Annotated in this window: 416 protein-coding genes, 5 tRNA genes, 9 pseudogenes and 1 riboswitch (2 of these 431 cut by a window edge); of the genes and pseudogenes, 198 read left to right on the top strand and 232 right to left on the bottom strand. The window is 63.6% G+C overall.

All coding sequences use genetic code 11. The features are described from left to right. The 3 genes in view from gpM to ADJ79_RS10765 are tightly spaced (at most 27 nt apart) and all read right to left on the bottom strand, a layout consistent with a single transcriptional unit that may run on beyond the window. Positions 1–445, bottom strand: partial view of a phage terminase small subunit gene (gene gpM, locus ADJ79_RS10775; protein WP_050715962.1) — the 5' portion only. Its footprint begins 383 nt before the window's first position; only the first 445 of its 828 coding nucleotides appear in the window; it begins with the start codon at positions 443–445; its stop codon lies off the left edge, out of view. A gap of 4 nt (positions 446–449) precedes the next feature. Then, on the bottom strand, positions 450–1,475 hold the full coding sequence (locus tag ADJ79_RS10770; protein WP_050715961.1) for a phage major capsid protein, P2 family: 1,026 nt from the start codon (positions 1,473–1,475) through the stop codon (positions 450–452). A 27-nt stretch (positions 1,476–1,502) separates the two neighbouring features. Next, entirely contained in the window at positions 1,503–2,342 is an 840-nt protein-coding gene (locus ADJ79_RS10765) for a GPO family capsid scaffolding protein (protein WP_050715960.1), read from the bottom strand. Between the two features lie 263 nt (positions 2,343–2,605). Here ADJ79_RS10765 and ADJ79_RS10760 point away from each other — a divergent pair, with 263 nt between their 5' ends. The 7 genes from ADJ79_RS10760 (at position 2,606) to ADJ79_RS10730 (ending at position 12,509) form a co-directional block, all read left to right on the top strand. Further along, positions 2,606–4,429 (top strand): terminase large subunit domain-containing protein, encoded by a 1,824-nt coding sequence (locus tag ADJ79_RS10760; RefSeq protein WP_050715959.1) that lies wholly within the window; start codon positions 2,606–2,608, stop codon positions 4,427–4,429. After that, positions 4,426–5,421: a phage portal protein gene (locus ADJ79_RS10755; protein WP_050715958.1), complete on the top strand. Its 996-nt coding sequence runs from the start codon at positions 4,426–4,428 to the stop codon at positions 5,419–5,421. The genes ADJ79_RS10760 and ADJ79_RS10755 overlap by 4 nt, the downstream gene beginning before the upstream one ends. Before the next feature lie 525 nt (positions 5,422–5,946). Then, positions 5,947–6,276: a hypothetical protein gene (locus ADJ79_RS15250; protein ID WP_050715957.1), complete on the top strand. Its 330-nt coding sequence runs from the start codon at positions 5,947–5,949 to the stop codon at positions 6,274–6,276. Positions 6,277–6,487: 211 nt separating this feature from the next. Next, complete coding sequence (locus tag ADJ79_RS10745) at positions 6,488–8,635, top strand: TonB-dependent siderophore receptor (protein WP_050715956.1); 2,148 nt, start codon at positions 6,488–6,490, stop codon at positions 8,633–8,635. 157 nt (positions 8,636–8,792) lie between these two features. Then, positions 8,793–10,067 (top strand): AbiH family protein, encoded by a 1,275-nt coding sequence (locus ADJ79_RS10740; RefSeq protein WP_050715955.1) that lies wholly within the window; start codon positions 8,793–8,795, stop codon positions 10,065–10,067. Positions 10,068–10,289: 222 nt separating this feature from the next. Further along, positions 10,290–11,342 carry a PstS family phosphate ABC transporter substrate-binding protein gene (locus ADJ79_RS10735; RefSeq protein ID WP_146006795.1) on the top strand — a complete coding sequence of 351 codons (1,053 nt, stop codon included), beginning with the start codon at positions 10,290–10,292 and terminating at the stop codon, positions 11,340–11,342. A 78-nt stretch (positions 11,343–11,420) separates the two neighbouring features. Next, entirely contained in the window at positions 11,421–12,509 is a 1,089-nt protein-coding gene (locus ADJ79_RS10730) for a PstS family phosphate ABC transporter substrate-binding protein (protein ID WP_050715953.1), read from the top strand. 248 nt (positions 12,510–12,757) lie between these two features. Here ADJ79_RS10730 and ADJ79_RS10725 read toward each other — a convergent pair whose 3' ends face one another. The 3 genes from ADJ79_RS10725 to ADJ79_RS14470 form a co-directional block, all read right to left on the bottom strand. Then, positions 12,758–13,000: a hypothetical protein gene (locus tag ADJ79_RS10725; RefSeq protein ID WP_050715952.1), complete on the bottom strand. Its 243-nt coding sequence runs from the start codon at positions 12,998–13,000 to the stop codon at positions 12,758–12,760. A 339-nt stretch (positions 13,001–13,339) separates the two neighbouring features. Continuing rightward, a complete protein-coding gene (locus tag ADJ79_RS15245; protein WP_050715951.1) occupies positions 13,340–14,107 on the bottom strand; it encodes a hypothetical protein in 768 nt (255 codons plus the stop codon). A 561-nt stretch (positions 14,108–14,668) separates the two neighbouring features. After that, positions 14,669–16,978, bottom strand: coding sequence for a lipopolysaccharide assembly protein LapB (locus ADJ79_RS14470; RefSeq protein WP_156304152.1), 2,310 nt, complete (start codon positions 16,976–16,978; stop codon positions 14,669–14,671). A gap of 616 nt (positions 16,979–17,594) precedes the next feature. Here ADJ79_RS14470 and ADJ79_RS10710 point away from each other — a divergent pair. Both ADJ79_RS10710 and thiD read left to right on the top strand, forming a co-directional pair. Beyond that, positions 17,595–19,145, top strand: coding sequence for an acetyl-CoA hydrolase/transferase family protein (locus tag ADJ79_RS10710; RefSeq protein WP_050715949.1), 1,551 nt, complete (start codon positions 17,595–17,597; stop codon positions 19,143–19,145). Positions 19,146–19,329: 184 nt separating this feature from the next. Beyond that, on the top strand, positions 19,330–20,187 hold the full coding sequence (gene thiD / locus ADJ79_RS10705) for a bifunctional hydroxymethylpyrimidine kinase/phosphomethylpyrimidine kinase (protein WP_050715948.1): 858 nt from the start codon (positions 19,330–19,332) through the stop codon (positions 20,185–20,187). A 322-nt stretch (positions 20,188–20,509) separates the two neighbouring features. Here thiD and ADJ79_RS10700 read toward each other — a convergent pair whose 3' ends face one another. The 8 genes and pseudogenes from ADJ79_RS10700 to ADJ79_RS14460 all read right to left on the bottom strand — a co-directional run bounded on the left by ADJ79_RS10700 (position 20,510) and on the right by ADJ79_RS14460 (position 29,377). Continuing rightward, entirely contained in the window at positions 20,510–21,319 is an 810-nt protein-coding gene (locus ADJ79_RS10700; protein ID WP_050715947.1) for a family 1 encapsulin nanocompartment shell protein, read from the bottom strand. A 47-nt stretch (positions 21,320–21,366) separates the two neighbouring features. After that, a pseudogene (locus ADJ79_RS10695) lies at positions 21,367–22,387 on the bottom strand (Dyp-type peroxidase). A gap of 163 nt (positions 22,388–22,550) precedes the next feature. After that, positions 22,551–24,389: a GspE/PulE family protein gene (locus tag ADJ79_RS10690; RefSeq protein ID WP_082203403.1), complete on the bottom strand. Its 1,839-nt coding sequence runs from the start codon at positions 24,387–24,389 to the stop codon at positions 22,551–22,553. A gap of 342 nt (positions 24,390–24,731) precedes the next feature. Further along, a complete protein-coding gene (locus ADJ79_RS10685) occupies positions 24,732–25,499 on the bottom strand; it encodes a spermidine synthase (protein WP_050715946.1) in 768 nt (255 codons plus the stop codon). Further along, entirely contained in the window at positions 25,486–26,082 is a 597-nt protein-coding gene (locus ADJ79_RS10680) for a flavin reductase family protein (RefSeq protein WP_050716579.1), read from the bottom strand. Before ADJ79_RS10680 ends, ADJ79_RS10685 begins: the two co-directional genes overlap by 14 nt. A 260-nt stretch (positions 26,083–26,342) precedes the next feature. Further along, on the bottom strand, positions 26,343–27,572 hold the full coding sequence (gene serA / locus ADJ79_RS10675; RefSeq protein WP_050715945.1) for a phosphoglycerate dehydrogenase: 1,230 nt from the start codon (positions 27,570–27,572) through the stop codon (positions 26,343–26,345). Between the two features lie 282 nt (positions 27,573–27,854). Continuing rightward, complete coding sequence (locus ADJ79_RS14465; protein WP_156304151.1) at positions 27,855–28,313, bottom strand: hypothetical protein; 459 nt, start codon at positions 28,311–28,313, stop codon at positions 27,855–27,857. Between the two features lie 605 nt (positions 28,314–28,918). Then, a complete protein-coding gene (locus ADJ79_RS14460) occupies positions 28,919–29,377 on the bottom strand; it encodes a hypothetical protein (RefSeq protein ID WP_156304150.1) in 459 nt (152 codons plus the stop codon). Positions 29,378–29,497: 120 nt separating this feature from the next. On the opposite strand from ADJ79_RS14460, the gene ADJ79_RS14455 reads away from it, so the two are divergent. Beyond that, positions 29,498–29,647, top strand: coding sequence for a hypothetical protein (locus ADJ79_RS14455; RefSeq protein WP_156304149.1), 150 nt, complete (start codon positions 29,498–29,500; stop codon positions 29,645–29,647). Positions 29,648–29,725: 78 nt separating this feature from the next. Here ADJ79_RS14455 and rpiA read toward each other — a convergent pair whose 3' ends face one another. Next, entirely contained in the window at positions 29,726–30,397 is a 672-nt protein-coding gene (gene rpiA, locus ADJ79_RS10660) for a ribose-5-phosphate isomerase RpiA (protein WP_050715942.1), read from the bottom strand. A 213-nt stretch (positions 30,398–30,610) separates the two neighbouring features. On the opposite strand from rpiA, the gene ADJ79_RS10655 reads away from it, so the two are divergent. Beyond that, positions 30,611–31,744 carry a quinone-dependent dihydroorotate dehydrogenase gene (locus ADJ79_RS10655; protein ID WP_082203265.1) on the top strand — a complete coding sequence of 378 codons (1,134 nt, stop codon included), beginning with the start codon at positions 30,611–30,613 and terminating at the stop codon, positions 31,742–31,744. Here ADJ79_RS10655 and ADJ79_RS14450 read toward each other — a convergent pair. Further along, a complete protein-coding gene (locus ADJ79_RS14450; RefSeq protein WP_156304148.1) occupies positions 31,738–31,974 on the bottom strand; it encodes a hypothetical protein in 237 nt (78 codons plus the stop codon). The genes ADJ79_RS10655 and ADJ79_RS14450 overlap by 7 nt on opposite strands. A 214-nt stretch (positions 31,975–32,188) precedes the next feature. Between ADJ79_RS14450 and ADJ79_RS10650 the strand changes: the two genes are divergently transcribed. Beyond that, entirely contained in the window at positions 32,189–32,806 is a 618-nt protein-coding gene (locus ADJ79_RS10650) for a TRAP transporter small permease subunit (protein WP_050716578.1), read from the top strand. Between the two features lie 16 nt (positions 32,807–32,822). Further along, positions 32,823–34,703, top strand: a complete 1,881-nt coding sequence (locus ADJ79_RS10645) for a TRAP transporter large permease subunit (RefSeq protein ID WP_082203264.1) — start codon at positions 32,823–32,825, stop codon at positions 34,701–34,703. A gap of 114 nt (positions 34,704–34,817) precedes the next feature. On the opposite strand, the gene ADJ79_RS10640 is transcribed toward ADJ79_RS10645, so the two are convergent. Together ADJ79_RS10640 and ADJ79_RS10635 are read right to left on the bottom strand one after the other, a co-directional pair. Continuing rightward, positions 34,818–35,900, bottom strand: a complete 1,083-nt coding sequence (locus tag ADJ79_RS10640) for a TRAP transporter substrate-binding protein (protein WP_050715941.1) — start codon at positions 35,898–35,900, stop codon at positions 34,818–34,820. A gap of 346 nt (positions 35,901–36,246) precedes the next feature. Then, on the bottom strand, positions 36,247–37,236 hold the full coding sequence (locus ADJ79_RS10635; protein ID WP_050715940.1) for a tripartite tricarboxylate transporter substrate binding protein: 990 nt from the start codon (positions 37,234–37,236) through the stop codon (positions 36,247–36,249). A gap of 222 nt (positions 37,237–37,458) precedes the next feature. Between ADJ79_RS10635 and ubiM the strand changes: the two genes are divergently transcribed. Beyond that, positions 37,459–38,673 (top strand): 5-demethoxyubiquinol-8 5-hydroxylase UbiM, encoded by a 1,215-nt coding sequence (ubiM, locus tag ADJ79_RS10630; RefSeq protein ID WP_050715939.1) that lies wholly within the window; start codon positions 37,459–37,461, stop codon positions 38,671–38,673. Between the two features lie 493 nt (positions 38,674–39,166). Continuing rightward, positions 39,167–41,056, top strand: a complete 1,890-nt coding sequence (locus tag ADJ79_RS10625; RefSeq protein WP_082203263.1) for a carbohydrate-binding domain-containing protein — start codon at positions 39,167–39,169, stop codon at positions 41,054–41,056. Positions 41,057–41,272: 216 nt separating this feature from the next. Here the strand turns inward: ADJ79_RS10625 and rlmB are convergent, their stop codons facing one another. From rlmB to ADJ79_RS10610, 3 genes are all read right to left on the bottom strand, one after another. After that, positions 41,273–42,013 carry a 23S rRNA (guanosine(2251)-2'-O)-methyltransferase RlmB gene (gene rlmB / locus ADJ79_RS10620; protein WP_050715937.1) on the bottom strand — a complete coding sequence of 247 codons (741 nt, stop codon included), beginning with the start codon at positions 42,011–42,013 and terminating at the stop codon, positions 41,273–41,275. A gap of 542 nt (positions 42,014–42,555) precedes the next feature. Continuing rightward, a complete protein-coding gene (hrpA, locus tag ADJ79_RS10615) occupies positions 42,556–46,719 on the bottom strand; it encodes an ATP-dependent RNA helicase HrpA (protein ID WP_050715936.1) in 4,164 nt (1,387 codons plus the stop codon). A 487-nt stretch (positions 46,720–47,206) separates the two neighbouring features. Beyond that, positions 47,207–48,703 (bottom strand): sulfite reductase subunit alpha, encoded by a 1,497-nt coding sequence (locus ADJ79_RS10610; RefSeq protein WP_082203402.1) that lies wholly within the window; start codon positions 48,701–48,703, stop codon positions 47,207–47,209. Here ADJ79_RS10610 and ADJ79_RS14445 point away from each other — a divergent pair. Next, positions 48,702–48,872, top strand: coding sequence for a hypothetical protein (locus tag ADJ79_RS14445; protein WP_156304147.1), 171 nt, complete (start codon positions 48,702–48,704; stop codon positions 48,870–48,872). The genes ADJ79_RS10610 and ADJ79_RS14445 overlap by 2 nt on opposite strands. Before the next feature lie 331 nt (positions 48,873–49,203). Next, entirely contained in the window at positions 49,204–50,016 is an 813-nt protein-coding gene (locus ADJ79_RS10605) for a sulfite exporter TauE/SafE family protein (protein ID WP_050715934.1), read from the top strand. A 199-nt stretch (positions 50,017–50,215) separates the two neighbouring features. Here the strand turns inward: ADJ79_RS10605 and ADJ79_RS10600 are convergent, their stop codons facing one another. From ADJ79_RS10600 to rng, 3 genes are all read right to left on the bottom strand, one after another. Further along, complete coding sequence (locus ADJ79_RS10600; protein WP_050715933.1) at positions 50,216–51,505, bottom strand: MFS transporter; 1,290 nt, start codon at positions 51,503–51,505, stop codon at positions 50,216–50,218. Further along, positions 51,502–51,702, bottom strand: coding sequence for a hypothetical protein (locus tag ADJ79_RS10595; protein WP_050715932.1), 201 nt, complete (start codon positions 51,700–51,702; stop codon positions 51,502–51,504). Before ADJ79_RS10595 ends, ADJ79_RS10600 begins: the two co-directional genes overlap by 4 nt. A gap of 225 nt (positions 51,703–51,927) precedes the next feature. Continuing rightward, on the bottom strand, positions 51,928–53,427 hold the full coding sequence (gene rng / locus ADJ79_RS10590) for a ribonuclease G (protein WP_050716577.1): 1,500 nt from the start codon (positions 53,425–53,427) through the stop codon (positions 51,928–51,930). A gap of 341 nt (positions 53,428–53,768) precedes the next feature. Between rng and ADJ79_RS14440 the strand changes: the two genes are divergently transcribed. Continuing rightward, the gene (locus ADJ79_RS14440; protein WP_156304146.1) at positions 53,769–54,359 is read left to right on the top strand and encodes a hypothetical protein; all 591 of its coding nucleotides are present in this window, start codon (positions 53,769–53,771) and stop codon (positions 54,357–54,359) included. Positions 54,360–54,443: 84 nt separating this feature from the next. After that, positions 54,444–54,665, top strand: coding sequence for a hypothetical protein (locus tag ADJ79_RS14435; RefSeq protein WP_172674055.1), 222 nt, complete (start codon positions 54,444–54,446; stop codon positions 54,663–54,665). 55 nt (positions 54,666–54,720) lie between these two features. On the opposite strand, the gene ADJ79_RS10580 is transcribed toward ADJ79_RS14435, so the two are convergent. The 4 genes from ADJ79_RS10580 to ADJ79_RS10565 form a co-directional block, all read right to left on the bottom strand. Continuing rightward, complete coding sequence (locus tag ADJ79_RS10580; RefSeq protein WP_253273816.1) at positions 54,721–56,136, bottom strand: cobyrinate a,c-diamide synthase; 1,416 nt, start codon at positions 56,134–56,136, stop codon at positions 54,721–54,723. Further along, positions 56,133–57,992, bottom strand: coding sequence for a TonB-dependent receptor domain-containing protein (locus tag ADJ79_RS10575; RefSeq protein WP_082203261.1), 1,860 nt, complete (start codon positions 57,990–57,992; stop codon positions 56,133–56,135). The genes ADJ79_RS10580 and ADJ79_RS10575 overlap by 4 nt, the downstream gene beginning before the upstream one ends. Before the next feature lie 93 nt (positions 57,993–58,085). Further along, positions 58,086–58,383: riboswitch (cobalamin riboswitch) on the bottom strand. A gap of 391 nt (positions 58,384–58,774) precedes the next feature. Then, the gene (locus tag ADJ79_RS10570) at positions 58,775–59,776 is read right to left on the bottom strand and encodes a glycosyltransferase family 4 protein (RefSeq protein ID WP_050715930.1); all 1,002 of its coding nucleotides are present in this window, start codon (positions 59,774–59,776) and stop codon (positions 58,775–58,777) included. 53 nt (positions 59,777–59,829) lie between these two features. Next, positions 59,830–60,507 carry a protein-L-isoaspartate O-methyltransferase gene (locus tag ADJ79_RS10565; protein ID WP_050715929.1) on the bottom strand — a complete coding sequence of 226 codons (678 nt, stop codon included), beginning with the start codon at positions 60,505–60,507 and terminating at the stop codon, positions 59,830–59,832. 109 nt (positions 60,508–60,616) lie between these two features. Between ADJ79_RS10565 and bioB the strand changes: the two genes are divergently transcribed. The 5 genes from bioB (at position 60,617) to ADJ79_RS10540 (ending at position 66,517) form a co-directional block, all read left to right on the top strand. After that, the gene (gene bioB, locus ADJ79_RS10560) at positions 60,617–61,642 is read left to right on the top strand and encodes a biotin synthase BioB (protein ID WP_082203260.1); all 1,026 of its coding nucleotides are present in this window, start codon (positions 60,617–60,619) and stop codon (positions 61,640–61,642) included. A gap of 457 nt (positions 61,643–62,099) precedes the next feature. Further along, positions 62,100–62,462 (top strand): hypothetical protein, encoded by a 363-nt coding sequence (locus tag ADJ79_RS10555; protein ID WP_050715928.1) that lies wholly within the window; start codon positions 62,100–62,102, stop codon positions 62,460–62,462. Continuing rightward, the gene (locus tag ADJ79_RS10550; protein ID WP_050715927.1) at positions 62,459–63,454 is read left to right on the top strand and encodes a hypothetical protein; all 996 of its coding nucleotides are present in this window, start codon (positions 62,459–62,461) and stop codon (positions 63,452–63,454) included. The genes ADJ79_RS10555 and ADJ79_RS10550 overlap by 4 nt, the downstream gene beginning before the upstream one ends. Continuing rightward, positions 63,423–64,100: an outer membrane lipoprotein carrier protein LolA gene (locus ADJ79_RS10545; RefSeq protein WP_050715926.1), complete on the top strand. Its 678-nt coding sequence runs from the start codon at positions 63,423–63,425 to the stop codon at positions 64,098–64,100. The genes ADJ79_RS10550 and ADJ79_RS10545 overlap by 32 nt, the downstream gene beginning before the upstream one ends. Continuing rightward, on the top strand, positions 64,097–66,517 hold the full coding sequence (locus ADJ79_RS10540) for an MMPL family transporter (RefSeq protein WP_253273815.1): 2,421 nt from the start codon (positions 64,097–64,099) through the stop codon (positions 66,515–66,517). Before ADJ79_RS10545 ends, ADJ79_RS10540 begins: the two co-directional genes overlap by 4 nt. A 168-nt stretch (positions 66,518–66,685) precedes the next feature. Here ADJ79_RS10540 and ADJ79_RS10535 read toward each other — a convergent pair whose 3' ends face one another. Continuing rightward, a complete protein-coding gene (locus tag ADJ79_RS10535; protein ID WP_050715924.1) occupies positions 66,686–67,300 on the bottom strand; it encodes a recombinase family protein in 615 nt (204 codons plus the stop codon). Positions 67,301–68,150: 850 nt separating this feature from the next. On the opposite strand from ADJ79_RS10535, the gene ADJ79_RS10525 reads away from it, so the two are divergent. Next, positions 68,151–68,459: a hypothetical protein gene (locus ADJ79_RS10525; RefSeq protein WP_156304144.1), complete on the top strand. Its 309-nt coding sequence runs from the start codon at positions 68,151–68,153 to the stop codon at positions 68,457–68,459. A gap of 6 nt (positions 68,460–68,465) precedes the next feature. Here the strand turns inward: ADJ79_RS10525 and ADJ79_RS14430 are convergent, their stop codons facing one another. The 8 genes from ADJ79_RS14430 to ADJ79_RS10485 form a co-directional block, all read right to left on the bottom strand. Continuing rightward, positions 68,466–68,723, bottom strand: coding sequence for a hypothetical protein (locus tag ADJ79_RS14430; RefSeq protein ID WP_156304143.1), 258 nt, complete (start codon positions 68,721–68,723; stop codon positions 68,466–68,468). A gap of 511 nt (positions 68,724–69,234) precedes the next feature. After that, a complete protein-coding gene (locus ADJ79_RS10520) occupies positions 69,235–70,284 on the bottom strand; it encodes a zonular occludens toxin domain-containing protein (protein ID WP_050715921.1) in 1,050 nt (349 codons plus the stop codon). After that, positions 70,281–70,574, bottom strand: coding sequence for a DUF2523 domain-containing protein (locus ADJ79_RS10515; RefSeq protein ID WP_050715920.1), 294 nt, complete (start codon positions 70,572–70,574; stop codon positions 70,281–70,283). Before ADJ79_RS10515 ends, ADJ79_RS10520 begins: the two co-directional genes overlap by 4 nt. Before the next feature lie 6 nt (positions 70,575–70,580). Continuing rightward, positions 70,581–71,897, bottom strand: a complete 1,317-nt coding sequence (locus ADJ79_RS15240; protein WP_156304141.1) for a virulence factor TspB C-terminal domain-related protein — start codon at positions 71,895–71,897, stop codon at positions 70,581–70,583. A gap of 167 nt (positions 71,898–72,064) precedes the next feature. Next, on the bottom strand, positions 72,065–72,397 hold the full coding sequence (locus tag ADJ79_RS14415; protein WP_156304140.1) for a hypothetical protein: 333 nt from the start codon (positions 72,395–72,397) through the stop codon (positions 72,065–72,067). An 11-nt stretch (positions 72,398–72,408) separates the two neighbouring features. Next, positions 72,409–72,633, bottom strand: a complete 225-nt coding sequence (locus ADJ79_RS10500; protein WP_050715918.1) for a major capsid protein — start codon at positions 72,631–72,633, stop codon at positions 72,409–72,411. A gap of 297 nt (positions 72,634–72,930) precedes the next feature. Then, the gene (locus tag ADJ79_RS10490; RefSeq protein ID WP_050715916.1) at positions 72,931–73,251 is read right to left on the bottom strand and encodes a hypothetical protein; all 321 of its coding nucleotides are present in this window, start codon (positions 73,249–73,251) and stop codon (positions 72,931–72,933) included. A 33-nt stretch (positions 73,252–73,284) separates the two neighbouring features. Beyond that, positions 73,285–74,478, bottom strand: a complete 1,194-nt coding sequence (locus tag ADJ79_RS10485) for a replication initiation factor domain-containing protein (RefSeq protein ID WP_156304139.1) — start codon at positions 74,476–74,478, stop codon at positions 73,285–73,287. A 347-nt stretch (positions 74,479–74,825) separates the two neighbouring features. Between ADJ79_RS10485 and ADJ79_RS13315 the strand changes: the two genes are divergently transcribed. The 8 genes from ADJ79_RS13315 (at position 74,826) to ADJ79_RS10450 (ending at position 82,916) form a co-directional block, all read left to right on the top strand. Continuing rightward, positions 74,826–75,086 (top strand): hypothetical protein, encoded by a 261-nt coding sequence (locus ADJ79_RS13315; protein WP_082203258.1) that lies wholly within the window; start codon positions 74,826–74,828, stop codon positions 75,084–75,086. Between the two features lie 199 nt (positions 75,087–75,285). Next, a complete protein-coding gene (locus tag ADJ79_RS10480; RefSeq protein WP_050715914.1) occupies positions 75,286–75,933 on the top strand; it encodes a DUF47 domain-containing protein in 648 nt (215 codons plus the stop codon). Positions 75,934–75,956: 23 nt separating this feature from the next. Then, the gene (locus tag ADJ79_RS10475) at positions 75,957–76,967 is read left to right on the top strand and encodes an inorganic phosphate transporter (RefSeq protein ID WP_050715913.1); all 1,011 of its coding nucleotides are present in this window, start codon (positions 75,957–75,959) and stop codon (positions 76,965–76,967) included. A 649-nt stretch (positions 76,968–77,616) separates the two neighbouring features. Continuing rightward, positions 77,617–78,309 (top strand): DUF2726 domain-containing protein, encoded by a 693-nt coding sequence (locus ADJ79_RS10470; protein WP_050715912.1) that lies wholly within the window; start codon positions 77,617–77,619, stop codon positions 78,307–78,309. Positions 78,310–78,562: 253 nt separating this feature from the next. Beyond that, a complete protein-coding gene (nirK, locus tag ADJ79_RS10465) occupies positions 78,563–79,711 on the top strand; it encodes a copper-containing nitrite reductase (RefSeq protein WP_050715911.1) in 1,149 nt (382 codons plus the stop codon). 187 nt (positions 79,712–79,898) lie between these two features. Continuing rightward, complete coding sequence (locus ADJ79_RS10460; RefSeq protein WP_253273814.1) at positions 79,899–80,981, top strand: SCO family protein; 1,083 nt, start codon at positions 79,899–79,901, stop codon at positions 80,979–80,981. An 87-nt stretch (positions 80,982–81,068) separates the two neighbouring features. After that, positions 81,069–81,572, top strand: coding sequence for a copper chaperone PCu(A)C (locus ADJ79_RS10455; RefSeq protein WP_233199723.1), 504 nt, complete (start codon positions 81,069–81,071; stop codon positions 81,570–81,572). Between the two features lie 141 nt (positions 81,573–81,713). Next, positions 81,714–82,916: a YncE family protein gene (locus ADJ79_RS10450; protein ID WP_050715910.1), complete on the top strand. Its 1,203-nt coding sequence runs from the start codon at positions 81,714–81,716 to the stop codon at positions 82,914–82,916. Positions 82,917–83,098: 182 nt separating this feature from the next. Here the strand turns inward: ADJ79_RS10450 and ADJ79_RS10445 are convergent, their stop codons facing one another. Both ADJ79_RS10445 and plsY read right to left on the bottom strand, forming a co-directional pair. Then, positions 83,099–83,716 carry a DUF1287 domain-containing protein gene (locus ADJ79_RS10445; protein WP_082203257.1) on the bottom strand — a complete coding sequence of 206 codons (618 nt, stop codon included), beginning with the start codon at positions 83,714–83,716 and terminating at the stop codon, positions 83,099–83,101. Continuing rightward, positions 83,713–84,342 (bottom strand): glycerol-3-phosphate 1-O-acyltransferase PlsY, encoded by a 630-nt coding sequence (gene plsY, locus ADJ79_RS10440; protein WP_050715909.1) that lies wholly within the window; start codon positions 84,340–84,342, stop codon positions 83,713–83,715. Before plsY ends, ADJ79_RS10445 begins: the two co-directional genes overlap by 4 nt. Between plsY and ADJ79_RS14410 the strand changes: the two genes are divergently transcribed. Continuing rightward, positions 84,341–84,535: a hypothetical protein gene (locus tag ADJ79_RS14410; RefSeq protein WP_156304138.1), complete on the top strand. Its 195-nt coding sequence runs from the start codon at positions 84,341–84,343 to the stop codon at positions 84,533–84,535. The two genes, plsY and ADJ79_RS14410, sit on opposite strands and share 2 nt — an antisense overlap. Before the next feature lie 280 nt (positions 84,536–84,815). Here ADJ79_RS14410 and ADJ79_RS10435 read toward each other — a convergent pair whose 3' ends face one another. Both ADJ79_RS10435 and ADJ79_RS10430 read right to left on the bottom strand, forming a co-directional pair. Beyond that, positions 84,816–86,042, bottom strand: a complete 1,227-nt coding sequence (locus tag ADJ79_RS10435; RefSeq protein ID WP_050715908.1) for a multidrug effflux MFS transporter — start codon at positions 86,040–86,042, stop codon at positions 84,816–84,818. Positions 86,043–86,296: 254 nt separating this feature from the next. Further along, positions 86,297–86,542 (bottom strand): TIGR04438 family Trp-rich protein, encoded by a 246-nt coding sequence (locus tag ADJ79_RS10430; protein WP_050715907.1) that lies wholly within the window; start codon positions 86,540–86,542, stop codon positions 86,297–86,299. Positions 86,543–86,676: 134 nt separating this feature from the next. Between ADJ79_RS10430 and ADJ79_RS10425 the strand changes: the two genes are divergently transcribed. Next, positions 86,677–86,964 carry a c-type cytochrome gene (locus ADJ79_RS10425; RefSeq protein ID WP_050715906.1) on the top strand — a complete coding sequence of 96 codons (288 nt, stop codon included), beginning with the start codon at positions 86,677–86,679 and terminating at the stop codon, positions 86,962–86,964. Between the two features lie 90 nt (positions 86,965–87,054). Here the strand turns inward: ADJ79_RS10425 and phbB are convergent, their stop codons facing one another. The 3 genes from phbB to ADJ79_RS10405 form a co-directional block, all read right to left on the bottom strand. After that, positions 87,055–87,792 carry an acetoacetyl-CoA reductase gene (gene phbB / locus ADJ79_RS10420; protein WP_050715905.1) on the bottom strand — a complete coding sequence of 246 codons (738 nt, stop codon included), beginning with the start codon at positions 87,790–87,792 and terminating at the stop codon, positions 87,055–87,057. A 144-nt stretch (positions 87,793–87,936) separates the two neighbouring features. Next, on the bottom strand, positions 87,937–89,703 hold the full coding sequence (gene phaC / locus ADJ79_RS10415) for a class I poly(R)-hydroxyalkanoic acid synthase (RefSeq protein WP_371256846.1): 1,767 nt from the start codon (positions 89,701–89,703) through the stop codon (positions 87,937–87,939). 456 nt (positions 89,704–90,159) lie between these two features. Further along, positions 90,160–91,677 carry a bifunctional ADP-dependent NAD(P)H-hydrate dehydratase/NAD(P)H-hydrate epimerase gene (locus tag ADJ79_RS10405; RefSeq protein WP_050715903.1) on the bottom strand — a complete coding sequence of 506 codons (1,518 nt, stop codon included), beginning with the start codon at positions 91,675–91,677 and terminating at the stop codon, positions 90,160–90,162. 399 nt (positions 91,678–92,076) lie between these two features. Between ADJ79_RS10405 and ADJ79_RS10400 the strand changes: the two genes are divergently transcribed. The 10 genes from ADJ79_RS10400 (at position 92,077) to ADJ79_RS10355 (ending at position 103,917) form a co-directional block, all read left to right on the top strand. Beyond that, positions 92,077–94,182 carry a ribonuclease catalytic domain-containing protein gene (locus ADJ79_RS10400; RefSeq protein WP_050715902.1) on the top strand — a complete coding sequence of 702 codons (2,106 nt, stop codon included), beginning with the start codon at positions 92,077–92,079 and terminating at the stop codon, positions 94,180–94,182. A gap of 56 nt (positions 94,183–94,238) precedes the next feature. Beyond that, on the top strand, positions 94,239–95,111 hold the full coding sequence (locus tag ADJ79_RS10395) for an energy transducer TonB (protein ID WP_050715901.1): 873 nt from the start codon (positions 94,239–94,241) through the stop codon (positions 95,109–95,111). Positions 95,112–95,570: 459 nt separating this feature from the next. Further along, complete coding sequence (gene thrS / locus ADJ79_RS10390; protein ID WP_050715900.1) at positions 95,571–97,487, top strand: threonine--tRNA ligase; 1,917 nt, start codon at positions 95,571–95,573, stop codon at positions 97,485–97,487. Positions 97,488–97,531: 44 nt separating this feature from the next. Then, positions 97,532–98,149 (top strand): translation initiation factor IF-3, encoded by a 618-nt coding sequence (gene infC, locus ADJ79_RS10385; protein WP_233199991.1) that lies wholly within the window; start codon positions 97,532–97,534, stop codon positions 98,147–98,149. Positions 98,150–98,328: 179 nt separating this feature from the next. Next, a complete protein-coding gene (gene rpmI, locus ADJ79_RS10380) occupies positions 98,329–98,532 on the top strand; it encodes a 50S ribosomal protein L35 (protein ID WP_050715898.1) in 204 nt (67 codons plus the stop codon). 25 nt (positions 98,533–98,557) lie between these two features. Next, positions 98,558–98,917, top strand: a complete 360-nt coding sequence (rplT, locus tag ADJ79_RS10375) for a 50S ribosomal protein L20 (RefSeq protein ID WP_050715897.1) — start codon at positions 98,558–98,560, stop codon at positions 98,915–98,917. A 113-nt stretch (positions 98,918–99,030) separates the two neighbouring features. Beyond that, positions 99,031–100,101, top strand: coding sequence for a phenylalanine--tRNA ligase subunit alpha (pheS, locus tag ADJ79_RS10370; RefSeq protein WP_050715896.1), 1,071 nt, complete (start codon positions 99,031–99,033; stop codon positions 100,099–100,101). Between the two features lie 31 nt (positions 100,102–100,132). Next, complete coding sequence (locus ADJ79_RS15585; protein WP_216597117.1) at positions 100,133–100,777, top strand: FxLYD domain-containing protein; 645 nt, start codon at positions 100,133–100,135, stop codon at positions 100,775–100,777. 25 nt (positions 100,778–100,802) lie between these two features. Further along, positions 100,803–103,238, top strand: coding sequence for a phenylalanine--tRNA ligase subunit beta (gene pheT, locus ADJ79_RS10360; protein ID WP_050715894.1), 2,436 nt, complete (start codon positions 100,803–100,805; stop codon positions 103,236–103,238). A gap of 355 nt (positions 103,239–103,593) precedes the next feature. After that, positions 103,594–103,917: an integration host factor subunit alpha gene (locus ADJ79_RS10355; protein WP_050715893.1), complete on the top strand. Its 324-nt coding sequence runs from the start codon at positions 103,594–103,596 to the stop codon at positions 103,915–103,917. An 801-nt stretch (positions 103,918–104,718) separates the two neighbouring features. Here the strand turns inward: ADJ79_RS10355 and ADJ79_RS10345 are convergent. Then, positions 104,719–105,408, bottom strand: coding sequence for an ankyrin repeat domain-containing protein (locus ADJ79_RS10345; RefSeq protein ID WP_082203254.1), 690 nt, complete (start codon positions 105,406–105,408; stop codon positions 104,719–104,721). Beyond that, complete coding sequence (locus ADJ79_RS10340) at positions 105,405–106,211, bottom strand: TatD family hydrolase (RefSeq protein ID WP_050715891.1); 807 nt, start codon at positions 106,209–106,211, stop codon at positions 105,405–105,407. The genes ADJ79_RS10345 and ADJ79_RS10340 overlap by 4 nt, the downstream gene beginning before the upstream one ends. Positions 106,212–106,436: 225 nt before the next feature. On the opposite strand from ADJ79_RS10340, the gene ADJ79_RS10335 reads away from it, so the two are divergent. Together ADJ79_RS10335 and ADJ79_RS10330 are read left to right on the top strand one after the other, a co-directional pair. Then, positions 106,437–106,889 carry a hypothetical protein gene (locus ADJ79_RS10335; RefSeq protein ID WP_050715890.1) on the top strand — a complete coding sequence of 151 codons (453 nt, stop codon included), beginning with the start codon at positions 106,437–106,439 and terminating at the stop codon, positions 106,887–106,889. A gap of 354 nt (positions 106,890–107,243) precedes the next feature. Beyond that, positions 107,244–109,034, top strand: a complete 1,791-nt coding sequence (locus ADJ79_RS10330; RefSeq protein ID WP_050715889.1) for an acyl-CoA dehydrogenase C-terminal domain-containing protein — start codon at positions 107,244–107,246, stop codon at positions 109,032–109,034. 289 nt (positions 109,035–109,323) lie between these two features. Here the strand turns inward: ADJ79_RS10330 and prmB are convergent, their stop codons facing one another. From prmB to ADJ79_RS10305, 4 genes and pseudogenes are all read right to left on the bottom strand, one after another. After that, positions 109,324–110,217, bottom strand: coding sequence for a 50S ribosomal protein L3 N(5)-glutamine methyltransferase (gene prmB, locus ADJ79_RS10325; RefSeq protein WP_050715888.1), 894 nt, complete (start codon positions 110,215–110,217; stop codon positions 109,324–109,326). Between the two features lie 285 nt (positions 110,218–110,502). Continuing rightward, positions 110,503–112,191: a PhoH family protein gene (locus tag ADJ79_RS10315; RefSeq protein WP_050715886.1), complete on the bottom strand. Its 1,689-nt coding sequence runs from the start codon at positions 112,189–112,191 to the stop codon at positions 110,503–110,505. Between the two features lie 647 nt (positions 112,192–112,838). Continuing rightward, positions 112,839–113,327: pseudogene (locus ADJ79_RS15505) on the bottom strand (peroxiredoxin); the annotation flags it as partial. 98 nt (positions 113,328–113,425) lie between these two features. Next, the gene (locus ADJ79_RS10305) at positions 113,426–113,803 is read right to left on the bottom strand and encodes an Mth938-like domain-containing protein (RefSeq protein ID WP_050715885.1); all 378 of its coding nucleotides are present in this window, start codon (positions 113,801–113,803) and stop codon (positions 113,426–113,428) included. A 51-nt stretch (positions 113,804–113,854) separates the two neighbouring features. Here ADJ79_RS10305 and ADJ79_RS10300 point away from each other — a divergent pair, with 51 nt between their 5' ends. Continuing rightward, entirely contained in the window at positions 113,855–115,156 is a 1,302-nt protein-coding gene (locus ADJ79_RS10300) for a pyridoxal phosphate-dependent aminotransferase (RefSeq protein WP_050715884.1), read from the top strand. 264 nt (positions 115,157–115,420) lie between these two features. On the opposite strand, the gene ADJ79_RS10295 is transcribed toward ADJ79_RS10300, so the two are convergent. Next, positions 115,421–115,858, bottom strand: coding sequence for a YccF domain-containing protein (locus tag ADJ79_RS10295; protein ID WP_253273813.1), 438 nt, complete (start codon positions 115,856–115,858; stop codon positions 115,421–115,423). A gap of 352 nt (positions 115,859–116,210) precedes the next feature. Here ADJ79_RS10295 and ADJ79_RS10290 point away from each other — a divergent pair, with 352 nt between their 5' ends. From ADJ79_RS10290 to ADJ79_RS10255, 8 genes are all read left to right on the top strand, one after another. Beyond that, positions 116,211–117,518, top strand: a complete 1,308-nt coding sequence (locus ADJ79_RS10290) for a replication-associated recombination protein A (RefSeq protein ID WP_050715883.1) — start codon at positions 116,211–116,213, stop codon at positions 117,516–117,518. Positions 117,519–117,825: 307 nt separating this feature from the next. After that, the gene (locus ADJ79_RS10285; RefSeq protein ID WP_050715882.1) at positions 117,826–118,188 is read left to right on the top strand and encodes a roadblock/LC7 domain-containing protein; all 363 of its coding nucleotides are present in this window, start codon (positions 117,826–117,828) and stop codon (positions 118,186–118,188) included. A gap of 21 nt (positions 118,189–118,209) precedes the next feature. Then, positions 118,210–118,707, top strand: a complete 498-nt coding sequence (locus ADJ79_RS10280) for a PAS domain-containing protein (protein WP_050715881.1) — start codon at positions 118,210–118,212, stop codon at positions 118,705–118,707. Next, complete coding sequence (locus ADJ79_RS10275; RefSeq protein WP_050715880.1) at positions 118,704–119,456, top strand: phosphate/phosphite/phosphonate ABC transporter substrate-binding protein; 753 nt, start codon at positions 118,704–118,706, stop codon at positions 119,454–119,456. Before ADJ79_RS10280 ends, ADJ79_RS10275 begins: the two co-directional genes overlap by 4 nt. A gap of 34 nt (positions 119,457–119,490) precedes the next feature. Beyond that, entirely contained in the window at positions 119,491–120,090 is a 600-nt protein-coding gene (locus tag ADJ79_RS10270; RefSeq protein ID WP_050715879.1) for a hypothetical protein, read from the top strand. Then, positions 120,087–121,310, top strand: coding sequence for a hypothetical protein (locus ADJ79_RS10265; protein ID WP_050715878.1), 1,224 nt, complete (start codon positions 120,087–120,089; stop codon positions 121,308–121,310). The genes ADJ79_RS10270 and ADJ79_RS10265 overlap by 4 nt, the downstream gene beginning before the upstream one ends. A gap of 6 nt (positions 121,311–121,316) precedes the next feature. Then, entirely contained in the window at positions 121,317–121,862 is a 546-nt protein-coding gene (locus ADJ79_RS10260; RefSeq protein ID WP_050715877.1) for an ATP/GTP-binding protein, read from the top strand. A gap of 23 nt (positions 121,863–121,885) precedes the next feature. Then, a complete protein-coding gene (locus ADJ79_RS10255; RefSeq protein ID WP_199170925.1) occupies positions 121,886–122,758 on the top strand; it encodes a hypothetical protein in 873 nt (290 codons plus the stop codon). Positions 122,759–123,136: 378 nt separating this feature from the next. Here the strand turns inward: ADJ79_RS10255 and cobJ are convergent, their stop codons facing one another. Beyond that, positions 123,137–124,156, bottom strand: a complete 1,020-nt coding sequence (gene cobJ / locus ADJ79_RS10250) for a precorrin-3B C(17)-methyltransferase (RefSeq protein ID WP_082203252.1) — start codon at positions 124,154–124,156, stop codon at positions 123,137–123,139. A gap of 4 nt (positions 124,157–124,160) precedes the next feature. Then, positions 124,161–124,601, bottom strand: a complete 441-nt coding sequence (locus tag ADJ79_RS10245) for a cobalamin biosynthesis protein (protein ID WP_050715876.1) — start codon at positions 124,599–124,601, stop codon at positions 124,161–124,163. 155 nt (positions 124,602–124,756) lie between these two features. On the opposite strand from ADJ79_RS10245, the gene ADJ79_RS10240 reads away from it, so the two are divergent. Next, positions 124,757–125,116: a DUF4870 domain-containing protein gene (locus ADJ79_RS10240; RefSeq protein ID WP_156304136.1), complete on the top strand. Its 360-nt coding sequence runs from the start codon at positions 124,757–124,759 to the stop codon at positions 125,114–125,116. Here the strand turns inward: ADJ79_RS10240 and ADJ79_RS10235 are convergent. The 3 genes from ADJ79_RS10235 to ADJ79_RS10225 are packed head-to-tail and all read right to left on the bottom strand — an operon-like array spanning position 125,086 to position 127,577. Further along, positions 125,086–125,877 carry a cobalamin biosynthesis central domain-containing protein gene (locus tag ADJ79_RS10235; RefSeq protein WP_346429786.1) on the bottom strand — a complete coding sequence of 264 codons (792 nt, stop codon included), beginning with the start codon at positions 125,875–125,877 and terminating at the stop codon, positions 125,086–125,088. The two genes, ADJ79_RS10240 and ADJ79_RS10235, sit on opposite strands and share 31 nt — an antisense overlap. A gap of 59 nt (positions 125,878–125,936) precedes the next feature. Then, the gene (locus ADJ79_RS10230; RefSeq protein WP_050715874.1) at positions 125,937–126,716 is read right to left on the bottom strand and encodes an MBL fold metallo-hydrolase; all 780 of its coding nucleotides are present in this window, start codon (positions 126,714–126,716) and stop codon (positions 125,937–125,939) included. A gap of 39 nt (positions 126,717–126,755) precedes the next feature. Next, a complete protein-coding gene (locus ADJ79_RS10225) occupies positions 126,756–127,577 on the bottom strand; it encodes a PP2C family serine/threonine-protein phosphatase (protein ID WP_050715873.1) in 822 nt (273 codons plus the stop codon). Between the two features lie 159 nt (positions 127,578–127,736). Here ADJ79_RS10225 and ADJ79_RS10220 point away from each other — a divergent pair, with 159 nt between their 5' ends. After that, complete coding sequence (locus tag ADJ79_RS10220) at positions 127,737–129,857, top strand: ATP-dependent DNA helicase (protein ID WP_050715872.1); 2,121 nt, start codon at positions 127,737–127,739, stop codon at positions 129,855–129,857. Positions 129,858–130,083: 226 nt separating this feature from the next. On the opposite strand, the gene ADJ79_RS10215 is transcribed toward ADJ79_RS10220, so the two are convergent. From ADJ79_RS10215 to tolB, 9 genes are all read right to left on the bottom strand, one after another. After that, positions 130,084–130,416, bottom strand: a complete 333-nt coding sequence (locus ADJ79_RS10215; RefSeq protein ID WP_050715871.1) for a cupin domain-containing protein — start codon at positions 130,414–130,416, stop codon at positions 130,084–130,086. 54 nt (positions 130,417–130,470) lie between these two features. Next, a complete protein-coding gene (dnaB, locus tag ADJ79_RS10210) occupies positions 130,471–131,988 on the bottom strand; it encodes a replicative DNA helicase (RefSeq protein ID WP_082203251.1) in 1,518 nt (505 codons plus the stop codon). Between the two features lie 631 nt (positions 131,989–132,619). Continuing rightward, the gene (gene rplI, locus ADJ79_RS10205) at positions 132,620–133,075 is read right to left on the bottom strand and encodes a 50S ribosomal protein L9 (RefSeq protein ID WP_050715870.1); all 456 of its coding nucleotides are present in this window, start codon (positions 133,073–133,075) and stop codon (positions 132,620–132,622) included. Positions 133,076–133,101: 26 nt separating this feature from the next. Continuing rightward, complete coding sequence (rpsR, locus tag ADJ79_RS10200) at positions 133,102–133,383, bottom strand: 30S ribosomal protein S18 (protein WP_050715869.1); 282 nt, start codon at positions 133,381–133,383, stop codon at positions 133,102–133,104. 10 nt (positions 133,384–133,393) lie between these two features. Beyond that, positions 133,394–133,687 (bottom strand): primosomal replication protein N, encoded by a 294-nt coding sequence (gene priB / locus ADJ79_RS10195; RefSeq protein ID WP_050715868.1) that lies wholly within the window; start codon positions 133,685–133,687, stop codon positions 133,394–133,396. Between the two features lie 45 nt (positions 133,688–133,732). Continuing rightward, on the bottom strand, positions 133,733–134,104 hold the full coding sequence (gene rpsF, locus ADJ79_RS10190) for a 30S ribosomal protein S6 (RefSeq protein WP_050715867.1): 372 nt from the start codon (positions 134,102–134,104) through the stop codon (positions 133,733–133,735). Positions 134,105–134,216: 112 nt separating this feature from the next. Continuing rightward, complete coding sequence (gene ybgF, locus ADJ79_RS10185) at positions 134,217–135,041, bottom strand: tol-pal system protein YbgF (RefSeq protein WP_050715866.1); 825 nt, start codon at positions 135,039–135,041, stop codon at positions 134,217–134,219. Positions 135,042–135,044: 3 nt separating this feature from the next. Next, positions 135,045–135,557, bottom strand: coding sequence for a peptidoglycan-associated lipoprotein Pal (gene pal / locus ADJ79_RS10180; protein ID WP_050715865.1), 513 nt, complete (start codon positions 135,555–135,557; stop codon positions 135,045–135,047). Positions 135,558–135,600: 43 nt separating this feature from the next. Then, on the bottom strand, positions 135,601–136,896 hold the full coding sequence (gene tolB / locus ADJ79_RS10175) for a Tol-Pal system beta propeller repeat protein TolB (RefSeq protein WP_050715864.1): 1,296 nt from the start codon (positions 136,894–136,896) through the stop codon (positions 135,601–135,603). Positions 136,897–137,255: 359 nt separating this feature from the next. Here tolB and map point away from each other — a divergent pair, with 359 nt between their 5' ends. From map to ADJ79_RS15500, 3 genes are all read left to right on the top strand, one after another. Continuing rightward, positions 137,256–138,056 (top strand): type I methionyl aminopeptidase, encoded by an 801-nt coding sequence (gene map / locus ADJ79_RS10170; protein ID WP_050715863.1) that lies wholly within the window; start codon positions 137,256–137,258, stop codon positions 138,054–138,056. Positions 138,057–138,152: 96 nt separating this feature from the next. After that, positions 138,153–138,956: an SDR family NAD(P)-dependent oxidoreductase gene (locus tag ADJ79_RS10165; RefSeq protein ID WP_050715862.1), complete on the top strand. Its 804-nt coding sequence runs from the start codon at positions 138,153–138,155 to the stop codon at positions 138,954–138,956. Between the two features lie 359 nt (positions 138,957–139,315). Beyond that, entirely contained in the window at positions 139,316–140,512 is a 1,197-nt protein-coding gene (locus tag ADJ79_RS15500; protein WP_082203250.1) for a mechanosensitive ion channel family protein, read from the top strand. A gap of 11 nt (positions 140,513–140,523) precedes the next feature. Here ADJ79_RS15500 and xerD read toward each other — a convergent pair whose 3' ends face one another. Further along, complete coding sequence (gene xerD / locus ADJ79_RS10155) at positions 140,524–141,456, bottom strand: site-specific tyrosine recombinase XerD (RefSeq protein ID WP_050715861.1); 933 nt, start codon at positions 141,454–141,456, stop codon at positions 140,524–140,526. Between the two features lie 148 nt (positions 141,457–141,604). Then, positions 141,605–142,966, bottom strand: coding sequence for a 3-deoxy-D-manno-octulosonic acid transferase (locus ADJ79_RS10150; protein WP_050715860.1), 1,362 nt, complete (start codon positions 142,964–142,966; stop codon positions 141,605–141,607). Between the two features lie 215 nt (positions 142,967–143,181). Between ADJ79_RS10150 and fdxA the strand changes: the two genes are divergently transcribed. From fdxA to ptsP, 4 genes and pseudogenes are all read left to right on the top strand, one after another. After that, positions 143,182–143,511 carry a ferredoxin FdxA gene (gene fdxA, locus ADJ79_RS10145; RefSeq protein ID WP_050715859.1) on the top strand — a complete coding sequence of 110 codons (330 nt, stop codon included), beginning with the start codon at positions 143,182–143,184 and terminating at the stop codon, positions 143,509–143,511. Between the two features lie 27 nt (positions 143,512–143,538). Next, complete coding sequence (locus ADJ79_RS10140) at positions 143,539–144,627, top strand: NAD(P)/FAD-dependent oxidoreductase (RefSeq protein ID WP_050715858.1); 1,089 nt, start codon at positions 143,539–143,541, stop codon at positions 144,625–144,627. Positions 144,628–144,835: 208 nt separating this feature from the next. Next, a pseudogene (locus tag ADJ79_RS15715) lies at positions 144,836–144,931 on the top strand (amino acid transporter); the annotation flags it as partial. 233 nt (positions 144,932–145,164) lie between these two features. Further along, on the top strand, positions 145,165–146,961 hold the full coding sequence (gene ptsP / locus ADJ79_RS10130; protein WP_050715856.1) for a phosphoenolpyruvate--protein phosphotransferase: 1,797 nt from the start codon (positions 145,165–145,167) through the stop codon (positions 146,959–146,961). 25 nt (positions 146,962–146,986) lie between these two features. Here ptsP and ADJ79_RS10125 read toward each other — a convergent pair whose 3' ends face one another. Beyond that, a complete protein-coding gene (locus tag ADJ79_RS10125; protein WP_050715855.1) occupies positions 146,987–147,874 on the bottom strand; it encodes a fumarylacetoacetate hydrolase family protein in 888 nt (295 codons plus the stop codon). Positions 147,875–148,236: 362 nt separating this feature from the next. On the opposite strand from ADJ79_RS10125, the gene serS reads away from it, so the two are divergent. From serS to ADJ79_RS10110, 3 genes are all read left to right on the top strand, one after another. After that, positions 148,237–149,538 (top strand): serine--tRNA ligase, encoded by a 1,302-nt coding sequence (gene serS, locus ADJ79_RS10120; protein ID WP_050715854.1) that lies wholly within the window; start codon positions 148,237–148,239, stop codon positions 149,536–149,538. A gap of 373 nt (positions 149,539–149,911) precedes the next feature. Next, positions 149,912–151,006, top strand: coding sequence for a redox-regulated ATPase YchF (gene ychF / locus ADJ79_RS10115; protein WP_050715853.1), 1,095 nt, complete (start codon positions 149,912–149,914; stop codon positions 151,004–151,006). Positions 151,007–151,027: 21 nt separating this feature from the next. Then, complete coding sequence (locus tag ADJ79_RS10110; RefSeq protein ID WP_050715852.1) at positions 151,028–152,449, top strand: DUF2130 domain-containing protein; 1,422 nt, start codon at positions 151,028–151,030, stop codon at positions 152,447–152,449. Positions 152,450–152,748: 299 nt separating this feature from the next. On the opposite strand, the gene ADJ79_RS10105 is transcribed toward ADJ79_RS10110, so the two are convergent. The 7 genes from ADJ79_RS10105 to cysM form a co-directional block, all read right to left on the bottom strand. Further along, positions 152,749–153,972: a hypothetical protein gene (locus tag ADJ79_RS10105; protein WP_156304134.1), complete on the bottom strand. Its 1,224-nt coding sequence runs from the start codon at positions 153,970–153,972 to the stop codon at positions 152,749–152,751. 115 nt (positions 153,973–154,087) lie between these two features. After that, entirely contained in the window at positions 154,088–155,329 is a 1,242-nt protein-coding gene (locus ADJ79_RS10100) for a hypothetical protein (protein ID WP_050715850.1), read from the bottom strand. Between the two features lie 87 nt (positions 155,330–155,416). Beyond that, positions 155,417–156,202: a hypothetical protein gene (locus ADJ79_RS10095; protein ID WP_050715059.1), complete on the bottom strand. Its 786-nt coding sequence runs from the start codon at positions 156,200–156,202 to the stop codon at positions 155,417–155,419. 432 nt (positions 156,203–156,634) lie between these two features. Next, positions 156,635–157,531: a DMT family transporter gene (locus ADJ79_RS10090; RefSeq protein WP_050715849.1), complete on the bottom strand. Its 897-nt coding sequence runs from the start codon at positions 157,529–157,531 to the stop codon at positions 156,635–156,637. Between the two features lie 107 nt (positions 157,532–157,638). Continuing rightward, positions 157,639–157,944: a hypothetical protein gene (locus ADJ79_RS10085; protein ID WP_050715848.1), complete on the bottom strand. Its 306-nt coding sequence runs from the start codon at positions 157,942–157,944 to the stop codon at positions 157,639–157,641. A gap of 199 nt (positions 157,945–158,143) precedes the next feature. Continuing rightward, positions 158,144–158,389, bottom strand: coding sequence for a sulfurtransferase TusA family protein (locus ADJ79_RS10080; protein ID WP_050715847.1), 246 nt, complete (start codon positions 158,387–158,389; stop codon positions 158,144–158,146). A gap of 127 nt (positions 158,390–158,516) precedes the next feature. Next, entirely contained in the window at positions 158,517–159,413 is an 897-nt protein-coding gene (cysM, locus tag ADJ79_RS10075) for a cysteine synthase CysM (RefSeq protein WP_050716565.1), read from the bottom strand. Between the two features lie 86 nt (positions 159,414–159,499). Here cysM and ADJ79_RS10070 point away from each other — a divergent pair. From ADJ79_RS10070 to lpdA, 5 genes are all read left to right on the top strand, one after another. Beyond that, positions 159,500–159,586 (top strand) — tRNA-Leu (locus tag ADJ79_RS10070). A gap of 230 nt (positions 159,587–159,816) precedes the next feature. After that, entirely contained in the window at positions 159,817–162,687 is a 2,871-nt protein-coding gene (locus ADJ79_RS10065) for a 2-oxoglutarate dehydrogenase E1 component (protein WP_050715846.1), read from the top strand. A gap of 80 nt (positions 162,688–162,767) precedes the next feature. Next, positions 162,768–164,018, top strand: a complete 1,251-nt coding sequence (gene odhB, locus ADJ79_RS10060; protein WP_050715845.1) for a 2-oxoglutarate dehydrogenase complex dihydrolipoyllysine-residue succinyltransferase — start codon at positions 162,768–162,770, stop codon at positions 164,016–164,018. Between the two features lie 86 nt (positions 164,019–164,104). After that, entirely contained in the window at positions 164,105–164,677 is a 573-nt protein-coding gene (locus ADJ79_RS10055; protein WP_050715844.1) for a hypothetical protein, read from the top strand. Between the two features lie 35 nt (positions 164,678–164,712). After that, the gene (gene lpdA / locus ADJ79_RS10050; protein ID WP_050715843.1) at positions 164,713–166,152 is read left to right on the top strand and encodes a dihydrolipoyl dehydrogenase; all 1,440 of its coding nucleotides are present in this window, start codon (positions 164,713–164,715) and stop codon (positions 166,150–166,152) included. A gap of 151 nt (positions 166,153–166,303) precedes the next feature. On the opposite strand, the gene ADJ79_RS10045 is transcribed toward lpdA, so the two are convergent. After that, positions 166,304–166,462 carry a hypothetical protein gene (locus tag ADJ79_RS10045; protein WP_156304133.1) on the bottom strand — a complete coding sequence of 53 codons (159 nt, stop codon included), beginning with the start codon at positions 166,460–166,462 and terminating at the stop codon, positions 166,304–166,306. 295 nt (positions 166,463–166,757) lie between these two features. On the opposite strand from ADJ79_RS10045, the gene ADJ79_RS14395 reads away from it, so the two are divergent. From ADJ79_RS14395 to ADJ79_RS10025, 3 genes are all read left to right on the top strand, one after another. Next, entirely contained in the window at positions 166,758–167,438 is a 681-nt protein-coding gene (locus ADJ79_RS14395) for an alpha/beta hydrolase (protein WP_156304132.1), read from the top strand. 55 nt (positions 167,439–167,493) lie between these two features. After that, on the top strand, positions 167,494–168,600 hold the full coding sequence (gene zapE, locus ADJ79_RS10030) for a cell division protein ZapE (protein ID WP_050715839.1): 1,107 nt from the start codon (positions 167,494–167,496) through the stop codon (positions 168,598–168,600). Between the two features lie 112 nt (positions 168,601–168,712). After that, positions 168,713–169,120, top strand: a complete 408-nt coding sequence (locus tag ADJ79_RS10025; RefSeq protein ID WP_050715838.1) for a hypothetical protein — start codon at positions 168,713–168,715, stop codon at positions 169,118–169,120. A 646-nt stretch (positions 169,121–169,766) separates the two neighbouring features. On the opposite strand, the gene ADJ79_RS10020 is transcribed toward ADJ79_RS10025, so the two are convergent. Further along, positions 169,767–171,260, bottom strand: a complete 1,494-nt coding sequence (locus tag ADJ79_RS10020; RefSeq protein ID WP_050716564.1) for a DegQ family serine endoprotease — start codon at positions 171,258–171,260, stop codon at positions 169,767–169,769. Here ADJ79_RS10020 and ADJ79_RS10015 point away from each other — a divergent pair. Beyond that, positions 171,244–171,897, top strand: coding sequence for an HIT family protein (locus ADJ79_RS10015; RefSeq protein ID WP_216597116.1), 654 nt, complete (start codon positions 171,244–171,246; stop codon positions 171,895–171,897). The two genes, ADJ79_RS10020 and ADJ79_RS10015, sit on opposite strands and share 17 nt — an antisense overlap. Before the next feature lie 86 nt (positions 171,898–171,983). After that, complete coding sequence (locus ADJ79_RS10010; RefSeq protein WP_050716563.1) at positions 171,984–175,364, top strand: exodeoxyribonuclease V subunit beta; 3,381 nt, start codon at positions 171,984–171,986, stop codon at positions 175,362–175,364. Positions 175,365–175,405: 41 nt separating this feature from the next. On the opposite strand, the gene ADJ79_RS10005 is transcribed toward ADJ79_RS10010, so the two are convergent. Further along, on the bottom strand, positions 175,406–176,101 hold the full coding sequence (locus ADJ79_RS10005) for an SCO family protein (RefSeq protein WP_082203249.1): 696 nt from the start codon (positions 176,099–176,101) through the stop codon (positions 175,406–175,408). Between the two features lie 16 nt (positions 176,102–176,117). Next, positions 176,118–177,056: a hypothetical protein gene (locus ADJ79_RS10000; protein WP_050715836.1), complete on the bottom strand. Its 939-nt coding sequence runs from the start codon at positions 177,054–177,056 to the stop codon at positions 176,118–176,120. A gap of 278 nt (positions 177,057–177,334) precedes the next feature. On the opposite strand from ADJ79_RS10000, the gene ADJ79_RS09995 reads away from it, so the two are divergent. The 27 genes from ADJ79_RS09995 to ADJ79_RS14385 all read left to right on the top strand — a co-directional run bounded on the left by ADJ79_RS09995 (position 177,335) and on the right by ADJ79_RS14385 (position 202,817). After that, positions 177,335–178,021: a ComF family protein gene (locus tag ADJ79_RS09995; RefSeq protein ID WP_050715835.1), complete on the top strand. Its 687-nt coding sequence runs from the start codon at positions 177,335–177,337 to the stop codon at positions 178,019–178,021. Between the two features lie 330 nt (positions 178,022–178,351). Continuing rightward, on the top strand, positions 178,352–178,732 hold the full coding sequence (locus tag ADJ79_RS09990; protein WP_050715834.1) for a PTS sugar transporter subunit IIA: 381 nt from the start codon (positions 178,352–178,354) through the stop codon (positions 178,730–178,732). After that, complete coding sequence (locus ADJ79_RS09985; RefSeq protein WP_050715833.1) at positions 178,729–178,998, top strand: HPr family phosphocarrier protein; 270 nt, start codon at positions 178,729–178,731, stop codon at positions 178,996–178,998. Before ADJ79_RS09990 ends, ADJ79_RS09985 begins: the two co-directional genes overlap by 4 nt. Before the next feature lie 34 nt (positions 178,999–179,032). After that, positions 179,033–179,611, top strand: coding sequence for a formylglycine-generating enzyme family protein (locus tag ADJ79_RS09980; RefSeq protein WP_050715832.1), 579 nt, complete (start codon positions 179,033–179,035; stop codon positions 179,609–179,611). 68 nt (positions 179,612–179,679) lie between these two features. Continuing rightward, positions 179,680–180,114 carry an SUMF1/EgtB/PvdO family nonheme iron enzyme gene (locus ADJ79_RS15580; RefSeq protein WP_256381492.1) on the top strand — a complete coding sequence of 145 codons (435 nt, stop codon included), beginning with the start codon at positions 179,680–179,682 and terminating at the stop codon, positions 180,112–180,114. A 199-nt stretch (positions 180,115–180,313) separates the two neighbouring features. After that, on the top strand, positions 180,314–180,817 hold the full coding sequence (locus ADJ79_RS09970; protein WP_050715830.1) for a TlpA disulfide reductase family protein: 504 nt from the start codon (positions 180,314–180,316) through the stop codon (positions 180,815–180,817). Further along, on the top strand, positions 180,814–181,323 hold the full coding sequence (locus tag ADJ79_RS09965; RefSeq protein ID WP_050715829.1) for a TlpA disulfide reductase family protein: 510 nt from the start codon (positions 180,814–180,816) through the stop codon (positions 181,321–181,323). The genes ADJ79_RS09970 and ADJ79_RS09965 overlap by 4 nt, the downstream gene beginning before the upstream one ends. 93 nt (positions 181,324–181,416) lie before the next feature. After that, a complete protein-coding gene (locus tag ADJ79_RS09960) occupies positions 181,417–181,887 on the top strand; it encodes a GNAT family N-acetyltransferase (RefSeq protein ID WP_371256952.1) in 471 nt (156 codons plus the stop codon). A 136-nt stretch (positions 181,888–182,023) separates the two neighbouring features. Next, positions 182,024–184,432: a type II secretion system secretin GspD gene (gene gspD, locus ADJ79_RS09955; RefSeq protein WP_253273811.1), complete on the top strand. Its 2,409-nt coding sequence runs from the start codon at positions 182,024–182,026 to the stop codon at positions 184,430–184,432. Continuing rightward, positions 184,432–185,832 carry a GspE/PulE family protein gene (locus ADJ79_RS09950; protein WP_050715826.1) on the top strand — a complete coding sequence of 467 codons (1,401 nt, stop codon included), beginning with the start codon at positions 184,432–184,434 and terminating at the stop codon, positions 185,830–185,832. Before gspD ends, ADJ79_RS09950 begins: the two co-directional genes overlap by 1 nt. 40 nt (positions 185,833–185,872) lie before the next feature. After that, the gene (locus ADJ79_RS09945) at positions 185,873–187,816 is read left to right on the top strand and encodes a RecQ family ATP-dependent DNA helicase (RefSeq protein WP_050715825.1); all 1,944 of its coding nucleotides are present in this window, start codon (positions 185,873–185,875) and stop codon (positions 187,814–187,816) included. 11 nt (positions 187,817–187,827) lie between these two features. Beyond that, the gene (locus tag ADJ79_RS09940) at positions 187,828–188,958 is read left to right on the top strand and encodes a WG repeat-containing protein (protein WP_050715824.1); all 1,131 of its coding nucleotides are present in this window, start codon (positions 187,828–187,830) and stop codon (positions 188,956–188,958) included. A 53-nt stretch (positions 188,959–189,011) separates the two neighbouring features. After that, positions 189,012–189,992: a polyprenyl synthetase family protein gene (locus ADJ79_RS09935; protein WP_050715823.1), complete on the top strand. Its 981-nt coding sequence runs from the start codon at positions 189,012–189,014 to the stop codon at positions 189,990–189,992. Positions 189,993–190,020: 28 nt separating this feature from the next. After that, a tRNA-Pro gene (locus ADJ79_RS09930) sits at positions 190,021–190,097 on the top strand. A 160-nt stretch (positions 190,098–190,257) separates the two neighbouring features. Continuing rightward, entirely contained in the window at positions 190,258–191,982 is a 1,725-nt protein-coding gene (gene pilB / locus ADJ79_RS09925) for a type IV-A pilus assembly ATPase PilB (RefSeq protein WP_050715822.1), read from the top strand. Between the two features lie 34 nt (positions 191,983–192,016). Continuing rightward, positions 192,017–193,246, top strand: coding sequence for a type II secretion system F family protein (locus ADJ79_RS09920; RefSeq protein ID WP_050715821.1), 1,230 nt, complete (start codon positions 192,017–192,019; stop codon positions 193,244–193,246). Positions 193,247–193,249: 3 nt separating this feature from the next. Continuing rightward, entirely contained in the window at positions 193,250–194,191 is a 942-nt protein-coding gene (locus tag ADJ79_RS09915; protein ID WP_050715820.1) for an A24 family peptidase, read from the top strand. 21 nt (positions 194,192–194,212) lie between these two features. Beyond that, on the top strand, positions 194,213–194,818 hold the full coding sequence (coaE, locus tag ADJ79_RS09910; RefSeq protein ID WP_050715819.1) for a dephospho-CoA kinase: 606 nt from the start codon (positions 194,213–194,215) through the stop codon (positions 194,816–194,818). 33 nt (positions 194,819–194,851) lie between these two features. Continuing rightward, the gene (gene zapD, locus ADJ79_RS09905) at positions 194,852–195,607 is read left to right on the top strand and encodes a cell division protein ZapD (RefSeq protein WP_050715818.1); all 756 of its coding nucleotides are present in this window, start codon (positions 194,852–194,854) and stop codon (positions 195,605–195,607) included. Further along, positions 195,604–195,804: a DNA gyrase inhibitor YacG gene (locus tag ADJ79_RS13305; RefSeq protein ID WP_082203248.1), complete on the top strand. Its 201-nt coding sequence runs from the start codon at positions 195,604–195,606 to the stop codon at positions 195,802–195,804. The genes zapD and ADJ79_RS13305 overlap by 4 nt, the downstream gene beginning before the upstream one ends. 108 nt (positions 195,805–195,912) lie before the next feature. Further along, complete coding sequence (tig, locus tag ADJ79_RS09900; RefSeq protein WP_050715817.1) at positions 195,913–197,229, top strand: trigger factor; 1,317 nt, start codon at positions 195,913–195,915, stop codon at positions 197,227–197,229. Positions 197,230–197,327: 98 nt separating this feature from the next. Beyond that, the gene (gene clpP, locus ADJ79_RS09895; RefSeq protein ID WP_050715816.1) at positions 197,328–197,939 is read left to right on the top strand and encodes an ATP-dependent Clp endopeptidase proteolytic subunit ClpP; all 612 of its coding nucleotides are present in this window, start codon (positions 197,328–197,330) and stop codon (positions 197,937–197,939) included. Between the two features lie 184 nt (positions 197,940–198,123). Then, the gene (locus ADJ79_RS15490) at positions 198,124–198,648 is read left to right on the top strand and encodes a DUF4124 domain-containing protein (protein ID WP_050715815.1); all 525 of its coding nucleotides are present in this window, start codon (positions 198,124–198,126) and stop codon (positions 198,646–198,648) included. Positions 198,649–198,848: 200 nt separating this feature from the next. Continuing rightward, a complete protein-coding gene (gene hemH, locus ADJ79_RS09885; protein WP_050715814.1) occupies positions 198,849–199,877 on the top strand; it encodes a ferrochelatase in 1,029 nt (342 codons plus the stop codon). Positions 199,878–200,350: 473 nt separating this feature from the next. Continuing rightward, complete coding sequence (locus tag ADJ79_RS09880) at positions 200,351–201,505, top strand: uroporphyrinogen-III C-methyltransferase (RefSeq protein WP_050715813.1); 1,155 nt, start codon at positions 200,351–200,353, stop codon at positions 201,503–201,505. 1 nt (position 201,506) lies between these two features. Further along, on the top strand, positions 201,507–202,166 hold the full coding sequence (locus ADJ79_RS09875) for a heme biosynthesis HemY N-terminal domain-containing protein (RefSeq protein ID WP_050715812.1): 660 nt from the start codon (positions 201,507–201,509) through the stop codon (positions 202,164–202,166). 357 nt (positions 202,167–202,523) lie between these two features. Next, positions 202,524–202,817: a hypothetical protein gene (locus ADJ79_RS14385; protein ID WP_156304131.1), complete on the top strand. Its 294-nt coding sequence runs from the start codon at positions 202,524–202,526 to the stop codon at positions 202,815–202,817. A gap of 76 nt (positions 202,818–202,893) precedes the next feature. On the opposite strand, the gene ADJ79_RS09870 is transcribed toward ADJ79_RS14385, so the two are convergent. The 3 genes from ADJ79_RS09870 to gpmA form a co-directional block, all read right to left on the bottom strand. Then, complete coding sequence (locus tag ADJ79_RS09870; protein ID WP_050715811.1) at positions 202,894–204,318, bottom strand: solute carrier family 23 protein; 1,425 nt, start codon at positions 204,316–204,318, stop codon at positions 202,894–202,896. Between the two features lie 542 nt (positions 204,319–204,860). Beyond that, positions 204,861–206,426, bottom strand: a complete 1,566-nt coding sequence (locus ADJ79_RS09865; RefSeq protein WP_050715810.1) for a S41 family peptidase — start codon at positions 206,424–206,426, stop codon at positions 204,861–204,863. 65 nt (positions 206,427–206,491) lie between these two features. Next, positions 206,492–207,235, bottom strand: coding sequence for a 2,3-diphosphoglycerate-dependent phosphoglycerate mutase (gene gpmA, locus ADJ79_RS09860; RefSeq protein WP_050715809.1), 744 nt, complete (start codon positions 207,233–207,235; stop codon positions 206,492–206,494). A 164-nt stretch (positions 207,236–207,399) separates the two neighbouring features. Between gpmA and ADJ79_RS09855 the strand changes: the two genes are divergently transcribed. Both ADJ79_RS09855 and grxC read left to right on the top strand, forming a co-directional pair. Next, the gene (locus ADJ79_RS09855; protein ID WP_050716561.1) at positions 207,400–207,810 is read left to right on the top strand and encodes a rhodanese-like domain-containing protein; all 411 of its coding nucleotides are present in this window, start codon (positions 207,400–207,402) and stop codon (positions 207,808–207,810) included. Between the two features lie 42 nt (positions 207,811–207,852). Then, entirely contained in the window at positions 207,853–208,113 is a 261-nt protein-coding gene (grxC, locus tag ADJ79_RS09850) for a glutaredoxin 3 (RefSeq protein ID WP_050715808.1), read from the top strand. A gap of 434 nt (positions 208,114–208,547) precedes the next feature. Here the strand turns inward: grxC and ADJ79_RS09845 are convergent, their stop codons facing one another. From ADJ79_RS09845 to ettA, 5 genes are all read right to left on the bottom strand, one after another. Continuing rightward, the gene (locus ADJ79_RS09845; protein ID WP_050715807.1) at positions 208,548–209,105 is read right to left on the bottom strand and encodes a hypothetical protein; all 558 of its coding nucleotides are present in this window, start codon (positions 209,103–209,105) and stop codon (positions 208,548–208,550) included. Next, the gene (locus ADJ79_RS09840; protein ID WP_050715806.1) at positions 209,095–209,385 is read right to left on the bottom strand and encodes a hypothetical protein; all 291 of its coding nucleotides are present in this window, start codon (positions 209,383–209,385) and stop codon (positions 209,095–209,097) included. The genes ADJ79_RS09845 and ADJ79_RS09840 overlap by 11 nt, the downstream gene beginning before the upstream one ends. A gap of 42 nt (positions 209,386–209,427) precedes the next feature. Beyond that, positions 209,428–209,718 carry a hypothetical protein gene (locus ADJ79_RS09835; protein ID WP_050715805.1) on the bottom strand — a complete coding sequence of 97 codons (291 nt, stop codon included), beginning with the start codon at positions 209,716–209,718 and terminating at the stop codon, positions 209,428–209,430. A 142-nt stretch (positions 209,719–209,860) separates the two neighbouring features. Continuing rightward, positions 209,861–211,114, bottom strand: a complete 1,254-nt coding sequence (coaBC, locus tag ADJ79_RS09830) for a bifunctional phosphopantothenoylcysteine decarboxylase/phosphopantothenate--cysteine ligase CoaBC (RefSeq protein WP_050715804.1) — start codon at positions 211,112–211,114, stop codon at positions 209,861–209,863. A 195-nt stretch (positions 211,115–211,309) separates the two neighbouring features. After that, positions 211,310–212,971 (bottom strand): energy-dependent translational throttle protein EttA, encoded by a 1,662-nt coding sequence (gene ettA / locus ADJ79_RS09825; protein ID WP_050715803.1) that lies wholly within the window; start codon positions 212,969–212,971, stop codon positions 211,310–211,312. Between the two features lie 328 nt (positions 212,972–213,299). Here ettA and ADJ79_RS09820 point away from each other — a divergent pair, with 328 nt between their 5' ends. The 4 genes from ADJ79_RS09820 to sctT all read left to right on the top strand — a co-directional run bounded on the left by ADJ79_RS09820 (position 213,300) and on the right by sctT (position 215,969). After that, complete coding sequence (locus ADJ79_RS09820) at positions 213,300–214,154, top strand: hypothetical protein (protein WP_050715802.1); 855 nt, start codon at positions 213,300–213,302, stop codon at positions 214,152–214,154. 61 nt (positions 214,155–214,215) lie between these two features. After that, complete coding sequence (gene sctR / locus ADJ79_RS09815) at positions 214,216–214,872, top strand: type III secretion system export apparatus subunit SctR (RefSeq protein ID WP_050715801.1); 657 nt, start codon at positions 214,216–214,218, stop codon at positions 214,870–214,872. 14 nt (positions 214,873–214,886) lie between these two features. Next, complete coding sequence (sctS, locus tag ADJ79_RS09810; protein ID WP_050715800.1) at positions 214,887–215,159, top strand: type III secretion system export apparatus subunit SctS; 273 nt, start codon at positions 214,887–214,889, stop codon at positions 215,157–215,159. Between the two features lie 18 nt (positions 215,160–215,177). Further along, on the top strand, positions 215,178–215,969 hold the full coding sequence (gene sctT / locus ADJ79_RS09805; protein ID WP_050715799.1) for a type III secretion system export apparatus subunit SctT: 792 nt from the start codon (positions 215,178–215,180) through the stop codon (positions 215,967–215,969). A gap of 142 nt (positions 215,970–216,111) precedes the next feature. Here the strand turns inward: sctT and ADJ79_RS09800 are convergent, their stop codons facing one another. Continuing rightward, complete coding sequence (locus ADJ79_RS09800; protein ID WP_050715798.1) at positions 216,112–217,410, bottom strand: hemolysin family protein; 1,299 nt, start codon at positions 217,408–217,410, stop codon at positions 216,112–216,114. 488 nt (positions 217,411–217,898) lie between these two features. On the opposite strand from ADJ79_RS09800, the gene ADJ79_RS15620 reads away from it, so the two are divergent. Further along, complete coding sequence (locus ADJ79_RS15620) at positions 217,899–218,732, top strand: YidB family protein (RefSeq protein WP_050715797.1); 834 nt, start codon at positions 217,899–217,901, stop codon at positions 218,730–218,732. A 207-nt stretch (positions 218,733–218,939) separates the two neighbouring features. Here the strand turns inward: ADJ79_RS15620 and grxD are convergent, their stop codons facing one another. The 3 genes from grxD to ADJ79_RS09780 all read right to left on the bottom strand — a co-directional run bounded on the left by grxD (position 218,940) and on the right by ADJ79_RS09780 (position 221,108). Beyond that, complete coding sequence (grxD, locus tag ADJ79_RS09790; RefSeq protein WP_050715796.1) at positions 218,940–219,266, bottom strand: Grx4 family monothiol glutaredoxin; 327 nt, start codon at positions 219,264–219,266, stop codon at positions 218,940–218,942. A 176-nt stretch (positions 219,267–219,442) separates the two neighbouring features. Beyond that, the gene (locus ADJ79_RS09785; protein WP_050715795.1) at positions 219,443–219,736 is read right to left on the bottom strand and encodes an H-NS family nucleoid-associated regulatory protein; all 294 of its coding nucleotides are present in this window, start codon (positions 219,734–219,736) and stop codon (positions 219,443–219,445) included. 52 nt (positions 219,737–219,788) lie between these two features. Beyond that, positions 219,789–221,108, bottom strand: a complete 1,320-nt coding sequence (locus ADJ79_RS09780; protein WP_050715794.1) for a hemolysin family protein — start codon at positions 221,106–221,108, stop codon at positions 219,789–219,791. A gap of 48 nt (positions 221,109–221,156) precedes the next feature. Between ADJ79_RS09780 and ADJ79_RS09775 the strand changes: the two genes are divergently transcribed. Further along, positions 221,157–221,990, top strand: coding sequence for a symmetrical bis(5'-nucleosyl)-tetraphosphatase (locus tag ADJ79_RS09775; protein ID WP_050715793.1), 834 nt, complete (start codon positions 221,157–221,159; stop codon positions 221,988–221,990). Positions 221,991–222,304: 314 nt separating this feature from the next. Here the strand turns inward: ADJ79_RS09775 and glpK are convergent, their stop codons facing one another. Continuing rightward, a complete protein-coding gene (gene glpK, locus ADJ79_RS09770; protein WP_050716560.1) occupies positions 222,305–223,852 on the bottom strand; it encodes a glycerol kinase GlpK in 1,548 nt (515 codons plus the stop codon). 105 nt (positions 223,853–223,957) lie between these two features. On the opposite strand from glpK, the gene ADJ79_RS09765 reads away from it, so the two are divergent. Then, entirely contained in the window at positions 223,958–225,283 is a 1,326-nt protein-coding gene (locus ADJ79_RS09765; protein ID WP_050715792.1) for a bifunctional cobalt-precorrin-7 (C(5))-methyltransferase/cobalt-precorrin-6B (C(15))-methyltransferase, read from the top strand. 139 nt (positions 225,284–225,422) lie between these two features. Next, a complete protein-coding gene (cobI, locus tag ADJ79_RS09760; RefSeq protein WP_050715791.1) occupies positions 225,423–226,256 on the top strand; it encodes a precorrin-2 C(20)-methyltransferase in 834 nt (277 codons plus the stop codon). Between the two features lie 76 nt (positions 226,257–226,332). Here the strand turns inward: cobI and ADJ79_RS09755 are convergent, their stop codons facing one another. Continuing rightward, positions 226,333–226,827, bottom strand: coding sequence for a DUF456 domain-containing protein (locus ADJ79_RS09755; RefSeq protein ID WP_050715790.1), 495 nt, complete (start codon positions 226,825–226,827; stop codon positions 226,333–226,335). Positions 226,828–227,075: 248 nt separating this feature from the next. After that, positions 227,076–228,512, bottom strand: a complete 1,437-nt coding sequence (gene hpnE / locus ADJ79_RS09750) for a hydroxysqualene dehydroxylase HpnE (RefSeq protein ID WP_050716559.1) — start codon at positions 228,510–228,512, stop codon at positions 227,076–227,078. 173 nt (positions 228,513–228,685) lie between these two features. On the opposite strand from hpnE, the gene ADJ79_RS09745 reads away from it, so the two are divergent. Then, the gene (locus ADJ79_RS09745) at positions 228,686–229,957 is read left to right on the top strand and encodes a lipoprotein-releasing ABC transporter permease subunit (RefSeq protein ID WP_050715789.1); all 1,272 of its coding nucleotides are present in this window, start codon (positions 228,686–228,688) and stop codon (positions 229,955–229,957) included. Next, a complete protein-coding gene (gene lolD, locus ADJ79_RS09740) occupies positions 229,950–230,636 on the top strand; it encodes a lipoprotein-releasing ABC transporter ATP-binding protein LolD (RefSeq protein WP_050715788.1) in 687 nt (228 codons plus the stop codon). The genes ADJ79_RS09745 and lolD overlap by 8 nt, the downstream gene beginning before the upstream one ends. A gap of 386 nt (positions 230,637–231,022) precedes the next feature. Here lolD and ADJ79_RS09735 read toward each other — a convergent pair whose 3' ends face one another. The 10 genes from ADJ79_RS09735 to ADJ79_RS09695 form a co-directional block, all read right to left on the bottom strand. After that, entirely contained in the window at positions 231,023–231,301 is a 279-nt protein-coding gene (locus ADJ79_RS09735; RefSeq protein WP_050715787.1) for a septum formation initiator family protein, read from the bottom strand. A gap of 105 nt (positions 231,302–231,406) precedes the next feature. After that, positions 231,407–232,693 (bottom strand): phosphopyruvate hydratase, encoded by a 1,287-nt coding sequence (gene eno / locus ADJ79_RS09730; protein ID WP_050715786.1) that lies wholly within the window; start codon positions 232,691–232,693, stop codon positions 231,407–231,409. Positions 232,694–232,870: 177 nt separating this feature from the next. Beyond that, positions 232,871–233,158: a DUF1330 domain-containing protein gene (locus ADJ79_RS09725; RefSeq protein ID WP_050715785.1), complete on the bottom strand. Its 288-nt coding sequence runs from the start codon at positions 233,156–233,158 to the stop codon at positions 232,871–232,873. Positions 233,159–233,199: 41 nt separating this feature from the next. After that, positions 233,200–234,057: a 3-deoxy-8-phosphooctulonate synthase gene (kdsA, locus tag ADJ79_RS09720; RefSeq protein ID WP_050716558.1), complete on the bottom strand. Its 858-nt coding sequence runs from the start codon at positions 234,055–234,057 to the stop codon at positions 233,200–233,202. A 109-nt stretch (positions 234,058–234,166) separates the two neighbouring features. Then, entirely contained in the window at positions 234,167–234,952 is a 786-nt protein-coding gene (locus tag ADJ79_RS09715) for an alpha/beta fold hydrolase (protein WP_050716557.1), read from the bottom strand. 418 nt (positions 234,953–235,370) lie between these two features. After that, complete coding sequence (locus tag ADJ79_RS09710; RefSeq protein ID WP_082203245.1) at positions 235,371–236,006, bottom strand: nucleoside triphosphate pyrophosphatase; 636 nt, start codon at positions 236,004–236,006, stop codon at positions 235,371–235,373. 23 nt (positions 236,007–236,029) lie between these two features. After that, positions 236,030–236,509: a 23S rRNA (pseudouridine(1915)-N(3))-methyltransferase RlmH gene (rlmH, locus tag ADJ79_RS09705; RefSeq protein WP_050715783.1), complete on the bottom strand. Its 480-nt coding sequence runs from the start codon at positions 236,507–236,509 to the stop codon at positions 236,030–236,032. After that, positions 236,506–236,706, bottom strand: a complete 201-nt coding sequence (locus ADJ79_RS14380; protein ID WP_146006817.1) for a hypothetical protein — start codon at positions 236,704–236,706, stop codon at positions 236,506–236,508. Before ADJ79_RS14380 ends, rlmH begins: the two co-directional genes overlap by 4 nt. 138 nt (positions 236,707–236,844) lie before the next feature. Further along, entirely contained in the window at positions 236,845–237,546 is a 702-nt protein-coding gene (locus tag ADJ79_RS09700) for a GNAT family N-acetyltransferase (protein WP_256381525.1), read from the bottom strand. 197 nt (positions 237,547–237,743) lie between these two features. After that, on the bottom strand, positions 237,744–237,983 hold the full coding sequence (locus ADJ79_RS09695) for a hypothetical protein (protein ID WP_050715781.1): 240 nt from the start codon (positions 237,981–237,983) through the stop codon (positions 237,744–237,746). 280 nt (positions 237,984–238,263) lie between these two features. Between ADJ79_RS09695 and ADJ79_RS09690 the strand changes: the two genes are divergently transcribed. The 9 genes and pseudogenes from ADJ79_RS09690 (at position 238,264) to ADJ79_RS13300 (ending at position 246,235) form a co-directional block, all read left to right on the top strand. Then, complete coding sequence (locus tag ADJ79_RS09690) at positions 238,264–239,205, top strand: hypothetical protein (RefSeq protein ID WP_050715780.1); 942 nt, start codon at positions 238,264–238,266, stop codon at positions 239,203–239,205. A 275-nt stretch (positions 239,206–239,480) separates the two neighbouring features. After that, the gene (locus tag ADJ79_RS09685; RefSeq protein WP_050715779.1) at positions 239,481–240,185 is read left to right on the top strand and encodes a response regulator transcription factor; all 705 of its coding nucleotides are present in this window, start codon (positions 239,481–239,483) and stop codon (positions 240,183–240,185) included. 300 nt (positions 240,186–240,485) lie between these two features. Beyond that, positions 240,486–241,280, top strand: a complete 795-nt coding sequence (locus ADJ79_RS09680; RefSeq protein WP_156304129.1) for a hypothetical protein — start codon at positions 240,486–240,488, stop codon at positions 241,278–241,280. 60 nt (positions 241,281–241,340) lie between these two features. Further along, positions 241,341–242,069 (top strand): DUF6683 family protein, encoded by a 729-nt coding sequence (locus tag ADJ79_RS09675; RefSeq protein ID WP_050715777.1) that lies wholly within the window; start codon positions 241,341–241,343, stop codon positions 242,067–242,069. A 50-nt stretch (positions 242,070–242,119) separates the two neighbouring features. Beyond that, positions 242,120–242,962 carry a DUF6683 family protein gene (locus ADJ79_RS09670; RefSeq protein ID WP_172674051.1) on the top strand — a complete coding sequence of 281 codons (843 nt, stop codon included), beginning with the start codon at positions 242,120–242,122 and terminating at the stop codon, positions 242,960–242,962. 300 nt (positions 242,963–243,262) lie between these two features. After that, positions 243,263–243,967 carry a DUF6683 family protein gene (locus tag ADJ79_RS09665; RefSeq protein WP_156304127.1) on the top strand — a complete coding sequence of 235 codons (705 nt, stop codon included), beginning with the start codon at positions 243,263–243,265 and terminating at the stop codon, positions 243,965–243,967. Between the two features lie 107 nt (positions 243,968–244,074). Continuing rightward, entirely contained in the window at positions 244,075–244,818 is a 744-nt protein-coding gene (locus ADJ79_RS09660) for a DUF6683 family protein (protein ID WP_156304126.1), read from the top strand. A gap of 27 nt (positions 244,819–244,845) precedes the next feature. Next, positions 244,846–245,367 carry a DUF6683 family protein gene (locus ADJ79_RS09655; RefSeq protein ID WP_156304125.1) on the top strand — a complete coding sequence of 174 codons (522 nt, stop codon included), beginning with the start codon at positions 244,846–244,848 and terminating at the stop codon, positions 245,365–245,367. A 115-nt stretch (positions 245,368–245,482) separates the two neighbouring features. Next, positions 245,483–246,235, top strand: a pseudogene (locus ADJ79_RS13300) (IS5 family transposase). A gap of 163 nt (positions 246,236–246,398) precedes the next feature. Here ADJ79_RS13300 and ADJ79_RS09645 read toward each other — a convergent pair. Both ADJ79_RS09645 and ADJ79_RS09640 read right to left on the bottom strand, forming a co-directional pair. Further along, positions 246,399–247,319 carry a M48 family metallopeptidase gene (locus tag ADJ79_RS09645; protein WP_082203395.1) on the bottom strand — a complete coding sequence of 307 codons (921 nt, stop codon included), beginning with the start codon at positions 247,317–247,319 and terminating at the stop codon, positions 246,399–246,401. Position 247,320: 1 nt separating this feature from the next. Further along, on the bottom strand, positions 247,321–248,238 hold the full coding sequence (locus ADJ79_RS09640; RefSeq protein ID WP_371256831.1) for a lysophospholipid acyltransferase family protein: 918 nt from the start codon (positions 248,236–248,238) through the stop codon (positions 247,321–247,323). Between the two features lie 45 nt (positions 248,239–248,283). On the opposite strand from ADJ79_RS09640, the gene ADJ79_RS14375 reads away from it, so the two are divergent. Then, positions 248,284–248,610 (top strand): hypothetical protein, encoded by a 327-nt coding sequence (locus ADJ79_RS14375; protein WP_156304124.1) that lies wholly within the window; start codon positions 248,284–248,286, stop codon positions 248,608–248,610. Positions 248,611–248,870: 260 nt separating this feature from the next. After that, positions 248,871–250,010 carry a uroporphyrinogen decarboxylase gene (hemE, locus tag ADJ79_RS09635; protein ID WP_050715771.1) on the top strand — a complete coding sequence of 380 codons (1,140 nt, stop codon included), beginning with the start codon at positions 248,871–248,873 and terminating at the stop codon, positions 250,008–250,010. Positions 250,011–250,565: 555 nt separating this feature from the next. On the opposite strand, the gene ADJ79_RS09630 is transcribed toward hemE, so the two are convergent. The 5 genes from ADJ79_RS09630 to ADJ79_RS09610 form a co-directional block, all read right to left on the bottom strand. Beyond that, the gene (locus ADJ79_RS09630; protein ID WP_050715770.1) at positions 250,566–251,918 is read right to left on the bottom strand and encodes an AMP-binding protein; all 1,353 of its coding nucleotides are present in this window, start codon (positions 251,916–251,918) and stop codon (positions 250,566–250,568) included. Continuing rightward, positions 251,878–252,768 carry a hypothetical protein gene (locus ADJ79_RS09625; RefSeq protein WP_050715769.1) on the bottom strand — a complete coding sequence of 297 codons (891 nt, stop codon included), beginning with the start codon at positions 252,766–252,768 and terminating at the stop codon, positions 251,878–251,880. Before ADJ79_RS09625 ends, ADJ79_RS09630 begins: the two co-directional genes overlap by 41 nt. A 20-nt stretch (positions 252,769–252,788) precedes the next feature. Further along, the gene (locus tag ADJ79_RS09620; protein ID WP_050715768.1) at positions 252,789–253,073 is read right to left on the bottom strand and encodes a phosphopantetheine-binding protein; all 285 of its coding nucleotides are present in this window, start codon (positions 253,071–253,073) and stop codon (positions 252,789–252,791) included. Between the two features lie 589 nt (positions 253,074–253,662). Beyond that, a complete protein-coding gene (rpoD, locus tag ADJ79_RS09615; RefSeq protein ID WP_050715767.1) occupies positions 253,663–256,089 on the bottom strand; it encodes an RNA polymerase sigma factor RpoD in 2,427 nt (808 codons plus the stop codon). A gap of 359 nt (positions 256,090–256,448) precedes the next feature. Then, positions 256,449–257,351 (bottom strand): lytic transglycosylase domain-containing protein, encoded by a 903-nt coding sequence (locus tag ADJ79_RS09610; RefSeq protein ID WP_082203394.1) that lies wholly within the window; start codon positions 257,349–257,351, stop codon positions 256,449–256,451. Positions 257,352–257,765: 414 nt separating this feature from the next. Between ADJ79_RS09610 and ykgO the strand changes: the two genes are divergently transcribed. The 4 genes from ykgO (at position 257,766) to ADJ79_RS14370 (ending at position 259,509) form a co-directional block, all read left to right on the top strand. Further along, positions 257,766–257,915, top strand: coding sequence for a type B 50S ribosomal protein L36 (gene ykgO, locus ADJ79_RS09605; RefSeq protein ID WP_050715766.1), 150 nt, complete (start codon positions 257,766–257,768; stop codon positions 257,913–257,915). Between the two features lie 168 nt (positions 257,916–258,083). Next, positions 258,084–258,488: an I78 family peptidase inhibitor gene (locus tag ADJ79_RS09600; protein ID WP_050715765.1), complete on the top strand. Its 405-nt coding sequence runs from the start codon at positions 258,084–258,086 to the stop codon at positions 258,486–258,488. 15 nt (positions 258,489–258,503) lie between these two features. Beyond that, positions 258,504–259,082, top strand: coding sequence for a Holliday junction branch migration protein RuvA (gene ruvA, locus ADJ79_RS09595; RefSeq protein ID WP_050715764.1), 579 nt, complete (start codon positions 258,504–258,506; stop codon positions 259,080–259,082). A 259-nt stretch (positions 259,083–259,341) separates the two neighbouring features. Next, positions 259,342–259,509: a hypothetical protein gene (locus tag ADJ79_RS14370; protein ID WP_156304123.1), complete on the top strand. Its 168-nt coding sequence runs from the start codon at positions 259,342–259,344 to the stop codon at positions 259,507–259,509. 101 nt (positions 259,510–259,610) lie between these two features. Here the strand turns inward: ADJ79_RS14370 and ADJ79_RS09590 are convergent, their stop codons facing one another. The 28 genes from ADJ79_RS09590 to ADJ79_RS09460 all read right to left on the bottom strand — a co-directional run bounded on the left by ADJ79_RS09590 (position 259,611) and on the right by ADJ79_RS09460 (position 285,104). Continuing rightward, positions 259,611–260,075 carry a DUF1178 family protein gene (locus tag ADJ79_RS09590; protein ID WP_050715763.1) on the bottom strand — a complete coding sequence of 155 codons (465 nt, stop codon included), beginning with the start codon at positions 260,073–260,075 and terminating at the stop codon, positions 259,611–259,613. Next, positions 260,062–260,658: an NUDIX domain-containing protein gene (locus ADJ79_RS09585; protein WP_050716555.1), complete on the bottom strand. Its 597-nt coding sequence runs from the start codon at positions 260,656–260,658 to the stop codon at positions 260,062–260,064. The genes ADJ79_RS09590 and ADJ79_RS09585 overlap by 14 nt, the downstream gene beginning before the upstream one ends. Before the next feature lie 55 nt (positions 260,659–260,713). Continuing rightward, positions 260,714–261,019, bottom strand: coding sequence for a DUF2818 family protein (locus ADJ79_RS09580; RefSeq protein ID WP_050715762.1), 306 nt, complete (start codon positions 261,017–261,019; stop codon positions 260,714–260,716). After that, positions 261,016–261,243 carry a hypothetical protein gene (locus tag ADJ79_RS14365; RefSeq protein WP_156304122.1) on the bottom strand — a complete coding sequence of 76 codons (228 nt, stop codon included), beginning with the start codon at positions 261,241–261,243 and terminating at the stop codon, positions 261,016–261,018. Before ADJ79_RS14365 ends, ADJ79_RS09580 begins: the two co-directional genes overlap by 4 nt. A gap of 64 nt (positions 261,244–261,307) precedes the next feature. Further along, positions 261,308–262,804 carry an NADH-quinone oxidoreductase subunit NuoN gene (gene nuoN, locus ADJ79_RS09575; RefSeq protein WP_050715761.1) on the bottom strand — a complete coding sequence of 499 codons (1,497 nt, stop codon included), beginning with the start codon at positions 262,802–262,804 and terminating at the stop codon, positions 261,308–261,310. A 12-nt stretch (positions 262,805–262,816) separates the two neighbouring features. Next, positions 262,817–264,292, bottom strand: a complete 1,476-nt coding sequence (locus ADJ79_RS09570) for an NADH-quinone oxidoreductase subunit M (RefSeq protein WP_050715760.1) — start codon at positions 264,290–264,292, stop codon at positions 262,817–262,819. Positions 264,293–264,307: 15 nt separating this feature from the next. Continuing rightward, positions 264,308–266,332 (bottom strand): NADH-quinone oxidoreductase subunit L, encoded by a 2,025-nt coding sequence (gene nuoL / locus ADJ79_RS09565; protein WP_050715759.1) that lies wholly within the window; start codon positions 266,330–266,332, stop codon positions 264,308–264,310. Between the two features lie 7 nt (positions 266,333–266,339). Beyond that, on the bottom strand, positions 266,340–266,642 hold the full coding sequence (gene nuoK, locus ADJ79_RS09560) for an NADH-quinone oxidoreductase subunit NuoK (RefSeq protein WP_050715758.1): 303 nt from the start codon (positions 266,640–266,642) through the stop codon (positions 266,340–266,342). Then, entirely contained in the window at positions 266,639–267,292 is a 654-nt protein-coding gene (locus ADJ79_RS09555; RefSeq protein ID WP_050715757.1) for an NADH-quinone oxidoreductase subunit J, read from the bottom strand. The genes nuoK and ADJ79_RS09555 overlap by 4 nt, the downstream gene beginning before the upstream one ends. A gap of 16 nt (positions 267,293–267,308) precedes the next feature. After that, positions 267,309–267,815 carry an NADH-quinone oxidoreductase subunit NuoI gene (gene nuoI / locus ADJ79_RS09550; protein ID WP_050715756.1) on the bottom strand — a complete coding sequence of 169 codons (507 nt, stop codon included), beginning with the start codon at positions 267,813–267,815 and terminating at the stop codon, positions 267,309–267,311. Between the two features lie 16 nt (positions 267,816–267,831). Further along, positions 267,832–268,920 carry an NADH-quinone oxidoreductase subunit NuoH gene (gene nuoH, locus ADJ79_RS09545; protein ID WP_050715755.1) on the bottom strand — a complete coding sequence of 363 codons (1,089 nt, stop codon included), beginning with the start codon at positions 268,918–268,920 and terminating at the stop codon, positions 267,832–267,834. Then, positions 268,917–271,061, bottom strand: coding sequence for an NADH-quinone oxidoreductase subunit NuoG (nuoG, locus tag ADJ79_RS09540; protein WP_050715754.1), 2,145 nt, complete (start codon positions 271,059–271,061; stop codon positions 268,917–268,919). Before nuoG ends, nuoH begins: the two co-directional genes overlap by 4 nt. A 14-nt stretch (positions 271,062–271,075) precedes the next feature. Next, a complete protein-coding gene (gene nuoF / locus ADJ79_RS13295) occupies positions 271,076–272,431 on the bottom strand; it encodes an NADH-quinone oxidoreductase subunit NuoF (RefSeq protein WP_082203243.1) in 1,356 nt (451 codons plus the stop codon). Beyond that, entirely contained in the window at positions 272,428–272,958 is a 531-nt protein-coding gene (nuoE, locus tag ADJ79_RS09530) for an NADH-quinone oxidoreductase subunit NuoE (RefSeq protein ID WP_050715752.1), read from the bottom strand. The genes nuoF and nuoE overlap by 4 nt, the downstream gene beginning before the upstream one ends. Beyond that, on the bottom strand, positions 272,955–274,208 hold the full coding sequence (locus ADJ79_RS09525; RefSeq protein WP_050715751.1) for an NADH-quinone oxidoreductase subunit D: 1,254 nt from the start codon (positions 274,206–274,208) through the stop codon (positions 272,955–272,957). Before ADJ79_RS09525 ends, nuoE begins: the two co-directional genes overlap by 4 nt. Next, positions 274,209–274,829 carry an NADH-quinone oxidoreductase subunit C gene (locus ADJ79_RS09520; RefSeq protein ID WP_050715750.1) on the bottom strand — a complete coding sequence of 207 codons (621 nt, stop codon included), beginning with the start codon at positions 274,827–274,829 and terminating at the stop codon, positions 274,209–274,211. It lies immediately after the preceding gene. 4 nt (positions 274,830–274,833) lie between these two features. Next, positions 274,834–275,313, bottom strand: a complete 480-nt coding sequence (locus ADJ79_RS09515) for an NADH-quinone oxidoreductase subunit B family protein (RefSeq protein ID WP_050715749.1) — start codon at positions 275,311–275,313, stop codon at positions 274,834–274,836. A 33-nt stretch (positions 275,314–275,346) separates the two neighbouring features. Further along, positions 275,347–275,706, bottom strand: coding sequence for an NADH-quinone oxidoreductase subunit A (locus ADJ79_RS09510; RefSeq protein WP_050715748.1), 360 nt, complete (start codon positions 275,704–275,706; stop codon positions 275,347–275,349). Positions 275,707–275,765: 59 nt separating this feature from the next. Further along, positions 275,766–275,850, bottom strand: a tRNA-Leu gene (locus tag ADJ79_RS09505). A 110-nt stretch (positions 275,851–275,960) separates the two neighbouring features. Continuing rightward, on the bottom strand, positions 275,961–276,413 hold the full coding sequence (gene secG, locus ADJ79_RS09500; RefSeq protein WP_050715747.1) for a preprotein translocase subunit SecG: 453 nt from the start codon (positions 276,411–276,413) through the stop codon (positions 275,961–275,963). A 42-nt stretch (positions 276,414–276,455) separates the two neighbouring features. Next, a complete protein-coding gene (tpiA, locus tag ADJ79_RS09495; RefSeq protein ID WP_050715746.1) occupies positions 276,456–277,205 on the bottom strand; it encodes a triose-phosphate isomerase in 750 nt (249 codons plus the stop codon). A 4-nt stretch (positions 277,206–277,209) separates the two neighbouring features. Beyond that, positions 277,210–278,223, bottom strand: coding sequence for an NAD(P)H-quinone oxidoreductase (locus ADJ79_RS09490; protein ID WP_050716554.1), 1,014 nt, complete (start codon positions 278,221–278,223; stop codon positions 277,210–277,212). A gap of 61 nt (positions 278,224–278,284) precedes the next feature. Beyond that, positions 278,285–280,423 (bottom strand): polyribonucleotide nucleotidyltransferase, encoded by a 2,139-nt coding sequence (gene pnp / locus ADJ79_RS09485; RefSeq protein ID WP_050715745.1) that lies wholly within the window; start codon positions 280,421–280,423, stop codon positions 278,285–278,287. Positions 280,424–280,660: 237 nt separating this feature from the next. Next, positions 280,661–280,927 carry a 30S ribosomal protein S15 gene (gene rpsO, locus ADJ79_RS09480; protein ID WP_050715744.1) on the bottom strand — a complete coding sequence of 89 codons (267 nt, stop codon included), beginning with the start codon at positions 280,925–280,927 and terminating at the stop codon, positions 280,661–280,663. A gap of 200 nt (positions 280,928–281,127) precedes the next feature. After that, a complete protein-coding gene (locus ADJ79_RS09475) occupies positions 281,128–281,880 on the bottom strand; it encodes an anaerobic ribonucleoside-triphosphate reductase activating protein (RefSeq protein ID WP_082203393.1) in 753 nt (250 codons plus the stop codon). Between the two features lie 128 nt (positions 281,881–282,008). Further along, complete coding sequence (nrdD, locus tag ADJ79_RS09470) at positions 282,009–282,215, bottom strand: anaerobic ribonucleoside-triphosphate reductase (RefSeq protein WP_050715743.1); 207 nt, start codon at positions 282,213–282,215, stop codon at positions 282,009–282,011. A gap of 298 nt (positions 282,216–282,513) precedes the next feature. Further along, positions 282,514–284,532, bottom strand: coding sequence for a ribonucleoside triphosphate reductase (locus ADJ79_RS09465; protein ID WP_050716552.1), 2,019 nt, complete (start codon positions 284,530–284,532; stop codon positions 282,514–282,516). 143 nt (positions 284,533–284,675) lie between these two features. Then, the gene (locus ADJ79_RS09460) at positions 284,676–285,104 is read right to left on the bottom strand and encodes an acyl-CoA thioesterase (RefSeq protein WP_050715742.1); all 429 of its coding nucleotides are present in this window, start codon (positions 285,102–285,104) and stop codon (positions 284,676–284,678) included. 127 nt (positions 285,105–285,231) lie between these two features. Here ADJ79_RS09460 and ADJ79_RS09455 point away from each other — a divergent pair, with 127 nt between their 5' ends. After that, positions 285,232–286,656: a short-chain fatty acyl-CoA regulator family protein gene (locus tag ADJ79_RS09455; protein WP_050715741.1), complete on the top strand. Its 1,425-nt coding sequence runs from the start codon at positions 285,232–285,234 to the stop codon at positions 286,654–286,656. Between the two features lie 694 nt (positions 286,657–287,350). Next, entirely contained in the window at positions 287,351–287,614 is a 264-nt protein-coding gene (locus tag ADJ79_RS14360) for a hypothetical protein (RefSeq protein ID WP_156304121.1), read from the top strand. 363 nt (positions 287,615–287,977) lie between these two features. On the opposite strand, the gene ADJ79_RS14355 is transcribed toward ADJ79_RS14360, so the two are convergent. The 4 genes and pseudogenes from ADJ79_RS14355 to ADJ79_RS15480 all read right to left on the bottom strand — a co-directional run. Next, positions 287,978–288,115 (bottom strand): hypothetical protein, encoded by a 138-nt coding sequence (locus ADJ79_RS14355; protein WP_156304120.1) that lies wholly within the window; start codon positions 288,113–288,115, stop codon positions 287,978–287,980. 151 nt (positions 288,116–288,266) lie between these two features. Beyond that, positions 288,267–288,914, bottom strand: a complete 648-nt coding sequence (gene lexA / locus ADJ79_RS09450; RefSeq protein WP_050715740.1) for a transcriptional repressor LexA — start codon at positions 288,912–288,914, stop codon at positions 288,267–288,269. Positions 288,915–289,085: 171 nt separating this feature from the next. After that, positions 289,086–289,742: an adenylate kinase gene (gene adk, locus ADJ79_RS09445; RefSeq protein WP_050715739.1), complete on the bottom strand. Its 657-nt coding sequence runs from the start codon at positions 289,740–289,742 to the stop codon at positions 289,086–289,088. A 562-nt stretch (positions 289,743–290,304) separates the two neighbouring features. Then, positions 290,305–290,400 (bottom strand): annotated as a pseudogene (locus tag ADJ79_RS15480) (transposase); the annotation flags it as partial. Between the two features lie 299 nt (positions 290,401–290,699). Between ADJ79_RS15480 and ADJ79_RS09440 the strand changes: the two are divergent. Beyond that, positions 290,700–292,904, top strand: coding sequence for a bifunctional (p)ppGpp synthetase/guanosine-3',5'-bis(diphosphate) 3'-pyrophosphohydrolase (locus tag ADJ79_RS09440; RefSeq protein ID WP_050715738.1), 2,205 nt, complete (start codon positions 290,700–290,702; stop codon positions 292,902–292,904). 78 nt (positions 292,905–292,982) lie between these two features. After that, a tRNA-Val gene (locus ADJ79_RS09435) sits at positions 292,983–293,059 on the top strand. A 179-nt stretch (positions 293,060–293,238) separates the two neighbouring features. On the opposite strand, the gene arsC is transcribed toward ADJ79_RS09435, so the two are convergent. Next, on the bottom strand, positions 293,239–293,589 hold the full coding sequence (gene arsC / locus ADJ79_RS09430) for an arsenate reductase (glutaredoxin) (RefSeq protein WP_050716551.1): 351 nt from the start codon (positions 293,587–293,589) through the stop codon (positions 293,239–293,241). Between the two features lie 67 nt (positions 293,590–293,656). Between arsC and ADJ79_RS09425 the strand changes: the two genes are divergently transcribed. Both ADJ79_RS09425 and ADJ79_RS09420 read left to right on the top strand, forming a co-directional pair. Then, on the top strand, positions 293,657–294,913 hold the full coding sequence (locus ADJ79_RS09425) for a PLP-dependent transferase (protein ID WP_050716550.1): 1,257 nt from the start codon (positions 293,657–293,659) through the stop codon (positions 294,911–294,913). Between the two features lie 18 nt (positions 294,914–294,931). Beyond that, positions 294,932–295,366, top strand: a complete 435-nt coding sequence (locus tag ADJ79_RS09420) for a DUF1841 family protein (RefSeq protein WP_050715737.1) — start codon at positions 294,932–294,934, stop codon at positions 295,364–295,366. 110 nt (positions 295,367–295,476) lie between these two features. Here the strand turns inward: ADJ79_RS09420 and ADJ79_RS09415 are convergent, their stop codons facing one another. From ADJ79_RS09415 to ADJ79_RS09405, 3 genes are all read right to left on the bottom strand, one after another. Continuing rightward, a complete protein-coding gene (locus tag ADJ79_RS09415; protein ID WP_050715736.1) occupies positions 295,477–296,184 on the bottom strand; it encodes an amino acid ABC transporter permease in 708 nt (235 codons plus the stop codon). Further along, the gene (locus ADJ79_RS09410) at positions 296,181–296,942 is read right to left on the bottom strand and encodes an amino acid ABC transporter permease (protein WP_371256826.1); all 762 of its coding nucleotides are present in this window, start codon (positions 296,940–296,942) and stop codon (positions 296,181–296,183) included. Before ADJ79_RS09410 ends, ADJ79_RS09415 begins: the two co-directional genes overlap by 4 nt. A gap of 105 nt (positions 296,943–297,047) precedes the next feature. Then, complete coding sequence (locus tag ADJ79_RS09405) at positions 297,048–297,872, bottom strand: ABC transporter substrate-binding protein (protein WP_050715734.1); 825 nt, start codon at positions 297,870–297,872, stop codon at positions 297,048–297,050. A gap of 231 nt (positions 297,873–298,103) precedes the next feature. Between ADJ79_RS09405 and ADJ79_RS09400 the strand changes: the two genes are divergently transcribed. The 3 genes from ADJ79_RS09400 (at position 298,104) to ADJ79_RS09390 (ending at position 300,954) form a co-directional block, all read left to right on the top strand. After that, positions 298,104–299,579 (top strand): amino acid permease, encoded by a 1,476-nt coding sequence (locus tag ADJ79_RS09400; protein WP_216597115.1) that lies wholly within the window; start codon positions 298,104–298,106, stop codon positions 299,577–299,579. Positions 299,580–299,932: 353 nt separating this feature from the next. Next, entirely contained in the window at positions 299,933–300,535 is a 603-nt protein-coding gene (locus tag ADJ79_RS09395) for a TIGR00645 family protein (RefSeq protein ID WP_050715732.1), read from the top strand. Positions 300,536–300,549: 14 nt separating this feature from the next. Further along, positions 300,550–300,954 carry a hypothetical protein gene (locus ADJ79_RS09390; protein ID WP_050715731.1) on the top strand — a complete coding sequence of 135 codons (405 nt, stop codon included), beginning with the start codon at positions 300,550–300,552 and terminating at the stop codon, positions 300,952–300,954. Positions 300,955–301,056: 102 nt separating this feature from the next. On the opposite strand, the gene ADJ79_RS09385 is transcribed toward ADJ79_RS09390, so the two are convergent. Then, a complete protein-coding gene (locus ADJ79_RS09385; protein WP_050716549.1) occupies positions 301,057–301,329 on the bottom strand; it encodes an oxidative damage protection protein in 273 nt (90 codons plus the stop codon). Positions 301,330–301,614: 285 nt separating this feature from the next. On the opposite strand from ADJ79_RS09385, the gene ADJ79_RS09380 reads away from it, so the two are divergent. After that, complete coding sequence (locus ADJ79_RS09380) at positions 301,615–301,965, top strand: YgiW/YdeI family stress tolerance OB fold protein (RefSeq protein WP_050715730.1); 351 nt, start codon at positions 301,615–301,617, stop codon at positions 301,963–301,965. A gap of 98 nt (positions 301,966–302,063) precedes the next feature. On the opposite strand, the gene fabI (ADJ79_RS09375) is transcribed toward ADJ79_RS09380, so the two are convergent. Next, positions 302,064–302,870 (bottom strand): enoyl-ACP reductase FabI, encoded by an 807-nt coding sequence (gene fabI / locus ADJ79_RS09375; RefSeq protein WP_050715729.1) that lies wholly within the window; start codon positions 302,868–302,870, stop codon positions 302,064–302,066. A gap of 42 nt (positions 302,871–302,912) precedes the next feature. On the opposite strand from fabI (ADJ79_RS09375), the pseudogene ADJ79_RS09370 reads away from it, so the two are divergent. Further along, positions 302,913–304,484, top strand: a pseudogene (locus ADJ79_RS09370) (extracellular solute-binding protein); the annotation flags it as partial. Positions 304,485–304,487: 3 nt separating this feature from the next. Here ADJ79_RS09370 and fabI (ADJ79_RS13285) read toward each other — a convergent pair. Continuing rightward, entirely contained in the window at positions 304,488–305,294 is an 807-nt protein-coding gene (fabI, locus tag ADJ79_RS13285) for an enoyl-ACP reductase FabI (RefSeq protein WP_050715729.1), read from the bottom strand. Positions 305,295–305,336: 42 nt separating this feature from the next. On the opposite strand from fabI (ADJ79_RS13285), the pseudogene ADJ79_RS09365 reads away from it, so the two are divergent. Continuing rightward, positions 305,337–306,908: pseudogene (locus ADJ79_RS09365) on the top strand (extracellular solute-binding protein); the annotation flags it as partial. A 3-nt stretch (positions 306,909–306,911) separates the two neighbouring features. On the opposite strand, the gene fabI (ADJ79_RS13280) reads toward ADJ79_RS09365, so the two are convergent. Continuing rightward, on the bottom strand, positions 306,912–307,718 hold the full coding sequence (gene fabI / locus ADJ79_RS13280; RefSeq protein WP_050715729.1) for an enoyl-ACP reductase FabI: 807 nt from the start codon (positions 307,716–307,718) through the stop codon (positions 306,912–306,914). Between the two features lie 42 nt (positions 307,719–307,760). Between fabI (ADJ79_RS13280) and ADJ79_RS09360 the strand changes: the two are divergent. After that, positions 307,761–309,332: pseudogene (locus ADJ79_RS09360) on the top strand (extracellular solute-binding protein); the annotation flags it as partial. Positions 309,333–309,335: 3 nt separating this feature from the next. On the opposite strand, the gene fabI (ADJ79_RS13275) reads toward ADJ79_RS09360, so the two are convergent. Beyond that, complete coding sequence (gene fabI, locus ADJ79_RS13275; protein ID WP_050715729.1) at positions 309,336–310,142, bottom strand: enoyl-ACP reductase FabI; 807 nt, start codon at positions 310,140–310,142, stop codon at positions 309,336–309,338. Positions 310,143–310,184: 42 nt separating this feature from the next. On the opposite strand from fabI (ADJ79_RS13275), the gene ADJ79_RS09355 reads away from it, so the two are divergent. Next, positions 310,185–312,047, top strand: coding sequence for an extracellular solute-binding protein (locus tag ADJ79_RS09355; RefSeq protein WP_050715728.1), 1,863 nt, complete (start codon positions 310,185–310,187; stop codon positions 312,045–312,047). Positions 312,048–312,672: 625 nt separating this feature from the next. Here ADJ79_RS09355 and ppk2 read toward each other — a convergent pair. The 3 genes from ppk2 to ompR all read right to left on the bottom strand — a co-directional run bounded on the left by ppk2 (position 312,673) and on the right by ompR (position 316,529). Then, positions 312,673–313,878 (bottom strand): polyphosphate kinase 2, encoded by a 1,206-nt coding sequence (ppk2, locus tag ADJ79_RS09350; RefSeq protein ID WP_050715727.1) that lies wholly within the window; start codon positions 313,876–313,878, stop codon positions 312,673–312,675. Positions 313,879–314,211: 333 nt separating this feature from the next. Continuing rightward, a complete protein-coding gene (locus ADJ79_RS09345) occupies positions 314,212–315,672 on the bottom strand; it encodes an ATP-binding protein (protein WP_050716548.1) in 1,461 nt (486 codons plus the stop codon). Between the two features lie 125 nt (positions 315,673–315,797). After that, positions 315,798–316,529 (bottom strand): two-component system response regulator OmpR, encoded by a 732-nt coding sequence (ompR, locus tag ADJ79_RS09340; protein ID WP_050715726.1) that lies wholly within the window; start codon positions 316,527–316,529, stop codon positions 315,798–315,800. Between the two features lie 163 nt (positions 316,530–316,692). Between ompR and ADJ79_RS09335 the strand changes: the two genes are divergently transcribed. Both ADJ79_RS09335 and ADJ79_RS09330 read left to right on the top strand, forming a co-directional pair. Then, positions 316,693–317,103: a hypothetical protein gene (locus ADJ79_RS09335; protein WP_146006828.1), complete on the top strand. Its 411-nt coding sequence runs from the start codon at positions 316,693–316,695 to the stop codon at positions 317,101–317,103. A gap of 62 nt (positions 317,104–317,165) precedes the next feature. Beyond that, complete coding sequence (locus ADJ79_RS09330) at positions 317,166–317,903, top strand: SIMPL domain-containing protein (RefSeq protein WP_050715724.1); 738 nt, start codon at positions 317,166–317,168, stop codon at positions 317,901–317,903. Between the two features lie 284 nt (positions 317,904–318,187). Here ADJ79_RS09330 and uvrC read toward each other — a convergent pair whose 3' ends face one another. After that, the gene (uvrC, locus tag ADJ79_RS09325) at positions 318,188–320,167 is read right to left on the bottom strand and encodes an excinuclease ABC subunit UvrC (protein ID WP_050715723.1); all 1,980 of its coding nucleotides are present in this window, start codon (positions 320,165–320,167) and stop codon (positions 318,188–318,190) included. 194 nt (positions 320,168–320,361) lie between these two features. Here uvrC and ADJ79_RS09320 point away from each other — a divergent pair, with 194 nt between their 5' ends. The 4 genes from ADJ79_RS09320 to ADJ79_RS14340 all read left to right on the top strand — a co-directional run bounded on the left by ADJ79_RS09320 (position 320,362) and on the right by ADJ79_RS14340 (position 322,651). Next, positions 320,362–321,345 carry a peptidoglycan recognition family protein gene (locus ADJ79_RS09320; protein WP_050715722.1) on the top strand — a complete coding sequence of 328 codons (984 nt, stop codon included), beginning with the start codon at positions 320,362–320,364 and terminating at the stop codon, positions 321,343–321,345. A 6-nt stretch (positions 321,346–321,351) separates the two neighbouring features. Continuing rightward, the gene (locus tag ADJ79_RS14350) at positions 321,352–321,828 is read left to right on the top strand and encodes a hypothetical protein (protein WP_156304119.1); all 477 of its coding nucleotides are present in this window, start codon (positions 321,352–321,354) and stop codon (positions 321,826–321,828) included. A gap of 203 nt (positions 321,829–322,031) precedes the next feature. Then, positions 322,032–322,508 carry a hypothetical protein gene (locus tag ADJ79_RS14345; RefSeq protein WP_156304118.1) on the top strand — a complete coding sequence of 159 codons (477 nt, stop codon included), beginning with the start codon at positions 322,032–322,034 and terminating at the stop codon, positions 322,506–322,508. Continuing rightward, positions 322,508–322,651 (top strand): hypothetical protein, encoded by a 144-nt coding sequence (locus tag ADJ79_RS14340; protein WP_156304117.1) that lies wholly within the window; start codon positions 322,508–322,510, stop codon positions 322,649–322,651. Before ADJ79_RS14345 ends, ADJ79_RS14340 begins: the two co-directional genes overlap by 1 nt. Here ADJ79_RS14340 and ADJ79_RS14335 read toward each other — a convergent pair. Then, the gene (locus ADJ79_RS14335) at positions 322,627–322,956 is read right to left on the bottom strand and encodes a hypothetical protein (RefSeq protein WP_146006831.1); all 330 of its coding nucleotides are present in this window, start codon (positions 322,954–322,956) and stop codon (positions 322,627–322,629) included. The two genes, ADJ79_RS14340 and ADJ79_RS14335, sit on opposite strands and share 25 nt — an antisense overlap. Between ADJ79_RS14335 and ADJ79_RS09310 the strand changes: the two genes are divergently transcribed. From ADJ79_RS09310 to mrdA, 8 genes are all read left to right on the top strand, one after another. After that, positions 322,937–324,088 (top strand): AHH domain-containing protein, encoded by a 1,152-nt coding sequence (locus ADJ79_RS09310; protein ID WP_156304116.1) that lies wholly within the window; start codon positions 322,937–322,939, stop codon positions 324,086–324,088. The genes ADJ79_RS14335 and ADJ79_RS09310 overlap by 20 nt on opposite strands. A 1-nt stretch (position 324,089) precedes the next feature. Beyond that, positions 324,090–324,650: an imm11 family protein gene (locus tag ADJ79_RS09305; protein ID WP_050715719.1), complete on the top strand. Its 561-nt coding sequence runs from the start codon at positions 324,090–324,092 to the stop codon at positions 324,648–324,650. 102 nt (positions 324,651–324,752) lie between these two features. Further along, complete coding sequence (locus ADJ79_RS09300) at positions 324,753–325,313, top strand: imm11 family protein (RefSeq protein WP_050715718.1); 561 nt, start codon at positions 324,753–324,755, stop codon at positions 325,311–325,313. 317 nt (positions 325,314–325,630) lie between these two features. Continuing rightward, a complete protein-coding gene (earP, locus tag ADJ79_RS09295; RefSeq protein ID WP_050715717.1) occupies positions 325,631–326,755 on the top strand; it encodes an elongation factor P maturation arginine rhamnosyltransferase EarP in 1,125 nt (374 codons plus the stop codon). Next, on the top strand, positions 326,752–327,504 hold the full coding sequence (locus ADJ79_RS09290; protein WP_050715716.1) for an enoyl-CoA hydratase/isomerase family protein: 753 nt from the start codon (positions 326,752–326,754) through the stop codon (positions 327,502–327,504). Before earP ends, ADJ79_RS09290 begins: the two co-directional genes overlap by 4 nt. A 182-nt stretch (positions 327,505–327,686) precedes the next feature. Then, positions 327,687–327,848, top strand: a complete 162-nt coding sequence (locus ADJ79_RS13270) for a transposase (RefSeq protein WP_172674050.1) — start codon at positions 327,687–327,689, stop codon at positions 327,846–327,848. A gap of 3 nt (positions 327,849–327,851) precedes the next feature. Continuing rightward, on the top strand, positions 327,852–328,028 hold the full coding sequence (locus ADJ79_RS13265; protein WP_082203239.1) for a transposase: 177 nt from the start codon (positions 327,852–327,854) through the stop codon (positions 328,026–328,028). Between the two features lie 303 nt (positions 328,029–328,331). Further along, positions 328,332–330,500, top strand: a complete 2,169-nt coding sequence (gene mrdA / locus ADJ79_RS09285) for a penicillin-binding protein 2 (protein ID WP_082203238.1) — start codon at positions 328,332–328,334, stop codon at positions 330,498–330,500. A gap of 374 nt (positions 330,501–330,874) precedes the next feature. Here mrdA and ADJ79_RS09280 read toward each other — a convergent pair whose 3' ends face one another. The 4 genes from ADJ79_RS09280 to ADJ79_RS09265 all read right to left on the bottom strand — a co-directional run bounded on the left by ADJ79_RS09280 (position 330,875) and on the right by ADJ79_RS09265 (position 335,204). Then, on the bottom strand, positions 330,875–331,105 hold the full coding sequence (locus ADJ79_RS09280) for a YdcH family protein (RefSeq protein WP_050715715.1): 231 nt from the start codon (positions 331,103–331,105) through the stop codon (positions 330,875–330,877). Positions 331,106–331,275: 170 nt separating this feature from the next. Beyond that, on the bottom strand, positions 331,276–333,687 hold the full coding sequence (locus ADJ79_RS09275) for an arginine/lysine/ornithine decarboxylase (protein WP_050716547.1): 2,412 nt from the start codon (positions 333,685–333,687) through the stop codon (positions 331,276–331,278). 290 nt (positions 333,688–333,977) lie between these two features. Next, a complete protein-coding gene (locus ADJ79_RS09270; protein ID WP_146006837.1) occupies positions 333,978–334,643 on the bottom strand; it encodes a Crp/Fnr family transcriptional regulator in 666 nt (221 codons plus the stop codon). A gap of 126 nt (positions 334,644–334,769) precedes the next feature. Continuing rightward, positions 334,770–335,204, bottom strand: coding sequence for a DUF2946 family protein (locus ADJ79_RS09265; protein ID WP_050715713.1), 435 nt, complete (start codon positions 335,202–335,204; stop codon positions 334,770–334,772). 253 nt (positions 335,205–335,457) lie between these two features. Here ADJ79_RS09265 and nosZ point away from each other — a divergent pair, with 253 nt between their 5' ends. The 8 genes from nosZ (at position 335,458) to ADJ79_RS09225 (ending at position 345,770) form a co-directional block, all read left to right on the top strand. Beyond that, positions 335,458–337,437, top strand: coding sequence for a TAT-dependent nitrous-oxide reductase (gene nosZ, locus ADJ79_RS09260; RefSeq protein WP_050715712.1), 1,980 nt, complete (start codon positions 335,458–335,460; stop codon positions 337,435–337,437). A gap of 163 nt (positions 337,438–337,600) precedes the next feature. Next, the gene (locus tag ADJ79_RS09255) at positions 337,601–340,252 is read left to right on the top strand and encodes a NosR/NirI family protein (RefSeq protein ID WP_082203390.1); all 2,652 of its coding nucleotides are present in this window, start codon (positions 337,601–337,603) and stop codon (positions 340,250–340,252) included. A 56-nt stretch (positions 340,253–340,308) separates the two neighbouring features. Next, positions 340,309–341,550 carry a nitrous oxide reductase family maturation protein NosD gene (gene nosD / locus ADJ79_RS09250; protein WP_253273809.1) on the top strand — a complete coding sequence of 414 codons (1,242 nt, stop codon included), beginning with the start codon at positions 340,309–340,311 and terminating at the stop codon, positions 341,548–341,550. Then, positions 341,540–342,559, top strand: coding sequence for an ABC transporter ATP-binding protein (locus tag ADJ79_RS09245; protein ID WP_050715710.1), 1,020 nt, complete (start codon positions 341,540–341,542; stop codon positions 342,557–342,559). Before nosD ends, ADJ79_RS09245 begins: the two co-directional genes overlap by 11 nt. Beyond that, positions 342,556–343,374 carry an ABC transporter permease gene (locus ADJ79_RS09240; RefSeq protein WP_199170939.1) on the top strand — a complete coding sequence of 273 codons (819 nt, stop codon included), beginning with the start codon at positions 342,556–342,558 and terminating at the stop codon, positions 343,372–343,374. The genes ADJ79_RS09245 and ADJ79_RS09240 overlap by 4 nt, the downstream gene beginning before the upstream one ends. A gap of 101 nt (positions 343,375–343,475) precedes the next feature. Next, positions 343,476–343,976 (top strand): nitrous oxide reductase accessory protein NosL, encoded by a 501-nt coding sequence (locus ADJ79_RS09235; protein ID WP_050716544.1) that lies wholly within the window; start codon positions 343,476–343,478, stop codon positions 343,974–343,976. Between the two features lie 176 nt (positions 343,977–344,152). Continuing rightward, positions 344,153–344,854, top strand: a complete 702-nt coding sequence (locus ADJ79_RS09230; RefSeq protein ID WP_082203236.1) for a nitrous oxide reductase accessory protein NosL — start codon at positions 344,153–344,155, stop codon at positions 344,852–344,854. Positions 344,855–344,912: 58 nt separating this feature from the next. Continuing rightward, a complete protein-coding gene (locus ADJ79_RS09225) occupies positions 344,913–345,770 on the top strand; it encodes a pirin family protein (protein WP_050715709.1) in 858 nt (285 codons plus the stop codon). Between the two features lie 666 nt (positions 345,771–346,436). On the opposite strand, the gene nqrM is transcribed toward ADJ79_RS09225, so the two are convergent. Together nqrM and ADJ79_RS09215 are read right to left on the bottom strand one after the other, a co-directional pair. Beyond that, positions 346,437–346,649 (bottom strand): (Na+)-NQR maturation NqrM, encoded by a 213-nt coding sequence (gene nqrM / locus ADJ79_RS09220; RefSeq protein ID WP_050715708.1) that lies wholly within the window; start codon positions 346,647–346,649, stop codon positions 346,437–346,439. Continuing rightward, positions 346,646–347,713 carry an FAD:protein FMN transferase gene (locus ADJ79_RS09215; protein WP_050715707.1) on the bottom strand — a complete coding sequence of 356 codons (1,068 nt, stop codon included), beginning with the start codon at positions 347,711–347,713 and terminating at the stop codon, positions 346,646–346,648. Before ADJ79_RS09215 ends, nqrM begins: the two co-directional genes overlap by 4 nt. Here ADJ79_RS09215 and ADJ79_RS14330 point away from each other — a divergent pair. Beyond that, positions 347,712–347,852, top strand: a complete 141-nt coding sequence (locus tag ADJ79_RS14330; RefSeq protein WP_156304115.1) for a hypothetical protein — start codon at positions 347,712–347,714, stop codon at positions 347,850–347,852. The two genes, ADJ79_RS09215 and ADJ79_RS14330, sit on opposite strands and share 2 nt — an antisense overlap. A gap of 279 nt (positions 347,853–348,131) precedes the next feature. Here the strand turns inward: ADJ79_RS14330 and ADJ79_RS09210 are convergent, their stop codons facing one another. From ADJ79_RS09210 to ADJ79_RS09190, 5 genes are all read right to left on the bottom strand, one after another. After that, positions 348,132–348,734 (bottom strand): OmpA family protein, encoded by a 603-nt coding sequence (locus ADJ79_RS09210; RefSeq protein WP_082203235.1) that lies wholly within the window; start codon positions 348,732–348,734, stop codon positions 348,132–348,134. Continuing rightward, positions 348,731–349,291 carry a FecR domain-containing protein gene (locus tag ADJ79_RS09205; RefSeq protein WP_050715705.1) on the bottom strand — a complete coding sequence of 187 codons (561 nt, stop codon included), beginning with the start codon at positions 349,289–349,291 and terminating at the stop codon, positions 348,731–348,733. Before ADJ79_RS09205 ends, ADJ79_RS09210 begins: the two co-directional genes overlap by 4 nt. Positions 349,292–349,405: 114 nt before the next feature. Continuing rightward, positions 349,406–349,720: an energy transducer TonB gene (locus tag ADJ79_RS15000; protein ID WP_050715704.1), complete on the bottom strand. Its 315-nt coding sequence runs from the start codon at positions 349,718–349,720 to the stop codon at positions 349,406–349,408. Positions 349,721–349,842: 122 nt separating this feature from the next. Further along, positions 349,843–350,409 carry a dCTP deaminase gene (gene dcd / locus ADJ79_RS09195; RefSeq protein ID WP_050715703.1) on the bottom strand — a complete coding sequence of 189 codons (567 nt, stop codon included), beginning with the start codon at positions 350,407–350,409 and terminating at the stop codon, positions 349,843–349,845. A gap of 181 nt (positions 350,410–350,590) precedes the next feature. Further along, positions 350,591–350,917, bottom strand: a complete 327-nt coding sequence (locus ADJ79_RS09190; RefSeq protein WP_050715702.1) for a hypothetical protein — start codon at positions 350,915–350,917, stop codon at positions 350,591–350,593. A 568-nt stretch (positions 350,918–351,485) separates the two neighbouring features. On the opposite strand from ADJ79_RS09190, the gene ADJ79_RS09185 reads away from it, so the two are divergent. Continuing rightward, a complete protein-coding gene (locus ADJ79_RS09185) occupies positions 351,486–352,247 on the top strand; it encodes a hypothetical protein (RefSeq protein ID WP_050715701.1) in 762 nt (253 codons plus the stop codon). A 93-nt stretch (positions 352,248–352,340) separates the two neighbouring features. On the opposite strand, the gene coaD is transcribed toward ADJ79_RS09185, so the two are convergent. The 13 genes from coaD to ADJ79_RS13255 form a co-directional block, all read right to left on the bottom strand. Then, the gene (gene coaD / locus ADJ79_RS09180) at positions 352,341–352,841 is read right to left on the bottom strand and encodes a pantetheine-phosphate adenylyltransferase (RefSeq protein WP_050715700.1); all 501 of its coding nucleotides are present in this window, start codon (positions 352,839–352,841) and stop codon (positions 352,341–352,343) included. Next, positions 352,838–353,419 (bottom strand): 16S rRNA (guanine(966)-N(2))-methyltransferase RsmD, encoded by a 582-nt coding sequence (gene rsmD, locus ADJ79_RS09175; protein ID WP_050715699.1) that lies wholly within the window; start codon positions 353,417–353,419, stop codon positions 352,838–352,840. The genes coaD and rsmD overlap by 4 nt, the downstream gene beginning before the upstream one ends. 193 nt (positions 353,420–353,612) lie before the next feature. After that, positions 353,613–354,128 carry a hypothetical protein gene (locus tag ADJ79_RS09170; RefSeq protein WP_050715698.1) on the bottom strand — a complete coding sequence of 172 codons (516 nt, stop codon included), beginning with the start codon at positions 354,126–354,128 and terminating at the stop codon, positions 353,613–353,615. Between the two features lie 4 nt (positions 354,129–354,132). Next, positions 354,133–355,440 carry a FliI/YscN family ATPase gene (locus tag ADJ79_RS09165; RefSeq protein WP_050716542.1) on the bottom strand — a complete coding sequence of 436 codons (1,308 nt, stop codon included), beginning with the start codon at positions 355,438–355,440 and terminating at the stop codon, positions 354,133–354,135. 56 nt (positions 355,441–355,496) lie between these two features. After that, positions 355,497–356,150 (bottom strand): FliH/SctL family protein, encoded by a 654-nt coding sequence (locus tag ADJ79_RS09160; RefSeq protein WP_050715697.1) that lies wholly within the window; start codon positions 356,148–356,150, stop codon positions 355,497–355,499. Positions 356,151–356,231: 81 nt separating this feature from the next. Further along, positions 356,232–356,870, bottom strand: a complete 639-nt coding sequence (locus ADJ79_RS09155; RefSeq protein ID WP_050715696.1) for a hypothetical protein — start codon at positions 356,868–356,870, stop codon at positions 356,232–356,234. A 307-nt stretch (positions 356,871–357,177) separates the two neighbouring features. Next, positions 357,178–357,951, bottom strand: coding sequence for a type III secretion system inner membrane ring lipoprotein SctJ (sctJ, locus tag ADJ79_RS09150; protein WP_050715695.1), 774 nt, complete (start codon positions 357,949–357,951; stop codon positions 357,178–357,180). 65 nt (positions 357,952–358,016) lie between these two features. Beyond that, the gene (locus ADJ79_RS09145) at positions 358,017–358,427 is read right to left on the bottom strand and encodes a hypothetical protein (protein WP_050715694.1); all 411 of its coding nucleotides are present in this window, start codon (positions 358,425–358,427) and stop codon (positions 358,017–358,019) included. A 20-nt stretch (positions 358,428–358,447) separates the two neighbouring features. Then, a complete protein-coding gene (locus ADJ79_RS09140) occupies positions 358,448–358,750 on the bottom strand; it encodes a hypothetical protein (RefSeq protein ID WP_050715693.1) in 303 nt (100 codons plus the stop codon). A gap of 94 nt (positions 358,751–358,844) precedes the next feature. Beyond that, positions 358,845–359,954: an EscD/YscD/HrpQ family type III secretion system periplasmic domain-containing protein gene (locus tag ADJ79_RS09135; protein WP_156304113.1), complete on the bottom strand. Its 1,110-nt coding sequence runs from the start codon at positions 359,952–359,954 to the stop codon at positions 358,845–358,847. Between the two features lie 27 nt (positions 359,955–359,981). Next, the gene (sctC, locus tag ADJ79_RS09130) at positions 359,982–361,901 is read right to left on the bottom strand and encodes a type III secretion system outer membrane ring subunit SctC (RefSeq protein WP_172674049.1); all 1,920 of its coding nucleotides are present in this window, start codon (positions 361,899–361,901) and stop codon (positions 359,982–359,984) included. A gap of 65 nt (positions 361,902–361,966) precedes the next feature. Beyond that, complete coding sequence (locus ADJ79_RS09125) at positions 361,967–363,952, bottom strand: flagellar biosynthesis protein FlhA (protein ID WP_050715690.1); 1,986 nt, start codon at positions 363,950–363,952, stop codon at positions 361,967–361,969. Positions 363,953–363,969: 17 nt separating this feature from the next. Next, positions 363,970–364,557, bottom strand: coding sequence for a lytic transglycosylase domain-containing protein (locus tag ADJ79_RS13255; protein ID WP_172674048.1), 588 nt, complete (start codon positions 364,555–364,557; stop codon positions 363,970–363,972). A gap of 549 nt (positions 364,558–365,106) precedes the next feature. Between ADJ79_RS13255 and sctU the strand changes: the two genes are divergently transcribed. Together sctU and ADJ79_RS13250 are read left to right on the top strand one after the other, a co-directional pair. Beyond that, positions 365,107–366,348: a type III secretion system export apparatus subunit SctU gene (gene sctU, locus ADJ79_RS09115; protein ID WP_082203230.1), complete on the top strand. Its 1,242-nt coding sequence runs from the start codon at positions 365,107–365,109 to the stop codon at positions 366,346–366,348. A 588-nt stretch (positions 366,349–366,936) separates the two neighbouring features. After that, on the top strand, positions 366,937–367,278 hold the full coding sequence (locus ADJ79_RS13250; RefSeq protein ID WP_082203229.1) for a flagellar biosynthetic protein FliO: 342 nt from the start codon (positions 366,937–366,939) through the stop codon (positions 367,276–367,278). Here ADJ79_RS13250 and ADJ79_RS09110 read toward each other — a convergent pair. Both ADJ79_RS09110 and ADJ79_RS14325 read right to left on the bottom strand, forming a co-directional pair. Next, complete coding sequence (locus tag ADJ79_RS09110) at positions 367,253–367,831, bottom strand: hypothetical protein (protein WP_156304112.1); 579 nt, start codon at positions 367,829–367,831, stop codon at positions 367,253–367,255. The two genes, ADJ79_RS13250 and ADJ79_RS09110, sit on opposite strands and share 26 nt — an antisense overlap. A gap of 122 nt (positions 367,832–367,953) precedes the next feature. Then, the gene (locus tag ADJ79_RS14325) at positions 367,954–368,181 is read right to left on the bottom strand and encodes a hypothetical protein (RefSeq protein ID WP_156304111.1); all 228 of its coding nucleotides are present in this window, start codon (positions 368,179–368,181) and stop codon (positions 367,954–367,956) included. A gap of 199 nt (positions 368,182–368,380) precedes the next feature. Here ADJ79_RS14325 and ADJ79_RS09105 point away from each other — a divergent pair, with 199 nt between their 5' ends. Beyond that, positions 368,381–369,958: a cobyric acid synthase gene (locus tag ADJ79_RS09105; protein WP_050715687.1), complete on the top strand. Its 1,578-nt coding sequence runs from the start codon at positions 368,381–368,383 to the stop codon at positions 369,956–369,958. A 190-nt stretch (positions 369,959–370,148) separates the two neighbouring features. On the opposite strand, the gene ligA is transcribed toward ADJ79_RS09105, so the two are convergent. The 5 genes from ligA to ADJ79_RS09080 all read right to left on the bottom strand — a co-directional run bounded on the left by ligA (position 370,149) and on the right by ADJ79_RS09080 (position 375,673). After that, the gene (gene ligA, locus ADJ79_RS09100; protein WP_050715686.1) at positions 370,149–372,230 is read right to left on the bottom strand and encodes an NAD-dependent DNA ligase LigA; all 2,082 of its coding nucleotides are present in this window, start codon (positions 372,228–372,230) and stop codon (positions 370,149–370,151) included. A gap of 207 nt (positions 372,231–372,437) precedes the next feature. Beyond that, the gene (hslU, locus tag ADJ79_RS09095) at positions 372,438–373,787 is read right to left on the bottom strand and encodes an ATP-dependent protease ATPase subunit HslU (protein ID WP_050716541.1); all 1,350 of its coding nucleotides are present in this window, start codon (positions 373,785–373,787) and stop codon (positions 372,438–372,440) included. Positions 373,788–373,915: 128 nt separating this feature from the next. Next, on the bottom strand, positions 373,916–374,461 hold the full coding sequence (gene hslV, locus ADJ79_RS09090; RefSeq protein ID WP_050716540.1) for an ATP-dependent protease subunit HslV: 546 nt from the start codon (positions 374,459–374,461) through the stop codon (positions 373,916–373,918). A 408-nt stretch (positions 374,462–374,869) separates the two neighbouring features. Further along, on the bottom strand, positions 374,870–375,526 hold the full coding sequence (locus tag ADJ79_RS09085) for an HAD family hydrolase (protein WP_050716539.1): 657 nt from the start codon (positions 375,524–375,526) through the stop codon (positions 374,870–374,872). Positions 375,527–375,598: 72 nt separating this feature from the next. Beyond that, positions 375,599–375,673, bottom strand: a tRNA-Val gene (locus tag ADJ79_RS09080). A gap of 368 nt (positions 375,674–376,041) precedes the next feature. Here ADJ79_RS09080 and ADJ79_RS09075 point away from each other — a divergent pair. Beyond that, positions 376,042–376,992, top strand: coding sequence for a S49 family peptidase (locus ADJ79_RS09075; RefSeq protein ID WP_050715685.1), 951 nt, complete (start codon positions 376,042–376,044; stop codon positions 376,990–376,992). A 316-nt stretch (positions 376,993–377,308) separates the two neighbouring features. Here ADJ79_RS09075 and azu read toward each other — a convergent pair whose 3' ends face one another. The 20 genes from azu to ADJ79_RS08980 form a co-directional block, all read right to left on the bottom strand. Next, positions 377,309–377,758, bottom strand: a complete 450-nt coding sequence (gene azu / locus ADJ79_RS09070; protein ID WP_050715684.1) for an azurin — start codon at positions 377,756–377,758, stop codon at positions 377,309–377,311. A 159-nt stretch (positions 377,759–377,917) separates the two neighbouring features. Next, entirely contained in the window at positions 377,918–379,297 is a 1,380-nt protein-coding gene (locus ADJ79_RS09065; protein WP_082203228.1) for an NnrS family protein, read from the bottom strand. Between the two features lie 116 nt (positions 379,298–379,413). Further along, on the bottom strand, positions 379,414–379,713 hold the full coding sequence (locus ADJ79_RS09060) for an AzlD family protein (RefSeq protein WP_050715683.1): 300 nt from the start codon (positions 379,711–379,713) through the stop codon (positions 379,414–379,416). Further along, the gene (locus ADJ79_RS09055; protein WP_050715682.1) at positions 379,710–380,420 is read right to left on the bottom strand and encodes an AzlC family ABC transporter permease; all 711 of its coding nucleotides are present in this window, start codon (positions 380,418–380,420) and stop codon (positions 379,710–379,712) included. The genes ADJ79_RS09060 and ADJ79_RS09055 overlap by 4 nt, the downstream gene beginning before the upstream one ends. A 58-nt stretch (positions 380,421–380,478) precedes the next feature. Continuing rightward, positions 380,479–380,976, bottom strand: coding sequence for an aminoacyl-tRNA deacylase (locus ADJ79_RS09050; RefSeq protein ID WP_050715681.1), 498 nt, complete (start codon positions 380,974–380,976; stop codon positions 380,479–380,481). A 325-nt stretch (positions 380,977–381,301) separates the two neighbouring features. Then, positions 381,302–382,360 (bottom strand): aldo/keto reductase, encoded by a 1,059-nt coding sequence (locus tag ADJ79_RS09045; RefSeq protein WP_050716538.1) that lies wholly within the window; start codon positions 382,358–382,360, stop codon positions 381,302–381,304. Between the two features lie 8 nt (positions 382,361–382,368). After that, positions 382,369–383,439: a 3-isopropylmalate dehydrogenase gene (gene leuB / locus ADJ79_RS09040; protein WP_050715680.1), complete on the bottom strand. Its 1,071-nt coding sequence runs from the start codon at positions 383,437–383,439 to the stop codon at positions 382,369–382,371. Between the two features lie 208 nt (positions 383,440–383,647). Next, a complete protein-coding gene (gene leuD / locus ADJ79_RS09035) occupies positions 383,648–384,292 on the bottom strand; it encodes a 3-isopropylmalate dehydratase small subunit (protein WP_050715679.1) in 645 nt (214 codons plus the stop codon). 55 nt (positions 384,293–384,347) lie between these two features. Further along, positions 384,348–384,752 (bottom strand): hypothetical protein, encoded by a 405-nt coding sequence (locus ADJ79_RS09030; protein WP_050715678.1) that lies wholly within the window; start codon positions 384,750–384,752, stop codon positions 384,348–384,350. 31 nt (positions 384,753–384,783) lie between these two features. Further along, complete coding sequence (locus tag ADJ79_RS15710) at positions 384,784–385,257, bottom strand: GNAT family N-acetyltransferase (protein WP_050715677.1); 474 nt, start codon at positions 385,255–385,257, stop codon at positions 384,784–384,786. Between the two features lie 191 nt (positions 385,258–385,448). After that, the gene (locus tag ADJ79_RS13245) at positions 385,449–385,586 is read right to left on the bottom strand and encodes an entericidin A/B family lipoprotein (RefSeq protein WP_082203227.1); all 138 of its coding nucleotides are present in this window, start codon (positions 385,584–385,586) and stop codon (positions 385,449–385,451) included. A gap of 218 nt (positions 385,587–385,804) precedes the next feature. Then, on the bottom strand, positions 385,805–387,310 hold the full coding sequence (gene leuC / locus ADJ79_RS09020; RefSeq protein ID WP_050715676.1) for a 3-isopropylmalate dehydratase large subunit: 1,506 nt from the start codon (positions 387,308–387,310) through the stop codon (positions 385,805–385,807). A gap of 82 nt (positions 387,311–387,392) precedes the next feature. After that, positions 387,393–388,355, bottom strand: a complete 963-nt coding sequence (locus ADJ79_RS09015) for a LysR substrate-binding domain-containing protein (protein ID WP_050716537.1) — start codon at positions 388,353–388,355, stop codon at positions 387,393–387,395. A 139-nt stretch (positions 388,356–388,494) separates the two neighbouring features. Continuing rightward, the gene (locus tag ADJ79_RS09010) at positions 388,495–389,211 is read right to left on the bottom strand and encodes a Bax inhibitor-1 family protein (RefSeq protein ID WP_050715675.1); all 717 of its coding nucleotides are present in this window, start codon (positions 389,209–389,211) and stop codon (positions 388,495–388,497) included. A gap of 360 nt (positions 389,212–389,571) precedes the next feature. Further along, a complete protein-coding gene (gene gspN, locus ADJ79_RS09005; RefSeq protein WP_082203225.1) occupies positions 389,572–390,483 on the bottom strand; it encodes a type II secretion system protein N in 912 nt (303 codons plus the stop codon). Next, on the bottom strand, positions 390,480–391,010 hold the full coding sequence (gspM, locus tag ADJ79_RS09000) for a type II secretion system protein GspM (protein ID WP_050715674.1): 531 nt from the start codon (positions 391,008–391,010) through the stop codon (positions 390,480–390,482). Before gspM ends, gspN begins: the two co-directional genes overlap by 4 nt. Beyond that, the gene (gspL, locus tag ADJ79_RS08995) at positions 391,007–392,257 is read right to left on the bottom strand and encodes a type II secretion system protein GspL (RefSeq protein ID WP_050715673.1); all 1,251 of its coding nucleotides are present in this window, start codon (positions 392,255–392,257) and stop codon (positions 391,007–391,009) included. Before gspL ends, gspM begins: the two co-directional genes overlap by 4 nt. Positions 392,258–392,564: 307 nt before the next feature. Further along, positions 392,565–393,521, bottom strand: coding sequence for a hypothetical protein (locus ADJ79_RS08990; RefSeq protein WP_156304110.1), 957 nt, complete (start codon positions 393,519–393,521; stop codon positions 392,565–392,567). Positions 393,522–393,732: 211 nt separating this feature from the next. Beyond that, positions 393,733–394,215, bottom strand: a complete 483-nt coding sequence (locus ADJ79_RS08985) for a putative toxin-antitoxin system toxin component, PIN family (RefSeq protein ID WP_082203224.1) — start codon at positions 394,213–394,215, stop codon at positions 393,733–393,735. Beyond that, a complete protein-coding gene (locus tag ADJ79_RS08980; protein WP_050715671.1) occupies positions 394,212–395,522 on the bottom strand; it encodes a class I SAM-dependent RNA methyltransferase in 1,311 nt (436 codons plus the stop codon). The genes ADJ79_RS08985 and ADJ79_RS08980 overlap by 4 nt, the downstream gene beginning before the upstream one ends. Positions 395,523–395,769: 247 nt before the next feature. On the opposite strand from ADJ79_RS08980, the gene ADJ79_RS08975 reads away from it, so the two are divergent. Beyond that, entirely contained in the window at positions 395,770–397,149 is a 1,380-nt protein-coding gene (locus ADJ79_RS08975) for a Na+/H+ antiporter NhaC family protein (RefSeq protein ID WP_050715670.1), read from the top strand. A gap of 164 nt (positions 397,150–397,313) precedes the next feature. Here ADJ79_RS08975 and ADJ79_RS08970 read toward each other — a convergent pair whose 3' ends face one another. From ADJ79_RS08970 to ADJ79_RS08955, 4 genes are all read right to left on the bottom strand, one after another. Then, positions 397,314–398,612, bottom strand: coding sequence for a TRAP transporter large permease (locus tag ADJ79_RS08970; RefSeq protein ID WP_050715669.1), 1,299 nt, complete (start codon positions 398,610–398,612; stop codon positions 397,314–397,316). Positions 398,613–398,777: 165 nt separating this feature from the next. Continuing rightward, complete coding sequence (locus ADJ79_RS15460; RefSeq protein WP_253273901.1) at positions 398,778–399,407, bottom strand: hypothetical protein; 630 nt, start codon at positions 399,405–399,407, stop codon at positions 398,778–398,780. Next, entirely contained in the window at positions 399,331–400,623 is a 1,293-nt protein-coding gene (locus tag ADJ79_RS08960; RefSeq protein WP_050715667.1) for a TRAP transporter substrate-binding protein, read from the bottom strand. The genes ADJ79_RS15460 and ADJ79_RS08960 overlap by 77 nt, the downstream gene beginning before the upstream one ends. Before the next feature lie 129 nt (positions 400,624–400,752). Beyond that, entirely contained in the window at positions 400,753–401,415 is a 663-nt protein-coding gene (locus ADJ79_RS08955) for an NAD(P)H-dependent oxidoreductase (protein WP_050715666.1), read from the bottom strand. A 446-nt stretch (positions 401,416–401,861) separates the two neighbouring features. Here ADJ79_RS08955 and ADJ79_RS08950 point away from each other — a divergent pair, with 446 nt between their 5' ends. Further along, on the top strand, positions 401,862–402,887 hold the full coding sequence (locus ADJ79_RS08950; RefSeq protein WP_050715665.1) for a TIGR00266 family protein: 1,026 nt from the start codon (positions 401,862–401,864) through the stop codon (positions 402,885–402,887). A 241-nt stretch (positions 402,888–403,128) separates the two neighbouring features. Here ADJ79_RS08950 and ADJ79_RS08945 read toward each other — a convergent pair whose 3' ends face one another. Together ADJ79_RS08945 and ADJ79_RS08940 are read right to left on the bottom strand one after the other, a co-directional pair. Further along, entirely contained in the window at positions 403,129–404,886 is a 1,758-nt protein-coding gene (locus ADJ79_RS08945) for a cation acetate symporter (RefSeq protein WP_050715664.1), read from the bottom strand. Further along, positions 404,883–405,203 carry a DUF485 domain-containing protein gene (locus tag ADJ79_RS08940; protein WP_050715663.1) on the bottom strand — a complete coding sequence of 107 codons (321 nt, stop codon included), beginning with the start codon at positions 405,201–405,203 and terminating at the stop codon, positions 404,883–404,885. The genes ADJ79_RS08945 and ADJ79_RS08940 overlap by 4 nt, the downstream gene beginning before the upstream one ends. Positions 405,204–405,533: 330 nt before the next feature. On the opposite strand from ADJ79_RS08940, the gene lysS reads away from it, so the two are divergent. Next, positions 405,534–407,084, top strand: a complete 1,551-nt coding sequence (gene lysS, locus ADJ79_RS08935) for a lysine--tRNA ligase (protein ID WP_050715662.1) — start codon at positions 405,534–405,536, stop codon at positions 407,082–407,084. A 559-nt stretch (positions 407,085–407,643) separates the two neighbouring features. On the opposite strand, the gene rpsT is transcribed toward lysS, so the two are convergent. Genes rpsT through ADJ79_RS08915 form a run of 4 tightly spaced genes read right to left on the bottom strand, consistent with a single transcriptional unit; the run spans position 407,644 to position 410,574 of the window. Continuing rightward, positions 407,644–407,949: a 30S ribosomal protein S20 gene (gene rpsT / locus ADJ79_RS08930; protein WP_050715661.1), complete on the bottom strand. Its 306-nt coding sequence runs from the start codon at positions 407,947–407,949 to the stop codon at positions 407,644–407,646. 47 nt (positions 407,950–407,996) lie between these two features. Beyond that, on the bottom strand, positions 407,997–408,761 hold the full coding sequence (locus tag ADJ79_RS08925) for an SDR family NAD(P)-dependent oxidoreductase (protein ID WP_050715660.1): 765 nt from the start codon (positions 408,759–408,761) through the stop codon (positions 407,997–407,999). Between the two features lie 47 nt (positions 408,762–408,808). After that, on the bottom strand, positions 408,809–410,131 hold the full coding sequence (locus tag ADJ79_RS08920) for an FAD-binding oxidoreductase (RefSeq protein ID WP_050715659.1): 1,323 nt from the start codon (positions 410,129–410,131) through the stop codon (positions 408,809–408,811). Positions 410,132–410,169: 38 nt separating this feature from the next. Further along, positions 410,170–410,574, bottom strand: coding sequence for a GtrA family protein (locus ADJ79_RS08915; protein ID WP_050715658.1), 405 nt, complete (start codon positions 410,572–410,574; stop codon positions 410,170–410,172). Between the two features lie 42 nt (positions 410,575–410,616). Here ADJ79_RS08915 and ADJ79_RS08910 point away from each other — a divergent pair, with 42 nt between their 5' ends. From ADJ79_RS08910 to murJ, 3 genes are all read left to right on the top strand, one after another. Then, positions 410,617–411,495 (top strand): decaprenyl-phosphate phosphoribosyltransferase, encoded by an 879-nt coding sequence (locus ADJ79_RS08910; RefSeq protein ID WP_050715657.1) that lies wholly within the window; start codon positions 410,617–410,619, stop codon positions 411,493–411,495. After that, positions 411,492–411,893, top strand: a complete 402-nt coding sequence (locus ADJ79_RS08905) for a divergent PAP2 family protein (RefSeq protein WP_050715656.1) — start codon at positions 411,492–411,494, stop codon at positions 411,891–411,893. The genes ADJ79_RS08910 and ADJ79_RS08905 overlap by 4 nt, the downstream gene beginning before the upstream one ends. A 301-nt stretch (positions 411,894–412,194) precedes the next feature. Then, entirely contained in the window at positions 412,195–413,754 is a 1,560-nt protein-coding gene (murJ, locus tag ADJ79_RS08900) for a murein biosynthesis integral membrane protein MurJ (RefSeq protein WP_050715655.1), read from the top strand. 335 nt (positions 413,755–414,089) lie between these two features. Here the strand turns inward: murJ and ADJ79_RS08895 are convergent, their stop codons facing one another. Together ADJ79_RS08895 and gloB are read right to left on the bottom strand one after the other, a co-directional pair. Then, complete coding sequence (locus tag ADJ79_RS08895; RefSeq protein WP_082203223.1) at positions 414,090–415,781, bottom strand: transglycosylase SLT domain-containing protein; 1,692 nt, start codon at positions 415,779–415,781, stop codon at positions 414,090–414,092. After that, positions 415,778–416,629 (bottom strand): hydroxyacylglutathione hydrolase, encoded by an 852-nt coding sequence (gloB, locus tag ADJ79_RS08890; protein WP_050716535.1) that lies wholly within the window; start codon positions 416,627–416,629, stop codon positions 415,778–415,780. Before gloB ends, ADJ79_RS08895 begins: the two co-directional genes overlap by 4 nt. A gap of 215 nt (positions 416,630–416,844) precedes the next feature. Here gloB and ADJ79_RS08885 point away from each other — a divergent pair, with 215 nt between their 5' ends. Together ADJ79_RS08885 and rnhA are read left to right on the top strand one after the other, a co-directional pair. Next, positions 416,845–417,642 carry a class I SAM-dependent methyltransferase gene (locus tag ADJ79_RS08885; protein ID WP_371256821.1) on the top strand — a complete coding sequence of 266 codons (798 nt, stop codon included), beginning with the start codon at positions 416,845–416,847 and terminating at the stop codon, positions 417,640–417,642. A 3-nt stretch (positions 417,643–417,645) separates the two neighbouring features. Then, the gene (gene rnhA, locus ADJ79_RS08880; RefSeq protein ID WP_050715653.1) at positions 417,646–418,089 is read left to right on the top strand and encodes a ribonuclease HI; all 444 of its coding nucleotides are present in this window, start codon (positions 417,646–417,648) and stop codon (positions 418,087–418,089) included. A gap of 226 nt (positions 418,090–418,315) precedes the next feature. On the opposite strand, the gene ADJ79_RS08875 is transcribed toward rnhA, so the two are convergent. Continuing rightward, positions 418,316–419,377 (bottom strand): CDP-6-deoxy-delta-3,4-glucoseen reductase, encoded by a 1,062-nt coding sequence (locus tag ADJ79_RS08875; RefSeq protein WP_050716534.1) that lies wholly within the window; start codon positions 419,375–419,377, stop codon positions 418,316–418,318. A gap of 204 nt (positions 419,378–419,581) precedes the next feature. On the opposite strand from ADJ79_RS08875, the gene ADJ79_RS08870 reads away from it, so the two are divergent. From ADJ79_RS08870 to ADJ79_RS08865, 3 genes are all read left to right on the top strand, one after another. Continuing rightward, the gene (locus tag ADJ79_RS08870; protein WP_371256820.1) at positions 419,582–420,517 is read left to right on the top strand and encodes an NAD-dependent epimerase/dehydratase family protein; all 936 of its coding nucleotides are present in this window, start codon (positions 419,582–419,584) and stop codon (positions 420,515–420,517) included. Positions 420,518–420,700: 183 nt separating this feature from the next. Next, positions 420,701–421,597 carry a hypothetical protein gene (locus tag ADJ79_RS15450; protein ID WP_253273806.1) on the top strand — a complete coding sequence of 299 codons (897 nt, stop codon included), beginning with the start codon at positions 420,701–420,703 and terminating at the stop codon, positions 421,595–421,597. A gap of 253 nt (positions 421,598–421,850) precedes the next feature. Further along, entirely contained in the window at positions 421,851–422,156 is a 306-nt protein-coding gene (locus ADJ79_RS08865) for a hypothetical protein (RefSeq protein WP_050715651.1), read from the top strand. 75 nt (positions 422,157–422,231) lie between these two features. Here the strand turns inward: ADJ79_RS08865 and ADJ79_RS08860 are convergent, their stop codons facing one another. Then, complete coding sequence (locus tag ADJ79_RS08860; protein ID WP_172674047.1) at positions 422,232–423,140, bottom strand: YicC/YloC family endoribonuclease; 909 nt, start codon at positions 423,138–423,140, stop codon at positions 422,232–422,234. 122 nt (positions 423,141–423,262) lie between these two features. Here ADJ79_RS08860 and ADJ79_RS08855 point away from each other — a divergent pair, with 122 nt between their 5' ends. After that, positions 423,263–424,240, top strand: a complete 978-nt coding sequence (locus tag ADJ79_RS08855) for a serine/threonine-protein kinase (RefSeq protein ID WP_050715649.1) — start codon at positions 423,263–423,265, stop codon at positions 424,238–424,240. A 14-nt stretch (positions 424,241–424,254) separates the two neighbouring features. Continuing rightward, complete coding sequence (locus tag ADJ79_RS08850; RefSeq protein ID WP_050715648.1) at positions 424,255–425,175, top strand: PP2C family serine/threonine-protein phosphatase; 921 nt, start codon at positions 424,255–424,257, stop codon at positions 425,173–425,175. A gap of 129 nt (positions 425,176–425,304) precedes the next feature. Here the strand turns inward: ADJ79_RS08850 and ADJ79_RS08845 are convergent, their stop codons facing one another. Continuing rightward, the gene (locus ADJ79_RS08845) at positions 425,305–426,795 is read right to left on the bottom strand and encodes an ABC transporter substrate-binding protein (protein WP_050715647.1); all 1,491 of its coding nucleotides are present in this window, start codon (positions 426,793–426,795) and stop codon (positions 425,305–425,307) included. Between the two features lie 404 nt (positions 426,796–427,199). Here ADJ79_RS08845 and xrtH point away from each other — a divergent pair, with 404 nt between their 5' ends. Then, entirely contained in the window at positions 427,200–427,724 is a 525-nt protein-coding gene (xrtH, locus tag ADJ79_RS08840) for an exosortase H (RefSeq protein ID WP_050715646.1), read from the top strand. A gap of 28 nt (positions 427,725–427,752) precedes the next feature. After that, entirely contained in the window at positions 427,753–428,388 is a 636-nt protein-coding gene (locus tag ADJ79_RS08835; protein ID WP_050715645.1) for an exosortase H-associated membrane protein, read from the top strand. Between the two features lie 308 nt (positions 428,389–428,696). Here ADJ79_RS08835 and ADJ79_RS08830 read toward each other — a convergent pair whose 3' ends face one another. Beyond that, a complete protein-coding gene (locus ADJ79_RS08830) occupies positions 428,697–429,863 on the bottom strand; it encodes a BMP family ABC transporter substrate-binding protein (protein ID WP_050715644.1) in 1,167 nt (388 codons plus the stop codon). A gap of 95 nt (positions 429,864–429,958) precedes the next feature. On the opposite strand from ADJ79_RS08830, the gene ilvA reads away from it, so the two are divergent. After that, the gene (gene ilvA, locus ADJ79_RS08825; RefSeq protein WP_082203222.1) at positions 429,959–431,587 is read left to right on the top strand and encodes a threonine ammonia-lyase, biosynthetic; all 1,629 of its coding nucleotides are present in this window, start codon (positions 429,959–429,961) and stop codon (positions 431,585–431,587) included. A 297-nt stretch (positions 431,588–431,884) separates the two neighbouring features. On the opposite strand, the gene dusA is transcribed toward ilvA, so the two are convergent. The 4 genes from dusA to ADJ79_RS08805 form a co-directional block, all read right to left on the bottom strand. Beyond that, a complete protein-coding gene (gene dusA / locus ADJ79_RS08820) occupies positions 431,885–432,955 on the bottom strand; it encodes a tRNA dihydrouridine(20/20a) synthase DusA (protein ID WP_082203221.1) in 1,071 nt (356 codons plus the stop codon). Between the two features lie 15 nt (positions 432,956–432,970). Then, positions 432,971–433,978, bottom strand: a complete 1,008-nt coding sequence (locus ADJ79_RS08815) for a C4-dicarboxylate ABC transporter (protein ID WP_253273805.1) — start codon at positions 433,976–433,978, stop codon at positions 432,971–432,973. Between the two features lie 118 nt (positions 433,979–434,096). Continuing rightward, entirely contained in the window at positions 434,097–434,867 is a 771-nt protein-coding gene (gene cysE, locus ADJ79_RS08810) for a serine O-acetyltransferase (protein WP_050715642.1), read from the bottom strand. A 247-nt stretch (positions 434,868–435,114) separates the two neighbouring features. Then, on the bottom strand, positions 435,115–435,912 hold the full coding sequence (locus ADJ79_RS08805) for an RNA methyltransferase (protein WP_050715641.1): 798 nt from the start codon (positions 435,910–435,912) through the stop codon (positions 435,115–435,117). On the opposite strand from ADJ79_RS08805, the gene ADJ79_RS14320 reads away from it, so the two are divergent. From ADJ79_RS14320 to putP, 3 genes are all read left to right on the top strand, one after another. Continuing rightward, entirely contained in the window at positions 435,911–436,174 is a 264-nt protein-coding gene (locus ADJ79_RS14320) for a hypothetical protein (RefSeq protein ID WP_156304108.1), read from the top strand. The genes ADJ79_RS08805 and ADJ79_RS14320 overlap by 2 nt on opposite strands. Positions 436,175–436,311: 137 nt before the next feature. After that, positions 436,312–438,105 (top strand): hypothetical protein, encoded by a 1,794-nt coding sequence (locus tag ADJ79_RS08800; RefSeq protein WP_050715640.1) that lies wholly within the window; start codon positions 436,312–436,314, stop codon positions 438,103–438,105. 296 nt (positions 438,106–438,401) lie between these two features. Next, positions 438,402–439,901 (top strand): sodium/proline symporter PutP, encoded by a 1,500-nt coding sequence (putP, locus tag ADJ79_RS08795; protein ID WP_050715639.1) that lies wholly within the window; start codon positions 438,402–438,404, stop codon positions 439,899–439,901. Between the two features lie 8 nt (positions 439,902–439,909). Here putP and ADJ79_RS08790 read toward each other — a convergent pair. The 3 genes and pseudogenes from ADJ79_RS08790 to ADJ79_RS08780 form a co-directional block, all read right to left on the bottom strand. Then, positions 439,910–440,525: pseudogene (locus ADJ79_RS08790) on the bottom strand (IS5 family transposase); the annotation flags it as partial. Then, positions 440,479–440,712 (bottom strand): hypothetical protein, encoded by a 234-nt coding sequence (locus ADJ79_RS15225; protein WP_216597114.1) that lies wholly within the window; start codon positions 440,710–440,712, stop codon positions 440,479–440,481. The gene ADJ79_RS15225 and the pseudogene ADJ79_RS08790, both read right to left, overlap by 47 nt. 75 nt (positions 440,713–440,787) lie before the next feature. Beyond that, entirely contained in the window at positions 440,788–441,333 is a 546-nt protein-coding gene (locus ADJ79_RS08780) for a DUF1697 domain-containing protein (protein WP_050715636.1), read from the bottom strand. A gap of 411 nt (positions 441,334–441,744) precedes the next feature. On the opposite strand from ADJ79_RS08780, the gene ADJ79_RS08775 reads away from it, so the two are divergent. The 3 genes from ADJ79_RS08775 to ADJ79_RS08765 all read left to right on the top strand — a co-directional run bounded on the left by ADJ79_RS08775 (position 441,745) and on the right by ADJ79_RS08765 (position 443,837). After that, a complete protein-coding gene (locus ADJ79_RS08775) occupies positions 441,745–442,113 on the top strand; it encodes a hypothetical protein (RefSeq protein ID WP_050715635.1) in 369 nt (122 codons plus the stop codon). A gap of 146 nt (positions 442,114–442,259) precedes the next feature. Beyond that, entirely contained in the window at positions 442,260–442,916 is a 657-nt protein-coding gene (locus ADJ79_RS08770) for a trimeric intracellular cation channel family protein (protein ID WP_082203219.1), read from the top strand. Between the two features lie 99 nt (positions 442,917–443,015). After that, positions 443,016–443,837 (top strand): undecaprenyl-diphosphate phosphatase, encoded by an 822-nt coding sequence (locus ADJ79_RS08765; RefSeq protein WP_050715634.1) that lies wholly within the window; start codon positions 443,016–443,018, stop codon positions 443,835–443,837. A gap of 55 nt (positions 443,838–443,892) precedes the next feature. Here the strand turns inward: ADJ79_RS08765 and ADJ79_RS08760 are convergent, their stop codons facing one another. Beyond that, positions 443,893–444,849, bottom strand: a complete 957-nt coding sequence (locus ADJ79_RS08760) for an L-lactate dehydrogenase (RefSeq protein WP_216597113.1) — start codon at positions 444,847–444,849, stop codon at positions 443,893–443,895. A gap of 156 nt (positions 444,850–445,005) precedes the next feature. Here ADJ79_RS08760 and ADJ79_RS08755 point away from each other — a divergent pair, with 156 nt between their 5' ends. Further along, entirely contained in the window at positions 445,006–445,347 is a 342-nt protein-coding gene (locus tag ADJ79_RS08755) for a hypothetical protein (protein ID WP_050715633.1), read from the top strand. A gap of 72 nt (positions 445,348–445,419) precedes the next feature. Beyond that, positions 445,420–446,018, top strand: partial view of a DUF937 domain-containing protein gene (locus ADJ79_RS08750; RefSeq protein WP_050715632.1) — the 5' portion only. The gene runs 58 nt beyond the window's last position; only the first 599 of its 657 coding nucleotides appear in the window; it begins with the start codon at positions 445,420–445,422; the stop codon falls past the right edge of the window.

The raw sequence follows: 446,018 nt of genomic DNA, 5'->3' as shown, positions 1-446,018 counted from the left end.
CGCTCTGGCCTGCGCTCATGCGGCCCGTCAGTGCGGCGTCGCTCATCAAGTCGGCAAAGGCCGTGGCGGCGCTGCGCTCGAATTCGTCGGGCGCGGGCAGGCTGTGGGCGATGAGGTGGGCATTGAGCCGCAAGGCCAGCGGCCAGTCGGCAGCGTCGATGGCCCAGATGGCGGCATGCGCCACCACGGGGTCGGCGGGCACGGCGGCGCCTTCGCCGGCCAGCTTTTCGGCAGCGGCCAGCACACCATCCAGATACGGGGTGATTTCGGGCAGCGCCTGCGCTTTGTGCGCGTGGCGCGCCTGGTGCGACTGGATGCCGGCAAGCAGGCCCTTTTGCACGTGCAGCCAGTGCAGGGCGCGCTGGCGCTCATCCAGCGCGGCGGCGGCGCTGCCCTGGGCGGCGCGGATACGCATTTGGTGCGCTTGCACAGGGGTGAGCGTCATTGCCTTATGCCTTGATGATGTTTTCGGCAAACATGGCGGCGCCAAAGTCTTCTATGACGTAGGCGTCGTTGCTGCTTTCGTAGTTTTCCAGGCGATCGCGTTTGGGGTTGTTTACCAGCAGGCGGCGGCGGGCGCTGCGCTGGTAGTAAATGCTCAGGTTATCCAGCAGCGTGACCATGACTGCGTTTTTGGGAAAAAACGGCACAACCACGGCTTGCAGGCCGCCCAGGCGGCGCGTGGATAGCAAAATATCACTGGCGACTTTTTCGGTGTTTTTGTTGGCCGAATTGACAATCTCAAAATATTTGTCATCCAGTAAATCGCTGCCGCAAATAGCAACCAGACTGGTGTTTTGCTGATACCACGGGTCAAGCCCGCGTCGCAAATCGAAAACCAGCGCATCCAGATTTTTGTAGCCGTCGGCGGCGGCCACGCTTTCGCCGATTTTGATTTTGCCGCTGCCGCTGGCAACTTCGCTCATGACATTGGCGGCTTTGCCTTCGCGCAGTTTGGTTATCCAGCCTTTATTGACATCTTCCAGATTGGGATGCGTTGCAAGATTGGTGGTGGCGGCCACGGTTTTGCCGTTCCAGCCAATCATGATGCGATCCAGCGCCTGGCGTTTGACAATTTCATTAGCCACGCGCTGCTGGAAATCGGCCATGTGCGCCCAGGCGTCCAGTGTTGCATACCGCAAATGCGTGTCGTAATTGGTTTGCTCGCATTTGTATTTGTCGCTTTGCAAGGTGTGCACATCGCGCGTTTGGCGGTCATTGGCGGTGGTGTCGGTGCGGCTGGCAATGGGGCCGCTGACGCCAATGCCTACCGATTCGCCTTCTTGTGCCGTGACGCCCACAATATTGATGCGTTGCAAAAATTCGCTGGATTCCTGCATGCGGCTTTCCAGTTTTTGCTGCACGGCGGGTGCCACATTGAAATTCTGGCTGGCGCTAGTCACGCCGTTGATTTTGGCAATTTGCGCCATATAGGCATTGACGGCAAGGCCAATGGCTTCATAGTCAAATGTCATTTTCAGTTTTCCTTTGATTCGCTTGCTTCAAATATCGGTCAGGCCGCTGGCGGCTGGTTTGACCGTCCCGGCTGGCGGGCGCGTGTAGGTTTGCGCAGGCTGCTTTTCAAGCTGGGTTTTCAGGCTGGTGAATTGGGCGGCCAGCGTGTCATGCGCCTGTTTTTGCCCATCCAGCGCCGTTTGCATTTCTTGCAATTTCTGCGCCGTGGTGGCGGCAAATGCCGTGAGGGTTTCTTTCAGGCCCTCATTCAGGCCGGTTTGCGTTTTTTGCGGCTGTGCGGCAAATGCGCCCAGCAGGGCATCTTTCAATTCGGCAAAAAAGCCTTTGGCCTCTGTTTCATTTTCGTTTTCGCCGTTTTCCGTGAATTTGAGTTCAACGGGGTGCGCCATACCCACGGCAAAAGCATGGGCCTTTTGCCCCATTGGGGTAAATGGTTGGGCCGTGTAGGTGGCGTCTGCCGGCTGGGCGGTGAAATTGAGCCGTTCGGTGCCCAGGCTGGCGGGGGAATCCGTGAGCGCCAGGCCCACTAAATAGGCTTCGCCCGTGCCGGCGAAGTTTTCGACGATTTCGATTGATGTATAGACTTTTTGCCCGGCCTTGTTGGCGGCAATGGCTTTTTCGTTGGGTTCGATTTCGGCATATAGCGCCACCTTGCCGTCTTTTCCGGTTTCGGCTTGCAGGCCGGTGACATCGCCGAATGCGCCAAATTCGCCGTTGGGTGACATGCTGCGCAAATGTTCGACGTTGATTCGGGCAGCGTAGATATTGGTGTCGTAATTGGCGGCGGCTTGTTTGAGCCATTCGGGTTTGATTTCGCGCCCGTCAATGGTGGGGCCGCTGGTGGCGACGCGGTAACGTTTTTTCATGGGGTCATCGCAAAAAGTTAAACGATGGCCGCATTGTTTGGCGGGCGCGAAAATGATTCAATGCGCCCCGTTTGTATGGGCGCACATTACTTTTTTTGAGGGTGGCCGGGGCATTTTCGGAGCGGCTTAATCAGGGCATGACTGACATTTCCGACACGGCAGCGCCCCATTTGCCGTCTGTTTGCCCGCCTTTTGAGGCTGATAACCCCGGCGCGCCGCCACATTCTGATGCTGATTTGCCTACCGGCGCAAGCCCCGAAAACATGACGGCTGCGGATTGGGCGGCGGGTGTTTCGGCCACGCCGACGCCGGGGCAAATTCAGGTGCGCCAGCAGGCGCGGCAAATGTTTTGGGCCGGTTTCCGACTGGCCGCAATTGCGCGCGCGCTGGACATCAAGCGCACCACGCTGCACGGCTGGGCCAAAGCGGATGGGTGGGGCAAGGCGCGGCCCGTGGATCGCGTGGTGGGCGCGCTGGAGGTGCGGCTGGCGTATCTGATTGGCCTGCCGGTCAAAACCGGCCAGCATTTCAAGGAGATTGATCTGCTAGGCCGGCAAATGGAGCGCCTGGCGGGGCCGCTGGCGGGGCAGGCGACGCCCGCCGGCGATGGCGCGGCGCGCGCGCTGGCCGCGCCTGACACGGCCCCGCGCCGACGCGTGCGGCCCACCCGCAAGGAAGCCAAAAACCATTTTGAACAGGAACATATCGACGCGCTGGCAAACGCTTTGCGCGATGAAATGTTCGATTATCAAAAACGCTGGTTTAACTGCATGAATGAGCGCGTGCGGCTGATTTTGAAAAGCCGCCAGATTGGCGCCACATGGTATTTTGCGCGTGAGGCGTTGATTGATTTGCTGCAATCTGACCGCTCGCAGATTTTTCTTTCCGCCAGCCGCGCGCAGGCGCATCAGTTTAAGAATTATCAGCGCCAATTTGTGCGCGCCGTGCTGGATATGGATTTGGAAGGCGATCCCATCGTTTTTTCCTCTGGCGCGGTGGAGTTCTTTTTGGGGCGCAACATTGCCACGGCTCAAAGTTATTCGGGTAATTTGTATTTCGACGAAATCTATTGGGTGCCAAATTTTGGCGTGATGGAAAGCACGGCGGGCGCAATGGCGACGCATAAGCGCTTTCGCAAAACTTATTTTTCGACTCCCAGCGTGGTGACGCACGATGCTTATGACCTGTGGACTGGCGAGAGATACAACACGGGCAGGCCGAAAAATGAACAGGTGGCGATTGATTTGTCTCATCAAAAGCTGGTCAAGGGCCAGCGGGGCGCGGATGGGATTTGGCGCAACCGCGTCACGATTGAGGATGCCGTGGCGCAGGGGCTGGATTTGGTGGATTTGGAGCAAATCCGGCGCGAAAATGCGCCTGCCGCGTATCGCAATTTGTATATGTGCGAGTTCGTGGATGATGAAACAGCCGTTTTCCCGTATGAATGGCTGAAAAATTGTGGCGTGGATTCGTGGGATGAATGGAAAAATGATTTTGCGCCGTATGCGCCGCGCCCGTTTGGTTATCGGGGGGTTTGGGTGGGTTATGACCCCAGCGGCGGCGGGCCGGATGGTGATGCGTGCGGGCTGGTGGTGGTGGCGCCGCCTGAGAATGCGGGCGGCGATTTTCGCGTGCTGGAATTTCACCGCTTGCACAATAACGATTTTTCAGCGCAGGCCGATTTCATAAAGAAAATCACGGACAAATTCACGGTTTTGCAAATGGCGATTGACGTGACCGGGCTGGGGCGCGGGGTTTGCGATTTGGTGAAGCGTTTTTATCCTGCCGTGACGGAAATCCATTATTCGCCAGAAACGAAGGCGCGGCTGGTGATGGGCGCGCAAAATGTGATGCGCAAATCGCGCCTGAAATGGGATGCGGGGGCGGTGGATTTGGTGCAGTCTTTTATGGCAATCAAGCACGGCGCAACGGCTGGCGGGCGTTTGTCTTACGTGAGCGGGCGCCGCAAGAAAACAGGGCATGCCGATTTGGCATGGGCCTTGATGAATGCGCTTGTATTTGAGCCGCTGGGCGGCTCTGAAAATGCGGGCGCGGTGTATGTTGGTGTTTATGAAAGTGGGAAATGAATCAGTTTTTGATTGAAGGCTGGCAATTGGGCGAAGCGGTGCCGGTGCTGGATGGCAATACGCTTTTGGATGCGTGGGAATGCCCCTCATTCGGGCGCTGGTATGAGCCGCCGATTTCGCGCGAATATCTAGCTAAATGCTTGCGGGTGAATGCGCATCATCAAAGCTGCATCACGAAAAAGCGGCAAATGCTGGAATGCGCTTTTATTGCGCATCCGCTTTTGTCGCGTGAACAGTTTTCGGCTTTCGTGCTGGATTGGCTGATTTTTGCGGATGCCTTTTTGCTGCCCGTGAGAAACAGGCTGGGCGGTGTTTTGCACTATGAGCGCGTGCTGGCAAAATGGACACGGCGCGGGCGCGAAAATCTGAACCAGTATTTTTATCTGGTGCCCGGCGAATTGGAGCATGCTTTTGAGCCGGGCACGGTGTTTCATTTGCGCGGGGCGGATGTCAATCAGGAAATTTATGGCGTGCCCGATTATCTGGCCGCGCTGCAATCGGCTTTGCTGAATGAATCGGCCACGCTTTTCAGGCGGCGCTTTTACAACAACGGCGCACACGCCGGTTTTATTCTGTATAGCACGGACTCTCAATTAAGCGGGGAAGCCGTACAGGCTATCAGCGACCAATTGCGCGCCGTGCAGGGTAAAGGCAATTTTAAAAATCTTTTTATTCACGCGCCCAATGGCAAAGCGGATGGGCTGAAACTCATCCCGTTTAATGAGGTGGCTGCAAAGGATGATTTTTTGAATATCAAGGATGTCAGCCGCGATGACGTGCTGGCCGCCCACCGCATGCCCCCGGTGCTGCTGGGCATCGTGCCCAAAAACGCCGGCAGTCTGGGCGACATTGCCCGCGCCGCTGACGTGTATTACTACACAGAGGTCGCGCCGCTGATGGAGACATTGCGGCAGCTCAATGACTGGGCGGGCGATGAGCTGATCCGCTTTCGCCCCTACCAGCCCCTGGCCACGGCAGCCCAGCCCGCCTAGCCGCTTTTCCCGCTCCCCCTCAAAACCGCCCTAGGGCGGTTTTTTTTGCGCCCATCCATTGCCCACCCCCAGCGCCCCATCGAACGCCCCGCCACGCCCCCGCCCGCCCCTTCACATCCCCATCCCCGACCCTCTCTCCCCCTCACTCCCCCCGCACCCCATCCCGCGCCGCCTCCCCCCCGGCCCGCGGAAAGCAAAAAAATGACAAAACGACGATGACGCGCAAGCGCTCTTTTCCCCTCTGTGCAGCGGCCTTTTTTCGGCCTTTTGTCATGTCATGTAATGACTAAAAGTGACGGCGCACGCTACAGCCCTAAAATTTTTGCGTGAGGTCTGCTTTTGATGCGGCGTTCTTTTGGCCCATTTTTTGGCCCATCTGTCGCCGAATCGGCTTGCGGCATGCGTGAAATCTAGTTTTTTGGCGGTCTCCGTCTCCGCCAGAAACGAACCCGCTTGCAGCTTGAGCTACAAGCGGGTTTTTCTTTGGAATTCCGACGCTTAGAACAGCCGCCTGCAAGCAGGCCAATGCAACCATGCCGGGCTGCGCCAGCCGCGCTGCTGAACAACTTTGGCGCCGACGGGCTGGAATTCACCCTGAGCTACTGGCTGGGCGATCCTGAAAATGGCGGCCTGGGCGGCGTGCGCTCGCAAGTGAACCTGGCCATTCTGGATGCCCTGCGCGGCGCGGGCGTGGACATTCCCTACCCGCAGCGGGTGCTGCACATCAACCCGCCCGAAAGCGCCAGTGCTGCCGTTGCCGACGCTGGCGCCAAACAGGCCCCAGGAGCTGGCCCGCAGGCCATCCATGAAGGCGGGCAGGGCACGGCCGCCAGCGCTGAAGCAGGCATGCGCTAATGCGAAGGCAGCGCTTAATTAGCTCCTCTTTCAATAGCATAAGGTCCTAGAACAAAGGGCGCGAAGGCGGTTTTTCAGCCCTTCAGATTCGCTCCTTTTTTAACGTCGCCTGGCCCGGCGCGCGCGGGATTCAAGTTCACAAGAAACGCAAGGCTCGCAAAAAAACAGTCAATTCGACAAGAATCGTTCTCTTTTGATTCCGCCTTGCGCCATGAACTCCGCTTCTCTTTTTTCCCGCTCCACCTTTCGCTTTTCCTGCCTGGCGCTGGCCGCCGCCAGCCTGTGCGCGCCGCTGCATGCGCAGCAGGCCCATGATGAAGAGGAGGAAAGCGCCGATGAAGCCACGCTGCAAACCGTGGCCGTGACCAGCGCCCGCGCCCAGGGGCTGGCGCCGCAGACGGTGGAGGCGGGCACTTTTCGCGGCGCCAGCATCATGGAAGTGCCTTCCACGGTGAACGTCATCACGCGCGAGGCGCTGGAGCAGCAGGCCGTCGAGGGGCTGTATGAAGCCGTGCGCAACACCGCCGGCGTGACGCGCCAGCAAAACGCGGGCGATACCTGGGATCAGATCGTGATTCGCGGCATGGAGGTGCAAAACCGCACCAATTACCGCCTCAACGGCGCCATGCCCATCATGAATTTCTCGCAAGTGCCGATGGAAGACAAAGAGCGCGTGGAAGTGCTCAAGGGCGCATCGGCGCTGTATTACGGCTTTACTTCGCCTGCCGGCGTGGTCAATTACGTGACCAAGCGCGCGGGCAAAGCGCCTGTGACTTCGCTGGGGCTGCGCGTGAATGAACACGGCAGCGCCGTCGCTTCAGTGGATGTGGGGCGCCGCTTTGGCGCGCAAGAGCAGTTTGGCCTGCGCGTGAATGCCGCTGGCGGCGTGCTCGGCTCGCATCTGGATGGCGTGCGCAAAGGCCGGCGCGCCTTCTTTTCCGCCGTCTTCGACTGGCGCGCCAGCAGCCGCCTGCTGCTCAAGGCCGACTTTGAATACGACAAGCGCCGCGTCACCGAACAAGCCGCCGTGGCGCGGCCCGCCGCCGTCAATGGCCGCATTCCCCTGCCCCGCCCCGTGGATCCCACGCGCCTGGTCGGCCCGGCCTGGTCTGACTTCGAGGCCACCACCATCAACGCGCTGCTGCGCGCCGACTACGCCCTCAATGACAACTGGGCGCTCACCGTGGAGGCAGGCCACTCGGAAATGGAGCGCGACCGGCGGCTGCCCATCTTCCGCTTTGCGCGGGCGGCTGACGTGGCCACGGGGCAAGGCTTCATCCGGGGCAACATGCAAAACCATCAGGTTGAATCCGACATGGGGCGCGCCGAGCTGTTCGGCAGCTTCAAAAGCGGCTTTGTGGAGCACGGCCTCACCCTGGGCCTGAGCCACACCCGCAAAGAGCAAGACCCCATTTACCAGCGCAACTACAACATTTCGTCGCAGAACCTGTATGCCCCCGTGCCCATCACGCGCGTCACTTACGGGCCTGTGCCCACAACGCCCACATCGGCGCTGCTGAAAACGCGCGACCAGGGCCTGTATGTGGTGGACCGCATGCAGTTCGGCCCCCAATGGCAACTGATTGCGGGCCTACGCCACTCGCGCTACCACAGCACGCAAGGCAAGCGCGTTTATGACGCGCGCAAAACCACGCCCATGCTGGCCGTTGTTTACAAGCTGCGCGAGGACCTGTCCTTCTACGCCTCCTACGCGCAAGGGCTGGAAGAAGGCGAAGCCGCCCCGGCGGGCACCGCCAACCAGAACGAGCGCCTGGCCCCCGGCGTGAGCAAGCAAAAGGAAATCGGCGCGCGCTGGCAGGCCCCCTGGGGCACGCTGTTGTCAGCGGCCGTGTTCGACATCGAGCGCCCCGGCTACTACACCAACGCCAGCAACGTTTACACCGCCGATGGCCGGCAGCTCTACACGGGCCTGGAGCTATCGGCCCAAGGGCAAATCACGCGCCAATTGGGCTGGCAGACCGCCTGGCAGTGGCTGAACCCGCGCTTTGCCGACATCAACGCCGCCTACAACGGCAAGCTGCCCGAAAACGCCTCGAAGAAAACCGCCAGCCTGTTTCTCACCTACGCCTTCAGCGGCGCCTTGCAGGGCCTGTCGCTCAACGCGGGCGCGTATTACACGGGCCGCCGCCCCATGGACGACCTGAACCAGGGCTGGCTGGGCGGCAACACGCTCTACACCCTGGGCGCGCGCTACCGCCACCAGATGGGCGGCAACGCCTACACCTGGCAGCTCAACGTGGACAACGCCGCCAACAAACGCTACTGGGCCGCTGGCGGCAACCGCCTGAGCGCAGGCCTGCCGCGCACGGTGAAGCTGGCGCTGAAAGTGGATTTCTGAAAACCTGCCCGGAAACCCTTTCCGGCAAATTCGTCATGATTCATCGCGCGGTTTGAATGGCAATGGCATCAGCCGCGCTGATGATCGCAAATACCTTCGAATCTCGACCGCATTTTCAGTCATTACCCTGCCCGCTGACAGAAACAGGAGCTGATCCATGCCATACGATAACCTGAAAGAGAAATTCAACGACGTCAAGCGGCAGCACAATATCATGGCCCTGGTGGGCAACGGCTTCGACATCCAGGCATTATCCGATTTCGGAGCGCCCTCTGATACGCGGTACGAATCCTTCTTTCATTATCTGAAGTATCGCAGATTCAGCCCGGACAACCATATATTTCAGGAAATGGAGCTTCTCCTCTCGGAAGGGAAAACAAACTGGTGCGATGTCGAATTCGCCATCGAATCCCTGCTGACCTGCGGGGAAACCAGCCCCGAGAAACTGTCTGAAGACCTGGGAAAAATACAACGGGAATTCGCGAATTTTCTCAACCAGGTTGTCACCCCTGATATTCTCACGAACCTGGGCGAATCATCCATGAAGAATAAATGGGCCATCACAAGCCTCATGGAATTTCTGGGAGACATCAGAAACGCAACAGACTTCGGAAGAATACGCTTCCCGAGGCGGCTGGATCATTGCCATGCCATCAACTTTCAATTCATCAATTTCAACTTCACAACCCTTCTGGACGATTTCATCTACCTCGACCAGAAGCAATTTGATCCGCATCCTTATGAGCATTCCGACAGGAATGCGACTTTTTATGCCAATCCCCGTAAGCACGAGACATATTCCTATCGCCCAAAAGGGCACAGGGAAAACACCCATGATGCATGGTTTAAGATTTATCTTGCCTGCAATATCGTGCATCCGCATGGAATTCTGTACACGCCAAGGTCGCTTCTTTTCGGAATAGACGAAACGACAGGGCCTGCGGAACGGTTTTCCAAACCTTATTGGTCCCAGAATGAATTGCGATACAAGGATCTCTTCCCTGAAACCGATTTGTTCATCATTTTCGGGTGTTCGCTCGGGCATACGGACCGGTGGTGGTGGAAGTCCATTGCCGATGCCCTTTTGAAGGAAGCGGAAGATCAAGAAAAGCCCGAATTGCTTCTTTACTGGCGAAAAGGAAGCAAAGAGGCCCAATTGACCGCAGATGAGCTTCGATGGAGATTTGCAAAAGCAGCCGGCCTTGCCTTTGATCAGAAGGTGCAAAAAATGCTCGCAAGCCAAATACACGTTGTTTTGTATGATGATTCAATAAGAGATCGCGTCTGGCTGAATACGCGCGCATTTGAATTCAATCAAACAGCTCATTTTTACGCTACTGCCAAGCCAGATGACGCCGCGCAAAAAGCTGGCGCCGTGCCAAGCCCACGCGTTTTGCCGCCTCCACCTTTCTGGCCACCCAAGGCATCGTGAGTCAGGCTCACCAGAAAGGCGGAGCGCGCTCCAGACGAAAAGAAGCAGCGGCCAGCGGCCTCTCGGCACTGGATTTTCACGCTCTATTTCTGCTCCTTGTTTGATAGCAATAGGTCCTAGTCAAACGGGCGCAGAAGCCGATTTTTTACCCTCATATTCGCTCCTGTTTTAGATGCTCTTGAATCAGGCCGTCCTATCCACCTCTGCCTTCCATTGCTGCCCATGCGCCCTGCCCTTTGCTCTTTTCTGAAAAAGCGCCCTGCCCTGGCGCTGCTTTGCCTGCTGGCCGGCCCGGCCCTGGCGGCTGGCGCGGCAGGCAGCGCACCGCCCGCGCCATCGCAACCCGAAGCCAGCGACCGCCACGCCAGCGGCGCGGCGCTGATTGGCGGCGCTGAGCACGCGCGCGCCCTGATGGAAGCGGCCAACGCCGCCTTCATGCAGCAGCACCCGGGCGTGCGGCTGGCGTTTGACGGCAAGGGCACCAGCAGCGCCGTGCCGCTGCTGATGCATGGCCGCGTTCTGCTGGCCGTGATGGGGCGGGCCATGAACGACATCGAGCGCGTGCCCTGGCGCAAGACCGTGGGGGCAGAGCCGCTGGCCGTGCGCGTGGCGCATGCCGCCTTGCGCCCTGCCGGGGGCCTGGCCACCCATCTGGCCGTTTACGTGCATGCCGGCAATCCGCTGCCCGCATTGAGCGTGGAGCAGCTGGCGCGCATGCTGTCCACGGGCCACCCGCTGGGCGATTTTTCGCACTGGAGCCAGCTGGGGCTGACGGGGCCGCAGGGCCAGCAGCGCATTGCCGTTTGCGCCACGCCCGAATACACGGGCTTTGGCGACTGGCTGCAAAAGCACGTGCTGCAAGGCCGCCCGCTGGCCGCCTACACGCAGCAGCGCAGCAACAGCGCCGCGCTGCTGGAATGCGTGGCGCAAAACGCAGGCGGCGTGGCCGTGGCCGCGCTGGGCATGCAGCGCGAAGGCGTGCGCGCCGTGCCGCTGCTGGGTCTGACCAGCGGCCAGCCGCTGCAAGGCACGGCGCAAGAGGTGACCGCGCAAGACTGGCCGCTGGCGCGCCCCCTGCTGGTTTACGCGCGGCGGCTGCCCGGCCAGGCCGCCGATCCGCTGGCGCGCGACTATCTGCGCTTTCTGCTCTCGCCCCAGGGGCAGGCGCTGGTGGCGGCGCGCTCTGGTGGCTACCTGCCGCTCACGCCCGAGCAGGCGCAGGCCGAATTGCGCAAGCTGGACGAAGCCGCGCCCGCCGCCCCAAAGGGCGATTGATGCCGCGCCCGGCCACGCCCCTTCTGCTTTCGGATTTCGCGGATTCCGCGCTTTTCCCCAATCTCTCCGGTTCAACCCATGCCCGCCTGCCCACACCCTTTACGCCTGGCCTGCCCTCTTCTGGCTTGCTGCCTGCTGGCCGCTTGCGCCACTTCCACGCCCGTCAGCCCGCCACCGGCGGACAACGGCGCGCCCGCCTACGCGCCCCGGCCCGTCAGCGTGCCCGCGCAAGCCGGCTATGTGCTGCCCGACGGGCGCGTTCACATCATCGGCAACGACGGCATGCAGGCGCTGATTGACGCGCTCAACGCCGCCTTCAGCCGCCACCACCCGAACGTGCGCTTTGCCGCCACCTTGCAAGGCTCATCCACCGGCATGCCCGCACTGGCGGCAAACGCCACGCTGCTGGCGCCCATGACGCGCGACATGTGGCCCGGCGACCGCGCCGCCTGGCGGCAGTTGCAAAGATCACAAGGAGCGCAAGGCTCGCAAGAGCCGCTGGCCGTGCGCATCGGCTACAGCGGCTACGGCCCGCGCCCGCCGCACAAAACGCCGCCCGCCGTTTACGTCAACGCCAGCAACCCGCTGGCCGGGCTGGACATGGCGCAAGTGGCCCGCATCTTCACCGACGGCCAGCCCGGCGGCGACCTCAACACCTGGGGCCAGCTGGGCCTGACGCAGCCCGGCTGGGCCAGCCGCCGCATCCACGCCTACGGCCTGCGCGATGACGGCGGCTTTGCCACCGGCGTGCGCACGGCCCGCCTGGGCGGGCTGCCCTTTTCCGTCAAATACGAACCGCTGCCCTCGCGGCAAGACGTGATTCGCGCCGTCTCGCAAGACCCCTACGGCATCGGCCTGATCGGCTGGATGAACGCCAGCGCCGTGGCCGCCAACGTGCGGCCGCTGCCCCTGGCCGCCCAGCCCGGCCAGCCCTTTTACGGCCCCGATCTGCCATCCGTGCGCCAGGGGCGCTACCCGCTCTCGCACCACGTGCAGTTCTACGCGCGCCAGCCGCTGGACGAACTCGCGCGCCAATACCTGCTGTTCGCCCTCTCCAGCGAAGGCCAGGCCATCGTCGCCAGCCAGCAAGGCAGCCCCGAAGGCTACGTGCCCCTGAGCGCAGACGACCTGGCCGCCGAACGGCGCAAATTGCTGGCGGCGCCCTAAGAAGCTGTTTGTCTTCTGACTACAAGAATCTGCCGGCCTGAACAGCGCTTCAAGCCCCGCCACGCAGCCAGATCAACAAGGCCAGATGATCACGCCCCTTCGCTTCCGCATCAATCATTTTTCATAGCAAATAAATAGGGGTGAAAAAACAGCGCTTGCGCTCATTTCACTAGGACATAGCGCTATTAAACAAGGAGCAAATAAAGCCAGCAGGCGGCCTTTCTGCTCCCCGCAAAAGGCCTGCCTCGTCACTGAGCCTCTTCCAGCGCCTGCCGCTGCTTTTGCATCTCTTGCATGGCCTGCTCGTACTGCTGGCGCACCTGCTGCTGAATCTGCTGCGCCTGCTGCCGCGCGTTGCCCGCCGGCTGGCTGGCAGCGGGCGCGCCGGGCACAGCCACGGGCTGCGTCAGCACCTGGGCAGAGCGGCCTGCCAGTTTGGCCACGATGAACAAGGCAATAAGAAGGCCAATCAGGCCAAAGGCAATGCGCATGGAAGAAATCGCCGTGAGAAACCAAGCCTAAAACAACCTGCGCGATGCGCATGTCGTGTTTTTTTGGACAGCCTTGGAGATTCTATTGTTGTCTATCTGTTGCGTAATGTTTTGAATTGCCCGCAACAACCTGCTTTGCACGTCAGGAGTGCCCATGTTCGTCTGTCACGACCCGCTCTCTTGCACCACGCTGGCCTTTCTGGGCGATGACTGGCAGGCCGCCCAACGGCGTACGCCGCCGATCAAGGCCATTCTGCGGCAGTGGTGGCTCGCCGTTTGTCTGCTGGTCAGCGAACAACGCACCCAAGGCGGACTACAACTGTCAGTCGATGGGGCAAATCAGGCCGACTGCGTCATGGTCTGCGCCGCAGGCTCGGGCGCAGCTTCCTCGCTGGCTGGCGTCTGGGGCGGTTCAGAGCCAGGTTCAGGTTCAGGTTCAGGTTCAGGTTCAGGTTCAGGTTCAGGTTCGAGTTCAGGTTCGAGTTCGGGTTCGGGTTCAAGCTCCACCGGGCTGGCAAGCAGGCGCACCTGCCTGAAAAACTCATCCAGTGTCATGCAAAAGCAGGTGCGGTCGTGGCGATGGATGCCGAAAACGATTGCGGAAGCCGCGCCGCACTCCCCCGGCTTTTTCATGGGCATGAGGATTTCAACGTAGTTGATGAAAGCGGGCAGGCCGACGCCGTTTTCCAGAAAAGCCGCCTTGCTGCCCCGCTGCGCCAAGGGCGTGGGCCAGTAGGGAGCGGAACCCAGGCACAAGCGGCCCTGGGCGTTTTGCTTGCCATAGACCACGCGATGAAAGTGGCTCTGAAGCTCACCCGCGCGCTCCATGTCTTCAATGACGTTGAGGGAAACGCCGTAGTCGTAGAAGCGCTCTTTTTCGGCTTCAAGAGCAGCCTTGTCTTTCCTGAATTCGATGAGCAGCCATTTGTACGCACCCGAGTGCAGGGCGGGGCTGGTTTGCCGGGGCGGCTCATCGCCCGCCTGCAAGGTGATGACGCCCAGCGGCGCAAGGAAATTGACGTCCCACTTGCGGCAGGCTTGCTGGAGAAAGGCGTATTCGACGGTTTTTTCCCACCAGGCGAGGGCGGCGGCTGGGATGGCGGGCATGGCTGGCTCCTTGGGGGCAATGGGTTGAACGAAAGCGGGCACTTGTGTTTTCAGAAACCTGTTCAGAGTCTGGCTGCAAGAGGGGCGCAGACCGCCCGAATCCACACTTTTGTCTCCGTGGACGAACACTTTGAACAGGCTCTTACAGACAAGGCGCGAGGGAGCGATTATTCACGCAGCTCATCCGTCAGCCCGCATTCATCGCACCAAATCACAGTTTGCGCTGCGATGTAACCGATCTGGCAGGCCTGAAGGTAGAGGGCCTAGCCTTCGCGCAAGGTGTGCGGGCCGTCACGCCCAGAAGGGGCCGCCAGCGCGCCACGGACATCGCCAGTGAGAGCCTGTTCAAAGAATCTGGCCGCGAAGGCAAAAGAGCAAATCGGCATGGGCTGCAAGGCGCAAAACAAATAAACCTCGTGCGGGCCTTGAAAGCGCCCGGCCTTTCCATCAACACCACTGGCAGCAGCCGTGCGATCAGACGCGCCGCCAGTTTGGCGCAGGCGGAGCTATGGCAGCGACCAAGAATGGCAAGGCGGAAAGGCAGCAGACACATCAAAATCATCATCTATGGCGGAAAGGATTTCTGGATTCCCGGATTTTTATTTCTGTGTCCCTCAAAAGAACTCGAAAATGATCCTTGGCATCTTTTGCCCCCGGTGACAAATAGATTCCATCCAAATGTTCAACGACGGACCCATCGCATTCCACATATATGGTTTTCAACTTGTAGTCGGACCGAATTTTTTCGTCTTTCCAGCCGGTAACATATATCATTCGGCACTCCTGCTCCTCCTGATAGGCGGCATGTTTGACCAAATATTGCAATTTCAATAATCCAATCCGCATGAACTTATTGACAGATTCTTTCGCATTTGCGCCGTCCTCATAGATTTCGTCAATCAGACGCACAAGCTTTTCCATCAAATCACGAATACCATTTTCCTTTCGCTCTATGATTTTGGAATAATTTTCCCATCGAGCTTCGGCCATTTCTCGGATTGAATCCAGATTTTCCGAATTCATACTGTTGGCGCATTCTTGATAAAAAGTCGCCTTATCGCGGCGCGCCAATGACAGATAGCCTGTCTCCGGGTCAATATATATACATCTGTACAGGTTGTATTTTATTGGTTTATCTGCATTTGCTTTGTCGCCTCTTGTGTTCATTGAAAACTCTAGTATTTTCGGAATCTCATTTGCTTCGTCATCTTCATCTTTCAACTTGTGATCTTGATCATCCACACGCACAGGATTATTAATATGCATGGCACGGTTGTCTCGACCAAAGAAATCGCTCAAAAAAACCAAGCTCACGCCTGACGCCTCCTGATTATTTTCCTTTCCATAAAGGCGGAATTGGTTCAAGCTATCGTGATTGAATGTAAAGCAACCAACGAACGTTGCGTAAGGTTCATTGTCAATGAAGATATCTGAAGCCAGCTTGCAACATTTTCCCAAATATTGCCCCAAGACAACACCCTCCTTAGGGTCGTTCACATTGCCAACAGAACCAAGCCGAAATGCAGAAGGTGAACCCGTTTGTGGTTTGCCAATTAATTTAAAAGCAGTCTCGCAACGGCTATAATGAGCAAATTTATATTCATAACCATGGTATTCGGCAAATTCGAAATCTTCCAATTTGATATCCTCAGAGCCAGCCTCCTTGAAATTCTCCAAACTTGCATCGAGCACATCATTATCATAACAATTCATATTTTGCGCGCAAAGTAATTTATCTTCAATTTTATCTATGATTCCTAAAAATTCAATTAAATTCCATTTAATTCCCTCCACTTTTTCCGGCCCAATTTTTCCCAGAAGCCTAGCCAATTCCAAAAAACATGTCGAGTCATGGTAAGAAACGTTCTCTTGATTTTTAAATAAATCCTCGGCCTTAGTGAAATTATTATTTATCAAATGCATTTTGCCTGTTGCCAACTGATTTGCATGATGAAGAAAAGCTTCATCCTTATCAAATTGAGGCATGAAACTTATTATATTTTCAATTAAACCATTTACTTTCTGCCTTAATGACTCATCTTTCCAAACCTCCCTCTTTGCAAGAAACTCTACAAGAATATATTTAACAGCAGCACAAATATCTGAGTCACCTTTCGCTGCATTAAGCACATCTTCGCAACACTGCACTGCTTCTTTGTACAATCCATTGTCTTCAAATATTGCCACAATATATAATTTGTCAAAGATATCGGCATCATTTTCTTTACTGATCTTTTGCAATATCTTGATGGCCTTACTCTTTTGATTGGACCGAAAGTACAAGAAACCTAGATTCATTCTGGCGCTACGATACAGTATATGATCTGTATTCGAAACACTCTTAAAGACTTTGATGGCCTGCATTCCCAATCCCTTTTGCAAGCACAACGAACCGAGCCGATTTCTAGCATCATCAAAGAGCCATTGGCTATCGCCTGAAACTTGCAGCAATAGTCCCACCGCCTCTTGTGTCTGATTTAATTTAATATATGCATTAGCCAATACTATTCGCACCGCATCATAAAATTTACAATCGTGCTCTTTAATAGAACGGAATATATCAACTGCATCTTTCCATCTTTCTATAGAAAAATAAGAGCAGCCCAATTTAAATTGAATCTCTTCCACTTCTTCTTTGGATATACCGGAACAGTGATTTTCAAGAATCCACTCCGAAGCCTTTATTACTTCAATCCACTGCTCGTTTCTAATATATATACCAATCAAATAACGCTGCGCCCGAAGATATTGCGCATTATCGCATTGAGTTATGCGTTCAAACTTATTTTTCGCTTCCTCGAATTTTTTCTCCTTCATCAGCTCAATCCCCCGCTGAAGGATTTCATCTGCACTAATTTTTTTCATCATCATTCTCCAATTCAATGATCAGACATAATTGAGATATTACCTTGCATTTCACGCATCCCATCAGAATTTCTTTGTGATTCCCAACTGCCGAGAAATACTTGGCAGTTGCTTCACTGCGGTAGTGCGCACTTGGCTGCCACAAAGGAAGCCCTGTGTTCGTCTTTGCGGCGAACAGTGCAGTTTTTCAAATCCAAATTGCCCGTGTGTTCTTGCCGGCATGCAGGCGCTGGGCATGGGCAGAAAACGCAGGAGCAGTGGCGGCGGACGGTTCAGCCGCCCATGCAGCGGCAGGCTTGCGGGTGGGCATAAGGGATAGAGTGGGCGGCGCTATGCAAACCATAGCTGTCCGCGCTGATTTCACTAGGACTTGCGGCCGATTTGCTTCCAAGGCAAAAGCCCGTGCAAGGCAGTGGCTGGGCGCGCGCATGCCTTCGCTGAACGGCTGGACAAAGCCTTTGCACAGAAGGGAAAACCCTATTGTTTTCAAGGCCGGAAAACAGGCTGCCTCTCCTACACTCAAAACACCGTTCGGACGCACTCAACGGTTGGCTTGACCAGCCTGCCGGAAGGCGCTCCCGGTTTCCCTTTTATTTGTTTAACTATCACGAGGCACCCGGATATGAATACCCAGGCGTTTACCCCCGAAGCAACCCAGGCCCGCATTCAGCACGAAGGCTTGCGCAGCAAGATCATGACGGCCGAGCAGGCGGCGGAGCTGATCCAGCCAGGCTTCAATGTGGGCATGAGCGGCTTTACCGGCTCAGGCTATCCCAAGGCGGTGCCCCTGGCGCTGGCCGCGCGCATGGAAGCGGCGCACGCGGCGGGCAAGCCGTTTCGCGTGGGCCTGTGGACGGGCGCTTCCACCGCGCCGGAGCTGGACGGCGCGCTGGCCAAGGCCGAAGGCATCAGCATGCGGCTGCCCTATCAGTCTGACCCCACGGTGCGCAACCAGATCAACGCGGGGGGCATGTTCTATTCAGACATGCACCTGTCGCACGTGGCGCCCATGGCCTGGGCCGGCTTTTTTGGCCGCCTGAACGTGGCCGTGATTGAAGTGGCAGGCATCCTGCCCGATGGCCGCCTGATTCCCACCACGTCTGTCGGCAACAACAAAACCTGGCTGGACATTGCCGACCACGTGATTCTGGAAGTGAACCACTGGCAGAGCACGGGCCTGGAAGGCATGCACGACATCTACTACGGCACGCGCCTGCCCCCGCACCGCCAGCCCATCATGCTGACCGCGCCGCATGACCGCATTGGCGAGCCGTACCTGCACTGCGATCCGGAAAAAATCATCGCCATCGTGCAGACCGACGCGCACGACCGCAATTCGCCCTTCTCGCCGCCCGATGAAAACTCGCGCCTCATTGCGCAGCACATGATCGACTTCTTCCAGCACGAAGTGAAGGCGGGCCGCCTGCCCGCCAACTTGCTGCCGCTGCAATCGGGCGTGGGCAACATCGCCAATGCCGTGCTGGCGGGCCTGAACGAAAGCCCCTTCAACAACATGACCGCCTACACCGAGGTGCTGCAAGACGGCATGCTGGAGATGATCAAGTCCGGCAAGCTCACCTTCGCCTCGGCCACGGCGCTGTCGCTCAGCCCCGAGGCCACGCAGTACTTCACCACGCACCTGGACGAATTCCGTGGCCGCGTTTTGCTGCGCCCGCAAGAGATCAGCAACCACCCGGAGCTGATCCGCCGCATGGGCATGCTCGCCATGAACGCCATGATCGAAGCCGACATCTACGGCAACGTGAACAGCACGCACCTCATGGGCAGCACCGTCATGAACGGCATTGGCGGCTCGGGCGACTTTGCCCGCAACGCCTACATCTCCTTCTTCATGTCGCCCTCCACGGCCAAGGGCGGCGCCATCTCGTGCATCGTGCCCATGGTCTCGCACACCGACCACACCGAGCACGACGTGCAAGTCATCGTCACCGAGCAGGGCCTGGCCGATCTGCGCGGCCTGGCGCCCGTGCCGCGCGCGCGCCGCGTGATTGAAAAATGCGCCCACCCCGACTACCGCGACGCGCTCACCGACTACCTGGACCGCGCCCTGGCTGGCGGCGCGCCCGGCAAACACACGCCGCACCTGCTGCAAGAGTCGCTCTCGTGGCACCAGCGCTTTGTGCAAACGGGCGACATGCGCAAAAAAGGCTGAAGCGCCGCGCGAAACACGGCGGCCAGCGCACCATCCGCCCGCTGGCCGCTTTCGCTCCTTTTCCAATAGCATGATCTCCCCGTAAACAAAGCGACAAGACGCTTTTCAAGCGCCCTGAATTTGCTCCTCTTTTTTGACCGAAAACCGCCTTTGGGCGGTTTTTCCGTATCCGCCCTGCCCTGCCATGAACACCCAGCCCGATCGCCAATACATCCGCGTCCTCACCATCGCCGGCTCTGACAGCGGCGGCGGCGCGGGCATCCAGGCCGATCTCAAAACCTTCGCCGCGCTGGGCTGCTACGGCATGAGCGCGCTCACGGCGCTGACGGCGCAAAACACCTGCGGCGTCACGGCCATCCACGCCGCGCCCACGGCCATCCTCACCGCGCAAATTGATGCCGTCGTCAGCGACATCGGCGCGCACGCCACCAAAGTCGGCATGCTGCACTCCGTGGAAACCGTGCAGGCCGTGGCCGCCGCCATCCGCCAGCACGCGCTGGCGCACGTGGTGCTCGATCCCGTCATGGTCTCCAACGCCGGCTCGCCGCTGATTGAGCCGCCCGCCGTGGCGGCCCTGGTGCGCGAGCTGTTCCCGCTGGCCGAAGTCATCACCCCCAACCTGGACGAAGCCGCCATGCTGCTGGGCCGCCCCGTGGCGGACGCGCCCGCCGACGTGCCCGCCATGCACGCGGCAGGCCAGGCCCTGCTGGCCCTGGGCGCTAAGGCCGTGCTGCTCAAAGGCGGGCATCTGGGCGCAAACGAAGCCGTGCACGACCTGCTTTTCACCGCCAGCGGCCAGCCGCCCCTGCTCATCAGCCACCCGCGCGTTGCCACGCGCAACCTGCACGGCGCGGGCTGCACCCTGTCATCGGCCATCGCGGCCTTTCTGGCCCAGGGCCAGCCGCTGGCAGAAGCCGTGCAGGCCGGCTGCGATTTCGTGCACCAGGCCATTGCCGCTGGCGCAGCCGTGCGCACAGGGCACGGCAATGGCCCGCTGAACCACGGCGCCGCGCCGCTGCCCATGCGCACGCTGGCGCTTTAAAAGACCGTCCTAAAAAATCATTCCCAAAGTCTGGTCTTACGCCAAATACAAGTCATTTTGCTCATTTCAGCAAAATGTTTGGCCAGCACATGCCACTGCATACCGCTCATGTCATTTGGGTACATGAGGGAATTTGGCTATTCAGCCCGATTTGGGGATCGTTTTTTGGTGCAATGAGCGCGAGAGCCATTTTTTGCCGCCTGAATTTGCTTCTGTTTTTGAGGCTTCAGACAGGCGGCCCCGGCCGGGGGCCTGATCGGCCAGGTCAAGAACAGGTTCTGAAAGCGCGGCCTTGCTCCTTGGCCGCGCGGGCCGCCCGTCTTTACTTCTTGAGCGCCGCCACGGCGGCTTCGGCGGTGAGCAGCTGGAAGGTGAAGACTTCTTCCAGATACAGGCGCACGGCGCTTTCGGTGTGGCTGAGGTAGCCGATGGAGACATCGCGCGCCAGGTGCAGGGAGAAGTCGCCCCCGCGCGTGGAAACCAGATAGGCGCCTTCGATGGCGGGCGCCCACACGATGTTGTCCATGCCGCCCACCAGGCGCTGGATGTGGTTGAGCACGGGGTAGCCCTGCTCGTTGGCTTCTTGCAAGGCGGTGTAGGTGTCGGCGCCGAGCACGGCGGTGTAGGGGCCATCCACGCCCGCGAGCTTGAGCTGCTTGAGCGCGGCAGCGGTGGTGTCGGGGAACTGGGCGGCTTGCGCGGGCAGCGCGAGCACGGGGTTGGAGCTGCCTTCGCTGATGCCGGTGATGCCCGCTGCCTTGTAGCCCAGGAAGATGGCGCGGTCTTCGGCGTAGGCCAGTTGTTCGGCGGCGTCTTTGGCGGGCTGCCAGTCGGAGTCTTGCGAGCCGCGCTCCACGTCGTCGATGGCTTCGCGCGAGAGTTCAAAGGGCACGCGCAGCTCGATCATGGGCATGACCTGGCGCTGGCGGGCGATGACGCCTTCTTGCGGCGATTTGAGCGCGGCCAGGTGGCCGGTGCCCACGGCCGGGCACTGCGCGCCGGATTCGGGCTGGATGACGTCCACCACGCGGCGGCCCGCCAGGTTGCGGCGGAAGGTGCGGGCGACTTCTTCTTCAATCTGCGCCCAGGCGGCGCTGGAGATGGGGGCGAGTTCGCGGTGAAGGTTGTTCATGGCATGGGTTCCTTTGGGTGGAGTGAATGGGAAAAGGCGGGGCGGCTTCAGCCGCGTTTCCGGGCGGGCGGCGGCTCTTGCGGCTGGCCTTTGAGCGAGCCGATGGCGAGCGCGCCGCTGGCGGCGGTATCGGCGGTATCGGCGGCATCAGCAGGCGCTGCGGCGGCGTCACCGGCGCTGGCTTCATCTGCCAGCGGGTTGCCTTCGGCCAGGGCTTCCAGCAGGGGTTCGGAGGGCACGAAAAAGAGCGTGCCAGTCACGGCGGTGCTGTAGTCGAGCAGGCGGTCGTAGTTGCCTTCGGGGCGGCCAATGAACATGTTGGTCAGCATCAGCTCGGTCACGGCCGGGTTGCGCGCGTAGCCGATGAAGTAGGTGCCGTATTCGCCGCGCGAGGGCGTGGCAAAGGGCAGGTTGCCGCGCAGGATGGCCATTTCGTTGCCGTCATCGCCCTCCACCACGTTCAGCGCCACGTGCGAATTGGCGGGCTTGACTTCGTCGGGCAGCTCGATGTCGTCGGCCTTGGTGCGGCCCATCACGCGCTCCTGCTCTTCGGTCGTCAGGGCATTCCACGCCTTCATGTCGTGCAGGTATTTCTGCACGATGACGTAGCTGCCGCCGGCAAAGTCCGGGTCTTCTTCGCCGATGACGGTGGCCTCGAAGGCTTCCTGCCCTTCGGGGTTTTCGGTGCCGTCCACAAAGCCCACCATCGAGCGCGCGCATGGCCTGCATGACCAGCTCCTGGCACATGTCCACCGTGTCGGCGCGCACGTGCAAAAGCAAGTCGCCGGGCGTGGCGGGGGCGTGCTTGGCGCCGCGCAGTTCCTTGAAGGGGTGCAAATGCGCGGGGCGGGGGCTGCCGAAGATGCGGTCCCAGGCGTCGGAGCCGATGCCCACCACCAGATTGAGCTGACGCGCTTCGTCGCGGTGGCCCACGCTGCGGCGCAGGCCGGCGGCGTTGCCGAAAAAGGCGCGCACGGCGTTTTCGGCTTCTTCGCCGGGGGCGATGTTCAGCACGACATAGTGCGCTGCGCCGCCCGCGCCGGCCGTGACGGCCTGGGGCTGGGGAATGGAAAAGGAAGAAGAGGAAAAGGAAGAAGAGGCGTGGGATGCGTCAGGTGTGTTCATGGCGGGATGATGTGGCCGCCGGGGCCGGTTTTTCAAGGCGGTTGGTTCGTGATGGAAGCGGGACGCGAGCGCGGGGCCTGCCCCGCTGGCTCGCCGCCCGTCTTGGTTATTGGCTCAGGGGCGGCGTGGCGGCCATCACTTCCTCCAGTGTGGTCACGCCTTCGGCCACGCGCAGGGCGCCGGCCAGGCGCAGGGGGCGCATGCCGTCGGCCACGGCCTGCTTGCGCAGCTCGGCAAGGACGCCGCCGTGCTGCACCTTGGCCTGGAATTCCTCGCTGACGGTGAGCAGCTCGTGCAGGCCCAGGCGGCCCTTGAAGCCGGTCATGCGGCACTCCACGCAGCCTACGGGCTTGTACAGGTGCGGCTCGGCGTTGAGTTTCCAGGGGCGGATGGCTTCCTTGAGCAGTTCGACGGCGTGCGGGTCTTCATTGGGCTGGCGGCACAGCGGGCAGAGGGTGCGCACCAGGCGCTGCGCCAGCACGCCCAGGATGGTGGCGCTGAGCAGGTAGGCCGGCACGCCCAGCTCCATCAGGCGGGTGAGGGCGCTGGGGGCGTCGTTGGTGTGCAAGGTGCTGAACACCAGGTGGCCGGTGAGGGCGGCCTGCACGGCCATTTCGGCGGTTTCCAGGTCGCGGATTTCGCCAATCATGATGATGTCCGGGTCTTGCCGCATGAGCGCGCGCAGGCCCTCGGCAAAGCTGAAGTCGATGGCCGGCTGCACTTGCGTCTGGTTGAAGGCCGGTTCGATCATTTCGATGGGGTCTTCAATGGTGCTGACGTTCACTTCTTCAGTGGCCACGCGCTTGAGGGTGGAATACAGCGTGGTGGTTTTGCCGCTGCCGGTGGGGCCGGTAACGAGGATGATGCCGTAGGGGCGGGCGATGAGCGCTTCCCAGCGCGCGGCGTCGTAGCGGGCAAAGCCCAGGGCTTCGAGCGACTTGGAGGCCGATTCGGGGTCGAAGATGCGCATCACCAGCTTTTCGCCAAAGGCGGTGGGCAGGGTTGAGAGGCGCATTTCCACTTCCTGCCCGGCGGGGTTGCGGGTTTTGATGCGGCCGTCCAGCGGGCGGCGCTTTTCCACCACGTCCATGCGGCCCAGCAGCTTGATGCGCGCGGTCATGGCGGCCAGCACGGCCAGCGGGGCCTGATAGACGGGGTGCAGCACGCCGTCGATGCGAAAGCGGATCACGCCCTGGTCGCGCCTTGGCTCCAGGTGAATGTCGCTGGCGCGCTGGTCAAAGGCGTATTGCCACAGCCAGTCCACTACCTGCACCACGCCCTGGTCGTTGGCGTCGAGCTGCTTGTTGCTGCGGCCCAGCTCCACCAGCTGCTCGAAGCTGGCGGTGGCCGAGACGCCGCCGCTGGACTTTTGCACGGCGCGCACGGTTTTGGCCAGCGCGAAGAATTCAGCCGTGTAGCGGCGGATGTCCGCCGGGTTGGCCACCACGCGGCGCACCATGCGCTTGCTCTGGCGCTCCACTTCGGCCACCCAGTCGGTGATGAACGGCTCGCTGGTGGCCACCACCACTTCGCCGCTGGTCACCTGCACGGGCAGCACCTTGTGGCGCTCGGCGTAAGCAGCGCTCATGGTTTCGGCCACTTTGCCGACTTCCACCTTGAGCGGGTCAATGCGCAGGTAGCCCAGGCGCGCGCGCCCGGCCAGGTATTCGGTCAGGCGCTCCACGTCCATCACGTTGCCCTGCGCGTCGGTCACGCCAATGGCGGCCAGGCGTACCAGCGCGTGCTGCGAGCTTTCGGCCTGGCCGATACGGGCCACGGTGCGCTCGGCTTCTTCGTTGGTGATCACGCCGTCCTGGCGCATCCACGCGATGAGGTGGCGCCACTGCAGCGGGCCGCTGTAGTGCTCGGGGTCTGGCGCGGCGGCAAAAGCGTGCGGGGCGTGGTGATGGCGGTGTGCGTGAGGAACGGGTGGCGGGGTGGTCATGGCAATGGGCAAGGCAAAACGCGCGGCGCGGGCATCAGAGTCTGTTCAGCATCTGGCCGCAAAGGGCGGCAGATCGGGCGGATCGGCGGATCGGGATGGGCTGCAAAGCGCCATCCGCAGACGGGCCTTGCCGCCTGCTGGAGGCTTGCAAGGCCCGCGAGCGCCCGGCTCCGCGTTTTTCGCATCCGCAGGCAGGCTTTGGGCAGGTTCGCAGAAAGAGGAGCAAATTCAAGGGGGTCAAAAACGGCTTTCGCGCACTATCCACTAGGACATCATGCTATCAATCAGGGAGCGAAAACAGGCGCGCTCCAGCCATGCGCGCCTGCCAGCAAGGCCGGCAGCTTACTTCTCCACCGGCTTGAGCCACTTGAGCCACTGCGGCGCGGGCAACCCCCAGCGCTGGCGGATTTCTTCGGCGCGCGCGGCCAGCGCCTCGCGCGAGGGGCGGGTGGGCGCGCGCTCGGCCAGCACCACGGTGTTGCCCTCGCGCGTGGGCTTGAAGGCCCAGAGGGCGCGCGCGCCAAAGGCTTCGCCCATGCACGCCAGGCTGCGCGCGTAGCTGGATGAGCGGCCAAACAGGTTCACGCTCATCACGCCGTGGGCGGTGAGCAGGCGGCGGCAGTCGGCATAGAACGCAGCGCTGTCCAGCACGGGGGCGGCGGCTTCGTGGTCATACAAATCGACTTGCAGCGCGTCCACCGTGCCCAGCCACTCTTCGCGGCGGATTTCCTCGGCGGCATCAGCCAGCACCACGCGCAGGGTGGGGCCGTCTTCCGGCAGGCGAAACCAGTGGCGGCACACGGCCAGCACTTGCGGGTTCAGCTCGATGGCCGTGGTGCACATGCCCACCTGCTTGCAGCAGAACTTGGTGAGCGCGCCCGCGCCCAGGCCCAGCTGCATGGCGTGGCCTTGCACGGCGTCGTCCAGATCGGGCGCGAGCAGCATCCAGCCCATCATGCGCTGCACGTATTCCAGCTCCAGCGCGTAGGGCTGGCGCAGGTTCATGCTGCCCTGCACCCAGGGCGTGCCCAGGTGCAGGTGGCGCACCGGGCCATCTTCCGAAATGCTGACTTCGGGCAGGCCGCCGGCCCTGGCATCAGTCGCTGTCATCAACCGGCTCCGTCTGGATGGATGCGCCTGTGGCGTAGAACTGCCCGCCCGCCACGTAGTGCAGGCTGCGCCACTCGGGCGCGCTTTCAAACTGCCAGCGGCCCTGGCGAAAGGCGCGCTCATCCGCCCAGGCCGCCGTGATTTCGCCCATGAACAGGTCATACAGCAGCTCGTTGCGCTTTTCCGGCAGCACGCGGCACGCCAGCCAGGCCGAGCAGCCCGCCACCAGCGGCGCGGGGCAGCCAGGCAAATCAAACAGCCGCGCGCCGGAGTGGGCGAGCTTTTGCGCGTCTGCATGCAGGCTGTGCGTGCCCAGCCAGCGCACCAGCGGCGCCTGCGCCGCCGTGGGCACCTGAATGACGAAGTGGCCGCTTTCCTCAATGAGCGCGCGCGTGGCCGCGCCTTTGTCAATCACCACGGAGAGCTTGTCAAAGTCCAGCACGCAGGCCCAGGCGGCGGCCATCACGTTCTGCCGGCCGCCGCTGCGCGCGGACACCAGCACCGTGGGGCCGTGATTGAGCAGCCGCACGGCCTTGGGCAAAGGCACAGGGGCGATGAAAGGGGGAAGCAGAGCGGATGGCATGGCCGTGATGGAAAGAGCGAAGCGTGAAAGAAAAAGAACGCGTTGGCGGGCCAAAGCGGCCGGCGCTGCGGAAAAGAGAGCGGCTTGCGCCGGACTGGCGGGCGCTGGCGGGCTTTGGGACGTTTTCAGGCGCTTCTGAACGCTGGAACCCGCCTGGCCGCCGCGCCCTGTTGCCGCCCGCCATGCGCCAAAAAACAAACTGCCCGCGCCAGGGCGAAACAGGCGCGGGCAGCTCGCGGGGGCAAGGCGCGCAGGCCGGATCAGAACAGCACGCGCACGCGCATCGTGCCCGGCACGGCGCGCAGCTTGTCAATCACGCTGGCGGAAGCGCCCGCGTCCGTGTCAATCACCACGTAGCCCAGCGCGTCATCCGTTTGCAGGTACTGGGCGGCCACGTTGATCTTCGCGTCGGAGAAAACCTGGTTGATGGCCGACATCACGCCCGGCACGTTCTTGTGCACATGCAAGATGCGGTCGCGCCCCGGGTGCTCGGGCAGCGCCACTTCGGGAAAATTCACCGAGGTGATGGTCGAGCCGTTGTCCGAATACTTCACCAGCTTTTCGGCCACTTCCAGGCCGATATTGGCCTGCGCTTCCATCGTGGAGCCGCCAATGTGCGGCGTGAGCAGCACATTGTCCAGCCCGCGCAGGGGCGACTGGAATTCGTCCTTGTTGGACTTCGGCTCGGACGGAAACACATCCACCGCCGCGCCCAGCAGCTTGCCCGACTTGATGGCTTGCGCCAGCGGCTCGATTTCCACCACCGTGCCGCGCGAGGCGTTGATGAAAATGGCGCCCGGCTTGAGCGCCGCAATCTCCTTGGCGCCAATCATCCAGCGCGTGGAAGGCAGGTCCGGCACATGCAGCGAAACGATGTCGCACTGGCCCAGCAAATCGTGCAGATTGCCCACCGGCTGCGCATTGCCCAGCGGCAGCTTGGCCACCACGTCATAAAACAGCACGTTCATGCCCAGCGACTCGGCCAGCACCGAAAGCTGCGAGCCAATGGAGCCGTAGCCCACGATGCCCAGCGTTTTGCCGCGCGCTTCATACGAATTTGTGGCCGATTTCATCCAGCCGCCGCGATGCGCCGCCGCGTTTTTTTCGGGAATGCCGCGCAGCAGCAAGATGGCCTCGGCCAGCACCAGCTCGGCCACCGAGCGCGTGTTGGAATAAGGCGCGTTGAACACCGCCACGCCCTTGTGGCGCGCCGCCTCCAGATCAATCTGGTTGGTGCCTATGCAAAACGCACCGATGGCCACCAGCTTTTGCGCCGCCGCCAGCGCCTCGGCGTTCAGCTGCGTGCGCGAGCGCAGGCCCACAAAGTGCGCATCGGCAATCTTTTCTTTCAGCTCATCGCCTTGCAGCGCGCCCGGCAGCGTCTCCACATTGGTGTAGCCAGCGTTCTTGAGCACTTCTACCGCCGAAGGGTGTATGCCTTCGAGCAACAGGAATTTGATCTTGCTTTTGTCCAGCGACGTCTTGCTCATGATGTGACCTTGCCTTTGAAGTGGGATGAAACGAAAAAGGGGCGGCAGATTCAACTGAACCGCCGCCCCGGCAGACAAGCGCGGGATGCTAGCACCAACGCCTGAAATAGCCTGACACGCGCCAGCCCGTCCGCGTTCAAACTCTGTTGATGGTCTGGCCGCGAGAGGCAAAAGTGCAGATCAGGGCTATCTGCAAGGTGCAAACCGCTGATGGACTCTACTGTCCGCTTGCTGCCCGACGAGGCGTTTGCAACGCCCACGGGCAGATTACGAAACAGACCCTCAGCGCCCAGCCAGAGGCGATAAGGTGAAATAGCCCAGCAAATAGCGCCCTTCCTCATCAATCGGCTGCTCGCTCATGGCAAGGGCTTCGGCCCGCTGGCCTTTGCCATCCAGCCAAAGCTCCAGCAAGTCTTTGCCTACGCGGCGGCCCTTAATTTCCTGTCGGGTACCGTTCCAGTCCCTGGCCGCAGCGTCTGCCTGCTTGACATAGGCCACCCAAGTGCCGGGGGTCAGGAAAAAACGGCGCGATTTGATGGCATAGGCGTGGCCCAAAAAGGCCATTGCTTCATCTTCCAGACGACTGGCTGCTTCCGAAAAATGGCTCGCGTCAGACTCTTGCAGAAAAGAAAAGGGAGGTGGATTTGACATGGTATCGATATCTGCTGCCCAAGTGGTTACACCAAAAATCAAACAGCTCATCACGCCAGCATTGCTTAGAAATTTCTTCAACCAATTCATTTCGACCCCATATCAATATATTCAAGCCCTGTCCTTCTATCATATTTCTCATTCTCACTTCAACAAAAGAAGCACTACTGTCAACCGGTATATTTTCATTCACAAGACTCGAATTATTGCGTTGCCAAGGATTCCGCAAACGAACTACAGCCTCGTCATTTTGATCAAAACGAACTCCATCCACCACATAGATATTGTTATCCACCAAATCATCCTGTGGAGCGTTCTTGTCACAAAATAAGCGACGAAAAACCAATTGGATATATATTCCGGGTCTGTTGGCAAAGTAACAGGGCGCCCTTCTTGCAAGGCTTGCCTGACTCGCGCTTCAATACTCTTGGTTTCCCTATTGCAAACGCTTGATCTCGAGAAATACCATCACCTCGCGCCCCTGTGATCGTCTGCATGGCTTCTCTTGCCTTGCCACCTTCGTCTATATCCCTCTTCCAAGGTGCCTCCTCTTAATTTAGCGTAGGCAACTTCCATTACGGACAGCCATACGGGCGTGTCAAATTTACCATTGCCAAGTCAAAACTCTAAACTAAAATTGTCAGTTTCATGACTATAGGAAATAGAATTCTGGATTTGATCTGGAGACCGGTCGGCTACAGCTCCAGCATTAGCAATGAAAAGCAATATCCAATACGATCCTGCTGGATATTATCAGCAGAAGGCCTGCCAGACACTCCATACAAATCAGCGGCGCCATAAAAACGTTCATTTTCCAGAGTAGGAGCCACGGGAGGGATAGGGCGACTCCCTTCTCCACGCGCCGCTACATTGGACAAACCAGAACCAAGCTGATTAAACCGTGTGGGTGTCACGTCAGTGGCTGAAGGTGTTGCAGATCTGTTTTCATTGCGGCGGTCTTGGGGAAGCACACCACTGGCAGCAGTAGCTTGCCGCCCTTTGCGTGGCTGCGGGCTGCTGCGGTCTTGGGGAAGCACACCACTGGCAGCAGTAGCTTGTACATGGAAGATGGCATGGATCATGTCTCGAGTGCTGTGCTGACAGGATGCTTTTTTGTTCTTCCCGACAAGCGTTTGCCACTGCTCGTCGTTCATATCGTTTAGGCATATGAAGTGCTATCAATCTAGGCTTTGAGAACAGTCTCTCAAGCCCGCCCAGCCCGCCTGTAACGGGCTGGGTGGAAAGCCATGACAGGCACAGGCAGCAACATCGGCATGACCGCCGTGGCCTGCACGCCCAATGTGCGGGTGATGAATGCCGGGGCCGCCTGGCGGCTGAAGATTGCCAGCGCGGCCGGTCTGATCGCTCATGCCCGCGCCAACCCCGAACAGCTTGGCAGGCGGGCTTCAACATTGACAACCTGACCCGCGCAGCAGCGCTTTGCCGCCCTTTGCCACACCCTCTGGCCGCTGCTCTTCACGGGCAGGCTATGGGCAGAGCGCTCAATCAAACTGCAAGGTACGCACGCCCTGCTGCGTGGCGAGCAGACAGCAGCTGGCCTTTTGGCGGGCGAACACGCCGACAGTGACCACGCCGGGCCACTGGCTGGTTTCGTTTTCAAAGGCCAGCGGGTCGGTGATGTGCAAGCCCCGCACGTCCAGGATGTGCAGGCCGTTGTCGGTCACGTAGGGCTGGCCGCCACTCATGCGCAGCGCGGCCTGGCCGCCCAGGGCGGCGAACTGGCGGGCCAGGCGCGCGGCGGCCATGGGGATGATTTCCACCGGCAGGGGAAAGCGCCCCAGCGTGTCCACCTGCTTGGAAGCATCGGCAATGCAGATGAAGCGCCTGGCTTGCGCGGCCACGATTTTTTCGCGCGTGAGGGCGCCGCCGCCGCCTTTGAGCATGTGGCCGCGCGGATCGATTTCGTCCGCGCCGTCGATGTACACGGCCAGCTCGCCGGCCTGCTCCAGCGGCACGACGGCAATGCCCGCCGCGCGCAGCAAGGCCGTGCTGGCTTCGGAGCTGGAGACGGCGCGAATGGCGGCATGGGCTGCGGAAAGGGCGGCGATGAATTTGTTCACGGTGGAGCCGGTGCCCACGCCGATGAGCGCGCCCGCTGGCACGTATTGCAGGGCGGCTTGGCCGACGAGGGTTTTCAATTCATCCTGTGTCATTTTGGGAAAATGTGCCGTTTATCAGAGCGCGTTCAGAGTCTGGCCGTGAGGGGCGAAAGCGCGAAATCGGGATGGGCTGCAAGGCGCAAACCGCAGACGGACGGGCCTTGTGGTCTAGCGAGGATTCGCAACGCCGCAGACCGCCCGAGTCCGCACTTTCTGCATCCACGGCCAAGCTCTGAACAGTTTCTTAATGTTTTCTGATTATCCAAAATGCCTTTTATGCCTTATGGCCTGATCCGTTCTGCTCTGTTCTGCATGGACGCCGAGGCGGCCCACGAGAAAACGCTGGCGGCGCTGGAGCGCACGCAGAACACCTTCTGGCAGCTTCTGTGGCGGCAGCCGCGCGTGCAAGACCCCGTGACGCTGGCGGGCCTGACGCTGCCCAACCGCGTGGGCCTGGCGGCGGGGCTGGACAAAAACGCCCGCTGCATTGACGCGCTGGCGGCCATGGGCTTTGGCTTTGTGGAAGCGGGCACCGTCACGCCGCTGGCGCAGCCGGGCAATCCCAGGCCGCGCCTGTTCAGGCTGCCGGCGGCGCAGGCGCTCATCAACCGCATGGGCTTCAACAATGAGGGCGTGGCCGCTTTCGTGACGCACGTGTGCACGTCGCGCTTTGCCGAACAGCGGCAAAGCGCCGCCAAGGGCGCGCCGCGCATGGCGCTGGGCCTGAACATCGGCAAGAACGCCGCCACGCCAATGGAGCGGGCGCAAGACGACTATCTGATGTGCCTGGCCGCCGTGTATCCGCATGCCGACTACGTGGCAGTGAACATTTCCAGCCCCAACACCCGGAACCTGCGCGATTTGCAGGCCGATGAAGCGCTGGCCGCGCTGCTGGCGGCGCTCAAGTCGCGCCAGCGCGAGCTGGCCGATGCGCATGGCCGCCACGTGCCGCTTTTTCTGAAGATCGCGCCTGATCTGGACGAGGCGCAAGTGCAGTCCATCGCCGCCGCGCTGCTGGAGCACGGCATGGATGGCGTGATTGCCACCAACACCACGCTCTCGCGCGAGGCCGTGCAGGGCCTGCCCCACGCGCAGGAAGCGGGCGGCCTCTCGGGCGCGCCCGTGCGCGAGGCCAGCTGCCGCGTCATCCGCCAGCTGCGCGCAGCGCTGGGCGCAGGCTTTCCCATCATTGGCGCGGGCGGCATCCTGAGCGGTGAAGATGCCGTGGCCAAGATTGAAGCGGGTGCAGACGCCGTGCAGCTGTACACCGGCCTGATCTACAAAGGCCCCGCGCTGGTGGCCGAGGCGGCGCAGGCCATCAAGGCCCATCTGGCCTCGCAGGGCCAGGTTCCGCCTGCTGGCGATGCCTCAGCCGGCCCGCCTGCGGCTGGCGCTCAATGACGGGCGCGCTCGCTGCCTTCTTTGTCGTCCTCTTTGTTGCCTTCCGCCTGCAATGGCTGGCCGCCTGTCCAGGCAGCTTTTGCCTGCGCCATCCGACCGGTCTGCAGACGGGCGCAGATTGAGCGGCTTCGCACGTCTTCTCGCACGCCATCCGTTTCCGGGCCTGTCCAGGATCTGGCCGTGGGGGCGACAAACTGAGAAAAGCAAGCCGGTTTCGCTTCCGAATCCATAGCATGAGGTCCTAGTGGAATGGGCGCATATGCCGTTTTTCATGCACCTGAATCCGCTCCTGTTTTTGCTGCAATCTAACCTGCTGCCCTTTTTCATTTGCCAGCCGCGCTGGCGGGCATGGGCGCGGGAGCGCGGTTTCTGACATGCGGTAACGGTTTGCTGTTTGCCGATAACATTCCCGCTTTTTTTCGCGCATTTTTTGCGGATTTGCTCATGCAGGCGCTTTTGAAATTCTCGCGGGCGGTGGACTGGCTGAACGGGCTGGTTGGCAAATATGTGATCTGGCTGATTCTGGGCGCCACGCTCATCAGCGCGGGCAATGCGGCGGTGCGCAAGGTGTTTGGCGTGAGTTCCAACGCGCTGCTGGAAGTGCAGTGGTATTTGTTTGCCTGGTCGTTTTTGCTGGCGGCGGGCTATACGCTGCTGCATCGCGAGCATGTGCGCATTGATGTGCTCAGCAGCCGCTTTTCAAGGCGCGCGCAGGCGTGGATTGATGTGGCGGGCTTCGCGCTGTTTCTCACGCCGATTTGTCTGGCGGTCATCTACTTGAGCGTGCCGGTGCTGGCCGACAAGTTTCAGACGGGCGAGATGTCGGCCAACACGGGCGGGCTGGTGCGCTGGCCGGTGTGGGCGGCGCTGCCGGTGTCGTTCGCGCTGCTGCTGCTGCAAGGCTGGTCGGAGCTGATCAAGCGCATTGCCTTTTTGCGCGGGCAGGGGCCTGACCCGATGGGCCGCATGAGCGACGCGCAGGACGCGCAGGCGCTGGCCGAGGCGCTGCGCGCCGAGCGGGAGGCGGCGCAGGCTGCCGCACCAGAGAAAAGCGCGAGCTGAAGCGGGGGCACAGGCAATGGAATTCGTGGTGGCCAATTTCGCCCCGGTCATGTTCGCGGGGCTGATCGTGTTTTTGCTGCTGGGCTTTCCGGTGGCGTTCAGCCTGGGCGCGTGCGGGCTGTTTTTTGCCTTCGTGGGCGTGCAGCTGGATGTGTTTCCGCCCAGCGTGCTGGCCTGGCTGCCGCAGCGGCTGATCGGCATCATGTCCAACGACACGCTGCTGGCCGTGCCCTTTTTCACGCTGATGGGGCTGGTGCTGGAGCGCAGCGGCATGGCTGAAGATTTGCTGGAGACGGTGGGCCAGGTGTTCGGCCCGCTGCGCGGCGGGCTGGCGCTGGCCGTCATCTTTGTGGGGGCGCTGCTGGCGGCCACCACGGGCGTGGTGGCGGCTTCGGTCATTTCAATGGGGCTGATCTCGCTGCCCATCATGCTGCGCTACGGCTATGACCGGCCGCTGGCGGCTGGCGCCATTGCCGCTTCGGGCACGCTGGCGCAGATCATTCCGCCCTCGCTCGTGCTCATCATCATGGCCGACCAGGTGGGCCGCAGCGTGGGCGACATGTACAAGGGCGCGTTCACGCCCGCTTTCATGCTGGTGGGGCTGTATGTGCTGTATGTGGTGCTTTTGGCGATATTCCGCCCGGCCTGCGTGCCCGCGCTGCCGCCGCAGGCGCGCACGTTCCGCGAGGCCAACGGCAGCAGCGGCTATGCCTCGCTGACGGCGGTGATGGCGCTTTCCATTGGCACGGCCACTGTGCTGGCGCAGAACATGGCCGCCGTGCACACCTGGTGGCTGGGCCGCACGGTGCAGAGCGTGCCCACCGACGAAAAAATCGTGGTGGCCGCCTGCGGCGGCGTGGCGCTGGCGCTGCTCATCGCCCTCATCAACCGGGGGCTGAAGCTGGGGCTGCTTTCGCGCCTGGCCGAGCGGGTGACGTTCGTGCTCATTCCGCCGCTGCTGCTCATCTTTTTAGTGCTGGGCACCATCTTCCTGGGCGTGGCCACGCCTACGGAGGGCGGAGCTATGGGCGCGGTGGGCGCGCTGGTCATGGGCTTTGTGCGCAGGCGGCTGGACTGGGCGCTGCTCAGGCAGGCGCTGGCGGCCACGACCAAGCTGGCCTCGTTTGCCATGTTCATTCTCATTGGCGCCACCATCTTCAGCCTGGTGTTCCAGGCGGCGGACGGCCCGCTGTGGGTGGAACGCCTGCTCAGCGACTTGCCGGGCGGCCCGGTGGGCTTTCTGATTCTGGTGAACGTGATGGTGTTCTTCCTCGCGTTCTTTCTGGACTATTTCGAGCTGTCTTTCATCGTCGTGCCGCTGCTGGCGCCAGTGGCCGAGAAGCTGGGCATTGACCTGGTGTGGTTCGGCGTGCTGCTGGCGGTGAACATGCAGACTTCGTTCCTGCATCCGCCTTTCGGCTTCGCGCTGTTTTTCCTGCGCTCCGTGGCGCCTGCCAGTCCCTATGTGGACCGCGTCACGGGCCAGCTCATGCAGCCGGTGACGACGATGCAGATTTACAAGGGCGCCATTCCCTTCCTGCTGATCCAGCTGTTCATGGTGGGCGTGCTCATCGCCTTTCCGCAGCTGGTCACGGGCAGCCTGGAAGCCAAGGCGGAGGTGGATCTGGACGCCATTGGCCAGCAGATGCTGCAAGACCTGGAGCAGCCTTCCGGCGGCTACGGCGATGCGGCTGATGAAAGCCATGGCGGAGAAGGCGCGGGCGGCTACGGCAGCGAGAGCGGCTATGGCGATGCGCCTGCTGGCGAGTCTTCCGGCAGCGATGCGGGGGGCTATGGCTCATCTGGCGGCTATGGCGCTGGCACGGAAGGCGGCGAGGCCGCGCCGCCGCCGGAAGATGAGCCGCAGGGCTACGGCAGCGAAGCGCCAGCGGAATAACCAGCGGAATAGCCGACGGAATAAAACGGCTATTTCCCATCAGCGCAGTGAATGCGCCGATAAAAAAGAAAGCCGCGATTCGCATCGCGGCTTTCTTGTTCATTTATCCATCATTTACAGCTTCGCGCCATTGATGTACTGGTTGTAGGTGAATTCCGAATAACGGTTCCACAAAATCTGCTCTTTCTGGAAGGCGCGCATGTCGTCAAACACCTTCTTGAATTCGGGTGATTTGTCGCAGTGCTCGGCATACACCTCCTGCGCGGCCTTGAAGCCCGCGTCCACCACCGGTTTGGGGAACATCTTGAACTGCGTGTTGCCCGCGCGCAGGCGCTTGAGCGCTTGCGGGTTGCGGGCCTGGTATTTGCTCGTCACCTCAATGGCCGCCACATCGGCGGCGGCGCGCACGGCGGCCTTGTATTCGTCCGGCAGCTTGTCAAAGGCCTTGTTGTTGATGAAAAAGTCAAACTGCGCGCTCGCTTCCCACCAGCCAGGGTAGTAGTAATACGGCGCCACTTTGCTCAGGCCGAGTTTTTCATCGTCATACGGCCCCACGAACTCGGAGGCGTCCAGCGTGCCTTTTTCCAGCGCCTGATACACGTCGCTGCCCGGCATGTTCTGCGCCACCACGCCCAGCTTGGCCATCACTTCGCCAAACAGGCCGCCGCCCAGGCGCATCTTCAGGCCCTTGAGGTCATCGGGCGACTTGATTTCCTTGCGGTACCAGCCGCCCATCTGCGTGGTTGTGTTGCCCGCGCACAGCGCGTGGAAGTTGTATTTCTTGAAAAACTCGTCCAGCAATTTGCCGCCATTGCCCTGGCGGCGCCAGGCTTCCATTTGCAGCGTGGTCAGGCCAAACGGCACGGCGCAGGCAAAGGCGAAAACGGGATCTTTGCCCGTGAAGTAATAGCCGGCGGTCTGCGCAATTTCGATGTTGTCGTCCTGAATCGCGTCCACCACGCCAAAAGCGGGCATCAGCTCGCCTGCGGCGTGCACCGACACCTCGAACTTGCCGCCCGTCAGCGCCTTGACCACGCGCGAAAACGTCTCGGCGCTGCCCATGAGCGTGTCCAGCGACTTCGGAAAGCTCGAAGCCATGCGCCAGCGCACCGCCTGCTGCGCCTGCACGGCAGGGGCCACGCCAGCGGCCAGCACGCCAGCCAGGCCAGCGCCTTTGATGAGAGAACGACGATCCATGATGGGGGTTCCTTTTGAGTCCATGAAAAAGGGAAAAACAAAGTGTAGTCACGGCCAGCCGCGCCCCGCGTGCAGGAAAACGCCTAATGCCCGCCGTCCGGCTGCGAGGGGCGGCAGATTGAAATGGGGTGGCTGGCTTCGCTATTGAATCAATAGCGTGATGTCCTAGTGGAAACTGCGCAGAACGGTATTTTTGGACCTCTGGATCCGCTCCTGTTTTTGATGGTTCCGGCGAATGCGGCTGTCCGGTTCAGTGCTTGCAGCGCGCGGGCGGCCTGCGGCGGCAAGGCTGGTCCGCCGCTTCACGGGGAGAGGAGGGGAAAACAGCGGAAAAACAGGTTTTCCGTCAGCTCCCCGCCGTGATGCCCGCTTTTTTGATGATGCGGGCATTGGCCTGTGATTCGGCTTGTATCTGCCGGGCAAAGGCAGCAGCGCTGCCGCCAGTGGGCAGGTTGCCGGCGGCTTCGATTTTCTGTCGCGTCTGCGGCTCATTCAGTGCGGCATTGACGGCGGCGTTCATGCGCTCGATAACGGCGGCGGGCGTGCCGGCCGGGGCGAACAGACCGAATACGGAAAAGCGGTTGGCTTCAGGCAGGCCCAGTTCTGAAAGCGTGGGCGTATCGGGCAGCGCTGCCAGGCGGGCGGGAGCGCCTGCGGCCAGGGCGCGCAGCCTGCCCGCGCGCACGTGGCCGATGACAGCAGGGCTGGCGTTGGTGGAGAGCACTTCAAAGTGCCCGCCCAGCGCGTCGTTGATTTGCTGGCCGCCGCCCTTGTAGGGAATGTGGGTGATGTCCACCTTCGCGCTGGCCTTGATTTGCTCCAGCATGACGTGGCCCAGCGCGGCCGAGCCTGCAGTGGCCCAGCGCACGGAGCCGGGTGCCTCCCTGGCGCGCTCCAGCAGCGCCCTGAAGTCAGGCGCGTGGTTGGCGGGCGTGGCCAGCAGCAGCACGGGCGAGGCCAGCACGCTGGCGGCGGGAGCCAGGTCTTTTTGCGGGTCAAATGGCATCTTGCCGCCCAGGTGGGGCAGCAGCGCCACGGGGCTGACGGAGGCAAAGCCGAACGTGCGCCCATCAGGCACGGCCTTGGCTATGGCGCCCAGCCCTATGGCGCCGCCCGCGCCAGCCTTGTTTTCCACCACGGCGCTGACGCCCAGGCGCTGGGCAAGCTGGTCGGCCAGCAGCCGCGCCGTGGCATCGGCCACGCCGCCTGGCGGGTAGGCCACGATGATGCGAATCAGGCCCGCATCTGCACGCGCGGCGAAAGGCGCGGCAGCAAAAGGCAGAACAGTTGCGCGGGCCAGCAAGCCCAGACAGCGGCGGCGGTTGAAGGCAGGCATGGGAATACGGGGTTTTATGAATGTGAATGCTGCGCCTATTGTCAGCCCGCAGGCAAGGCGCTGGCGATGCGAATCGCCATTTTTGGGGCGGGCAAACAAGCGAAGCTGGCGCAGGCAAATGCCTGATTTCCCTGTAATAGGCAGGGGCAATGGCTGGTTTACCATGTGAAAACAGCCGCCTGCATGGCGTGTTTTTTCTTTTGCCCTTCATGGATTTGTTCTATGCAATTTGACATTCTCATCAGCGGCGCTGGCCCGGCGGGCCTGTGCCTGGCGCGCGCGCTTTCGGAATCGGGCCTGAATATCGGCCTGGTTGAGCAGCAATCGCTTCCGGCGCTGGAGCAGGCGCCGTTTGACGGACGCGAAATCGCGCTCACGCAGCGCTCGGCCACGCTGATGCGCGAAATGGGGCTGTGGCAGCGCATTGAAGCCATGGAGCCTGCGGCGTTTTCACCATTGCGCGATGCGCGGGTATTCAATGGCGAATCGCCCTTTTCCATGCAAATCAGCCACCGTCTCACCCGGCGCGACGAGCTGGGCTGGCTGGTTTCCAACTACCTCATCCGCCGCGCCGCGCTGGCCGAAGTGCAGGCCGCCGCCAGCGCGCATGGCCGCATCACCTTGCTGACGGGGCAGGCCGCCACGCAGGTGCGCTGCGGGGCCGAAGGCGCGCAGCTCACGCTGGCCGATGGCGCCACGCACACCGCGCGCCTGCTGGTGGCCGCCGACAGCCGTTTTTCCGTCACGCGCCGCGCCGTGGGCATTGCCGCGCGGCAAAACGACTTTGGCCGCAGCATGCTGGTGTGCCAGATCACGCACGAAGTGCCGCACGAGCACACGGCCTGGGAATGGTTCGATTACGGCCAGACGCTGGCGCTGCTGCCCATGAACGATGACCCGGCCACCGGCATGCCGCGCGCCTCTGCCGTGCTCACGCTGCCGCACCAGGGCATTGAGGCCATGATGGCGCTGGACGAAGCCGCCTTCGGCCAGGACATGACCCGGCGCTTTCATGGCCGCCTGGGCGAAGTGCGCCTGAACAGCACGCGCCACGTGTATCCGCTGGTGGGCGTGATGCCGCGCCGCCTGGTGGCCCCGCGCTTTGCCTGCGTGGGCGATGCGGCCGTGGGCATGCACCCCGTCACGGCGCACGGCTTCAACTTCGGCCTGCTCAGCGTGCAAACCCTGGCGCAGGAGTTGCGCGCCGCCCACGCCGCCGGCCGCGACATCGCCGCCGCCGACGTGCTGGCCCGCTACGAGCGCCGCCACATGCTGGCCACGCGGCCGCTGTATGAAATCACCGGCCTCATCGCGCGCCTGTACACCACCGACTCCGCCCCCGCGCGGCTGCTGCGCGACGCCGCCCTGCACACAGCCCAGCGCCTGACGCCCTTCAAGCGCCTGGTAGCCGCCACGCTGGCGGGCCATGCGGCGTAAGAGCCTGTCCAGAGCCTGGCCGTAAAGAAGCAAAAGCCAGGAAACCGGAATGGGCCGCCAGGCGCAGACGGGTCTTACGGCCCGCTTGCAGCCCGGCGAGGGCTTGCAAAACCCCAAACGCCCGGTCCCGTATTTCCGCCCCCACGGACAGAGCCGCTTTCAAGCCCCCCTTTCATGGCCTGCATGCGCGAAATGAAAAGAGCAAAACGGGGCGGCAAGCGCGGGCCAGCAAGGCGAATGAAAGGCTGAATACGCGGCATATTCCGCTCCTTTATCAATAGCAATGGGTCCTAGTGAAAATTGCGCTGATGCCAATTTTTACCCTCTCAAATTCGCTCCTTTTTTTGATTCTGGAATGGACAGCGCGCGTCCGCTCACGGGCTGGGGCCTGCGCGGGGTTTCAGCGCGGGCCGGTTCGCGGGTCCGCATGTCCGTAAAAGCAGGTCCGCGTAAATTCGCATTTCCCTCAACCACCTGAAACAGGAGCATTTGGATGATGCGAACACTTCAGCGAGGCCTTGTGTGCTTTGCCCTGGCGCTGGGGCTGGCAGGCTGCGGCGGCGGTGATGGAGATGCCGCCAGCGCCGGATCGGCGCCGGTCATCACGGCGCAGCCGCAGTCCGTCACCATTTCCAGCAGCGGGGTGACCACGCTGCGCGTGGCGGCCACGGGCAGCGGCGCGCTCAGCTACCAGTGGCGGCGCGGCGGCGCGGCCATCAGCGGGGCCACGTTTTCCAGCTACACCACCAGCGCGGCGGGCAGCTACGCCGTGGTGGTGAGCAACGCCTACGGCAGCGTGACGAGCAACACCGCCACCGTGACGGTTCATGACGACGCGGGCACGCCCGGCAACGCCTGGAACATCCACACCGGCAGCCACGCGCCTGATCTGGCGGACACCAGCGGCTGGCTGCCCCTTTCCATTGCGCTGGACACGCTGGAGGTCAGCAGCGCTTCGCCGCGCCTGTCGGTGAACCGCGCCAGCAGCAGCATGGCCACGGTTTCAGTGGACGGCATGGCGGCCATCACCCTCACGCGCGACAGCTACGGCCTGACCATTCGCAACCAGCTCAGCGGCGACACGCACGTGGCCTTCAACCTCAGCGGCGCGGGCGTCACGCCGCTGACGGTGTACAGCGCCAATGACTACAAGCTGGCGCTCTCGGGCGCGGCCATTGCCAGCGGCGACGGCCCGGCGCTGAACCTGCAATCGAAACAAACGGCCTTCATCGAGCTGACGGGCATCAACACCCTGACCGACTCCGCCACCTGGAGCGCGCGCACCAGGGACGACGGCAGCGCCATGGACCTGAAAGCCACGCTGTTTGCCGAAGGCCCCGTCGTGTTCAGCGGCAGCGGCTCGCTGGCCATCAGCGCCACGCCAAGGCACGCGCTGGCCAGCGACGCGCACGTGCGCCTGCGCAGCGGCACGCTCACCCTCACGGCCGCCGCCAAGGACGGCCTGCGCGCCGCCCAGGCCTTCGTGATGGATGGCGGGCAGCTGGGCATCACCGCGCCAGCGGGCAAGGGCATCAGGGTGAAAGGCAAGGAAAGCAACGCCGTCGGCAACACGCCGGCGCTGGGCTTTGTCGCCATCAATGACGGCGCGCTGTCCGTCACCAGCCGCGACAAGGGCATGACCGCCTCCTGGAAGAGCAGCGACGGCAAAACGGCCGACACGGCGGACGACCCCGATCCGCGCGTGACGATCAACGGCGGCGCGGTCACCATCACCACCACCGGCGCGCCCCGGGAAAGCGCCAATGCGGCGGGCGGCAAAGACGCGCTTTCGCCCAAGGGCATCGAAGCCCGATCCGCGCTCACCGTCAATGGCGGCTCCGTCACCGTCAATGCCACGGACGACGCCTTCAAGGCAGGCTCCGCCGTGACCGTGTCTGGCGGGCGCGTTTACGTTGCCAGCAGCAAAGCCAGCGCGGTGGACTCCAGCGGAGCGCTCACCATCTCCGGCGGCTACATGGTGGCCATTGGCGCCAGCGCCACCGAAAGCGCGCTGAACGCCAGCCGGGGCGCCTTCACCGTCACGGGCGGCGTGTTTGTCGGCATCGGCGGCGGCAACAGCACGCCCGCCGCCGACGCGGCCACGCAAAACATCATCTCTGCGCGCAACGTGAGCGCCGGCCTGTGGACGCTGCGCGATGCCTCCGGCAACGCCGTGTTCTCATACCACGCGCCGAAACCGGCCCAGGCCCTGCTCGCCAGCTCGCCGCTCATCGTCACGGGTGGCTCCTACTCGGCAGTCACGGGCGGCGCGCTGGGCAGCGCGGGCGAAGACTTCCACGGCCTGGCCATCAACCCCACCACCCACACGGGCGGCACGGCCGGCCGCAGCGTCACCATCTCCGGCCGCCTGACAGCCATGTGAGCCGGACGCCAGCAGGCCGCAGGCGCACCGCAAGCCCCGCCCGGCGCATACGCCCGGCGGGGCTTTTTTTCAGAGCCTGTTCGGCGTCTGGCCGTGAGGGATGAACGCGCGGGAGGCTCTTGCGGCCCGGCGAAGATGGGCAACGCCGCAAGTCGCCCGATTCCGCGCCCGGTTCCGCGCTTGCCGCACCCACGGATGGATTTCGAGAACAGGCCCTCATCCGCCGCGCTGGCGCAGCGCTTCGTACAGGCAAATACCGCTGGCGACCGAAACATTCAGGCTCTCCACCGCGCCCCGCATGGGAATGCGCACCAGCTCATCGCAGCTTCTGCGCGTGAGCTGGCGCAGCCCCGCGCCCTCCGCGCCCAGCACCAGCGCAGCGGGGCTGGCGAAATCGGCCTCGTACAGCGTCTTTTGCGCCTCACCCGCCGTGCCCGTGACCCAGATGCCGCGCTCCTTGAGTTCGCCCAGCGTGCGCGCCAGATTTGTGACCATGAAATAAGGCACCGTCTCCGCCGCGCCGCTGGCCACCTTGGCCACCGTGGCGTTGATGCCCGCCGCGTGATCCTTGGGCGCGATCACGGCATGCGCGCCCGCGCCATCAGCCACGCGCAGGCACGCGCCCAGGTTGTGCGGATCGGTCACGCCATCCAGCACCAGCAGCAGCGGCGGCGCTTGCAGCCCATCCAGCAAATCGTCCAGCGAGCGCGAGCGCTCCAGCTCCTGCACGCGCGCGGCCACGCCCTGATGGCCCGCGCTGCCCGCCAGGCGGGTCAGGCGCAGGCCATCGGCCTCAATCACGCGCGCGCCCGCTTCTTGCGCACGCGCCAGAAACTGCTTCATGCGGGCATCGCGCCGCGAAGCATCCACATAAATCTCGATCACGGAAGCAGGCGCGACCTTGAGCCGCACACCCACGGCATGAAAGCCAAACAAAACCTTGGAAGAGCCAGACATGAAGCCACCCGGAAAAAAAGAAAAAAGCCGGCAGGGGCCGAGCCTTGAAAAAAAGCGAATTCTGGCTGTCCGATACCGGCCACGCCTTCGCACAGCGCAGGCAGGAGCCAGCCCGCGCCTTGCGCCCCATGGCGGTTTGCCCCTCGCATTCCACATTCCGCCCCTTTGCCCCTCACGGCCAGACTTTGGGCAGGTTCTTGCAGAACAGGGCGCGGCTGCCATTGACAAGACCAGTGCGGAGCGCGATCGCGGACTGGGCCAGCCATGAATGCACAGCGATGAATATGCGGCTTTATTTTGCTCTTTAATTAATAGCTAGATGTCCTAGTGGAAAGTGCGCAGATAGGCATTTTTACCCCATCAAATTAGCTCCTGTTTTTGATGAATCCGGGCGGGTACGCCTGTCCGGTTCAGCCGCCTGCGGCGCGGGGCCGGGCGGGCAAAGGGGTGGAAAGGTCAAGCAGTGCGGGCAGGTGGCGAAGGCTCATCTGCGGCTTGCGCCTTGCAGCCCATCTTGATTCGCAGTTTCTCCGGGCAGGTTCTCAGCGCCCCACCTGCGCCCAGACTTTTTCCAGGCGCTTGAGGCTCACGGGCTGGGGCGTGCGCAGCTCCTGGGCGAAAAAGCTCACGCGCAGCTCTTCAAGCAGCCAGCGCAGCTCTTGCATGCGTTCGTCTTGCTGGCCTTTGCGCTCGGCCACCAGGCGCCCAAAGCGCTGCTCTTGCGCGCGCACGTCTTGCATGTGCCGGGTGTCGCGGGCAGGGTCGGCGCGGCGTTTGTCAAAGCGCAGTTGCACGGCTTTGAGGTAGCGCGGGTAGTGCTGAAGGGCGCTCCAGGGCGTGGCGGTGATGAAGTCGGGCGGCAGCAGGCGCTGCAATTGCTCGGCGGCGTCTTTGGCCGCTTCGGGGGCGGCTTTGGCGGCGTCTTTCACTTTGCGGGCGGCCTGGGCGTGTTCGGTCAGGATGTGGGCGGCCAGGCGCGCGATTTCGTTGGCGATGAGGGTCAGGCGCGCGCGGCCTTCTTCCACGCGGGCGGCAAAGGCGGCTTCGCTGGCGGGCAGCGGCTCCATCAGAAAGGCGCGGTCCAGCGCCAGGTCGATGATTTGCTGGCGCAGCTGCCCTTCGGTGCCCAGCGGCATGTAGAGCACGGCCATTTTTTGCAGATCGGGAATGTTTTTTTCGAGGTATTTGAGCGCGTCGCGGATTTGCAGGGCGAAAAGCCGCCGCAATCCGGTGCGGTGGCGCGCGGCGGCCACTTGCGGCTCGTCAAAGACTTCGATGGTGACGGCGTCGCCCGCGTCCACCAGCGCGGGAAAGCCGATGAGCGTCTGGCCTTTGCGGGAAATTTCCATCAGCTCGGGCAGCTCGCCAAAGCTCCAGCGGGTGTGGCGCTGGCTGGCGGCGTCGCTGCCAGCTTCGGTTTTGAGCGCAGCCCGCGCTGGCTGGGCGGGCGTTTGCGGCGCTTGGGGTGTTTCTGCCGGGTTGGCGGGGGCCGCGTCGGCGTTGAGTTCCGCCTTGGCGGCTTTCAGGCCGGCCAGCGCCTGAAAAGCGCCGCGCGCCTGGCCGCCCAGTTCGGCCTTGAGGGCGGCGAGGTTGCGGCCCGCGCCCAGCTGGCGGCCGTGTTCGTCTACCACGCGCACATTCATGAACAGGTGCGCGGGCAGCATGTCGAGCTTGAAGTCGGTGCGTTTGACATCCAGCCCGGTTTCGCTGCGCACGATTTGCAGCAGCGCGTCGGTCAGGCTGCCGTGGCCGAAGGCGTCGGGCGCGCCCAGTTTTTCAGCCAGCCGCGCGGCGCTTTCGGGCAGGGGCACGAAGCGGCTGCGGGGCTTTTGCGGCAGGCTTTTGAGCAGGGCCTGGATTTTTTCTTTCAGCATGCCGGGCACGAGCCATTCGCAGCGCGCTTCGCTGATTTGGTTGAGCACGAACAGCGGCGCGGTGACGGTGAGGCCGTCGCGCGCGTCGCCCGGCTGGTGCAGGTAGGCGGCGGCGCAGTCCACGCCGCCCAGCCGCAGCATTTTGGGAAAGGCGGCGGTGGTGATGCCCGCCGCTTCGTGGCGCATGAGTTCTTCGCGGGTGAGCGTCAGCAGCCGGGGGTTGGCCTGGCTGGCTTGGCGCCACCACTTTTCAAAGTCGCGCCCGTTGCTGATGCCTTCGGGCACGTGCGCGTCGTAGAAGGCGTAGATGAGTTCGTCATCGACCAGCACGTCTTGCCGGCGGCTTTTGTGCTCCAGCTCCTGCACTTGGGCGATGGTGCGGGCGTTGGCCTGCAAAAAGGGCAGGCGGCGCGGCCAGTCGTCGGGCACGTTGCGCTCGGCCATGCCGTGCACCAGCGCTTCGCGGATGAAGATTTCGCGCGCCTCGCGCGGGTCGGCCTGGGCGTAGCTTTTGCGGCGGCCGCTGTAGACCGTCAGGCCGTAGAGCGTGGCGCGCTCGAAGGCGATGACGTCTTGCGCTTTTTTCTCCCAGTGCGGCTCCGCCAGCTGCTTTTTGAGCAGGTGGCCGCCCATTTCCTCCAGCCACTGCGGCTCGATGCCGGCGATGCCCCGGCCATACAGGCGCGTGGTTTCCACCAGCTCGGCGCAGACGATCCATTTGCCGGGCTTTTTGCGCAGGCGCGCGCCGGGGTGGCGGTGAAACTTGATGCCGCGCGCGCCCAGGTATTGCTCGCCGCCGTGGCTTCCGGCGTGGCCGTGCTGCCCTTCTTCCAGCTTGCAGCCCACGTTGCCCAGCAGGCCGGCCAGCAGGCTTTTGTGCAGGGCCTCGTAGCTGGCGGGGCGGGTGTTTTCGCGCCATTGGTGCTCGGCGGCCACGGTGCGCAGCTGGGTGTGGATGTCGCGCCACTCGCGCACGCGGCGCACGCTGATGTAGTTTTGCCGCAGCAAGGCTTCCCACTGGCGGTTGCTGAGGCGGTGGGCAGGCGGATGGACCGGCGCTGTTTCAGGCATGAAATCGGCGTTTTGTCCTGGTGCAGACTCGTTTTTCTGCTCTTGTTTCTGGAGCATCCGCCGCGCTTGCGCCAGCGCTTGCGCGGCGCGCTGGGCGGCTGTTGCGCGCCCGCTTTCGCCTTTTTCGTCTTCTTGCGCCGGCATGGAGCGCCGCGAGCTGGCGGCGCGCCCTTCGCGCGCGTCTTGCAGCCACTGCCACAGGCGCAGGTAGCCGCTGAATTCGCTTTTGTCGTCGTCAAACTTGGCGTGCGCCTGGTCGGCCTGGGCTTGCGCCTGCAAAGGGCGGTCGCGCACGTCTTGCACGCTCAAGGCGGCGGCAATCACCAGCACTTCGCGCAGCGCGCCGCGCTCGCGCGCTTCAATCAGCATGCGGCCCACGCGCGGGTCCAGCGGCAGGCGGGCCAGTTCGCGGCCCAGCGGGGTGAGGGCTTGCGCTTCGTCCATCGCGCCCAGCTCGGCCAGCAGGGCAAAGCCGTCGGCAATGGCGCGGCCCGAGGGCGCGTCGAGAAACGGAAAGTCTTCCACCCGCCCGCCTTCGCCGCCCAGGCGCAGCGCCTTCATGCGCAAGATGACGGCGGCCAGCGAGCTGCGCAGGATTTCGGGGTCGGTAAAGCGCGGGCGGCCCGCGAAGTCTTTTTCGTCATACAGGCGTATGCACACGCCGTTGCTCACGCGCCCGCAGCGGCCCGCGCGCTGGTTGGCCGCTGCCTGGCTGACTGGCTCCACCAGCAGCTGCTCCACCTTGCTGCGCAAGCTGTAGCGCTTGACGCGCGCCGTGCCCGCGTCCACCACGTATTTGATGCCGGGCACCGTCAGCGAGGTTTCGGCCACATTGGTCGCCAGCACGATGCGCGGGGCCGTGTGCGGGGCGAACACGCGGTCTTGCTCGGCCTGGCTCAGGCGCGCAAAAAGCGGCAGCACCTCCGCGCCGCGCGTGAGCGGGCTGTGCGACAAGTGCTGGCGCAAGTGGTCGGCCGCTTCGCGGATTTCGCGCTCGCCGGGCAGAAACACCAGCACATCGCCCGAAGGCTGGCCCGTCCAAAGCTCATCGACCGCGCTGGCAATGGCGTCGTTCAGGCCGTAATCGCGGCTTTCTTCAAAGGGCCGCCAGCGCTGCTCCACCGGGTACGTGCGGCCCGAAACCATCAGCACCGGCGCGCTTTGGCCGCTGGCGTCGGCAAAGTGGCGGGCAAAGCGCTCGGCGTCAATCGTGGCGGAGGTGACGATGAGTTTCAGATCAGGCCGCCGGGGCAGGATTTGCTTGAGGTAGCCCAGCAAAAAGTCAATGTTCAGGCTGCGCTCGTGGGCTTCGTCGATGATGAGCGTGTCGTAAGCCTTGAGCAGCGGGTCGGTCTGCGTTTCGGCCAGCAAGATGCCGTCGGTCATCAGCTTCACGCTCGCGCCGGGCGAGAGCCGGTCGCTGAAACGCACCTTGTAGCCCACCACTTCGCCCAGCGGCGTTTGCAGCTCATCGGCAATGCGCCGGGCCACGCTGGTGGCTGCGATGCGGCGCGGCTGCGTGTGGCCAATCAGCCGCCCGCGCCCGCCCGCCTGGGCGTTCAGCCTGCCGCGCCCCAGCGCCAGCGCCATCTTGGGCAGCTGCGTGGTTTTGCCCGAACCGGTTTCGCCGCAAACGATGATGACCTGATGCTTTTGCAGCGCCGCCTCGATTTCCGCGCGGCGGGCCGAAACAGGCAGCTCCGGCGGAAAGGCGATGACGGGGCGCGAAGAAGCTGAAGCGGGCGAGGCAGGGGCATTCATAGGGCGGGCGATTATCTGGCGCGGCGTCTTTGCGCGGGCCTGCCTGCGCAGCCGCTGCCCGCACGCGGCCTGCCAGCGCGGAAAAAGCGGAAAAAGCGGAAAAAGCGGAAAAAGCGGAAAAAGCGGAAAAGCGGAAAAGCGGAAAAGCGGAAAAGCGGAAAAGGGGCGAAGCAGGCGTAAGCGGTGGATAAGCTGCTTTTTTACGCTCTTATAGTCATAGCATGATGTCCTAGTGGATACTGCGCTAACAAGTATTTCAAACCCCTTGAATTCGCTCCTTTTTTAGAACCTATCGGGCTAGAAAAGAACAGGCAGCACACCTCGCCAGCTCCGCTGGCAAGCGCGCCGTGAACCTGCTTCTTTCAGTCATGGTTAGTCATGGCGCAATTTCTTCTGCCGTGCCCGCGCATCGGCAAGATGCGTTGGTCTTTGATTGAATGGCGGCAAACGGCGGACTTTTGAATTCAGCCGGACGGCGGGCCTGGCCTCAATACACGTCGCGGCAGTAGCGCCTTTCGGCCAGCAGGGCATCCACGCGCTCGCTGCCCAGCGTCTGGCGCAGCACGGCATCCACGCCGGCGGCCATGCCAGAGAGGCTGCCGCACACGTAAAGGGCGGCGCCTTCGTCCATCCACTGGCGCAAGGTGGCGGCTTCGCGCGCGAGCACGGTTTGCACGTAGGTTTTGGGCGCGCCGGGGGCGCTGTCGCGGGAGAAGGCGGCATCGACGCGCGGCAGGTGGCCGCTGGCTTGCCAGCGGGCGATTTGTTCGTGGCAGAGCCAGTCGTGCGCGGCGTTGCGTTCGCCGAAGATGAGCCAGTTGCGGTGCTGTCCGGCGGCTTCGCGCGCGTGCAGGTGGGCCAGCAGCCCGGCCAGGCCCACGCCGTTGCCGATGAGGATGAGCGCCCGCGCGGCGTTGCCGCCCAGGTGAAAACCGACGTTGGCGCGCAGGCGCACGGGCAGCGTCTGGCCCGCTTGCAGCTCTTCGGTCAGCCAGGCGGAGCACAGGCCGGGGCTGCCGTCGGCGCGGCTTTGGCGGCGCACGAGCAGTTGCAGGCGGCCGCTTTGCGGGATGGAGGCGATGGAGTAGTCGCGCGGGTTTTTGGCGTCAGCCGGGGGGGCGATTTGCGCCAGGTCGCCCGCTTCCCACGTCAGGCTGGCTCCGGCGGGGGCGGTCAGCTCCAGCAGCCAGACGGGGCTGCCTGCGCTGCCGGGGTTCAGGCGGGTTTTGGCGGCCAGTGTCCAGTCGTGCCAGCCGCTGGCTTCGCTGGGTTGCTCGGGTTGCCAGCGGGCCAGTTGCGCGGCGTCCAGCCCGAAGGCGGCGGCCAGTTGCTTGCGCCAGGCGGCCAGGGCGGCGTTCATTTCAAAGTCATCGGCGCTGTCGGCCTTGATGCAGGCAAACAGGCGCTGGCCGCCGCTGGAGGCCAGCCAGCCGTCGATGGCCTGGCCGAATTGGCAGAAGTTGTCGTAGCTGCTGTCGCCCAGCGCCAGCACGGCGTAGCGCAGGCCGTGCAGGGGCGGGTGCTGGCGCATGTGCTGTTTTTCAAAGGCCACGGCTTCGTCGGGCGGTTCGCCATCGCCATAGGTGCTGGCCACCACCAGCAGGCGGGTTGCGCGCCGCAGCGCATCGGCATCGAGCAGCGCCAGCGGCGCAGCTTGCGCCGGCTGGCCGCACGCTTGCAGCATGGCGGCGGTGTTTTTGGCCAGCGTCTGCGCCATGCCGGTTTGCGTGGCCCAGGCGACGAGCACGGGGGCGTTTTCAGGATGGGCGGGCTGCCCTGCCCCGCTGGAGCCGGTAGAAACCGTGGCGAAAGCGCCGCCGCCCGCTGGCGTCAGGCCAGCGGCCTGCATGGCCTGGGCGGCTTCAGCCACGGCAGCCAGCCGCCTGCGGCGCTGGCGCTGCCAGATGCTCAGGCACAGCAGGGCATAGGCGGCCAGCAGGGCGAGCGTGAGGCCGTAGCGCAAGGCGTCGGAATAGTCAGGCATGACAGTAGAGATGAAGACGGCGGCAAAACAGGAAAGCAAGCGCGAAGAGCGTATGCCGGTGCGGGTCAAGGCTAGCTCGTTTTTCATGGGCACAGGCGGGCGGGGCCTCAAAGAAACCCATTTCAGCAGGGTGAAAAACGGCTTTCCCGCAGGCTTCACCAAAGCATGATTGATGGGTCAAGCGCATTTCCCGCCTGCAAGCGCTGCCTTTTGCGGCTGGTTTTCCGCTCGCAAACGCTCTAGAATTTGCGCGTCTGCGGCTGGGTGCCGGGTCATATATTTCCTTGAACCAATGCTCCTGTGAGCCTGGGTGGGGAATATCGTCTGGCTGGCGTGATCGTCTCGCGTCAGACGAACCCAAGGCCTTTCTGACCCCGCCCCCCTGAACCCCCGGTTCAGGATGCCGGCCCGGCGGCAGCCGCAGACACCTTTTCCGCTCTCTTTCGCCCTCTTTCCCCAAGCCGCTTCGCCGGCTTTTTTATTGCCCGGAGCACGCCGCCATGCCTCTTGAGCCGATGTCCATTGCCCTGCTTGCGCTGCTGGGGTTGCTGGGGGGCTTCATGGCGGGGCTGCTGGGCATTGGCGGGGGGATGATTCTGGTGCCGTTTACTTCGGCCATTCTGGCTGCGCAGGGCGTGGGAGCGGAGCTGGCGCTGAAGATGGCAATCGCCACTTCGATGGCGACCATTGTTTTCACTTCCATCAGCAGCGTGCGCGCGCATCACAGGCGGGGCGCAGTGCGCTGGGATCTGGTCCGGCGTCTGGCGCCGGGCATCGTGGCGGGCGCGGCGCTGGCCAGCCTGGGGGCGTTTGCCCTCATCAAGGGGCCTGCGCTGGGGGTGGTGTTCGCGGTTTTCGTGTTTTTTTCGGGCACGCAGATGCTGCTGAACAAAAAACCCGCCGCCACGCGCCAGCTGCCCGGCGCAGCGGGGCTGGCAGGCATGGGCGGTGTGATTGGCTTTTTGTCGGGGCTGGTGGGCGCGGGCGGCGGGTTTGTGTCGGTGCCGTTCATGACCTGGTGCAACGTGCCCATTCATCAAGCGGTGGCGACCAGCGCGGCGCTGGGCTTTCCGATTGCGCTGGCCAATACGGCGGGCTATGTCGCGGGCGGGCAGTCCGTCGGCGGGCTGCCCGCCTGGTCGCTGGGCTATGTGTGGCTGCCCGCGCTGGCGGCCATTGCCTCGTGCAGCGTGCTCATGGCCCCGCTGGGCGCGCGCGCGGCCCATGCACTGCCGGTGGGCAAGCTCAAGCGCGTGTTTGGCCTGGTGCTTTACGCGCTGGGCGCGTACATGCTGCACAAGACGCTGAGCTGACGGCGCATCGGACTCGAGCGTTCCGGACGCCTGGAAGCATCAAAAGCAGGAGCAGATTTGATAGGGGTGAAATGCCGCTCATCGCCCGTTCCACTAGGACATCATGCTATGAATGGCAGAGCGAAATAACGGCCTGTTTTCTGCCGCTGGCCCTGCCTGCGCCATCCGCCCCCTTGATAGCCAGGCTGCGAGCGCACTTTCAGCTGCCAGCGGAGCCGCCGCTTTCGCCCTGCTCCATGCGCCGCAGTGCGCGCGAGGCAAAGCCCAGCAGCATGACCAGCCCGCCGCACGCGCCCAGCAGCACGAACAGCCAGCGCGATCCCAAGGCCTCGCCCAGCGGCGCAGCCAGCGCCAGGCCCACGGGGCCGGCCAGGCCGATGAGCGCGTTCAGCAGCGACAGCACCCGGCCTTGCAAGTGGTTGGGCACCGCGCTTTGCAGCATGGCCATGAAAGGGGCGTTGCCCATGGCAAACGTCAGGCCGCTTAACAGCCAGAAGGCCGCGCCCAAACCGAACTGGTCTGCCGGGGCCAGCGCCGTGAGCGCCATCGTCAGGCCCGAAAGGGCAAAGCCCCACAAAAACCAGCGCATGCGCCGCTGCGGCGCGAAGGCGGCCACGAAAGCGCCCCCGGCGATCATGCCGATGCCGCTCAGGCTCTCCATCAGCGCCACCTGATTCGCGCCGCCCGCAAAGTGCGTTTTCACCAGCAGCGGCACCAGCGTGAACAGCGGCATCACGCACATCACCGCCGCGCCGATCAGGGCATAGAGCTGGCGCAGCGCCGCGTGCCGCCACACGGCTTGCACGCCCTCGCGCCACTCGCGCCACAGGCTGCGCCACCCGCCGCCGCGCGCGGCCCTGGGCTGCGGAATGGTGAAAAACAGCAGCGGCGCAATGCCCAGGAGCGCCGTCGCCACATCAATGGCCAGCGCCCAGCCCAGCGGCATGGCGCTCATGGCCAGCGCCCCCAGCGGCGGCGCGCCCACGGTCATGATGCCCATGAGCGACTGGTTCAGCCCCGCCGCGCGCGGCAGAAAGTAGCCCGGCACCAGCATGGCCGTGCTGGCCGCCGCCGCTGGCTGCTGAAACGCCTGCATGGCGCTGCGCACAGCCAGCATGGCGTAGATGTGCCACAGCTGCACGCGCTGCGTGAGAAACAGCGCAATCAGCACCGCCATGCACGCCGCGCTCACCAAATCAGAAGCCGCCATCAGCCAGCGGCGGCTGTAGCGGTCGGCCAGCGTGCCGCCCAGCGGCCCCAGCAGCGCCTGCGGCAGCAGGGCCGCCAGCGCCGCTGCGCCTAGCGCCGCCGCGCTGCCCGTGGTATCGGTAATCCACCACAGCAGCACAAATTGCGTGAGCGCCGAACCCGTGAGCGACAGCGCCTGGCCCGTGAAAATGGCCCCGAAGCGCAGCTTCCACGGCTGCCCCTCGGCCACGCCTGCCGCGCTGGCTTCGCCGTCCTGCCGCGCAATCCTTTCAGCGCTCATGCCGTCCACAGCTTGGCGGCGAAGGCCAGAAACAAAGCGCCCACGCCGCCCTTGCCCACGGCCCCGCCCTTGCGGTAGCGCGCGGCCACGAACTGCACCATCATCGACGGGAAAAACAGCAGCCCTTTCAGATTGAGCAGCGCCACCAGCACGGCGGCGGCAATGGTGAAGGTAACGGTGTCTGCAATGCCGAACATGGCATGGCTCCGGTCAGAACGCAAAAAAGGCAAGGCGTGAGCAGGCCAGCCTGCTGCGCGGGCGGATTTTCGCCGGGCGGCATGCGCAAGAACCAGGCCCGCCAGCCGCCATCCATCAAAAACAGGAGCGAATTTGAGCGCCCTGAAATGCCCATTGACGCAATTTCCACTAGGACATCATGCTATGGATTCAGGAGCTGAAAAGCCTGCGCAAGAGCAAGGCAATCAGCTCAGCGCCACGTCAAAGCTCTCCAGCCCCAGGCTGCTTTCGGCTTGCAGCGAGATGGGTTTGCCGATGTGGTCGGACAGGCTGGCCAGGTGCTGGCTTTCTTCGTCTTGCAGCAAGGCGATGACGGCAGGGTGGGCGACGATGCGGAATTCGCGCGGGTTGAACTGGTGGGCTTCACGCAGGATTTCGCGCAGGATGTCGTAGGCCACGGTGCGGGCGGTGCGCACGCGGCCGCTGCCCTGGCACAGGGGGCAGGGCTGGCTGAGCATTTGCGCCAGGCTTTCGCGGGTGCGCTTGCGCGTCAGCTCCAGCAGGCCCAGGGGCGAAAAACCGTCGGCGGCGGTGGTTTTCACGCGGTCGCGCGCGAGCTGGCGGCGCAGCTCGGCCAGCACGGCTTGCTGGTGTTCGGGCGTGGCCATGTCGATGAAGTCCACGATGATGATGCCGCCCAGGTTGCGCAGGCGCAGCTGGCGGGCAATGGCTTGCGCGGCCTCCAGATTGGTTTTGAAGATGGTCTCGCCAAAGTTGCGCGCGCCGGTGAAGGCGCCGGTGTTCACGTCGATGGTGGTGAGCGCCTCGGTCTGGTCAATGACCAGGTAGCCGCCGGATTTGAGTTCCACGCGGCGGCCCAGGGCGCGGGTGATTTCTTCGTCAATGCCGTAGAGGTCAAAAATGGGCCGCTCGCCGCTGTAGTGCGACAGCAGGCGCGCCGCTTGCGGCATGAATTCGTTGCCAAAGCGCAGCAGGCGCTGCAATTGCTCTTGCGAGTCGATGCGGATGCTTTGCGTGTGCTCGCCGGCCATGTCGCGCAGCACGCGCTGCATCAGGCACAAATCCTGGCGCAGCAGCGCGCCGGGCGGCGTGCGCGAGGCCGCTTCGCGGATGCAGGCCCAGGTTTTGCGCAGGTAGGCAATGTCTTCGGCCAGCGCGGCGTCGTCCGCATCTTCGGCATTGGTGCGCACGATGAAGCCGCCGCGCGCGCGGCCGCCCGATTCGAGCGCGGCTTGCTGCGCCAGCGCCTGCACGCGCTGGCGCAGGCTCTCGCGCTGGGCGGGCGCAATTTTTTGCGAGATGCCGACGTGCGCCTCCTGCGGCAAAAACACCAGCATGCGCCCGGCAATGCTGATCTGCGTGGAAAGGCGCGCCCCCTTGGCGCCAATGGCGTCTTTGATCACCTGCACCATCAGCGCCTGCCCCTCGAACACCAGCTTTTCAATGGGCCGCTGCGGCGCGCTGCGCTGGGCCGCTGGCGCTTCGCCTGCCGCCGGGGGCTGCCACACATCGGCCACGTGCAAAAAGGCCGTGCGCTGCGCGCCAATGTCAATAAAGGCCGATTGCATGCCCGGCAGCACGCGCACCACCTTGCCCAGATAAATATCGCCCACCTGCCCGCGCTCCAGCGCGCGCTCCACGTGCAGCTCCTGCACCGCGCCGTTTTCCACCACGGCCACGCGCGTTTCCTGGGGGGTGTAGTTGATGAGAATTTCCTGTTGCATGGTGAGCGCCGTCCGGCAGAGCGAAGCCGGAATTTTGCCGCCGGGCCAGCGCGCCGCCCGCGCTTTGCGGCCCATTTCGATCCGCTACTCCTCACGGCCAGGCTGTGAGCAGGCCCCAAGGGTAAAAACCACCGCTGCCATCGTTGCCGTGCGTGAACTCCTACATAGCGGACAAATCTTGCTGCCTGGCTACAGCAAACGCTGCAAAACTTGCTCGTTGGAGGAGATTTGCAGGCAAAGTTGTTCAGAAAACGGGATGGGTCTGAAGGATGTGTAACGAGGCTGTTTGGAACTCAAACCAAATCTGATTTGGCACACTCCTTATTTGCAGAAGGTTTAATATGAACGATACCAATGAAAGCTGGAGAAAACTTTTAACATCCAGGACACTAAAGTCCAATTTGATTTCGATTTCTCTCTTCTTGACGGCTCTTGAGATGTTTAAAGAAAGAGTTGTCGGGCTTCCAAAAACCTTTTTCATGGATATTAGCAAGCCTGGCGAATATACCATCAATGAACAATACAAAAAGGATGTATTGTCAAAAAATAAAAGCAGGGTATACGCTTCCCTATTATGGCTAAAAGAATTGGGAGCGATAGATCAAGCAGATATCGATAATTTTGATGAAATAAGAGAACACAGGAATGAATTGGCTCACAATCCTCTTTCATTTATTGCCGATGCAGACAAAAACATAGATTTCAACAAATTTTTTTGCCTAACAAATTTACTATGCAAGATAGAAAAATGGTGGCTTGTTCATTGCGAATGCCTCCCTGACATGTATTCCCATGATGCAGAAATCAATCCTGATGATATTGTAACGCCCTCTCAATGGACATTGAAATTATTGTTTGACATAGCATTAGAAAATGAACCAAAGGAAAACTTCTATCTTGATGGATTTTTTAATGATATTCAGCGTTCATAGATGCCAATCGGCAGTATACTGATGTTTGCAATAAAATTGCCTAAAAACAATGCTTGAGGATTCTAAGCTGTTTTTTGGATTATGATGCTCCGCCTGAAACAAGCTATCGATGACTTTCGGATAACTATTTTCTTCATTCAAACGCGAAATATCGCCTGGCCAGCAGATGAAGCTGAATGGATTCTTCACCCATCAAGACGGATTTCCGTATTTTGCATGGCGCAAAACGGCTGCTTTGTTTTCTTCACTTCCGCCAATCAGATGGGCTGGCAAAAGATGGCTCTTGATAATCTGATTCTTGAATGATTTCGAAATAAGCGCGGCCAACCTTGAGCGGCTGCGCGCCAGGCCAATCTCCGCCTCACGCCCCAAACAGCCAGGCCGCCATTGGCGGGCTGCTGGGCAGCCAGGCGTGGAAGTAGCTGGCGCGCACGCTGCCGTGCTGGTAGATGGCTTCGCCGCTGGTGCGGGCGCTGCCGGGGGCGGGGCGGGTGTGGGCGATGGGCGAAAGCGGGGTGCGGGCGGCGGAGTAGTGGAAGGTGTGGCCGCGAAGGGGCGGCAAAGCGGGCTGGGAGTGGCTGACGCTGTCAGCCGGCATGGCCCATTGCTGCATGCCCAGACCGCCGAGGCGTTTTTGCATGGCGGTCTCACCAGGCAGCAGGCCCCAGAGGGGCCAGGTGTGGCCGCTGGCGTCTGTCAGGCGCTCGAACAGGACCATCATGCCGCCGCATTCGGCCCAGATGGGTTTGCCTGCGGCGGCGTGGGCGTGCAGTTGCGCTTTCAGGTCGCTGCGCGCGGCCAGGCAGGCGGCGTGCAGTTCGGGGTAGCCGCCGGGCAGCCAAAGGGCGTCGCACGCGGGCAGGGCGTCGCCTGCCAGGGGCGAGAAGAAGACGGTGCGCGCGCCCAGTGCGTGCAGGGTTTGCACGTTGGCGGGGTAGATGAAGGCAAAGGCGGCGTCGCGGGCGATGGCGATGACGCGGCCGGCCAGCGGCTTTGCGTTGTCTTCAGGCGCGGGCGAATCGGGTGCGTCGGCCGATTCGGGCGCGTCGCCTGAATCTGGCGCATCCGGCGCATCAAAGGCGGCGGGCCAGCGCGCTTGCCATTCGGCCAGGCTCATTTGGCCCAGGGGCGTGGCGGCGAGCAGGTCGGCGGCGGCGTCCAGCCGCGCGAGGGCTTCGGCGCGGGGCATTTCGTGGGCGGCGATCAGGCCCAGGTGGCGCTCGGGCAGGCGCATGGCGGCACTTTGCGGCAGATGGCCCAGCCATTCGCTGTCAGGCAGGGCCTGGCGCAGCAGGCGGGCGTGGCTGTCGCTGGCCGCGCCGTTGGCCAGCACGCCGGCCCAGGGCAAGGGGCCGCGCGTGTCTTCGCCCCAGTGGCGCAGGCCGTGGGCGATGGCGCCCAGCGTTTGCGCCATGCGGCCTGTCTGAATGACGGCGAGCACGGGCAGAGCGAAGCGCCGCGCAAGGTCGGCGGCGCTGGGGTCGCTGTCGTGCAGGCCCATCACGCCTTCTACCAGCACCACGTCGGCTTGCTGCGCGGCCTGGCGCAGGCGCTGGCGGGCGTCGGCTTCGCCGGTCATCCACAAATCGATGTTGTGCGCGGGCTGGCCGCTGGCGAGCTGGTGCCAGAAGGGGTCGAGAAAGTCCGGCCCGCATTTGAAGACGCGCACGCGCCGCCCTTGCCGCGCGTGCAGGCGGGCCAGGGCGGCGGTGACGGTGGTTTTGCCCTGCCCGGATGAGGGAGCGCTCACGAGCAGGGCGGCGGCTTTGGCGCTCACGGCATGGCCCAGCGCAGGCCCACGTAGAAGCTGCGGGCGGGCTGCGGGTAGCCGCGCGCGGTTTCGTAGCGGGTGTTGGTGGCGTTGTCGATGCGCGCCAGCAGCGTCCATTGCCGCGCGAAGGTGGCGCTGGCGTAGAGGTTGAGCAGGCCGTAGCCCGCCATGGCGTTGCGGTTGGCGCGGTCGTCAAAGCGGCGCGAGTGGGCCTGCCATTCGGCGCCCACATCCCACAGGCCAATGCGCGTGTCGGCGGCCAGTTTGGCAATGCGGCGCGAGCGGCGGGGCAGGAGCTTGTCGCTGTCCAGGTCTTTGGGGCGCTGCACGTCGATGGAGGCCGTCAGGCGCACGGATGCAATGCGGTGCGTGCCGCTCAAGGCCACGCCTTCATATTGCGCGCGGCCGATGCTGTGGTAGCAGCCAAAGCTGGCGGCGCAAGGGCCTGCCGCGCCAAAGACGATGAGGTTGCGCACGCGGTTGCGATACACGGTCAGGTCAATCTGGCTGCCCTGGCGCGCCCAGTGCAGGCCCAGCTCCACGTTGCGGCCCGTTTCGGGCTTGAGGCCCGCCTGCCCGTATTGGCTGAAGCGCTGGTAGAGCGTGGGCATGCGCAGGGCGCGCCCGGCGGCGGCGCTCACGCGCCATTCGGGCGCAAAGCGCCAGCCGTAGGCCAGGCTGCCGCCGGTGTGGCCGCCAAAGTCGCTGTCGTCTTCGCGCCGCAAATTGGCTTGCAGGGTGTGCGGGCCGTGGCTGAAGCCGTAAATGAAATTGAGCGAGGTCTGGTGGCGGCTGCGGACGATGGGGTCGTTTTCCAGATGGTCATGGCGGCGCTCCAGCGTGGCGGCGGCCAGGTGCGGGCCTTCGCGCCATTCGCTGTGCAGCTGGGCGGTGCGCTGGCGCGTTGTGTTCAGGTAGGGCGATGGCCGCGTTTCATAGCGCTGGCCCGCGTGGCTGAGGGTGGCGGTGGTGCGCCAGGCGCGGCTCCACTGGGCGGCCCAGGTGCCAGCGAGCGTTTGCACGCGGTTGTCGCCCCAGTCATCGGCCCAGTTGGCGGGGCTGGAAGTGAAGTCGTCGTACTGCGCCTTCATGCGGCCCCACAAGGCGCTGGCTTGCAGGCGGTGCTGGTCACTCAACTGATAGCCCGCGCTGGCGCTGGCGTTGGTGTTGCGCCAGCCGTCGCGGTCGGGGTTGCCGCCGGTGCGCACGCTGTAGCCCTTGGCCTGCTCGTGCGACGCGCCCAGCGCGTAATCGGCCGCGCCGTTTTTGACGGCAAAGCCCGCATCGGCCTTCCACAGCCCCCGGCTGCCCGCGCCCACGCCAGCGTAGGGCGCAAAACCCTCGCGCGCGGCGCGCCGGGTGAAGATTTGCACCGCGCCCGCAATGGCGTCAGAGCCATACACGGCCGCCGCCGGGCCGCGCACGATTTCAATGCGCTCCACCTGCGCCAGCGGCAGCGCCTCCCACGGCGCGCCGCCAATTTGCAAGTCCATGCGCACGCCGTCCACATACACGGCGATAAAGCGGCTCTCGGCGCCGCGCATCATCACGGAAGTGGCCGTGCCCGGGCCGCCGTTGCGCGTCATCTCCAGCCCCGGCTGGCGCGCCAGCATGTCGGCCACGGTAGCCGCGCCGCTTTGGGCAATCTGCCGCTCGTCAATCAGCGTGAAATCGGCCAGCACGTCGGTGAGCGGCTGCGTGCTGCGGGTGGTGGTCACCGCCACGTCAGGCAAGGTGGAAGAAGAGGAAGAAGAGCGTTCATCGTGGCCGCCAGCGGCAGCGGCAACAGCAGGCGCGGCGGCCAGCAGGCAGGCAGCGGCCAGCGCCGAAGCGCGCGCAGGCGGATAAAGGCGAGAAGTCATGAGGAAAAACAGCTTGAGAAACAGCCCCGGCTGGCTTCCCCGCCAGCATGAAGGGCAATCACGGCCCGCGCGCGGCAGCGCTGTTGCGCCGCGCGCGGGCCACCTGTTGTTGGCCGGTATCCGGGCTGGCGGCTTGCCTTCGCGCCCGGCCTTCCGGCTGGCAGGCGCGCCGCCTGCACGCAAAGCAGGCACGCCAAGGCCGTGGCGAGGGTGGGAACGAAGCTGCGGCGCGATCAAAACCCTGAACAGGTTCTGGCCGCGCCGCATGCCGCTTACCGTTGCGGGGGCAGCGCAGGTTGGGCTTTGGAAACGAAGTTCCGGGGCCTTCCTGCTTCCCGTTGAACCGCGCCGCCAGAACGGCAGCGCAGGCACCAACAGCGTCAGATTGTAAGAAGCTGTTCAAGGAAAACGTTGCTGCGGATTACCCTGAAAAGCAGGGCGGCAAGGGCCGGCCCGCGTGGAAAGCGCTCCATCCATTGCTTTGGCAAAGCCGCAGGGTGCATTGAAAACAGGAGCAAATCTGAAGGGTTGAAAAACGGCTCTTGCGCAGGTTCCACTAGGACATCATGCTCCAAATTTGGAAGCAAATTCTGCCCTTTCCTTCTTCCTTTTTTGCGCGCGGTCTCGCCTTTTCATGCAGGTTGCGAACGGACTTGGCGGGAGCTGGCTGCTTCTTGCTGCTTTCCCTTTGCCTGCTGCAGCGCGATGGCATGTTCATGGGCCTGGCGTGAAGGGCGCCGTCTTTCGGAGCCTGTTGGCACGCTGTCCGTGGGCGCAAGCTCTCACGCCCGCAGCCGCCGGGGCACAGGCTCCAGCCCTTGCGCCACGGGCGGCGCCGGATTGAGGGCTTCGCCCGCCAGCACGCGCTCATAGCACTGCTGGTAGGCGCGGGCCATGGCCAGATGGCTGAAGCGGCGCTTGACGCTTTCATGGCAGGCGCGGCGGTCAAAGCGCTCCGCTCCGGCCAGTGCCTGCGCCAGGGCGCTTTCGCTGTCAGACAGAAAGCCGGTTTCTTCGCTCACCAGCTCGGGCAAAGAGCCGTAAGGCGTAGCGATGACGGGGCAGCCCAGATACAGGCTTTCGATGATGGCCAGGCCAAATGGCTCGTGCCAGAGCACGGGAAAGAGCAGCGCGCTGGAGCGGCGGATGAGTTCCAGCTTGTGCTCGCCGCCGGCCATGCCGTGAAAGCGCACATCGCGCCCGGCGTAAAAGTAGAAGTTGGATTTGAGGCTCCAGCGCCGCCCGCCCATCACGTGCAGGGGCAGCGCGGCGCGGCGGGCGATGCGCACGGCGCCTTGCAAGTTTTTGTTGCGGTTGGCGGCCTTGGCCAGGTAGTGCGCGTAGCGCGCGGCGGGCGGCGGCGCATTCAGGTTCGGCTCGCCGTAATCGGGCCAGTGCAGGCCGTTGTACACGTGGCACTGCGCGCCGTGAATGCGCGCGTGCTTTTGCGACAGGAAGATGGTGTTGATGGGGTAGGGCTGGCGGCTTGACCGGTTGGCATGCTCGGTGCAGACGTAAGGCGTGCGCACCAGGCCGCGCGCGTTGTCATACGGCCAGTGAAAGTGCAGCACATCGGCCCAGCCTTCAATCTGCGCTTCCAGTGGGCGGGCGGCGTCAAACACCTGGGCGGCGGGGTGGCCGGCCGGGTTGGCGCGCACCAGAAAGCGCGCTTCGTGCCCCAGCGCCTGCTGGCCCAGCGAAAGCGCCCACATCACGCGCTCGGTGCCGCCGTAGCGCAAGGGCGGCAAGGGGGTTTCGGTGAGCAGGATGTGGAGGATTTTCACGGGCAGGCCGGTGGCTGAAGGGGCGGCACGGGAGCAGCGTTAGGGGAGCAGCGTCAGAAGTGAAAGACGGGCGTGTCCGCAAAGTTCATCAGGCGCGGCGCGTTACAGTCCCACGGCTGGGTCAGGCGCACGCCTTCGCCTTGCAGTTGCACGAGGGTGGCGCGCATCACGGGTTCGTCGCCCGTGATGGCCAGCAGCCGTCCGCCGGGCGCCAGCTGCGCAATCAGGTGCTGCGGCGCGCGCGCCACGGAGCCGGAGAGCACGATGGCGTCAAACGGCCCTTGCGGCAGCGGCGAAGTCTGCGCGGCGTCGCCTGCCAGCACTTGCACGTTGCTTGCGCCCGCGCGTTGCAAATTGGCCTGGGCGAAGGCGGCAATGGCGTTGTCGATTTCAATGGTGAACACGCTGGCGGCCTGCCGCCCCAGCAGCGCGGCCATGTAGCCCGAGCCTGTGCCCACGTGCAGCACGCGCTCGCCGCCTTGCAGGCGCAGCTCTTGCAGCAGGCGGGCCTGCACGCGCGGCGGCAGCATCACCTGCCCGCGCTGGCGCGCCAGGGTTTCGTCATCGAGCAGGGGCAGCTCGATGTCGGCAAAAGCCAAGTCGCGGTATTTGGCGGGGGCGAAAGCCTCGCGCGGCACTTCGGCCAGCAATTGGCGCACGCGCTCGTCTGAAACATTCCAGGGGCGCACTTGCTGCTCGATCATGTTGAAGCGTGCTTTTTCCAGGTTCATCGCGGGTTTTCCAGCAGAGGGGCAAAAAGAGATGAATTCTAGAATTTCCACCTCTTTTCACAGGCATGCCGCACACGCAGCCACCCATGCAAACCAGGAGACAAGCCCCATGCACGCCACGCTTGACAAGCCCCAGCCGCTGCACTTCATGCCCCGCACCGCCCAGCCGGCCGCCCCGGCCAGCACGGGCCGCTGGAAAGTGGAGCAAATCGAAGCCTTGCTGAACCTGCCCTTTGCCGAGCTGATGTGGCAGGCCCAGCAGGTGCACCGCCAGCACTTCAACGCCAATGAAGTGGATTTTTCCTCGCTGCTGTCGGTGAAAACGGGCGGCTGCCCGGAAAACTGCGGCTACTGCTCGCAATCGGCCCACCACGACACGGGCCTGAAGGCCAGCAAACTGATGGAAGCCGACCAGGTGCGCCAGGCTGCGCAGGCCGCCAAGGCTTCAGGCGCGCAGCGCTTTTGCATGGGCGCGGCCTGGCGCGGCATCAAGGAACGCGACATGCCCGCCATTGCCGAACTCATCCACATCGTCAAGCAAGAAGGGCTGCAAGCCTGCGCCACGATGGGCATGCTCGAGCCCGGGCAGGCCGAGCAGCTCAAGGCCGCTGGGCTGGACTACTACAACCACAACCTCGACTGCTCGCCCGGGTTTTACGGCAACGTGGTCAGCACCCGCAGCTACGAAGACCGGCTGCAAACCCTGCGCCGTGTGCGCGAGGCGGGCATCAACGTGTGCTCCGGCGGCATCATCGGCATGGGCGAAACACGCCGCCAGCGCGCCGAGCTGATTGAGCAGCTGGCCAACCTCTGGCCGCAATACCCCGACAGCGTGCCCATCAACAACCTGGTGAAAGTGCCCGGCACGCCGCTGGAGAACGCGCCCGATGTGGACCCCTTCGAGTTCGTGCGCATGATTGCCGTGGCCCGCATCACCATGCCGCGCGCGCGCATCCGCCTGGCCGCAGGCCGCCGCCAGCTGGACGACGGCATGCAGACTTTGTGCTTTCTGGCTGGCGCCAACAGCATCTTCCTGGGCGAAAAGCTGCTGACCACCCCCAACCCCGACGCCGACGACGACCACCGCCTGCTCAAGCGCCTGGGCATGCGCGCCACAGACGCAGGCCGGCCCTGAGTCTGGGGGCCTGTTCAGAGTCTGTTCGCAGGCGCAGAAAGTGCGCACTTGGGGCGCGGCTTCGGGCGCTCTGCGGCGGCACGTCATTTCTGCGTGAAAGGCGAAAAAGCACAAACGGCCGCCGCCTCGCTGACGGATGGCGAGGCCCGCCGCCCGGCCAGACGGCGGGCATGGCGCCCGCGAAGGGGCAGTTTTCCCTTGCGCTCCGGCACAGACGGGCTGCCCTCAAGGCGACGGACTGGCAAATCCGCGTGAACAACACCATGCGCGCCGCACTGCCGGGCGGTTAGAACCTGCTCACAATCCGCCAGTGGGTGCGAAAAGCACAGGCTTGGGGCCGCCTGCGGCTTTTGTGATAATTTGCTCCTTGATTCATAGCATGATGTCCTAGTGGAACGTGCGCTAAAGCCATTTTTGACTCCATGAATCCGCTCTTGTTTTTGAGGTAAAACGCCTGATGACTGGCTCTCTTGCCAACTCTTTAGCTGCGCCGCCCGCTGGCGGCTTGCCTGACTGGCCGCTGCTGGCCCAGTGGCGGGCCAGCGTGCAGGCGGGGCAGTTTGACGGGCACTTTCCGGGGCGGCCCATCCTGCCGGGGGCGTGGCTGCTGGATGCGGTGGCGGCGCAGGTGGAGGCGGCCTGCGGGCGGCGCGTGCTGGCGGTGCGCGAGGCCAAGTTTTTGTCTGCCGTGCCCGCCACGCCGCCCGGCCCGCTGCTGCGTTTGCATGCGCGGCTGGAGCCGGATCTGGCGCGCTTTGCGCTGATGCACGGCGCGGCGCTGGCGTGCGCGGGCGCGCTGGCGCTGCAAGAGGGCGCATGAGCCGCAGCCCCGCCCCGCCCCAGGCTCCGGTAGAGCCGCCGCAGCAGCTGGCAGCAGGCAGCGCCGCCCCGTCCGCCGCCAGCGCCTGGCGGCAGCGGCCCGAGCGCAGTTCCATGTGGGTGCTGCGGCTGATGACCTGGCTTTCCTTGCGGCTGGGGCGGCGCGTCAGCCGGCTCATCCTTTATCCCATTGCGGCGTATTTCGTGCTGTTCGCCCCGGCGGCGCGGCGCGCCAGCCGCGACTTTCTGCGCCGCGCGCTGGGCCGCCCTGCGCGCATGGGCGATGGTTTCAGGCATGTGCTGGCTTTTGCTTCGGTGGTGCATGACCGCGTGTATTGGCTGCGCGGCCAGCATGAGCTGTTTGACGTGCGCCTGAGCGGCATTGAGCACGTGATCGGCCTGCGGCAGGCGGGGCGCAGCATCGTTTTCATGGGGGCGCACTTTGGCAGTTTCGAGGCGCTGCGCGTGCTGGGCGGGCGCTACGGGCTGGATGTGCGCATGCTCATGTACCCGGATAACGCGCGCATGGTCACGCAGACGCTGGCGGCCATCAATCCCGAGCTGACCGAAAGCGTGATCGCCCTGGGCCAGCCCGATGCCCTGCTGCGCGTGCACGAGCACATGGCCGCAGGCGGCTGTGTGGGCTTTTTGGCCGACCGCACGCTGCAAGAGGGCGATGGCAAGGCGCGCCTGCTGCCGTTTCTGGGCGATAAGGCTGCTTTTCCGCAGGGGCCGCTGCGGCTGGCGGCGCTGCTGCGCGCGCCGGTGGTGTTCATGGCGGGCATGTATCTGGGCGGCAACCAATACCATTTGGCGTTCGAGCCGATGGCCGATTTCTCGCATACGCCCGCTGGCGCGCGCGCGCAGGCGCTTGACCAGGCCCTGCAACGCTACGTGGCCTTGCTGGAGGCGCACTGTCTGCAAGCGCCGTGGAACTGGTTCAACTTCTATGACTTCTGGAATGCGTCTTCCCCGCCCCTGCCGCCTGGCTAGCGCCGCCGCGCTGCTGGCCGCCTGCTGCTGGCTGCCCGCCGCGCTGGCTGGCAGCTCCGCTCCGTCTGCGGCCGCCGCAGCGCCCGGCTGGGACGTGCCGCGCCTGATGCAGCTGCTGGCGCGCCATCCCACAGGCCGCGCCACGTTCACCGAGACCAAGACCATCGCGCTGCTGGACGAGCCGGTGGTCAGCTCCGGCGAGCTGCTCTACAGCCCGCCGGACCGGCTGGAAAAGCACACGCTCCAGCCCGAGGCGGAGTCGATGATCATCAACGGCAAGAACCTGACGCTGATGCAAGGCGGCCAGCGCCGCGAGCTGCGCCTGCCGCAGTACCCCGAGGTGGAGGCGCTGGTGGCCGCCCTGCGCGGCGCGCTGGCGGGCAGCCAGGCGCTTTTGCAGTCGCACTACGCGCTGGCGCTGGCGGGCAGTGAGGGCAGCTGGCAGCTGGCCCTCACCCCGCTGGACGAGCAGATGCGCCGCCGCTGGCTGCGCAAGGTCACCATCCGTGGCGCGCGCGGCGTGGTGCAAAGCGTGGAGATGGAGCAGGCCGACGGCGACCGCTCGCTGATGGAAATCCGGCCCGCGCCCACAGCTGCGGCTGAAGCCGCCTCCGCAGCCGCGCCCGCTCCATCCGCCGCCAAGTGAAGCGCGCCGCCATCCTCGCCGCCTGGCTGCTGCTGGCCGCCGCGTGCGTGGCCGTCATGCTCGGCGCGCGCTACAGCACCGACATGTCGGCCTTTTTGCCCAGCCGGCCCAGCGCGCGCCAGCAGCTGCTGGTAGATCAGATACGCGACGGCGCGCTCTCGCGCCTGGTGCTCATTGGCCTGCAAGGCGGCACGCCCGCCGCGCGCGCCCAAGCCTCGCGCGATCTGGCCGCCCGGCTGCGCGCCGACGATGCCTTTGCCGCCGTCATCAACGGCGACGCCGCCAGCCGCGAGCGCGATGAAGCCTGGCTGCTCGCCCAGCGCTACGCCCTCAGCCCGCAAGTGACGCCCGAACGCTTCACGCCCGAAGGGCTGCGCGCGGCCCTGCAAGGCAGCATCGCCGCGCTGGGCGGCTCCGCCGGGCTGGCGCTCAAGGCCCTGCTGCCGCGCGATCCGACTGGCGAGATGAGCGCACTCATCAGTCAAATGGCCGGCGGCCCTCTTCCCAACAGCAGCGAAGGCGTGTGGGCCAGCGGCGACGGCAGCCTGGCCCTGCTGGCGGCCCTGACCGCCGCCCCCGGCGCCGATACCGACGCGCAGGAGCGCGCGCTGGCACGGCTGCAAGCGGCTTTCGAGGCCGCTGCGCCCCCGGCCTCCGGCGTGCGGCTGCTCATGACCGGCGCGCCCGTTTTTTCCGTGGACGCGCGCCGCACCATCCGCAGCGAAGTCGGGCGCCTCTCGCTGGCGGGCACGCTCACCGTCTTTTTCATGATGCTGGCCTTCTACCGCTCGCTGCGCAACGTGCTCATTGGCCTGCTGCCCGTGGCCACGGGCATTGCCGCCGCCATCGCCGCCGTGGCGCTGGGCTTTGAAACCGTGCACGCCATCACCATCGGCTTTGGCACCACGCTCATGGGCGAAACCATCGACTACAGCATCTACTTTCTGGTGCAAAGCGGCGCGGGCGGCCATCCTGAAGCCGCCCGCCAGCGCGCCCGCTGGCTGCGCAGCTACTGGCCCACCATCCGGCTGGGCGTGCTCACCTCGGTGTGCGGCTTTGCCGCGCTGGCGTTTTCCAGCTTTCCGGGGCTGGCGCAGCTGGGCGTGTATTCCGTGGCCGGGCTGCTCACCGCCGCCGCCGTCACGCGCTACGTGCTGCCCGCGCTGCCCGCCGCGCCCGTGCCGCCTGGCAGCATCGCCTGGCTGGGCGCGCGCATGGCCGCACTGCGCCGCGCCACGCAGGCGCTGCGCTGGCCGGCGGCGGCCAGCGCGGCGGCGGCGCTGCTCATCGTCATCAGCCACGGGGCGGCGCTCTGGGCGCGGGGGCTGTCGGGCCTCAACCCCGCGCCGCTGGCGCTGCAAAAGCTCGACGAACGCCTGCGCGGCGAAGCGGGCGCGCCCGATCTGCGCTTTCTCGTCATCGCCCCCGCCGCCACGGCGGACGGCGCGCTGGCCGCCGCCGAACGCGCCGAGCGCCTGCTGGCCCCTTGGGTGCAGCGCGGCGACATCCTCCACATCGACAGCCCCGCGCGCTTTCTGCCCAGCGCCGCCGCCCAGGCCGCCCGCCGCGCCGCCCTGCCCGCGCCGGATGATTTGCGCCAGCGCCTGCAAGCGGCCACCAGCGGCCTGCCCATCCGCCCCGAACGCCTGGAGCCATTCGTGCAAGACGTGGCGCAGGCCCGCCAGCAGCCGCCCCTGACGGCCAGCGCCCTGCAAGGCGCCAGCTTTGACTTCGCCTTGCAAACCCTGCTGCTGCCGCGCGAAGGCGGCTGGGCCGCCCTGCTGCCCCTGCGCCTGCCGGACACGCTCGCGCCCGAAGGCATCGCCCGCCTGCAAGCCGCCGTGGACCAGGCGCTGGCGGGCGCGCCAGAAGAAGCGGCGGCAAAAACAGCGGCGGACGCGCCCTTTTTCCTGGACCTTGACGCCCAGACCGCCGCCCTGTTCGGCCAGTACCTGGACGAGGCCCTGCTCTTTACCAGCCTGGGCGCGGCGGCCATCCTGGCCGTGCTGGCCGCCGCCCTGCGCAGCGCCCGCGCCCTGCTGCGCGTGCTGCCGCCGCTGGCCGCCGCCGTGCTGCTCGTCATGGCCGCCCACGCGCTGGCGGGCACGCCGCTGACGCTGCTGCACCTCATTGGCCTGCTGCTCATTGTGGCCGTCGGCTCCAACTACGCGCTGTTTTTCAACCAGAACATCAGCGGCGCGCAAAGCGAAGGCGGCAGCGCCGCCGCCCTCGCCTCGCTTGCGCTGGCCAACGTTTCCACCCTCATCGGCTTTGGCGTGCTGGGCCTGTCGCAAGTGCCCGTGCTCCACGCCATCGGCGCCACCGTCGGCCCCGGCGCCCTGCTGGCGCTGCTGCTGTCCATGAGCTGGAGCGCGCGCCAGCCGCCCGCGTGCGGCCCGGAAAAAGAGCGCGCGTGAGCCGCCGGCTTGCAGCGCCCGTTCGCAAGCCGCCCCGCGGGGACGCGAAAGAGCGGACAGGCCAGGAGCGTGCTGCGGTTGTTTAGCTCCCATATCCATACTTTTGCGCGCACCCGTTTTTGCTCAAATTTCGAGCAATCCTTGCTCCGTAATTTGTAGCAAAACCCGTCAAAGCGTGTGGGTAATGTTGTCGTAATACAACGTGCGCACCTGGCCCCAATTACGGCGCTTGCGGCCAGTTGCTTCGTGGTAAAGGGCCAATGCGCGGCTGGCACTGATGCCGTAGGCGTCAGCTACAACCCTGTGCGGTACCCCCGCTGCGATCAGTTCGACGATCTCGCTCCGATCTTGCAGGGGTATCCTGCTCGGCCTGCCAATCTGGCGGCCCCGCTTGAGTGCCTCAAGCTGGCCCGCCATACAACGCTCACGGATCAGGCTTCGTTCAAACTCCGCTACGGCTCCAAGTACCTGCAGGAACATGCGCCCTGCAGCTGTGCCACAGTCGATGGGTTCAGTGAGGCTTCTCAATTGCGCGCCCCTGCCGCGTAGGTGCTCAATAATTTGTAGCAGGTGGTTGAGGCTTCGGGCCAGCCGATCCAGCTTGTAGATCACAAGCTGGTCGCCCGGCCCGATTTCGTGGAGAAGGGCGTCAAGCGCCGGTCTTTGTTTCACGGCAGACCGCCGCTCTTGGACGATTCGGTCGCATGCGGCAGCCTTTAAGGCCGATAGTTGCAGGCTGGTGTCTTGGTCAATCGTGCTGACTCTGGCGTATCCGTATTTCATACGTCTTCTGCTATTTGTGTGTTGTTGGCAAAAAGGGCTAGAGGGGCTGGCTAGTCCAGCTGGCCGCCTGCCGTGTCCCGTGTCGTCGTCCCGCGTCCCGTGTCCCGCGTCGTCGTCCCGTGTCCCGCGTCCCGCGTCGTCGTCCCGTGTCTCGCGTCCCGCGTCGTCGTCCCGTGTCCCGCGTCATCGTCCCGTGTCTTTCAGCACTGGCGATGCGCTGGCACTGGCGATGCGCTGGCGCTAGCACTGGCGATGCGCTGGCGCTGGCTCTGGCGATGCGCTGGCTCTGGCGCTGGCGATGCACTGGCACGGCAGGCGGCCAGCTGGACTAGCCAGCCCCGCAATCCCTTTTTGCTTCCCACCCCTCGCGCGGGCTTTCCCCCGCTTCGCGGCCCAAATCAGAGACTGGCGGCCCTTGCGTGGCCAGGCCAAAACATCATTGCAGCTGTTGGCCATTCGCCCCATCGAAAAAGCTGCCGCTGTTCCGTCCAAATGACACGGCTAATTGCCCAATCGCTGAAAACCGGCCGGTTTTTGTGGCCGCCTTTTTCAGCCAGGCAACCAATCTGGAAAGCACCGCTTCTTCAGTCGCCTCTGATGATGGCTCCGTTCAGCGCCGTGTGCCCGTTCCACAAAACGTCCAGCCTGTCAAGGGCAAGGGCTTCGCCGCCGTGCTCACCCGGTCCCTTCGCTTCGCTACGGGCTGCGGCTTGCGCGCGGCCCCTTGACAGGCTGGCCGTTTTGTTGAGTTGTTGCTCCTCATGGGGATGGCCCCAGGGCTGCGCCCCGGCGCCATCCCCAACCGGAGAAGCGGGCAAAATCTCCGTCAAACTGAAAGGAAAAAATGCAAATGGAACTGGCAATCTTCGAAGCTCTGACCGCCGCCAATGTGCCTGCCGACAAGGCCAAGGCCGTTGCGTCGTCCATTGACGCGGCCATTGACCGCCGCTACTCGCTTCACTCGCAGCAGCTGGCAACCCGTGGAGATGTGGAAAACGCCAGAAAGGAAATCGGAGAGCTTCGCGGAGAAGTGAAAGCAGAAGCTGCAAATATCCGTGGAGAAATGGCAAAAATGCAAAGCGAAATCATCAAATGGTGTGTCGGGGCCATTTTCACGTCCACAGGGCTTACCCTTGCGATCGTCAAAATGCTTTCGTGATTTACATCACGCAAGCAACAAAAAAGCCGCCTTCGGGCGGTTTTTTGTTGGCCCCTGTTTTCCCGTCTCCAGCCATTCAAGCGGCCCCGCTTGGCTGCGCAATGGTTTTATCTGGTTCTTCCTTTGTTCATATTCGTTTTTTACATCAGGCGCTTGATGAATATTTTCGGAGAGAATGAATAATGATAGTGCCTGAATCTTTTTTATGGTGTATTGTTTTTCATAATGTGCTGATAGTGATAGCCATGTTTTGGGGTCTTTCAAACCTTTCAAAAGAAGAATAATATGTCTTATTCAGAATATCAATTCATTCAGACATTTATTTTTGCCCTTGTTATGTTTGCATTGGCTTGGGGTTTGTTCAAGTGAAAAACTTGTTTGTATTATTGTTTTTGTTGGTTCATTCGACTTTATTTGCAGCAGAGCCTACGTCTTATTATTATTCTGATGGAATGTACTTTTCATCAGCATTTGAAGCATGTTCATCTTGGGTTGCCAAATATAAAAAATGGACTTTTGTAAGAATTGACAAGGGTCCGGGCAATAATCATTATTGTATCGGAATACGTTTGGATGATAATTTAAAAAAGCCCATGCTTTTTAATATAGTTTCCGAAATGCAACTATGTGACGATAAAGGGTCGAAACCTATTAACGGTCAGTGCCCGGAAAAATGTCCAGACGGATCAATAAAACAGCCGGGCAAAGAGTGCCAAAAAAAGTGTCCGTCGAAAGACACAATCGGCCCTCAATATCCATATGAAACGCCAGTCGGTTACAGATGCGAAGGTGGCTGCATTGTTGAAGTCTCGCGTGCGGTCTTTGATTCAGGTTGCTGAAAATCTATAAAAAGTCCATTTTGAACGAAATTCAGGCAGGTAATCTCAGGAACATGTAGCCGGGTGCCTTGTTGCGAGAAACACTCACAACCACGGCTCTCCGACTTGATACAGGCCGCCGGGACCGGGGCCTGCACTGGGCGGGTGATTTCGTCGTATCGGGGAGCCGTATGGGGGAGGCCGTCCATCCTTGGCACAAAGCTGGCCCGGTACTCTTCAGCCGTGACCGGCTGCGAGCCTGGCCCTGCTACTGTTTGCACAGTAGCAGGCGCAGCCGTCTGGCCCGTCTGCTTCGCAGTCTGCGCTGCAACGGTTTCCGAGCCAGCTTTTTGCCGTACGGACTGATAAAAAGTATGCCAGTAATAAGCAGCCAAAATAGCCGAGATGAAAAGCACATAGACCGCAGAGGGCAGGCTTCTGCTTTGTTTCGTGTGAAGCTTGGATGATTGGTAGAGTTTGAAGACTTTCCGGCTATACCGGTACAGGGTTTTCTTGAAAGCGTTTTTGTAGTTGAGCGCGTTTGATGTTGCGTCCCACTCGTAGACCATAGCCGCATTCATGGCTCCGAGTCGGCGCATGTGCAGATGCCGACCGACCAAGGCCCGGACGGCTGGATCGAGTAACTGGGGGTTCTGGGTGAGCAGCACAACGTCTATGCCGTCGTGCCGGTGTGTTTCGAGATACTCCACCGCAGCCGGTTTCTTGCTGCCATTGGGCCTGTTGGGCCAGACTCGTTGCACTTCGTCGAAGACGACTACGGCCCCGGTCTTCTTGTTTTCGGGCAGGTGTTCCAACCAGTCCCGATCGATCATTTCATGCTCGAGCAACAAGCCGTTAATGTTGGTGTAAATGCCACGACTGTATTGCACCGGCTCGCCGTTTTCGCCTTCGCCCGTCACTGTCGTTCCAACCAAAGGCTGCAACAGCTTGTCGATGCAAAACAGCGTTTTGCCGCTGCCAGGCGCGCCCGTTATCAGCGTGATCATGCCCGCACTCCGGCGATCCTGACCACTTTCGTGACTGACCAGTAGGTGAGTCTGAAAGTGATGGCTGCAAATATGAGGTTAATTGCGACACCCCCACCGGCAATCAGAAACAAATTGAGCATGTCACCCGGCAGGGCGTTGGTCGCCCTGACGACTGCCTGCTTCATCTGGCCGATTACGGTATCGACGCCTTTTATCGTCAAAACGGACATGCCCAACGACACCAAGACCCGCCCGACGATGGAGCCGACAAGGCCAATGAGAAAAGGGGCTAATGCAGGTAATGCCATCGTTTTTTACTCTCTCAATATTCCTGCCGCAATATTGAGCGCGAAAAACGACGCCAGCAGGATGATAATAGGACGAATGTATTTGCGAATGATCTCGCATCCCTTTGTCATGACTTCCAAAGTGATGCTCTTGCCGTTAATGGTAAATGTGGGATCCCTTGGACACGATGCATCGTTTCCAAGGACGTTTTCAGGTACCAGCGAAAATGTTTTGTCCACCCGGTTAATCCCGTCCTCCGCCGGGGCTTCACCGGGTTGCATGCAAGCAAGCGTGTTCGGGTACTTCTTGCAGAAGTCACTCCCCTCTCCGTCTCCATCACCGCCCGGCTGACCACCCGGTTTGCCGTTGCCGTTGCCGCCGCCGTTGCCGCCGCCGTTGCCGCCGCCGTTGCCGTTGCCGCCGCCGTTACCGCCACCGTTGCCGCCGCCGTTGCCGCCGCCGTTGCCGCCGCCGTTGCCGCCGCCGTTGCCGCCGCCGTTACCGCCACCGTCACCGCCGCCGTTGCCGCCACCGTCACCGCCGCCGTTGCCGCCGCCGTTGCCGCCGCCGTTGCCGCCGCCGTTGCCGCCACCGTCACCACCGCCGTTGCCTCCACCGTCACCGCCGCCGTTGCCGCCGCCGTTGCCGCCGCCGTTGCCGCCGCCGTTGCCGCCACCGTCACCACCGCCGTTGCCGCCACCGTTGCCGCCACCGTCACCACCGCCGTTGCCGCCACCGTCACCGCCGCCGTCACCGGGTTTCGGGTCAGGAGTAGGAGATGGATCAGGCTTTTCACAAGTGCCACCTGTGTAATAGCCCTGCCGTGTCCTGCTTGGTGAAACACCAATCTCGGGCAAACCAGGCGTTTCGACCACCGCACGCGAGACTTCAACAATGCAGCCACCTTCGCATCTGTAACCGACTGGCGTTTCATATGGATATTGAGGGCCGATTGTGTCTTTCGACGGACACTTTTTTTGGCACTCTTTGCCCGGCTGTTTTATTGATCCGTCTGGACATTTTTCCGGGCACTGACCGTTAATAGGTTTCGACCCTTTATCGTCACATAGTTGCATTTCGGAAACTATATTAAAAAGCATGGGCTTTTTTAAATTATCATCCAAACGTATTCCGATACAATAATGATTATTGCCCGGACCCTTGTCAATTCTTACAAAAGTCCATTTTTTATATTTGGCAACCCAAGATGAACATGCTTCAAATGCTGATGAAAAGTACATTCCATCAGAATAATAATAAGACGTAGGCTCTGCTGCAAATAAAGTCGAATGAACCAACAAAAACAATAATACAAACAAGTTTTTCACTTGAACAAACCCCAAGCCAATGCAAACATAACAAGGGCAAAAATAAATGTCTGAATGAATTGATATTCTGAATAAGACATATTATTCTTCTTTTGAAAGGTTTGAAAGACCCCAAAACATGGCTATCACTATCAGCACATTATGAAAAACAATACACCATAAAAAAGATTCAGGCACTATCATTATTCATTCTCTCCGAAAATATTCATCAAGCGCCTGATGTAAAAAACGAATATGAACAAAGGAAGAACCAGATAAAACCATTGCGCAGCCATGTCATATCCGCCTGAATGGCTGCATTCGGGAAAAGTGGGATAGGGCTGGGTGAGCATTTGGCAGGCCCCGCCATTGACTCTTTTGCAAAGCGTCATGTCAGAGCCGCCAAATGTCTGGGAGGCGCATTCAACGCTGTAAACCGCGTCTTTGTCCCCCCAGATGGTTGATGCAGCCGAGCATGCCGCCTGTTTCGCGGCATCCGCTTCGGGGTAGCAAATCCCTCTATACAGAGCAGTCATGCCCGCCTGCATTAACCACGCGCCCAGAGACCGAGCTTGGAACCAACAACCTTGATAGCCCAGAAAGCAGCCATCGCCACAATCACGGCTACGCCCGCTGTCTTAAGGTCAACGCCCATATCCGTGATTGCTCCGGTCAATTCCGTCGGTAGCGCGGCATTGGCCGCCGTGCCGATTACCATCAGCCCGGTGCCGATTGCTGCCCCGGTTTTGCGTGCAGTGAGTTTGAGTGTCATAAAAAAGTCCTTGTAAAAATGCCGCGAAATTGCGGCTCATTGCCCCGCACGCGAGGCAATGGGCCTGATCTCGCTATGAAATGTCATAGTCGTTTGCCGTCCCGAGTCGATCCAGATCAATGATCTGGATCGGCTCTCCGATTTCGGCATAGTCAACGGCCAATTGCATTGCCCGTTCCCTATCCCGCACTACCCCGCCACCGGCTTTCATCAGCGAGGTTTCCCAGACCGGTTGCCCGTCTTCCAAAGACGGGCACAGAAACCGGCCGGTTTCCAGTGATTGGACAATCAGCCTTGTCATTTGGCCGGAGCAGCAGCAGCTTTTTCAATGGGGCGTATGGCCAGCAGCTGCAATGATGTTTCGCCCTTGCCATTGGATTGGATCTCGAAAGATCCAATCGCGCGAATCGGAAAATGCTTTTCCAAATGCATCCATTTGGCAAATTCTTCTGATGTCCCGCAATTCATGGGCGTGGTCGATTTGCCGACTGCCCGCCCGGAGGCGTTTGCCTTCAAATCGGCCTCTACGTGAAAAACGGTGCTGTCGTAGGCGCGGCCTTCAATGCTGCCTTTGCTTTCCTTGATGCCGTGGACGATGATTTCTTGGTTGAATTGCATGGTGTGTTTCCTTGAAAATGCCCATGAAGACGGTTATGCAGGGAGTGGGCAGGGTTCCCCAACCGGTAAGCCGTAGATGCGTTTGAATGCGCTCTCTATTTGTCTTTCGGAAAAGCCAAATAGTGAGGCGGGGCGTTTTTTGTCCATGAATAGCTGCAAGAGCTTTTCATTTGGCAAATAACGGAAAATGACCTTGAATGTGGGCGCGGCTACGGTTTCGAACCATTTGAGTTTGCGGCTAACCGCTGCATCAACTGTTTCTTCTCCGAGCCGCTGCTCGCATTTGATAGGTTTGGGGTGTTGCAGGCTTTTTTGCTTGCGCAAGACGCTGGCATGCCAGTCGCTCGCTCCAGCAAAATAGCTGTCGGGGTCAGTGAGAACTTCCGAGGGGATGTAGCGCAGCTTGTTTCCGTAGCGCAGTTCGAATCTCAACCATTCGTCCCCGCTTTCGGGGCCAAATAGTTGATGACCTTTTTCATAAACGTTGGTTTGTTTCCCGGCTTCCTTACTCCCGATGTAGAAGCTTCGAGAGTTGCCGTTGCACCAGTCGCCGGCAAAACTGCACTTGGGTCGCTTGCCGCCTACGTCACAGTGTCCCGCCGTGTAGTCGTCCCGAACTGATTCAATGCCCCCTTCGTAGCCATCGAACCAGTCCAGGGCGAGGTCGATGCGGGTGATGCGGGCATTTATCCGGTCAATCAATGATCTGATTTCTTGCCGCCATCCACTTTTGGCGTATGTGCAGGCTGCGCCATATAAATTGACGTGCAGGGTTTGCGCTTGCCGTTTTTGATTGGGACTGTCTCCGCTTGCGCCGAAGCCGACCCAGCCGACTTCCTTGTCCTCCAACGTGATCTGCCAGCGATGCGCGTAAAAGTCGTATCCCTTGCCGATTTGGGTGTCTACCTCAAACCCTTCGCCGAGCGCGCGGGCCACGCTTTCGGCAAGTTCAAGGGCCTGACAGGCCGGGTCAAAAACTTCGCTTTCGCGCAGTTTTTGCAAAGCGAAGTTACGCTCCTTCTCTTTGACTTCCCAGTAGTTGCCGTCGAAGTACCCGGGCAGGGGGAAAAGTTTGTCTACGCCTCCTTCGTCTGCGTAGCGCATGTCTGCGGTAAAACGCAGCCAGTCAACATGCACGACGCCCACCCCTTCGCTTTTTTCCGCCTGAAGCCTCAACTTGACTTGCTTGCCTTCAATGACAAGGCACGACTTGGACGGTCTCGTCATTTGTAGGTTCTCCCCGTGTTTCCCGTGTTTACCACCGGGGCCGCCGCAAGCGGCGCGGCCGCCGCCGTGTGCAAGCCCCCAGCAGCGGCCGCGCCGCTTGCCGCTTTCCCCCTGCGTTCTCCACGTGAGAAGTCCCGCCCCATGAGAGCGTCTCGCTCCCACGGCGCAAAACCAAACAAGTCAAGCTGACGCTCCAGCACGTAAAGACGCTTCAGGAGCGGGCGGCGGGGGGTGAGGGTGTTTTGTTTACGCACGGCACGAAATCTAACGATTTACGCGCCGCACGTAAACAAAAGTTCGCACTATGCGTAAAATAAAAAAACCATTGACAACCAGAAAGAAATGTGATGCAAAAAACCGTGGATCTGCTGAAACACGCTTTATCGCGCCGTTCCGCCTCCGACTGGAGCCGTCGCCTGAACACCACTCCAAGCGTTTTCACCGACGCAAAAAGGAAAGGGCATCTAAGCCCCGTAATTGCTGGAAACCTTGCTATAGATTTAGGAGAAGATGCAGAAAAATGGATAGCAATTGCGGCCCTTGAGGCTGAGCGGGACAGCCCAATGCTTCAACGCCTTCGCCAAACCCTGCTGCACGCAAAGCCATAGCATGAGGTCTTAGTGGAAACTGCGCGGAACCCGTTTTCTATCCCTTGAAATTCGCTCTTGTTTTTGAGTCTGACGGCGAGCCGTGCACCAGCTCCGCTCCGCCGCGATCAGGGCGGCCCACGGCCGGGCGCAAGTAAACTTGTTTGCCCCGGTTATTCGAGCGCCATCAAGCGCCACCCAACGCAACAAGGTTCACTTCATGCTGTTCAGCAAACTGATGCCCAAGGAGGGCAATTTTTTTGAACTGTTCAACCGGCACGCTGAGCACGTGGTCGAGGCGGCCCAGGCGTTTGGCAGGCTGGTGGAGCACTACGGCGATGCGGCGATGCGCCAGCAGCACACCCGCGAGGTGGACGGGGCCGAGCGCGCCGCCGACCGTGTCACGCACGAAGTCACGCGCCTGGTTCACACCACTTTCATCACGCCCATCGACCGCGAGCAGATCCACGCCCTCATCAATCAGATGGACGACGTGGCCGACTTGCTGCAAGACTGCGCCGAAGCCATGACGCTGTATGACGTGCAGCACATGACGCCCGAAGTGGCCCAGCTCACCGCCTTGTGCATGCAATGCTGCGAGCGCGTGCGCGACGCGGTCGCCCTGCTGCCGCGCGTGGCCGAGCAGGCGGCGGCCGATGCGGCGCTGAAGTTCTGCGAAGAAATTGACCGCCTGGAGTCCGAGGGCGACCGCCTGCTGCGCGAGGCCATGAGCAAGCTTTTTCGGCAAGAGCCTGACGTGCGCGAGCTGATCAAGCTCAAGGCCCTTTACGAGCTGCTGGAAACCGTCACCGACAAGTGCGAAGACGTGGCCAACCAGATCGAAGGCGTCATCCTCGAAAACTCCTGACCCGCGACCAAGGCCCCAAATCCATGGAAACCGCCCAAGTGGCCCTGTGGGCCGTCGTCATGCTGGTGGCGCTGGCCATCGCGTTTGACTTCATGAACGGCTTTCACGACGCGGCCAACTCCATCGCCACCGTCGTCTCCACGGGCGTGCTGCGCCCCACGCAGGCCGTGGTTTTTGCCGCCTGCTTCAACCTGCTGGCCGTGGCCATCTTTCACCTATCCGTGGCCGCCACCGTGGGCAAGGGCATCGTGCAGCCCGGCGTGGTGGACGCGCATGTGGTCGCTGGCGCGCTCACGGGCGCCGTGGCCTGGAACCTCATCACCTGGTACTACGGCATCCCCAGCAGCTCCTCGCACGCGCTCATCGGCGGCATCGTCGGCGCGGCCACGGCCAAGGCGGGCGCGGGCGTGCTGCTGGCCGGCGGCATTCTCAAAACGGTGGCGTTCATCTTCATCTCGCCGCTTCTGGGCTTCGTGCTCGGCTCGCTCACGCTGGTGCTGGTGGCGTGGCTGTTTCGCCGCATGCGCCCCAAAAAAGTGGACCGGTGGTTCCGCCGCCTGCAACTGCTCTCCGCCGGGGCCTACAGCCTGGGCCACGGCGGCAACGACGCGCAAAAAACCATCGGCATCATCTGGATGCTGCTCATGGCCACCGGCTACAGCGCAGCAGGAGCCGATGCGCCGCCCGCCTGGGTGGTGATTTGCTGCTACGCAGCCATTGCGGCAGGCACCATGTTTGGCGGCTGGCGCATCGTCAAGACGATGGGGCAGAAGATCACCAAGCTCAAGCCCGTGGGCGGCTTTTGCGCCGAAACGGGCGGCGCGCTCACGCTGTTTTTCGCCACCGCGCTGGGCGTGCCCGTGTCCACCACGCACACCATCACCGGCGCCATCGTCGGCGTAGGCTCCGCGCAGCGCGCCTCCGCCGTGCGCTGGGGCGTGGCAGGCAACATCATCTGGGCTTGGGTGCTCACCATTCCGGCCAGCGCCTTCGTGGCCGCGCTGGGTTATTGGCTCAGCAAGGCGCTGTTCTGAGAGCCTGTTCAAAGTCTGGCCTTGATGGACAGCGGGCTGGGATGGCCGCAAGGTGCAGATTGCAGACAGCCTTGCAGCCTGCTTGAGACCCAGCGAGGATTCGCGGCGCCCAAGGCCGCCCCCCAGAAGACTGCGAATCCGCACTTTCGCATTCACGCATGAGCTGTGGATAGGCACTCAAAGTCTGCTCGTAGGCTGGACTTTTTAGCTCCTTTATCGATAGCAATACGTCCTAGTGGAAATTGCGCTCAGGGTCATTTTGGGCACCCTGTATTTGCTTCTGTTTTTAAAAGCGCTCCCGGCATTTGGAGCAGCATGAAGCTTCTGTTTATTGACTGTGTCTGCAACGCCTGCGCCGTCGGTCTCTACGCTTTTCTGCAACAAGCTGCTGACATCAAGCGACGTCTCACATCTTGTTGAATTCTGTTGTATCTTGATGACTATTGCATTGGTTTGACGCAATTGTGGATGACCTCGCCTTCAGAAGCGGTCCCAAGCCAGCGCAAATGATGAGACTGCCCGAAAATCAGAAGCTCTGAAGCAAGGCAAACACAGTGAGTTGCCATGACAAATAAAATATGGGAAGTTACGAACAATCGAACAATGATGATGGAGTTTGCGCTTACGTACATTCAAGGCATCGCGCGATATGAATCTGTTTGAACATTGGTTTTTCTGGCTGGTGCTGCTGGCGGTTGTGCTGGCTGCAGTTGCCGCTTTCTGGCTGCTGTGGCGATCGGATGAAGGCAAGGCGCAACATCATGCCCATGCCGCGCGCAAGCTGCGCGTGCCTCCTGAGCAGTGGCCGTTGAGTGCTCGCCCCGTGCTCAACACGCTGGAGCGCAGCGTATGGCTGCAATTGGCGCACATCTTTCCTGAAAGCATGATCATGGTGAAGATGCCTATCACCCGCTTTACAGTGCCACGCCGGGGCGAAGAGGCGCGCGACTGGTTCGAGATGCTCAACAGTCTGTACTGCACTTTCACGATTTGCAGTGACGAAGGCCGCGTGCTGGGCTGTGTGGACGTGGCGGGCCCTAGCGGCGTTTCAGCAGCCCATAGCAATCTCAAGCACCAGTTGCTGTCGCAATGCGGCATTGCCTACTTTCTGCTTTCGCCAGGCGCAGCATTGCCGCCAGCTGAGACTCTGCGTTCGCGCTTTCTTGGCATCCACGACAGCACTGCGTCAGACTTGGCACGCCTGCAACAGGCGCGCCAGCAGCTACACAAGGCGCTGGATCGCAAGCGCAATATCCGCAATGACAGCGGCCCTGCAAGCTGGCAACAGAACGACTCCTTCCTCGCACCTTTCGATAGCCGTCACAACAGTCTTTCACGGTAAGTAAAAGCAGAAGACGGGTGGCCTGTAAACCGTCCGTTGCCAAAAGCCCCGCCAGAAGCTGGCGGGGCTTTTTTCTTTGATGCACCCCGCATCATGCGGTTACACATGAATAAATTAACCTGAATCAATTTCGCAGAAGAACCCATGCCACGGCTTTGATTACCATTCTTCCACCAATGTTTTTGGGTGGCTGGCGGGGGTCTGGCCACTTGCTAAACAGCGGTTTCTGCAACGAAAGAGAGGGTCTTCGACCATGAAAGCAACCACCATCCGCAAATCACTGCTTTGCTCGGCCATTGGCGCATGCCTGATGGGCACATCCGCCTTTGCCGCTGATCCCGTTGTGTCCACCACGGGCGGCCTGCCTGGCTATGAAGTCATCAAGGCTTCTCCCAGCATCGACAAGCTCCAGCGCGTCAAGCAAACGCTGGTCGCTCCACCGAACGTGCCTGAACACTCCCTCAAATCGCCCGCCGCCCCGCGCGTGGTGCAGGTGGAAATGACGATTGAGGAAAAAGAAATTGAAGTTGAGCCTGGCGTGTTCATGTGGGCTTTTGCTTTCAATGGCACCGTGCCCGGCCCGATGATCATCGTGCACGAAGGCGACTATGTTGAGCTGACGCTCAAGAACATGGCCAAGAACCAGCTGGTTCACAACATTGACTTCCACGCTTCCACCGGCGCTCTGGGCGCTGGCGAGCTGACCCACGTGCAGCCCGGCCAGGAAGTGGTGGTGCGCTGGAAGGCCTCCAAGCCCGGCACCTTCGTGTACCACTGCGCTCCTGGCGGCCCCATGATTCCCTGGCACGTGGTGCATGGCATGAACGGCGCCATCACCGTGCTGCCCAAAGGCGGCCTGAAAGACAAGAACGGCAAATCCATCACGTACGACAAGGCCTATTACATTGGCGAGCAGGACTTCTACCTGCCCAGGGATGAAAAAGGCAATTTCAAACGCTTTGCCACCGCTGCCGAATCCATGGCCGAAGACAAGGAAGTCATGGACAAGCTGATTCCCAGCCATATCGTGTTTGGCGACCGCAAATACGCCTACACGGGCGAAAAAGCCATGACCGCCAAAGTGGGCGAAACCGTCATGTTCTACCACTCGCAGGCCAACCGCTTTTCGTATCCTCACCTGATCGGCGGTCACGGCGACTATGTGTGGGAACGCGGCAATCTGGCTGATCCACCCGCTCAAAACCTGGAAACTTGGGCCATTGCAGCCGGCTCCACCGGCGCGGCCATGTACACCTTCCACCAGCCTGGCGTGTATGTGTACCTGAACCACAACCTGATCGAATCCGTGAACCTGGGCGCCCTGGCTCACGTGAAGGTTGATGGCAAGTGGGACAACAACCTGATGGAGCAGCTCGTTGCTCCGCGCGCCTACAAGGAATAAGGCGGCATGACGGATGGCCGCGAGCTATATTGCGGCCATCTGCCAGGGCGGAGTCTGGCGGCTCCGCCAAAAACAGTTCCTTTCCAGCAGCCCGCTTTTTCCGGGGCGGGCTGTTTCTTCAGGCAACCGGAAACCAGAAATTTCACGGCTGCTTGGCCAGCAGTCATTCAGGCAAGGAGACACAGTGATGAACATGCTCAGGAAGTGGATGGCAGTTTGCCTTTGCATATTCGGACTGTGGGCCGGCGCCGCCCAGGCGCGCGACATCACGTTTGATCTCCGGGACGCAAACGGGCCTGTCACGCAAAAGAGCTACCCGGGCAAATACCTGCTTTTGGCCATTGGCTACACCTCCTGTCCGGACATTTGCCCGACCACGCTGTATGAATATGGCCTGGTCATGAAGGCCCTCAAAAACCCGGACGCCATCCAGCCCATCTTCGTCACCATCGATCCGGTGAATGACGACGTAGAGCGCCTCAACACCTACACCCGCTTTTTTGACGAGCGCATCGTCGGCCTGACGGGCGAGATGAAAAACATCCAGGCTTTGGCGGATCAGCTGGGCGCCACCTTCGGTTACCGCATGGACGGCAAGAAAGTGGACAACCCGAAGCCGGGCATGAGCTACACCGTCTATCACAGCGCCCTGATCTACCTCATCGACCCTGATCGCAAGCTGATGGACGTGTTTGACTACCAGATTGGCGCCAAAGGCTTGACCGAAGCGCTGGACAAGGTGCTGGGCGATGGCAAAGGCGGCGCTGCTCCCAAAGCCGCCGCGCCTGAAAGCGACAAACAGGACACGCCGCAAACAGCTGCGCCCGCCGCCGCAAATGGCAAAGCAGCCTGCGCCCTGCCCGCCGGCTTCGAGGCCGCCAAGCAAGCCGTGGCGCTGAAAGACGTGATGGCTGACGCGCCGGCAGACAAAGTCGTTCTCCTCAATCTCTGGGCGCTGTGGTGCGCGCCCTGCCGCACGGAATTGCCCCTGCTCGACAAACTGGCCGCCAGCCAGAAGGCCATGAAGGTTCAAACCCTGAATCTGGGCGACAAAGAGCCTGACATCGCCACCCTGTTTGCCAAGATGGGCCTGAAAAATCTGCCGCAAACCCGCACACAAGGCAGTGACGTGCTTCAGCGCCTGGGCGCGCCCGGCCTGCCCTTCACCGGCCTGTTTGTAAACGGCAAGATGGCCGCAGCCAAGAGCGGCATGATTGACAAGACCGACGCACTGGCCGAATACGCCCAATGCGCTGCTGCAAGCCAATAAACACCGCACCGGCCGGGGGCAATTGGTAAATCCGTTGCCTCTGGCGATCTCCGTTTTTTTTCAACTCACCACTGAAAGGAGCATCCAATGAAAATCAAATACGCCGTCGCTGTGGCCGCCGCCCTGCTGGCCGTGCAAGCGCAAGCCGCAGACGCCTCGCACACCGAGCTGAAAGACTGCGCCATTCAGGAAGTGCTGCCCGGCAAAGACATGACGGGCGCGTTCGCGCGCATCGTCCACACCGGCCCGGCCGTGGACGTGGTCAAGGCCGAAGTGCCCAGCGTTTCCCAGCGCATTGAATTGCACAGCATGGTCATGAAAGATGGCGTCATGACCATGACGCAAATGACCGACGTCAAGATCAACGCTGGCGAGCGCGTGTTCAAAAAAGGCGGCGATCACGTCATGCTGTTTGACGTGGCGAAAAAGCCCGAAATCGGCAGCAAGCACACCATGACGCTTTATTTCAGCGACAACACCAAGGCCTCTTGCGAAGCCGTGGTCAAGTCGGTGCAAGACGTGATGAAAGACGCCGGCATCGACCCCAACAGCGCCAATGACGCCCACGGCGGCGGTCATGGCAAGCACTGATCGTTCTTGAAAACCTGTTCGCATACCGCCCGGGTCCACGTTTTTCACACACACGAACGGACTTGGCACAGGTTCTGAGACGAATCAGCATTTAAGCAATGGCGGCTGCAATGCCGCCATTTTTTTGCAGGAGAAAGCCCCATGAAAAGACGCGATTTCGTTCTCTCGGCAGCCAGCAGCATGGCCCTGGCGCATGCAGGCGCATGGGCCAGCGCCACGCCAGCCGCTCCTGCGGCCCCATCGCTTTATGAACCCACGCGTTATGTTTTCGTTGCCGACAAGATGAGCAACTTCATCAGCGTGATTGACCTCATCTCGGGCAAGCACGTTGAATCGCTGGATTTCGGCATTCGCCCCCACGTTTTTGAAATGGCGCGCGACGACGCCATGATGGCCGTTGCATCGCCCGAAGCCACGCAAATTTGCTTTTTCAACCTGAAAACGCGCGAAACCACGCGCATGAAATTGCCTGCGCCGGTTTATCAAATCTTTTTTGTGCCGCAATCCAAGCTGGTGGCCCTGGGCATGCGCGACTGCGTGGGCATGATTGACTACGACGAATTCACGCTCAAGGTCTTTGACCGCAAGTTTGATTCGCCCAACCGGAAAACCGTCCTGGATTCCTTTTATTTTCTGCTGTTCAGCTCGTTCAGCCAGTCGTTCTGGGTGCTGGATGAAGAAAAGCCGCGCATTTTCCATAAATACGGAAAAGACAGCGCCAAATCCAAATGGGATGAAATTGATTTCTCGGGCCGCATCAAAACCAATCGCGGTTTTGACGTGGGCATTGCCAGCCCCGAAGACTATCTGCTGACCATGACCACGGAAGACGGCAACGAAGGGCTGGTCTACTTTCCCGAAAGCGACAAGCTGCTGAGCACCGGCTCCATGCGCACCACCACGAACACCTACAAGCCCATGCTCATGCCGTATATCGACTTCTATACCAAGAATGTCATTTTCGGCAACAAAGAAGGCCAGATGGCCCACTTTGACCTCGAAAGCGGCAGCGACAAGCCCGAACGCTTCACCGTGGATTTTTCGCCCCGCTTCATTCGCAGCGGCTGGCTGGAAAGCACCTGGGTGCTCGCTGGCGACAAGGGCATCATGTTCCAGTCCCTCAAAGACCCGGCAGACCGCAAAGTCTTCCGCTTCGTGGCCGAAGTCACCAACGTCTGGGTCACGGGCGACAGCAAAACCGCGCTCATCACCATCGACGAGGGCTATCCGCAGATCATTCCCTACGACATCCGCACGCGCGAGCGGCTCAAGCCCATCCTCACGCCCGGCGTGTCCATGGCCAACATCATCCGCATGAGCAGCAACAACAGCATTTGCTACTGAACGCGGCAGGCGAAAACAGACGAGAGAAAACGCCTGTTTTCGCTCTTTTATTCATAGCATGGGGTCTTAGTGAAACGGGCGCAAGGCCCGTTTTTTGCCCCTTTGAATTTGCTCCTTTTTTCAGGGGTGCGCGCTCCGTTTTCCGCCGCTTTTTTTCCTGTTTCCCAGGACGGGCGCCCGGCTCATGGCCGGTAGCGGTAATGCCCCGTCACCGGCCAGCGCAGCAGCGCATCTTCTTCCTGCGTGCCTGCGCCCACGTTATGAATGACCAGCGGCGTGCCGCTGGCGCTTTTGCGGTCGGAAATGATGCCGATATGCGGCAGGTTGCCTGGCAGCATCCAGGTCACCATGTCGCCGGGCCGGTAATCCCCCGGCTGGCGGCTGGCGGGCAGCGACTGGCCCCGCCGCCGGAAAAACACGGCCAGATTGGGCACACGCCGGTGGTCAATGTTCGTATCGGGGCGCTTCAGCCCCCACAGCTTCGGGTAGGCGGGCCAGGCGCGGCGCATGTCTTCGTGCACGAGCTGCTGCAAATCCACGCCCTGCGCGCGCCAGGCGCGCACCACCACGTCCGTGCACACGCCCGCTTGCGCAGGCACATCGCCCATCGGGTAGCGGATGCGGCGGTAAGCGCCGTCATAGTGCGTGGTCACGCCAATTTGCGCGCGGGCGGCCCGCACCAGCTTCAGGGCGTGCGCAGGGGCCGCCGTTTCCGCGCTGCCTGCTGCCAGCGCCGGGCCTGCCAAGCCCACGGCGCAGCTTGCCAGCAGCGCCAGCGCGGCGCGGCGGCGGGCATTCATTTCTTCTTGCTCCCGATCTTCGATTCCGTGCCCGCCAGCAGGCGGCGCATGTTTTCGCGGTGCCGCCACAGCAGCAGCAGCCCCATCAGCGACAGCGCCATCAACACCGCCGCGTTGGCTTGCCACAGCCAGCCATTGCCCGCCAGATACAGGGCGGGCGCCAGCACGGCAGCCGTCAGCGCCGCGAGCGAGGAATAGCGCGAAACCAGCGCCACGCTCACCCAGACCATCACCACCGCCAGGCCCAGCAGCGGCTGCCAGCCCAGAATCACTCCCGCAGCCGTCGCCACCCCCTTGCCGCCTTTGAAGCCGAAAAACACCGGATACAGATGCCCCAGAAACGCCGCCAACCCCGCCACGGCTGCAGCAGCAGGCGGCAAGCCCGCGCCAAACCACCCCAGCAACGCCACAGGCAGCCAGCCCTTGAAAGCATCCAGCAGCAACGTGGCCGCCGCCGCCTTTTTGGAACCGGAGCGCAGCACGTTTGTCGCCCCCGGATTGCCGCTGCCATAGCTGCGCGGGTCCGCCAGTCCCATTGCGCGGCTGACGATGACGGCAAAGCTGAGCGACCCCAGCAAATAAGCCCCCACGGCAATAGCCAGCAAGGGCCAGACGGTTTCATTCATGGCAGATGTCTCCTTCTTCAAAACCTGCGAAAAGCGACCGGGCATTGTAGAGGCCGTTTCAAAGGCAAATGTCATGCGCGCCGATATGCGCTCTGCTTGGAAACAGGTGGATTTTTCAAATGCTTATTTCACCCGGTCTGGCGCCTGGACCATTTTCAGAACCGGCGGAAGAAATCATGCTGTTTCACTCTAGGAGCCGGATATTGATAAGCCACAGGGGACTGATATTCTCTTTTTGGGGCAATCAACCCATCCATTCCCGATTGAAATAGCGATCCATTTCACGATGGCCTGAAACCTTCTTTTTCATCACGCCAAATGAGCGGCACTGTTTTTTTGACGATCCAATTGCCTGGCGGTAATGAGAGGGAGCAAGGCGCAAACCATAAACGGCCCTGCGCCATATTTGCGACCCGGCTTCACACCTATGAAGACACGCCCATGAGCAGGCTGCGGGCGGGTTCGCAGCGCTGCTAGCTGACACGGCCCGTTTCAGGCCAGCGCCAGCGCAAGAGCTGCCACGCGGCCAAGCCAACGAGGAGGAAGGAGAAAGAGGCCAGCGCCAGGGTCATGGCCGAGTGCATGACCAGCGGCGCGACAACGCCTGCCACCAGCCCATTGACGGCGGAGCTGAAGGCCGCCTGCAAGGAAGAGGCCATGCCCCGGCGGGAAGGAACGACATCCAGCGCCAGCAAGGTGACAGCGGGCGTCATGAGCGCCCAGCCAAAGGAAAAAATGGCGATGGGCACAAAAGCCCACCATGCGCTGGGCGGCAGCAGGGCGCTGGCAGCCAGGTTGATGAGCGAGATGGCGGTCATGATGACAAAGCCATCGCGGATTTGGCGGCGGGGCGGCACGCGCCCGGCCTTCTGGCCGGAAAGCCAGGAGCCGCCCATGATGCCGCCAATGCTGAAAAAGAAGAACCAGAAAAACTGCGTGGGCGCCAGCCCCAGAATGCCGCCCAGAAAGGCCGGCGCCGCCAGGATGTAGAGAAACATGCCGTTGAAAGGCACGCCGGAGGCCAGCGTCAGCAGCATGAAACGCCCATTGCCTGCCAGCTGGGCGTAGCCGCGCAAGAGATCGCCTGCGCGAAAAGGCTGGCGCTGCGCCAGCGGCAACGACTCGGGCAGCAGACGGAAGTTGATCAGCCACAGCGCCGCGCCAATAGCGGCAAGAAACCAGAAAACAGCATGCCAGCCCAAGGTGTGCGAGAGCGCGCCGCCGATCATGGGAGCGACAGCGGGCGCGACGCCAAAGAAGATGGTGATCTGGCTCATGACGCGCTGCGCTTCGGCAGGGCGGAAGATGTCGCGCACGACGGCGCGCGAGACCACGATGCCCGCGCCAGTGGAAAAGCCTTGCAGGGCGCGGCAGACGATGAGCTGCTCCACATTGGGCGCCAGGGCGCAGCCGATGGATGCGAGGGTGAAGACGACCAAGCCGCCGAGCACGACGGGACGGCGGCCCAGGCTGTCGGAAAGCGCGCCGTGAAAGAGGTTCATGAACGCGAAGCCGAACAGATAGGCCGAGAGGGTTTGCTGCATTTGCGTGGGGCTGGCAGCGGTGGCCTGGGCGATGGCATCAAAAGCAGGGATGTAGGTGTCGATGGAAAAGGGACCCAGCATGCCCAGAATGGCCAGCAAAATGGCAAGCGCCCAGCGGGGGCCTTGCCAGGCGGATTGGGGTTCAGTGGCGTTCATGAAAAGCGTGACGAAGCGGGAAGCGCCTTGACAGGCAGGCAAGGCGCGGGACGGGCCGGCAGATGCTGCGGCAGACGCTCTGGCAAGCGCGGTGACGTATCGAAAAGAGGAGCTAAATAAAGGTGGCAAAAAGTGGCTCTCGCGCACTCTGCACTAGGACGTATCGCTATTGATAAAGGAGCAAAATAACGCTGCGCGCCTGCCGCCTGAGCCGCATTTTCGCCCCCCCTTGCGGCCAAATTGTGAACAGGCGGCTAGCGTCTGCGGCTGCGGGGCTTTTGCCCAATGGCTTCCATCTGGCGGTCTCTGCGTTCCATGCGTTCGCGCTCTTCACGTTCCATGGCCTTGCGCTTGGTGTAGCCTGTGACATCGGCCCAGTTCCACCAGACAAAGGCACCCGCAAAGGGGGAGAGCACCCACCACCACGACCATTCGGCCACGGGAGACACCTCAAAATATTTCAGCAGCATGAAAATGACGCCCAGACCCACCAGATACATTGCTATTCCTCTGTCGAAATGTTTGTTTTCACAACCCGGCAAACTGGCTGCCAGGCTTGCTGTCAACCGTGCGCAGGCAAGCCGCGTTGTTGAGGCGTAGCTTAACTTCTCCCATGACAAGAGGAACACAGACCATGAAACACCTTCTGCTTGCACTGGCCTGCGTGGCAGCTGCCGGCCCGGCTGTGGCCGACGAGGGCATGGCGAAGGCCAAGAACTGCCTGGCCTGCCATTCGGTAGAAAAGAAAATGGTGGGGCCTAGCTTCAAGGACATCGCCGCCAAGGGCGGAGATGCTGGCAAACTGGCTGACAGCATCAAAAATGGCAGCAAGGGCAAATGGGGCGCCATTCCCATGCCGCCCAACCGGGTGTCGGATGAAGAGGCGCAGCAACTGGCCGCATGGGTGTTGTCGCTGAAATGAGCCAGGCGGCCCGTTTGCCGCGTGAGCCATAAAAAAGCCCGCATCAAGCGGGCTTTTTTCATGGGTGCTCAGGGATGGAAGGCCGCGCCCTTATTCCATGTGCAGGCCGCCGTTGCACGAGAAATTGGCGCCGGTGGTAAAGCCCGAGTCTTCACCGGCCAGCCAGCCGACGATGGAGGCGATTTCGTGCGGCGTGCCCAGGCGTTTGACGGGGATGGCCGCCACGATTTTTTCAAGCACATCAGGCCGGATGGCATTGACCATGTCGGTGCCAACGTAGCCGGGGCTGACGCTGTTGACCGTCACGCCCTTGCCCGCCAGCTCCTGCGCCAGCGCCATGGCAAAGCCGTGCATGCCCGCCTTGGCGGCGGAGTAGTTGGTCTGCCCGGCCTGGCCTTTCCTGCCGTTCACGGAGCTGATCTGGATGATGCGGCCCCAGCCTTTGGCCACCATGTCGGGAACCACCTGCTTGGTCACGTTGAACACGCCCGAGAGGTTGGTGTTGATGACGGCGTCCCATTCTTCGCGCGTCATTTTCACGAACATGCGGTCGCGCGTGATGCCGGCGTTGTTCACCAGCACGTCCACGCCGCCATGCTCTTCTTTGACGCGTGCGAAGGCATCTACGGTGGATTGCCAGTCAGCCACGTCTGCCACGCTGGCGTAAAAGGAGAAGCCCTGCGCGGCTTGCTCGTCCAGCCACTTCTTGTAGTCGCGCGTCAAGCCGCAGCCTGCGACGACTTTGAAGCCTTGGCGGTGCAGTTGCTGGCAGATGGCGGTGCCGATGCCGCCCATGCCGCCTGTCACGTAGGCAACTTTCTGGTTCATGTGGAGGTCCTCCTTTGCTTTGAAAAAATGGCTGGTCAGCGTCCACTCCACTGGCGCTGACAGCCGACGACGGCCTGCCCGCCCGCCAGGCCGCCTTGCATGAAATGAAAAACCCCATGCGAGGCGGCCGGCAGGCGTCCCGATTCAGGCCTTGACTTTCACGTAGCGCCCCGGAGCCGGTTCAATGGGCTTGCGGCCATAGCTGGCAGGCGCGGGCACCTGCTTGCCAGCGTGGGCGGCCAGCCATGCAGACCAGTCGGGCCACCAGCTGCCGGGGTGTTCGGTAGCGCCTTCCAGCCATTGGTCCACGTCGGCAGGCAACTGGCCGTCTTCGCGCAGCCAGTAGTTGCGCTTGTTGGCCTGGGGCGGGTTGATCACGCCGGCGATGTGGCCGGAAGCGCCCATCACGAAACGCCGCTCGCCGGGCAGCGCCTGCGCGCTGGCGTAAGCGCCGCCGATGGGCACGATGTGGTCTTCGCGCGAGCCATACACGTAAAACGGCACATGCAGCTTGCGCAAGTCGACTTTTTCGCCGCACACGGTGAGCTTGCCGGGCTTGACAAGGTTGTTTTCCAGATAGGTATTGCGCAGATACCAGGCGTAGAAGGGGCCGGGCAGGTTCGTGGAGTCGCTGTTCCAGTACAGCAGGTCAAACGGGGGCGGCGTTTCGCCCTTGAGGTAGTTGCCCACCACGTAATTCCAGACCAGATCGTTGGGCCGCAAAAAGCTGAAAGTGCTGGCCAGTTCCTTGCCCTTGAGCAGGCCGCCCTTGCCCATCTGCAATTCGCGGAACTGCACGGAAGGCTCGTCGATGAACACATCCAGCACGCCCGTGTCGCCAAAGTCCACCAGCGTGGTCAGTAGCGTGACGCTGGCCACGGGGAAGGCGCTCTTGCGGCCCTTGGCCTTGGCGTGCCGCGCCGTCAGCACCGCCAGCGCCGTGGTCAGCAGCGTGCCGCCCACGCAAAAGCCCAGCGCGTTGATTTGTTCCGCGCCCGTGATGTCGCGCACCTGCTCGATGGCGGTGATGACGGCCTGCTCGATGTAGTCGTCCCACGTTTTTTGCGCCAGCGATTCGTCGGCGTTGCGCCAGCTCACCACGAAAGTGCGGTTTCCTTGCGCCACGGCGTAGCGCACGAAGGAGTTGTCGGGCTGCAAGTCCAGGATGTAGAACTTGTTGATGCACGGCGGCACGATGAGCAGCGGCTTTTCATGCACTTTTTCCGTCAGCGGTTTGTATTCGAGCAGCTGGAACAGCTCGTTTTCAAACACCACGGCGCCCTCGGTCGTGGCCACGTTGCGGCCCACTTCAAACTGGCTCTCGTCGGTCATCGACATATGGCCTTGCTGAATGTCGCGCACCATGTTCGCCAGGCCCTGCGCCAGACTCTGCCCTTGCGTTTGCAGCGCCTTTTGCTGCGCTTCGGCATTGAAGGCCAGAAAGTTGCTCGGCGCGGCCGCCGCAATCCACTGCTCGGTGGCAAAACGCAGGCGCGCCTTGGATTTGGCGTCGCCCTCGGCGGCGTCGGCCAGCGCCATCAGCGTGCGGGCATTGAGCAGGTACAGCGCCGCCGTCCAGGCCGCCACCGGGTTCTGCTTCCAGGCTTCGCCCTTGAAGCGGCGGTCCTTGATTTCAGGCGGCGCTTGCAAGCTGCGGTTCCAAAGCGCCGTGGCTTCCTTCATGTACTCGTCCTGCAACTCGCGCAGTTTTTCCGGCGCAAAGCGCAGCACCGGCATGGCGGGCGGCAGCGGATTGGGCGCGTCGCCCTGCTGCAATGACTGCACGGCTCTGGCCCAGTCGCCCATCCAGTCGCTTTGCCAGGGCATTTTGAAAATGGGCGCGAACGGCTGCGTCTGTCCCATCCAGGGCCACGCGCCAAAAGACGCAAAAGGGTTCGAAGGCTGAGCCATGCAATTACCTCCTTGTCAAAAGTGCGGTCTACAGCAAGGCCAATGTAAGCGGGAACGCGCGCTTCGGCTATGGGATAAAACCCTTCATGCAAAGACGCGCCAGATTGACGGAAATCAATGCGTGCAAGCAGCGGCCATGCAGGTTCCTCTCCATCGCCGCAAAGGGCGGGCGGCGCTTTGTTGCGACGCTTTCAAGGCCTGCCCGCAGCCAGGTCCCGAAGCGCGCCGCAAGCCCGGAGCGGGCGGCCCGCTGCCTGCCAGACAGCATCAATAACAGGAGCAAAAATAGCGGGGGCCAAATACCGTCTGGCGCAATCTCCACTAGGACGTATTGCTATGGATAGAGGAGCGAAATAGAGACGGAAAACGCCGCACCCCCGCCGCCTGCGGCTTGCCATTCCGAACCGTTTTCTCGCACTTGCGGCCAAGCGGCGGGCCGACTCTCTGAACAGGTTTTCAAGGGCGCAGGCGGCGGGCCAGCTCGCCTGCCGTCAGGGACTGAAGGGCGGGCCAGTCATCAGCCAGCGCGCCATGCTGCCAGGCGGCCTGGCAGGCGGCAGGCCAGGGGTGTGCGCCTGCGGCCAGGCGGGCGCCAATCAGGCCGGCTAGCACATCGCCCGTGCCGGGCGTGGCCAGGCGAGCATTGCCGGTGGGGTTGATGCACGGCGGCTGCCCGGGCGCGGCGATGACGGTGCCGGAGCCTTTGAGAACAACGACGGCATCCAGCCGCGCGGCCAGCGTGCGTGCGGCGGCCAGCCGGTCTTGCTGCACGGCGCTGGCGCTGCTGCCAAGCAGGCGCGCAGCCTCCAGCGGGTGCGGGGTGAGCACGGTCGCATGGCCTTCGGCGCTGCGCTGGCGCACGGCGGCCTGCAAAGCCGTGCTGGCCGCCAGGGCATTGATCGCATCGGCATCCAGCACCAGGCGCGGGCAGGCGCGCAGCACCGCCGGCAGCACGGCTTGCACGGCCTGGCCGCCGCCACAGCCGCACACGGCGGTGATGGCGCGCAGCTCCAGCGCCGAAAAGCGGCGCAGCATCAGCTCCGGCTCCGGCAGCGCCGCCCAGGCGGCAGGCGCCGGCTCGCCTGCGTCAGCCAGCGGGCAGACATACACGCGCCCCGCGCCCGCGTGCAAAGCGGCGCTGGCAGCCAGCCAGGCCGCGCCCGTCATGGCCGTGCCGCGCGCGGCGCTGCACTCGCCGCCAATCACGGCCACATCGCCAAAACAGCCCTTGTGGCTGGCATGAGGGCGGCAGGCGGCGGGCGGCGCCGGCGCGGCAGGCTGGGCGCCCAGCCAGGCGGCAGGCGGCTCGCCAGCGGGCAGGGCGGCGGGCGCGCCCAGGTCGTCAAACCACACCGTGCCGCAGGCATCGCGCCCATGCGCGGTGAAAAGCCCCGGCTTGGCCGTGAGCAGCGTGAGCGTGTGGCGCTCGGCCCGTGGCGCAGGCAAGGGCTGGGCCATGTGGCCGGTGTCGGCGTTGAGACCTGTGGGCACATCCAGCGCCAGCACGCGGGCGGCGCTGGCATGCATGTGCGCCAGCCAGCCGGCCATGCGCCCTTCGGGCGGGCGGGTAGCGCCTATGCCCAGCAGCGCGTCCACGCACAAGTCTTGCGCGCCCAGCCCGGCAGGCGGCTCATCCGTAAAGAGCACGCCAGCGGCGCGCGCGCGCTGCAGCGAGCAGCGCGCATCGGGCGGCAAGCGCTCTTCTTCGCCCAGCCAGCTCACCACCGGGTGCATGCCCCAGGCGTGCAGATGCATGGCGGCTTCCAGCCCGTCGCCGCCGTTGTTGCCAGGGCCGCAAGCCAGCCAGATCACGCGCGCATGAGGCGCCAGCGCCAGCGCCAGCCGCGCGGCAGCCAGCCCCGCGCGCTGCATGAGCGTGTGCGCCGCAAGGACCTGCATGGCCGCATGCTCCATCCGGCGCGTGGCAGCCACGCTGTGAAGCGGCAAAGGAGTCTGGCGGGTGATGCGGAACATGAAATCTCCGGGTCAAAGGCTGCGAAAGCCTGATTCTGGCAACGCCAGGAAGCGAAGGCGCTCATTTCTGCGCTTCAAAGGCGATAGCGGCTAACCCAGTCTGCTCTAAGAGCCTGTTCAAAATCCGTCCGCAGGTGCGAAAAGTGCGAACTCGGACGCCCGTGGGCCTTGCACATCCTCCTCGCCGGGCTGCAATTGGGCAGCAAGACCCGCCAGCGGTTTGCGCCTTGCGGCCCATCACGATTTCGCACTTTTGCCTCTTGCAGCCAGGCCCAGAACAAACTCCGGATGCAGCGAAAAAAGCCCGGGGCGCAGACGCAAAAGCCGGCGGCGCCGGGCGCGGCTTCTTGGGCGCGCGCGCCTGCATCCTGGCAAGGCTCGATGTGACAATCCGCGCCCATGAATCTTTTGTTTGACGAAGCGGGCAAATTTCTTGCGGGCCGCATTCTTTCGGAGGCCGAGGCATCGGCGCAGGTGGAGCTGGACTCGGGCAAGCGGGTGAAAGTCAAGGCGGCCAATCAGCTTTTGCGTTTTGACAAACCCGCGCCCGCCGATTTGCTGGCGCAGGCGGGCGAAATGGCGGCGCAAGTGGAGCTGCCGCTGGCCTGGGAATTCGCGCCGGAAGACGAATTCGGCTTTGCCGCGCTGGCGGCCGATTACTTTGGCGGCGCGCCCGGCGCGGCAGAGCAGGCGGCCATGCTGATGGCGCTGCATGGCGCGCCGCACTACTTTCGCCGCGCGGGCAAGGGGCGTTTTCGCAAGGCCGCCGCCGACATCGTCGCGCAGGCGCTGGCGGCCATCGAAAAGAAAAAGCAGATTGCCGCGCAAGTGAGCGCCTGGGCGGCCGAGCTGGCGGCCGGGCGCTGTCCGGCGGAAATCGAAGCGCAGCTCTACAAAATCTTGTTCAAGCCCGACAAAAACGCGCCCGAATACAAGGCCGTGGTGGAAGCGGCGCGCGCCACGCAACTGGCCCCGCTGGAGCTGCTGAAGAACGCGGGCGCCATCGCCTCGGCCTACCAGTTTCACTGGCAGCGCTTTTTGTTCGAGCACTTTCCCAAAGGCACGCAATTTCCGCCGCAGGCGCTGGCCGCTGCGCTGGCGCCCGCAAATGACTTGCCGCTGGCTGGCGTGCAGGCGTATTCCATTGACGACTCGCAAACCACCGAAATTGACGACGCGCTCTCCGTCGAAGGACTGGGCAGCGGGCAAGTCACGCTGGGCATCCACATTGCCGCGCCGGCGCTGGCCCTTGCGCCCGGCGACGTGCTGGACGGCGTGGCGCGCGCGCGCCTGTCCACCGTTTACATGCCCGGCAACAAAATCACCATGCTGCCCGACAGCGTGGTCGCCGCCTGCACGCTGGACGCGGGCCAGGCCAGCCCGGCAGTCTCGCTCTACGTCACGCTGGACGAAGCCACGCTGGAAATCAAGCGCCACGAAACCCGGCTGGAGCGCGTGGCCGTGGCCGCCAATTTGCGGCATGACCGGCTGGACGGCCTGATCACCGAAGAATGGCTCACTGCTCCCGCCCAAACACAAGACAAACCACAGGACGAACAGCCGCCCGGGCTGCCCATGCCGCGCCAGACGCTGGCCTTCCTCTACCGCCTGGCGCTGCACCTGAAAGCCCAGCGCGAAGCCGTGCGCGGCAAGCCCGAAAACTTCAGCCGCCCCGACTACAACTTTGCGCTGGAAGGCACAGACGGCATGACCGCCCCTGCCCTGCCCACCGGCAGCGAGCGCGTGCGCATCACCCAGCGCCAGCGCGGCGCGCCGCTGGACTTGATCGTGGCCGAAGCCATGATCCTGGCCAACAGCACCTGGGGCCAGTGGCTGGCCAGCCTGGGCGTGCCCGCCATCTACCGCAGCCAGGCCAGCCTGGCGCCCGGCATCAAGGTGCGCATGGGCGTCAAGGCCCTGCCGCACGCGGGCATCGGCGTGCCCAGCTATGCGTGGAGCACCTCGCCGCTGCGCCGCTATGTCGATCTGGTGAACCAGTGGCAGCTCATCGCCTGCGCGCGCCACGGCGCCACCGCCGCGCTGGCCGCGCCTTTCAAACCCAAAGACGCGCAGCTGTTCGCCATCATCAGCGCCTTTGACGCCGCCTACACCGCCTACGCGCAAAACCAGGCCGCGATGGAGCGCTTCTGGACGCTGCAATACCTGCGCCAAAACGCCATCACCCACCTCACCGCCAGCGCCCTGCGCGAGCAGGCCGGCGGCGCGTGGCTGGTGCGCGCCGAAGAACTGCCGCTGACCCTGACCGTGATGGGCACCGGCGGCATGGCGCGCGGCTCGCTCGTGCGCGTGAAGCTCGGCCACATCGACGACATCGCGCTGGACGTCAGCGGCAGCGTGACCGAAGTGCTCAGCGCATCGCCCGCCAGCGCCCCGCCGGAAGCCGAAGACGAGGCCGAAGAAGCCGGCGCCGGCCCCATCGCCATTGCCGTTGATCTGGCCGATGGCGATGGCGAACCAGCCCCGGGCGTGGCTGCGGCAGGCTGAAAAAAGGCCGGAAAGCAGCGCGGCGGCCGCCGGTAACAAATGGATAATCCCGCCCCGTGAATCTCGACCGTCTCAAATCCCTCTCCACGCTGCAATGGGCGCTGATCGTCTCGGTGCTCATCCATGCCAGCCTGCTCACCATCCGCTTCGTCAATCCCGAAGGCTTCCGGCGCGTGTTCGAGGATTTGCCGCTGGAGGTCATCCTCGTCAATGCCCGTGGCGACGAAGCGCCCGCCAAGGCCCAGGCCATTGCCCAGGCCAACCTGGCCGGCGGCGGCGACAGCCCCCTGCCCGACGTGCGCGCCACCACCCCCCTGCCCCCTGCCTTGCAGGCCATACTGGGCGACGCCGCCACCGAAGAAGCCCAGCGCCAGATCGAATCCATGCGCGAGCAGCAAAACCGCCTGCTCGACCAGCTGCGAAAACAAGTGGCCGCGCTGCCCAAGCCTTCGCCCGACAAGCCCAAAAACGACCCCGACGTGATCGAGCAGGAAGAGCGCCGCAAGCACCTGTCGCAAATGCTGGCCGAAATCGAACGCGCGGTGAAAGAAGAAAACTCCCGCCCCAAAAAGCGCTTCATCAGCCCCGCCACACGCGAGGAGATGTACGCCCTTTATTACGACACCGTGCGCCGCAAGATCGAAGCGCGCGGCACCAGCAACTTTCCCGAGATCAATGGCCGCAAACTCTACGGCGAGCTGACCATGATGATCACCGTGAACCACGATGGCCGCGTGTTCGACACCGAAGTCGTCGAGTCTTCCGGCAGCCGCCACCTCGACCGTCTGGCCGAAGCCATCGCCCAGTCTTCCGGCCCCTTCGAGTCCTTCGGCCTGGCCATGCGCAACCGCGCCGACCAGCTCATCATGGTCTCGCGCTTTCGCTTCACGCGCGACGAACGCCTGCAAACACAGCTGCTGGGCAATTGACGGCCTGGCATGGCTGGTTTGCGAGCAGTCTGTCTTCCCAGCCTCATCGATCCGGGCAGCGGCAGAAAAATAGCTCATCTATTAATAGCGAACTCTTCAAGTTTCACTAGGACCTCAACGTTTTTTCATGCTTTCAATCTGCTTTTTTTCTAATAGCAAACAGCCGGCCAACTCCCCGCTCATGCCGCCGCCTGCCGCGAGGCGGCTAGAGCATTTCGCTATGCGGCGGTTTTAGAATCCGCTGCTTTCAAGCCCGCTTGGCTCCCCACATTCAACAAGGAACGGGAAAGGCACATCTGGTTATGACACCGCGAACCCGCCCGCACGCCATCTGCGCGGCCCTTGCATGCACGGGCCGCGAGAAACGCCGGTTCGCGCGCGCCTGAATCACTTGCCGAAACCCAAAAGCGCGGGCCTGCTGCCGCGCTTTTTTATTGCCCGAAAGAAAAGAGAACGCTCATGACCCACCCCGTCCGCATCACCCTTCCCGACGGCTCGCAACGCGAATATCCCGGCCCCGTCTCCGTGGCTGAAGTCGCCCAGTCCATCGGCCCCGGCCTGGCCCGCAACACGCTGGCAGGCCGCGTGGACGGCAAACTGGTGGACGCCTGCGACGTGATTGACCACGACGCCCGCCTGCAAATCATCACGCCCAAAGACAAAGACGGCGTGGACATCATCCGCCACTCCTGCGCGCACCTGGTCGGCCACGCCGTCAAGCAGCTTTATCCCACCGCCAAAATGGTGATTGGCCCGGTTATTGAAGAAGGCTTTTATTACGACATCGCCTACGAACGCCCATTCACGCCGGAAGACGTGGCCGCCATTGAAAAGCGCATGAAAGAGCTGATTGCGCAGGATTACGACGTGATCAAGAAAATGACGCCGCGCGCGGAAGTCATTCGCGTTTTTCAGTCACGCGGCGAAGATTACAAATTGCGCCTGATTGACGACATGCCCAATGAAAAGGCGATGGGCCTGTATTTTCATCAGGAATATGTGGACATGTGCCGTGGCCCGCACGTGCCCAATACCCGCTTTCTCAAGGCATTCAAATTAACCAAACTGGCAGGAGCCTACTGGCGCGGCGATGCCAAAAACGAACAATTGCAGCGCATTTACGGCACGGCCTGGGCCGATAAAAAAGACCTCGACGCTTATATCAAGCGCATGGAAGAGGCCGAAAAGCGCGACCACCGCCGGCTGGGGCGCGAGCTGGATTTGTTCCATATTGACGAGCACTCGCCCGGCACCGTGTTCTGGCACCCCAAAGGCTGGATCATCTGGCAGGAAGTGGAGCAATACATGCGCCGCATTTACCGCGAAAACGGCTATCAGGAAGTCAAAGGCCCGCAAATCCTGGACAAATCGCTCTGGGAAAAAACAGGGCACTGGGACAAATACCGGGAAAACATGTTCACCACCGAAAGCGAAAAGCGCGACTACGCGCTCAAGCCCATGAACTGCCCCGGCCACATCCTGATTTTCAAACAGGGCGTGAAAAGCTACCGCGATTTGCCGCTGCGCTACGGCGAATTCGGCGCTTGCCATCGCAACGAGCCTTCCGGCGGCCTGCACGGCATCATGCGCGTGCGCGCTTTCACGCAGGATGACGGGCACATTTTCTGCTCCGAAGACCAGATTCAGTCCGAAGTAACGGCCTTCACCACGCTGCTGCAAAAGGTTTACAGGGATTTTGGTTTCGACCACATCATCTACAAGCTCTCCACCCGCCCCGAAAAACGCATTGGCAGCGACGAAAGCTGGGACAAGGCTGAAAACGCGCTGGCCGAAGGACTGCGCGCCTCAGGCTGCGAATTCACTTATCTGCCTGGCGAAGGCGCTTTTTACGGCCCGAAAATCGAATACACGCTCAAAGACGCCATTGGCCGCGAATGGCAATGCGGCACGATCCAGGTCGATCCCAACCTGCCGGAGCGGCTGGACGCCGAATATGTGGGCGAAGACGGCGCGCGCCACCGCCCCATCATGCTGCATCGCGCCATTGTGGGCAGTCTGGAGCGTTTCATCGGCATTCTCATTGAACAGCACGCAGGCGCCATGCCCGTCTGGCTGGCGCCAGTGCAAGTGGTCGTCACCGGCATTACCGACGCGCAAGCCGATTACGTGGAATATGTGGCCGCCGCGCTGCGTGAGCGCGGTATTCGAGTGCAAACCGATCTCCGCAACGAAAAAATCACCTATAAAATACGCGAGCATTCGCTGCAAAAACCGCCCTTTATCCTCGTCGTCGGCGACAAGGAAAAAGAGGCCAAAACCGTGGCGGTGCGCGGCAGGGGCAATGCCGATCTGGGCGTCATGCCGCTGCAAGCTTTTGCCAGCCGCGTATTGCAGGACATTGCAGCAAAAAGCTGAATGCCTGCGCGCCGCCGCTTTTCATTCCTTTCATTTTTGAGGTAATCGCCATAGCTACCAACTTTCGTGACCGCCGCCAGCGCGAAGAACGCGCCCACCGGCTCAACCGTGAAATTACCGCGCCCGAAGTGCGCCTGAACGGCCCTGACAACGAGTCCCTGGGCATCTTTCCCCTGCAGGAAGCGCTGCGCATGGCGGGCGAGATGGATGTGGACCTGGTTGAAATCGCCGCAGCGGCCAGCCCGCCGGTCTGCCGCCTGATCGACTACGGCAAGTTCAAGTACCAGGAACAAAAGCGCGCCGCCGAAGCCAAGGCCCGGCAGACGGTCATCGAAATCAAGGAAGTCAAATTCCGCCCCGGCACGGACGATGGCGACTACAACATCAAGCTGCGCAACATCCGCCGCTTCCTGGGCGATGGCGACAAGGTGAAAGTGACCCTGCGTTTTCGCGGCCGCGAAATCACGCACCAGGATCTGGGGCTTGATCTGCTCAACCGCATTCGTGAAGACTTGGCGGATGTCATCCAGGTCGAGCAATTTCCCAAGCTCGAAGGCCGGCAGATGATCATGATGCTCGCCCCCGCGCGCAAGAAAGCCGGCGGCGCAGCCAAGGCCGCCGAAGCGCCTGCGCCCGCCCCTGCTGAAGCGGCGCAGAACTGAAAGCAATCGTAGATAATTGCGGGTTTTCCGGCGTTTGACCGCGCCGGAGAAAAGTGCAGCTTTCGCCTTGGGCCTGACGGCTTTGAGCGGCAGCCGCACACAAAAGTGGCTCGGGGCCATCAAGGGCGCGAAGGTCTTTGCGCACGCCTCACGAGCACAAGCCAGAAGGAGCATTTCAAATGCCCAAAATGAAAACCAAAAGCAGCGCGAAAAAGCGTTTTCGCGTTCGTCCCGGCGGTACCGTCAAACGCGGCCAGGCCTTCAAGCGCCACATCCTGACCAAGAAGACCACCAAGAACAAGCGGCAACTGCGCGGCGCAGTCAATGTGCATGAGGCCGATCTCGGCCAGATCGCACAAATGCTGCCCAAATGCGGCCTGTAATCACTGACGAACAAGGAGAAAACGAATGCCTCGCGTCAAACGTGGTGTGACGGCTCGCGCCCGTCATAAAAAAGTTCTTGCCCTGGCCAAGGGATACCGTGGCCGCCGTGGCAACGTCTATCGCATCGCCAAACAGGCGGTGATGAAGGCTGGCCAGTACGCTTACCGTGACCGCCGCAACAAAAAGCGCGTGTTCCGCCGCTTGTGGATTGCCCGCATCAACGCCGCCACGCGCGCGCTGGGCCTGACCTACAGCCAGTTCATCAACGGGCTGAACAAGGCCGGGCTGGGTCTGGATCGCAAGGTGCTGTCCGACATCGCCATTCACGACGAAGCGGCTTTTGCCCGCATCGTGGAGCAAGTCAAGGCCAAGCTGGCCGCCTGAAGCCTCGCGCACCAGGCCCCAGCGGCCTTTGCGCCACATGGCGTTTCAGGGATTGGGGGCCGCACGGCGCCCAATCCCTTTTTCATTTTTCCCTTCCCCCTCTGCCCTGCCCCATGAGCGCCCTGCCTGCCAGCAGCGAACTTGATGCCCTGGTGTCCGCTGCCACCGCCGCCTTTGCCCAAGCCCCCTCTCCGGCTGACCTGGAAAACGCCAAGGCGCAATTTCTGGGCAAGGCGGGCCGCGTCACCGCGCTGATGAAAGAGCTGGCCCAGCTCCCGCCTGAAGAAAAGAAAACGCGCGGCGCTGCCATCAACCAGGCCAAGCAGGCCATTGAAGCCGCGCTCACCGCGCGCCGCCAGGCATTGCAGGAAGCCGAGCTGCAACAGCACTTGCAGGCCGAGGCGCTGGATGTCACCCTGCCGGGCCGCCAGCGCGGCGCGGGCGGCCTGCACCCCGTCTCCCTCGCGTGGGAACGCATCGAGCAAATCTTCAGCAGCATGGGCTTCGATGTTGCCGACGGCCCCGAAATCGAAAACGACTGGTTCAACTTCACCGCGCTGGGCAATCCGCCCAACCACCCCGCCCGCTCCATGCAGGACACCTTCTATGTGGACATGAACGGCGAAGACGGCCAGCCCTACTGCCTGCGCACGCACACCAGCCCCATGCAGATTCGCTACGCATCGGCCGCCGCGCAGCGCCATGCTGCTGATCTGGCCGCAGGCCGCGTGCGTGAAATCCGCGTTATCGCCCCTGGCCGCACCTACCGCGTGGACAGCGACGCCACCCACTCCCCCATGTTTCACCAGGTTGAAGGCCTGTGGCTGGGCGAAAACGTCAGCTTCAAAGACCTCAAGGCCGTGTATCTGGATTTTTGCCGCGCCTTTTTTGAAACCGACCAGCTCGCCCTGCGCTTTCGCCCCAGCTATTTCCCCTTCACCGAACCCAGCGCCGAGATTGACATTCAATTTGCCGATGGCCCGCTGGCTGGCAAATGGCTGGAAGTTTCCGGCTCCGGCCAGGTGCATCCGCAAGTGGTGAAAAACATGGGGCTGGACCCTGAAACCCACATTGGCTTTGCCTTCGGCTCCGGCATTGACCGCCTGGCCATGCTGCGTTATGGCGTGAGTGATTTGCGCCAGTTTTTTGAAGGCGACGTGCGCTTTTTGAGGCAATTTGCCTGATGAATTGAATCGCCACCGCGAAAATTCTGCGATGTTCAAGCGATTTTTCCTCTCGTGCCTGCTGTTTCTCGCCTGCGCCAGCGTTTCGGCAAGCGAAGCGCCATCGCCTGCCGACCATTCCGATATCCGGTTTTCAGACATCGATTACAGCTACCACCCAGACTCGGAAGAAGAAAGCTGCTGCGGCACGCTCACCGTCCTGGGCAAAGCCACCAATACAGGCCGCCGGAAACTGGACCACGCGGTTTTTGAAGCCCGTTTTTTTGACGCCAGCGGCAAGCTGATTGACGCTTTCAATGATTCGACTTTCAGCCTCGGCCTTTTGCCGGGCCAGGAAATCATGGTGCGCATCAGCGATCAGGCGCGCTATGCCCCTGACCGTTACGCAAGCGCCCAGATTCGTCTGGCCTCAGGCGAATTTGAAAATGTGGAGCCGCCATCTGATTCAACCCGTCATTCAGGCATTCCGGCCATATTGATCCAGCTTTTCATGTCCTGGGGGCCGATACTGATGTTGATTGGCGTATGGCTATGGCTGATCAAACGATCCAATGCCTGCAATTATCAGAATCGGCTGATTGATCTGATGAAAGAGCAAAACCAGACGCTGGAGCGGCAGGCCGCCGCCATTGAAAAAATCGCGCAAATGCAAGAAACACAAAACCTGCGCAATTGAAATATCCGACATTGAGGCCCCGAAAATGCAATTCCCCGAATCCTGGCTGCGCGAGTTCTGCAACCCGCCGCTGAATACCGAGCAACTGGCTGACACCCTGACGATGGGCGGCTTTGAGGTGGAAGAAACCCGCCCGGCCGCACCGCCGTTCAGCCAGATCGTGGTGGCCGAAATCCAATCGGCGCAGCAGCACCCCAATGCCGACCGTCTGCGCGTGTGCCAGGTGAATGCGGGCGGCCAGCCGCTGCAAATCGTGTGCGGCGCGCCCAACGCGCGGGCGGGCATCAAAGTGCCGTGCGCGCTGGTGGGCGCCGAGCTGCCGCCGGGCGAAGATGGCAAGCCCTTTCGCATCAAGCTGGGCAAGCTGCGCGGCGTTGAAAGCCACGGCATGCTGTGCTCCGCCAGCGAGCTGGGCATTTCGCAGGAAGGCGCGGGCCTGCTGGAGCTGCCCGCCGACGCGCCCGTGGGCCAGAGCCTGCGCGAATACCTCCGGCTGGATGACACGCTGCTCACCCTCAAGCTCACGCCCAATCTGGGCCACGCGCTGAGCGTGCATGGCATGGCGCGCGAGCTGGCCGCGCTGGCCGATGCGCCGCTCAAAAGCTGGAGCGAGGGCCTGGCCGCCGTGCCCGCCACGGTGGACGACGCGCTGCCCGTCACCATTGAAGCGCCTGATTTGTGCGGCCGCTTTTCAGGCCGCGTCATTCGTGGGCTGAACACACAGGCCGCCACGCCCGCGTGGATGGTCGAGCGCCTGGCCCGCTGCGGGCAGCGCAGCGTCTCGGCGCTGGTCGATATTTCCAACTACGTGATGTTTGAAACCGGCCAGCCCTCGCACATTTTTGACCTCGCCCAAATTCACGGCGGCCTGCATGTGCGCTGGGGCCGCGCGGGCGAATCGCTCAAGCTGCTCAATGGCGCCACCGTGGCGCTGGACGAAACCGTGGGCGTCGTGGCCGACGGACGCCAGGTCCAGTCGCTGGCCGCCATCATGGGCGGCGAAGCCACGGCCGTTTCTGGCAGCACGCAAGACGTGTATGTGGAAGCCGCCTTCTGGTGGCCCGATGCCATTGCGGGCCGCTCACGCCGCTTCAACTTCGCCACCGACGCAGGCCACCGCTTCGAGCGCGGCGTCGATCCCGCGCAAACCACGCGCGTCATCGAGCGCATCACCCGCCTCATTCTGGACATCTGCGGCACGCCGCAAACGCAAGCAGGCCCCGTCACCGACCAGCAGGCCGGCCTGCCGCAGCCTGCTCCCATCACCTTGCGCGTGGCGCGCGCGGCCAAAGTCATCGGCGTGCCGCTCACGCAAGCGCAGTGCGCCAGCATCTTCCGCCGCCTGGGCATGGCCTTCACGGAAGGCGAAGGCCAAATCACCGTCACCCCGCCCAGCTGGCGCTTTGACTTGCGCATCGAGGCCGACCTCATCGAAGAAATCGCCCGCCTGACTGGCTACAACACCCTGCCTGACACGCCGCCCGTTGCGCCCATCCGCTCCAGCGCGCGCGCCGAAACGCGCCGCAGCCCCTTCGCCCTGCGCCATCAGCTGGCGGGGCTGGGCTATCTGGAAACCATCAACTACAGCTTTGTGCAAGAAAGCTGGGAGCGCGATCTGGCGGGCAACGCCGACCCCATCCGCCTGCTCAACCCCATTGCCAGCCAGATGAGCGTCATGCGCTCCAGCCTCATCGGCTCGCTGCTGCAAGCGCTCAAGTACAACGCCGACCGCCGCGCCGAGCGCGTGCGCGTGTTTGAAATAGGCCGCGTCTTCACGCGCGACGCCAGCGTGCCCGGCAGCGCGGCCAGCGTGCGCGGCGTGCGCCAGCCCGTGCGCGTGGCGGGCCTGGTGTGCGGCCCCGCCGCCATCCAGGGCTGGCAAGGCAAACAGCCCGCCGCTGACTTTTACGACGTTAAGGGCGACGTGCAAGCCCTGCTCGCCCCCCGCCAGCCCGTATTTGAAGCCGCCAGCCACCCTGCCCTGCACCCGGGCCGCTGCGCCCGCGTGCTGCTGCAAGGCCAGCCCATCGGCTTTCTGGGCGAGCTACACCCGCGCTGGCGCCAGCAGTGGGAGCTGCCGCAAGCGCCCATGCTCTTTGAGCTGGACCTGGAAGCCGTTTTGCAGCACCCGCTGCCCCGCGCCAGCGCCCTGCCCCGCCAGCTCTCCAGCGAGCGCGACCTGGCCATCGTCGTGCCCGAAGCCGTCACCCACGCCGCGCTCATGCAGGCCATTCACGCCGCGCCCACGCAAGGGCTGCTCAAGGCCGCCGTGCTGTTTGACATCTACCGCCCCAAGAGCGGCCAAAGCGCCAGCGGCGTCAATGCTGGCGAAAAAAGCCTGGCCGTGCGCCTGACCCTGGGCGACGATCAGGCCCCGCTGACCGACGAAAAACTCGACGCCGCCGTCGCCGCCATCCTCATCCGTCTGGAAAAAGACCTGGGCGCGCGGCTGCGGGCCTGAGAGCCTGCCCAAAGTCTGTTCGTGCGTGCAGAAAGCGCGGCCTCGGGCGCCCTGCGGCCTGGCCCATCCTCGCCGGGCAGCAAACGGACAGCAAGGCCCGTCTGCGCCTTGCCGCCCACTCCCATCCGCAGCCCCTCACGGCCAGACTCTGAACGGTTCTGAAAGCGCGCCCGCCAGGCTCTGGTCAAGCTATTTTGCTCTTGAATCAGTAGCATGATGTCCTAGTGGAAACTGCGCGAAAGCCGTTTTGACACCCCTTTAATCCGCTCCTCTTTCTGATATAGCCTCATCCGCCCGCTTCGCGCAAGCTGGCAACATCCAGCCTTCCTCAAGCCCCGCCCCGCCAAAGCCGCCCATGCCAGAACAAACCGCCCACACCCTCACCAAAGCCGAACTGGCCGATGCGCTATTCGAGCAAATCGGCCTGACCAAGCGCGAGTCCAAACAAGCCGTGGACGTCTTTTTCGCCCTCATCAGCGAACGCCTCGCCGCAGGCGAAGAAGTCAAGCTCACCGGCTTTGGCAACTTCAACACCCGCATGAAGGCCCCCCGCCCGGGGCGCAACCTGCACACGGGCGAAACCGTGCCCATCGCCGCCCGCCGCGTGGTCACCTTCCACGCCAGCCAGCGCCTGAAAGAAGCGGTGCAACAGGCTCAGAGCAGCGACGGCGGGCGCTAAAGCGTCTGTCCGCAGCCCGGCCGTGGGCGCTAAAGCGCAGTCTTGCAAATCCTCGGCCGGCTGCAAACAAGCGCAAAGGCTCCGCCTGCGGCTTGTGCCGCTCATTCCAATCCGCTCTTTCGCCCCTCGCGGCCAGACTCTGGGCAGGTTCCCGGTTTTTCGGCCCGAAGAAGAAATTTGCCGCAGCCCCGCCGTCAATCAAAAAGCCGCTGCCGCTGATGCAGCCGCCGTTCGGCCCCACGGTGAATTCGGCCAGCGGGCTGAAGACGATGCCGGAGCTGAGAACCTGTTCCCGGCCTGTCCGTGAAGGCAGAAAGCGCAAACGAACCTTGAACAGGTTCCAGACCGGCCGGGGCGCAGCACGGTGCAGTCCAGGCCGCAGGCTTCACCACGGCGGCAGAGTCGCGCCAAGAATCAAGATCAAGCACGCTGCGGCAGGGCAGGCCAGGCGCTTCGCCGCAGGCAGATGATGCCCATTGAGCTGATGAAGAAGCGCCGCTTCCGCTCCCCCTGGCTCTGCCGGATCACACGCCCGCGCTGGCAAGGAAAGGGCGAAGACGAAAGGCTACGGAAGAAGAGAATCAGCTCCTCAATTGATAGCATGATGTCCTAGTGGAACGTGCGCAAAAGCCATTTTTATGCCCCTGAATTCGCTCCGCTTTTTGAGAACGAAGCGCCCATGCTGGCAGCCAGGGAAAGCCGGCTGGCCGCTCGTCAAACCCCGGAGCCAAGTTCTGAAAACCCGTTCGCAACCAAGCCGCAAGCTGGTTTCGCGGGCTTGGCTGGCGCAGGCGCAGCCCGTCACCACTGGCCGCGTTGCGCGGGCGGGGTGCTTTGCTTTTTCACTTTTTGCAAGATGGCGCGCGCGTCGGGGCGTTCGTAACGGCGGGCAAAGTCCAGGGCTGTCATGCCTTTCTGGTTGCGCAGCTGCGCATCCGCGCCTGCCTTGAGCAGGCGCTGCACGGCCTCGGGGCTGCCGTAGCCGGCGGCCATCATCAGCGGCGTGGTGCCGTTGGGCGAGGGGGCGTTGAGGTCGGCGTGGTGTTCCAGCAGCAGCTCCAGCATGGGCATGTGGCCGCTGGATGCGGCGTAGTGCAGCGGCGTCCAGCCGGTTTTGTTCACGGCCGCGCCTTGCGCGATCAGGCGGCGGGCCACGTCAAGCTGGCCTTTGAGCGCGGCCATCATCAGCGGGGTTTCGCCGCTGGCGTTTGGTTCGTCGGGCCGCAGGCGGGGCGAGGCCATGAGCGCGTCAGCCGCTTTCATGGACTCTTCCTGCAAGGCCACGAACAGGCCGGGGCGGCCGCGCTCGTCGCGCGTGTTGGGGTCCATGCCCTGCGCCAGCAGCTCGCGCATGGCGCTGGCGTTGTCGGATTTGATGGCGCGGAAGAATTCGCCGGGGCTTTGCGCCAGGGCGCTGGCGGCAAAGGCGGAAAACGCGAAAAAGGCCGCCAGGGCGGCGGCGCGGGCAAGGGCAGGCAGGTGTTTGGTCATGACTGGGCGGCTTTGGTGAAAAGACGGCTGAAATTGTCGCTGGTGATGCGGGCGATGTGTTCCACGCTCTGGCCGCGCAGCTCGGCCAGGCGCGCAGCCACCAGCGGCACCCAAGCGGGCGAGTTGGTTTTGCCGCGATGCGGCGCGGGGGCCAGGTAGGGGCTGTCGGTTTCAATCAGCAGGCGGTCATCGGGCACGTAGCGGGCGCTTTCGTGCACGTCATGCGCGTTTTTGAACGTGACGATGCCGGAAAAAGACACGCAGTAGCCCAGCTCCAGCGCGGCGCGGGCCACTTCGCGGTTTTCGGTGAAGCAGTGAAACACGCCGCCGGCACGCTGCGGGCCGGCTTCGCCTTCTTCGCGCAAGATGGCCAGCGTGTCATCGGCTGCGGCGCGGGTGTGTATGACCAGCGGCAGCCGCGCGGCCTGCGCGGCGCGGATGTGGGTGCGAAAGCGATCGCGCTGCCACTGAAGCTGCGCCACGCTGCGCCCGCCCTTGCGCTCGGCCAGCTGGTAGTAGTCCAGCCCCGTTTCGCCCACGGCCACCACGCGCGGCAAGGCGGCGGCGGCCAGCAGGTCGGCCACGGCAGGCTCTTGCACGCCTTCGCTGTCAGGGTGCACGCCCACGCTGGCCCAGATGTGCGGATGCGCCGCCGCCAGCGCCCGCACGGCGGGAAATTCCTCCATCGTGGTGCTGATGCACAGCGCGCGCGTGACTTGCGCGGCCTGCATGGCCGCCAGCACGTCCGGCAGGCGCTGCGCCAGTTCGGGGAAGTTGAGATGACAGTGTGAGTCGGTAAACATGGTTCAGGTCTCAGCGGAGAACGCCGCGTTCATGCGGCGATTGTGCTGCGCCGCTGGCCGGGCTGGCGCCTTCCGTGGCGCTTTCCGTGCGCCTTCCCGCAAGGTTGCCGCTCAATAACCGTTTCATTGACCAGAATAGGTAAAACTTCTATAGTCAATTCAGGTTCGTGAAATAGCTTGCGGCCTGTGTTTATTTCAGAGTTTTGCAAATATCAGGGTGTTTCAATGAAGCGTCGCTTATTCGTTCTGTGCCTGGGCTGCCTGGGCGCTTGCCACCTTGCCGCGCAGGCGGCAGAGCGCATTTCGGCGGCCGATCCGCGCCACTTCATGCAGCCCGTGGAGCCGGGCCGCTTTACCGAAGAAATCCAGGCGCTGGAGAGCAGCGGCACAGTCGCACTGCTGCAATCGGACTACGCCATCACGCGGCGCAGCTATTACCTCGCGCCTTCTGCCGAATGGAACTCTTTCGTGACCCAGGGCGACAGCGCGGCGGCGGCCTGGAAGGGCGAGCGCCAGAAACTCCCAGGCCGGCGCGTGGGGCAAGACTGGGTGGAGCTGTGGGCCGACGCAAAGCGCCTGCGCGCCGAGGCGCTGGTGATGAGCCAGCAGCCGGTGGACAGCAGCGGCAATTGCCTGATCGGCTACTACACGCTGGCGCGCAACCCCTCATTGAATTGACCTGAATCAACCCAAAGGCAGAGGCCTGGCAGGGCTTGCCGCGCGTGGCGGCAAGCCCTTTTTTCAGAACCCGCCTGCAATCTGGCCGTGAAGGGCCATGAAGCGCAATGATCTGCAAGGCGCAGACGGGCCAGATACCTGCGTGCGGCCCGGCAAGGACTGACAACGCCGCAGAACGCCTGGGGCCGCGCTTTTCCCATTCACTCACGGGCAGCTTTTGAACAGTCTTTCAGCTCGCGCGGGTGGCCGCCCAAACGCTCGCAAATCGTCGAAACGCCCTCTGCCAGACTTACACTCGCAATGTCCCTTGCGCCCGGCGCAAAGGCGTTTTTCCCTAACTTTCAGGAGACAACCATGAGCTTTCAGGCTCCCGTCAAGGATTTGCTGTTCAACATCGAGCATCTGGCCCGCATCGACCAGGTTGCCAAGCTGCCCGGTTTTGAGGAGGCCGGGCTGGAAACCGCCCAGGCCGTGCTGGAAGAGTGCGCCAAGTTCAATGAAGGCGTGGTCGCGCCGCTGAACGTGGCCGGCGACAAGCAGCCCGCCACCTTCGCCGATGGCAAGGTGACCACCACCCCCGGTTTCAAAGAGGCTTACCGCCAGTTCACCGAAGGCGGCTGGCAGGGCGTGCAGCACCCCGAAGCCTATGGCGGCCAGGGCCTGCCCAAAACCATCGCCGCCGCGTGCGCCGAAATCCTGCACTCGGCCAACATGAGCTTTGCCCTGTGCCCGATGCTGACCGACGGCGCCATTGAGGCGCTGCTGATTGCGGGCTGCGAAAAGCTCAAGAGCACCTATCTGGAAAAACTCGTCTCCGGCCAATGGACAGGCACGATGAACCTGACCGAGCCGCAAGCCGGCAGCGATCTGGCGCTGATCCGCAGCCGCGCCGAGCGCCAGGCCGATGGCACCTACAAAGTGTTCGGCACCAAGATCTTCATCACCTACGGCGAGCACGACATGGCGGAAAACCTCGTGCACCTCGTGCTGGCCCGCCTGCCGGATGCGCCCGAAGGCGTCAAAGGCATCAGCCTGTTCATCGTGCCCAAGTTCCTGGTGAACGCCGACGGCAGCCTGGGCCAGCGCAATGACGTGCATTGCGTGAGCATCGAACACAAGCTGGGCATCAAGGGCAGCCCCACGGCCGTGCTGCAATTTGGCGATCACGGCGGCGCGGTGGGCTACCTGGTGGGCGAAGAAAACCGTGGCCTGGAATACATGTTCATCATGATGAACGCCGCCCGCTACGCCGTGGGCCTGGAAGGCGTGGCCATTTCGGGCCGCGCCTACCAAAAAGCCGTGGCCTATGCCCGCGAGCGCGTGCAAAGCCGCCCCGTGGATGGCAGCCTGCCCGGCAGCGCGCCCATCATTCACCACCCCGACATCCGCCGCATGCTCATGACCATGCGCGCCCTCACCGAAGGCACGCGCGCCACCGCCAGCGTGGCCGCCGCCGCGTATGACACCGCGCACCACTCGCCCGACGAGGCCACGCGCAAGCAAAGCCAGGCTTTCTATGAATTCCTGGTGCCGCTGGTCAAGGGCTACAGCACGGAAATCAGCCTGGAAGTCACCAGCCTGGGCGTGCAGGTGCATGGCGGCATGGGCTTCATTGAAGAAACGGGCGCCGCGCAGTACTACCGCGACGCGCGCATCCTGCCCATCTACGAAGGCACCACCGCCATTCAGGCCAATGACTTGGTGGGCCGCAAGACCGCGCGCGATGGCGGCCAGTTCGCCAAGAGCGTGGCCGCACAAATCGAAGCGACCGAAAAAGAGCTGCTGGCCAGCGGCAGCGAAGCCGCCAAGTCCACCGCCAAGAACCTGGCCGCTGCCCGCAAGGCCTTCCTGGACGCCGTGGAATACGTGGCTGCCAACGCCAAGCCCAACCCCAACGGCGCTTACGCCGCCAGCGTGCCTTACCTGATGCTGACGGGCAATCTGGTGGCGGGCTGGCAACTGGCGCGCGCGCTGCTGGTGGCCGAAAAGCAACTGGCCGCCGGCCAGGATGCCGAGTTCATGAAGGCCAAGATCGCCACGGCCCGCTTCTATGCGGAACACATCCTGCCGCGCACTTCGTCGCTGCGCGACGCCATCACCGGCGGCGCCGCCAGCGTGATGGAAATGGCGCTGGATTCGTTCTGAGCCAGAAAACGGACTCGCCTAGAGCCTGAAGGGCCTTGAATGGCCCTTTCCTCCCAGCCGCCAGCGCCGCAAGCCGGACTGGCGGCTTTTTTTTGCGCTCTGCCCTGCCCTTTCATCCGGCGCCATGCCAACCCGCAAGCCGCTCTTTTCATCAGAAAAAGGAGCAAATTCAGGGGTTCCAAAACCCGTTTTGCGCTGGTTTCACTAGGACCTCATGCTATGAATCGAGGAGCTGAACCAGCCTTCGGCCCAAGGCGTTTGGCCTGCTGGCGGGCGAAAAGCCGCGCCGTCACGCGGCCTGCAACGCCTCGCGGGTGAGCAGCAGCACCTGATCGTCGCCCGCGCTGGTGGGCAGCCACACGGGGTTCAGGCTGGGAAAGGCCGCCTCGAAGTGCCCGCGCTCGTGGCCGATTTCCAGCACCAGCGCCGCCTGGGGCTGCATGCGGGCGGCGACTTCTTGCAGCAAAGGGCGGATGAAGTCCATGCCGTCGCGCCCGCCGCGCTGGTTGCCGCTCAAGGCCATGTGCGGCTCGGCGCGGTATTCGGGCGGCAAGGCAGCCATGCTGTCCGCGTTCACATAGGGCGGGTTGCACAAGATGAGGTCGTACGCCGGCCGGCCCTGGCAGGCGGCCAGCCCGTCGCCTTGCAGCAGGCTGATGCGGCCTGCCAGCGCGTGTTTGGCCACGTTGATGCGGGCCACTTCCAGCGCATCGGCGCTGAGGTCGGCGGCGTCCACGGCGCAGCCGGGCCAGGCCAGCGCGGCCAGCACGGCCAGGCTGCCATTGCCCGTGCACAAGTCCAGCGCGCGGCGCGGCTCGTCCGGCAGCCAGGCGTCAATTTGCCCCTCGGCTAGCGCCTCGGCGATCAGGCTGCGGGGCACGATGGCGCGCTCATCCACATAAAAAGGCACGCCTTGCAGCCAGGCTTCGCGGATGAGGTAGGCCAGGGGCTTGCGGCTGGCGATGCGCTCTTGCAGCAGCGCGGCGGCGCGGGCTTGCGCTTGGGGCGGCACGGCAGCCGCGCCCGCATCGCCCGCCAGATCGGTTTCCAGCGGCCATTGCAGCGCGTGCAGCACAAGCCAGGCGGCTTCATCGCGCGCGCAGCAGGTGCCGTGGCCGTAGCTGACGGCGGCCGCTTGCAGTTGGCGTTCTGTGTCTTGCACGAGCTGGGCGAGGGTGATCATGGCGTTTGGTTCATGAAAAAAGCGTTGCGGGCACTGGTTTTGCCGGAAGCCTGCTCGCCGCCTGGGCGCAAGTGCCGGCAGGCCGGGCTGCGGGGCGCGCCCGGCTTGCGGGCGGCTTTTCCCCTGGCCTCTTCCTGCCGCGAGGCCCCCTGCTGGCCAGGGCGCATCAGAAAAAGGAGCGAATTCAAGGGCATCGAAATGCCGTTTTGCGCTGGCTGCACTAGGACATCATGCTATGTAAAAAAGAGCGAAACAAAGCTCTTTTCCTGCGCATGCCAGCCCGCCTCACAGCACCTCGCTGGCGTAGTCGGCCAGGCGCGAGCGCTCGCCACGGGCCAGGGTGATGTGGCCGCCGTGGGGCCAGCCTTTGAAGCGGTCCACGGCGTAGGTCAGGCCGCTGGAGCCTTCGGTGAGGTAGGGGGTGTCGATTTGCGCGAGGTTGCCCATGCAGATGATCTTGCTGCCGGGGCCGGCGCGGGTGATCAGGGTTTTGATTTGCTTGGGGGTGAGGTTCTGCGCTTCGTCGATGATGACCCAGCGGTTGAGGAAGGTGCGGCCGCGCATGAAGTTCATGCTCTTGATCTTGATGCGGCTGCGGATGAGGTCGCCCGTGGCGGCGCGCCCCCAGTCGCCAGCGGCGTTGCCCGCGCCCTGGGTGAGAAATTCAAGGTTGTCATCCAGCGCGCCCATCCACGGGGCCATTTTTTCTTCTTCGGTGCCGGGCAGAAAACCGATGCCTTCGCCCACATTGACGGTGGCGCGGGTCATGATGACTTCGGTGTAGCGGCGCTCGTCAAGCACTTGCGCCAGCCCGGCGGCCAGGGCCAGCAGGGTTTTGCCGGTGCCGGCAATGCCGGTGATGGTGACGAAGTCAATGCCGGGGTCCATGAGCAGGTTGAGCGCGTGGTTTTGCTCGCGGTTGCGGGCCGTGACGCCCCAGACGGCGTTTTTGGGGTGGGTGTAGTCCTTGAGGGTTTGCAAGGTGGCGCTTTGGCCGTCCACTTCGGTCACGCGGGCGTAGAGGCTGCTTTGGCCCGGGGCTTCGTACCAGACGAACTGGTTGGGCAGCAGGCTGGCGGCGAGCTTGCCGCTGATGCGATAGAAGGTGTGCGCGCCGTCGGGCCAGCTTTCAAGGCGGCTGCCCTGATCGGCCCAGAAGTTTTCGGGCAGCGCAAGCGCGCCGCTATAGAGCAAGTCGCCATCTTGCAGGGTTTTGTCGTTTTCATAGTCTTCGGCGGCCAGACCGAGGGCGCGCGCCTTGACGCGCATGTTGATGTCTTTGGTGACGAGAACGACAGGGCGGCCCGCGTGTTGCTGCGCGAGGGCGGCGACGACTTCCAGAATCTGGTTGTCGGCCTTGCCCTGCGGCAGCAGCTGGGCCGTGGCGGCGTGCAGCGGGGCGGTCTGAAACCAGAGCTTGCCGCCCGCCTCAAGGTGCCCGCCTGCGGACAGGGGCAGGCCGGCGGCCATGTCGGCATGGGCCACGAGCAGGTCGAGCTGGCGGCTGACCTGGCGCGCGTTGCGGGCGATTTCGCTGGCGCCTTTTTTGTGCGCATCCAGCTCTTCGAGCACGACCATGGGCAGGAAGATGTCGTGCTCTTCAAAGCGGAACAGGGCCGTGGGGTCGTGCAGGAGCACATTGGTATCCAGCACGAAGAGCTTGACGGCTTCCGGCGCGGCGGCGCGGCGGGTTTTTGCGGGTTTTGCGGCCTTCGCGGGCTTTTTGACGGCGGGCTGGGCGGCAGGCGGCTGGCTTGCAGGCGGCTGGGCGGCGGGCTGCGCTGCGGGCGCGGCGGCGTTCAGCGCAAGGGCTGGCGCTTGCGCGGCCTGTGCGGCGGTTTTTCTGCTTTGGGCGGGCGTGGCCCTGGCGCTGCGGGTTTTGCGGGCGGCGGCGTTATGGGCATCACGATCGGCATAAGCCTGCGCAGGCAAAACGGCGGCGCGCTTGGCTGGGGCGGGTGGCAGGGGCGGCATGTGTGTTTCTCCGGATCATGGCCAGCGCGCTCAAAAAAGCCGCAGCGCGTGAAGGCATGAAAACGTTTGAATGTGCGGCGAAAAGAAAGCCGCTCCGTTTTGGGGCGGAGCGGCTGCATGCATTGGAACGGTTGGGGCGGCTTGAACGGTCAAGCTGGCGCTCAGGCGCTGGCGGATTTGGCCGCCCTGCTTGCCGGAGCGGCTTTTTTCACGGTTTTTGCCGTTTTGGCGCTGGCTGCGGTTTCAGGGGCCTTTTCAGCTTTTGCGGCCTTTTCAGCTTTCACGGTTTTCGTGGTTTTTGCAGCCTTCGCGGTTTTTGTGGTTTTCGCAGTTTCCGTGGTTTTCGGGGTTTTTTCAGACGCTTTTTCAGCTTTGACGGCTTGGGACGTTTTCCCGGTTTGTGTGGCTTTTTCAGCCTTGGCGGTTTTGGGCGCTTTTACGGGTTTGTCTGCTTTTGCGGTTTTGGCGGTTGAGGCCGTTTTTTCGCTCTTTTCCGCTTTTACGGGCTTTTCAGCCTTCGCGGTTTTGGCCGGTTTCTCCGCCTTGGCCGTTTCTTCAGCCCTGGCTGGTTTTTCAGCCTTGGCTGGCTTTTCACTTTTTGCGGGCTTTTTCACGGCTTTTTCGGCCGTTTTCCGAGGAGCGGATTTTTCCTTATGCCCGCTCAAGGCCCTGACGGCCTCAAGCACTTCGTCCACGTGGCTGTGATCATCGTCCTTCACGCTCACACGGCGCCATTCCTGCACGAGCACGCCTTCGGCATTAATGAGGAAAGTGCTGCGCTCAATGCCTTTTACCTTGCGGCCATACATGATTTTGTTTTTGACCACGCCGAACATATGGCACATTTTCTCTTCGGTATCGGCAATCAGCTCGAAGGGCAGTTTCAGCTTGGCCTTGAAGGCGTCGTGCGATTTCATGTTGTCGCGGCAGACGCCGAAAACGGTGGCGCCCGCCTTGACGAATTCTTCGTGCTGATCGCGAAAATGCGAGGCTTCAGCCGTGCAGCCGGGGGTATCGTCCTTCGGGTAGAAGTAGAGTACCAGCACCTGCCCCGCATGAGAGATGTTGGTGACCTGGACTCCTCCGGTGGCCATGGCTTCAAATTCGGGCAGAGGTTTGTTGATGACGATCGCCATTGAAATTCTTGCTTTCTTGGAGGAGGGACCAGACAGCGCCTTGTTTTGGGCCTTTTGAAGCCTCAAGGCATGCGCACTGCACATCAAAGCGGGCGATTTTAACCGATTGGCTCCATCAGTAAGGCCAGCAATACGCGCCTGCCTTCATCGGCCAGGATGTTGAAGGTGCGGCAGGCGGCGGGCGTGTCCATGGTTTCCAGGCCGATACGTTTTTCCACCAATGGCCTGATCCATGCGGGCTTGGGAAAACGCAGCCGCTGCCCGCTGCCGAAAATGACCAGCTCCGGCCCTTTTTCAGCCAGGCCGGCAAAAGCGGCTGCATCCAGCGCCTCGAATGAATTCACGCCCCACGGCGTCCACGGCTGGCCTGCTTGCAGGATCAGGCTCTGGCCGATGCGCTCCGCGCCAAGGGCGATCCAGCCGGGGCCGTAGGCGGTAATGGTGTGGGCGTGAGCGGGTTCGGGCTGGAATTTCATGGAGGCAGGTTCAAAATGGCGGCTTTTTTCCCGCGATTTTGCTCCGCAGCCATGAACCCCATCCGCAAATCAGCCAAGCTGGCCCACGTGCTTTATGACGTGCGCGGCCCCATCGTCGATGCCGCCCGGCAGATGGAAGACGAGGGCCAGAAGATCATCCGCCTGAACATCGGCAACATGGCGCCCTTCGGCTTTGACGCGCCCGAAGAAATCCAGCAGGACATGATCCGCAACCTGCCCAATTCGGCGGGCTACTCCGACAGCAAGGGCCTGTTTGCCGCCCGCAAGGCCGTCATGCACTACTCGCAGCAGCAGGGCGTGGCGGGCGTCACGCTGGAGGACGTGTACCTGGGCAACGGCGCCAGCGAGCTGATCGTGATGGCCACGCAGGCGCTGCTCAACGATGGCGATGAGCTGCTCGTGCCTTCGCCCGACTATCCGCTGTGGACAGCCGCCGTCAGCCTGGCTGGCGGCAAGCCCGTGCACTACGTGTGCGATGAAGAGCAAGGCTGGCTGCCCGATCTGGACGACATGCGCCGCAAAGTCACGCCGCGCACGCGGGGCATCGTCGTCATCAACCCCAACAACCCCACCGGCGCGCTCTACCCTGATGAAACGCTGCGGGGCATCATCCAGATCGCCCGTGAAAAGGGCCTGATGCTGCTGGTCGATGAGGTGTACGACAAGATTCTTTACGACGGCGCGCGCCACACCGCCCTGGCCAGCCTCTGCACGGATGTGCTCGTGCTCACCTTCAACTCCCTGTCCAAGGCCTACCGCTCCTGCGGCTACCGCGCCGGCTGGATGGTGATTTCGGGCGACAAAAGCATGGCGCGCGACTACATCGAGGGCCTGAACATGCTCGCCAACCTCAAGCTGGGCAGCAACGTGCCCGGCCAATACGCCATCCAGACCGCGCTGGGCGGCTACCAGAGCATCCAAGACCTCGTCAAGGAAGGCGGCCGCCTGCGCCGCCAGCGCGATCTGGCCTGGCAGCTCGTCACCGCCATACCGGGCGTCACCTGCGTCAAGCCCCAGGCGGCGCTGTACATGTTCCCCCGGCTGGATGCGCGCATGTACCCCATCGCCGACGACCGCCAGTTCTTCATGCAAGTGCTGCGCGCCACGCGCGTCATGCTCGTGCAAGGCAGCGGCTTCAACTACCCGGACAACCACCACTTCCGCCTCGTCTTCCTCCCTTATGAAGACGACCTGCGCGAGGCCCTGGGGCGCCTGGCGCGCTTTCTGGAGCAATACCGCCAGCGCCACACGGGCGAAACCCTTGCCGCGCCCGCCAGCCCGGGCGCAGCCAAAGCCGCCCCGAAAGAAACAAAACCGGCGCCCGCCGCATAAGCCCGCCCGCGATCCGCCCGCCCGCGATCCGCCCGCGAGGCGCAAGCCAGCAGGCAGCCCGCGCTGCAAACCTGCCCGCCAGAATGAAACAAAAACAGGAGCAAATTCAGGCCGGCCGAAATACCGCTTCGCGCAATATCCACTAGGACCTATTGCTACGGATAGAGGAGCAAACCAGGCGCATCCGCCCAGCCCTTGTCGCGGCCTGCGCCCTGCCTGCACTCCGCTCCACGCGCGGGCCTGCCGCTTGCCCTGAACCGGCTCTCAGCGCCTGACCACGATGGTTTTGCCTATGGGCATGAGCGCGATGGCAGCCAGCTTCAGATGCTGCCAGCCGAAGGGAATGCCGATAAGGGTGACAAAGCACACCAGCGCCGAACCAAGATGGCCCAGGGCCAGCCAAAGGCCCGCAAACACGAACCAGACGAGATTGCCCAGCAAGCCCAGCGCGCCCGTGCCCAGGTCATCGCGGCCCGTGACTTGGCGGCGATCCACCGCCTCGCGCCCGAAAGGCCACAAGGCAAACTGCCCAATCACAAAACACGCCCGCGCCCACGGCAGGCCAATGAGGGTGATGGCCATGATCACCCCCGCCAGCCACCAGCCCAGCGCCATGGGCAAACCGCCCAGAATGAACCAGAGAAGATTGAACAAGAAGCGCAGCATGGCGTTTTCGTCTTTCAGAAAGTGGGAAGGGAGCAAGCGGGCAGGCCAACCCCGCAAGACCGCCAGCCCGGCTGGCGGCGGCCGGTGGAATATAGGCAACGCCAGGCAAGGCGCATGCAAGTCAGCGCGCAAGAAGGCAGACGGGCTGCGGTCAGCAGGCGCCTTCACCCTGTTTTTGCTCTTTTATCCATAGCATGATGTCCTAGTGGATACTGCGCAAAGGCCGTTTTCAATCCCCTGAATCCGCTCCTGTTTTTGATGTGAAACCGCTTGCGGCAGCGGCCCGGGCCGCCTGGAAGAACAGGGCGCTGGCGTGCGTGGAGCCAGGCCGCGCGGCAAGGCCGCAGCGCAGGGCTGGCGCGCTTTCGCGTATGGCATATTTCTCTTCATGCCCCAAGCTCTCCACGTGCCCCTGCCTGAACGCCTGCGTCCGCGCACCCTGGCGCAAGTGGTGGGGCAGCAGCACCTGCTGGGCGAGGGCATGCCGCTGCGGCTGGCGTTTGAATCGGGGCAGCCGCACAGTTGCATTCTCTGGGGGCCGCCGGGCACGGGCAAAACGACCATCGCACGGCTGATGGCGCAGGCGTTTGACGCGCAGTTCATCACCATCAGCGCCGTGCTGGGCGGCGTGAAAGACATCCGCGAAGCCGTGGAGCGCGCCCAGGCCGCGCAAGAGGGTCTCGCGCCGCAGGCCACCATCGTGTTTGTGGATGAAGTGCACCGCTTCAACAAAAGCCAGCAGGACGCCTTTTTGCCGCATGTGGAAAGCGGCTTGTTCACCTTCATCGGCGCCACCACGGAAAACCCCTCGTTTGAAGTCAATTCCGCCCTGCTTTCGCGTGCGGCGGTGTACGTGCTCAAGGCGCTGGAAGAAGCGGATTTGCGCGAAATCCTGGCCCGCGCCCTGGCCGCGCTGGACGGCCTGGCCGCCGAGCCGGCCGCATCTGACCGCCTGGTGGCCTATGCCGATGGCGACGCGCGCCGCCTGCTCAATACGCTGGAGACGCTGGCGGTGGCCGCGCGCGCCGAAAAACGCGCGCGCATCACGGATGAGTGGCTGCTGAAAGTGCTGGGCGAGCGCCTGCGCCGCTACGACAAGGGCGGCGAGCAGTTCTACGACACCATCAGCGCCCTGCACAAAAGCGTGCGCGGCAGCGACCCGGACGCCGCGCTGTACTGGCTGGCGCGCATGCTCGATGGCGGCGTGGACGCGCGCTACATCGCCCGCCGCCTGATCCGCATGGCCAGTGAAGACATCGGCCTGGCCGACCCGCGCGCCTTGCGCCTGGCGCTGGACGCCGCCGAGGTTTATGAGCGCCTGGGCAGCCCCGAAGGCGAGCTGGCGCTGGCCCAGTGCGCGCTGTATCTGGCCGTGGCCCCCAAGAGCAACGCCGCCTACGTGGCCTACAAGCGCGCCCGCGCCTTGGTGCGCGAAGACGGCACCCGCCCCGTGCCCATGCACTTGCGCAACGCGCCCACCCAGTTGATGAAGCAGCTGGGCCACGGCGCGGGCTACCGCTACGCGCATGACGAGCCGGACGCTTTTGCCGCCGGCGAGCGCTATCTGCCCGACGGCATGGCGCCACCCGGCTTTTACGAACCCGCGCCGCGCGGGCTGGAAATCAGGATTGGCGAAAAACTGGCCGAGCTGGCGCGGCGCAATCAGGCCGCAGCAGGCAGCTCGCCAGCGGAATAAAGCCGCAGCCGGAGCGAACGCGCGCGGGCAAGGCCAGACAAGCCCCGGCAAGCCAAGGGCAAACCCGAAATCCGGCGGCAGGGGTGTTGCTTACAAACCATCAAACCCTGTAACTATTTGGCATTTCCCAAATGAATTTGCGCCCGGCCCCGGCAGCGGGGCCATAAACGGCGGTGGCCTAGGTATCATGCGGAAATCCGCCGGTTTTCTTGCGGATACAACTGGCATGAAGTCTGTAACACATTCTGCGCAGCGCATGCCGGTCTCCCCTTTCGTTTCACGCCAACTCCAAAGATAGGAAAAACTCATGCGCACTGACATGTTTCAACAGGTGCTGGAAGAACTCAAAGGCTCTTCCGCAGACGTCGAAGCCTCGGCTTTGATCTCGACCGACGGTCTGATGATTGCCTCCTCCCTGCCCAACGGCATGGACGAAGACCGGGTAGGCGCCATGTCAGCCGCCCTGCTGTCCCTGGGTGACCGCGCAGCGCGCGAACTGGCTCGCGGCACGCTGGAGCGCGTGCTGCTGCAAGGCGAGCGCGGCTACGTGATCATGAGTTCCGCTGGCAGCGAAGCCGTGCTGACGGTGCTGGCGCGCCACAACGCCAAGCTGGGCTTGCTGTTTCTGGACATCAAGCGCGCCGCCGAAGCCCTGGCCAAGATGGTCTGATTGCAGGAGGCTTGAAACATCATGGCCATGCCAACCATGCAGCCGCCCGCCGAGCCGGCGCGGCAATGCGAATACAAGTACTTTGACGGCGCAACCCGCACGCTGTACGTGACGGAAAAGGAATTTCCCTATCCGGAAGGGCGCCTCATCATCTCGCGCACGGACCTGAACGGCATCATCACCCACGCCAACGAGGCGTTCGTGGAGCTGTCCGGCTGGAACCGTGAAGACCTCATCGGCCAGCCCCACGCCATCTTGCGCCACCCTGACATGCCCGCAGCCGCCTTCAAAGACCTGTGGGACACCCTCAAGGCCGGCAAGAAGTGGTTCGGCTACGTGAAGAACCTGCGCAAGGACGGCGGCCACTACTGGGTGTACGCCACGGCCGTGCCCAACGTGCGCAACGGCCAGGTGGTGGGCTACACCTCCGTGCGCCGCGAGCCTTCGCGCAAGAAGATCGAGGAAATGACCGCCCTGTACAAGAAGATGCTGGCGGAAGAAAAAGGAGGCCAGGCATGACGCTGAACTTGTTGATTGCTCCCGACTTCGCGCCTGAACGCTTTGCGGGCTGGCACATGCTCAACACGCTGCTGCAAAAAAAATCGGGCATTCACATCCATCTGATGACGCCCGCTTCGGCCGCCGAGCAGGCCGAGCTGATTGCTTCCGGCAAAGTCGATGGCGTGTACGCCAATCCGTTTGACGCGGCTTCCATGATTCGCGATGCTGGCTACAAGGCCATCGCGCGCCCCATCGCCAAGTCGGACGAAATGGTGATCGCCACTGGCGCCAACACGGCCTACGAAACGGCGCGCGACCTCAAGCCCGGCTGCACCATTGCCCTCACGGACAACCGCGACGTCAAGCTCATCGGCCTGCGCCTGCTGGAAGTGGCTGATTTGAAAGAGCCTGACATCAAGTGGAATCTGGTGGAAAACTACCAGGCCGCTGCGCGCCTGGCCATCAAGGGCGAGGTCGATGCCGCTTTTTTCCTGGCCGAAGCCTACAACTCGCTTTCCGGCCTGACGCGCAAGCAGATGAAGGTGCTGGTGGAAAGCAAGCTGGCCGACATCACCCACGTATTTCTGCTGAATTCGCGCATTTCCGCAGAAGACAGCGCCCGCTTCGCGCAGGCCCTGCTGGAGCTCAAGGGCACGCCAGACGGCCAGCCCGTGCTGGACGAGCTGGGCATGAGCGGCGGCTTCGAGGTCATGGCCGAAGAAGACGCCGAATTCATGATCGACCTGATGGACACCTTGCTGGAGTGAGCCTGGCTTTCGCCCCGCTTGCCTGACGCCGCTCATGCAAACCCCTTTGCCACAAGCGCCGGAAACCGCCAGCTGGCGCGCGCGCGCCAGCTTTCGCGCCGCCGGGCGGCGCGTGCTGCGCGATCCGGCCCGGCGCGAAGCGCATTGGCAGCGGGTGCAGGCCGCGCTGGCGCTGCCCGGCAGCGAACCCGTTCAGGGCGCGCTGGTGGACATGCTCCACGCCTGCCCGCCTGACGCCGCAGACTTTGAGACGAAGTGGCAGCAGTTGGGCGTGGCCAGGCGGCTCGCCCCTTTGACAGCCAAGTCTCTCCATCAGGCGGGCCGCAGCGGACAGGCGCTGCCCCGCATCAGCCGCTATGCCACGCGCTGGTGCGTACTGGCCGCGCCCGCGCTGGACGGCCCGCGCCGCGCGCTGCTGTGCGGCGCGGATGACTCCAGAAACATGGCTGCCACGGCCTTGCGGGCCATCGGCAGCGGAGACACCTCGGAGGAGCAGCATTTTCTGGCGCATTGCGAGGGCGCCCACGATGCACTGGCCTTCATGCTGGCGCGCCGCGCGTTGCTGCGGCAGGGCATAGAGCCAGGCCCCGAATGGATGCGCGTGTTTGCCTTTCTCCAAGGAGAAAAAGAATGAAGAAGATACTGTTGGTCGGCCTGACGGACCAGGAAGCGGCCGCCATCGAAATCATGATTGGCATGAACTGGCGCGATGCCCAATGCACCGTGCTGCGCCGCAGCCTTTCGCTGGCCATGCCCGAGCAAACGCCCGAGGCGCTGGCCTGCACGCATTGCGTGGTGGACTTGTTCGGCTTGGGCATGCGCAAATACAGCGCCGAAAACGCCGAGCGCCTCATGGCCTTTCTGGGCGGCCGCTCCGCCGTGGCGCTGGCCTGGGGCGCCGATGGCGGCGGCTGGACGGGGCAAAAGCTGCCTCTGGCTGCCGGCCAGGTGCTGGAGCTGCTGGTCATGCCCTATTCCAGCCACGACATGAAAACGGCGCTGGGCAAGGTGCGGGAAGGCAAGGCGCCGGCGGAAATGGCCGCTGCGCCAGCGGGCCGCACCTCTGCCGCGTCTTCCGGCGGCCTGGGCCAGATCCTCAGCCAGGCCCGCACGGGCAGCAGCCCCGCGCCCGAGCCTGCGCCCGACAAGGAAGTCGGCCTGCTCAAAGGCGCCATCCCCATTCTTCTGCATGCGTTTCCCGACTTGCAGGGCAATCCGTTTTTCAGGCTGGTGCAGCAAATCATCAGCCATGAAGGTCCGCAGGTTCTGACCTTTGGCGATGAAATGTTCTTCATCCTCGCGCCGCGCGAGGGCTGGATCGCATCGCCCCTGCCGCTGGCCAGCATGGCCAAGATGGCCGCCTCTTCCAGCCTGCTGGGCAGCGCAAAGGCAACGCCGCTGCCCCCGCATCAGGTGGAAGAAGAGCTGCGCCGGCACTTTGGCGAAGGCTTCCGGCAGGCGCAAAAGCCGCTGGATTTTCTGTGCTGGGTGCTGGCCGACAGCACGCTCCGGCAGAACCCGCCGCAGCGCAGGGCCGATCTGCGCTTTCGCCTGCGGCGCTTTCCCAATTTCACGCTGCTGCCCAACACCAGCAACTTTGAAATCCAGCTGGCGGCCATCTGCTCGCGCGCGCCCCAGTCGCTGGAAAAACTCTGCCGCAGCTTTCCACAGCACGACCCAGCCGACATTGCGCGCTTTGCCATTTTGTGCATCGTCTCCGGTTCGGCCGTGGCGTTGCCGGCTTCCGCGCCCATTGCCGCGCCCGCGCCCGTGCCTGCGGCAGCTACCAAGCCTGCCCACGCCCAGGCCGCGCGCAAGGGCTTTTTCAAATCACTGCTCGACAAGCTTTTCTGATCTTTTATGGCGAATGTTTACAAGCTCGTATTTGCCGGCCCGGTAGGCGCTGGCAAAACCACGGCCATCCAGTCCCTGTCGGACATCGAAGTGGTGCGCACGGAGGCCAACGCCACCGACGAAGTGCGCCTGCTCAAGCAAACCACCACCGTGGCCATGGACTACGGGCGCATGAACCTGCCCAACGGCGATCAGGTGCGCCTCTTTGGCACGCCTGGCCAAAAGCGCTTTGATTTCATGTGGGACATCCTCACTGAAAACGCCCTGGGCCTGGTGCTCATGCTCAATGCCGCCTCGCCTGACCCGGTGGATGACTTGCGCTCTTACGTGAACGCCTTCCGCAGCTTCATAGACAGCACGGCGCTCGTGGTGGGCCTCACGCACGTTGAAAACGGCAGCTGGGACACGCGCCAGCGCCTGGCCCGCGAGCTGGACCAGATGGGCCTGTCGGCCTCCGTCATGGACACCGACGCCCGCAGCCGCGCGCACATGTCGGCGCTGGTCAAAGCGCTCATCTACGGCATTGATCCCTTCACTGGCGTCGAGTCCTGAACCGGCAGCCTGCCCCGCTCACCATGCTGAACCCGCAAGCCCCGCAGGGCGCGCAAGCCGCCCCACGCGACCCGTTTTTGATGCTCACGCCCGCTGGCGCGCTGCGCGCCCATGCCAGGGCGCAGCCTGACAAAGACGGCGCCGAGCTGCAAACGCTGATGAACGGCCTGGGCGCGCCCCTGCGCAGCGCCTGGCTGGCCGAATCGCCCGCCCGCCGCGCCCTGCTGACCGAGGCGCTGCAAAAAGGCTGGGTGCAGGAAATGGCCCATCCTCTGGCCGCGCCCAACGTCTCGCTGGACAGCTACCTGCCGCACGCCATCGCCGGCCTGTCGGGCGAGCGCATGGCCGCGCTCTCATCCGACGAAGGCTTTTGCCTGGCCCGCGTGGGCTACAGCGAAGACGAAGCCGAGACCTTGTGCGCCGCCGCCGTGGAGTTCTTTGACTTCGCCGCCCGGCAAAAGCAGCGCGGCTGGCGCGGCGGACAGGCCATTTGCATGCACGAAGACCTTGACATGCTCATGCCCCGCACCACCTTCATGCTCTTCTGGGTGGACGGCATCGGCTACTGGATCATCGTGGGCGGCGAGCCGCTGCTCAACAACAACGCCTTCGTGGAACTGGTGTGGGGCCTGCGCGCGGCAGGCGTGCGCTTCAGAATGAAAACCGAGCGCCGCCCCTCCATCCTCAAAGGCGAAGTTCAAGACACGCACAAGCCTTCCATTCTCAAAGGCGAGGTCACGCTGGAGCAGGCGCCTTCCATCCTCAAGGGCGAAGTACGCATTGAACAAGCGCCCTCCATCCTCAAAGGCGAGGTTCAGGACACGCACAAGCCCTCCATCCTCAAAGGCGAAGTTGTGCTGGAGCAAGCGCCCTCCATTCTCAAGGGCCAAGCCTGAGCTTTTGAGCCTGCGGGCAAGGGGCCGATTCAAGCAGCAGCGTCCCGCCATCCGCCCGCTGCGCGGAAAACGCGGCCCGGAACAGGCGCGGCATTCACAAAGAAGAAACCAAGCTATTTCGCTCCTGAATCCATAGCGTGATGTCCTAGTGGAAAGTGCGCAAAACGGCATTTTAGGCCCTCATATTTGCTCCTGTTTTTAGGGCCTGTTCAGCGTCTGGCCGTGAGGGGCTGCGGATCGGAAGGGCTGCAAGACGCAGACGGGTCTGGTGAGCCGAGGGTTTGCAAGACTCACGAGCGCCTGAGGCCGCGCCTTCCGCGCCCGCAGGCAGATTGCCTACAGGCCCTGAAGCTGCGGCAAGTCCGCTTTCCGCCTTCGTCAGTCTTGGCCCGTTTCGGCTGCCGCAGCGTCTTCCGGAGGGTCGGCCAAGGCGGCTTGCAGGTAATCCGCCGGCAGGCCGTCGCGCGCGGCCAGGGCTTGCAGGCTGTGCCCGGCGGCAAGGTCTTCGCGCAGCGATTGCAGCCAGCCGTCCAGCCCGCTGGAGAGCGAGCGGCCCGCTTTTTCGCCTTCGTGGGTGACGCGGCCTTCGCCGCTGACGCCGTATTTGTTGGCGTAGCCGCGCGGGGTGACCATCAGGCCGTGGCGCGTGAAGGTGTGGCTGTTGCCAATGAGCACGGTGCTGAGCATGCCGATGTCGGCTTCGGCCATGTGCGCCAGCGTGGTGTGCGCAATGTGCTGGCGGCGGCGCCACGCGCTTTTGACGATGGCCACGGGCGTGCCGGGGCTGCGGTGGCGCAAGAAGATGCGCTGCGCCTGCACGATCTGGCGCGTGCGGCGGCCGCTTTTGGGGTTGTAGAGCGCAGTGACGAAATCGGCCGCTGCCGCCGCTTCCAGCCGGCGGGCAATGGCGGGCCAGGGCGTGAGCAGGTCCGAGAGCGAGATGGCGCAAAAGTCGTGCGTGAGCGGCGCGCCCACCAGCGCCGCGCAGCTGTTGAGAGCCGATGCGCCGGGGATGATTTCAACCGTCACGTCGTCATCGGGCGTCCAGCCGGCCTGAAAGAGCACTTCATACGTGGGGCCGGCCATGCCGTAAACGCCCGCGTCGCCCGAGGAGATGAGCGCCACTTTCTTGCCCTGGCGGGCTTTTTCGAGGGCGCTGATGGCGCGGTCAATCTCTTCGGTCATGGCCTTGCGGATGACTTCCTTGCCCTCCAGCAAATCGGCCACAAGCTTGATGTAGGTGACGTAGCCAATGACGACATCGGCCTGGGCAATGGCTTCGCGCGCGCGCGCAGTCATGTGCGCGGCATGGCCGGGGCCGATGCCCACCAGCGCGATGGAGCCGCTGCGGGCGGGCGCGGGTGAAGAAGAAGGGGAAAGCGGGTTGGCGTCGTTCATGGGTTCAGTCATTGGGCAAAGCGGCCGATTTTGGCGGCACGCGCGCGATGGAGACCGTGGCGTTGCGCCCGTCGGGGCCGCGCAGGCGGTGTTTTTCCACCACCAGCGCGCTCATGGGCGCGGGCTGCTGCCCGCCGCCCGCTGCCAGCAGCGCGGCTGCCTCGCTGACCGATGGCGTGCCGGTGTAGCGCAGCACGGTTTCAGACGGATTGGGCACGGGCACGGCGGCCAGTTCGGCGGGCGTGTAAAAGCGCATGGGCCAGCCGCGCTCGACCACCAGCGCCAGCAGGCCCGGCTCTTTTGCCTTGAGCGTGATGCTGGCGGCCGCCACGATGCGCCCGGGCGCAATGCCCGCGCGCGCCAGCGCCTGCTCCAGCGCGGCGCGCAAGGTTTCAAGGGGCGTTCGGCTGTCGCAGCCCAGGCCCACGGCAAAGAAAGAAGTCATGCGGCTGAATCCAAGATCAATGAAAACAAAATCGTGGCATATGCCTTGAATATCCATCCGGGGCCATTCCGGGAGCGGCGTTTCAGGCGCAGCCCGTCAGATTCTGAACAGGTTCTTACAATTTGCGCCGCCTCATTTTTCAGGAGCAACGCGCCGTGCAACCGCCTCTTTCTCCCATGCCGCCCCGCCGCAGCGGCAGCAGCAATCTGTTCGCCGTTTTCGCCCATCTGGGCTGTTTTTTCTTTCCCATTCTCGTGCCGCTGGTCATTTACCTGCTCACCAAGGATGAACCCGGCGAACAATTCGCCGCTGGCAACGCGCGTGAATCGCTCAATTTCCAGATCACGCTCTGCATTGCGGGCATGGTGTGCGGCATTCTGATCTTTGCCGCCATCGGCCTGGTTTTGCTGCCCCTGCTGGGCCTTTACGGCGGCGTTTGCATCATCATCGCCGCCATCAAGGCGGCCAACGGCCAGATCTGGCGCTATCCGCTGACTTTGCGGCTCATCAAATAAAGCGGCTCTTTGTCTTTCCGGAGTGACGATTCGGGCGGGGTCAAATAAAGCACCAGGCGGCCTTTGGCCTTTTCCCACCATTCAGACTGGATCGCCGCAGCGTCCGCCGTGGCCCAGAGCACGGCGGCGAAAGCATCCAGCGGCACGTCGGTCATGCGGCTGAAAACACGGATGTTGGCGGGCAGCGGCGCGGCGTGCGGCCACCAGTGGCGCAGGCAGCCCGCTTCCTGCACGAAGGCCACCGGCTCGCCATTGACCACGCAGGCTGCGGCGCGCGTGAGGTTTTCCTTGGGCGCAATGGCCCGCCAGCCGTGCTCGCGGCCCAGAATGTCCACGGCCAGCGTGCCCATGACGTCTGACGCAGTGGTGATGACCGGCACAGCCCCCAGCAGCGCCGCCACGCGCTGCGCCCATTCATTGGCGCCGCCCACGTGGCCGGAGAGCACGGCAATGGCAAAGCGCCCCGCTTCGTCCACCACCACCACGCCGGGGTCCTCCGCCTTCGACTTGAGGTGCGGCGCCAGCAGCCGCACCATCGCCCCCAGCGAAACAAAGCACACCAGCTGCTCATGCGCGGCCAGCAGCGGGCCGATTTCGCCGCGCAGCGCGCCTTCATAAATGCGCCGGGGGTTGGGCAGCTCCGCCAGCGGCGCGGCCCACCTGGCCGGAGCGCACACCGTGGCCTGCGGCCAGTGCCGCGCCAGCCGCGCGGCCAGCGCCACGCCCTGGCGGGTGATGGCCAGCAGGGCAATGCGGGGCAAGGCGCCAGGTGAAGACGGGGAGTTCATGGCGATTCGCCGCGCCGGGGGCAAAGCCGGTTTCAGAGCAGCTTTTTGGCGGGCAGACGGTAGTTTTCCTGCGTCATCAGATCCAGCCCGCATTCCTGCTGTTCCACCCAGTCAATGAAGCGGCGCGACATGGTGCGGCCGCGAAACCAGGAGCCATGCTGGGGCACGATCATCTTGATGTCCAGCCCGCGCACCATCTGCGCCCAGTACTGGCAGGCCTTGCGCGAACTCATGTAGCGCCTGTGAAAGCCCAGCATGTTGGGAATGTGTGCGTCAAAGTCGGTCACGGGCTGGCCCGCTTGTTCGTTGCTGACCAGCGATGCGCCCAGATCGCCCGAAAACAGGATTTTGGAGATGGGGTCGTAGAACTGGAAATTGCCTTCGGAGTGCAGAAAGTGCGCGGGCAGCACGATGATGTGCGCCTCGCCCAGCGGCAAGATGCCGCCGGCGTCAGGCACGGGCACCAGCCGGTTTTCAATGCTGTGGGTGCAAAAGTGCGGCACGAAGCGCGACCACACGGCGGGAATGACGAGCTTGCACGTGGTTTGCACCAGCCAGCGGTTGAGCGAAGCCACCACGTCAGGGTCGGCGTGCGAGGCCATGATGTAGTCCACCTGCGACTTCGGAAAGCACTGCATGCGCCGCAGGAAGATGGCGTTGTAGGTCATCATGCCGCCGGGGTCGATGACGGCCATGTGGTCGCCGTGGCAGACGATGAACTGGTTGGACTGCACGGCGTCGGCGTCAGCCTGCACCAGGTCGTGAAACATGATGCATTCGTGACCGTCCTTGGCGTAGAGCTGAATGGTCATGGCGGCAAGGCCGGCGCAAGCCCGAAGGCGCGCCCGCGCTCAATGCTGGGTGTTGGCGCCCAGTTGAACGAAGCCGGAGCCGATCATGGGCTTGTCCGCCTGCAGCGGCTCCAGCTTGACGATGATGAGCGAGAGGTTGTCGCCGCCGCCCATCGCGCGCTCGCGCGCCTTTTCCACCAGGAATTCGCTGGCGTCGCGCGGCGGCAAGGCGTTGAGCACGGAGCCGATTTCATCGACCGTGAAGTAGTGCCACAGCCCGTCGCTGCACGCCATGATGGTGTCGCCCAGTTGCAGGCGCGGGATGTAGTGCGCATCCAGCCGGGGCGGCTCGTCCGCGCCCAGGCAGCTGAGCAGCATGTTGGACTGCGGATGGGTGTTGGCTTCTTCGGCGGTGATTTCGCCGCGCTCGACCAGCGCCTGCACGTAGGAGTGGTCCAGCGTGCGGCGCAGCAGCGTGCTGCCGCGAAAGTGATACAGGCGCGAATCGCCCGAATGCACCCAGTGGCAGGCGCCCTTGGCGGTGGTGAGAAAAGCGGCCAGCGTGCTGTGCGGCTCCTGCTCGGCGGCGATGGCGGTGAGGCGGATGACCAGATGCGCCTCTTCGCCAATCTGGCGCAGCAAGGCGGCGGCGTCTTCGTGGGCGGGGTCGTAGCTTTCAAAGAGCTGGCGCGCGGTCATGATGACCTGGTCAGACGCCTTGCGCCCGCCGGTGCGCCCGCCCATGCCGTCGGCCACCACGCCCAGCACGCAGCCGGGCACGCGCGGGTGGGCAAACAGGCCGAGCTGATCTTGCTGATAGTCCCGGTCGCCCTTGTGCAGGCCTGTGGCGGCAGCGAGCCGGAAGCCCTTGTCCTTGTTCATGTTGTGCGCAATGTGTGCTTATGTATATGACCTGATTTTTTGGCGCTGCCAAAAGTGAAGCTGCGTATTATCAGTTGTAAAGCTGAATGAAACAGGCGCGAGGTCTTTCCATTCGGCCTTTCGTCGCCGCCTCGCGTCTTTTTTCCGCACCCTTTCGCCTTGCCTGATCTCGCCAGCCGCGTTGCCGCCGTTTTCGCGCCCGATGGGCCGCTGGCTGCGGCCGATGGCGCTTTTTGCCCCCGTCCCGGCCAGGTGCAAATGGCGCTGGCCGTGGCGCAAACGCTGCGCGAAGGCGGCGCGCTGGTGGCCGAAGCGGCCACGGGCGTGGGCAAAACCTTTGCCTATCTGGCGCCCGTGTTGCTGGGCGGCGAGCGCGCGCTGCTGTCCACGGCCACCAAAACGCTGCAAGACCAGCTGTATGGCCGCGATTTGCCGCGCCTGATTGGCGCGCTGGGCCTGCCCGTGCGCACGGCCTTGCTCAAAGGCCGCAGCAGCTACCTGTGCCCCTACCGGCTGGAGCTGGCCCGGCATGACGCGCCCGCCAGCGCCGCCGCCGCGCGCGAGCTGGCCCGCATCGAGCGCTGGGCGCAGGCCACGGCCACGGGCGATCTGGCCGAGCTGCCAGAGCTGGACGAGCGCTCGCCCGTCATCCCCCTGGTCACTTCCACGCGCGACAACTGCCTGGGCAGCGAATGCCCCCGGTTTCGCGACTGCCACGTGGCCCGCGCGCGGCGCGAGGCGCTGGCCGCCGACGTGGTCGTCATCAACCATCACCTTTTTTTTGCCGATCTGGCCATTCGCGAATCGGGCATGGCCGAGCTGCTGCCCGCCGCCCGCGCCGTGGTGTTTGACGAAGCGCACCAGCTCAACGAAACCGGCATCCAGTTTCTGGGCCGCCAGCTTGGCCACCGCCAGTTGCAGGATTTCGCGCGTGATTTGCTTGCCGCCGGTTTGCAGCACGCGCGCGGCCTGCAAGACTGGAGCGCGCTGGCTGGCGGCCTTGAAAACGCCTTGCGCGATTTGCGGCTGGCCGCTGGCAATCCGCCTTCCAGCCCGCCCGGCGGCAATGCCCGCCTGCGCTGGAACGCTCTCGCGCCCGAAGGCGTGCCTGAAGCAGGCTGGCTGGCCGCCCTGGCCCGCCTGCAAGCCGCGCTGGAGTCCATTGCCGCCGCTTGCAAAGCCGTGCAAGACGCCGCCGCCGACTTTCCCCGCCTGCTCGCCCGCGCCCAGCGCCTGGCCCGGCTGGCCGCGCACTTTGCCCAGCCCGCCACGGCGGATGCGGCCCGCTGGCTGGAAGTGGGCCTTTACACCCTGCAACTGACCGAATCGCCGCTGGACATCGCCCAGACCGTGCGCGAGCGCCTGCTGGGCATCGCGCCGCCAGATTCGTCAGATCCGTCCGATTCGCCAGCCCCGCCTGAAGGCCTGCCGCCCTCACCAGAAGCCGCGCAAGGTGAACCGCTCCTTGCTGCTGCCGATGAAGCAGTCCCGCGCGCCTGGGTTTTCGTCTCCGCCACGCTGGGCGATGACGCCCAGCTCACCTGGTTCACCCGTCCCTGCGGACTGGAAGGCGCGGCGCGCATCCTGCGCGTGGGCAGCCCGTTTGACTACGCCCGCCAGTCCGTGCTCTACATCCCGGCGCCCGCCGCCTTTCCCCGCCCGGCAGACGCCGCGCACCCGGCCGCCGTGGCCCGCCTGGCAGGCGACGCCGCGCTGCGCCTGGGCGGGCGCACCCTCGTGCTCACCACCACCTTGCGCGCGCTGCGCGGCATCAGCCAGGCGCTGGCCGAACGCTTTCGTGGCGAAGGCGCGCCCATCACCGTGCTGGCGCAAGGCGAATACCCCAAGCGCGTGCTCATGGAGCGCTTTCGCGCGGCCGGGCAAAGCAAGGCGCAAGGCTGCGTGCTCGTGGCTTCTGCTTCTTTCTGGGAAGGCGTGGACATTCCCGGCCGCGCGCTGCAATGCGTCGTCATCGACAAACTTCCCTTTCCGCCGCCGGGCGATCCGCTGATTGAAGCGCGCTGCCGCCGCATCGAAGCCGCAGGCGGCAGCGCCTTTGCCGCCATTTCCCTGCCCGAAGCGGCCGTGGCCCTCAAGCAAGGCGCGGGCCGCCTCATCCGCTGCGAAACCGACACCGGCGCGCTGGCGATTTGCGACACCCGCCTCATCAGCATGGGCTACGGCAAGCGCCTGCTCGCCGCCCTGCCGCCCATGCGCCGCCTGGCAGACGAAGCCCAGCTCATGCAGGCGCTGGATGTGCTGGCCGTCAGCGAAGCCTGAAAAAGGCCCGCCTTCCAGGCAAAGCGCCGGAATGAGCAAAGCGCAGACGGCAGACGTTCATGTTTCGCTCTTGAAATTAGAGCATGAGGTCCTAGTGGAACGTGCGCAGAATGGCATTTTCTGCCCTTCGAATTCGCTCCTGTTTTTGATGTATTCAGGCTGCATGGGCCGCTTCGGGGCGGCCTTTTCGCGTCCACGGGCGGGTTGAGCGGGGCCGCCAGTGCGGCTATGGCTGCGGCAGGCTGACGGTGACCAGCAGCGAGGCGTCGGCTTCGGCGCGCAGGGCGTGCGGCTCGCCTGCGGGCAGCCAGAGGAAGTCGCCAGCCTGCATGGCATGCGTTTGGCCGGCGGCTTCAAATTGCACGCGGCCTTCCAGGCATTGCACGGTGATTTCGCCCGGCGCGCTGTGTGCCGGCAGGGCCTTGCCTGCGGGCAGCACCAGGCGCATGACTTCCAGCTGGCGGCCTTTGACCAGCGCGAAGGAGGGCGTGCTGGCGGCGGCGGCGCCCAAAGGGGCCACGCTGCCAAGCTGGCCGGGAGTGAGATGAGGCTGGGCCATGATGAGTGCTCCTTGAAAGTGAAAAACAGCCGGGGCGGCGGGCGCCGCGCCGCTTCAATAGTCGTCCGGCGAGCCTAGCGCCAGATTCTCAAAACGGGTGAGGGGCTTGACGAAGGTGAGCTTGACGGTGCCGGTGGGTCCGTTGCGCTGCTTGCCGATGATGATTTCGGCCACGCCCGGCTCGGGCGATTTTTCCTTGTTGTAGTAATCGTCGCGGTAGATGAACATGATGATGTCGGCGTCTTGCTCGATGGCGCCTGATTCGCGCAAGTCGCTCATCATGGGGCGCTTGTCGGTGCGCTGCTCCACGCTGCGGTTGAGCTGCGAGAGGGCCAGCACGGGGCATTGCAGCTCCTTGGCCAGGGCTTTGAGGCCGCGCGAGATTTCGCCCAGCTCGGTGGCGCGGTTTTCGCCCTCGCTCACGGAGCCGGTCATCAGCTGCAAATAGTCCACCACGATCAGGCCCAGCTTGCCCTGCTGGCGCGCCAGGCGGCGGGCGCTGGCGCGCAGCTCCGACGGGGTCAGGCCCGGCGTTTCGTCGATGTGCAGCGAAACCGTGCGCAGGCGCTCGATGGCCTCGGTCAGGCGCGGCCATTCCTCGTCGGTCAGGCGGCCCGTGCGCAAGTGGCTCTGGTCGATGCGGCCGATGGAGCCGACGATGCGCACGGCCAGCTGCGCCGCGCCCATTTCCATGGAAAACACGGCCACGGGCAGGCCCGCTTCCAGCGCCACGTGCTCGGCAATGTTGATGGCGAAGGCGGTTTTGCCCATGGAAGGGCGCGCGGCCAGCACTACCAGATCGCCCGCCTGCAAGCCGGCGGTCATGCGGTCCAGGTCAATGAAGCCGGTGGGCACGCCAGTGATGTCGTTGGGGTTGTCGGCCATCTCCTGCACGCGGTCAATCAGCTGGGTGACCAGCAGGTCCATGGACTGAAAGCCCTCTTTCATGCGCGAGCCTTCTTCGCCAATCTTGAAAATGCGCTGCTCGGCTTCGTCCAGGATCTTGTCCACGCCCCGGCCCTGGGGATTGAAGGCGCTGGTGGCGATTTCGTCGCTGGCGGCGATCAGCTTGCGGCGAATGGCGCGCTCGCGCACGATTTCGGCGTAGCGGCGGATGTTGGCCGCGCTGGGCACGTATTGCGCCAGCGCGTTGAGGTAGGCAATGCCGCCTGCCGCTTCGGCGCGGCCCTGGCGCTGCAATTCCTCGAAAACGGTGATGACGTCCGCCGGCTTGCTGTCGTTGATCAAACGCCCGCAGGCGGCGTAAATCAGCTTGTGTTCGAGGCGGTAGAAGTCGCTGTCGATGAGCAGATCGCCCACGCGGTCCCAGGTGCCGTTGTCCAGCAGCAGGCCGCCCAGCACGCTGGATTCGGCCTCCAGCGAATGCGGCGGAATGCGCAGCTGGGCCACTTGCGGATCTGCGGGCGGCGGCAGATCAGCAGGCTCTGGCAAATCGGCAGGCTCCAGCGCAGCGGCATAGGGGGCGTCGTCAGGCGGGCCGGAATGGCCGCTTGCTGCGGGCGGCGGCGCGTCAGACGCGTCGAATGGGGGAGGGTTCAGTTCATCAGGCATGGGCGGCGAGCATAGGCAGCGTGGGCGCGCCTGTCATTGCGCAAGGCTGTGGATGCGCGGTGGATAAACCGTGGACAGGCTGGGGAGAAGCTGGGGGGAAGCTGGGGGAGAAGCAGAAGCCGGTCTGGAAACCGGGGCCGGGCGGCGGGGCCTGGAAGGCAGCGGCCCGGAAGCCAAGAATCAGTTCAAAGCCCGCCTGCAGGTGCGAAAAGCGCGAACTTGGGCGGTTTGGGCCTTGCTGCCTCCATCCCGATCCGCAAGGCTCCACGGGCAGACTCTGAACAGGCTCTTGAGGCACAGAGCGAAGCCACATCAAAAAAAGGAGCAAATTCATGGGGCCGAAAATGTGCCCCGCGCTCTTTCCACTAGGACATCACGCTATGAATCAAGGAGCGAAATATGGCCTTTGAATCTGCCCACGATGAGTCTGCGGGCGCGAAAGCACGGATTCGGGCGCTCTGCGGCGTTGCAAATCCGCGCCGGGTCGCAAGACCCGTCTGCGCCTTGCCGCCCATCCCGATTCGCGCTTTTGCCCCTCTCGGCCAGATCATGAACAGGCTGCCCAGGCTCAAAGAAAAAAGCCGCCGGGCATGGCCCAGCGGCTTTGGCACGACGACGGGCCAGGCCCGGATCAGGCTGTTTCGCCGTAAACGGCCACGGTGATTTCAGCCAGCACGTCCGTGTGCAGGGCGATGACGACTGTGGAATCGCCCACCGTCTTGATGGGGCCGGAAGGCAGGCGGATTTGCGACTTGTGCACTTCCACGCCGTGCTGCTTTTTCAGCTCTTCGGCAATGTCGTAGTTGGTGACGGAGCCGAACAGGCGGCCATCGACGCCAGCCTTTTGCGTGAGCTTGATGATGGCGCCAGCCAGCTTTTCACCCTGCTGCTGGGCGGCGGCCAGTTTTTCGGCGGCCTGCTTTTCCAGCTCGGCGCGGCGGGCTTCAAACTCGGCCTTGTTGGCGGCGGTGGCGCGGCGCGCGCGGCCAGAAGGAATCAGGAAGTTGCGGGCGTAGCCGTCTTTGACTTTGACGATGTCACCCAGACCGCCCAGGTTGGTGACTTTTTCCAGAAGAATGATTTCCATGGTGTGTTTCTCCTTTCAGCCCCGTGTCAGACGCGATGCTTGTCGGTATAGGGCAGCAGGGCCAGGAAACGCGCGCGCTTGATGGCGGTGTTGAGCTGGCGCTGATAGAGGGCGCGCGTGCCGGTCAGGCGGGCGGGGATGATCTTGCCGTTTTCGGCGATGAAATCGCGCAGAGTGTCGATGTCCTTGTAGTCAATTTCCTCGACGCCGGCAACGGTGAAGCGGCAAAAGCGCTTGCGTTTGAACAGCAGCGACTGGGTGTTGCGCTTCGGGCGCTTGTCTTTGTTGAATTTCTTGAACGTGGCCATTGGGGCCTCCTTAAAACGAATCTTGCTGAAAATCCTGAATGTGGAACACAACCTGGCGTGACTGGCGGGGGCTGGCGAGAAAGCCCGTGAAACGCGCCTGAGCGCCTGCCGCCTGACGGTCCAGCCGCTGCGCCACCTGGCCGATGGCGACGGCCTTGAGCGTGAGGCTGACTTTGCGCGGCTGCCCGGCTTCGGGCTGCTCGGACTCATGGCAAAGGCGCAAATCCAGCGCGGGCAGGCCCGCCGGGGTGTGGCGCAATGCGCCGCGCTCTTCGATGACGCCGGCAATGTCGATGCGGTTCACGCTCGCCTGTCTTGCAAGTCTGCCCGGGATGCGTGCGTGACGGCCTTATTCGGCGGCTTGTTCGGCGGTTTGCTGGGCCTTGCGGGCTTCTTCGCGCTCAACGGTCTTCATCATGGAAGACGGGCCGGTTTCAGCCTTGGCTTTTTGCACGGTGAGGTGGCGCAGCACGGCATCGTTGAAGCGGAAGGCGTGCTCCAGCTCGTCCATCACGTCCCGCCCGGCCTCGATGTTCAGGCACAAGTAGTGGGCCTTGGAAAGCTTGTTGATCTGATAGGCCAGCTGGCGGCGGCCCCAGTCTTCGACGCGGTGCACCTGGCCGCCGCCGCTGGTGATCATGCCCTTGTAGCGCTCGAGCATGGCGGGCACTTGTTCGCTCTGATCCGGGTGGATGAGCAAAATGATTTCGTAATGACGCATTCAGACTCCTTGTGGATGCAATGAGTCCGGAACCCCGCAAGGCGCAAGGCCCCAGACAGAAAAAGCCGCCCCCGGCGTCGGCAGGGTGCGGCAAGGCGAAAATCGCGGGATTTTAGCGCAGGCGCGTCAGCCGCTCGCGGCCAGCCTGGGCGGCTTCAGAGCGCGGATAGGCCTTGACCAGCTGGTTCAGCGTGGCGCGGGCAGCGCGTGTGTCTTTCAGCTCAATCTGGCAATTGGCAATGGACAGCAAGGCTTCGGGGGCCTTGTCATGCTTGGGCGCACTGCTCAGCAGAGAGCGGAAGTTGGTGATGGCTTCCTTGTAGTCGCGCGTGGCGTATTGCGCATTGCCCAGCCAGAACAGGGCCGATGGCGCGTAGCTGCTTTGCGGATATTTCTTGACGAAGCGGGCCAGCCGGGTTTGCGCGTTGCGGTAGTCGCCAGAACGAAAGGCGGCGAAGGCGGCGTCGTATTCCTTGCGTTCGGCGGCGCTGCGGTCCGGCTCGGCGCTGGCCTGCTGGGGAGCTTGGCTGCGGGCGCTGGCGTCATCAGCGGCTTCAGCGCCGTCCGTGCCGCTGGCAGGCGGCGCATCACCGGATTCCATTTTTCGCAGCCGGTCTTCCATGCCCTGCGCAGCTTCCTGCTGGCGCCGGCGCAAGTCTTCCAGTTCGCGCGAAGCTTGTTCCTGGATGCCGCGCGACTGGGCCAGCTCGTTACGCAGTGTCTCGATTTGCGTTTGCAGATCAAGCATGCTGCGGCGCATTTGCTCGTTGTCTTCCACCAGCTTGTTCTGGGCCGTGATGGCGGTGTCGAGCCGCTGGCGCAAATCCAGAATGGCGCGGCGGGCATCGTCATCGCCAAACAGCGCGTGGGCGCTGAAGCTGGCTGCCGCCAGCGCCAGCGCCAGCGCCGTCAGGCGCAGGGGTTTTGCGTGCTTCACGGCTTAGCGGTACTTGATTTCAACGCGGCGGTTTTGCGACCAGGCGCTTTCGTCGCTGCCCATCACGGCGGGCTTTTCTTCGCCAAAGCTCACGGCTTCGATTTGCGCGTCAGAAGCGCCGACCAGGCCCAGCGCGCGGCGCACCGCTTCAGCACGCTTTTGGCCCAGCGCCAGGTTGTATTCACGGCCTCCGCGCTCGTCGGTGTTACCTTCCAGCACGACATGGCGGCTGCGGTTGGCTTGCAGGTGGCGGGCGTGCCCGTCAATGACGGACTGGTATTCAGGCTTGACCACGAAGCTGTCGAAGTCGAAGTAGATCACCTTCGCCACGCCAGCGGGGCCGTCGGCTTCCTGCATGGCATGGTCTGCCTGCACGGGGGCGACGTGGCTGTCGCCCGGCAGGGTAGTGCGCGATGCGTCGCCTGCATTGCTGGCAGACGTGTCCAGGTTGTCGGTGGTGCTGCAGGCGCTCAGCAGGGCCAGGGCGGCGGCGGCAATGAAATAGCGTTTGAACATGGGTTTGCTCCTTTGCTTGAAATAAAACGCTGTCGTTGGAAAATCAGTTCTGGAACGGTCCCCAGGCCGGTTCGCGGATGTCTCCGCCCTTGCCTGCCAGGCGCGCCTTGATCTTGCCGTCCAGCGTGGTGGTCATCAGCGCGTCGCGGCCGCCCTGGCGGGTGGCATACACGATCAGGCGGCTGTTGGGGGCGAAGCTGGGGCTTTCGTCTTCGGTTGTATCCGTGATGGCCGTGGTGTTGCCAGTGGCCAGCTCCATCACGTGCAGGCGAAAGCCTGCCGAGCGGCTGATGTAGGCCATCCAGCGGCCATCCGGGCTGATGGAAGGCGAGATGTTGTAGTTGCCCGAAAAGGTCACGCGCTGCGCGGCGCCGCCGCCAACGGGCATGCGGTACACCTGCGGCGCGCCGCCACGGTCGCTCACGAAATAGATGGAGCTGCCATCCGGCGAGAACACGGGTTCGGTGTCAATGGCGCTGGTTTTGGCCAGACGGCGCGGTTCGCCACCGCCAGCGCTGATGAGATAAAGCTGCGAGCCGCCATCGCGCGAGAGCGTGACGGCCAGGCTGCGTCCGTCGGGCGACCAGGCGGGCGCGCTGTTGGAGCCACGGAAGTTCGCCAGCAGGCGCCTGCGGCCCGAGGCCACGTCATGCACGTAAATCACGGGCTTGCGCGATTCGAATGACACGTAGGCCAGTTGCCGCCCGTCAGGCGACCAGCTGGGCGAGATGATGGGTTCGGGGCTGGAGAGCGCCGCCTGGGCGTTTTCGCCGTCGGAATCAGCCACCCACAGCGTGTAGCGCGAGCCGGCCTTGGTGACATAGGCCAGGCGCGTGGAAAACACGCCTTTTTCGCCCGTCAGCTTTTCATAGATGTAGTCGGCCACCTTGTGCGAGGCCAGCCGCAAATCGGATTGCGGCACGGTGTAGCCGCGCCCGCCCAAGTCCTGCCCCTGCACCACGTCCCAGAGGCGAAAGCGCACTTGCCAGCGGCCATCGCCCTGGCGCTGCACGCTGCCGGCAGCCAGGGAGTCAGCGCCGCGCTCGCGCCACACAGCCATGTCAGGCGCAGTGGTTTCATCAGGCGCCTGGCCGCTGGCGTTCACCGCACGAAACAGGCCGCTGCGCTCCAAGTCGGCCTGCACGATGGCGGCCGGTTTCTGCGGCGCGCCATCCTCGCCCCGGAAGGGAGGCAGCGCAATGGGCATTTGCCGCAGGCCCACGCCCGAGACTTCCACCCTGAACTGCGCCAGCACGGGCGCGGCGGATGGAAGGGCCAGCGCCACGGCAATCGACTGCGCCAGGCGGCGGCGGGTGATGCGAGCAAGAAAACGTGTCATGCAGTGCAAATCCTGTCGTGCAGATTCATTCATTAAAAGCCGCCTCCGCAGCGCAGTGCGAAGGCGGCATTGCGGGCGGGATGGTACACAGTTGGTTCAAAACACCGTTGCCAAAAGTGTCTACGGTTGTGACTTGCGCATATTGGCGTAAGAGCCTGTTTCATGAATAAGCGAATAAGCTGCCCTGCGGTGCAGCGGATTCCGGACGCCGGAAAGCGATCGCTGCCTGGCCGCAGCGATCGCTTCCGCAGTGAAAGAGCCGCATGGAGTCCGGCTGTTGCTGACGCAGCGCAAAGAGCGCCCACAAAGGCGCGCGCCAGCGGCATTGCGCGCGGAGCGCTCACGATAATCGCCGCCCCATGAGCATCATCATCAAAGACGCGGCAGGCATTGCCGCCATGCGTGAAGCGTGCCGCCTGGCCTCTGAAGTGCTGGACGCCATCACGCCGCACATCCGCCCCGGTATCACCACGCTTGAAATCGACCGGCTGGCCGCGCAGCACATGCAACAGCAGGGCACGCGCTCGGCCACCATCGGCTACCAGCCGCCGGGCTATCCGCCCTATCCGGGGCACGTGTGCACCTCCGTCAATCACGTGGTGTGCCACGGCATCCCCAACGAGCGCCCCCTGAAAAAAGGCGACGTGCTGAATGTGGACGTCACCGTCATCAAGGACGGCTGGTTTGGCGACACCAGCCGCATGTTCGAGCTGGGCGAATGCTCGGTGGCCGCGCGGCGGCTGAACCGCCTGACGTATGAGGCCATGTGGCTGGGCATCATGCAAGTGCGCCCCGGCGCGCGGCTGGGCGACATCGGCCACGTCATCCAGAAATTCGCCGAAGGGCACGGCCTGTCGGTGGTGCGCGAATACTGCGGCCACGGCGTGGGCCAAAGCTTTCACGAAGACCCGCAGGTGCTGCACTACGGCAAGGCGGGCACGGGCGAAGAGCTGGAGCCGGGAATGATCTTCACCATCGAGCCGATGATCAACCTGGGCCGCCGCGACGTGAAATCGCTGGGCGACGGCTGGACCGTCGTCACCAAAGACCATTCACTTTCGGCGCAATGGGAGCACTCCGTTCTCGTTACGCCCACGGGCTACGAAGTGCTCACGCTCTCGGCCGGCAGCCCGCCGCCGCCAGACTTCGTCAAGGCGTGAATTAGCTCCTTTTTCCATAGCATTACGTCCTAGTGGAAAGAGCGCCAGAACCATTTTCCGCCCCCTTTATTTGCTCCTTCTTTTGAGTAGGCCGCCATGACGGAACGACAGGAAAAGCTCTTCATCCTCACCGGCGCGTCGCGCGGCCTGGGGCGGGCGCTGGCTGAGCAGCTGCTGCGCGAGGCGGGCTGCACGCTGCTGACCCTCTCGCGCCAGCCGCTGGCGGCGCTGCAAGAGCAGGCGCGGCAAAGCGGCGCGCAGCTGGTGCAGTGGCAGCAGGATTTGACGGACGCGCCCGCCGCCGCCCGCCGCCTGGCCGAGTGGCTGCAAGCCGTGCCGCCGGGGCGCTTTGGCAGCGCCGCGCTCATCAACAACGCGGGCGTGATTCCGCGCATCAGCAGGCTGGGCGACACACGCTCGGCCGGCAGCGACGCGGCCGATCTGGCCGGGCTGTCGCAATCCATCCGCGCCGGGCTGGAAGCGCCGCTGCTGCTGTGTGCGGCCTTTCTGTCGGCCACGCGCCAGTGGCCCGCCGGGCGCAAGGTGCTCAATATTTCATCGGGCCTGGGCCGCCGCCCGCTGGCCGCGCAAGCGCCCTACTGCGCCGCCAAGGCGGGGCTGGATCACCTCACCCGCTGCCTGGCGCTGGAAGAAGCCGCGCGCCCGGATGGCCAAGGCGCGCGCGTGTGCGCCATCGCCCCCGGCGTGATCGACACCGATATGCAGGCCCAGCTGCGCGGCGCCAGCGCGCAAGACTTTCCGGGCCAGGGGCGCTTTGCCGCCCTCAAAGCCGATGGGCAGCTGGCCAGCGCCGAAGACACCGCCCGGCGCCTGCTGGCTTATCTGGCGCGGCCCGATTTCGGCAGCGAAGCGGTGGACGACATCCGCCGCCACGGCTGAACCAGCGCCGCCAAGGGCCGGTTCACGGCCGGTTCACGTTACGCATTCCCGGGAAACCTGCTTCCAGTCTGTCCATGGATGCGGAAAGCGCGGCACGGCCCGGAACCCGAAGCCCGCTGCGCCCCGCCGTCATGCCTTTGCGGCCAAGCCGTGAAGAAGGCTGAATCACATCAAAAACAGAAGCAAATTCAAGGGACTGAAAACGGCGCTTGCGCCCGCCACACCAGGACCTCATGCTATTGATGCAGGAGCAAGCCATCTTGCTTTCCGGCGCCTGCCAGCGCCCGTTGGCGCACGCAGCCGGGTGACAGAATCGCGCCCCTCACCCGCTCTGCCCTGCCCCGTTTCCGCTGCTCCCTATGGAACTCATCGCCCCTTACTTCAAGCTCTCGCCTGACCCGGCCATCTGGACCGTGCAGCTGCTACTCATTGGCGTGATCACCATCTGCTGCAACTTCGTGCTGCTGCGCCTGCTGGACTTTTTTGGCCGCAAGGAGAAAAAGCGCCATGCCCCGGGCGTGTGGGACGGCGCCTTGCTGAAAGCGGCGCGCCTGCCGCTGCGGCTGCTGATGTGGGTGGGCGGGCTGTCGGCGGCCGTGAGCCTTCTGCACGCCATTGAGCCGCTGTGGCTGCACAACTTTCTGCTGCAAGCGCGGCGCGTCATGCTGATTGGCATTGCCGCGCTGTTCATCACGCGCTTTATTGCCAACATGGAAAAAGGGCTGCTGCGCGCGGGCAGCCATCGCCTGCCGGATGCGACAACGGTTTATGCGGTGGGCAGGCTGCTGCGCCTGTGCGCGCTGGCCATTGCCGCGCTGGCCGTGGCCGAGGCGCTGGGCATGTCCATTTCGGGTTTGCTGGCTTTTGGCGGCATTGGCGGCATGGCCATTGGTTTTGCCGCCAAGGACATGCTTTCCAATTTTTTTGGCGGCCTGATGATTTATCTGGACAAGCCTTTTACCGTGGGCGACTGGATTCGCTCGCCCGACCGCAATATCGAAGGCGTGGTGGAAGAAATCGGCTGGCGCATGACCCGCATTCGCACTTTCGAGATGCGGCCGCTTTATGTGCCCAATTCGATTTTCAGCAACATTGCCGTTGAAAACCCCTCGCGCATGATGAACCGGCGCATTTATGAAACGCTGAGTATTCGCTATTCTGATGCGGACAAAATGGCCGCCATTTGCGACGATGTGCGCGGCATGCTTGAAAAACACCCCGATATTGCAAATGAGCAGACGATTATTGTTCATTTCATGACCTGCAACGCCTCCAGCCTGGATTTCATGGTGTATTGCTACACGCGCACGACTGAATGGGTGCCGTATCACGCCGTCAAGCAGGATGTGATGCTGAAAATCATGGACATCGTCGCCCGCCACGGCGCCGAATTCCCCTTCCCCACCCGCACGCTCTACATGGCTGGCGGCGAAGGCGACGCCGCCGCGCAAGCCGCCATGCAGGCCGAAAGCCCGCGCCAGGCCATGAGCGCTGCCGCAGCGCCCTCCGGCAGCGCCGCGCCATCGCGGCCCGCGCCCGGCGCTGGCGCGCAATAGCACACTGCCCGTCACGCGCGCGGGTGGTGCTGCGCGTGCAGCTCCTTGAGCCGCTGGCGGGCAATGTGGGTGTAGATCGTGGTGGTTGAAATATCGGCATGCCCCAGCAGCAGCTGCACCACGCGCAGATCGGCCCCGTGGTTGAGCAAGTGCGTGGCAAAGGCATGGCGCAGCGTGTGGGGCGACAGCGGCGCGGCAATGCCCGCCTGCACGGCGTAGCGTTTGATCAGGTTCCAGAACATCACGCGCGACATGGCGCGGCCCGGCGCAGGGCCGGCGCTGGTCACGAACAAGTCATCGCTCTGGCGCGGCCCCAGCAGCCCGGCGCGCGCCTCTGTCAGGTAGCGGCGCAGCCAGCGCCCGGCCTCTTCGCCAAAGGGCACCATGCGCTCCTTGCTGCCTTTGCCCGTCACGCGCAGGGCGCTGTCGTTCAGGCTGATGTGAAAGACCTTGAGCGACACCAGCTCGCTCACGCGCAGGCCGCTGGCATACATCAGCTCCAGCATGGCGCGATCGCGCAGGCCCAGCGCAGTCTGCGTATCAGGCGCGGCCAGCAGCGCCTCCACCTGCGCCTCGCCCAGCGTCTTGGGAATGCGCGCAGGCGTGCGCGCAGGCAAAAGCTTGAGCGTCGGGTCATCCGCCCTCAGCCCGCCGCGCAGCGCCCACTGGAAAAAGCGCCGGAATGCCGCCAGGCGGCGGTTGGCCGTGGTCGCGCGGCTGCTGGCGTGGCTGTCAGCGAAGTAGTGCTGCAAGTGGCGCTCTTGCGCCGCCAGCAGCGCCACGCCGTGCTGCTGGCGCAGCCAGCGCGCCAGCCGGCCCAGATCGCGCCGGTAGGCGGCCAGCGTGTTGGCCGCCAGGCCGTCTTCCAGCCAAAGCGCATCGCAAAAGGCATCAATATCTGGCAAATCCGGCTCCGCCGGGCCGGGTGAAGATGTATCAGGCATGCGGCAAAGATACACGGCAGCCGTTTTCTTGCGTGCGCTCTCCAGCAAGGGCTTGATGCGCTTGAATTGCTCACAGCCGATGTCGCTTGAGTCACTTTTCTTTCCCCTTGAACTTCTCATTTCTCGGGGGAAGGCTTTGAGCAGACTTTCACGGCGGCGTCTGGCGCAGGCCTTCGTCCATCAGCGTCAGCACGGCATCGGCTGTGCGATCGGCTGCGCCGCGATGGGCGGCGATGAGGGCGAGTGCGGCCTGGGCGGCCCGTTCGTGCGCAGCTTCGTCGCGGGCCAGCGTGAGGGCGGCGGCCAGGGCGGCGGGCATGTCGGGCGCGCGCAGGGCGGCGCCTGCGGCCTGGGCGCTTTCGGCGGCCTGGGCGAAGTTGAAGGTGTGCGGCCCCATGACCACGGGGCAGGCGCAGGCGGCCGCTTCAATCAGGTTTTGCCCGCCCAGCGGCGCGAAGCTCGCGCCCAGCAGGGCCACGCGGGCGGCGGCGTAGTAGGCGGGCATTTCGCCCAGAGAGTCGCCCAGCCAGAGGTCGGCGGCGGGCGGCGCGGCATTGGCGCTTTCATTCGTGCCTTCGTTTGCGCTTTCGGCATTTGCGTCTTGTGGCCAGGCGCTGCGGCGGCTCACGCGCAGGCCGTGGGACTGGGCCAGCCTGGCCACTTCGTCAAAACGCTGGGGGTGGCGCGGCACGATGAGCCACTGAATGCCTGCCAGGCCCGCCGCATCAGCCGCGCGCGCCTGAGCGATGGCCTGCATGAAGGCGGCTTCCTCGCCGTCGCGCGATGAGGCCAGCATGACGATGGCGCGGCCCGCCTGCCGGGCCTGTTCGCGCCAGCGCTGGCCGAGCGCGAGCAGGGCCGGGTCAGGGCGCGCATCGAATTTCAAATTGCCGAACACGCCTGCCACGGGCGCGCCCATCTGGCGCAGGCGGGCGGCGTCGGCATCCGTCTGCGCCCAGGCGGCGGCCAGCCGTGCGTAGGCGGGGCGCATGAGCCAGGCGGCGCGGCGCGCGGCGCGAAGAGACTTTTCTGACAGCCGCGCGTTGGCCAGCGCCAGCGGCACGCCTTGCGCGGCGCTTTGGGCAATGAGGTTGGGCCAGATTTCGGTTTCCATCAGCACGCCCGCGCGGGGGCGAAAGTGCGCCAGAAAGCGCGCCACGGCAGCGGGCGTGTCCCACGGCTGCCAGGCTTGCGCGTCGCCGGCTTGCAGCAGCTTGGCGCCTTCGGCGCGCCCCGTGGCGGTGCCGTGCGTGAGCAGCAGGCGCAAGCCGGGCCGCCTGGCGCGCAGCGCCTGCGCCAGGATGGCCGCCGCGCGCGTTTCGCCCAAAGAGACGGCGTGTATCCACAAGGGGCGCTCGTCTTCGCGCGAAACGGCGGGGGCGGCATAAGCGCGCCCGAAACGCTCGGCCACCCACTGGCCATACAGCGGCTCGGCGCGCGCGCGGGCAGCCAGTTTGCGGCGCAGAAGCGGCTGGGCCATCCAGGCGGCGAGGTTGTAGAGGGCGTGCATGGCGGGCAGGTTACTTCATTATTGATAGCTGCCTGCGCCCGTTTCGCGGGGGCTGGCGGGCGAATGGGCATGCGCCGCGCTGCCATGCGCATCGCCATATCCATATAACCCCGTCTGACAAGTGAAATTCTTAGAATCCCGCCATCCAGCGCCGGACACGTTTGCAAACATGCGGCATCCGGCCTTGTTCCTTTTCCCGACCCTAAAAAAAGCATATGGCCCACGTCGTTACCGAAGCTTGCATCCGCTGCAAGTACACCGATTGCGTAGATGTCTGCCCCGTGGACTGCTTCCACGAAGGCCCCAACTTTCTTGCCATTGACCCGGACGAGTGCATCGACTGCGGCGTGTGCGTGCCCGAGTGCCCGGTGGACGCCATCTTCGCCGAAGAAGACATTCCCAGCGGGCAGGAGCACATGGCCGAACTCAACGCCGAGCTGTCGCACCTGCCGGACTGGAAGCCCATCACCAAGCGCAAAGGCAGCCTGCCGGATGCCGAAGAGTGGCGCGACCGCACCGACAAACTGGGCGAGCTGCTGCGCTAAGCGCTTCTTTTCCCCTCATCACCCGCCATGCCCATGACCGAACCCGCCGCCGACTGCTTTGAAACCGACGCCATCATCATCGGCGCAGGGCCGGTGGGGCTGTTTCAGGTGTTCGAGCTGGGCCTGCTGGAAGCGCGCGCCCACGTCATCGACGCACTGCCGCAAGTGGGCGGCCAGCCGGTGGAGCTGTATCCCGACAAGCCTATCTACGACATTCCCGCCGTGCCCGTGTGCACGGGCCGCGAGCTGGCCGAGGCGCTGATGAAGCAGATTGCGCCCTTCAAGCCCGTGTTCCACCTGGGCCAGCAAGTCAGCCGGCTTCAGCGGCAGGCCGACGGGCGCTTTCTGGTGGAAACCACGCTGGGCGTGCGCGGCCTGGCGCGCGCCGTCTTCATTGCCGCAGGCGTGGGCGCGTTCCAGCCCCGGCCGCTGAAAGTGCCGGGCGTTGAAGCCTTTGAAGGGCGGCACGTGCTCTACCGCGTGCAAAAGCCCGAAGCCTTCGCGGGCCAGCAAGTGGCCGTGGCCGGCGGCGGCGATTCGGCGCTGGACTGGGCCAACCACCTGGCCGGGCTGCCGCCGCAAACGGCCCCGGCGGGCGTCATCCTCATTCACCGGCGCGATGCCTTCAGCGCCGCCCCGGCCAGCGTCAGCCGCATGCGCGCGCTGTGCGAGCAAGGCCGCATGCAGCTGGCCATCGGCCAGATCACCGGCCTGGAAGGCAGCGCAGGCGACGCCAGCCGCCTGGCCGCCCTCAAGCTCACGGGCGCAGACGGCGTCACGCGCCGCCTGCCGCTGGATGCGCTGCTCGTCTTTCACGGCATGAGTCCGCGCCTGGGGCCTATTGCCGACTGGGGCCTGGCCATCGAGCGCAAGCAGCTGGCGGTAGATACTGAAAAGTTCTCCACCAGCGAGCCGGGCATCTTCGCCGTGGGCGACATCAACACCTACCCGGGCAAGAAAAAACTCATCCTCAGCGGCTTTCACGAAGCCACGCTGGCCGCCTACGGCGCCCTGCCCTTTTTGTTTCCGGGCAAAGACGTGTTCTTCCAATACACCACCACCAGCCCCAACCTGCACCGCGCGCTGGGCGTATCGCCCGATTTGTCGGACTTGTGAGACCCGCGCGGCGGCTCCCGGGGCCTGCTCGCAAGCGGAGCGCGGGAAGATGGGGCGCAGGCTGCCTTTTAGCTCTGTTTTCCATAGCATGATGTCCTAGTGGAACGGGCGCAAGAGCTGTTTTTGGCCCGCTTGAATTTGCTCCTGTTTTGAATGCATGGCCGCCGCTTCTCCCTTTGGCGCAGCGCGGCGGCCCGCTTCTTGTCTGATGCCGCTCGCCTCATTCATTCAGGGCCTGGCCACCACGCGGGGCCTGATCGTCGCCATTGGCGCGCAAAACGCCTTCGTGCTGCGGCAGGCGCTGGATGCGCTCCTCGGCCTGCTCATGTGGGCGCAGGCCGCCGCGCTGGCGCGGCATGTCTGGCTGGCCGCATGGGCGGCCCTGCCGCAATGAAGTAACCTGCCGGGGCTGACGCCTGTTTGGGCCACGCCTTTTTTGACGCTCCTGCGCTTTTCTCTCCCCCTGTTTTCCGCTCCCGTTTTCCGCTCTGCCTGCGCTGCATGGCTGAACGGGCGCAACCCCGTCTTTCCGCCCCCATGAACACGCCCACGGACACCCAAACGAGCTTCACCCTCGCAGGCCAGCCTGCCGCGCGCGGCATCGCCATAGGCCGCGCCGTGCTGGCGCCTTCCAGCCGCATGGACGTGGCGCATGACTTCATCACCCCCGCGCAAGTGCCCGCCGAGCTGGCCCGGCTGGCTGCCGCGCGCGAGGCCGTGGCGGCCCGCTTGCAGCGCCTGCGCACTGACATGCCGCGCGACACGCCCGCCGAGCTGTCGGCCATGCTGGATGTGCACCTGATGATGCTGCTCGACGAGGTGATGGCCGCCGAAACCGCCCGCTGGGTGCGCGAGCGCCACTACAACGCCGAGTGGGCCATTGCCACGCAGCTGGAAGTGCTCTCGCGCCAGTTCGACGAGATGGAAGACGCCTACCTGCGCGAGCGCAAGGCCGACGTGGCGCAGGTGGCGGCGCGCCTGCTGCGCGAGCTGCGCGGCGTGCCGGCTTCGCCCCTGTCCGCGCCCGCGCCGCTGCAGGCCCTGCAAGACGGCGCGGCAGCGGCCCTGCCCGCGCCAGCGGGCGGCAGCGAAGCCAGCCTGGTGCTGATTGCGTCTGACCTTTCGCCCGCCGACATGCTGCAATTCAAAAAGCGCGTGTTCGCCGGCTTTGCCACCGACGAGGGCAGCAGCGCCAGCCACACGGCCATCGTCGCCCGCAGCCTGGACATTCCTTCCGTCGTGGGCGCGGGCCAGGCCAGCCAGCGCATCCGGCAAGACGACGTGGTCATCATCGACGGCGATGCGGGCCTCATCCATGTGAACCCCGGCCCTGCCATGCTGGAGGAATACCGGGGCAGACGCCAGCAGGCCGAGCGGCAAAGGCAGCGCCTGGCGCAAATTGCCAGCACCCCCGCCGTCACGCAAGACGGCCAGCCCATCGAGCTGCTGGCCAACATCGAGCAGCCCGCCGACACCGCCGCCGCCCTGGCCGCCAGCGCCGTGGGCGTGGGCCTGCTGCGCAGTGAATTCCTTTTCATGGGCCGCGAAGGCCGCCTGCCTGACGAAGAAGAGCAATACGCCGCCTACAGCGCCGCCGTGCAGGGCATGCGCGGCCTGCCCGTGACCATCCGCACCGTGGACGTGGGCGCAGACAAGCCGCTGGACGCGCGCCACCCCAGCCCGCACCAGAACCCGGCCATGAGCCTGCGCGCCATACGCTGGAGCCTGTCGGAGCCGGCCATGTTCCTGGTTCAGCTGCGCGCCATCTTGCGCGCCGCCGCGCACGGCCCCGTGCAAATGCTCATTCCCATGCTCGCGCACGGCAGCGAAATCCGCCAGACGCTGGAACTCATCGCCAGGGCGCGCGCGCAGCTTCAGGCGCGCGGGCAGGCGCACGGCCCCTGCGCGGTGGGCGCGATGATCGAAATTCCGGCCGCCGCCCTCACCGCGCCGCTGTTTCTGCGGCATTTCGACTTTCTGTCCATCGGCACCAACGACCTCGTGCAGTACACCCTGGCCATAGACCGCACCGACCCCGCCGTGGCCCACCTGTACGACCCCCTGCACCCCGCCGTGCTGCGCCTGATTGCCGGCACCATCGCCGCAGGGCGCGCCCACGGCAAGCCCGTGTGCGTGTGCGGCGAAATGGCGGGCGACGCCGCCATGACCGCCCTGCTGCTGGGCCTGGGCCTGCGCAGTTTTTCCATGCACCCGGCGCGCATCCTCGCCGTCAAGCAGCAAATCCTGCAATCCGACGCCTCCCGCTTGGCCGCCTGGGCGCAGGCCGTCATCGCCAGCGACGAACCGGCCGAATTGCTGGCGCAGCGGCCTTGAGCGCCTGCTTGCCCTGAACAGGCGCTCAAGACAGACGCAAGTCAATGGCGCCAAACAGGGGCGCGCCGTCTTTGGCCCTGGCTTGCAGGTGCAGGGCGTCGCCAGCTTGCAGCCAGGCAGCTTGCAGGCCGCTGGCGCGGCGCTGCTGAATGCTGGAGTGGCCGGAGGCGGCAGGCGTGGGGCCTGCGCCCAGCAGGCTGCCGGCCGTCAGCGCGCGGGTGCGGGCGCAGGCGGCGGCCAGCTGGCCCAGCGGCCAGGCGCGGCGGGTATCGAGCAAGCCGGTTTTGCGCCCGTTCAGGCTGGCCTGGAGAGTGAGGCTGGCCACGCCCGCCTGCCAGGCGGGGCCGAGTTCATCGGGCGTGAGGGCAACGGGGGCGAAAGCAGTGGCAGGGCAGCTATCGGCCCAGGGCGCTTCGCGCAGGCGCAAGGGGCAGGCCAGCGCAAGCAGGCGAATGGCATCCTGCCCCTGATCGGCGGTGGCGGCGCGGGGCGCATCGGCCACGATGGCGGCCAGCTGCGGCTCAAAGTCCAGCGCGCCGGGCAGGGCGGGCAGAGGGCCGCAAGGGCCGCGCAAGGTATCGCCCGCAGCCAGAAAGAGAGCGGGAGCGGCGCCGTCTGGCGCGTGGCCTGGCGGCGCGCCCTCCTCTGGCGCGCAGCTTGCCAGCGCCCACTGAAAGGCGCGCGGCAGCGGGGCCAGACACAGGGCGGGATCGAAGGCAAAGGCGTGACGGGCGTGGCCGCTGTTGAGCGCGTCAGACAGCGTTTGCAATTGCGGAGCGATGAAGTTCCAGTCTTGCAGCGCCTGCTGCAAAGTGGCGGCAATGCCGCTGGCGTAGCAGGCGCTGCCCAGATCGCGCGAGACGACAGCGAGCTGCCCGTCGCGCGAGCCGTCGTGGAAAGAGGCCAATTTCATGCGGGCAAGTATGGCGGCTTTCCCCTGGCCAAAGAGCAGGCTCTGCGGCGCTCTGGGCAGGCCCTCATGCCTGGCGCAGGGCGCCAAAAGAGCGGTTCAGGCGGCTCAGGCGGCTCAGGGCGCGCCAGCGCATGAGCAGAAGCGGGCTGCTTTTCGCTCCTCTATCCATAGCATGATGTCCTAGTGGAAACTGCGCTGAAAGCATTTTTAACCTGCCCAATTCGCTCCTGTTTTTGATGTCTTTCAGTGGGCAGCCTGGCGGCGGCTGGTGACAGTGGGGCTGAAAACCGGGCTGAAACTGGCGCGGCGGGCCTCTGGCAGCGGGCCTGGGCCGGGCAAGCGCCTTCCTACAATCGCGCTCCATGCTTGATCCCCAACTCCTACGCAAAGACCTGGAGGGCGTGCTCCAGCGCCTGGCCACCCGCAAAAACCCGCAGCCTTTTCTGGACGAAGCGGCCTTCCGCGCGCTGGAAGCCGAGCGCAAAGCCATCCAGACCCGCACCGAAGAGCTGCAAGCGCAGCGCAACGCCGCCAGCAAGCAAATCGGCCAGCGCAAGGCCAAAGGCGAAAGCGCCGACGACCTGATGGCGCAAATGGCCGCCCTCAAAAGCGGGCTGGACCAGTCCGCCGAACGCCTGGCCGCCATTCAGCAGCAAATGGAAGCGCTGCTGCTGGCCGTGCCCAACCTGCCGCATGAAAGCGTGCCCGTCGGCGCCGACGAAACGCAAAACCTCGAAGTGCGCCGCTGGGGCGAGCCGCCGCGCTTTGCCTTTGCCGTGCGCGACCACGTGGACCTGGGCGCGCCGCTGGGGCTGGACTTTGAAACCGGCGCCAAGCTCTCCGGCGCGCGCTTTGCCTTTCTGCGCGGCCCCGCCGCCCGCCTGCACCGGGCGCTGGCGCAATTCATGCTCGACGTGCAAACGCAGCAGCACGGCTACACCGAGTGCTACACGCCCTACATCGTCAATGACCGGGCGCTGCGCGGCACCGGCCAGCTGCCCAAGTTCGAGGCCGACTTGTTCGCCGCCCAAAAAGGCGGGCAAGAAGGCCAGGCCGAGCCGATGTACCTCATTCCCACCGCCGAAGTGCCGCTGACCAACTACGTGCAAGGCGAAATCCTGGCCGAAGCCAGCCTGCCCCTCAAACTCACCGCGCACAGCCCGTGCTTTCGCTCCGAAGCCGGCAGCGCCGGGCGCGACACGCGCGGCATGATCCGCCAGCACCAGTTCGACAAAGTGGAAATGGTGCAAATCACCCACCCCGCAAAAAGCTACGAGGCGCTGGATGAAATGGTCGGCCACGCCGAGCATGTGCTCCAGCTGCTGGAGCTGCCCTACCGCGTGGTGCTGCTGTGCACCGGCGACATGGGCTTTGGCAGCGCCAAAACCTTCGACCTGGAAGTGTGGCTGCCCGCACAAAACACCTACCGCGAAATCTCCTCCGTCAGCAACTGCGAGGCCTTTCAGGCGCGCCGCCTGCAAGCACGCTTCAAAACGGCGCAGGGCAAAAACGAACTCGTGCACACCCTCAACGGCAGCGGCCTGGCCGTGGGCCGCGCGCTGGTGGCCGTGCTGGAAAACCACCAGCAGGCCGACGGCAGCATCCGCATTCCCGCCGCGCTGCAACCCTATCTGGACAGCAGGCAAACGCTTCAGGCCGCCTGAGAGCCTGTTCAGAAAACCCGCTCCGATCGCCCTCTTTCCGCCGCCAGCCGCCTCGCCCGCATGGGAACAGGCGGCTTTTTTGCGCCAGCGGGCAGGGCAGAAAAGAGCAAAGAAACGGGTTCTGGCGCGCTCCGTCTGCCTGGAAGATACCAAAAGAAGGAGCAAATCCAGAGGGGTCGAAATGCCGCTTTGCACACGCTCCACTAGGACCTCATGCTATGGATAAAGTAGCGAAATATCACGGTGCGCCCGCCGCCCGCTCCCAGCCTGCGGACAGGCTGCCGAAAAGCAGGAGCGCCAGGCCTTCCGCCACAGGGCCTGCGGCGGGGCGCGCCCCTAGAATGCCCGCTTTTTCCCTCTACTGGACCCCCTCATGAGCCTCCAATGCGGCATCGTGGGCCTGCCCAACGTGGGCAAGTCCACTCTTTTCAACGCGCTGACCCGGGCGGGCATTGCCGCCGAGAACTACCCGTTTTGCACCATCGAACCCAACACCGGCGTGGTGGAAGTGCCCGACCCGCGCCTGAAACAGCTGGCCGAGGTGGTCAAGCCCGAGCGCGTGGTGCCCGCCATCGTCGAATTCGTGGACATCGCCGGGCTGGTGGCCGGCGCCAGCCAGGGCGAAGGGCTGGGCAACCAGTTTCTGGCGCACATCCGCGAGACAGACGCCATCGTGAACGTGGTGCGCTGCTTTGAAGACGCCAACGTGGTTCACGTGGCCGGCAAGGTCGATCCCATTGCCGACATCGAAGTCATCCAGACCGAGCTGTGCCTGGCCGATCTGGGCACGGTCGAAAAAGCCGTGCAGCGCTACACCAAAGCCAGCAAAAGCGGCAACGACAAGGAAGCCGCCGCCATGCTCGGGCTGCTGGAGCCGGTGCAGGCCGCCCTGAACGAAGGCCGCCCCGTGCGCACCCTGGCGCTCTCGCCCGAAGACCAGGCGCGCCTCAAGCCCCTGTGCCTCATCACCGCCAAGCCCGCCATGTTCGTGGGCAACGTCAGCGAAGACGGCTTTGAAAACAACCCGCTGCTGGCGCGCTTGCAGGAATACGCCGCCAGCCAGAATGCCCCCGTGGTGGCCATCTGCGCCAAGATGGAAGCCGACATGGCCGACATGAGCGACGAAGACAAGGCGCTTTTCCTGGAAGAAATGGGCCAGAGCGAGCCGGGCCTGAACCGGCTGATCCGCGCGGCTTTCCGCCTGCTGGGCCTGCAAACTTACTTCACCGCCGGCGTCAAGGAAGTGCGCGCCTGGACGATTCACATCGGCGACACCGCCCCGCAAGCGGCGGGCGTCATCCACGGCGATTTCGAGCGCGGCTTCATCCGCGCCCAGACCATTTCTTTCGACGACTTCATCCGCTACCAGGGCGAGCAAGGCGCCAAAGAGGCCGGAAAAATGCGCGCCGAAGGCAAGGACTACGTCGTCAAAGACGGCGACGTGATGAACTTCTTGTTCAACGTGTGAGGGGACAAAGGAAGGGCCGCCATGCACGACATCATCTGCCCGCATTGCAGCAAGGCATTCAAGATTGACGAATCGGGCTATGCCGACATCCTGCGGCAGGTGCGCGACCGCGAATTTGACAAGCAGCTGCACGAGCGGCTGGAAATGGCCGAGCGTGAAAAGCAAACCGCCCTCAAGCTGGCCCGCAGCGAAGCGGCCAGCCAGTTGCAGCGGGCCGCCGCTGAAAAAGAAGCGCAGATTCAGGCGCTTGAGGCCCAGTTGCAGGCCAGCGGCAAAGATCAGCAGCTGGCCGTGGAACAAGCGCGCCACGCCGCCGAAAAAGAGCGCGACGAACTGGCCCGCCAGCTGGCGCAGCAGCAACAGGCCCAGAAAGCCGCCGCGCAATTGGCCGAAGCGCGGCTGGCAAGCGCATTGCAGCAGGCCGCCGCCGAAAGCGCGGCGCAAATCCAGGAGCTGAAGGCCCGGCTGCAAACGGCTGACGCGGCGCACGAATTGAATATTGCCAAGGCCGTCAGCGAAATGCAGCAGGAGCGCGATGCGCTGAAAAGCCAGCTTGAGCAGGCGGAGATGGCCAAAAAGCTGTCCGAGCAATCCCTGAAAGAACGCTACGAAATCCAGTTGAAAGATCGCGACGCGGCCATTGAGCGCCTGCGCGACATGAAGGCGCGCCTGTCCACCAAAATGGTGGGCGAAACGCTGGAGCAGCACTGCGAAACCGAATTCAACCGCCTGCGCGCAACGGCTTTTGCTCGCGCCTATTTTGAAAAAGACAATGACGCCAGCAGCGGCAGCAAGGGTGATTTCATTTTCCGCGAACAGGATGAATCAGGCGCGGAAATCGTTTCCATCATGTTCGAGATGAAAAACGAAAATGAAACCACGGCCACGAAGAAGAAAAACGAGGATTTTCTGAAAGAGCTGGACCGCGACCGCAACGAAAAGAAATGCGAATATGCCGTGCTGGTTTCGCTGCTGGAGCCAGATAGCGAGCTTTACAACGGCGGCATTGTTGATGTTTCGCACCGTTATCCAAAAATGTACGTGATCAGGCCGCAGTTTTTCATTCCCATGATCACGCTGCTGCGCAATGCGGCGCTCAATGCCGCCCAATACAAGGCCGAATTGGCGCTGGTGAAGGCGCAGAATGTGGATATTACGAATTTTGAAAACCAGCTCGAAGCTTTCAAGACCGCTTTTGGCAAAAACTACGATCTGGCTTCGCGGCGCTTTCAGACGGCGATTGACGAAATCGACAAATCCATCGACCACCTGCAAAAAACCCGCGATGCCCTGTTGGGCGCCGACCGCAATTTGCGTCTGGCCAATGACAAGGCGCAGGATGTGACCATCAAGAAGCTCACGCGCGGCAACCCCACCATGAAGGCCCGCTTTGACGAGCTGAAAAACCGCGAAAGCCCGCAGGAGCCGCCGCGCGCAGGCTGAACCCGCCAGCCGATCACCCGCCAAGGCGGCAAGAGGAGCGAAAGCGGCTCCGGCGCGCCCCGTGCGTTTGATCTGGCGCTGCACCTGTCCTCCTGACCCGGCCAGAGCGCCCAGGCGCGGGCGTTCATTCCGCTCGCGTCTTGCTCTGCCCTTTGATTTTGCTCTTTTAATCGGAGCATGAGGTCCTAGTGGAAAGGGCGCAAGAGCCGTTTTTGACTCCGCCAAATCCGCTCCTCTTTTCAAGAAGCATGAGCGGGCTGTGCGCCGCAGAAGAAACGGCCCCGGGCCGGGCAGCGGCCTCAGTGCGCCTGCGGCGCTGGCTCCAGCCGCTGCACCACCTGCCACTGCCGCCCGTCGCGGCTATGCAGCAAGGCCGTGGCGGCGGGGGCTTCCTCCTCCCATGTCAGGGTGGCGGCGTAGCCGAAGGCGGGGTGGTAAATGGCGTCAAAGTCACACAGCATGGCTTGCGCGGCCTGCGGCGGCAGACCGGCAATGCTCAAAGGCTGCGGCGCGCCCAGTTGCGCCGCCGCGCCATCCCAGCGGCTCACGTGCAGCTGGCTTGGCCAAGGCAGGTACGCACGCTCCAGCTCGCGCCGCGCCGTAAACACCAGCGCGCCGCACGCGTCGCCCGTGCTACAGCAGCCGATCAGGCTGAAGCCGTCCAGCACGCGCATCAGCGTCAGCGGCGGCGGCTCGCTGGCGGCAGCAGCGGCCAGACCATCAACGCGCGCCAGCAGCAGCGCCATGTAGTCGTCTGGCGCGGGCGGGCCAATCATCCAGAAAAAGTAGTCAATCGGGCCATGCAGGCCGCGCGTGAGCGGCGCGCCCAGCAGCCAGCGCGGGCCGCTTTCAACGCCAGGCAGGGCAGCCAGCCAGGCTTCCGCGCCGAGCACGTCCGACCAGCCTGCGGCAGAGGCGCCCAGTTCGTTGACGCGCCACACATCACGCCCTTGCCAGCGGGCGGCTACAGCCAGCGGGCGCACGCTCCAGCGCAGCAGCAGCGCCTCGCTGAAGTCGTAATCATCGTCTCTGCCAGCTAGCAGGCGCGGTGCCATGCCCGCCGCCCAGAGCTGGCCCGCGCAGGACCAGGCGGCAAAAATTTGCGCGTCGTCCACCGGTTCCAGCTCCACCGCCTGCTTTGCATCGGCGGCAAATACGCGCACCTGCCGCGCGGTGTTGGCGAAAAACACCGTCAACCCGCCCACTTGCGCGCTGACTACGGATGGATAGGGCGGTAAAACGGACAAACCCCAGCCTGTGGCAGGAGCCACGGTGAGCGGCCTGTGCCCATCCAGCAGCGCCCAGATGCGCCGCGGCGAGGCCAGCCACGGCACGCCATCTTGCGGGGCGGCATGGCCCCAGACGTACACGGTGCCGCCCTGATCGTCTCGCGGCCAGAGCCGCGCACCAATGGCCGCGCCGCCTGTGCCTGGCGTCACCGTGACGGCCTGCCCCTCCGGGCCGCGCAGCACGGGCTGGGCCAGCGCCAGAAACAAGGGGTCGATTGGGGTTGATGCATCCATGCAAAGTCCATCCTGAAAATTGCCTTTGGCTCCAGCGAGACACTCTGCGGGCTGACCCAGAGGCGAGGGGGCAAGGCCAGCAACCCTGGCAGCCCCGGCAAGACGGGCAGCGGCTTCAGTGCGCCTGCGGCGCTGGCTCCAGCCGCTGCACCACCTGCCACTGCCGCCCGTCGCGGCTATGCAGCAAGGCCGTGGCGGCGGGGGCTTCTTCCTCCCATGTCAGGGTGGCGGCATAGCCGAAGGCGGGGTGGTAAATGGCGTCAAAGTCACACAGCATGGCTTGCGCGGCCTGCGGCGGCAAACCGGCAATGCTCAGCGGCTGCGGCGCGCCCAGCTGCGCCGCCGCGCCATCCCAGCGGCTGACGTGAAGCTGGCTTGGCTGGCACGAGTTGTACGCATTTTCCAGCTCGCGCCGCGCCGTGAACACCAGTGCGCCGTCCGCGCTGCCGCCCATGCCGCAGCAGCCAACCAGGCTGAACCCGTCCAGCACGCGCATCAGGGTCAGCGGCGGCGGCTCGTTGGCCGCCGCCGCCGCCAGACCATCAACGCGCGCCAGCAGCAGCGCCATGTAATCGTCTGGCGCGGGCGGACCGAGCAGCAACCAGTAGGGATAGTCAAGCGGGTCATGCACGCCGCGCGTGATCGGCGCGCCCAGCAGCCAGCGCGGGCCGCTTTCCGCGCCGGGCAGGGCTGCCAGCCAGGCTTCCACGCCGAGCACGTCCGACCAGCCAGCGGCAGACGTGGCCAGTTCGTTGACGCGCCACAGATCGCGCCCTTGCCAGCGGGCGGCCACGGCCAGCGGGCGCGTGTTCCAGCGCAGCAGCAGCGCCTGGCTAAGGTCGGAATCATCACCGCCGCCAGCCACCAGGCGCGATGTCATGCCTGCCGTCCAGAGCTGGCCAGCGCAGGACCAGGCGGCGAAGATTTGCGCGTCGTCCACCGGCTCCAGCTCCACCGCCTGCTCGGCATCTGCGGCGAACACGCGCACCTGCTGCGCGGTGTTGGCGAAAAACACTGTCAGTCCGCCCACTTGCGCGCTCACCACGGATGGATAGGGCGCTTCGGGCGGCCCGCCGTTCCATCCCCAGCCGGTGGTTGGAGCCACGGTGAGCGGCCTGTGCCCGTCCAGCAGCGCCCAGACGCGCCGCTGCGAGGCCAGCCACGGCACGCTGTCTTGCGGGGCGGCGTGGCCCCAGGCGTACACGGCGCCGCCCTGATCGTCTCGCGGCCAGAGCCGGGCGCCAATGGCCGCGCCGCCTGTGCCTGGCGTCACCGTGACGGCCTGCCCCTCCGGGCCGCGCAGCACGGGCTGGGCCAGCGCCAGAAACAAAGGGTCGATTGGGTTTGATGCGTCCATGCAAAGTCCATCCTGAAAAACGGTTCCCGGCGGCGGGCCGTGCGCTCGCAGCCGATCAAGGAGCGGCAGCGCCAGATCCGCGCCGAATCAGTGAGCGACGGCCTGATACGCGGCTTCACCGCCACGGGAGCCAAGCCAGTAGCCGACAGCTCCTGCCGCCGCGCCCACCAGAAAGCCGGTCACGTTGCCCAGCACCGGCACGATGCTGCCTGAAGCGCTGCCAACCAGCGCGCCCGCCGCCGCCGCGCCCAGCCAGCCGCCCGCCACGCGCGAGACTTCCTTGCCCGTGTTGTCCCAATGGCCGCTCTTCATGCTTTCTTGCACCTGCCGGGTGACGGATACGCCATCCATCACGGCCCCAACGACAGCCAGCGCGCGGCCTCCATGCTTCAGTGCTTTCAGGCTACGGCTGGCACTGTCGGCGTTCTGGGTGGTGGCATTGAAAGTGGGGTCACTTTTGCCCGCCCCCTCAATGATTTTTTGCGAAATGGCGATGTCCTTCTGGGCCGCTGGCATGGCAGCGTATGCAGCACCCTGCGTTTTTCGTATATCAATTTCGTTTTTCTTCCATAGCTTTTTAAATATTGGCGCGTTTTTCTTGGCGCTCTCCGAAGCGACCAGCCCCTTGGCGGAAAGCTGCTCCCGCACGTTCTTCATGATCTGGTTGCGGCTTTCGCTGGCTTCTTTGGCGGCCTGGCGCCAGGCCAGCGGATCGCCCGCCTTGGCCGGGTCGGTGATGAAGAATTTTTCCGGCAGCGTCTTCAGCGGTCGGATGTATTGCTCAACGCGGAGGCGCGCATCGGAAAACAGCTCGCCTGCAATGGCATTCAGGCCGCGCGCAGGCAGTTGGTAGCCGTGTTCGGTTGCAGCCAATACCTGCTTCAGGGGACGGCTGTCCTTCAGGGAGCTGCCAGCGTCCTGCGCGGCCGCCTCAAGCTGCTCGGGCAGCCAGCCCAGATGCGCGTCAACGGGCGCGGCGCGGGCGTAGCCCAGCAGGCCCGTTCCAACGCCTTTGGCGTCATCCGTACGAGGGGGAGAAGGATTGCGCGGCGATGTTCACGATATGGCTCCTGACGAAATAGGGGGACGGGCATGATACATACACGGTACTACTTACATGCGCCTATTCCTGGTTGCCGGCGCGGTTTTCCGTTTGCTGCGCGGCCGGCGGCGTTGCAGCCCATCCCGCCGATTCGCGGCCCCACGCGGCCAGATCGTGAGCAGGTTCTGAAAAACGGTTTCCGGCGACGGGCTGCGTGCGCACAGCCGATCAAGGCGCGCCGAAGCCGCGCCAGATGGGCGCGATCAGGTCGCAGGCCGGGGCGGCGCTGCTGTTTTCAGACGCAGCCGCTTGCGCCAGAGCGAAGCGGCCATGCCGCTGGCGGTGATGAGGATGATGCCCAGCCAGCCGGTCAGCGGCAGGTATTCGCCAAACAGGGCCACGCCATACAGGGCGGCGAACACGATGCCTGAATACTGGAGGTTGGCGACCAGCATGGTGGCGCTGCGGGTGTAGGCGCGCGTGAGGCAAAGCTGGCCGAGAACGGCCAGCAGGCCGACGGGCAATAGCCACCAGGCGGCGGGTGTGTTCAGGCCATGCCAGCCGGTGATGCACGTCGCCGCCGCGCCAGCCAGGGCGGAGCCGAGCGAGAAATAGAACACGGTGCGCGTTTCCGGCTCGCCCAGGCGTCCCAGGGCGGCTACTTGCATGTAGGCCATGGCGGCCAGCATGCCCGAGGCCAGGCCGATCAGGCCGGCCACGTGTTCGTCTTGCGCAATGGCCGGGCGCAGGATGAGCACAACGCCTGCGAACCCCGCCGCGACTGTCAGGGCCAGCGGCCACTGGGCGCGCAAATCGTCCCAGCGGCGCATGAGCAGCGCGCCGCCAAGCACGAAAACGGCGATCCACACGCTGCTCATGTAGTTGAGCGTCATGGCCGTGGCCAGCGGCAGGTGGGCCATGGCGTAGAACCATGCGCTCATGGCGCCCACGCCAACGACGTTGCGCCATGCATGCGCCCAGGGCCAGCGCGTGGCCAGCGGCACGCCGCGCATGCGCACCAGCGCCGCCGTGAAGAGCATGCCGAAAAGGCCCCGGTAAAAAATGATCTCCAGCGGCGTGAAGTGCGCGGCGGCGTATTTCACGCACACGCCCATGCTGGAGAAGAAGAAGGCGGCGGCAAGCATCCATGCGGCCTGCATGACGTGAAGCTCCTGAAAGGCGAAGGCGAAAAAGAAGCTCCGGCAGCCTGTGAAAGGCCGCCGGAGCTTCTGGCAAGAAACAGCCGGATTGTCGCCGCCGCGCGATATCAGCGGCAGCGGGCGGGGTATAGCGAGCAGTTCACGCCTTGGGCGTTGAACATGTAGTTGTTGGTGTTGCGGATGGATGGGTCGGGTATTTCGATATCGGGCCGGATGGGCAGGCCGCTGAGGTCGGCCTCGGGCTGGGGCACGGACACGGGCTGGGCCGGGGCTTGCTGCTTGGCGGGCTGAGCCGCAGGGGCAGGGGCCGCTGCGGGGGCGGCTTGCGCGGCAGGCTGCGCGGCGCTTTCCTGGGCATGTGCGGCAGTCATGGACAGGGCGGCCATCAAGGCCAGTGCAAAAAGGTGTCGCATGTGAGGTGGCTCCTGAAAAGGTTAATGAATGTGCATTGTGCGTTGCCTTGGGCGCTTTCAGGCAGCGCGCGTAGCGCAACAGCGACAAAACGTGACAAGTGTCACGCTTGTGGGGCCTTGGGTGATATCTGGCGATAGCAGCTCATGTGGGCAGGCTCGGGTTCAGCCGCGAAAGAGCCTGCGCAAGCGGTTCTGGCCGCTAGCGCCGCCGCAGCACATGAGTGAATTCGCCTGCAGATTCGCTTTGGGCCACCAGCGTGTTGCCGGTCTGCTGCGCGAAAGCCTGAAAGTCGCGCACGGAGCCGGGGTCGGTCGCCAGCACCCGCAGCAGCTGGCCGCTTTGCAGCGTGGCAAGCGCTTTTTTGGCGCGCAGGATGGGCAGGGGGCAGTGCAGGCCGCGGGCGTCTATTTCGGCGGCGGGCGGCGGGCAGGTGTTTTCTTGCATGGCAGCGCGGGGAAGGTGTGGAGGCGCAGATTTTTGCTACTGCATCAATAGCATGATGTCCTAGTGGAGCGTGCGCGAAACGGCATTTCGCGCTCCTGTATTTGCTCCTGTTTTTGATATGACGGAGTCAGGCCGGAAAGACGCCGGTCGAGAGGTACCGGTCGCCCCGGTCGCAGACGATGAACACGATGGTGGCGCCGCTTTCTCGCTCGGCCACTTGCTGGGCGGCCCAGCACGCGCCGCCAGAGGAGATGCCGGCGAAGATGCCTTCTTGCCGCGCCAGCTGGCGGCTGGTTTCTTCGGCATCGGCCTGGGTGACGGAAATGAGTTCGTCCACGAGCGAGGCGTCGTAGATGCGCGGCTCATACGCTTCAGGCCACTTGCGAATGCCGGGAATGCGAGACCCCGCCGAGGGCTGCGCGCCAATGATGCGCACGGCGGGGTTGCGGCTTTTCAGATAGCGCGCAACGCCGGTGATGGTGCCCGTGGTGCCCATGGCGCTGACGAAGTGGGTGATGCGTCCGCCGGTCTGCTCCCAGATTTCAGGCCCCGTGGTTTCCACGTGCGCGCGGGGGTTATCGGCATTGGCAAACTGGTCGAGCACGCGGCCCTTGCCCTGGCGCTGCATTTTTTCGGCCAAATCGCGCGCGTATTCCATGCCGCCCGAGCGCGGGGTGAGGATGAGTTCCGCGCCATAAGCCTTCATGGTTTGCGCGCGCTCCACGGAAAGGTCTTCCGGCATGACGAGCACCATGCGGTAGCCCATGATGGCCGCCGCCATGGCCAATGCAATGCCGGTGTTGCCGCTGGTGGCCTCAATCAGCGTGTCGCCGGGGCGCACCTCGCCGCGCGCCTGCGCGCCCTGAATCATGGCCAGCGCCGCGCGGTCTTTCACCGAACCGGCAGGGTTGTTGCCTTCCAGCTTGCCGAGAATGACGTTGCCCCGCTGCCCGCAGCCGGGCATGCGCGCCAGGCGCACCAGCGGCGTGCGGCCAATGACGTCTTGTATGGTGGGGTACCGAATTTCCTGGGGAGATTGCTTGCTCATGGGGTGAATATACGGCGTGCGGCCGCCAGTGGATGCTGTGCCATAATCCGCCGCTTTCCGCCGCCCGGGTGGCGAAATTGGTAGACGCAGCAGACTCAAAATCTGCCGGTGGCGACACCATGCCGGTTCGATTCCGGCCCCGGGCACCAATTTGAAAAAGCCGCATGCTCCTTTTTGGGCATGCGGCTTTTTTGTTGATGTTTACCCTTGATTGAAGACAAAAAGCGCAGTGGCACAATTCGTCACCGTCGCAATTCATTTACTTCCCGGCTCCTTCCCTGCCACATCGCTATCCGCCAACCGGTCCAGCCGTGACGCGGAAGGTTATTTCCTCCCACCAACCCATGCCTCTTCAAGAGAGGCGAAAGGTCAGCGAACGATGAGCGAGACGAAATCCGTCTACGACACTTACAAGGGCAATACCTACCTTTTCGGAGGCAACGCCCCGTACGTCGAAGAGATGTACGAGAAATACCTGGAAAACCCCGGCAGCGTGCCCGATTCCTGGCGCGAATATTTCGACGCCTTGCAACACGTGCCCGCCACGGATGGCAGCAGTGCCCGCGATGTGCCGCACCAGCCCGTGATTGACGCCTTTGCCGAGCGCGCCAAGCAAGGCGGCACGCAAGTGGTGCGCGCCTTTGGCGACGACCCCGACCTGGGGCGCAAGCGCACGGCGGTGCAGCAGCTCATTGCTGCCTATCGCAACGTGGGCCAGCGCTGGGCCGATCTGGACCCGCTCAAGCGCACCGAGCGGCCCGTTATTCCGGAGCTGGAGCCGTCTTTCTACGGCTTTTCGGACGCGGACATGGAAACGGTGTTCAACGTGGGCAACACCTTCTTCGGCAAAGACACCATGTCGCTGCGCGAGCTGCTCAACGCCCTGCGCGAAACCTACTGCGGCACCATTGGCGCCGAGTACATGTACATCACGGACCAGGCGCAAAAGCGCTGGTGGCAGCAAAAGCTGGAGTCCATTCGCTCCAAGCCGTCTTTTGACGCCGCGAAGAAAAAACGCATTCTGGAACGCCTGACCGCCGCCGAAGGGCTGGAGCGCTATCTGCACACCAAATATGTGGGACAAAAGCGCTTTTCGCTGGAAGGCGGCGAGTCGTTCATTGCCGCGATGGACGAGCTGGTGACGGATGCCGCAAAGCACGGCGTGCAGGAGCTGGTGATTGGCATGGCCCACCGGGGCCGTCTGAACGTGCTGGTCAATACGCTGGGCAAGCTGCCCAAGGACTTGTTTGCCGAATTTGATCACACCGCCCCTGAAGACTTGCCCGCTGGCGACGTGAAGTATCACCAGGGCTTCAGCTCTGACGTGGCCACGCCGACCGGCCCCATCCATCTGGCGCTGGCGTTCAACCCCTCGCATCTGGAAATCGTCAATCCCGTGGTGGAAGGCTCGGTGCGCGCCCGCATGGACCGCCGGGGCGACCCGCGCGGCAAACAGGTGCTGCCCGTGCTGGTGCATGGCGATGCCGCCTTTGCGGGGCAGGGCGTGAACCAGGAAACGCTGGCGCTGTCGCAAACGCGCGGCTACACCACAGGCGGCACGGTGCACATCGTGATCAACAACCAGATTGGCTTCACGACGTCTGACCCGCGCGATGCGCGCTCCACAACCTATTGCACGGACATCGTGAAAATGATTGGCGCGCCCGTGCTGCACGTCAATGGCGATGACCCCGAAGCCGTCTGCCTGGCCGCGCAACTGGCGCTGGACTACCGCATGGAGTTCGGCCACGACGTGGTGGTGGACATCGTGTGCTACCGCAAGCTGGGCCACAACGAGCAGGACACTCCCATGCTCACCCAGCCGCTCATGTACAAGAAGATTGCCCAGCACCCCGGCACCCGCAAGCTCTATGCCGACAAGCTGGCCGCGCAAGGGCTGGGCGACACGCTGGGCGATGACCTGGCCAAAGCCTATCGCGCCGCGATGGACGCGGGCCACCACACGGTCGATCCGCTGGCAACCAACTTCAAGGCGCAGTTCGAGGGCAACTGGAGCAAGTTCAGCGGCCAGAAGTGGACGGACGCCGCAGAAACTGCCATTCCCCTGACCGAGTGGAAGCGCATTGCCGAAAAGCTCACCACGTTGCCTGCCACCGTCAGCCCGCACGCGCTGGTGAAAAAGGTCTATGACGACCGCGCCGCCATGGGCCGTGGCGAAATCAATGTGGACTGGGGCATGGGCGAGCACATGGCTTTTGCCACGCTGGTGGCCAACGGCTATCCGGTGCGCATTTCCGGCGAAGACTGCGGGCGCGGCACGTTCACGCACCGCCACGCCGTCATTCACGACCAGAACCGCGAGAAGTGGGACGAAGGCACCTACATCCCGCTGCAAAACGTGGACAAGAAGCAAGGCTCCTTCACCGTCATCGACTCCATCCTCTCGGAAGAAGCCGTGCTGGCCTTTGAATACGGCTACGCCTCGAACGACCCCAGCACGCTGGTCATCTGGGAAGCGCAGTTCGGCGACTTTGCCAATGGCGCGCAAGTGGTGATTGACCAGTTCATCGCTTCGGGCGAAGTGAAGTGGGGGCGCCTCAATGGCCTGACCATGATGCTGCCGCACGGCTATGAAGGCCAGGGTCCGGAGCACTCTTCCGCCCGCGTGGAACGCTTCATGCAGCTGGCCGCCGACGCCAACATGCAGATCGTGCAGCCCACCACGGCCAGCCAGATCTTTCACGTGCTGCGCCGCCAGATGGTTCGCCCGCTGCGCAAGCCGCTGGTCATCTTCACGCCCAAGAGCCTGCTGCGCAACAAGGACGCCACCTCGCCAGTGTCCGAGTTCACCAAGGGAGGCTTCCAGACCGTCATTGGCGACAAGGGCGAACTCAAGGCCGACAAGGTCAAGCGCGTGATTGCCTGCTCCGGCAAGGTGTATTACGACCTGGTCAAAAAGCGCGCCGAAAAAGGCAGCGATGACGTGGCCATCATCCGTGTCGAGCAGCTCTACCCCTTCCCGCACAAGGCGTTCGGGGCGGAACTCAAGAAATACCCCCATGCCACCGAAATCGTCTGGTGCCAGGACGAGCCGCAAAACCAGGGCGCATGGTTCTTCGTGCAGCACTACATTCACGAAAACATGCTGCCCGGCCAGAAGCTCGGCTACGCCGGCCGTCCGGCTTCCGCCTCGCCCGCCGTGGGCTACGCCCACTTGCACCAGGAGCAGCAAAAGGCGCTGCTTGAGGCGGCGTTCTCGCGCATCAAGGGCTTTGTGCTCAGCAAGTAAGCGAACCAGGCGGCGCAGGCTCCGTGCGAGGACCGCGCCGCCTTCCCCTCCCACTCTCAACCATCAACGGAATACCCAAAATGGCAATCGTCGAAGTCAAGGTGCCCCAGCTTTCTGAATCCATCACCGAAGCCACGCTGCTGCAATGGAAGAAAAAGCCGGGCGAAGCCGTTCAGGCCGATGAAATCCTGATCGAAGTCGAAACCGACAAAGTCGTGCTGGAAGTGCCCTCTCCAGCCGCAGGCGTGCTCACCGAAATCATCCAGCCCGATGGCGCCACCGTCACCGCCGATCAACTGCTGGCCAAGATTGATACCGAAGCCGTGGCAGGCGCTGCCGCAGCGGCTCCCGCTCCTGCTTCAGCGGCAGCTGCGCCTGCTCCCGCCGCCAGCGCCGCTGCCCCGGCCAGCAACAGCAAGGCGGGTATCGCCATGCCGGCCGCCGCCAAGCTCATGGCCGACAACAACCTGCCCGCAGGCAGCGTGCCCGGCACCGGCAAGGATGGCCGCGTGACCAAGGGCGACGTGCTCGGCGCTGTCGCCAGCGGAGCCAAACCCGCGGCCATCCCGACCGGCGTGCCCACGGCCAGCCTGCCGCAAGTCAGCGGCCCGGCCGCGCCCGATCTGGGCAGCCGCCCCGAGCAGCGCGTGCCCATGACGCGCCTGCGCGCCCGTGTGGCCGAGCGCCTGCTGCAATCGCAGGCTACCAACGCCATCCTCACCACCTTCAACGAAGTGAACATGGCCCCCGTCATGGAACTGCGCAAGAAGTTCCAGGACGCCTTCGTCAAGGAGCACGGCGTCAAGCTCGGCTTCATGTCCTTCTTCGTCAAGGCGGCGGTGCACGCGCTCAAGAAATTCCCGGTCATCAACGCCAGCGTGGACGGCAACGACATCGTCTATCACGGCTATTTCGACATTGGCATTGCCGTGGGCAGCCCGCGCGGCCTGGTCGTTCCCATTCTGCGCAACGCCGACCAGATGAGCTTTGCCGACATCGAAAAGAAGATTGCCGAATTCGGCCAGAAAGCCAAGGACGGCAAGCTGGGCATTGAGGAAATGACCGGCGGCACCTTCTCCATCAGCAACGGCGGCACCTTCGGCTCCATGATGTCCACCCCCATCATCAACCCGCCGCAATCGGCCATTCTGGGCGTGCACGCCACCAAGGAACGCGCCGTGGTGGAAAACGGCCAGATCGTCATCCGCCCCATGAACTACCTGGCCATGAGCTACGACCACCGCATCATCGACGGCCGCGAAGCCGTACTGGGGCTGGTGGCCATGAAAGAGGCGCTGGAAGACCCGGCACGACTGCTGTTCGATATCTGATCGGCCTCACGCCAGTTGCCTGCCGCGAACAGGCTCTCCGAGGCAATGCGGCAGCACGCGGCGGGCCTTGTAACCGGAAGATGCCCATGCCCAAACCGACCTGGCTCCAGCGCCTTGCCCTGCTGTGGCGCTGGCTGAATCAGCCGCTGCCCGGCACTTCGCCGCGCCAGGCGAAGCCTGTTATTTGGGTGGAAGGGCGCATTCCCGGCAAAGCTTTGAACGTGCTCGCCTTCCTGCTGCTGGCCGGAATGCTGGCAGACATGGCGGGTTGGTGGCAAGCGCCCAGTTTCGATCCGTTCCAGCCTTACTTTGCCTGGACCCGCTCATTGATATGTGAAACGGGCTGGGGCGGCTACAGCCAAGGGCTGTGGGGAATAGCAGGAGGCATCGTTCTGTTTGGCTTTTTGCCCGCATGGCTGATGTGGGCGTGGATCGTCCGTCATGCCTACCAACTGATACGCCGCCGGACCAACCTGCCTCTTAGCGGCAAGCCGTGGTTTCCCATGGTGCTGCTCGAAGGTCGGGCCGCCGTGTGGCGTGGGTGGTGTCTGTTGCTGGCTGCGGGTCTGGCGCTATGCATGCTTCTGTGGGCGACCTACTTGTTTTATGCGTGGCTACCACAATTGTTGTTGCCGCCTTCCGCATTGAAAGTCTGCTGAGATTCAACCTTCCATCTTTTCTGGAGATTCACAATATGAGTGACACTTTTGACGTCATCGTTATCGGCGCAGGCCCCGGCGGCTATATCGCGGCCATTCGCGCTGCGCAGCTGGGCCTGAACGTGGCCTGCATTGACGAGTGGAAAAACGAAAAAGGCGGCCCCGCTCCCGGCGGCACCTGCACCAACGTGGGCTGCATTCCGTCCAAGGCGCTGCTGCAAAGCTCCGAGCATTTCGAGCAGGCCGCGCATCACTTTGGCGAGCACGGTATCAGCCTCAAAGACCTGAAAATGGACGTCAAGAAAATGATCGCCCGCAAAGACGGCGTGGTCAAACAAAACAACGACGGCATCCTTTACCTGTTCAAAAAGAACAAAGTCAGCTTCTTTCACGGCAAAGGCTCTTTCGTCAAGGCCGTGGACGGCGGCTACGAAATTGCCGTAACGGGCGACAAGAGCGAAACCCTCACGGGCAAGCAAATCATCGTGGCCACCGGCTCCAGCGCCCGCCAGCTGCCCGGCGCGCCGTTTGACGAAGAAAACATCCTCTCCAACGACGGCGCTTTGCGCATTGGCAAAACCAGCGGCGCGGCGCCCAAAAAACTCGGCGTCATCGGCTCCGGCGTCATCGGGCTGGAAATGGGCAGCGTCTGGCGCCGCCTGGGCGCGGAAGTCACCATTCTGGAAGGGCTGCCCACCTTCCTGGGCGCGGCGGACGAGCAAGTGGCCAAGGAAGCCAAAAAGGCTTTCGACAAACAGGGCCTGAAAATCGAGCTGGGCGTCAAAGTCGGCGAAATCAAATCCGGCAAAAAAGGCGTCACCGTCGCCTACACCAACGCCAAGGGCGAAGCGCAAACGCTGGAAGTGGACAAGCTCATCGTCTCCATTGGCCGCGTGCCCAACACGCAGGGCCTGAACGCCGAAGCCGTGGGCCTGAAGCTGGGCGAGCGCGGCGACATCGTGGTCGATGACCAATGCCGCACCAGCCTGCCCGGCGTGTGGGCCGTGGGCGACGTGGTGCGCGGCCCCATGCTGGCGCACAAGGCCGAAGAAGAAGCCGTGGCCGTGGCCGAGCGCATCGCGGGCCAGCACGGGCATGTGGACTTCGCGCTGATCCCCTGGGTCATCTACACCAGCCCCGAAATCGCCTGGGTGGGCAAAACCGAGCAGCAGCTCAAAGAGCAAGGCGTGGCCTACAAGGCAGGCTCCTTCCCCTTCATGGCCAATGGCCGCGCGCGTGCGCTGGGCGACACCACGGGTTTCGTCAAATTCCTGGCGGATGCCAAAACCGACGAAATCCTGGGCGTGCACATCATCGGCCCCTATGCCAGCGAGCTGATTGCCGAGGCCTGCGTGGCCATGGCCTTCCGCGCCAGCAGCGAAGACATCGCCCGCATTTGCCACGCCCACCCGTCCTTGAGCGAATCCACCAAGGAAGCCGCGCTGGCCGTAGACAAGCGCACGCTCAATTTCTGAACGGCAGATGGCCTCATGACAGGCGCGAACAGGCTCATCAGAATGGGCCTGATTCGCTCCTTGATTGATAGCGTTACCTCCTAGCCGAATGGGCGGCAGACGGTGTTTTGAGGGGCTTGAATTCGCTCCTTTTTCTGGAGTGAAAGTCATGTCAGATGGTGCCGCCTTCCATTCGGCCCAGAAAAGGCGGGAAAAATTTCAGGCCGCCTCTTTGCCATGCGCGGCAGAAGCCCGCCAGATCTGATGCCCGTAATGGCGCCTTTCGAAATAGGAAAATGCTGAAAACGAGTTTGGCGGATTGAATCGACATTCACGCTCAATGGCGCGTTGTCAAAACAGAAATGGCCCGCAAAATGGGCCATTTTTTTGATGGTGAAAATGCCGCCCAAAAATCAGTGCTTTTTAAAACCATGCCGCCTTCTGATTGGGCGCCTCACCGTCCAGACGCTGCATTGCCCGCACCTTGGCGGCACCGCTTCTTAAGCCGCCTGCTCTTTCGTCCCAGCCGCCATCGCATGGATTGCGCCAAACGGGCCTTGAACATGCCATGCCCCTGGGGCAAGGTGCAGATTTGGCGTGAAGCTATAGGCTCAGGCTGCAACGACATGGAGCAAAAATGCCGCCCGGTTGCCGTATTGCGCTTTCTGGGCGCACGTGGCCGGGCTGAACAAGGCACCACCGATCCGCTCAATCGCCTGCCTCACGTGCCGGGAGAAGTCTGGATCGTCAATCCGCCCGGTTTCGGCGGCAGCCTCGGCCCTGTTTCGCTGCTGCGTCATGCGCAGGCGGCCCTTTTGGCTTTTGATGAAATGGTTCGCCACTGCCCTCATGCGCGGCATTGGGTCTACGGTCACAGCCTGGGCGCGCTTTTCGCCTTGCATGTGACGGCGCGGCGTGAAGTGCATGGCCTGATTCTCAAAAACGCGCTGCCCGTTTTCCCCTTGCTGCAATCACGATTGGGCCGGAAAGCGGCGCGCTGGCTGATTCAGGGCATGCCGCCCGGGCTGGATGCGCTGCGCAACGCGCGTCATAGCCCATCGCCCGCCGTTTTCCAGATTTCGCTGCAAGACGCCTTGGCCACGCCGTCCATGCAGCAAGACCTTGTGGCAGCTTATGCTGGCCCGCTGCGCACCGCCTTCATTCATGGCGGGCATGACATTCACCAATACAGCAGCAAAGACGAAATCGCCTATTGCCAGGCCATTCAATGGCTGCATGGCCTGAATCATGCAGCGGCTGCCGGAAATACAGCTGAACAGATTTTTGAAAATCATGGAACCCGCTGATTTGCCTGAATAAAATGCCCGACTTCCGAAAATCGCCCCTGAAACCAGAAACCGCATGACCCGACCCAGCGTCTCCGAAACCTACCAGCAGGAACTGGCCGCGCGCGGCTTTCAGTCCGACCCCGCCCAGCTTCGCGCCGTGCAGGCGCTGGAGCGCTGCGCCAATGACTGGGCCGCCTACAAGGCCCGGCGTTCCAACCGGTTCAAAAAGCTCATCAACCACCCCGAAATTCCCAAGGGCGTTTACATGTATGGCGGCGTGGGGCGCGGCAAAAGCTTTTTGATGGACTGCTTTTTCAACACCGTGCCCATTCGCCGCAAAACGCGCCTGCACTTTCACGAATTCATGCGCGAAGTGCATCGCGAAATGGCCGCCTTGCAAGGCCAGGTCAATCCGCTGGACGAGCTGGGCCGGCGCATCGCCGCCAAATTCAAGCTCATCTGCTTTGACGAATTTCACGTGGCCGACATCACCGACGCCATGATCCTGCACCGCCTGCTGGTGGCGCTGTTTGACAACGGCGTGGGCTTTGTCACCACCAGCAACTTCAGGCCCGACGAGCTGTACCCCAACGGCCTGCACCGCGACCGCATCCTGCCTGCCATCGAGCTGCTCAACGCGCGCATGGACGTCATCAACGTGGACAACGGCACCGACTACCGCCGCCGCACGCTGGAGCAAGTGCCGCTTTACCACAGCCCTCTGGGCGCGCAAGCCGATGCCGCCATGCAAGACGCCTTCACGCGCCTGGCAGGCACGGCGGACGAATCGCCCGTCATCGAAATCGAAGGCCGCGAAATCACCGTCTGCCGCCGCGCGGGCGGCGTCATCTGGTTTGACTTCAAAACGCTCTGCGGCGGCCTGCGCTCGCAAAACGACTACCTCGAAATCGCCTCGCGCTACCACACCCTGCTGCTGTCAGACGTGCCGCAAATGCACGTGCACAACGCCTCCGAGGCGCGGCGCTTCACCCTGCTGGTGGACGTGCTGTATGACCGCCGCGTCAAATTCATGCTCTCGGCCGCCGTGCCGCCCGAGCAGCTCTACACCGAAGGACCGCTGGCCCACGAATTTCCGCGCACCGTCTCGCGCCTGATGGAAATGCAATCGGCCGAATACCTGGCGCTGGAACACCGCGCCGTGGACACCCAGCTCACCTGAAACCCCCGTTCAAAGCCCGTCCGTGAGCGCAAAAACGCGGCCCTGAGGCGCTCTGCGGCGTTGCAAATCCATCGCCCTCATTGCTGCCTGCCCTTTCACCGCCTTCACCGCCATGCGCCGCCTGCTCATCCTCCTTGCCGCCCCGGCCCTGCTGGCCGCCTGCTCCTCGGCCTCTTTGCACGAAAGCCACCGCGCCGCGCAGGCGGCCCACGCGCAGGCCGCCCAGGACTGGATTGCCGCCGCGCCCCAAGGCGCGGCCCTGGAACCATGGATGGCCGCCGAGCGCAGCCGCATCGCCGCCGAACAAAACGCCGCCCGCCAGCGTTTTGAACAAGCCGAAAAAGCCTGCTGGAAGCGCTTTGCCGTCAATGACTGCGTCAGCCGCGCCCGCCAGCAGCGCCGCCAAACCCAAGACCGCCTGCGCCAGCAGGAACTGGCCCTGAACGCGCTGGAGCGCCGCCTCGCCGCCCAGCCAGATGACCCCGCCGCCAGCCAGCCACCGGCCAGCCGCCAGCCATAGCCGCCAGCCATAACCGTCCATCTCGCCTGCGCCAGATCTGGCCGCTGCTTCACGCGAGCGGAAGCCAACCCGTTTTCGATAAGCCATGCGCAGATCGGCCGCGCATGCGAGCGAAGAAGGCCTACCGGCTTGGGCTGAACGGAGGCGAAGGCGTGCGGCCTGCCTTATTAGCTCCTCTATCCATAGCGGGACGTCCTAGTAAAACGGGCGCAAGGCGGCATTCAGAGCACTGAAATTCGCTCCTGTTTTTGATGTATCAAGACAGGTTTGGCCCGCAGGCACGCCGGCTTTATCCGTATCCGCCGCGTCCGCCTTTTAGGCCTGCGGCGCGGGTTGGCCCCGCTGCCGCGTTTTTGCCTTCCGTCTGGAAGATGGGCTGATTGGGTTCAGCGGGCCATACAAGGTCGTTTTCTTTGAACCCGCGCGGGGCTGGGTCAATCAAAAAGAGAAGCTGATTTGAGGGGGTGGAAATGCCGCTTTGCGCCCGTTTCACTAAGACCTATTGCTATGAATTCAGGAGCTATATTCGGGCGGATTGCCGGCCTTGAGCGCGTTCTGGCGCTGGCTGAGGTGGCCGTTTGTCTGGCGGCAAAAAAGGCCGCGCTCCTGTGCGGGGGCGCGGCCTGGGCGCATGGCGAAGGGGCGTTTACTGGGCGGCGGGGTGCAGCAGCACGTACTGAACCATGTCGCCGCGCTGTACCAGCAGGTTCACGGGTTTGCCGGCTTTCTCGCCTTTCATGGCTTTGCTGGCGGCGGCTTCGAATTCGGCGGCGCTGCTGACATCGGTGTTGGCTACGGCCAGGATGAGATCGCCGGGGCGCAGGCCCACGCTGGCGGCTGGCCCGTCCACGTCGGTGATGCGCACGCCGCGCTGGGTTTTGAGCTTGGCTTTTTGCTCGGCGCTCAGGTCGGCCACGGCCAGGCCCAAGGACTGGCTGGCGGCGGTTTTCGGCTCGCCTGCGGCGCTGGCGGCGCGGGATCCGCCTTTTTCGGGTTCCATGGCGGCCACGGTGAGGTTCAGGTCCAGGCTTTTGCCTTGACGAAAGACGGTAACCGTGCCGCGCGTGCCGGGTTTGGCGTTGCCTACCATGCGGGGCAGGTCGCTGACTTTTTCGATGGGCTGGCCGTCAAAGCGGGTGATGATGTCGCCCGCGCGCACGCCTGCTTTTTCAGCCGGGGAGCCGCTTTGCACGTGGCTGACCAGCGCGCCTTGCGCTTTGCCCAGGCCGATGGATTCGGCCACTTCGCGCGAGACTTCGCCAATTTGCACGCCGATGCGCCCGCGCGTGACGTGGCCGGTGGCGCGCAGCTGTTCGCTGACTTTCATGGCTTCGTCAATCGGAATGGCAAACGAGATGCCCATGAAGCCGCCGGAGCGCGAGTAAATCTGGCTGTTGATGCCGACGACTTCGCCGCGCAGGTTGATGAGCGGGCCGCCGGAGTTGCCGGGATTGACGGCCACGTCGGTCTGGATGAAGGGCAGGTAGCTGCCTGTGTCGCGCTGTTTGGCGCTGACGATGCCGGCGGTGACGGTGCTTTCCAGCCCGAAGGGCGAGCCAATGGCCATGACCCACTCGCCCACGCGCACGCGGCTGGCGTCGCCAATTTTCACGGCGGGCAGGCCGCTGGCGTCAATCTTGAGCACGGCCACGTCGGTGCGTTCGTCCGCGCCGATGAGCCTGGCCTTGAATTCGCGCTTGTCGGAGAGGGTGACGATGATTTCGTCGGCTTCATCGACGACGTGATGGTTGGTCATTACGTAGCCATCGGGCGTGAGGATGAAGCCTGATCCCATGCCGCGCGGCACTTCGCGCTCGAAGCCTTGGCCGCGCCCCTGCCCGCGCGGCATGTTCGGCAGCGGAATGCCGAAGCGGCGCAGCATGTCTTCGGTTTCTTCGTCTATTTGCGGCAGCGCCCGCGAGCGGCGGCCGCCGCTGCTGACGCGCTCCAGTGTGCGGATATTGACGACGGCGGGGCCGACTTGCTCGACCAGATCGGTGAAATCTGGCAGGCCGCGCGCCACGGCGGCGGGCTGCGCCTGCGCCGGCTCGTGCGGCAGCAGGGCCAGGGCGGAAGCGCCGACAATGGCGGCGGCGGCCAGCGCTACGGCGCTGCGTTGCTGAATGACTCGGGTCAGCATGGGTTGGAGTTCTCCTTGCAAAAAAGTGGGGGAAATGATGAACGCGGCAATGGAGCCGCCGCCGCCAGAAAAGTTGCGTAAAGCTTTTGCAAAGCGGGGCCAAAACGGAGGCATCGGCGGCGCTGCGGCGGCCTTTCTTTCATTTTTGCGAAAAGGAAAATCCATGCACCGCGCCGATTGCATTTTCTGCCAGATCGCCCAGGGCCATTCGCCTTGCCATCCAATATGGGAAGATGAACGCCACCTGGCTTTTCTTTCCATTTTTCCCAATACAAAAGGATTCAGCGTGGTCATTACCAGGGAGCATCACGGCAGCTACGCATTCGCCGCCGATGAAACCGTGCTGGCCGGGCTGGTTCTGGCCGCGCAGAAAACCGCGAAAGTCCTTGACCGCGCCTTTGACGACGTGGGCCGCACGGGCCTGATTCTGGAGGGCTTTGGAGTGGATCACCTGCACGCCAAGCTCTTTCCCATGCACGGCACGGCAGGGCTTGCGAGCGGCCAATGGCAACCCATCAACTCTGGCGGAAGAAAATATTTTGAAAAATACGAGGGCTATATTTCATCGCATGATTGCGAACGCGCCAGCGACGTTGAATTGGCGGCGCTGGCGGCGCATATTCGCCGTTTTGCCTGAAAGGGCCTGGAAAATACGCCGTTTTGTTTTTCGCCGCTCCGCGCATTGCCGCCGAGCGGCATGATTGCCTTTTTTGCCTGCCCACGATGAGCGCTCCCGCCTACTTTCACAACGACCAGCCCATCACGCGCGATGCGTTTTATGCCATTGCCTGCGATCCGCGCCGCAGCGTGGCGGTCGAGGCGTGCGCGGGCGCGGGCAAGACGTGGATGCTGGTCAGCCGCATCTTGCGGGCGCTGATTGAGCCGGCGCCCGGCAGCGCGGACGGCGCGCCGCTGGCGCCGCATGAAATTCTGGCCATCACCTTCACGCGCAAGGCGGCGGGCGAAATGCGCCAGCGCCTCAATGAATGGCTGACGGCTTTTGCCGGCATGCAAGAGGCCGAACTGGCGCGCGAGCTGGCGCTGCGCGGCGTGCCCGGGCCGCAGGCCGCGCGGCTGGCCCCCGCGCTCAAAGGCGCGCATGCCCGCTTGCTGATGTGCCCCAGGCCCGTGCAGGTGCGCACGTTTCACGGCTGGTTTGCCGCGCTGCTGCAAACCGCGCCGCTGAAACTGCTGCAAGAGCTGCGCCTGCCCGCGCCCTATGAGCTGCTGGAAGACGATGCGCCCGCGCGCCCCGAGGTGTGGCGGCGCTGGCTGCGGCGCGTGGCGGCCGAGCCGGCGCAGCGCGCCTGCTACGAGGCGCTGGTGCGCGAGCATGGCCGCCACCAGACGGACAAGGCTTTGCAGACCGCGCTGGACAAGCGCGCCGAATTTCTGCTGGCCGATGCGCAAGGCGTGGTGCAGGCCAGCGTGCCGCATTTCCATGACATGTTCCCGCACCTGGCCGCCTTTGACGAGCCGATGCAGGCGCTGTTTGACAAGACCCGCAAGGCGCTGTTTTTGAAAGCCGCCAAGGCGCTGGGCCAGGCCACGGCCAAAACGTTTTCAGCCAAGGGCGTGGAGCTGGAAAAGGCCATCACCAGCGGCCAAGCCGAAGGCGTGGCGGCTGCGCTGCTCACCCAGAAAGGCACGCCGCTCAAGTTTGGCGACAAGCTGGCGGGCATCGACGATGTGCGCGAGGCGCAAGCGCTGCTGCTGGCGCTGCTGCAAGCGCAAAAGCAGCACGCCGCCTGGCTGCACCAGCAGCGCATGGCCGAGCTGACGCGCACGCTGATTGACGAATTTGCCGCCCTCAAGCGCGAGCGCGGCTGGGTGGATATGCACGATGTGGAGCGCGCCGCGCAGCGCATGCTCTCCAACGACGAGCTGGCCGGCTGGGTGCAGCAGCGGCTGGATGCGCGCGTGCGCCACTTGCTCATCGACGAATTTCAGGACACCAGCCCGCTTCAGTGGCAGGCCCTGTCCAGCTGGCTGTCGGCCTACGCGGGCGCGGGGGGCGGGCGTGATTTCAGCGTGTTCATCGTGGGCGACCCCAAGCAGAGCATTTACCGCTTCCGCCGCGCCGAGCCGCAAGTGTTTCAGGCCGCCAAGGCCTTTGTGCGCGAGGCGCTGGAAGGCGACGAGCTGGCTTGCGAGCACACGCGCCGCTGCGCGCACCGCGTGATGGGCGCTGCCAATACCGCCTTGCTGGCCGCGCAAGAGCAGCGCGACTACAGCGGATACCGCGCGCACACCACCGAATCGGACGAAGCGGGCCGCGTGCTGCTGCTGCCGCCGGTTGAACGCGGTGAAAAACCGGCTGAAGAAGCCGCTGGCGGCAGCCAGGGCGAAAGCGCCATCGCCTGGCGCGACAGCCTCACCACGCCGCGCGAGCTGCCGCAAGAAACCCTGCATCTGCGCGAATGCCGCCAGGCCGCCGGCTGGGTGGCCGCGCAACTGGCCAGCGGCTTGCCAGCGGGCAGCATCATGGTGCTGGCCCGCCGCAACGACCGGCTGGCGCTGATGCAGCAGGCGCTGCGCGAGCGCGGCATTGCCTGCGAATTTCCCGACCGCAGCGATTTGGGCGAGCTGCCCGTGGCGCAAGACGTGGCCGCGCTGCTGGACGCGCTGCTGTCGCCCGCGCACAACCTCGCGCTGGCGCACGCCCTCAAATCGCCCCTGTTCGGGCTGACAGACGAACATTTGACGCAGCTGGCCCTGCTGGCGCGCGCGCATCCGGGCGAAAGCTGGTTCAGCCTGCTACAGAAAAAAGAGCTGTTCGCGCCCGGCTGGCAAGCGCTGGCGGCCAATTTGACAGCCGATTTGGCCCTCTACCAGACCTGGCTGGCCAGCCTGCCCCCGCACGACGCGCTGCAAGCCATCTTCGACCACCGCGACGCCTTTGCCCGCTACGCCGCAGCCGCCCCCGCGCACGAGCGCGAGCGCACGCTGGCTCAACTGCGCGGCCTGCTGTCGCTGGCGCTCAACCTGCAAGGCGGCCGCTTTCTGACCGCCTGGGCCTTTGTGCGCGCCTTGCGCAAAGGCGGCGCGGCTGCCCTGCCGCCCGCAGCCGGTGCGGGCAACGCCGTGCGCCTGCTCACCATTCACGGCGCCAAGGGGCTGGAAGCGCACACCGTGCTGCTGCTGGACACCCAGGCCGCCCCGCCCAAAGCCGACACCATGAGCACCCTCATCGACTGGCCGGGCGAAGCGCCCTATCCGCGCCGCTTCATCTTTCTGGCCAGCGAAAGCAACCCGCCGCCTTGCGCCATCAAGCTGCTGGAGGCCGAGCAGCACGAGCAGCGCCGCGAAGAACTCAATGCGCTTTACGTGGCCATCACCCGCGCCGAAAGCTGCCTGGCCCTCTCCAGCGTCACGCCCTACCGCCAAAGCGGCCCCACCTGGTGGAGCCGTTTGCAGCCAGCCGCCGAAGCTGCGCCCGAGTGGGATTCAGCGCCGCCAGCCGCCGCCCGCACGCCGGAAAGCGCTGCTGAAAGCGCCCCCATCCTTCTGCCCACGCTGCCTGACTGGCGCAGCGCCGAACCCGCCCCGCCAGCGCCCGCCCCGCTGGCCAGCCTGGCATTCACCCCGGCGCGCCCGCCGCTGCCCGCCCCGCCTGCGGACACCAACCCCGAAGCCGCCCGCCTGGGCCAGGCCATGCACTGGCTGCTGGAGCGCGCCGGGCGCGACGGCGGAGATGACTGGCTCAAGGGCAGCGGCGAAAGCATCCGGCAGACGATCGCCCGCCAATACCGCCTCACCCCCGCGCAAGCGCAAACCGCCCTGCAAACCGCCCGCCGCATCTTCACCGGCGAAGGCGCATGGGCCTGGCAGCGCGGGGCCTTCACCGCCGCCTTTGACGAAGTCGAAATCCTTCACCAGGGCCAAACCTTGCGCATGGACCGGCTGGTTTGCCGCCTTGATCCCGCCACGAACCAGCCCGAATGGTGGGTGCTGGACTACAAAAGCGCCGCACACCCCGAGCACAACCCGGACTACGCCGCGCAACTGGCCCGCTACCGCGCCGCCGTGCAAGCCGCCCACCCCGGCCAGACCGTGCGCGCCGCCTTGCTTTCGTCCGACGGGCGCATGAGCGAAGTCAGCTAGAGCCTGTCCAAAGCTTGCCGGGGCAGACCTTGCACAGGCTCTCAATCCGCGCTTTTTTCGTGCAGCAGCGCGCGCGCGTTGGCCGCCATGGCGTCAGCGCCGATGCCGTAGGTTTGATACAGGCGCAGGCGGCCTTGCGGGTCATACATGTAGCTGGCGGCGGTGTGATCGAGCGTGTAGCTGTTTTCAATGGGGCCGGGCGTCTGGCGGTAAAAAATCTTGAATTCGCGCGCCAGCGCGGCCAGCTCCTGGGGGCTGCGCGGGGTCAGGGCGATGAAGCTTTCGTCAAAACTGGCCACGTAGGCTTTGAGCACTTCGGGCGTGTCGCGCGCGGGGTCCAGCGTGATGAAGATGCCTTGCAGCCGGCCGGCTTCGGCGCCCAGTTTCTGGCGCGCCTGCGCCAGCTCCAGCAGCGTGGTGGGGCACACGTCGGGGCACTGGGTGTAGCCGAAGAAAACCACCACGACTTTGCCTTTGAAATCGGCCAGGCTGCGCGGCTGGCCATCGGCGTCGATCAGGTGAAAGTCGCGGGCATAGGGCGCGTCATGCAGCGCCTGGCCGCGCAGGGCGGGGCGGGCGGCGTCTTGCGGCGAGCAGGCGGGCAGCGCCAGGGCGCAGGCCGTCAGCAAGGCGGCGGAAAAGACGGCAGGGAAAGCGGCAGAAAAGGCGGCAGAAAAGGCGGCAGGGAAAGCGGCAGAAAAGGCGGCAGAAAAGGCGGCAGGGAAGCGGTCAGGCATGGCAGGCGGCTTTCATTCACTCAGCGCGGCTTTCGGGCGGCAGGCTGTGCGGGCGCGGCTGGCGCAGGGCCTGGCGCATGGCGTCCAGGCCGATCACGGTTTCAGCCGACACGGTCGCGCGCGGCGCGGGCTTGAGCGCGTGGCCGTAAATCAGCTCGAATTCCAAGGGGATGGAGCTGCTTTCCGCGCCGCTTTCCGCACTGTTTCCGCGCAGGCTTTCCATCTCGGCCAGCAGGCGCGCGTGCCAGCGGCGGCCGCGCAGGGCGGCAAAGCGGCTGCGGCTCAAATTGCGCCCCAGCGCGCGCAGCTCCTGCAAGGCGCGCTGCGGCGTTTCAAAAGTGAGGGTCACGTGCTCCATGAACATGACCGGCTCGGCAAAGCCGGCCTGCATCAGCATGTCGCCCCAGTCGTGCATGTCGGTGAATTCGTGCGCGGGCGCGGGCCAGCCCAGGCGCGCATACAGCGCGCGCAGGCCGCGCAGCGTGTCCGGCCCCAGGCAGGAAAACATCACAAAGCCATCCACGGCCAGCGCTTGCAGCCACTGGCGCATCAGCGCCTGCGGCTCGGCCACGCGGTGCAGCAGCATGTTGGCCCACACCATTTGCACGCTGCCCGCTTCGGGCTGCGCCACGGTGCGCAAGGCCGGACGCGCCCAGCGGGCGGGCCGCCACCAGGGCAGGGGCGCGCCGCCCGCATGGCCCTCGCCCGCAGGCACGCCCACGCATTCGGCCTGGGCGAAGTGCGCCGCCACCAGCGCGTGCCCTTGCATGCCGCCGTGGCGTGGCGACCAGTGCGCCCAGCGTTTGACGGGCAGGGTGATCCACGGCAGGCGCTCGGCCATGCGGCGCGCCACTTCTTCATGCAGCCAGGGCGCGGGGCCGGGCAGCGCGGCCAGCCGGGCGGCGGCCCGTGCGTCCAGGGAAGGGGGGGAAGAAGGCGAGGAAGCGGCGGTCATGACAAAAGCCCCGGCGCGCGGGGCGGATGCGGCTTGGCATCAAAAACAGGAGCGAATTCACAGGGCCTGAAAAGGCTTTCGTCGCAATGAATACGGGGATGTCTTGCTATGAATCAAGGAGCAGAAAAACCCCTTCGCCACCCCGCCTGCGGCGCTGGGGCGGGCAGTATATTGATGGCGCGGCGCTTGCGCGCCCTGCCGCCGGACCATCCGCAGGCGCTGCGCGGCCTTCTTCCGCTTCTTCCACTTCTTCCGTTTCCTGCTCCCTTTTTCGCCGCATGGCCCTGCTTGCCTGCCTGCTGCCCAGCCAGTGCCATATCTGCCGCGCCTGGCCCGCGCCGCCCATTTGCGCCGGGTGCCTGGCCTGCTTCGTCCGCCCCGAGCCGCGTTGCCTTACCTGCGCCGCGCCGCTGGCGGGCAGCGCGGCGCAGTGCGGCGAGTGTTTGCTCAGGCCCCCGCCCATGAGCCGCACCTTCGCCGCGCTTTCCTATGGCTGGCCCTGGGACGGGCTGCTGGCCCAGTTCAAATTCCATCAGCAAACCGGCCTGGCCGCCCCGCTGGCTGCCATGCTGCTGCAAACGCCCGGCGTGGCGCAGGCCGTGGCCGAAGCCGATGCCGCCGTGCCCGTGCCCGCCTCGCGCCAGCGCCTGGCCGCGCGCGGCTACAACCCTGCCTTGCTGCTGGCCCGCGCCCTGGGCGCGCGGCGCGTGGTGGCCGACGCCCTGCTGCGCCCTCACGACGCGCCGCCCCAGCGCAGCCTCAGCCGCGCCCAGCGCCTGCGCCGCGTGCAAAACGCCTTCGTTCCCAACCCCGCGCGCCGGCCCGCCCTGCAAGGCCGCCATGTGCTGTTGATCGATGACGTGATGACCACCGGCGCCACCTTGCGCACCGCCGCCGAAGCCCTGCTGCGGGCGGGCGCCGTGCAAGTCAGCGCCGCCGTGCTGGCCCGCACGCCGCCGCTTTGAGCGGGCTGCTCTCAGTCTGCCTGCGTACAGCCCCTCAAAAACAGGAGCGAATCCAGGGGCGCCAAGAAGCTGGTCTGCGCTGGTTCCACTAGGACATCATGCTATTGAAAAAGGAGCTGAACAAAAGAAACCAGGCCCGGCATGAAGCCAAGCATGGCGGGCGGGTCTGCGCCGCCCGCGCCCGAAAGGATAAATTCAGCCCTTCCACCCGTGCCATGCAGTACCGCTGCCCCGCCTGGCCTCGCGCTGGCCTTTCCCTTTTCCGGAACCCTTGCTGAGCGCAGGCGGCCCGCCTTTTCGCGCCCGCGCGCAGGTCTCGATCTCACTGATATGACCCATCTGCTTGTCATTGCCCACGCCCCGCTGGCCAGCGCCCTGCGCGATGCCGCCCTGCACGTGTTTCCCGATGCCGCCAGCCACGTGCTGGCGCTGGACGTGCAGGCCCACGTCAGCCCCGATGCCGCCTTGCTGGCCGCGCGCGCGCTGCTGCTGCCAGCTGCCGCGCGCGCGCTGCTGCTGACCGACGTGCTGGGCGCCACGCCCAGCAACGTGGCCAGCCGCCTGGCCGCCGAAACCGGCTCGCCCCTGCTGGCCGGAGCCAACCTGCCCATGCTGCTCAAGGCCATCACCTACCGCGCCGAGCCGCTGCTGGAGCTGGCCGCGCGCGTGCGCGAAGGCGGCCAGCAAGCCATCATCCGCATCGAGCCATGATCGAAAAACAGACCACCATCATCAACAAACTCGGCCTGCACGCCCGCGCCAGCGCCAAGCTCACCAAGCTGGCGGGCAGCTTTCCTTGCGAAGTGTGGATGCAGCGCGGCGAACGCCGCGTGAACGCCAAAAGCATCATGGGCGTGATGATGCTGGCCGCCGGCATGGGCACGGCCGTCACCTTGCAAACCAGCGGCGAACGCGAGCAAGAAGCCATGCAGGCGCTGCTGGCGCTCATCGAAGACAAGTTCGGCGAAGGCGAGTAGCCCGCGCGCCCTCCGGCCTGAACGTGATCCTTCCATGACCGCCCTTTTGCGCCCCGCCTTTTTCATCCTCTGCGCCCTGGCCCTGTGCGGCCCGGCCGCCACCCAGGCCCAGCCGATGCCCGCCATCGAGATGGCGGACATCCCCGCAGGCAGCTTCCTCATGGGCGCGTGCGTGCCGGCCAGCGCCGACAAACAGCGGCGCGCCCGCGATGAATTCATGGGCCGCCCGCCCGCGCAGCCCGCCTGTCAGCCAGAAGAAGAAGCCTTTGGTTCCGCATCCGGCCCGCAGCACGCCGTGCGCGTGCGAGCCTTCCAGCTTGGCAAAACCGCCGTCACGCTGGGCCAGTTCAAGGCCTGGCTGCGCGCCGCCGGGCGTGACGATCTGCTCACCGAAGAGTTCATGCAGGCCAACCGCCACGGCGACCAGGCCCCCGTGGTTTACGTCAGCTGGCATGACGCGCAGGACTACATCCGCTGGCTCAACCAGACCTGGCCGCAGGGTGGCCGCTGGCGCCTGCCCTCGGAAGCCGAATGGGAATACGCCTGCCGCGCGGGCCAGCCTGTTCGCTACTGCGGCAGTGATGCCCCCCGGCGCCGTAGCCTGGCACGCTGATAACAGTGGCCGCCGCATCCACCCCGTAGCACAAAAGCAGCCCAACGCCTGGGGGCTTAAGAGCCTGTTTGCCCCCCGTCCGCAGGCGCGAAAGCGCGGCCTCGGGCGTCCTGCGGCGTTGCAAATCCTCGCCGGGCCATAAGGCCCGTCTGCGGTTTGCGCCTTGCAGCCCATCCCGACCCGCGCTTTCGCCCCTTGCGGCCAGAGGGCAAACAGGCTCTTGCGACATGAGCGGCAACGCCTTTGAATGGGTGCAGGACTGCTGGCACAACAGTTACAAGGAGGACGGCATGGAAGACGCCGCCCCCGCCGACGGCAGCGCCTGGGAAAGCAGCTGCTCTTTTCGCAACCGCTATTTCAGCGGACTGCGCATGGTGCAGCGCGGCGGCAGCGCGCTGGCTCCGGCCTTTGGCTACGCGCGCGCCCTTGTGCGCCACCATGCCCCGCCCAAGTGGCGGGGCGATGACAGGGGCTTTCGCCTGGCGCGCGATCCGCATCCTTGAGCCGTCAAGGCGTTCCGGGAAAGGCTGTTTCTGCTCTTGTATCCATAGCTGGATGTCCCCGTATTCATTGCGGCACAGGCCCTTTTTGGCAGCCTGAATTTGCTCTTTTTTTTGAATTGAAAGGCCTTTTTTGCCAGCGCTGTCCGCCCAAACAGGCACGGATGGAACGGGAAAGGCTTCTCAAGGACAATCGCCCGCCATGTTCAAGTCCGCATTCCGTTTTTCCTTCTTGCGCCTTCTATCCCTGCTGGCGCTGGCCTGCGCGCTGCTGGCAGGCTGCACGCAGGAGTCAGCGCCGCAAAGCAGCTTCTTGCTGCTGGATGGCCAGCGCATCTCCACCGAAAGCCTGCGCGGCAAGGTGGCGCTGGTGAATTTCTGGGCCACCAGCTGCACCACCTGCGTGGCCGAAATGCCTGAAATCGCCGCCACCTACGGCAAGTTCAAGGCGCAAGGCTACGAGACGCTGGCCGTGGCCATGCAGTACGACAAGCCCGAATACGTGAGCCGCTTTGCCGCGCAGCGGGCGCTGCCTTTTCTGGTGGCTTACGACCATGATGGCCAGGCCGCCAAAGCCTGGGGCGAAGTGCGCCTGACGCCCACCACCTTCTTGCTGGACAAGCAGGGCCACATCGTCAAGCGTTACGTGGGCCAGCCGGACTTTGCCGCGCTGCACGCGCAAATTGAAAAGCTGCTGGCCGAATGAACGCCCCGCTGCACAGCGCTTTGCGCCGCCAGCTTTGCCTGGCCGCGCCCGCCCTGCTGGCCGCTGGCGCGCTGGCCGGTTGCAGCCGGCAGCGCGCGCCCTACAGCACGTTCACGCTGCTGGATGGCTCGGCGTTTTATTCGTCCGCCTTCGCGGGTTCGGTGGCGCTGGTGAATTTCTGGGCCACTTCGTGCCCTTATTGCATGAACGAGGCGCCGCAACTGGCCGCGCTTTACCAGCATTACCGCCCTCATGGCTTGCAGGCCGTGGCGGTAGCCATGTCGTACGACCGCGCCGAGAGCCTGAATCGCTTCATGCAAACGAGGCAGCCGCCGTACCCGGTAGCGCATGACCGCGATGGCTCGCTTGCGCGCCAGTGGGGCGATGTGCGCGCCACGCCCACGGCCTTTGTGCTGGACCGCAAAGGGCGCATTGCCCGGCGCTTTGTCGGCTCGCAGCTGCACGAGGTGTCGCGCCTGATTGGCAAGCTGTTGTCCGAAGGCTGAGCGCCTGTTCAGAAAAGCCGGGCGCTAAACTGCCCGCCTTCTTCGCCCTTCGCCCTCGCGCCTTGCCCCGCCGTGACCACTCCCGCCGTCGAACTGATCGCCGCTGACACGCCTGAGCGCGTGGCCCAGGCGCGCGCGCTGTTCGAGGAATACGCAGCCGAAGCGGGCATCGACCTGTCCTTTCAGAACTTTGAGCACGAGCTGGCCACGCTGCCTGGCGAATACGCTCCGCCGCGCGGCGCGCTGCTGCTGGCGCTGGTGGACCAGCAGGCGGCCGGCTGCTGCGCCCTGCGCCCGCTGGATGATGCCGATACGCCCAACGCCGCCGAAATGAGGCGCTTGTATGTGCGCCGCATGTTCCGGGGCTTTGGCCTGGGGCGGCAGCTGACGGAGCGCATTCTGGACGCCGCCCGCCAGCGCGGCTACCAGTGCGTGCTGCTTGACACGCTGGACGACATGGAATCGGCCCGCGCGCTGTATGAAGACCTGGGCTTCGAGCCGACCGATCCCTACTATCACAACCCCCTGCCCGGAGCGCACTACCTGAAGGTGAACCTGGACTGACCCTCTGGCCGCAAGCGCCCGGACCGCCGCCCTTTCATGTTTTCTCCTTCCGGCATGAAATGGGCCGCAAGTCCTCATGAAATCAGCGCGGGCAGCTATCATTTTCAAAGCAGAAAAAGACTTTTTCGATATCCGCATGAGCCAGCTTCTCTCTTTCAAAGGCCTTCGCCGCCCGCCGCTGGCGGCCGCCTGTCTGTCCGCCTGCCTGGCGCTTGGCGCGATGCCGGCCCTGCCGCAGGCGGCGCAGGCGTCCGGCAAGGCCAGCCCAAAAGCGGCCCAGAAGGCCGCCAGCCAGCCCAAGGCACAGAAGGCGGCGTCTGGCGCGCCCCGGCGCGACCCCAAAGCTGAAGTGACGCTGGATTTTGAAAATGCCGAAATCGAGGCCGTCGCGCGCGCCATGGCCACGCTCAGCGGCCGCAATGTGGTGGTGGACCCGCGCGTGAAGGGCACGATTACGCTGTCCAGCACCGTTGCCGTCACCCCTGCCGAGGCCATGCGCCTGTTTGCGGCGCAGTTGCGCACGCAGGGCTTTTCGGTGGTGGAAACCGATGGCATGTCGCTGGTGCTGCCCGAGGCCGAAGCCAAGCTGCGCAGCGGCAGCGTGCGGACGCAGGCGCCGCGGAGCACCGGCAGCGGGCAGGTGCAGACGCAAATCTTCCGCCTCATGCATGAAAACGCAGCCAACCTGGTGCCCGTGCTGCGCCCGCTGATCAGCCCCAACAACACCATCAACGTCAGCCCCGGCGGCAACGCGCTGGTCATCACCGACTACAGCGACAACCTGCAACGCATGGGCCGCATCATCGCCGCGCTGGACATCTCCAACGCCACGGGCGTGGAGGTGGTGCCGCTCAAGCACGCAGTGGCCGCCGACCTGGCGCCGCTGGTGCTGCGCCTGGCCGAGGCGGGCGGCAGCGCCATGCCCGCCGCGCCCGGCAACGGCAACATGGCCGTGCAGGCCAGCGCGGGCAGCGGCGTCTTTCCCACCACGCTCATTCCGGAGCCGCGCAGCAATTCCATCATCGTGCGCGCGGCCAACCCGGCCAAACTGGCGCAGATCAAGGGGCTGATCCAGCAGCTGGACCTGCCCTCGGCCACGCATGACGACGGCAGCAGCGGCAACATTCACATCGTCCACCTCAAAAATGCCGATGCGGTGAAGCTGGCCGTGACCTTGCGCGCCGCACTGGCGGCCCTGCCGGGGCAGCAGCAAGGCGCAACCGGCGGCGCAGCCAGCGCGGCGGCGGCCGCCTCAACGGGTTCCTCCTCCAGCAGCCGCAACAGCGCCAGCAGCAGCGTGCAAAGCAGCGGCAGCGGGCTGAATACCGGCCCCAGCATCGACGCCGAAGGCGACAACCAGCCGTCCACCGGCGGGCAGATTCAGGCCGATCCGGCCACCAACTCGCTCATCATCAGCGCGCCGGGGCCGGTGTACCGCGAGCTGCGCGAGGTCATCAACAAGCTGGACGAGCGCCGCGCGCAGGTGTTCGTGGAAAGTCTGATTGCCGAAGTGCGCACTGACAAGGCGGCCGAATTCGGCATCCAGTGGCAAGGGCTGGTCGGCCGCCGCGACGGGGCCAATGTGGGCATCATCGGCACCAACTACAACACGGGCGGCACCAACATCATTTCGCTGGCCAGCCAGTTCCGCAACGGCATGCCGTCGTCCGACCGCAACGTGGTCATGCCCGCGCAAGGCATGAATCTGGCCTTCGGCCACCGCGTCAATGGCCTGTTCACGCTGGGCGCGCTGGCCAACTTCCTGCAAGCCACGGGCACGGGCAATGTGCTGTCCACGCCCACGCTGCTCACGCTGGACAACGAGGAAGCCAAGATCATCGTGGGCCAGAACGTGCCTTTCGTGACGGGCAGCTACACCAACACGGGCGGCTCCAACGCCGCGCTCAACCCCTTCCAGACCTATGACCGCCAGGACGTGGGCCTGACTTTGCGCGTGCGCCCGCAAATCAGCGAAAACGGCACCGTGAAGATGGTGATCTACCAGGAAACCTCCAGCGTGGTGAAGGAAACACAGAATGCCGCGCAAGGCCCCACGACCAACAAGCGCGCCATTGAATCCAGCGTGCTGGTGGAAGACGGCTCCATCGTGGTGCTGGGCGGCCTGCTGGAAGACAACTACGCCGAAAAGGAAAGCAAGGTGCCCGTGCTGGGCGACGTGCCCGTGGTGGGCAATCTGTTCAGAAGCCGCGAGCGCGGCTACGTGAAAACCAACCTGATGGTGTTTCTGCGCCCCGTGGTGGTGCGCGACGCGCCTTCGACCGAGCAGTATTCCGTGAGCCGCTACGACATGATGCGCGCCGCACAGCAGGACAACCAGCCCGATCCGAGCAGCGTGCTCAAGGTCAATATCGCGCCCGTCATGCCGCCCGCCCAGCCTCTTTACAAGGATGAGTGGAAAAACGAAGCGCCGCCCGCTCCCCTGAACCACGGCAGCGCGGCCCCCGCCCCCGGCATGGCGCGGCAGGAAAAGCGCTCTTCTTTCCGCATGCCCGCTTCCGGCGAAGCCAACTACATGGGGGATTGATGCGCTATCCCCTGCCCTACGCCTTCGCGCGCGCGGCCCTGTTGCTGCTGGAAGACGACGGCCAGACGCTCACCTTGTGGGCCAGCCCGCGCAGCGACCGCGCCAGCCTGGGCGAGGCGCTGCGCTGCCACGGCCAGGGCGAGCGGCCCTTGACGCTGCAAGTGCAGGACGAGGCCACGCTGGCCCAGCGCATCAGCAACGCCTACGCGCAGGGCGAATCCAGCGCCGCCGCCGTGGTCAGCGAAGTGCAGTCTGACGTGGACCTCTCGCGCATCATGCAGGAGCTGCCTGCCGTGGAAGACTTGCTGGAGGCGGCGGACGACGCGCCCATCATCCGCATGCTCAACGCGCTGCTCACGCAGGCCGCGCGCGATGGCGCGAGCGACATTCACATTGAGCCTTACGAGCGCCACTCCAGCGTGCGCTTTCGTGTGGACGGCACGCTGCGCGAGGTGGTGCAGCCCAACCGCGCGCTGCACGCCGCGCTCATCAGCCGCCTGAAGATCATGGCCGAGCTGGACATTGCCGAAAAGCGCCTGCCGCAAGACGGCCGCATCAGCCTGCGGCTGGGCACGCGGGCCATCGACGTGCGCGTATCGACCCTGCCCGGCGCGCATGGCGAGCGGGCGGTGCTGCGCCTGCTGGACAAGTCTGAAAGCCGCCTCACGCTGGAAGCCGTGGGCATGCAAGGCGGCGTGCTGCAACGCTTTGAGCAGCTCATACACCAGCCGCACGGCATCATTTTGGTGACCGGCCCCACAGGCAGCGGCAAAACGACCACGCTGTACGCCAGCCTGGCGCGGCTGGATGCGGCGCACAGCAACATCATGACAGTGGAAGACCCCATCGAATACGACTTGCCGGGCGTGGGGCAGACGCAGGTGAACCCGCGCATTGAACTCACCTTCGCCCGCGCGCTGCGCGCCATCTTGCGGCAAGACCCGGACGTGGTGATGATTGGCGAAATCCGCGATGCGGAAACGGCGCAGATCGCCATTCAGGCCAGCCTGACGGGCCACCTGGTGCTGGCCACGCTGCACACCAATGACGCGCCCAGCGCCATCACGCGGCTGACCGATATGGGCGTGGAGCCGTTTTTGCTGTCATCTTCCCTGCTGGGCGTGCTGGCGCAGCGGCTGGTGCGCAAATACTGCGCCGCCTGCCACGGCAAAGGCTGCGAGGCCTGCGGGCGCACGGGCTACCAGGGGCGCATCGGCGTGTTCGAGCTGCTGACCGTGGATGACGCCATTCGCGCCCAGATTCACGGTCAGGCGCCCGAGGCGGACATCCGCGCCCAGGCCCTGTCTGGCGGCATGACCCTGATGCGCGACGACGGCGCGCGGCTGGTGGAGCAGGGCGTGACCAGCCGCGAAGAAGTGCTGCGCGTCACGCGCGACTGACTGGCCGCCAACCGCCATCCCTGCACACTTTTCACTCACCATGCCCGCAGTTCAGGCCCCGGCAGACATCCTGCGCGAAGTCTTCGGCTACGCCAGCTTCCGGGGGCAGCAGCAGGACATCATCGAACACGTCACGGGCGGCGGCGACGCGCTGGTGCTCATGCCCACGGGCGGCGGCAAATCGCTGTGCTACCAGATTCCGGCCATCGCCCGCCAGCGGGCCGGGCGCGGCGTCACGCTGGTCATCTCGCCGCTCATCGCCCTCATGCAAGACCAGGTGGACGCGCTGCACGAAGCGGGCGTGGCCGCCAGCTTCCTCAATTCCACGCAAGACTGGCGCGAGACCCAGGCCGTGGAGCGGCAGCTGCTGGCGGGGCACATCACGCTGCTTTACGCCGCGCCCGAGCGCGTGACCACGCCGCGCTTTCTGGAGCTGCTGGATGCGCTGCACGCGCGCGGGCAGCTGGGCCTTTTCGCCATCGACGAAGCGCACTGCGTGAGCCAGTGGGGGCACGACTTCCGCCCCGAATACCGGGCGCTGACGCTGCTGCACGAACGCTGGCCCGGCGTGCCGCGCATTGCCCTCACCGCCACGGCTGACGCGCTCACGCGCGCCGACATCATCGAGCGGCTGCGGCTGCAAGGCGCGCGGCAGTTCGTGAGCAGCTTTGACCGGCCCAACATCCGCTACACCATCGTCGAGAAAAAAGACCCCGCACGGCAGCTGCTGCAATTCATCGAACGCGAACACGCGGGCGAAGCGGGCGTGGTGTATTGCCAGTCACGCAAGCGCGTGGAAGACATGGCCGCCACGCTGAACGCCCACGGCATCACCGCCCTGCCCTACCACGCCGGCCTGCCCGCCGCCGAGCGCCAGCACAACCAAAGCCGCTTTTTGCGCGAAGACGGCATCGTCATGTGCGCCACCATCGCCTTTGGCATGGGCATTGACAAACCGGACGTGCGCTTTGTCGCCCATATAGACATGCCCAAAAACATCGAGGGCTACTACCAGGAAACGGGCCGCGCCGGCCGTGACGGCGAACCCGCCGACGCCTGGATGGCCTACGGCCTGCAAGACGTGGTGAACCAGCGCCGCATGATTGATGAAAGCCCGGCCGAAGAAAGCTTCCGGCAGGTGATGCGCGGCAAGCTCGATGCCCTGCTGGCCCTGGCCGAAGCTACCGACTGCCGCCGCGCCCGCCTGCTGGCCTACTTTGGCGAGGAAATGGCGCCCAGGCCCCGTAGCACTACCAAAAAAATAGCTGCCGGCGCAGATTCCACTAGGACAAACGGCCATTTTGACCACTGGTGCGGCAACTGCGACAACTGCCTGAATCCGCCCCAGGTGTGGGACGCCACCGACTGCGCCCGCAAGCTGCTGTCCACCATCTACCGCGTGCAGCAGATGAGCGGCATCAGCTTTGGCGCGGGGCACATCATGGACATCCTGCGCGGCAAGCAGACAGACAAGGTCGCGCAATTCGGCCATCAGCAAATCTCCACTTTCGGCATCGGCAGCGAATACAGCGAAGCGCAGCTGCGCAGCGTGCTGCGCCAGCTCATCGCCCTGGGCGCGCTGCAAGTAGACGCCGCTTCCTACAACACCTTGCGCCTGCTGGAGCCTGCCCGCCCCATCCTGCGCGGCGAGCAGCCCGTGCATTTGCGGGCCGCCGCCAGCGCCAAAAAAGAAACCCGCAAGCGCCAGGCGCCCGCTCACAAAGCGCCCGCGCCCGCCGCTGCCGAGCTGGACGCCGCTGCCCAGGCGCGCTTTGCCGCTCTCAAGGCCTGGCGCGCCGAAACCGCCCGCGAGCACAACCTGCCCGCCTACGTCATCTTTCACGACGCCACCCTGGCCGCCATCGCCGCCCGCGCCCCGCAAGCGCTGCAAGACCTGCAAGGCGTCAGCGGCATCGGCGCCACCAAACTGGAGCGATACGGGCAGGCTGTGCTCGACGCCTGCCTGGCCGCTTCCGCTCACTGAATCCGTCCGCCATGAAATTCCGCCTCTTCGCCCTGTTGCTCTGCCTGACCGCCTCCGCCCCAGTCTGGACCGCCGAAAAAGCCGCTGCCCAAGCCAACGACGCCCCTCCTGCCTGGCTGGCCTGGATACCCGTGCAAAACGGCTATTACGACCCCGCCAGCCAAAGCTGGGCCATCTCTCCGCCCGCCCGCCCCCAAAATGACGACGAACGCCACCCCTTTTCACGCAACGGGCTGGCTCCGGCCCGCCATAACGGCAAATATGGCTATATTGATACCCACGGAAAATGGAAAATCAAGCCGCAATACGATGCCGCCGCGCCGTTTTCTGAAAATCATCTGGCCGTCGTCCGCAAAGACAAGCGTGATATCTACATCAATGAAAAAGGCCAAAAGGCATTCAAAATGACTTTTGCGCAGGCTGGCTCATTCGGCGCCAATCAGCTGGCCATTGCGCGGCAAGACGGTTTATCTGGTTTTCTGGATGCCCAGGGCCAATGGAAAATTGCCGCGCGTTTTGCCAGGGCGCGCCCTTTCGCCCCTAATGGCCTGGCCGCAGCCAGCTCCGGCCAAGCCCCTGATCAATGGGGCTATATCAACGCCAGCGGCGCCTGGGCCATTCCCGCCAAATTCGACAGCGCGGGCGACTTTGCCGCCAACGGACTGGCTCCCGCCAGCCAGGGCGGCAAACATGGTTTTCTTGACCAACGGGGCAACTGGGCCGTGCCTGCACAGTTTGAACAAGCCCGCCCCTTCGCAGCCAACGGACTGGCGCGCGCCCAGCAAAACGGGAAATGGGGCTATGTGAATGCCTTTGGCCGCTGGGTTATTCCCGTTCACTTTGATGAAGCGGACGATTTTGAAGCTAACGGCCTGGCTGGAGCCAAGCAAAATGGGCTGGCCGGCTATTTGAATGAGCGCGGCGACTGGGCCATTGCCGCGCAATTCACGGAAGTTTCTCCATTTGAAAACCGCCCGTGGGCCAAAGTCATTCAGAGCAAAACGGAATTACCTGGATTCATTGACGCACGCGGCCAATGGATTGTCCGGCAAGACAGGGTTTGCGGCCAAACCGTGGTCAAAAATGCTGGCGACGAGATTATCTGGCCCCGCAAATTCAGCGCCGTCTGCGACAAGAAATAATTACTTCGCGCTGGCTATAATTTTCCCTATTTTTCTGCAAGCGGTTTTCAACTGTGCCCGTATCCTCATCCATCCAGAAAATTCTCGCTCTCGTCGCCGATGACCTGCGCCAGGTTGACGCCACTATTGCGCAGCGGCTGGACTCCGGCGTGCCACTGGTTGGCGAAGTGGCGCGCTACATCATCTCTTCCGGCGGCAAACGCTTGCGCCCGGTTCTGCTGCTGCTGGCCTGCGGCGCCCTGGGCTACAAGGGGGAACAACGCTTCAATCTGGCCGCCGTGGTCGAATTCATCCATACGGCCACCTTGCTGCATGACGACGTGGTCGATGAATCCACCCTGCGGCGCGGCCGCAGCACGGCCAACGAGGTTTTTGGCAACCCGGCCAGCGTGCTGGTCGGCGACTTTCTCTACTCGCGCGCCTTCCAGATGATGGTGGACAGCAACAACATGCGCGTGATGCAGATCCTGGCCGATGCCACCAACGTCATCGCCGAAGGCGAAGTGCTTCAGCTCATGAACATTCATAACGCCACGCTCGATGAAGCGGCCTATCTGCACGTCATTCGTTCCAAAACCGCCAAACTGTTTGAAGCCAGCGCCCGTCTGGGCGCCGTGCTCGCCGACAGCGGCGCCGCCGTGGAAGCCGTCTGCGTCGAGTACGGCCGATCCCTGGGCACCGCCTTCCAAATCATTGACGACGTACTCGACTATGACGGTGACAGCCATGAGATGGGCAAGAACCTGGGCGACGACCTGCGCGAAGGGAAAGCCACGCTGCCGCTCATCATCGCCATGCAGCGCAGCCGCGCCGAAGAAGCGGCTGTTGTGCGCCGCGCCGTGGAAGAAGGCAGTGCGCAAGACATGGAAGCCATCATCTCCATCGTGCGCCAAAGCGGCGCGCTGCAAGGCGCGCGCGAAGTAGCCGCCCGCCAGGCTGAAAGCGCCATTCGCGCAGCTGCCTTGCTGCCCACCAATCCTCATAGTCAGTCAATGATAGAATTGGCGACTCAACTTTTGCAGCGGCGGACCTGAAATCTCCTTCAGCCTTCCCGCCCGCATACGGGGTGTAGCTTAGCCTGGTAGAGCGCTACGTTCGGGACGTAGAGGCCGGAGGTTCGAATCCTCTCACCCCGACCAGCTGGTTCAGACAGCAACCTGCTGGAAAACAACACTCCCCCATAGGAAAACGCGTATTGTGTCGATTCATTCACACATTGCGCCGTCTTTTTGATTTACAAAAACTCACCATTCGACGATGATTGACAGATAACTTTAGTCTGCAAATCTTTGGTCACCGATGGCAACCGTTGAATCCCCCGCACAAGCAGCGCCTCTGCCCGGCTTGGCGCACACGCTGGTCATGACTGGCAAGCTCGGCCAGCAAGCCGCTGAAGACCTCTACAAGAAGGCGCAGCAGTCCAACAAAAATTTCATTGCGGAGCTAACTGGCTCCGGCGCGGTTTCCGCCTTCGATCTGGCGCACACCATTTCCGCTGCATTCGCGGCGCCGCTCATTGATGCCGCGGCCATTGACCCCAACCGCCTCCCGCAGGATCTGATCGATCGCAAGCTGATCGTCAAATACCGCATCCTGCCTCTAAGCAAGAGAGGCAACCGGCTCATCATCGCAACAGCTGATCCCACGGATAACGAAGCTGCAGAAAAAGTCAAGTTCGCCACCCAGATGGGTGTGGAATGGGTCATTGCCGAATATGACAAACTTTCCCATCTGATCGAGACAGCCACTCGCGGCACAGGCGATGGAATGGACGGCATCAGCGCCGACGACTTCGAATTTGGCGAAGATGCCGCCAGCCCCAATGAAGCCGAAGAAGATGCTGAACAAGATGACAGCGAAGACACTCCTATCGTTCGCTTCCTGCAAAAAATGCTGGTAGACGCCGTCAGTATGCGCGCCTCTGACTTGCATTTTGAACCCTACGAATTCATGTACCGGGTGCGTTTTCGCATAGATGGCGAATTGCGCGAAATTGCCAGTCCTCCACCCGGCATCAAAGAAAAACTGGCTTCTCGCATCAAGGTTATTTCGCGTCTTGATATTTCCGAAAAACGCGTGCCGCAAGATGGCCGCATGAAGCTCAAACTGGGGCCTGATCGCGTGATTGATTTCCGCGTCAGCACCTTGCCCACCCTGTTTGGCGAAAAAATCGTGATCCGTATTCTGGACCCGAGCAGCGCCAAGTTGGGAATTGATGCCCTCGGCTACGAACCAATTGAAAAAGAGCGTTTGATGACGGCCATTGAGCGCCCCTATGGCATGATTCTCGTTACCGGCCCCACTGGCTCTGGCAAAACTGTTTCGCTCTATACTTGTCTCAACTTGTTAAACAAGCCAGGGGTCAATATATCCACTGCAGAGGATCCGGCTGAAATCAACTTGCCTGGCATCAACCAGGTCAATATGAATGACAAGGCTGGCCTGACTTTTGCTGTCGCCCTCAGGGCCTTTCTCCGTCAGGATCCGGATATCATCATGGTAGGTGAAATTCGTGATCTGGAAACAGCTGACATTGCCATCAAGGCGGCCCAGACAGGGCATTTAGTATTATCCACACTGCATACCAACGATGCTCCGACAACGTTAACGCGCATGCGAAATATGGGGATCGCCCCATTTAACATCGCATCCAGCGTCATTCTTATCACAGCCCAACGCTTGGCGCGGCGACTCTGCCCAAAATGCAAGGAGCCCACTGATATACCCAATGAAGCTCTCTTAGAGGCCGGGTTTACAGAAGAAGATCTGGATGGAAGCTGGACACCCTACAGACCTGTCGGATGCGACGCATGCAACAACGGTTATAAAGGCCGGGTCGGCATCTATCAAGTCATGCCTATTTCAGAAGAGATGCAGCGCATTATTCTCGCTGATGGGAGCGCCCTGGAGATATCAGACCAGGCTCGCTCCGAGGGAGTCCGTTCATTGCGTGAGTCTGGTCTGCACAAAGTAAAAATAGGCGTCACTTCGCTTGAAGAAGTCTTGGCCGTTACTAACGAATAAACCCTTTCAAAGATCCCAAGGGAGCGCACTGAATATGGCAACAGCAGCCTCACGCCCAAACATGAAATCCGTCAAAGAAGTTATCTTTGAATGGGAAGGTAAAGATCGCAACGGCAAAATTGTTCGGGGCGAGTTGCGAGCCGCCGGCGAGCATCAGGTCCAAGCTACCTTGCGCAGGCAAGGCATTTTAGTAACAAAAGTGCGCAAGCGCCGGATGCGGTCTGGCAAAAAAATCGCGCCCAAAGACATAGCCATATTCACCCGACAGCTCGCCACCATGATGAAGGCGGGCGTGCCGTTGCTGCAATCCTTTGACATTGTTGGTCGGGGCAGTACCAACCCCAGCGTTGCCAAGCTGCTCAATGACATTCGCACCGATGTGGAATCAGGCTCTTCTTTGTCATCGGCCTTTCGGAAACATCCACTCTATTTCAATACCCTCTACTGCAATTTGGTAGAGGCCGGGGAAGCGGCGGGTATTTTGGAAGATCTTCTGGATCGTCTTGCCATTTACATGGAAAAGACGGAAGCCATTAAATCAAAAATCAAATCAGCATTGATGTATCCGGTTGCCGTTATTGTCGTGGCATTCGTGGTCGTTGCCTTGATCATGATCTTTGTCATCCCGGCATTCAAGAGCGTCTTCGAAAATTTTGGCGCAGATTTGCCAGCGCCAACGCTTTTTGTGATCGCCATGAGCGAATTTTTCGTAAAATACTGGTATATCATATTTATCGGAATATTTGGTGGGGTGTATTTTTTCCTGCAGTCATGGAAGAGAAATGAGAAAATGCAGATGTTCATGGATCGGCTGCTTTTACAAATACCAATTTTTGGCAATCTGATTGAAAAGTCAGTGATTGCGCGCTGGACGCGGACCCTCTCGACCATGTTTGCTGCTGGCGTTCCTCTTGTTGAATCCTTGGATTCAGTTGGCGGCGCGGCAGGTAACTATATTTATAAGTCGGCAACTCAAAAAATCCAACAGGAAGTTTCGACTGGCACCAGCCTGACAAATGCCATGTCCAATGCAAATGTATTCCCGAGCATGGTTATACAAATGACTGCCATTGGCGAAGAATCGGGCTCCATTGACCATATGCTTGGCAAAGCGGCCGACTTCTACGAAGCCGAAGTTGATGAGATGGTTGCCGGACTGTCAAGCCTGATGGAGCCTATCATTATTGTTTTCCTTGGAACCATTATTGGCGGCATTGTTGTCTCAATGTATTTGCCGATCTTCAAGCTGGGTTCTGTTGTCTGAGATATGCACGAAAATACTATAGATGCAATAATCTATCTGATTTTTGGACTTCTGGTTGGCAGCTTTCTCAATGTCGTTATTTATCGTCTGCCTCAAATGATGTATCGATCCTGGCTTCATGAAGCAGGATCGAATATTTCCGGTACTACCGCAGATGAGAAGACCCTATGGGCGCTAAGTTTCGGTTCACGGACTACTGCCCCTGAAAATATGGAAGCGGTTGGACGGCATATCATGCAGGCGGTTGAAGATTTGCCGAGATTCAATCTCATGATGCCGTCTTCACGATGCCAAAGCTGTGGGCATAAAATTCGCTGGTTCGAGAATATCCCAATATTCAGCTGGGTATTCCTGCGCGGCAGATGCTCTGGCTGCAATGCGAGTATCTCATGGCGCTATCCCGCCATCGAACTGGCGACAGGGCTTCTATTTGCATGGTGCGGCTGGCAATGGGGCCTGACAGCTTCTGGCGTGGCATGGGCGGCGTTTTCTGCCTTTCTGATCGTCATGACCATGATTGACTGGGACACAACGCTATTACCTGACGATTTGACCCTGCCTCTGGTTTGGGGCGGTTTACTGGCATCATTGCTTCATTTGACAGCTGTTCCGCTATCCCATTCCGTAATTGGGGCGATGGCGGGTTACCTCTTTTTGTGGTCCATTTATTGGGCATTCAGGTTGCTTACGGGGAAAGAGGGCATGGGTTATGGCGATTTCAAGCTTTTCGCAGCTTTGGGGGCTTGGTTTGGCTGGAATGCATTGATACCGATTATTCTGATGGCTTCTGTCATTGGCGCGCTTGCTGGAATTGGCATGAAGTTCTGCAATAATCTTAGAGAAGGACATTATGTGCCCTTTGGGCCTTTTCTGGCGCTGGCTGGATTGACCGCCATGATTTTCAGCCCCACCAGCATTTTGCGCGCCATCGGGCTGGGCGCCTGAAGCTTTTTATCCTATCTTCCCGTGCTTCGGTTGGGATTGACTGGCGGCATAGGCAGCGGCAAAACCACTGTCGCGCAGATGCTTGCCGCACGTGGCGCAGCCGTCATTGACGCCGATGCCATTTCACGTGCGTTAACCGCCTCTCATGGTGCAGCGCTTCCAGCTATTGCCGCTCAATTTGGAACTCATGTCATTGGCCCGGATGGCGCGCTGAACCGTAGCGCAATGCGGCAAATGATTTTTGCTGATCCGGCTGCAAGGCAGCGCCTGGAAACCATCCTTCACCCGCTGGTTGAACAGGCACTGGAAGAGCAGACACGTGAGGCGGCCATGCGCAGCGTGCGCTGCGTTGTGTTTGATGTTCCGCTGCTGATTGAGAATTTCGCGCGCTGGCAATCTCGCATTGACGCGCTGCTGGTCGTTGATTGTCCGGAAGAAGTGCAAATTACCCGCGTCGTGGCCCGTAGCCAACTTTCCCGCGAAGAAGTGATGCACATTCTGTCTGCGCAAGCCAGCCGGGCGCAGCGGCTAGCTATGGCCAACTTTGTGATTACCAATGATGCTGGCACAACGCTGCAAGCGTTGGAGAAGCAGCTTGAAGCACTTCTTCCCCGCTTCGGACTATGATGCGCCCCTTTGCCAGCCCGTGCCCGCTTTCGCGTGATCCTGTACGAATACCCCTTTAACGAGCGCATCCGCACTTACTTGCGACTGGAGCACCTTCTTCATCGCCTGAGCAGTTTGCTAGCCCATACGGCAGCCTTGGATCACCATTTTGCGCTGGTCACCTTGTTTGAAATCATGGACATGGCCGGCCGGATCGACATCAAGACTGATGTGCTGAAAGATCTGGAAAACCACAAAGCCTATCTGTCCGCCCAACGCGGCAACCCGGCCATCGCCCAAGAGGCGCTGGAAGCCTTTGCCGGTTATGTGGAAAACGCTTTTTCCGCTCTCAAGCGCCAGCACGGCAAACCCTGCAGCCAACTGACGGAAGATGACTGGCTGATGAGTGTTCGCAGCCGCATTTTCATACCGGGCGGCACCTGCTCCTTTGACTTGCCTGCATATCACGCTTGGCAAGAAGGCCACGCTGACGCCCGCTTGGCTGATCTGAGCCGCTGGACTTCACACTTGCAGCCGCTGGCCAATGCTCTGGCGCTTCTTTTGCATATGTTGCGCGACTCTGGCACGCCGCAAATGGCGCAAGCGCAGCAAGGCCAGTTCCAGCATGCGCTGCCTCAGGGCCGCCAGGTGCAGCTCATACGGCTGTCTCTTCCCAAAAAAATGAATGTCGTTCCCAAAATCAGCGGCAACCGGCTGCTGATATCCATACAGTTCATGCAGCAGCTAGCCGGGAACAAAAGCGCACCCGTGGCTGATGATGTGGCGTTCGAGCTGGCGCTTTGCTCATGACTGAAGCCCAGCCGCCTGCCCCGCGCCACGTCAAGTGTCCCTCTTGCGGCCGCCCTAGCTTGTACGCGCCTGAAAACCGCTTTCGCCCCTTCTGTAGCGAACGGTGCAAACTGCATGATCTGGGCGCATGGGCCAATGAAAGCTTCCGTCTGGCTTCCCCTGAAGACCCGGGCCTTGATGCGGGCAGCGCAAGCTAAAATGCCCGGTTTTCCTTGCGCCCGGAACTCCTTTCTGGCCCGCTCTTTCGGAATGGCGCTTTCCTGAGCGCGCATCCTGCCAAATCACCTTTGCAACCCGGAACAAATATGGCTGCCAACATCGAAACCCTTGAAAAGCTGGAGCGCAAAATGACGCTCACCTTGCCTGCGGACTCCATCCGCAGCGAAGTCGAAGCCCGCTTGCGCAAACTCGCCCGCACGGTGCGCATGGATGGCTTCCGCCCTGGCAAAGTCCCGCTGAATATCGTTGCCCAGCGCTATGGCTATTCCGTGCAGTACGAAGTGGTCAATGACAAGGTTGGCGAGGCTTTTTTCAAGGAAGCCGCTGATGCCAAGCTGCGCGTGGCGGGCCAGCCCACCATCACTGAAAAAAGCGACGCGCCTGAAGGCCAGCTGGTTTTCGATGCCGTGTTCGAGGTTTTTCCCGAAATCAACTTGGGCGATTTGTCTTCCGTTGAGGTCGAGAAACTGTCTGCCAAGGTCAGCGAAGACGCCATTGACCGCACCATCGACATTCTTCGCAAGCAGCGCTGCACATTCGCGCAGCGCGCCAAAGGCAGCCCTGCTGAAGAAGGCGACCGCGTCACTATCGACTTTTCCGGCAAGCTCGACGGCGAGCCGTTTGAAGGCGGCAAGGCCGATGACTTCGTCTTCATCCTTGGCGAAGGCCAGATGCTCAAAGAGTTTGAAGATGCCGTGCGCGGCATGAAAACGGGAGAAAGCAAGACTTTCCCGCTCTCTTTCCCCGAAAACTATCACGGCAAGGAAGTGGCGGGCAAAACGGCTGACTTTCTTGTCACGCTCAAGAACATTGAAGCCGCCCATTTGCCCGAGCTGAATGAAGCCTTCATCAAATCTCTGGGCGTGGCCGACCCCACCATTGAGGGTTTGCGCGCCGATGTGCGCAAGAACCTGGAGCGCGAAGTCAAATTCCGCGTGGCCGCCCGCAACAAGCAAGCCGCGCTGGATGCGGTCACGGCCAAAACCGAATTTGACGTGCCCAAGGCCAGCGTGCAGGCCGAAGTGGCCCGCATGAGCGAAAGCGCCCGCGCCGACCTGAAAGCCCGCGGCATCAAGGATGCCGACAAGGTTGATCTGCCGGAAGACCTTTTCCGCTCCAATGCCGAGCGCCGCGTACGTCTGGGCCTGGTGCTGGCCGAGCTGGTCAATGCCCACAAGCTTCAGGCCACGCCAGAGCAAATCAAGGCGCAGGTCAAGGAACTGGCGGCCAGCTATGAGCGCCCCGCTGAAGTGGAGCGCTGGTACTTCCAGGACGCCAACCGCCTGTCCAATGTTGAAGCCATGGTGCTGGAAGCCAACGTGGCGGACTACGTCTTCAGCCATGCCAAAGTCACCGAAAAAACCCTCAGCTTTGATGAGCTGATGAGCGCTGCCGCCGCCTGACCTGAACACACAGGCGCAGCCCATTCGCACCCAAGGGGGCTTGAGCCGCACAGGCCAAGCCCCATTTTTCCGCCGGTCACTTCTTGAGGAGAACACGCATGCACATCCAGGAACCTGCCAGCAATCTCGGCCTTATCCCCATGGTCATCGAGCAATCGGGCCGGGGCGAGCGCTCCTTTGACATCTATTCGCGCCTGCTCAAAGAGCGCGTCGTCTTCCTCGTGGGCGAAGTCAATGACCAGAGCGCCAATCTCGTCGTGGCCCAGCTGCTGTTTCTCGAAAGCGAAAACCCCGACAAGGACATTTCCTTCTACATCAACTCCCCCGGCGGCAGCGTCACGGCGGGCCTGTCTATTTACGACACCATGCAGTTCATCAAGCCTGATGTTTCCACCATGTGCCTGGGCTTTGCCGCCAGCATGGGCGCGTTTCTTCTGGCCGCAGGCGCCAAGGGCAAGCGCTACAGCCTGCCCAACAGCAAAATCATGATTCACCAGGTGCTCGGCGGCGCGCGCGGCCAGGCCACCGACATCGAAATCCAGGCGCGCGATCTGCTGCGCACCAAGGAACAGATGAACCGCATCCTGGCCGAGCGCACTGGCCAGCCCTATGAAAAAGTCGTGCACGACACCGAGCGCGACTACTACATGACCGCGCCCGAGGCCAAGGATTACGGCCTGATTGACAGCGTCGTCGAAAAGCGCGCCTGAGAACCCGCTCAAAGTCTGCCCGTGGGTGCAAAAAACGCGGCCCCGGGCGTTCGCGGACATCGCAAATCTTCGATGGGCAGCAAGTAGCCGCAAAGCCCATCTGCGCCATCTGCGCCTTGCCGCCCATCCCGATCCGCACTTTTGCCCTTTCACAGCCAAACCCTGAACAGGTTCTGGACGCCCTATGAAAACCACTGCTTTCTTTCTTCTGACGCTGGCCTGCCTGGCCCCGGGCGGGGCCTGGGCCATCAACAAATGCACGGACGCCGCAGGCAAAGTGAGCTATCAGGAGCAGCCCTGCCCTGCCAGCGCCCGGCAAAGCGCCGTGGCAAGCCCGCGCTCGCCAGCTGCGCCGCCGTCTGCCGCCCAGCAGCCTGGCAGAGGCGCTGCCGCGCAAGCCGGCGGCGGCCCTGCGGCGGGCGATGCCAGCGCTGACGAAGCCATCCTGCGCCTCGTGGCCACTGACTCCCTTGTTGAAAGCTGCAAGCACCTGCCAGACTTCAACGAGCAGGGCATGCCCCTGTATCAGAAATGGCGGCAAAACAGGCGGCAAGCCTACGCCCAATACGAAAACAGCGGCCGCTACGCCGAGCTGATGGCCCGCGCCACGGAGCAAGCCAGGCTCACCCGCCAGGCTGCCCCGCAACAGATGAACGCTTTTTGCAGCGGCCCGGCCCTTCAGGCCCTCCGGCAGCAGGCGGTCCAATGACGCATTCACTATCAGAACAATAGCTGCCCGCGCTGATTTCACGGGGGCTTGAGGCCGATTGCACGCTTGCGAAGCAGGCCCGGCCCCCGTCCAGAAACCCTTCCCGAAGGCGCGCCTTTTCCGCTTCCGCAAGCTCCTTGCATTTCCGCGCTGCCGCTGCCCGCTTTTCTGATCCCTGATCCGCACACTCCTCCCAGCTCATGCGCTACCGCCCCGAACCCGCTCCCCCCGACGCCCCCGCGCCTTCCGGCACGGGCGTTCTGCTGTGCAACCTGGGCACGCCTGAAGCGCCCACCACGCCGGCTGTGCGGCGGTATCTGGCGCAGTTCCTGAGCGACCCGCGCATCGTGGAAGCGCCGCGCGCGCTGTGGCTGCCCGTGCTGCATGGCTGGGTGCTGCGCACGCGCCCGGCGCGCTCTGCGGCCAAGTACCGCACCGTCTGGACTGAGCAAGGCTCGCCCCTGCTGGCCTGGTCAAAAAAGCAGGCCAGCCTGCTGCGCGGCTACCTGCACGAAGCCGGCTTGCGCGTAGCCGTGCGTCATGCCATGTGCTACGGGCAGCCCGCCATTGCGCAGGAGCTGGACGCGCTCAAGGCGCAGGGCTGCGCACGCATACTGGTGCTGCCGCTGTACCCGCAGTATTCAGCCACCACCACGGCCAGCGTGCATGACGCCGTATTCGCCTGGGGCCGCACCGTGCGCAGCCTGCCCGAGCTGCGGCTGGCCGGGGCCTTTCACGCCCATGCGGGCTATGTGGCGGCGCTTGCCGGGCGCATCCGCCAGCACTGGCAGACACATGGGCGGCCTGATGTGCTGTTGCTCAGCTTTCACGGCCTGCCGCAGCGCATGGCCGACCTGGGCGACCCCTACCCGCAGCAGTGCCATGAAACCGCGCGGCTGCTGGCGCAGGCGCTGGGGCTGCGCGAAGGGCAATACGTGACCGCCTTCCAGTCCCGCTTTGGCCGCGCCAAATGGCTGCAGCCCTACACGGCGCCCACGCTGGCGCGCCTGGGCCAAGCCGGCACAGGCCGTGTGGACGTGGCCTGCCCCGGCTTCGTGAGCGACTGCCTGGAAACCCTGGAAGAAATCGCCGAAGACGCACGCGACGCTTTCCTGTACGCAGGCGGACGCGAATTCCACTACATCCCGGCGCTCAATGACGACCCGGACTGGATCCGCGCCCTCGTGTCCCTGGTGCAGCAACACCTCCAGGGCTGGCCAGCCGCGTAGCGCGCCAGGCAGGCCCGCGCCCGCTTCCGGCCCCGCGAAGATTTGCAAGGCCGCAAACCGTCCGGGTTCGCCCTTTCAGCGACCAACCGCCTGCGAACAGGGCCGCGCAAGGCTCTCATGCCCCGTTCCCGCTCATGCCCGCCCACAGGCTGGAAAAAACGCCCCGAGCGGAAAAGACGCAGGCAACCCATGCGCAGGATATGAATGCGCCGATTTATCCGCTCCTGTATCAATAGCATGATGTCCTAGTAGAAACTGCGCGAGATGGTATTTCATACCCCCTTGAATTTGCTCCTGTTTCTGATGCAAACAGACAGCGCCATCCCGCCCATGAGCAGTGCCATGAGCGCCAGCGGGCCATGGGCGCGCCCCAAGGCCGTGGCCGCCGCAAACCTGAAAGCGGGCATGACCAGCGGCGGCGCCGCTCCGTCCGGAAAGCTGGCGAAACTGCAACCGTTTCCTACAATTTGGGCATGACCGCCCCCGCTCCTGCGCCTGTTTCATCTCTCGCCGCGCCCGCGCCGCGCCTGGCAGGCGTTCAGCAAATGCTGCTGTGGGCGGTGGCCGTGCTGGCGCTCACATCCAGCGCGCTGCTATGGCAAAAGCTGGCGCACACGCAAGAGCAGCTGGCCCGTCAAAGCGCTGCCAGCGGCGCCAAGGCGGACGAGGCGCAGGCGCAGGCCCGGCAGGCCCAGGGCATGGCGCAAACCGCCAAGGCCCGGCTGGCAGTCGCCGAAGGCAGCCTGGACGAGCTGCTGTCCTGGCAGCGGCAGACAGACGAGCTGCTGCAAACCGCCGTGCGCGCCCGCGATGACAGCCTGGTGACCGACCTGGCCGCCATGCTGGAGGCCGCGCAAATCCAGTCCCGCCTCTCGGGCGACGTAACGCCCCTGCAAACGGCGCTGCATCTGGTGCAAGAGCGCATCCGCCAAGCCGCCAATCCACGCCTGGCCGCCGCCGCGCGCGCCGCGCGGCAAGACCTGGAGCGCGCGCAGTCGGCAGACGTGCCCGACATCGCCAGCCTGCTGACGCAACTGGATGCGCTGTGGGGACAGATAGACACCATTCCCGCCGCCAATGACGCAGCGGACGCTTCCGATGCGCAGGAGCCGCCGGAAGCCGCCCCCGCCCCGTGGTGGCAGCGCGCGTGGCGCGAAGCCTGGTCTGGCGCCGGGCGGCTGGTGCGCGTGAGCCGCATCGACCGGCCCGACGCCAGCATGATGACGCCGCAGCAAGCGTTTTTCGTGCGCCAGCACGTGAAGCTGCGCCTGCAAGGCGCGCGCCTGGCCTTGCTGTCCGGGCGGCGCGATGCCGCGCAGGCCGACCTGGCCCGCGCCGAACAGATGCTGGGCGAGCTATTCGCGCCGCAGGCGCAGGCCACGCGCGACGCGCTGGCGCGCCTGCGGCAAGCGCAGGCAGCCCTGCAAGGCGCGCCCATGCCCAGCGCCAGCGCCACGCTGGCGGCGCTGGCTGACGCGGCCAGCGCCAGCTCCGAGGCCATCAGCGCCGCCAATGCGGCAGATGCCGACGCAAACGGCAGCGCCGAAGCCAACGCCACGCCTGACGCGCAGGGCCAGCCCCACACGCGCCCGGCCGCCCATGAAGACGCCCGCACCGGAGAGTTCTGAAGTGAACAACGCCCTCATGCGCGCCGTGCTGTGGTTTCTGGGCCTGTTCGCCTGCGCCGTGGCGCTGGCGCTGCTCATGGGCGGCAACCTGGGCACGGTCACGCTGTTTTGGCCGCCCTGGCGGGTGGACGTATCCGCCAACCTGGCGCTGCTGTTGCTGCTGGCGGCGGCGCTGCTGCTGCACGCGGGCCGCCTGGCGCTGCGCAAGGCATGGCGGCCTGCCGCTGCGCTGGCCCGGTTTGCCAGATTCGGGCGGCGCGCGCCTGCCCGCCCGCCCGAAGCCTGCCTGGCCGAAGCCTGGGCGCACCGCCTGGCTGGCCGCACGGCGCAAGCTAGGCAAGCCGCCGCCGCCGCACTGGCCGCCGCTGGCGCGCAGGATTGGGCCTTGCAAGCGCAGGCGCACTTGATGGCCGCCGCCTGCGAGACTGGCCCCGCCCGGCAGCGGCACTGGCGGCAGGCCCAGGCGGCGCTGACGCAGTTGGAGCCATTGGCCCCATCCGCCGCTGAGCCAGCCGCGCCAGCCACATCTGCCGATGGCGCAGCCGACACCGTGCCTGCTGGCCGCCGCGTGCTGGCGGCCAGCGGCCAGGCCACCATCTGGCAGGAGCCCGGCGGCGAGCAAGAGCCTGCCAGGACGCCTCAAAAACAGGAGAAAATATAAAGGGGCAAAAATACGGATCTGCGCAATATCTAGCTATAAATACTGCGCGGAACAGTGTTTTATTGCCCCTTAAATTTGCTCCTGTTTCTGGGAAACTGCCCAGAGTTTGGCCGTGAGGGGAAAAGAGCGGATTAGAGCGGCTGCAAGGCGTAAGCCGCGAACAGGCAGTGCTGTCTGACAAAGCATTTGCAACGCCATAAACCGCCCAAGTCCGCGCTTTTAGCTCTTACGGACAAACTTCAAACAGACGGACGGCGGCTGTCGTGAAACTGGAGCATCATCTGTTTATGGGTTTCGCGTTGTTTATTATGATTTGGCGCATGCACGCCTGTAAACGTACGCTTTTTTTTGGATTTGATGCTTGGGTGGAAAAATCAGCCCGGATTGATTTTTCACTCAGCGGACCTTGGGCCTGTTTCCGCTTTGAAATTCTGCATCTTTAAAACTGCGTCTTTGATGCAGCATCTCATTATTCCAGGGGCTGGATATAAACAAAGCCGCGCTGCGCCAGAAAGCGGCTGCGCGCGGGCGGCTTTGTTACTGCGCTCCGGTTTCGTCCATTTCTTTTCGCATGGCCTTGGCGCGCTCGCGCAGGGCGTATTGGCTGGCAAACAAAAAGGGCCGGGAAGGCCCTTTTTATTATTGCCCTGAATGACCGCCGTGCAGCTTTATTGGCTTTGCGCTGATTCTGGCGCGTTTTGAGCGGACAGGGCGGCAAATGGCGTTATCACTTTTGTGCCGGGCTGGCCACGCCTTTTTCGTCGGCGGCCTCAATGGCTTCGGTGGTGTCCAAAATCATGGACAGCTCGCCCTTCTTGCGGCTGGCAGCATTTTGGCGCTCAATCAGGAAATACAGCACCAGCCCGGCCACGATGGCGTAAATGGTGGCTTTGGTATCGGGCATGGCCAGCGTGACGGCCACAATGCCTGCCACACCGCGTTCGGCGGAGTCTTTCAGCTCTTCCATACCCACCATGATGCAGATATAGGCCGTGAGAATCAGCGACAGCGACAGCGCCAACGGCAGCACGGGTTTGAACATCGAGACCAGCGGCAGCACAAACAGCGCCAGAAAGCCCGAAATCCAGAATGCGCCCTGCCCGCCGTATAGGGTATCCATGGACTTGCGGCCCAGCGCGTAGCGTTCGGCAATGACGGCCTGCACGGGCGTCCACAGCGGTCCGGCCAGGCCGGGCCAAGGGGCCAGCACGGCATGCAGCGCATTGCGAATGGCCGTGACCAAGTGCGCGCGAGTCACGTTGTTTTCGATCACTTCATCGGGGCGCTGGTGATCGGCGCGCTTGACAAGCGTAAAGCCCACCAGAATATCGCCAAAGGCAATCACGTAGGCAATCACCGCCGTGGGCGCAGCCAGCAGAAACATGTTCCAGTCAGGCCAGCCCACGTTAAAGGCCAAATGACTGAACAGCAAGCCGAAATCGGGCTTGGTAATACCCCATTGAATATCGGGCAGCGGAAATTCGCCAATCACCCAGCCAATCAGCATGGCAACCACAATGCCGGGCACCATGCCGAAATTGGAAATGATTTTGGCCGCCCGGCTGCGCAGCACCACGCTTTTGAATGAGAGCGAAAAAAGAATATAGGCGGCGATCATCGCGCCCATCAAAATGGAAAAGGGCGCGTTCGAAACACGGCCGCCCGCTTTCAGCTCCCCCATCATGGCGGCAATGCCCGCGCCGATGATGATGCCGCATTTGAGCGAATTGGGAATCAGCGTGACCAGCTTGTCGCCCAGGCCCGTGATGCCAAGAACCAGGAAAATGGCGCAAACCTCGATTTGCAGCGCCACCATTGCCTTGACGGCTTCCGGCCCCGGCTCGAAATTCTGCAAATACAGCAGCACCACCGGAATGGCCGGCGTAATCCAGCCCGGCACCAGCGGCACGCCCATCAGCGCGGGCAGCATGAAGCCAATGCCGCAAATCACCACGCCCGCCAGCGCAGCTTCGTACGGCAGCCCCAGATATTGCTGGAGCAAGGGAATCATGCCCAGGCTGACCACGAACATCAGAAAAGCCTGAATCATTTCCGGAAATTCCCACCGGTAATGAATGAAAGGCAGCCTCAATTTGAATGGCCCCAAGGGCCAGAAAGGGTGTTCCTTGCCGTATTCACGCTGCATTGGCATGTATGTCTCCTTTGTTTGTGTGGATATGCGTTCTGCGCGGGCCAGCGGGAAATGCCGCCGAAAGTGGCAAATTTCCCCTTGAATTTCCGCGCGCCGCTGTTTTCGCGGCGGGCGCGACTGTAGCGGCTGGCGCACATCACCAGCATCAGGTTTTCCCCAATATCGCCATGCAACGCGGCGCGTGTTTTCCGGGGCCTTTCGGCCAGGCAGATTCATGGACGCTGCGGCGCCAGCAGCGGCCTTGGCATTCCTAAAAAAGGAGCGAATTCAAGAAGGCGGAAAACGCGTTCCGCGCCTGTTCCACTAGGACATCATGCTATGAATAGAAGAGCGATATCAGACTCTGAACAGGTGCTAGAGGCCCCGGCCTGCAACAAAAGTGAATTGAGCACGCGGGATTACAGCGCCGCATAAAAGGTCATCAAAGCATCTTGATGATTCAGTGGCGCATGAGCCGCCTCATGGCGGGCATGGGACATTCATAAAACGCAGGGCAGCAAAAAATGTCTCGCGCAATAAAAAAGGGCCTTCACAGCCCTTTTTTATTTGTCTTGTGATTTATCTTTTTGCGGCGTTTTGTCTTGCCGCTGCTCTGTTTTGTCGCCAGCTGGCTTGGGCGCGGGCTTGCTGGAAATTCGCTCGGCCACCTTGTCCGCGCCGTCCTGACGGTCTGCGGCTACTTTGCGTTCGGTCAGCGTTTTGCTTACTTTCACGGGCTTGCCCTTGAGCTTGGCCAGGGCCTGTTGCAAGGGGAAATCTTTTTCGCTGCCGTAGTCGGGCGGGCGGCGCTGGCTGGCGGGTTTTTTGGATTCGGCTTCCAGGCGCTTGATGGCTTCTTCACGCTCTTTTTCCAGCTCTTTTTCAAGGGCGGGGTCTTTTTTCGCTTCGCTTGCGCCGCTGAGGTGTTTTTCCAGATCGGCTTCGCGCACGTGCAGCGAGGCGTAGGGGCTGCCTTCTGCGGTGTCGTCGACCATGATGTCGGGCACGATGCCGCGCGCCTGGATGGAGGTGCCTTTGGGCGTGTAGTAGCGGGCGGTGGTGATTTTCAGGCCGGTGTCGGGGCCGAGCGGGCGCACGGTTTGCACGGAGCCTTTGCCAAAGGTTTGGCTGCCCATGATGGTGGCGCGCTTGTGGTCTTGCAGTGCGCCAGCGACGATTTCGCTGGCGGAGGCCGAGCCTTCATTGACGAGCACGACAAGCGGCACTTTCTTGAGCGCGGCAGGCAGGCGGGCCAGCGGGTCGGAGCCGGGGCGGCGCATGTAGTCGCTGGGCGAGGCACGGAAGGTGGCCTTGCTTTCGGCGATTTGGCCGTTGGTGGTGACGACGGTAACGTCTTTGGGCAGGAAGGCGGCGGAGATGGCTACGGCCGCGTCCAGCAGGCCGCCGGGGTCGTTGCGCAAATCGAGCACCAGGCCCTTGATGTGGGGGTCTTTTTCGTACAGATCGCTGACTTTGCGCACGAAGTCTTCCACCGTGCGTTCCTGGAATTGCGAGAGGCGCACCCAGGCGTAGCCCGGCTCGACCATTTTGGTTTTGACCGATTGCGTGCGGATTTCGGCGCGGGTGATGGTGACGGGGAAGGTGCGGTTTTCGTCCTTGCGGAAGATGGTGAGGGTGACTTTGGTGTTCGGCTCGCCGCGCATGCGCTTGACGGCGTCGCTCAATGAGAGGCCGCGCACGGCGGTGTCGTCAATCTTGGTGATGAGATCGCCCGGCAGCAGGCCGGCGCGGTAGGCGGGGCTGTCTTCTATGGGCGAGACGATGCGGATCAGCCCGTCTTCCTGCGTGATTTCAATGCCCAGGCCGACGAAGCGGCCGCTGGAGCCTTCGCGAAATTCCTGATAGGTCTTTTTGTCGAGGTACTGCGAGTGCGGGTCGAGGCTGGAGACCATGCCGGCGATGGCATCGGTGATGAGTTTTTTCTCGTCCACCGGCTCGACATAGTCGCTTTTGATCATGCCGAAGACGGCGGCGAATTGCTCCAGCTCGTGCAGGGGCAGCGGGGCGAGGTTGCTGTTGCGGGCCGCAGATTGCAGCGAAGCCGTGCCAAGCGCGCCAGCCAGCGCGCCCGCGCACAGCCAGCCCGCGATTTTGAGTTTCTGGCTCATGGGGGTGTCGGGTTTTCAGGTGGGGAAAGGGAAAAGGCGTGCAAACGGGTTCCCGCAGCAGGTTCTCAGGCCTTGCCCTGGCTGGCGACGGCGGCTGCGGCCTGTTCGGCAGCCTGCGCGTCGCCCAGGTAATAGTGGCTCAGGGGTTTGAGATCGTCATCCAGCTCATAGACGAGGGGAATGCCGTTGGGAATGTTGAGGGCGACAATGCCCGCGTCCGAAATGCCATCCAGGTGCTTGACGAGGGCGCGAATGGAATTGCCATGCGCTGAAACCAGCAGGCGCTGGCCCTGGCGGATGCGCGGGGCCAGCTCGCCTTCCCAGTAGGGCAGCACGCGGGCCACGGTGTCTTTCAGGCATTCGGTCAGCGGCACTTCGCCGGGTTGCAGGGCGGCGTAGCGCGCATCGCCGCCTTCGCGGTGCGGGTCGTCCTCGCGCATGGCGGGCGGGGGCACGTCGTAGCTGCGGCGCCAGATCAGAACCTGTTCGTCGCCGTATTGGCGGGCCATGTCAGCCTTGTTCAGCCCCTGCAAGGCGCCGTAGTGGCGCTCGTTGAGCCGCCAGCTCTTGATCACGGGCAGCCACTGGCGGTCCATGGCGTCCAGACAGTGCCAGAGGGTGTGGATGGCGCGCTTGAGCACGCTGGTGCAGGCCAGGTCGAACTCGTAGCCTTCCTCCTTAAGCAGGCGGCCCGCTTGCCGGGCCTGTTCGATGCCCTTGGGCGTGAGATCCACGTCCGTCCAGCCGGTGAAGCGGTTTTCGAGATTCCAGGTGGATTCGCCGTGGCGTATCAGAACGAGCTTGTGCATTGCAATGGCCGGCTGGGCGGCAGGAAATGGGAAAGGGCTGAAAGAAAAAAGGCGGCATTTTAGAATCGCCCGCTTTTTTCCACCCCTCGCAGCCCCTTCGGGCTTTCATTTTTTTGCCCGGAAGCGGCCTTTTTGCACAGAGCCGCCCGGAACAGGAACACAAAGTGGACTTCATTCTTGCCAACTGGCTGCTGATACTGGTGGCGCTCGTCTCCGGCGCCATGCTGTTTGTTCCGGCGCTGTCGGGCCAGCCGGGCGCCGCCACCGTCACGCCCGCCGAGGCGGTGCACCTGATGAACCGTGAAAAGGCCGCCGTCATTGACGTGCGCGAAGCTGCCGAATTCGCCACAGGCCACATTGCCAACGCGCGCCACGTGCCGCTGGCCGAGCTGGCCGAGAAGCTGCCCGCCGCCGTGAAGAACAAAACCCTGCCCCTGGTGCTGTGCTGCGCCAGCGGCCGCCGCTCCGCCGCCGCCGTGGCCGTAGCCAAAAAACTGGGCCACGAAAAAGCCGTTTCGCTCGCAGGCGGCCTGAAAGCCTGGCGCGAAGCAGGCCTGCCCGTCGAGAAAAGCTGAAAAACACTTCCCGGAACCACCCGCCCCACGAGAGAACGCCTCATGCAACACGTCAAGATCTACACCACCGGCACCTGCCCCTACTGCATTCGCGCCAAGCAGCTGCTGGCCGAGCGCGGCGTGACGCAGCTGGAAGAAATCCGCGTGGACCTGGCCCCCGAGCGCCGCACTGAAATGGCTGAAATCACGGGCCGGCGCACCGTGCCGCAAATCTTCATCGGCGGCACGCACGTAGGCGGCTGCGACGACCTGATGGCCCTGGACGCGCGCGGCGGCCTCACGCCGCTGCTGCAAGGCGACTGAGAGCCTGTTTCCCAAAGCCTGACCATGCGCTGAGTGCAGGCAATCTTCACGAATGCTTCAGTTGAAGAGGGCAGTGACCTTGTAGTCCTTGCCCAATTTTCTCGCTTGACTTAGCCAGGCAAAAGTCCTCACCTCAATCCAGCGTTTGGGGCTTTAGCAGCGCTTGATCACCTGCATGTTCCAGCCAAACATGCTCTGCGCCCAATTGAATTGATCAGACTACCCGTGTAGCCGCGCTGCCCCTTTTGAGACGGTCTCGACCAATTGGGAGTCAAGGATGGTCACGCTGGGCCTGGTCCGTCTGCACGCCCGAAAACGTCCTCTCTTGTTCATTTCAGCAAAGTGTTTGGACAGCACTTGCCACTGCGCGCCGGTTTATATCGCTTGGACACATGGGAGATTTTGCTGTCAGCTGGGGATTTGAAGACAGGCTTTTAAACAGGATTGGGCGGATCGGAAAAACGGCGCAGCCATTGCCGCCATGCCGCGCCCAGCGCCATGACGAAGCGGGTGTGGCGATAGCGCCAGAGCGCGCCTGCCAGCAGCGTTGCCAGCAACACCGTCAGTGCGCCCCATACGCCCAGAAACGGCGCCAGCACCACGCCCAGCAAAAGCGCCGCAAGCACGATGGCGATTCCATATGCGTATCTCGCCAAAATGGTTTGCAGCACGCCGCCAAAAGGAACAAAAAGCAGCGCGATGGTCAGCAGAAATTTCATCCCCTGCCCAATGAAGGCCACAAGCCGGGCCGCAAACGCGAATACCGCAGCCGGCCAGGCGTGCCGCTGCCGGAAGGAAGGCCGCTTGCGCGAGGCTGCATGCGCGGGCGTTTTCTGTTTGGGTGTTTGGGCCTTGACGGGAACCAGCGGCAAGAGCGTGACAGGCGCAGTAGCCTCGGCAGGCGCGGTCAGCTGCTGCACATAAGCGGCGAAGTCGCCGTTGGGCGGGGTGTCCCAGTTGGGGCCTTCCAGGTGGCCTGTTTCAGGTTTCATGGCTGTTTTGATCCGGCTCTTGTTCGTCAAAAGAAGGCGGCGCGGGCCATAGCTGCACGGTCAGAAAGATCAGAAAAGCCGCCAGCAAGCTCACAAGCTGGCCAAGGCGGCCGCCTTCTGCGCTGATAACCAAAAGCACGCAGACGCCCAGAAAAATCAGCACGGTGTGCCATATCCGCTTGAAAAAGCCCCCAATGATTTGGAGCAGCTTTGCGGCAAGCGTCAGGCCTTGCTGTTTGGGTTCGCGCCATTCGTTTGCTTCCTTTTCGTTTGGCCTCATGGTTTTTTTCTGATTGATGGGGCCGGCTGCCAGTGTGCGCTTTCAAGCCGGCTTGCCGGGCGTTCGGGGCGGGCGTTTTGGAGTTGCGCCCTGCTTTTCGTCCGCGTCGCCCGGCTTCTTTTCAGCAGGCGGCCCAAGAAAAGCAAGCTGGGCGACCAGCAGCCCCAGCGGCCCGAAAGCAAGAGCCAGCAGGCATGCGATGAAGATCAGCACGTTCTCGAGCATCCATTTGCAAAACGTCCAGATCAGTCTCCAGACCAGACAACACAGCCGTTTGCCCAAAGACAGCAGCTCATCGGCTGCGTCAGGCTCTTGCGTTGGGTTGGGCTTCATGGCGTTCTCCGGTTGGCGTGAAAGTCTTTTTTTACTCTCTTTTCAGGAGCAAATTCAAGGCCCCGAAAACGCCTCAATCGCACGGTTTCAGGGGCTTGGGCGCTACTGAATTCATAGCGAAATGGCTGGCTTCGGAAGCGGTTCAGCGCCGGGGCAGGCGACTGGCGATTTCGTCCACCAGCAGGCGGGCCAGCTGGCGCTTGCTGGCCGGTTGCAGTCCGGCGGGCAGTTCGGTGACGCCCGCTTCGTCAATCAGCAAGAGCGCGTTGTCATCGCGCCCGAAAGTGGCGGGGCCGATGTTGCCCGCCAGCAGCGGCACGCCTTTGCGTTGGCGCTTGGCTTGCGCGTGCGCCAGCAGGTTTTCGCTTTCGGCGGCAAAGCCCACGCAATACAGCTGCCCGGCTTGCGCGCGCGGGCTGCGGGCGGCGGCGGCCAGCAAATCAGGGTTTTCCACAAAGCGCAGGGGCGGCGGCAGGCCGCTGCCGTCTTTTTTCATCTTCTGCGCGGCCACTTCGGCGGCGCGCCAGTCGGCCACGGCGGCGGCGGCAATCAGCACATCGGCTCCTTGCAGTGCGGGCTGCAAGGCGGCTTGCATTTGCAGGGCCGATTCCACATCCACCCGCGCCACGCCATGCGGCGTGGGCAGATGCACGGGGCCGGCGATCAGCGTGACTTGCGCGCCCGCCAGGCGCGCCGCGCGCGCAATGGCAAAGCCCATCTTGCCGCTGGAGCGGTTGGTGAGGCCCCGCACGGGGTCGATGGCTTCAAACGTCGGCCCGGCCGTGACCACCACGCGGCGGCCCGCCAGTGTTTGCGGGGTGAGCGCGGCGATGACTTCTTCCAGCAGTTCGGGCGCTTGCAGCATGCGGCCATCGCCCGTTTCGCCGCAGGCTTGCGCGCCAAAGCCCACGGCCAGCACGCGCGCGCCGTCAGCGGCCGCCTGCCGCACGTTGCGCTGCGTGGCCGGGTGCGACCACATTTCGCGGTTCATGGCGGGCGCCAGCAGCAGCGGCGCGCGCTCGCGCGGGCGCGCCAGGCACAGCAGCGAGAGCAAATCGTCCGCCCGGCCTGCCGCCAGCCGGGCCAGAAAGTCGGCGCTGGCGGGGGCCACGAGGATGGCGTCTGCCTCGCGGCCCAGCTGGATGTGCGCCATGCCATTGGCGGGGCGTTCGTCCCATTGCGAAGTGAATACCGGCTGGCCGGAGAGCGCCTGCATCGTCGCGGCCGTGATGAAGTGCTGCGCGCCTTCGCTCATGGCCACCTGCACGCGGGCGCCCGCTTGCGTGAGCAGGCGGCACAGCTCGGCGGCCTTGTAGCAGGCCACGCTGCCTGTCAGGCCCAGAAGGATGCGGCGGCCCGCCAGTTCGGGCGGTTCATGCGGCGGGGTATGGGTCATGGGCAAGGCTCAGTCTGTTCAAGGAAGGGAGATAAGGAGAGAGGCTGAAAGATTTATACAGCATGGCTTGCCCTTGTTTCCTTCAAAAACCATAGCAGCCAGTCCAGCCTGCGCCGGGACTTGCGGGCGGTTTGGGCATGAAAAAAGCCGGGATGCCCCGGCTCTTTCGTGACGCGCGGATGGCGCGGCGGAAAGTTACTTCAGCGCCTTGTAGCGCATGCGATGCGGGCGGGCGCCTTCTTCGCCCAGGCGCTTGATCTTGTCGGCTTCGTATTCCTGGTAGTTGCCGTCGAAAAACACCCATTGGCTGTCGCCTTCGGCGGCGAGGATGTGGGTGCAGATGCGGTCGAGAAACCAGCGGTCGTGGCTGATGACCATGACGCTGCCCGCAAATTCGAGCAGCGCGTCTTCCAGCGCGCGCAGCGTTTCCACGTCCAGGTCGTTGCTGGGCTCGTCCAGCAGCAGCACGTTGCCGCCTTGCATGAGGGTTTTGGCCAGGTGCAGGCGGCCGCGTTCGCCGCCAGAGAGCATGCCCACTTTCTTTTGCTGGTCTTGCCCGTTGAAGTTGAAGCGCCCGCAGTAGGCGCGGCTGGGCATCTGGAATTTGCCGACGGTGATGATGTCCAGCCCGCCGGAGATGTCTTCCCACACGGTTTTGTCATTGGCCAGATCGTCGCGGCTTTGATCGACGAAGGCCATCTTCACGGTTTTGCCCAGCGTGACTTCACCGGCGTCAGGCTGCTCCTTGCCCGCGATGAGCTTGAAAAGCGTGGACTTGCCCGCGCCGTTGGGGCCGATGATGCCGACGATGGCCCCGGCGGGCACCTTGAAGCTCAGGTTGTCGATCAGCAGACGGTCGCCAAAGCTTTTGCTGACGCCTTTGAACTCGATGACTTCGGAGCCCAGGCGCTCGGCCACGGGAATGAAGATTTCCTGCGTTTCATTGCGCTTTTGGTATTCGTAGTCGCTCAGCTCCTCGAAGCGGGCCAGGCGCGCCTTGCTCTTGGCCTGGCGGCCCTTGGGGTTTTGGCGCGCCCACTCCAGCTCTTTCTTGATGGCTTTGGCGCGGGCGTCTTCGCTTTTTTGCTCCTGCTTCAAGCGCGCCTCTTTTTGCTCCAGCCAGCTGGAGTAGTTGCCCTTGTAGGGAATGCCGTGGCCACGGTCCAGCTCCAGAATCCATTCGGCGGCGTTGTCAAGAAAGTAGCGGTCGTGCGTGATGGCCACCACGGTGCCGGCAAAGCGTTGCAGGAAGATTTCCAGCCACTGCACGCTTTCGGCGTCCAGGTGGTTGGTCGGCTCGTCCAGCAGCAGCATGTCGGGCTTGCTCAAGAGCAGCTTGCACAGCGCCACGCGGCGCTTTTCGCCGCCCGAGAGGTTCTTGATGACGGCGTCCCACGGCGGCAGGCGCAGCGCATCGGCGGCGATTTCAAGCTGGTGCTCGCTGTCGGTGCCAGCGGCGGCAATGAGGGCTTCCAGCCGGCCTTGCTCTTCGCTCAAGGCGTCGAAGTCGGCGTCCGGCTCGGCGTAGGCGGCGTAGATTTCTTCCAGCCGCGCGCGCGCATCGTTCACTTCTTTCATCGCCTCTTCCACCGCCTGGCGCACGGTGTGCTCGGGGTTGAGCTGCGGCTCTTGCGGCAAATAGCCAATGTCCAGACCGGGCATGGGCGTGGCTTCGCCCTCGATCTCTTTGTCGATGCCCGCCATGATCTTGAGCAGGGTCGATTTGCCCGCGCCGTTCAGGCCCAGCACGCCAATCTTGGCGCCAGGGAAAAAGCTCAGGGAAATGTCTTTCAGGATCGCGCGCTTCGGGGGCACGATCTTGCTGACGCGGTTCATGGAAAAGACGTATTGGGCCATTGGGTGGTCTGGGAAAAGCAGAAAAGAAGAAATACGCCGCCAGCGGAAAGCGCCGGCGCAAAGGGCGGCGATTATCGGCCACGCCCACCAGCGGCAGAGCCGTTGGCTTGGGCGGCGCGTGTGGAACAAAAGGGAATATTTCGCTCCTGAAGCAATAGCGCGCTTTCCACGTTCTTCTAGGACATCATGTGTTTTTGAGGCCTTGAATTAGCTCCTGTTTTTAATGAAAAACCAACACAAAGGTGCGAGAGTGTTGGCAAGACTACATACTGACACGATACGTTGCAAAGCACGAACTACCATTGCCGCCCCGTTGACGAGCCTGAGCATGAACGCTGATTCACTGACCGACCCGCCGCATGACGCTGCTGCCGCGCCAGCCGAGGATGATTCCGCTTTTCCGTCTGAATGGCTGCACTACAGCGGCGCGACATCAAGGGGCTGGGTGCACTTGAGCATTCCTCGTGCGGCTGATGCGCCAGCAGCGCCGCCCACAGGTGAGGAGCAGGTGTTGCGCCTGGCCGAAGCCGAGGCGCTGGTTGCTTGCGTGGAAGAGTGGCTGCATGCAGGCTGGGACCCGGCTCCGGCGCAGGAAGCGCCGCCTGCGGGCGCGCTGGCGGCCGTGGTGCAGGCCCCGGCGCTCGCGCCTGCTGGCTCGCGCCTGGCGCTGATGCCCGGCCTGTTGCCAGGCGGCCAGCCGCCAGCCGCACTGCTGGCGCCGCATCTGGCCTGGAGCGCCGTAACCGGGCAGGTGCTGCTGGGCAGCGTGCCAGCCGAGGCGATACAGGCGCTGGAAGCCGGAGCGCTGGTGTGGCTGCCGGCCGCCTTTGCCAACCGCTGGGCAGTGACGCTGCATGACATGAGCTGTCATCTGCCACCCGCCGCCGCTTGGCTTGATTTGCCTGACGCCCGCCTGGCATTGAATGTGAATGGCAGCGCCGCGCCTGGCAGCGCAACGCAAGATGAAACTGAAGGCGCCGGGCAGGCCATGCTGGAGCAGACGGTCAGCATTCCGCTGGATGTTTGGCTAGGCTGGCCGCGCCAGGGGCAGCCCGCGTTTCACTGGCCCTTGCCTGCTCCGTGGCCTGCTGAATTGTGCGCCAACGGGCAGCGTCAAGCCAGCGGCGCGCTGTTGCCGCTGGGCAGCGGCTGCGGCTTGCACGTGCAGGCGCTGGAAAGCTGAACCCGGCTTGTTTCTTTGAACTGGTTCTTACGCTTTTCCTGATTACACGAAAACAAACGCTATGGATCTTTCCCAGTTTTCTCCCTCTTCAGCGCTGATCACCGTCATCCTCGTGGCGCTGGCCCCGTTCGTGGGGGTGATGGTGACCTCCTTCACCAAAATCGTGGTGGTGTTGAGCCTGTTGCGCAATGCGCTGGGCCTTCAGCAGGTGCCGCCCAATGTGGTGCTCAATGGCATGGCGCTGGTGCTCACCATTTACGTGATGCTGCCTGTGGGCTTGGACGCCTATGCCCGCGTGGGCGCGCTGCCTCAGGCTGCGGGAGGCAACAGCAGCGCCAACATGATGCAGGCCGCTGACGCCGCCAAGGAGCCGCTGCGTGACTTTCTCATCAAGCATTCCAGCCCGCGCGAGCGAGCCTTTTTTCTGCAAACAGCGCAGAAGAACCTGCCAGCGGAGCGCGCCGCGCAGCTGACCGAGCGTGATTTCGTGATCGTGGTGCCGGCTTTCACGGTAAGCGAGTTGTCAGCGGCATTCCAGATCGGCTTTCTCATCTTTTTGCCGTTTCTCATCGTGGATCTCATCATTGCCAACATCCTCATGGCGATGGGGATGATGATGCTTTCGCCCACGACGATTTCGCTGCCGTTCAAGCTGCTGCTGTTCGTGCTGGTCGATGGCTGGGTCAAGCTCTCGCACGGGCTGGTTCTGTCTTACTGATGGGGAGAGGCTGCATGCTGAACAGTGAAGCTTTGCAACTCGTCTATCAGGCCCTGTGGCTGGTGCTGATGCTTTCAGCGCCTCCTGTGCTGGCGGCGGCCGTCGTGGGCCTGCTCATTGCGCTGGTGCAGGCGGCCACGCAGATTCAGGAGCAAACGCTGCAATACGCGCTCAAGTTTTTCGCCATCGTGCTCACCATCTTCGTGACAGCGTCGCTGCTGGGCAGCTCGCTGTATCGCTTTGCGGACCGGGTGATGACGGAATTTCCGGCCATGGTGCGCAAGTAAAGGCGGCGGGCGGACGCAATGGACTTTGCCGCGTTTGGCAATCTGGGCGACATGGCTTTGCTGGCCGCTTTGGCCAGCACGCGCTTTGCCGTGGCCTTTCTGCTGCTGCCTGTGCTGGCGCAAGAGACGGTGCCCGCCACGGTGCGGGGGGCGCTGTTTCTGGGCTTTGGCGTCATCACGCTGGCGGTGCAACCGCTGCTGGACGTGAATGGCTTGACGGCGCAGCAATGGCTGCTGCTGTTTGCCAAGGAGGCTTTTCTTGGCTTGGCCATGGGAGCCATGCTGGCAGCGGTGCTCTGGGCGTTTCATGCCGCAGGCGAAATCGTGGACGGGGCCAGCGGCATGAGCATGGCGCAAATCGTCGATCCGCTCTCGGGCCGCCAGACTTCGCTCACGGGCGCTTTTCTGGGACGCCTGGCTGTTTTCATGTTCATGTTTTCAGGCGGCATGCTGTTGTGGGTAGGCGCGCTGATGGAAAGTTTTGCCCTGTGGCCGCTGGGCCAGATGAACCTGCTGCCCAAAAGAGAAGGCGTGGTGGTGTTCGAAGGGGTGTTCTCCCATTTCGCCAGCCTCATGTTCGTGCTGGCCGCGCCTGCTCTGGTGATGCTGTACATGATTGACCTGTCGCTGGGGCTGATGAATCGCTACGCCCCGCAGCTCAACTTGCTGCCCATTTCATCGTCGCTCAAAGGGCTGGCCGCCGTGCTGGCGTGGGTCGTCATGCTCTCAACTGTGGTGCATACGCTCACAGAGCAAATTGGCGAGCTGATGCCGCAGCTGCTGCAAAGATTGCAGGCCATGCTGGTATAGCTGTAGCTTCTCAACACGTTGCTCCCTGCAAAGCCGAGGCGGCAAACGGGAGCTTTATTTTTGATAGGTAGCGGTGCAAGCCAGCGCCGGGCTCAGGCTCCGCGCGCCCCGCTCCGTCTTCACCTTACTGGCCTTTTGCGCCTTATTGCACGTTTTCTTTTCGCGGCGTGACCAGCACCTGGTCGATGCGGTAGCTGTCCACGTCCATCACTTCAAAGCGGTATCCGCCCCATTCCACGCAGTCGGTGCGGCGGGGCACGCGGCGGAGCATGACCATGAGAAAGCCGGCCAGGGTTTCGTATTCGTCCTTGTCGGGCCAGTCGTAGAGGCTGAGGGCGCGTTGCACATCAGGCATGGGGGTCATGCCGTCCACCAGCCAGGAGCCGTCATCGCGGCGCACGATGAGGTCTTCATCGGCGGGCGTGACCAGCTCGCCCATGACGGTGCTCATCACGTCATTGAGCGTGACCACGCCGACGACGGTGCTGTATTCATTGACGATGATGGCGAAGTCTTCATGCGCCTGCCGGAACTGGGCCAGCACTTCGGCCAGGCTGAGACGGTCGGGCACGACCAGCGCCTTGTGGATGAGGCCCTCGTCGGTGAGCACGATGGGGCGCTGGTTGAGCACGCGCTGAAAAAGGTCCTTGGCATCTACGTAGCCCACGACGTTGTCCAGCCCGCCGTCGCACACGGGGTAGGTGGAAAAAGGTTCGGCGGCGATGCGCACGCGCACGCTTTCGTCGCTGTCGCGGATGTCGAACCAGGCCACGCTGCCGCGCAGCGTCATGGCGCTGGAGACGGGGCGGGTGTCCAGCTCGAAGACGTTTTCAATCACTTGCTGTTCGGGGCGCTCCAGCACGCCTGCCTGCGCGCCCGCTTCCGTCAGGGCCAGGATGTCGTCAGAGGTGATGCGCTCATCGCGCTGCATGGGCAGCCCCAGCACGCGCATGGCGGCGCTGGCGCATTTGTTGTAGAGCCAGGCCAAGGGCTTGAGCAGTGCCAGCAGCCGCTCCATCGGGCCGACCAGGCGCACGGCCAGGCGCTCCGGGTTGGCCATGCCCGCCTGCTTGGGCACGAGATCGGCAAACACCACAAAAAGCGAAGTGACGAGTGCGACCGACAGCAAAAAGGCCAGCCGCGCCGCCCATCCGGCCGCCATCCACGGCTCGAAAATCCAGACCAGCCACGGCCCCAGCATGCCTTCGCCCACGATGCCGCCCAGAATGGCAACGGAGTTGATGCCAATTTGAACCACTGTGAAATAGCGGCCCGGATGCTCCTGAATCTGCATCACGCGCAAGGCGCGGGCATCACCCTCATCAGCCATCTGGGTGAGCTTGAGGCGGCGCGAGGCGGCCAGCGACATTTCAGCCAGCGAGAAAAATGCGCTGGCGGCAATCAGAAAAACAAGAACGAAAAGGCTTTGAAAAGGCGTCATAAGAAAGAAGCGCAGTTTACTGGCCGCCTGCCAAATGCCCGGCGCTGCGGCAACTACGGCGGCGCGAACGCGGCTTGACAAAGCGGACAGTGCCTGGCAGCAATAATGCTCACTCTTGTTCCGATAGCGGGTAGCGCCCGTTTCATGGGGACGCCAGCCGTTTTTTGGGCGTTGAATTCGCTTCTGAAAAAAGAGCATGTACGCAAGAGGAGGGCGGCTCGCATGCTGGCATCGCCAGCCTACAGCCAAGCGCGCAGGCGGCCAGCCGGCGCAGATGCGCTCGCGCAGGGTGTGCACGCGGAATGTTCATGTGTTGCGTTACGTAATGCGTTCGGGCCGGGCCTTCTGTGCCAGAGCCTGTTTCAGAGCCCGAAATGCCATGCGCCGCCAAAGCGGCTCTTTTGTTTTTCCGCCCTGATTGCGCGAAGGTAATGGCAACCCCCATTTCTATAATCATTTTTCATTTTTGACTTGAAGGATTTCACCGCATGTTTGACGTTCTTATCCGTGAAGTGGCTGTGCGCTTTAACCTGGGCGACAAGGCCCTGCCCTTGCTGCAAATGCTGCTGGCATGCATGACTCGGCAGGACACGGGCGGTCTGCCCGGCTTTCTTGAAAAGCTCAAGGCAGCCGGACTTGGCCCCGCCGTGCAATCCTGGCTGGGCGGCGGCCCCAGCGCCAAGGCTGTGACAGCCAGCCAGATTGAAAACGCCTTGGGCAGCGCGGGCGGCCTGCTGGAGCAGCTGACCGGGCGGCTGGACGCGCCGCGCGACGACGTTGCAGGCGCCTTGGGCTATTTGCTGCCCTACATCGTCGGCAAGCTCACGCCCGGCGGCAGCCTGCCCGGCTCGCTGCCCGCTGAAATCGCCAGCGTGGCCAGCGCCGGACAAGCCCTGCTGTCCGCCCCTTTGCCCAGCAGTGGCGGCGGCATGAAGTGGCTGTGGCCTGCCGTGGCCGTGGTCGCCGCCGGCCTGCTGGGCCTGAGCTACTGCCGCCAGGGCGGCGACGGTGTGCCTGCGCCAGCGTCAGCGCCCGTGGCCGCCCCGCAGCCCGCGCCCGCAAGCCCGGTTCAACCTGTGGAAATCGCTCCCACGCCTCAAAAAACCCAGCCGGAAACGCCCGTCGAAACACCCGCCCAAACGCCCGTCCGGGAAATGCCAGCGCAAGAGCCGAGCAGAGAAGAAAAACCAGCCGCACCGCCCATGCCGGAAATGCCTGCGGCCGCCGCAGAAACACCACCCGCAGAAACGCCGCCTGCTGTTGAAACGGTTGAACCGCCCGCAGAAGAAAAACCAGCGGTGGAAAAACAGCCTGCGGCCTGACGCTTTTTCCACATTTTGCTGCCTGCCAGCCCATGCGCGTTTGCCATGTGCTGGCATTTTTTTGGCCTTTTGTGTATGGCCCTGGTTTGTTTTTAAGTGAAAGATCTTCGCATTGTGTGAAATAGTGCAGCCTTGTCGTGACATGGGCAAAAAGAAACGGACGCCTTGCCGGGCGTCCGTTGGTGTGCAAGAGCCTGAAAGCGGTTTTCAAGCGGCGTTTTCAGCAAGCAGGTTTTGCAGCTCGCCAGACTCGAACATCTCCATCATGATGTCGGAGCCGCCAATGAATTCGCCTTTCACATAAAGCTGTGGAATGGTGGGCCACTGGCTGTAATCCTTGATGCCCTGGCGGATTTCTTCGTCGGCCAGCACATTCACCGTTACCAGTTTGTGCAGATCCATACCGGCGGCCTTGAGCACCTGAATGGCGCGGCCAGAAAAACCGCACATGGGAAAGTTGGCATCGCCTTTCATGAACAGGACGATGGGATGGCCTTTGACAATGGCATCAATGCGCTGTTGCGTGTCGCTCACGGAAGAACTCCTCTGATTTGTGAAAACGTGGGGAAAAGAAAGAAGGGAAAACGCTGAAGGCGCGGATTATTCCACCGCCCTTCATTTGCCATCGCCCACATACGACAAAGGCCTGCACGGATGGCAGGCCTTTGCTGGGTTTGTGACGCCGCGCCAAGCGCGGCCGCAAGGAAGTATCAGGCAATGAGATAAGCGCTGCGGTCCTTGCCTTCAATCCACTTCGGCGGTTTGCCACGGCCCGTCCACGTAGCGCCCGTGGCGGGATCGCGGTATTTGGGCGGCACTTTGGAACCAGCGGCGCGAGAAGAGCGGCGGCCGCTGGAGGGGAAAATATCCTGCTGTGTCAAACCATATTCCTGAATGACAGCATGAACTTTGGCCAATGCTTCAGACAGCTCGCTTTGGCGGGCCTGTTCAATTTGGGCATTCAGTTGTTCGCGCTGTTGCAGCAGGTCTTTGAGAGATGACATGAAATCTCCTTGAGTGAGTTAGAAACTGGAGACTTGAATATACCATCATTTTTCAGCCGCTGCTTTTTGACTGAATGGCCTGCGGCATTAAGGGGCGCGCCATCACTTTATCAATACGCCGCCCTTGCAGCGAAAGCACTTCAAATTCCCAGTCCGCCGCCTGGATTTTGTCTCCGGCGCGTGGCAAATCTCCCGCCTCGGCCAGCAGCAAGCCTGCCACGGTGTTGTAGCGGCCTTTGGCTTCGTGGGGCAATTCCTTAATGCCCAGGCGCGCCTTCATTTCATTGACGGGCATCAAACCCTCCAGAATCCATGCGCCATTGGCAGCGGGCGTGGCCCATGCGTCCATATCAGTATCGGGCTTGAGTTCGCCCGTGATCGCTTCCAGCAAATCACGCGGCGTCATCATGCCTTGCACCACGCCATATTCATCCACCACCAGCAGCAGCCGCCCGGATTTGGCGCGCAATTGCTCCAGCATTTCCAGCCCGCTCAGGGTTTCAGGCACGAATGCGGCATTTTCACAATGCTGTGCCAGCGCGCCTTCGGCATTTGGACCCAATTCAAGCAGGCGGGCCACGCTGATGATGCCGATTACGTCATCCAGCCCGCCATCGCACACGGGATACCACGAATGCGATTGTTTTTCACCGCGAGTAGCCACATATTGCAGCGCCTGCGCCACGGTGTTTGCGCCGTCCAGCCAGTCAATATCGCTGCGCGGCACCATCAGTGACGTCAAAGGCCGGTCATCCAGGTGAAACACGTTGCGCACCATCTGGTGTTCGTGCGCCTCAATCAGGCCCGCGTCCACGCCCTCTTCCAGACTGGCGGATATTTCTTCGGCCGTGACGGCGCGTTCACTGCGGTTGTCAATGCGCAGCAGTTTCAGCACGCCCTGGGTAGACAGGGAAAGCAGCGCCACGAAGGGCCGCGTGAAAGCCGCCAGCGCCCGCATGGGCGGCGACACCCAGCGCGCCACGGTTTCAGGGTAGAGCTGGCCGATGCGCTTGGGCGCCAGCTCACCAAAAATGATGGTGACGAAAGTGATGGCGGCCACCACCAGCACCGTGGCGGCAATGCCCGCCGCCCTCTCGCTCAGGCCCAGCCCGCCCAGCCAGCTGGCAACCGGGGCGCTGAAGGCCGACTCGCCCACAATGCCGTTGAGCACGCCAATGGACGTAATGCCCACCTGCACGGTAGAAAGAAACTGCGTGGGGTCTTCCATAAGCCGCAGCGCCACGCCAGCGCCGGCGTCCCCCCCTTCGGCCATCGCCTCCAGCCGCGCCTTGCGGCTGGAAGCCAGCGCCATTTCCGACATGGCGAACACGCCATTGAGCACGATCAACAAACAAATCAGCAGCAGTTCCATGCATCCAGGGCGCTTTGGCAAAGGCGCGCCCGCATCACAATCACAAGCATGTCACTCTACTTCATCGGCGACGTGCAAGGCTGCGACGGCGCCTTGCAGCGCCTGCTGGACGCCATTGCCTTTTCTCCCAGCCGCGACCGCCTCGTTCTCCTGGGCGATCTGGTCAATCGCGGCCCCCAGTCCGCCAGCGTGCTGCGCCGCCTCATAGGCTATGGCGAAGCCGCCTGCTGCCTGCTGGGTAACCATGATTTGCACCTGCTGGCCGTGGCCTGCGGCGTGCGCAAGCCGCACCGCAGCGACACACTGGACGAGCTGCTGGCCTCGCCTGACGCCCCGGCCTTGCTCGAATGGCTGCGCCATCGCCCCCTGGCCGTGCGCGAAGCGGGCGTGCTGTGCGTGCACGCTGGCGTGCTGCCTGCCTGGACGGCACAAGACACCCTGCGTCTGGCCGCCGAAGTGCAAAGCGTGCTGCGCGGCCCCGCCTGGCCCGGCTTTTTGCGCCAGATGTACGGCAACCAGCCTGACGCATGGAGCGAAAGCCTGCAAGGCGCAGACCGCCTGCGCGTCATCACCAACGCCCTCACCCGCCTGCGCTACTGCACCGCACAAGGGCAGATGGAATTCGCCACCAAGGAAGGCACGGCGAGCGCCCCCGCTGGCCTGATGCCGTGGTTTGACGTGCCCGGCCGCCGCACGGCGGGCGACGTCATCGCCTTCGGCCACTGGTCCACTCTGGGCTGGCGCGAACGCCCCGACATCCTCCCGCTGGACACCGGCTGCGTCTGGGGCGGTTCCCTAAGCGCCCTGCGCCTGGGGCCAAACGCAGGCGACCGCGAGCTGATCCAGATCGCATGCGAGCAGGCCCAAAAACCCGGCAACTGAAAAACAGCCTACTTCAGCCCGGTCTTTGCCCTCGCGGCCAGATTGCGGCCAGAGTGCAAACAGGCTTTCTCTCTTCTGGCCTGCTTTCCGCCAGATGAAACCACGGCGCGCAAACCAGGCCGGGCATACGAGGCCGCCATGGGCAAAACAGGGCCTTTAGGCAGCTTGTGCCGGTCAAAATTTATCAAAACAGGAGCAAATTAAAGGGGCCTTAAATACAGATCAGCGCCCGTTTTACTAGGACCTCATGCTATTGATAAAAGAGCTAAATAAGCCGGTCTCTGACATGGCCCGGCGCCTTTTGGGCCAGGCTTTCAGCCGCGCGCCCAGTCTTTGGCGCGGGCGACGGCTTCGCGCCAGCGGGCCAGGCGCTGGCGGCGCAGGCTTTCGGGCCATTGCGGCTCGAAGCGGCGGGCGGCGCTTTGGCTGGCGGCCAGGGCCTGCTCGTCAAAGCGGAAGCCGGCGGCCAGGCCCGCCAGGCGGGCCGCGCCCAGGGCGGTGATTTCGGCGGCATGCGGGCGCACGACGGGCACGCCCAGCGCATCGGCCTGCATTTGCATGAGCAGGTTGTTGCGGCTGGCGCCGCCGTCCACGCGCAGCTCTTGCAGGGGCAGGCCGGCGTCTTCGCTCATGGCGGCGAACACGTCGGCCGATTGCAGGGCGATGGCTTCGAGCGCGGCGCGGGCGATGTGGGCGCGGGTGGTGCCGCGCGTCATGCCGATGAGCGCGCCGCGCGCGCGGCCGTCCCAGTCGGGCGCGCCCAGGCCGGCGAAGGCGGGCACGAGAAAGACGTCGCCCGTGTCGGGCACGCTGGCAGCCAGCTCTTCCACTTCGGCGGCGGTGCGGATGATTTGCAGGCCGTCGCGCAGCCATTGCACGGTGGCGCCGGCCATGAAGACGCTGCCTTCCAGGCAGTAGGCGGCGCGGGGTTGGCCCGCTGGATGGTTCTCCGTATCAGGCGCGAGCCAGCCGACGGTGCCCAGCAGGTTGTTGCGGCTGGCGGCGGGCTGGCCGCCGGTGTTCATGAGCATGAAGCAGCCGGTGCCGTAGGTGTTTTTGGCCATGCCGGGGGCCAGGCATCCGTGGCCGAAGGTGGCGGCTTGCTGGTCGCCCGCGATGCCTGCAATGCGGATGGGCGCGCCCAGCAGATCGGGCGCGGTGGCGCCGATTTCGCCGCTGGAGGGCACGATGCGCGGCAGCACGGCGCGCGGAATGCCAAAGAGCGCCAGCAGCTGTTCGTCCCACTGGAGCGTGTGCAGGTTCATGAGCATGGTGCGGCTGGCGTTGCTGGCGTCCGTGACGTGCAGGCCGCCGCCTGCTGCGCCGCCGGTGAGGTTCCACGCCAGCCATGAATCCACGGTGCCAAAGGCCAGCTCGCCCGCTTCGGCGCGGCGGCGCGCGCCGGGCACGTTATCCAGCAGCCATTGCAGTTTGGTGGCGGAAAAGTAGGCGTCGGGCACCAGCCCCGTGCGGCTTTGGATGAGCTGGCGTTCGGCGGGCGACAGCGCTTCGCAGCGGGCGGTGGTGCGGCGGTCTTGCCAGACGATGGCCGGGGCCACGGGGCGGCCCGTTTCGCGGCTCCAGAGCACGGTGGTTTCGCGCTGGTTGGTGATGCCGATGGCCGCGATGTTGGGGGCGATGGCGGCCATGTCCGCGTCCGCCGAGCCGAGCTTTTGCACGCATTCGCGCGCCACGGCCAGTTGCGTTTGCCAGATTTCGTCGGCGTCGTGCTCCACTTGGCCGGGGCTGGGAAAATGCTGCGTGAATTCGCGCTGCGCCAGCGCGGCGATGCGGCCTTGCGCGTCAAACGCGATGGCGCGGCTGCTGGTGGTGCCCTGGTCCAGGGCCAGCAGGTAGGTCATGAGCTTGTCTCCTTGGGCGGGGGCGGCATTGTGCCCTTGCGGCAGCGGCAACGAATCCGGCCCGCGCCCCGCCTGGCCGCCTTGCTTTTCCCCTTTCAGAATTTCATGTCATTGCATACCGATCCCAATCCCTGCCTCGTCATTGGCGTGCTCGATGATGGCGCGGCCAGTCTGTCGGCCACGGCGCTGGCGCATGTGCGCGCGGCCGATCTCGTCATTGGCGGCACGCGCGCGCTGGCGCTTTTGTCGCACGAGTTCAAGGCGGGCGCGGCGCAGCGCGATCTCACCGGGCAGCTGGCGCAAGTGCCCCGGTGGGCGCAGGCCGCGCGCCAGGCCAACCAAAGCTGCGTGGTGCTGGCCACGGGCGATCCGCTGTGCCACGGCATTGCGCCGTATCTGGCGCGCCATTTGTGCGTGAACGCGCTGCGCGTGCTGCCCAATCTCTCCACCTTGCAAGTGGCTTGCGCGCGGCTGGGGCTGGCCTGGCAGGACGCGCGCATCGTCTCCGTTCACGGCAAAGACGCGGGCGAGTGGCAGCGCGGCAGCGCCCCCGGCCACGGCCTTTACGCGCTGGCGCAGGCCGTGCGCGCGCACGAGCGGCTTTTGGTGCTCACCAGCCCCGGCAACACGCCCGCGCGCATCGCCCGCATGCTGCTGGCCGAAGGGCTGGGCGATGACTTTCTGATGGCCGTGGCCGAAAACCTCTTGCAGCCGGGCGAGCGCGTGCACGCCGAGCTGGCCCCGCAAGAGGCGGCGGGCATGGATTTCGCGCCGCTGAACGTCGTCATCCTCTGGCGCAGCCGCCCCGCGCCGCAGCCCGTGCGCTTTGGCCTGCCCGAGGCGGCTTACGCGCAGCGCCAGCCCGAAAAGGGCCTGATCACCAAGCTGGAAGCGCGCGCCTTGAGCCTGGCGCGCATGCAGCTGCGCGCCAACAGCGTGGTGTGGGACATTGGCGCGGCCACCGGCTCCGTGGGCCTGGAAGCGGCGCGCCTGTGCCCGCAAGGCCACGTGTGGGCCATTGAAAAAAACGAGGCCGATCACGCCATTGCCGCGCAAAACCACGCCGCTTTTGGCGTGAGCAACTACAGCCTGCATCTGGGCAAGGCGCCGCAAGGGCTTGAGAGCTGGCCTGACCCGGACGCCGTTTTCATAGGCGGCTCCGGCGGCGAGCTGCCCGGCCTCATCGCCCTGGCCCTGCGCCGCCTGCGCGCGGGCGGGCATCTGGTGATGAACTTCGTCACCTTTGAAAACCTGAATGCGGCCTGCGGCGCGCTGAAGGCGCACGAAGCGCAAGGCATCGAGTGGGACGTGACCCAGCTGCAAGCCGCCCGCAGCCGCCCCATCCTGGACATGCACCGCCTTGCCGCCGAAAACCCGGTGTGGGTGGTGTGCGCGGGCAAGCCCGCCAGCCAGGACCGCAATGGGGTGTGACGCGAAATAGCCGATACGAAATGGCCGGTTTTCAGCTACCGATACGATAGCAACAGGTCCTAGTGGAAACTGCGCGAAAGCTATTTTTCGCCGCCCTGAATTTGCTCCTTTTTCTGAACCCTTTCTCCGCCTTTCCAGCATGACCGCAGACGCTCCAAACCCTGACGCCGCGCACCCGGAGCCGGGCCGCCTCATCGGCGTGTCACTCGGCCCCGGCGATCCGGGGCTGATCACCCGCGCGGCCTGGGCGCAGTTGCAGCGCACGGACGCGGCCTGGGTGTATCCGGCCCGCAGCGCCAAAACGCCCAGCTACGCGCTGGGCATTCTTGAGCGCGCGCAGCTGGCGCCGCCGCCGGATGCCGCCACGCTGCTGTTTCCCATGACGCACGACGGCGAAAAGCTCGCCCGCGCCTGGCTGCGCGCCGCGCAAACCGTGCTGCCCTGGCTGCAAGCCGGGCGCGACGTGCTCTTTCTGGTGGAGGGCGACGCCAGCACCTACGCCACCTTTGGCCACCTGGCGCGCACCGTGCGCGGGCTGGATGCGCGCATTGCCGTGCAAACGCTGCCCGGCGTGAACGCCTTCACGGCCGCCTGCGCGGACGCGGGCGTGCCGCTGGCCGAGCAAGACGACACCGTGGCCATCGTCCCGGCCGCCTACGGCGTGGCCGCCGTGGACCGGCTGCTGCCGGAGTTCGACACGCTGGTGCTGATGAAAGTCAAGCCGCTGATGGACGAGCTGCTCGACTGGCTCCAGCAGCGCGGCTTGCTGGAGGCGGCCCATTTCATCGAGCGCGTGGGCGCGCCCGGCGAGCGGGCGCTGGCGGGCTGCGCCCTGCTGGCTTTGCGCGGGCAGACCGTGCATTACCTGTCGCTGCTGATCGTGAAAAACCCGCACCGCGTGCGCGGCGAGCGCATCAGGGGCTGCCTGAAGAAAAAAAGCCCGCCTGCGGCGGCCCCGCATCCATCCGCCTGAAAGAGCCGCCGGGCAGCGAGGGGCTTGACAGCATGGCCATCCGCAAGTGAGCGCCCACGGAGCGGCCCCGGCGGACTCAGAGCAGGCTGAACAGATACACGCCCAGCAGCACGAAAACGATGGACAGGGCGCAGCCGAGCTTGGCCGCCGTGCCGATGATGAAACCGGCAAAAGCGCCCAGCCCCACCCGGCCCGCCGCCAGCAGCTCGCGGCGCGCCAGGTATTCGCCCGCCGCCGCGCCCGCCAGTGGCCCCAGCACCAGGCCGGGCAGGCCGAAAAACAGGCCCGCGAAACTGCCCGCCGCCGCGCCCCAGAGGGCCTGCCGGCTTGCGCCCGTGCATTTCGCGCCCAGCAGGCTGGCCACGTAATCCATGAGCGAGCCTGTGGCCGCCAGCGCGCCCACCGTGATGAGGCTGCCCGCGCCAAACGTCTGGTAGCCGTCGCTCCAGGCCAGCAGCCAGGCCCCGGCGAACATCAGCGGCAGGCCGGGCAGCGCGGGCAGCAAGGCGCCCGCCAGCCCGGTCAGGATGACGAGTACGGCGGCCAGGGGCAAAAGAAGCGAAGCAGTCATGAGGGCGCAAGCGGGAAAAGCGGGCGGAATTGTCTTCAGGTTCGCAGCTTCAGGCCCGGCCGCAAAGGGCGCAAGGAGCAGGCCGGATGGGCACGCCGCAGGCACTGGCATGCGGCTTTTTCGCTCCTTTAACCATAGCATGAGGTCCTGGTGCAGATTGCGCGACGCGGCATTTTGGCCCTATTGAATTTGCTCCTGATTTTGATGCGCCCCGGCAGGCCCTGCGCCCGCTTGCACGGCCAGCGCGCTCACGGAAAAGCCGCCTGCGCCTGATCCAGCGCCTGCCAGCCGCTGCGCATGGCCCCTTCCAGCGTGGCGGGGTAAGGGCCTTGCACGTAGTCGCCGCAGGCGGCCAGGCCGGGGGCGATGGCAGCAGCTGGGCGCGGCAGGGCGGGCGTGCAGGCGAAAGTGGCGCGCTTTTCGCTCACGCTGCGCAGCACGTTCACGGCCAGGCCCAGCTGGCTTTGCGCCTGGGCGGCCACGGCGGCGCAAAGGGCCTGCCGCTCCTGGCCCGCGCTGTTGCTGATGACGAAGGCCAGCAGCCCCGTGATGTTTGGTTCTGCGTTTGGTTCTGAGCTTGGTTCTGCGCTTGGTTCTGCGGCTTGTTGCGCATTTCCTTCCGCGCCGCGCAGGCGCATGGCGTCCAGGGCAAAAGCGAACTGGGCGGGCGCGGCCGGGCCGCTGCGCAGCGCCAGCATGGGGCGGGCAAAGGCGGCCGCAATGGCTTCAGGCGCCGCCTGCGCATAAACGGTGGTGATGGCCGTGTGCCGCAGCGCGGCGGCGCAGGCGCGCCAGGCTTGCAGGCGGGGCGCGTGGGGCCAGGCGGGCGGCGTGATGGCTTCACCCGCCAGTTGCGCCGCGTGCGGGGCGGCGGTGGCAAGGATGACGGCGTCAAACAGCGCGCTGCACGCCTCATCGCCCGCCTGCCAATGCACGCGCCAGCCGGCGTTTTCGGCTTGCAGGCCCTGCACGCGCTGGCCCATGTGCAGGCGCGCGCCGCGCTCTTGCAGCCAGCGCAGCGCCGGTTCGGGCCACAAATCGCCCAAAGGCACGCGCGGCAGCAGCAGGTTGGAGCCGCCGCGCACGCCAAAAAGCGCATCGCGCAGCACGCGCAAAAAAACCGCGCCGCTGGCCTCATGCATGGCCGTGTTCAGGGCCGAGACGCAAAGCGGCTCGATGAAATCACGCAGCAGCTGCCCAGGCAGGCCACGGCACAAATCGGCCACGCTCGCCTGCGGGCCGCAGGCAAAGCCGCCGCGCTGCCAGGCCAGCGCCCGGCGCAGCAGCGCCAGCCGCGCGCGCCAGGGCCAGCCGCGCGCGCGGGCCATGCCCCAGGCGGCGTCCAGCGGCGCGGGCAGCCAGCGGGCGGCGGGCAGCGCCAGCCCCGTGCCATCGGGGTAGGCCAGCGCCAGCGGCAAGCGCAGCAGCAGGCGCTGCGGCTCGGCGCCCACCAGCCGCATCAGCCGCAGCGTTTCGCTGTAAGCGCCTATGAGGATGTGCTGGCCGTTGTCTGCCATGACCTCGCGGCCATCGGGCAGCAGCAGGGGCACGGCGCGCGCGCGCCCGCCGCCGCTGCGGCTGGCCTCAAACACGCTCACTGCCAGGCCGCCCTGCGCCGCCCGCACCGCCGCCGCCAGCCCGGCCCAGCCCGCGCCAACAATGGCAACGCGCCGCAGCGGGCGCATGGAGGAAGAAGCGGAGGGCATGGCGGTCACGGTCACGGTCACGGGCACGAGCGGCAAGCGGCAGGCGGCAAGCGGCAAGCGGCAAGCGGCGGATGCTACGGGAACGGGGCCGCCCGCCCATGCCCGGCCTTCCGCCACAATCCGGCGCTTTTGCATCACAAGGAATCAAGCCCATGAACTTGCTCGAACGCCTGCCGTATGAATGGCGGCTGGGCTGGCGCTACACGCGGGCCGGGCGGGCTTCGCGGCGCAACGGCTTCATCTCGTTCATCTCGGCGGTGTCGATGCTGGGCATTGCGCTGGGGGTGGCGGCGCTCATCATCGTGCTGTCGGTGATGAACGGCTTTCAGAAAGACGTGCTGGGGCGCATGCTGAGCGTGATTCCGCACATCGAAATCTTCACCCCCGACGGCCAGGCGCTGCCCGATCCGGCGCTGACGCTGGCCGAGGTGCGGCAAAACCCGCAAGTGGCCGGTGCAGCCCCCTTCATTGGCGAGCAGGGGCTGCTGGCGCGCGGCGACGCGATGAAGGGCGCGGCCATCCGTGGCATCGACCCCGCCGAAGAAACGCAGGTGACGGAAGTGGCCGCGAAGCTGAAGGCCGATGGCGTGCTGGCGCGGCTGGAGCCGGGGCAGTTCCGCATCATCCTGGGGCGCGATCTGGCGCGCGCGCTGGGCGTGGCCGAGGGCGACGCGCTGACGCTGCTGGCCCCCGGCGGACAAGTCACGCCCGTGGGCGTGGCCCCGCGCATGAAGCAAATGACGGTGGCGGGCACCTTCAGCTCCGGCCACTATGAATACGACTCGACGCTGGCGCTGATTCACCTGGACGACGCGCGCCGCATCTTCCGCCAGGAAGGGCCGACCGGCGTGCGCGTGCGCCTGCACGACATGCGCCAGGCCCCGCAAGTGACGCAGGAGCTGGCCGGCACGCTCACGGGCCGCCTCTTGCTGCTGGACTGGCCGCGCCAGAACCGCACCTGGTACGCCGCCGTGCAAATCGAAAAACGCATGATGGCCATCATCCTCACCCTCATCGTGGCCGTGGCCGCCTTCAACCTGGTGAGCACGCTGGTCATGACCGTGCAGGACAAACGCGCCGACATCGCCATCTTGCGCACGCTGGGCGCCAGCCCGCGCAGCATCATGGGCATCTTCATCGTGCAAGGGGCGGTGGCGGGCGTGATCGGCACCCTGGCCGGGCTGGCGCTGGGGCTGGCGGTGGCCTTCAACATCGACGTCATCGTGCCCGCGCTGGAAAAGATGCTGAACACCAGCTTTCTGCCCAAAGACATCTACCTGATCTCGCAAATGCCCAGCGATCCGCAGGCGGGCGACATCATCCCCATCAGCATCGTCTCGCTGCTGCTGGCCTTTGCCGCCACGCTCTACCCCAGCTGGCGCGCCAGCCGCGTCAATCCGGCGGAGGCCCTGCGCTATGAATGAGCAACAAGCCGTCTTGCAGGCCAGCGGCCTGACCAAGCGCTTTGCCGAAGGGCAAATCGACGTTGCCGTGCTGCACGGCATAGACCTGACCGTGCGCGCGGGCCAGACGCTGGCCATCGTCGGCCAGTCAGGCTCCGGCAAAAGCACCCTTTTGCACCTGCTCGGCGGGCTGGACGCGCCCAGCAGCGGCAGCGTGCGCCTGATGGGGCAGGACTTCGCCGCCCTCACGCCCGCCCGGCAGGGCCTGCTGCGCAACCGGCACCTGGGCTTTGTTTACCAGTTCCACCACCTGCTGCCCGAATTCAGCGCGCTGGAAAACGTGGCCATGCCCCTGACCATGCGCCGCCTGCCCGCCAGCGCCGCCAACGGGCAGGCCGCGCAGATGCTCGCGCGCGTGGGCCTGGCCGATCGCCTGCACCATCGCCCCGCCGAACTCTCGGGCGGCGAGCGCCAGCGCGTGGCCATCGCCCGCGCCCTGGTCACCCAGCCTGCCTGCGTGCTGGCCGACGAACCCACAGGCAACCTCGACCGCGCCACGGCCGATGCCGTCTTCGCCCTCATGTTCGACCTGGCGGCCCAGCAAGGCACGGCCTTCGTGCTTGTCACGCACGACCAGCAACTGGCCGCGCGCTGCTCACGCCGCCTCACGCTCACGCACGGACGGCTGACGGAAGGCTGAAGGCGCGGCCCCGGCATCCCGCCCGGACATTTCACGCCAGCGCTCCGCGCAGGTATTCCGCCCTTTATTTCGCTCCTCTATTCATAGCATGAGGTCCTAGAACAGATTGCGGCACACGTCATTTTCGCCCCTCTGGATTCGCTCCTCTTTTTGAGGCTATTGACGCCGCCCGGCCAAGCACTTTGCTGAAATGAGCAAAAGAGGGGGCCATGGTTTTGAGGCGCTGCCCAAGCGCTAGGTTGTGGAGAGGACTTTTGCCTGGTTGAGTCAATCTCGCAGGCGCTCCAAAAACGACGAAATCACTGCCCTCTTCAGCCGAAGCCTTCGCGAAGATCGCCTGCATTCGGCGCGGTCAGGCTCCTGAAATAACTTTTGGAGCAGGCTCTTCAGGGCTTTTCGTACTGCACGAAGATTTCGTTGGGCTTGACCATGCTCAGATCGTGGCGCGCCTTTTCTTCCACGGTATCCAGGCCGTCGCGCAGGTCGGCCACTTCGGAAGCGAGCTGGTCAATTTGCAGCTGGGCCTGCGCGTTGGCGGCTTTTTGCTCGCGCAGGCGTTGGCGCAGTTCGGCTACTTCAGGCAGGCTGCCACGGCCGATTTGCAGTTGCACGTGCAGCGCAGCGAGCAGCAGCAGAAGAATGGCGACGACGATGCGTTGGGTCATGGCAGGCCTGGCAGGGCGCGTTCAGCAAGGGCGGGGGCGGAGAAGGGCGGATGCTATCGTTTCTGGAACGCCGCCGCGCCTTCTTCCGGCCCGTGCGGCGGCGCGTCAGCGCAGGTTGTAGAAGGCGTCGCGGCCCGGGTACACCGCCGTTTCGCCCAGGTCTTCTTCGATGCGCAGCAGCTGGTTGTATTTGGCCATGCGGTCAGAGCGCGAGAGCGAGCCGGTTTTGATTTGCCCGGCGTTGGCGCCCACGGCAATGTCGGCAATGGTGCTGTCTTCCGTTTCGCCGCTGCGGTGGCTGATGATGGCGGTGTAGCCCGCGCGCTTGGCCATTTCGATGGCCTGGAAGGTTTCGGTCAGCGTGCCGATCTGGTTGATTTTGATGAGGATGGAGTTGGCAATGCCGCGCTCGATGCCTTCTTTCAGAATCTTCGTGTTGGTCACGAACAGGTCGTCGCCGACCAGCTGCACTTTTTTGCCCAGCCGTTCGGTGAGCAGCTTCCAGCCGTCCCAGTCGCCTTCGGCCATGCCGTCTTCGATGCTGATGATGGGGTATTTGTCGGCCCAGGCGGCCAGCATGTCGGCCCAGGCGCTGGCGGTGAGCTGAAGGCCGCCTTCGCCGGCCAGCACGTATTGGCCGTCTTTGTAGAACTCGCTGGCGGCGCAGTCCAGGCCCAGCACGATGTCTTGCCCGGCCGTGTAGCCCGCCTGGTCGATGGCTTGCAGGATGAGTTCGATGGCCGCTTCGTGGCTGGGCACGTTGGGGGCAAAGCCGCCTTCGTCGCCCACGGCAGTGGGCATGCCTTTGTCGTTGATGATTTTCTTGAGCGCGTGAAACACTTCCGCGCCCTGGCGCAGCGCCTCGCGGAAAGACGGCGCGCCCACGGGGATGATCATGAATTCCTGCAAGTCCAGGCTGTTGTTGGCGTGCGCGCCGCCGTTGATGACGTTCATCATGGGCACGGGCAGCTGGCAGCCGTTCATGCCGCCAAAGTAGCGGTACAGCGGCAGGCCGCTTTCTTCGGCGGCGGCGCGCGCCACGGCCATGCTCACGGCCAGCGTGGCATTGGCGCCCAGGCGGTTTTTGTTGTCGGTGCCGTCCAGCTCGATCAGGGTTTTGTCCAGAAAGGCTTGCTCGCTGGCGTCCAGCCCCATCACGGCTTCGGTGATTTCGGTGTTCACGTGCTCCACGGCGCGCAGCACGCCTTTGCCGCCGTAGCGCTTTTTGTCGCCGTCGCGCAGCTCGATGGCTTCGCGGCTGCCGGTGGATGCGCCGCTGGGCACGGCGGCGCGCCCCATCACGCCGCTTTCCAGCAGCACGTCGCATTCAACGGTGGGGTTGCCCCGGCTGTCCAGAATTTCGCGGCCCACGATATCGACGATGGCGCTCATGAGGTTTCTCCTTTTCGCAAATGGTTGGGAATGAATGTGGAAGGATCGCTCCTGAAACGGGAGCGGATGAAAGGGTCTGAAAACGGCTTCAGCGCCCATTGGGCGGGCGCTGCAACTATTGAAACAGGAGCAAAAAAACAGGGCGGCAAACGGGCAGGCGGGCTGCCCGCCTTATCTCTACAGGCCCTCGACGCAGATCATGTTGAACACGCCCGCGCCTTCGCGCGCCTGGCGCGCCTTGCGGTATTCGGCGCTGTCGTAAAAGGCGCGCGCCGCCGCATAGCTGGGAAAGCGGATGATCACCGTGCGCTCGTGCGCCGTGCCTTCCAGCACCTGCTGCTGACCGCCGCGCGCGATGAATTCGCCGTCATGCGCGGCCACGGCTTCAGTGCTCCAGCGCCGGTATTCGGCCATTTGCTCGGGGCGGGTGGTGTGAACGTTGGCGATGATGTAGCCAAAGGGCATGGGAAAAGATCTCCTTGAGTCAGACAGGGGGGGGCGGGCGCTCAGGCCGAAAAGCTGTTTTCCAGAAAGCCGTTCTTCTTGGTCACGGCGTCCAGCGCCATCAAGGTTTCCAGCAGCGCCCGCATGTGCTTGAGCGGCACGGCGTTGGGGCCGTCAGAAAGAGCGTTTTGCGGGTCGGGGTGGGTTTCCATGAAAACACCAGCCACGCCCACGGCCACGGCCGCGCGGGCCAGCACGGGCACCATCTCGCGCTGGCCGCCGCTGCTGGCACCCAGGCCGCCGGGCAGCTGCACGCTGTGCGTGGCGTCAAACACCACGGGCGCGCCCGTCTCGCGCATGATGGCCAGGCTGCGCATGTCGGAAACGAGGTTGTTGTAGCCAAAGCAGGCGCCGCGCTCGCAGGCCATGAAGCGGTCTTCGGGCAGGCCCGCCTCGCGCGCGGCGGCGCGGGCTTTGCCGATGACGTTTTTCATGTCGTGCGGGGCCAGAAACTGGCCCTTTTTGATGTTCACCGGCTTGCCGCTTTGCGCCACGGCGCGGATGAAATCAGTCTGGCGGCACAAAAAGGCCGGGGTTTGCAGCACATCGACCACGGCGGCGGCAGCGGGAATTTCGGCTTCGGTGTGCACGTCGGTCAGCACGGGCACGCCCACCTCTTTTTTGACTTTGGCCAGGATGTGCAGCCCCTTTTCCATGCCGGGGCCGCGAAAACTGCTGCCGCTGGAGCGGTTGGCCTTGTCGTAGCTGCTTTTGAAGATGAAGGGGATGCCCAGCGCCGAAGTGATTTCCTTGAGCTGCCCGGCCACGTCGATTTGCAATTGTTCGGATTCGACCACGCAGGGGCCGGCGATGAGAAACAGGGGCCGGTCAAGGCCGATGGGAAAGCCGCAGAGGTTCATGGCGAAAGTGTCTGGAATCGGAAAAGTGCGAAATGCGCGACAGGGCGCGCCTGGGGCGAACGGGCGATTTTCGGCAATCTCCCGGCCGGGCCAGGCCAGCGATGCAGCGTCAGCCGAAAAAAGCGGCCAGCGCGGGCGCAAGGAGAGCGGGCGCGTCGCGCTGGGCATCGTGCCCGGCAAAAGGCGCATTGAGCAAGGCGCTGCCAGCGATGCGCTGCTGCAAGGCGGCCAGCTCTTGCAGGCTGCACAGCTCGTCTGCGTCGCCCCGTATCAGCAAGGTGGGCGCAGTGATGGCGCGCACGGTTTCGCCGGGGTAGTTGCCGGGCTGCGCGTTGGTCCACAAGGTTTTGACGGCTTGCAGCAGGCGGGCGAAATCAGGCTGCGGATTGCAAGCCTGGTAGTCAGGCAAGGCGTTGGGGAACAGGCCCGCCCAGTCGTCTTGCGTCAGCCCTTGCAGCATGGGCAGCGCGGGGTCATCCGCCGCCAGCCGCCATTGCGCGCCGATGGCGGCCAGTTGCAGCACTTGGAACGGGCCGTTTTCAGCCGCTAGCCGGTAACCCGCAATGCCGCCGTCGCTAAAGCCCAGCACGCGCGCCGCGGCAATGCCCAATTGCCGCATGACGGCGATCACGTCCGACTGATACAGGGCATACGTGAGCGCCTGGCCGCCCAGCGTGGAGCGGCCATGCCCGCGAAAGTCCATGCCAATGAGGCGCAAGCGCTGCGCCAGCGCGGGCAGCACGGGGTTGAGATCGCGCATGTCACCCAGGCCGCCATGCAGGCAGAGCAAAGGCGGGCCATCTGGCTGGCCTGCCTCTTCCACATAGATTTGCGCGTCGCCCACGGGCAGAACGCGCCCGCAGGCGTGATTGAAAGCGGTGCGGATGGAGGGCATGGCCGTGCCTTTCAAGCGGTGAAGGAAGAAGACGGAAAAAAAAGGAGGCAGACGCGCGCGACCGGTGGCGTGCGGCGGGCATTGTGCGCTTGTGCTCTTGAACAACGGGCGCATTCGGGGGCTTCTGGCCACTGCCAGCGCCTTCGCTGGCGCCGACGCATCGCTGAAGCGGCGCTTGCAGCGGCTTGTTCAGACGGGCCGCCGATGGGCCGGTTCCACACGGGCCAGATACATCAAAAACAAGAGCAAATATAAAGGGGTCTAAATGACTTTCAGCACAGTTTCGACTAGGACATCATGCTATCGAATCAAGAGCTAATAAAGACCCTCAAACCCACTGGGGCCACGCTGCGGCGTCCCTGCGCTCCGTGGCGTTAGGGCCTGTTGGAAAGCCCTTGAAACTACGCGCTGGCTGCCATCAAGCCCTGCACATCACGCCCGCCGCCTCCAGCAGCTGCGCCGTCTCGAACAGCGGCAGGCCCATGATGCCGCTGTAGCTGCCGCTGATGTGCTCGATGAACGCCGCCGCCCGCCCTTGCACGCCGTAAGCGCCGGCCTTGCCGCGCGGCTCGCCGCTGGCCACATAAGCGGCAATGCGGCGGGCGCTCAAACAAGCCAGGCGCACTTGCGAGCGGCTCAAGGCCGCCAGCGGCTGCCCCGCCAGCGGCCACAGGCGGATGGCCGTGAGCACTTCATGCGTGCGGCCCGACAGACGCGCCAGCATGCGGGCGGCCTCGTCATCGTCTGCGGGCTTGCCAAAGATTTCACCGTCCAGCGCCACCGTGGTGTCGGCGCAAAGCACGGGCGCGGGCGGCAGGCCGCGCGCTTGCAGGCGCTGTACGGCCGCTTGCAGCTTCAGCCCCGTCACGCGCTGCACGTAGCGATCGGGCGGCTCGCCGGGCAGCACGGCTTCCAGCGCTTCGGCATCTTCGCCCGCTTCGGGCAGCAGCAATTCGTGATGCACGCCGATTTGCTCCAGCAACTGGCGGCGGCGCGGACTTTGTGAGGCCAGGTAAATCATGGCGGGCAGGCTACTGCATTTCGTTGGCTGCATTCACATGGGCTGCATTCATGCGCTCACTCGCGGTGGTAGGGATGCCCCGCGTTCACTGACCAGGCGCGGTAAAGCTGCTCGATCAGCAGCACGCGCGCCAGGGCGTGCGGCAGCGTCAAGTCCGACAGGCGCAGGCGCTCGTGGGCGGCCTCGCGCAGCGCGGCATCCAGCCCGTCCGGCCCGCCAATGAGCAAGGCCACGCTGGCATTCATGCCCTGCGCCTGCTGCCAGTGCTTCAGGCGCGCGGCCAGCGCCTGTGTGCGCAGCGCCTGGCCGCGCTCGTCCAGCGCCACAAGGTGCGCGCCCTTGGGCAGCGCCGCCTCAATGCGCACGCGCTCGGCAGCCATGAGTTGCGCCGCCGTTTTGCCGCCCGCGCGCGGCTCGGCCTTGATGGCTTTGAGCTGCACTTTCAGCTCTGGCGGAAAGCGCTTGGCGTAGTCGTCCCACGCCGCTTGCGCCCAGGCCGGCATGCGCTGGCCGACGGCGATGATGGTGAGTTTCATGTGGCAAAAGAGGCGGCAAAAGCGGCAAGAAAAATGATTTTGCAGGCGGCCAGATGCGAGAGGCCGTATTCAGCCGCCGTGCAGCCCGCCCAATGGGCTTTTCCGCACTGCTGGCGACCTGCACGCCTGTCTGCATTCATCGAAAACAGGAGCAAATTCAAGAGGTCTGAAATACCGTTTCTCGCAGATTTCACCAAGACCTCATGCTATGGTTTAAAGAGCAAAAAATCTTTGCGTATTCAACCCCGTTGCTCACTGGCCGCGTCCTGCATCTTGCTTTGCGTTTTTTGCTATTCGCTTGCCACTCCCGCCTCTTGGTTCGGGGTATGTGGTTTTCAGCGGCCTGCCTTGGCGGCGGCAAGGGCTTGGCGCTGGCGTTCGCGCCGGGGCAGCGTGCCCCATTGCTGCCAGCGCGCGCGGCTGAGGCTGAAGCGTTCTGCTTGTTGGCCGTTGTACGGTGCCAGGCCCACGCGCTCAAAGCCCAATACGCGCAGGCAGTGCGCGGCCGACCGGTTGCGTGGCGAGCAGTGGCCAAAGACCTGCTCCCGCTTCAAGGTTTGAAAGGCCTGGTTCAGCAGCCATTCGCCGCCGTCGAGCGCCAGCGCCGCGCCCCATGCGTCAGGGCTGAGGCGCGCGCCTATTTCCAGGGCATCTGGCGCATCCATGAGGTGCACCAGACTGAACCAGCCGCAAAACTGCCAGGTGGGCGCTTCAACCAGGGCCAGCAGGGTTTCATGAATTTCGCCCTCGGCATAGGCTTGGCGGGCCTGCGCGACGCTTTCGGCATCGGGCGCGATGGCGCGCTCTGCACGCCAGATGCCAGTGCCTTCATGCTGCCGGTAAAAGCGCTGCATGCCGTCGATGAAGCGCTGTGCGGCATTTGTGGTGTCCAGCGGTAAATCATCCATCAGCAACTCACGCACGCGAGGGTTCTGGTGCATGCGCGCAAGGTCAGCGGCATCTTGCCAGGTGAATTCGCTGATTCTCAGGCGCGCGCTGACTTGAAGGTTCTGAATAGGACAGGACGGCAAATTCATCATGAGGCAGCGGCAAATGACGGAGGCGTAAAGGCCGGCGCGTGTTTTGTTTGCCGTCCCCCGGGCCACGTGTTTATTTCAGAAGCGCGTTCAAAATAATCTGAATGCCGGTGCGCAGACGCGCAAGGCACAAGGGCCTGGCTGGGCAACCGCGCGATGCGCCTCTGCGCCTTTGTTTCGGCCTGCCTGCGGGTGGCTTAGGGATGGTTTTTGACGAAGAGGCAATCCAGAAACCGGGCTTGCATCTGGCTGGTGGTTTCGCCGCTGGCGGGTGGCACGGTCAGCGTGCGGGCCAGCTGAGGGCTTTCGCCATGAAAACCGTACACCTCAGCGGCTTGGCTGGCGCCGCCGCTGGTTTGCGACGCTGGCGCGGGCCAGCCGCCAGCCACCGGCGAAAAACCGGCAGCTGGCAAAAAGGAGGAAGCGAGAGGGTTCATGACGCGGCCAAAAGCAGTTTGCAAAAAATCGTGACGCCAATGCTATTCGGTTGCGAACTTTTGCGCCACTAGGATCGTTCCCAGGGGGGTATTACCTATTCAGGGCTGAACAGGGTTGGATGGATGCGCTTTTTCAGCCCCTTGAGGTCCGGCGGCCGCGCCCCAGCATTCTTCGGATGCTCTGGACGCCCATCGTCCGCAAGCTTCGGCATAGGCTGCGCGTGCTGGATTTACTGTTACTCTTTTTTTGGAAGCTCTTCGAAGCCCATAGCCGCCTGCCATGCCTCACCTGATCATTGCCGATGCTCACCGCGCCAGCATCTTGCCCTTGCCTGTGGACGATAGCGCGCCCCTGCCCAGCGGTGCGCGCTTGCCGCCCCTGGCGCGCCCCTGGGCCGCCCGCCTGCCACGGCTGGCCGCGTTGCTGCGCCGCATGCAGGTGCAGGCCCACTATCTGCTGGCCGGCGACGCCCCGCTTACGCCGCTGGAGCTGGCGCAAGCCTTGGCCCACGGTCTGCCCCATGCCTCAGATGACCCCGCCTGCATTCCTTGGGCCGCTTGTGAAACGGGCGCTGTTGGCGTGCCTTGCGCCTGGTTCACCCCTTGCCAATGGCTGCTCGGCATGGACCATGCTCTGCTGGCCGACCCTGCCGCCTTGGCGCTGCCGTCCGGACAAGCCCACGCCCTGCGCGAGGCCGTAGCCCCCCTGTTGGCTGAAGCGGGCATGACCCTGCTGGCTGACCCAACGCCGCAACCGCCATACCTGCGATGGCTGGCTCAAGGCGAGCCGCTGCGTCGCCTGCCTACCTGCACGCTGGCGCGCGCGCGTCAACAACGGCTCACCCCCAGCCTGCTGCCGCGCCTGCCCGCTGCACTCATGCGCCTGCAAAGCGAAATCCAGATGCTGCTGCAAACGCACCCCATCAACACTACCCGCGAAGCAGCGGGCCAGCCCCCTGTCAATGCTCTGTGGATTAGCGGAGCAGGCGTGATCGATGCTCCTTGGGCCGCCCATGCTGATGTGCAAACCTTTACCCTCCTGCAAGACCTGCCTTCGCATGCAGCCAGCCCTGATGCGGCCGCCTGCTGGCAAGCGGCAGACGCTGCCTGCGCCCCGTTGCTTCAGCAGCCTGGCGCGCGCCTGACTCTTTGCACTGCCAACGCCTGTCTCACGCTAACCCTTGCTTCACGCCACTGGCTGCTTCGCCTGCTGGGGCGCTGAAGCCACTGGCAGTCGCCCCACATCTGTCTGTGAACAGATTCCAGGTAATGCTGCGAATCGCGCGTGCCGATGGCCTTTGGCGCAAGCACGGCCCATGCACAGCGGCAGGAGGGAAGCCGTTTTTTTGACGTCTATCGCCCTTTGGCGAGTGGTAATAGGCCGCCGGGCGGTTTTTGCGGCATAGATGCAACATAGAGCGCGACTACACTTTTTACTTGCCTCAGCCTCTGATGCGGCTGGCTTGCCGCGTTTTCTTGATTGCAAGGACCCTGCGCATGAGCATGACATTTGCCTCTGCCGCCTCATCTGCTGAATCGTCTGAACCTGCAGATCCGGTGCGCACACTGTATTTGCTGGATGACAACGACCAGTTCCGCGCCACGGCCAAGTGGTGGCTAAGCGGTGCAGGTTATCAGGTGGAAGACTTTTGCGACGCACGCCAAGCCATAGAAGCGTTGAAACAACTGGATGACGCAGCCATTGCACGGGCTTGTCTGCTGCTGGATGTGCGCATGCCAGTCATGAGCGGATTGCAAGTGCATGACGAATTGATTGCTCTGGGCATTACTGGCGCGGGCGCCACTCCGGCGCTGCCCGTGGTGTACATGACGGGCCATGGGGATGTGCCCCTGGCCGTGAAAGCCATGGAAAAAGGCGCCATCACCTTTCTGGAAAAACCCTTTGAGGGCGCCGCGCTGGAAGAAGCTCTCAAGCGCGCTTTTCAAAGCCACCGTGCGCCGTCTGATAGCCCTGCCGCCCCTCCTTGTGCCGAATACGCCAGCCGTTTGTCCAGCCTGAGTCCGCGTGAAGCGCAAATCATGCAGGAAGTGGTCAAAGGCAAGATCAGCAAGGTCATCGCGCGCGAGCTGGATATCAGCACCAAAACCGTGGAGATGCATCGCAGCCGCGTCATGTTGAAGATGAAAGCCAAATCCGTTGTGCACCTGACCCACATGGCTTTGGCCCAGCGGGTGTTGTAGTTCTCCCCAGCCAGAAGGACATCAGAAAGCAAATCTGCTCCAGCATGCGCTGCAAACAAGGGGCGCTGGTCATCAGGCAGCAAGAGGCATAGGGGTTTCCTTTTATGTTGCGCTCATGACATAGGGATCGTTCCCAGCTGGGAACGATCCCTATGGCGCAAGCCGCGCGAACCCGGTTTAATACACCCAACAGGCAACGCGAGCAAAGCGATGCTTGGTTACCAGGAAGGTCAGGTGCCAAAACGCTTGATCATCACAACCGGCCCTAACGGGTCATCTCAACCTTGAAGGAGAGTAAAAATGGGTGCAGCAGTAGGTGTAGTTGCTGGTGTTATTGGTGGTGGCGGCGGCGGCATGCTGGGCGGTTTGCTTGGCGGCAGCGGCTTGCTGGGCGGCTTGGGTCAATTGCTGGGCGGCTTTTTGGGTGGCAGCAACAAGCTTGACTTGGGTAAAGTGCTGGAAGGTTTTTCTCCCGCCAACGTCATCAATGCCACGGCCAACCTGATCAATTCAATCAGCGGCAATAGCGGTAAGCAGGCTGTGGATAAGTTGGCCAAGGAGGATGGTCTGCCAAAATTCTTGCAAGAGGCTATCAAGAAGGTCATCGACGAAGTCGTTAAGAAATTTGAGAAAAAAGCCGATCCAGAAGCCGAGAAGGCTCTGAAAGATGCGGCTGGTAGTGATGTCCAAAAGTCCATAGATGATTTGGCGCAAAAGATTGTTGATGCCGTTCGTAAAAATCTGGAAGAAAACCAAAAGGATGATACAGCCAGCAACCGGACAGGCGGCAGCGGCAAAGGTGGCAAGAAATCCACTGGTAGCTGGTTGATGGCTATTGCGAAAGCTATGGGCGAAGTCTTGGGCGAAAAGGCTTCAAAAATGGTTGAACTTTCTGGAAAAATTAGTGATGCAGCAGATGCTCAAAAGAGTGCGGGGAAAGACCAAAAGGCACAGCAGGAAGCCGCTGCTGACATGACAAAAGCTCAGACCGAAATGCAAGGTGTGAGCCAAGAATATAAGCTTCTTACTGAAACCTTCTCCACCGTGATCAAGGGTATCGGTGAATCCTTGAGCACTATGGGTCGCAAGCAGTAATGTCTTGAGGATCAATAAAAACAGGCGGTTTTACCGCCTGTTTTTATTTCTCATACTTCTATGTCTACCAATAAGATAACCGCTATTGCAACGTTAATTATTTTAACGTTTGTCAATCTTAACGCTCACGCTTTCTTTATCATTGATTTCAATGAGAAGTGGCTCCGCGAAGATGCCTACAATCGCGCAATGAATCAGGCAAAGAAAAATCTCAGGCCTTTAAGCGAGGTCGAAACAGATGATTCCCCTGATGTTAAGACTGATATCTTGTATACCGGCAGCTTGGTTCGCGCAGGAGAAGAATTTATTGCGGATATGGATGGCGTCAATCAGCTATCCCAGCTATTTCCTCCAGAGCGCCGCCCTGAGGCCAAACGGATGTTTGTGGAGATCATTGACAAGTTCAACGCAAGTGTCGAGAGTCTTTATCAAGTCCCGCAAGAAAATGTGGCCACGGGTCTGATAACGCTGCTTGGCGGTGCGTATGCGGCCTATTACAACAAGCCTTTGCCTGATAATGTAGTTAAACCGGCCTTCTTGCAGGTGGCTTCCTTTTTGAGAAAGAAAGCGGAATTGTTTGAAGGGAAAGCTACAGAAAAGATGAATTCATATCAGCTATCAGTGGGTTTGGGCATGTTACTCATGCTGCTGCAGGCTGAGTTACAGAAAAATCCTAACCCGGCACATGAGAAGGAGCTAAAAACTATAGGCAGAAGTGTATTTCAAGCAGTGTTAGGCGTTGAACCTGAGCGGGTCAGCTTCACTTCGTCAGGCATCGTTTTTAGATAAGAATTTAAACCAATTTTAGAAAATCTTATCTTCGTGAAGCCTGTAGGCGATTGCGCCGGATTCTTATTGTGCATTCAGAGGAATGCCTTGTGCTGCATATTATCATATTACCGCAGGTTTCTGCGAAACGGTCTGAAGGCTGTCGCGGTGCGCAAAAAGCCGTAGCCCGCACGTTTGGCGTCGTAATTACAGTTTTGGCGCTGTGGTTTATTTGTGCATCATCGGCACAGGCTTGGGGCATTAGCCTGGATACGCTGAGCGCATTGATGGAGCAAGACACACTCAATCGCATGATGGCGGAGCAGGAGCGATTACGGAATATTGATGCTGATACGACTTTGTCCAGGCCGCTTCCAAAAGAGTCGCCGCTGGCCTCTGGCAATTGGGAGGCGGGTTATGGCGAGGTGCGCGGGCGCTTTAGCAAGGAAAGAGGTTTCGCATTTCTCGCGGGCCAATATGGCCTGGGGGACGACTACAGTGAACGTAAATGGTATTTCAAGCGACTCGCCCTGGATTTCAATCATACGCAGCCTGCATTGTGGGACGTGCCGATGAACAATCTGGCTACGGGCATGGCAGCCCTTGTGGCCAGCGGATATCGAGTTTATTCTGGCCGGCAGGTGGAAGCGGCATGGATGAAGCCCGTTTTTCTTCAGATGGAGGCGGCCATGCTGAAGAACAATAAAGTCGTGCAGATGGACTATTCCGACAAGGGGTATCTGTATCAGGTAATGATATGTCTTGCCATGGACTTGGAGGCGCGTGCAAAGCAAGCCTCGAGTCCCGAGATGAAGGCGCAATGGAAAGAAATGGGCGGTCAGGTGCTGTCTACCGTTTTGCATGTGCCGCCAGATAAAGTGTTGCTGGGTCCCAAAGGCATAACATTCAAATAGTGATTGTGGCAAGAGTTGCCAAATGAAAATTATTAGACAAAGTGGGCGAGATAAGAATTCATGGATTGCTGTCATGTTTTGACTGCAATGTGGATGGCATAAGATTAGTCCGCGTCTCCCTATTCGATAATTTGTAGCAAGGGTTGAGCGACTCCACAAAGAATGTTTTTCCCAATGACGCTGTATTTTGTGCGATCAGTTTAGAATAAAGCTGGTGAATCTTCTGGCTATATTCAGATGAAATCTGGGTTGCATTGGTTTCATTTTTTCATTTTCTTCAACAACAGACGAGGATTTGATATGCGCAAAACATTTTGCATCCTGCTTGCAACAGCCAGCCTGTGGGTGGCGCCGTGGGCGCATGGACTGACGCTTCCTTCAGTAATGGAAGGCATGTCCACTTCAGGCGCCAAGGTCAATGAATTGATATCAGGCGATACGCTGCGATCATTATTGTCGAATACGACAGAGGACCCGAAACAAAATACATTGTCCGGCACTGTAGGCACGGCCATTGAGAAACCAACCGGTACGGCTGGAATTGACATGCTGGTTGCAGGCTACCAAGACGCCCAAAAGGCTGAGGCCCGCAAGCTTTTTGCAAAAATAATTGACATGTTCGAACCTGTGGCACAAAAGCTGGAAGTGCCTGCGTATGACATGGGGTCAGCAGCGGCAGCGCTGATTGCGGGCAGTTATGCCGCATACAAGAACGAAGTGCTGCCCAACGAGTATTTCAAGCCATTGGCCCAGCAGATGCAGCAGGTGTTCATGGCCGATGCGAAGTTTGCGCAGACATCCGTCCAGGAAAAACAGCGTATGTATCAGATTCTGGTGGGTACAGGCATGTTCTTGACCATGGCCCAGATGGATAACATGAAAAACCCGGATCCGCAAATTACCGCGCAATTACAGTCGGCAGGCAAGGAATTTTTGAGCCGTTTCACGCATATGGACGCGGCCAGCATCAAGCTGGATGAAAACGGCTTGAGCCAGGTTCGATAAAGCGCGCAGCGCCGCCAGCCATCTCCCAGAACAACAGCCTCTGCATGGTTTCTCTTCAGGAGAGTTTCATGAGATTGAGTTGCGCTGGATTTTCATCATGCGTCGCAATGACTGGCAGATGGCGGATTTGTTTGGCGGCGCTATGTCTGGCTATGCCTGCGGCGGCTGGCGCGTGGGGAGATGCAGCCTGGGGATACAGTTATGATTATGTGACAGACGCGCTTGAAAGCGACAGGATGTGGCGTCTTATCCAGCAGCAGTCCCAAAAAGACGAGAAAGGCAATAAAAAACCATCTGAATCAGCGCCCAAACGCTCTCCGCTAGATTTGGGTGACGTGGGGAATATGTCTTCCGGCCAGCGCCTGAGTGATACGCGCGCGCCTGAAATGCTGGCTTCGCGCATATATGAGCGCGAAAATTTCATAGACCGCTCGCACATGTTTCAGAGATTAATTGTCGATTTCAATCTGAAGGTGGCTCCGGCTTATGGGATTCCACCCAATAATCTGGCTTCGGGTATGGCGGTTGCCCTGGCGGGCGCCTGGACGGCCTATAAGGGGCAGGCGTTTCCTGATGCCTATATCAAGCCGCTGGAGCAGCAGCTTGAAAAAGTGATGCAGGAAAACGAGAAGATCAAATCCATGCGTGTCCGCGACAAGGTGTTTACCTATCAGACGCTGGTAGGCATGGGCATGTGGCTGTTTGCCTTGCAGCAGGAGCTTCAGAAAAAGCCCAATATACAGGAGCAGGCGCGAATGAAGGCCATGGGCGACAATTTACTGAAAAGTCTGCTGGGCGTACCACCTGAGCGGGTGAGTTTCACGTCGTCCGGAATGGAAATATCGCAATGAATTTTTAACTCGCAACGGGAAATAAAAATGTCAAATCAAAAACTTAGTGATACCACGATTGCCAAGCCAGCGGATATGGTAGGTATGGACGTGCTTGTGGCAGGCTATCAGGATGAGCAGAAGGCCGAGGCTCGCAAAACATTCACCCGCATGATTGAAATGTTCGAATCTCTGGCGGAAAAGCTTGGTGTGGATGCCTATGACATGGGGGCGGCTTCCGCCGCGCTGATTGCAGGCTGCTATGCGGCGTACCACAACCGGGAGCTGCCAGCGGAGTATTTCAAGCCCCTGGCCCGTCAGATGAAAATCGTGCTGGCTGTCGATCCGAAATTCGCCGGAATGTCCATGACGGAAAAACAAAGCATGTATCACATTCTGGTGGGCGCTGGCGTGTTCTTGACCATGGCCCAAATGGAAAACATGAAAAACAAGAATCCGCAAGTGGCGGCGCAACTGAAGGAGGCGGGCAAAGAGTTTCTGAGCAAGTTCGCGCAAATGGATATCCGACACGTCAAACTGGATGAAAACGGTTTGAGAGAGATTAAATAGAAACAAGATTTGGGAAGCGGGCATGTGCTTCCAGCATGTCGGCATGCATAGGGCTTGTCATCAATCATGAAGAGTCGAGCCTGAAGCCTGCGGGCGAGAACCCAGAAGAGGGGCCATGGCCAGAAGATACGCGTTGCTCGACGATCAGTGGGAGCGCATCAAGGATTGGCTGCCCGCGCGTGCCGGCCAGCCAGGAGCACAGGACAACCGCTTGTTTGTCAATGCCGTGCTGCTACCGGGCCGGCATCCCCTGGCGCGATCTGTTGGCACGTTTCGGAGACTTCCGGGTGGCGCTTCCGGGTGGCGCACCTGCGTCACAGCCGCTGGAGCTACAGCGGTGTATGGCAACAGGTCTTTGAAGCCCTGGCGCAGCAGGCCGACAACGAGTACGCGATGATCGGCTCGACCATCGTGCGAGCGCCCCCAGCACGGTGCAGGGATAAAAGGGGAGCGCCGCAAGCCATCGGACACAGCCACGGCGGGCTGAGCGCCAAGATTCACGCGGCGGCGGATGCACTGGGCCACCGGATTTCATCTCACGTCAGGGCAGGCGAACGGCCTCGAAGGGGCCGACGTGCTCTTGGCTCAAACAGCGGCCGAAACCGTGATCGCCGACAAGGGCTATGACGCCCAAGCTCGAGTGCTTGAGCTGCTGCCGGCCCAAGGCAAAGGCGTTGTCATTGCCTCACGCAGCAGCAAGAAGGCGGCTCAAGACTACAACCCGCATCTTTGCCAAGCCCGCCATCTGATCGAAAACTTCTTTGCCAGGCTCAAGCAGCGCCGGGCCATCGCCACGCGTTACAACAAGACGGCTCGCAACTTCCTTGGTGCCATTCATCTGGCAGCGACTGGCGTATGGCTCGCCTGATTGATGACGCGCCCGAGTGAGCTTGTGCCGCCGTGGAGGCATGACTACAACTTGCGTCGCGCTCGCTTGGCTATGGGTTCAGACACGCAAATCATGCAGACAGCCTTCGGCTCTTGCCCGGCCCGCACCTGCCTGCTTTGACGGCACGGGCAGAAAGCGGTTTTCACCAGAGTGGCAAGGCTTCGCCGCGCAGCTCGGCGCGCAAGGCGGCGTAGGTGGGCAGCTGGGCCTGCACGTGCGCCCAAAAGCGCGGGCTGTGGTTCATCTCGTGCAGGTGGGCCAGTTCGTGAACGACGACGTAGTCCACAACCGCCGGGCGGAAGTGCATGAGCCGCCAGTTCAGGCGGATGCTGCCGTCTGCGCTGGCGCTGCCCCAGCGGGTGCTGGCCGAGGTCAGGGCCATCTTTTGCCAGCGCACGCCCATGAGGGGCGCGAAGTGGTCCAGCCGCGCGGTGAAGTGGCGGCGGGCCTGCTGCTTGATCCAGGCTTGCGCGGCGTCGCGCCACTGCGCAGCCGTGGCGGCGGGGGGCAGCGAGAGATAAAGCGCGGGGCCAGCCGCGCTGCTGCGATCCGCGTCAGCCACGCTATCTGCAGCGGCTTGCCAGCGTGGACGGGCGGGGCCGTTCAAGGCGGCTCGCGGTTCACGCCGCAGGGTGAGCGTCTGGCCCAGCCAGGGCAGCGTGGCGCCTTCGCCCCACGGGATGCGGGCGGCATGCTGGCGTTGCTGCCGCTCTTGCGCCTGGGCGAGCTTGCTGAGGACCCAGCGCGCTTTTGAGTGCAGGGCGGCCTCGATTTCAGGCAGTTGCGTCCAGCGCGGGGCGCTGACGGTCAGGCCCAGATCGTCCACCACGAAGCCAATGCTGCGCCGTGCCGAGCGCCGCAGCCGCCAGGCCACGCAGGTTTCGCCCAAGCGTATGGCGTGCGTGGCCTGCGGGTGGGTGTAGTGGTGTAGGGGCGGCTGGAGCGTGGGAGAGACCAGGCGCGGGGCCGGAGGCTGAACCGCCGCCCTGGGCGCGGCAGGCTGTGCGGATGCGGCGCCAAACAGGTCCAGCATGAGCTGACCCAGATGCTCAAGCGCAGACATGTCAGTCGCCACCGCCGCCATCGCCACCGCCGCCATCACCGCCGCCGCCATCACCGCTGCAGCCATCACCGCTGCAGCCATCACCGCTGCCGCCATCACCGCTGCCGCCATCGCTGTTTTCTGCCAGGCCGGCGTTCGCGCAGACAGGCTGGGGCGCGCAGAGGGCCGATCCATCGGCCGGCCCGCCGTCTGATGGCGGCAGGGCGGCAGCGCCGGCGTAGGCCTGCGGATCGAGCCGCCGCATTTCGGCTTCGATCCAGTCTTGCACTTCGCGCATCAGCTCATCCGCCTTGCGCCCCTGGCTGGCAATGAGCGGGCCAAATGAAATATCAACGATGCCAGGGCTTTTGACGAAGGCGCGCGGCGGCCAGCAGCGCGCCGAAGTCACGGCCACCGGAACCACGGGCACACCGCATTCAATGGCCAGCCGCGTGCCGCCGCTGCGGTATTTGCCCTGCTGGCCGCGCGCCACGCGTGTGCCTTCGGGGAAGATGACCACCCATATGCCTTGCGCCAGCAGGCGGCGGCCCTGCGTGACCATGCGGGTGAAGGCTTCCGTGGGGCGGCCCCGGTCGATGCGCACCATGTTCAGCCGCGCCAGCACCCAGCCAAAGAAGGGAATGCGCGCGAGTTCGCGCTTGAAAACGTAGGCAAGCGGATGCGGCGTTATCGTGGGCAGCACGAAGGTTTCCCAGGCTGACTGATGCTTGACGAGCAGCACGGCGGCGGCCTGCGGGCCGGCAGGCAGGTTCTCCAGCCCCCGCACCCGCGTGCGGATGCCCAGCAGCGGCCTGGCCGACGCCACAACCATGCGCACCCACACATGGCAGAAGCCATACAGCCACTGCTTGCTCACGAAGGGCGACAGCGCAACCACCGTCAGCGACCACGGAATCACCGTCACGGTGAGAAACAGCATGTGAAGAGCGGAGCGGATGAAACGCAGCATGAGCCTGGCCGGAAGATGAGAAAACGGCGGGTTTTACCGCATCGCCGCCGCAAGGCGCACGAACAGGCGGCGGGCAGGCGGCGGGCAGGCGGGCGCGTGTTTTCCGGGCGCAAGCTTGCCAGGCTCGCGGCCCTGCCTCACGCGTCTTTTTCCTTGCGTTTTCCGCACGCCTTCACAGGCCACGCAGGCTATGCACAGAAACTGTGGACAACTTTGTTGAAAAGCCTGTGCAAACGCTGCGCCGCACTTGCAAAACAAGGGTTTTTGCGGATTGCACAGCAAAACGGCAAAAAATTTAAATCTTTTCAAATCAATGGGTTACGGACGCTATCGCTTCTGTAGTGAGAACGGAGCGGCGCATGGCCGTGCGGGCGTTTTTTGTGCATAAGTGAGCCGCCATGCCCCAAAAAACATAGCGTGAAAGCCTTGTCTGGCGGGGCTTTGCGCGGGTTTCGCGTGGGGTTCACAGGAGGGCCGCGCTGACTTCCCGCTGCTGGCGCTCAGCCGCTCGCGCCGCCACCCTTGCGCTGTCACTTGTGCGCCGCCACTCACGCCCGCTCCCGCTCAGGCCGTCCGCAAGCCCGCCTGCGACAATCCGGCGCATGAACGCCCCCTTGCAAAACGATACTTTTGTGCGCGCCTGCCTGGGCCTGCCCACCGCCCACACGCCCATCTGGCTGATGCGGCAAGCCGGGCGCTATCTGCCTGAATACCGCGCCACGCGCGAGCGCGCGGGCAGCTTCATGAGGCTGGCCACGAATGTGGACTACGCCACCGAAGTCACCTTGCAGCCGCTGGAGCGCTACGCGCTGGATGCGGCCATTTTGTTTTCAGACATCCTCACCGTGCCTGACGCCATGGGCCTGGGCCTGAGCTTTCAGCCGGGCGAAGGCCCGCGCTTTGCGCACGCAGTGCGCGACGAAGCCGCCGTGGCCCGCCTGGCCGTGCCCGACATGCAGCGGCTGCGCTACGTATTTGACGCCGTGACTTCCATACGCCGGGCGCTTGCCGGGCGCGTGCCGCTGATTGGCTTTTCGGGCAGCCCCTGGACGCTGGCCTGCTACATGGTGGAAGGCGGCTCCAGCGACGACTACCGCCAGGTGAAAACCATGCTCTACGCCCGCCCTGACCTGATGCACCGCATGCTGGGCGTCAATGCCGATGCCGTGGCCGCCTACCTGAACGCGCAGATTGACGCGGGCGCGCAAGCCGTGATGGTGTTTGACAGCTGGGGCGGCGTGCTGGCCGATGGCGCCTTCCAGACCTTCAGCCTGGCCTACACGGCCCGCGTGCTGCGCCAGCTCAAACGCACGGGCGCCGACGGGCACGTGGTGCCCCGCATCGTCTTCACCAAAGGCGGCGGGCCGTGGCTGCCCGACATGGCAGCCGCGCTGGCGTGCGACGCGCTGGGGCTGGACTGGACGGCCAGCCTGGCGCGCGCACGCCGCGAGCTGGAACGCGCGCTGGCCCTGCCGCCCGGCGCGCCAGCGGCCGCGCGCCCCGTTGCGCTCCAGGGCAATCTCGACCCGAACGTGCTCTTTGCCCCGCCCGAGGTCATCCGCCAGCAGGCCCGTGCCGTGCTCGACGCCTTCGGCCCGCCTGATGCCGGGCAAGGCCAAGGCCGGGGTGTGAGCCACATCTTCAACCTCGGCCACGGCATCAGCCAGCACACGCCGCCCGAACACGTGGCGCACCTGGTAGACGAAGTGCATGCCTACTCGCGCCGCCTTCGGCAACCATGAAACGCGAGGAAAACGGCGCGCAGCGGCAGACGGCTGACGGTTGAAGCGCCCCCAACGGCAAGCGCCACCTGCCGGATACCATCAAAAACAGAAGCAAATATGAGGGGCTGAAAAAGCCGTTCAGCGCAGGCCCAACTAGGACCTCATGCTATGAATTCAAGAGCGAATATGGGCTTTGCCGCTGCCTGCTTGCCGGGCGTTTCATTTATCAGAATGAACTGGGCAGAAGATGCACGGGCTGGCGCAGCCTGCCCTTCTTCCGCTGCAAAAGGAAATCCGGCGGCCGCAAGGCGCAAACCACAAGTCAGGTCTTGTGACCCTTTCGCCGCCCGGCGAGGCGCTTAGCTGGCCTGCTCACGAGCAGGTTCCAGCAGATGCATGGGCACATCAAAAAGAAGAGCAAATTCACAAGCTCCAAAACGGCTTTTGCGCCCATTTCACTAGGACGTCATGCTATGGATCAAAGAGCAAAAAAACTCCTTTTGCGTTTTCATCCTGCCCGAATGACAGGCCTTGAGCAGGCTTTCAGCGCCTGCTCTCAGCCCCGCTTACCCTCTAGCTGGCGCGGGGTTGGCAGAGGGTTTGGTAGAGGGCTTGCACCTCTTTGGCGACGATCTTGCCCGTGGCGTTGCGCGGCAGGGCGGGCACGGGCAGCAGGGGGCGGGGCAGGAAGGCGGGGTCCATGCGCTGGCGCAGGGCGGCCATGATGCGCTCGGGCGTCATGCCTGGGGCGGCAACGACCAGCGCAGCCAGGCGTTGCACGCCGGCCTGTTTTTCGGCGGCGGGGTTCTGGGGGAGAAAAAAGCACCCGTCCGTCACGCCTTCCACGCCCAAAAGCTGGGCGGTGAGCGCGCTCAGCGAGGCGCGTTTGCCGGCCACGTTCACCATGTCGGCGTGGCGGCTGCCCAGGCAAAAGCGCCGCTCGCCGAGCGGCTCGATGTGGTCAGACAGCTTCACGCGAATTTGCACGTGGCCGCCATGCGCCCATGCGCCTTCGGCGCTGACATCAAGCTGCACGCCGTCCAGCAAATGCCAGGCTTCGTCCTGCGTGGGGCGGCGGGTGGCGATCTGGCCGCTTTCGGTGCAGCCATAGATTTCCGTCAGCGGGCTGCCGAAGGCGGCTTCAGCCTGGCGCGCCAGCGCCACGGGCAGCGGGGCGGTGGAGCACAGCAAGCGTTCGCATGACGGCAACGCCACCTGGGCGGCCAGCAGCGCGCCCAGGTGAAAGGGAGTGGTCACCAGCATGCGCGGCCCCGGCGCGGCTCGCAGCGCCGCGCAGATGTCCGCCGGGTAGAAGGGGCGCTCGCGCCACAGGCGCGCGCCGCCGCGCAGGGTGAGCATCACGCTCGATTCCAGGCCGTACATGTGCTGCGAAGGCACGGTGGCGATGATGGCAAGGCCCTGCGAGCCTATCCGCCGCGCTTCGGCCTCGCCATCGGCGCACAGTCCGCCCCAGCGCTTGAGGTGCGCCGTAGGCGCGCCGGTGGTGCCGGAGGTGAAAACGATGGCGGCCACCTGGCTGGCTTCGATCAGCGGCGCATCCTGCAAGGCGCGGGCCGCGCCTGCCGCTGGCGGGGCGACTGGCCAGGCGGGCAGCCCTTCGGGGCGCTCTTGACCGTCGTGCAGGCACAGCAGCTGCGGATAGCGCTCCTGCAACTGGCGCACGGATTCGGGGGCAAGGCTGGAAGGCATCAGCGTGGGCCGCCCGGCCAGCAGGGCCGCACCCAGACCCACCATGAACAGGTAGCGGTCGTGGCAGGTGTTCAGCACGTACTGGCTGGCGGGCAATGCTTCGGCCACGCTTTGCGCGTCGGCAAAGAAGCGCGCGGCCGTCACGGGGCCTTGCGGGCCGAGGGCCAGTGTTTCATCAGGGGCGTGGGCGCTCAGCGCGAGGGCGGGTGGGTTCATCTGGCTCTGCCGGGTTGCGTGGCGGAAAGGGCGTGGACGGGAAAGGCGGTGACGAAGGCGGGCACGCCTGGGGCGCTGGCTTGCCCTGCGACCGCGCACGCGCCTGAATGGCGCGCCAGGTGGCCATCAGGCCCATGCGGTTGTCGGGCGGCAGATAGCGCCTGCGCGCCAGGTTTTCCACAACGAACAGCGCCGCCGTCAACAGCGGCCCCAGCACAGAGGAAAACAGCATCCACGCCGCAGGCGAAGCCGCCACGAACAGCGCCAGCGACACGGCCGCCACGCCCGCGAAGAACGCCACCCACACCCGCGTGACCTGCCGCGTGTACCACACCAGCTGCGGCGTCATGCGCCAGTGCCCCCAGCTGGCGAATTCGGTGCAAAGCGGCGTGCGCCCGGGCCGCAGGCTTGCGCCAAACATCCAGCCCAGCGCCGCATGCGCGCCCACGTGCTGGACCAGATACACCAGCAGCACATTGGCCAGCAGCGGCTCCCAGCCCGCCGCCAGGGCCGCGCACAACGCCAGCAGCGGCAGCCAGCGCCCGGCCCGCTGCCACGCGCCGCCTGCGGCAGGCCGCGCCAAGGCGAACGCCGCCGCCAGCCACACAAAAGGCGCCACGGCCAGCGCCAGCGCCAGCCAGGGCAGATGGCGGCTGCTCCACCACGCCGCCGCTGCGTAGGTAACCACGCCCGCCGCCACCAGCATGGGTACGCGTGCGTCATGGGGCGCGCACGCCGCGCTGGCCTCACGGGCGTGAGCAAGGGCTGGGGCATCCGCGCGGGCTGCGCCGCAGGCAGGCGCGCTCTCGCCAGCGGGGCGGCCCGGCGGGCCTGCAGGCATCCAGGTCATTGGCAAGGGAGGAAAAAAACTCAAATCGTGCGGTGCGCCGCGATGTGCCGGGCCAGGCTGCGCAGGCTGCTGTAGATGGCTTGCTTGTTCTCGTCTTCAGCCCGCAGCTGAAAGCCGTATTTCTTGGACACCGCCAGCGCCACTTCCAGAATGTCGATCGAGTCCAGCCCCAGTCCATCGCCATACAAGGGCGCATCCGGGTCGATTTCTGCAGGCTTCATATCCAGATTGAGGCAGTCCACCAGCATCTGGGCCAATTCAGCCAGCAAGGCGTTTTCATCAGCGGGGGAAACGGGAGCGTTCATAAATCTAGGGAACAGAGAGGCAAACAGGCGCGAGCGGCCAGCAAAAAGGCGGTCCGCCCGCCCTGAATCAGAAAAAGCGCGAAAGTATAGGCAGCGCAGGCGCACACTGCCTGCCCGGCCCGACCTGCACTGCGGCATACGCAACGGCGCGCAGCCGAAAAACACGTTCGGCCTGCCTATTTCTGGCCCGGCATCAAAACCCGTTTGCCACGCAAGAGCACCAGAAACAGGAGCAAATTAAAGCGGTAGAAACCGCCCTTCTGCGCAATTTCCACTAGGACATATTGCTATTTAATGCGGAGCGAAACCAGCCCAGCTTTCGCGCTGCGCTGCTGGCTGCCAAGGGCGAAAAAAGCCGCACGGCGTTCAGGCTCTGTGCTTTGGCTGATGCAAAGCTGCTGTGCGCCGCAATGGCTGCTGCGCCAGGCCTGAAAACGCAGGTTGCTCTATCTTGAAAAGAGGAGCAATTTCAAGGGGTCTGAAAGTGGCTTTTGCGCAGACTCTACTAGGACCCTATGCTATGAAACAAGGAGCGAATAAGCAGTGAATTCGCCCCTTGTTTCCTGTACATCTGGCGCTCGCCGGGAGCCTAGATGGAGTCCATAAAGCTGCGCAGTTTGTCCGAGCGCGAGGGGTGCTTGAGCTTGCGCAGGGCCTTGGCCTCGATCTGGCGGATGCGCTCGCGCGTGACGTCAAACTGCTTGCCGACCTCTTCGAGCGTGTGGTCGGTGCTCATTTCAATGCCGAAGCGCATGCGCAGCACCTTGGCTTCGCGCGGGGTGAGGCTGTCGAGAATGTCCTTGACCACGTCGCGCAGGCCGGCCTGCATGGCGGCATCGACCGGGGCGGTGTTGCTGGTGTCTTCGATGAAGTCGCCCAGGTGGCTGTCGTCGTCGTCTCCGATGGGGGTTTCCATGGAGATAGGCTCCTTGGCGATTTTCATGATCTTGCGGATTTTGTCTTCCGGGATTTCCATCTTTTCGGCCAGCAAGGCGGCATCCGGCTCGAAGCCGTGCTCTTGCAAGTGCTGGCGCGAGAAGCGGTTCATCTTGTTGATGGTTTCGATCATGTGCACCGGTATGCGGATGGTGCGGGCCTGGTCGGCGATGGAGCGCGTGATGGCCTGGCGGATCCACCAGGTGGCGTAGGTGGAAAACTTGTAGCCGCGCCGGTATTCGAATTTGTCCACCGCCTTCATCAGGCCAATGTTGCCTTCCTGGATCAGATCAAGAAATTGCAGGCCCCGGTTGGTGTATTTCTTGGCGATGGAGATGACCAGGCGCAGGTTGGCCTCGATCATTTCCTTCTTGGCAAAGCGGCTGGCGGCTTCGCCCTGGTTCATGCGTTTGTGGATGTCTTTCAGCTCGTCCAGCGGCACGACCACGAGCTGCTGCAAGTCGATGAGCTTTTGCTGCAAGTCCTGGATGGGCGGAATGTTGCGGCCCATGACGGCACTCCAGGGCTTGTTGGAGGCCGCCTGCTTTTCACACCAGCGCAGGTCGAGCAGGTGCGATGGCACGCGTTCGCCGTTTTTGCCCCGGCCGGAGAATTCGGCAATGAACTGCTCCTGCGGGTAGCCGCACTTGTCCACGATGATGCGGCGCAGATCGCGCTCATGGCGGCGCACGGCGTCTACCTGGCCGCGCAGCATGTCGCTGAGCTTTTCAATGGTTTTGGCCGTGAAGCGGATGGTCATCAGCTCGGCCGAGAGCGCTTCCTGCGCCTTGACGTAGGCGGGCGTGCCCCAGCCGTCTTTGCTGTGCGCCTTGAGCACTTTTTCATAAAGCTGGGCAATGCGGTCAAAGCGCTCCAGCGCCTGCGTTTTCAGCGCTTCCAGCAGCTTGGTCATGGCCTTGGAGCCGCCCTTGCCGTCGTCGTCATCGTCGTCGTATTCGTCGAAGTCTTCTTCGGCCACGTAGTCGTCGTTTTCGTCGTGGTCCACAAAGCCGTCCACGATGGTGTTGATGACGGCTTTGCCTTCACGGATTTCGGCGGCCATTTGCAGGATTTCGGCAATGATGGAAGGGCTGGCGCTGATGGCCTGCATCATGTCCATCAGCCCCCCTTCGATGCGCTTGGCAATTTCAATTTCGCCTTCGCGCGTGAGCAGCTCGACCGTGCCCATCTCGCGCATGTACATGCGCACGGGGTCGGTGGTGCGGCCAAACTCGCTGTCCACGGTGGAAAGGGCGGCTTCGGCTTCTTCCTCGGCTTCTTCTTCCGTGGCGGTGTTGTTGCCCTGGTTGGTGAGCAGCAGGGTTTCGGAGTCGGGCGTTTGCTCATAGACGGCCACGCCCAGATCGTTGAGCATGGTCACCACGGCTTCCAGCGTTTCAGGATCGACCAGCTTGTCAGGCAGGTGGTCGTTGATTTCGCCGTGAGTGAGGTAGCCGCGCGTCTTGCCCAGCTTGAGCAGCGCCTTGAGGTTGGCGCGGCGCAGGTTCAGCTCTTCTTCGGACAGAACGGTTTCGTCCAGCCCGAATTCCTTCATCAGCGCGCGCTCCTTGGCCTTGCTGATCTTCATGCGCAGCGGCTTGGCCTGCTCGGCTGCTGCGGCTGCGCCGCCAGCGGCTTCGGCCTCCGGCTCGCCTTGCAGGTCGTCTTCGATATCCGACAGATCGGCGTCGTCATCCTCCGCACCTGCTTTTTTGCCTTTGGCTGGGCGGCCACGCTTGCCGCCCGTTTTGGCGGCTTCCGGTTTGGCAGCAGATTGGGCTGCGGGCTTGGCGGCAGCCTTGGCTTTTTTGGCCTTGGGCGCGCTTTCAGACACTGCGTCAGCAGTTTCGCCAACCGTTTCATCAGCGGCAGCCTTGGCGACGCGGGATTTTTTGGCCTTGGCTTCTGGCGCGGCTTCGGCTTTTTCAGCTTTGGCCTTCGGGGCCTTTGCAGCCGGGGTTTTCTTTAGGGGTTCGGCCTCGGCTTCGACGGTGGCAGCTTTCTTGGCGCTGGCTTTCTTGGCAGCTTTTGGCGCGACGGCTTCTTCAGCGGCGGGAGCAGACGTTTTCTTGGCGGGCATGGACGGACCTATGGTGAAGGGGCATGACAGTCGGTTGCATGAAAGGCATCCGGCGCCTGACCATGCGTTCAGACATCAGAACAAAGGAGTGCGGTCAGGACGCAGCAGGCAAGGGGTGCCTTGCGGCGCGCAGGCAAGATGTCCGGGCGATCATTTGGTGTGCAATCCTTGCGGGAAAGTGGCCGCTGCGTCTGAATCTGGTGCGCGTGGCAGGCCGGGCCGGAGGTGTTGCTGTCGCTCTTGCCGCGAGTCGAGGGCCAAGATTGTAGCGGTGCAGGTTTTTTCAAGAGGCCGCGCGCCCGGTGCGAAAACAGACCGTGCCAGGCGGCGGCTGGCGCGTGGCGAAAGAAAGCCAGGCTTTAAAACGCGCTGGCTACGCTGATGGCGTTGCGGCTCTTGCGGCTGGATGGGTTGACTGGGCTGGCGCTGCTTTCCGCCAGTGACCCGGCTTGCGTCAAGGCGTCAGCAGAGGCTGGCGCCGTGCCGGTGGCGGAAGCCTTGGCGCGCAGCGCTTCTTCGCTGGCCGCTGCGGGCAGGGCGCGGCCCGTAGCAGCGCGGTAGATGCGGGCGTGTTCGGCCATTACTTTGGCGGCGTAGCCGCCATCGTCCTCCATGTTGGCGGCGCCCACGTAGCACTTCAGGCCGCCAGCCGTGGAGCCAAAACGCGTGGTGCAGTCCTTGAGCACGCGGATGCCCACGCGCAGATTGCTGACGGGGTCAAACGCGGCGAAGTTGCCGCCGAAGTCTTCGTATTTGTCGGTATGCACCTTGGTCATCACCTGCATCAGCCCCTGTGCGCCCACGTTGCTTTGTGCAAAGGGGTTGAAGCTGGATTCGACGGCCATGACGGCCAGGATCAGCGTGGGATCGAGCCGCACGCGCTGGCCTGTTTCATAGGCTTCGGCCACCAGGGCGGCCACTGGCTCGGGGGCTACGCGGTATTTGCGGCTGATCCACTGCACCGCGTTGGCCTGCTCCGGCGGCAAGTCCACCGGGTTGGCGGCCGTGGCCCGGCGGCTGGCCACAGGTTCGGCTTCAAAGCCCACCTGTGCCGCCTGCCGCGCCTTGAGCCATGAGGTGAGTTGCTCTTCGCCCTGATGGCGCAAATCGGGCCGCGCCACCAGCAAGGCTACAGCGCAAACCACGGCCAGTCCCAGCAGGGCAAAGCCGTTGTGCGAAACCTGGAAGAACCCGGCGGCCACATCAACCGCGAAGGTGTTGATGCCGCGCCCCAGGGCGTTCAGCCTGGCGGGAATTTGCATGTTGCTTCCTTTCATGTCCGCAGGCGGCATGGCGCTGCTGCGGGTCACCGTGAAAAAGGCGGGAGCCAGCGCCTTTGTATTTTGTTTGCCGGAGGCTCCTTGAGAGTCCCGCCCAATGGCTGTCTGGCTGCTGGCGGGCGGGCTTTCCAAAAAAATTTGGCTACCTGTTGAAGGTAGCCAAGCTGATGGCCTAATGCGTGAAAAGTTGCGGAGCGGGACTCTAGCACACGTGCGTTTTCCGCGTGTTTCTGGCTTTTTCCAAAGGGAAAACGCATCACAGTTGTTAGAACATAACTACAATCGGCAGCTTTCCCGTCCCCCTATGAACCCGTTCAGCGTCTGGCCGGATCCGCGCTTTTCGCGCCCACAGACAGACTTTGAACAAGTTCTGAAACACAAAGGAGTATTTCAATCATGCAAGTGCTTTCATCCCTCAAAGAAGCCAAAAAGCGCAGCCGCGACTGCCAGGTGGTGCGCCGCCGTGGCCGCATCTACGTCATCTGCAAGTCAAACCCGCGCCTGAAGGCGCGCCAGGGCGGCGCCAAGAACAAAAACAAGTGTTGAAGCAGCGCGCGCCGCTTTCACGAATCTGCCAGCGGGCGTCTGAAAACAGGCGCCCGTTTCGCTTTCAGTTCCAGGCAGGCAGTTACCATCCCACGCGCGCTGCCCGGGCAGGAGCAGCGCGTTTTCGTTTTCACGTTTTCTTTTCAACAAACTTGTGGAGCACTCAACATGGAAAAACGGCTGTTTGCCTACCCTCTGGCTTTTGCCGCCCTGATGGCTTTGACCGCCTGCACCAACGCCCCGAAGCCCGCCCCTGAACCCGCACAGACCCAAACTCCCATGCACCCGCACGCTCATGACCACGCGCAAGGCCAGCCAAGCCAGCCGCGTGAAATCACGCAAGTGGAAAGCGGCAAAGCCGCGCGCAACCAATGCAACGCCAAAGCCGCGCAGTCCATCGTCGGCAAACCCTACGGCGGCCCGGCCATGCTGGAGCAGGCGCGCGCCGCCGCCGGCGCAGACCTTGCACGCATGCTGCGCGAAAACAGCGCCACCACCAAGGAAATGCAGATAGGCCGCCTGAACGTCATCGTCAATGCGCAAGGCGCGGTCGTGCGCGTGACCTGCGGCTGATTCGCGGCCCTGACCATGATCGGACGCCTGGCTGGCCTGCTGGCCGAAAAGAACCCGCCGCGCCTGCTGCTCGACTGCCATGGCGTCGGCTACGAAGTGGACGTGCCCATGAGCACCTTCTACAACCTGCCCGCCGCTGGCGCGCCCGTCACGCTGCTCACCCACCTGGTCGTGCGGGAAGACGCGCACACGCTCTACGGATTCGGCACCGCCGCCGAGCGTGACGCCTTCCGCCAGCTCATCCGCATCAGCGGCATTGGCCCGCGCATGGCGCTGGCCGTTTTGTCGGGCATGAGCGTGAGCGATCTTGCGCAGGCCGTTTCCACCCAGCAGGCGGGCCGCCTGACCAAACTGCCGGGCATCGGCAAGAAAATAGCCGAACGCCTGCTTCTGGAACTCAAGGGCAAACTCTCTCCCGACCTTTCCGCTTCCGGCGCGGCTGCGCCAGCCAGCGATGCGCACGCCGACATCCAGCAGGCTCTGCTGGCGCTGGGCTACAGCGAAAAAGAAGCCGCCGCAGCCCTCAAGGCCTTGCCTGCCGACGTAGGCGTGAGCGAAGGCATCAAGCAGGCCCTCAAAACCTTGGCGCGGTAAAGGCCTGTCGCCCATCTATCCGTGAGGCTGAGCGAAGTCTGGCCGCAAAGGGCGAAAGAGCAGATGAGCCTGGGCGGCCTGACCTGCCGCTTGCAGCGCCGCAGGCCGCCAGGCCGCTTTTCACACCTGCGGGCAAGCATTGGACAAGGTCAATTTCGCTCTACTATTCATAGCAAGACGTCTTAGTAGATATTGCGCAGAGCGGTGTTTTGACCCTCTCAAATTTGCTCCAGTTTCTGATGTCGGATGGACAGTAGAAATGGCCCATGCCAAAAACGCGGCCTGGCGGCAGCCGCAGCTTCATGAGCCAAGACAGGCAAGCCGGCGCATACAAGAAAAGAACGGCGGCAAAGCCTGCGAGAAGCAGGGTGTCGTCTGCGCCTTGACTGTCCTGACCGGCTTTTTATCTCTCGCGGCCAGGCCTTGACCCGTTTTTCTGGCGCTTAACCGCCTGGCAAGCTCTGGCGCGGCCTGTATTCGCTGTCATGCTCTTTCAAAAAGCAGGCGGCCCAGATTTTTCACCTCTGCTCATTGAAGCTCGCCATCGAATCCGGGCGGCAGGGGCAAAGATATGACGGGGATGCCTTCTTCCAGCAGGGCGTGGGTTTCTTCGGGGCTTGCGCGGCCACGGATGGGGCGTTCGCGGGTTTCACCGTAGTGGATGCGGCGGGCTTCCTCTGCGAAGCGGGCGCCGACATCTTCGGTTTCGCGCATGAGGCGGCGCATGGCTTTCAGTAAAGCGGCCTGCATGGCAGGCAAAGCGGCCCCCTCCGGCCCGCCGCTTGGGCCGCCGCTTGGGCCGCCCTGCCCTGCTGGCGCGCTGCCGCTGCCCAGGTTCAGGCGCGGGGCGCTGGGGAGTTTGTCCACATCGGGCGCGCCGCACAGGGGGCATGTGAGCAGGCCGCTTTGGCGCTGGGCCTGGTAGTCGTCTTCGGAGGCAAACCAGCCTTCAAAGACGTGGCCTTGGTCGCATTGCAAATCAAGCACTTTCATCGCGCTGCCAGTCAAGCGGCCACGCGCCGCTGAGGTAGTTTTGCAGCCAGAGGGCGGCGGCGAGGGTTTTGCTGTCGGTCACGCGGCCCTGGCGGCACCAGTCGAGCAGTTCGGGCACGGTGGCGGTGAAGACGTGCAGGTGTTCACCCGCGTCAAGCTGGCGCGGGCCTGCCGTGAGGCCGCGCGCGAACCAGAGGTGGATGCCCTCGGTGGAGTAGGCGGGCGTGGGGTGCATCAGGCCCGCGCAGGCCCATTCGCGGGCGGTGTATCCGGTTTCTTCGCGCAATTCACGCTGCGCGCAGTGCAGGGGCGGCTCGCCGGGGTCGAGCTTGCCGGCGGGCAGTTCGATGATGGCCTGGCCCAGGGGGTGACGCCATTGGCGCTCCAGCACCACGCGCCAGCCGCCCTGTCCGTCTTCCAGCAGGGCGGCGATGACGGCTGCGCCGGGGTGGCGCACGTATTCGCGGGTGGCCGTGCCGCCGTGCCCGCCGTGTTGGCCGCCCGGCAGGCGCACGGTGTCGCGCTGCACGCGCAGGAAATGGCCTTGCAGCAAAGGCTCGGAGGCCAGCGGCTGCTCACGCAGGGTTTCGTCCCGAAAGTCAGGGCCGGCGGGGAAGAGCGAAGGGGCGGGGGTGCGGTCAGCGTCCACGTTTGAGCAGGTAGCGGTAAACAAAGCCGGGAAAGGCCAGCGTGAGAAAGAGCGCGGCGGTGACGGCGTAGAACTCCCAGTCTTGCGGGTGAATCTGCCCCGCATGGGCTTCCAGCGCCTTGCCAATACCGCCCGTCACGAAGTACCAGAACACCAGCTCCAGCAAACGCAGGCCCAGGCTTTTGCGGCCCGATGGCGCGGGCCAGACGGCCAGCCAGCGCTGGTTGAGAAAAGGCAGGTTGGCGGCCAGTGCCGCCAGGGCGATCAACAGCCAGATGCTTGCGCTTTGACTCATGGCAATGCTTTTTCCCGATATCCGCCGGGGCCAGCCGCCCGGCGCGCGGCGGCGAGCATGCCGCATGTGCGCGCCAGCGTCTGGCGCCACATCGCTTTAATTGCTCTTTGTTCCATAGCATGACCTCCCCGCCGATATTGCGCAAAAGGCCATTTCTGGGCCTTGAATTTGCTCCTGATTTTGAGGTATTTCAGACTTTTCAACAGCCTGCGCAGCAGCTGCAAGGAGCGCCAAGCGCCAGAGGCAAGCAGCGCAGGCGGCGGGCCGGCAGCAGGGCCGCCTCGGCTTTCAGGTATTGAGCATGTGCGCAATGGCGCTGCGGCAGGCTTCCATCAGCGCGCCCGGCAGCAGGCCCAGGCCCAGCACCAGCAGGCCATTGACGGTGAGCACGGCCCGCAGATCGGCCGGGGCGGCAATGGCGGCTTGCGCCTGCGGCCCGGCGGGCGCATCGAAATACATGACCTTGATGACGCGCAGGTAGTAGAAGGCGGCAATCAGCGACATGACGATGGCGAACACGGCCAGCGCAATGTAGGCGCTTTGCCCCGTGCTCACCAGCGCCTGGATGACGCCAAGCTTGGCCTGAAAGCCCACCATCGGCGGAATGCCCGCCAGCGAAAACAGGCAGATGAGCATGATGCCGGCGAACAAGGGGCTGCGCTGGTTCAGGCCCGCGAAGTCGGCGATTTCTTCGCTTTCAAAGCCCTGGCGCGCCAGCAGCATGATCACGCCAAAGCTCACGAGCGTGGTGAGCACGTAGGAGAGCGTGTAGAACATGGCGCTGCTGTAGGCGTTTTCGGCCCCGGCCGGATTGCCGTCCGTCACGCCCGCCATCAGGCCCATGAGCACGAAGCTCATTTGCGCGATGGTGGAGTAGGCCAGCATGCGCTTGAGGTTGGTCTGCGCAATGGCCGCCAGGTTGCCCAGAAGCAGCGAGGCAATGGCCAGCAGCGCCAGCATTTGCTGCCAGTCAAAGGCCAGCGGCAGCAGACCTTCCACCAGCAGGCGGATGGCCATGGCGAAGGCCGCGATCTTGGGAGCCGAGCCGATCATGAGCGTGATGGCCGTAGGCGCGCCCTGGTACACATCAGGCAGCCACATGTGGAAAGGCGCCACGCCGAACTTGAAGGCCAGGCCGGCCACCACGAAAACAAGGCCGAATACCAGCACTTGTTTTTGCGCCGCGCCCGCTTCAATGGCCTGGCGCACGCCGCCGATATCGAGTGTGCCCGTGGCGCCGTAAAGCATGGACAGGCCGTAGAGCAAAAAGCCGGAAGCCAGCGCGCCCAGCACGAAATACTTCATGGCCGCTTCAGTGGCCGTGGCGTCGTCGCGGCGCAGCGCCACAAGCGCGTAGGCCGAGAGGGTCATCAGCTCCAGCCCCAGGTAAATGAGCAGGAAGTTGTTGGCCGAAACCATGACGAACGCGCCCAGCAGCGACAGCAGGCCCATCGAGAAAAGCTCGCCGCCGCGCAGCATGCCCCGGTCGGCCGCGTAAGCGCGGCCATAGACGAAGCAGACGATGGTGGAAAGGGCCGCAAAGCACTTGAGCCAGTTGCTCATGGGATCGCTCACCACCAGGCCGCCAAAGCCATAGACGGTTTTGCCGTCTTGCGCGAAAAACGCCGTCAGCGCAGCCACCACGGCCAGCGTGAGCAGGGACATCAGGTAGGTGGGCGTGCGCAGCCTACCCTTGACCATCAAGTCCATCAGCAGAATCACGCAAGCCATGGCCAGCAGCACGATTTCAGGGTAGATCGCCAGCCAGCTGAGTCGGTCAATCATGTTTGCAGCTCCTCAATTCAGCTTGGATGTGGCAACGTGTTGCAAAAAGTGGGTTACAGAGGCGTCCATGACGTCAGTGAACGGCTTGGGATACAGGCCCATGCCCAGTATGGCGGCCGCCAGCAGGGCCAGCATCAGGCATTCGCGGGCATTGATGTCCTTGAGCTGGCGCACGTGGTCATTGCCGGTGGCGCCCAGATAGACGCGCTTGTACATCCACAGGGTGTAGGAGGCGCCCAGAATCAGCGCCGTGGCAGCGCCCATGCCAATCCAGAAGTTGAATTGCACGGCGCCCAGAATCACCATCCATTCGCCCACGAAGCCCGCCGTGCCCGGCAAACCGCAGTTGGCCATGGAAAACAGCAGGGCGAAGGCGGCAAAGCGCGGCATGGTATTGACGACGCCGCCATAGGCCGCGATTTCGCGCGAGTGCACGCGGTCATACAGCACGCCAATGCCCAGGAACATGGCGGCGGAAACGAACCCGTGCGAAACCATTTGCACCAGGCCGCCCGCCACGCCGAGGTCGTTGAACAGGAAAAAACCCAGGGTGACGAAACCCATGTGCGCCACGGAGGAATAGGCCACGAGCTTTTTCATGTCCTGCTGCACCAGCGCCACCAGGCCCACGTAAATCACGGCCACAAGGGAGAGGGTGATCATCAGCCAGGCCCATTCATGCGCGGCATCAGGCGCGATGGGCATGGAAAAGCGCAAAAAACCATACGCGCCCAGCTTGAGCATGATGGCTGCCAGCACGGCGGAGCCGCCCGTGGGCGCTTCCACGTGCACATCCGGCAGCCAGGTATGCACGGGCCACATGGGCACCTTGACGGCGAAGGCGGCGAACATCGCGAAGAACAGCAGCGTCTGTACCGGCAGGGGCAGGGGTAGCTGGTGCCAGGTTTGAATATCAAAACTGCCGCCCGAACGCCAATACAGATAGACGAAGGCCACCATCGTGAGCAGCGACCCCATCAGGGTGTAGAGGAAGAACTTGAAGGCGGCATAAATCCGGTTGGGCCCGCCCCAGACGCCGATGATGAGATACATCGGAATCAGCGTGGCCTCGAAGAACACGTAAAACAGCAGCCCGTCCAGCGCGGCGAACACGCCAATCATCAGCCCGGACAGGATGAGAAAGGCCGCCATGTACTGATTGACCTTCTTCTGGATGACTTCCCAGCCGGCAATGACGACGATGATGGTGATGAACGCCGTCAACAGCACGAACCACAGAGAGATGCCATCCACGCCGAGGTGGTAATAAATGTTGAAGCGCTCAATCCACGGCGCTTTTTCGACAAACTGCATTTGCGCCGTGCCAGCCTGAAAGCCGGTGTACAGCGGCAGCGTGACCAGAAAGCCCAGGACAGACCCGGCCAGCGCGAGCCAGCGCGCCAGCGAAGCTTGGCTATCGCGCCCCAGCGGCAAGATGACAAGGCCAAAGACGATGAGTGTCCAGATGGCAAGGCTCAACCAACTCATTTCCAACGCTTCCTTTTACTTGTTGAGCCAGACAAAGAACGTCATGAACACGAAAACACCCAGAATCATCCAGAGGGCGTAGTGGTAGAGATAGCCCGTCTGCACACGGCGCACCAGGGCCGAAATCCGGCCGACCAGCTTCCAGGAGCCATTGACCACCGCGCCATCAATCAGCGCGCGGTCGCCCCCCAGCCATAGCCCCGTGCCAATCACACGGCCGCCACGGGCAAAAATGTTTTCGTAAATCCAGTCCATGAAATATTTGTTTTCCAGAAACTGGTAAATGCCCGCGCTCATGAAGAACCGCTTGAGCGCCGCTGGCAGCGCCGGATTGACCATGTACATGTACCAAGCTGATGCCGCACCCGCCACGGCCAACCAGAACGGCCAGGAAACAAAGCCATGCAAAGCCATGCTGACAGCGCCATGAATATGTTCGGACAGCTCGGCCATCGCGCCGTGGCGCATGACATCGACAAAAATGACATCGCTGAAATACGGGCCAAACAGCAGCGGCATGAGCGTGAAAAAGCCGATGAAAATGGAAGGTATGGCCAGCATGACCAGCGGCACCCAGACGACCCAGGGCGACTCGTGCGGTTTGGCATCATGACCGTGGCCATGATGATCATCATGGTGGTGGATTTCCGGGTTCTGGTCATACCGCTCCTTGCCCCAGAAGACGAGGAAATAAAGACGGAATGAATAGAAAGAAGTGACAAACACGCCCGCCAGCACGGCGAAATAGCCAAAGCCTGCCCCCCAGACATGGCTGGCGCCTACTGCTTCAATAATGGCGTCCTTGGAATAAAAGCCCGAGAAAAAAGGCGTGCCAACCAGAGCCAGCGTGCCGATCAGCAGAGTCCAGTGCGTCACAGGCATGTATTTGCGCACGCCGCCCATCCAGCGCATATCCTGGTTATGGTGCATACCCATAATGACCGAACCAGCTGCCAGAAACAGCAGCGCCTTGAAAAACGCATGCGTCATCAGGTGAAACACAGCCACGGAATAAGCCGAAGCGCCCAACGCGACTGTCATATAGCCTAGCTGCGACAACGTGGAATACGCCACCACGCGTTTGATGTCATTCTGAATAATGCCCAGAAAGCCCATGAACAACGCCGTAATGCCGCCAATAACCATAATGAAACTCAAGGCGGCATCCGACAGCTCATACAGCGGCGACATGCGCGTCACCATGAAAATGCCTGCCGTCACCATGGTGGCCGCGTGAATCAGCGCGGAAATAGGCGTGGGGCCTTCCATGGAATCCGGCAGCCACACGTGCAGTGGAAACTGCGCGCTCTTGCCCATTGCGCCAATAAACAGGCAAATGCAGATAACCGTCACCAGCATCCAGTCCGTGCCCGGCATCGTCTGGGCCGCCAGCTCGCGGGCATGGGTGAATATTTCGGTGTAGTTGAGGGTATTGGTATAAGCTGCAATCAGGCCGATTCCCAGGATAAAGCCGAAATCGCCCACGCGGTTTACCAAAAACGCCTTCATATTGGCGAAAATGGCTGTTGGCTTGTTGAACCAGAAACCGATCAGCAAATAAGACACCAGCCCCACAGCTTCCCAGCCGAAAAACAGCTGGAGCATGTTGTTGCTCATCACCAGCATCAACATGGAAAAAGTGAATAGCGAGATATAAGAGAAAAAGCGGTTGTAGCCCGCGTCTTCATCCATATAGCCAATGGTATATACGTGCACCATGAGCGATACAAAGGTGACAACGCACATCATCATGGCCGTAAGACCATCGACCATGAAGCCCACTTCCATTTTCAGTCCGCCCACAACCATCCACTCATAAATGGTCTGGTTGAATCGCGCGCCATCCAGCGCCACGCTTTTGAGCGTGCAGGCGGAAATAAGGAAGGCAATAAAAACACCCAGAATGGTTGCCGTATGCGAAGCGCGACGGCCAATGACGTTGCCGCCGAAGGCTGTACCCAAAATACCGGCAGCCAGGCACCCAGCCAAAGGCACAAGCGGAACGGCCAGCAGAGCCGCAGTGGAAAGGGTCTGACTCATGATGCGTTTACCCTTTCAATTCATTGAGTTCATCTACATTAATGCTGGATCGATTGCGGAACAGCAGCATCAAAATAGCCAGGCCAATGGCCGATTCAGCAGCGGCCACCGTGAGGATGAAAAAAACAAACACCTGCCCGTGCATATCACCCAGATAATGCGAAAAAGCCACGAAATTCAGATTGACAGCCAGCAGCATCAGCTCGATGGCCATGAGCAGCACAATCAGATTCTTGCGGTTGAGAAAAATGCCGACGATAGCTATCGCAAACAGAATTGCGCCCAATGTCAGGCAATGCGCCAATGTCATCGTTTCGTCTCCTCGGCTGGAGCAGCCGCCTCCTCCACTGCCGGAGCCGCCTGCGTCGCCTGCATGGAAACGACGACCAAACGGTCTGCCGCTTTGGCACGCACCTGAATGGAAGGATCAATTTTCTTGGTAGTCTTGCGTTCGCGCAGCGTGAGCGCAATGGCGGCGATCATGGCCACCAGCAAAATGACTGCGGCAATCTGCACCGGGTACAGGTATTGCGTGTATAGCAGTCCGCCCAGCATCTTGCTATTGCCTGCGTTCACGCCAGCCAGTACTGCCTGCATTTCAGGCGCTTGCGCCGCGCTAAAGCCGCCTTTAAGGACAGCCGCCATTTCAAGCGTAATCACGGCACCTACGCCCAACGCCAGCGGAAAATGCTTCCAAAAACCTTGCCGTGCACTGTCAATATTGATGTCCAGCATCATCACGACAAAAAGGAACAGCACCATCACCGCGCCCAGATAAACCAGCACCAGCGTGATGGCAAGAAATTCGGCTTTCAGCAGCAGCCAGATTCCTGCAGCTTGCGAAAACGCCAGCATCAGAAAAAGCACGGCATGCACGGGGTTGCGCGCCGTCACCACCCTGAATGCTGAAAACAGCAGCACGGCAGAAAACAGATAGAAAAAACCAGCCTGGATGTCCATGAATCGTGCCTGTGAATCAGCGATATTTGGCATCAGCGGCCTTCGCGGCAGCGATGTCTTTTTCGTACCGGTCACCCACGGCCAGCAGCATTTCCTTGGTGAAATAAAGATCGCCGCGCTTTTCGCCGTGGTATTCAAAAATCTGGGTTTCGACAATGGAATCGGTTGGGCAGCTTTCCTCGCAGAAACCGCAGAAGATGCATTTGGTCAGATCAATGTCATAGCGCGTGGTGCGGCGCGTGCCATCTTCCCGCCGGGTGGACTCGATAGTGATGGCCATCGCCGGACAGATAGCCTCGCACAATTTGCAGGCAATGCAGCGTTCCTCGCCATTTTCGTAACGGCGCAAGGCATGCAGGCCGCGAAAACGCGGTGACAGCGGCGTTTTTTCTTCCGGAAACATCACCGTGACTTTGCGGCGGAAAGCGTAACGCCCCGTCAAAGCCATGCCTTTGAGCAATTCCAGGAGCATAAAGCTCTTGAAAAAGTCCTTGATCGAAAAAGGAGTTGCAACAGGATTCATATTCGCGCTCCGGTGTTCAGAGCCAGAGATTCAGCGGCGTATGCATCCAGACGCCAATGACCAATAACCAAACGAGTGTGACGGGAATAAACACCTTCCATCCCAAGCGCATGATCTGGTCATAACGGAATCGAGGGAAAGTGGCGCGAATCCAAATAAACATGGTCAGCACGATGGCTGTCTTGACGCCCAGCCAAATCCACCCAGGAATCCATGTGAACGGTGCGAAATCAGCCGGCGGCAGCCACCCACCCAAAAACATGATGACTGCCAATATGGAAACCAGCCACATGGCGGCATATTCGCCCAGGAAAAATACCGCAAAACCCATGCCCGAATATTCGACCATATGACCTGCGACAATCTCGGCTTCGCCTTCCACCACATCGAATGGGTGCCGATTGGTTTCAGCTACCATGGAAATCAGATACACCACGAACATCGGAATGAGCGGGAGCCAGTTCCATGACAGGAAGGTGCCGGCAAAAATACCGCCAAAGGCCACGCCTTCCGCCTGCTTCATGACAATGTCAGTCAAATTCATGCTGCCAGACACCATGAGCACGGCTAGAAAGCAAAAGCCCATGGCAATCTCATAGCTGATCATCTGGGCCGAAGCACGCAAAGCGCCCAAAAAAGCGTATTTCGAGTTGGAAGACCACCCCGCGATAATCACGCCATAAATCTCAATCGAAGTGATGGCCATAACCAGCAGCAGCCCCGCATTCACATCGGCCAACGCCACATGAGGCGCGAATGGAATGGCTGACCAGGCTGCAAGAGCAGGCATGATGGCCATCAGCGGCCCCATGATGAACAACCCCTTGGCGGAAGCCGTTGGCTGAATAATCTCCTTAGTCAGCAACTTAATGCCATCAGCAGCCGGTTGCAGCAGACCCCAGGGCCCCACGCGGTTAGGCCCGTGCCGCGCTTGCATCCAGCCCAGCAACTTGCGCTCCCACAGGGTGGTGTAGGCCACAGCAATCATCAATGGAGCAATAATTGCGATGATTTTCAGCAGGGTCCAAACAATGGGCCATGCGGCATGCACCCACCATTGGCCTGCAAACAGGTGCAATCCAAAATCGTGCAGCGCATCAATCATGCCGCCACTCCTTGCTCACCCTGCGATCTGTATTCGCGCGCATCCGTTGTCTGCTGAAGCGCAGGCGCGCGCCGCACAATGCCATCCAGCTCGTAGATTCCCCAATCACGGGGCACATTGACAGCTTTTTCCACTGTGATGGACGCTTGCGTTGCGTTGCTCAACGAGCTGGCGGGCAGCATGGAAATACCTGAGCCACCCAACGCGTGCGCCAATACTTCTTGCGAGGAATTGAAAACAGGCTGCGCCAATCCCAGCATATCGCCAAGCACGCGCAGCACCTTCCATGCCGGTCGCGTGTCGCCCAACGGCTTGACCACGGCATGAAAACTCTGCACGCGGCCTTCAGCATTCACGAACGTTCCCGATGTTTCGGAAAAAGGCGCAATGGGCAGCAGCACATCGCTGACATCCATGTTGGCTTTGAATGGGCTGAACGTAACCACCATGCCGTTGCCTTCCATTTCAACCGGAGCAGTTGCATCCATCGCAGGCTCAGTATTGAGCAGCAGCAATGCCTTGAGGCCGCCTGCGAGCATTTGTCCAGCATTCAGCCCATTCTGGCCCGGCAATGCCTTCACCCACTGCGCGCCAACCGTATTGGCAGCTTCCGTCAAATAACCAACGCTGGCTCCCGTCTGGCAGCCCAGCCACTGGCACAAAGCCAGCAGGCTGCTGGCCTGTGGATGATGCGCCGCCGCATTGCCCAGCAAAATCGCCTGAGTGCCGCCCGAAAGCAAAGCCTTGGCAATGGACATCGCCAAATCCGGAATATCAGCAAACGCTTCAACCGGAGCGGGCACATCTTTTTCAGCCGCCACTGCCTGTGCAACCGCAGCCAGCGCCTGGCACCAATCGGCTGGATCAAGCAGAAACTGATTTTGGACGGGCATGGCCCAAGCATCCGCATCACGCAGCAAATTGCGCGATGTAATCGCCGAAACGACTGCGCCATGCCGCACTGATTGGCGAATTCGCTGTGCAAACAAGGGATGGTCCTTGCGCAGGTTTGACCCCACAATCAGCGCCCCCTGCAAACTGGAGAGAGACTCAACTGTCGTGCCAAGCCACCGAATGCCCTCAGGCTGGTCAAATTCAGTATGGCGAAGGCGATAGTCGATATTTTCACTACCCAAGCCCCGCACCAATTGAGCTGCGAGATACAACTCCTCCAGTGTGCTGTGCGGACTCACCAAAGCGCCAATTTTGTCCGTCCCAAATTCCGCCTTGATGTCATTCAGGCCATTGGCCACATACTCAAGAGCGGTTTGCCAATCCACTTCCTGCCATTGCCCGCCCTGCTTGAGCATTGGCTTGGTCAGGCGATCCTCGCCATTCAACGCCTCATAAGAAAAACGGTCACGATCCGCAATCCAACATTCATTGACAGCTTCATTTTCAAATGGAACAACGCGCATGACCTTGTTGTTCTTGACCTGCACAATCAGGTTCGCGCCAGTTGAATCATGCGGACTGACGCTTTTTCGCCGAGACAATTCCCACGTGCGGGCACTGAAACGGAAGGGCTTGCTGGTGAGCGCGCCGACTGGACAAACATCAATCATGTTGCCCGACAGTTCAGAATCCACGCTATGGCCAATGAATGTTTCAATTGCGGAAAATTCGCCACGATTCGCCATGCCGAATTCCATTGAGCCGCCAATTTCCTGCCCAAAACGCACACAACGCGTACAATGAATACAGCGCGTCATTTCCTGCATGGATATCAGCGGCCCCACGTCCTTGGGTTTGACCACGCGCTTTTCTTCTTCATAACGCGTGCCCGACATGCCATAACCCACAGCCAAATCCTGCAACTGACATTCTCCGCCCTGATCACAAACCGGACAATCCAGCGGATGATTGATCAGGAGAAACTCCATTACCGATTTTTGCGCTGAGATAGCTTTGGCACTGTGAGTGCGCACCACCATGCCTTGCGTAACAGGCGTTGCGCAAGCAGGCACCGGTTTAGGCGCTTTTTCCACGTCCACCAGGCACATGCGGCAACTGGCTACGATGGATAGCTTTTTGTGATAACAAAAATGGGGAATATACATGCCAGCTTTGTCAGCAGCATGAATAACCATGCTTCCCTCAGCTATTTCGACCTTCTTGCCATCAATTTCAATTTCAACCATGACGTTCGCGCCTTTCAGACATAGGACGAGACCGTGCAGGTCTTATGTTCAACGTGATATTCAAATTCAGGACGGAAATGCTTCAGCATGGCTCGCACAGGCATGGCGGCTGCATCGCCTAGCGCACAAATCGTGCGTCCCATGATGTTTCCAGCTACCGAATCGAGCAAATCCATATCTGCTGGACGGCCTTTGCCATTTTCAATGCGATCAACCACTCGCCATAGCCAGCCCGTCCCTTCTCGACAAGGCGTGCACTGGCCGCAAGATTCATGCATATAAAAATAAGACAAACGCTGAAGAGATTTAACCATGCAGCGCGTATCATCCATCACGATAACTGCACCAGAACCCAACATGGAGCCTGCTTTTGCAATGGAGTCATAATCCATTGTGCAATCCATAATGATGGAAGCAGGCAGGACAGGCGATGAAGAGCCGCCGGGAATGACCGCCTTAAGCTGCCGTCCACTGCGAACACCGCCTGCCAACTCCAGCAAGACAGAAAAAGGCGTTCCGAGTGGAATTTCATAATTTCCGGGGCGCTCCACATCACCACTTACGGAAAAGATCTTGGTGCCTCCATTATTGGGTTTCCCGCATTCAAGATAAGCCTGTCCACCATTACGGATGATCCAGGGAACAGCAGAAAATGTTTCCGTGTTATTGATGATGGTTGGCCTGCCATACAGGCCGAAGCTTGCTGGAAATGGCGGCTTGAAGCGAGGCTGCCCTTTCTTTCCTTCTATGGATTCAAGCAGCGCTGTTTCTTCCCCGCAAATATAAGCGCCGAAACCATGATGCGCATTCAGCTCAAAACTGAAGTTGCTGTCCATAATATTTTGGCCAATATAGCCGGCCTCGCGCGCCTCTTGCAAAGCCGCCTGGAATCTTTCATAAACCTGAAAGATTTCTCCGTGAATATAATTGTATCCACGGGAAGCGCCAATTGCAAAAGCTCCGATAGCCATCCCTTCAATAACAATATGAGGGTTATGCATCAGAATTTCACGATCCTTGCAGGTTCCAGGCTCGCCTTCGTCAGAGTTGCAAACCAGAAACTTGTCGCCCGGAAACTGCCGTGGCATGAAGCTCCATTTGAGGCCAGTCGGGAAACCCGCGCCGCCACGGCCACGCAAGCCTGACTCTTTGATGATGGCAATGATCTGATCCTGCGTCAGACCTTCGCCGCCATCTTTGCCAAGAACTTTGCGCAGGGCCTGATACCCTCCACGCGCCTCGTAATCCTTGAGACTCCAATTGTTGCCATTCAACCCCGCATAAATCTGGGGATTGATATGACGGCCATGAAAACAGGTCTTTTCGCCCGAAGACTGAAACTGAGAGAGAAACTGAGCGACATCTTTCATGCGGCGTCTCCATTTTCAGCCGCGCGCAGACCATCAACAAGCTGATCCAGTCTATCGCTTTCCATGAAGCTGCACATGGTGCGGTCATTAACCAGCATGACAGGCGCGTCAGCACAAGCCCCCAGACATTCGCATTGCTGAAGGGTAAATAAGCCGTCAGGCGTGGTTTCTCCGACCGAAATGCCGAGTTTCCGTTCCAAATGTGCCAACGCCTTCGCGCCATTGCGCAATACGCAAGGCAGATTCGTGCAGACATTCAATTTGTACTTTCCAACAGCATGTTGGTTGTACATATTGTAGAAAGTCGTCACTTCATGCACTGCCATCGGCGGCATTTCAAGATATTCGGCGATTGCCTTTTCGCTCTCAGGACTGACCCATCCCCGCTCCTGCTGGATGATGGAAAGACAGGCCATGACGGCAGACTGTTTCTGACCCGCTGGATATTTCGCAACTTCACGATCAAACCGCATGCGAGTAGCCTCTGACAGAGGCGTTGCGGTAATGGATGCGACACGTGTATTCATCGGTCGATCTCCCCAAACACGATATCCAACGTGCCAATAATCGCCACTGCGTCAGCCAGCATATGGCCTTTAACCAGTTCATTAAAGGCCGACAGGTGCGCAAACCCCGGCGCGCGAATCTTCATGCGATAGGGCTTATTGGCACCATCGCTCACCATGTAGATGCCAAACTCCCCTTTTGGGTGCTCCACCGCAGCATAAGCTTCACCTTCGGGCACATGCATGCCCTCGGTAAACAATTTGAAATGGTGAATCAGATCTTCCATGCCGAACTTCATGCGCTCACGCGGAGGCGGGGCCACCTTGTAGTTCTGCACAATAACCGGACCTGGATTGGCGCGCAGCCAATCCACGCATTGCCTGATAATCCTGTTGGACTCGCGCATTTCCTGCACGCGAACGAGGTAACGGTCGTAACTGTCGCCCGTTTTTCCAACAGGAATATCAAAATCTACCTTGTCATAAACATCATATGGCTGCTTCTTGCGCAAATCCCACGCAACACCAGAACCGCGCAGCATAGGTCCCGTCAGCCCCATATTCAAGGCGCGGTCTGCATCAACGACTCCAATGCCGACCGTCCGCTGTTTCCATATCCGATTATCCGTCAGCAGCGTTTCATATTCATCCACATAAACAGGAAAACGCTTGGTGAAGTCTTCTATAAAGTCGAGCAGCGACCCTTGGCGATTGGCGTTGAGCGCCTCCAGCGACTTGGCGTTACGCACTTTGCTCGCCTTGTATTGCGGCATGGAATCCGGCAAGTCACGATACACGCCGCCTGGCCGGAAATAAGCCGCGTGCATACGCGCACCCGAAACGGCCTCATACATATCAAACAGATCTTCTCGCTCGCGGAAGGCGTAAATCAGGATCGTTGAAGAGCCGCAGTCGTTGCCATGCGAGCCGAGCCACATCAAGTGATTCAGGATTCGCGTAATCTCGGCAAACATTACGCGAATATATTGCGCACGAATAGGCACCTCAATACCCAACAGCTTTTCAACTGCCAGACAATAGGCATGCTCATTGCACATCATGGACACATAATCGAGCCGATCCATGTATGGCAATGCCTGAATGAAGGTCTTGTGTTCAGCCAGTTTCTCCGTTGCGCGATGCAGCAGGCCAATATGCGGATCAGCGCGTTCCACCACTTCGCCGTCCAGCTCCAGCACCAATCGCAACACCCCGTGCGCCGCCGGGTGCTGAGGGCCGAAATTCAGCGTGTAATTCTTGATTTCCGCCATTTACCGCATGCCTCCGTATGATTCTTCACGGATGACTCGAGGCGTAATTTCACGCAGCTCAATTGAAACCGGCTCATAAACTACGCGCTGACGATCGGCGTCGTAACGCATTTCCACATGCCCCGTCAAAGGGAAATCTTTGCGGAATGGATGCCCAACGAAACCATAATCAGTCAAGATGCGGCGCAGGTCACCGTGCCCGTCGAACATGATTCCATATAGATCGAACGCTTCCCGCTCATACCAATTGGCCGAGCTCCAGATACCCGTGACCGTAGGCAGCACCGGAAAGTCATCGTCTTCGCAAAACACGCGCAAGCGCACACGCTGGTTGTGGCTTACAGACAGCAAGTGCAGTATCACGGCGAAGCGCGCTCCCTCCCAGCGCCCATCTCCGTAAGCAGACATATCCATGCCGCACAAATCAATCATCTGCTCAAAGCGGCAATCAGGCGCATCCCGCAAAATCTGGGCGGCCTGTAAATAGGATGAGGCAGGCACAAGCGCCGTCACTTCGCCAAGCGCCACGTTCACACTACTCGCCAATCCATCCAGAGCAAGAGCTATCTTGTCCCGCAAGACGTCAGGCGCAATGGCGTAACTCACTGTTTCTGTCAGCATGAAATCACGCCCTCGCAATCGTGTTGGTGCGCCGCACCTTTTGCTGCAATTGGATGATTCCGTATATCAATGCCTCGGCCGTCGGCGGACATCCGGGCACATACACATCCACTGGAACGATGCGGTCGCAGCCACGCACCACTGAATAGCTGTAGTGGTAATAGCCTCCGCCATTGGCACATGAACCCATGGAAAGCACCCAGCGCGGCTCGGCCATTTGGTCATATACCTTGCGCAAGGCTGGCGCCATTTTGTTGCAGAGCGTACCCGCAACAATCATCAGATCCGACTGACGCGGCGACGCACGAAATACTTCTGCGCCAAAACGCGCTATGTCATAGCGCGCCGTGGCGGCGTGCATCATTTCCACCGCGCAACAGGCCAGACCAAAAGTCATAGGCCAAAGCGAGCCTGTTTTGGCCCAATTCATCACCGCGTCAAAATTCGTGGTGATGAAGTTTTTCTCCATCATCCCTTCAATCATGCTGCCATCCTTGCCAGACTGCCGACATTGCCATCACTCCCAATCCAGGGCGCCTTTCTTCCATTCATAAACGAATCCGACAACCAGAATCGCCAGGAAGACAAGAACAGCAATGAATCCTGGCAAGCCCACATCGCGCAGGGCTACCGCCCACGGAAAGAGAAAGGCGATTTCCAGGTCGAACAGAATGAACAGGATGGCTACGAGGTAATAACGCACATCAAATTTCATGCGCGCATCCTCAAAGACATCAAAGCCGCACTCGTAAGGAGAGTTCTTGGCAGCGTCAGGGCGATTGGGGCCGAAAAAGGCTCCCATTCCCAGACACAGCGCGCCAACGAGCAAACCGATCAGAATAAAGACCAGAACAGGAAAATACTGAGCCAGACTCATTGCGCATTCATCGTCAGGAACCGGGATGCGCTGGGAACTCGCTCCCGGTGTTTTTTGTTTGGTGCCGTCGGCGAGACTCGAACTCGCACAGCTTTCGCCACTACCCCCTCAAGATAGCGTGTCTACCAATTTCACCACGACGGCTGATTGTTGCTTGCTTTCACTTGCTGCGTTTTTTTGTGACCTTTGTTCAGCCCGTGAAGCAAGACGGGAATTCTATCTGGAAAAAATCGCCTTACGGCAGAGCAAGGTTTTTAATTTTTGGGCGCCTGCTCGGCGGCATCGCCTGCCTTCTTGCCCGCCTCCGGCTTGACTTCTCCCTGATTGGCATCAGCCGGTTTGCCCTCGTTCTGAGGCGTTGCATGCGACGCAGCCGCCCCGGCGGGGATGGCTGCCGCTGCGTCCGGCTGAACGGTCTCAGGGGCCTTTACTCCCTCCAGCACGCTGCCGCCAGATGCTTCAACGCGCGGGCTGAAACCGTAGTAAGACAGCAGCAGCGTGCTGGCCAGAAAAACCGTTGCCAGTACGGCCGTGCTGCGCGAGAGAAAGTTGGCGCTGCCGCTAGCGCCAAACAGGCTGCCGGAACTGCCGCTGCCAAAGGCGGCCCCCATGTCAGCGCCCTTGCCGTGCTGCACCAGGATGAGACCCACCATGCCCAAGGCAGACAGAATTTGTGCCACCAGCACGAGGTTCATGACAAAGCTCATTCGTTCACTCCAATGTATTTTTTGATGTAGCCAAGCGCTCGATTAGCTGGCCGTCTCAATGATTTTCAGAAAGTCCCGCGCCTTGAGGCTCGCGCCGCCGATCAATCCGCCGTCAATGTCAGGCTGGGCCAGCAGCTCGGCTGCATTGCCTGCATTCATGCTGCCGCCATAGAGGATGCGCACACCCGCCGCTTGCAAATCGGCGGCGGCCAGCAAGGCGCGCAATGCAGCATGTACCGCCTGCGCCTGCTCAGGCGTTGCGGTTCTGCCTGTGCCAATGGCCCAGACAGGCTCATAAGCCACCACCAGATCAGTCAGGCGTTCGCCGTTCAGCTGAATCACCGCCGAAAGCTGGCGGCCGACCACGGATTCGGTTTCTCCCTGCTCGCGCTCTTGCAGGGTTTCACCCACGCAGACGATGGGCGTAAGGCCCGCCGCCAGCGCGCATTGCGCTTTGACTGCCACTTGCGCGTCGGTTTCGCCCTGGTACTGGCGGCGCTCGCTATGGCCCACGATGACATAGCGCGCGCCCAGCTCTTTCAGCATGGCCGCCGATACGTCACCCGTATAGGCGCCACTTTCGTGCTGCGACACGTCTTGCGCGCCCAGCGCAATGCCACCCTGCCCTGCCAAAAGCAGCTGCACCTGCGCCAAATAAACGGCAGGCACGCACACGGCCACATCGCATGCCGGTTGCCCGATGCCTGCCAGCAACTCACCCATCAGAGCTGCATTGGCAGCCAGGCTGCCGTTCATCTTCCAGTTGCCTGCAATCAGTTTTTTCCGGCCCATGACATCAGCTCCAGGTCAGAATGATCTTGCCCACGTGCGCGCCGCTTTCCATCAGCGCATGGGCGCGGGCTGCGCCGCTGGGCCATTCATCCGCGCCTTGCAGCGCCGGAAAAGTGGCGTGAACCACGGGTCGGATGGCGCCGCTTTCCAGCAGCGGCCATACCTTTTCGCGCAGCGCCCTGGCAATGGCCGCCTTGAAGGCCACGGGGCGGGCGCGCAGCGTGTTGCCCGTCACGGTCAGGCGCTTGACCAGCAGGCGCCCCGCGTTGAAACCGCTTTTCACGCCGCCTTGCACCGCAATGATGGCCAGGCGGCCGTCTTCGGCCATGCATTCCACCTCGCGCTGCACGTAATCGCCCGCCACCATATCCAGAATGACGTCCACGCCTTTGCCATTGGTGAGCTTTTTGGCTTCTTCGGCAAAGTCAGCGGTCTTGTAATTGATGGCGTGATCAGCGCCCAGCTCGCAGGCTTTCGCGCACTTCTCGTCAGAGCCGCAGGTCACGATGACGGTCGCGCCCAGCGCCTTGCCCAGCTGAATGGCCGTCACGCCGATACCACTGGCGCCGCCTTGCACGAGCAGGGTTTCTCCCGGCTGCAACCGCGCACGGTCAAACACGTTGCTCCACACGGTGAAGAAGGTTTCCGGCAGTGCGGCAGCCTGCACGTCAGTCAGCCCCTTAGGGATAGGCAAACATTGCGCCACCGGGGCCACGCAATATTCGGCATAGCCGCCGCCCGCCACCAGGGCGCATACCCGGTCGCCCACCGCCAGCCCGCATTCCGCCAGCGCGGCGGCATCGCCCGCTTCAATCACGCCCGCCACCTCCAGCCCCGGCAGGTCAGACGCGCCGGGCGGCGGCGGATAGTGTCCTTGCCGCTGAACCACGTCAGGCCGGTTCACGCCTGAAGCTGCCACGCGAATCAGCGCCTCGCCCGCGCCCGCCTGCGGCACAGGCCGCTCGGCAGGCGCCAGCACGGCAGGGCCGCCGTTTTCCCTGATTTCAATGCATTTCATCATTCAAAACCGGCTTGGGTCCTCGTGAAACAAGGCTGGAGCGCTCTCTTTTTGATAGCCATCATTCAGCCGCTGGCTGGCGTTCTTCGCGCGCCGGGCGTTCCAGCAGGGCTTTCATCGACAGCTTGATGCGGCCCTTGTCGTCGGTTTCCAGCACCTTCACGCGCACCACCTGGCCTTCTTGCAGGTAGTCGCTCACCTTTTCCACGCGCTCATGGGCAATCTGGCTGATGTGCAGCAGGCCGTCCTTGCCGGGCAGGATGTTCACCAGCGCGCCAAAGTCCAGAATCTTGGTCACGGGGCCTTCATAAACCTGCCCCACTTCCGCCTCGGCAGTGATTTCCTCAATGCGGCGGCGCGCCTCTTCAGCCTTGGCGGCGTCATTGCTGGCAATGGTGATCACGCCGTCTTCGGCAATGTCTATGGTGGTGCCCGTTTCTTCCGTGAGCTGGCGGATGGTCGCGCCGCCCTTGCCGATCACGTCGCGGATTTTTTCCGGGTTGATCTTCATGGTGTAGAGCTTGGGCGCGTAGCTGCTGATCTCGGCCTTGGCCTCGCCCAACGCTTCCTGCATCTTGCCCAGAATGTGCATGCGCGCTTCCTTGGCCTGCGCCAGCGCCACTTGCATGATTTCCTTGGTGATGCCCTGAATCTTGATGTCCATCTGCAAGGCCGTGATGCCGCCTGTCGTGCCCGCCACCTTGAAGTCCATGTCGCCCAGGTGATCTTCGTCGCCCAGAATGTCGGTCAGCACGGCAAAGCGGTTGCCTTCCTTGATCAGGCCCATCGCAATGCCGGCCACATGCGCCTTCATGGGCACGCCCGCATCCATCAGGCTCAGACAGCCGCCGCACACGGAAGCCATGGATGAAGAACCATTGGATTCGGTGATCTCGCTCACCACGCGGATGGTGTAGGGAAACTCATCCTTGCCGGGCAGCAGCGGCACCAGGGCGCGCTTGGCCAGGCGGCCGTGGCCGATTTCGCGCCGCTTGGTGCTGCCCATGCGGCCCGCCTCGCCCGTGGCAAAGGGCGGCATGTTGTAGTGGAAGATGAAGCGGTCTTCAAACTCGCCCGCCAGCGCGTCAATGCGCTGCGCGTCGCGCTCGGTGCCCAGCGTGGTCACCACCAGCGCCTGCGTTTCGCCGCGCGTGAACAGGGCCGAGCCATGCGTGCGCGGCAGCACGCTGCTGCGGATTTCGATGGGGCGCACGGTGCGCGTGTCGCGCCCGTCAATGCGCGGCTCGCCCGCCAGAATCTGCCCGCGAACAATGGCCGCCTCCAGCTCGAACAGCTGGTTGTCCACCTTCACTTCGTCAAACTCCGCGCCCTCTTCGGCCAAAGCGGCCTTGACGGCGGCATACGCCTCGCGCAGGGCCTGCGTGCGGGCCTGCTTGCTGCGAATCTGGTAGGCCGCGCGCAGTTTTTCTTCGGCCAGCGCTTTAACTTTGGCCATGAAGGCTTCGTCCCGGGCTTCCGGCGCCCAGGTGCCGTCTTCGGCCCACAGGGGCTTGCCCGCTTCGCGCACCAAATCGTGAATGGCCTCAATGGCAATCTTGCCCTGCTCGTGGCCGAACACCACCGCGCCCAGCATCACATCTTCAGAAAGCTGATCGGCTTCCGACTCCACCATCAGCACAGCCGATTCCGTGCCCGCCACCACCAGGTCCAGCTGGCTGTTCTTGCGCGCCGTGGGGCCGGGGTTGAGCACGTATTCGCCATTGACGTAGCCCACGCGCGCCGCGCCAATGGGGCCGTTGAAGGGAATGCCGCTCACCGACAGCGCCGCGCTCACGGCGATCATGGCGGCAATATCCGCATCCACCTCCGGGTTCAGCGACAGCGTGTGCACCACCACGTGCACTTCATTGAAAAAGCCTTCCGGAAACAGCGGGCGGATGGGCCGGTCAATCAGGCGGCTGGTCAGCGTTTCCAGCTCGCTGGGCTTGGCTTCACGCTTGAAAAAGCTGCCGGGAATCTTGCCCGCCGCGTAGGTTTTCTCGATGTAGTCCACCGTCAGCGGGAAAAAGTCCTGTCCCGGCTTGGCCTGCTTGCTGGCGGCCACCGTGGCCAGCACCACGGTGTCGTCTATGTTCACCAGCACCGCGCCCGTGGCCTGGCGGGCGATTTCGCCCGTTTCCATTACCACGGTTTTGTCGCCCCACTGGAAGGTCTTGGTGACTTTGTTGAAAAGGCTCATGTTTGCTCCTTGTTTGATAGCTGCCCGCGCTTGTTTTGCGGGCGCTGGAGCCGGTTTTTCTCAAGACGCGATGCCATTCCAGAACCCGGCCCGCCAGCCAAACCGGCAGGGCCTGCAAACTTTTTTGGGTTTTGGAATGACACAGCCTCGCCTGTGAAACGCCGCGCTCCGGGGTTGAAAAAACACAAAAACGCCTGGGCCAGCAAAGGCGTCAGGCGTTTTGGCGTGCATGGCGGCTTACTTGCGCAGGCCGAGTTTCTGAATCAGGGCCAGATAGCGGTCGGCATCGCGGCCCTTGAGGTAGTCCAGCAGCTTGCGGCGGCGGCTGACCATGCGCAGCAGGCCACGGCGGCCGTGGTGGTCTTTGGCGTGCTGCTTGAAGTGGGGCATCAGCTCGTTGATGCGGGCCGTCAGCAGGGCCACCTGCACTTCGGGGCTGCCGGTGTCGCCAGCCTTGCGGGCGTTGTCCTTGACCACGGCGGCCTTGTTCTCTTTGGAGATCATTGCTTGAATCCTTGCGTTCCAAATGGTTTGACTTGCGCCACGCGCCGGAACTGCACGCGGCGTGCGTTTTGCGACATGCAAAACCGGCGGATTGTATGGCATCGCCCCTGTCTGGTCCTGCCTGAAAAAAGGCTCAAGAAGCTGCGCTTTCGCTGAAAGGCGGCAAGCGCAGGCGCCCTCTTGCGGGCGCACTCTTTTTTTCAGGCGCGCCGCAGGGTAAAGCGCTCAAAGCCCGCGCCAAGCTGGCGGATTTGCTCTGGCGTGAGCGTCCAGGCGGGAGCGGCGGGGGTGCGGCATTCCTGCACGGCCCAGCAAGTCACGCCGCTGGCGCGCAGTTCGTCAGCCAGGGCCAGCAATTCGCTGGCGCTGAACAGGCCCGGGGGCCAGGTGGTGCGGCATTCAAAGTCGATGCCGCTGTCCGCCAGCGCGCGCAGAGCCTGCCGGGGACGGCCGGCGCTGCCGGGGGTGGCGGTGATGGCGTCGTGCCGGTGCGCGGGGGCCTTGATGTCCAGCCCCACCCAGTCCAGCTGCGGCAGCAGCGCGGCCAGGCGCTGCGGGTACATGCCGGCGGTGTGCAGGGCCGTTTGCATGCCCAGCGCGCGCACGGCGGCAAGGGCGTCGGCAAGAGCAGTCTGCAAGGTGGGTTCGCCGCCGGAGAAGACCACGCCGTCCAGCAGGCCGCGCCGCCGGTGCAAAAAGGCCAGCGCGTCCGGCCACGGCAGGGCGGGCGGCGTGGCGGCGTCCAGCAGCTCCGTGTTGTGGCAGTAGGTGCAGCGCCACGGACAGCCCTGGCAGTAGAGAACGGCGGCCAGGCGGCCCGGAAAGTCGATGGTGGTCAGCGGCGTGAGGCCGCCCAGGCGCAGGGGCTTGCCGCTTTCCGCCGCAGGGCGGGCAGTCTCTGACGGCAGGCTGGCAGGTGTTTTCACATCAAAAAGAGGAGCGAATTCAGGCATCTCAAATGCCATGATGTCCTAGAACATATTGAAAAGCATGCTATTGATGAAGGAGCAAATTCGCGACATGGCCGTAATGACCATCGCCATTCCCGCGCGGGCGGGAATGGCGGCTCTGAAGCAGCCGCTCAGGCGCAACGGCTCAGCGCGGCAGGTTCCGCAAAGAAGCGCCGCTCGGCGTGCTCGCCCTGTTTGCCGATGTTGAAGCTGGCAACGGGGCGGTGGTAGCCCATCACGCGCGTCCAGACTTCGCAGGGCTGGCGCTCTTCGTCGGTGAGTTGCACGGCGTCGACGGCAGGCGCCGCAACCGGCCGGATGGCGATGGTTTTGCTCATGGAAAGCTCCTTTCGGGTGGTTGAAGAAAAGGGGAAGAAGGCTGTCGCCACTTCTTTGATGGCTGCTGCCGCGCGTGATGGAAGGCTTGCGCCAGACCGGGCCGTTTCTTGAACAGGCGTTTGCAGCCTGCTCAGATCCTGCCGTCAAAACGCTCCCGGGACCATCATTTATTTCGCTACCAATTTGATTGCATCAAGTCCCGTGAGACCGTGCGGCAAATGCGTTTTTCAGGCCTTGAATTCGCTCTCGAAAACAGAGTGAAATGCGCCTGTCATCGAACAGGTTTGGAGCTGGTTCTCAAGCCGCCCGCGCCTGCTGCTGGCGCTCAATGGCCTGGCGTTTGGCCGCCAGCTTTTCGGCGTCGCACAAGGGGCAGTATGGGTGCTCGCCCGCCAGGTAGCCGTGCACGGGGCAGACGGAAAAAGTGGGCGTGACGGTGATGTAAGGCAGGCGAAAGCGCGTGAGGGCGCGGCGCACCAGCTCGCGGCAGGCGGCGGCGTCCGATATGCGCTCGCCCATGTACAGGTGCAGCACGGTGCCGCCGGTGTATTTGGTTTGCAAGTCTTCCTGCCGCGCCAGCGCCTCGAAGGGGTCGTCGGTAAAGCCCACGGGCAGCTGCGATGAGTTGGTGTAGTAGGGCTTGCCGGGCGTGCCCGCATGCAGGATGTCCGGCCAGCGTTTGAGGTCTTCCTTGGCGAAGCGGTAGGTTGCGCCTTCGGCGGGGCTGGCTTCCAGGTTGTAGAGATGGCCGGTGCGCTCCTGAAAACCGGTGATGCGCTTGCGCACGAAGTCCAGCAGGCGCAGCGCGAAGGCGTGGCCCCATGCGGTGGTGATGTCCTGCTCGCCGCGCGTGAAGTTGCGCACCATTTCGTTGATGCCGTTCACGCCCAGCGTGGAAAAGTGGTTGCGCAGCGTGCCCAGGTAGCGCCGGGTGTAGGGGAACAGGCCCTGATCCATCAGCCGCTGGATGAGCTTGCGCTTGACTTCCAGGCTCTGGCTGCCCAGCTCCAGCAGGCGGCCCAGCGCGTCCAGCAGCGCGGCCTCGTCGCCCGCGTGCAGGTAGCCCAGGCGCGCGCAATTGACGGTAACCACGCCCACGCTGCCCGTTTGCTCGGCGCTGCCAAACAGGCCGTTGCCGCGCTTGAGCAGCTCGCGCAAATCCAGTTGCAGGCGGCAGCACATGGAGCGCACCATGTTGGGCTTCAGCTCGGAATTGATGAAGTTCTGGAAATACGGCAGGCCGTATTTGGCCGTCATGGCAAAAAGGCGCCCGGCGTTTTCGCTCTCCCACGGAAAGTCGGGCGTGATGTTGTAGGTGGGAATGGGAAAGGTGAACACGCGCCCTTTCGCATCGCCCGTGGTCATCACGTCGATGTAGGCACGGTTGATCAGGTCCATCTCGGCCTGCAAGTCGCCGTAGGCGAAAGGCATTTCCTCGCCGCCGATCACGGGCACTTGCTCGCGCAAGTCTTCAGGGCACACCCAGTCGAAGGTGAGGTTGGTGAAAGGCGTTTGCGTGCCCCAGCGCGAAGGCACGTTCAGGTTGTAAATCATCTCCTGCATGCACTGGCGCACGGCGGCGTAGTCCATGCCGTCCTTGCGCACGAAGGGGGCCATGTAGGTGTCGAATGACGAAAACGCCTGCGCGCCCGCCCATTCGTTTTGCAGCGTGCCCAGGAAATTGACGATCTGCCCCACGGCGGAAGACATGTGCTTTGGCGGCGCGGCCTCCACCTTGCCCGGCACGCCGTTCAGCCCTTCGGTGAGCAGCGTGCGCAGCGACCAGCCCGCGCAGTAGCCGCTGAGCATGTCCAGATCGTGAATGTGAATGTCGCCCTCGCGGTGCGCCTGGCCGATTTCGGGCGCATACACATGCGAGAGCCAGTAATTGGCCGTGACCTTGCCCGCCACGTTCAGGATGAGGCCGCCCAGCGAATAGCCCTGGTTGGCGTTGGCGTTCACCCGCCAGTCAGCGCGCGTGAGGTATTCGTTGATGGAGCTTTGCACGTCCACCAGCGTCTGCGCGTCGGCCCGCAGCGTGGCGCGGCGCTGGCGGTAGGCCATGTAGGCGCGCGCGGTGGCCATGTGGCGCGCGGCAACGAGCGTTTGCTCCACCACGTCCTGAATCTGCTCGATGTGCGGCGCGCCACCCGGCCAGCGGTAGGCCAGCACGCGGCACGCCTCATCGGCCAGGAGCGCGGCTTGCGCGTCGCCGAACTCGCCCGTGGCCGCGCCCGCGCGGGCAATGGCCGAGCGGATGCGGCAGGCGTCAAAAACGGCGCGCTGGCCGTCGCGCTGGATGACGGCAGCGGGCATGGCAGGCGCGGCGGCGCTGGGTGTAGGCGTGGTCACGGATCAGATCTCCCGGAAAAAAGATGAAAGGCGCAGCGCGCGGCGCTGCCCGGAACCAAAGACAAACGGAACAGGCGGCTGCCCCGGCCGGATGGCGGCAGGCAAGGTCATGACACTTCTGGCGTTTGCGGTGCAGGGGCGGCATGGGCGCGGGCCGCGTCAATGGCCGCCGGGCGGCCCTGGCCGCCCACGGCCACCATCACGAACACGCCCTTGAGCACTTCTTCGCGCCGCACGCCGGGCGCTTCGGCAAAACCGCTGATGCACACCGTCATCGAACTGCGCCCCACCCGGCTCACCCAGGCGCGCAGCGCCAGCGTGCGGCCCACGGGAATGGGGCGCATGAAATCAATGCCCGACGCGCCCGCCATCACCACCTCGCGCCGCGCCAGCTTGCGCGCGGCCATGAAAGCCGCCTTGGCCATCAGTTGCAGGCCCAGGCCCGCAAACAAGGTGCCGTGGTGGTTGGCCATGCCCGGCAGCACCAGCTCCTGAAGTTCGGCGCTCGAAATCGCCGTCTGCTCATCTCTCGTCATCACTCGCAATTTACGCAAAACAGCCGCGCTGCAAAAGCACTGAAATGGCGAATGGTTGCGTGAAAATTCCGGGCCTTTTGCGAATATTGCGAATGCTCGCCGCTCCGCATGGCGCATCATCCGGGCCATGAAAAAAACCTTCATGGGCCTGAAGCTGCGCCGTCTGCGCGCCGAGCGCGGCCTGTCGCAAACAGCCCTGGCGCACACGCTGGGCATCTCGCCCAGCTACCTGAACCAGATCGAGCAAAACCAGCGCCCGCTCACCGTGTCCGTGCTGCTCAAAATCAGCCAGACGCTGGGCGTGGACGTGCAGCAGTTCTCCGAAGACGGCGAGGCGCGCCTGGTCGCCGCCCTGCGCGAAGCGCTGGCAGACGCGCCCGAGGCCATCTCCCTGCCCGAGCTGCGGGAAGTTGCCGCGCAAATGCCCGCGCTGGCGCGCGCCGTGCTGGCGCTGCACCGCCGCAATGCCGAAGCCGCCGAGCGCCTGGAAGCGCTGGCGCTGCGCCTGGGCGACGAACGCAGCGGCGGCACGCTGCCGCGCGCCCTGCCCTTCGAGGCTGTGCGTGATTTCTTCTTCGCGCACCAAAACCACTTCGACGCGCTGGACCGCGCCGCCGAAGCGCTGGCCCATCAAGCCCAGAGCCAGACCCAAGCTCCGGTGCGCGGCGGCGCGCTCGCCGCCTGGCTACGGCAGCGCCTGCAACAGCAGCACGGCGTGCACGTGCGCCACGCCGAAGGCGCGCAAGCAGACAAGCGCCGCTACGAACCGGCCACGCGCACGCTCTTCATCGCAGCGGCGCTCACCCCCAGCCAGCAAGCCTTCCAGATGGGCACGCAACTGGCCTTGCTGGAGCTGGGCGAAGCCATCGACGCGCAAATTGACGCACCCTCCCTCGCGCACGACGCCGCCGCGCGCCGCCTCGCCCGCATTGGCCTGGCCAACTACGTGGCCGGCGCGCTGCTGCTGCCGTATGCCGACTTCCTGCAAGCGGCGCAAGCCTTGCGCTACGACATCGACCTGCTGGGCCAGCGCTTTGACGTGGGCTTTGAAACCGTCTGCCACCGGCTCAGCACGCTGCAAAGGCCGGGCGCGCCCGGCGTGCCCTTCTTCTTCGTGCGGGTGGACAAGGCGGGCAACATCTCCAAGCGCCAATCGGCCACGCACTTTCACTTCTCGCGCACCGGTGGCGCCTGCCCGCTGTGGAACGTCTACGAAGCCTTCGGCCAGCCAGACCGCATCCTGCGGCAAGTGGCCGTCATGCCCGACGGGCGCGCCTACCTGTGGATTGCGCGCGCCGTCTCGCATGGCCGCCCCGGCTGGGGGCAGCCGCGCAAACAGTTTTCCATCGGCCTGGGCTGCGACATCCGGCACGCGCACCAGCTGGTCTATGCCCAGGGGCTGGACCTGAACGACCCCGGCGCAGCCACCCCCATCGGCATGGGCTGCAAAGTGTGCGATCGCGCCCAATGCCCGCAACGCGCCTTCCCCTTCGTGGGCCGCGCGCTGCAAGCAGACGAAAACCGCAGCTGGTTTGCGCCCTACAGCGCCTAGGCCTGGCACAAACTGCCCCCGGAACCGTTCATCCGTGGGCGCGAAAAGCGCAGCCCCGGGCGTGGTTCTTGCAAACCATCCCGGTCCACCCCTGCGCCCTTACAGCCGAGCGCAAAGCAGGCTTCCTGACATATATAGCTCCTTAATCGATAGCATGAGGTCCTAGTGGAGTCAGCGCAGATGCCGTTTTATGCCCTCATAAATTCGCTCTTTTTTTGAGAGCATCCTGCATTTGTAGGCGTCTATTCACAAACGGGCCGGGAGCTTCAAAGCCTGACTGACGCATGGCGCGCCGCCGCCAGAATCCATCCGCCTGCCCGAAGCGCCCACGCAAGGCCGCTTCCGGCGCGAGCGCGGGACCAAGCGCTGCTTTTCACCGCCTGTCTCTAGAAAACAGACAAGGCCGCCACATGGGAAATGGAAAATAGAAAGAGGGCATGGTGCCCAAAAGGCTAGCCAACTGCCTTGCCCAGCACGTCGCAATCGCCCGGCCATCCTGATTTTTTACCCCGCACTGCGCGGGCGCCCGCGCGATCGCTGCATTCAGCATGGCCTTCCGCTGCTGGCATCCTGGCCAAGGCTTTAAACACGCACCACCGCGCGATATTGCACGGTATCGATAAGGCGCTGCATCGACAAACCAATCATTATTGGCGGCGGCTTTTCCCGCTTGGCCCGTCCCGCCGGGCAGCAAATGTTCAATCAAGTGCCATTGCAAATTTGCAAAGACGCAATCCAATCAGCAGCCGCTCATGCGCCTGGCGTGATTTCATTTTGCATTCAAAGCGCTGCGGCGCGTGAAATTGATTGCGCCCACATGATTTTGGCGACATATGCCAATGCAATTCACATTGCCGCTCCAGCGTATTCAACGTCATTCTCGGCGTTTCACCGCTTGTATCTTGCGCAGTGGCGGGTTTTACCGGCAAGGGCGCTGATTATTTTTCGTGCTGCCTGAATATTGCGAATGGTCATGCAACACCCCATTCACGGCGGCGCATGGTTTTATTGGGCAAGCATTTTCTGCTTTGCCGGGGAATATGGTTTGATTCAGACTGGCAATGCGGATGAGGCGGCGTTCATCCACCGATTCATCAGAACCTGTTCAGCGTCTGGCCATGAGGGGCGAAAGCGAGAACCGGGATGGACTACAAAGCGCAAGCCACAGATCAGCCTGACTGTTCAATTGCTGCCCATCAAGGATTGGAAGGATTGGCAACGCCGCAGGCCGCCTAAAGGCCACGCTTTCAGCACCCGAAGACAGACTTTGAACAGGTTCTCAGAGCTTTGCGCGCACCGATCCGCCGCCCTGCTCTGCCCTTCACGCGCCCGCTGCGCCCGCTGCGCCCGCTGCGCCCGCTGCGCCCGCTGCGCCCGCTGCGCCCGCTGCGCCCGCTGCGCCCGCTGCGCCCGCAGTGCGTTGCCTTGAGGCATGGGTTTGCTCCGTTATTCGGAGCATGATCTCCAGGAGAAACGGGCGCAAACGCCACTTTCGGCCTCTTGAATTTGCCCCTTCTTTTGTAGCAAGCCACCCGCCGATGGCGCGTTTCACGCGTGAAAAACCGTTGCGGCCTGACGGGGCGCGGGCGTACGCTGGCGGGCGTGGGCGCTCACACCAGCATGCTGTTGCGGATCAGGCCGACGGCCAGGCCCTCGATGACGAAAGGCTCGCCGGGGCGCACGGTGATGGTGGGGTAGTCGGGGTTTTCAGGATGCAGCTCGATCACGTCGCCATTGCGGTGAAAACGCTTGACGGTCACGTCATCGCCCAAGCGGGCGACAACGATCTGGCCGTTGTAGGCCTCGCGGGTGCTTTGCACGGCCAGCAAGTCGCCGTCGATGATGCCCGCGTCGCGCATGGACATGCCGCGCACGCGCAGCAGATAGTCGGGCTTGCGCGAAAACAGGTGCGCTTCAATGTGGTAGGTCTGGTCCACATGCTCTTGCGCCAGGATGGGCGAGCCGGCTGCCACGCGCCCGATCAGCGGCAGCGCCAGGTGTTCGGGCGGCAGTTGCGAGGTATCCACCACCATCAGTTTGGCTTCTCCGCGCAGGCGGATGCCGCGCGAGGCGCCGCTGACCAGATCAATCATGCCTTTCTGCGCCAGCGCTTGCAGGTGCTCCTGCGCGGCATTGGCCGACTTGAAGCCAAGCGCCGTTGATATTTCCGCCCGCGTGGGCGGGGCGCCTGTTTCGGCAATGATGGTTTTGATCAGATCCAGAATCTGCCGCTGGCGGTCCGTGAGCTTGCGGGTCATGATGGCGGTGGCGGATAAAAAGACTGTTTCGATATCCAGTGACGCCTGTATTTTTAATCAGCTTTCTGGAATATGCAAGCCGGCTCCAAAGCAGCCAAGGCGCCGCCATAAAGCAAAAAGCCAGCGCTGACGCGCTGGCTTTTGAAACGCCTGAAACAGGGCGGCGGCGGATCAGCCCGCCAGCGCCGCCAGGGCGCGGGCGGTGATTTCCTCCACCGTGCCCAGGCCGCTGATGGTGCGGTATTTGGGCGCAGCGGCGGGGTCGGCCTTGGCCCAGTTGCCGTAGTAGTCCACCAGCGGGCGGGTTTGCTGGCTGTACACGTCCAGGCGTTTTTTCACGGTTTCCTCGCGGTCGTCGTCGCGCTGCACCAGCGGCTCGCCGGTCACGTCGTCCTTGTCTTGCTCTTTGGGCGGATTGAACTTGACGTGATAGGTGCGCCCGCTGGCCGGGTGGCTGCGGCGGCCGCTCATGCGCTCCACGATGGCCTCGAAAGGTACATCGATTTCAAGCACGTAATCGAGTTTGACGCCCGCTTGCTTCAGGGCCTCGGCCTGCGCAATAGTGCGGGGAAAGCCGTCGAACAAAAAGCCGGCCTCGCAGTCGGGCTGGGCAATGCGCTCTTTGACCAGGTTGATGATGAGATCGTCGCTGACCAGCTGGCCCGCTTCCATCACGGCCTTGGCCTGCTGCCCCAGGGGCGTGCCGGCCTTGACGGCGGCGCGCAGCATGTCGCCCGTCGAAATTTGCGGAATGCCATATTGGCGGCAGATAAACGCCGCCTGCGTGCCTTTGCCCGCGCCGGGCGCGCCCAGAAGAATCAGTTTCATACCAGTTTCCTTTCTCTTTATGAATGACGTGGAAGATGAATGCGTGAAACGCGTAAATCATGAGCGAAAAGCGCCCGCGCAAGAAGCTATTCGAAGTCTGGCCCGAGGGGCTGCGGATTGGATCTGCGGCCCATTTGCACCCTTCAGTAGCCCGGTAAATCCGCAGCGCCGCAGGCTTGCCCGAGTCCACCCTTGCGCGCTCTCGAGCAGGCCGTGAACAGACTCCAGGAGAAAGAGGGTGGAGGATGCGCCCCGTCAGCAACCCGCTCGCGCCCCAGGCCGCCAGGGCAGCCAAAACGGCCAGGCCGTGCCAATGTACAGGTCGCAGGACGGCTGCCAGCAGGGCACCTTATTTTGCTCTGTTATCAATAGCATGGCGTCCTAGGACCTGTTGAGAATTACCGAGACTAAATTACAGCCGAAGCTGGATAAATCGCAGCTTTGAAGCTGGCGTCGGTCTTGTCTCCGTGCATGGCACAAGGCGTTTGAACACGTTGAGCTTGTCAAAGAAGTTTTCAATGAGATCAGCACGAAATTAACCAGATTGCCCAGCTCATTCGCGAAAGCACTTGAAGACGGCGTTGCATTTGCCAAATTCTTCGAGCAAGTCGCGCCAGGGGCTGCCTGTGCGCACGATCCACGGCACGGCCTCTGCAAACCAAGCGCTTGTTCGCGCCTCTTGGCCCTGCATCGCCAGGCTTGCCCAGGTAGTGCGAGGCCATCTGTGCCCACTGCTTGTCGCTTGATGCTCCTCTTTCCATTGCGGTATTGCAGTACGAGAGGGGGGACTCAACAAGCCCTAGCACAGCAACAGAGGGAGGAAGATGGGTTTTGCAGTGTTGCATCCACCGCGCCAGCGCATCAGTGCAATGCACTGATGCGCGATAGCGATACGCATAGGCACGCTGCTTGAGCAAAGTCTGAATGAGAGCAAGGCGCGGCGTTTACGATGGAGGAATGACGACGCCAGCGCAGCTTTCTTCTTCTGCCATCGACTCTGCGGATCCGCCTTCAGCGGCCGGCCAGGCTGACGCCAGCGCGCCGCCGCTTCTGGTGCGCGCGCGCAGTTTTGCCGCGCCGCTGATCAGCAGCGAGTCTTTTCACTCAGGCGAAAACGCGCTGGCGCATGCCGATGGCGTGGCCAAAATCCTGGCCGACATTGGCAGCTCCGAAGAAATACAGGCGGCGGCCTATCTGGTGTATGCCAGCGAGCAGCTCAACCGCCCCGAAGAAATCATTGGCAAGGCGTTTGGCCCCGAATTTGCACGGCTGGCGCATGAGGCGGTGCGGCTGGAGCGCGCGCAGCGCCTCTCGCGCATGGGGCGCGAGGAGCTTTCCACGCCGGAGCGCGCGCGCCAGCAGACGGAAAACGTGCGCAAGATGCTGCTGGCTTTCAGCCGCGATTTGCGCGTGGTGCTGCTGCGGCTGGCTTCGCGCCTGCAAACACTGCGCTGGTTTGCCGCCCAGCGGCGCGCCTTGCCGCCGGCGCTGCTGCGCGAGTCGCACGAGGTTTTCGCGCCGCTGGCCAACCGGCTGGGCATCTGGCAGATCAAGTGGGAAATGGAAGACCTGGTCTTTCGCGCGCAGGAACCGCAGGTGTACCGGCACATTGCCAACATGCTGGAAGAGCGCCGCGCCGAGCGCGAAGCCGCGCTGGAAGAGCGCCGCGCCTATATTGAAAAGGCGCTGCGCGCGCTGGGCATGGATGCCGAGGTGTCGGGGCGGCCCAAGCACATCTACAGCATCGTGCGCAAGATGCGCGGCAAGAAGCTGGATTTCGCCCACATCTACGACGTGCGCGCGCTGCGCGTGATCGTGCCTACGGTGCAGGACTGCTATGCCGCGCTGGCCTGGGTGAATGAGCACTACACGCCCGTGCCGGGCGAGTTTGACGACTACATCGCCAAGCCCAAAGTCAATGGCTACCAGTCGCTGCACACGGTGGTGCGCGACGCGGACGGCAAGCCCTGGGAAGTGCAAATCCGCACGCGCGCCATGCACGAGCACGCCGAAAACGGCGTGGCCGCGCACTGGGCCTACAAGGAAGCGGGCGTGAAAGGCTACGCGGGCGTGAGCGCCGCCAGCGCCTATGACGCCAAGATTGCCGTGCTGCGCCAGTTGCTGGCCTGGGAGCATGACCTTTCGGACGCCACGGCATCGCAGGCCTTGTTTGACGACCGCATCTACGTTTTCACGCCAGACGCGCGCCTGATTGACCTGCCCAGCGGCGCCACGCCCGTGGACTTTGCCTACGCCCTGCACACCGAGCTGGGCCACCGCTGCCGGGGCGCGCGCGTGGATGGCGTGATGGTGGCGCTCAACACCCCGCTGAAAAACGGCCAGACGGTGGAAATCACCGCTGCCAAGGAAGGCGGCCCCTCGCGCGACTGGCTCAACCCCGAGCTGAACTACATCGCCAGCTCGCGCGCCCGCGCCAAAGTGCGCGCCTGGTTCAACGCGCAGCACACGCGCGAAACCATCGCTCGTGGCCGCGAAATGGTGGAAAAGCTCCTCCAGCGCGAAGGCCGGACCAGCCTGGCGCTGGAAGAGCTGGCCGTTTCGCTGGGCTACAAAACGCCCGACGCGCTGTTTGAAACCGTGGGCAAAGACGAGCTTTCGCTGCGCACCATCGAAGCCGCCTTGCGCCCCGCAGAGCCGGAGCCGCCGCCCCCGCCCGAAGGGCAGGTGCTGCTGCGCAAGCCCAGCCGCGCCACGGCGGGCAAAGGCGGCGTGCTGGTGGTGGGGCTGGATTCCTTGCTGACCCAGATGGCGCGCTGCTGCAAGCCCGCGCCGCCTGATGCCATTGCGGGCTACGTCACGCGCGGCAAGGGCGTGAGCGTGCACCGCAAGAGCTGCCCCAATTTGCAAGACCTCATCGTGCGCGAGCCGGACCGCATCATCGAAGTGGCCTGGGGCGTTGGCGCACAAGCTGCTTACCCCGTTGATATTTCGGTGGAAGCGCAAGACCGGCAGGGCCTGCTGCGCGACATTTCCGACGTGCTGGCGCGCGAAAAAATCAACGTGACCGGCGTGCAAACCCAATCTGCCAAAGGCGCGGCCTGGATGACCTTCACCGTGGAAGTGAGCAGCACGCTGAATCTGGCCGACGCCTTGCGCGCCGTGCGGCAGGTGCCCGGCGTGCGCAGCGCCAAAAGGCGCTAGCCGCGCCGATGCAGGCCGCAAGCGCCAGAGAAAAGCCTGCTTTTTTACTGCTAGAATCCGCCGCTTCGTTCACAACGAAGGCGCGTAGCTCAGCTGGTTAGAGCACCACCTTGACATGGTGGGGGTCGTTGGTTCGAGTCCAATCGCGCCTACCAGCATTCGAAATCGCCCGGCAGTAGCGCCGGGCGATTTTTTTTGCGCCTGCCAGCGGCCCGGCTGGCGGATCACTATGAAAAGAATAGCGAGCTGCGCCCATTCCACTAGGACTTGAGGCCGGTTTGGGCCTTGAACCAGGGCATTGAGTCCAGGCCAGGTTCAAGCGCGGCGGCCTGGCTCAAAGCACTTGCTCAATGGCTTGCAGCGGCCTTCCCAGGCGGGCGCCTTTTCCCGTGACCACGATAGGGCGGTTGATCAGCACGGGCGTGGCCACCATTGCGGCCAGCAGCTCATCGTCCGTCAGCGCGGGGTTATCCAGCCCTTGCTCCAGGTACTCAGGCTGCTTGGTGCGAATCAGGGCGCGCAGCGGCTGGCCCGTGGCGGCGGCGATGCGGCGCAGCTCATCCGCCGTGGGCGGATTCTTCAGGTATTCGATGACGACGGGTTCGATGCCGCGCGCCTTCAGCAGCTCCAGCGCATGGCGCGACGTGCTGCAACGGGGGTTGTGATAGAGGGTAACGGTGCTCATGGGCGGGTCTGCGCTGGAAGCCATTGCAAAAGCGGCCATTGTCAGGCCAGGCACTACTATCGCGCTCATGCCACACACTGCAACAACTTCCGCCGATCCAGCCGCATCCGCGCCGCGCGCTTCGTCCACCCGGCTCATACACCACCCCTACGTTCCGCCTGCGGAATTCGAGGCTCCGCAGCCAGCGGTGCATAAGGCGTCCACCGTGTTCTTTCCCAACGTGGCGGCCATGCGCGAACGCCAGTGGATGGACAAAAGCGCCTACACCTACGGCCTGCACGGCACGCCCACCACGTTCACGCTCGAAGAGCGCATCGCCACGCTGGAAGGCGGCCTGCAATGCCTGCTGGCGCCCAGCGGTCTGGCTGCGCTGGCGCTGGTGAATCTGGGCCTGCTCAAAACGGGCGATGAAGTGCTGCTACCCGACAACGCCTACGGCCCCGGCAAAGACCTGGCCGCTGGCGAGCTGCGCCAGTTCGGCATCACCCATCAGGTGTATGACCCCATGAAGCCGGCCGACTTGGCCGATCGCGTCACGCCCCGCACGCGCCTGGTCTGGCTGGAAGCGGCCGGCTCCGTCACGCTGGAATTTCCTGACTTGCTGGCGCAGGCGCGCCTGTGCCGCGAGCTGGGCGTGCTCAGCGCGCTGGACAACACCTGGGGCGCGGGCCTGGCCTTCAACCCCTTCAATCTGGACGGGCGCGGGCTGGCGGTGGACATTTCCGTGCAGGCGCTCACCAAATACCCCAGCGGCGGCGGCGACGTGCTCATGGGCAGCGTGGTCACGCGCGATGCGGCCCTGCACCGCAAGCTCAAGCTCTGCCACATGCGCCTGGGCCTGGGCGTGGGCGGCAACGACGCCGAAGCCGTGCTGCGCGCCCTGCCCACCCTGCCTTTGCGCTACGCCGCCGCCGACCGCAGCGCCCGCCGCCTGGCCGAATGGGCCGCGCGCCAGGCCCCTTTCGCGCAAGTGCTGCACCCCGCGCTGCCCGCTTCACCCGGCCATGCGCACTGGCAAGCCGTCTGCGGCGCGGCTGATGCGGCAGGCCAGGGGGCAGCCGCCAGCTTGTTCAGCGTGGTGATAGATGAGAAATTCAGCCGCGAACAAGTCGATGCCTTTTGCGATGCGCTGCGCCTGTTTCGCATTGGCTACTCCTGGGGCGGCCCGTTCAGCCTGGTCATGCCGTATGAGCTGCAAACCATGCGCCATGACTGGCCCGCGCATCTGGCGCGCGGCACGCTGGTGCGCTTTGCCATTGGCCTGGAAGACACGGCTGATTTGCAGGGCGACCTGCAACACGCCATGCAGCAGACGCTGGCCTGAAATACCTGCGCCGCCGCCATGTTCACCCCCTCTCCTGCCGAAGTGCGCCGCTTCTTCTGCCGCGCGTGGGCCAAGCGCCGCGCGGGCCAGCCCATGCAGCCCATCGAAACCCTGGCCGCTGACTGGATTGCCGAACACCCCGAATACCACGCCGACTTTGCCGACGAAGCCAGCGCCATCGCCCGCGCCTACCCGGAGCTGGACGGCCAGGCCAACCCCTTCCTGCACCTGGCCATGCACCTGTCCATCAGCGAGCAATGCAGCATCGACCAGCCCCGGGGCATTCGCCACGCCGTTGAGCAGCTCGCCTCCCGGCAGGGCGATTTGCACCGCGCCCACCACGAAGTCATGGCCTTTCTCGGCCAGATGCTGGCCGATGCCCAATCCAGCGGCCGCCCTTTCGACGGCAACGCCTACCTTGACGCCATCCAGCGCCGCGCCACGCGCGACTGAGCACAACCGGCGCAACCGCGAAAGGCGCGCCGCATGCTCCCAAAAAGAGAGCATCCTGCGCCCATTCCACCAGGACTTGCGGGCGATTTGGCCTTGAAAACCTGCCGCAGTCAGTCTGCTTGCGGCTCCTGCCAGGCGCGCGCGGGCTGGCGCTTGAGCAGCCAGCCTGATGCCACATCCAGGCTGGCGCACATCAGGTAATACAGCACGGCCACGGCCAGAAAGATTTCGGCGGGATAGACCATCACGCGGTTGTTCACCTGCGTGGCCACGAAAGACAGCTCGCCCACGCCAATCACGTAAGCCAGCGAGGTGTCCTTGATGAGCGCAATCCATTGATTGACAAAGGAGGGCAGCATCATCGGCAGCGCCTGCGGCAGCACCACGCGGCGCATGGCCTGCCAGCGCGTCATGCCCAGCGCCAGCGCAGCCTGCATCTGGCCGGGCGGCAAGCTGCTGATGCCCGCGTACACCGAATGCGCCAGATACGCGCCGCCCACCAGCGAAAGCGCCAGCACCACGGTCAGCAGCTCCGGCACATCCAGCCCGAAGGCGATGGGCAGCAAAAAGTAAACCCAGAAGATGAGCATGAGCACCGGAATGGCGCGCAAAAACGCCAGCGCACCCAGCAGCGCGGCGCGCAGCGCGCGCTGGCGCAGCATGGCCAGCGCAATGCCCAGCGCCAGCCCCAGCAGGGCCGAAGCCGCGCCCGAAGCCAGGCTCAGCGCCAGCGTCAGCGCCGCGCCGCCCAGCGGGCCATCGGGCCAGGCGCCCAGCAGCAGGTAAGGCAGGTTGTCCCAGACGACGGAAAAATTCATGCCGCCGCCTTCACCGCTTCACGCCCCGCGCGGCGAAAACGCCCGCGCCGCTGCCACAGCTGCGAGGCCGCTTCCATTGCGGCAATCAGCAGCAGATACAGCAGCGTGGCAATGCCGAACGCCTGAAAGGTCTTGAACGTTTGCGTCTCCACCTGCCGCGAGGCGTAAGACAGCTCGGCCAGGCCGATGGCCATCGTCAGCGAACTGTTTTTCACCGCGTTCATGTACTGGCCCACCAGGGGCGAGAAGGCGTTGTGCAGCGCCTGCGGCAAGATGACGTGGCGCCACGCTTGCAGAGGCGTCAGGCCCAGCGCGGCGGCGGCGGCGCGCTGGCCGGCGCCCACGCCCTGCACGCCCGCGCGGAATTCTTCGGCAATGAAAGCCGCCGTAAACAGCGTCAGCCCGAAAAAACCGGCAATGAACTCAAACGAAGGCCAGCGCAGCGCAAGCCCGGCCACTTCAATCTGCCGGGGCGTGTTCAGCCAGGGCAAAAAGCCTTCAGGCAAAAAGGCGCTCGCGCCGAAATACCAGAAAAACAGCTGAACCAGCAAAGGCGTGTTGCGAAACACCGAGAGATAAACGCGCGCCGCCCACTGCACCACGCCGCGCCCTTGCAGGCGCGCCACGCACAGCGCAAAGCCGCCCAGCGTGGCGGCCACGCACACGCACAGCGACAGGCCGATGGTCACCCAAAAGCCGTGCCACAGCCAGCCCAGATATTGGGGCGCGAGCAGTTCGCCAAAAACATTCATCGCCATGTGCCATTGCTCATTTGCAAAAAAGAAAAACCCTGCCTTTTACCGACGGCAGGGTTTCGGGCCGGGCCGCGCCCTTTTCAAAACAGGGCGTTACAAAACACGGTTTTATTTGGCCTGCGGTTTTTCCTGGCCGATTTTATAGAGGCGCTTGAGCGGCGTTTTTGTGTCGGGGCCGAACCAGGCGTTGTAAATCTGCTCGGCCTTGCCGCTTTTTTCCAGCTCCAGCAGGGCCTCGTCCACCACTTTCTTGAGCGCCGCCTCGCCTTTGGGAATGCCAATGCCAATCAGGTCTTCAGACACCGTGAATGGCGGAATCACGTATTTGTCGCGATCGGGCACGTTGGCCAGCAGGCCGATGAGCTTGGGGCCGTCTTGCGTGATGGCCTGCACATTGCCGTTGCGCAGGGCGGCAAAGGCAAAAGGCGTGTCGTCATACGCCACCACCGTGGCGCCGGGAAACTGGCTGCGAATCACGCCCTCATTCACGGTGCCTTTGTCCACGCCCACGCGCAGCTTGTTCAGGTCTTCGGGTTTTTCCAGCGCCGTGCCTTGCTTGATGATGAATTGCTGACCCGAAGCGAAATAGGGAATGCTGAAATCCACCTGCTTGGCGCGCTCTTCCGAAATGGTGAAATTGGCCACTACCAAATCCACCTTGCCCGAAACCAGCAGCGGCACGCGGTTGGCCGGGTTGGTGGGAATCACTTCCAGCTTGACTTTCAGCTTGTCGGCCAGCGCCTGGGCAAAGTCCACATCCAGCCCTTCGATTTTCTTGGATTTGGCATCCACAAAGCCAAAAGGCGGATTGCTGTCAAAAGAGGCCACTTTCAGCACGCCTTTTTTCTGAATATCTTCCAGCCGGTCGGCCAGCGCCTGCGTGCAAGCCAGCGCCAGAACGGCGGCGCCCAGCCATGCCAGTTGCTTTTTCATTTCATTTGCTCCTGTCGGAATAGGGAAAACCGGCGCGGGCCGCGCCGCTTCAGCGAAGGCGCGTATCAAACCACATTTGCGCCGCGCCCGAAACGATATTTTTCACATAACCATCCAACCGGGGGTTGGATCGCCTGCGCCGCGCGCCGCCGCCTGCGGCAACCCCTGCCGCCGCGCCTTGGCGCGCGGCCTCACGCACAATTGCGGTTTTCGTTTTCAGCATTCACATTCATGTCAGACACTGCTGTCCACCATATCCAGCGCCGCCTCAAGGCGCGGCATCTTTCCATGATCGCCATTGGCGGCTGCATTGGCACGGGCCTGTTCATGGCCAGCGGCTCGGCCATTCACAGCGCCGGGCCGGGCGGGGCGCTGGTGGCTTACGCCGCCATTGGCCTCATGGTCTATTTCTTCATGACGTCGCTGGGCGAAATGGCCACGTTCATGCCCGTTTCCGGCTCCTTCAGCACGTACGCCACGCGCTTTGTCGATCCTTCGCTGGGCTTCGCGCTGGGCTGGAATTACTGGTTCAACTGGGTGATCACGGCGGCGGTGGACGTGAGCGTGGCCGCCGTCGTCATCAGCTACTGGGAGCCGCTGCGCAACTTCATGCCCGCCTGGGGCTGGAGCCTGCTGTTTTTATGCATGATTTTTCTGCTCAACATGGCCTCGGTGCGCGTGTATGGCGAAACCGAATACTGGATGGCGCTCATCAAGGTGGTCACCGTCATTATTTTTCTCGGCATCGGCGTGCTCACCATTTTCGGCATCATGGGCGGCCAATATATCGGGCTGAAAAACTTCAGCATGGGCGACGCGCCTTTTCTGGGCGGCAGCCTGGGCGGGCAGTTCCTGACCACGCTGGGGGTTTTTCTGGTGGCGGGCTTTTCATTCCAGGGCACGGAGCTGATTGGCATTACCGCAGGCGAATCAGAGGAGCCGGAAAAAAACATTCCCCGCGCCATTGACCAGGTTTTCTGGCGTATCCTGATTTTCTATATTCTCGCCATCGCCATTATCGGCCTCATTATTCCCTATACCAGCCCCGAATTGCTGGGCGCGGACGTGGATGAAATCTCCAAATCGCCTTTCACGCTGGTATTCGAGCGCGCCGGGCTGGCCTTTGCGGCGGCGGCCATGAATGCCGTCATCCTCACCTCCATTCTCTCGGCGGGCAATTCGGGCATGTATGCCTCCACGCGCATGCTCTACGCCATGGGGCGCAGCGGCCTGGCCTGGCCCGCCTTCGGCAAGGTGGATGCTCGCGGCGTGCCCATGCCCGCCCTGCTGGCCACGGGCGCGCTGGTGCTGGGCGTTTACATGCTGCAACTGGGCAACGACGCGGCTTACCAGTACGTGCTGGCCGCCTCGGGCCTGACGGGCTTTATTGCCTGGGTGGGCATCGCCATCAGCCACTACCGCTTCCGCCGCGCCTGGGTGGCGCAAGGCAGGCCGCTTTCCGGGCTGCGCTACCGCGCCAAATGGTTTCCCTTCGGCCCGCTGCTGGCGCTGGCGCTGTGCGTGCTGGTCATCATCGGGCAAGACACCAAGCTGATACTGGACGGCGATTTCGACTGGGAGCGCCTGCTGGTCACCTACATGGGGCTGCCCGTGTTCTTCGGCTTTCTCGTCTATCACAAGCTGCGCTACCGCACGCGCCTGATTACGCTCAAGGAAGTGGATCTGAGCAAGACCGACCGCGACTGAGCGCTGCAGCGCGCAAAACGCCCGCGCAGGCTGGCAGGCCGCGCGGGCGTCTTGTTTGAAGCTGGCTACAGCAGCGCCGCCCGCTCATGCTTTCGGGGCAAGCGGACTTCACGCCTTGATTAGCTCCTTGTTCAATAGCATGAGGTCTTAGTGAAAAGCGCGCAAGCCACGTTTTCATGGCCTCAAATTTGCTCCTCTTGTAAGAGCAAAACACTCTTGTGGAAGCCTCTGAATGCTGGCTTTGAACAGGTTCTGAGGCCAAGACCGCCAAGGCTGGCCAGCCAGCGCCTGACCGGGAAGCAGACTGTGGGCAAGATTTTTAAAATCCGCCGCTTTTTTCTTCACGCCCCGTCATGAATCAAGCCGATCTCTCGCCGCCGCGCCTGCGGCCTCTGCCCGCCCTGATTTTTGCCAGCCGCTGGCTGCAATTGCCGCTGTATCTGGGGCTGATCGTGGCGCAAGGCGTTTATGTGGCGCACTTTCTGATGGAGCTGTGGCATCTGGTGGAAGCGGCCTTTGGCAACAAGCATGCCTTGCAGGCGCTGGTGGAGAGCATTGGCTACAAGAGCGGCGCGCCCGTGGCGGCGCTGAATGAGACGGTCATCATGCTGGTGGTGCTGGCGCTGATTGACGTGGTGATGATTTCCAACCTGCTGATCATGGTGATCGTCGGCGGCTTCGAGACCTTTGTCAGCCGCCTGAACCTGGAGGACCACCCCGACCAGCCGGAATGGCTCAGCCATGTGAACGCGAGCGTGCTGAAGGTGAAGCTGGCGCTGTCCATCATCGGCATCAGCTCCATCCACCTGCTCAAAACCTTCATCAACGCCGACAACTATTCCGACCGCATGCTGATCGCGCAAACAGGCATACACCTCACCTTTTTGCTGTCGGCGCTGGCCATCGCCCTGGTGGACCGGCTGATGACCTCCGCCGCCGCGCACGGCGGGCATTGAGCGGTCCGCAAGGCATGAACGCCGCGCGCCTGCTTGTGCCCCTGGCCTTGCTGGGTTTGCTGTCTGCGGCCTGGCTCAAGGGCGGCTGGCCAGCCCTGGCGCTGGCGGCCAGCGGCGTGGTGCTGTGGGCGCTGCTGCACTGCACGCGGCTGCTGGCGGTGATGCGCCGCGCCGCCGCGCGGCCCCTGGGCTATGTGGACAGCGCCGTGATGCTCAACGCCCGCCTGCGCCCGCGCCTGCCGCTGCTGCATGTGGTGGCCATGACGGGCGCGCTGGGCGAACGCGTGGAGCCAGCCAGCCAGCCGCAGGCCGAAGCCTGGCGCTGGCGCGATGGCGGCGGCTCCAGCGTGACGGCGGAATTCGTCCATGGCCGCCTGACGCAGTGGCGGCTGGAGCGCCCGCCCGCCGCCAGCGGCTGAAAGCGCCCCCGGCAGCGCGAAGGCAGCGCAAAAAAGCAAAAGGGCAACCGCTTCGCGCGGTCGCCCTTTCTGGCGGATGCTCCCGGAGCGCTCTTTGGGCGCTTACTGGGTGGGCGGCACGTAGCCTGCGGCCTGATCGGCGCCCGCGCCGAAGAAGTGCGCCTCCATCTGGCGCTTGAGGTATTCGCGGGCGCGCTGGTCGGCCATGTTCAGGCGGTTTTCATTCACGAGCATGGTCTGGTGGCGCAGCCAGTCTTGCCAAGCCTGCTTGCTCACGCTTTCCCAGATGCGCTTGCCCAGCTCGCCCGGATAGGGCGGAAAGTCCAGTCCCTCGGCCTCTTTGCCGAGCTTGATGCAGTGAACCATGCGTGCCATGTGCAAATGCCTTTGTCTTGCAGTAAGAAGAAGCGGAAAAAGCGGCGACTGTATCAAGCCGCTCTTGCCCCCAATGCCCAGGCGGAATTGGAGGCCAGGGAATTGAAAGCCGGAGGTCAGCGCGCAAACCGGCGGCAGCGGCAGAAAGAAAGCGGGGGTGCGTCAAGCGCGCCCCCTGCTTTCTGATACACCCATTAAACGCTCAATTTAGATGGCAGCGCCCGCGCCGCCGCGCGGCAGGCCGCCAGAATGCGCGCCTTTCTCTCCACTTTTTTCAGAGACGCCATGAAAAAAACCGCTCTCGCCTTGGCCCTGATGGCCGCTGCTGCCGCTTCCTTCGCCCAGTACGCCGGCCCTGGCTCGACCCCTGCGCCTGCCAGCGTGCAGGCCATTCTGGCCCACCCCGTGGATGACCAGCATGTGACCCTGCGCGGCAAGATCGTGCGCCAGCTACGCGGCGACAAATACATCTTCTCCGACGGCACGGGCGAAATCCGCGTGGACATTGACGGCCATCTGTTCCCGCAAGGCCAGCCCATTGCGGCCAGCACCACGGTGGAGATCGTGGGTGAAGTTGACGCTGACGTGATGGAAACCACCGAGATCGACGTGGATGCGCTGCGCATCGTGCAGTAACAAAGCGATTGCCTCGGGCAGACGCCGTCTGCCATGAGAAAAGGGCGCCGCGCGCCCTTTTTTCGTGTCTGTGAACAGGTTCTGAAAAGCAGGGGGCTTCAGACCATGTCCGCCGACAGTCCGGCCGTCTGGCTGAAGCCTGCGTCCACGTAGGTGATTTCGGCCGTCACGCCTGCGGCCAGGTCGCTCAGCAAAAAGGCTGCCACGTTGCCCACGTCATCGATCGTCACGTTGCGGCGCAGCGGCGCGGCGTCGGCCACGCGGCCCAGCAGCTTGCCAAAGTCCTTGATGCCGCTGGCCGCCAGCGTCTTGATGGGGCCGGCGCTGATGCCGTTCACGCGCACGCAGCGGCCATCGGCCGTGCGGCCCAGCGCCTCGGCCAGATAGCGCACCGCCGCTTCCAGACTGGCCTTGGCCAGCCCCATCGTGTTGTAGTTGGGAATGGCGCGCAGCGCACCCAGATAGCTCAGCGTCAGCAACGCCGAGCGGTCGTTCAGATACGGCAGCGCCGCCTTGGCCATGGCGGCAAAGCTGTAGGCGCTGATGTCGTGCGCGATGCGAAAGCCCTCGCGCGACAGGCCATCCAGAAAATTGCCCGCAATCGCCTCGCGCGGCGCAAAGCCGATGGAGTGCACAAAGCCGTCAAACCGGCCCCAGGCCGCGCCCAGATCGGCGAACAGGCGCTCAATCTGCGCGTCATCGGCCACGTCGCAATCAAACACCAGCTTGCTGCCGAACTCGGCGGCGAACTCGGTGATGCGCCCCTTGAACTTCTCGCCCACGTAGCTGAAAGCCAGCTCGGCCCCTTGCGCGCGACAGGCGCGGGCAATGCCGTAGGCAATGGAACGGTTGGACAAAACGCCGGTCACGAGCAGCTTCTTGCCCGCCAGAAAACCCTGTGTCATGAATGAAAACTCCGGTGAGTGCGTGTGAGACAGAATCCGCGAATGTATCGAATCCGCCGCTTTGCACGGGCCTGCGCGGGGCTGACTCTGACTGCCGCGCTGGCCGCCCCCGCCGCCTTCGCCGCCCACGGCTACGCCCTGTGGGGCGAGCTGAAATACCCGCCCGGCTTTGCCCATTTCGACTACGTGAATGCCGACGCGCCCAAGGGCGGCGAGCTGCGGCTGGTCAGCAGCTTTCGCGTGTCCACTTTCGATAAATACAACCCCTTCACCCTCAAAGGCACGGCGCCTGCGTATCTGGATGACTTGCTGTTTGACACCCTGCTCATCGGCTCGCTGGACGAAGCGGGCAGCGCCTACGGCCTGCTGGCCGAAGATGTGGAGGTGGCGCCCGACCGCCTTTCGGCCACTTTCCGCCTGCGGCCGCAGGCGCGCTTTCACAACGGCGACCCGGTGCTGGCCGCAGATGTCAAGCACAGTTTTGACACCCTCACCGGCCCCCACGCCCGCCCTGCTTACGCCACTTTGATGGCCGATGTGGCGGGCGCTGATGTGCTGGATGAGCGCACCGTGCGCTTTCGCTTCAAAAAGCCCTCGCGCGAGCTGCCCCTGACCGTGGGCGCGCTGCCCGTGTTCAGCCGCCAGTGGGGCCAGGGCAAGCCCTTCAATGAAGTGGTGATGGAGCCGCCCATTGGCAGCGGCCCCTACCGCATCGGCCCCGTTCGCTTTGGCAAAGACATCACCTACGTGCGCGACCCCGCTTACTGGGGGAGCGATCTGAACGTGCGGCGCGGCACGGGCCATTTCGACCGCATCCTCGTCAAGATTTACCGCGACAACACCGCCCGGCTGGAAGCCTTCAAGGCGGGCGAGTTCGACCTGATGCGCGTGTTCTCCGCTGGCGACTGGGCGCGGCGCATGAGCGGCAAGCGCTTTGCCACGGGCGAGCTGGTCAAAGGCAGCTTTCGCCACCGGCTGCCCACCGGCTTTCAAAGCTATGTGCTCAACAGCCGCCGCCCGGCCCTGCAAGATGCGCGCGTGCGGCAGGCGCTGGGCCTGGCGCTGGACTATGAGTGGATGAACCGGCGCTTTTTCTACGGCAGCTACAACCGCGTCAAGGGCCTGTTCGGCAACACCGAATGCGCCGCCGAGGGCCTGCCCGACGCCGCCCAGCTGGCCCTGATGGAGCCGCTGCGCGCCCAAATTCCCGCCGCCGCCTTCGGAGCCGCCTTCGAGCCGCCGCGCACCGACCGCCCCGAAGACGGCCCCCACGGCCTGCGCCACAACCTGCGCCGCGCCCAGGCGCTGCTGGCCGAGGCCGGCTGGCGGCCCGACGCCAGCGGCTGGCTGCGCAACGCGCAAGGCCAGCCCCTGGCGCTGGAATACCTGGACAGCAGCGAAGCAGGCGCGCGCGTGGTGGGCGCGTGGCAGCGCAACCTGGAAAAAATCGGCGTGCGCCTGAGCCTGCGCGCCGTCGATTTCGCCCTCTACCAGCAGCGGCTGGACCGGTTTGACTTTGACATCACGTCGCTGGCCTATGCCGGCGCCGCCTTGCCGGGGCAGGAAATGGCCGAGCTTTTCGGCAGCGCCGCCGCCCGCGCCGAAGAGCAGGGGGCTTCAGACCATGTCCGCCGACAGTCCGGCCGTCTGGCTGAAGCCTGCGTCCACGTAGGTGATTTCGGCCGTCACGCCTGCGGCCAGGTCGCTCAGCAAAAAGGCTGCCACGTTGCCCACGTCATCGATCGTCACGTTGCGGCGCAGCGGCGCGGCGTCGGCCACGCGGCCCAGCAGCTTGCCAAAGTCCTTGATGCCGCTGGCCGCCAGCGTCTTGATGGGGCCGGCGCTGATGCCGTTCACGCGCACGCAGCGGCCATCGGCCGTGCGGCCCAGCGCCTCGGCCAGATAGCGCACCGCCGCTTCCAGACTGGCCTTGGCCAGCCCCATCGTGTTGTAGTTGGGAATGGCGCGCAGCGCACCCAGATAGCTCAGCGTCAGCAACGCCGAGCGGTCGTTCAGATACGGCAGCGCCGCCTTGGCCATGGCGGCAAAGCTGTAGGCGCTGATGTCGTGCGCGATGCGAAAGCCCTCGCGCGACAGGCCATCCAGAAAATTGCCCGCAATCGCCTCGCGCGGCGCAAAGCCGATGGAGTGCACAAAGCCGTCAAACCGGCCCCAGGCCGCGCCCAGATCGGCGAACAGGCGCTCAATCTGCGCGTCATCGGCCACGTCGCAATCAAACACCAGCTTGCTGCCGAACTCGGCGGCGAACTCGGTGATGCGCCCCTTGAACTTCTCGCCCACGTAGCTGAAAGCCAGCTCGGCCCCTTGCGCGCGACAGGCGCGGGCAATGCCGTAGGCAATGGAACGGTTGGACAAAACGCCGGTCACGAGCAGCTTCTTGCCCGCCAGAAAACCCTGTGTCATGAATGAAAACTCCGGTGAGTGCGTGTGAGACAGAATCCGCGAATGTATCGAATCCGCCGCTTTGCACGGGCCTGCGCGGGGCTGACTCTGACTGCCGCGCTGGCCGCCCCCGCCGCCTTCGCCGCCCACGGCTACGCCCTGTGGGGCGAGCTGAAATACCCGCCCGGCTTTGCCCATTTCGACTACGTGAATGCCGACGCGCCCAAGGGCGGCGAGCTGCGGCTGGTCAGCAGCTTTCGCGTGTCCACTTTCGATAAATACAACCCCTTCACCCTCAAAGGCACGGCGCCTGCGTATCTGGATGACTTGCTGTTTGACACCCTGCTCATCGGCTCGCTGGACGAAGCGGGCAGCGCCTACGGCCTGCTGGCCGAAGATGTGGAGGTGGCGCCCGACCGCCTTTCGGCCACTTTCCGCCTGCGGCCGCAGGCGCGCTTTCACAACGGCGACCCGGTGCTGGCCGCAGATGTCAAGCACAGTTTTGACACCCTCACCGGCCCCCACGCCCGCCCTGCTTACGCCACTTTGATGGCCGATGTGGCGGGCGCTGATGTGCTGGATGAGCGCACCGTGCGCTTTCGCTTCAAAAAGCCCTCGCGCGAGCTGCCCCTGACCGTGGGCGCGCTGCCCGTGTTCAGCCGCCAGTGGGGCCAGGGCAAGCCCTTCAATGAAGTGGTGATGGAGCCGCCCATTGGCAGCGGCCCCTACCGCATCGGCCCCGTTCGCTTTGGCAAAGACATCACCTACGTGCGCGACCCCGCTTACTGGGGGAGCGATCTGAACGTGCGGCGCGGCACGGGCCATTTCGACCGCATCCTCGTCAAGATTTACCGCGACAACACCGCCCGGCTGGAAGCCTTCAAGGCGGGCGAGTTCGACCTGATGCGCGTGTTCTCCGCTGGCGACTGGGCGCGGCGCATGAGCGGCAAGCGCTTTGCCACGGGCGAGCTGGTCAAAGGCAGCTTTCGCCACCGGCTGCCCACCGGCTTTCAAAGCTATGTGCTCAACAGCCGCCGCCCGGCCCTGCAAGATGCGCGCGTGCGGCAGGCGCTGGGCCTGGCGCTGGACTATGAGTGGATGAACCGGCGCTTTTTCTACGGCAGCTACAACCGCGTCAAGGGCCTGTTCGGCAACACCGAATGCGCCGCCGAGGGCCTGCCCGACGCCGCCCAGCTGGCCCTGATGGAGCCGCTGCGCGCCCAAATTCCCGCCGCCGCCTTCGGAGCCGCCTTCGAGCCGCCGCGCACCGACCGCCCCGAAGACGGCCCCCACGGCCTGCGCCACAACCTGCGCCGCGCCCAGGCGCTGCTGGCCGAGGCCGGCTGGCGGCCCGACGCCAGCGGCTGGCTGCGCAACGCGCAAGGCCAGCCCCTGGCGCTGGAATACCTGGACAGCAGCGAAGCAGGCGCGCGCGTGGTGGGCGCGTGGCAGCGCAACCTGGAAAAAATCGGCGTGCGCCTGAGCCTGCGCGCCGTCGATTTCGCCCTCTACCAGCAGCGGCTGGACCGGTTTGACTTTGACATCACGTCGCTGGCCTATGCCGGCGCCGCCTTGCCGGGGCAGGAAATGGCCGAGCTTTTCGGCAGCGCCGCCGCCCGCGCCGAAGAGCAGGGGGCTTCAGACCATGTCCGCCGACAGTCCGGCCGTCTGGCTGAAGCCTGCGTCCACGTAGGTGATTTCGGCCGTCACGCCTGCGGCCAGGTCGCTCAGCAAAAAGGCTGCCACGTTGCCCACGTCATCGATCGTCACGTTGCGGCGCAGCGGCGCGGCGTCGGCCACGCGGCCCAGCAGCTTGCCAAAGTCCTTGATGCCGCTGGCCGCCAGCGTCTTGATGGGGCCGGCGCTGATGCCGTTCACGCGCACGCAGCGGCCATCGGCCGTGCGGCCCAGCGCCTCGGCCAGATAGCGCACCGCCGCTTCCAGACTGGCCTTGGCCAGCCCCATCGTGTTGTAGTTGGGAATGGCGCGCAGCGCACCCAGATAGCTCAGCGTCAGCAACGCCGAGCGGTCGTTCAGATACGGCAGCGCCGCCTTGGCCATGGCGGCAAAGCTGTAGGCGCTGATGTCGTGCGCGATGCGAAAGCCCTCGCGCGACAGGCCATCCAGAAAATTGCCCGCAATCGCCTCGCGCGGCGCAAAGCCGATGGAGTGCACAAAGCCGTCAAACCGGCCCCAGGCCGCGCCCAGATCGGCGAACAGGCGCTCAATCTGCGCGTCATCGGCCACGTCGCAATCAAACACCAGCTTGCTGCCGAACTCGGCGGCGAACTCGGTGATGCGCCCCTTGAACTTCTCGCCCACGTAGCTGAAAGCCAGCTCGGCCCCTTGCGCGCGACAGGCGCGGGCAATGCCGTAGGCAATGGAACGGTTGGACAAAACGCCGGTCACGAGCAGCTTCTTGCCCGCCAGAAAACCCTGTGTCATGAATGAAAACTCCGGTGAGTGCGTGTGAGACAGAATCCGCGAATGTATCGAATCCGCCGCTTTGCACGGGCCTGCGCGGGGCTGACTCTGACTGCCGCGCTGGCCGCCCCCGCCGCCTTCGCCGCCCACGGCTACGCCCTGTGGGGCGAGCTGAAATACCCGCCCGGCTTTGCCCATTTCGACTACGTGAATGCCGACGCGCCCAAGGGCGGCGAGCTGCGGCTGGTCAGCAGCTTTCGCGTGTCCACTTTCGATAAATACAACCCCTTCACCCTCAAAGGCACGGCGCCTGCGTATCTGGATGACTTGCTGTTTGACACCCTGCTCATCGGCTCGCTGGACGAAGCGGGCAGCGCCTACGGCCTGCTGGCCGAAGATGTGGAGGTGGCGCCCGACCGCCTTTCGGCCACTTTCCGCCTGCGGCCGCAGGCGCGCTTTCACAACGGCGACCCGGTGCTGGCCGCAGATGTCAAGCACAGTTTTGACACCCTCACCGGCCCCCACGCCCGCCCTGCTTACGCCACTTTGATGGCCGATGTGGCGGGCGCTGATGTGCTGGATGAGCGCACCGTGCGCTTTCGCTTCAAAAAGCCCTCGCGCGAGCTGCCCCTGACCGTGGGCGCGCTGCCCGTGTTCAGCCGCCAGTGGGGCCAGGGCAAGCCCTTCAATGAAGTGGTGATGGAGCCGCCCATTGGCAGCGGCCCCTACCGCATCGGCCCCGTTCGCTTTGGCAAAGACATCACCTACGTGCGCGACCCCGCTTACTGGGGGAGCGATCTGAACGTGCGGCGCGGCACGGGCCATTTCGACCGCATCCTCGTCAAGATTTACCGCGACAACACCGCCCGGCTGGAAGCCTTCAAGGCGGGCGAGTTCGACCTGATGCGCGTGTTCTCCGCTGGCGACTGGGCGCGGCGCATGAGCGGCAAGCGCTTTGCCACGGGCGAGCTGGTCAAAGGCAGCTTTCGCCACCGGCTGCCCACCGGCTTTCAAAGCTATGTGCTCAACAGCCGCCGCCCGGCCCTGCAAGATGCGCGCGTGCGGCAGGCGCTGGGCCTGGCGCTGGACTATGAGTGGATGAACCGGCGCTTTTTCTACGGCAGCTACAACCGCGTCAAGGGCCTGTTCGGCAACACCGAATGCGCCGCCGAGGGCCTGCCCGACGCCGCCCAGCTGGCCCTGATGGAGCCGCTGCGCGCCCAAATTCCCGCCGCCGCCTTCGGAGCCGCCTTCGAGCCGCCGCGCACCGACCGCCCCGAAGACGGCCCCCACGGCCTGCGCCACAACCTGCGCCGCGCCCAGGCGCTGCTGGCCGAGGCCGGCTGGCGGCCCGACGCCAGCGGCTGGCTGCGCAACGCGCAAGGCCAGCCCCTGGCGCTGGAATACCTGGACAGCAGCGAAGCAGGCGCGCGCGTGGTGGGCGCGTGGCAGCGCAACCTGGAAAAAATCGGCGTGCGCCTGAGCCTGCGCGCCGTCGATTTCGCCCTCTACCAGCAGCGGCTGGACCGGTTTGACTTTGACATCACGTCGCTGGCCTATGCCGGCGCCGCCTTGCCGGGGCAGGAAATGGCCGAGCTTTTCGGCAGCGCCGCCGCCCGCGCCGAAGAGCAGGGGGCTTCAGACCATGTCCGCCGACAGTCCGGCCGTCTGGCTGAAGCCTGCGTCCACGTAGGTGATTTCGGCCGTCACGCCTGCGGCCAGGTCGCTCAGCAAAAAGGCTGCCACGTTGCCCACGTCATCGATCGTCACGTTGCGGCGCAGCGGCGCGGCGTCGGCCACGCGGCCCAGCAGCTTGCCAAAGTCCTTGATGCCGCTGGCCGCCAGCGTCTTGATGGGGCCGGCGCTGATGCCGTTCACGCGCACGCAGCGGCCATCGGCCGTGCGGCCCAGCGCCTCGGCCAGATAGCGCACCGCCGCTTCCAGACTGGCCTTGGCCAGCCCCATCGTGTTGTAGTTGGGAATGGCGCGCAGCGCACCCAGATAGCTCAGCGTCAGCAACGCCGAGCGGTCGTTCAGATACGGCAGCGCCGCCTTGGCCATGGCGGCAAAGCTGTAGGCGCTGATGTCGTGCGCGATGCGAAAGCCCTCGCGCGACAGGCCATCCAGAAAATTGCCCGCAATCGCCTCGCGCGGCGCAAAGCCGATGGAGTGCACAAAGCCGTCAAACCGGCCCCAGGCCGCGCCCAGATCGGCGAACAGGCGCTCAATCTGCGCGTCATCGGCCACGTCGCAATCAAACACCAGCTTGCTGCCGAACTCGGCGGCGAACTCGGTGATGCGCCCCTTGAACTTCTCGCCCACGTAGCTGAAAGCCAGCTCGGCCCCTTGCGCGCGACAGGCGCGGGCAATGCCGTAGGCAATGGAACGGTTGGACAAAACGCCGGTCACGAGCAGCTTCTTGCCCGCCAGAAAACCCTGTGTCATGAATGAAAACTCCGGTGAGTGCGTGTGAGACAGAATCCGCGAATGTATCGAATCCGCCGCTTTGCACGGGCCTGCGCGGGGCTGACTCTGACTGCCGCGCTGGCCGCCCCCGCCGCCTTCGCCGCCCACGGCTACGCCCTGTGGGGCGAGCTGAAATACCCGCCCGGCTTTGCCCATTTCGACTACGTGAATGCCGACGCGCCCAAGGGCGGCGAGCTGCGGCTGGTCAGCAGCTTTCGCGTGTCCACTTTCGATAAATACAACCCCTTCACCCTCAAAGGCACGGCGCCTGCGTATCTGGATGACTTGCTGTTTGACACCCTGCTCATCGGCTCGCTGGACGAAGCGGGCAGCGCCTACGGCCTGCTGGCCGAAGATGTGGAGGTGGCGCCCGACCGCCTTTCGGCCACTTTCCGCCTGCGGCCGCAGGCGCGCTTTCACAACGGCGACCCGGTGCTGGCCGCAGATGTCAAGCACAGTTTTGACACCCTCACCGGCCCCCACGCCCGCCCTGCTTACGCCACTTTGATGGCCGATGTGGCGGGCGCTGATGTGCTGGATGAGCGCACCGTGCGCTTTCGCTTCAAAAAGCCCTCGCGCGAGCTGCCCCTGACCGTGGGCGCGCTGCCCGTGTTCAGCCGCCAGTGGGGCCAGGGCAAGCCCTTCAATGAAGTGGTGATGGAGCCGCCCATTGGCAGCGGCCCCTACCGCATCGGCCCCGTTCGCTTTGGCAAAGACATCACCTACGTGCGCGACCCCGCTTACTGGGGGAGCGATCTGAACGTGCGGCGCGGCACGGGCCATTTCGACCGCATCCTCGTCAAGATTTACCGCGACAACACCGCCCGGCTGGAAGCCTTCAAGGCGGGCGAGTTCGACCTGATGCGCGTGTTCTCCGCTGGCGACTGGGCGCGGCGCATGAGCGGCAAGCGCTTTGCCACGGGCGAGCTGGTCAAAGGCAGCTTTCGCCACCGGCTGCCCACCGGCTTTCAAAGCTATGTGCTCAACAGCCGCCGCCCGGCCCTGCAAGATGCGCGCGTGCGGCAGGCGCTGGGCCTGGCGCTGGACTATGAGTGGATGAACCGGCGCTTTTTCTACGGCAGCTACAACCGCGTCAAGGGCCTGTTCGGCAACACCGAATGCGCCGCCGAGGGCCTGCCCGACGCCGCCCAGCTGGCCCTGATGGAGCCGCTGCGCGCCCAAATTCCCGCCGCCGCCTTCGGAGCCGCCTTCGAGCCGCCGCGCACCGACCGCCCCGAAGACGGCCCCCACGGCCTGCGCCACAACCTGCGCCGCGCCCAGGCGCTGCTGGCCGAGGCCGGCTGGCGGCCCGACGCCAGCGGCTGGCTGCGCAACGCGCAAGGCCAGCCCCTGGCGCTGGAATACCTGGACAGCAGCGAAGCAGGCGCGCGCGTGGTGGGCGCGTGGCAGCGCAACCTGGAAAAAATCGGCGTGCGCCTGAGCCTGCGCGCCGTCGATTTCGCCCTCTACCAGCAGCGGCTGGACCGGTTTGACTTTGACATCACGTCGCTGGCCTATGCCGGCGCCGCCTTGCCGGGGCAGGAAATGGCCGAGCTTTTCGGCAGCGCCGCCGCCCGCGCCGAAGGCTCGGGCAACTACCCCGGCGCCGCCAGCGCCGCCATTGATGAGCTGATTGCCCGCATGGTCGGCGCGCGCGGGCACGCGGACTACCTGGCCGCCTGCCGGGCGCTGGAGCGCGTCATCACCCACAGCCACTACCTGCTGCCCCAGTGGTATTCGCCCGTGCACAACATGGCCTACAACGCCTGGCGCCTGCACCCGCCCGCCGTCACGCCCGCCTACTTTCAGGCCGAAACCTGGGCCATCTGGACGTGGTGGGCGCGCAGCGCCGAAGCGGCGGCCAGCCAGCACGGCGCGCCATGAAGGCGGCCTGCCTGCCCCGGCGGGCGGCGGCTGGCGTTTTGCCGCTTCGGCCCGGCCGCAGGCCGTGAGTGGAAGGAGTTATTACGCTCTGCTTTCAATAGCGTAATGTCCTAGTGAAATGGGCGCAAGAACCGGTTTTGATCCCTTCAAATTTGCTCCTCTTTCTGATGTGAAATGAAGGGCTGCGCGCTCCCAAACCAGCTGCGCATCGCGGCAGCGCCTGCGCAGGGATGCACCAGCGCCGTGGGTGCGGGCGAGGAAAGCAGAACCTGCTCGCGGCCTGCTCATGCAGGGCGCATGGAAAGCGCCCGCGCTGCAGGCCCAGGGCGGACGCAGGGATGAAAGGGAGAGCCGAGCCAGCGGGGCTGGCCTCAGCCATGCCGCATGGCATTAAAAAAAGGAGCTAATTTGATAGGTTTGAAGGGCCATTTCGCGCACGCTCCACTAGGACCTCATGCTATGGAACAAGGAGCTAAGAGAGGCGAAACTCCTGGCCTGGCCCGATTCGTTTTTCCGCCCCTGACGGTCAGGCGAGCCAGCAGGGCGCACCGCTGGCCAGATGGGGCCGCCGCGCGACGGCCTATCCGCGCAATGGCGGCGCGAGGCGGGCGGCCCCGCGTCCGGATCAGGGCATCAGGGGTGGTTTTTCGCCGTGCTCATAGACGGCGTAGGCGCGGCCCACGATCAGGGAATCGAGCTTGCCGATCTGCGTGACGTCCTTGTTGGTATAGGGCAGCTTGTGCAGCACGTAGCGCATGGCGTTCAGGCGGGCGCGCTTTTTGCAGTCGCTTTTGATGACGATCCACGGGCTGTCGGCGGTGTCGGTCTCGAAGAACATGGCTTCCTTGGCGCGGGTGTAGTCGTCCCACTTGTCGAGGCTGGCCTTGTCGATGGGGCTGAGCTTCCACTGCTTGAGCGGGTGCGCCCTGCGCTCGGCAAAGCGGCGGCGCTGCTCTTCCTGGCTCACACTGAACCAGAACTTGATGAGGTGGATGCCCGAGTGCACGAGGTGGCGCTCGAATTCGGGGGCCTGGCGCATGAATTCGCGGTATTCGTCATTGGTGCAAAAGCCCATCACGCGCTCCACGCCCGCGCGGTTGTACCAGCTGCGGTCAAACAGCACGATTTCGCCATGCGTAGGCAGGTGCTGCACGTAGCGCTGGAAGTACCACTGGCCGCGCTCGGCGTCGGTGGGCTTTTCAAGGGCGACCACGCGCGCGCCGCGCGGGTTGAGGTGCTCCATGAAGCGCTTGATGGTGCCGCCCTTGCCAGCGGCGTCGCGCCCTTCAAAGAGGATGACGATGCGCTGGCCGTTTTCCTTGGCCCAGGCTTGCAGCTTGAGCAGCTCCACTTGCAGGCGGAATTTCTGCTTTTCGTAGGTGCTGCGGCGCAGCAGGTTCTTGTAGGGGTAGCCGCCTTCGCGCCAGTCATCGGCCAGCTCCTCGTCAGGATTGACCTTGCCCGGCGAGAGGGTGGCGTGGCGCTCCAGCGCCTTGCGCAGCGCGCGCTGATCGTCGGGCGAGGCGCCTTCGATGAGGGCGCGCAGCGCCTTGGCGCGCTCGGCGGGCGTGCCGGGCGCCTGCGGGTCAATCAGGCCCTGCGCGGCGGAAACCAGCGTGTCTTGCGCGGCAACAGCGCTTTTGCGGGCCACGAAGTTTTCAATGTCCTTGCGTTGCAGCGAAGGCGGTGTGTCGCCTGCAGCGGCGGGCCGCACTTCGGGCGCGCGCCTGCCGGTTTTGGCGGCTGCCGGCTGGGCCGCCTTGGCTGCCGGCGCGCTCTTGCCGCTCTTGGCCTTGGCGGCCTGGGGTTTCTGTGCATCGTCTCGTGCCATCGTTTTTATGCTCCTTCAGGTATCAAAAATTTTGAACTATGTGCCTGTTCACGCGGGCGCGCCTTGATGTTTGATAAGACCGCCCGCCTCAGTGTTGCCGCGCAGCAAAAGAGAAAACGGCAGGAGCGCCGCTGCAAGCGGCAGTGCGTTCATTTGCATCAAAAACAAGAGCAGACCTAACAGGGTAAAAAAATGCGTTTGGCGCAGATTCCATCAGGACATCATGCTATGTATAGAGTAGCGAATAACACTGTGGCCTGACAAGAATTTGCGGCGCCCACGAGCGCCCGGGTCCGCGCTTTTCACGCCCACGGCGTGGCTTTGAACAGGCCCTCAGGCTTGCGGTTCGGCCTTGCGGCTGCGGCCATTGCGGCGGCTGCCTGTCTGCGGCTGGGCGGCCGCTTGCTGCAGGCGGATGGTGGCGACCAGGCCGGTGCCTTCCAGGCTGTTGGTCAGGCGCAGCAGGCCGCCCATGTTCTGCACCATCTTGACGACGATGGACAGGCCCAGGCCCGCGCCGGTGGCTTCGGTGCGGGCGCTGTCGCCACGGAAGAACGGGCGGGTGAGCTTGGGCAGGTTGTCGGCGGAGACGCCGGGGCCGTGGTCGCGCACGCGCACGAAAACGCGCCCTTCGTGCAAGTTGGTGCTGATGTCCACGGTGGTGATGCCGGTGCCGGGCGTTTTGCCGTAGCGGCGGGCGTTTTCGATGAGGTTGGAAAACACGCGGCCCAGCTCCACTTCGTCAGCCATGACGCGCAGATCCAGCGGAATGGTGGCGTTGATGCGGATGTCTTCCCGGGTGCTGAAGGGGTAGATGCAGCCTTCAATGACTTCGGCCAGGCTGACAGGGTGCATTTCCACTTCTTCAGGGCGGGCGTAATCGAGGAATTTGTTGATGATGGAGTCCACCTGCGCGATGTCGGCGGCCATGTGCTCGCGGGCCTGTTCGTCGGGCACGCTCATTTCGGTTTCCAGCCGCAGGCGGGCCAGCGGGGTGCGTAAGTCGTGCGAGATGCCGGCGAGCATGCGGGCGCGGTCCAGCTCAATCTGCGAGAGCTGGTCGGCCATGCGGTTGAAGCCGACATTGACTTCCCGCACTTCGCGCGAGGCCACGTTTTCTTCCAGCCGGTGGCCTACGTAGTCGCCGCTGCGCACGCTGGCGGCGGCCACGGCCAGGTCTTTGAGCGGGCGGTTGATCAGGCGCGCCAGCAAGGCGGCGCCCACAAGGGAGGTGGCGCACAGGCCCACGATCCACAGCAGCCAGGCGCCGCCGCCCAGCACGGCGCTCACGCGCGAGCGGTCCATGAGCAGCCAGTAGGAGTCGCCCTCGATGGAAAAGCCGACCCACAGGCCCGGCTCGTCATTGACGCGGCTGGCCACGAGGGTGCCGGGGCCAAGGCGCGCCACGAGTTCCTCGCTGATGCGCTGCTCCAGGGGGCTGTTGTCAAAGAGGGTGAAGCGGTCATCAGGCTCGTGCGGAGCGATGCGCACTTTTTCCTGCTCGGCCAGCGTTTTGATGAGAGAGATGCGGGCGATGGCGTCAGAGTGGATGAGCGCGGCGCGCGAGAGATTGACCAGCGAGGCGACCTGCCGCGCGCTTTGGATGGCGCGCGGCTCGTGCTCCAGCGTGCGAAAAAGCTGATACCACGCCAGAGCGCTGCCCAGCAGCATCAGCGCCAGCAGAAAGAAGGTGCGCCAGAAAAGGCTCAGGCCCGTGCCGGAGCGCCTGCGCTTGCGGCGCGCCGGGCTTTTCTGGGGAGAAGAAGCGGACGGCGGCAGCCCTTCCAGCGGCATGCTCATGGAATCGAACAATTCGGCGCTGTCAGACATGTGCGGGTTTGGGAAAGAAAGGCATACAAAAATGGCCCGCCGTGTTTCCTTGGCAGGCCAGAGCGGACAAAGCGCGCGGTCAGCGCAAATCAGTTGGCGCCGTCAGGCACGAAAACATAGCCCACGCCCCACACTGTCTGGATATAGCGCGGGCTGGCCGGGTCTTGCTCAATGAGTTTGCGCAGGCGGGAAATCTGCACGTCCAGGCTGCGGTCGAACGGCTCGAATTCGCGGCCGCGCGCCAGCTGGGCGAGTTTTTCGCGCGACAGCGGCTGGCGCGGATGGCGCACCAGCGCTTTGAGCATGGCGAATTCGCCCGTGGTCAGGGAGATTTCAACGCCGTTTTTGTGCAGCGAGCGAGCGCTCAGATCAAACACGAAGGGGCCGAAGCTCACCGACTCGCTCTCGGCAGCGGGCGCGCCAGGCGCTTCCAGCGGCGGGCGGCGGCGCAGCACGGCGTGAATGCGCGCGAGCAGCTCACGCGGATTGAAGGGCTTGCCCAGGTAGTCATCCGCGCCCACTTCCAGGCCCACGATGCGGTCCACATCCTCGCCCTTGGCCGTGAGCATGATGATGGGCGTTTTGTCGCCCGCAGCGCGCAGGCGGCGGCAGACGGACAGGCCGTCTTCGCCAGGCATCATCAAATCAAGCACGATCAGGTCCACGGCATCGCGCAGCATGATGCGTGACAGCGCCTTGGCGTCTTCGGCCACGATCACTTCAAAGCCTTCCTGCGCCAGATAACGGCGCAGCAGGTCACGAATGCGGGCGTCGTCATCAACGACCACGATCTTGTCGGTGCGATTGGCGAGCTGGTTCATGATTCTCCTGAGGTCGAATTTGTAACGGTGGCGATTGTGGCCTTGACAAAACGCGAAAAACGGAGTTTTTCAGCCCGGATTTCACTGTGTTACGTCTGTTGCCACTGACCGGCCATGCCGGGGAGTGGCAAATGCGGGCGTTTGTGCGAAGCTCCGCTGCGCCATGTCAGCAGTCCGTTCAATCCTCTTGTTCGCCTTCATCTGGCCCGCCAGCCCTTGCTGGGCGCAGCCAGCAGGCGAAGGCGCGCCTGGCGTTCAGCGCAGCGACTTGTGGAACAGCATTGAAGCGCATTACCGCACGCCTGCCGCCATGCAGCGCGCCACGCAGCGCCGCCTTTCTGCCGAAGAGCGCGCCTTGCTGCGCGAACAGGTGCGCGGCTACACGGCGCACGACGCAGCCCACATGGCGGCCCAGATGGCCGCGCACATGACTCCAGCGGCACCGCCATCTGCGGCTGCCGGCAGCGCCAATGGCGCCGTGGTTTCCATGCCAATAGCTACGGGTGAAGCGCCGCCTGCGTTGGCAACGCTTCAAGTGCCGGCGTCAGTCGGCAGCGCAAGCAGCACGGACTGAGTTTTCGTGTTTTTTCCCCTTGCCGCCGGGTTCTGGCGGCTTTTTTTCATCTTTTCAATCTCATGACCTCTTCCCGACTCTCGCCTGCCCCGCGCCTCGGACTGTGCGCCGCCTTGCTCGCGCTGGCCGCTGCGGCGCAGGCTGAAACCCGCCCAATGACCATGACCGCTCCCCAGAACGTTCTCCAGCTGGCTGCCCAGGGCAGCGTTGAAGTCCGACAGGACTTGCTCATGCTGACGCTCTCCGCCGACCGCGAAGGCGCTTCTGCCGCTCAGGTGCAGGAAAACCTGCGCGCGGCACTGGACGCTGCCTTGTCAGAAGCCAGAAAAACCGCCGAACCTCAGCAAATGGACGTGCAAACGGGCGAATTCAGCGTGATTCCCCGCTATGACCGCAACAACAAGATCAGCGGCTGGCAGGGCCGCGCCTCGGTGCTGCTGCAAGGGCGCGACTTTCCGCGCATTACCGCAGCGGCGGCGCGCGTGAGCGCCATGACGGTTTCTCATGTGGAGTTCGACCTGAGCCGCGAGCAGCGCGCCAAGGCGCAGACCGAAGCGCAGAAGCAGGCCATTGATGCCTTCAAGGCGCGCGCCGCCGAAATCACCCGCGCCTTTGGTTTTGCCAGCTACACCCTGCGCGAAGTGAGCGTGGGCAATGAAAACGATGAATTCATGCCGCGCGCCATGTATGCGGCGGCGCCTGAATCAGCCAGCCTGCTGAGCAAAAAGGCCGCTGTAGCCGTAGAGCCAGGAACCAGCACGGTGCGCGTAACGGTTTCCGGCTCGGTGCAGGCGCAGTAATTCGTTTTGCTTTAAACCAGTTCAGAGTCTGGCCGAGAGGGGCGAAAGAGCAGATCGGGATAAGCCGCAAGGCGCAAACCGCTTGAGTCCACGCTTTTGTGCCCGCAGGCAGATTGCAAATAGGCTTTTAAAAAAGGAGCGAATTCAGGGCATCTGAAATGCCGCCTCGCGCCCTTTCCACTAGGACCTCATGCTATTGATAAAGGAGCGAAATAAGCCCGCCTTCCGCCTGCCTGGACTGCCTTCCTTCGCGAGCGGGCGCTGCACAGGCGCCGGGCGGCCGCTCAATGCAGCGCCTTGTAGATGGCCTCGGCCAGGGTGCGGGAGATGCCTTCCACGGTAGCGAGGTCGTCCACGCTGGCGTTTTCCACGCCGCGCGCGCCGCCAAAGCGTTGCAGCAGGCGCGCGCGGCGGCGGGGGCCGATGCCGGGAATTTCTTCAATGCGGCTGCCGCCCACGCGGGTTTTGGCGCGCGCGGCGCGCATGCCGGTGATGGCAAAGCGGTGGGCTTCATCGCGGATTTGCGCCACCAGCATGAGCGCGGCGCTGTCGTGGCCCAGCCAGACCTTGGGGCGGCCGTCGGCAAAGACCAGCTCCTCCAGGCCCACTTTGCGGCCTTCGCCTTTTTCCACGCCGACGATGCGCGAAAGCTCCAGCCCCAGCGCGGCGAACACCTCGCGCGCCACGGCAACCTGCCCTTTGCCGCCATCGACCAGCACCAGATCGGGCAGGCGCGCGCGCGCGGCTTCCACCTCTTGCGGCTCGTCGCCGTGCAGCGCCTGGGCCAGCTTGCCGTAGCGGCGCTCAAGCGCCTGGCGCATGGCGGCGTAGTCGTCGCCGCCGGTGATGCCTTCAATCTTGAAGCGGCGGTATTCGCTGCTCTGCATCTTGTGGTGGTGAAAGACCACGCAGCTGGCTTGCGTGGCCTCGCCAGCGGTGTGGCTGATGTCAAAACACTCGATGCGCAGGTTGTCCAGATCGTCATCAGGCAGGTTCAGCGCCTCGGCCAGGGCGCGGGTGCGGGCCTGCTGCGAGCCTTCTTCCGACAGCAGGCGGGCCAGTTGCAAGGCGGCGTTTTGCTCGGCCATTTGCAGCCACACGCGGCGCTGGCCGCGCGGCGCCCAGGTGGCGGTGATGCGGCGCTCTTCCTTGCCCGCCAGCGTGTCCAGCAGCGCAGCGGAAACGGGCGCGCTGGCAATCAGGTGCGCGGGCGCGGGCACGTGCAGGTAGTGCTGGGCGATGAAGGCATCGAGCACGCGCGCCTCGATGCTGTCGTGCCCGGCTTCATCCAGCCGCTCGCCTGCCAGCGCGTCTTGCACTTGCGCGGGAAAGTAGGCGCGGTCGCCCAGGTGGCGGCCGCCGCGCACCATTGCCAGGTTCACGCACGCGCGGCCGCCTTGCACCTTCACGGCCAGAATGTCGGCGTCAGCCTCGCCACCCGTTTCCACCGCCTGCTGGTGCAGCACGCGCGAGAGCGCGGCAATCTGGTCGCGCAGCACGGCGGCCTGCTCGAACTCCAGCGCCTCCGAATGCGCCGCCATGCGCGCTTGCAGCGATTGCAGCAGCGCCTGCGTTTCGCCGCGCAAAAACTGCCCGGCGCGCGCCACGTCCGCCGCGTAATCCTCATGGCTGATCAGGCGCACGCAAGGCGCGGTGCAGCGCTTGATTTGATAAAGCAGGCAAGGCCGCGTGCGATTGGCAAAAACCGAGTCTTCACACGTGCGCAGGCGAAACACCTTCTGCAGCAGCTCGATGGTTTCTTTCACCGCCCAGGCATTCGGATAAGGGCCGAAATAGCGGTTTTTGCGATCCACCGCGCCACGGTAATAAGCCAGCCGCGCGTGCGCCAGCGCGCTGGGGGCCGCAGGCGGCGGCGTGTCTTTTTCATGCCCCGTGCCCGTCAGCTTGAGATAGGGGTAGCTTTTATCGTCGCGAAAAAGAATGTTGTATTTGGGCGCGAGCTGCTTGATCAGGTTGTTTTCCAGAATCAGCGCCTCGGCCTCGGAACGCACCACCGTCGTCTCCAGCCGCGCAATCTTGCTGACCATGTGGCCAATGCGCGTGCCGCCGTGGTTCTTTTGAAAATAGCTGGACACGCGCTTTTTCAGATTGCGCGCCTTGCCCACATAAAGCACCTGGCCCTTTTCGTCAAAGTAGCGGTACACCCCCGGCAGCGCCGGCAGCGCGGCCACCTGGGCCAGCAACTGCGGCGAGTGGGCGGCAGCGGCGGAAGATGAAGAAGAAAGCGCGTCAGACCCGGTCATTGGATGAAGTGTACGAAGGGGGCTGAAATGGCGGCGGCAGCAGGGACAAGCGTCCGGTTAGTATGTGAAAAATGACAATTGACAAGTTTTACGAACATATCAGCCATAAACGAAACATATATATTGCAAGGAATAAATATTACGTATAGCCTTCGGACTGCCCGAATGTCAGGGTTTTCATCAAGGAGCAGGCCATGAACGGAATATCCAGCACTGCCTCCCGCAGCAGCCTTCAATCCCTGCCCGATGCGCCCCAGCTGCAGCCCACCGGCGCAGACAGCCCGCAGCCAGCCTCCAGCCCCTCCACGCCCGGCAACGGCCAAACGCTCACGCGGATGGCGCGCGATGCCCGCCCGCCCCTGGCTGGCCAGCAGCAAGCCGCAGCGGCAAACGCCAAAGGCGCGGCAACCGGCGCCTCCCAGCTCAACATTGACGACAAAGGCCACGTCCAGCATGAAAGAGTCCTGCTGAAAACGGCGGCAGGGCGCGAAACCATCAGCCCGAAGATTGAGCGTATGGAAATGCCAAAGGTGAATGGGTTGATCATCCATCAGACGAACTCGCCATCGGTTTCTTCCACCCTGAATAGTTATGCGCTAAAAGGAGCCAATGGCGCTCACTTTTTGATTGACAAGGACGGAACCATTTATCAGACCGCTTCGCTGAAGCGGAAAACAAACCATGTGGGGCGGCTCAGGAGCCGCTGTGCGCAGGAAGAAAGCTGTTCGCCTCAAGAAATGAAGCTGAATCAAAAACATGACCCAGAAGGAGAATCCCTGCGGGAAAGTAAAAAACCGGTTGGCGACCGTTTCCCTTCCAATAGCGACTCCATTGGAATTGAACTGGTAGGCATGGCTTATAAAGCCAAAAGTCATCAGGAAACCAGCAATCTGGATGGCAGTTTCAACTTCCTGATTACCACCACAGACGGGAAGATGCTGAAATATGAAAATCTGTCGGCTGATGTCGCCATCCGGATGCGGGAAGAAATCAAGGAAAGTAAAAATAAAGACAATTATTCCGTATTCGAGCAGGTAACATTACAACAGAATGAGTCCCTCCGATGGCTGACGCAGCAGCTACGCAGAGAATATTCAATACCAGAATCGGAAGTCTTCGCTCATCCAACAGTTTCCCGCAAAACAGGTTCGGAAGCGCTGACAGCTCAATGGAGATAAAATGTCATGAATTTCAAATGGCTGGTCTGCCTGCCTTTCATTCTGACGCCTGGCGCTTTGTCTTTAGCCCAGCAAATACCTGAGCGCGATACTTGTGTGGAGATCGGGGAAGAGGATTTTACTGACGATACGATCACGCTATGCCCCTCGTCACTGCCGCCCATCAAGACAATTCAGGTGGAACGTTATAGTGAGAGCAAAAAAGGAATAGGGGAGCCGGATTGCAATACATTTCATCCGGACGCCGCTACAGTGCGGCGCTATTTTTCAAAAGCGCGGCAAATTAGCCGCTGGGACTGGACGCATAAGCTAACCATGATTTCATGCAGCGCTTCTGGCTCCATGACGCTGGAAGATGGGCGCAGAGCGCGCTGGGGTATTAGCCCCAACCGTTCAGCTCTCATCAGAATTGATGGAGGAGACTATCAGGAATACTTCTTCTTTTGCTCGAAAACAGATTGCGGTTTCCCGCCATTCTGGTAACAAGCGGCCATTTCAACAATTGCCTTCAAGCGCAGCGCATGAAGGCAATTTGTTTTGGAGACGATGACACGCATAAGCTCCAATGCCCCGCCAGAAATCCGCGCAATGAATATTCAATACCAGAATCGGAAGTTTTTGCTCATTCAACAGTTTCCCGTAAAACAGGTTCGGAAGCGCTGACAGCTCGATGGAGATAAATCATCATGAATTTCAAATGGCTGGTTTGCCTGCCTTTCATTATGACGCTTGGCGTCATGTCCTTGGCCCAAGAAATGCCTGTTCATGATGCCTGCTTGGATATATTGGAAGAGGACTTTGCAGACGACACGGTCACGCTATGCCCATCACCATTGCCGCCGATCGAAACGATTCAGGTGGAAGGTTACAGTGAAAGCGAAAAGGAAGCGGGAGAGCCGGACTGCAATACATTTCATCCGGACGCTGCCACGGTGCGGCGCTATTTCTCAAAAGCGCGGCAAATCAGCGGCCAAGACTGGATGCATACGCTAACCATGGTTCCATGCAGCGCTTATGGCTCTATGACGCTGCAAGGCGGACGCAAAGCAGAATGGGGCATTAGGCCCAGCCGTGCAGGTCTCATCAGAATTGATGGAGGAGACTACCAGGAATATTTCTTCTTTTGCTCGAAAGCGGATTGCGGTTTTTCGCCATTCTGGTAATGAAAACCGTCCCGGCGCATGCCAGGCAGGCTGCATTTTTGCGGGTGATGAAAATTCTGGGCCAGCCATGCGCGGGGCCATTTTTGTTGTCCGTTTCTTATATTGGCATCACCGTTCATCATGGCAGTGAAGGGCGCGCCTGATTGTCATTTGCCAGGCCCGGAATTCCGTGAATTTGCCGGTTTCTGCCAAAGGGAAAATCAACCAGCAGGCGCGGCCGCGTGAATTGGCCTGGGTTCTCCGCCATGTTTTCAGCGCGACGGTTTTCAGGAATGGCCATCAAGGATGGCTTGGCATACGCGTGCTGAAGAATCAATGCCTGCGGCGTTCCATCCGTATTGGCACGATGGTCAATTTTCGAGGCGCCCGAGCCTTCCGTCCCGCCTTCTCCCGCCGCAGGCCAAGGCGCGCAGACGGATCTGACCCAGTTGCCGCTGCCGCTTTCCATTGCCAGCCAGATGCCCGCCCGCGCCCGGAAGCCGGAACGCCTGCCCGGCCAGCAGGGGCAGCAGGAGCAGGCAGCCGCAAAAAGCGATCACGATGCGCCTTATGACTGGCACGATTCGCCAAGCTGCGATGACGGCGACGATGACTGGCGCAGAGACGGCGCTTCATCGCGCCGCGTGCGCAGGCATGACGGCAGCGGCTGCGAAACCCTGACTTCACCCAGACTGCTGCCCGGTAACGGCAAGCCATCAAACAACGCCTCAGGCTCCATTGGCCCCACGCCGGGCAGCGGCTCGCCAGAGGGCGGCGCGCCAGGCGGCGGTTCAACAGGCGGCGGCTCGGCAGGCAGCGGCTCACCGGCGGGCCTGCCCAGCGGCGGCCCTGGCAACGCTCCCGGCTCGCAAGGCGGCAGTCCCGGGCCAACCGGCCGCGTATTCGATTTCGACCCCGATGGCCGCTGGCATCCTGATTTGCCCGCGCCCGGCCCCGTCAATACACCCCTGGTCCAGCTTGCGCCCCCGCTCTGGATCGGCCCTGGCGCCGTGGGCGGCGGCTTCCCGCTCGCGCCGCCGCCTGACACCTATGGCCCGCCCGGCTATGACCCGCGCCTTGAGAGGCCGCGCGGCACGCCGGGTTATGGCGAGGACTCACTGCCGCCCTTGCCCTCGCTGCTGCCGCAAATCCACATTCCGGCAGCCCCCGCGCCGCTGATCAACCCTTCTGCGCCGCCGCCAGACAGGGACGATCAGGTGCGGGACAAAACGCCTTCCGAGATACTGGGCGGCAACCTTGAAGCCGCAGGCGTGCCAAGGCCGCCAGACACCGCTGCGCACCACATCGTGCCCTATGGCGACCGCCGCGCCCAGCGCATCCGCGACCTGTTGGGCAGCTTCAACCCGCCCATAGACCTGAATTCAGCAGCAAACGGTGTTTTCCTGCCCAGCCGGCCCGGCAGCACGGCGCCAGGGGCTTACCATCCGAGTTTGCATAGTGATGACTATTACGATGCATTAGCGCAAGATTTCGACTATGTCGAAAATCGCGAAGATGCTATTAATACACTGGACAGAATTCGCGAGCGTCTGCTTGATGGCACTTATCCCGGTTCTAAACCGGTTCCTCCGAAAGAATAGTATGCACATACTGAAATGCAATTTTGAAGGTTACGCCTCCTTTCTTTTTGGGAATTCAGAAGAAGAATCCAAATGGTATAATCTCCGCAGTCATTTTAGTCTGTTTGACGGCACGCCCCGCAATGGTAAATATCCCGTTCCGCAAGGCATACGCAACCGGATCGGAAAAGAAAATAGATCCAACGTTCTGCCCGATTTCACCCATATCGGGCTGACGCCCATTCCCACCTTTTCTGAGCGCGCCGTGCAGGCCTTGGGCGACATGCTCAGCCGCAATGGCGAGCTGGCGCCCATCAAAATGGATGAAGCCATGCAGTACTATGGATTCAACCCAACCCGCATCGTGGATGTGGTGGACGAAGAAAAATCCACCATCGCGTATTTTTCAAGCGGCAGGCTCATGGATATAGATCATTACGTCTTGCGAGCGGATGCAAAAGAATTGCCGCCTATTTTCAGAATTCCTCAATTGGTGCGCAACACGACCTACGTCAGCGACGAATTCATTGCCCGCGTGAATGAATGCAAGCTCACGGGCTTTCGCTTTCAGCCTCTGCCATAAATAAATCGGACGGCGCGCCCGGGATAGGATTTGAAATGCATGGGCAGCTTTGAGGGTATGCAAATTATCCTGGGTCAAAACCAGCTTTCCTGAAAGAATGACATGCACATCCTGGAATGCAATTTCGACGGTTATGCTTCTTTTCTTTTCAAAGATGCCGAAGAAGAAGACAAATGGCTTAGCCCTCGCGATCGTTTAAATTTATTTGACGGCACGCCCCGCAATGGTAAATATCCCGTTCCGGAAGGCATTCGCAACCGGGTTGGAAAGGAAAAGCGATCCAACGTCTTGCCCGATTTCACCCATATCGGGCTGACGCCCATTCCCACCTTTTCAGAGCGCGCCGTGCATGCTTTGGGCGACATGCTCAGCCGCTATGGCGAGCTGGCGCCCATCAAGATGAATGAGGCCATGCAGTACTATGGATTCAACCCAACCCGCATCGTGGATGTGGTGGACGAAGAAAAATCCACCATCGCGTATTTTTCAGACGGTGGACTAATGGACATAGATCATTATGTCTTGCGACCAGATGTGAAGGAGCTTCCGCCTATTTTCAGAATTCCCCAGCTGGTTGCAAACACGACCTACGTCAGCGACGAATTCATTGCCCGTGTGAATGAATGCAAGCTCACGGGCTTTCGCTTTCAGCCTTTGCCATGAAGGCGCAGGGCGGCCCAGTCAGGCGTTTTGTCAGCCTGTTTGGGTATTTGCCTTCGTGATTTTCACGAAGGCATTTTTTTTTGGGTTTGGCGCTGGCGATGCGCGTTGGCCGGTGATGGCTGCGGCGGCATCAGCCTGCCGCGTCAGTTGCCGGTCTTGCCAACGGGTATCGGGGCACATCAAAAAGAGGAGCGAATTCAGGTGCCTTGGAAATACATTCCGCGCAGACTCCACTAGGACCTATCGCTATGCTAAAAGGAGCGAAAAATAGCTGCCAGAAGGCGGCTTCTGCGCTGGCGCGGGGGACAATCGCCCGCGTGAACGCGACCGCTCGCCAGCCTCTGCTCTGGGACATTTTTTGCCAGGTGATTGACAACCACGGCGACGTGGGCGTGTGCTGGCGGCTGGCGCGCGAGCTGGCCGCGCGCGGCCATGCGGTGCGCCTGTGGCTGGATGACTTGCGTGCGCTGCCCTGGCTGGCCCCGGGCGCGTGGAGCGGGGCTTTCAAGCGCATCCGCGTGCTGCCCTGGCCGCGCAGCACCCAGGCGCTGGCGCAGCTGCCGCTGGCCGATGTGTGGGTGGAGGCTTTCGGCTGCGAGCTGCCCGCCGCCTTCGTGGCCCGCTTCGCCGCTGAACAGGCCATGCCGCAGCCGGTGTGGATCAATCTGGAATACCTCAGCGCTGAAGACTGGGTGGAGCGCATGCACGCGCTGCCTTCGCCCGTGCTGGCCGGGCCGCTGGCGGGGCGCCGCAAGTGGTTTTTCTACCCCGGCTTCACGCCAGCTGCGGGCGGGCTGCTGCGCGAAGGCGATTGGCCCGCGCGGCAGGCGCGCTTTGATCGCGCCGCCTGGCTGGCCGCCCACGGCGTGCGCTGGCAGGGCGAGCCGCTGGCCTCGCTGTTTTGCTACGAGCCGCCCGCCCTGCCCGCGCTGCTGGAGCAGTGCGCCGCAAGCGGCTGGCATTGGCTGGTGACGCCGGGCCGCGCCACGCAGGCCGTGCAGGCGGCGCTGCCGCTGTTGCGCTCAGCCTCCGCGCACATCACGCCGCGCATCACTTTTTTGCCGCACCTGCCCCAGCCTGCGTATGACGAGCTGCTGTGGGCGTGCGATTTCAATGGCGTGCGCGGCGAAGATTCGCTCACGCGCGCACTGTGGGCGGGCCGCCCTTTCGTGTGGCACATCTACCCGCAGCACGACGGCGCGCACCACGCCAAGCTGGCCGCCTTTTTGCGCTGGCTGCAAGCGCCCGCTTCACTGGCCGCCTTGCACGCCGCGTGGAACGATGCGCCCGGCGCGCCCGCCCTTCTGGCCCCCGGGCAAGCCGCCTTGCGCGAGTGGCAAGCTTGCGTGCAGGCCGCCCGCCAGCGCCTCATGCGGCAGGCCGATCTGGCCAGCCAGCTCATTCATTTCATCCATCAAAAGCAAAGCGAAACAAGCACATGACCACGCCCAGCCTTGACATCAGCGGCGCCATCGCCCGCATCACCCTCCAGCGCCCTGAAGCGGCCAACAAACTCGCGCCCGAAGACATCACCGCGCTGCGCGCCCACTTGCGCGAAATCAACGCCGCCGACGGCGTGCGCGTGCTCATCCTCCAAAGCGCGGGCAAGCACTTTTGCAGCGGGCACGACCTGGCCGAGCTGGCCGCCAACCCGCGCTCGGGCAACGGCTTTGGCGACATGGTGGACGCGCTGGCCGCCTGCCGCCCCGTCACCATCGCCGCCGTGCAAGGCGGCGCTTTTGGCGGCGGCGCCGATCTGGCCCTGGCCTGCGACTTTCGCGTGGGCGGCCCGCAATCGCGCGTGCGCGTGCCCCCGGTGCAGCTGGGCCTGCACCTGTACCAAAGCGGGCTGGAGCGCTTTGTGAGCCGCCTGGGCCTGAACATGGCCCGCCGCCTGCTGCTGGCCGCCGAGCCGCTGGACGCCGCCGCCATGCTGGACGGCGGCTTTCTCACCCACTTCAGCAACGGCCCCGACATCACCGGCGCCGTGGATGAGCTGGCCGCCACCCTGGCCCGCATGGCCCCGCTGGCCCTGCTGGGCATGAAGGAAAGCCTGAACCAGATTGCCTGCGGCCACGCTGACGCCGCCCTGATTGCCGCCCGCGTGCAGCGCACCATCCTGTCGGAAGACTTGCAAGAAGGCATCCAGGCCTTGCAGCAAAAGCGCGAGCCGGTGTTCAAGGGGCGGTAAAGGAGTCAGGGGCGCGCTGCGCCGCCCGTGGCGCAAAAAACAGGAGCGAATCGGGGTGGGTAAAAATACCGTTTAGCGCACGTTTCACTAGGACATCGTGCTATTGATTAAGGAGCGAAATAAGGCGACTTTCAAACTGCTCTCAGAGCCTATCCTCGAGCTCCAAATGAATGGCTCCTCCCATGTACCCCAGCGATATGAGCGATGCGCAGTGGCAGGTGCTGGCCAAACACTTTGCCGAAATGAACAAGAGAGCACGTCCCCGTGTACGAATCGCCCGGGACTTGATCAACGCCATCTTTTACGTGCAAGCCACAGGCGGCCAAACCACTGACCGCCGGTAGCGCGTGCTACCCAAGGACTACCCGCCCTGGAAACAGGTCTACGACACCTTTGCCCGCTGGCGCCAGCGCGGCGTGTGGGATGTGCTGCTGGCTGTGATGGTGCACTCAGCAGGTATTCAGGACCGGGTGGAAGTCAAGGCTTTGCTGATCAGGCTATTTATGCGCTTTGCTGGATTGTGAAGAGGGCTTTTGCCTGGTTGAGTCAATCGAGAAGACTGAGCAAAGACTACGGGGTCACTGGCGCTTTAGCCGAAGCATTCGTGAAGATTGCCTGCATTCGGCGCATGGTCAGGCTTCTGGGATGATTTTGGGGACAGGCTCTGAAAGAAGCTCGGGAAAAGCGCTGGAAGCAGGGCCGATTTTCGCGGCCTGGCTCCAAGCCGCGCCCAGCGGCTCAAAGGAGCGGGCGGCCGCATGCCGGACAATCCAGGGCCTTTCCGCCCGCCGCCCGCCCCCGCCTTTTCCTCGCCCCTTGCGCCCGAGATGAACCATCTGCCCCGCACAGAAGCCGCGCTGGCCAGCTACCGCATGCGGCTGGCCGTGGTGGCGCTGGCAGCCACGCTGGGCTTTGCGGCGCTGGGCACAAGGCTGTGGGTGCTGCAAGTGCAGCGGCACGAAGAAATGGCCGAGCGCGCCGAAAGCAACCGCACGGCGGTGGTACCCATCGTGCCCAACCGGGGCGACATTCTTGACCGCAACGGCGTGGTGCTGGCCACCAGCTACAAGGCGCACGCGCTGGAGATCACGCCCGCGCAGGTGCCGGGCGATCTGGACGAGGTGATTGACGCCCTTTCTGAAGTGGTGCCCATCAGCGAGCGCGAGCGCCGCCGCTTCGAGCGCCTGCGGCAGAACACGCGCAGCTTTGAATCGCTGCCCATCCGCATGCGCCTGACGGATGAGGAAGTGGCCCGCTTTGCCGCCAACCGCTACCGTTTTCCGGGCGTGGAAATCAAGGCGCGCCTGTTTCGCACCTATCCAATGGGCGAAGTGGCCGCGCACGCCATCGGCTACGTGGGCCGCGTCAATGACCGCGACAAGGAGCGCATCGAAGACCAGGGGCCGGAATACGCGGCCAACTACCGGGGCACGGACTACATCGGCAAATCCGGCATTGAGGCCAGCTATGAAGACGTGCTGCATGGCCGCACCGGCGTGGAGCAAATGGAAACCGCCTCGGGCGGACGCGCCGTGCGCCTGCTGGAGCGCCGCTCCGCCGCCAGCGGCCAGACGCTGCGCCTGACGATTGACATCACCCTGCAAAAGCTCGTGGAAGAGCTGTACGGCGAGCGGCGCGGCGCGCTGGTTGCCATGGATCCGCAAACCGGTGAAGTGCTCGCCTTCGTTAGCAAGCCCACGTTCGACCCCAACCTGTTCGTGGAAGGCATCGACCAGGCCACCTGGACGGAGCTGAACGAATCGCTCGCCCGCCCCCTGTTCAACCGCGCCTTGCGCGGCACTTATCCGCCCGGCTCCACCTTCAAGCCCTTCATGGCGCTGGCTGGGCTGGAAAGCGGCCGCATCACGCCGCAAACCACCGTGAACGACACCGGCAGCTGGGTGCTGGCCGGGCACGTGTTCCGGGGCCACGCCACCGGCACGGTGAACCTGGAGCAAAGCATCACCCGCTCCAGCAACGCCTATTACTACCAGCTGGCCTACGACATGGGCATCAGCGCCATCAACCGCTTCATGGGGCCGCTGGGCTTCGGGCGCGAAACGGGCATTGACCTGCCGGGCGAAGCCAGGGGCGTGCTGCCCAGCCCCGAGTGGAAGCGTGAAGCCATGCGCCGCTACAAGGACCGGCGCATGCAAGTCTGGGTACCAGGCGACACGGTCAATGTCGGCATCGGCCAAGGCTTCAACAACTACACCATGCTGCAAATGGCGCAGGCCGTGGCCACGCTGGCGGCTGACGGCGTCAAGCATCCGCCGCATCTGGTCAAGGCCACGCAGGCCAGCCCCGCCAGCGAGCCTGTGCCCGCCCCGCGCCCCGCCGCACAGAACATGGGCTACAAAAGCGCCCACATGAACGTGGTGCGCCAGGGCATGGTGGGCGTCACCCTGCGCGGCACGGGCCGCAGCGCCTTCAAGGACGCGCCGTATCTCTCGGGCGGCAAAACCGGCACCGCGCAAGCCATCACCATCGGCCAGAAAAGCCGCTACAACGCCGCCCGGCTGGCCGAATACCAGCGCGATCACTCGCTCTACATCGCCTTTGCCCCGGCAGAGCAGCCGCGCATCGTGGTGGCCGCCATTGTCGAAAACGCAGGCTTTGGCGCCACGGCGGCAGCGCCCATCGTGCGCCGCGTGCTCGACTACTGGCTGGCGGGCATTTACCCCAGCGAGCAAGACATCAAGGCCGTGCAGCGCAGCCGCGCCAGCGCCCCCATCGGCGCGCCGCGCACCGTGGAGGAAATGGCCATCCGCCCGCCCGAAGCGGCCAGGCCGCAGCCAGCGCCTGGCCCGGCTGACGCGGCTGATGCGCCCAATGCCGCGAATGCGGCAATCCAGACAGACACGCCCCCAACACCCCAGACGCCCGAAACATCCGCCGCGCCAGCCATGCTGCCGCACCCCAGGCCCGCAGCCGTGCAAGCGCCAAAGCAACCCGCGCCGCCTGCTGCCCGTAGCGCAGAGGATGGCGTGCCCTGAGAGCCTGTTCAGAGTTCGTCCATAGGTACGAAAAGCGCGGACTCAGGTGGCTGACGCAGGCGGCCTCGGGACCCGCCAAGCCTCTCCGGAGCGCAAGCGGCCCGCAAGCAACCCGTCAAGCCTGTTTACGGCTTGCCCGGCTTTGGATTGATTCAAAAACAAGAGCGAATTCAAGGGGCTATAAGTACCGTTTTGCGCACGTTCCACTAGGACGTATTGCTATGAACAGAGGAGCAAAAAAGACTTCTAATCCGTTGTCTCTTTGATCCAAGCGGCAAAGCTTGAGGCTGGCGGCGGCCTATCGCCAGGGCAACAAAAAACCCGCCAGACGGCTTCTGCCCTGGCGGGTTCGCTGTTTTCAAATCAGGCGTTTTTTATGCGCTCTTGGCGGCGGCTTCCGCTTTTTTGAGGATGACGTACATCTCATCCTTGAGGCGCAGTTTTTGTTTTTTCAGCGTTTCAATGGTTTCGTGCGCTGCGCTTTCCACGCCGCTTTCCATGCGCTTGATCTGGTGATCAAGTTCGTTGTGCTGCTCGAACAGGCGGCTGAAATGGGGATCGGCGTTTTTCAGCTTGCTGATCAGGTCGCGAAATTCTGGAAACATGGAATCTCCTTTCTTGGGTGGTGGAATGACCTTGATTCTAGATGGGCCGCCGGCTCCGGAATCCAGCCGGCGGATTGCGCGTTGCGCTCTTCAATGCTGGGGCGGCCCGCACCGCCGCCCGGGCGGAACATGAAAAGCTGCGGCGGCGAGGCGCCATCGGCCGTCAGTGTTCATCCTTTCGCGGGCCGCTGGCGTTTTTTGACGGCTTCTTTGGCGTTTTTGGCGCGTTTTGCCGGTTTTTCTTCCAGCACGCAATCGGCGAAGTAGCGTTTGCGGCCCTGTTCGTCCTCCACTTCCACCAGGCCGTGAATATCGGTTTCAAAGCCGGGGCATTCCAGGGCGAAAGTGCGGGCGAATTTGAGGTAATCGACGATTTTCTGGTTGAAGACTTCGCCGGGAATGAGCAGCGGAATGCCGGGCGGATAGGGCGTGACCAGGCCGACGGTGACGCGCCCTTGCAGATGGTCGATTTCCACGCGTTCGGTGCGCCGGCGGGCAATGCAGGCGTAGGCGTCGGCGGGCGTCATGGCGGGGGTGAGTTCGCTCAAATACATCTCGGTGGTCAGGCGCGCGATGTCGTATTTGGCGTAGAGCTGGTGCACGTGCTGGCACAAGTCGCGCAGGCCCATGCGCTCGTAGCGGCGGTGTTGCGCGCAAAACTCGGGCATCACGCGCCAGAGGGCGTGGTTGCGGTCGTAGTCCACTTTGAACTGCTGCAAGGCGGCCAGCAGCGTGTTCCAGCGGCCTTTGGTGATGCCGATGGTGAACATGACAAAAAAGCTGTAGAGGCCCGTTTTTTCCACCACCACGCCGTGCTCGGCCAGGTATTTGCTGACGATGCTGGCGGGTATGCCGGTGTCGCCAAACTTGCCATCCAGCCCCAGGCCGGGGGTAATGATGGTGGTTTTGATGGGGTCGAGCATGTTGAAGCCCGGCGCCAGCTGGCCGAAGCCGTGCCAGCTTTCCTGCCCGCTTTTTTTGCCGCCCTTTTCCCTGCCCGTCTCTCTGCTCTTTTCCCGACTCTTTTGGGCGGCTCCATCCTGAATGATCCAGTCATCGGCGCGGCCCACGCCTTCAGCGGCAAGCTGCTGCGGCCCCCACACGGTGAACCACCAGTCGCCCTCGCCAAAGTCGGCGGCCACCTTGCGCATGGCGCGGCGAAAGTCCATTGCCTCCAGCAGGCTTTCTTCGACCATCGCGCGGCCGCCGGGCGGCTCCATCATGGCGGCGGCCACGTCGCAGCTGGCGATGATGCTGTACTGCGGGCTGGTGGAGGTGTGCATCAGATACGCCTCGTTGAAAAGGAAGCGGTCCAGCGGCACGGTTTGCGAGTCTTGCACCAGCACCTGGCTGGCCTGGCTGATGCCCGCCAGCAGCTTGTGAATGGACTGGGTGGCGTACACCAGCGATTTTTTCGGGCGCGGCCTTTTCTTGCCCATGGCGTGATACGCGCCGTAGAAGGAGTGAAAGGCCGCGTGCGGCAGCCAGGCTTCGTCGAAATGCAGGTTGTCGATGTAGCCGTCCAGCAGCTGCTTGATGGTTTCGGTGTTGTAGAGGATGCCGTCGTAGGTGGACTGCGTGAGCGAAAGAATGCGCGGGCGCACCGCTTCGGCGTCCACATGCCGCAGCAGCGGATTGGCGCGAATCTTGGCCTGGATGGCCTGCGGCTCGAACGCCTCGCGCGCAATGGGGCCGATGATTCCGTAATGGTTGCGCGTGGGCCTGAGAAACACCGGCACCGCCCCCGTCATGATGATGGCGTGCAGGATGCTTTTGTGGCAGTTGCGGTCCACCACCACCACATCGCCCGGCGCCACGGCGTGATGCCACACGATTTTGTTGCTGGTGGATGTGCCGTTGGTGGTGAAAAAGCAGTGGTCGGCATTGAAGATGCGCGCCGCGTTGCGCTCGCTCTCGCCAATGGCGCCGTCGTGGTCCAGCAGCTGGCCCAGCTCTTCCACGGCGTTGCACACATCGGCGCGCAGCATGTTCTCGCCGTAAAACTGGTGATACATCTGCCCGATGGGGCTTTTGAGAAACGCCACGCCGCCCGAATGACCCGGGCAGTGCCAGGAATAGGAGCCGTCTTCCGCGTAGTCCAGCAGCGCCTTGAAAAAAGGCGGCTGTATGCCTTCCAGATACGCACGGGCCTCGCGGATGATGTGCCGCGCCACAAACTCCGGCGTGTCTTCAAACATGTGGATGAAGCCGTGCAGCTCGCGCAGGATGTCGTTGGGCAGGTGCTGGCTGGTCTTGGTCTCGCCATGCAGGTAGATGGGCACATCCGGGTTCTTGCGCCGCACCTGCTGGATGAAATGGCGCAAATTCAAAATGGCCGGGGCCAGATCGGGGCCGGGGTTGTCCGGGCCGGGGCTGAACTCCTCATCGTCAATCGAAAGAATGAAGGCGCTGGCGCGGCTTTGCTGCTGGGCAAACTGCGCCAGATCGCCATAGCTGGTGGCGCCCACCACCTCAAAGCCCTCTTCCTCGATGGCTTTGGCCAGCGCCCGGATGCCCAGGCCCGAAGTGTTGTCGTTGCGGTAGTCCTCGTCGATGATGACGATGGGGAAATGGAATTTCATGGGCGCGGCCTCCTCTTGGCGTTGCAATCGGGCAAAGCAAAAAACGCCTGCGTCTTTCACGCAAGCGCCACGGCAAGGCGGCAAGTGTAAGAACCTGTTCAGAACCTGCGCAGAGTCTGGGCGCTAGCGCGAAAAAGCAGCTCCCAAGTGAATTCAGGAAAAATTTCTGGCAGGTGCAGACATCAAAAAAAACAGGAGCAGATACAAAGGGCATAAATACCGTTTTGCGCTGCCCCCACTAGGACATATTGCTATCAAACCAGGAGCAAATGTACAGCTCCTTTGCTCTTTCAGGCTACGCAGGCGCTGTCTTGCGGCTGGCGGGTGGTTTCAGGGAACAGGCGGCCCAGCTCGCGGCAAATGGTGGCGGGAGCTGCGTCAATGATTTGGGCCAGATCGCGCAGTTGCGGCAGGGCTTTGCGGGGCAGCAGGCCTTCGCCGGCCGTCAGCATGGCGAGCAAGTGGCGCAGGCGGCCTTGCACGGCGCCTGTGCGCAGACGGGCCATGTCGCGGGCCTGGCGCTGCTGCTGGGCCATGACGGCGTGCATGAGCAGCAGACGGTCGCTCTCGTGCCGCCACAGCTCGGGGCTGGCGCGCACGGCGGTCAGCGCCACGGCGGTTTCGCGGTAGGCATTGCCGCTGAGCGCGGCGATGCCGGCGATGTCGCCCGGCCCGGCCAATTGCACGAGCGCGTTGCCGTCGCCGCCAGGCTGAATCAGCGCCAGCCAGCCTTCGGCCACGCGCCATAGCGGCCCCTGGCTGCCAGCGGCCATGAGCTGCTGGCCGGGGGCGAGCGACAGCCCCCAGTGTTGTGCCTGGGCCTGGGCGCAAGCGGACGGAAGAGAGGCGGGAAAGCCGCGCGCCGCGTCAGGTTCCGCGTGAGATCCAGCGCCTTTGGGCAGGATGGCCAGGCCCGGCGCGTCTGCCGCAGGCATTTGGAAGGAAGAGAAGTTCATTGCCGATGCTCCTTGGGTTGCCGCCGCGCGGCGCGGCCAGCGCGCGAACGCGCAAGCCGTTGGCCGGAGTTGGGGATGGCGGCAGGAAAAAGACCGTGAAAGAAGGGCGCGGCCCTTCCCGCAAGGTCAGGCCGCGAAGGAGAAGGCGGGCAAGGCGGGCGGCCCGCGCGGATGGGCCGCCCGCACGGGCTGCGCCCAAACGGCGTGCCGCAAAACGGCAACAGGAGCGGCGTGCGCCATGCGTTCCAGCGCCAAGGCGGGCGCTGCGGCAGGCGGGGCCAGCCGCTCGCCCATCAGCACGCACAGCGGGCAGTGGTCAAGGTGCAGGGCGGTTTTGCCGGCCTGGCCGTCACCGGCGGCGCTGTCTGCGCTGTTGTTTGCGTCAGACAGGGCGATCCAGCGGGTTCCTTCGGAGGTGCAAACCTGCACCCATTGCGCGTTGCCGACGCTCGCCAGCGCGCGCGAGACGGTAGGCGCCAGCGCAGACAACGCGACAACCCAGGCCGTCAGCCAGACGAGCCAGCGGGGAAAGCCACGAGGAAGGCCGGAGCGGCGGTTCATGAGCGCAGTTGTCAAGCCGGTTCGCGCGCTGGACAGAGAGCAGCGGCGCGAAAAGCGAAAAACCCATTTGAGTTCATTTTATGAACTCAAAACAACCCGTTGCCAGACAAGGCCTGGATCTTTGAGCGGCATCAAGAAATTGACATGGCTACAGGACGCAAAACCTGAAATTGACAAAGGTCAATTAAAGGCTGCTAGTTGTTTGTATAGTCAAAACCGGATACATCGATCCACGAAACGAAAGGAGTCTGAAATGAGTCTGCTTGGAAAAAAAGCGCTGGATGTGGCAGCCAACCTGGGGCGCCGCCGCTTCCTGAATTCGGCCGCTGCGCTGGGCGCGGTCACGGTCGGCTTGGCCGCCTGCAAGGAAAACACACAGGGCAGCGCTGCGTCTGCTCCGGCGGCTGCTGCGCCCAAGGCAGCGCCCAAAACTGAGATCACGGCTGCGCCTGAGACGCGCGGCTTCGTGGGCGGCGCGGGCAGCACCGAAATCCATCCGGGCCAGCTGGACACGCACTACGGTGTCTGGAGCGGCGGCCACACGGGCGATTTGCGCGTGCTAGGCATTCCTTCCGGTCGTGAATTGGCTCGTGTGCCTGGTTGCTGCCCGGATGCGCTGGTGGGATGGGGAATCACCAATGAATCCAAAGCCGTAATGGGCACCAAGCCCGACGGCACGTTGGAGTTCACCACGGGCGACACGCACCACGTGCACTGCTCATATAAAGACGGCATCTACGACGGTAAATACTGTTTCGTGAATGACAAGCTCAACGCCCGCTTGGTGCGTGTGCGCTTGGATTACATGGTGACGGACAAGATTCTCAAGTTGCCGCATGTGCAGGGCTTCCACGGCATCTTCCCGGACAAGCGCGATCCGGTGGATCCCAGCATCAACTACACCACGCGCGTGTTCTGCGGCCAGGAATTTCGTGTGCCGCTGGAAAAAATTGACAACAACACCGTCAATGACGACGCGAACTATGGCTGCGTATTCACCTGTGTGGATTCCGAGAAGATGGAGGTCAAGTGGCAGGCCCGCATCGACGGCAACTGCGATTTGGTGGCTACCTCATACGACGGCAAACTGGCTGCCACCAACCAGTACAACACCGAAGGTGGCGTAACCTATCCCGACATGATGTCGGCTGAAGTGGATGCTTGTCTGTTCTTCAATGTAGCGCGCATTGAGCAGGCCATCAAGGACGGCAAATTCACTCATCTGGGCAACAACAAGATTCCGGTGGTGGACTGCCGCGCGGAAGCCAACAAGGATCCGAAAACAGCGCTGGCTGTGCCCGTGCCCGTACCCAAGAACCCGCACGGCGTGAACGCTTCACCCGACGGCAAGTATTTCGTGTGCTCCGGCAAACTTTCGCCCACCTGCACGGTGATTGAGCTGCAAAAGGTGCTGGACTGGTTCGATGGCAAGCTGGACGACATCGCCAAAGCCGTGGTGGCCGAAGTGGAAGTGGGCCTGGGGCCGCTGCACACCACGTTCGATGGCCGGGGCAATGCCTACACCACGCTGTTCCTGGATAGCCAGATTTGCAAGTGGAACGTTGAACAGGCCATCAAGAAATACGCTGGTGATAAAAACATCAACCCCGTTATCGACAAGATCGACGTGATGTACCAGCCCGGTCACATTAGTGCGACACATGCTGAAACCAGTGCGGCTGATGGCGTATGGATGGGCGTAGGCAACAAGTTTTCCAAGGACCGCTTCCTGCCTGTCGGCCCGCTGCATGCCGAAAACGACCAGTTGCTCGATATCACGGGCGAACGCATGGTGCTGGTGCACGACACGCCGGTGCGCGGCGAGCCGCACGACTTCGTGATCTTCAAGCGCGAGTGGCTCAATCCCAAGCAGATCTACAACATGGAAGACTTCCCCTTGGCGGTGCCCAGCGCGGAAGAAGCGGGCGTCACCCGCAATGGCAACAAGGTCACTGTGCGTATGGTGTCTTTCGCGCCAGCTTTCGAGCCCAATGTGTTCAAGGTGAAATTGGGCGATGAAGTGACGGTGATTCTCACCAACATTGACCGCGTGGAGGACTTGACGCACGGCTTTGGCCTGCCTGACTACAACATTCAGTTCATTGTCAATCCGCAGGAAACCAAGTCTGTAACTTTCAAAGCGGACAAGCCAGGCGTGTTCTGGTACTACTGCACCAACTTCTGCCACGCGCTGCACCTGGAAATGCGCGGACGCATGATCGTTGAATCTTGATGCCCCTGGCAGGCAGGTAAACGGGCGGGTCATCGGGCCTGCCCGCAAAAATGGAAAATAAAAAAGGGGCTTGAGCTGGTGACGGCTTGGCCCCTCGGTTTTTGTAAGAGCCTATTCACGGACAGGCTGTGAACAGGTTCTAAATCCCAGGATGTATTGGCTCATGAAAATCGAAACACTCGCTCGCAAGATGCTGACAGGGCTGGCGCTGTCACTGGCGGCGCTGGCGGTGCAGGCCGCCGGGCAGGGCGCAGGCGGCTCGCAAGCCTACGAAGCGCCCCTGCCGCCGGGGCTGGCCACGGCCAAGGACATGTGCGCCCTGCTGCCGTGCAAGGACGTGTTTCCGGGGGCAACCTCGTTTTCCGAACGCATGGGCCAGCCACCCTACGTGGAAGCCTACGGCGGCGAAGATGGCAAGCAAAAGCTCGGCTACGTGATGCTCTCTACCGACATCACCGACACGCCCGCCTATTCGGGCAAGCCGGTGGTCACGCTGATCGGCATGGACACGGAGGGCAAATACGTTGGCGTCAAAGTCATCAAGCACTCCGAACCCATCTTGCTGCTGGGCATCCCGGAGTCGGCGCTGCTTGATTTCAATGCCCAGTACATCGGCAAATCCGTCAAGGACAAGATTGAAGTGGGCCAGACCCGGCCCGATGAAGGCGTGCTGGGCGTGGACGCCATTTCGGGCGCCACGGTGACGGTTATCGCGCAAAACCAGGTCATCACCACTTCCGGCGCGGCCGTGGCGCGGCAGGTGGGCATCATCGAGCCGCTGGTGCGCGAGCCGGTACGCTATGTGGAGCCTGCCGCTGGCCAGCCCCTGCCGGATTGGGACACGCTGGTCAAACAGGGCGCAATAGGCAAGCTGGTGGTCAAGCCCGAGCAGGTGGGGCTTGAAAAAAGCAACGTGCCTTTCATTGAGCTGTGGTTCGGCTCGCTCAATTCGCCCGTCGTCGGTCCGGCGCTGCTGGGCGAAGACACCTGGAAAAACCTGATGGGGCGCATGAAGGAAGGGCAAAACGCCATCTTCATCATTCGCACGGCGGGAGCCGAATCGTTCAAAGGCTCGGGCTTCGTGCGCGGCGGCATTTATGACCGCGTGCAGGTGCGGCAGGACAACGACATCTTCACCTTCAAGGACAGCGATGCCGTGAACCTGTACACCCTCAAGGCCAAAGGCGCGCCCAAGTTCAGCGAATCCAGCATCTTCATCGTGCGTTCGCCTGCCTTTTCGGCGGCGTATCCGTGGAAGCTGATCTTTCTGGGCAACAAGCGCGATCCGGCCACGGGCCAGCGCGTGTTCACGGTGTTTGACAAGGGTTACTGGCTGCCTGAGCAGTATTTGGTGGGCGGCCATCCCAAGATCGCTGTACCCGAGGCCACATGGGTGAAAGTGTGGAAGCAGCGCGCGCCGCAGATCGTGCTGTTCGCCCTGCTGCTGGTGGCTGTCACGGTGGTGTATGCCCTGCGCGACCATCTCACGCGCCGCTCCACGCACAAAAACAAGTGGCCGGTCAATTCCTTCAAGTTCACCTTCTGGGCCATCTTCATCTTCTGGGTGGGTTTTGGCCTGATGGCGCAACCTTCGGTCACGCAAGTGCTGACCTGGCTGCACTCGCTGCTGTTCAAGTGGGAGTGGGATCTGTTCCTGAGCGATCCTTTCCTGTTCCTCTACTGGATCTTCATCTTCGTGACCATCTTCCTGTTCGGGCGCGGCCTGTTTTGCGGCTGGACCTGCCCCTTCGGTTCCATTCAGGAAGGGCTGCACAAGATTGCGGGCGCCACGCCGCTGAAGCGCTACCAGTTCCTGCCGCCCAAGTGGCTGCATGACCGGCTCAAGTGGATCAAATACGCCGTGTTCTTCGGCCTGGTGGTGGTGTCGCTCTTTTCGATGGGGCTGGCCGAAAAGCTGGCCGAAGTGGAGCCGTTCAAAACCACCTTCCTTGTGGGCATCACCAAGCGCAGTTGGCCGTTTGCCACATTTGTGCTGGTGATTCTGGGGCTGTCCATCTTTATTGAGCGGCCTTATTGCAAATACGTCTGCCCACTGGGCGCGTCGATTGCCATGCCGACCACGTTCCGCTGGTTCGGTCTGCGCCGCAAGGCGGACTGCAACACCTGCAAAGCCTGCGCCAAAGGCTGCGGCGCGCTGGCCATTGACGCCGATGGGCGCATCGACCAGCGCGAGTGCATGCACTGCATGGATTGCATGATTCTTTACACCGACAGCGCCGGCTGCCCGCCGCTGGTCAAGGAGCGCAAGGCGCGCGAGCGCGCGGGCGAACCGATGACGGCCATTGCGCGCGACGGCTACTACATCCCCATCGTTCCGATTGAGGAAGACCGCCAGCGCCTCAATGCCCAAAAGCTGCTGTCCATCAAGCCTGACCCGCGCTGGCCCAGCAAGCGCGCCCATCCCTCCGTGGAAAACCTGCATGGCGTGCGCCGCCTGCTGGGCGAAGTGGTGGAGCACCTCTGGCCCTTCAGCCGCGAAGGCTGGCAGGCCAGCCACGTGGTGGTGGCGCTGGGCGTAGCGGCGGCGCTGGGCGCCACGCTGGTCTGGCTGCTGGCCGCAGGCGGCAGCGCCTCGCCCATGCTCGTGATCGGCGTGTGGTTTGGCTGGAGCGTGTTTGAGGTGCTCGTGCGCTTCAAGAGCAAGCCTTACGTCAAGGACGGCCCCTGGTGGGGCAGCGTGTGGCGGCAGGCCACCGTCATGGACATGATCAGCTACGTGGGTTTCAAAAACCTGCTCATTGGCGCGGCGCTGTTCTGGCTGCTGGCGTTCACCGGCCTGTGGACGCTTGCATGAAGGGCGGCGTTTTCAGTCCATCCGCAAAGAGACGGCTGGCCGCAGCCTTCCTAGGCATGGCCCTGGCGGGCCATGCCGCAGCGGCCACGCTCACGGTCAGGCCGGGCGAGTCCATCCAGGCGGCCATAGACCGCGCCCAAAACGGCGATGTCATCGAAGTGCAGCGCGCCCGCTACCAGGAAAACCTGCGCATCGACAAAACGATCACGCTGCGCGGCATCGAACGCCCCACGGTCGATGGCAGCGGCAAGGACGACACCATCCGCGTCATCGCCCCCGACGTTGTCATCGAAGGCATGATCGTCGCCAACTCCGGTGACAACCGCTACAAGCAAAACGCCGGCATCTACGTTCAGCCCGGCGCGCATCGCGCCAAAGTGCAGCATTGCTACCTGGCCTACAACCTGTTTGGCATGTGGATTGAAAAAGCCGATGACGTGCAAGTGCTGCACAACAACATCACCGGCAAGCGCGATTACGACAGCCCCCGGCGCGGCAACGGCATCCAGCTCTACAACACCAAGGGCGCGCGCATCATCGGCAACCAGATCAGCTTCGTGCGCGACGCGCTCTATATCGACGTTTCGCACCACGCCATCTTCCAGAAGAACAACCTGCACCACAGCCGCTACGGCACGCACTACATGAACTCCTACTACAACCTGTGGGAGGACAACGACACCTGGAAAAACCAGGCCGGCCTGGCCCTGATGGAAGTGCGCGACCAGACCATCCGCAACAACCGCGCGTGGAACAACATCGACCACGGCATCATGCTGCGCACCCTGCAAGACGCAGTGGTGGAAAACAACATCGTCATGGGCAACAAGCGCGGCTTTTTCGTCTATGACATGGAATTCACCAAGATGCTGGGCAACGTGGTGGCCGACAACTACACCGGCGTGCATCTGGCGGGCGCGGCGCGCAACACTTGGGACGGCAACGACTTCATCCAGAACCGCCTGCAAGTCAAATACGTGCTCACGCGCGACCAGCAATGGGGCGGCCCCGAAGGCAACTACTGGAGCAACTATCGCGGCTGGGACCGCGACCACGACGGCCGGGGCGATATTCCCTACGAAGCCAACGACATCGTGGACCGCCTCAGCTGGCGCTACCCTGCCGTGCAAATGCTGCTGGGCAGCCCTGCCGTGCAGGCGCTGCGCCTGGTGGGCCAGCAGTTTCCGGTGCTGCGCGTGCCCAGCGTCGTGGAAGACCACCCCCGCATGCTGCCGCGCTCCACCGAATGGGCCAAATGGCGCGCGCGCGTGCAAAAGGAAAACCCCAATGTCCGATGAAACCAGCAGCAGCCCCGGCGGGGGCGACGCCGTCATTCGCTTGCGCGGCGTCACCAAACGCTTTGACCGCTTCACCGCTGTGGACGATGTTTCGCTCGACATCCGGCGCGGCGAAGTGTTCGGCCTGATCGGCCACAACGGCGCAGGCAAAAGCACCCTGTTCAAGATGATGCTCGGCCTGCTTGCGCCCACCAGCGGCCGCATTGAAGTGGGCGGCCAGCCCGTGCACGGCCGCGCCGCGCGCGAAGTGCGGCGCGGCATTGGCTACCTGCCCGAAAACGTGGCCTTGTGGGACAACCTCAGCGGCCTGGAAACGCTGCGCTTTTTTGCGCGCCTCAAGCGCGTGGACGCGGCAGGCTGCCCCGCGCTGCTGGAGCGCGTGGGCCTGGGCGCGGCGGGCAAAAAGCCGGTGCGCGCCTACTCCAAGGGCATGCGCCAGCGCCTGGGCTTTGCGCAGGCGCTGCTGGGCCAGCCGCGCGTGCTGTTTCTGGATGAACCCACCACGGGGCTGGACCCGCACGCCATCCACTTTTTCTGGGACACGCTGGCCGAGCTGCGCGACCAGGGGCTGACCATCGTGCTCACCTCGCACATCCTGGCCGAGCTGCAAAACCGCGTGGACCGCGTGGCCGTCATGGCCAGCGGCAAGGTGCAGGCGCTGGGCACGCTGGACGAGCTGCGCGCCATCTTCGATTTGCCGCTGACGGTGCAGGCCAGCCTGGCCGCTGGCGTCGATGCCGGGCAGGCCCAGGGCTTCATGGCCGCCTGGCCGCCCGATCTGGCCGGCTTCGCACACGCTTTTGATGGCCAGACCCTCACCCTTCGCGCCCCGCGCGAGAAAAAAATGGCCCTGCTGCGCCACCTGCTGGCCGCGCCGCAAGTGGCCGACGTGCAAGTGCATGCCCCCTCGCTGGAAGACATGTTCTTTAGCGAAGGCGGCGCAGGCGTGGCCGCCAGCGCGCAAAACCGCCCGCAACCCCGCCCGCAAACCCAACAGGAAGCCGCATGATCCAGCCCCGTCAAGTCCTCACCCTGGCCTCCAAGGAATTTCGCGACCGTCTGCGCAACCGCTGGGTGCTGGCCGTGGCGCTGGTGTTCGCCGCGTTCTCGCTCGTCATCACCTACGCGGGCGGCGCGCAGCAGGGCACGGTGGGCCTGCGCTCGCTGGAATTCACCATCACCAGCCTGGTCAGCCTCGTCATCTACCTTGTGCCGCTCATTGCCCTGCTGCTGGGCTTTGATGCCATCGTGGGCGAGCGCGAGCGCGGCTCGCTCGACTTGCTGCTGGCCTACCCCATCACGCGCGGCGAGCTGCTGCTAGGCAAATACCTGGGCCTGGCGCTGGCGCTGGCGCTGGCCATGCTGGCCGGGCTGGCCGCCGTGGGCGTGGTGCTGGCGGGGCAGTTCGGCACGCGGGCGCTTTTTCACTATTCGGGCTTCGTGATCAGCGCGCTGCTCATGGGGCTGGCCTTTTTGAGCCTGGCCGTGCTCATCTCGGTGCTGGCGCGCGACCGCACGCGCGCTTCGGGCGCGGCCATCATCCTGTGGTTTTTGTTCGTGCTGGTGTTTGATCTGGCGCTGCTGGGCGTGCTGGTGGGCACTGCCGGGCGCTACGGCGGCGAAATCTTCCCCTACCTGCTGCTGCTGAACCCGACCGACGTTTTCCGCATCCTCAACGTCTTTTCCGCTGAAGACGTGCGCAGCGCCTACGGGCTGGTCAGCGTGGTGCCGCCCGTGCTGCTGCGGCTGGACGTGCTGGCCGCCGTCATGGCCGGCTGGATTGCCATACCCTTGGCCCTTGCCAAATGGAGATTCAAGACATGAGCGATTTCTTTCGCCTTCGCCCCCTTCATGCCGCCTGCCGCTGCGGCCAGCCCCATGCCCGTGATGAAGCCTGCTCCGAGCGCCGCGTGCTGCTGGGCCTGATGGCCCTGTCAGCCATCGCCCCGCTGGCGGCGTGCAGCAACGAAACCGGCAGCCAGGCCGTCAGCACCGAACCCGTTGAAATCACCGCCTCCACCTCCTGCGAGCTGGACGGCATGCTGCTCACCGACTACCCCGGCCCCAAGGGCCAGATTCACTACGCGGGCGAAGACCGTCCCTGGTTTTATTGCGACACCATCGAAGTGCTCAACACCCTGCTGCTGCCCGAGCAAATCCGCAAGGTGAACGCCGTCTATGTGCAAGACATGGGCCGCGCCGACTGGGACAACCCCAAAGGCGCCTGGATCGACGCGCGCACCGCCCTTTATGTGCAAGGCAGCAAGCGCAAAGGCTCCATGGGCGAAACCCTGGCCACCTTCAGCAGCGAAGAAGACGCGCAAAAGTTCATCGCCGAATACGGCGGCAAGCTGCTGCGCATGAACGAAATCACCCCTGAAATGATTGATCTGCGCGGCGGCTCCGGGCTGGACAACAGCATGTGAGCGCCGCTCCATGTGCCTGAACAGCGCCTGAAAAACGCCCGGAAGCAGGGCCGGTTTTACCCTCTATTTCGCTCCTTGATTCATAGCATGAGGTCCTAGTGGAATGGGCGCGAAAGCCGGTTTTGGCCCCTCAAATTTGCTCCTGTCCTTGTTATCACGCCCTTCTTCAGCCCGCCATGAGCCAGCCGCCTTTGCTGACCCCGCCCGCTGCCGCCGCCTCTGCCAAAACGCCCCTCACACGCCGCCGCTGGCTCTGGCTGGCAGGCGCTGGCGCGCTGGCTGCGGCAGGCGCGGCGGGCCTGGCCCTGCGCCGCGCCGCGCCCGGGCAGCCGCCAGCGGGCGACGAAGGGCTGGATGAAGTCTGCATCGTCGCCCCGCCCACCCCTTACGACCCCGCCAGCGGCCTGCCGCCCGAAGCGCCGCGTCCCGTGCCGCCAGACGCGCGCTGCCCCGTTTGCGGCATGTTCCCCGCCCGCAACCCGCGCTGGGCCGCCCAGATCATCTACACCGACCACTCGGCGCAGTATTTCGACTCGCCCGTCAATCTGCTGCTGTTTCTGGCCAACGTCGGCCGCTACAGCCCCAACCGCAGCGAGGCCGACGTGCAATCGCGCTGGGTGACCGATGCCGCCAGCGGCCAGTGGACGCCGCTGGAGCAAGCCTGGTTCGTGCACGGCTCCGAAGTGCGCGGCCCCATGCGCACGCCCGACCTGCCCGCCTTCGCCCGCGAGGAAGACGCCGCACGCTTTGCCGCCAAGCGCGGCGGCCAGGCGCTGCCCTGGGCGCGCATCACGCCCCAAATCCTCGAGGCCCTGTCCAAAGAGCGCGGCGGCCCGCACAACCACGCCAGCCACGGCGCTGCCGCCGCAGCGCCCTGACTTCCTGCCGCTGCGGCGGTTTCTTTCCACCTTTTCTCTCACGATTTTTCCGGCCACCATGAAAAAAGTCGTCGTCGGCGTCTCGCGCGCCCTCTCTCCCCACCCCGTGGGCAATGCCTTTGAAGAGCAGCTTTTCTTCACCTACGACGGCCTGGGCCGCCAGACCAATGCCGCCATTCGCGCCACCCACGCCTGCGCCAGCGCGCCAGCGGGCGCCAGCACCGGCGCGCAGGCCTTTTGCGGCCTTGAATGCGTCACCCTCCTGCTCCAGGGCGGCCTGCGCGTGCGCGACAGCGCCGGGCACGACCACACGCTGGCCGCTGGCGATGTGCTCTGGAACGGCGCGGGCCGTGGCCTGCTGCGCGAAGAACGCCCCTCGCCCGGCGCGCCGCTGGAGCAAGTCAGCCTCTGGATCAACCTGCCCGCCCAATACAAGCTCACCGAGCCGCACTGCCAGCTCATCCGCAGTGCAAGCATCCCTGCCTTGAGCCTGCCCGGCGAAACAGGCAGCCTGCGCCTGATCGCCGGTGAATGGCAAGGCCAGCTGGGCCCCGCCGAAACCGTGCAATCCCTGCAACTGTGGGACCTGACCCTCAAAGCCGGCCAAAAAACCGACCTGCCCCTGCAAAACGGCTGGTACGCCGTGCTCCTGACCCTGACGGGCACGCTGCGCATCAGCCACTGGCTGCATCCCGTGGGGCCGCTGCAAACGGCCATGCTTGATGCCTTCGGCGACGAAGCCGGCCTGCACGCCGAAGGCGATGAAGACGTGCGCGCCATCCTCGTCAGCGCCCAGCCGCTGAACGAAGCCATCAGCGGCCAGGACGGCCTGGTGATGAACACCCCCGAGCAGCTTGCCCACATGCAGCAAGCCCTCGCGCAAGGCGCTTTCGGCGCGCTGCCCGCGCTGGATTGACGCCCGCAGCCTGGCCGTGAACGGACGCCCCGGCGCGCGGCCCGGCGGCCAGCTTTCCTGGAGCGGGCAGGGGGGCTTCATCCATCAAAAAACAGGAGCGAATTCGGCGGGCCATCAATGGGTATTCCCGCTGATTCCGTCAAGACCTGATGCTCTGATTTCAAGAGCGGATTTGGCGCTGCGCCTGCTTTCCTTTCGTGCCAGCGCGGGAGTCTGCGCTCGGCAGAAATGAATGAGGCGGACGGGGCCGGGGGCGGCGCTTCGGAACCCGTTCAGAGTCTGGCCGCGCGAGGGCGGCGGCTTGAGTGATGGCCCGCAAAGCGCAGGCGCGCCTTGCAATCCGGCAGGCGCTCGCAAGGCCGCAAGAGCGATCAAGTCCGCGCTTTTGCGCCTGCGGACCGACGGCAAGCAGGCGTTCAGAAGCCTTGCGCGCTGCCTTTTCCCTTCCGGGGCGGCGCTGACGAAGCGCTCATGTTCGCTCCTTCTTTCATAGCGTTACGTCCTGGTGGAATGGGCGTAATCGCCATTTCCGAGGGCCTGAATTTGCTCCTGTTTTGATGCCATCCAGCATGCTTTCGCGCCTGCCCGCCATCCAGCCGGAAAAGGCGCAGGCCGCCAGCTGGCCGGGCCGCCCCGCCTTGCGGCCCGCTTTTTGAACAGGCTTTCTCACGCGGGCGGCGCTTCTGACCTTTGTTCTGAAGGCGCGGCCCCGCCGCCGCAGGAGCCGGGCGCTTTGCCGCAGGTGCAGGCGTGGTCAATACCCACGGCATTGGCCAGGCCGCCGCAAGAGCCGCCGATGGGCTTGCGCCCCGCCATCACGCCAATGGCCATGCCCGCCACCACGAGCAGCATGACGATGAATGCGATGAGCCAGATCATGGTTTTTCTCCTTGAGGTGATGCGCCAAAGGCCGCGTCAAAAGCCGCCGTGGCCCGGGTAGCGAAGCCTGCGCCATTTTCCCGGCGGCTGACGAACAGCGCCGCAATGCCCCTGGCCTGGGCGTAGTCAAAGCCCTGCTGCGGCCCCAGCGCCATGAACAGGGTGGAGAGGCCGTCGGCCTCCAGCGCCGAAGGGGCGGCCACCGTGACGGCGGCCAGGCGGTGGCGCACGGGCGCGAGCGTGCGCGGATCCATGATGTGGCTTTGCCGCTGGCCGTCCACCTCGTGCCAGTTGCGGTAGTCGCCGGAAGTGGACAGCGCCAGCCCGTTGAGCTGCACGATGCGCTGCGCCTGCCGCTCGCCTTCCAGCGGCGCCTCGATGGCAATGCGCCAGGGCGCGCCATCGGGCTTGAGGCCCACGGCTTTCATCTCGCCCGTGATTTCCACCAGATAGCTGCCCACGCCCTGCTGCGCAAAGTAGCTGGCGACGCGATCGACCGCGTAGCCGGCGGCGATGCTGTTGAATTCCACGCGGATGGGCGCGTCCTTGCACAGCTGGCCGGGCTGCACGCGCAAATGCTGCATGCCCATGCGATCGCGCGCCGCCTCCAGCTCGGCCGGCGCGGGCGCGGGCGACGCCTCGTGCGCGGGCCGCGCCGCCGCGCCGTGGCGAAAGCCCCAGGCCTCCAGCACGGGCAGCAGCGTCACGTCAAACGCGCCTTCGCTTTGCTGCGCCAGCGCCAGCGCGTGCCGCGCCAGCTCGAGCGCCGTGTCAGGCATGTCCATGCACACCGGCGCGGACGCGGCGTTAAAGCGCGCCAAATCCGAATCGTCACGATAGGTGGACACGGCCGCGTCAATCTCGCCCAGCAGCGCCTGCACCGCCCCTTGCGCCTGCGCGACAGCTGGCTGGCCGCCGGGGCCTGGCACGTAGCTGATGTGGTAGGTGCTGCCCATCGTCGGCCCCTCGATGCGCACGACGGACGCGGTGGACGCAGGCTGCGGCTGGCAGCCCGCCAGCGCCGCCATGCAGGCCAGGCAGAGAAGAAAACAGCGCGGATTCATGAATGATGTTTTGCCAAAGCCGCTGATTTTGCGCGCGGCCAGGCGCCTTCCGGCCCCCCAGCCGCAGACACTGCTGCCGGAACGGCTGTTAAGCCACGCACGCATCCGCCCCTATTTATTCACCCATATTCGCGGCTGACGGTTTCATTCACGCCTCTTGCTGGCCCAATCCGTGAAATCAAGGCCGGGCCGCAGCGCAAAAGCGATGAAGCCTGGCGGGAATGGGCGTCTCTGCCAGTGGCAGCCTTCGCGGCGCTCAAAGGCCGTCACGCGCCAGCCAGGCTGCTTGAAGCACTGAAAACAGGAGCAATTCAAAGACTTTGAAAACGGCCCTTGCGCCCATTCCACCAGGACCTCATGCTATCAATCAAGGAGCAAGATTCAGGCGGCCCGCATTCGCCCGTGGCTGCGGTGCGGATCAGTACACCTTGATTTCAACGCGGCGGTTGCGCGGCTCGTCCACGCCGTCTTCAGTGGGCACGAGCAGCTCGCGCTCGCCACGGCCCACGGCCTCGATGCGGGCAGCGGGAAAGCCTTTGGCGATGATGTCTTCCCGCAGGCGGCGGGCGCGGTTGAGCGAAAGCTCGTCATTGGCAGTCAGTGAGCCAACGGTGTCGGTGTGGCCGGTGACGATGATTTCCGCGCCGGGGCGGTTGGACACCTCGGCCAGCACGGCATCCAGCTCGGCCTCGGATTCGGGCGTGAGCTGCACCGACCCGGTGTGAAAGTACAGCGCGTAACGCTGCGCGGGCGCAGGCGCGGCGGCCAGCAGCTTGCCCATGCGCCGCTCCACCGCGCGCGCCGTGGTGTGGCCGCGCTCCACTTCCGACTGGGTGGACACGGACAGGGTCTGGTAAGCCTCATCCAGCCGCTCGTGGCGCTCGCCCGTTTGCACTTCCACGGCGCTGCCCGGCTGGGGCAGCAGGGTGACGCGGGTGGCGGGAGCGCAGGCGGCCAGCAGCGCGGCTGCGGCCAGCAGGAGCGGCAACAGGGCCGGGCGGGAATCCGGAGAAATCCTCATGGGCGGGTCTCGACAATGAAATCGGTGCCGCGCACGCCAATGACGGCGGTGGGCGTGGTGACTTTGACTTTTTCAGGCTGGAGCTTGGCAATCAGCCCGGTGATCACGCGCAGGCTGCCGCGCGCGAGCTTGACCCACATGCTGCCTTCCTGCGTGGTGGAGTTGAAATCGAACTCGGCCAGATCCAGCGACGAATCAGGCCCCAGCGTGAGCACGGTGCCATCGCGCAAGGTGACAGCAGCGATGCCGTCTGCGCCCGTGCTCAGGCGCTCCTGGGGCAGCAAGGCACCGCCCACCACGGCGGCGCGGCGCGTGTCGCCCTGCGCCAGCGTGACTTGGCCTTGCACGGTCTTGAAAGTGCCCAGCCGTCCATCACCCGGCGTGATGACGAAAGCCCTGTCAGCCGCCTCGGCCGCTGGCGCCTGAGTCTGCGCCACAGGTTCAGGCCGCTGGGGGGCGCCTTCCTGCGCGGGTGCGGGCTGCGCCAGGGCGGCGGCGGCCATCAGCCCGCAACAGGCCGCCAAGCCGCGCCGCGCGATTGCTCGGAACGTGAACATCAGTGCTTTCTCCCATTTGGTTGCAAAAAGTGGACGAATGCTAACGCAGGCATCTTGACGGCGCTGCGTGAAACAGCGTATCGCAACGTATTGCGGCGCGCTGCGCGCCATGCGCTATGACTTGGGCGGCGCGTCGTGCACGACGAACGTGGGCACGCCCATGCCGCTGGGCGCAAAGAGAAAGGGCACTGTCACCCACATGGCATCGGGCGTGCCGTTGCGCGTGCCGGGCAGAAAGCGCGTGGCCAGAAGCCGGCGCACGGCGTAGTTGTCCAGCGAGGGGTAGCCGCTGGACTGCCTGATCTCGGCCCTGGAAGCGCAGCCATTCGTTTCAACCAGCACCTTCACCAGCACGCGGGGAATGTTCTCGCGCGCCTGCCCTTTCGGCACAGGCTGCCAGGCGGCCTGCCGGTCGGCGGACGTGGGCATGGGTGCGCAGGCTGGATAAGGCTGCTGGCGCGCTGACGCATCCGCCGCACGGGGCGGCGCGCCACATGCAGCAGCCAGCAAGCTGACACAAAAAAGAAGGGCCAGCGTGCGCATGGGCGGCTTCAGGTCTTGGGCAGCGTCACGCCCACCTGGCCCTGGTACTTGCCGCCCCGGTCCTTGTAAGAGGTTTCGCATACTTCATCGCTTTCAAAAAAGAGCACCTGCGCGCAGCCTTCGCCTGCGTAAATCTTGGCGGGCAGGGGCGTGGTGTTGCTGAATTCCAGGGTCACGTAGCCTTCCCATTCCGGCTCGAAGGGGGTCACATTGACGATGATTCCGCAGCGCGCGTAAGTGCTTTTGCCCAGGCAAATGGTGAGCACGTTGCGCGGAATGCGGAAATATTCCACGGTGCGCGCCAGCGCAAAGCTGTTGGGCGGAATGATGCAAACCTCGCCCTCGAAATCGACAAAGCTCTTTTCGTCAAAGTTCTTCGGGTCCACCACCGTGCTGTGAATGTTGGTGAATATCTTGAATTCAGGCGCGCAGCGAATGTCATAGCCATAGCTGGAAGTGCCGTAACTGACGATCTTGCGCCCGTCCACCTGCCGCACCTGGCCCGGCTCGAAAGGCTCGATCATGCCGCGCTCCTCGGCCATGCGGCGGATCCATTTGTCGCTTTTGATGCTCATGAAAAAAAACTGAGGCAAAAAGGAAATTCATTTTGCCGCAGGCCCGCGATGCCTGAAGGCCGCTTGCTCATGAGCTGGCTCTGCATTCCGGCGCACGGACAAGCGCGGCCCTTCAGCGCAGCCTACGGCCAGATCATGAGCAGGCTCCAGCGCCTCGCCACAGCCCAGCGGCGGCGGCGGTTCACTGGCGGATGGTCCAATCCGCCGCGCTCATGCCGCTCTCCCTGAAATCAATCACCACATTGTGTTTGGCGGCCCCGCACTGAACCACCCACATTTCCTGCCAGCTGCGCGCGCCAGGCTCCCCCGAGGGCATGCGGGTCACGAATGGCTGCACGCCAGTGATTTTTTCGCAGCCCAGCACGCCTGCCTTGGCAGCGACCCCCATCATGGCGTCACGTTGCAATTTTTCATTGGTCAATGTGCCCTGCTGGACAGGTTTTGGCTCGGCGTGGTCGGTTTTGCGAGCCTGCTCCTGCGCCAGGGCCGGCGCGCATGGCAGCGCCATTGCCAATGCCAAAAATAAGGCGCCTGCGGCGCATACACGCTTTTTCATTGCATTTTCTCCTTGTCAAAACCATTTATTCATACCATTCGACCGCGCTGCGGGTTGAAACAGCTGGGAAGGTTTCTCGGTCTTGCACTGACAATCTCCGCCGGTTTTTCCGCCGCGTCTTTTCTGCCCCTTCGTCGACAAAAACTTGCCCGCACGGTTTCCGGCAGCTTAGCCTGAATTGCAACAAAGTGGACAAGGCCGGATACATGGGTGGCACAGCAGCCTCATAAATCAAAAATAGGAGCTAATTTAAAGCATATAAAAGCGGACTCTGCGCCCGGTTGACTAGGACTGCGCGCTATGAATAGAGGAGCAATAATTACGGCCTCATGGCCGCCGTAGGCAACCGGCGAAGCTTTTTTCGCCAACGCCGCCACGTGCCGTGAATATTGGTGAACGCAGGCGCGCAGCGGGACCATTGACTGCCTTTGAAGTTCATGAAAAAACCCGTAAAAATTTGAGGAAGGGAAGCCATTCCGCCGCTGTCCCATTCTTAAAATTACATTTTTTCAAGAAAAACATGCACCTCAAGCAACGCCTGATCATCGCCTCAAGCCTGATCGCAGCCGCGCAAGCGCAAGCGGCCATCATCAACTTTGACGAGCTGAACTGCAACTACAGCAACGCCCGCACCGACTACACCTTTGCCGCAGGCTACGGCGGCCTGGTGTGGAACAACCTTGAGTGCGCCAATAACACCATGCAAGACCCGTTTGGCACCGGGCAATACCTGGGCTCCGGCTACACCGATGGCGCGCAAACGCCTCGCAATCTGGCCGTTGTTCCCTTTACGCCGCCTGCAACGCCAAATGACGGGTTGACCGGCTCCATCACCAGCAGCGGCGGCAGGCGGTTTGACTTGCACAGTCTCTACATCACACCTGTCTGGCACAACAACCTGCAAGTCAAGATCACCGCCTCTCGCGCCGGCACGGTGGTTGATACACAGACCGTCACGCTTGCGGCGGGCAGCCCCACATTCCTGAACCTGAATTACAGCGACGTGGACAAGGTGGAGTTCGCGTCCCAGACAGGCACCGGCACACCGCACACACCCTATTTTTCGGGGCCATTCGGCATGAATTTCGTCGGACGCATCTTCGCGCTGGACACGATCAGCATCACGCTGCGCCCCTTGCCGCAGCAGCCTGCCGCCGTGCCCTCCGCATCAACAGGCGCGCTGGCCGCCCTTTCAGGCGCTCTGGGCCTGGCAGGCGCGTTGGCGGCACGGCGGCGCAGGAACGTCACACGTCAAAAGCAAGAGCAAATTCACGAAGGGTAAAAACGGCTTTGGCGCAATTCGCGCTAAAAACCTGTTCGCAATCTTTTAAGCAAGAGAACCAACCATGCCGCTTGATTTTTTGAAGACGGGTTCTCAGGGCTTGGCGCTGCTTCGCCGTTTTTCCAGTAGCCGCTGCCACACGTGCGGGGCCACGAACTGCTCGGCATCGCCGCCCAGCAGGGCGATTTCGCGCACGAAGGTGCTGCTGACGAACTGGTAGCGCGTGCCGGGCGTGAGAAACACCGTCTCCACCTCCGGCGCCAGCACGCCGTTCATGCCCGCAAGCTGGAACTCGTAGTCAAAGTCGGTGACCGCGCGCAGTCCGCGCACCATTGCCTTGCCGCCTTTGGCTTGCACGAAGTGGCTGATCAGCCCCTCGAACGGCTCCGCCCGCACGCCCGGCCATTGCCGGGCCGACGTCTGCGCCATCTCCAGCCGCTCTTCCAAGGTGAACAGGGTTTTTTTGTGATGGGCGATGGCCACGGCGACGATGACTTCGTCAAACAGCTCGCGCGCGCGGCGTGCGATGTCTTCATGGCCCAGCGTGATGGGATCGAACGTGCCGGGATAGACGGCGATGACAGGGCGGCTCATGGTTTTTCCTCCGTGGGCAGGGGCTTGCAGAACAAATGGGCATGCACCGCGCCCGCCTTCAGGTGGCGGCGCAGCGTGAATGAAGCGGCTTCGGGGCGGCCCTGCCATGAGGCGTCTGCTTCCAGATAGACAAAGCCGCCAGGACGCAAAGCCTTGGCGGCGGCGGCCAGTGCGGGCGCATACAGGCTGGCGGCGGCAAAAGGCGGATCGAGAAACACCACATCCAGGCTGCCCGCAGGCTGGCTGTGCAGGGCCGCCACGCCATCGCCGCGCAGCACCTGCACGGCGATGGCCGAAAGGCGCTGCTGATGCTGGCGCAAGGCGGCGGCCAGCCGCGCGTTCTGCTCCACCAGCAGCACACTCTGCGCTCCGCGCGAGGCGGCCTCCAGCCCCAGCGCGCCCGTGCCCGCGAAGGCATCCAGCGCCCGCCAGCCCGCCAAGTCTTGCCCCAGCCAGTTGAACAGCGTCTCCCGCACGCGGTCAGGCGTGGGGCGCAGGCCGGGCATGCCGGGCACGCCAAGGCGCGTGCGCTTCCATTGGCCGCCAATGAGCCGGATCTGGTGAGGGAGCGTGGACATGAGTGCAGCAGGCGTGAGCAAAACTTGGCCCGGCAGCATAGCCTTCCGCGCGGCAGAGCCGGGGGGACTTCTCCCCCAGCAGCGCCAGATGGCATCAAAAACAGGAGCAAATTCAGGGCATCTGAAATGCCGCTTTGCGCAGTTTCCACTAGGACCTTATGCTCTTGTTTCAAGAGCTAATAATGGCCTATCTTTAACCGCGTTCCTGCTGCTGCCTTTGGCTGTGGGCGGCGCTGGCGGCGTCTTCGGCTTCTCGCTCTTGCACGGCTTCTTGCGCCTGGCGGTGGGCGCGGCGGGTGTCGGTGACGAGGGTTTCGGCAGCATTGACGGCGGCGCTGGCGCGCAGCCAGGCCTGGCGGGCGCGCTCGCGGCTCTTGCGGGCTTCGTCGAGGGCTTCTTCGTCGTCCAGCATGGCGTATTCGGTGCGCTCGATTTGGTCGTCAAGGTCGGCCGTCATGGCGCCGATGTAGGCGGCCAGGCGGCCCAGGTCGGGGGCGCATTCATGGACGATGCGCTGGCTGAGCTGGCCGCGCTCTTCGCTCAGGCGGGCCAGGGCGGCGCGGCGGCGCTCCAGCGCTTCTTCAGCCTGAAGGAGGGCTTTGTCAGCTTCGTGCAGGGCGGCCAGGGCGGTGCGCTCGCGCAGCTGGCGCAGGCGGGCCAGCTGGCGGGCCTGTTCAAGCTGGCGGGGCAGGTCTTGGGCGCCGCTCATTCAGTCATTCAACCTGGAGGTCGCGGCTGCGGGCGGAGGAGGCGGCAAAGCCTTGCATCTGGCCGATGGTGTCTTCAAAGGCGCTGGCTTCGTCGGGGCGCTGGCGCAGCAGGTTTTCAATGGCGGGCTGGGCGGCTATGGCGTCATCAGCCAGGGCGTCGCTGCCGGGGGCGTATTCGCCCACTTGCAGCAGGAAGCGGATTTCTTCGTGTTTGGCCATGAGCGCGCGCACGCGCAGGGCGGCCTGCTGGTGCTCGCGGCTGGTGACGCGGGTGAAGACGCGGCTGGCGCTGGCCAGCACATCAATGGCCGGGTAGTGGCCAGCCTGGCCAAGCTTGCGGGAGAGGACGATGTGGCCGTCCAGAATGGAGCGGGTTTCTTCGGCGACGGGGTCGGTGTTGTCTTCGTCTTCGGCCAGCACGGTGTAGAAGGCGGTGATGGAGCCGTGGGCGTCGTTGCCGGCGCGCTCGAACAGGCGCGGCAGCTCGGCAAAGACGCTGGGCGGAAAGCCCCGGCGCACGGCTGGCTCGCCCACCGAGAGGCCGATTTCGCGCAGGGCGCGGGCGTAGCGGGTGACGGAGTCCATCATGAGCAGCACGCGCTGGCCCTGGGCGCGAAAGCCTTCGGCAATGGCGGTGGCGGTCTGGGCGGCGCGCAGGCGTTCCATCGCGGGGCGGTCGCTGGTGGAGACGACAACGACGGAGCGGGCCATGCCTTCGGGGCCGAGGCTTTCTTCCAGGAATTCGCGCACTTCGCGGCCGCGCTCGCCCACGAGGGCGATGACGTTGATGTCGCTGCGCGCCTGCCGCGCCAGCATGCCCAGCAGGGTGGATTTGCCGCCGCCGGCCATGGCGAAGACGCCCAGGCGCTGGCCTTCGCCGACGGTGAGCAGGCCGTCAATGGCGCGCACGCCGGTGATGAAGGGTTTGTCAACCGGGGCGCGGTGCAGCGGGTTGGGCGGCTCGCTGTAGAAGGAGCGCAGGGGCACGCTGGCTGGCAGGGGCTGGCCATCGAGCGGCTCACCAAAGGCGTTGAGCACGCGGCCCAGCAGGGCTTCTCCCATGGGAATGAGGGAGGCGCGCTCCATGATTTCAACTTCGGCGCCCATCGAGATGCCTTGCAGGTGGCCCAGCGGCACGAGGATGGCTTCGTGCTCATGCAGGCCGACGACTTCGGCGCGCAGCGGAGTGGCGTGAGGGCGTGCAGGATCGCGGATGAGGCACTGCTGGCCAATGACGGCTTGCAGGCCGCTGACGCGCAAGGTAGTGCCAAAAGCCTGGGCCACGCGGCCACGGGCGACTTGGGGCTGCATGACGCGCAGGCCCTGGGCCAGGGCGTCATCAAACAGGGGGCGGGCGGTGTTGCTGCTCACGATTCGCGCTGCTGCTGCGCCATCTGGCGCGAGAGTTCAAGGGATTGGGCGGTGCGGTCGAGCACGGCCTCCAGCCCGGCGATGAGCGTGCCGGTGGGCGATTCAATGACGCATTCCAGCGGCCCCAGCCGCTCATCGGCCTGGCATTGCACGGGCAGGGCCAGCTGGCGGGCGGCCAGGCGGGTCTGCACAGGCTCCAGCATGCCGGGGGCCAGGCGCACGCGCACGCTTTGCGCGGGCACAACGTGCTCGAAAGCGCGCTCGGCCAGCGCGGCCAGCACGTCGGGCGGAGCGAGTTCAGCCGCCATGCAACGCACCATGGATGAGGCCAGGGTGACGAGCGCACCACGCAGTTCTTCGCGCTGGGCGGCTTGCTCGCGGGCGATTTTCTCCAGCATGTCGCTCAATGCCTGCGCGCCGCTTTCCAGCGCCTGCGCGCGGCCTTGTTCCAGCCCTTCTTCGCGCCCCTGGGCGCGGGCTTCTTCGCAAGCCTGGGTGACTTGCTGCTCCTGCGTGGCCAGCAGCTGGGTCAGGCGCGCGGAAAGGGCCAGTGCGTCTTGCAGCGCAGGCAGCTCGCTGGCGGGCACGATGGGAGAAGTGGTGGCGATGGCGCCAGGGAAGGCGTCATCCAGGGCAAGCAGGTAGCTCATGAAGGGAGGTCAGGAAGCGGGCCGCCTTGCGCGGCTTATCGGGTGGCGGATTTTGAAGCGGCGGCTTGCGGGCCGCCTGCTTCATTCGTCATCGGCATTGCCTGCCTCTTCTTCGCCTTTTTCGCCTTCTTCGCCATCTTCTGGCGGGCTGGCAGGCTGGACGCAGCGCGCGGCTTCAGCCGTGCCGGTGTCAATGGCGCGGCGCGCCCAGTCGATGTGGGCGTCAAAGGCATGGTGTTGATTGACTTCAGGGGCGGGCCAGCCCAGTGCGGCAGGCATCAGGGCGCGCAGCGCGGCGGGCAGACCCCACAGCAGCAGGGCGCGGCCGCAAGACTGCAGTTGGTCAGCGCATTGGCTGGCTTCAGTCAGGCCGGGGCGCGGCGGAGCTGCATCAAGCTCCAGACCGCCGCTTTCAGCACGCAACAGGCGCTGGAGGCCGTCTTCGCCCAGCACTTCACACACGGCAGCCAGGCGCTTGCCGTCGATGCTGGCGCGCAGCGAATCGGCCAGCCACCATGCGCCAACGAAGGCGACCAGGCGCTGGCGTTCGCCTTCGCTGGCGGTGGCCCAGGCGGGGCAGGCGTCAATCGTGCGCCAGCTCGCGCCCGTGCCCGCCAGCAGGCGCGCAGCCGCCAGGCGCTGGCGCCGCCGCCCGGCCATGCTGGCAAAAAGGGAAGGCTGGATGGCGTCTTCGGCGGGTTCAGCAAGCGTGTCAGTCATGGCAGTCGCAGGAGACCAAAAGGTGTCTGGGAACAATGGGCAAAGCCTGGCAAGCAGAGGGAAGTTCAGGCGAGGAAGAAGGCATTTCTGCTCTTTTAGTCATAGCACGTTCTCTCGATTGCACTAGGACCTTTCTCGTTTTGCGCCCCTGAAATTCGCTCCTCTTTTTGAAGAAGCAGCGCATTGGAAGAAAACGGCTCGCATGGCAGCCTGAAAACGAAGCCGCCAGCGCGGCACAGGCTTGGAGCCTGTGGCCTGGCCCGGAGGCTTCGTGTCTTCATGCCAAACAGTGAGCCACCCGGAACGCTCAGGAAGAATGCGCGGATTTGGACGGCGGGGGCGCCGAAGACGCCCTATTGCGCACCGTTAAGGCATGGCCTGAACTGGCCGAACGCCGCTGGCGCCAACCCAGAAACCAAGCCAGCACAAGGGCGGCAACGCCCAGTCCTGCGCCGATGGCCACAACGGGCTTGAAGCTATCTGTTCCCCAGATGGAAGCAGGCGCGGGAGCCGCTGGCTTGGCTACGACGGGCATGGATTCTGCGGGAAAGAGAACGACGGTGACGTTGTCATAAGGCAGACCCTCAATGGCATTGACCACCAGCGCCTTGATCTTGCCGACCTGCTGCGTCATGTCCAGCCCCGGACGGTGGCGGATGAAAACCGAAGCGGTGGCGGTTGCGGGCTTGTCTGACAGCGGATTTTTCTCAGGCACGGAGACATGCACGCGCGCCTGCAACACGCCATCAATACTGGAAATGGTGTGGGAGATTTCCTGCGAAAGGGCATGCGTGAAGCGCGCGCGCTCTTCCAGCGGTGAGGAAACAAAGCCCTCTTTCTTGAAAACCTGGCCCAGGGTGTCGAAGTTATCGCGCGGCAGACCGCTGTCGTGCAGGACTTCAACGGCGCGGGAGAAATCACCCGGGTTGGTGGTGACCGTGAAGGTCTTGCCGTCCCGGGCTGCGACCTTGTCGGCTTTCACGCCAGCGATGCGCAGCACCGCCACCATTTCATTGGCCTGGCGCTCGCTGAGCTGGCCATACAGCTCCTGCTGGGAGCAGGCTGCCAGCAGTAGGGCCATCAAAGGTGCGCCCAGCCACCGCCAATGAGCGGCAGCCGGACGCGCCGGACGGGAAAGCGCGCGCATCACGCCTGTTGCCGGAACAGTTGCTGGAGGCCGTCAGACGTGCGGTTGGCCACGTTGGCGGTCAGCTGGCTGTGAAACAGGAATTCGTGGCAGCGCACGGTGAGCATGACCATCTCGCCGGGCGTGAGGTCATTGCCCGCAGCCATGGCGCTTTCAGCATGCTTGGACAGCGAAGCCGCCTCGGCATTGATGTGCTCCAGCGGCCTGAACAGCGCCTGCATGGTTTCTGCGGCGGGCGCCGTGGCGTGCGGGTGCAGCGTGCCATCGGCGCGAGCCAGCGCGTCGCTGAAGCCCGACAAGTCGGTCAGCGACACGCCATAGCCCGCCTGCACGGAAGCTGGCGCACCGCCCGCGTTGTGGCTTGCGGCCAGCGCCTGCTCGGCTGGGATCAGGGATGACAGTGCATTCATTCGGTTTTTGCTCCCGGCCCTTACTGCTTGCGGGCCATCGTTTCGAGCGCCGTGCCCACAGATTGCAGCGAGGTATGGGCGCTGTTGGACATGAAGCCCATCTGTTGAGCCAGCGCCGTCATGCGGGTGATGTGCTCGGGACGGTCATTGCCTTCGGCCAGCTGATCGGACGCGACCTCGATCTCATTGGCCTTGGCATTGAGCGTCTTGCCCCAGGCTTCAGCCATGGCTTCATACCAGCTGGAGGACTTGCCGCCCGGACGTTGCGAGCCAGTCAGGGGCGAAGTCGCCAGCACGGACAGAGGGGATACGCTGTTGCTCATGTTGCTCTCCTTTGTGAGACAGGGACCTGAAGCATGAAGCGCAATGACCGCCGGTCCAGGGAAACGGTCTGCGCCGGAAAAGCAAAGAAAAAGCTCAGAAGGTCAGCTGGCTGATTTGCCCATCGCGCTCCAGCTGAACAAGATTGGCCTGAATGGCCTGGATGCGGTGCCCGGTAGGCAACACTGCGCCCGTGAAGTAGCGCGTGCCATCTGCCGTGACCACATAGGCAGGGTCACCAGGAACGATGGCCGCCACGCGCTTGCCAGGATCCGCCGCCACGGGAGAAGCCTTGGCTGCGGCAGGCGGCGCGTCATTGACGGACACCAGCTTGACCAGGCCTGGCACATCACGCCGTGCTACGGCTTCGGCACGCTGCAGGTTTTCAGTGTTGGCTTCGCGTGTGTGGACTTGCACAACGCCCGATCCGGCAGATTTGACCTGCGCCGCAATGCCATTGAGCCGGAATACTTCAGCCACGCCTTGCGTGACTTGCTCATTGATCCACGGCATGACACGGACGCTTCGCATGGAAGTGCGCGCCAAGGCTTGCTCCAGCTCGGCGCGCTGGGTTTCCGAATTGAGATAGCCCGTGACAACAGGCTGACCGTCGCGGATTTCGACATCCAGAGTGGCATAGCCAAGGCGGTGCAGGCTCTGGCGCATCTGCTCTACCTGCTGGCCGGGTGTGCCCGGGTGGCGATCCATGGCCCAGCTCAAGGTCAGTGCGCCAGCCGAAATTGCCACCAGGGCCACACCGCCCTGCAACAGGCGGCGCACCCAACGCGCGCTTGCTACGGCGGCAGGCTGCATCGGCTGCAAGGCATTGCCTTGCGTTTCAGCTGGCACAAGCGGCTGCGGGGTAGCGTTGCCAAACAGTGCGCCCCATTGCGGCGCGCCCACTTGTCCTACCGCCAATTGCACGTCGCCCAGAGAAAACGGCACATACAGGCCCACGGCCATTTTCTGGCCTACATCAATGCTGACTTCTTCTACCTGCGAGCTGCCGTTATCCACCTGCAGCTCCAGCGCGGATTCGTCATCCAGCAAAGAGATCCGCGCGGCAGCGGCACTGTCCGCGCGCAGTACGACATCGCTGGACCAGTCCTGTCCAATGCGCAACGGCGCACCTGGCTTGATCGGAAACGTGGCGCCACGCTGGCGGCCACTGAGAACGCGCAGTTCGTAAAGCAGGGGTGCTGTCATGCTGGAGCCTCTTGAGTTGGTGGAACGTCAGTAGGTTTGACCAATGGATGCTTCGCCGCTGGCGGGCATGAGGAATCTGGATTTCGGCGCGGCGGCCTCGTCCTTTTTCTCCTGCGCCGTATCCGGCTTGGGTTCAAGCTCAGGCATGGGAGGCGCCTGAACGGCGTTGCCAGGCCGCTGCGGCCCGACAGGAGCCGTACCGGACAAGGCGCGACGCGCCGGAACCAGGCGGGGCGAAATCAGGAACAAGCGCTCCTTGTGTTCACCGCCGCGTTCGGTGGTTTTGAACAAGTTGCCCAGCACAGGAATATCCCCCAGGAAAGGCACCTTGGTGACGCCTTCACTGGACTTTTCGCGCGTCATGCCGCCGATCAGCAGACTCTCGCCTGCCATGATAAGCGCCTGGGTATTGATCGCCGAACGGTTCACCGTAGGCATGGTATCCACTGATCTCTCGAAGTCAAAATCTCCGTCTTCAATCTGCACCAGCAGCTTGATGCGAACGTCGTTGCCTTCCTTGAACACATGAGGCGTGACACGCAGCGTCGTGCCAGCCTCTACGCGGAACAAATCCACTTCATTGCGGCCCTGTACCTTGACATAGAAACTCTTGGTTGTGTCATAAAGGGCTTCTACGTTGGAGAGCGTCATGATTTGCGGGCTGGATACAACGCGCGCTGCCTTCTGCTGCTGCAAGGCGTTGATACGCGCCACAAATTGATTGCGCCCGCCCAGCACCAATGACAAGAACCCGCCAGTGCCTTGGGGCGTAATACTGCCCGTTGCCGTGGTGCCATGCAGCAGGGTATCGCTGGCAGTGCCATTGCCGAACAGGAATGAAGCGCGATCATCCGTCCAGCGCCAGTTGATGCCCAGCTCGCGCAAACGGTCGGTGTTGAGGTCGATGATGGTGGCCTCGATTTCTACGGCTTGCGGCTCCACGTCGAGCGATTTGATGAGTTCGTCGTAATACGGCAGCCGTTCGGGCGCGTCGCGCACGATGATGGCATTCAGCCTCGCATCTGCCTCCACTCGAGCCTGCCCTGGCAGCGTGACCAGAGGAGCCAAGTCATTTCCCGTTTCGTTGAACGTCACATTGATGCCGCCCCCAGAACCCCAGGCGCGCCGTACGGTGTCTGCCGACGCGAGCATAGGGCTGGCGCCTTCCGCCCCCAAAGTGCCTTGGTTGGCCATGCCTCGGCCACGCAGACCGGGCACGGTAGGACGCAGATATTGCTCGCGCATGCCCAGCACCTGAGGTTGTGTCTGTGACGTCAGCAGCGAGCGCAGGATACTGGCCACGCCCGGAATCACAACCACCTTGCCGCCATACTGGGACGTTACGTCCTGTGCCCATGCATAGCGCAGGTAATAAACCTTGAAGCCCAAAGGAGCAAGTGCATCAGTCTGCTTCTTCTGTCCCGTGGCCAGTTCGTCAACCATTTCCACGAAACGCTTGGCGCCTGTGGCAATCAGGGAGCCGCCCTGCCCGACTCGCAGCGTATTGCGGCTATCGACCAACTGCATTTCCTGAGCTGTCTTGATAACCGTGCGCGCATTGTCACTACTCAAAGGAAAGGTTCGAGTAGAAATTTCACTGGGAGTGAAAACATGCACAACTGAGCCGTCGTAATAAGCCATCAGACCAAACGAGCGCAGGATGTTGTTGAACACGCGATCAGCAGGCCCTTGGAAGGTGCCATTGATAGCGCCACTGACGCCAGAGCTGACTGCCACAGGAATGTCCACTGCGCCAAAAAAATCCTGCAGAAAGGAAGCTACCGGCTGCTCCCGTGCCGTCATTTCAACCTGACGCCCTTCAAATGGAATAGATGCAGCCCATGCCGCTCCTGCGCCTGCCCAAGCTGCACCTGCCAGCGCCAGAGCGGCAGCCCAATGCCGGGCAGCATTGATCTTTGTTGCTTTTCCTTGTTGCATGAAACCCATGAACTCTCCTGTAAACATATGAAATCCAAACACGCGATCTTTATTTTACAAATATGCGCATTTGCTTATGAACCCGCTTCCAACAAGGGAGCGTCTTCCGTGCTGACGCGATGTAGCGCTTCCAGTTGCAGAGATGGCAGCAGCTCGTGGTAGCTCAGCACGGGAATATCAAAGCAGTCTTGCTCAATCAGCTTGCGTACATGACGGCGTATGTCCACAGCCGTCACGATCGCTGCAGGCTTGAAAACCTGCACCACATTCCGGAAGCGCGTCATCAGGCGCGACATTTCCAGCGGATCAAGCGCCAACTGCTGCGCCCCGCTGTTATGCCGAATGGCATTCCTGAGCATTTCCTCCAGCGCCGGCTCAAGCAAGACAGCGCGCAAATGCCCATCCGGCGCATAGCGATGCGAAATCTGGCGCTTGAGGCCAATGCGTGTCAGCTCCGTTAGTGCGTAAACGTCTTTTTCCCTCTGAGCGGTATCCGCCAAAGTCTCCAGAATATCCCGCAAATTGCGGATTGCCACCTCTTCCTCAACCAAGCGCCGCAATATCTCCGCTACGCGCGCCAAAGGCAAGGCCCGCAGCGTTTCCTTGACCACGTCAGGCAAATCAATGGCCGCACGGGTCAGCAGCAAATTGGCCTCCTGTGTACCCATGAACAAATTGACATGTCGACGCAAAGACTCGCGCACCTCATTTACCAGAGACGGTACCGTATCTTCCTGCTGCAATTCACCTTCCGCAATGGGCACTTCATAAGCCAGCAATCGCCAAACAGCTGGCTTATCTTCATCTGGCCGCATGGCATGTACGTCTATGCGTGGCAGGCGCATACCCAAGTTCAACTGAAAATGATCAAGCACCCCCTCCAGTCCAGCCAGCAATGAATGGCTTTCCTGCGCATCAAGCCGTCCAACCGGCACTTCCAACAACAAAGGCACCGTCGGGCGCACCTGCACGGCTTCTGCGCTCATCAACACTGGAGCCGTGGGCGAACGGCGCATGACCGCAGACAAGGTAGGTTGCGCCAGCTTCTCCCACCGCGCTCGCAGCGAAGGCGTCAGCATGAAGCCTGCAGCAAAAAAAGCCAGCCCAAGCGCCATAAATACAACAGTCGGGAAACCTGGCACAGCCGAAAACAGCACGCACAAACCGCCGCCCATCAGTAGCACCCGTGGTTTGGCCGTGAGCTGGCGGCCAATGGCATCGCCCAAGTGCTTGTCATGTTCGTCATCCGTCGTGCGCGTAACCAGCAGACCGGCAGACATGGCGCCTAATAAAGCTGGAATCTGTGACACCATGCCGTCGCCAATGGTGAGAATGGAATATTTGACGGTGGCATCACTCAGCGTCATATCCTGCTGCAAAACGCCAATAGTCAATCCCCCCAGCAAATTGATAATGATGATGATGATGCCCGCAATGGCATCGCCCTTGACAAACTTCATGGCGCCGTCAAGGCTGCCATTCAGCTTGCTCTCGTTTTCCAGCATACGGCGGCGGCGGCGGGCCTCGTCTTTGTCAATCAGGCCTGAACGCAGATCGGAATCGATGGACATTTGCTTGCCAGGCATGGCATCCAGTGAAAAACGCGCAGCCACTTCAGCCACGCGTTCAGAACCTTTGGCAATGACAATGAACTGCACCACCGTGATGATGAGAAACACCACCAGCCCCACTACCAGGTTGCCTCCCGCCACCATGTCCCCGAAAGTTTGAATAATATGTCCGGCCTCACCGTGCAGAAGAATCATGCGCGTCGTGGCAATTGATAATGCCAGCCTGAACAATGTACTGATAAGCAAAACGCTGGGAAATACCGAAAACTCCAGTGGACTTGAAATATAAATTGCCAGCAACAGAAGCAAAATGCCTCCGGAAATATTGACGGCAACCAGAATGTCAATAGCCCAATTAGGCAATGGCACGATCATCAATGCGATGATGGCCACAATGCCTGCTACCAGGACTATATCGGTATATCGGGACAAGGGGCTGCCGCTTTTACTGTTGGCCGCAGCAGACTGGAAATAACTGGCAAGACTCACGGAGAAATCTCTCCCACTCACTGTGGCACAGCGAACTGGCTGGCCAAGCTGCGCAGCAACGCATATTCCGCCAAAACTTGGCGGACATATCCTTGGGTTTCACGATAAGGCGGAATCCGCCCGCCATAGCGCTCAACCGCACCCTCCCCAGCGTTATAAGCAGCCAAAACCAACGGCAGGCGATTATTGAAGCGCATTTGCAAAGTTTTAAGATAGCGGGCGCTGACAAGCAAATTAACCTGCGGGTCATGCAGCGCCTGCGCGCTGCTGACGCCAAAACGAGCGGCGGTAGGCACTATGACCTGCATGACTCCGCGCGCTCCGGCATGAGAAACCGCGCCTGTGTTATGCCTGGATTCGACACGGGCAATAGCATGCAGAAGCAGCGGATCAATATCGTGAGCACGAGCAGCGCTGTCAATCAGCGGAGAAAGAGCGACAGCCGCCCCTGCTCCGCTAGAAGAAGTGCGTACAGTCACAGGTCCTGTTTGCCGGTATCGCCGATCCACACGTTGCTTACCGAGCTTGGCTGGCGCAGCCAGTGCGCCGCTTGGCCCATTGAGCAAGGTGCGCTCGTATGTCGCCAGTTGTTCTGCCTGTGGCACGGGCGCAGCAGCAAGCCGCACATCGCATCCTCGCTCACGCGCGGCTTCCTCCCTCTGTGCAGGAGCGAGCAACTGATCCCACCCTGCCCCACATGACTTTTGTGAGGCTTCTTTTTGCTGTGGAACCGCAGCATTGGCCCCGGTCGCAACCAAGCAAGCCGCTAGAGTGGCGGCGCATCGCCACCATGTGCGATTGACCCTGCTGGCTGTGTTGTGAAGTCCCTTCATATGGCAAGTGCACTTGATCTGAACATTGGAGTATTGCCGCTGACGCTGATTAGATTGCAACAAATTTCATGTGATTGTTATGTATACGTATCAAGTTAAGCATCGATGTCACTGTGTCTTATGCGCAGTGAACGATAAGGCCGTCTCGGTCTGCCTCGTGCCCGGCTTCAGGCTTTTGTTGCAAAACAGTGGGCTTGAACCAACGGTATTCGTTACATCTACTTTGACGTCAGCAAGCTGATTCGAACAGACTATGCAGGCCTTGGAGCCACAAGCACAAGCGCCCGCCTTCTTCCTTCTTTAGCCTCCAGAGTTTCACGTATGTCCGGATCTGATGACAGCGGCGACAAAACAGAGAAGCCGACACCCAAAAAGCTTCAGGATGCCCGCAAAAAAGGAGACATCTCCAAAAGCAAGGATGTCACTTCTACCGCTGGCCTGCTGGTGCTGCTGGCGCTAGCAGCCATGGCCCTGCCGCTGGTAGGCGGCAGGCTTTCAGCGCTGGTAGATGCCAGTTTTGCCGTGGTGCATGAACCCTTCAGCGCGGCTGCCCCCCGGCTAGGGTACATGGCCTTGCAAACGCTGCTGGTACTGGTAGGACTGGTGGCCATGCCTGTTGCCATTGTGGGCGTGCTGATCGAATTTCTACAGGCTGGTCCTGTGCTGACAATCGAAAAGCTCAAACCCAAAATGGAAAACATGAACCCCGCCAAGGGTTTCAAGCGAATTTTTTCCATGGACAACTTGGTGGAATTCGTTAAATCCATACTGAAAACTGCGGTCGTGGGAGTGATCGCGTGGCTGAGCATGAAGACCATCCTGCCTCAGTTGCCGGAGCTAGTGCACGGCGGCGCTCGCTCCATAGGATCAGCCCTGTGGAATGCGAGCTGGACGCTGGTAGCCTGGGCCGTCGGCTCATTTGTCCTGGTTTCCGCCATGGACGCCGCATGGCAGCGCTATTCATTCATGAAGAAAATGCGCATGAGCATGCGCGACATCCGCCAGGAAGTGAAAGATGCCGAAGGCGATCCGCACGTCAAGCAGCAGCGCATGCAAATCCAGCATGAATGGGCGCAGCAAGGCGCTTCGCAGGCTGCTGCCAACGCGCACGTTCTGGTGGTCAATCCAACGCACGTGGCCATTGCCATCGACTATGACCGCGAACGCTGCCCGGTTCCCACCGTGATTGCCAAAGGCGAAGATGACGACGCCCTGGCCATGCGGCGGGCGGCAGCTGAATCCGGCGTGCCGGTGCTGCGCAACGTCAAGCTGGCGCGGCAACTGCTGGCTGATGTGGAAACGGGAGACATCGTTCCAGCCGAGCTTTTCGACATCATTGCCACCATCATCCTTTGGGCACAAGATGTGCGCAGGGAACTTAAAGCTATTGCCAGCGGTTTGATAAGCCCGCCCAGCGAAGAGCAAAAATCCAAGCGCCGCACGCCGCCTGGCGAAGACTTGACGGACTATGGCTACAGGCCGCAACCTGCTGCCGAAACGGATGAAGCCCAGCCAGGCCGCCGCCGCAAACGCCCGCGCCCCCCCATGCCCAAAACGGCCTGATCGCTCTTGTTCACAAAAGCTGTGCAGACCGCATGTGCTCGCCAGGAGTTCTGCTCACGGTCTGCTTGGCGAAATAGCTTCTCCAGCGGTTTCCAGCACACACCTGGAATTAGCCTCAAAGCGGGCTGGCGTAGTCGGCAGATGACGCATGACCTTCAAGCTAACTGCGCGCGCCCTCTCCTTCTATACGTCAGCAAAAACAGGAGCAAATGCAAAGGTCAAAAATGCCGCTCCGCGCAGTTTGCACTAGGACGTATTGCTATCGATAAAATAGCGAAATAAGACTGCGAATCGCCTGCATCTTGCCCATTTCAATCTGCTTTCATGGCTTCGCTCGACTCAAAGCATGAAGCGTCCCATGCTGAACGCGCCTGACTCAAGGCGGCAATGCTCTGCTTCCTGAAGGATGTGAAGCCGGCAATTCCCGCTTTTGGATGGATCAGGTTTCGAAAACTGAAAAGCCTGCTCTCGCGCCACCGGTGTTTGAGTGCAGCTGTCTGTCTCAATCAGGCGCAAACTTATTCTGTATTGATGAAAAAAGCTGTCTCCGCAACGCTTTCGAGGTCAGTCTTTGGAAACCCCTAAACCATGAACCCTTCTTCTGATCCTTCCGGCAGTTTCCTCCTGGATTTGCTGGTTACGTTGGCCGCGTTGGCCTTCGTGTTGGCTCTGGCATGGATATTTCTGCGTTTGCTCAAGCGCGGCATGCAGGCGCATGGTGCATCAGCAGGCGTTGCAGCCCCCAGGGTGCTACAGGCTGTTTCGCTAGGCGGACATGAACGGCTGGTGGTTGTGCGTCATGCCAATGTGGACTATCTGCTGGGTGTCAGCGAAGGCGGCATCAGCGTGCTGGATCGCTCGCCTGCCGCAGCAGCCGGGTCCGCCACGGCGGCGGCAACGCCTTTCAACGCATCGGATTCCATTCGCTGACCAGCTGCGACAAGCCACTGCCTTTGCCATCGTTGCGCCGAAGCGCAGAGAGAAACGCATCTGAAGCCTCTGCCGCAGCGCGCGCTGGCGGCAGGCCGCCGGTTTTTTCCCAGCAATCTGCCATGGCGCGAAGTGCCTGGCGGATGTTGCGCGCCCAAGAGCCATCCAGCGGATCCTCGGCATCCGCCCTGATCTTGGCGCAATACAGGCGGCGCGCCAAATCACTGTGGGAAACCAGCCCCAGCAAAGCCCTTGCGTTGCGGTCAAAAGCTGTGGCATTCAGTGCGCCGCGTCCATCCGGCTGGGCATGCCAGGCGCATAAATATTCAATTGGATCCATCGCGCGAAACCCCGCTGCATGCAATGAGGTCGCCCCCCAAGCCGCATGCCGCCCTGATGGCAGGCGGCCGCTTTCAAGAGCATGCACCAGCGTTTCGGCCACTACGCGCTGCGCGTTTGCGTCGCCTTGCTCGCCAATCAGGCACAACACGCGCAAGAAAGCCGGATAGAGAGAATCACCCAATGAAAGACACACGCGCTCCAGCCAGCGCACGCGCTCATCTTGCGTCGGCAAATGGGCGCAGCCTTCAATCAAAACCTCTGCCGCGCCAGACCAATCTGGCTGGGAACGCAGCGTAAGGGGCGGGCGGGGCGGCTCCACGGCAGGCAGCCGTTTCAGCTTGGCTCGAACAAACAGGCGACGAAACGGGCCTGCATCTGTGCCACGCTCTCGCCGCTGGAAGGCGGCGCCGACAGCACGCGCGCCGCCCCGGCTTCTGCGTGGAAGCCGAACCGGGCCGCCGCATCAGCGGCTCCAGGCTCGCGCCGCACACCAGAGGAAGGCCAGCCAGCCGCACTACCGATGCCAGCCTGTAGCGAAGGAAAAACAGACGAATAGCTCATGACGCTTGCCCGCACTCATGTGATTGAAACAGATCAGCCGATCCTACGGATTTGGCTTGCGGCGCGCTACTAGGGTGATTACAGGGGGTGCCTCCGCTATTTATCGTGATATCCCCAACACACGCGCAAGCTTCAGGCACGATGGAGCTGCTAACCGTGCGGCGGCTGGCGCACCGCCATGCGGTAGCCTCCCGCTCCCATGAGCAAGCAAGACTCCAAGCGCCTGCGGCTGGCGCGCTGCGTGATGGTGCTGGGCGCCAGCAGCGGCGCGGGCAAAAGCTGGCTGGCCACGGCGCTGTGCCGCCACTACGCCAACCAGGGTCTGAAAGTGGCCCCTTTCAAGGCGCAGAACATGAGCAACAACGCCCGCGTGGTGGCGGGCCTGGCGGAAAGCGATACGGAAACAGGCGCGGCAGAAATGGACACGGAAATGGGCGAAATCGGCTCGGCCCAGTACTTTCAGGCGCTGGCCGCGCGCGCCGTGCCGGATGTGCGCATGAACCCGCTGCTGCTCAAGCCCGAGGCCGATACGCGCAGCCAGGCCGTGCTGCTGGGGCAGGCCAGCGCGCAGCTGACGGCGCTGCCCTGGCGCGAGCGCGGGGCCGTGGCCTGGCCGCACATTGCCGCCGCGCTGGATGCGCTGCGGGCCGAAAACGACGTGCTGGTCATCGAAGGCGCAGGCTCGCCCGCCGAAATCAACCTCATGCCGCGCGATATCGTGAACATGCGCGTGGCCCGCCACGCTGGCGCGCGCTGCCTGCTGGTGGCCGATGTGGACCGGGGCGGCGCTTTCGCCCATCTTTACGGCACCTGGGCGCTGCTGCCCGAAGCCGACCGCGCGCTCATCAGCGGCTTTGTGCTCAACAAATTCCGGGGCGATGCCGCCTTGCTCGCGCCCGCGCCTCAGCAGCTTGAATGCCTGACGGGCGTGCCCACCGTGGCCACCATTGCCATGCAGCGCCAGCACGGCCTGCCCGAAGAAGACGGGGTGTTTGACGACCGCTGCGCGCCGCCCGGCAGCGGGCACGCAGGCGCGCCGCCGCTGACGGTGGCCGTCATCGCCTGGCCGCGCCTGAGCAATCTGGATGAATTCCAGCCCCTGAAAAACGTGCCCGGCCTGCGCCTGGTCTGGGCACGCGCGCCCGCGCAGCTGCAAGGCGCTGACTGGATCGTGCTGCCCGGCAGCAAAGCCACGGCCAGCGATCTGGCCTGGCTGCGCGCGCAGGGGCTGGACGCGGCCATCACCGCCCATGCGCGCGCGGGCGGCCGCGTGCTGGGCATTTGCGGCGGCCTGCAAATGCTGGGCGCCGAGCTGCGCGACCCGCATGGCGTGGAAAGCGGCGGCCCGGGCGGCGATTCAGGCAACAGCTCCAGCGTGCCCGGCCTGGGCCTGCTGCCTTTGGCGACCACTTTCGCGCCGCGCAAAACCGTGCGCCGCGCCCGCTGCCGCTTTGGCGCGGTGTCAGGCCCCTGGGCCGCCTTGAGCGGCGTGCAGGCCAGCGGCTACGAGATTCACTGCGGCCAGACCGCGCCGCATCCGGCCCTGGCCGCGCGTGGCGAGATGGCGCGCGAACTCATGCCCGGCATGGCCTGGCAAAACGCCGCTGGCAACGTGCTGGGCGTGTATCTGCACGGCCTGTTTGAAGACCCCGCCGTGCTGCGCGCCCTGTTTGGCGCGCGCGCCCGGCCGCTGGATGAGGTGTTCGAGCGCCTGGCCGCCGTGGCCGCTGACAGTTTTGCGCCCGGCTTTTTGCAAGAACTGATTCAGGAGCCATAGGCCACGCCTGCGGCACAGGCGCGGCGGCAGGAAGCGCATCAAAGGGAATCAAAAGCAGGAGCAAATTAAAGGGGTCCGAAAAGCCGTTTCGCGCAGGTTCCACTAGGACGTCATGCTATGGATACAAGAGCAAAAAACCTCTATGTTCCGCCCTGCCCCGGCCGCTTTTCTCGCCCGTGCAGGGCCGCTTTCAGCCGCCCGCCAGCAGGGCGCGCATGGCGGCTTCGTCGATGACGGTGACGCCCAGCGCCTGCGCTTTTTCCAGTTTGCTGCCCGCTTCTTCGCCTGCGACGACGTAGCTGGTTTTTTTGCTCACGCTGCCGCTGACTTTGGCGCCGGCGGCTTCGAGCAGGGCTTTGGCTTCGTCGCGGCTCAAGGTGGGCAGCGTGCCGGTGAGCACGAAGGTTTGGCCTGCCAGTGTTTGCGCTTGCCCGCTTTGCGCGGTTTGCGCGGCGGCGGGGCCTTCGGGCCAGGTGATGCCCGCTTCGCGCAGCTGCTGCACGACTTCGCGGTTGTGCGGCTGGGCAAAGAAGGTGCGGATGCTGTGGGCGACGATGGGGCCGACATCGGGCACTTGCAGCAATTCGTCTTCGCTGGCGTTCATCACGCTTTGCAGCGCGCCAAAGTGGCGGGCCAGGTCGCGCGCGGTGCTTTCGCCCACGTGGCGTATGCCCAGGGCGTAGAGAAAGCGCTCCAGCGTGCTTTGGCGCGAGCGCTCCAGCGCGGCCAGCAGGTTGCGGGCCGAGCGCTGGCCCATGCGCTCCAGCGCGGCGAGGTTTTGTTCGGTCAGTTTGTAGAGGTCGGGCAGGGTTTGGACGATGCCGCTGTCCACGAGCTGCTCCACCAGTTTGTCGCCCAGCCCTTCCACATTCATGGCGCGGCGGCTGGCAAAGTGCCACAGGGCTTGCTTGCGCTGGGCGGGGCAGGAGATGCCGCCGGTGCAGCGGTGATCGGCTTCGCCTTCTTCGCGCACGGCCTGGCTGTGGCACACGGGGCACTGGGCGGGCATGGTGAATTCGGGCGCGCCAGCGGGGCGGCGCTCGGGCACGACGCTCACCACTTCGGGGATGACGTCGCCTGCGCGGCGGACGATGACGGTGTCGCCCACGCGCACGTCTTTGCGGCGCGCTTCCAGTTCGTTGTGCAAGGTGGCGTTGGTGACGGTGACGCCGCCGACGAAGACGGGGGCCAGTTTGGCCACGGGGGTGAGCTTGCCGGTGCGGCCCACTTGCACGTCGATGGCCAGCACGGTGGTCATTTGCTCTTGCGCGGGGTATTTGTGCGCCACGGCCCAGCGCGGCTCGCGCGTGACAAAGCCCAGTTGGCGCTGCTGCGCGAGCGAGTCCACTTTGTAGACCACGCCGTCGATGTCAAACGGCAGGCTGTCGCGCTGCGCGGCCACTTCGGCATGAAAGGCGGCCAGCCCGGCGGCGCCGCGCGCCTGCCGCGCCAGCTCTGACACCGGCAAGCCCCAGGCTTTGAGTTGCTCAAGCACTTGCCAGTGGGTTTCAAAGGCGGGGCCGCCAGCTTCGGGCGGCGTGATTTCGCCCAGGCCGTAGGCGTAAAAGCTCAAGGGGCGCTGCGCGGCAATGCGCGGGTCCAGCTGGCGCACCGCGCCGGCGGCGGCGTTGCGCGGGTTGGCGAAGGGCTTGGCTGTTTTTTCGCCAGCGGCCATGCGCGCGCGCTGGCGTTCGTTAAGCGCCTCGAAGTCATCGCGCCGCATGTACACCTCGCCGCGCACTTCCAGCACGGGCGGGGCGCTGCCCAGCAGGCGCAGCGGGATTTGGCTGATGGTGCGGATGTTTTGCGTGACGTCTTCGCCCGTGGCGCCGTCGCCGCGCGTGGCCGCTTGCACCAGCACGCCGTTTTCGTAGCGCAGGCTGATGGCCAGGCCGTCGAACTTGGGCTCGGCCACGTAGGCCACGGGCGGCAGGTTGTCGGCCAGTTTCAGCTCGCGGCGCACGCGGGCGTCAAACGCGGCCGCGCCAGCGGGGCTGGTGTCGGTTTCGGTGCGGATGCTGAGCATGGGCACGCGGTGCGGCACGGGCGCAAAGCCTTCCAGCACGGCGCCGCCCACGCGCTGGGTGGGCGAATCGGGCGTGCGCAATTCGGGGTGGGCTGCCTCCAGCGCTTCAAGCGCGCGAAACAGGCGGTCGTACTCGGCGTCGGGAATTTGCGGCGCATCCAGCGTGTAGTACTGCCAGGCGGCGCGGTTGAGCTGCTCGCGCAGGGCGGCGGCCTGGGCAGCGGGCATGTCGGAAGGCTGGGGCATGGAACGGGGGAGATGGACTGAAAGCGCTGGATTGTGCGGGCGCGCATCAGAAGCAACACAACTCCATAGTCCATGGAAAGCCTGCGTGAGCAATTCAGCCAGGCAAAAGCCCTCTCCTCAATCCAGCGCTTGGGGCATACCTTGAAGACGCACTGCCCAAAGTGCATGAACAGCCTGATATCAGAGCGGCGCGCGCCCTGGGCGCGGTCAAAGGATGAAGCGCGAGAGGTCTTCGTCCTTGCTCAGGGCGGCCAGGCGCTCGTTGACGTAGGCGGCGTCGATGGTGATGGTTTGGCCTTGCAAGCTGGTGGCGGCGAAGCTGACTTCGTCGAGCAGGCGCTCCATCACGGTGGCCAGGCGGCGTGCGCCGATGTTTTCGGTGGATTCATTGACGTCGCAGGCAATTTGCGCGAGGCGGGCGATGCCTTCGGGCCGGAAGTCGAGCGTGACGCCTTCGGTTTCCAGCAGGGCCTGGTATTGGCGCACGAGGCTGGCGTGGGTTTGGGTGAGGATGGCTTCAAAGTCCTGCACGGTGAGCGAGCCAAGCTCCACGCGGATGGGAAAGCGCCCTTGCAGCTCGGGGATCAGGTCGCTGGGCTTGGCCAGGTGAAAGGCGCCGGAGGCGATGAAGAGGATGTGGTCGGTTTTGACCATGCCGTATTTGGTGCTGACGGTGGCGCCTTCCACCAGCGGCAGCAGATCGCGCTGCACGCCCTGGCGCGAGACGTCGGCGGTGCCGCCGCCTTCGCCGCGCGAGGCGACTTTGTCGATTTCGTCGATGAAGACGATGCCGTTTTGCTCCAGGTTGCGCACGGCTTCGGCGCGGATGTCTTCTTCGTTCAGCAGTTTTTGCGCTTCTTCTTCGGTGAGCAAGCGCATGGCTTCGGCAATGCGCACGCGGCGCTTTTTCAGGCGCGGCGCGCCCATCTGGCTCATGACAGAGCGGATTTGCTCGGCCATTTCTTCCATGCCGGGCGGGCCGACAACTTCGAGCATTTGGCCGGGCTGGGCCAGTTCCAGCTCGATTTCCTTGTCGTCAAGCTGGCCTTCGCGCAGTTTTTTGCGAAAGATTTGGCGCGTGGCGCTGTCGGGGCGGCTGCCGGCGTGGCTTTCGCTGGCGGCGTCGCCGTCAGCCGGGCGGGCGGCGGGCAGCAGGGCATCGAGCACGCGCTCTTCAGCCAGGTCTTGCGCGCGGGCCTGGTGCTGGCGCATGGCCTGCTCGCGGGTTTGCTTGACGGCTATTTCGGCCAGGTCGCGGATGATGGAGTCCACGTCTTTGCCCACGTAGCCCACTTCGGTGAATTTGGTGGCTTCCACCTTGATGAAGGGTGCGTTGGCCAGGCGCGCCAGGCGGCGGGCGATTTCGGTTTTGCCCACGCCGGTGGGGCCGATCATGAGAATGTTCTTGGGCGTGATTTCGGCGCGCAGCTTTTCAGGCACTTGCTGGCGGCGCCAGCGGTTGCGCAAGGCAATGGCGACGGCGCGTTTGGCATCTTGCTGGCCGACGATGTGGCGGTCCAGCTCGGAGACGATTTCCTGCGGGGTCATGGAAGACATGGCAAAGCTTGTGGACAAGAGGTGAAGCGCAGCGGCTTCGGTTCAGAAAGAGGAGCAGATTCAGAGACTAGAAAAAGCCCCTGGCGCACGTGTCTATTGGACGTAACGCTATGGAATCAAGAGCGAATTCAAAGCGTTTCGATGGTGTGCTGCATGTTGGTGTAGATGCAAAGCTCGCCCGCAATGGCCAGCGATTTGCGCACGATGTCTTCCGCGCCCAGATCGGTGTTGTTCAGCAGCGCCTTGGCGGCGGAGTGGGCATAGGGGCCGCCGGAGCCGATGGCGACGATGCCCTGCTCGGGTTCGAGCACATCGCCATTGCCGGTGATGATGAGCGAGGCTTCGCGGTCGGCCACGGCGAGCATGGCCTCCAGGCGGCGCAGCACACGGTCGGTGCGCCAGTCTTTGGTGAGTTCGATGGCGGCGCGGGTGAGGTGCCCCTGGTGCTTTTCCAGCTTGGCCTCAAAGCGCTCGAACAGCGTGAAGGCGTCTGCCGTGGCGCCGGCAAAGCCGGCCAGCACTTTGCCGTGATGGAGCTTGCGCACTTTGCGGGCGGAGCCTTTGATGACGATGTTGCCGAGCGTGACCTGGCCGTCGCCGCCGAGGGCGACCTGCCAGCCTTCGGGAGTCTGGCGGCGCACGCTGAGAATGGTGGTGCCGTGAAACTGTTGCATGCCGCGCGAAATGGGGGCAGGCAGGCATTTCACAAGAGAAGGCGCGAAGGCGGCAATTCAAGCGGGAAACCCGTTTTCAGAACCTGTTCGGAGTCCGGCCGTCAGGGGCAAAAGTGTGGTTCGAGATGGGCTGCAAGGTGCAGATGAGCCTTGTGGCCCAGCGAGGATTTGCAACGCGGCAAGCCACCCGGAGCCGCATTTTTCGCGCCTACGGACAGACTTTGAACAGGTTCTCACTGCCCAGGCGCAGGCCCGGCTGGAGCAGCTGGCCGATCAGGCCGAACAACATTAAAAAGAGAGCGAATTCAAGGGGGTCAAAATGCCGTTTTGCGCAGTTTCCTCTAGGACATAACGCTATTGATATAGGAGCTGAATTAGGCAGCGCTCTCCGCTTTTCATGAGGCGGCGTCAGGCGTTTTGGCTCAGCCAGCGGCGCAGGCCGGAGACGGAATGGGCGATATGCAGCGGCTCCAACGCGGCCAGAGCCGGGCTGTCGTGCGCGCCATAGCTCACCGCCACGGCGCAGCAGCCGGCGTTGCGGGCCATTTGCAGATCGTGCGTGGTATCGCCAATCATCAGCGTGCGCCCGGGGTCGCAGCCGAATTCGCGCATCAGCTCGTGCAGCATGAGCGGGCTGGGCTTGCCTGCGGTTTCGTCAGCGGTGCGGGAGCCGTCGAAGGCCGCTTGCAGCCCGGCCAGGCGCAGCGCGCCATCCAGCCCCCGGCGGCTTTTGCCAGTGGCCACGGCCAGCCAGTGGTGGCGCGCCTTCAGTTCGGCCAGAAGAGGGCGCACGCCGTCAAAGAGGCTGATGTCGTTTTGACACGCCAGGTAGTGCTGGCGGTAGCGCTCGGCCAGCAGCGGGTGTTTTTCGGGCGGCACATCAGGCGCGGCATGGGCCAGCGCGGGCGCCAGCGCCATGCCGATGACGTAGGCGGCGGTTTCGCGGCTGGGCTGTTGTCCGCCCACATCCGCCACGGCCTGCTGGATGGCGCGGACGATGAGGGCGGTGGAGTCGAACAGGGTGCCGTCCCAGTCGAAGCAGATGAGGTCAAAGCGGCGGGGCATGGGCAGCTTGAAAGAGCAGGCGCTGGGCCACAAAAAAAAGCGCCTGGCCGCAAAGCCAGGCGCCTGAGTGTGTGGTGGGTGATACATGGATCGAACATGTGACCCCTGCCGTGTGAAGGCAGTGCTCTACCGCTGAGCTAATCACCCGTCTGCCTTGCAGCGCAGGCAGTAAAGCGCGAGATTGTAGCGGATTTCTCCAGGCTTCACGCTCTGGCATGGCGGGCTGCCACATCAAACAAGAAGAAGGCGCGCATTCAGGCCCCTTGAAAACGACCCGGAGAAAAAAGCGTAACCACAAACGTTCGTGGACATTGCGAATCTCTCAATGGGCCACGAAGCTCTTCTGCCGTTTGCGCCTTGCGGCCCATTCCGATTCCGCACTTTTGCCTCTCACTTTTGCCTCTCACGGCCAGATCATGAACAGGTCCTGAAAAAAGCAGGCAGCTCGGCCCCCGCTTCTGCCAGCCGGGCGGGCTGGCATACTGCCGCGCTTTCGCTCACTCTCAAGGCTTTCAATGAAAACGGATACCGAAATCCTCTCGCGTTCACCGGAATGGGAGAGGCGGGCGCTGGAGAAGCTGCTGCTGGCTGACGCGCGTGAGCGCCGGGCCGCGCGGCGCTGGCGCGTGATCAAAACGCTGCTATGGATGCTGCTTGTCGCGGGATTGGCGGCCGTGATGATCAGCCAGTCGCAAAACGCTGCGCCTGCGGGGCCACACACGGCGGTCATTTCCATCCGGGGCGAAATTTCCAGCGACAGCGAAAACAATGCCGAACAGCTGCTGCCCGCACTGCGCAGCGCGATGGAAGATGAAAGCGCGCAGGCGCTGGTTCTGCAAATTGATTCGCCCGGCGGCAGCCCGGTGCAGGCCGGGCTGGTGTACGACGAAATCCGCCGCCTGCGCGAATTGCATGACAAGCCGGTTTACGCGGTGGTGGAAGACACCTGCGCTTCCGCCGCCTACTACATTGCCTCGGCCGCCGACAAGATTTACGTGAACAAGGCCAGCGTGGTGGGCAGCATTGGCGTGCTGATGGACGGCTTTGGCTTCACCGGCAGCCTTGAAAAGCTGGGCATCGAGCGGCGGCTTTTGACGGCGGGCGGCAACAAGGGCTTTCTCGACCCCTTCAGCCCCATGAGCGACGCCCAGCGCCAGCACGCACAAACCTTGCTGGACCAGATACACCGGCAGTTCATCGCCGCCGTCAAGCAGGGCCGGGGCGAGCGCCTGAAGGAAACGGCCGACACCTTCAGCGGCCTGTTCTGGACAGGCGAGCAGGCCGTGGACATGGGCCTGGCCGACAGCCTGGGCAGCGTGGACGGCGTAGCGCGCGAAGTGGTCAAGGCCGAGGAGCTGGTGGACTACACGCCGGAAGAAAAGGTGTTCGAGCGCCTGACGCGCCGCCTGGGCGCGGCCATCGGGCAAGGCGCCGTCTCGGCCCTGCGCAGCGTGGCTTTGCGCTGAAGGCGCTGTCAGCGCGCGCCCTGGACGTGAATGGGTTCGGCAGAGGCCGTTTTTGCTCTTTGTTCCATAGCATGATGTCCTAGTGGAACGGGCGCTGAGGCCATTTTCAAGGGCTTGAATTTGCTCCTTTTTTAGAATCCTGATCAGAGCTTGCCCGCCAGCAAAGGGATGCGGAAAAAGCGGGAAGGCAAAAGTGGGCCAGAACGAGGAGGCCGCCCTGCCCCGCTGCCAGACGCTCCGCTTGCGCCAACAAAAACGCCCGGCATGAAGCCGGGCGTTTTTTCATCGGGAGCGAGATGGAAAGCTCAGCCTGCGATCAGGAGAACTTGAGCTTGCCCTTCATCACGCTGCTGTGGCCGGGGAAGGAGCAGAAGAAGGAGTAGTCGCCATCGGTCTTGACCTTGGACATGTCCACGGTGATGGTGTCTTCTTCGCCGCCGCCCAGCATCTTGGTATGGGCCACGATGCGTTCGTCATTGGGCTTGACGTATTCAGGAGCGCCAGTCTTGATGCCGTCGCCGATCACGCCCTTCATGTCTTCGGTCTTGGTGATGACCAGGTTGTGGCCCATGGAGCCTTTGTTCATCTTGCCCACGTGCTTGAGGTGCACCTTGAATTCCTTGCAGCTTTTATCGACTGCAATTTCCTTCGTGTTGTATTTCATGTTGTCGCCAGCTTCAACGGTGACGTCGCAAGCAGCATGGGCGAAGCCGGCGGTTGCCATCAAAGCAGCGGCAGCGAGGGCGCGCAGAGCGGTTTTGGTCATGATGAATGTCCTTTCTGTGGAAAAACGGAACCAGGCGAACAAACCCGGAACCAGTGCGCATTCTATGGCGCATGCGCCGCGTTTGCTCAAGAACGGCTGCGACCTCTTCGCAACGCCGCACGTCGCTTAGAGAGCGGCGCGCCCAAACCTGTCATCCCATCATGGAGATGCCGGAGCTGAATCCGCAGGCGCGGAGGCCGCTTCTTGCGGCGCATCCAGCACGCCATCACAGCCGCCTTGCCCGTCGGCGCGCGGCCGCCAGAAAACGGGCAGCATGCGCCAGCTCATCAGCGCGAAGGCGGCGCACCACAGCAGGGCGGCCGCGCCCATCAGCAGCGCCGTGGCATCCAGCGCGTAGGCGCAGGCGCGCAGCACGGCGCTGGCCGCCACCAGGGCCGCGCCCGCCAGCACCCAGGGGCGGCCGCTTTTTTCCAGCCCGCTGTGCGTGTAGCCCGCAATGCACATCACCACGAAAACCGACAGCCCCAGCGCCCCTGCCGTGAGCAAATGCAGCCCCGCATTCGGCGGCAGCCCCGTCAGCAACCCCACACCCGTCAGCGCGTAGCCCGCCGCCATGAAGGCGTAAGCCGCATACAGCATCAGCGGCCAGGGGCGCAGCAGCGGGCGGCCCACGTGCCAGTCGCCCATCAGGTTCAGCACGGCGCAGGCGGCGGCCAGGGCCAGCCAGGCGCTGGTGCGCGCGCCCGGCTCCCACCACTGGGCGGCGGTAAACAGGGCAATGGCCAGCATGGCCAGATTGCGGCGCGGCGGCCGGGCCAGGTAGCGGCGCGTTTCGCGCGTGGCCTCGTATTCCGGGTCTTGCTGGCGGCTTTCCACGGCGCGGCGCGCCGCCTCGCTGTCGTCAATGCTGGCATTGACGATGCTCATGGAAATGCGGCTCATCGCCACGATGATCAGCACCATCAGCGCCCCCAGCAGCCCATGCAGCCAGCGCATGGGCGGCTCGCCGCGCAAGGCATCGGCATAAAAGCCGGCCGTGGCCGCCATCATCAGCGCCAGCGTCCAGGCGAATGAAAGATGCCGGCGCTCCGGCGCGCGCCACAGCCGGGGCGTCAGCAGCGCCAGCAGCAGCGCCATGAAGGCCAGATGCGCCAGCGCCGAGGCCGCCAGGGCCGCCACGGGCCACCAGCCGCTGCACCAAAAGGCCACCCGCCCCGCCAGCCACAGCCCCGCCAGCCAGCGCACCGGCGCGGCGGCAAAGGCGGGCGTATCCGTGAATTCAGGCACGCCCGTCAGTGCAAAACCCGCCGCCGCCGCCAGCGTAAAGCCCAGCAGCAACTCGTGTGCGTGCCACACAAACGGCCCGCCCTCCACCGCAGGCAGCGGCCAGCCCCAAAACAGAAAAGCCCCCCAGGCCGCCATCAGCCCCCAGCCCGAGAGCATCGCCAGCGCGAACATCGGCCTGAACGGGCACAGCCACAAAGGATGCGCCAGCTGCCAGAAGCGGGCTGAAAAACGGGCCGGGCGGGCGCTTTGGGAAAGCAGCGCAGAAGAAACGTTTGGGGAAGCGGCAGGCATCGTGGCAAAAAGCAACAGTCAAAAAAACCGGCAGGCGCGGCAGGCGCAATCACGAACCCGCGCGCCATCACCCGCGCATTGTCGGGCGGCGGGCTGCTCTGCCGCGCTTTCAAACGCTATTTCATCCAATGCCCCAGCAGGCCGGATGAAACCACGCCCAGCAAAACCGTGGGCAGCATGGGCAGGCGGCTGGCGGCTGCCGCCGTCAGCGCAATGGCAATCAGCTCGTGCGGCTTGTCGGAAACGAAATAAGGGGCGATCACCGCAATCAGCACGCAGCCGGGCGCGGCTTGCATGACGCTGGCGGCGCGCTGGCTCAATGTGCGATTGCGCAAGGCGAAAAAACCCATCAGCCGCGTGGAATAAGTCACGCCCAGCATGCTGAGAAAAACCAGAAAGGATTCGAGCGAAATCATTTTGAACCGCTCCGGAAATACGCCACCGCCAGGCCCGACAAGGCCCCCGCCGGCACATACCACGCGCCCGGCGCCAGCCGGTAAGTCAGCGCCGCCACGAGCAGACTCACCAGCCAGGGAAGCGCCGCTGAAAATCCTTTCCACATGCCGCGAAGCAAAACCAGAAAAACAGCGGGAAACGCCATGCCAAAGCCCCAGGCCGCCACGTCGCCAAACAGCGGCCCCACCGCCGCGCCCAGAGCCGCGAAAACAATCCAGGTGGAATACAAAATGGCGCAAACGCCCGCGTAAAACGGCAAATTGAACGAAGGCAGCCCCAGCGCCTGCCGCCGCCGCACTTCCGCCAGGCCCATTGCCCAGCTTTCATCGCACATGAAAAACAGGGCGGGCAGCGCTTTTTTCAATGGCATATCGCGCAGAAAAGGCGCCAGCGCCGCGCCCATGAGTATGTGGCGCGAATTGATCATGAATGTGACGGTGGCGATCAGCCATATGGGCTGCGGATGCGCCCATAAATTCACGGCGGCAAATTCGGAGCCGCCGGCAAAATTCATTCCCGTCATCAGCAGCATTTCCAGCCAGCTCATGCCTTTTTGCCCGCCTTGCACGCCCAGAATCATGGCAAAAGGCAGCAGGCCAATCAGCATGGGCGCGCTTTCCCGCGCGCCTCGAAAAAACTCCAGGCGGGATGATTCATTTTCAGTCATATGCGATGCGAAGAAATACGAAAAATAAATGCAAAGAAAATGAAATTCAAAAACAGGCTCATTCGTCCAGGCTGATGGCGCAATGCACGGGCCGCGCGCCCAGCGCCTGCACGCAAGCCTGCGGGTTGATTTGCACGATAAAGCCACGGCGGCCGCCGTTGATGGCGATTTGGGGCAGCTCCAGGATGCTTTGCTCGACATACACGGGCATGGCGCGGCGCGTGCCAAAAGGCGAAGTGCCGCCAACCTGGTAGCCGCTGTGGCGTTCGGCCACGGCAGGCTCGCATGGCTGCACGGTTTTGACGCCAATTTGCCGCGCCAGCTGCCGGGTGGAGACTTTGCGGTCGCCGTGCATGAGGACGATGAGCGGGCGGGCGTGCTCGTCTTGCATGACGAGGGTTTTGATCACGGCGTGCGCGCTCAGCCCCAGCGCCGCCGCGCCTTGCAGGGCGCCGCCGTGGGGCTGGTAGTCATAGGCGTGGCCGGTGTAGGGCACGCCGTGCTGGCGCAGCCAGACGGTGGCGGGCGTCTGGCTGACGTGGCGTTCTTTTTTCATGGCGCTGGTTCATGGCCTGGCCGCAAGGGGCGCGCGGCGCGGAATGGGCGGGAGCTGGCAGCAGCGGGCAAGCAGGCGTATTTTGCTATTTTATCCATAGCATGAAGTCCTAGTGGAATCTGCGCAAAACGGTTTTTCACCCCTCTGAATTTGCTCTTGTTTTTGATGCCGTGCAGCGGAAGGGGGCCTGCCGCGAGGGGCGGCAGTGCAAGCCGGGATGGGCAGCAAGGCGCAGACGGGCTGGGCAGCCCGGCGAGGATTGGCCGCGCCGCAAAGCGCCTTGAGTCCGTGCTTTTGCTCCCACGGACAGATGGCGGGCAGTCTCTCAGCTGGCGGGGTCGCGCATTTCAAGGCGGATGGCGTCGATGGCTTGCAGCAGGTCGGGCGGCAGCGTCACGCTCCAGGCGTCGAGGTCTTCGTCCAGTTGCGCCAGCGAGGTCACGCCGATGATGGTGCTGGCCACGCGCCAGGAGCGGTAGCAGAAGGCCAGCGCCATTTGCGTGGGCGTGAGGCCGTTTTCGCGCGCCAGGCGGTTGTAGCGGCGGGCGGCTTCAAAAGCCTGCGGGCGGCCCCAGCGCTGGCTTTTGGCGCGCTCGCCGTTCATGCGGCCAGCGGGCGCTTGCGGCACGCCAAAGCCGGTGGCGTCGTATTTGCCCGTCAGCAGGCCGAAGGCCAGCGGCGAGTAGGCCAGCAGCCCCACGCCCAGGCGGTGGCAAGTTTCGTCCAGCCCGTTGTCGTAGGCGCGGCTGGTGAGGCAGTAGGGGTTTTGCACGCTCACGGGCCGGGGCAGGCCGTGGGCCTCGGCCAGGCGCACGAATTCGTGCACGCCGTAGGGCGTTTCGTTGGACAGGCCGATGGCCCGCACTTTGCCCGCCTGCACCAGTTTTTGCAGGGCCTGAAGCTGCTCCAGGATGGGCGTTTGCGCGCTCTCTTGCGCCGGGTCGTAATACATCTGCCCGAAGCGGGGCGCGTGACGCTCCGGCCAGTGAATCTGGTAGAGGTCGATGACTTCGGTTTGCAGGCGGCGCAGCGAGCCTTCGCAGGAGGCGATGATGTCGGCGGCCGTCATGCCCTTGCCAGGGCGCAGCCAGGGCATGTCCCGCGCGGGGCCGGCCACTTTGGTGGCCAGGGTCACGCGCTGGCGCATGCCGGGGCGCTGGCGCAGCCAGCGGCCCATGAAGGTTTCCGTCGCCCCGGCGGTGGCAGCGCTGGGGGGCACGGGGTACATCTCCGCCGTGTCGAGAAAAGTCACGCCGCGCTCCACGGCGCGGTCCAGTATGGCGTGCGCGTCCGCCTCATTCACCTGTTCGCCAAAGGTCATGGCGCCCAGGCAGATGGGGGTCACGCGCAGCGGGCCGAGGGCGATGGGCGTCAGGGGTTTCATGGGCCGGCTCATGCCAGCGCCGCCGCCACGGCGTCGCCCATTTCGCGCGTGCCCACTTTGCGCGTGCCTTCGCTGGCAATGTCGGGCGTGCGCAGGCCCTGGGCGAGCACGGACTGCACGGCCGCTTCAATGCGGGCGGCGGCTTCGGGCTGGTTCAGGCTGAAGCGCAGCATCATGGCCGCGCTGAGGATGGTGGCCAGCGGGTTGGCGATGCCCTGACCGGCAATGTCGGGGGCGCTGCCGTGGCTGGGTTCGTACAGGCCCTGCTTTTTGTCGTTGAGGCTGGCCGAGGGCAGCATGCCGATGCTGCCGGTGAGCATGGCGGCTTCGTCGCTGAGGATGTCGCCAAAGAGGTTGCCGGTGACGATGACGTCAAACTGCCGGGGCGCGCGCGCCAGCTGCATGGCGGCGTTGTCCACGTACATGTGATCGAGCTGCACGCCGGGGTATTGGCGGTGCACGTCGCACACCGCGTCGCGCCACAGTTGCGAGGTTTCCAGCACGTTGGCCTTGTCCACGCTGGTCACGCGGCCCTGGCGCTTTTGCGCGGCCTGGAAGGCCACGTGGGCGATGCGCTCGATTTCGGGGCGGCTGTAGCGCATGGTGTCAAAGGCTTCTTCGCTGCCGGCAAAGGGGCCGTCGGGGGCGCTGCGGCGCCCGCGCGGCTGGCCGAAGTAGATGTCGCCCGTCAGCTCGCGGATGATGAGGATGTCCAGCCCCGCCACGAGTTCGGACTTGAGGCTGGAGGCGTGCGTGAGCGGCGCGTGGCAAATGGCCGGGCGCAGGTTGGCAAACAGCCCCAGCGCCTTGCGCAGGCCCAGGATGGCCTGCTCGGGCCGCAGATGGCGCTCCAGCTGGTCGTATCGGGGGTCGCCCACGGCGCCAAAGAGCACGGCGTCAGCCTCTTGCGCGAGCCTGAGCGTGGCTTCGGGCAGCGGGTGGCCGCAGGCGGCGTAGGCCGCGCCGCCCACGGCAGCTTCCTGCATTTCAAGGGGCAGGGCCAGGGCTTTGAGAACTTTGACAGCCTCGGCCACGATTTCGGGGCCAATGCCGTCGCCAGGCAGAAGGGCGATTTTCATGGGGCGCTTTCGCTTTTCAGGAGTGGAGGAAAGGGGAAAGAAAGCTATTTGCTTCCGATTTCATAGCTGCTGGCGCTGATTTGGCGGGCGCTGGCGGCGGATACGCCTTCAAAAAAGGGGGCAAAAAAGGCATCACGCCTTTCCAGCCCTTGTGAAATCAGCGCAGGCAGCTATGGTTCCGGGAGCAAATGACTCTGCTGGCAGGCTTTCAGAGCGTGTGCGCCAGCCAGGGCTTGGCGGCCAGGCGGCGGGCCTCGAAGGCGCGGATGCCGTCCTGGTGGCGCAGCGTCAGGCCGATGTCGTCCAGCCCGCCCAGCAGGCAGTATTTGCGGAAGGGCTGCACGTCAAAGGCGATTTCGCTGCCGTCGGGCTTGACGATGCGCTGGCGCTCCAGATCGATGGTGAGGCGGTAGCCGGGCGTAGTGGCCACTTCGGCAAAAAGCTGGCTGACCACTTCTTCGGGCTGCACGATGGGCAGCAGGCCGTTTTTGAAGCAGTTGTTGAAGAAGATGTCGGCATAGCTGGGGGCAATGAGCGCGCGAAAGCCGTATTGCGCAATGGCCCAGGGCGCGTGCTCGCGGCTGGAGCCGCAGCCGAAGTTGCGCCGCGCCAGCAGGATGGAAGCGCCTGCGTAGCGCGGCTGGTTGAGCACGAAGTCAGGATTGGGCTGGCGGCTGGCGGGGTCCATGCCCGGCTCGCCCTTGTCCAGATAGCGCCATTCGTCAAACAGGTTGGGGCCGAAGCCCGTGCGCTTGATGGACTTGAGAAACTGCTTCGGGATGATGGCGTCGGTATCCACGTTTTCGCGGTCCATGGGCGCGACGATGCCGGTGTGAAGGGTGAATTTGTCCATGAGATTTGCAGTGTGCGGAAGACGGAAAAAAACGGCAAAAGGCGGCAGGCCGGCCTTATTCAAACTCCTCCCACTGGCCGCCGTCGGCCTCGCATTCTTCGGCCAGCGAGGCCAGCTGGCCCTCGTTGCGGCCATAGTGCCAGGTGTCGAATTCGCCTTCATACGCGCCCCGGCACACGGCGTCGGCATCGCGCCGGGGGCATTGGGGCAGCCAGGTGAGATTGACGCTGTTGCTGCGGCCCATGCCGCCCGCGTTGTTCCAGGCCACGCCTTCGCAGCGGTCCCTGATGGCGGAGCGGCTTGTGCCCTTGCGGCCTTGCAGGCAATCGGTAATGACCGTGGGCGCGCCCAGCGTCTGGATGGGCGACTCGATCATGCAGGCGCGCCCGCTTTGGGCCTGGGCCTGCAAAGGCAGGGCGGCAGCCAGCAAGGCAGCGGAAACCAGAAAATGAAAACGCATGAGAAAAATCCGTCAGAAAATCAAAAAAAAATCAGGAAAGGCGCTGCTCCATCAGCGTTTTGAGCGGCGCAAGGCCCAGCTTGCGATAAAACCCGGACGCGCTTTCATTGGCGTGCCATACATTCAGCGTCAGACTGTCGCATTGCTCGCGGCGGGCATATTCAAGAACATATTCATAAAGCCTTTTGCCAATATGCTGGCCACGGCAGGCGGCGTTCACGCACAAATCATCCAGATACAAAACCCGCCGGCCGGCCAGTGAAGGGTGGCCTTGCGTTTCCTGCAGTTCGCAAAAGGCATAGCCTTGCACGGCGCCATTTTCGTCTTCATAAACAAAAACGGGGTTTTGCGCGTCGGCCAGCCGTTTTTCAAGTTCGGCATCCGGATATTTTCTCCGGCCAATTTTGAAAATGTCGGGCCGCGCCCGGGCGTGAATATCGTGCACCTGATCCAGCAGCTCGCCTATGCGTTTTTGGTCTTGGGCTTGGGCGCGGCGGATGGTCATGGGCGTTTCCTTCGGTCCGGACTGCGCATGAAAGACTTTGAAAAAAGGAGCAAATCCAAAGAGGGGAAAACGGCGCTCGCGCACTGTCCACCAGGACATCATGCTATGGAATGAAGAGCGGAAACGAAGAGCAGAAACGGCCCCTTGCCCTGCGTGCTGCGCCAGGAGGCGCGGGCAAGAGGCCGCGCCGTTCAGTGGCGGTCGGCGGCGCGCTCGATGGCGCGGCCGCCCGCCTGCACGTCCTGGCCAAGGCCGTGCACGGTGTTGCAGCCGGCCAGCGTGAGGGCGGCCAGCAGGGCGGCAAAGAGGGCGAGGGTGGCTTTCTTCATGGTTCTCTCCTTTGGTGAGTGGATGTGCCGCCGCGCGGGGAGCGCGCGAGGCTTGCGTGGAGCTTTCTTCTCGTGCGGCGGCATGGGCATTGTGCCTTTGGGCCGGGCTGGGCCGGCGCGCTGGTTTTGGCGCTGATTTCGCTCCTGCTTCCATAGCGTGATGTCCCGGTGAACAGTGCGCGGACGCCGTTTTCTGGCTCCTGAATTTGCTCTGCTTTTTAAACCGTTTCACTGGCATGAGGCGCGGCGCGCGCGTCGTCTGCGCCCAGCTCGCGGATGTCCACGAAGTGCCCGTGCAGCGCGGCGGCGGCGGCCATGGCGGGGCTGACGAGGTGGGTGCGCCCGCCCGCGCCCTGGCGGCCTTCAAAGTTGCGGTTGCTGGTGGAGGCGCAGCGCTCGCCCGGCTCCAGGCGGTCGGCGTTCATGGCCAGGCACATGCTGCATCCGGGTTCGCGCCACTCGAAGCCCGCTTCGGTGAACACTTTGTCCAGCCCTTCGGCTTCGGCCTGCCTTTTGACCAGGCCGGAGCCGGGCACAACCATCGCCAGCTTGACGTTGGGCGCGAGCTTGCGGCCCAGGCGGCGGATGACGGCGGCGGCTTCGCGCATGTCTTCAATGCGGCTGTTGGTGCAGCTGCCGATGAAGACTTTGTCGATGGCGATGTCGCGCAGCGCCTTGCCGGGCGTCAGGCCCATGTAGGCAAGCGCGCGCTCGATGGCGCCGCGCCGCGAGGCGTTGGCTTCTTGCGCGGGGTCGGGCACGCAGCCGTCTATACCCAGCACCATTTCGGGGCTGGTGCCCCAGGTGACTTGCGGGACGATTTGCGCGGCGTCCAGCTCCACCACGGCGTCAAAGTGCGCGCCGGGGTCGGAGTGCAGGGTGCGCCAGTAGGCCACGGCCTGCTCCCATTCGGGGCCGCCCGTGAACTGGCCGGTGGCCGCGTCGGTGCCGGGGGCCAGCAGGCGGCCCTTGAAGTAGTCGATGGTTTTTTCGTCCACGGCCACCAGCCCGGCGCGCGCGCCCGCTTCAATGGCCATGTTGCACACGGTCATGCGCCCTTCCATGCTCAGGGCGCGGATGGCGCTGCCCGCAAATTCGATGGTGTAGCCCGTGCCGCCTGCGGTGCCGATCTTGCCGATGATGGCCAGCACGATGTCTTTGGCGGTGATGCCGGGGGCGGCCTGGCCTTCCACGCGGATGAGCATGTTTTTGGCCTTTTTGGCCAGCAGCGTTTGCGTGGCCATGACGTGCTCGACTTCGCTGGTGCCGATGCCGTGCGCCAGCGCGCCGAATGCGCCGTGGGTGCTGGTGTGGCTGTCGCCGCAAACCACGGTCATGCCCGGCAGCGTGGCGCCGTTTTCAGGGCCGATGACGTGCACGATGCCCTGGCGCTGGCTCAAGAAGGGAAAGTAGGCCGCCGCGCCGCTGGCGCGCACGTTGGCGTCCAGCGTCATGACTTGCTCGCGGCTGATGGGGTCTTCAATGCCGGCCAGGCCCTTTTCCCAGCCGGTGGTGGGTGTGTTGTGGTCGGCAGTGGCGACGATGGAGCTGATGCGCCACACCTTGCGCCCCGCCTCGCGCAGGCCCTCGAAGGCTTGCGGGCTGGTGACTTCGTGTACCAGGTGGCGGTCGATGTAGAGGATGGCGGTGCCGTCTTCTTCGGTGGAGACGACGTGCTCGTCCCAGAGCTTGTCATACAGGGTGCGGGGGGCGGCGTGGGTCATGGTTTTTCTTTCTCTTGCGTGTCAAAAAAACGGGGGAAGCAAAGGCTTGAAGGAAAGGCTTGAAGGGCTTGCGCAAAGGCTTTCAGGCGGGCGGCGCATCCGCCGCCAGGTGCGCCACCAGCGCGCGGGCGGGGGCGGGCAGGCTGTCGAAGTCGCGGGCGATCAGGGCAATCTGGCGCAGCGCCCAGGCGTCAGCCAGCGGCACGCCCAGCAGGCGGCCCTGGCCCACGCCGCGCAGCAGCGCGAAGGCGCGCCCGGGCATCAGGCCCACGCCCAGGCCGTTGTCAATCATGCGGCACATGGCGGCCAGGCCCGTGACGCGCACGCGCAGCCGCACGGGCCGCCCGGCGCGGCGGGCCGCCTGCTGCATGGCCTGGCTGATGGAGCTGCCCGCTTGCAGCCCCACGTGGTCAAAGGCCAGCGTGTCGGCAAAAGCCACTTCATCGCGCCCGGCCAGCGGGTGGCCCTGCGGCACGGCCAGCAGCAGGCGGTCTTGCCGGTAGGGGCGCGATTGCAGCGGCGCGGCGCGGCCCGGCGCGGGCGGCAAGGCGCTGGCGTTGCAGATGCCCACGTCCGCCGCGCCTTCCTGCACGGCGCGCACCACGTCGGCGGACAAGTGCTCTTGCAGCTCAATCTTCACGTCCGCGTTTTCGCGCACGAAGCGCCCCAGATCGTCGGGCAGAAACTGCACCACCGCCGAGATGCTGGCGTGCACGCGCACCGGCCCGCGCGCGCCGCTGGCGTATTCGCCCAGCGCCGCCTGCATCTTCTCCAGCCCGAACAGCGCTTCTTGCGCGTGGCGCAGCAGGCTTTGCCCCGCTGGCGTGAGCGCCACGCCGCGCGCGTGGCGCAGCAGCAGCGGCACGCCCGCCAGGGCCTCCAGCTCCGAAAGCCGCTTGCTCACGGCCGACGCGGCCAGCGCCTCGCGCGCGGCGGCGCGGCCGATGCTGCCCGTCTCCCCCACGGCCACAAACAGTTGCAGCGTGGTGAAGTCCAGGCGGCGGGCAAAGTCATGCGCGGCGGCGGAATCGGGCACGGCGGTCATGAAATTCATCTCGAAACGAGATGGCAATTCTACATCCCATTGTTAGATATGAAAAAGCCATCTTGCTACGCGATGCCTTGCGCGGGACGAGAAAAAGCCCGCCGAAGCGGGCTTTCGCAGCTTTGCAGACCGGGGCGAATCAGTCGTTGTTCGTCACGCCCAGCAGCACCAGCAGGGACTGGAACACGTTGTAGATGTCCAGATACAGCTCCAGCGTGGCCATCACGTAGTTCGTCTCGCCGCCGTCGATGATTTGCTTGATGTCATAGAGCATGTACAGGCTGAACACGATGATGGACAGCGCGCACAGCCCCATCAGCAAGGGCAGCGATGCGCTGCTGGAAAACATCGCCAGCAGCCCGCAGGCGATGAAGCCCACAAACGTGATGGCAGCGCCCACCGCCAGCCAGCGCCCCAGGCCGGACAAATCGCGCTTGATCACGCTGGCCAGCGTCGCCATCACGGCGAACACGCCGGCGGTGCCGCCCACGGCCGTCATCACCACCGCCTCGCCGTTTTTCATGCCCAGCACAAAGCCCAGCAGGCTCGAGAGCATCACGCCCATGAAGAACGTAAAGCCCAGCAGCAGCGCCACGCCCGCGCCCGAATTGCGGTTTTTCTGAATGGCCCACATGAAGGCGAACGCGCCGCCCAGAAACACCACCAGCCGCAGCCAGCCCGTGAACGCATAGCCAATGCCCGTGGCCATGCCCAGCCACGCGCCCAGCACCGTCGGCACGAGCGACAGCGCCAGCAGCCAATAGGTGTTGCGCAGCACGCGGTTGCGCTGCGCGGCGAAATCCGCGCCAGCGGAGCCAGCGGCGTAATCATTCAGAAATCGGTCGTTCAGGCTCATGCGCAATCTCCTCAAAAAAGGGGGTAACAAAAGGGGGAGCGGCATTGTATGCAGCCGCCTGCGCCCTGCCGCGCAGCGGCGGCGCGCGGCAGGTGGAAGCGCCAGGCTTGCGGATGGCCCCGCAGCCTGCCAGGCTACATCAGAAACAGGAGCAAATTCAAGGATATCGAAATGCCGTCCTGCGCAGTTTCCACTAGGACATATTGCTATGGATAAAGGAGCAAGAATAACGGGACGCGTTTCACGCTCTCTTGCTGGCTTGGCCCCGTTCATTCGCGGCCAGCGCCGGTTCAGAGCGCGGCTATGAAAGGCGGCGGGTTGGGCTGCACAGCACAGGCCAGCCTTGCCGCGCGCGCCGCGCTACCCGAAGGTGATGACGGCCTTGTTGTCCTGGCGGCGGCCCAGGATATTGAGCAGGTTGAGCAGCTGCGCCTCGGTGCCCGGCGTGGCTTCAGCCTGGCCGGTAAAGCGCAGGCGCTGGCCGACCCACTGCCCGCTGCCAGACAGCAGCAGCGCGCTGCCGGGCAGGCTGGACAGGCTCAGCGAGGGCGTTTCGCCGCCCGTGAGGGTGACGCTGTAGGAGCCTAGCGGCTTCAGGGGCGAAAGGCGCGAAGCCACCTGCCGCGCCGTGGCCCCGGCCTGCCCTTGCAAATGCAGGCGGCCCTGCACCCAGCCAAAAGAAAGCCCCTGCGTGCGCAGCGTGATGTCGCCTTGCAGCTGCACGGTGTTCCACAGCGTGCCCAGGCCGGCAAGGAGGGCGGCGGGCCAGGCGGACTGGCCATCTTCCACGGCCACCTGCACGCCGCCCCACTGCCAGCGCACGCGCGCGGCCAGCGGCCCCTGGGGCGTGCAGCAATCGGCCTGAAGGCGCACGCTGGCGGCCAGCCAGCCGGGAGAAAGCTGCCACTGCACGCGGCCTGGCAGCGCCACGCGGCCACGGCTGCCCTCGCCGCCTGCGAGCATGAGGCGGGCCGAGCCGCGCCAGACGGTGCCATAAGGCTCGGCCAGCTGCACCATGCCGCCGCTGCCCGCGCGCACGGCAGCGGCCAGCCAGCGGGCAGGCGCCTGCCAGACGAGGGTGACGGCCAGCCCGATGAAAGCCCCGGCCAGGGCCGAGCGCCACGGCGTGCGCGGGCGCGGGCGGGCCAAGGCCGGGCGGGCGCGGCCCGCGCCCAGCTGGCTGGGGCTGAAGCCCGAAGGAAATTCGGAATGCCCAAAGCCGGAATGCCCGGACGGGGCAAAGTCTGCGAAGCGCGGCTTGCGGCGGCTCATGCCGGCGGCAGGGCGAGGGTGATGGAGCCGTCCCACACGGCGGCGCTGCCGGGCGGGCTGCCCGCCGGGCGCGTCAGGCGGGCCTGGGTGGGCACGGCGCGGGCGTTGGCGCGGGCCTGCTGCAGCCACTGCGCCAGCGCGGCGGCGGGCGCGGCCTTGAGGGTGAGCGTGGCGCGGTCGCCCGTGATGCTCAGGCGCGCGGCTGCGCCCAGCGTCTGCTCAACCGATTCCTGCAAGGCGCGCTGGGCCTGGCCCGGGGCCAGCCGGGGCATGGCCTGCAAGGCTTCGGCCTCGCTCTTGAGCAGCTGCATCTGCTGCCAGCGCGCCTGAAGCGCGGCGCGCTCGCCTTCGGCCTGCCGCAGCGTGCGCACGGCGGGCGCCAGCGCCAGCTGCCACAGCAGCGCGCCCAAAACCACGGCGGCAGCCAGCAGCACCAGACGGCGCTCGCGCGCGTGCAGCCTGCCCCAGCCCGCCGCAGCGGATGCGGCCAGCGCCGCAAAGGCAGATGCCTTCCCGCTGCGGCTCATGGCTGCGCTCCAGCGGATGCGGCTTGGCTCACGCGCAGGCCGCCTTCCACGGCTTCGGCCTGATAGCCCAGCGGGCGCAAGTGGGCGGCGGCATCCTGCAAGGCCGCGCCGTCCAGTTGCAGGCCCTTGAGGGTGATTTCACCCGTGTCGTATTCAATGGCGGCGGGGCTGCCCGCCTCTGGACGGGCCAGCAGGGCCTGGCCCAGCGCGGCCAGCATCGGCTCCATGTCGCGCGCAGAAGGCGCGCCGGTGGCCTGGCGCAGCGCGGCCACTTCGCGCTCCATTTGCACGGGCGCATCCACCACGGCCCGCACCTGGGGGAAGGTATCGGTGAGCACGGCGTCGATGCGCGCGCGCAAGTCGCGCAGGCTGGCGCGCTCGTTCCACGCCCAGGCGTTCAGGCCGGCCAGATTGGCCAGCAGCGCCAGCGCCAGGCCCCAGCGGGCAGGCCGCCACACGCGCTCATGCAGCCAGGCGCGCCACAAGGAAGCCAGCCGCTTGCCCGCGCGCGCGCGGGTGTTCTGCGCCAGATCGAGCTGGGCCAGATCCCAGGCGCTGCGGCCCGCCAGCAGCAGGCGCTCGGGCTGCGGCAGCAGCGCCACGCCCCCGCCCAGCAGGCGCTCGGCCATTTGCGCCACGGCAGGCTCGGCCTGCACGGCGGCGTCTTCGGGCAAGCGGCCCGCATCGTCCTGCGGCAGCAGCGCCAGGGCGGCGGGTGTGAAAGGCAGCGCCTGCACGCCAGCTTCCACGCCCTCGCCCGTGATCAGCGCCTGGGGCTGGTCTGCCGTGCCGGTGATCAGCAGCGAAACAGGGCCGTCTTGCGGCGCGGCCTCGGGCACGATGCGGCTGACGGGGCGCTGCGCCGCTTCCAGCGCGCTCAAATGCGCCTTGAGCCAGGCGCGGTCGCACAGCGCCACCCAGCACTCGCCGCCGCCGCCGCGCGCCGAAGGCTCCAGCGCGAAATGCAGGCGCGCCGCGTCTTCCAGCAAACGGTCTTCCAGCAACCCTTCCAGCGCGGGGCGCAAGCGGGCCGATCCGGGGCCGACGCCCTTGGGCAAGGCCACGCGCTGCCAGGCCAGCCGCGCAGCAGGCGCGATGGCCACCACCTCCACGCCGCGCCCGGCTGGCGGCAGCAGCGTGGCGGCCACGCCGCTGCCGTGGCGGGCCACCGTCAGGCCGTCTTGCGAGGTGACGTAGGCATAAACGCCCGGCGGGCCAGGCGGCAGCATGACTAGAAGCAGGCTCATGGGCGGGCGATTCTATTGAGAGGCCATGCCAGCAACAGCCCGCGCACGGCGCAAGCGGCGAATGAACCCGGCCATTTGCAGGAGAAGCCGTTTGCCGCCTTGCATCAAGAAAAGGAGCAAATCAACGGCATGAAAAACGCCTTGTGTCGCTTTATTTACCGGAAAAGTTTGCTATTGATGAAGTAGCAAGAACCTTCTTTCCTCCCGCCTGGCGACCCGGTTGCGCCGGCCCGGAAACCGGCAAGCCCCGCCGGGCCATGCAGCGCCAGCGGGGCTTGTGTGCGGGGGACAGAAGACGAGGCCGTGCTCAGCGCAGTGCGGCATCCATTTGCGCGATGAACTCGCTCAGGAAGCGTTCGATTTCCTGCTGAACATAGGCATTCGGGTCATTGATGGCCTGGGCCTCCTTGTCGTTTTCAGGCACGCCCGTGCCTGCCAGGGCTTGCGTGACCTGGTTCATGTCGCTGTTGCCAAACAGGATGGGAAGCTCTTCCTGCATGGTCTGCCGCCCTTGCTTGCCAAGGACTTGCTCCATGCCGTCTTTCATGGCCGCGCGCCAGACGGATGTGCCTGCGCGGGCCAGCCCCTGGGTGGCGCCGGGCACGGCGCTTTCCACCTTGGAAGCCACGTGGCTGGCAAAGCTTTGGCCCAGGGAGCGCGTGGCGTCATGCAACACGCTGCCGAAGCCTTCCTGAATGGAGCGCGCCACATCCAGCGCGCCGCGCGACAGGCCCGTTTGGGCGCGCGACAGCTGGCCTGCCGCCAGATCGCCCAGCGCCCTGGCGGCAAAGCCGGGCAGTCCTTTGCTGGCCGCCAATTGCGCCACGCCTGTGGAAAAGGCGCCGGCGAACGTGCTCTTTTTGGTGCTGGCCAGACCGTCAGCCAGCGCCAACGCCGGGCTGGCAGCGGTCAGCGCGGTGTAGGCGACATCGGCGAACCGGCTGTGAACGACGGAACTGGGAACCCCCAGCCTGGTGGCAAGCCGCCCCAGCAGGCTGCCAGCAAAGGAGCCTTTGGGCGCAACTCTGTCCGCAACTGAATTGAATGCGGCCTTGACGGCGCTGGCCACGTGCGAGAAAGCAGCGCCGATTCGCGAGGCCGGGCTGCGCGCCGCCGTCCTTGATGCCGACCGGGCCGCCTTGCCCCGGCTGGCGCCCGAAGAATGACCGGAAGAATGCCCACGGCCCGCGCCACGGCTGCCGCCTGCGCCACGTCCGCCGCCAGCGCCACCCGCGCCGCCCGATCCACCTTTTCCGCCTGCCATGATGTTTCCTTTCGTGAAAGTTCAAGAGAGTTGAAGCAGCCGATTGGATGACTTCTCCTGCTGGCATGGCAAGCTAGTGCGGTTACCAGGCTGTGCATGCATACAGCTACATACTTACCCTGGTTCCGGCATGACGCAAAGCTGCGCGCACGGCGCCTGCCAGGGCATGCGCACTGGGGGAAGGCGGGCGCTGGACGCCGCATGCAGGCAGTCAGTCAGGCGCCGCCGCTTTCAAGATTTGTTGCGAACGGCAGCATTTGTTTGCCGTTTGGCCTCGCGCTTCATTCACCTCATTCCACCGCTGCGCCACGCGTGCGCCCAGCGGGGCCAGGCGGCGGGCGGTGGCGAGCACGCGGCGGTCTTTGGTCAGCAGCGTGGCCTGGTGGGCCAGGGCCAGGTCGATGAAGGGCTGGTCGTCGGCGTCGCTGCACAGCACGGGCGCGCGCGGGGCGGCGGGCAGCAGGCGGGCCAGGTTGTCGAAGGCGGCCAGCACTTGTTCGGCGGCGCAGTGGCGGGCGGCGAGCTGCTTTTGCAAGGCGGCGTAGGTAAGCACGCGGGCCAGTTCGCTGCGCATGCTTTGCGTGGCCAGCCAGCGCGCTTGCCCGGTTTGCAAGGCGGCGCGCACGCTGGCGGCGGCGGGTTCGTCAAACAGCAGCAGGTCCAGCGCCCAGTTGGTGTCGATGACCAGGTTCATGCGGCGGGGCCGGGGGCGTTGGCCGGGCGGCGGGCGGTGAGTTCAAAGCGCAGCAGGCGGCATTCGATGGGGCCGTTGAACAGCGGCACGCGGCGGCTTTCTTTCAGGCGCAAGCGCGCGCGCAGGCGGGCGTCGGGCGTGAGCAGCCAGGCGGTCCAGCCGCCAAAGTGGGTTTTCCAGTGCTGGCTGAGTTGCTCGAAGAAGTCGTGGGCGCTTTCTTGGCCGGGGCTGTTTTCATCGCCCCGGCGCAAGGTGGCGGTTTGGAAGGTTTCGCGCCCCTGGCCTGTTTTCCAGCCCGTTTCTTTTCCGGCGCCAGCTTTGCCGGCGACGGCGATGCGCTCGCCGTAGGGCGGGTTCATGAGGATGAGGCCCGACCCGGCGCAAGGCGGCTGGCGCTGGAGCGCGTCGCCGCCGCGCAGTTGCACGGCTTGCGCCACGCCGGCGCGTTCGGCGTTGCGCTGGGCGAAGTCCACCATGCGGTGCGACACGTCGCTGCCAAAGATGCGCGGCGCGGCGGGCGCGGGCCGGGCGGCTGCTTCGGCTTCGTCTTTCATGGCTTGCCATTCGTCGCGTTTGAAAAGCGGCAGGCGCTCGAAGGCGAAGCGCCGCTGGCCGCCGGGCGGCAGGCCCAGCGCCAGTTGCGCCGCTTCGATGACGATGGTGCCGCTGCCGCAGCAGGGGTCATACAGCGGTTGCGCGGCGACTGCGCGCCGGGCGGGCTGCCACCAGCCGCTGGCGGCCAGCATGGCGGCGGCCAGGGTTTCCTTGAGCGGGGCGTCGCCTTTGTCTTGCCGCCAGCCGCGTTTGAAAAGCGGCTCGCCGCTGGTGTCCAGCAGCAAGCTGGCGTGTGCGCCGTCCAGGTGCAGGTGGATGCGCACGTCGGGCTGCTGCGTTTGCACGCTGGGGCGCGCGCCGCTGCGCTCGCGAAAGCGGTCGGCAACGGCGTCTTTGACGCGCAGGGCGGCAAATTGCAGGCTTTTGAAGGCGCTGCCGCGCGCGGTGACGTCCACGCGGAAGGTGTGGCGCGTGCCAAACCAGTCTTCCCAGGGCACGCGCCGCGCCAGCGCGTAGAGCGCGTCTTCGCTTTCGCACGGCGCGTGGGCCAGCTCCAGCAGCACGCGCTGCGCCAGGCGGCTGTGCAGGTTCAGCCGCATCACGTCGCGCCAGCGGCCGCGCGCGTAAACGCCGCCGCGCTCGATCAGCAGGTCTTGCCCGGCCAGGCCGGTCAGGCCATGTACTTCGTCGGCCAGAAAGTCTTGCACGCCTGCCGCGCAGGGCAGAAAGAGGGTCAATGCTTCATCGCTCATGCAAGGCATGGTAGGCCAAGCCCCGCCTGCCGCGCGGGCAGCCGGGCGGGCTGGATTGCCGTGGCGCGTTTCTGATTAAAAACAGGAGCAAATTCAGGCGGGCTTTAAACCTGCCTTGCACACATTCCACTAAGACCTCATGCTATGGATGAAGGAGCAAATAAAGTCGGCCCCAAAAGCTGCGGCCGCCACTGCCACCCTACTATGCTTGGCGGCTGGATACAGCTTCCACACTTTTGCAAAAACAATGAACGCCAAACCCCTGCTTGAAATGCAGCCCGCCGAAGCGGCGCTGCTTGCCGCCGCCTGCATTGCCGTGATGGGCGTGACCATGATCGGCTTTGGCTGGGCGCCGCACGTGTCCATCATCCTCGTGCTGTGCGCGCTGCTGGCGCTGGGGCGGCTCAAGGGGCTGGCCTTTGCCGACATGCAGCGCGGCATGGCCGGCGGGGTGATGTCGGGCATTGGCGCGATTTACCTGTTCTTCTTCATCGGGCTGCTGGTGTCGGCGCTGATGATGTCGGGCGCCATTCCCACGCTCATGTACTACGGGCTGGGGGCGATTGCGCCGGGGCTGTTTTACGTGTCGGCCTTCGTGCTCACTTCCGTGGTGGGCATTGCCATTGGCAGCAGCCTGACCACTTGCGCCACGCTGGGCGTGGCCTTCATGGGCATGGGGCAGGCGCTGGGTGCGCAGCCGGCCATCGTGGCCGGGGCCGTGGTTTCGGGCGCGTTTTTCGGCGACAAGATGTCGCCGCTGTCCGACACCACGGCCATTGCCGCTTCCATCGTCGGCATCGATTTGTTCGAGCACATTCGCAACATGAGCTACACCACGGCGCCCGCCTGGCTGCTCACGGCGCTGCTTTTGTGGCTGCTGCCTGCGCAAGTGGGCGAAGGCGGCCTGGCGGGCGTGCAGCTCTTTCAGCAGCAACTGGCCGCCAGCGGCCTGATCAGCGGCTGGGCGCTGCTGCCCTTTGTGGCGCTGGTGGCGCTGGCGCTGCGGCGGGTGAGCACGATTTACGCCATCAGCATCACCATTGCCGTGGCGCTGCTCATCACCTACGCCAGCGGCGGGCCGGCGCTGGGCGAGCTGGGCGGCTTTTTCTTCAAGGGCTACCACCCGCCCGAAGGGCTGGAGCTGGGCGATGTGGGGCGGCTGCTTTCGCGCGGCGGCATCGAGAGCATGTTTTTCACGCAGACCATCGTGATCCTGGCATTGAGCCTGGGCGGGCTGCTGAACGCACTGGGCGTGCTGCCCGCGCTGCTGGCAGGCATCAGCCACATGCTGACAACGGCCGGGCGCGCCACTTTCAGCGTGGCCGCCACCTCGCTGGGCGTGAACGTGCTGATTGGCGAGCAATACCTGAGCCTGCTGCTGGCCGGACACACCTTCAAGCCCGTTTACGAGCGCCTGGGCCTGCACCCGCGCAACATCGCCCGCACGGTGGAAGACGCAGGCACTGTCATCAACCCGCTGGTGCCCTGGGGCGTGTGCGGCGTGTTCATCAGCCACGCGCTGGGCGTGCCCGTGCTCGACTACCTGCCCTGGGCCACCTTCTGCTGGCTGTGCCTGCTGCTGACGCTGGCCTTCGGCTTTTCGGGCCGCACGATCAGCCGGGTTTGAGGGGCCGCAAGCGCCCAAAACGCCGCCATCAACGCCGCCATCAACGCCGCGCCTGCGCGCGGCGTTGGCCCGCTCCTTCTTCAATAGCAGCTTCTCCAGGCTGCGCCTACGCAAGCGCCGCTTTTTGATTCTTGGATTTGCTCCTTTTTTCGGAGTCAGACTCCTCAATACCCCAGCGCCTTCGGCAGCCACAGCGACACGGCGGGCACGAAGGTGCACAGCAGCAGCACGGCCAGCATGAACAGCGCCAGGGCGAAGGCCCAGCGGGTGGTGGATTCCATGGAGGCATTGGCCAGCTTGCAGGTCACCACCAGGTTCAGGCCCACGGGCGGGTGAAACTGGCCGAGGGCGATGTTGAGCGTCATCAGCACGCCGAACCACACCGGGTCCCAGCCGAAGTGGGCCATGATGGGCAAAAACAGCGGCAGGAAGATGAAGAAGATGGAAATGCCGTCGATGAACATGCCCGCCAGCAGCAAGATGACGTTGATGGCCAGCAGCATCGCGGTTTCAGACGAAACCGAGCGCACCAGAAAGGCCGCCATGTGCTCGAAGGTGCCCAGCGCGTTGCTCGCCACGGCAAACACCGAGGCCAGCGCCAGGATGGTGAGGATGACGGCAGAGACTTCGCATGACTCCACCAGCACTTCATAAATGGCGCGCCAGTTGAGCGACTTGTAAACCAGCACGCCCACCAGCAGCCCGTAGGTGACGGCCAGCACGGCCGCTTCCGTGGGCGTGACCACGCCGGTGCGCAGGCTGCCCAGAATGATGACGGGCGCCATCAGCGCCCAGATGGCTTCGCGCAGGCTTTTCCAGAACGGCGGGCGGGGCAGGTCCTGCTCGTTGCCCAGCCGCCCCGCGCGCGCCAGCCACACCGCGCCGGCCATCAGCGCCACGCCTGCCAGCACGCCCGGCAGCAGGCCGGCGGCAAAAAGCGCGGGCACGCCAGCGGCGGGCACCAGCATGCTGTAAATGACAAAAGCAATGGAAGGCGGAATGAGAATGTCGGTGGAAGCGCCCGCCGCCACCACCGAGGCCGCGTAGCCGCGCGGGTAGCCCGCCCGCAGCATCTGCGGAATCATCACCGCCCCCACGGCGGATGAGGCGGCGGGGCCGGAGCCGGAAATGCCGCCCAGCACCATCGCCACCAAAATGGTGGTCACGGCCAGCCCGCCCCGGCGCGGGCCGACGATGGCCGAAGCCAGCCGCACCATCGAGCCAGCGATGCCCGCGCGCTCGAAAATGATGCCCGCCAGCACGAACATCGGAATGGCCAGCAGCGGGTATTTGGAGACGCTGCTGTACACGTTCAGCGGCACCGAAGACAGCCCCAGGTCGGCCAGCGCCACCACCGCCGTGCCCGCCAGCCCCAGCGTCACCGCCAGCGGCACGCCAGCGGCCAGCAGGCCCACAAAGAGCGCGAACAGCATGATGCTGAGCGTGTCGTAATCCAGATTCATCGGTCAGCCTTTGCAGCCGCCCGGCTGGGCGGCATGGGTTTCATATCAGAAAGAGGAGCAAATTCAGGCGGGCTAGAAATAGGTTTTGCGCTTATTCATCTAGGACCTGTAGCTATTGATTCAGGAGCTGATTTGGCGCTTTCTCCATTGTTCTTTCCATCCGCTTCATCCCATCACGGCCTCGTCATCGTCGTCTGCGTTGTCATCGGCGCGCGGCGGCAGGAAGAACTCGTAGGGATACACCACCTGCTCGCCGGGCCGCGGCTCCTGCGTGGCCGCCAGAATGGCCTGCGCAATGGCCCCGGCGGACATGGGGCGGTACTTGTCGTACTTGCCTGGCAGCAGGCGGCCAAACAGGCCAAAGGCGGCAATGCCCAGCAGCTCCGTCCAGCGAAAGTCCTGGCGCTGCGCGTCAATCAGCGGCGCGCGCGCAATCACCAGGCTGCGAAAACCGGCCGCCCGCACCGCCTTTTCAGCCTTGGCCTTGGCGCGCAGGTAAAAGTGCTTGGAGTTGCGGCTGGCGTCGGGCGCGGAAACCAGCACGAAGCAGCGCGCGCCCGCCTTGCGGCCCCATTGGGCCAGCGCCTTGGGGTATTCCACATCCACTTGCAAAAAGGCTTCCTCGCTGCCCGCCTGCTTCAGCGTCGTGCCCAGGGCGCAGTAAATGTCATGCACCTGCTCGGGCGGCAGCGCGTCTATGTGGTCGAAGTCGATTTCTTCAACAAACAGCTTGGCGTGGCGGTAATTCAGCGGCTTGCGCACCCAGGCAATCACCCGCCCGTAATCGGGCCGCATCTCGCACATCTGCCGCACCAGCTCGCGGCCCACGGCCCCCGTGGCGCCCACGACCAGAGCGGTTTTGGGAATGGATTCCATATTCACAGCCTCCTTGAGCTGGCGCCGAGCTTAGAGCAGGTTTCCAAAACCTTGGCCGCGCGCGGCAGGCCAAAAAGCTGGCGTGGTAGGGGGCGAAAACCAGGCTGGCTTCGCTGCCGCCTGCTTGCTTGAGCCAGTCTATGGCGTAGCGCTCGCCAAAGCGGTCGAAAAAAAGCTTCAGGCCGGGGGGCGCGGCCAGCACTTCCATGCCATTGCGCTGCAGGGTTTGCAGGGCTTGCCGGGACTGGTTTTCGCTTTGCGTCCAGCCGCTGTCTTCAGCGGCGCGGGCGGCTTGGAGCACGAGGTTTTTCAGGGCCTCATCCAGCGCGTTGAAGGCCCGGGCGCTGACGAAAACCAGCGTTTTGGGGTAGTAGGCCCGCAGGTCGTAGAAGTATTTGAAGCGCCGCCAGGCGCTCATCTCAACGCCTGTGGCGCCGGAAGTCAGCATGAGATCCACGCCGCCGCTTTGCAGCGCCTGCTCCAGGGCGGGGCCGCTGGGCAAATTCAGCGCTTGCGCGCCCGCGTATTGGGCAAGCGAGTCGGTGGTCAGGTTATAGGTGCGCATGCGCAGGCCGCGCAAGTCGGCGCCGGTGTTCAAGGGGCTGACGGCATACAGCCCCTGGCCGGGCCAGGGCACGGCGTAAAGCAGCTTCAGGCCACGGTCCGCGAAAGCTTTCTCAAGCACGGGCTTTTGGTATTTCCACAGACGGCGGGCGTCCTGGGGAGAGGCCGTGAGAAAGGGCTGGCTGTCAATGCCCGCAATGGGAAATTCGGCGCTCATGGCGCTGCCCAGCACCTGGCCGCCGGTGATGGCGCCTTCGCCCGTGGCCTTGCGGATGTCGGCCATGCTGTGGGGCTGGCCCAGCGCCTGCACTTGCACCTGAAGGCGGCCCTGGCTGCTTTCGCTCAGGCGGACGGCAAATTGCCGGAGGTTGTCGGTCATGAAAACGCCGGGGCCGTAGCCAGCGGCGAGCGTCCACTGAATGGCAGACGGCGGCGCAGCGGCCCGCGCGGGGCGGACTCCAGGCAGCCCCGGCAGGGCCAGGGCCAAAGCGCCTGCCAGCAGCGCGCGGCGGGCGGGCGCATGGGGCGCGGCATGGAAGGTGTTGGGGGTGATTCGGGGGGTGGCCGGCATGATGTATCTCCTGCGCGCGCAGCCGCCTCTGCGGGCGGCTTGCAGCGCGCTTGAAGATTAGCTATCGCGCCGGTGAAATCAATCACGGATTCCACGAACGGCCAGCGCAGGCGCGCGCTGGCGCGGCTTTCACGCCCACTGCACCACGTCTTGCAGGCGCTGGCGCGTCTTGGGCTGCGGGGCGTTCAGGCGGTAGCCAAAGGCGGCCATCACGCTCAGCTTGAACTGGGCCGGGTCATACAGGCCTCGCCCGGCCAGTGCGCTGTTCATGGCCTCCAGCGGAAAGCCTTCGATGGCGGTGGAATCCACGCCAATCATGGCCGCCGCCGTGAGCATGTTGCCCAGGGCGATGTAGGTTTGCTTGCAGGCCCAGTCGTAAAAAGCGCGCGGGTGGCCGGCCAGCTCAAAGTCTTTCTCGCTGAAATTGCGGAAAAAGCGCAGACGCATCTGCACCACCTCTTCTGGCAAATGCTGCACTTCGCGCATGAAGCGCGGCAAATAGTCGCCATCGGGCGAGAGCATGGCGGGCTGGCGCGCGAGGATGACGACAAAGTGGCTGCACTCCATGACCTTTTCGCGCGCGCCCCAGGCCATGTCGCGGATGAGCGCGCGCGTTTGCGGCTCTTGCACGACCACAAAGCGCCAAGGCTCCAGGCCAAAGGAGCTGGGCGACAGCCGCCCCGTTTCCAGAATGAAGCGGAAATCGTCGTCGCTGATCTTGCGGGCCGGGTCATACGCCTTGCAGGCATGGCGAAACTGGTAGGCATCCAGAATGGCTTGCTTGTCCAGCATGGGAGGCTCCTTTCAAAAGAAGAGTGGCAGGGAAAAGCGGCATTATGCGGCTGGCTGGCCGCCATCAGCGCCCATGAACGCTCCTGCCGGCGCCGCCCTGCCCGGGCCTTGTTCGGAATCACGCCTGCCGTCGCGGCAGCGCTGGCCGGGCGGCTTGAGAACTTGCTCCTGGCCCCACCTCAAAAAAGCGGACAGGCAAGTTAATTTTCGCTACTTTATCAATAGCGTGATGTCCTAGTGGAGATTGCGCAAGGCGGCATTTATGGCCCCCTGAATTCGCTCCTGTTTCTGATGCTCTCTGGCGGGCGGTATCCGTTCAAATCGCCCGCAAGCCCGCCCGGAGCCGCGCTTTTGCGCCCACGGGCAAGCGCTGAACAGGCTCACAAGCCCAACAATCGGCCCTTCACGCCAATCAGCTTGGCTTGTTCAACGAAAGGAGCTTTCCCTTGTCTCAGTGGTACTTCATCCAGCCCGGCCAAAGCGAGCGCCTGGGGCCGTTTGACGCCGACCAGGCCTTCGCTTATGTGCGCCAGCACCCGGCCGCCCTGTGCTGGCGGCAGGGCCTCTCGGGCTGGCAGCCCGCCCGCGCCATGCCCGAATTCGCCGAAGCCTTTGAAAGCGGCCCGCCGCAAGACATGCCGCCCATTCCGCTGCCCGAGCAGCTGGCGCGCATGCAAAGCGACGACATCGACTACCGCATCGTGGGCAACGACATGCCCTTCGTGGAAGTGGAGCTGGACCCCGGCGAAAGCGCCGTGGCCGAAGCCGGAGCCATGATGTACAAGGACGCCGCCATTGAAATGGGCACCGTCTTCGGCGACGGCTCCCGGCAGGAAGGCGGCCTGATGAACAAGCTGCTGTCCGCCGGGCGGCGCATCGTCACGGGCGAGAGCCTGTTCACCACCGTCTTCACCCACCAGGGGCGCGGCAAGGCGCGCGTGGCCTTTGCCGCCCCCTACCCCGGCACCGTGCTGCCGCTGCGGCTGGCCGAGCACGGCGGCTGCATCATCTGCCAGAAAGACAGCTTTCTGGCGGGCGCGCGCGGCGTGCGGCTGGGCGTGTTTTTGCAAAAACGCATTCTCACGGGCCTGTTCGGCGGCGAAGGCTTCATCATGCAAAAGATTGAAGGCGACGGCTGGGTCTTCGTGCACGCGGGCGGCACGCTGGTCGAGCGCGATCTGGCCGCAGGCGAGCGCATTGACGTGGACACCGGCTGCGTCGTCGCCTTCCACCCCGGCGTGAGCATGGACGTGCGCGCCGCCGGTGGCATCAAGAGCATGCTGTTCGCTGGCGAAGGCATGTTTCTGGCAACGCTGACCGGCCCCGGCAAAGTCTGGCTGCAATCGCTGCCCTTCTCGCGCATGGCGGGCCGCATGCTGGCCGCCGCCCCGCAGACGGGCGGCAAGGACGTGGGCGAAGGCTCCGTGCTCGGCGGCCTGGGCCGCCTGCTGGATGGCGACAACAGGTTCTGAAAATCTCAGGACTCCCGCCGCGCGGAAAGCCGCTTTCCCAAGCCGTTGCCGCAGCCCTGGCGCAAAGCGGGCCAAGGCTGCGGCGCCATTTCGCTCCTCTATTCATAGCATGATGTCCTAGTGGGAAGAGCGCAGGACGGCATTTTCAACCCCTCATATTTGCTTCTGTTTTTGATGTTCTCCGGCGGTCGGGCAGGCTGGCCTGCCCGACCGCCGGAAGCAAGGGGCGCGGCGCAGGGCGCTAATGCGCCGTGGCGCCCGCCGCGCCCAGGCCGGTTTCGGAGCGCACCTGCTGCGCCTCGAAGGCCTGGTGCTCTTCACGCGCGCGGGCGCTGCCGTCCAGCACTGAAAACAGCCAGACGCCGATAAAGCCCAGGCTCATGCTGAACAGCGCGGGCGACGAGTAGGGAAACAGCGCCGAGCCGGGCGGGTTGCCCAGCACGTTCTCCCACACCGAGGGCGAGACGACGGTGAGAGCCACCGACGAAATCAGGCCCAGAAAGCCCCCGGCCACTGCGCCGCGCGTGGTGCAGCCGCGCCATATCACCGACAGCAGCAGCACCGGAAAGTTGGCCGAAGCGGCAATGGCAAAGGCCAGCGCCACCATGAAGGCCACGTTCTGCCCTTCAAACGAAATGCCCAGCAGCACGGCAATCACGCCCAGCACGCCCGTAGTGATGCGCGTGACGCGCAGCTCGTCTGCCACGCGGGCTTTGCCGCCCTTGAACACCGTGGCGTACAAGTCATGCGACACCGCCGTGGCGCCCGAAAGCGTCAGCCCCGCCACCACGGCCAAAATGGTGGCAAAAGCCACGGCTGAAATAAAGCCGTAGAACATATTGCCGCCCACGCTTTTGGCCACCAGCACCGCCGCCATGTTGGATGCGCCCGCGCCGCCGTGAATCATGCCGGTTTCGGTATTGGCCATTTCGGGATTGGTCAAAACCAGGGTAATGGCGCCAAAGCCGATGATGAAAATCAGAATGAAGAAATAAGCCACCCAGGTCGTGGCCCAGAGCACGCTTTTGCGCGCCTCTTTGGCATTGGGCACGGTGAAAAAGCGCATCAAAACATGCGGCAGCCCCATCGTGCCAAACATGAGCGCCATGCCGAAACTGATGGCCGATACGGGGTCTTTAATGAATCCGCCCGGCCCCATAATGGCCAGCCCGGCTTTTTGCGCCGATTCGGGCGTGGCGCCCGGCAATCGCGAGGCAATATCCGTGCGCACGCGCACAGCATCGGCAAAAAGCGCTTCGGGGTTGAAACCGTATTTCAGCATGATCATGAAGGCCATGAAACTCACGCCCGTCAGCAGCATGACGGCCTTGATGATTTGCACCCAGGTGGTCGCCGTCATGCCGCCGAAAAACACATAAACCATCATCAGCGTGCCCACCAGCACCACGGCAATCCAGTAATCCAGCCCGAAAAGCAGTTTGATGAGCTGGCCCGCGCCCACCATTTGCGCAATCAGATAAAACGCCACCACCACCAGCGTGCTGCTGGCGGCAAAGGCGCGGAAAGGCCCCTGCCTGAAGCGGTAGCCCGCCACATCGGCAAACGTGAAGCGCCCCAGATTGCGCAGCCGCTCGGCCAGCAAAAAAGTCATGATGGGCCAGCCCACCAGAAAGCCGGTGGAATAAATCAGCCCGTCATAGCCCGAACTCATCACGGCAGCCGAAACGCCCAGAAAGGCGGCGGCGGACATGTAATCGCCCGCAATGGCCAGCCCGTTTTGAAAGCCAGTGATGCCGCCGCCTGCGGTGTAGAAGTCAGACGCCGAGCGCGTGCGCTTGGCCGCCCATTTGGTGATGCCCAGCGTGGCCAGCACAAACACCATGAACATGATGATGGCCGTCCAGTTGGTGGCCTGCTTGGCCGTCTCGCCCACATCGCCAGCCGCATGCGCCGCGCCTGCGGCAAGAAAAGCCAGCGAAAAAGCCAGCGCGGCAAAAACAAAATGAATAATGGAACGGGTGAAAAACCGGTTTTTCATTTTGCGCCCTCCTCCTGGCTTTCACGAATGATTTCCTGCGTGAGCCGGTCAAACTCGCCATTGGCGCGGCGCACGTACAGGCCGGTGATGGCGACGGAAAAAACAATCACGGCCAGACCCAGCGGAATGCCAATGCTCATGACGCCGCTGCCAATGGGGCGCGATAAAAATGGCTTGTCAAATGCAATCAGGCAGATATAGCCGTAAAAAACGATCAGCATCAGAATACTGAGCGTCCAGCCATAGCGGCTGCGCGTGCGCTTGAGCTTCTGATATTTGGGGCTGCGGCTGATGCGCGCGGTCATGGAATCATTCATCGCGTGTCTCCTGGTCTCATGGACGAAACGCGCGGGCGCTCTTGTGCATTCATCAGCCCGCGCCAAACCATTCTAGAAATCCGCAAGGCTGGCGGAATCCATGAAAACGCGGGGAAGGGAAAATACCGGGCGGGTAAACACGGGCGGGTTTATACGGAAAGAAGAGGCGCAAACGGCGCTCCGCCTGGTGAAAACCCTGAAAACTACGCGCGCTGCGGGCGCGCAGGGCGAATGCCATCGCCGCTCGCCCAAGGCCGGCCGCCAAAGCGGCCCTTCCTGGACGCCCTCCTAAAATTCGCCGTTTTTCCTTCGCAAGAACCGACCGCCCCCATGACCCAAGCCGATCACGCCAATGCCGCGCCCGCCCGCGAACAGCCGCAAGACGAAAACAAGCTTATTGCCGAGCGCCGTGAAAAGCTCAAGGCCCTGCGCGAGCGCCAGGCCGCTGGCGGCGCGGTGGCTTTTCCCAATGATTTCAAGCCGCAGGACCGCGCAGCAGCCTTGCAGGCCGCGCACGGCGGCAAAACGGGCGATGAGCTGCAAGCGGGCGAAAAAATCAGCGCCAGCATCGCCGGCCGCCTGATGCTCAAGCGCGTGATGGGCAAAGCCAGTTTCGCCACCGTGCAAGACGCCACGGGCCGCATTCAGATTTATGTGACGCGCGAAGACGTGGGCGAAGAAGCCTATGCCGACTTCAAGCGCTGGGATTTGGGCGACATCATCGCCGCCGAAGGCTATGTTTTCAAAACCCAGAAAGGCGAGCTTTCCATTCACGCCACGCGCCTGCGCCTGCTCACCAAAAGCCTGCGCCCGCTGCCCGACAAATTCCACGGCATGCAGGACCAGGAGCTGAAATACCGCCAGCGCTACGTCGATCTCATCATGGACGAAAGCGCCCGCCAGCGCTTTGCCCTGCGCAGCCGCGCGCTGGGCGTGCTGCGCGAATTCATGGTCAATGAAGGCTTCATGGAAGTGGAAACGCCCATGCTGCACCCCATTCCGGGCGGCGCCAACGCCAAGCCCTTCGTCACCCACCACAACGCGCTGGAGCAAGACATGTTTCTGCGCATCGCGCCCGAGCTGTATCTCAAGCGCCTGATCGTCGGCGGCTTCGAGCGCGTGTTTGAAATCAACCGGAGCTTTCGCAACGAAGGCGTCAGCGTGCGGCACAACCCCGAATTCACCATGATGGAGTCTTACGCCGCCTACTGGAACTATCTGGACCAGATGGACTGCGCCGAGCGCCTGTTCCGCACCCTCGCGCAGCGGCTGCTGGGCACGCTGCAACTGACTTACCAGGGCCGCAGCGTGGACTTGAGCCAGCCCTTTGCCCGCATGACCATCCGCGAAGCGCTGCACGCGCACACCGACATTGGCGCGCACGTGGATGACGCCGCCGCGCTCATCTCGCGCCTGAAAAAGCTGGGCCTGAGCGAAGAAAAAGACCAGCTTTCCCGGCGCAGCCTGCCCGCGCTGCAAGTGATGTACTTTGAAGAAGCCGTGGAGTCCGAGCTGTGGCAGCCCACCTTCATCATGGAGCACCCCACCGAAATCAGCCCCCTGGCCCGCGCCAACGACGCGCGCCCCGAAGTGACCGAGCGCTTCGAGCTGTACATCACCGGCCGCGAAATGGCCAATGGCTTCAGCGAACTCAACGACGCCGAAGACCAGGCCGCACGCTTTCAGCAGCAAGCCAGCGCCAAAGACGCGGGCGACGACGAAGCCATGTATTACGACGCCGATTACGTGCGCGCCCTCGAATACGGCATGCCCCCCACGGGCGGCATTGGCGTGGGCATAGACCGCACCATGATGCTGCTGACCGACAGCCCCAGCATCCGCGACGTCATCCTCTTTCCCGCCCTGCGGCGCGAGGCGTGAGCGGCCGCGAGCCGTGTTGGAGCCGTGTTGTTCAGGGGCCGGGCTTGAGTCTGGCTTGAAGCGAGCCGTCAGGGCCTGTTTTCGCTTCTCTTTTCATAGCGCGAGATCCTGACGAAATGGGCGCAAAGGCAGTTTTTCGTGGCTTGAATTTGCTCCTTTTTCATATGCCGCCTGCGGCCTCAGTTGGACGGGCCTGCCAAAGCCGCAAACCGGCATGCAGCGCCAGCGGCTATCAACCATCAGCGCCTGCCGCCCTCTGAAAAAAGCGCCGCAGGCATGGCGGCGGGCCAGGCGCAAAGACCTGATGCTCTTGAAATAAGAGCGAATTCAAGGAGACAAAAAAGCCTGAAGTCCTGATGGAATCTGCGCAGGCCGCTATTGTTTGAATAGCGAAAAGCAGCCATCCGGGCCGCCTGCCTGTTTTGCATGGCTGACCTTGGCGCACAGGCGCAAAAAAACCGCCTCAAGGCGGTTTTTTGCTTTTGCCGGCAGCGCACCCGTTTCAAACGGCAGGCGGAGGCTTGATGCGCCCGCCCGGGCTGTGTTGGGAAAGAAAAGCTCAGGCTGCTGCGGCTTGGGACAGCGCCTTGACCTTGGCAGACAGGCGGCTCTTGTCGCGAGCGGCCTTGTTCTTGTGGAAGATGCCCTTGTCGGCCACGGTGTCCACCACCGATTGCATGAGGGCGAAGGCGGCTTTGGCCTTGTCCAGATCGCCTGCGGCCACGGCCTTGTCCACGTTTTTCACGGCGGTGCGGTACTTGGAGCGCAGCGAGGTGTTGGCGGCGTTGATTTTGGTGTTCTGGCGCACGCGCTTGCGGCCGGAGGCCAGGCGCGGGTTCTTCTTTTTGGGTTTGGCTGATGCCATGTGTATGTTCCTTGAAGGTTTGTGGATGTTGCTGGCAAAGCGGCGGATTATAGGTTGATGCGTCTGAACACGAAGCCAGGCAGGCAGCGCACGATGAGCATGATGAGCGCCCATTTGCCCGGCGCGTAAACCACCGCCCTGCCCCGGTCGATGCCGCGCACGATGCAGCGGGCCACTTCTTCAGGCGCGGCCATTGAGGCGCGGCCAGTGCCGGTTTTCAGGTGCGCCGTCATGGGCGTGTCGGTGGGGCCGGGCTTGATGAGCACGGCGCGCACAGGGCTTTTTTGCAGCGCCAGGCGGTGTTGCAGGCCCTGCATGTAGCGGGCAACCAGGCCCTTGGCCGCGCCATAGACGTAGTTGGATTTGCGCCCGCGATCGCCCGCCACGGAGCCGATGACGGCGACGGCGCCGCGCCCGGCCTGCTGCATGGCGTTGGCCAGCGCTTCGGCGTAGAGCGCGGGGGCCACGCCGTTGATCCATTGCGCGTCGGCATTGACTTGCAGGTTTTGCTCGCAGGCGTCCTGGTCGGGCAGCAGGCCGAAGGCCACGAGCGCCACATCAGGCGGCGCAGGCGTTTGCAGGCTGGCCACGCATTGGGCGATGGCGGCGGCGCTGGTGAGATCGGCCTGGGCGTGCGTGGCAATTTCGGACGCCGGGCTGCGCGCTTTCAGGTCGGCGGCGATGCGGCGCAGTTTTTCTTCGTCGCGGCCTATCAGGGTCAGCGTGAGGGGTTCGCGCTCAACCCACAGGCGCGCGCAGTGTTCGGCGATGGCGGAGGTGGCGCCGATGATGGCGATGTGTTTGCGGCTCATGAGGATGCGTTTTCAAAAAAATGTCCCGGGCGCTTATTGAGTGCTCGTCAGGCGCCCATCAGGCGGCGCGAGAGGGCCGAGCTGATGCCCGGATCGCGGTAGGGCAGAAATTCCTGCAACCGGGGGTAGGCGGCCTCGAAATATTTGCGCGGCCAGCGCGCGTCTTTGGCCAGGTAGATGCGGCCGCCCGCTTCATGAACGATGGCGTCCAGCCGCTCGAAAAGCGCCAGCGTGGACGCCCCCCGGTTGGGAAAGTCCAGCGCCAGCGTGATGCCGGGCATGGCAAAGCCCAGCATGCCTGCCGAGGGCGTGTCGCCCATCGTCTTGAGCACGGCCAGAAACGAGCCTTGGCCCGATGCGCCTATGGCGTCCAGCATGGCCTGCACCGCTTCGGCCCCGCCCGCGTGCGGCACGACGCACTGGTATTGGTAAAAGCCGCGCGGGCCGTAGAAGCGGTTCCAGTCCTGAATGTGATCAAGCGGGTAGAGAAACGGCTCGTAATAGGCCAGCCCCCGGCCCGCCTTCAGCCGGTGGGCGTGGTAGTAGGCCAGGTTGAACAGGCGCAGCGACAAGGGGTTGATGAGCGAAAACGGCGGCGTCAGCGGCATGCGCCAGCGCCGCTGGCGCGCAGCGGGCCGCCGCACGGATTCTTTCACCAGGTTGCCGCGCATGAAGATGCCCCGCGTGCCGCCGCGATGGCGCAGGCAGTCGATCCACGAGACGGTGTGCGCCCAGCCTTGCTGCCCGGTTTCGGCATTGATCGCCAGAAATTCCGCTAGGCTGCCAAAGGGCTGCACGTCCACCTCAAACCAGGGGCTTTGAATGCGTTCGAGCTGCAACTGCGCCTGCGTGATCACGCCCGTCAGCCCCAGGCCGCCTACCGTGGCGGCAAACCAGTCTGCCTGTCCGCCTTGGGGCGCGGCGTCAATCACCTGCCCGTCGGTGCGCGCCAGGCGCAGGCTGCGCACGTGCTGGCCGAAGCTGCCCGTGCTGTGGTGGCTTTTGCCGTGCACGTCGTTGGCGATGGCCCCGCCCACCGTCACCATTTGCGTGCCGGGCGAAACAGGCAGCATCCAGCCGCGCCGGATGGCCAGGCGCTGCACGTCGCGCAGCAGCGCGCCGGCTTCACAGGTGAGCACGCCTTCGTTTTCGTCAAAGCGGATGAAGCGGTCCAGCCCGCGCGTGGCCCACAGCGTGCCGCCGGGGTTCAGCGCCACATCGCCATAGCTGCGCCCCGCGCCATATGCAATGCCAGGCCGGCCCGCTTGCAGCTGCGCCAGCAGCGCCGGGCCATCGGCCTGCGTGAGCGCCTGCCAGTCGTGCGCATCGCGCGTCAGACGGCCCCAGCTTTCAACGGGCATTTTCGGCATGGCGTTTCCTTTTCATTTTGAAAAAAAGCGGGCGGTTTTCACGCCGGCTGCCGCACAAAAACGAATTTTTTATCCAGGTGATATTTGGCGGCATAACCGATTCCCAGGCCCATCACGCCGCCCAGATAACGCATGAAATCATCCCTGAACAGAATTTCAAAGAGCCATTCCGCGCCCCAGAAAACCAGTGTTGTCAAAATGCCCATCAGGGAATAAAGCATGAACAGGCGGCTGTCATGCGCGGCATTTTCCGGCTTGAAGCAGAAGATGTAGCGCTTGTCCAGCGCATATTTCATGGCCAGCCCGGTCAGCGTGCCCGCCATGATGGAAGCCGCTACGGTATCCAGCGGCCGGGGCGCGAATCGCAGCCATAGCGCCTGGGAGGCGATATTGACTGCCGTCGCCGCCACGGCGAACAAGGCATAAAGCAGTGCAATGCGCATGAAGTAAAGTGTGAAAAACCTTTTGTTTCCCTGAAAACCATCATGAATCGTAATGGCCCGGCTGCTTCCGCCGCGCGCTGCGCTGCCGGGCTGATCCGGCTGATGCGTCCCCGGCAGTGGATCAAGAACGGCTTCGTGCTGGCTCCGCTGCTGTTCACGGGGCAGTTCTGGCAGGCTGACCGCGCGGGTCAGGCGCTGCTGGCCGCGCTGCTGTTTTGCCTGGCGTCTTCGGCGGTTTACATCGTCAATGACTGGCGCGACGTGGAGCGCGACCGGCAGCATCCCGTCAAACGGCGCGAGCGCCCCCTGGCGTCGGGCGCCGTGACGCCGCGCATGGCGCTGGCGCTGCTGCTGGCGCTGGGCGCGCTGCTGGCTGCGGGCGCGTGGATGCAGCCGGGCGTCATGGCCGTCATCGGCATCTACCTGGCGCTGAACCTGGCCTACAGCTTCGGCCTCAAGCATCAGCCGGTGATCGACATCTTCATCGTCGCCAGCGGCTTCGTGCTGCGCGCGCTGGCGGGCGCGGTGGCGCTGGAGGTCAAGCTGTCTTCCTGGATGTTCGTCACCACGCTGTGCCTGGCCCTGTACATGGCGGCCATCAAACGCAGGCAGGAGCTGGCGCGCTCGGGCGACAAGGGGCGGCAGGTGCTGCAACGCTATTCGCTGCCGCTGATTGAGCGCTACGCCGAAATGTCCGCCACGGGCGCGCTGGTGTTCTACAGCCTCTACGTCATGTCGGCCCATCCGGAGCTGATCGTGAGCATTCCGCTGGTGCTTTTCGGACTGTTCCGCTACTGGTATGTGGTGGAGATGAAAAAAGGCGGCGAATCGCCCACGGACGTGCTGCTGTCCGACTGGCAGCTGATGGCTGCCGTGCTCGCCTGGCTGCTCTTGTGCGCATGGAGGCTGGCGGGGTCATGAAAACCTGGAGCTACCTGCTGGCCCCGTTTGCCGCCTGGCTGGCGGCGGGCTGCCTGAAATTCGCCATCAACAGCCTGCGCGCGGGCAAGCCGGCCTTCGGGCTGATTGGCTACGGCGGCATGCCCAGCAACCACAGCGCCATCGTCAGCAGCATGGCCGCGCTGACGGCCCTGCGCGAGGGGCTGGACAGCGCGGCCTTCGGCGTGGCGCTCACGCTGGCCTTCATCGTCATGCTCGACGCCGCCAGCCTGCGCCGCCAGGTGGGCCGCCACGCGCAGGCGCTGAACGAGCTGCGGCCTGAAGAAAAGGCCCGTCTGCGCGAGCGCATGGGGCACACGCCCTTTGAAATCGCAGGCGGCATCGCAGTAGGCTGCGCCGTGGCCTGGCTGCTGCGCTGACCAGCGCCCGGCTGCACCGCAGGCAGGCCCGCGACAATCGGCGCGGCAGCCTGGGCTTGGCATCTGCCGGTCCGGGCCACAGCGCAGCCCTCCGTCCATCACCGTCATCCGATTCCATGAAACGCCCAACCCGCGCGGCCGCAGCGCCGCAGCCCTGCTGGCGCCGCCTCTTGCAAACCGCATCAGAAAAAGGAGCAAATTCAGGCGCCTTGAAAAGGCCGTTCCCGCTTATTTCACGGGGAGATCATGCTATTGATCAAGGAGCGAAATACGCCCCCGCTTTTCTGCCTGCCCGCCCAGCATGAGCCTGTTCAAATCCGCCTCCACCGTTTCCCTGCTCACGCTGGCCTCGCGCGTCACGGGGCTGCTGCGCGACTGGCTCATGGCCTCGGCCTTTGGCGTCAGCGGCCTGACCGACGCCTTCAACGTGGCCTTTCGCATTCCCAATCTGCTGCGGCGGCTGTTTGGCGAAGGCGCGTTCAGCCAGGCTTTCGTGCCCGTGCTGGCCGCCAGCAAGGAGCGCGATGGCATCGAGGCCACGCGGCATCTGATTGACGCCGTGGCCACCGCGCTGGCCTGGGCGCTGGCGGCCACCTGCCTGGCGGGCATGCTGGCCGCGCCGCTGCTGGTGCTGCTGCTGGCCAGCGGTCTGGATGCAGCCAGTTTTGAAGCCGCTGCGCGCATGACGCGCTGGATGTTTCCCTACATCGGCTGCATGTCGCTGGTGGCCCTGTCGGCGGGCATTCTGAATACGTGGAAGCGCTTTGCCGTGCCCGCCGTCACGCCCGTGCTGCTGAACCTTTGCATGATTGCCGCCGCCTGGCTGGGCGCGCCGCTTTTCGCGCGGCTGGGGCTGGAGCCGATTTACGCCATGGCCGCCGGCGTCATGCTGGGCGGCGCATTGCAGCTGGCAGTGCAAGTGCCTGCGCTGCGCCGCCTGGGGCTGCTGCCGCGCATTGCCTTGAGCTGGCAGCGCCTGCGCGCCGCCTGGGCCGATGCAGGCGTGCGCCAGGTGCTCTCGCTCATGCTGCCCGCCTTGCTGGGCGTGGGCGTGGCGCAGCTTTCGCTGCTGATTAACACGCAAATTGCCTCGCACCTGGCCAAAGGCAGCGTCACCTGGGTGTGGTATGCCGACCGGCTGATGGAATTTCCCACCGCCTTGCTGGGCGTGGCGCTGGGCGTGGTGCTCACCCCGCAGCTCACGGCCGCGCGCGCCAGCGGCGACGAAGCGGCCTACTCGGCCATGCTGGACTGGGGCCTGCGCCTGGTGGTGCTGCTGGGCTTGCCGTGCGCGGCGGCGCTGCTGGTTTTTGGCACGCCGCTGATTGCCACGCTCTTTCACTACGGCCAGTTCAGTGCGGGCGACGTGCAGCGCGTGGCGCTGGCGCTGGCCGGCTACGGCGCGGGCCTGGTGGGCCTGGTGGCCGTGAAGGTGCTGGCCCCCGGCTACTACGCCAGCCTGGACATCCGCACGCCCGTGAAGATTGCCGTGGCCGTGCTGGCGCTCACCCAGTGCCTGAACCTGCTGCTGGTGCCGCACTTGCAGCATGCGGCGCTCACGCTTTCCATCGCCCTGGGCGCGCTGGTCAATGCCGCCTGGCTGCTGCGGGGCCTGCGCCGCCGTGGCAGCTACCGCCCGCAGCCCGGCTGGCGTTTGTTTGCCTTGCAGGTGCTGGCCGCCACGCTGCTGATGGCCGCCTTTTTGCTCTGGGGCAGCCGCCATTTCGACTGGATCGCCCTGCGCGCCGCGCCCTTGCAGCGCGTGGCCCTGCTGGCGGGACTGATGGCGGCGGCTGGCGGCATCTACTTTGGCGCACTCGCCGCAGGCGGCGTGCGCCTGCGGCAGCTGGCGCGGCGCTGAGAACGAACCCCAAGCCTGTCCGTGGCAGACGAATGGAGCCAATGGAGCGGGCCTTGCAGCCTGGCTCCATCCGCCATGCTGCATCAAAAACAAGAGCTAATTTGAAGGTTGAAAAACGGCCCTTGCGCCCATTGCACTAGGACCTCATGCTATGAATCGAGGAGCAAATATCCCCTCGCATTCAGCAAGGCTGCAAGGCATGGTGCAGCCCGTGCGTCCAGGGCTGGCTCGCCGCCATGCCTTGCCCTGGCTCCTTTCGGCTCCAGGGGCAGGCGAGCAGGCGGGCTGGCGGCTAGATGCCCTGCCCTGAATGCCCGCCCGAAGTCTGGCTGAGGCTATTTCCTGGCCTTCGCCTTGGCGGGCGCTGCCGCTTTGGTTTTGGCCGCAGACGCTTTGCCCGCCGGTGCCTTGGCGGGCGCTTTGCCCGCGCCAGCCTTGGCCTTGCCTGGCGCCACCGTCACTTTGACCCGGCCTTTGCCGGCCTGGGCGGCGGCGGCGCGTCTGGCGCTGGCCTTGCTGCGGGGGGCGGCCTTGGGCTTGCCCGCGCGCATGGGCAGGTAGAGGGTGATGCTCTGGCCCGCCTTCAGGCTGGCAGTGGCGCTGGTTTTGTTCCAGCCGGCCACGGTGCCGGGCGGCAGGTCGTAGCGGCGGGCGATGCGGTCGATGGTGTCGCCCTTGCGCGCGCGCAGCACGGTTTTGCGCAGCACGACTTCGGGCGTGAAGGCCACGCGGGCGTTGTTGACGATGCTGGCGCTGACGGCCAGCGCCTGGCCCTTGCCGCGCGGCGCGAGCAGGGCTGCGCCGGCGCTGACTTTCACATGCGGCGGAATGTGGTTGAGCGTGCGGAAGGCGTCTTCGCTCATGCCCACCTCGCGCGCGGCTTCGGCCACGCTCATGGTGCGCGGGGCCACCCACACGGTGTGGCTGGCCAGCGGGGCCTTGGGGTCCATGGCCGCCAGGTTTTGCTTGAAGGTGGCGGCGTTTTCCCAGGGCAGCAGGATGTGTTCGGCGGCCTGGGCAAAGATGACGGAGCGCTTCATGCCGGGGTTGAGGGCGCGCAAATCGTCCAGCCGCACGCCGGCCAGCTCGGCGGCCAGGGCCACGTCGATGTCGCGGGTGATGGCAACGGTGTCGAAGAAGGGGTGGTTGCCAATGTCGGGCAGCGAGGCGTCAAACTTGCCGGGGTCGGCAATGATGTTTTTGACGGCTTGCAGCTTGGGCACGTAGTTGCGGGTTTCGTCGGGCATGCGCAGGTCTTCGTAGCGCAAGCCCAGGCCCGCCTTGCGGTTGCGCTCCAGCGCGTTGGCCACGTTGCCCGGCCCCCAGTTGTAGGCGGCCAGGGCCAGGTGCCAGTCGCCGAATTTGTCGTGCAGCTGTTGCAGGTAGTCCAGCGCGGCGTTAGTGGAGGCGATGATGTCGCGCCGGTCATCGCGCAAGGCGTTTTGGCGCAGCTCGAAATGGGTGCCCGTGGCAGGCATGAACTGCCACAGCCCGGCAGCCTTGGCGCTGGAGACGGCCTGCGGGTTGAAGGCCGATTCGATGTAAGGCAGCAGCGCCAGCTCGGAAGGCATGCCGCGCATCTCGGCTTCTTCGACGATGTGAAAGAGATACATGCGCGAGCGCTCGACCATGCGCTGGATGTAGTCGGGCCGGCCCGCGTACCACTGCTCTTGCTTGCGCACCAGGTCATTGCTCAGATCGGGCATGGCGAAGTTGCCGCGCACGCGCTCCCAGATGTCCGCCGGGGCGTTCAGGGGCGTGACGGGGCGGCCCTGCATGTCGCGCACCGTCAGCGGCGACATGGGCACGTAAGGGCGGATGCCCGCGCCGGGGCCGGTGGGCGAAGGGCGTATCTGCGCCTGCGGGCCTTCTTCTTCAGCGGCTGGCGAGGCGGTCGGGCGGGCGCCTGTGGATGCGGCAGCGTCAGCCGGTTCAGACGCCGGGGGCGTGGCAGGCCGGGTGGCGCAGCCCGCCAGAAAAACGGCGGCAGCCAGCGCCAGCGCCTGCAAAGTGCGTTGGGTGGTCATGAGAAACGGTTCTTCCATTCACGAAGGGCGGCAAAAACGGCCACGGCATCCGCAGCCTCGCCGCTGGCAGAGCCTGCGCCAGACACGGCGGGCGCAGACACGGGCGCGCGGCGCGCGGCGCTCGCAACTTGCGGCACGCGGCAGCGCAGAAAAGGATTGATGGCTTTTTCCTGCCCAATGGTGCTGGGCAGCGTGGGCCGGCCCGCTTCGCGCAGCGCCTGGCAGCGCGCCTGCCAATGTGCAAGTTGCGCGTTATCAGGCTCCACGGCGCGGGCAAAGCGCAAATTGGCCAGCGTGTATTCGTGGCCGCAGCACACGCGGGTGGCATCGGGCAGCGCGGCCAGCGCGTCGAGCGAAGCGAGCATTTGCGCGGGCGTGCCTTCAAACACGCGGCCGCAGCCGCCTGAAAACAGCGCGTCGCCGCAAAACAGCAGCGGCGCGCTGACGCCATTGGCTTCTACCCGCTCGCAAAAGTAGGCCACGTGCGTGGCCGTATGCCCCGGCACGGCCAGCACCTGCCACGGCAGGCCCAGCAGCGGCACGGCATCGCCGCCCTGCACCACGGTCAAGGGCGCGGGTGTGGGCGAGGGCAGCAAAACCTGCGCAGGGCCGAACACCGGCGCGCCCGTGGCCGCATGCAGCGCGGCTGCGCCGCCCGTGTGATCGGCGTGGTGGTGCGTCAATAGAATGCCCGCCAGCGTCAGGCGGCCATTGGCAGGCGCAGCCGGTGCAGCCAGCGCGCGCAGCACCGGGGCGCTGTCGCCAGGGTCCACCGCCAGCGCCTGGCGGCCATCGTGCAGCAGCCAGACGTAGTTGTCGTTCAGGGCGGGCAGGGCAAGCAATTCCATGAGCCAAAAATTATCCATGAGGGGCCGGCGCGCCTGCCCGCAGAAGCGGCCGGCCACCGGCAAGGCGGCCGCCCATCATCAAAAAAGAAGAGCGGATTCAGGAGCCTTGAAAAGCCGTCTGCGCCCATTCCACCAGGACATCATGCTATGAAACGAGGAGCGAATTTACACCCCTTTCAAAGCGGAATGCAGCCAGCGCATGGGGCGCTGCGATGATGGCCTCGTCTGATTGGTTCCGCACCCCGCCCGGCCAGGCCCTGCTGCGCTGGGAGCAGGCGCAGTTCGACGCCGCCGTGGCCGATGTTTTCGGCTACCACGCCCTGCAACTGGGCCTGCCTGAAATCGACGCCCTGGCCGCCAACCGCATGCCCCACCGCTGGCTGGCCCTGCCCGATGCGGCCGATGCGGCCCAGGCCGCCCAGGCTGCGCCCGCCGGGCGCATCCTGCTGGCCGCCAACCCCGCCGCGCTGCCTTTTGCCGAAGGCAGCCTCGATCTGATCGCCCTGCCGCACACGCTGGAGCTGTGCGGCGACCCCCACGCCGCCCTGCGCGAAGCGCACCGCGCGCTGATGCATGAGGGGCGCCTCGTCATCACCGGCCTGGTGCCCTGGCGCGCGCGCCTGTGGCAGCGCCTGCACGGCGGCAGCCCGCTGTATCTGCCGCCAGGGCATGAATTCATCGCCCCGCAGCGCCTGCGCGACTGGCTGCGCCTGCTCGGCTTCGAGCTGTGCGAACAGCGCTACGGCAACGACAGCGGCTTGCCGCCGGGCGCTGGCTGGCTGCGCCAGCTGGCCGCGCGCCTGGCGCGCGCTGGCGCGACGGGCTGGCCCATCACCCGCGCGGCCTGGTGCATCAGCGCCATCAAGCGCGCCCACGGCATGCGCCTGATTGGCGCGGCCTGGAAAACGCCCGCCGCCCGCCTGGCCCCCGTGCCCGCCGCCAGCCGCGCGGCCAACCCGCCCGCCCGGCGCCAGCGCGGACAATCCGCGCCCCGCTCCCAGAAAGGTCAATGAGCTTTGGACACCGTAGAGATCTACACCGACGGCGCCTGCAAAGGCAACCCCGGCCCCGGCGGCTGGGGCGCGCTGCTGCGCAGCGGCAAATATGAAAAACAGATGTGCGGCGGCGAAGCGCGCACCACGAACAACCGCATGGAGCTGCTGGCCGTCATTCAGGCCCTGGGCGCCCTCAAGCGCCCCTGCCGCGTGGACCTGTACCTCGACAGCCAGTACGTGCGCCAGGGCATCACCGAATGGATACACGGCTGGAAAGCCAAAGGCTGGCGCACCGCCAGCGGCCAGCCCGTGAAAAACGCCGACCTCTGGCAGCGCCTGGACGCGCTGGCCGGCGGCGGCCCGCACGAGATCCGCTGGCACTGGGTCAAGGGCCACGCCGGCCACCCCGGCAACGAACGCGCCGACGCCCTCGCCAACCAGGGCGTGCCTAAAGCCGCCGCCTGACCGCCCGCCCAGCCGCCTGCCTGATACGCCCGCTCTTTTCCGCCAGCGCAGCGGCTGATTCCATCAAAAACAGAAGCAAATCCAAGGGGCTGAAAATGACGTTTGCGCACATTCCACTAGGACACCACGCTATCAATCAAGAAGCGTATTCCGGCCTGCGAACCAGCCTGGCGCGCTGCCCCATGCGATCCGCTTGCGCCCACGGGAGCGGGCCGTGGGCGGGCGCTCAAGAGGCCAGGTCGGCCTGGCTGGTGAAGGCGTCGGCGTAGAACTCGCTTTCGGGCAGGCGGGCGCGGGTGGTGAAGTCGTGGCGGGCGGCCCGCACCATGGCAGGAGCGCCGCAGGCATAGACCTGGTGGCCGGAGAGATCGGGGCAGTCTTGCAGCACGGCTTCATGCACGTAGCCGGTGCGGCCCTGCCAGCCGTCTTCGGGCTGGGCGGCGGAGATGACGGGCACGTAGCGCAGGCCGGGCATGGCCGCTTGCTGTGCCAGCACCCATTCGTGCATGTACAGGTCTTGCGGGCGGCGGCCGCCCCAGTAGAGCGCGGCGGGGCGGGCAATGGCGTGGCGCTGCATGTGCTCGATGATGGCCTTGATGGGCGCAAAGCCCGTGCCCGAGGCCAGCAGCACGATGGGCTTTTGGGAGTCTTCGCGCAGAAAAAAGCTGCCCAGCGGGCTTTCGGCGTGCAGGATGTCTTTCACTTTCAGCCCGCCGCCAAACACCTGGTCGGTGAATTTGCCGCCCGGCAGGTGGCGGATGTGCAGATCGACATAGCGCGCGCCGCGCTTTGGGCCAGGCGCTTCATCCTCCGCCTCTTGCGGGGCGCTGGCCATGCTGTAGCTGCGGCGGCTGCCATCGGGCAGGGTGAATTCCATGAACTGCCCGGCGCGCCAGGGCGTGGGCTGGTTGGCGGGCAGTTGCAGCCGCACGCGCATCACGTCAGGCGCGAGGCGCTCCAGCTCGGCCACACGCACGGGCATTTTGCGCGGCGGGTAGAGGCTGGCGAGCGTGACCTGATCGCACTCCAGCACCACATGGCCCAGCGCGCGGGCGCGGCATGTCAGGGTGTAGCCCTGCGCGGCCTCGTCGGCGGACAGGGCGCTTTCCAGATGCCCGCCCAGGGCCACCTGGCCGTAGGTGACTTTGCATTTGCACGCGCCGCAGGCGCCCTCCTGGCAGCCATAGGGCAGGCCCACGCTCTGGCGCAAGGCGGCGGCCAGCAGGGTTTCATCAGATTCGGCTTCAAAGCTGAAGCCGCCGGGTTGCACGGTAACGGAAAAGCTCATTTGGGTATCGTCGTGGGCTGTTTTGGGGAGCCTGCCTGCAATCAGCCTGTGGGCGCAAAAAGCATGAAAAGCGTGGATTCGGGCGGTTTGCGCCTTGCAATCCATCCCGGTTTCCACGCTTCTGCCTTTCACGGCCAGATTGCGAGCAGGCTCTGAATGAAGAAACCGCCTGCAAAAACTGCGAGGCGGTTCCGGGAGCGGATTTTGCCTGTGAACCTTTTTTTCTGCGGCGCGCGCCCCCGCGCGCTGCCCGCCCGCTTTCGCCGCGCGCGTGTGCTCATCGTCGGCTGCGGCGATGTGGGCGTGCGCGCGGCCCGCCTGCTGTTGCCGCGCGTGCGCGTGCTGGCCCTGTGCCGCAGCGCCGCCAAGGCGGCCGCCTTGCGGCAGATGGGCATCACGCCGCTGGCGGGCGACCTGGACGCGCCCGCCAGCTTGCGGCGGCTGGCCGCTTGGGCGGGGCGCGCGGGGCGCGTGCTGCACTTGGCGCCACCCGCGCCTTCATCGAATGACGGGGGCGACGCGCGCACCCTGGCGCTGGCGCGCGCCCTGCGCCGCCGCTGGCCGGCCGCGTTCATTTACGGCTCCACTTCCGGCGTTTATGGCGATGCCCAGGGCGGCTTCACGCCCGAAACCCGCCCGCTGCGCCCGCAAACCGCGCGCGCGCGCCGCCGCGCCGCCGCCGAAGCCGTGCTGCGCCCGCTGGGCGCTGCCGTGCTGCGCATTCCCGGCATCTACGCCGCCGACCGCCCCGGCGGCTCGCCCCGCGCCCGGCTGGAGCGGCGCGCGCCCGTGCTCGCCGCGCCGGATGACGTTTACACCAGCCACATCCACGCCGATGACCTGGCCCGCGCCTGCGCCCTGGCCCTGTGGCGCGCCCGCCCGCGCCGCGCCTACAACGTGTGCGACGACAGCCAGATGAAGATGGGCGACTGGTTCGACCTGGCCGCGCGCCTGTGCGGCCTGCCTTGCCCGCCGCGCATGCCCCGCGCCGAGGCCGAAGCTGCGCTGCCCGCGCTGCAAATGAGCTTTCTGCGCGAATCACGCCGCCTGACCAACCAGCGCCTCAAGCGCGAGCTGCGCCTGAAGCTGCGCTACCCCACGGCGGAAAGCGGCCTGAAAGCCGCCCTGCTACTGGATTGATAGCGGCCCGCGCTGATTTCACGGGCGCTTGCGGGCGTTTGGCATGCGAGGCGGGGATGGGGCGCTTTGAGTATTGACTACGGTCGTTTTTTACTTTTTCGTTATTTGTACAGAAATACAGCATAGGAAGACTACCAGACAGTAATTACACCAGTTGCATGACGACATGCTTATTGGGTTTAATTGACCAGCCAGAACGAAGCGCTTTCGGCTCTGGCGGAACGCGAAGCCTGCAAATGCGGCTTCAATGGCTATTTATCTTTCAAAGGAACTGCAATGACAGGTATTACAGGATTATCACGTCCGTTTTCTCCGTCCCAGCAACTATCGCCTTTTGAAAATAGGTTGGCCGAACCCGGCTCCGGCGATTTTTCGCAGCCTTCTGCCAACACGCCACTTGGCGGCAGCCGTTTGCTGCATGACATGGCATTCAGTTTTCCGTTCTCCAGTTTACATGCAGACGCCACATCTTTTGCTTTTGGCGTGCAAAATCAAGGCATGGTTAATGCGGGAAATATTGAAGCCATTCAAGCGTCCGCAACGCCTGCTGAGTCATCCAGGGAGTTGAGTGGTCCGGCATGGGTCAGCAGATATCCCACCAGCCGATCCATCGATGATCTGGAGGCAGGATTCCGTTCCAAGGTCAGAAACTTCATTGGTTCCATTGAAGCCGCTGGCGGCCAAGTCTCCATATCTGCCACGCGGCGGCCTGCTGAAAGGGCTTATCTGATGCACTATGCGTGGAAAATTGCCAATGGAACCATTCAGCCCAGCGAGGTTCCAGCCCGTGAAGGAGTCAATATCAACTGGGATCATGGCGACGCAGCCAAATCAAAAAGGGCAGCGCAAGCCATGGTAAACGCCTACGGGATCGTACATCAACCCTCCCTCACATCCAATCATATTGACGGCACTGCCATTGACATGACCATCTCCAACATGAAGGGTAAGACCATGAAAAATGGCGGAGGAAAATCAATAAAGATTAATTCAAACCGCGACCTTCATAAGGTAGGTGCTTCATTTGGCGTGCACAAGCTTGTCAGCGATCCTCCCCATTGGTCAGCCAATGGCCGCTAGCATGAAACGCTGTCTGCTGGCAATTACATGGGCCAGCACCTGCGCGTCTGCGGCGGCGCAGGCGCCTGCTTCGGGTTTTGTGGTGGTCAGTCCGTCCGGGCAGACACATTTCTATCTCACGCACGCGCCAGAGGCAAATGTTCCGCTATGGGCGCAGTGGCCAGGCCCCGATGGGCAGCCCGTTTGTTGCAGGAAATTCACCCTCCAGGAATTGACGCCTGCTTCTGCGCGGGCGGGGGAAGGGCACGCCGCAATGACTGCATCAGGCCGCGAAGCGCTCAGCTATGAATGGCGCGGCCAGGCAAGCCCTGCGCCGGCCATGCCTTTTGCGGGCATGGTTCTGGCTGCTCCAAGGGTGCGCGCAGGCAGCGTGGCGGAGCTGCGGGCAGGCCGGGTGACGCGGGCGCGCATGTGCCAGGGCGCGGAAGGCATCAACCTGCTGACGCAATCAGGCCGCTACCGCAGCGCCTTGTATCTGGGGCTGGGGTACGGCATTCAGTCGCCCAGCCGCCCATGCAAGCGGGAAGACGAGAGATTCATTGAGCGCGCGCAGGATTGAGCGCCCTGCCGTCCGTCTGGTTTTTCCGGCTTGGCCGCATGCAAAAACGCCTGAATGAGTCGCGCGGCCCGGCGCTTATTCCAGGTTCTGCACCTGTTCGCGCATTTGTTCGATGAGCACTTTCATATCCACGCTGATGCGGGTGAGTTCCAGCGTGGCGGATTTGCTGCCGAGGGTGTTGGCTTCGCGGTGCAGCTCCTGAATGAGAAAGTCCAGGCGCTTGCCGGTTTCGCCGCCTTTTTGAAGCACGGCTTCGATTTCGTCCAGGTGCGCGGCCAGGCGGCCCAGTTCTTCGGCCACGTCGATGCGGATGGCAAACGCGGTGGCTTCGGCCAGGGCGCGTTCCTGCGCGGCTTGCGTGACGGCTTCGCTGGCGGGGGCCGCGCCCAGGGCTTCCTGCCAGCGCTCCAGAAAGCGCTGGCGCTGCGCTTGCACCAGCTGGGGCACGAGCGGGGCGGCTTGCGCGGCCAGTGCGCGCAAGGCGGTGATGCGCTCTTGCAGCAGGGCAAGCAGGCGCGCGCCTTCGCGCTGGCGGGCGGCCACCAGTTCATCAAGCGCCTGGCGGGCCAGGGGCAGCAGGGCTTCGCCCAGGGCCGGGCTGGCGGCGCTGTCGCCAGCGGCCAGGCGCAAGGCGTCGGCGACCGAGAGGGGGGCGGCTTCGGGCAGCCACACGCGCACTTGCTGCTGCGCGGCGGCCAGGCGCTGGAGAGTGCGCACGGGCACATCGGGCAGGGCGCCGCCAGCAGCGGCTTCCACGCTGACGCGCAGTTCCACCTTGCCGCGCTTGAGGCGCTTGGCGATCAGCTCGCGCAGGGCAGGCTCGTGCGGGCGCAGCTCGTCGGGCAGGCGCAGCACCACATCCAGAAAGCGGCTGTTGACCGAGCGCAGCTCCAGCGCCAGGCAGGCGGCGGGCGTGGCTATTTCGGCGTTGCCGCCCGGGGTGTGCTGGGCGCTGGCGTAACCCGTCATACTGTAAACTGGCATGTCAAATCTTTCCTGATGCAACGAGGTGGATCGCGCGCGGCCTGAAGGCAGCGTAAGCGGCGGCTGACGCACAAAAAGAAAGCCCGGTCAGGCCGGGCTAACTTGTTTTCTGGCTTGAAATTATGTCAAAACCCAAACCTGCTTCACTGCCCGCTGGCACGGTCATTGGCGGCTACCGCGTGGTGCGCAAGGTCTCGTCAGGGGGCTTTGGCGTGGTGTATCTGGCCACGGATCATGACGGGCAGCAGGTGGCCATCAAGGAATACCTGCCTTCGGCGCTGGTCACGCGCGCGGAAGGGGAGCTGATTCCGCACGTTGCGCCCGAAAAGCTTTCGCTCTACCGCCTTGGCCTGAAGAGCTTTTTTGAAGAAGGCCGCTCGCTGGCGCAAATTGCCCACCCTTCGGTGGTGAGCGTGCTCAACTTCTTCCGCCAGAACGAAACCGTTTACATGGTGATGAACTATCTGGAAGGCGCCAGCCTGCAAGACTTCATCGTCACCGCGCGCGAGCTGAACAACAAGAAGGTGTTTCGCGAGTCCACCATCCGTTCGCTGTATGACGAGGTGCTGCGCGGGCTGCGCATCGTGCATCAGCACAAGATGCTGCACCTTGATTTGAAGCCCGCCAACATTTTCATCACCGACGACGACAGGGCCGTGATGATCGACTTTGGCGCCGCGCGCGAAGTGCTCAACAAGGAAGGCAATTTCACCCGCCCCATGTACACACCGGGCTTTGCCGCGCCCGAGATGTACCGGCGCGACTCGACGATGGGGCCGTGGACCGACATTTACGCCATCGGCGCGTGCATCTACTCGTGCATGCAGGGCTACCCGCCCAACGATGCGCCTCAGCGCCTGGAAAAAGACCAGCTCGCCAGCGCCCTCACGCGCATGCGCGGCATCTATTCGGACAGCCTCATTGAAGTGGTGCAATGGTGCATGTCGCTCGACCCCCTCTCGCGCCCGCAATCGGTATTCGCCCTGCAAAAGGAACTCAGCCGCGAAGGCGAGCGCACCTACACCAAGCCCTCCGTCAGCGAACGCGTGCGCATGCAGTTCGGCAACCTCATGGCTGACGGCAAGAAAGCCAGCAAATAAAAAAAGCACCCGCCATGCAATTCTCAATTTTTGAAGCAACCCACCTCGGCTCGCGCGAGAAAAACGAAGACCGCATGGGCTACAGCTACACCCGCGAAGCGGGCCTGTTCGCCCTGGCCGACGGCATGGGCGGCCACCCCGAAGGCGAAGTGGCCGCGCAAATTGCGCTGGAAACCATGTCCGCCCTCTTTCAGCGCGAAGCGCAGCCGCGCATGGCGGATGTGCCCAGCTTCCTGGGCCGGGGCCTGATGTCAGCCCACCACCAGATCATCCGCTACGCCAGCTCGCGCGGCATGATGGACACGCCCCGCACCACCCTTGTGGCCGCCGTCGTGCAGCGCGGCCAGCTCCACTGGGTGCACTGCGGCGACTCGCGCATGTACGTCGTGCGCGGCGGCCAGCTGCTCAAGCGCACGCGCGACCACTCCTACCTGGAAGCCAAGGCCAGCAGCGGCGCCTCGCTCAAGGACGTCAACCGCAACGTCCTCTTCACCTGCCTGGGTTCCACCGTGCGCCCCATGTTCGACGTGGGCGGCCCCATCGTCTTGCAAGACCAGGACCGCGTCATGCTCTGCTCCGACGGCCTCTGGGGCACGCTGGACGACGACATCATCACGCGCGGCATGGCCGAGCGCCCCCTGGCCGAAGGCATGCCCCTGCTCATCGACCAAGCCCTCAAAAAAGGCGGCCCGCGCTGCGACAACGTCACCGTTCTGGCCTTCGAGTGGGAAGCGCCCGCCAGGGCGCGCCAGCGGCGCGGGCGTCCCGGCTTCACCGAAACCGCCTCCATGGACGACAGCGCCTTTGCTTCCACCATCCAGCCCACCAGCGGCCTGCCCGACAGCGCGCTGGACGAGCTGGACGACGAGGCCATCGAACGCTCCATCGCCGAAATCAACGAGGCCATCCAGCGCACCTCCCTCAAAAAGCACTGAAGGCGCAAGCGGTTTGCCCGGCCTTATTTAGCTCCTAAAGCAATAGCGTTGGGTCCTAGTAGAACGTGCGCAAAGCGGCCTTTCGACCCCCTCAAATTTGCTCCTGTTTTTGCCGCCGCCCGGCCGCGCTCACTGCCAGCGCAGGGTCGCCAAGTCATTGACCGAGATGGGCATCTGCTCCCACAGCCCTTGCAGACCCTTGCGGGCGGCGGTCAGCCAGTGCGGCTGGTACAGGAAGATGGCAGCGGCGTCTTCGGCCAGCAGGCGCTGGGCCTGCTCCAGCAGCTTCAGCCGCTCGCCTTCATCGGCGCTGGCGCGCAGGCGCTCGTAGAGGGCGTCGAAGGCGGGGTTTTCGTAGCCCCAGTAGTAGCCGGGCTTGCTCCAGTTGCCCAGATCAAGCGGCTCGACGTGGCTGATGAGGGTGAGGTCAAACTGCGCCTGCCCGTAGACGTGGCTGAGCCACTGCGCCCATTCCACGTTTTGCACTTTCACGCGCACGCCCGCTTGCGCCAGCTGCGCGGCCACGACTTCGCCGCCCTGGCGGGCGTAGGGCGTGGGCGGCAGGGTGAGGGTGAGCGACAGGGGGCCATCGGGCAGGGCCTCTTTGAGCAGCTGGCGGGCCTTGTCCGGGTCATAGGCATTGACGCCGGTCAGGTCCACATAGCCGGGGCTGCCGGGGGTGTAGTAGCTGCCGATGGGCGTGCCCAGGCCGTTTTGGCCCGCTTGCAGCACGGCCTGGCGGTCAATGGCGGCGCACAGGGCGCGGCGCACGCGCACATCGCGCAAGGCCGCGTGGCGGTGGTTGAATGCGACGATGGTTTTGGCGCGCGAGCCGCTTTGCAGCAGCGCAAAGCGCCCATCGGCCTTCAGGCGCGCGGCGCCGCGCTCGCTCATGCGGACAAAGGCATCCACATCGCCCGCCAGCAGCGCGGCCACTTGCGCGGCAGGGTCGCTGATGAAGCGGAAGACGGCGCGGCCAATGGCGATGGCGCCCGCCTCGCGCCACTGCGGCCAGGCCTTGAGGGTGAGGGAAGCGCCGCGCTGCCATTTGTCCAGCACGTAAGGGCCGCTGCCGACGGGGCGCGTGGCGTTGCCGGCGGCGCTGCCCGGCTCGACGATGATGGCGGTGGCCTGGCCCAGCTTGAAGGGCAGATCGGCATCGGGCTGCTCCAGCTCGATGCGCACGGTGCGCTCATCAGGCGCGGCAATCTGGCGCATGGCGGTGAAAGTGCGCCGGTCTTTGTTGGTGCTGCCTTCGCTGGCAGCGCGCGTGAAGGCCCATTGCACGGTTTGCGCCGTCAGCGGCGCGCCGTTGGAAAAGCGTGCGTTGTCGCGCAGCTGAAAAGTCCACTGCTTCAGATCAGGCGAGCTGTGCCAGCTTTGCGCCAGCAGCGGGCCGACGCTGGCGTCGGGGCGGATTTTGGTGAGCGTCTCAAAGACGTTGTAGAGCATGATTTCGGCGATGGCCGAGGCTGCGCCAGCCGTGGGGTCCAGCCCGGGCGGCTCCAGCGTCATGCCCAGCGTGAGCGAGTGGGGCGAGCGAGCCAGCGCGGGCTGCGCCAGGGCGGCCAGGGCTGGCAGGGCCAGGGTGAAATGGCGGCGGCGTATCGAGACAGTCATGTGAGAGGAAAGCGCTCAGAGACAAAAGGGCGCGCATGGTAGCGCGCCAGCCTGTGAAGCGGCCTGCCTGGCAGGCATTTGCTCCGGATGGGCGCCTGAGACTGAAGGCGGAACGGCAAACGGGCAGTTTTTTGCTCTTCTATTCGTAGCATGGTGTCCTAGTAAAAACTGCGCGAGGCGGTATTTCAATGGCCTTCGATTTGCTCTTGTTTTTGATGCGCCCTGGCAGGCGCTTCAGGCGCTGGGCGCGACCCAAAAGATTAAGGGGTGTCCACAATGCACCCCGTTTGAAATCCACGCGCGGCTCATGGCACAAATAATCGGCGCGGGTGAATGGGAGGCAGGCAAATGCCCTGTGCCGTTACCATCCGCGCCCTGGCATTTCTTTTCCGAATACCGAATCCGTGACCCGTTTCTTTCTTGTTTTTCTTTCCGTTCAGGCCGTGCTGTTTGGCATGGAAATGCTTGCTCCCGTGCAAGCCGCCGTGGTGCAGCCCTGGACGGGGCTGGTGGCCAGCGCCAGCGCGGCCATCATCCAGTTTTTTGATCCCTCGGCCATTTCCCACGGGCGCGTGGTGCAAAGCGCGCAGTCGGGCTTTGGCATCTCCATCGAGCCGGGCTGCAACGGCGTGGAGGCGGCCATCGTGCTGCTGGCGGCGGTGCTGGCCTTTCCTTCGAGCTGGAAGATGAAGCTCTGGGGCCTGGGGCTGGGGTTCATGGCCGTGCAGGGCGTGAACCTGCTGCGCGTGGTCAGCCTGTTTTTTCTGGGGCAGTGGAACTTGCAGGTGTTTGAATTTGCGCACCTGTACATGTGGCAGGCGCTCATCATGCTGGATGTGCTCATCGTCTGGCTGCTGTGGATGCGCTACGTTGCGCGGCACGAAAAGCGGGCCAGTCCCGCCAAACACCCTTCGGCGCCCGCTGCCTGAACCCCGCCCCTTGCCCTGGAGAGCACCCATGCGTGCCACGCTCATTGGCCGATTTCTTCTGCTGGCCCTTGCCGGCCTTGTCGTTTTGCTGCCGCTGTGGTACTGGGCGCGCGAATGGTTCGCCGCGCCGCCGCTGTGGCTGGCTGGCACCGTGATGAAGCTGCTGTTCGCGTGGGTGGAGGGTTTTGAGATAGATGGCGTGACAGGCACGCTGCTCACGCGCGTGCAAGTGCTCATGCCCGGCCCTGGCGGGCGGCAGATGCTGGCCGAACTCACGCCCGAAGTGAGCTACCCCACCTACGGCTACGGCCAGGTGCTGCTGTGGGCCATGCTGCTGGCCTCGCGCCCGCGCTGGTGGCCCCTGAAGATGGCGTGGGGCAGCGTGCTGCTGCTGCCCGCGCAGGCCTGGGGCCTGTGCTTTCAGTGGCTGCGCGACGTGGCCCTGACCCCCGGCGGCAATGCAATGGCCTATCTGGGCTACCCCGCCTGGGCCAATGAAGTGATTGCCTACGGCTACCAGTTCGGCTTTCTCATGCTCACGCCCGTGGCGCCCATCCTGCTGTGGCTGTGGTTTGACAAACGCTTCGTCGCCGCCTTGTGGCTGGAAGCCGCGCTGGACGAAGAGGCGCCCGCCCGCCCCGAGCACGCGCCGCGCGTACGCTGAAAAACCGCCCAGGCGGCCTGCTTCGCTGATGCCCAGTATCTGCGCATGGCTCAGCCTTGAAAGACTGGCGCAGAAAGGCTTTCCCACGCTCCTCTATTCATAGCATGACATCCTAGTCGGAATTGCGCGATACGGTATTTTTACCCCTCTGAATTCGCTCCTTCTTTTGATTCAGCCTGACAGCGGAACCGGCTCGCAGGCTGCTCGCAAAACCGCTTTCCCGCGCGCTGGCGCTTCAGGCAACCGCGCGCAAAAAAAGCCGGGCAGCGTCCGGCTTTTTTGCATGGCGCGCCGCTGTGGGCCGCTGCTTATTGGCCTGGCGCCTGCCCTTCCACGCCTTCCACGAAGAAGTTGATGCCGCCCAGAAAGGCATCGTCGGCCACTTGGCCTTCGGCCAGCACCTGTTTGCCGGTGTTGTCGGCAATGGGGCCTTGCCAGATGTGGAAGGCGCCGGCCTTGAGGCCCTCTTTCACTTCGGCCAGCCGGGCACGGGCGCTTTCGGGCACGTCTTCGGCCAGGGAAACGAGGTCGATCGCGCCTTCTTTCACGCCCCACCAGTGGCGCTCGGGCTTCCAGGTGCCGTCCATCACTTCGCGGATGGTCTTGACGTAAAACGGCGTCCAGTTGATGGCGGCGGAGGCGATGTGCGCCTTGGGGCCGTAGTGCGTCATGTCGCTGTCCCAGCCGAAGCCGCGCTTGCCCAGCTTTTCGGCGGTTTGCAGCACGGCAGAAGAGTCGGTGTTTTGCATGAGGATGTCCGCGCCGCTGTTGATGAGGGCGGTGGCCGCTTCGGTTTCCTTGGGCGGGTTGAACCACTCATTGACCCACACGATTTTCACGCTGGCCTTGGGGTTGGTGCTGCGCGCGCCCAGGGCGAAGCTGTTGATGTTGCGCATGACTTCAGGGATGGGCACGGAGGCCACCACGCCCAGCGTGCCGGTTTGCGTCATGGCGCCGGCCAGCAGGCCGGCCATGTAAGCGCCTTCGTAGGTGCGCGTGTCATACGTGCCCAGGTTGGCGGCGGTTTTGTAGCCGGTGGCGTGCTCGAACTTCACTTGCGGAAAGTCGGCAGCCACTTTCAGCATTTGCTCCATGTAGCCGAAGGTGGTGCCGAACACCAGCTGGTTGCCCTGCTGGGCCATGTCGCGCAGCACGCGCTCGGCGTCGGCGCTCACGGGCACGCTTTCCACGTAAGAGGTTTGCACCTTGTCGCCAAATTCTTTTTCAACGGCTTTGCGGGCGTTGTCGTGTGCAAAGCTCCAGCCGCCGTCGCCCACGGGGCCGATGTAGGCGAAGGCGACTTTGAGCGGCTCTTGCCTGGGCGCGGGAGCGCTGGCGGCGGGCGCGGGCGATCCGGCAGGCTGCTCAGCCGCTTGCGGAGCGGCTTCTTCTTTCTTGCCGCAGGCGGCAAGGGCGGCGGCGGCCAGCGCGGCGGCGGCCAGCTTGAGCGCAAGGCGTTTGGAGGGATGGTTCATGGGGAATGGAAGGGTGGGAGGAAGGAAGAGGAGGAAAGGGGGCGAAAGGGCGGGCGAAAAGCGGCAATCGTAAGCAAATTTATGATCGCCGCCCCATGACGACCCCGCACGATATTTCACAAAGCGCCTCGCGGCCTGCCCCGCAAACCGCCCCACAAAACACCCTGCAAAACGCTCCGGCCCCTTTGCCTTCCCGCCTGGATTACCTGCGCCAGGTGCTCACCTCGCGCGTGTATGACGTGGCGGTGGAATCCGCGCTGGATGAAGCGCCCGCGCTCAGCCGCCGCACCGGCCACACCGTGCTGCTCAAGCGCGAAGACCAGCAGCCCGTTTTCAGCTTCAAGCTGCGCGGCGCCTACAACAAGATGGCGCACCTGACGCCCGGCCAGCTGCACAAGGGCGTGATTTGCGCCAGCGCGGGCAACCACGCGCAGGGCGTGGCGCTGGGCGCGCGCAAGCTGGGCGCGCGCGCCGTCATCGTCATGCCCGTGACCACGCCGCGCGTGAAGGTGGACGCCGTGCGGGCGCTGGGCGGCGAAGTCGTGCTGGCCGGCGAGAGCTATTCCGACGCCTACGCCCATTCGCTGCAATTGCAGGCCCAGCAGGGGCTGACCTTCATTCACCCGTTTGACGACCCGCTCGTCATCGCCGGGCAGGGCACCATCGGCATGGAGCTGCTGCGCCAGCACGCCGGCCCGCTGCACGCCGTGTTCGTGGCCGTGGGCGGCGGCGGCCTGATCAGCGGCGTGGCGGCCTACATCAAGGCCCTGCGGCCCGAAATCAAAATCATCGGCGTGCAGATGAACGACTCGGACGCCATGGCGCAATCGGTGGCGCGCGGCGAGCGCGTGGCCTTGCGCGATGTGGGCCTGTTTGCCGATGGCACCGCCGTCAAGCAAGTGGGCGAAGAAACCTTCCGCATCGCCCGCGAGCTGGTGGACGAATTCATCACCGTGGACACCGACGCCGTGTGCGCCGCCATCAAGGACGTGTTCATCGACACGCGCAGCATCGTCGAGCCATCGGGCGCAATGGCCGTGGCCGCCCTCAAGCAATACGCCGCGCGCGAAGGCACGGCGCCCGGGCAGACGCTGGCGGCCATTCTCTGCGGCGCGAACATGAACTTTGACCGCCTGCGCTTTGTGGCCGAGCGCGCCGCCGTGGGCGAGGAAAGCGAGGCGCTGTTTGCCATCACCATTCCCGAAGAGCGCGGCAGCTTTCGCCGCTTTTGCGAAACCGTGGGCCGCCTGCCCGGCGGCGCGCGCAACGTCACCGAGTTCAACTACCGCATCAGCGACCGCGCCCGGGCGCATGTCTTCGTGGGCCTGACCACCGCCGCGCGCGGCGAATCGCCCATGCTGGCCGCCGCCTTCGAGCAGGCGGGCTTTTCGGCGCTGGACCTCACCCACGACGAGCTGGCCAAGCAACACGTGCGCTACATGGTGGGCGGCCACTCGCCGCTGGCCAGCCACGAGCGGCTGCTGCGCTTTATCTTCCCGGAGCGCCCCGGCGCGCTGCTGCAATTTCTCAGCCTCATGCAGCCGGCCTGGAACATCAGCCTGTTTCACTACCGCAACCAGGGCGCCGATTTCGGCCACGTGCTCGTGGGCATCCAGGCGCCCGAAAGCGACGGCCCGGCCCTGCGCGCCTTTCTGGACAAGCTGGGCTACGCCTGGATTGACGAAACCGGCAACCCGGCCTACGCGCTGTTTCTCAAGGGCTGAGAGGCTGTTCAACCGCCTTGCGGCAAGGCGCCGCGCACCAGCCGCTCACACAAAGCGATAGCCTGCGTGAAACGGGGAAATTCGCTCCTTGATTCATAGCATAACGTCCTAGTGGAAAGGGCGCGAAAGCCGTTTTTCACCCATCTGGATTTGCTCCTTTTTCTGAGAGCCTTTTCAGCGTCTGGCCGTGAGGGGCTGCAAGGCGCAGGCGAGTCTTGTAACCCGGCAAGGGTTTGCAGCACCCACGAGCGCCCGGGTTCGCGCCTTTCGCGCCACGGACAAATTGCGAACGGGCACTCACACGGCGCGCGCGCCGTCTGCGGCCTGGCCCGGGCCTTCTGGCGCGTCAGGCTCCGTGTGCTGGCGCGCGCGCTGCCACACTGCTTCGGGCGGCAGGGGCTTGAGGCGGTGGTCGCTCCACACCTGCCGCCAGGCGCGCGCGCCGCGCAGGCCGTGGCGCAGGCCCAGCATGTGGCGGGCAATGGCGTACCAGGGCGTGCCGTCTTGCGCGGCCTCGGCCTGCATGTAGGCGAGCATGGCGCGCTCCACGGCCTCGCGCGTGAGGGGCGGGGCGGCATCGCGGCCTGCATCGCCGAAAAAGCGCGCGTCCCACTCGCTCATCAGCCAGGGGTGGTGGTAGGCGGCGCGGCCCAGCATCACGCCGTCCACGTGCGCCAGGTGCGCGGCGATTTGTTCGTTGCTGCTCACGCCGCCGTTCAGGCAGATGGTCAGCTGCGGAAAGTCGCGCTTGAGCTGCCAGACCCGCTCGTAGCGCAGCGGCGGCACTTCGCGGTTTTCCTTGGGGCTGAGGCCCTCCAGCCAGGCATTGCGGGCGTGCACGATGAATACGCCGCAGCCCGCTTGCGCCACTTCGCCCACGAAGTCGCGCACGAAGGCGTGGCTTTCTTCGCGGTCAATGCCGATGCGGTGCTTGACGGTGACGGGAATGTGCACCGCATCGCGCATGGCTTTCACGCAGTCGGCCACCAGGCGCGGCTGGGTCATCAGGCACGCGCCGAATGCGCCGCGCTGCACGCGCGGGCTGGGGCAGCCGCAGTTGAGGTTGATTTCGTCATAGCCCCATTGCTGGCCCAGCCGCGCGCATTGCGCCAGCTCGGCCGGGTCGCTGCCGCCCAGTTGCAGCGCCACGGGGCGCTCCATCTCGTCGCGCCGCAGGTGCCGCCGGAGCGAGCCGTGCAGCAGCGCGCCGCAGGTCACCATTTCGGTGTAGAGCCGCGCGTGGCGCGTGATCAGGCGGTGCAGGTGGCGGCAGTGCTTGTCCGTCCAGTCCAGCATGGGCGCCACACACAGACGCCAGGGGCTGAAAGGGGGCGCATCGGCGGCAGGGGCTTTTTCAGTATTGAGCATGGGCTGGCCAGCCTTTCAGTGATCCGGCGGCGCGGCCACGCTGAGCGCCACCTGTTCGGGCGCCAGCCACGCGCCATCGCGCAAACCCTGGAGCGTGGCCAGCGCCAGCGCCGCCACCGTCAGCGAGGCGAAAGCCAGCGCCAGCAGCGCCAGCGCGCCCATCACGCCCGAATCGTGCCCGGCCAGCCGCAGGGAGAGGGCGGCAAAGGCCGCCAGCGGAAACGACAGCGCCCACCAGGTGACGGAAGCCGGCTGCGCGAGCATGCGCGGCATCACGTTCAGGCTCCAGAGCAGAAACATCAGCGCCACGCCCCAGGCCATCCAGGCCAGCACGGCAGGCCCGCCCAGTTGCAGCAAGGCCATGCCCGCCACCGCTGGCGGCGCGATGGTGATGAAAGTCAGCGGCAGCAGCCGCTGCGTCCACACGCCATGCACGGCCAGCCGCGCCAGCAGCAGCGTCAGCAGCGCCAGCCACAGCGTCACGCCCACGCCGAACTGGGCCGCCGCCCACGGCCCCGCGCCCACCGCCCCGCCTGCCAGCGCGGCCACCACATTGCCCACGGCGGGCAGAAAAAGCGATGGCGTGAGCTGCGCCCAGCCGCCCGCCTGCGCGTTGTTGATCCAGCGGCCCAGCGCCCAGACCGTGGCGCCCATTTGCCCCAGCGAACCCAGCCACCACAGCGCTGCCGCCCAGCCGCCCGTTTGCCCCAGCGCGCTCACGGCCACGCCCGCCAGCAGCATCAGGGAAATGGGCAGGGCCGCCACAAAGGCATGGCGCACCGGATGCGCCAGATCAGCCGCCAGCGCCTCCGGCTGGCGCAGCCAGCGCCACCACGACAGCCCCAGCAGCGCCACAAACGCCAGCGCTGCCAGCGCCCCCAGCGCCAGCGACAGCGCCCCAGCGATGCCCCCCATGCTGCGCGCGGCCTGCGCCCACGCCAGCGACAGCCCGGCCAGCCCCATGACGATGGAAAACCAGCCGGGATGCAGATGCTTGAGAGCCTCGGGACGCAGCATGTTCATGATGGAAGGTGCGGAAGAAAAAACGGAAAACCCGGTTCGGGCGCCAGGCCGGCCGCAAGCGCCAGCGGGCCTTGCAGCCATCATTCTTTTCAGAAGCGGCGCTTGCCGGAGCCTGCTCTCAGTCGCCCACCAGCTTGTTGAGCTTTTGCGCCTCGAACTGCTCATGCAAGGCGGCGTTGTCGGGCACGCAGTCCGGGTCAATCTTGCAGGCCAGCTTCTCGATGGCCTGCCACAGCAGGGCAATCTGGTGGTCTTGCGCGGCCGTGCCGTCAATCAGCCCGCGCAGCGCCTGGCTGACAGGATCATCGCTTTGCGTCACGCCGTAGGCGGAAAAACCCATTTTGGCGGCGGCGGCCTCGCGGCGCGCGGCCTCGCCCTCCTGAATGATGCGGGCCGGGTTGCCCACGGCCGTGGCCCCGGCGGGCACGGGCTTGGTGACCACCGCGCCCGAGCCGATCTTGGCGCCGTCTCCCACCGTGAAGCTGCCCAGCACCTGCGAATTGGCCCCCACGATCACGCCCTTGCCCAGCGTGGGATGGCGCTTGGCCCCTTTGTCCAGCGAAGTGCCGCCGAGCGTGACGCCTTGGTAAATCGTGCAGTCGTCGCCGATTTCTGCCGTCTCGCCAATCACCACGCCCATGCCGTGGTCGATGAACACGCGCGCGCCAATGCGGGCGCCGGGGTGGATTTCAATGCCCGTGAGAAAGCGCCCCCAGTGCGAAATCCAGCGCGCCAGCCACAGCCAGCCGCGCCGCCACAGCGCATGCGCCACGCGGTGCAACGCCAGGGCGTGAAAGCCGGGGTAGGAAAACACCACATCCCACACGCTGCGGGCGGCCGGATCGCGCTCCAGAATGGACTGGGCGTAAGAGCGAATGCGTTGAAACATAAGGGGCGAAAGTGTAGGGGCGAACGCCCTGGCGTGTAGGGGCGAACGCCCTGGCACGCCCCTTGCCGCCCAAGCCCCATGCGCAGCTGGATGCACGGCCTTATTTCGCTACTTTATCCATAGCATGATGTCCTAGTGGAAATTGCGCGAAGCGGGTTTTGTGCCCCTTGGATTTGCTCCTGTTTTTAAGCCCCCCCTGGCAAGCGAAGCCAGATTTCATGCGCTGGCTGACTGCCGCGCGCCCGTCTCAATCTTCTTCATGGCCGCGCCTGGCCGCCTGCTGCATGGCGCGGGCGATGCCGCGCAGGATGTGAATGTCTTGCTGCGTGGGCCGGGCGCGGTTGAAGAGCTGTTGCAGGCGGGGCATGAGCTTTTTGGGCGCGGCCGGGTCGAGAAAGCCCACGGCGACGAGCGCCTGCTCCAGATGGGCCAGCATGGCCGCCACCTGCGCGGCATCGGCCTGATCGGCCAGGCTGGCGGCGGGCCGCACGGCAAAGGCGCTTGCAAACGCCGCCTCGCCAAAGCGCGCCAGCAGCGCCTGCCGCCAGTCGTAGGCGATGAGCTGCGCGGCGGCGGCCAGGTTGAGCGAGCCGTAGGCCGGATTGGCCGGAATGCTCAGGCAGGCATGGCAGCGCCACACATCCGCGTTGCGCATGCCATAGCGCTCGCAGCCAAACAGAAAAGCCACGCCCCAGGGGCCGCTGGGCGCGGGCCGCGCCGGATTGAGCAGCTGGCTGAAGTGCTCGCGCGGCGCGCAGACAGGCGGGCCGAAGTCGCGCGGCGTCATGGCCGTGGCGCACAGATGCGTCACGCCCTCCAGCGCCTCTTGCAGCGTGCCCGTCACGCGGGCGGCGCGCAGCACGTCATCAGCGCCGCTGGCGCGCTCCACGGCTTCGGGGCGGGTCAGCACATCGGGCCAGCGCGGGCGCACCAGCGCCAGGTCATGAAAGCCCATCACCTTCATGGCGCGCGCCACCGCGCCCACATTGCCGGCATGGCTGGGTTCAATCAGGATGAAACGGGTGACGGCAGGCGGCGCGGACATGGCAGGCAAGGGAGACGGAAAGCAGGCGCGGATTGTGTGCCTGTTGCAAGCGGGGCTTTTGTGTAAAAACATGTTGCATAAAATCACCTGCCACCGCTTTTGTTCAACCTTCTTGCCTTTCTCAACCATGTCAATGCCAAGACTTTCCCTGGCGGCCGCAGCCGCCCTGGCGTGCGCTCTTTCAGCCTGCGCCTCCATCACGCAGTCTTTTCTGGTGCGGCATGCCACGCTTCAGGGCGTGGCGCTCAAGTGCCATCCGTAACCGGGCCTGAAAGAAGAACGCCATGCTGGATTTTTCAAATTCAAGCCAGGAGCGCCTTTTCACCGTCACTGTCAGCTATTCGGCTGAAGCGCTTCGCCGGGGGGGGGGGGGAACATTATGAAAACCTCTCTGCGCAATTGCAATCCAAGGCTGCTCTCAGCGAAGAAAAAGCGCTGCTGCTGACGCAGCGCCTGAAGTCTGCGCCCTATGTGGTGATTGGCAAGAAAACGCCGGAGAGCAAGGCCCGCGACTTGCAAAAGCGGCTGGAGTCCGTGGGCCTGCGCGTGGAGCTGGAGCCGGTTCTAAGCCTGGCCGCCAAGCTGGACGAGCTGCAATGCCCCGCCTGCGACAAATACGTGGTTCTGACTGCGCAGCGCCAGTGCCCGGCCTGCGGTGCGTATGTGGACAAGGTGTCTTCCCTGCACGTGCTGCGTAAAAAAATTGAGCGGGAGGAGCGCAAAGCCATCGAAAACGGCCTGGCCGCCAGCGCCAACCGCGAAAAGGGCCTGGAAATGGCCCGGCTGGAAAAACGCCTGCGCGAGCAGATTCGCGCGGAGCTGATGAAGGAAATGGGGCTGGACCCCAGGCGCCAGCGGCAGCGCATCTTCTTCCAGGCGGGCCTCGCGCTGCTGGCCGCCGTGGCTTTCGTGAGCGCAGGCTACGGCTACGCCCGCTACCAGAAGGGCGCGCCGCCCGATGAGCGCACCGCGCTGGCGCTGGCCCGCCAGCTCACGCCCGAAGAATGGCACCGTGAAGACGTGCTGACCAATCAGGCCCTGGCCGCCACGCAGGGCCTGGGGCCGCAGCCCGCCAGCAGCGCGGTGGAGCTGCTGGCCGCAAGCGGCGGCGAAGCCAGCCTGGCGGCCGCACCCATGGCGGAATACGAAGCCAGCCAGGGCGGCAACCACGCCTGGCGCGACGCCTTCCGCCAGCTGCCTGAGCCACAGCGGCTGCAAATCATTGGCCGCGTGGCCGATGACATGGCGCGCGCCGGACAGGCGGGTCGCGCCATGCAGGCGCTGCAAAGCTTGCCGGACAGCCCTGGCCTGCGAGCGCTGAAGCTGGGCTTGCAAGCCGCCGTGCTGGCCCGCAACCCGGACAGCCGCGATCCGGCTGCTTTGCAAACGCTGCAAAGGCAAATCCAGGCTCTGCCCGGCGCTTTTGAGCGGGCGCAAGCATGGCTGGCCGCCTACCGCCAACTCTCGCTCGCGCAGCCTGCCTTCTACGAGCAAAACGCGGCTTTTGCCAACGAGGCGCAGGCAGCCCTGCGCGACGCGCCAGCGCCGCACAAAACGATGCTGCAAGAGCAGTTGCGAATAGCCCGCGCCGAAGCCCTGCAAAGCCACATCGCCTGGCTGGCCCGCCAGGGCCGCTGGAATGAAGCGCAAAGGCAGTTCGAGCAGATGCGCGATGCCGCCGCCGGAACGGATGCCAGCGCGCCCGTGCAAATCAGCCTGCTGGCCCAGCACGCGCTGGCGGCGCGCAAGCTGGGCCTGCTGCGCGAGGAAGAAGAGCTGATGAACCGCCTGCCCGTTCCGCTTTCCAGGGCGATGGAATCAGGCCAATGGCCTGCCGCCCTGGATGCGCTGCGCCCCTGGGCGCGCGGCGGCAACTGGCCCGCCGCGCCGCGCATGCAGGCCGCCTTGCGGGCCGTCAGGGAGCAGATCGACCGGCTGCCTGCCGCCAGCAAGGCGCAGGCTCTGGCGCGGCTGGCCCTGCTCGACTACGAAGCGGGCGAGCGCAAGCAGGGCATGGAAACGGAGCGGCAATTTCGCCAGGCGCTGCCGCAGGCAGGCGGCGCGGCAGCGGAGGAGCAGGTGCGCTTTCTGGTGGATAGCGGCCTGGTCTTCGCCGAACGCGCGCGGCATGCCGGCGCGCTGGCCGAGGCCGAAGCCTGGCTGCGCAGCGTGGGGCTGGTGGTGTTGCGCTGAGGGTCTGTTCAAGGCCTGGCCGCGCACTTGGCCAGCGGGAAGGACTGTCTCACCGGCTTATTTCGCTATCGTATCCATAGCATGATGTCCTAGTGGAAACTGCGCTAGGCGGCATTCATGCCCCCTCAAATTCGCTCCTGTTTTTGATGGCATAGACAGGCGGCCGCACCCCACAGTCCCTGCCCGCCCGGCATGCGCGGGCGGGCCGCGCCGGTAGCATTCGGCCTTTTGCCAAAAGATGGGGCCGGCAGCGCGCAAAGCCGCCTTCTGCGCCTCATTTCCCGGGAAAGCCATTCATGCCATTCACCTGGACTGACCCCACGGTCATCATGTTCGCCGTTTATCTGGCCGCCATGCTTGGCATTGGCGCGCTGGGCTATCTGGGCACCAAGAATTTGTCGGACTACATCCTGGGCGGGCGCAGCCTGGGCAGCGTGGTCACGGCGCTGTCGGCGGGCGCGTCCGACATGAGCGGCTGGCTGCTGATGGGGCTGCCGGGCGCGGTGTATCTGTCGGGGCTGTCAGAGTCATGGATTGCCATTGGCCTGATTGCGGGCGCCTGGCTGAACTGGCGGCTGGTGGCGGGCCGCCTGCGCCTGTACACCGAGCGCGCGGGCAACGCGCTGACGCTGCCGGACTATTTCGCGCACCGCTTTGAAGACGAGAACAACATCCTGCGCATCGTCACGGCGATGGTCATTCTGGTTTTCTTCACGGTGTACTGCGCCTCGGGCGTGGTGGCGGGCGCGCGCCTGTTCGAGAACATGTTCGGCATGCCTTACGAAACGGCGCTGTGGGTGGGGGCGCTGTGCACCATTGCCTACGTGTTCGTGGGCGGCTTTCTGGCCGTGAGCTGGACGGACACCATTCAGGCGGCCATGATGATCACGGCGCTGCTGCTGGCGCCCGTCATCGCTTACCTGGCCGTGCAGGGCCAGTTGCAGCCGGGGCAGGACTGGCACAGCCTCATTGACGCCGACAAGTTCGACCTTTTCAAGGGGCAGACGGCCATCGGCATCCTCTCCTTGGCCGCCTGGGGGCTGGGCTACTTCGGCCAGCCGCACATTCTGGTGCGCTTCATGGCCGCCGCCTCGGTGCGGCACATCCCCAACGCCCGCCGCATCGGCATGACCTGGATGGTGCTGTGCCTGGGCGGCGCGGTGGCCGTGGGCTTTGTGGGCATTGCCTACTTCGCCGTCAGCCCGGCGGGCGCGGATGCCGTCAATGCCAATGCCGAAACCGTGTTCATGGAGCTGGCCAAGCAGCTGTTCAACCCGTGGATTGCGGGCGCGCTGCTGGCGGCCATTCTGGCGGCGGTGATGAGCACGCTCTCATGCCAGCTGCTCGTGTGCTCCAGCGCGCTGACGGAAGACATCTACCGCACCTTCTTGCGCAAGCAAGCCAGCCAGAAGGAGCTGGTGTGGTTTGGCCGCGCGATGGTGCTGGTGGTCGCGCTGATCGCCATTTCAATCGCCCGCAATCCCGAATCACGCGTGCTCGGCATGGTCAGCTACGCCTGGGCGGGCTTTGGCGCAGCTTTTGGCCCCGTCATCATCCTCTCGCTCTTTTGCAGCCGCGTCACGCGCGACGGCGCGCTGGCGGGCATCGTCACGGGCGCGGTCACCGTGCTGGTGTGGAAGCAGTTCGGCTGGTTCGGCCTGTATGAAATCGTGCCCGGCTTCATCCTCGGCTGGGCCGCCACGCTTGGCGTCAGCCGTCTGGGCCGGCCCTCTGCCGCCATGCTGCAAACCCATGCCAGCGTCGAGCAGGAGCTGGCGCGCCTGCAAGTTCATTAAGAACGTGTTCACAGTCTTCGTAGCAGGACTCCCAAGAAAGCCAAAGCTACCATTTGCAGACTGGTACTCAACTTACGCTCGCAGTTTTTCCAAAGCCGCCTGTTCTTTTCCAACCAGGAAAAGCTGCGCTCTACTACCCATCGCTTCGGCAATACTGCAAAACGGTGCAATTCGTTTCGTTTGGCAATCTCTACCTCCGCACCAATCAACGCTTGTACCGACGAAGCAAATGCCTTACCCGTGTAACCACCGTCAGCAAGGATTTTTTGTATCGCACCAAGATTATCGAGCTCGCGTTTTAATGCCAAAAGACAACCTTTCCTATCCGTAGCATCCGCCGTCATTACCGCAAGGGCATGCGGCAAACCCTGCGTGTCAACCACTATATGCCGCTTGATACCGCTAACCTTCTTGCCCGCATCGTAGCCTTTTTCCATGGCCGTATCCGTGTTCTTCACACTCTGCGCATCAATAATCAGGAAAGTGGTTGCTTCATGGCGCCCCTGCTTGCGGCGCTCCGCAACTACCTGATTTTTTTAATGATTCCTCAAGGAGGCTGATGCCACTCTCGCGTGGCTCAGTCCATCTCTGGAAGTAGGAATGCACGGTGCGCCATTTGGGGAAAGTAGGGCTTGGCGTGTTGATAATCCTGTTTTTGATACAGGGCGATGCCTTCGTCCAGCAGGGCTTTCGTCTGTTCCTTTTGTAAAGGCGCGACGCAGGCGGTAAGCAAGACGGCAAGGGTAGTGAGTACCAGGATTTTGAATTTCATCGTTTTTTCTTTGGATTCATGGCGGGTACAAGCGGTCATTTTCGAGATATCAGGCAATTGAATAAAGGGTTTACCGAAGCTATCCGCGCTTTGCAGGATAGCGGCGGGATGAATTTATGCTTTATTCGCCAGTTCGATAATCTTCTGAAAGGTTTTGCCATTGCGGATAGTCAGACTTTTATAGAAGGAAGACCCTATCAGCTTTTTATGGTAGTTGGAGAGAAGGTAGTCGGCCTGGTTATGATTGCTATAAAAGAAGGCGGTCTCGCCAAAATGTAAATGCTCTTTTTCATCTATCCAGGCGAGTGTTTCTGCTTTGATTTGTTCTCTGTCCGCTTCCGGCAGGTAAAAGAGAGCGTCACGTCGATAGGCAGTTTCGTCTTGCCACCAGACTGGCAGTTTATTCGCTTCTTTTTGCAATATATCCGAGCGGATTAGCGCAAAAGGCAGGGGAAAATCATAGGTATCGTTGAAATGGGTCGTCAGCAATGCTTTGATTTTCTTTTCTGGAGCTTTGCTATCAAATAAAAGATTGCCACTATTGATATAGGAAACAGGATTTTCAAAACCCATTTCGGCTAGATTTGTTTTTAAATCTGCCATGGCAACTTTATTGGTCTTGCCGACATTGATGCCTCGAAGTAAAAGTACGTAGCGCATTTGTGTTCCTTCGTGATAAATAGATACGCCCTTAAAGATAAGGAATATTCCTGTACGAAAAGTATAAAGGGTATCGATGATAGGGATGTGTCAAAAGAATCCGCTCTATGCTTCGCGCAATACATCTTTCTTCCATTTGCGAAGTTGAGTACCAGTCTGCAAATGGTAGCTTTGGCTTTCTTGGGAGTCCTGCTACGAAGACTATGAACACGTTCTAAGGGCCTGCCGGCTTTCACGCCAGCCTGCGCCCCGCTGCGGGAGCAGGTTCAATGCGAGGCCCATACGTTTTGAAACTGCTGTTGCGCCTGGCCTGTGCACCGCTTCAGGCGTTCTCGCGTTCAATTGCTGCATGCATTTGCGGCCTGCGCCGCATGATTTTTCTGATGTTCTCTACGCGAAAGGAGATGCGAAATGAGAATGCTGAAGCTGCTTTGGGCTTTGCCTCTGGGCCTGGCGACGCTGGGCGCGGCGCATGCGCGCGGCAACGATGTGTACTGGTCAGTGGACGTTGGCTCGCCCGGCCTGGCGGTCGGCGTGGGCAATGCGCCCCGCGTGTACGCGCCGCCTGTTTACGTTGCGCCGCCGCCCGTGTATGTGCCGCCGCCACCCGTTTACGTGCCGCCGCCGCGGCCCACGGTGTACGTGCAGCCTGCGCCGCCGCCCGTCGTGGTGTATGAGCCTCCTTACGGCGGCCCGTACTACGGCCAGCCCTATGGCGGCGGGCGCTACCACTATTGGCAGCCCACGCGGGCGGAAGCCAAATCAGGCAAGTCGAACTAAAAACTCCCCCGCCTGCTCTTGGCGGGCCGCGCAAAGAGGCCGTGAAGCTGCGGGCTTCACGGCCTTTTTGTGTGTGCGCCCGGCACAATCGCGCCTTTTGCCGTTCATTTCAGGAGTCGGGCGCGCCCCTGCCGCGTCCAGCTTTCATGACTGATCTTGATGCTTTGCAGCCCCTCTCGCCCCTGTGGGCAGGCCGCCTGCATTTGATGCTGGAGCTGATGGCCACGCTGGCTTTCGCCCTTTCGGGCGTGCTGGAGGCGGCGCGCAAGCGGCTGGACATGGTGGGCGTGGTGGTGGTGGCCTTCGCGGCCGCCTTTGGCGGCGGCACGCTGCGCGATCTGCTGCTGGATCACCGCCCTTTTTTCTGGGTGCAGGACACCTTTTTTCTGTGGCTGGTCATCGTGGTGTGCGCCGCCGCCATGCTGTTCATGCGCCAGCATCATTTGCAGCCGACCGAGCGCGCCATTGTCTGGCCTGATGCCATTGGCCTGGGCCTGTTCACCGTGATTGGCGAAGAGCGCGCGCTGGCGCTGGGCCAGCCCGCGCTGGTGGCGGTGATGATGGGCGTGATCACCAGCGTGTTTGGCGGCGTGCTGCGCGATGTGCTTTGCAACGAAGTGCCGCGCGCCCTGGCCGATCACCGCCCTTACGCGCTCTGGGCTTTCGCGGGCGGCTGGCTTTACTGGGCGCTGCGGCTGGCGCTGCCCGTCTGGCTGTGCATCAGCGTGGGCGTGGCGGCCATCGCGGGGCTGCGCCTTCTGTCCGTCTGGCGCGACTGGCGCCTGCCCGCCTGGCGGCAGTAGCCTCACCCTCTGGTTTGCAAGCCAAATCGGCCTGAAGTCCTAGTGAAATGGGCGCAGGCAGCTATCAAAACAATAGTAAAAGGAACTCTCGCAATGGCAATGGATGCCGCCCTGCTGCTGAAGGCCGCCGTGATGGGCGTGGTGGAAGGGCTGACGGAATTTCTGCCCATCTCCTCCACGGGCCATCTCATCCTGGCAGGCAGCCTGCTGGGTTTTGATGAAGCCAAGGCCAGCGTTTTTGAAATGGCCATTCAAATCGGCGCCATCTGCGCCGTGGTGCTGGTGTACTGGCAAAAAATCCGCGCCACCTTGCTGGCGCTGCCCACGCAGCGGCAGGCGCAGCGCTTTGCGGCCCATGTGCTGATTGGTTTTGCGCCTGCCGCCCTGCTGGGCCTGCTGGCGGGCAAGGCCATCAAGGCGCACCTGTTCAATGCGCCAGTGGTGGCGCTGGCGCTGGTGGCGGGCGGCATCGTCATCTTCTGGGCCGAAGGCCGCCAGCGCCCCGCGCGCGTTCAAAGCGTGGACGAAATGAGCGGCCTGGACGCGCTCAAGGTGGGCCTGGCGCAGTGCGTGGCCATGATTCCGGGCGTCAGCCGCTCTGGCGCCACCATCATCGGCGGCATGCTGCTGGGCCTGTCGCGCCCAGCGGCCACGGAGTTTTCTTTTTTTCTGGCCATTCCCACCCTGATTGGCGCGGGCGTGTATTCGCTCTGGTCTGACCGCGCCTTGCTGGCCTGGGCCGATGCGCCGCTTTTTGCCGTGGGGCTGGCGCTGTCATTTGGCAGCGCCCTGGCCTGCGTGCGCTGGCTGCTGCGCTACATCGCCAGCCACAGTTTCGTGCTTTTCGCCTGGTACCGCATTATTTTCGGCCTGCTGATTTTGCTGACCTGGCAGATGGATTGGGTTCAATGGAGCCATTGATTCAATTGCAGAAAAAAGGGGCCGCTCGGCCCCTTTTTTTCATTTTCCAACCGCGTCACATTTTCTGCGACAGCGCCATATATTCCCTGATGCGGTCGCAGGAAGCCTGAAACTGCGCCTGCTCCGCCGGCGTCATGCGGAGTTCGAGAATTTCTTCCACGCCATCCTTTCCCAGCAGCGCCGGAACCGAGGCAAATACCTGCCGCTGCCCATATTCGCCTTGCAGCAGGCATGAAACCGGCAGCGCCTTTTTTTCGTCATGGAATATGGCGCGCACAATTTCCGTCACGGCCGAGGCAATGCCGAATTCGGTGGAACCCTTGCCTTCCAGAACCAGATAGCCGCCGTGTTTCATGTCTTGCGTCACCTTTTCCCGGTCAAAAGCGGGAAAACGCTGCGGCAAATCCTTTTGCAGCTGATCCAGCGCGATGCCCTGCACCCTCACGTGGGACCACGGCACCATTGCGCTGCCGCCATGCTCGCCCAGGGCATAGCAGGTCAGCGAGCGGCGGCTCACCCGGCAAAGGCCCGCCACCAGCCGCTGCAAGCGCGCCGAATCCAGCGCCGTGCCGGAAGAAATGATTTTGCGCGCCGGGTAATCCAGATACCGCTGCACATAAGCGGCCACCACGTCCGCCGGATTGGAAATGCTGATGATGAAGCCGCCAAATCCCGAGGCCTTCACGCGCGGCAGAAACTCCTTGAGCACGGCCACCGTATCGCCCAGCGTGTCCAGCCTGTCTTGATCGGGCCTGGGCAAAGGCCCGGCGGAAATCACTAGAATATCGCAGCCGCCAATATCTTCCGGCTCGCAGGCCCTGGACGTCACTTCGTGCGGCAAATAGCTCACCGCGTCGTTCACATCCGTGGCCTGCGCAATTGCCTTTTGCTTGTCAATATCCACCATCCATAATTCATCAACCTCGCCCTGGGTTGCCAGCGAAAAAGCCACATGCGAGCCAACGTGGCCCGTGCCAATAATCGCCGCCTTGCGGAGCTTGATATTTCCCATCATTTGCCTCTTTCACGTTATTCAATTGAAATCCAATTGAAATCGCGCCAATGATAGCGCGGCCGGAAATAGCGCAGGCTGAATGCGGCGAGATTATCATCAGGCCTTTTCACGCCACCCAGCGCGCGAGATGCTTGAAAACCGACTGAAAACGCCATGAGCCAAGACCCCGTTTTGCTGCTGCGCATATGCGGCAAAGGCTTTGCCAAACTCGCCGCCGGACAGATCAAGGCCAAATACCGCGAAGCCAAGCCCTATTGGCAAAAACGCCTGCTCCAGCCCGACGGGCAGCCCCGCTCTTTCAGCGCCGTCCACATCAGAAACGGCTACCGCGCCGACGCGCCCCTGGCCGTTTTCGCCTTTGGCGGCATCAGCGCGCAGCTTCAGGAACACGAAGGCAAGCCGTGCTACCGCATCGACCTCGGCCCGCTGATCGAAATCCGCCACTACGGCGACAACAGCGAATCCAGCGGCAAATCGGGCGAAAAAGGCGCGTAGCGCAATCGGCGCTGCTTCCTGGCCGCTTCCTATCATCGCGCTTTTCTTTTCACTTCACGGAGGTTTTCAGACATGTCCAATCCCTCGAGCGGCGGCCTGGCGGCCCAGTTATTGAACCAGCTGCAAGGCCAGCCCCTGGAGCAGATGGCGCAGCAGCTTGACGTCTCTCCCGCGCAGGCAGGCAGCGCCGTCAGCGCCGCCCTGCCCATGATGCTGGGCGCCCTGGCGGGCAACGCGCAAACGGCAGGCGGCGCGCAAGCCCTTCTGGGCGCCTTGCAGCGCGACCACGCTGGCGGCGGCGCAGACCTGGGCGGCCTGCTCGGCGGCGTGCTGGGCAGCGTGCTCGGCGGCGGCCAGCCCGCCGCCAGCAAGCAGCTGGACGCCAGCGGCATCCTCGGCCACATCTTCGGCAGCCAGCAGGCGCAGGCGCAAAACCAGATCGGCCAGGCCAGCGGCCTCTCCAGCGGGCAGGCCGGGCAGCTGCTGCAAATGCTCGCCCCCATCGTCATGGGCTTTCTGGCAAAACAGGTTGGCAGCGCCAAGCTGGACGCAGGCGGCCTTGGCAACTTGCTGGGCGGCCTGCTCGGCCAGGGCGGCCAGAGCCAGCCCCAAGGCGGCGGCCTGGCAGGCGGCCTGCTGTCCAGCGCGCTGGACCAAAACGGCGACGGCAA

This window comes from Ottowia sp. oral taxon 894 (assembly GCF_001262075.1).
Classification (GTDB): Bacteria; Pseudomonadota; Gammaproteobacteria; order Burkholderiales; family Burkholderiaceae_C; genus Ottowia; species Ottowia massiliensis.
Note: the sequence above shows the minus strand (reverse complement) of the source record. Positions and strands in the feature narration are given on the sequence as shown.

Excerpts from the sequence above, each read along its gene's own strand:
- ADJ79_RS10770 (WP_050715961.1), bottom strand. The coding sequence starts at position 1,475 with ATGACATTTGACTATGAAGCCATTGGCCTTGCCGTCAATGCCTATATG.
- ADJ79_RS10765 (WP_050715960.1), bottom strand. The coding sequence starts at position 2,342 with ATGAAAAAACGTTACCGCGTCGCCACCAGCGGCCCCACCATTGACGGG.
- ADJ79_RS10760 (WP_050715959.1), top strand. The coding sequence starts at position 2,606 with ATGACGGCTGCGGATTGGGCGGCGGGTGTTTCGGCCACGCCGACGCCG.
- ADJ79_RS10755 (WP_050715958.1), top strand. The coding sequence starts at position 4,426 with ATGAATCAGTTTTTGATTGAAGGCTGGCAATTGGGCGAAGCGGTGCCG.
- ADJ79_RS15250 (WP_050715957.1), top strand. The coding sequence starts at position 5,947 with ATGCAACCATGCCGGGCTGCGCCAGCCGCGCTGCTGAACAACTTTGGC.
- ADJ79_RS10745 (WP_050715956.1), top strand. The coding sequence starts at position 6,488 with ATGAACTCCGCTTCTCTTTTTTCCCGCTCCACCTTTCGCTTTTCCTGC.
- ADJ79_RS10740 (WP_050715955.1), top strand. The coding sequence starts at position 8,793 with ATGCCATACGATAACCTGAAAGAGAAATTCAACGACGTCAAGCGGCAG.
- ADJ79_RS10735 (WP_146006795.1), top strand. The coding sequence starts at position 10,290 with ATGCGCCCTGCCCTTTGCTCTTTTCTGAAAAAGCGCCCTGCCCTGGCG.
- ADJ79_RS10730 (WP_050715953.1), top strand. The coding sequence starts at position 11,421 with ATGCCCGCCTGCCCACACCCTTTACGCCTGGCCTGCCCTCTTCTGGCT.
- ADJ79_RS10725 (WP_050715952.1), bottom strand. The coding sequence starts at position 13,000 with ATGCGCATTGCCTTTGGCCTGATTGGCCTTCTTATTGCCTTGTTCATC.
- ADJ79_RS15245 (WP_050715951.1), bottom strand. The coding sequence starts at position 14,107 with ATGCCCGCCATCCCAGCCGCCGCCCTCGCCTGGTGGGAAAAAACCGTC.
- ADJ79_RS14470 (WP_156304152.1), bottom strand. The coding sequence starts at position 16,978 with ATGATGATGAAAAAAATTAGTGCAGATGAAATCCTTCAGCGGGGGATT.
- ADJ79_RS10710 (WP_050715949.1), top strand. The coding sequence starts at position 17,595 with ATGAATACCCAGGCGTTTACCCCCGAAGCAACCCAGGCCCGCATTCAG.
- thiD (WP_050715948.1), top strand. The coding sequence starts at position 19,330 with ATGAACACCCAGCCCGATCGCCAATACATCCGCGTCCTCACCATCGCC.
- ADJ79_RS10700 (WP_050715947.1), bottom strand. The coding sequence starts at position 21,319 with ATGAACAACCTTCACCGCGAACTCGCCCCCATCTCCAGCGCCGCCTGG.
- ADJ79_RS10690 (WP_082203403.1), bottom strand. The coding sequence starts at position 24,389 with ATGACCACCCCGCCACCCGTTCCTCACGCACACCGCCATCACCACGCC.
- ADJ79_RS10685 (WP_050715946.1), bottom strand. The coding sequence starts at position 25,499 with ATGACAGCGACTGATGCCAGGGCCGGCGGCCTGCCCGAAGTCAGCATT.
- ADJ79_RS10680 (WP_050716579.1), bottom strand. The coding sequence starts at position 26,082 with ATGCCATCCGCTCTGCTTCCCCCTTTCATCGCCCCTGTGCCTTTGCCC.
- serA (WP_050715945.1), bottom strand. The coding sequence starts at position 27,572 with ATGAGCAAGACGTCGCTGGACAAAAGCAAGATCAAATTCCTGTTGCTC.
- ADJ79_RS14465 (WP_156304151.1), bottom strand. The coding sequence starts at position 28,313 with ATGAATTGGTTGAAGAAATTTCTAAGCAATGCTGGCGTGATGAGCTGT.
- ADJ79_RS14460 (WP_156304150.1), bottom strand. The coding sequence starts at position 29,377 with ATGAACGACGAGCAGTGGCAAACGCTTGTCGGGAAGAACAAAAAAGCA.
- ADJ79_RS14455 (WP_156304149.1), top strand. The coding sequence starts at position 29,498 with ATGACCGCCGTGGCCTGCACGCCCAATGTGCGGGTGATGAATGCCGGG.
- rpiA (WP_050715942.1), bottom strand. The coding sequence starts at position 30,397 with ATGACACAGGATGAATTGAAAACCCTCGTCGGCCAAGCCGCCCTGCAA.
- ADJ79_RS10655 (WP_082203265.1), top strand. The coding sequence starts at position 30,611 with ATGCCTTTTATGCCTTATGGCCTGATCCGTTCTGCTCTGTTCTGCATG.
- ADJ79_RS14450 (WP_156304148.1), bottom strand. The coding sequence starts at position 31,974 with ATGGATTCGGAAGCGAAACCGGCTTGCTTTTCTCAGTTTGTCGCCCCC.
- ADJ79_RS10650 (WP_050716578.1), top strand. The coding sequence starts at position 32,189 with ATGCAGGCGCTTTTGAAATTCTCGCGGGCGGTGGACTGGCTGAACGGG.
- ADJ79_RS10645 (WP_082203264.1), top strand. The coding sequence starts at position 32,823 with ATGGAATTCGTGGTGGCCAATTTCGCCCCGGTCATGTTCGCGGGGCTG.
- ADJ79_RS10640 (WP_050715941.1), bottom strand. The coding sequence starts at position 35,900 with ATGGATCGTCGTTCTCTCATCAAAGGCGCTGGCCTGGCTGGCGTGCTG.
- ADJ79_RS10635 (WP_050715940.1), bottom strand. The coding sequence starts at position 37,236 with ATGCCTGCCTTCAACCGCCGCCGCTGTCTGGGCTTGCTGGCCCGCGCA.
- ubiM (WP_050715939.1), top strand. The coding sequence starts at position 37,459 with ATGCAATTTGACATTCTCATCAGCGGCGCTGGCCCGGCGGGCCTGTGC.
- ADJ79_RS10625 (WP_082203263.1), top strand. The coding sequence starts at position 39,167 with ATGATGCGAACACTTCAGCGAGGCCTTGTGTGCTTTGCCCTGGCGCTG.
- rlmB (WP_050715937.1), bottom strand. The coding sequence starts at position 42,013 with ATGTCTGGCTCTTCCAAGGTTTTGTTTGGCTTTCATGCCGTGGGTGTG.
- hrpA (WP_050715936.1), bottom strand. The coding sequence starts at position 46,719 with ATGAATGCCCCTGCCTCGCCCGCTTCAGCTTCTTCGCGCCCCGTCATC.
- ADJ79_RS14445 (WP_156304147.1), top strand. The coding sequence starts at position 48,702 with ATGACAGTAGAGATGAAGACGGCGGCAAAACAGGAAAGCAAGCGCGAA.
- ADJ79_RS10610 (WP_082203402.1), bottom strand. The coding sequence starts at position 48,703 with ATGCCTGACTATTCCGACGCCTTGCGCTACGGCCTCACGCTCGCCCTG.
- ADJ79_RS10605 (WP_050715934.1), top strand. The coding sequence starts at position 49,204 with ATGCCTCTTGAGCCGATGTCCATTGCCCTGCTTGCGCTGCTGGGGTTG.
- ADJ79_RS10600 (WP_050715933.1), bottom strand. The coding sequence starts at position 51,505 with ATGAGCGCTGAAAGGATTGCGCGGCAGGACGGCGAAGCCAGCGCGGCA.
- ADJ79_RS10595 (WP_050715932.1), bottom strand. The coding sequence starts at position 51,702 with ATGTTCGGCATTGCAGACACCGTTACCTTCACCATTGCCGCCGCCGTG.
- rng (WP_050716577.1), bottom strand. The coding sequence starts at position 53,427 with ATGCAACAGGAAATTCTCATCAACTACACCCCCCAGGAAACGCGCGTG.
- ADJ79_RS14440 (WP_156304146.1), top strand. The coding sequence starts at position 53,769 with ATGAACGATACCAATGAAAGCTGGAGAAAACTTTTAACATCCAGGACA.
- ADJ79_RS14435 (WP_172674055.1), top strand. The coding sequence starts at position 54,444 with ATGCTCCGCCTGAAACAAGCTATCGATGACTTTCGGATAACTATTTTC.
- ADJ79_RS10575 (WP_082203261.1), bottom strand. The coding sequence starts at position 57,992 with ATGACTTCTCGCCTTTATCCGCCTGCGCGCGCTTCGGCGCTGGCCGCT.
- ADJ79_RS10565 (WP_050715929.1), bottom strand. The coding sequence starts at position 60,507 with ATGAACCTGGAAAAAGCACGCTTCAACATGATCGAGCAGCAAGTGCGC.
- bioB (WP_082203260.1), top strand. The coding sequence starts at position 60,617 with ATGCACGCCACGCTTGACAAGCCCCAGCCGCTGCACTTCATGCCCCGC.
- ADJ79_RS10555 (WP_050715928.1), top strand. The coding sequence starts at position 62,100 with ATGACTGGCTCTCTTGCCAACTCTTTAGCTGCGCCGCCCGCTGGCGGC.
- ADJ79_RS10550 (WP_050715927.1), top strand. The coding sequence starts at position 62,459 with ATGAGCCGCAGCCCCGCCCCGCCCCAGGCTCCGGTAGAGCCGCCGCAG.
- ADJ79_RS10545 (WP_050715926.1), top strand. The coding sequence starts at position 63,423 with ATGCGTCTTCCCCGCCCCTGCCGCCTGGCTAGCGCCGCCGCGCTGCTG.
- ADJ79_RS10535 (WP_050715924.1), bottom strand. The coding sequence starts at position 67,300 with ATGAAATACGGATACGCCAGAGTCAGCACGATTGACCAAGACACCAGC.
- ADJ79_RS10525 (WP_156304144.1), top strand. The coding sequence starts at position 68,151 with ATGGAACTGGCAATCTTCGAAGCTCTGACCGCCGCCAATGTGCCTGCC.
- ADJ79_RS10520 (WP_050715921.1), bottom strand. The coding sequence starts at position 70,284 with ATGATCACGCTGATAACGGGCGCGCCTGGCAGCGGCAAAACGCTGTTT.
- ADJ79_RS10515 (WP_050715920.1), bottom strand. The coding sequence starts at position 70,574 with ATGGCATTACCTGCATTAGCCCCTTTTCTCATTGGCCTTGTCGGCTCC.
- ADJ79_RS14415 (WP_156304140.1), bottom strand. The coding sequence starts at position 72,397 with ATGACTGCTCTGTATAGAGGGATTTGCTACCCCGAAGCGGATGCCGCG.
- ADJ79_RS10500 (WP_050715918.1), bottom strand. The coding sequence starts at position 72,633 with ATGACACTCAAACTCACTGCACGCAAAACCGGGGCAGCAATCGGCACC.
- ADJ79_RS10490 (WP_050715916.1), bottom strand. The coding sequence starts at position 73,251 with ATGCAATTCAACCAAGAAATCATCGTCCACGGCATCAAGGAAAGCAAA.
- ADJ79_RS10485 (WP_156304139.1), bottom strand. The coding sequence starts at position 74,478 with ATGACGAGACCGTCCAAGTCGTGCCTTGTCATTGAAGGCAAGCAAGTC.
- ADJ79_RS13315 (WP_082203258.1), top strand. The coding sequence starts at position 74,826 with ATGCAAAAAACCGTGGATCTGCTGAAACACGCTTTATCGCGCCGTTCC.
- ADJ79_RS10480 (WP_050715914.1), top strand. The coding sequence starts at position 75,286 with ATGCTGTTCAGCAAACTGATGCCCAAGGAGGGCAATTTTTTTGAACTG.
- ADJ79_RS10475 (WP_050715913.1), top strand. The coding sequence starts at position 75,957 with ATGGAAACCGCCCAAGTGGCCCTGTGGGCCGTCGTCATGCTGGTGGCG.
- ADJ79_RS10470 (WP_050715912.1), top strand. The coding sequence starts at position 77,617 with ATGAATCTGTTTGAACATTGGTTTTTCTGGCTGGTGCTGCTGGCGGTT.
- nirK (WP_050715911.1), top strand. The coding sequence starts at position 78,563 with ATGAAAGCAACCACCATCCGCAAATCACTGCTTTGCTCGGCCATTGGC.
- ADJ79_RS10460 (WP_253273814.1), top strand. The coding sequence starts at position 79,899 with ATGAACATGCTCAGGAAGTGGATGGCAGTTTGCCTTTGCATATTCGGA.
- ADJ79_RS10455 (WP_233199723.1), top strand. The coding sequence starts at position 81,069 with ATGAAAATCAAATACGCCGTCGCTGTGGCCGCCGCCCTGCTGGCCGTG.
- ADJ79_RS10450 (WP_050715910.1), top strand. The coding sequence starts at position 81,714 with ATGAAAAGACGCGATTTCGTTCTCTCGGCAGCCAGCAGCATGGCCCTG.
- ADJ79_RS10445 (WP_082203257.1), bottom strand. The coding sequence starts at position 83,716 with ATGAATGCCCGCCGCCGCGCCGCGCTGGCGCTGCTGGCAAGCTGCGCC.
- ADJ79_RS14410 (WP_156304138.1), top strand. The coding sequence starts at position 84,341 with ATGGCAGATGTCTCCTTCTTCAAAACCTGCGAAAAGCGACCGGGCATT.
- plsY (WP_050715909.1), bottom strand. The coding sequence starts at position 84,342 with ATGAATGAAACCGTCTGGCCCTTGCTGGCTATTGCCGTGGGGGCTTAT.
- ADJ79_RS10435 (WP_050715908.1), bottom strand. The coding sequence starts at position 86,042 with ATGAACGCCACTGAACCCCAATCCGCCTGGCAAGGCCCCCGCTGGGCG.
- ADJ79_RS10430 (WP_050715907.1), bottom strand. The coding sequence starts at position 86,542 with ATGTATCTGGTGGGTCTGGGCGTCATTTTCATGCTGCTGAAATATTTT.
- ADJ79_RS10425 (WP_050715906.1), top strand. The coding sequence starts at position 86,677 with ATGAAACACCTTCTGCTTGCACTGGCCTGCGTGGCAGCTGCCGGCCCG.
- phbB (WP_050715905.1), bottom strand. The coding sequence starts at position 87,792 with ATGAACCAGAAAGTTGCCTACGTGACAGGCGGCATGGGCGGCATCGGC.
- phaC (WP_371256846.1), bottom strand. The coding sequence starts at position 89,703 with ATGGCTCAGCCTTCGAACCCTTTTGCGTCTTTTGGCGCGTGGCCCTGG.
- ADJ79_RS10405 (WP_050715903.1), bottom strand. The coding sequence starts at position 91,677 with ATGTTCCGCATCACCCGCCAGACTCCTTTGCCGCTTCACAGCGTGGCT.
- ADJ79_RS10400 (WP_050715902.1), top strand. The coding sequence starts at position 92,077 with ATGAATCTTTTGTTTGACGAAGCGGGCAAATTTCTTGCGGGCCGCATT.
- thrS (WP_050715900.1), top strand. The coding sequence starts at position 95,571 with ATGACCCACCCCGTCCGCATCACCCTTCCCGACGGCTCGCAACGCGAA.
- rpmI (WP_050715898.1), top strand. The coding sequence starts at position 98,329 with ATGCCCAAAATGAAAACCAAAAGCAGCGCGAAAAAGCGTTTTCGCGTT.
- rplT (WP_050715897.1), top strand. The coding sequence starts at position 98,558 with ATGCCTCGCGTCAAACGTGGTGTGACGGCTCGCGCCCGTCATAAAAAA.
- pheS (WP_050715896.1), top strand. The coding sequence starts at position 99,031 with ATGAGCGCCCTGCCTGCCAGCAGCGAACTTGATGCCCTGGTGTCCGCT.
- ADJ79_RS15585 (WP_216597117.1), top strand. The coding sequence starts at position 100,133 with ATGTTCAAGCGATTTTTCCTCTCGTGCCTGCTGTTTCTCGCCTGCGCC.
- pheT (WP_050715894.1), top strand. The coding sequence starts at position 100,803 with ATGCAATTCCCCGAATCCTGGCTGCGCGAGTTCTGCAACCCGCCGCTG.
- ADJ79_RS10355 (WP_050715893.1), top strand. The coding sequence starts at position 103,594 with ATGCCAGAACAAACCGCCCACACCCTCACCAAAGCCGAACTGGCCGAT.
- ADJ79_RS10345 (WP_082203254.1), bottom strand. The coding sequence starts at position 105,408 with ATGACCAAACACCTGCCTGCCCTTGCCCGCGCCGCCGCCCTGGCGGCC.
- ADJ79_RS10340 (WP_050715891.1), bottom strand. The coding sequence starts at position 106,211 with ATGTTTACCGACTCACACTGTCATCTCAACTTCCCCGAACTGGCGCAG.
- ADJ79_RS10335 (WP_050715890.1), top strand. The coding sequence starts at position 106,437 with ATGAAGCGTCGCTTATTCGTTCTGTGCCTGGGCTGCCTGGGCGCTTGC.
- ADJ79_RS10330 (WP_050715889.1), top strand. The coding sequence starts at position 107,244 with ATGAGCTTTCAGGCTCCCGTCAAGGATTTGCTGTTCAACATCGAGCAT.
- prmB (WP_050715888.1), bottom strand. The coding sequence starts at position 110,217 with ATGATCACCCTCGCCCAGCTCGTGCAAGACACAGAACGCCAACTGCAA.
- ADJ79_RS10315 (WP_050715886.1), bottom strand. The coding sequence starts at position 112,191 with ATGCCGCCCCTGCCACCCGCCCCAGCCAAGCGCGCCGCCGTTTTGCCT.
- ADJ79_RS10305 (WP_050715885.1), bottom strand. The coding sequence starts at position 113,803 with ATGAAATTCCAGCCCGAACCCGCTCACGCCCACACCATTACCGCCTAC.
- ADJ79_RS10300 (WP_050715884.1), top strand. The coding sequence starts at position 113,855 with ATGAACCCCATCCGCAAATCAGCCAAGCTGGCCCACGTGCTTTATGAC.
- ADJ79_RS10290 (WP_050715883.1), top strand. The coding sequence starts at position 116,211 with ATGCCCCAAGCTCTCCACGTGCCCCTGCCTGAACGCCTGCGTCCGCGC.
- ADJ79_RS10285 (WP_050715882.1), top strand. The coding sequence starts at position 117,826 with ATGCGCACTGACATGTTTCAACAGGTGCTGGAAGAACTCAAAGGCTCT.
- ADJ79_RS10280 (WP_050715881.1), top strand. The coding sequence starts at position 118,210 with ATGGCCATGCCAACCATGCAGCCGCCCGCCGAGCCGGCGCGGCAATGC.
- ADJ79_RS10275 (WP_050715880.1), top strand. The coding sequence starts at position 118,704 with ATGACGCTGAACTTGTTGATTGCTCCCGACTTCGCGCCTGAACGCTTT.
- ADJ79_RS10270 (WP_050715879.1), top strand. The coding sequence starts at position 119,491 with ATGCAAACCCCTTTGCCACAAGCGCCGGAAACCGCCAGCTGGCGCGCG.
- ADJ79_RS10265 (WP_050715878.1), top strand. The coding sequence starts at position 120,087 with ATGAAGAAGATACTGTTGGTCGGCCTGACGGACCAGGAAGCGGCCGCC.
- ADJ79_RS10260 (WP_050715877.1), top strand. The coding sequence starts at position 121,317 with ATGGCGAATGTTTACAAGCTCGTATTTGCCGGCCCGGTAGGCGCTGGC.
- ADJ79_RS10255 (WP_199170925.1), top strand. The coding sequence starts at position 121,886 with ATGCTGAACCCGCAAGCCCCGCAGGGCGCGCAAGCCGCCCCACGCGAC.
- cobJ (WP_082203252.1), bottom strand. The coding sequence starts at position 124,156 with ATGAACGACGCCAACCCGCTTTCCCCTTCTTCTTCACCCGCGCCCGCC.
- ADJ79_RS10245 (WP_050715876.1), bottom strand. The coding sequence starts at position 124,601 with ATGACTTCTTTCTTTGCCGTGGGCCTGGGCTGCGACAGCCGAACGCCC.
- ADJ79_RS10230 (WP_050715874.1), bottom strand. The coding sequence starts at position 126,716 with ATGACCATTCAGCTCTACGCCAAGGACGGTCACGAATGCATCATGTTT.
- ADJ79_RS10225 (WP_050715873.1), bottom strand. The coding sequence starts at position 127,577 with ATGAACAAGGACAAGGGCTTCCGGCTCGCTGCCGCCACAGGCCTGCAC.
- ADJ79_RS10215 (WP_050715871.1), bottom strand. The coding sequence starts at position 130,416 with ATGGCCCAGCCTCATCTCACTCCCGGCCAGCTTGGCAGCGTGGCCCCT.
- dnaB (WP_082203251.1), bottom strand. The coding sequence starts at position 131,988 with ATGCCTGATGAACTGAACCCTCCCCCATTCGACGCGTCTGACGCGCCG.
- rplI (WP_050715870.1), bottom strand. The coding sequence starts at position 133,075 with ATGGAAATCATTCTTCTGGAAAAAGTCACCAACCTGGGCGGTCTGGGT.
- rpsR (WP_050715869.1), bottom strand. The coding sequence starts at position 133,383 with ATGGCCACGTTCAAGAAATTCAACAAAGACAAGCGCCCGAAGCGCAAC.
- rpsF (WP_050715867.1), bottom strand. The coding sequence starts at position 134,104 with ATGCGTCATTACGAAATCATTTTGCTCATCCACCCGGATCAGAGCGAA.
- pal (WP_050715865.1), bottom strand. The coding sequence starts at position 135,557 with ATGTTCAAACGCTATTTCATTGCCGCCGCCGCCCTGGCCCTGCTGAGC.
- tolB (WP_050715864.1), bottom strand. The coding sequence starts at position 136,896 with ATGACACGTTTTCTTGCTCGCATCACCCGCCGCCGCCTGGCGCAGTCG.
- map (WP_050715863.1), top strand. The coding sequence starts at position 137,256 with ATGAGCATCATCATCAAAGACGCGGCAGGCATTGCCGCCATGCGTGAA.
- ADJ79_RS10165 (WP_050715862.1), top strand. The coding sequence starts at position 138,153 with ATGACGGAACGACAGGAAAAGCTCTTCATCCTCACCGGCGCGTCGCGC.
- ADJ79_RS15500 (WP_082203250.1), top strand. The coding sequence starts at position 139,316 with ATGGAACTCATCGCCCCTTACTTCAAGCTCTCGCCTGACCCGGCCATC.
- xerD (WP_050715861.1), bottom strand. The coding sequence starts at position 141,456 with ATGCCTGATACATCTTCACCCGGCCCGGCGGAGCCGGATTTGCCAGAT.
- ADJ79_RS10150 (WP_050715860.1), bottom strand. The coding sequence starts at position 142,966 with ATGCACGCCCTCTACAACCTCGCCGCCTGGATGGCCCAGCCGCTTCTG.
- fdxA (WP_050715859.1), top strand. The coding sequence starts at position 143,182 with ATGGCCCACGTCGTTACCGAAGCTTGCATCCGCTGCAAGTACACCGAT.
- ADJ79_RS10140 (WP_050715858.1), top strand. The coding sequence starts at position 143,539 with ATGCCCATGACCGAACCCGCCGCCGACTGCTTTGAAACCGACGCCATC.
- ptsP (WP_050715856.1), top strand. The coding sequence starts at position 145,165 with ATGAACACGCCCACGGACACCCAAACGAGCTTCACCCTCGCAGGCCAG.
- ADJ79_RS10125 (WP_050715855.1), bottom strand. The coding sequence starts at position 147,874 with ATGAAATTGGCCTCTTTCCACGACGGCTCGCGCGACGGGCAGCTCGCT.
- serS (WP_050715854.1), top strand. The coding sequence starts at position 148,237 with ATGCTTGATCCCCAACTCCTACGCAAAGACCTGGAGGGCGTGCTCCAG.
- ychF (WP_050715853.1), top strand. The coding sequence starts at position 149,912 with ATGAGCCTCCAATGCGGCATCGTGGGCCTGCCCAACGTGGGCAAGTCC.
- ADJ79_RS10110 (WP_050715852.1), top strand. The coding sequence starts at position 151,028 with ATGCACGACATCATCTGCCCGCATTGCAGCAAGGCATTCAAGATTGAC.
- ADJ79_RS10105 (WP_156304134.1), bottom strand. The coding sequence starts at position 153,972 with ATGGATGCATCAACCCCAATCGACCCCTTGTTTCTGGCGCTGGCCCAG.
- ADJ79_RS10100 (WP_050715850.1), bottom strand. The coding sequence starts at position 155,329 with ATGGACGCATCAAACCCAATCGACCCTTTGTTTCTGGCGCTGGCCCAG.
- ADJ79_RS10090 (WP_050715849.1), bottom strand. The coding sequence starts at position 157,531 with ATGCAGGCCGCATGGATGCTTGCCGCCGCCTTCTTCTTCTCCAGCATG.
- ADJ79_RS10085 (WP_050715848.1), bottom strand. The coding sequence starts at position 157,944 with ATGCGACACCTTTTTGCACTGGCCTTGATGGCCGCCCTGTCCATGACT.
- ADJ79_RS10080 (WP_050715847.1), bottom strand. The coding sequence starts at position 158,389 with ATGCAAGAAAACACCTGCCCGCCGCCCGCCGCCGAAATAGACGCCCGC.
- ADJ79_RS10065 (WP_050715846.1), top strand. The coding sequence starts at position 159,817 with ATGAGCGAGACGAAATCCGTCTACGACACTTACAAGGGCAATACCTAC.
- odhB (WP_050715845.1), top strand. The coding sequence starts at position 162,768 with ATGGCAATCGTCGAAGTCAAGGTGCCCCAGCTTTCTGAATCCATCACC.
- ADJ79_RS10055 (WP_050715844.1), top strand. The coding sequence starts at position 164,105 with ATGCCCAAACCGACCTGGCTCCAGCGCCTTGCCCTGCTGTGGCGCTGG.
- lpdA (WP_050715843.1), top strand. The coding sequence starts at position 164,713 with ATGAGTGACACTTTTGACGTCATCGTTATCGGCGCAGGCCCCGGCGGC.
- ADJ79_RS10045 (WP_156304133.1), bottom strand. The coding sequence starts at position 166,462 with ATGTCGATTCAATCCGCCAAACTCGTTTTCAGCATTTTCCTATTTCGA.
- ADJ79_RS14395 (WP_156304132.1), top strand. The coding sequence starts at position 166,758 with ATGGAGCAAAAATGCCGCCCGGTTGCCGTATTGCGCTTTCTGGGCGCA.
- zapE (WP_050715839.1), top strand. The coding sequence starts at position 167,494 with ATGACCCGACCCAGCGTCTCCGAAACCTACCAGCAGGAACTGGCCGCG.
- ADJ79_RS10025 (WP_050715838.1), top strand. The coding sequence starts at position 168,713 with ATGCGCCGCCTGCTCATCCTCCTTGCCGCCCCGGCCCTGCTGGCCGCC.
- ADJ79_RS10015 (WP_216597116.1), top strand. The coding sequence starts at position 171,244 with ATGACTCGGGTCAGCATGGGTTGGAGTTCTCCTTGCAAAAAAGTGGGG.
- ADJ79_RS10020 (WP_050716564.1), bottom strand. The coding sequence starts at position 171,260 with ATGCTGACCCGAGTCATTCAGCAACGCAGCGCCGTAGCGCTGGCCGCC.
- ADJ79_RS10010 (WP_050716563.1), top strand. The coding sequence starts at position 171,984 with ATGAGCGCTCCCGCCTACTTTCACAACGACCAGCCCATCACGCGCGAT.
- ADJ79_RS10005 (WP_082203249.1), bottom strand. The coding sequence starts at position 176,101 with ATGCCTGACCGCTTCCCTGCCGCCTTTTCTGCCGCCTTTTCTGCCGCT.
- ADJ79_RS10000 (WP_050715836.1), bottom strand. The coding sequence starts at position 177,056 with ATGACCGCCGCTTCCTCGCCTTCTTCCCCCCCTTCCCTGGACGCACGG.
- ADJ79_RS09995 (WP_050715835.1), top strand. The coding sequence starts at position 177,335 with ATGGCCCTGCTTGCCTGCCTGCTGCCCAGCCAGTGCCATATCTGCCGC.
- ADJ79_RS09990 (WP_050715834.1), top strand. The coding sequence starts at position 178,352 with ATGACCCATCTGCTTGTCATTGCCCACGCCCCGCTGGCCAGCGCCCTG.
- ADJ79_RS09985 (WP_050715833.1), top strand. The coding sequence starts at position 178,729 with ATGATCGAAAAACAGACCACCATCATCAACAAACTCGGCCTGCACGCC.
- ADJ79_RS09980 (WP_050715832.1), top strand. The coding sequence starts at position 179,033 with ATGACCGCCCTTTTGCGCCCCGCCTTTTTCATCCTCTGCGCCCTGGCC.
- ADJ79_RS09970 (WP_050715830.1), top strand. The coding sequence starts at position 180,314 with ATGTTCAAGTCCGCATTCCGTTTTTCCTTCTTGCGCCTTCTATCCCTG.
- ADJ79_RS09965 (WP_050715829.1), top strand. The coding sequence starts at position 180,814 with ATGAACGCCCCGCTGCACAGCGCTTTGCGCCGCCAGCTTTGCCTGGCC.
- gspD (WP_253273811.1), top strand. The coding sequence starts at position 182,024 with ATGAGCCAGCTTCTCTCTTTCAAAGGCCTTCGCCGCCCGCCGCTGGCG.
- ADJ79_RS09950 (WP_050715826.1), top strand. The coding sequence starts at position 184,432 with ATGCGCTATCCCCTGCCCTACGCCTTCGCGCGCGCGGCCCTGTTGCTG.
- ADJ79_RS09945 (WP_050715825.1), top strand. The coding sequence starts at position 185,873 with ATGCCCGCAGTTCAGGCCCCGGCAGACATCCTGCGCGAAGTCTTCGGC.
- ADJ79_RS09940 (WP_050715824.1), top strand. The coding sequence starts at position 187,828 with ATGAAATTCCGCCTCTTCGCCCTGTTGCTCTGCCTGACCGCCTCCGCC.
- pilB (WP_050715822.1), top strand. The coding sequence starts at position 190,258 with ATGGCAACCGTTGAATCCCCCGCACAAGCAGCGCCTCTGCCCGGCTTG.
- ADJ79_RS09920 (WP_050715821.1), top strand. The coding sequence starts at position 192,017 with ATGGCAACAGCAGCCTCACGCCCAAACATGAAATCCGTCAAAGAAGTT.
- ADJ79_RS09915 (WP_050715820.1), top strand. The coding sequence starts at position 193,250 with ATGCACGAAAATACTATAGATGCAATAATCTATCTGATTTTTGGACTT.
- ADJ79_RS13305 (WP_082203248.1), top strand. The coding sequence starts at position 195,604 with ATGACTGAAGCCCAGCCGCCTGCCCCGCGCCACGTCAAGTGTCCCTCT.
- tig (WP_050715817.1), top strand. The coding sequence starts at position 195,913 with ATGGCTGCCAACATCGAAACCCTTGAAAAGCTGGAGCGCAAAATGACG.
- clpP (WP_050715816.1), top strand. The coding sequence starts at position 197,328 with ATGCACATCCAGGAACCTGCCAGCAATCTCGGCCTTATCCCCATGGTC.
- ADJ79_RS15490 (WP_050715815.1), top strand. The coding sequence starts at position 198,124 with ATGAAAACCACTGCTTTCTTTCTTCTGACGCTGGCCTGCCTGGCCCCG.
- hemH (WP_050715814.1), top strand. The coding sequence starts at position 198,849 with ATGCGCTACCGCCCCGAACCCGCTCCCCCCGACGCCCCCGCGCCTTCC.
- ADJ79_RS09880 (WP_050715813.1), top strand. The coding sequence starts at position 200,351 with ATGACCGCCCCCGCTCCTGCGCCTGTTTCATCTCTCGCCGCGCCCGCG.
- ADJ79_RS14385 (WP_156304131.1), top strand. The coding sequence starts at position 202,524 with ATGCTTGGGTGGAAAAATCAGCCCGGATTGATTTTTCACTCAGCGGAC.
- ADJ79_RS09870 (WP_050715811.1), bottom strand. The coding sequence starts at position 204,318 with ATGCCAATGCAGCGTGAATACGGCAAGGAACACCCTTTCTGGCCCTTG.
- ADJ79_RS09865 (WP_050715810.1), bottom strand. The coding sequence starts at position 206,426 with ATGAGCCAGAAACTCAAAATCGCGGGCTGGCTGTGCGCGGGCGCGCTG.
- gpmA (WP_050715809.1), bottom strand. The coding sequence starts at position 207,235 with ATGCACAAGCTCGTTCTGATACGCCACGGCGAATCCACCTGGAATCTC.
- grxC (WP_050715808.1), top strand. The coding sequence starts at position 207,853 with ATGCAACACGTCAAGATCTACACCACCGGCACCTGCCCCTACTGCATT.
- ADJ79_RS09845 (WP_050715807.1), bottom strand. The coding sequence starts at position 209,105 with ATGAAACCTGAAACAGGCCACCTGGAAGGCCCCAACTGGGACACCCCG.
- ADJ79_RS09840 (WP_050715806.1), bottom strand. The coding sequence starts at position 209,385 with ATGAGGCCAAACGAAAAGGAAGCAAACGAATGGCGCGAACCCAAACAG.
- ADJ79_RS09835 (WP_050715805.1), bottom strand. The coding sequence starts at position 209,718 with ATGAAGCCCAACCCAACGCAAGAGCCTGACGCAGCCGATGAGCTGCTG.
- coaBC (WP_050715804.1), bottom strand. The coding sequence starts at position 211,114 with ATGACCCATACCCCGCCGCATGAACCGCCCGAACTGGCGGGCCGCCGC.
- ettA (WP_050715803.1), bottom strand. The coding sequence starts at position 212,971 with ATGGCCCAATACGTCTTTTCCATGAACCGCGTCAGCAAGATCGTGCCC.
- ADJ79_RS09820 (WP_050715802.1), top strand. The coding sequence starts at position 213,300 with ATGAACGCTGATTCACTGACCGACCCGCCGCATGACGCTGCTGCCGCG.
- sctR (WP_050715801.1), top strand. The coding sequence starts at position 214,216 with ATGGATCTTTCCCAGTTTTCTCCCTCTTCAGCGCTGATCACCGTCATC.
- sctS (WP_050715800.1), top strand. The coding sequence starts at position 214,887 with ATGCTGAACAGTGAAGCTTTGCAACTCGTCTATCAGGCCCTGTGGCTG.
- sctT (WP_050715799.1), top strand. The coding sequence starts at position 215,178 with ATGGACTTTGCCGCGTTTGGCAATCTGGGCGACATGGCTTTGCTGGCC.
- ADJ79_RS09800 (WP_050715798.1), bottom strand. The coding sequence starts at position 217,410 with ATGACGCCTTTTCAAAGCCTTTTCGTTCTTGTTTTTCTGATTGCCGCC.
- ADJ79_RS15620 (WP_050715797.1), top strand. The coding sequence starts at position 217,899 with ATGTTTGACGTTCTTATCCGTGAAGTGGCTGTGCGCTTTAACCTGGGC.
- ADJ79_RS09785 (WP_050715795.1), bottom strand. The coding sequence starts at position 219,736 with ATGTCATCTCTCAAAGACCTGCTGCAACAGCGCGAACAACTGAATGCC.
- ADJ79_RS09780 (WP_050715794.1), bottom strand. The coding sequence starts at position 221,108 with ATGGAACTGCTGCTGATTTGTTTGTTGATCGTGCTCAATGGCGTGTTC.
- ADJ79_RS09775 (WP_050715793.1), top strand. The coding sequence starts at position 221,157 with ATGTCACTCTACTTCATCGGCGACGTGCAAGGCTGCGACGGCGCCTTG.
- glpK (WP_050716560.1), bottom strand. The coding sequence starts at position 223,852 with ATGACCTACCTGCTGGCCCTGGACCAGGGCACCACCAGCAGCCGCGCC.
- ADJ79_RS09765 (WP_050715792.1), top strand. The coding sequence starts at position 223,958 with ATGTCATTGCATACCGATCCCAATCCCTGCCTCGTCATTGGCGTGCTC.
- cobI (WP_050715791.1), top strand. The coding sequence starts at position 225,423 with ATGACCGCAGACGCTCCAAACCCTGACGCCGCGCACCCGGAGCCGGGC.
- ADJ79_RS09755 (WP_050715790.1), bottom strand. The coding sequence starts at position 226,827 with ATGACTGCTTCGCTTCTTTTGCCCCTGGCCGCCGTACTCGTCATCCTG.
- hpnE (WP_050716559.1), bottom strand. The coding sequence starts at position 228,512 with ATGCGCCCGCTGCGGCGCGTTGCCATTGTTGGCGCGGGCTGGGCCGGG.
- ADJ79_RS09745 (WP_050715789.1), top strand. The coding sequence starts at position 228,686 with ATGAACTTGCTCGAACGCCTGCCGTATGAATGGCGGCTGGGCTGGCGC.
- lolD (WP_050715788.1), top strand. The coding sequence starts at position 229,950 with ATGAATGAGCAACAAGCCGTCTTGCAGGCCAGCGGCCTGACCAAGCGC.
- ADJ79_RS09735 (WP_050715787.1), bottom strand. The coding sequence starts at position 231,301 with ATGACCCAACGCATCGTCGTCGCCATTCTTCTGCTGCTGCTCGCTGCG.
- eno (WP_050715786.1), bottom strand. The coding sequence starts at position 232,693 with ATGAGCGCCATCGTCGATATCGTGGGCCGCGAAATTCTGGACAGCCGG.
- ADJ79_RS09725 (WP_050715785.1), bottom strand. The coding sequence starts at position 233,158 with ATGCCCTTTGGCTACATCATCGCCAACGTTCACACCACCCGCCCCGAG.
- kdsA (WP_050716558.1), bottom strand. The coding sequence starts at position 234,057 with ATGAACCTCTGCGGCTTTCCCATCGGCCTTGACCGGCCCCTGTTTCTC.
- ADJ79_RS09715 (WP_050716557.1), bottom strand. The coding sequence starts at position 234,952 with ATGCCCTCCATCCGCACCGCTTTCAATCACGCCTGCGGGCGCGTTCTG.
- ADJ79_RS09710 (WP_082203245.1), bottom strand. The coding sequence starts at position 236,006 with ATGCAGCCAACGAAATGCAGTAGCCTGCCCGCCATGATTTACCTGGCC.
- rlmH (WP_050715783.1), bottom strand. The coding sequence starts at position 236,509 with ATGAAACTCACCATCATCGCCGTCGGCCAGCGCATGCCGGCCTGGGCG.
- ADJ79_RS09700 (WP_256381525.1), bottom strand. The coding sequence starts at position 237,546 with ATGAATTTGCCGTCCTGTCCTATTCAGAACCTTCAAGTCAGCGCGCGC.
- ADJ79_RS09695 (WP_050715781.1), bottom strand. The coding sequence starts at position 237,983 with ATGAACCCTCTCGCTTCCTCCTTTTTGCCAGCTGCCGGTTTTTCGCCG.
- ADJ79_RS09690 (WP_050715780.1), top strand. The coding sequence starts at position 238,264 with ATGCCTCACCTGATCATTGCCGATGCTCACCGCGCCAGCATCTTGCCC.
- ADJ79_RS09685 (WP_050715779.1), top strand. The coding sequence starts at position 239,481 with ATGAGCATGACATTTGCCTCTGCCGCCTCATCTGCTGAATCGTCTGAA.
- ADJ79_RS09680 (WP_156304129.1), top strand. The coding sequence starts at position 240,486 with ATGGGTGCAGCAGTAGGTGTAGTTGCTGGTGTTATTGGTGGTGGCGGC.
- ADJ79_RS09675 (WP_050715777.1), top strand. The coding sequence starts at position 241,341 with ATGTCTACCAATAAGATAACCGCTATTGCAACGTTAATTATTTTAACG.
- ADJ79_RS09665 (WP_156304127.1), top strand. The coding sequence starts at position 243,263 with ATGCGCAAAACATTTTGCATCCTGCTTGCAACAGCCAGCCTGTGGGTG.
- ADJ79_RS09660 (WP_156304126.1), top strand. The coding sequence starts at position 244,075 with ATGACTGGCAGATGGCGGATTTGTTTGGCGGCGCTATGTCTGGCTATG.
- ADJ79_RS09655 (WP_156304125.1), top strand. The coding sequence starts at position 244,846 with ATGTCAAATCAAAAACTTAGTGATACCACGATTGCCAAGCCAGCGGAT.
- ADJ79_RS09645 (WP_082203395.1), bottom strand. The coding sequence starts at position 247,319 with ATGTCTGCGCTTGAGCATCTGGGTCAGCTCATGCTGGACCTGTTTGGC.
- ADJ79_RS09640 (WP_371256831.1), bottom strand. The coding sequence starts at position 248,238 with ATGCTGTTTCTCACCGTGACGGTGATTCCGTGGTCGCTGACGGTGGTT.
- ADJ79_RS14375 (WP_156304124.1), top strand. The coding sequence starts at position 248,284 with ATGAGAAAACGGCGGGTTTTACCGCATCGCCGCCGCAAGGCGCACGAA.
- hemE (WP_050715771.1), top strand. The coding sequence starts at position 248,871 with ATGAACGCCCCCTTGCAAAACGATACTTTTGTGCGCGCCTGCCTGGGC.
- ADJ79_RS09630 (WP_050715770.1), bottom strand. The coding sequence starts at position 251,918 with ATGAACCCACCCGCCCTCGCGCTGAGCGCCCACGCCCCTGATGAAACA.
- ADJ79_RS09625 (WP_050715769.1), bottom strand. The coding sequence starts at position 252,768 with ATGACCTGGATGCCTGCAGGCCCGCCGGGCCGCCCCGCTGGCGAGAGC.
- ADJ79_RS09620 (WP_050715768.1), bottom strand. The coding sequence starts at position 253,073 with ATGAACGCTCCCGTTTCCCCCGCTGATGAAAACGCCTTGCTGGCTGAA.
- rpoD (WP_050715767.1), bottom strand. The coding sequence starts at position 256,089 with ATGCCCGCCAAGAAAACGTCTGCTCCCGCCGCTGAAGAAGCCGTCGCG.
- ADJ79_RS09610 (WP_082203394.1), bottom strand. The coding sequence starts at position 257,351 with ATGCAAATTCCCGCCAGGCTGAACGCCCTGGGGCGCGGCATCAACACC.
- ykgO (WP_050715766.1), top strand. The coding sequence starts at position 257,766 with ATGCAAGTGCTTTCATCCCTCAAAGAAGCCAAAAAGCGCAGCCGCGAC.
- ADJ79_RS09600 (WP_050715765.1), top strand. The coding sequence starts at position 258,084 with ATGGAAAAACGGCTGTTTGCCTACCCTCTGGCTTTTGCCGCCCTGATG.
- ruvA (WP_050715764.1), top strand. The coding sequence starts at position 258,504 with ATGATCGGACGCCTGGCTGGCCTGCTGGCCGAAAAGAACCCGCCGCGC.
- ADJ79_RS14370 (WP_156304123.1), top strand. The coding sequence starts at position 259,342 with ATGGCCCATGCCAAAAACGCGGCCTGGCGGCAGCCGCAGCTTCATGAG.
- ADJ79_RS09590 (WP_050715763.1), bottom strand. The coding sequence starts at position 260,075 with ATGAAAGTGCTTGATTTGCAATGCGACCAAGGCCACGTCTTTGAAGGC.
- ADJ79_RS09580 (WP_050715762.1), bottom strand. The coding sequence starts at position 261,019 with ATGAGTCAAAGCGCAAGCATCTGGCTGTTGATCGCCCTGGCGGCACTG.
- nuoN (WP_050715761.1), bottom strand. The coding sequence starts at position 262,804 with ATGATTGACCGACTCAGCTGGCTGGCGATCTACCCTGAAATCGTGCTG.
- ADJ79_RS09570 (WP_050715760.1), bottom strand. The coding sequence starts at position 264,292 with ATGAGTTGGTTGAGCCTTGCCATCTGGACACTCATCGTCTTTGGCCTT.
- nuoL (WP_050715759.1), bottom strand. The coding sequence starts at position 266,332 with ATGAGTCAGACCCTTTCCACTGCGGCTCTGCTGGCCGTTCCGCTTGTG.
- nuoK (WP_050715758.1), bottom strand. The coding sequence starts at position 266,642 with ATGACATTGGCGCATTGCCTGACATTGGGCGCAATTCTGTTTGCGATA.
- ADJ79_RS09555 (WP_050715757.1), bottom strand. The coding sequence starts at position 267,292 with ATGGACATCCAGGCTGGTTTTTTCTATCTGTTTTCTGCCGTGCTGCTG.
- nuoI (WP_050715756.1), bottom strand. The coding sequence starts at position 267,815 with ATGAATCCTGTTGCAACTCCTTTTTCGATCAAGGACTTTTTCAAGAGC.
- nuoH (WP_050715755.1), bottom strand. The coding sequence starts at position 268,920 with ATGATTGATGCGCTGCACGATTTTGGATTGCACCTGTTTGCAGGCCAA.
- nuoG (WP_050715754.1), bottom strand. The coding sequence starts at position 271,061 with ATGGTTGAAATTGAAATTGATGGCAAGAAGGTCGAAATAGCTGAGGGA.
- nuoF (WP_082203243.1), bottom strand. The coding sequence starts at position 272,431 with ATGAAAGATGTCGCTCAGTTTCTCTCTCAGTTTCAGTCTTCGGGCGAA.
- nuoE (WP_050715752.1), bottom strand. The coding sequence starts at position 272,958 with ATGAATACACGTGTCGCATCCATTACCGCAACGCCTCTGTCAGAGGCT.
- ADJ79_RS09525 (WP_050715751.1), bottom strand. The coding sequence starts at position 274,208 with ATGGCGGAAATCAAGAATTACACGCTGAATTTCGGCCCTCAGCACCCG.
- ADJ79_RS09520 (WP_050715750.1), bottom strand. The coding sequence starts at position 274,829 with ATGCTGACAGAAACAGTGAGTTACGCCATTGCGCCTGACGTCTTGCGG.
- ADJ79_RS09515 (WP_050715749.1), bottom strand. The coding sequence starts at position 275,313 with ATGATTGAAGGGATGATGGAGAAAAACTTCATCACCACGAATTTTGAC.
- ADJ79_RS09510 (WP_050715748.1), bottom strand. The coding sequence starts at position 275,706 with ATGAGTCTGGCTCAGTATTTTCCTGTTCTGGTCTTTATTCTGATCGGT.
- secG (WP_050715747.1), bottom strand. The coding sequence starts at position 276,413 with ATGAGCTTTGTCATGAACCTCGTGCTGGTGGCACAAATTCTGTCTGCC.
- tpiA (WP_050715746.1), bottom strand. The coding sequence starts at position 277,205 with ATGGGCCGGAAAAAACTGATTGCAGGCAACTGGAAGATGAACGGCAGC.
- ADJ79_RS09490 (WP_050716554.1), bottom strand. The coding sequence starts at position 278,223 with ATGAAATGCATTGAAATCAGGGAAAACGGCGGCCCTGCCGTGCTGGCG.
- pnp (WP_050715745.1), bottom strand. The coding sequence starts at position 280,423 with ATGAGCCTTTTCAACAAAGTCACCAAGACCTTCCAGTGGGGCGACAAA.
- rpsO (WP_050715744.1), bottom strand. The coding sequence starts at position 280,927 with ATGATCTCCAAAGAGAACAAGGCCGCCGTGGTCAAGGACAACGCCCGC.
- ADJ79_RS09475 (WP_082203393.1), bottom strand. The coding sequence starts at position 281,880 with ATGCCTGAATTCGCTCCTCTTTTTGATGTGAAAACACCTGCCAGCCTG.
- nrdD (WP_050715743.1), bottom strand. The coding sequence starts at position 282,215 with ATGAGCAAAACCATCGCCATCCGGCCGGTTGCGGCGCCTGCCGTCGAC.
- ADJ79_RS09465 (WP_050716552.1), bottom strand. The coding sequence starts at position 284,532 with ATGCCCGCTGCCGTCATCCAGCGCGACGGCCAGCGCGCCGTTTTTGAC.
- ADJ79_RS09460 (WP_050715742.1), bottom strand. The coding sequence starts at position 285,104 with ATGACGAGAGATGAGCAGACGGCGATTTCGAGCGCCGAACTTCAGGAG.
- ADJ79_RS09455 (WP_050715741.1), top strand. The coding sequence starts at position 285,232 with ATGAAAAAAACCTTCATGGGCCTGAAGCTGCGCCGTCTGCGCGCCGAG.
- ADJ79_RS14360 (WP_156304121.1), top strand. The coding sequence starts at position 287,351 with ATGTTCAATCAAGTGCCATTGCAAATTTGCAAAGACGCAATCCAATCA.
- ADJ79_RS14355 (WP_156304120.1), bottom strand. The coding sequence starts at position 288,115 with ATGCTCCGAATAACGGAGCAAACCCATGCCTCAAGGCAACGCACTGCG.
- lexA (WP_050715740.1), bottom strand. The coding sequence starts at position 288,914 with ATGACCCGCAAGCTCACGGACCGCCAGCGGCAGATTCTGGATCTGATC.
- adk (WP_050715739.1), bottom strand. The coding sequence starts at position 289,742 with ATGAAACTGATTCTTCTGGGCGCGCCCGGCGCGGGCAAAGGCACGCAG.
- ADJ79_RS09440 (WP_050715738.1), top strand. The coding sequence starts at position 290,700 with ATGACGACGCCAGCGCAGCTTTCTTCTTCTGCCATCGACTCTGCGGAT.
- arsC (WP_050716551.1), bottom strand. The coding sequence starts at position 293,589 with ATGAGCACCGTTACCCTCTATCACAACCCCCGTTGCAGCACGTCGCGC.
- ADJ79_RS09425 (WP_050716550.1), top strand. The coding sequence starts at position 293,657 with ATGCCACACACTGCAACAACTTCCGCCGATCCAGCCGCATCCGCGCCG.
- ADJ79_RS09420 (WP_050715737.1), top strand. The coding sequence starts at position 294,932 with ATGTTCACCCCCTCTCCTGCCGAAGTGCGCCGCTTCTTCTGCCGCGCG.
- ADJ79_RS09415 (WP_050715736.1), bottom strand. The coding sequence starts at position 296,184 with ATGAATTTTTCCGTCGTCTGGGACAACCTGCCTTACCTGCTGCTGGGC.
- ADJ79_RS09410 (WP_371256826.1), bottom strand. The coding sequence starts at position 296,942 with ATGGCGATGAATGTTTTTGGCGAACTGCTCGCGCCCCAATATCTGGGC.
- ADJ79_RS09405 (WP_050715734.1), bottom strand. The coding sequence starts at position 297,872 with ATGAAAAAGCAACTGGCATGGCTGGGCGCCGCCGTTCTGGCGCTGGCT.
- ADJ79_RS09400 (WP_216597115.1), top strand. The coding sequence starts at position 298,104 with ATGTCAGACACTGCTGTCCACCATATCCAGCGCCGCCTCAAGGCGCGG.
- ADJ79_RS09395 (WP_050715732.1), top strand. The coding sequence starts at position 299,933 with ATGAATCAAGCCGATCTCTCGCCGCCGCGCCTGCGGCCTCTGCCCGCC.
- ADJ79_RS09390 (WP_050715731.1), top strand. The coding sequence starts at position 300,550 with ATGAACGCCGCGCGCCTGCTTGTGCCCCTGGCCTTGCTGGGTTTGCTG.
- ADJ79_RS09385 (WP_050716549.1), bottom strand. The coding sequence starts at position 301,329 with ATGGCACGCATGGTTCACTGCATCAAGCTCGGCAAAGAGGCCGAGGGA.
- ADJ79_RS09380 (WP_050715730.1), top strand. The coding sequence starts at position 301,615 with ATGAAAAAAACCGCTCTCGCCTTGGCCCTGATGGCCGCTGCTGCCGCT.
- fabI (WP_050715729.1), bottom strand. The coding sequence starts at position 302,870 with ATGACACAGGGTTTTCTGGCGGGCAAGAAGCTGCTCGTGACCGGCGTT.
- fabI (WP_050715729.1), bottom strand. The coding sequence starts at position 305,294 with ATGACACAGGGTTTTCTGGCGGGCAAGAAGCTGCTCGTGACCGGCGTT.
- fabI (WP_050715729.1), bottom strand. The coding sequence starts at position 307,718 with ATGACACAGGGTTTTCTGGCGGGCAAGAAGCTGCTCGTGACCGGCGTT.
- fabI (WP_050715729.1), bottom strand. The coding sequence starts at position 310,142 with ATGACACAGGGTTTTCTGGCGGGCAAGAAGCTGCTCGTGACCGGCGTT.
- ADJ79_RS09355 (WP_050715728.1), top strand. The coding sequence starts at position 310,185 with ATGTATCGAATCCGCCGCTTTGCACGGGCCTGCGCGGGGCTGACTCTG.
- ppk2 (WP_050715727.1), bottom strand. The coding sequence starts at position 313,878 with ATGGCACGAGACGATGCACAGAAACCCCAGGCCGCCAAGGCCAAGAGC.
- ADJ79_RS09345 (WP_050716548.1), bottom strand. The coding sequence starts at position 315,672 with ATGCCGCTGGAAGGGCTGCCGCCGTCCGCTTCTTCTCCCCAGAAAAGC.
- ompR (WP_050715726.1), bottom strand. The coding sequence starts at position 316,529 with ATGAACCAGCTCGCCAATCGCACCGACAAGATCGTGGTCGTTGATGAC.
- ADJ79_RS09335 (WP_146006828.1), top strand. The coding sequence starts at position 316,693 with ATGTCAGCAGTCCGTTCAATCCTCTTGTTCGCCTTCATCTGGCCCGCC.
- ADJ79_RS09330 (WP_050715724.1), top strand. The coding sequence starts at position 317,166 with ATGACCTCTTCCCGACTCTCGCCTGCCCCGCGCCTCGGACTGTGCGCC.
- uvrC (WP_050715723.1), bottom strand. The coding sequence starts at position 320,167 with ATGACCGGGTCTGACGCGCTTTCTTCTTCATCTTCCGCCGCTGCCGCC.
- ADJ79_RS09320 (WP_050715722.1), top strand. The coding sequence starts at position 320,362 with ATGAACGGAATATCCAGCACTGCCTCCCGCAGCAGCCTTCAATCCCTG.
- ADJ79_RS14350 (WP_156304119.1), top strand. The coding sequence starts at position 321,352 with ATGAATTTCAAATGGCTGGTCTGCCTGCCTTTCATTCTGACGCCTGGC.
- ADJ79_RS14345 (WP_156304118.1), top strand. The coding sequence starts at position 322,032 with ATGAATTTCAAATGGCTGGTTTGCCTGCCTTTCATTATGACGCTTGGC.
- ADJ79_RS14340 (WP_156304117.1), top strand. The coding sequence starts at position 322,508 with ATGAAAACCGTCCCGGCGCATGCCAGGCAGGCTGCATTTTTGCGGGTG.
- ADJ79_RS14335 (WP_146006831.1), bottom strand. The coding sequence starts at position 322,956 with ATGGAAAGCGGCAGCGGCAACTGGGTCAGATCCGTCTGCGCGCCTTGG.
- ADJ79_RS09305 (WP_050715719.1), top strand. The coding sequence starts at position 324,090 with ATGCACATACTGAAATGCAATTTTGAAGGTTACGCCTCCTTTCTTTTT.
- ADJ79_RS09300 (WP_050715718.1), top strand. The coding sequence starts at position 324,753 with ATGCACATCCTGGAATGCAATTTCGACGGTTATGCTTCTTTTCTTTTC.
- ADJ79_RS09290 (WP_050715716.1), top strand. The coding sequence starts at position 326,752 with ATGACCACGCCCAGCCTTGACATCAGCGGCGCCATCGCCCGCATCACC.
- ADJ79_RS13270 (WP_172674050.1), top strand. The coding sequence starts at position 327,687 with ATGTACCCCAGCGATATGAGCGATGCGCAGTGGCAGGTGCTGGCCAAA.
- mrdA (WP_082203238.1), top strand. The coding sequence starts at position 328,332 with ATGAACCATCTGCCCCGCACAGAAGCCGCGCTGGCCAGCTACCGCATG.
- ADJ79_RS09280 (WP_050715715.1), bottom strand. The coding sequence starts at position 331,105 with ATGTTTCCAGAATTTCGCGACCTGATCAGCAAGCTGAAAAACGCCGAT.
- ADJ79_RS09275 (WP_050716547.1), bottom strand. The coding sequence starts at position 333,687 with ATGAAATTCCATTTCCCCATCGTCATCATCGACGAGGACTACCGCAAC.
- ADJ79_RS09270 (WP_146006837.1), bottom strand. The coding sequence starts at position 334,643 with ATGAACTTCTCTTCCTTCCAAATGCCTGCGGCAGACGCGCCGGGCCTG.
- ADJ79_RS09265 (WP_050715713.1), bottom strand. The coding sequence starts at position 335,204 with ATGAACCGCCGCTCCGGCCTTCCTCGTGGCTTTCCCCGCTGGCTCGTC.
- nosZ (WP_050715712.1), top strand. The coding sequence starts at position 335,458 with ATGAGTCTGCTTGGAAAAAAAGCGCTGGATGTGGCAGCCAACCTGGGG.
- ADJ79_RS09255 (WP_082203390.1), top strand. The coding sequence starts at position 337,601 with ATGAAAATCGAAACACTCGCTCGCAAGATGCTGACAGGGCTGGCGCTG.
- nosD (WP_253273809.1), top strand. The coding sequence starts at position 340,309 with ATGGCCCTGGCGGGCCATGCCGCAGCGGCCACGCTCACGGTCAGGCCG.
- ADJ79_RS09245 (WP_050715710.1), top strand. The coding sequence starts at position 341,540 with ATGTCCGATGAAACCAGCAGCAGCCCCGGCGGGGGCGACGCCGTCATT.
- ADJ79_RS09240 (WP_199170939.1), top strand. The coding sequence starts at position 342,556 with ATGATCCAGCCCCGTCAAGTCCTCACCCTGGCCTCCAAGGAATTTCGC.
- ADJ79_RS09235 (WP_050716544.1), top strand. The coding sequence starts at position 343,476 with ATGGCCCTGTCAGCCATCGCCCCGCTGGCGGCGTGCAGCAACGAAACC.
- ADJ79_RS09230 (WP_082203236.1), top strand. The coding sequence starts at position 344,153 with ATGAGCCAGCCGCCTTTGCTGACCCCGCCCGCTGCCGCCGCCTCTGCC.
- ADJ79_RS09225 (WP_050715709.1), top strand. The coding sequence starts at position 344,913 with ATGAAAAAAGTCGTCGTCGGCGTCTCGCGCGCCCTCTCTCCCCACCCC.
- nqrM (WP_050715708.1), bottom strand. The coding sequence starts at position 346,649 with ATGATCTGGCTCATCGCATTCATCGTCATGCTGCTCGTGGTGGCGGGC.
- ADJ79_RS14330 (WP_156304115.1), top strand. The coding sequence starts at position 347,712 with ATGAATGATGTTTTGCCAAAGCCGCTGATTTTGCGCGCGGCCAGGCGC.
- ADJ79_RS09215 (WP_050715707.1), bottom strand. The coding sequence starts at position 347,713 with ATGAATCCGCGCTGTTTTCTTCTCTGCCTGGCCTGCATGGCGGCGCTG.
- ADJ79_RS09210 (WP_082203235.1), bottom strand. The coding sequence starts at position 348,734 with ATGAGGATTTCTCCGGATTCCCGCCCGGCCCTGTTGCCGCTCCTGCTG.
- ADJ79_RS09205 (WP_050715705.1), bottom strand. The coding sequence starts at position 349,291 with ATGTTCACGTTCCGAGCAATCGCGCGGCGCGGCTTGGCGGCCTGTTGC.
- ADJ79_RS15000 (WP_050715704.1), bottom strand. The coding sequence starts at position 349,720 with ATGCCCACGTCCGCCGACCGGCAGGCCGCCTGGCAGCCTGTGCCGAAA.
- dcd (WP_050715703.1), bottom strand. The coding sequence starts at position 350,409 with ATGAGCATCAAAAGCGACAAATGGATCCGCCGCATGGCCGAGGAGCGC.
- ADJ79_RS09190 (WP_050715702.1), bottom strand. The coding sequence starts at position 350,917 with ATGGCGCTGCCATGCGCGCCGGCCCTGGCGCAGGAGCAGGCTCGCAAA.
- ADJ79_RS09185 (WP_050715701.1), top strand. The coding sequence starts at position 351,486 with ATGCACCTCAAGCAACGCCTGATCATCGCCTCAAGCCTGATCGCAGCC.
- coaD (WP_050715700.1), bottom strand. The coding sequence starts at position 352,841 with ATGAGCCGCCCTGTCATCGCCGTCTATCCCGGCACGTTCGATCCCATC.
- rsmD (WP_050715699.1), bottom strand. The coding sequence starts at position 353,419 with ATGTCCACGCTCCCTCACCAGATCCGGCTCATTGGCGGCCAATGGAAG.
- ADJ79_RS09170 (WP_050715698.1), bottom strand. The coding sequence starts at position 354,128 with ATGAGCGGCGCCCAAGACCTGCCCCGCCAGCTTGAACAGGCCCGCCAG.
- ADJ79_RS09165 (WP_050716542.1), bottom strand. The coding sequence starts at position 355,440 with ATGCAGCCCCAAGTCGCCCGTGGCCGCGTGGCCCAGGCTTTTGGCACT.
- ADJ79_RS09160 (WP_050715697.1), bottom strand. The coding sequence starts at position 356,150 with ATGAGCTACCTGCTTGCCCTGGATGACGCCTTCCCTGGCGCCATCGCC.
- ADJ79_RS09155 (WP_050715696.1), bottom strand. The coding sequence starts at position 356,870 with ATGACTGACACGCTTGCTGAACCCGCCGAAGACGCCATCCAGCCTTCC.
- sctJ (WP_050715695.1), bottom strand. The coding sequence starts at position 357,951 with ATGGCCCTACTGCTGGCAGCCTGCTCCCAGCAGGAGCTGTATGGCCAG.
- ADJ79_RS09145 (WP_050715694.1), bottom strand. The coding sequence starts at position 358,427 with ATGAATGCACTGTCATCCCTGATCCCAGCCGAGCAGGCGCTGGCCGCA.
- ADJ79_RS09140 (WP_050715693.1), bottom strand. The coding sequence starts at position 358,750 with ATGAGCAACAGCGTATCCCCTCTGTCCGTGCTGGCGACTTCGCCCCTG.
- ADJ79_RS09135 (WP_156304113.1), bottom strand. The coding sequence starts at position 359,954 with ATGACAGCACCCCTGCTTTACGAACTGCGCGTTCTCAGTGGCCGCCAG.
- sctC (WP_172674049.1), bottom strand. The coding sequence starts at position 361,901 with ATGGGTTTCATGCAACAAGGAAAAGCAACAAAGATCAATGCTGCCCGG.
- sctU (WP_082203230.1), top strand. The coding sequence starts at position 365,107 with ATGTCCGGATCTGATGACAGCGGCGACAAAACAGAGAAGCCGACACCC.
- ADJ79_RS13250 (WP_082203229.1), top strand. The coding sequence starts at position 366,937 with ATGAACCCTTCTTCTGATCCTTCCGGCAGTTTCCTCCTGGATTTGCTG.
- ADJ79_RS14325 (WP_156304111.1), bottom strand. The coding sequence starts at position 368,181 with ATGAGCTATTCGTCTGTTTTTCCTTCGCTACAGGCTGGCATCGGTAGT.
- ADJ79_RS09105 (WP_050715687.1), top strand. The coding sequence starts at position 368,381 with ATGAGCAAGCAAGACTCCAAGCGCCTGCGGCTGGCGCGCTGCGTGATG.
- ligA (WP_050715686.1), bottom strand. The coding sequence starts at position 372,230 with ATGCCCCAGCCTTCCGACATGCCCGCTGCCCAGGCCGCCGCCCTGCGC.
- hslU (WP_050716541.1), bottom strand. The coding sequence starts at position 373,787 with ATGTCTTCCATGACCCCGCAGGAAATCGTCTCCGAGCTGGACCGCCAC.
- hslV (WP_050716540.1), bottom strand. The coding sequence starts at position 374,461 with ATGCAACAGTTTCACGGCACCACCATTCTCAGCGTGCGCCGCCAGACT.
- ADJ79_RS09085 (WP_050716539.1), bottom strand. The coding sequence starts at position 375,526 with ATGCCCCGCCGCTTTGACCTCATCTGCTTCGACTGGGACGGCACCCTG.
- ADJ79_RS09075 (WP_050715685.1), top strand. The coding sequence starts at position 376,042 with ATGAAAACGGATACCGAAATCCTCTCGCGTTCACCGGAATGGGAGAGG.
- azu (WP_050715684.1), bottom strand. The coding sequence starts at position 377,758 with ATGACCAAAACCGCTCTGCGCGCCCTCGCTGCCGCTGCTTTGATGGCA.
- ADJ79_RS09065 (WP_082203228.1), bottom strand. The coding sequence starts at position 379,297 with ATGCCTGCCGCTTCCCCAAACGTTTCTTCTGCGCTGCTTTCCCAAAGC.
- ADJ79_RS09060 (WP_050715683.1), bottom strand. The coding sequence starts at position 379,713 with ATGATTTCGCTCGAATCCTTTCTGGTTTTTCTCAGCATGCTGGGCGTG.
- ADJ79_RS09055 (WP_050715682.1), bottom strand. The coding sequence starts at position 380,420 with ATGACTGAAAATGAATCATCCCGCCTGGAGTTTTTTCGAGGCGCGCGG.
- ADJ79_RS09050 (WP_050715681.1), bottom strand. The coding sequence starts at position 380,976 with ATGAAAAAAGAACGCCACGTCAGCCAGACGCCCGCCACCGTCTGGCTG.
- ADJ79_RS09045 (WP_050716538.1), bottom strand. The coding sequence starts at position 382,360 with ATGAAACCCCTGACGCCCATCGCCCTCGGCCCGCTGCGCGTGACCCCC.
- leuB (WP_050715680.1), bottom strand. The coding sequence starts at position 383,439 with ATGAAAATCGCCCTTCTGCCTGGCGACGGCATTGGCCCCGAAATCGTG.
- leuD (WP_050715679.1), bottom strand. The coding sequence starts at position 384,292 with ATGGACAAATTCACCCTTCACACCGGCATCGTCGCGCCCATGGACCGC.
- ADJ79_RS09030 (WP_050715678.1), bottom strand. The coding sequence starts at position 384,752 with ATGCGTTTTCATTTTCTGGTTTCCGCTGCCTTGCTGGCTGCCGCCCTG.
- ADJ79_RS15710 (WP_050715677.1), bottom strand. The coding sequence starts at position 385,257 with ATGACCATCCGCCGCGCCCAAGCCCAAGACCAAAAACGCATAGGCGAG.
- ADJ79_RS13245 (WP_082203227.1), bottom strand. The coding sequence starts at position 385,586 with ATGAAGAAAGCCACCCTCGCCCTCTTTGCCGCCCTGCTGGCCGCCCTC.
- leuC (WP_050715676.1), bottom strand. The coding sequence starts at position 387,310 with ATGACCCACGCCGCCCCCCGCACCCTGTATGACAAGCTCTGGGACGAG.
- ADJ79_RS09015 (WP_050716537.1), bottom strand. The coding sequence starts at position 388,355 with ATGACCGCCGTGCCCGATTCCGCCGCCGCGCATGACTTTGCCCGCCGC.
- ADJ79_RS09010 (WP_050715675.1), bottom strand. The coding sequence starts at position 389,211 with ATGAGCCTGAACGACCGATTTCTGAATGATTACGCCGCTGGCTCCGCT.
- gspN (WP_082203225.1), bottom strand. The coding sequence starts at position 390,483 with ATGAGCCGCCGCAAGCCGCGCTTCGCAGACTTTGCCCCGTCCGGGCAT.
- gspM (WP_050715674.1), bottom strand. The coding sequence starts at position 391,010 with ATGAGCCGCAGCGGGAAGGCATCTGCCTTTGCGGCGCTGGCCGCATCC.
- gspL (WP_050715673.1), bottom strand. The coding sequence starts at position 392,257 with ATGAGCCTGCTTCTAGTCATGCTGCCGCCTGGCCCGCCGGGCGTTTAT.
- ADJ79_RS08990 (WP_156304110.1), bottom strand. The coding sequence starts at position 393,521 with ATGGCAGGCGGAAAAGGTGGATCGGGCGGCGCGGGTGGCGCTGGCGGC.
- ADJ79_RS08985 (WP_082203224.1), bottom strand. The coding sequence starts at position 394,215 with ATGAACCTGGTCATCGACACCAACTGGGCGCTGGACCTGCTGCTGTTT.
- ADJ79_RS08980 (WP_050715671.1), bottom strand. The coding sequence starts at position 395,522 with ATGAGCGATGAAGCATTGACCCTCTTTCTGCCCTGCGCGGCAGGCGTG.
- ADJ79_RS08975 (WP_050715670.1), top strand. The coding sequence starts at position 395,770 with ATGAACGCCAAACCCCTGCTTGAAATGCAGCCCGCCGAAGCGGCGCTG.
- ADJ79_RS08970 (WP_050715669.1), bottom strand. The coding sequence starts at position 398,612 with ATGAATCTGGATTACGACACGCTCAGCATCATGCTGTTCGCGCTCTTT.
- ADJ79_RS15460 (WP_253273901.1), bottom strand. The coding sequence starts at position 399,407 with ATGCGGCCCGATTACGGGCGGGTGATTGCCTGGGTGCGCAAGCCGCTG.
- ADJ79_RS08960 (WP_050715667.1), bottom strand. The coding sequence starts at position 400,623 with ATGCCGGCCACCCCCCGAATCACCCCCAACACCTTCCATGCCGCGCCC.
- ADJ79_RS08955 (WP_050715666.1), bottom strand. The coding sequence starts at position 401,415 with ATGCTGGACAAGCAAGCCATTCTGGATGCCTACCAGTTTCGCCATGCC.
- ADJ79_RS08945 (WP_050715664.1), bottom strand. The coding sequence starts at position 404,886 with ATGAAAAACCGGTTTTTCACCCGTTCCATTATTCATTTTGTTTTTGCC.
- ADJ79_RS08940 (WP_050715663.1), bottom strand. The coding sequence starts at position 405,203 with ATGAATGATTCCATGACCGCGCGCATCAGCCGCAGCCCCAAATATCAG.
- lysS (WP_050715662.1), top strand. The coding sequence starts at position 405,534 with ATGACCCAAGCCGATCACGCCAATGCCGCGCCCGCCCGCGAACAGCCG.
- rpsT (WP_050715661.1), bottom strand. The coding sequence starts at position 407,949 with ATGGCATCAGCCAAACCCAAAAAGAAGAACCCGCGCCTGGCCTCCGGC.
- ADJ79_RS08925 (WP_050715660.1), bottom strand. The coding sequence starts at position 408,761 with ATGAGCCGCAAACACATCGCCATCATCGGCGCCACCTCCGCCATCGCC.
- ADJ79_RS08920 (WP_050715659.1), bottom strand. The coding sequence starts at position 410,131 with ATGCCGAAAATGCCCGTTGAAAGCTGGGGCCGTCTGACGCGCGATGCG.
- ADJ79_RS08915 (WP_050715658.1), bottom strand. The coding sequence starts at position 410,574 with ATGCGCATTGCACTGCTTTATGCCTTGTTCGCCGTGGCGGCGACGGCA.
- ADJ79_RS08910 (WP_050715657.1), top strand. The coding sequence starts at position 410,617 with ATGAATCGTAATGGCCCGGCTGCTTCCGCCGCGCGCTGCGCTGCCGGG.
- ADJ79_RS08905 (WP_050715656.1), top strand. The coding sequence starts at position 411,492 with ATGAAAACCTGGAGCTACCTGCTGGCCCCGTTTGCCGCCTGGCTGGCG.
- murJ (WP_050715655.1), top strand. The coding sequence starts at position 412,195 with ATGAGCCTGTTCAAATCCGCCTCCACCGTTTCCCTGCTCACGCTGGCC.
- ADJ79_RS08895 (WP_082203223.1), bottom strand. The coding sequence starts at position 415,781 with ATGACCACCCAACGCACTTTGCAGGCGCTGGCGCTGGCTGCCGCCGTT.
- gloB (WP_050716535.1), bottom strand. The coding sequence starts at position 416,629 with ATGGAATTGCTTGCCCTGCCCGCCCTGAACGACAACTACGTCTGGCTG.
- ADJ79_RS08885 (WP_371256821.1), top strand. The coding sequence starts at position 416,845 with ATGGCCTCGTCTGATTGGTTCCGCACCCCGCCCGGCCAGGCCCTGCTG.
- ADJ79_RS08875 (WP_050716534.1), bottom strand. The coding sequence starts at position 419,377 with ATGAGCTTTTCCGTTACCGTGCAACCCGGCGGCTTCAGCTTTGAAGCC.
- ADJ79_RS08865 (WP_050715651.1), top strand. The coding sequence starts at position 421,851 with ATGACTGCATCAGGCCGCGAAGCGCTCAGCTATGAATGGCGCGGCCAG.
- ADJ79_RS08860 (WP_172674047.1), bottom strand. The coding sequence starts at position 423,140 with ATGCCAGTTTACAGTATGACGGGTTACGCCAGCGCCCAGCACACCCCG.
- ADJ79_RS08855 (WP_050715649.1), top strand. The coding sequence starts at position 423,263 with ATGTCAAAACCCAAACCTGCTTCACTGCCCGCTGGCACGGTCATTGGC.
- ADJ79_RS08850 (WP_050715648.1), top strand. The coding sequence starts at position 424,255 with ATGCAATTCTCAATTTTTGAAGCAACCCACCTCGGCTCGCGCGAGAAA.
- ADJ79_RS08845 (WP_050715647.1), bottom strand. The coding sequence starts at position 426,795 with ATGACTGTCTCGATACGCCGCCGCCATTTCACCCTGGCCCTGCCAGCC.
- ADJ79_RS08835 (WP_050715645.1), top strand. The coding sequence starts at position 427,753 with ATGCGTGCCACGCTCATTGGCCGATTTCTTCTGCTGGCCCTTGCCGGC.
- ADJ79_RS08830 (WP_050715644.1), bottom strand. The coding sequence starts at position 429,863 with ATGAACCATCCCTCCAAACGCCTTGCGCTCAAGCTGGCCGCCGCCGCG.
- ilvA (WP_082203222.1), top strand. The coding sequence starts at position 429,959 with ATGACGACCCCGCACGATATTTCACAAAGCGCCTCGCGGCCTGCCCCG.
- dusA (WP_082203221.1), bottom strand. The coding sequence starts at position 432,955 with ATGCTCAATACTGAAAAAGCCCCTGCCGCCGATGCGCCCCCTTTCAGC.
- ADJ79_RS08815 (WP_253273805.1), bottom strand. The coding sequence starts at position 433,978 with ATGAACATGCTGCGTCCCGAGGCTCTCAAGCATCTGCATCCCGGCTGG.
- cysE (WP_050715642.1), bottom strand. The coding sequence starts at position 434,867 with ATGTTTCAACGCATTCGCTCTTACGCCCAGTCCATTCTGGAGCGCGAT.
- ADJ79_RS14320 (WP_156304108.1), top strand. The coding sequence starts at position 435,911 with ATGGCAGGCAAGGGAGACGGAAAGCAGGCGCGGATTGTGTGCCTGTTG.
- ADJ79_RS08805 (WP_050715641.1), bottom strand. The coding sequence starts at position 435,912 with ATGTCCGCGCCGCCTGCCGTCACCCGTTTCATCCTGATTGAACCCAGC.
- putP (WP_050715639.1), top strand. The coding sequence starts at position 438,402 with ATGCCATTCACCTGGACTGACCCCACGGTCATCATGTTCGCCGTTTAT.
- ADJ79_RS15225 (WP_216597114.1), bottom strand. The coding sequence starts at position 440,712 with ATGACCGCTTGTACCCGCCATGAATCCAAAGAAAAAACGATGAAATTC.
- ADJ79_RS08780 (WP_050715636.1), bottom strand. The coding sequence starts at position 441,333 with ATGCGCTACGTACTTTTACTTCGAGGCATCAATGTCGGCAAGACCAAT.
- ADJ79_RS08775 (WP_050715635.1), top strand. The coding sequence starts at position 441,745 with ATGAGAATGCTGAAGCTGCTTTGGGCTTTGCCTCTGGGCCTGGCGACG.
- ADJ79_RS08770 (WP_082203219.1), top strand. The coding sequence starts at position 442,260 with ATGACTGATCTTGATGCTTTGCAGCCCCTCTCGCCCCTGTGGGCAGGC.
- ADJ79_RS08765 (WP_050715634.1), top strand. The coding sequence starts at position 443,016 with ATGGATGCCGCCCTGCTGCTGAAGGCCGCCGTGATGGGCGTGGTGGAA.
- ADJ79_RS08760 (WP_216597113.1), bottom strand. The coding sequence starts at position 444,849 with ATGGGAAATATCAAGCTCCGCAAGGCGGCGATTATTGGCACGGGCCAC.
- ADJ79_RS08755 (WP_050715633.1), top strand. The coding sequence starts at position 445,006 with ATGAGCCAAGACCCCGTTTTGCTGCTGCGCATATGCGGCAAAGGCTTT.